At 67.3% G+C, this 461,373-nt stretch carries 404 protein-coding genes, 12 tRNA genes, 1 other RNA gene and 35 pseudogenes (2 of these 452 running past the window's edge); 212 read left to right on the top strand and 240 right to left on the bottom strand.

The window, feature by feature from the left end; genetic code table 11:
• The 14 genes from K9U37_RS06505 to K9U37_RS06440 form a co-directional block, all read left to right on the top strand.
• Window positions 1-2,029: the 3' portion of a S8 family peptidase gene (locus tag K9U37_RS06505; protein ID WP_243071003.1), read on the top strand. 533 nt of this gene lie to the left of the window's left edge; the window shows 2,029 of its 2,562 coding nt (coding positions 534-2,562); the start codon falls outside the window, past its left edge; the stop codon is at window positions 2,027-2,029.
• 224 nt (window positions 2,030-2,253) lie between these two features.
• Window positions 2,254-2,505 carry a hypothetical protein gene (locus tag K9U37_RS06500; RefSeq protein WP_243071002.1) on the top strand — a complete coding sequence of 84 codons (252 nt, stop codon included), beginning with the start codon at window positions 2,254-2,256 and terminating at the stop codon, window positions 2,503-2,505.
• Between the two features lie 485 nt (window positions 2,506-2,990).
• Complete coding sequence (locus K9U37_RS06495; RefSeq protein WP_243071001.1) at window positions 2,991-3,638, top strand: DNA methyltransferase family protein; 648 nt, start codon at window positions 2,991-2,993, stop codon at window positions 3,636-3,638.
• Window positions 3,631-6,918, top strand: coding sequence for a DEAD/DEAH box helicase family protein (locus K9U37_RS06490; protein ID WP_243071000.1), 3,288 nt, complete (start codon window positions 3,631-3,633; stop codon window positions 6,916-6,918). Before K9U37_RS06495 ends, K9U37_RS06490 begins: the two co-directional genes overlap by 8 nt.
• Window positions 6,919-7,154: 236 nt before the next feature.
• A complete protein-coding gene (locus tag K9U37_RS06485; RefSeq protein ID WP_243070999.1) occupies window positions 7,155-8,486 on the top strand; it encodes a site-specific integrase in 1,332 nt (443 codons plus the stop codon).
• Between the two features lie 552 nt (window positions 8,487-9,038).
• Window positions 9,039-10,310, top strand: coding sequence for a hypothetical protein (locus tag K9U37_RS06480; RefSeq protein WP_243070998.1), 1,272 nt, complete (start codon window positions 9,039-9,041; stop codon window positions 10,308-10,310).
• Window positions 10,307-12,463, top strand: a complete 2,157-nt coding sequence (locus K9U37_RS06475) for a hypothetical protein (RefSeq protein WP_243070997.1) — start codon at window positions 10,307-10,309, stop codon at window positions 12,461-12,463. The genes K9U37_RS06480 and K9U37_RS06475 overlap by 4 nt, the downstream gene beginning before the upstream one ends.
• Complete coding sequence (locus K9U37_RS06470; RefSeq protein WP_243073252.1) at window positions 12,447-12,860, top strand: coiled-coil domain-containing protein; 414 nt, start codon at window positions 12,447-12,449, stop codon at window positions 12,858-12,860. Before K9U37_RS06475 ends, K9U37_RS06470 begins: the two co-directional genes overlap by 17 nt.
• Window positions 12,861-12,997: 137 nt before the next feature.
• A complete protein-coding gene (locus K9U37_RS06465; protein ID WP_243070996.1) occupies window positions 12,998-15,427 on the top strand; it encodes a type I restriction-modification system subunit M in 2,430 nt (809 codons plus the stop codon).
• Complete coding sequence (locus K9U37_RS06460; RefSeq protein WP_243070995.1) at window positions 15,424-16,620, top strand: restriction endonuclease subunit S; 1,197 nt, start codon at window positions 15,424-15,426, stop codon at window positions 16,618-16,620. The genes K9U37_RS06465 and K9U37_RS06460 overlap by 4 nt, the downstream gene beginning before the upstream one ends.
• Complete coding sequence (locus tag K9U37_RS06455; RefSeq protein WP_243070994.1) at window positions 16,617-19,703, top strand: type I restriction endonuclease subunit R; 3,087 nt, start codon at window positions 16,617-16,619, stop codon at window positions 19,701-19,703. Before K9U37_RS06460 ends, K9U37_RS06455 begins: the two co-directional genes overlap by 4 nt.
• Entirely contained in the window at window positions 19,690-20,412 is a 723-nt protein-coding gene (locus K9U37_RS06450; protein ID WP_243070993.1) for a M48 family metallopeptidase, read from the top strand. Before K9U37_RS06455 ends, K9U37_RS06450 begins: the two co-directional genes overlap by 14 nt.
• Window positions 20,413-20,571: 159 nt before the next feature.
• The gene (locus K9U37_RS06445; protein ID WP_243070992.1) at window positions 20,572-22,887 is read left to right on the top strand and encodes a hypothetical protein; all 2,316 of its coding nucleotides are present in this window, start codon (window positions 20,572-20,574) and stop codon (window positions 22,885-22,887) included.
• A gap of 58 nt (window positions 22,888-22,945) precedes the next feature.
• Entirely contained in the window at window positions 22,946-24,001 is a 1,056-nt protein-coding gene (locus K9U37_RS06440) for an Eco57I restriction-modification methylase domain-containing protein (protein ID WP_243070991.1), read from the top strand.
• Window positions 24,002-24,096: 95 nt separating this feature from the next.
• On the opposite strand, the gene K9U37_RS06435 is transcribed toward K9U37_RS06440, so the two are convergent.
• The 4 genes from K9U37_RS06435 to K9U37_RS06420 form a co-directional block, all read right to left on the bottom strand.
• Window positions 24,097-25,083, bottom strand: coding sequence for an ImmA/IrrE family metallo-endopeptidase (locus tag K9U37_RS06435; RefSeq protein WP_243070990.1), 987 nt, complete (start codon window positions 25,081-25,083; stop codon window positions 24,097-24,099).
• A 5-nt stretch (window positions 25,084-25,088) separates the two neighbouring features.
• On the bottom strand, window positions 25,089-25,967 hold the full coding sequence (locus K9U37_RS06430) for a hypothetical protein (RefSeq protein WP_243070989.1): 879 nt from the start codon (window positions 25,965-25,967) through the stop codon (window positions 25,089-25,091).
• Between the two features lie 49 nt (window positions 25,968-26,016).
• Window positions 26,017-26,385: a hypothetical protein gene (locus K9U37_RS06425; RefSeq protein WP_243070988.1), complete on the bottom strand. Its 369-nt coding sequence runs from the start codon at window positions 26,383-26,385 to the stop codon at window positions 26,017-26,019.
• Window positions 26,386-26,656: 271 nt separating this feature from the next.
• Window positions 26,657-27,085, bottom strand: coding sequence for an NUDIX hydrolase (locus tag K9U37_RS06420; protein WP_243070987.1), 429 nt, complete (start codon window positions 27,083-27,085; stop codon window positions 26,657-26,659).
• A gap of 87 nt (window positions 27,086-27,172) precedes the next feature.
• Here K9U37_RS06420 and K9U37_RS06415 point away from each other — a divergent pair, with 87 nt between their 5' ends.
• The 5 genes from K9U37_RS06415 to K9U37_RS06395 all read left to right on the top strand — a co-directional run bounded on the left by K9U37_RS06415 (window position 27,173) and on the right by K9U37_RS06395 (window position 31,259).
• On the top strand, window positions 27,173-27,952 hold the full coding sequence (locus K9U37_RS06415; protein ID WP_243070986.1) for a GntR family transcriptional regulator: 780 nt from the start codon (window positions 27,173-27,175) through the stop codon (window positions 27,950-27,952).
• 95 nt (window positions 27,953-28,047) lie between these two features.
• Entirely contained in the window at window positions 28,048-28,470 is a 423-nt protein-coding gene (locus K9U37_RS06410) for a plasmid replication, integration and excision activator (protein WP_243070985.1), read from the top strand.
• Window positions 28,467-29,864 carry an FtsK/SpoIIIE domain-containing protein gene (locus tag K9U37_RS06405; RefSeq protein ID WP_243070984.1) on the top strand — a complete coding sequence of 466 codons (1,398 nt, stop codon included), beginning with the start codon at window positions 28,467-28,469 and terminating at the stop codon, window positions 29,862-29,864. Before K9U37_RS06410 ends, K9U37_RS06405 begins: the two co-directional genes overlap by 4 nt.
• 4 nt (window positions 29,865-29,868) lie before the next feature.
• The gene (locus tag K9U37_RS06400) at window positions 29,869-30,105 is read left to right on the top strand and encodes a helix-turn-helix transcriptional regulator (protein WP_005139256.1); all 237 of its coding nucleotides are present in this window, start codon (window positions 29,869-29,871) and stop codon (window positions 30,103-30,105) included.
• Window positions 30,105-31,259, top strand: a complete 1,155-nt coding sequence (locus K9U37_RS06395; RefSeq protein WP_243070983.1) for a tyrosine-type recombinase/integrase — start codon at window positions 30,105-30,107, stop codon at window positions 31,257-31,259. Before K9U37_RS06400 ends, K9U37_RS06395 begins: the two co-directional genes overlap by 1 nt.
• Window positions 31,260-31,297: 38 nt before the next feature.
• Here K9U37_RS06395 and K9U37_RS06390 read toward each other — a convergent pair.
• The 3 genes from K9U37_RS06390 to K9U37_RS06380 form a co-directional block, all read right to left on the bottom strand.
• A tRNA-Phe gene (locus K9U37_RS06390) sits at window positions 31,298-31,374 on the bottom strand.
• Between the two features lie 40 nt (window positions 31,375-31,414).
• A tRNA-Asp gene (locus tag K9U37_RS06385) sits at window positions 31,415-31,491 on the bottom strand.
• 32 nt (window positions 31,492-31,523) lie between these two features.
• A tRNA-Glu gene (locus K9U37_RS06380) sits at window positions 31,524-31,596 on the bottom strand.
• Window positions 31,597-31,717: 121 nt separating this feature from the next.
• On the opposite strand from K9U37_RS06380, the gene K9U37_RS06375 reads away from it, so the two are divergent.
• Window positions 31,718-31,790: transfer RNA gene (locus K9U37_RS06375), tRNA-Lys, on the top strand.
• Window positions 31,791-32,026: 236 nt separating this feature from the next.
• Here the strand turns inward: K9U37_RS06375 and K9U37_RS06370 are convergent.
• Window positions 32,027-32,365: an oxygenase MpaB family protein gene (locus K9U37_RS06370; RefSeq protein WP_372489403.1), complete on the bottom strand. Its 339-nt coding sequence runs from the start codon at window positions 32,363-32,365 to the stop codon at window positions 32,027-32,029.
• A gap of 4 nt (window positions 32,366-32,369) precedes the next feature.
• On the opposite strand from K9U37_RS06370, the pseudogene K9U37_RS06365 reads away from it, so the two are divergent.
• Window positions 32,370-32,704: pseudogene (locus tag K9U37_RS06365) on the top strand (TetR/AcrR family transcriptional regulator); the annotation flags it as partial.
• 7 nt (window positions 32,705-32,711) lie between these two features.
• On the opposite strand, the gene K9U37_RS06360 reads toward K9U37_RS06365, so the two are convergent.
• On the bottom strand, window positions 32,712-33,182 hold the full coding sequence (locus K9U37_RS06360) for a hypothetical protein (RefSeq protein ID WP_243070982.1): 471 nt from the start codon (window positions 33,180-33,182) through the stop codon (window positions 32,712-32,714).
• 433 nt (window positions 33,183-33,615) lie between these two features.
• Here K9U37_RS06360 and K9U37_RS06355 point away from each other — a divergent pair, with 433 nt between their 5' ends.
• The 4 genes from K9U37_RS06355 to phoU all read left to right on the top strand — a co-directional run bounded on the left by K9U37_RS06355 (window position 33,616) and on the right by phoU (window position 38,737).
• On the top strand, window positions 33,616-34,611 hold the full coding sequence (locus K9U37_RS06355; RefSeq protein ID WP_243070981.1) for an acyl-ACP desaturase: 996 nt from the start codon (window positions 33,616-33,618) through the stop codon (window positions 34,609-34,611).
• Complete coding sequence (gene dusB / locus K9U37_RS06350; RefSeq protein ID WP_308197424.1) at window positions 34,608-35,771, top strand: tRNA dihydrouridine synthase DusB; 1,164 nt, start codon at window positions 34,608-34,610, stop codon at window positions 35,769-35,771. The genes K9U37_RS06355 and dusB overlap by 4 nt, the downstream gene beginning before the upstream one ends.
• A 235-nt stretch (window positions 35,772-36,006) precedes the next feature.
• Window positions 36,007-37,986 (top strand): LCP family protein, encoded by a 1,980-nt coding sequence (locus tag K9U37_RS06345; RefSeq protein ID WP_243070980.1) that lies wholly within the window; start codon window positions 36,007-36,009, stop codon window positions 37,984-37,986.
• Window positions 37,987-38,071: 85 nt separating this feature from the next.
• Window positions 38,072-38,737, top strand: a complete 666-nt coding sequence (gene phoU / locus K9U37_RS06340; protein ID WP_243070979.1) for a phosphate signaling complex protein PhoU — start codon at window positions 38,072-38,074, stop codon at window positions 38,735-38,737.
• 17 nt (window positions 38,738-38,754) lie between these two features.
• Here phoU and K9U37_RS06335 read toward each other — a convergent pair whose 3' ends face one another.
• The gene (locus tag K9U37_RS06335; protein WP_243070978.1) at window positions 38,755-39,420 is read right to left on the bottom strand and encodes an arsenate reductase ArsC; all 666 of its coding nucleotides are present in this window, start codon (window positions 39,418-39,420) and stop codon (window positions 38,755-38,757) included.
• Between K9U37_RS06335 and K9U37_RS06330 the strand changes: the two genes are divergently transcribed.
• Window positions 39,419-39,643, top strand: coding sequence for a hypothetical protein (locus tag K9U37_RS06330; protein ID WP_243070977.1), 225 nt, complete (start codon window positions 39,419-39,421; stop codon window positions 39,641-39,643). The two genes, K9U37_RS06335 and K9U37_RS06330, sit on opposite strands and share 2 nt — an antisense overlap.
• Window positions 39,644-39,689: 46 nt before the next feature.
• On the opposite strand, the gene K9U37_RS06325 is transcribed toward K9U37_RS06330, so the two are convergent.
• Window positions 39,690-40,049 carry an Rv2640c family ArsR-like transcriptional regulator gene (locus K9U37_RS06325; RefSeq protein WP_243070976.1) on the bottom strand — a complete coding sequence of 120 codons (360 nt, stop codon included), beginning with the start codon at window positions 40,047-40,049 and terminating at the stop codon, window positions 39,690-39,692.
• A 101-nt stretch (window positions 40,050-40,150) separates the two neighbouring features.
• On the opposite strand from K9U37_RS06325, the gene K9U37_RS06320 reads away from it, so the two are divergent.
• Complete coding sequence (locus K9U37_RS06320) at window positions 40,151-40,621, top strand: ArsI/CadI family heavy metal resistance metalloenzyme (RefSeq protein ID WP_243070975.1); 471 nt, start codon at window positions 40,151-40,153, stop codon at window positions 40,619-40,621.
• On the opposite strand, the gene arsA is transcribed toward K9U37_RS06320, so the two are convergent.
• From arsA to K9U37_RS06270, 10 genes are all read right to left on the bottom strand, one after another.
• Window positions 40,603-42,372, bottom strand: a complete 1,770-nt coding sequence (arsA, locus tag K9U37_RS06315; RefSeq protein ID WP_243070974.1) for an arsenical pump-driving ATPase — start codon at window positions 42,370-42,372, stop codon at window positions 40,603-40,605. The genes K9U37_RS06320 and arsA overlap by 19 nt on opposite strands.
• A gap of 1 nt (window position 42,373) precedes the next feature.
• The gene (arsD, locus tag K9U37_RS06310) at window positions 42,374-42,760 is read right to left on the bottom strand and encodes an arsenite efflux transporter metallochaperone ArsD (protein WP_243070973.1); all 387 of its coding nucleotides are present in this window, start codon (window positions 42,758-42,760) and stop codon (window positions 42,374-42,376) included.
• Window positions 42,738-43,196 carry an arsenate-mycothiol transferase ArsC gene (locus K9U37_RS06305; protein WP_243070972.1) on the bottom strand — a complete coding sequence of 153 codons (459 nt, stop codon included), beginning with the start codon at window positions 43,194-43,196 and terminating at the stop codon, window positions 42,738-42,740. Before K9U37_RS06305 ends, arsD begins: the two co-directional genes overlap by 23 nt.
• A 73-nt stretch (window positions 43,197-43,269) precedes the next feature.
• Complete coding sequence (locus K9U37_RS06300; protein WP_243073250.1) at window positions 43,270-43,563, bottom strand: ArsR/SmtB family transcription factor; 294 nt, start codon at window positions 43,561-43,563, stop codon at window positions 43,270-43,272.
• 108 nt (window positions 43,564-43,671) lie between these two features.
• Window positions 43,672-44,448, bottom strand: coding sequence for a phosphate ABC transporter ATP-binding protein PstB (pstB, locus tag K9U37_RS06295; protein ID WP_243070971.1), 777 nt, complete (start codon window positions 44,446-44,448; stop codon window positions 43,672-43,674).
• Between the two features lie 16 nt (window positions 44,449-44,464).
• Entirely contained in the window at window positions 44,465-45,370 is a 906-nt protein-coding gene (pstA, locus tag K9U37_RS06290; protein WP_243070970.1) for a phosphate ABC transporter permease PstA, read from the bottom strand.
• Complete coding sequence (gene pstC, locus K9U37_RS06285; RefSeq protein WP_243070969.1) at window positions 45,367-46,335, bottom strand: phosphate ABC transporter permease subunit PstC; 969 nt, start codon at window positions 46,333-46,335, stop codon at window positions 45,367-45,369. Before pstC ends, pstA begins: the two co-directional genes overlap by 4 nt.
• A 98-nt stretch (window positions 46,336-46,433) precedes the next feature.
• Window positions 46,434-47,561: a phosphate ABC transporter substrate-binding protein PstS gene (pstS, locus tag K9U37_RS06280; RefSeq protein ID WP_308197344.1), complete on the bottom strand. Its 1,128-nt coding sequence runs from the start codon at window positions 47,559-47,561 to the stop codon at window positions 46,434-46,436.
• 152 nt (window positions 47,562-47,713) lie between these two features.
• On the bottom strand, window positions 47,714-48,646 hold the full coding sequence (gene mshD / locus K9U37_RS06275; protein ID WP_243070968.1) for a mycothiol synthase: 933 nt from the start codon (window positions 48,644-48,646) through the stop codon (window positions 47,714-47,716).
• A complete protein-coding gene (locus K9U37_RS06270; protein WP_308197343.1) occupies window positions 48,643-49,464 on the bottom strand; it encodes a winged helix-turn-helix transcriptional regulator in 822 nt (273 codons plus the stop codon). The genes mshD and K9U37_RS06270 overlap by 4 nt, the downstream gene beginning before the upstream one ends.
• A 187-nt stretch (window positions 49,465-49,651) precedes the next feature.
• On the opposite strand from K9U37_RS06270, the gene lmeA reads away from it, so the two are divergent.
• From lmeA to K9U37_RS06230, 9 genes are all read left to right on the top strand, one after another.
• Entirely contained in the window at window positions 49,652-50,467 is an 816-nt protein-coding gene (gene lmeA / locus K9U37_RS06265) for a mannan chain length control protein LmeA (protein ID WP_243070966.1), read from the top strand.
• Entirely contained in the window at window positions 50,464-50,886 is a 423-nt protein-coding gene (locus tag K9U37_RS06260; protein ID WP_243070965.1) for a TlpA family protein disulfide reductase, read from the top strand. Before lmeA ends, K9U37_RS06260 begins: the two co-directional genes overlap by 4 nt.
• A 20-nt stretch (window positions 50,887-50,906) precedes the next feature.
• On the top strand, window positions 50,907-51,008 hold the full coding sequence (locus K9U37_RS20375; protein ID WP_372489402.1) for an Ms5788A family Cys-rich leader peptide: 102 nt from the start codon (window positions 50,907-50,909) through the stop codon (window positions 51,006-51,008).
• Window positions 51,009-51,104: 96 nt separating this feature from the next.
• Window positions 51,105-51,581 (top strand): DUF4395 domain-containing protein, encoded by a 477-nt coding sequence (locus tag K9U37_RS06255; RefSeq protein WP_243070964.1) that lies wholly within the window; start codon window positions 51,105-51,107, stop codon window positions 51,579-51,581.
• Window positions 51,582-51,614: 33 nt separating this feature from the next.
• Window positions 51,615-52,448, top strand: coding sequence for a sulfurtransferase (locus K9U37_RS06250; protein WP_243070963.1), 834 nt, complete (start codon window positions 51,615-51,617; stop codon window positions 52,446-52,448).
• Between the two features lie 5 nt (window positions 52,449-52,453).
• The gene (locus K9U37_RS06245) at window positions 52,454-52,756 is read left to right on the top strand and encodes a DUF1416 domain-containing protein (protein ID WP_243070962.1); all 303 of its coding nucleotides are present in this window, start codon (window positions 52,454-52,456) and stop codon (window positions 52,754-52,756) included.
• Between the two features lie 209 nt (window positions 52,757-52,965).
• The gene (locus K9U37_RS06240) at window positions 52,966-53,610 is read left to right on the top strand and encodes a heme-binding beta-barrel domain-containing protein (RefSeq protein ID WP_243070961.1); all 645 of its coding nucleotides are present in this window, start codon (window positions 52,966-52,968) and stop codon (window positions 53,608-53,610) included.
• Between the two features lie 128 nt (window positions 53,611-53,738).
• Window positions 53,739-54,059 carry a hypothetical protein gene (locus tag K9U37_RS06235; protein ID WP_243070960.1) on the top strand — a complete coding sequence of 107 codons (321 nt, stop codon included), beginning with the start codon at window positions 53,739-53,741 and terminating at the stop codon, window positions 54,057-54,059.
• Window positions 54,060-54,368, top strand: a complete 309-nt coding sequence (locus K9U37_RS06230) for a hypothetical protein (protein ID WP_243070959.1) — start codon at window positions 54,060-54,062, stop codon at window positions 54,366-54,368.
• Window positions 54,369-54,640: 272 nt separating this feature from the next.
• On the opposite strand, the gene K9U37_RS06225 is transcribed toward K9U37_RS06230, so the two are convergent.
• Window positions 54,641-55,510 carry an aminodeoxychorismate lyase gene (locus tag K9U37_RS06225; protein ID WP_243073248.1) on the bottom strand — a complete coding sequence of 290 codons (870 nt, stop codon included), beginning with the start codon at window positions 55,508-55,510 and terminating at the stop codon, window positions 54,641-54,643.
• A gap of 56 nt (window positions 55,511-55,566) precedes the next feature.
• On the opposite strand from K9U37_RS06225, the gene ygfZ reads away from it, so the two are divergent.
• Window positions 55,567-56,646 carry a CAF17-like 4Fe-4S cluster assembly/insertion protein YgfZ gene (ygfZ, locus tag K9U37_RS06220; protein ID WP_243070958.1) on the top strand — a complete coding sequence of 360 codons (1,080 nt, stop codon included), beginning with the start codon at window positions 55,567-55,569 and terminating at the stop codon, window positions 56,644-56,646.
• A 137-nt stretch (window positions 56,647-56,783) separates the two neighbouring features.
• On the top strand, window positions 56,784-56,969 hold the full coding sequence (locus K9U37_RS06215) for a DUF3073 domain-containing protein (protein ID WP_243070957.1): 186 nt from the start codon (window positions 56,784-56,786) through the stop codon (window positions 56,967-56,969).
• 16 nt (window positions 56,970-56,985) lie between these two features.
• On the opposite strand, the gene purM is transcribed toward K9U37_RS06215, so the two are convergent.
• From purM to K9U37_RS06185, 6 genes are all read right to left on the bottom strand, one after another.
• The gene (purM, locus tag K9U37_RS06210; protein WP_243070956.1) at window positions 56,986-58,056 is read right to left on the bottom strand and encodes a phosphoribosylformylglycinamidine cyclo-ligase; all 1,071 of its coding nucleotides are present in this window, start codon (window positions 58,054-58,056) and stop codon (window positions 56,986-56,988) included.
• Window positions 58,057-58,144: 88 nt separating this feature from the next.
• Entirely contained in the window at window positions 58,145-59,665 is a 1,521-nt protein-coding gene (purF, locus tag K9U37_RS06205) for an amidophosphoribosyltransferase (RefSeq protein ID WP_243070955.1), read from the bottom strand.
• A 97-nt stretch (window positions 59,666-59,762) separates the two neighbouring features.
• Window positions 59,763-60,155, bottom strand: coding sequence for a sterol carrier family protein (locus tag K9U37_RS06200; RefSeq protein WP_243070954.1), 393 nt, complete (start codon window positions 60,153-60,155; stop codon window positions 59,763-59,765).
• Between the two features lie 211 nt (window positions 60,156-60,366).
• A complete protein-coding gene (locus K9U37_RS06195; protein WP_243070953.1) occupies window positions 60,367-62,148 on the bottom strand; it encodes an alpha/beta hydrolase in 1,782 nt (593 codons plus the stop codon).
• A complete protein-coding gene (gene purL, locus K9U37_RS06190; RefSeq protein WP_372489401.1) occupies window positions 62,145-64,448 on the bottom strand; it encodes a phosphoribosylformylglycinamidine synthase subunit PurL in 2,304 nt (767 codons plus the stop codon). The genes K9U37_RS06195 and purL overlap by 4 nt, the downstream gene beginning before the upstream one ends.
• 148 nt (window positions 64,449-64,596) lie before the next feature.
• Window positions 64,597-65,871 (bottom strand): M18 family aminopeptidase, encoded by a 1,275-nt coding sequence (locus K9U37_RS06185; RefSeq protein WP_243070951.1) that lies wholly within the window; start codon window positions 65,869-65,871, stop codon window positions 64,597-64,599.
• Window positions 65,872-65,912: 41 nt separating this feature from the next.
• On the opposite strand from K9U37_RS06185, the gene K9U37_RS06180 reads away from it, so the two are divergent.
• Window positions 65,913-66,932: a Dyp-type peroxidase gene (locus tag K9U37_RS06180; protein WP_243070950.1), complete on the top strand. Its 1,020-nt coding sequence runs from the start codon at window positions 65,913-65,915 to the stop codon at window positions 66,930-66,932.
• Window positions 66,932-67,453: pseudogene (locus K9U37_RS06175) on the top strand (family 1 encapsulin nanocompartment shell protein); the annotation flags it as partial. The gene K9U37_RS06180 and the pseudogene K9U37_RS06175, both read left to right, overlap by 1 nt.
• A 39-nt stretch (window positions 67,454-67,492) precedes the next feature.
• Here K9U37_RS06175 and purQ read toward each other — a convergent pair.
• Genes purQ through K9U37_RS06160 form a run of 3 tightly spaced genes read right to left on the bottom strand, consistent with a single transcriptional unit; the run spans window position 67,493 to window position 69,102 of the window.
• Complete coding sequence (gene purQ / locus K9U37_RS06170; protein WP_243070949.1) at window positions 67,493-68,164, bottom strand: phosphoribosylformylglycinamidine synthase subunit PurQ; 672 nt, start codon at window positions 68,162-68,164, stop codon at window positions 67,493-67,495.
• The gene (gene purS / locus K9U37_RS06165) at window positions 68,161-68,400 is read right to left on the bottom strand and encodes a phosphoribosylformylglycinamidine synthase subunit PurS (RefSeq protein WP_243070948.1); all 240 of its coding nucleotides are present in this window, start codon (window positions 68,398-68,400) and stop codon (window positions 68,161-68,163) included. The genes purQ and purS overlap by 4 nt, the downstream gene beginning before the upstream one ends.
• A gap of 48 nt (window positions 68,401-68,448) precedes the next feature.
• Window positions 68,449-69,102: an ATPase gene (locus tag K9U37_RS06160; RefSeq protein ID WP_243070947.1), complete on the bottom strand. Its 654-nt coding sequence runs from the start codon at window positions 69,100-69,102 to the stop codon at window positions 68,449-68,451.
• A gap of 33 nt (window positions 69,103-69,135) precedes the next feature.
• Between K9U37_RS06160 and K9U37_RS06155 the strand changes: the two genes are divergently transcribed.
• Both K9U37_RS06155 and K9U37_RS06150 read left to right on the top strand, forming a co-directional pair.
• Window positions 69,136-69,774, top strand: coding sequence for an MBL fold metallo-hydrolase (locus K9U37_RS06155; protein ID WP_243070946.1), 639 nt, complete (start codon window positions 69,136-69,138; stop codon window positions 69,772-69,774).
• Window positions 69,775-69,864: 90 nt separating this feature from the next.
• Complete coding sequence (locus K9U37_RS06150) at window positions 69,865-70,665, top strand: SDR family oxidoreductase (protein ID WP_308197342.1); 801 nt, start codon at window positions 69,865-69,867, stop codon at window positions 70,663-70,665.
• Here the strand turns inward: K9U37_RS06150 and K9U37_RS06145 are convergent.
• From K9U37_RS06145 to K9U37_RS06135, 3 genes are all read right to left on the bottom strand, one after another.
• Complete coding sequence (locus K9U37_RS06145) at window positions 70,654-71,364, bottom strand: DUF2334 domain-containing protein (RefSeq protein WP_243070945.1); 711 nt, start codon at window positions 71,362-71,364, stop codon at window positions 70,654-70,656. The two genes, K9U37_RS06150 and K9U37_RS06145, sit on opposite strands and share 12 nt — an antisense overlap.
• A 73-nt stretch (window positions 71,365-71,437) precedes the next feature.
• Window positions 71,438-73,549, bottom strand: a complete 2,112-nt coding sequence (locus K9U37_RS06140) for a S9 family peptidase (protein ID WP_243070944.1) — start codon at window positions 73,547-73,549, stop codon at window positions 71,438-71,440.
• The gene (locus tag K9U37_RS06135) at window positions 73,546-74,439 is read right to left on the bottom strand and encodes a phosphoribosylaminoimidazolesuccinocarboxamide synthase (protein ID WP_243070943.1); all 894 of its coding nucleotides are present in this window, start codon (window positions 74,437-74,439) and stop codon (window positions 73,546-73,548) included. Before K9U37_RS06135 ends, K9U37_RS06140 begins: the two co-directional genes overlap by 4 nt.
• A gap of 51 nt (window positions 74,440-74,490) precedes the next feature.
• Here K9U37_RS06135 and K9U37_RS06130 point away from each other — a divergent pair, with 51 nt between their 5' ends.
• Window positions 74,491-75,129: a hypothetical protein gene (locus K9U37_RS06130; RefSeq protein ID WP_243070942.1), complete on the top strand. Its 639-nt coding sequence runs from the start codon at window positions 74,491-74,493 to the stop codon at window positions 75,127-75,129.
• 100 nt (window positions 75,130-75,229) lie between these two features.
• Window positions 75,230-75,994 carry an amidohydrolase family protein gene (locus K9U37_RS06125; protein ID WP_243070941.1) on the top strand — a complete coding sequence of 255 codons (765 nt, stop codon included), beginning with the start codon at window positions 75,230-75,232 and terminating at the stop codon, window positions 75,992-75,994.
• Between the two features lie 86 nt (window positions 75,995-76,080).
• On the opposite strand, the gene purB is transcribed toward K9U37_RS06125, so the two are convergent.
• Window positions 76,081-77,499, bottom strand: a complete 1,419-nt coding sequence (gene purB, locus K9U37_RS06120) for an adenylosuccinate lyase (protein ID WP_243070940.1) — start codon at window positions 77,497-77,499, stop codon at window positions 76,081-76,083.
• A 25-nt stretch (window positions 77,500-77,524) separates the two neighbouring features.
• On the opposite strand from purB, the pseudogene K9U37_RS06115 reads away from it, so the two are divergent.
• Window positions 77,525-78,268 (top strand): annotated as a pseudogene (locus K9U37_RS06115) (DUF429 domain-containing protein); the annotation flags it as partial.
• Here the strand turns inward: K9U37_RS06115 and K9U37_RS06110 are convergent.
• Window positions 78,259-78,879: a TetR/AcrR family transcriptional regulator gene (locus tag K9U37_RS06110; RefSeq protein WP_243070939.1), complete on the bottom strand. Its 621-nt coding sequence runs from the start codon at window positions 78,877-78,879 to the stop codon at window positions 78,259-78,261. The pseudogene K9U37_RS06115 and the gene K9U37_RS06110 overlap by 10 nt on opposite strands.
• A 116-nt stretch (window positions 78,880-78,995) precedes the next feature.
• Between K9U37_RS06110 and K9U37_RS06105 the strand changes: the two genes are divergently transcribed.
• Entirely contained in the window at window positions 78,996-79,898 is a 903-nt protein-coding gene (locus K9U37_RS06105; protein WP_243070938.1) for an alpha/beta hydrolase, read from the top strand.
• Window positions 79,899-80,104: 206 nt separating this feature from the next.
• On the opposite strand, the gene purD is transcribed toward K9U37_RS06105, so the two are convergent.
• Together purD and K9U37_RS19965 are read right to left on the bottom strand one after the other, a co-directional pair.
• On the bottom strand, window positions 80,105-81,376 hold the full coding sequence (gene purD / locus K9U37_RS06100; protein WP_243070937.1) for a phosphoribosylamine--glycine ligase: 1,272 nt from the start codon (window positions 81,374-81,376) through the stop codon (window positions 80,105-80,107).
• Window positions 81,377-81,385: 9 nt separating this feature from the next.
• Window positions 81,386-81,508, bottom strand: coding sequence for a hypothetical protein (locus K9U37_RS19965; RefSeq protein WP_272888016.1), 123 nt, complete (start codon window positions 81,506-81,508; stop codon window positions 81,386-81,388).
• 32 nt (window positions 81,509-81,540) lie between these two features.
• Between K9U37_RS19965 and K9U37_RS06095 the strand changes: the two genes are divergently transcribed.
• From K9U37_RS06095 to K9U37_RS06080, 6 genes and pseudogenes are all read left to right on the top strand, one after another.
• Window positions 81,541-81,756 carry a hypothetical protein gene (locus K9U37_RS06095; protein ID WP_243073489.1) on the top strand — a complete coding sequence of 72 codons (216 nt, stop codon included), beginning with the start codon at window positions 81,541-81,543 and terminating at the stop codon, window positions 81,754-81,756.
• Between the two features lie 27 nt (window positions 81,757-81,783).
• Window positions 81,784-82,158 (top strand): annotated as a pseudogene (locus tag K9U37_RS20370) (transposase); the annotation flags it as partial.
• An 891-nt stretch (window positions 82,159-83,049) separates the two neighbouring features.
• A pseudogene (locus K9U37_RS20365) lies at window positions 83,050-83,223 on the top strand (IS5/IS1182 family transposase); the annotation flags it as partial.
• 9 nt (window positions 83,224-83,232) lie between these two features.
• Complete coding sequence (locus K9U37_RS20360) at window positions 83,233-83,589, top strand: transposase (protein ID WP_372489559.1); 357 nt, start codon at window positions 83,233-83,235, stop codon at window positions 83,587-83,589.
• Window positions 83,590-83,761: 172 nt separating this feature from the next.
• A complete protein-coding gene (locus tag K9U37_RS06085) occupies window positions 83,762-84,154 on the top strand; it encodes a hypothetical protein (RefSeq protein WP_243070935.1) in 393 nt (130 codons plus the stop codon).
• Between the two features lies 1 nt (window position 84,155).
• Window positions 84,156-84,359, top strand: a pseudogene (locus K9U37_RS06080) (helix-turn-helix domain-containing protein); the annotation flags it as partial.
• Here K9U37_RS06080 and K9U37_RS06075 read toward each other — a convergent pair.
• Entirely contained in the window at window positions 84,317-84,661 is a 345-nt protein-coding gene (locus K9U37_RS06075) for a hypothetical protein (RefSeq protein ID WP_243073488.1), read from the bottom strand. The pseudogene K9U37_RS06080 and the gene K9U37_RS06075 overlap by 43 nt on opposite strands.
• A gap of 117 nt (window positions 84,662-84,778) precedes the next feature.
• Window positions 84,779-84,976, bottom strand: a pseudogene (locus K9U37_RS06070) (carboxymuconolactone decarboxylase family protein); the annotation flags it as partial.
• A 230-nt stretch (window positions 84,977-85,206) separates the two neighbouring features.
• Here K9U37_RS06070 and K9U37_RS06065 point away from each other — a divergent pair.
• On the top strand, window positions 85,207-85,611 hold the full coding sequence (locus tag K9U37_RS06065) for an HIT family protein (protein WP_243070934.1): 405 nt from the start codon (window positions 85,207-85,209) through the stop codon (window positions 85,609-85,611).
• A gap of 84 nt (window positions 85,612-85,695) precedes the next feature.
• On the opposite strand, the gene K9U37_RS06060 is transcribed toward K9U37_RS06065, so the two are convergent.
• The gene (locus tag K9U37_RS06060; RefSeq protein ID WP_243070933.1) at window positions 85,696-87,129 is read right to left on the bottom strand and encodes a sensor histidine kinase; all 1,434 of its coding nucleotides are present in this window, start codon (window positions 87,127-87,129) and stop codon (window positions 85,696-85,698) included.
• A 38-nt stretch (window positions 87,130-87,167) separates the two neighbouring features.
• The gene (locus K9U37_RS06055; RefSeq protein ID WP_243070932.1) at window positions 87,168-87,887 is read right to left on the bottom strand and encodes a response regulator transcription factor; all 720 of its coding nucleotides are present in this window, start codon (window positions 87,885-87,887) and stop codon (window positions 87,168-87,170) included.
• Window positions 87,888-88,014: 127 nt separating this feature from the next.
• On the opposite strand from K9U37_RS06055, the gene K9U37_RS06050 reads away from it, so the two are divergent.
• The 7 genes from K9U37_RS06050 to K9U37_RS06020 all read left to right on the top strand — a co-directional run bounded on the left by K9U37_RS06050 (window position 88,015) and on the right by K9U37_RS06020 (window position 94,966).
• The gene (locus K9U37_RS06050; RefSeq protein WP_243070931.1) at window positions 88,015-88,749 is read left to right on the top strand and encodes a hypothetical protein; all 735 of its coding nucleotides are present in this window, start codon (window positions 88,015-88,017) and stop codon (window positions 88,747-88,749) included.
• A gap of 47 nt (window positions 88,750-88,796) precedes the next feature.
• Window positions 88,797-88,871: transfer RNA gene (locus K9U37_RS06045), tRNA-Thr, on the top strand.
• A gap of 535 nt (window positions 88,872-89,406) precedes the next feature.
• Complete coding sequence (locus K9U37_RS06040; RefSeq protein WP_243070930.1) at window positions 89,407-90,897, top strand: Ig-like domain-containing protein; 1,491 nt, start codon at window positions 89,407-89,409, stop codon at window positions 90,895-90,897.
• A gap of 190 nt (window positions 90,898-91,087) precedes the next feature.
• On the top strand, window positions 91,088-92,647 hold the full coding sequence (locus K9U37_RS06035; protein ID WP_372489400.1) for an LCP family protein: 1,560 nt from the start codon (window positions 91,088-91,090) through the stop codon (window positions 92,645-92,647).
• 364 nt (window positions 92,648-93,011) lie between these two features.
• Window positions 93,012-93,269, top strand: a complete 258-nt coding sequence (locus tag K9U37_RS06030; protein ID WP_243070929.1) for a hypothetical protein — start codon at window positions 93,012-93,014, stop codon at window positions 93,267-93,269.
• 65 nt (window positions 93,270-93,334) lie between these two features.
• Window positions 93,335-93,499 (top strand): hypothetical protein, encoded by a 165-nt coding sequence (locus tag K9U37_RS06025; RefSeq protein ID WP_243070928.1) that lies wholly within the window; start codon window positions 93,335-93,337, stop codon window positions 93,497-93,499.
• 3 nt (window positions 93,500-93,502) lie between these two features.
• A complete protein-coding gene (locus tag K9U37_RS06020; protein ID WP_243070927.1) occupies window positions 93,503-94,966 on the top strand; it encodes an alpha,alpha-trehalose-phosphate synthase (UDP-forming) in 1,464 nt (487 codons plus the stop codon).
• A 3-nt stretch (window positions 94,967-94,969) separates the two neighbouring features.
• Here the strand turns inward: K9U37_RS06020 and K9U37_RS06015 are convergent.
• A pseudogene (locus tag K9U37_RS06015) lies at window positions 94,970-95,071 on the bottom strand (amidohydrolase family protein); the annotation flags it as partial.
• Between the two features lie 474 nt (window positions 95,072-95,545).
• Between K9U37_RS06015 and K9U37_RS06010 the strand changes: the two are divergent.
• The 3 genes and pseudogenes from K9U37_RS06010 to K9U37_RS06000 form a co-directional block, all read left to right on the top strand.
• A pseudogene (locus tag K9U37_RS06010) lies at window positions 95,546-95,659 on the top strand (nitronate monooxygenase); the annotation flags it as partial.
• A 126-nt stretch (window positions 95,660-95,785) separates the two neighbouring features.
• Window positions 95,786-96,205: a nitroreductase/quinone reductase family protein gene (locus K9U37_RS06005; RefSeq protein ID WP_243070926.1), complete on the top strand. Its 420-nt coding sequence runs from the start codon at window positions 95,786-95,788 to the stop codon at window positions 96,203-96,205.
• A gap of 10 nt (window positions 96,206-96,215) precedes the next feature.
• Window positions 96,216-96,392, top strand: coding sequence for a hypothetical protein (locus K9U37_RS06000; protein WP_308197341.1), 177 nt, complete (start codon window positions 96,216-96,218; stop codon window positions 96,390-96,392).
• A 164-nt stretch (window positions 96,393-96,556) separates the two neighbouring features.
• Here K9U37_RS06000 and K9U37_RS05995 read toward each other — a convergent pair.
• Window positions 96,557-96,652 (bottom strand): annotated as a pseudogene (locus K9U37_RS05995) (hypothetical protein); the annotation flags it as partial.
• On the opposite strand from K9U37_RS05995, the pseudogene K9U37_RS05990 reads away from it, so the two are divergent.
• Both K9U37_RS05990 and K9U37_RS05985 read left to right on the top strand, forming a co-directional pair.
• A pseudogene (locus K9U37_RS05990) lies at window positions 96,642-96,796 on the top strand (acyl-CoA dehydrogenase IpdE2); the annotation flags it as partial. The pseudogenes K9U37_RS05995 and K9U37_RS05990 overlap by 11 nt on opposite strands.
• A gap of 10 nt (window positions 96,797-96,806) precedes the next feature.
• Entirely contained in the window at window positions 96,807-97,970 is a 1,164-nt protein-coding gene (locus tag K9U37_RS05985) for a pyridoxal phosphate-dependent aminotransferase (protein WP_243070925.1), read from the top strand.
• A gap of 124 nt (window positions 97,971-98,094) precedes the next feature.
• Here K9U37_RS05985 and K9U37_RS05980 read toward each other — a convergent pair.
• Window positions 98,095-98,301 (bottom strand): annotated as a pseudogene (locus K9U37_RS05980) (hypothetical protein); the annotation flags it as partial.
• Window positions 98,302-98,414: 113 nt separating this feature from the next.
• On the opposite strand from K9U37_RS05980, the gene kstR reads away from it, so the two are divergent.
• Both kstR and otsB read left to right on the top strand, forming a co-directional pair.
• Window positions 98,415-99,077, top strand: coding sequence for a cholesterol catabolism transcriptional regulator KstR (gene kstR / locus K9U37_RS05975; protein ID WP_243070924.1), 663 nt, complete (start codon window positions 98,415-98,417; stop codon window positions 99,075-99,077).
• Window positions 99,078-99,082: 5 nt separating this feature from the next.
• Entirely contained in the window at window positions 99,083-99,850 is a 768-nt protein-coding gene (otsB, locus tag K9U37_RS05970; protein ID WP_243070923.1) for a trehalose-phosphatase, read from the top strand.
• A 3-nt stretch (window positions 99,851-99,853) separates the two neighbouring features.
• Here otsB and K9U37_RS05965 read toward each other — a convergent pair whose 3' ends face one another.
• On the bottom strand, window positions 99,854-100,954 hold the full coding sequence (locus tag K9U37_RS05965) for an Rv3575c family transcriptional regulator (protein WP_243070922.1): 1,101 nt from the start codon (window positions 100,952-100,954) through the stop codon (window positions 99,854-99,856).
• A gap of 100 nt (window positions 100,955-101,054) precedes the next feature.
• Here K9U37_RS05965 and K9U37_RS05960 point away from each other — a divergent pair, with 100 nt between their 5' ends.
• Genes K9U37_RS05960 through K9U37_RS05945 form a run of 4 tightly spaced genes read left to right on the top strand, consistent with a single transcriptional unit; the run spans window position 101,055 to window position 104,431 of the window.
• Window positions 101,055-101,972: a metal ABC transporter solute-binding protein, Zn/Mn family gene (locus K9U37_RS05960; protein ID WP_243070921.1), complete on the top strand. Its 918-nt coding sequence runs from the start codon at window positions 101,055-101,057 to the stop codon at window positions 101,970-101,972.
• A 9-nt stretch (window positions 101,973-101,981) separates the two neighbouring features.
• Window positions 101,982-102,794 (top strand): metal ABC transporter ATP-binding protein, encoded by an 813-nt coding sequence (locus K9U37_RS05955; RefSeq protein WP_243070920.1) that lies wholly within the window; start codon window positions 101,982-101,984, stop codon window positions 102,792-102,794.
• Window positions 102,787-103,653 carry a metal ABC transporter permease gene (locus K9U37_RS05950; RefSeq protein WP_243070919.1) on the top strand — a complete coding sequence of 289 codons (867 nt, stop codon included), beginning with the start codon at window positions 102,787-102,789 and terminating at the stop codon, window positions 103,651-103,653. Before K9U37_RS05955 ends, K9U37_RS05950 begins: the two co-directional genes overlap by 8 nt.
• A gap of 19 nt (window positions 103,654-103,672) precedes the next feature.
• The gene (locus tag K9U37_RS05945; protein ID WP_243070918.1) at window positions 103,673-104,431 is read left to right on the top strand and encodes a LamB/YcsF family protein; all 759 of its coding nucleotides are present in this window, start codon (window positions 103,673-103,675) and stop codon (window positions 104,429-104,431) included.
• Between the two features lie 49 nt (window positions 104,432-104,480).
• On the opposite strand, the gene rlmB is transcribed toward K9U37_RS05945, so the two are convergent.
• The 5 genes from rlmB to carD are packed head-to-tail and all read right to left on the bottom strand — an operon-like array spanning window position 104,481 to window position 108,499.
• Window positions 104,481-105,413, bottom strand: a complete 933-nt coding sequence (gene rlmB, locus K9U37_RS05940) for a 23S rRNA (guanosine(2251)-2'-O)-methyltransferase RlmB (protein WP_243070917.1) — start codon at window positions 105,411-105,413, stop codon at window positions 104,481-104,483.
• A complete protein-coding gene (cysS, locus tag K9U37_RS05935) occupies window positions 105,414-106,814 on the bottom strand; it encodes a cysteine--tRNA ligase (protein ID WP_243070916.1) in 1,401 nt (466 codons plus the stop codon).
• A 19-nt stretch (window positions 106,815-106,833) separates the two neighbouring features.
• Entirely contained in the window at window positions 106,834-107,313 is a 480-nt protein-coding gene (gene ispF / locus K9U37_RS05930) for a 2-C-methyl-D-erythritol 2,4-cyclodiphosphate synthase (RefSeq protein ID WP_243073245.1), read from the bottom strand.
• A gap of 17 nt (window positions 107,314-107,330) precedes the next feature.
• Window positions 107,331-107,993, bottom strand: a complete 663-nt coding sequence (gene ispD / locus K9U37_RS05925; RefSeq protein ID WP_243070915.1) for a 2-C-methyl-D-erythritol 4-phosphate cytidylyltransferase — start codon at window positions 107,991-107,993, stop codon at window positions 107,331-107,333.
• Between the two features lie 17 nt (window positions 107,994-108,010).
• Entirely contained in the window at window positions 108,011-108,499 is a 489-nt protein-coding gene (gene carD / locus K9U37_RS05920; protein ID WP_078021125.1) for an RNA polymerase-binding transcription factor CarD, read from the bottom strand.
• Window positions 108,500-108,782: 283 nt separating this feature from the next.
• On the opposite strand from carD, the gene K9U37_RS05915 reads away from it, so the two are divergent.
• On the top strand, window positions 108,783-109,331 hold the full coding sequence (locus tag K9U37_RS05915) for a copper chaperone PCu(A)C domain-containing protein (RefSeq protein ID WP_372489558.1): 549 nt from the start codon (window positions 108,783-108,785) through the stop codon (window positions 109,329-109,331).
• A 7-nt stretch (window positions 109,332-109,338) separates the two neighbouring features.
• Here the strand turns inward: K9U37_RS05915 and trxA are convergent, their stop codons facing one another.
• A complete protein-coding gene (gene trxA / locus K9U37_RS05910) occupies window positions 109,339-109,767 on the bottom strand; it encodes a thioredoxin (protein WP_243070913.1) in 429 nt (142 codons plus the stop codon).
• A gap of 80 nt (window positions 109,768-109,847) precedes the next feature.
• Here trxA and radA point away from each other — a divergent pair, with 80 nt between their 5' ends.
• Together radA and disA are read left to right on the top strand one after the other, a co-directional pair.
• The gene (gene radA, locus K9U37_RS05905; RefSeq protein ID WP_243070912.1) at window positions 109,848-111,299 is read left to right on the top strand and encodes a DNA repair protein RadA; all 1,452 of its coding nucleotides are present in this window, start codon (window positions 109,848-109,850) and stop codon (window positions 111,297-111,299) included.
• Between the two features lie 59 nt (window positions 111,300-111,358).
• Window positions 111,359-112,405, top strand: coding sequence for a DNA integrity scanning diadenylate cyclase DisA (gene disA / locus K9U37_RS05900; protein WP_243073244.1), 1,047 nt, complete (start codon window positions 111,359-111,361; stop codon window positions 112,403-112,405).
• 3 nt (window positions 112,406-112,408) lie between these two features.
• Here the strand turns inward: disA and K9U37_RS05895 are convergent, their stop codons facing one another.
• Window positions 112,409-113,161, bottom strand: a complete 753-nt coding sequence (locus K9U37_RS05895; protein ID WP_243070911.1) for a hypothetical protein — start codon at window positions 113,159-113,161, stop codon at window positions 112,409-112,411.
• Between the two features lie 75 nt (window positions 113,162-113,236).
• Complete coding sequence (locus tag K9U37_RS05890) at window positions 113,237-113,854, bottom strand: carbonic anhydrase (protein ID WP_243070910.1); 618 nt, start codon at window positions 113,852-113,854, stop codon at window positions 113,237-113,239.
• Between the two features lie 37 nt (window positions 113,855-113,891).
• On the opposite strand from K9U37_RS05890, the gene K9U37_RS05885 reads away from it, so the two are divergent.
• The gene (locus K9U37_RS05885) at window positions 113,892-114,767 is read left to right on the top strand and encodes an iron-sulfur binding domain-containing protein (protein WP_243073243.1); all 876 of its coding nucleotides are present in this window, start codon (window positions 113,892-113,894) and stop codon (window positions 114,765-114,767) included.
• Between the two features lie 3 nt (window positions 114,768-114,770).
• Here the strand turns inward: K9U37_RS05885 and K9U37_RS05880 are convergent, their stop codons facing one another.
• Window positions 114,771-115,733 (bottom strand): helix-turn-helix domain-containing protein, encoded by a 963-nt coding sequence (locus tag K9U37_RS05880; RefSeq protein WP_243070909.1) that lies wholly within the window; start codon window positions 115,731-115,733, stop codon window positions 114,771-114,773.
• A 71-nt stretch (window positions 115,734-115,804) separates the two neighbouring features.
• Between K9U37_RS05880 and K9U37_RS05875 the strand changes: the two genes are divergently transcribed.
• Window positions 115,805-116,077: a hypothetical protein gene (locus tag K9U37_RS05875; RefSeq protein WP_243070908.1), complete on the top strand. Its 273-nt coding sequence runs from the start codon at window positions 115,805-115,807 to the stop codon at window positions 116,075-116,077.
• Here K9U37_RS05875 and K9U37_RS05870 read toward each other — a convergent pair.
• On the bottom strand, window positions 116,048-116,824 hold the full coding sequence (locus K9U37_RS05870; RefSeq protein ID WP_308197338.1) for an alpha/beta fold hydrolase: 777 nt from the start codon (window positions 116,822-116,824) through the stop codon (window positions 116,048-116,050). The two genes, K9U37_RS05875 and K9U37_RS05870, sit on opposite strands and share 30 nt — an antisense overlap.
• Window positions 116,825-116,878: 54 nt before the next feature.
• Here K9U37_RS05870 and mhuD point away from each other — a divergent pair, with 54 nt between their 5' ends.
• Together mhuD and K9U37_RS05860 are read left to right on the top strand one after the other, a co-directional pair.
• The gene (gene mhuD, locus K9U37_RS05865; protein ID WP_243070907.1) at window positions 116,879-117,196 is read left to right on the top strand and encodes a mycobilin-forming heme oxygenase MhuD; all 318 of its coding nucleotides are present in this window, start codon (window positions 116,879-116,881) and stop codon (window positions 117,194-117,196) included.
• Entirely contained in the window at window positions 117,171-118,535 is a 1,365-nt protein-coding gene (locus K9U37_RS05860) for a serine hydrolase (protein WP_372489399.1), read from the top strand. Before mhuD ends, K9U37_RS05860 begins: the two co-directional genes overlap by 26 nt.
• Window positions 118,536-118,632: 97 nt before the next feature.
• Here the strand turns inward: K9U37_RS05860 and clpC1 are convergent, their stop codons facing one another.
• From clpC1 to lysS, 3 genes are all read right to left on the bottom strand, one after another.
• Window positions 118,633-121,161: an ATP-dependent protease ATP-binding subunit ClpC gene (gene clpC1 / locus K9U37_RS05855; protein WP_243070905.1), complete on the bottom strand. Its 2,529-nt coding sequence runs from the start codon at window positions 121,159-121,161 to the stop codon at window positions 118,633-118,635.
• 234 nt (window positions 121,162-121,395) lie between these two features.
• Window positions 121,396-121,737, bottom strand: coding sequence for a histone-like nucleoid-structuring protein Lsr2 (gene lsr2, locus K9U37_RS05850; RefSeq protein WP_243070904.1), 342 nt, complete (start codon window positions 121,735-121,737; stop codon window positions 121,396-121,398).
• A gap of 115 nt (window positions 121,738-121,852) precedes the next feature.
• Entirely contained in the window at window positions 121,853-123,376 is a 1,524-nt protein-coding gene (gene lysS, locus K9U37_RS05845) for a lysine--tRNA ligase (RefSeq protein WP_243070903.1), read from the bottom strand.
• Between the two features lie 50 nt (window positions 123,377-123,426).
• Here lysS and K9U37_RS05840 point away from each other — a divergent pair, with 50 nt between their 5' ends.
• Window positions 123,427-123,663 carry a hypothetical protein gene (locus tag K9U37_RS05840; RefSeq protein WP_372489398.1) on the top strand — a complete coding sequence of 79 codons (237 nt, stop codon included), beginning with the start codon at window positions 123,427-123,429 and terminating at the stop codon, window positions 123,661-123,663.
• Window positions 123,664-123,670: 7 nt separating this feature from the next.
• Here the strand turns inward: K9U37_RS05840 and K9U37_RS05835 are convergent, their stop codons facing one another.
• Together K9U37_RS05835 and K9U37_RS05830 are read right to left on the bottom strand one after the other, a co-directional pair.
• Window positions 123,671-124,624, bottom strand: coding sequence for a transposase family protein (locus K9U37_RS05835; protein WP_243070902.1), 954 nt, complete (start codon window positions 124,622-124,624; stop codon window positions 123,671-123,673).
• A gap of 39 nt (window positions 124,625-124,663) precedes the next feature.
• Complete coding sequence (locus K9U37_RS05830; RefSeq protein ID WP_252393939.1) at window positions 124,664-125,092, bottom strand: hypothetical protein; 429 nt, start codon at window positions 125,090-125,092, stop codon at window positions 124,664-124,666.
• Between the two features lie 14 nt (window positions 125,093-125,106).
• Here K9U37_RS05830 and rfbC point away from each other — a divergent pair, with 14 nt between their 5' ends.
• Window positions 125,107-125,661: a dTDP-4-dehydrorhamnose 3,5-epimerase gene (gene rfbC, locus K9U37_RS05825; protein ID WP_243070900.1), complete on the top strand. Its 555-nt coding sequence runs from the start codon at window positions 125,107-125,109 to the stop codon at window positions 125,659-125,661.
• Window positions 125,662-125,999: 338 nt separating this feature from the next.
• Here the strand turns inward: rfbC and K9U37_RS05820 are convergent, their stop codons facing one another.
• The 3 genes from K9U37_RS05820 to K9U37_RS05810 form a co-directional block, all read right to left on the bottom strand.
• Entirely contained in the window at window positions 126,000-127,241 is a 1,242-nt protein-coding gene (locus tag K9U37_RS05820) for an IS110 family RNA-guided transposase (RefSeq protein WP_243070569.1), read from the bottom strand.
• A 374-nt stretch (window positions 127,242-127,615) separates the two neighbouring features.
• Window positions 127,616-128,857, bottom strand: a complete 1,242-nt coding sequence (locus K9U37_RS05815; RefSeq protein WP_243070899.1) for an IS110 family RNA-guided transposase — start codon at window positions 128,855-128,857, stop codon at window positions 127,616-127,618.
• A 158-nt stretch (window positions 128,858-129,015) separates the two neighbouring features.
• On the bottom strand, window positions 129,016-129,414 hold the full coding sequence (locus tag K9U37_RS05810; protein WP_243070898.1) for a putative collagen-binding domain-containing protein: 399 nt from the start codon (window positions 129,412-129,414) through the stop codon (window positions 129,016-129,018).
• A 213-nt stretch (window positions 129,415-129,627) separates the two neighbouring features.
• Here K9U37_RS05810 and K9U37_RS05805 point away from each other — a divergent pair.
• Both K9U37_RS05805 and K9U37_RS05800 read left to right on the top strand, forming a co-directional pair.
• Window positions 129,628-130,869: pseudogene (locus K9U37_RS05805) on the top strand (ISAzo13 family transposase); the annotation flags it as partial.
• 293 nt (window positions 130,870-131,162) lie between these two features.
• On the top strand, window positions 131,163-132,074 hold the full coding sequence (locus tag K9U37_RS05800) for a TIGR03621 family F420-dependent LLM class oxidoreductase (RefSeq protein ID WP_252394290.1): 912 nt from the start codon (window positions 131,163-131,165) through the stop codon (window positions 132,072-132,074).
• A gap of 102 nt (window positions 132,075-132,176) precedes the next feature.
• Here the strand turns inward: K9U37_RS05800 and K9U37_RS05795 are convergent, their stop codons facing one another.
• The 3 genes and pseudogenes from K9U37_RS05795 to K9U37_RS05790 form a co-directional block, all read right to left on the bottom strand.
• Window positions 132,177-132,494, bottom strand: a complete 318-nt coding sequence (locus K9U37_RS05795; RefSeq protein WP_252393938.1) for an apiosidase-like domain-containing protein — start codon at window positions 132,492-132,494, stop codon at window positions 132,177-132,179.
• Window positions 132,397-132,594: pseudogene (locus tag K9U37_RS20355) on the bottom strand (apiosidase-like domain-containing protein); the annotation flags it as partial. The gene K9U37_RS05795 and the pseudogene K9U37_RS20355, both read right to left, overlap by 98 nt.
• Before the next feature lie 390 nt (window positions 132,595-132,984).
• The gene (locus K9U37_RS05790; RefSeq protein WP_243070896.1) at window positions 132,985-133,809 is read right to left on the bottom strand and encodes a hypothetical protein; all 825 of its coding nucleotides are present in this window, start codon (window positions 133,807-133,809) and stop codon (window positions 132,985-132,987) included.
• A 1,191-nt stretch (window positions 133,810-135,000) separates the two neighbouring features.
• Here K9U37_RS05790 and K9U37_RS05775 point away from each other — a divergent pair.
• The 8 genes and pseudogenes from K9U37_RS05775 (at window position 135,001) to K9U37_RS05740 (ending at window position 142,950) form a co-directional block, all read left to right on the top strand.
• The gene (locus K9U37_RS05775; RefSeq protein ID WP_243070895.1) at window positions 135,001-135,921 is read left to right on the top strand and encodes a class I SAM-dependent methyltransferase; all 921 of its coding nucleotides are present in this window, start codon (window positions 135,001-135,003) and stop codon (window positions 135,919-135,921) included.
• Between the two features lie 131 nt (window positions 135,922-136,052).
• A complete protein-coding gene (locus K9U37_RS05770) occupies window positions 136,053-136,394 on the top strand; it encodes a helix-turn-helix domain-containing protein (RefSeq protein WP_243070894.1) in 342 nt (113 codons plus the stop codon).
• Window positions 136,333-137,100, top strand: a pseudogene (locus K9U37_RS05765) (ISL3 family transposase). Before K9U37_RS05770 ends, K9U37_RS05765 begins: the two are co-directional and overlap by 62 nt.
• Before the next feature lie 251 nt (window positions 137,101-137,351).
• Entirely contained in the window at window positions 137,352-138,017 is a 666-nt protein-coding gene (locus K9U37_RS05760) for a glycoside hydrolase family 16 protein (protein ID WP_308197422.1), read from the top strand.
• A 71-nt stretch (window positions 138,018-138,088) separates the two neighbouring features.
• Window positions 138,089-138,223: pseudogene (locus tag K9U37_RS05755) on the top strand (IS3-like element ISMysp3 family transposase); the annotation flags it as partial.
• Between the two features lie 397 nt (window positions 138,224-138,620).
• Window positions 138,621-139,361, top strand: coding sequence for a DUF6788 family protein (locus K9U37_RS05750; protein ID WP_243070892.1), 741 nt, complete (start codon window positions 138,621-138,623; stop codon window positions 139,359-139,361).
• A gap of 485 nt (window positions 139,362-139,846) precedes the next feature.
• Window positions 139,847-140,041, top strand: a pseudogene (locus K9U37_RS05745) (hypothetical protein); the annotation flags it as partial.
• Window positions 140,042-141,807: 1,766 nt separating this feature from the next.
• Window positions 141,808-142,950: a family 16 glycosylhydrolase gene (locus K9U37_RS05740; protein WP_243070891.1), complete on the top strand. Its 1,143-nt coding sequence runs from the start codon at window positions 141,808-141,810 to the stop codon at window positions 142,948-142,950.
• A gap of 676 nt (window positions 142,951-143,626) precedes the next feature.
• On the opposite strand, the gene K9U37_RS05735 is transcribed toward K9U37_RS05740, so the two are convergent.
• From K9U37_RS05735 to K9U37_RS05690, 10 genes are all read right to left on the bottom strand, one after another.
• Entirely contained in the window at window positions 143,627-145,123 is a 1,497-nt protein-coding gene (locus K9U37_RS05735) for a glycoside hydrolase family 140 protein (protein WP_243070890.1), read from the bottom strand.
• Window positions 145,124-145,125: 2 nt separating this feature from the next.
• Complete coding sequence (locus tag K9U37_RS05730) at window positions 145,126-146,874, bottom strand: hypothetical protein (RefSeq protein ID WP_243070889.1); 1,749 nt, start codon at window positions 146,872-146,874, stop codon at window positions 145,126-145,128.
• A complete protein-coding gene (locus K9U37_RS05725) occupies window positions 146,868-147,230 on the bottom strand; it encodes a hypothetical protein (RefSeq protein WP_243070888.1) in 363 nt (120 codons plus the stop codon). Before K9U37_RS05725 ends, K9U37_RS05730 begins: the two co-directional genes overlap by 7 nt.
• Window positions 147,227-148,648, bottom strand: a complete 1,422-nt coding sequence (locus K9U37_RS05720) for a lipopolysaccharide biosynthesis protein (protein ID WP_243070887.1) — start codon at window positions 148,646-148,648, stop codon at window positions 147,227-147,229. The genes K9U37_RS05725 and K9U37_RS05720 overlap by 4 nt, the downstream gene beginning before the upstream one ends.
• Window positions 148,621-150,510 carry a glycosyltransferase family 2 protein gene (locus tag K9U37_RS05715; protein WP_243070886.1) on the bottom strand — a complete coding sequence of 630 codons (1,890 nt, stop codon included), beginning with the start codon at window positions 150,508-150,510 and terminating at the stop codon, window positions 148,621-148,623. The genes K9U37_RS05720 and K9U37_RS05715 overlap by 28 nt, the downstream gene beginning before the upstream one ends.
• On the bottom strand, window positions 150,507-151,595 hold the full coding sequence (locus tag K9U37_RS05710; protein ID WP_243070885.1) for a class I SAM-dependent methyltransferase: 1,089 nt from the start codon (window positions 151,593-151,595) through the stop codon (window positions 150,507-150,509). The genes K9U37_RS05715 and K9U37_RS05710 overlap by 4 nt, the downstream gene beginning before the upstream one ends.
• On the bottom strand, window positions 151,592-152,620 hold the full coding sequence (locus tag K9U37_RS05705; protein ID WP_243070884.1) for an NAD-dependent epimerase/dehydratase family protein: 1,029 nt from the start codon (window positions 152,618-152,620) through the stop codon (window positions 151,592-151,594). The genes K9U37_RS05710 and K9U37_RS05705 overlap by 4 nt, the downstream gene beginning before the upstream one ends.
• 4 nt (window positions 152,621-152,624) lie before the next feature.
• Window positions 152,625-153,878, bottom strand: coding sequence for a class I SAM-dependent methyltransferase (locus K9U37_RS05700; RefSeq protein ID WP_243070883.1), 1,254 nt, complete (start codon window positions 153,876-153,878; stop codon window positions 152,625-152,627).
• A 53-nt stretch (window positions 153,879-153,931) separates the two neighbouring features.
• A complete protein-coding gene (rfbF, locus tag K9U37_RS05695) occupies window positions 153,932-154,717 on the bottom strand; it encodes a glucose-1-phosphate cytidylyltransferase (protein WP_243070882.1) in 786 nt (261 codons plus the stop codon).
• A 69-nt stretch (window positions 154,718-154,786) separates the two neighbouring features.
• Window positions 154,787-155,569: a glycosyltransferase family 2 protein gene (locus K9U37_RS05690; RefSeq protein ID WP_243073241.1), complete on the bottom strand. Its 783-nt coding sequence runs from the start codon at window positions 155,567-155,569 to the stop codon at window positions 154,787-154,789.
• Window positions 155,570-156,347: 778 nt separating this feature from the next.
• Here K9U37_RS05690 and K9U37_RS05685 point away from each other — a divergent pair.
• Window positions 156,348-156,722 carry a hypothetical protein gene (locus K9U37_RS05685; RefSeq protein WP_243073487.1) on the top strand — a complete coding sequence of 125 codons (375 nt, stop codon included), beginning with the start codon at window positions 156,348-156,350 and terminating at the stop codon, window positions 156,720-156,722.
• Here the strand turns inward: K9U37_RS05685 and K9U37_RS05680 are convergent.
• From K9U37_RS05680 to ftsH, 11 genes are all read right to left on the bottom strand, one after another.
• The gene (locus K9U37_RS05680; RefSeq protein WP_243070881.1) at window positions 156,706-157,521 is read right to left on the bottom strand and encodes a type III pantothenate kinase; all 816 of its coding nucleotides are present in this window, start codon (window positions 157,519-157,521) and stop codon (window positions 156,706-156,708) included. The two genes, K9U37_RS05685 and K9U37_RS05680, sit on opposite strands and share 17 nt — an antisense overlap.
• Window positions 157,522-157,523: 2 nt before the next feature.
• Window positions 157,524-157,940: an aspartate 1-decarboxylase gene (gene panD / locus K9U37_RS05675; RefSeq protein ID WP_243070880.1), complete on the bottom strand. Its 417-nt coding sequence runs from the start codon at window positions 157,938-157,940 to the stop codon at window positions 157,524-157,526.
• On the bottom strand, window positions 157,940-158,872 hold the full coding sequence (panC, locus tag K9U37_RS05670; RefSeq protein WP_243070879.1) for a pantoate--beta-alanine ligase: 933 nt from the start codon (window positions 158,870-158,872) through the stop codon (window positions 157,940-157,942). The genes panD and panC overlap by 1 nt, the downstream gene beginning before the upstream one ends.
• A complete protein-coding gene (locus K9U37_RS05665; protein WP_243070878.1) occupies window positions 158,869-159,807 on the bottom strand; it encodes a Rossmann-like and DUF2520 domain-containing protein in 939 nt (312 codons plus the stop codon). The genes panC and K9U37_RS05665 overlap by 4 nt, the downstream gene beginning before the upstream one ends.
• Before the next feature lie 107 nt (window positions 159,808-159,914).
• Window positions 159,915-161,012 (bottom strand): DUF6779 domain-containing protein, encoded by a 1,098-nt coding sequence (locus K9U37_RS05660; protein ID WP_243070877.1) that lies wholly within the window; start codon window positions 161,010-161,012, stop codon window positions 159,915-159,917.
• A gap of 63 nt (window positions 161,013-161,075) precedes the next feature.
• Window positions 161,076-161,552, bottom strand: a complete 477-nt coding sequence (locus K9U37_RS05655) for a DUF3180 domain-containing protein (RefSeq protein WP_243070876.1) — start codon at window positions 161,550-161,552, stop codon at window positions 161,076-161,078.
• A complete protein-coding gene (gene folK / locus K9U37_RS05650) occupies window positions 161,552-162,100 on the bottom strand; it encodes a 2-amino-4-hydroxy-6-hydroxymethyldihydropteridine diphosphokinase (RefSeq protein ID WP_243070875.1) in 549 nt (182 codons plus the stop codon). The genes K9U37_RS05655 and folK overlap by 1 nt, the downstream gene beginning before the upstream one ends.
• Window positions 162,097-162,498 (bottom strand): dihydroneopterin aldolase, encoded by a 402-nt coding sequence (folB, locus tag K9U37_RS05645; RefSeq protein ID WP_243070874.1) that lies wholly within the window; start codon window positions 162,496-162,498, stop codon window positions 162,097-162,099. The genes folK and folB overlap by 4 nt, the downstream gene beginning before the upstream one ends.
• A complete protein-coding gene (gene folP, locus K9U37_RS05640) occupies window positions 162,491-163,294 on the bottom strand; it encodes a dihydropteroate synthase (protein ID WP_252394284.1) in 804 nt (267 codons plus the stop codon). The genes folB and folP overlap by 8 nt, the downstream gene beginning before the upstream one ends.
• Before the next feature lie 20 nt (window positions 163,295-163,314).
• Window positions 163,315-163,917 carry a GTP cyclohydrolase I FolE gene (folE, locus tag K9U37_RS05635; protein WP_243070872.1) on the bottom strand — a complete coding sequence of 201 codons (603 nt, stop codon included), beginning with the start codon at window positions 163,915-163,917 and terminating at the stop codon, window positions 163,315-163,317.
• Between the two features lie 18 nt (window positions 163,918-163,935).
• On the bottom strand, window positions 163,936-166,239 hold the full coding sequence (gene ftsH, locus K9U37_RS05630; RefSeq protein ID WP_243070871.1) for an ATP-dependent zinc metalloprotease FtsH: 2,304 nt from the start codon (window positions 166,237-166,239) through the stop codon (window positions 163,936-163,938).
• 268 nt (window positions 166,240-166,507) lie between these two features.
• Between ftsH and K9U37_RS20350 the strand changes: the two are divergent.
• A pseudogene (locus K9U37_RS20350) lies at window positions 166,508-166,624 on the top strand (alpha/beta hydrolase); the annotation flags it as partial.
• 47 nt (window positions 166,625-166,671) lie between these two features.
• Window positions 166,672-167,379, top strand: coding sequence for an SIMPL domain-containing protein (locus tag K9U37_RS05620; protein ID WP_243070870.1), 708 nt, complete (start codon window positions 166,672-166,674; stop codon window positions 167,377-167,379).
• Between the two features lie 45 nt (window positions 167,380-167,424).
• Here the strand turns inward: K9U37_RS05620 and hpt are convergent, their stop codons facing one another.
• Genes hpt through dacB form a run of 4 tightly spaced genes read right to left on the bottom strand, consistent with a single transcriptional unit; the run spans window position 167,425 to window position 171,406 of the window.
• Entirely contained in the window at window positions 167,425-167,994 is a 570-nt protein-coding gene (hpt, locus tag K9U37_RS05615) for a hypoxanthine phosphoribosyltransferase (protein WP_372489397.1), read from the bottom strand.
• A gap of 36 nt (window positions 167,995-168,030) precedes the next feature.
• Window positions 168,031-168,993: a tRNA lysidine(34) synthetase TilS gene (tilS, locus tag K9U37_RS05610; protein WP_243070869.1), complete on the bottom strand. Its 963-nt coding sequence runs from the start codon at window positions 168,991-168,993 to the stop codon at window positions 168,031-168,033.
• Complete coding sequence (locus K9U37_RS05605) at window positions 168,972-170,024, bottom strand: Rv3626c family coenzyme F420 biosynthesis-associated protein (protein WP_243070868.1); 1,053 nt, start codon at window positions 170,022-170,024, stop codon at window positions 168,972-168,974. Before K9U37_RS05605 ends, tilS begins: the two co-directional genes overlap by 22 nt.
• On the bottom strand, window positions 170,021-171,406 hold the full coding sequence (gene dacB, locus K9U37_RS05600; protein WP_243070867.1) for a D-alanyl-D-alanine carboxypeptidase/D-alanyl-D-alanine endopeptidase: 1,386 nt from the start codon (window positions 171,404-171,406) through the stop codon (window positions 170,021-170,023). The genes K9U37_RS05605 and dacB overlap by 4 nt, the downstream gene beginning before the upstream one ends.
• A gap of 114 nt (window positions 171,407-171,520) precedes the next feature.
• On the opposite strand from dacB, the gene K9U37_RS05595 reads away from it, so the two are divergent.
• A complete protein-coding gene (locus tag K9U37_RS05595) occupies window positions 171,521-172,009 on the top strand; it encodes an inorganic diphosphatase (protein WP_243070866.1) in 489 nt (162 codons plus the stop codon).
• A gap of 100 nt (window positions 172,010-172,109) precedes the next feature.
• Complete coding sequence (locus K9U37_RS05590; RefSeq protein WP_243070865.1) at window positions 172,110-172,646, top strand: 2-oxo-4-hydroxy-4-carboxy-5-ureidoimidazoline decarboxylase; 537 nt, start codon at window positions 172,110-172,112, stop codon at window positions 172,644-172,646.
• Between the two features lie 3 nt (window positions 172,647-172,649).
• Here K9U37_RS05590 and K9U37_RS05585 read toward each other — a convergent pair whose 3' ends face one another.
• The 3 genes from K9U37_RS05585 to K9U37_RS05575 form a co-directional block, all read right to left on the bottom strand.
• Entirely contained in the window at window positions 172,650-173,021 is a 372-nt protein-coding gene (locus K9U37_RS05585; RefSeq protein WP_243070864.1) for a SpoIIAA family protein, read from the bottom strand.
• A gap of 46 nt (window positions 173,022-173,067) precedes the next feature.
• Window positions 173,068-173,493, bottom strand: a complete 426-nt coding sequence (locus K9U37_RS05580; RefSeq protein ID WP_243070863.1) for a hypothetical protein — start codon at window positions 173,491-173,493, stop codon at window positions 173,068-173,070.
• 73 nt (window positions 173,494-173,566) lie between these two features.
• Complete coding sequence (locus K9U37_RS05575) at window positions 173,567-174,535, bottom strand: TerC family protein (protein ID WP_243070862.1); 969 nt, start codon at window positions 174,533-174,535, stop codon at window positions 173,567-173,569.
• A gap of 218 nt (window positions 174,536-174,753) precedes the next feature.
• Here K9U37_RS05575 and K9U37_RS05570 point away from each other — a divergent pair, with 218 nt between their 5' ends.
• The 5 genes from K9U37_RS05570 to K9U37_RS05550 are packed head-to-tail and all read left to right on the top strand — an operon-like array spanning window position 174,754 to window position 182,368.
• On the top strand, window positions 174,754-178,689 hold the full coding sequence (locus tag K9U37_RS05570) for a Pls/PosA family non-ribosomal peptide synthetase (RefSeq protein WP_243070861.1): 3,936 nt from the start codon (window positions 174,754-174,756) through the stop codon (window positions 178,687-178,689).
• On the top strand, window positions 178,686-180,026 hold the full coding sequence (locus K9U37_RS05565; protein ID WP_243070860.1) for a M1 family metallopeptidase: 1,341 nt from the start codon (window positions 178,686-178,688) through the stop codon (window positions 180,024-180,026). Before K9U37_RS05570 ends, K9U37_RS05565 begins: the two co-directional genes overlap by 4 nt.
• Window positions 180,027-180,052: 26 nt before the next feature.
• Entirely contained in the window at window positions 180,053-181,303 is a 1,251-nt protein-coding gene (locus K9U37_RS05560) for a polysaccharide biosynthesis protein (protein WP_243073239.1), read from the top strand.
• Between the two features lie 25 nt (window positions 181,304-181,328).
• Window positions 181,329-182,030 (top strand): polyprenyl-phospho-N-acetylgalactosaminyl synthase PpgS, encoded by a 702-nt coding sequence (gene ppgS / locus K9U37_RS05555; protein ID WP_243070859.1) that lies wholly within the window; start codon window positions 181,329-181,331, stop codon window positions 182,028-182,030.
• The gene (locus K9U37_RS05550; protein ID WP_243070858.1) at window positions 182,027-182,368 is read left to right on the top strand and encodes a DUF2304 domain-containing protein; all 342 of its coding nucleotides are present in this window, start codon (window positions 182,027-182,029) and stop codon (window positions 182,366-182,368) included. The genes ppgS and K9U37_RS05550 overlap by 4 nt, the downstream gene beginning before the upstream one ends.
• Here the strand turns inward: K9U37_RS05550 and K9U37_RS05545 are convergent.
• On the bottom strand, window positions 182,365-183,303 hold the full coding sequence (locus K9U37_RS05545) for an NAD-dependent epimerase/dehydratase family protein (RefSeq protein ID WP_243070857.1): 939 nt from the start codon (window positions 183,301-183,303) through the stop codon (window positions 182,365-182,367). The two genes, K9U37_RS05550 and K9U37_RS05545, sit on opposite strands and share 4 nt — an antisense overlap.
• A gap of 37 nt (window positions 183,304-183,340) precedes the next feature.
• Between K9U37_RS05545 and K9U37_RS05540 the strand changes: the two genes are divergently transcribed.
• The 5 genes from K9U37_RS05540 to K9U37_RS05520 all read left to right on the top strand — a co-directional run bounded on the left by K9U37_RS05540 (window position 183,341) and on the right by K9U37_RS05520 (window position 191,265).
• Entirely contained in the window at window positions 183,341-185,128 is a 1,788-nt protein-coding gene (locus tag K9U37_RS05540; RefSeq protein WP_243070856.1) for a hypothetical protein, read from the top strand.
• A gap of 489 nt (window positions 185,129-185,617) precedes the next feature.
• A complete protein-coding gene (locus K9U37_RS05535; protein ID WP_243070855.1) occupies window positions 185,618-186,226 on the top strand; it encodes a hypothetical protein in 609 nt (202 codons plus the stop codon).
• An 11-nt stretch (window positions 186,227-186,237) separates the two neighbouring features.
• Complete coding sequence (locus tag K9U37_RS05530) at window positions 186,238-186,945, top strand: RES domain-containing protein (RefSeq protein WP_243070854.1); 708 nt, start codon at window positions 186,238-186,240, stop codon at window positions 186,943-186,945.
• A 763-nt stretch (window positions 186,946-187,708) separates the two neighbouring features.
• Window positions 187,709-189,868 carry an adenylate/guanylate cyclase domain-containing protein gene (locus K9U37_RS05525; RefSeq protein ID WP_243073238.1) on the top strand — a complete coding sequence of 720 codons (2,160 nt, stop codon included), beginning with the start codon at window positions 187,709-187,711 and terminating at the stop codon, window positions 189,866-189,868.
• A complete protein-coding gene (locus K9U37_RS05520; protein ID WP_243070853.1) occupies window positions 189,865-191,265 on the top strand; it encodes a mechanosensitive ion channel domain-containing protein in 1,401 nt (466 codons plus the stop codon). Before K9U37_RS05525 ends, K9U37_RS05520 begins: the two co-directional genes overlap by 4 nt.
• A gap of 62 nt (window positions 191,266-191,327) precedes the next feature.
• Here the strand turns inward: K9U37_RS05520 and K9U37_RS05515 are convergent, their stop codons facing one another.
• Together K9U37_RS05515 and K9U37_RS05510 are read right to left on the bottom strand one after the other, a co-directional pair.
• Window positions 191,328-193,091: a transposase gene (locus K9U37_RS05515; protein WP_243070538.1), complete on the bottom strand. Its 1,764-nt coding sequence runs from the start codon at window positions 193,089-193,091 to the stop codon at window positions 191,328-191,330.
• Between the two features lie 296 nt (window positions 193,092-193,387).
• Entirely contained in the window at window positions 193,388-193,627 is a 240-nt protein-coding gene (locus K9U37_RS05510; RefSeq protein ID WP_243070852.1) for a hypothetical protein, read from the bottom strand.
• 454 nt (window positions 193,628-194,081) lie between these two features.
• Here K9U37_RS05510 and K9U37_RS05505 point away from each other — a divergent pair, with 454 nt between their 5' ends.
• A complete protein-coding gene (locus K9U37_RS05505) occupies window positions 194,082-194,261 on the top strand; it encodes a hypothetical protein (RefSeq protein ID WP_243073237.1) in 180 nt (59 codons plus the stop codon).
• Between the two features lie 24 nt (window positions 194,262-194,285).
• On the opposite strand, the gene K9U37_RS05500 is transcribed toward K9U37_RS05505, so the two are convergent.
• Both K9U37_RS05500 and K9U37_RS05495 read right to left on the bottom strand, forming a co-directional pair.
• Window positions 194,286-194,361 (bottom strand) — tRNA-Thr (locus K9U37_RS05500).
• 25 nt (window positions 194,362-194,386) lie between these two features.
• Window positions 194,387-195,601 carry a DNA polymerase III subunit delta' gene (locus K9U37_RS05495; RefSeq protein ID WP_243070851.1) on the bottom strand — a complete coding sequence of 405 codons (1,215 nt, stop codon included), beginning with the start codon at window positions 195,599-195,601 and terminating at the stop codon, window positions 194,387-194,389.
• A 94-nt stretch (window positions 195,602-195,695) separates the two neighbouring features.
• Here K9U37_RS05495 and K9U37_RS05490 point away from each other — a divergent pair, with 94 nt between their 5' ends.
• Window positions 195,696-197,294, top strand: a complete 1,599-nt coding sequence (locus tag K9U37_RS05490) for an adenylate/guanylate cyclase domain-containing protein (RefSeq protein ID WP_243070850.1) — start codon at window positions 195,696-195,698, stop codon at window positions 197,292-197,294.
• On the opposite strand, the gene topA is transcribed toward K9U37_RS05490, so the two are convergent.
• The 3 genes from topA to K9U37_RS05475 form a co-directional block, all read right to left on the bottom strand.
• On the bottom strand, window positions 197,291-200,080 hold the full coding sequence (topA, locus tag K9U37_RS05485; protein WP_243070849.1) for a type I DNA topoisomerase: 2,790 nt from the start codon (window positions 200,078-200,080) through the stop codon (window positions 197,291-197,293). The genes K9U37_RS05490 and topA overlap by 4 nt on opposite strands.
• A gap of 113 nt (window positions 200,081-200,193) precedes the next feature.
• Window positions 200,194-200,772 (bottom strand): hypothetical protein, encoded by a 579-nt coding sequence (locus K9U37_RS05480; RefSeq protein ID WP_243070848.1) that lies wholly within the window; start codon window positions 200,770-200,772, stop codon window positions 200,194-200,196.
• Window positions 200,773-200,931: 159 nt separating this feature from the next.
• Window positions 200,932-201,135, bottom strand: a complete 204-nt coding sequence (locus K9U37_RS05475; protein WP_003925183.1) for a cold-shock protein — start codon at window positions 201,133-201,135, stop codon at window positions 200,932-200,934.
• 298 nt (window positions 201,136-201,433) lie between these two features.
• On the opposite strand from K9U37_RS05475, the gene sftH reads away from it, so the two are divergent.
• Together sftH and K9U37_RS05465 are read left to right on the top strand one after the other, a co-directional pair.
• Window positions 201,434-203,797, top strand: coding sequence for a DNA 3'-5' helicase SftH (gene sftH, locus K9U37_RS05470; protein ID WP_243070847.1), 2,364 nt, complete (start codon window positions 201,434-201,436; stop codon window positions 203,795-203,797).
• A 176-nt stretch (window positions 203,798-203,973) separates the two neighbouring features.
• Window positions 203,974-204,987, top strand: coding sequence for a PAS domain-containing protein (locus tag K9U37_RS05465; protein WP_243070846.1), 1,014 nt, complete (start codon window positions 203,974-203,976; stop codon window positions 204,985-204,987).
• Here the strand turns inward: K9U37_RS05465 and K9U37_RS05460 are convergent.
• The 7 genes from K9U37_RS05460 to ssd are packed head-to-tail and all read right to left on the bottom strand — an operon-like array spanning window position 204,980 to window position 209,395.
• Window positions 204,980-205,279: an Rv3654c family TadE-like protein gene (locus tag K9U37_RS05460; RefSeq protein ID WP_243070845.1), complete on the bottom strand. Its 300-nt coding sequence runs from the start codon at window positions 205,277-205,279 to the stop codon at window positions 204,980-204,982. The two genes, K9U37_RS05465 and K9U37_RS05460, sit on opposite strands and share 8 nt — an antisense overlap.
• Before the next feature lie 34 nt (window positions 205,280-205,313).
• Window positions 205,314-205,604: a TadE family type IV pilus minor pilin gene (locus tag K9U37_RS19960; protein ID WP_272888082.1), complete on the bottom strand. Its 291-nt coding sequence runs from the start codon at window positions 205,602-205,604 to the stop codon at window positions 205,314-205,316.
• Between the two features lie 35 nt (window positions 205,605-205,639).
• A complete protein-coding gene (locus K9U37_RS05450) occupies window positions 205,640-205,840 on the bottom strand; it encodes a DUF4244 domain-containing protein (RefSeq protein WP_243073236.1) in 201 nt (66 codons plus the stop codon).
• An 18-nt stretch (window positions 205,841-205,858) separates the two neighbouring features.
• On the bottom strand, window positions 205,859-206,437 hold the full coding sequence (locus tag K9U37_RS05445; RefSeq protein WP_243070843.1) for a type II secretion system F family protein: 579 nt from the start codon (window positions 206,435-206,437) through the stop codon (window positions 205,859-205,861).
• Window positions 206,434-207,210, bottom strand: a complete 777-nt coding sequence (locus K9U37_RS05440) for a type II secretion system F family protein (RefSeq protein ID WP_243070842.1) — start codon at window positions 207,208-207,210, stop codon at window positions 206,434-206,436. Before K9U37_RS05440 ends, K9U37_RS05445 begins: the two co-directional genes overlap by 4 nt.
• Window positions 207,207-208,373, bottom strand: a complete 1,167-nt coding sequence (locus tag K9U37_RS05435; RefSeq protein WP_243070841.1) for a TadA family conjugal transfer-associated ATPase — start codon at window positions 208,371-208,373, stop codon at window positions 207,207-207,209. Before K9U37_RS05435 ends, K9U37_RS05440 begins: the two co-directional genes overlap by 4 nt.
• A complete protein-coding gene (gene ssd / locus K9U37_RS05430) occupies window positions 208,370-209,395 on the bottom strand; it encodes a septum site-determining protein Ssd (RefSeq protein ID WP_243073235.1) in 1,026 nt (341 codons plus the stop codon). The genes K9U37_RS05435 and ssd overlap by 4 nt, the downstream gene beginning before the upstream one ends.
• 537 nt (window positions 209,396-209,932) lie before the next feature.
• Here ssd and K9U37_RS05425 point away from each other — a divergent pair.
• A complete protein-coding gene (locus K9U37_RS05425) occupies window positions 209,933-210,790 on the top strand; it encodes an HAD-IB family hydrolase (protein ID WP_243070840.1) in 858 nt (285 codons plus the stop codon).
• Window positions 210,791-211,171: 381 nt separating this feature from the next.
• Here K9U37_RS05425 and K9U37_RS05420 read toward each other — a convergent pair whose 3' ends face one another.
• Window positions 211,172-211,918 carry a Fic family protein gene (locus tag K9U37_RS05420; RefSeq protein ID WP_243070839.1) on the bottom strand — a complete coding sequence of 249 codons (747 nt, stop codon included), beginning with the start codon at window positions 211,916-211,918 and terminating at the stop codon, window positions 211,172-211,174.
• A gap of 108 nt (window positions 211,919-212,026) precedes the next feature.
• Between K9U37_RS05420 and acs the strand changes: the two genes are divergently transcribed.
• Window positions 212,027-214,018, top strand: a complete 1,992-nt coding sequence (acs, locus tag K9U37_RS05415; protein WP_243070838.1) for an acetate--CoA ligase — start codon at window positions 212,027-212,029, stop codon at window positions 214,016-214,018.
• Window positions 214,019-214,037: 19 nt separating this feature from the next.
• Here acs and K9U37_RS05410 read toward each other — a convergent pair whose 3' ends face one another.
• A complete protein-coding gene (locus K9U37_RS05410) occupies window positions 214,038-214,760 on the bottom strand; it encodes a S1 family peptidase (RefSeq protein ID WP_243070837.1) in 723 nt (240 codons plus the stop codon).
• 147 nt (window positions 214,761-214,907) lie between these two features.
• Here K9U37_RS05410 and K9U37_RS05405 point away from each other — a divergent pair, with 147 nt between their 5' ends.
• Window positions 214,908-215,432: a phage holin family protein gene (locus K9U37_RS05405; RefSeq protein ID WP_243070836.1), complete on the top strand. Its 525-nt coding sequence runs from the start codon at window positions 214,908-214,910 to the stop codon at window positions 215,430-215,432.
• Window positions 215,432-216,391 carry an alpha/beta fold hydrolase gene (locus K9U37_RS05400; protein ID WP_243070835.1) on the top strand — a complete coding sequence of 320 codons (960 nt, stop codon included), beginning with the start codon at window positions 215,432-215,434 and terminating at the stop codon, window positions 216,389-216,391. Before K9U37_RS05405 ends, K9U37_RS05400 begins: the two co-directional genes overlap by 1 nt.
• On the opposite strand, the gene marP is transcribed toward K9U37_RS05400, so the two are convergent.
• From marP to nth, 4 genes are read right to left on the bottom strand one after another with little or no spacing between them, the layout of a single operon-like run.
• The gene (marP, locus tag K9U37_RS05395; RefSeq protein ID WP_243070834.1) at window positions 216,384-217,571 is read right to left on the bottom strand and encodes an acid resistance serine protease MarP; all 1,188 of its coding nucleotides are present in this window, start codon (window positions 217,569-217,571) and stop codon (window positions 216,384-216,386) included. The genes K9U37_RS05400 and marP overlap by 8 nt on opposite strands.
• Complete coding sequence (locus K9U37_RS05390; protein ID WP_243070833.1) at window positions 217,568-218,326, bottom strand: NUDIX hydrolase; 759 nt, start codon at window positions 218,324-218,326, stop codon at window positions 217,568-217,570. The genes marP and K9U37_RS05390 overlap by 4 nt, the downstream gene beginning before the upstream one ends.
• 12 nt (window positions 218,327-218,338) lie before the next feature.
• Window positions 218,339-218,980, bottom strand: coding sequence for a TlpA family protein disulfide reductase (locus K9U37_RS05385; RefSeq protein ID WP_243070832.1), 642 nt, complete (start codon window positions 218,978-218,980; stop codon window positions 218,339-218,341).
• Between the two features lie 22 nt (window positions 218,981-219,002).
• Window positions 219,003-219,761 carry an endonuclease III gene (gene nth, locus K9U37_RS05380; RefSeq protein ID WP_243070831.1) on the bottom strand — a complete coding sequence of 253 codons (759 nt, stop codon included), beginning with the start codon at window positions 219,759-219,761 and terminating at the stop codon, window positions 219,003-219,005.
• Between the two features lie 115 nt (window positions 219,762-219,876).
• Between nth and K9U37_RS05375 the strand changes: the two genes are divergently transcribed.
• Together K9U37_RS05375 and crp are read left to right on the top strand one after the other, a co-directional pair.
• Window positions 219,877-220,179, top strand: coding sequence for a hypothetical protein (locus K9U37_RS05375; RefSeq protein WP_243070830.1), 303 nt, complete (start codon window positions 219,877-219,879; stop codon window positions 220,177-220,179).
• Window positions 220,180-220,276: 97 nt separating this feature from the next.
• Window positions 220,277-220,951 (top strand): cAMP-activated global transcriptional regulator CRP, encoded by a 675-nt coding sequence (gene crp / locus K9U37_RS05370; RefSeq protein ID WP_243070829.1) that lies wholly within the window; start codon window positions 220,277-220,279, stop codon window positions 220,949-220,951.
• A 48-nt stretch (window positions 220,952-220,999) separates the two neighbouring features.
• Here crp and K9U37_RS05365 read toward each other — a convergent pair whose 3' ends face one another.
• The 3 genes from K9U37_RS05365 to sp36 are packed head-to-tail and all read right to left on the bottom strand — an operon-like array spanning window position 221,000 to window position 222,383.
• Entirely contained in the window at window positions 221,000-221,773 is a 774-nt protein-coding gene (locus K9U37_RS05365; RefSeq protein ID WP_243070828.1) for an MBL fold metallo-hydrolase, read from the bottom strand.
• A complete protein-coding gene (locus K9U37_RS05360) occupies window positions 221,770-222,225 on the bottom strand; it encodes a RidA family protein (protein WP_243070827.1) in 456 nt (151 codons plus the stop codon). Before K9U37_RS05360 ends, K9U37_RS05365 begins: the two co-directional genes overlap by 4 nt.
• Window positions 222,222-222,383 carry a Sp36 family protein gene (gene sp36 / locus K9U37_RS05355; RefSeq protein WP_243070826.1) on the bottom strand — a complete coding sequence of 54 codons (162 nt, stop codon included), beginning with the start codon at window positions 222,381-222,383 and terminating at the stop codon, window positions 222,222-222,224. The genes K9U37_RS05360 and sp36 overlap by 4 nt, the downstream gene beginning before the upstream one ends.
• Before the next feature lie 64 nt (window positions 222,384-222,447).
• Here sp36 and bagA point away from each other — a divergent pair, with 64 nt between their 5' ends.
• Both bagA and bagB read left to right on the top strand, forming a co-directional pair.
• On the top strand, window positions 222,448-223,467 hold the full coding sequence (gene bagA, locus K9U37_RS05350; RefSeq protein WP_243070825.1) for an ATPase BagA: 1,020 nt from the start codon (window positions 222,448-222,450) through the stop codon (window positions 223,465-223,467).
• A 36-nt stretch (window positions 223,468-223,503) separates the two neighbouring features.
• Entirely contained in the window at window positions 223,504-224,631 is a 1,128-nt protein-coding gene (gene bagB / locus K9U37_RS05345) for an ATPase BagB (RefSeq protein WP_243070824.1), read from the top strand.
• Between the two features lie 57 nt (window positions 224,632-224,688).
• Here bagB and K9U37_RS05340 read toward each other — a convergent pair whose 3' ends face one another.
• Window positions 224,689-225,042, bottom strand: coding sequence for a WhiB family transcriptional regulator (locus K9U37_RS05340; RefSeq protein WP_243070823.1), 354 nt, complete (start codon window positions 225,040-225,042; stop codon window positions 224,689-224,691).
• A 290-nt stretch (window positions 225,043-225,332) separates the two neighbouring features.
• On the opposite strand from K9U37_RS05340, the gene ponA2 (K9U37_RS05335) reads away from it, so the two are divergent.
• The 3 genes and pseudogenes from ponA2 (K9U37_RS05335) to K9U37_RS05325 all read left to right on the top strand — a co-directional run.
• Window positions 225,333-227,768 (top strand): transglycosylase/D,D-transpeptidase PonA2, encoded by a 2,436-nt coding sequence (ponA2, locus tag K9U37_RS05335; protein ID WP_243070822.1) that lies wholly within the window; start codon window positions 225,333-225,335, stop codon window positions 227,766-227,768.
• 73 nt (window positions 227,769-227,841) lie between these two features.
• On the top strand, window positions 227,842-228,798 hold the full coding sequence (locus tag K9U37_RS05330) for a metallophosphoesterase (protein WP_243070821.1): 957 nt from the start codon (window positions 227,842-227,844) through the stop codon (window positions 228,796-228,798).
• A gap of 21 nt (window positions 228,799-228,819) precedes the next feature.
• Window positions 228,820-229,011: pseudogene (locus K9U37_RS05325) on the top strand (PLP-dependent cysteine synthase family protein); the annotation flags it as partial.
• On the opposite strand, the gene K9U37_RS05320 reads toward K9U37_RS05325, so the two are convergent.
• Window positions 228,997-229,164, bottom strand: coding sequence for a hypothetical protein (locus tag K9U37_RS05320; protein ID WP_243070820.1), 168 nt, complete (start codon window positions 229,162-229,164; stop codon window positions 228,997-228,999). The pseudogene K9U37_RS05325 and the gene K9U37_RS05320 overlap by 15 nt on opposite strands.
• Window positions 229,165-229,333: 169 nt before the next feature.
• On the opposite strand from K9U37_RS05320, the gene K9U37_RS05315 reads away from it, so the two are divergent.
• A tRNA-Pro gene (locus tag K9U37_RS05315) sits at window positions 229,334-229,407 on the top strand.
• A 50-nt stretch (window positions 229,408-229,457) separates the two neighbouring features.
• Here the strand turns inward: K9U37_RS05315 and K9U37_RS05310 are convergent.
• The 3 genes from K9U37_RS05310 to K9U37_RS05300 all read right to left on the bottom strand — a co-directional run bounded on the left by K9U37_RS05310 (window position 229,458) and on the right by K9U37_RS05300 (window position 231,103).
• Window positions 229,458-230,135, bottom strand: coding sequence for a hypothetical protein (locus tag K9U37_RS05310; RefSeq protein WP_243070819.1), 678 nt, complete (start codon window positions 230,133-230,135; stop codon window positions 229,458-229,460).
• A gap of 319 nt (window positions 230,136-230,454) precedes the next feature.
• Window positions 230,455-230,613 carry a hypothetical protein gene (locus K9U37_RS05305; RefSeq protein ID WP_243073486.1) on the bottom strand — a complete coding sequence of 53 codons (159 nt, stop codon included), beginning with the start codon at window positions 230,611-230,613 and terminating at the stop codon, window positions 230,455-230,457.
• A gap of 25 nt (window positions 230,614-230,638) precedes the next feature.
• Window positions 230,639-231,103 carry a GatB/YqeY domain-containing protein gene (locus tag K9U37_RS05300; RefSeq protein ID WP_243070818.1) on the bottom strand — a complete coding sequence of 155 codons (465 nt, stop codon included), beginning with the start codon at window positions 231,101-231,103 and terminating at the stop codon, window positions 230,639-230,641.
• Between the two features lie 309 nt (window positions 231,104-231,412).
• Here K9U37_RS05300 and K9U37_RS05295 point away from each other — a divergent pair, with 309 nt between their 5' ends.
• The 5 genes from K9U37_RS05295 to K9U37_RS05275 are packed head-to-tail and all read left to right on the top strand — an operon-like array spanning window position 231,413 to window position 236,455.
• The gene (locus K9U37_RS05295; protein WP_372489395.1) at window positions 231,413-232,381 is read left to right on the top strand and encodes a DUF7847 domain-containing protein; all 969 of its coding nucleotides are present in this window, start codon (window positions 231,413-231,415) and stop codon (window positions 232,379-232,381) included.
• A 12-nt stretch (window positions 232,382-232,393) separates the two neighbouring features.
• On the top strand, window positions 232,394-233,047 hold the full coding sequence (locus K9U37_RS05290; RefSeq protein ID WP_243070817.1) for a DUF4129 domain-containing protein: 654 nt from the start codon (window positions 232,394-232,396) through the stop codon (window positions 233,045-233,047).
• The gene (locus K9U37_RS05285; RefSeq protein WP_243070816.1) at window positions 233,044-234,165 is read left to right on the top strand and encodes a DUF4350 domain-containing protein; all 1,122 of its coding nucleotides are present in this window, start codon (window positions 233,044-233,046) and stop codon (window positions 234,163-234,165) included. The genes K9U37_RS05290 and K9U37_RS05285 overlap by 4 nt, the downstream gene beginning before the upstream one ends.
• Window positions 234,162-235,133, top strand: coding sequence for an AAA family ATPase (locus K9U37_RS05280; RefSeq protein ID WP_243070815.1), 972 nt, complete (start codon window positions 234,162-234,164; stop codon window positions 235,131-235,133). The genes K9U37_RS05285 and K9U37_RS05280 overlap by 4 nt, the downstream gene beginning before the upstream one ends.
• Complete coding sequence (locus tag K9U37_RS05275) at window positions 235,133-236,455, top strand: DUF58 domain-containing protein (protein WP_243070814.1); 1,323 nt, start codon at window positions 235,133-235,135, stop codon at window positions 236,453-236,455. The genes K9U37_RS05280 and K9U37_RS05275 overlap by 1 nt, the downstream gene beginning before the upstream one ends.
• 11 nt (window positions 236,456-236,466) lie before the next feature.
• Here K9U37_RS05275 and K9U37_RS05270 read toward each other — a convergent pair whose 3' ends face one another.
• Entirely contained in the window at window positions 236,467-237,459 is a 993-nt protein-coding gene (locus tag K9U37_RS05270; protein ID WP_243070813.1) for a stage II sporulation protein M, read from the bottom strand.
• Window positions 237,460-237,494: 35 nt separating this feature from the next.
• On the opposite strand from K9U37_RS05270, the gene K9U37_RS05265 reads away from it, so the two are divergent.
• Complete coding sequence (locus K9U37_RS05265) at window positions 237,495-238,349, top strand: RDD family protein (protein WP_243070812.1); 855 nt, start codon at window positions 237,495-237,497, stop codon at window positions 238,347-238,349.
• A 101-nt stretch (window positions 238,350-238,450) separates the two neighbouring features.
• Here the strand turns inward: K9U37_RS05265 and glpK are convergent, their stop codons facing one another.
• Window positions 238,451-239,965 (bottom strand): glycerol kinase GlpK, encoded by a 1,515-nt coding sequence (gene glpK / locus K9U37_RS05260; RefSeq protein WP_243070811.1) that lies wholly within the window; start codon window positions 239,963-239,965, stop codon window positions 238,451-238,453.
• 237 nt (window positions 239,966-240,202) lie between these two features.
• Here glpK and K9U37_RS05250 point away from each other — a divergent pair, with 237 nt between their 5' ends.
• Both K9U37_RS05250 and K9U37_RS05245 read left to right on the top strand, forming a co-directional pair.
• The gene (locus tag K9U37_RS05250; protein ID WP_243070810.1) at window positions 240,203-241,696 is read left to right on the top strand and encodes a glutamate-cysteine ligase family protein; all 1,494 of its coding nucleotides are present in this window, start codon (window positions 240,203-240,205) and stop codon (window positions 241,694-241,696) included.
• 138 nt (window positions 241,697-241,834) lie between these two features.
• Window positions 241,835-242,512, top strand: a complete 678-nt coding sequence (locus K9U37_RS05245) for a class I SAM-dependent methyltransferase (RefSeq protein ID WP_243070809.1) — start codon at window positions 241,835-241,837, stop codon at window positions 242,510-242,512.
• A 21-nt stretch (window positions 242,513-242,533) separates the two neighbouring features.
• Here K9U37_RS05245 and egtE read toward each other — a convergent pair whose 3' ends face one another.
• The 12 genes and pseudogenes from egtE to K9U37_RS05185 all read right to left on the bottom strand — a co-directional run bounded on the left by egtE (window position 242,534) and on the right by K9U37_RS05185 (window position 253,155).
• The gene (gene egtE, locus K9U37_RS05240; RefSeq protein WP_243070808.1) at window positions 242,534-243,646 is read right to left on the bottom strand and encodes an ergothioneine biosynthesis PLP-dependent enzyme EgtE; all 1,113 of its coding nucleotides are present in this window, start codon (window positions 243,644-243,646) and stop codon (window positions 242,534-242,536) included.
• Complete coding sequence (egtD, locus tag K9U37_RS05235; protein WP_243070807.1) at window positions 243,643-244,608, bottom strand: L-histidine N(alpha)-methyltransferase; 966 nt, start codon at window positions 244,606-244,608, stop codon at window positions 243,643-243,645. The genes egtE and egtD overlap by 4 nt, the downstream gene beginning before the upstream one ends.
• Window positions 244,605-245,297: an ergothioneine biosynthesis protein EgtC gene (gene egtC, locus K9U37_RS05230; RefSeq protein ID WP_243070806.1), complete on the bottom strand. Its 693-nt coding sequence runs from the start codon at window positions 245,295-245,297 to the stop codon at window positions 244,605-244,607. Before egtC ends, egtD begins: the two co-directional genes overlap by 4 nt.
• Window positions 245,297-246,577, bottom strand: coding sequence for an ergothioneine biosynthesis protein EgtB (egtB, locus tag K9U37_RS05225; RefSeq protein WP_243070805.1), 1,281 nt, complete (start codon window positions 246,575-246,577; stop codon window positions 245,297-245,299). The genes egtC and egtB overlap by 1 nt, the downstream gene beginning before the upstream one ends.
• Window positions 246,574-247,863: an ergothioneine biosynthesis glutamate--cysteine ligase EgtA gene (gene egtA, locus K9U37_RS05220; protein ID WP_243070804.1), complete on the bottom strand. Its 1,290-nt coding sequence runs from the start codon at window positions 247,861-247,863 to the stop codon at window positions 246,574-246,576. The genes egtB and egtA overlap by 4 nt, the downstream gene beginning before the upstream one ends.
• An 84-nt stretch (window positions 247,864-247,947) precedes the next feature.
• On the bottom strand, window positions 247,948-248,595 hold the full coding sequence (locus K9U37_RS05215) for a sensor domain-containing protein (RefSeq protein WP_243070803.1): 648 nt from the start codon (window positions 248,593-248,595) through the stop codon (window positions 247,948-247,950).
• 4 nt (window positions 248,596-248,599) lie between these two features.
• Window positions 248,600-248,923 (bottom strand): OsmC family protein, encoded by a 324-nt coding sequence (locus tag K9U37_RS05210; RefSeq protein WP_243070802.1) that lies wholly within the window; start codon window positions 248,921-248,923, stop codon window positions 248,600-248,602.
• Between the two features lie 50 nt (window positions 248,924-248,973).
• Window positions 248,974-249,129 (bottom strand): annotated as a pseudogene (locus K9U37_RS05205) (catalase-related domain-containing protein); the annotation flags it as partial.
• Window positions 249,130-249,174: 45 nt separating this feature from the next.
• Window positions 249,175-249,576 (bottom strand): hypothetical protein, encoded by a 402-nt coding sequence (locus K9U37_RS05200; RefSeq protein ID WP_243070801.1) that lies wholly within the window; start codon window positions 249,574-249,576, stop codon window positions 249,175-249,177.
• Window positions 249,577-249,676: 100 nt separating this feature from the next.
• Window positions 249,677-250,774, bottom strand: coding sequence for a DUF4185 domain-containing protein (locus tag K9U37_RS05195; RefSeq protein WP_252394255.1), 1,098 nt, complete (start codon window positions 250,772-250,774; stop codon window positions 249,677-249,679).
• Window positions 250,775-250,846: 72 nt separating this feature from the next.
• On the bottom strand, window positions 250,847-251,887 hold the full coding sequence (locus K9U37_RS05190; RefSeq protein WP_243070800.1) for an aspartate-semialdehyde dehydrogenase: 1,041 nt from the start codon (window positions 251,885-251,887) through the stop codon (window positions 250,847-250,849).
• A 2-nt stretch (window positions 251,888-251,889) separates the two neighbouring features.
• Window positions 251,890-253,155 carry an aspartate kinase gene (locus tag K9U37_RS05185; protein WP_243070799.1) on the bottom strand — a complete coding sequence of 422 codons (1,266 nt, stop codon included), beginning with the start codon at window positions 253,153-253,155 and terminating at the stop codon, window positions 251,890-251,892.
• A 93-nt stretch (window positions 253,156-253,248) separates the two neighbouring features.
• Between K9U37_RS05185 and K9U37_RS05180 the strand changes: the two genes are divergently transcribed.
• The gene (locus tag K9U37_RS05180) at window positions 253,249-253,842 is read left to right on the top strand and encodes a nitroreductase family protein (protein ID WP_243070798.1); all 594 of its coding nucleotides are present in this window, start codon (window positions 253,249-253,251) and stop codon (window positions 253,840-253,842) included.
• Here the strand turns inward: K9U37_RS05180 and K9U37_RS05175 are convergent.
• Window positions 253,825-254,268 (bottom strand): hypothetical protein, encoded by a 444-nt coding sequence (locus K9U37_RS05175; RefSeq protein ID WP_243070797.1) that lies wholly within the window; start codon window positions 254,266-254,268, stop codon window positions 253,825-253,827. The two genes, K9U37_RS05180 and K9U37_RS05175, sit on opposite strands and share 18 nt — an antisense overlap.
• 234 nt (window positions 254,269-254,502) lie before the next feature.
• Between K9U37_RS05175 and leuA the strand changes: the two genes are divergently transcribed.
• Window positions 254,503-256,323 (top strand): 2-isopropylmalate synthase, encoded by a 1,821-nt coding sequence (gene leuA / locus K9U37_RS05170; RefSeq protein WP_243070796.1) that lies wholly within the window; start codon window positions 254,503-254,505, stop codon window positions 256,321-256,323.
• Window positions 256,324-256,364: 41 nt separating this feature from the next.
• Window positions 256,365-256,592 (top strand): annotated as a pseudogene (locus K9U37_RS05165) (SHOCT domain-containing protein); the annotation flags it as partial.
• Between the two features lie 3 nt (window positions 256,593-256,595).
• Here K9U37_RS05165 and K9U37_RS05160 read toward each other — a convergent pair.
• Window positions 256,596-257,585: a DEDDh family exonuclease gene (locus tag K9U37_RS05160; protein ID WP_243070795.1), complete on the bottom strand. Its 990-nt coding sequence runs from the start codon at window positions 257,583-257,585 to the stop codon at window positions 256,596-256,598.
• A 90-nt stretch (window positions 257,586-257,675) separates the two neighbouring features.
• Between K9U37_RS05160 and K9U37_RS05155 the strand changes: the two genes are divergently transcribed.
• From K9U37_RS05155 to serA, 6 genes are all read left to right on the top strand, one after another.
• Window positions 257,676-258,917: a Mur ligase family protein gene (locus tag K9U37_RS05155; RefSeq protein WP_243070794.1), complete on the top strand. Its 1,242-nt coding sequence runs from the start codon at window positions 257,676-257,678 to the stop codon at window positions 258,915-258,917.
• The gene (locus tag K9U37_RS05150; RefSeq protein WP_243070793.1) at window positions 258,914-259,630 is read left to right on the top strand and encodes a type 1 glutamine amidotransferase; all 717 of its coding nucleotides are present in this window, start codon (window positions 258,914-258,916) and stop codon (window positions 259,628-259,630) included. Before K9U37_RS05155 ends, K9U37_RS05150 begins: the two co-directional genes overlap by 4 nt.
• A gap of 208 nt (window positions 259,631-259,838) precedes the next feature.
• Window positions 259,839-260,765, top strand: coding sequence for a sulfate adenylyltransferase subunit CysD (gene cysD / locus K9U37_RS05145; protein ID WP_243070792.1), 927 nt, complete (start codon window positions 259,839-259,841; stop codon window positions 260,763-260,765).
• On the top strand, window positions 260,765-262,636 hold the full coding sequence (gene cysC / locus K9U37_RS05140) for a sulfate adenylyltransferase subunit CysN (protein ID WP_243070791.1): 1,872 nt from the start codon (window positions 260,765-260,767) through the stop codon (window positions 262,634-262,636). Before cysD ends, cysC begins: the two co-directional genes overlap by 1 nt.
• Before the next feature lie 77 nt (window positions 262,637-262,713).
• Entirely contained in the window at window positions 262,714-263,442 is a 729-nt protein-coding gene (locus K9U37_RS05135; protein ID WP_243070790.1) for a 3'(2'),5'-bisphosphate nucleotidase CysQ, read from the top strand.
• A gap of 465 nt (window positions 263,443-263,907) precedes the next feature.
• Complete coding sequence (serA, locus tag K9U37_RS05130; protein ID WP_243070789.1) at window positions 263,908-265,494, top strand: phosphoglycerate dehydrogenase; 1,587 nt, start codon at window positions 263,908-263,910, stop codon at window positions 265,492-265,494.
• Between the two features lie 557 nt (window positions 265,495-266,051).
• Here serA and serC read toward each other — a convergent pair.
• Window positions 266,052-267,200 carry a phosphoserine transaminase gene (gene serC / locus K9U37_RS05120; RefSeq protein WP_243070788.1) on the bottom strand — a complete coding sequence of 383 codons (1,149 nt, stop codon included), beginning with the start codon at window positions 267,198-267,200 and terminating at the stop codon, window positions 266,052-266,054.
• 82 nt (window positions 267,201-267,282) lie between these two features.
• On the opposite strand from serC, the pseudogene K9U37_RS20345 reads away from it, so the two are divergent.
• Window positions 267,283-267,794, top strand: a pseudogene (locus K9U37_RS20345) (hypothetical protein); the annotation flags it as partial.
• 152 nt (window positions 267,795-267,946) lie between these two features.
• On the opposite strand, the gene epsC (K9U37_RS05115) reads toward K9U37_RS20345, so the two are convergent.
• The 3 genes from epsC (K9U37_RS05115) to K9U37_RS05105 all read right to left on the bottom strand — a co-directional run bounded on the left by epsC (K9U37_RS05115) (window position 267,947) and on the right by K9U37_RS05105 (window position 270,736).
• Window positions 267,947-268,531, bottom strand: a complete 585-nt coding sequence (gene epsC / locus K9U37_RS05115; protein ID WP_243070787.1) for a serine O-acetyltransferase EpsC — start codon at window positions 268,529-268,531, stop codon at window positions 267,947-267,949.
• A 7-nt stretch (window positions 268,532-268,538) separates the two neighbouring features.
• Window positions 268,539-269,474, bottom strand: a complete 936-nt coding sequence (gene cysK / locus K9U37_RS05110; RefSeq protein ID WP_243070786.1) for a cysteine synthase A — start codon at window positions 269,472-269,474, stop codon at window positions 268,539-268,541.
• A 206-nt stretch (window positions 269,475-269,680) separates the two neighbouring features.
• Window positions 269,681-270,736: a sulfate/molybdate ABC transporter ATP-binding protein gene (locus K9U37_RS05105; RefSeq protein WP_243070785.1), complete on the bottom strand. Its 1,056-nt coding sequence runs from the start codon at window positions 270,734-270,736 to the stop codon at window positions 269,681-269,683.
• A gap of 345 nt (window positions 270,737-271,081) precedes the next feature.
• Here K9U37_RS05105 and K9U37_RS05100 point away from each other — a divergent pair, with 345 nt between their 5' ends.
• Entirely contained in the window at window positions 271,082-271,864 is a 783-nt protein-coding gene (locus tag K9U37_RS05100; RefSeq protein ID WP_243070784.1) for a sulfite exporter TauE/SafE family protein, read from the top strand.
• Between the two features lie 218 nt (window positions 271,865-272,082).
• Window positions 272,083-272,382: a WhiB family transcriptional regulator gene (locus K9U37_RS05095; protein WP_243070783.1), complete on the top strand. Its 300-nt coding sequence runs from the start codon at window positions 272,083-272,085 to the stop codon at window positions 272,380-272,382.
• A 206-nt stretch (window positions 272,383-272,588) separates the two neighbouring features.
• Here K9U37_RS05095 and K9U37_RS05090 read toward each other — a convergent pair whose 3' ends face one another.
• Together K9U37_RS05090 and K9U37_RS05085 are read right to left on the bottom strand one after the other, a co-directional pair.
• Window positions 272,589-274,475, bottom strand: coding sequence for a family 2A encapsulin nanocompartment cargo protein cysteine desulfurase (locus K9U37_RS05090; protein WP_243070739.1), 1,887 nt, complete (start codon window positions 274,473-274,475; stop codon window positions 272,589-272,591).
• Complete coding sequence (locus tag K9U37_RS05085) at window positions 274,462-275,388, bottom strand: family 2A encapsulin nanocompartment shell protein (RefSeq protein ID WP_243070740.1); 927 nt, start codon at window positions 275,386-275,388, stop codon at window positions 274,462-274,464. The genes K9U37_RS05090 and K9U37_RS05085 overlap by 14 nt, the downstream gene beginning before the upstream one ends.
• A 173-nt stretch (window positions 275,389-275,561) precedes the next feature.
• Between K9U37_RS05085 and K9U37_RS05080 the strand changes: the two genes are divergently transcribed.
• Window positions 275,562-275,717 carry a hypothetical protein gene (locus tag K9U37_RS05080; protein ID WP_243070782.1) on the top strand — a complete coding sequence of 52 codons (156 nt, stop codon included), beginning with the start codon at window positions 275,562-275,564 and terminating at the stop codon, window positions 275,715-275,717.
• A gap of 19 nt (window positions 275,718-275,736) precedes the next feature.
• On the opposite strand, the gene recR is transcribed toward K9U37_RS05080, so the two are convergent.
• A complete protein-coding gene (gene recR / locus K9U37_RS05075; RefSeq protein WP_243070781.1) occupies window positions 275,737-276,348 on the bottom strand; it encodes a recombination mediator RecR in 612 nt (203 codons plus the stop codon).
• A gap of 9 nt (window positions 276,349-276,357) precedes the next feature.
• Window positions 276,358-276,798, bottom strand: a complete 441-nt coding sequence (locus K9U37_RS05070) for a YbaB/EbfC family nucleoid-associated protein (RefSeq protein WP_243070780.1) — start codon at window positions 276,796-276,798, stop codon at window positions 276,358-276,360.
• A gap of 104 nt (window positions 276,799-276,902) precedes the next feature.
• Between K9U37_RS05070 and K9U37_RS05065 the strand changes: the two genes are divergently transcribed.
• Entirely contained in the window at window positions 276,903-277,661 is a 759-nt protein-coding gene (locus tag K9U37_RS05065) for an Rv3717 family N-acetylmuramoyl-L-alanine amidase (protein ID WP_243073233.1), read from the top strand.
• On the opposite strand, the gene K9U37_RS05060 is transcribed toward K9U37_RS05065, so the two are convergent.
• Window positions 277,658-278,101: an SRPBCC family protein gene (locus K9U37_RS05060; RefSeq protein ID WP_243070779.1), complete on the bottom strand. Its 444-nt coding sequence runs from the start codon at window positions 278,099-278,101 to the stop codon at window positions 277,658-277,660. The genes K9U37_RS05065 and K9U37_RS05060 overlap by 4 nt on opposite strands.
• Before the next feature lie 91 nt (window positions 278,102-278,192).
• Between K9U37_RS05060 and K9U37_RS05055 the strand changes: the two genes are divergently transcribed.
• Window positions 278,193-279,566 (top strand): FAD-binding oxidoreductase, encoded by a 1,374-nt coding sequence (locus K9U37_RS05055; protein ID WP_243070778.1) that lies wholly within the window; start codon window positions 278,193-278,195, stop codon window positions 279,564-279,566.
• The gene (locus tag K9U37_RS05050) at window positions 279,563-280,876 is read left to right on the top strand and encodes a class I SAM-dependent methyltransferase (RefSeq protein ID WP_243070777.1); all 1,314 of its coding nucleotides are present in this window, start codon (window positions 279,563-279,565) and stop codon (window positions 280,874-280,876) included. Before K9U37_RS05055 ends, K9U37_RS05050 begins: the two co-directional genes overlap by 4 nt.
• 3 nt (window positions 280,877-280,879) lie before the next feature.
• Here K9U37_RS05050 and K9U37_RS05045 read toward each other — a convergent pair whose 3' ends face one another.
• From K9U37_RS05045 to ffs, 3 genes are all read right to left on the bottom strand, one after another.
• Window positions 280,880-282,700: a DNA polymerase III subunits gamma/tau gene (locus tag K9U37_RS05045; RefSeq protein WP_243070776.1), complete on the bottom strand. Its 1,821-nt coding sequence runs from the start codon at window positions 282,698-282,700 to the stop codon at window positions 280,880-280,882.
• Between the two features lie 9 nt (window positions 282,701-282,709).
• Window positions 282,710-284,011, bottom strand: a complete 1,302-nt coding sequence (locus tag K9U37_RS05040) for an aspartate aminotransferase type Ic (RefSeq protein ID WP_243070775.1) — start codon at window positions 284,009-284,011, stop codon at window positions 282,710-282,712.
• A gap of 10 nt (window positions 284,012-284,021) precedes the next feature.
• An RNA gene (ffs, locus tag K9U37_RS05035) (signal recognition particle sRNA small type) lies at window positions 284,022-284,116 on the bottom strand.
• Between the two features lie 79 nt (window positions 284,117-284,195).
• Between ffs and K9U37_RS05030 the strand changes: the two genes are divergently transcribed.
• Window positions 284,196-284,281: transfer RNA gene (locus K9U37_RS05030), tRNA-Ser, on the top strand.
• Between the two features lie 75 nt (window positions 284,282-284,356).
• Complete coding sequence (gene lucA / locus K9U37_RS05025; RefSeq protein ID WP_243070774.1) at window positions 284,357-285,013, top strand: lipid uptake coordinator LucA; 657 nt, start codon at window positions 284,357-284,359, stop codon at window positions 285,011-285,013.
• Window positions 285,014-285,114: 101 nt separating this feature from the next.
• Here the strand turns inward: lucA and K9U37_RS05020 are convergent, their stop codons facing one another.
• From K9U37_RS05020 to K9U37_RS05010, 3 genes are all read right to left on the bottom strand, one after another.
• Window positions 285,115-285,369 (bottom strand): hypothetical protein, encoded by a 255-nt coding sequence (locus K9U37_RS05020; RefSeq protein ID WP_243070773.1) that lies wholly within the window; start codon window positions 285,367-285,369, stop codon window positions 285,115-285,117.
• Window positions 285,370-285,588: 219 nt separating this feature from the next.
• Window positions 285,589-288,117: a CocE/NonD family hydrolase gene (locus K9U37_RS20155; RefSeq protein ID WP_243070772.1), complete on the bottom strand. Its 2,529-nt coding sequence runs from the start codon at window positions 288,115-288,117 to the stop codon at window positions 285,589-285,591.
• Between the two features lie 138 nt (window positions 288,118-288,255).
• On the bottom strand, window positions 288,256-290,055 hold the full coding sequence (locus K9U37_RS05010; RefSeq protein ID WP_243070771.1) for a PecA family PE domain-processing aspartic protease: 1,800 nt from the start codon (window positions 290,053-290,055) through the stop codon (window positions 288,256-288,258).
• A gap of 714 nt (window positions 290,056-290,769) precedes the next feature.
• Between K9U37_RS05010 and K9U37_RS05005 the strand changes: the two genes are divergently transcribed.
• The 3 genes from K9U37_RS05005 to K9U37_RS04995 are packed head-to-tail and all read left to right on the top strand — an operon-like array spanning window position 290,770 to window position 294,684.
• Window positions 290,770-291,288 carry a MarR family winged helix-turn-helix transcriptional regulator gene (locus tag K9U37_RS05005; RefSeq protein ID WP_243070770.1) on the top strand — a complete coding sequence of 173 codons (519 nt, stop codon included), beginning with the start codon at window positions 290,770-290,772 and terminating at the stop codon, window positions 291,286-291,288.
• Between the two features lie 58 nt (window positions 291,289-291,346).
• Window positions 291,347-291,790: an MmpS family transport accessory protein gene (locus tag K9U37_RS05000; RefSeq protein WP_243070769.1), complete on the top strand. Its 444-nt coding sequence runs from the start codon at window positions 291,347-291,349 to the stop codon at window positions 291,788-291,790.
• Entirely contained in the window at window positions 291,787-294,684 is a 2,898-nt protein-coding gene (locus K9U37_RS04995; RefSeq protein ID WP_243070768.1) for an MMPL/RND family transporter, read from the top strand. Before K9U37_RS05000 ends, K9U37_RS04995 begins: the two co-directional genes overlap by 4 nt.
• A 14-nt stretch (window positions 294,685-294,698) precedes the next feature.
• On the opposite strand, the gene ligD is transcribed toward K9U37_RS04995, so the two are convergent.
• Window positions 294,699-295,739, bottom strand: coding sequence for a non-homologous end-joining DNA ligase (ligD, locus tag K9U37_RS04990; RefSeq protein ID WP_243070767.1), 1,041 nt, complete (start codon window positions 295,737-295,739; stop codon window positions 294,699-294,701).
• Complete coding sequence (locus K9U37_RS04985) at window positions 295,739-296,785, bottom strand: ATP-dependent DNA ligase (protein WP_443627143.1); 1,047 nt, start codon at window positions 296,783-296,785, stop codon at window positions 295,739-295,741. Before K9U37_RS04985 ends, ligD begins: the two co-directional genes overlap by 1 nt.
• A 112-nt stretch (window positions 296,786-296,897) precedes the next feature.
• Here K9U37_RS04985 and gluQRS point away from each other — a divergent pair, with 112 nt between their 5' ends.
• The 3 genes and pseudogenes from gluQRS to K9U37_RS04970 all read left to right on the top strand — a co-directional run.
• Entirely contained in the window at window positions 296,898-297,782 is an 885-nt protein-coding gene (gluQRS, locus tag K9U37_RS04980) for a tRNA glutamyl-Q(34) synthetase GluQRS (RefSeq protein WP_243070766.1), read from the top strand.
• 45 nt (window positions 297,783-297,827) lie between these two features.
• Window positions 297,828-298,274 (top strand): annotated as a pseudogene (locus K9U37_RS04975) (transporter substrate-binding domain-containing protein); the annotation flags it as partial.
• A pseudogene (locus K9U37_RS04970) lies at window positions 298,249-298,674 on the top strand (amino acid ABC transporter ATP-binding protein); the annotation flags it as partial. The pseudogenes K9U37_RS04975 and K9U37_RS04970, both read left to right, overlap by 26 nt.
• Window positions 298,675-298,730: 56 nt before the next feature.
• On the opposite strand, the pseudogene K9U37_RS04965 reads toward K9U37_RS04970, so the two are convergent.
• The 6 genes and pseudogenes from K9U37_RS04965 to K9U37_RS04950 all read right to left on the bottom strand — a co-directional run.
• A pseudogene (locus K9U37_RS04965) lies at window positions 298,731-298,988 on the bottom strand (ATP-binding protein); the annotation flags it as partial.
• 13 nt (window positions 298,989-299,001) lie between these two features.
• Window positions 299,002-299,193, bottom strand: a pseudogene (locus K9U37_RS20340) (saccharopine dehydrogenase NADP-binding domain-containing protein); the annotation flags it as partial.
• Window position 299,194: 1 nt separating this feature from the next.
• On the bottom strand, window positions 299,195-300,418 hold the full coding sequence (locus tag K9U37_RS04960; protein ID WP_243070765.1) for a cytochrome P450: 1,224 nt from the start codon (window positions 300,416-300,418) through the stop codon (window positions 299,195-299,197).
• 4 nt (window positions 300,419-300,422) lie between these two features.
• Entirely contained in the window at window positions 300,423-301,649 is a 1,227-nt protein-coding gene (tgt, locus tag K9U37_RS04955; protein WP_243070764.1) for a tRNA guanosine(34) transglycosylase Tgt, read from the bottom strand.
• Window positions 301,627-301,818 (bottom strand): annotated as a pseudogene (locus tag K9U37_RS20335) (hypothetical protein); the annotation flags it as partial. The pseudogene K9U37_RS20335 and the gene tgt, both read right to left, overlap by 23 nt.
• Before the next feature lie 253 nt (window positions 301,819-302,071).
• Window positions 302,072-302,599, bottom strand: coding sequence for a carboxymuconolactone decarboxylase family protein (locus K9U37_RS04950; protein ID WP_243070763.1), 528 nt, complete (start codon window positions 302,597-302,599; stop codon window positions 302,072-302,074).
• Between K9U37_RS04950 and K9U37_RS04945 the strand changes: the two genes are divergently transcribed.
• The 3 genes from K9U37_RS04945 to K9U37_RS04935 are packed head-to-tail and all read left to right on the top strand — an operon-like array spanning window position 302,589 to window position 304,141.
• Window positions 302,589-303,404, top strand: coding sequence for an RNA polymerase sigma factor (locus tag K9U37_RS04945; RefSeq protein WP_243070762.1), 816 nt, complete (start codon window positions 302,589-302,591; stop codon window positions 303,402-303,404). The two genes, K9U37_RS04950 and K9U37_RS04945, sit on opposite strands and share 11 nt — an antisense overlap.
• Window positions 303,397-303,669 carry an anti-sigma factor family protein gene (locus K9U37_RS04940; protein ID WP_243070761.1) on the top strand — a complete coding sequence of 91 codons (273 nt, stop codon included), beginning with the start codon at window positions 303,397-303,399 and terminating at the stop codon, window positions 303,667-303,669. Before K9U37_RS04945 ends, K9U37_RS04940 begins: the two co-directional genes overlap by 8 nt.
• Entirely contained in the window at window positions 303,596-304,141 is a 546-nt protein-coding gene (locus tag K9U37_RS04935) for a DUF4383 domain-containing protein (protein ID WP_372489391.1), read from the top strand. The genes K9U37_RS04940 and K9U37_RS04935 overlap by 74 nt, the downstream gene beginning before the upstream one ends.
• Here K9U37_RS04935 and K9U37_RS20330 read toward each other — a convergent pair.
• A pseudogene (locus K9U37_RS20330) lies at window positions 304,134-304,469 on the bottom strand (IS1380 family transposase); the annotation flags it as partial. The gene K9U37_RS04935 and the pseudogene K9U37_RS20330 overlap by 8 nt on opposite strands.
• Here K9U37_RS20330 and K9U37_RS04925 point away from each other — a divergent pair.
• Together K9U37_RS04925 and K9U37_RS04920 are read left to right on the top strand one after the other, a co-directional pair.
• On the top strand, window positions 304,359-304,607 hold the full coding sequence (locus K9U37_RS04925) for a hypothetical protein (protein WP_243073485.1): 249 nt from the start codon (window positions 304,359-304,361) through the stop codon (window positions 304,605-304,607). The pseudogene K9U37_RS20330 and the gene K9U37_RS04925 overlap by 111 nt on opposite strands.
• Window positions 304,608-304,715: 108 nt before the next feature.
• Window positions 304,716-305,219, top strand: a complete 504-nt coding sequence (locus K9U37_RS04920) for a lipoprotein LpqH (protein WP_243070759.1) — start codon at window positions 304,716-304,718, stop codon at window positions 305,217-305,219.
• 61 nt (window positions 305,220-305,280) lie between these two features.
• Here the strand turns inward: K9U37_RS04920 and K9U37_RS04915 are convergent, their stop codons facing one another.
• Complete coding sequence (locus K9U37_RS04915; RefSeq protein ID WP_243070758.1) at window positions 305,281-306,645, bottom strand: WS/DGAT/MGAT family O-acyltransferase; 1,365 nt, start codon at window positions 306,643-306,645, stop codon at window positions 305,281-305,283.
• Between the two features lie 153 nt (window positions 306,646-306,798).
• Here K9U37_RS04915 and K9U37_RS04910 point away from each other — a divergent pair, with 153 nt between their 5' ends.
• A complete protein-coding gene (locus K9U37_RS04910) occupies window positions 306,799-307,341 on the top strand; it encodes a hypothetical protein (RefSeq protein WP_243070757.1) in 543 nt (180 codons plus the stop codon).
• Here K9U37_RS04910 and K9U37_RS04905 read toward each other — a convergent pair.
• From K9U37_RS04905 to K9U37_RS04890, 4 genes are all read right to left on the bottom strand, one after another.
• Complete coding sequence (locus K9U37_RS04905) at window positions 307,332-307,610, bottom strand: hypothetical protein (RefSeq protein WP_243070756.1); 279 nt, start codon at window positions 307,608-307,610, stop codon at window positions 307,332-307,334. The two genes, K9U37_RS04910 and K9U37_RS04905, sit on opposite strands and share 10 nt — an antisense overlap.
• A gap of 209 nt (window positions 307,611-307,819) precedes the next feature.
• Window positions 307,820-307,910, bottom strand: a tRNA-Ser gene (locus tag K9U37_RS04900).
• Window positions 307,911-307,938: 28 nt separating this feature from the next.
• Entirely contained in the window at window positions 307,939-308,400 is a 462-nt protein-coding gene (locus tag K9U37_RS04895) for a nucleoside deaminase (protein ID WP_243070755.1), read from the bottom strand.
• Window positions 308,397-308,915, bottom strand: coding sequence for a tRNA adenosine deaminase-associated protein (locus tag K9U37_RS04890; protein WP_243070754.1), 519 nt, complete (start codon window positions 308,913-308,915; stop codon window positions 308,397-308,399). The genes K9U37_RS04895 and K9U37_RS04890 overlap by 4 nt, the downstream gene beginning before the upstream one ends.
• A gap of 96 nt (window positions 308,916-309,011) precedes the next feature.
• Here K9U37_RS04890 and K9U37_RS04885 point away from each other — a divergent pair, with 96 nt between their 5' ends.
• Window positions 309,012-309,953, top strand: coding sequence for a prephenate dehydrogenase (locus tag K9U37_RS04885; RefSeq protein ID WP_243073231.1), 942 nt, complete (start codon window positions 309,012-309,014; stop codon window positions 309,951-309,953).
• On the opposite strand, the gene K9U37_RS04880 is transcribed toward K9U37_RS04885, so the two are convergent.
• The 3 genes and pseudogenes from K9U37_RS04880 to K9U37_RS04870 form a co-directional block, all read right to left on the bottom strand.
• Window positions 309,919-310,521, bottom strand: coding sequence for a putative glycolipid-binding domain-containing protein (locus K9U37_RS04880; RefSeq protein WP_243070753.1), 603 nt, complete (start codon window positions 310,519-310,521; stop codon window positions 309,919-309,921). The two genes, K9U37_RS04885 and K9U37_RS04880, sit on opposite strands and share 35 nt — an antisense overlap.
• Window positions 310,518-311,306 (bottom strand): ABC transporter permease, encoded by a 789-nt coding sequence (locus K9U37_RS04875; RefSeq protein WP_243070752.1) that lies wholly within the window; start codon window positions 311,304-311,306, stop codon window positions 310,518-310,520. The genes K9U37_RS04880 and K9U37_RS04875 overlap by 4 nt, the downstream gene beginning before the upstream one ends.
• A pseudogene (locus tag K9U37_RS04870) lies at window positions 311,303-311,527 on the bottom strand (ABC transporter permease); the annotation flags it as partial. The pseudogene K9U37_RS04870 and the gene K9U37_RS04875, both read right to left, overlap by 4 nt.
• Window positions 311,528-311,595: 68 nt before the next feature.
• On the opposite strand from K9U37_RS04870, the gene K9U37_RS04865 reads away from it, so the two are divergent.
• On the top strand, window positions 311,596-311,955 hold the full coding sequence (locus K9U37_RS04865) for a LapA family protein (RefSeq protein WP_243070751.1): 360 nt from the start codon (window positions 311,596-311,598) through the stop codon (window positions 311,953-311,955).
• 53 nt (window positions 311,956-312,008) lie between these two features.
• Here K9U37_RS04865 and K9U37_RS04860 read toward each other — a convergent pair whose 3' ends face one another.
• Both K9U37_RS04860 and K9U37_RS04855 read right to left on the bottom strand, forming a co-directional pair.
• Entirely contained in the window at window positions 312,009-313,043 is a 1,035-nt protein-coding gene (locus tag K9U37_RS04860) for a phosphotransferase family protein (RefSeq protein ID WP_243070750.1), read from the bottom strand.
• 50 nt (window positions 313,044-313,093) lie between these two features.
• Window positions 313,094-314,971, bottom strand: coding sequence for an alkyl/aryl-sulfatase (locus K9U37_RS04855; protein ID WP_243070749.1), 1,878 nt, complete (start codon window positions 314,969-314,971; stop codon window positions 313,094-313,096).
• A gap of 71 nt (window positions 314,972-315,042) precedes the next feature.
• Here K9U37_RS04855 and K9U37_RS04850 point away from each other — a divergent pair, with 71 nt between their 5' ends.
• From K9U37_RS04850 to K9U37_RS04835, 4 genes are all read left to right on the top strand, one after another.
• Window positions 315,043-315,453, top strand: coding sequence for an APC family permease (locus tag K9U37_RS04850; RefSeq protein WP_243070748.1), 411 nt, complete (start codon window positions 315,043-315,045; stop codon window positions 315,451-315,453).
• A 149-nt stretch (window positions 315,454-315,602) separates the two neighbouring features.
• The gene (locus K9U37_RS04845; protein WP_243070403.1) at window positions 315,603-316,922 is read left to right on the top strand and encodes an IS4 family transposase; all 1,320 of its coding nucleotides are present in this window, start codon (window positions 315,603-315,605) and stop codon (window positions 316,920-316,922) included.
• A gap of 16 nt (window positions 316,923-316,938) precedes the next feature.
• Window positions 316,939-317,856 (top strand): APC family permease, encoded by a 918-nt coding sequence (locus tag K9U37_RS04840; RefSeq protein ID WP_252393934.1) that lies wholly within the window; start codon window positions 316,939-316,941, stop codon window positions 317,854-317,856.
• A 49-nt stretch (window positions 317,857-317,905) separates the two neighbouring features.
• Window positions 317,906-319,606 (top strand): SulP family inorganic anion transporter, encoded by a 1,701-nt coding sequence (locus K9U37_RS04835; RefSeq protein WP_243070747.1) that lies wholly within the window; start codon window positions 317,906-317,908, stop codon window positions 319,604-319,606.
• 13 nt (window positions 319,607-319,619) lie between these two features.
• On the opposite strand, the gene K9U37_RS04830 is transcribed toward K9U37_RS04835, so the two are convergent.
• The gene (locus tag K9U37_RS04830) at window positions 319,620-321,140 is read right to left on the bottom strand and encodes a sensor histidine kinase (protein ID WP_243070746.1); all 1,521 of its coding nucleotides are present in this window, start codon (window positions 321,138-321,140) and stop codon (window positions 319,620-319,622) included.
• A complete protein-coding gene (locus K9U37_RS04825) occupies window positions 321,118-321,822 on the bottom strand; it encodes a response regulator transcription factor (RefSeq protein WP_243070745.1) in 705 nt (234 codons plus the stop codon). The genes K9U37_RS04830 and K9U37_RS04825 overlap by 23 nt, the downstream gene beginning before the upstream one ends.
• Window positions 321,823-322,006: 184 nt before the next feature.
• Between K9U37_RS04825 and K9U37_RS04820 the strand changes: the two genes are divergently transcribed.
• From K9U37_RS04820 to K9U37_RS04810, 3 genes and pseudogenes are all read left to right on the top strand, one after another.
• Window positions 322,007-322,393, top strand: coding sequence for a DUF1622 domain-containing protein (locus K9U37_RS04820; protein WP_243070744.1), 387 nt, complete (start codon window positions 322,007-322,009; stop codon window positions 322,391-322,393).
• A gap of 253 nt (window positions 322,394-322,646) precedes the next feature.
• Window positions 322,647-322,822: pseudogene (locus K9U37_RS04815) on the top strand (SDR family oxidoreductase); the annotation flags it as partial.
• 136 nt (window positions 322,823-322,958) lie between these two features.
• Window positions 322,959-323,225 carry a hypothetical protein gene (locus tag K9U37_RS04810; RefSeq protein ID WP_243070743.1) on the top strand — a complete coding sequence of 89 codons (267 nt, stop codon included), beginning with the start codon at window positions 322,959-322,961 and terminating at the stop codon, window positions 323,223-323,225.
• Window positions 323,226-323,332: 107 nt separating this feature from the next.
• On the opposite strand, the gene K9U37_RS04805 is transcribed toward K9U37_RS04810, so the two are convergent.
• Window positions 323,333-323,405 (bottom strand) — tRNA-Arg (locus K9U37_RS04805).
• A 40-nt stretch (window positions 323,406-323,445) separates the two neighbouring features.
• Window positions 323,446-323,534, bottom strand: a tRNA-Ser gene (locus K9U37_RS04800).
• Between the two features lie 116 nt (window positions 323,535-323,650).
• On the opposite strand from K9U37_RS04800, the gene hisC reads away from it, so the two are divergent.
• A complete protein-coding gene (hisC, locus tag K9U37_RS04795; RefSeq protein WP_243070742.1) occupies window positions 323,651-324,709 on the top strand; it encodes a histidinol-phosphate transaminase in 1,059 nt (352 codons plus the stop codon).
• A 133-nt stretch (window positions 324,710-324,842) separates the two neighbouring features.
• On the opposite strand, the gene K9U37_RS04790 is transcribed toward hisC, so the two are convergent.
• Window positions 324,843-326,117, bottom strand: a complete 1,275-nt coding sequence (locus tag K9U37_RS04790) for a TQXA domain-containing protein (RefSeq protein ID WP_243070741.1) — start codon at window positions 326,115-326,117, stop codon at window positions 324,843-324,845.
• A gap of 287 nt (window positions 326,118-326,404) precedes the next feature.
• On the opposite strand from K9U37_RS04790, the gene K9U37_RS04785 reads away from it, so the two are divergent.
• The 6 genes and pseudogenes from K9U37_RS04785 to K9U37_RS04760 all read left to right on the top strand — a co-directional run bounded on the left by K9U37_RS04785 (window position 326,405) and on the right by K9U37_RS04760 (window position 332,001).
• Window positions 326,405-327,331 (top strand): family 2A encapsulin nanocompartment shell protein, encoded by a 927-nt coding sequence (locus tag K9U37_RS04785; RefSeq protein WP_243070740.1) that lies wholly within the window; start codon window positions 326,405-326,407, stop codon window positions 327,329-327,331.
• On the top strand, window positions 327,318-329,204 hold the full coding sequence (locus tag K9U37_RS04780; protein WP_243070739.1) for a family 2A encapsulin nanocompartment cargo protein cysteine desulfurase: 1,887 nt from the start codon (window positions 327,318-327,320) through the stop codon (window positions 329,202-329,204). The genes K9U37_RS04785 and K9U37_RS04780 overlap by 14 nt, the downstream gene beginning before the upstream one ends.
• 75 nt (window positions 329,205-329,279) lie before the next feature.
• The gene (gene cysK, locus K9U37_RS04775; protein WP_243070738.1) at window positions 329,280-330,215 is read left to right on the top strand and encodes a cysteine synthase A; all 936 of its coding nucleotides are present in this window, start codon (window positions 329,280-329,282) and stop codon (window positions 330,213-330,215) included.
• 3 nt (window positions 330,216-330,218) lie between these two features.
• Window positions 330,219-330,803, top strand: coding sequence for a serine O-acetyltransferase EpsC (gene epsC / locus K9U37_RS04770; protein WP_243070737.1), 585 nt, complete (start codon window positions 330,219-330,221; stop codon window positions 330,801-330,803).
• A pseudogene (locus tag K9U37_RS04765) lies at window positions 330,788-331,074 on the top strand (amino acid transporter); the annotation flags it as partial. The gene epsC (K9U37_RS04770) and the pseudogene K9U37_RS04765, both read left to right, overlap by 16 nt.
• Window positions 331,075-331,176: 102 nt before the next feature.
• Entirely contained in the window at window positions 331,177-332,001 is an 825-nt protein-coding gene (locus K9U37_RS04760) for a crotonase/enoyl-CoA hydratase family protein (RefSeq protein ID WP_243070736.1), read from the top strand.
• Window positions 332,002-332,158: 157 nt separating this feature from the next.
• Here the strand turns inward: K9U37_RS04760 and K9U37_RS04755 are convergent.
• Window positions 332,159-332,245 (bottom strand) — tRNA-Ser (locus K9U37_RS04755).
• Between the two features lie 45 nt (window positions 332,246-332,290).
• Complete coding sequence (locus K9U37_RS04750) at window positions 332,291-332,803, bottom strand: MarR family winged helix-turn-helix transcriptional regulator (protein ID WP_243070735.1); 513 nt, start codon at window positions 332,801-332,803, stop codon at window positions 332,291-332,293.
• A 63-nt stretch (window positions 332,804-332,866) separates the two neighbouring features.
• Here K9U37_RS04750 and K9U37_RS04745 point away from each other — a divergent pair, with 63 nt between their 5' ends.
• The gene (locus tag K9U37_RS04745) at window positions 332,867-333,850 is read left to right on the top strand and encodes an NAD(P)H-quinone oxidoreductase (protein ID WP_243070734.1); all 984 of its coding nucleotides are present in this window, start codon (window positions 332,867-332,869) and stop codon (window positions 333,848-333,850) included.
• A gap of 3 nt (window positions 333,851-333,853) precedes the next feature.
• Here the strand turns inward: K9U37_RS04745 and K9U37_RS04740 are convergent, their stop codons facing one another.
• Window positions 333,854-335,050 carry a cysteine desulfurase-like protein gene (locus tag K9U37_RS04740; RefSeq protein WP_243070733.1) on the bottom strand — a complete coding sequence of 399 codons (1,197 nt, stop codon included), beginning with the start codon at window positions 335,048-335,050 and terminating at the stop codon, window positions 333,854-333,856.
• 108 nt (window positions 335,051-335,158) lie between these two features.
• Here K9U37_RS04740 and K9U37_RS04735 point away from each other — a divergent pair, with 108 nt between their 5' ends.
• From K9U37_RS04735 to K9U37_RS04710, 6 genes are read left to right on the top strand one after another with little or no spacing between them, the layout of a single operon-like run.
• Window positions 335,159-337,135: a DUF6541 family protein gene (locus tag K9U37_RS04735; RefSeq protein WP_243070732.1), complete on the top strand. Its 1,977-nt coding sequence runs from the start codon at window positions 335,159-335,161 to the stop codon at window positions 337,133-337,135.
• Between the two features lie 28 nt (window positions 337,136-337,163).
• Entirely contained in the window at window positions 337,164-337,682 is a 519-nt protein-coding gene (locus K9U37_RS04730; RefSeq protein WP_243070731.1) for a bacterial proteasome activator family protein, read from the top strand.
• 12 nt (window positions 337,683-337,694) lie between these two features.
• Window positions 337,695-338,504, top strand: a complete 810-nt coding sequence (wzt, locus tag K9U37_RS04725) for a galactan export ABC transporter ATP-binding subunit Wzt/RfbE (protein ID WP_243070730.1) — start codon at window positions 337,695-337,697, stop codon at window positions 338,502-338,504.
• Window positions 338,501-339,385: a galactofuranosyltransferase GlfT1 gene (glfT1, locus tag K9U37_RS04720; protein WP_243070729.1), complete on the top strand. Its 885-nt coding sequence runs from the start codon at window positions 338,501-338,503 to the stop codon at window positions 339,383-339,385. The genes wzt and glfT1 overlap by 4 nt, the downstream gene beginning before the upstream one ends.
• A complete protein-coding gene (gene wzm / locus K9U37_RS04715) occupies window positions 339,382-340,212 on the top strand; it encodes a galactan export ABC transporter permease subunit Wzm/RfbD (protein ID WP_243070728.1) in 831 nt (276 codons plus the stop codon). The genes glfT1 and wzm overlap by 4 nt, the downstream gene beginning before the upstream one ends.
• Window positions 340,213-340,254: 42 nt before the next feature.
• Entirely contained in the window at window positions 340,255-341,760 is a 1,506-nt protein-coding gene (locus K9U37_RS04710) for an HNH endonuclease signature motif containing protein (RefSeq protein WP_243070727.1), read from the top strand.
• Here the strand turns inward: K9U37_RS04710 and K9U37_RS04705 are convergent.
• Complete coding sequence (locus tag K9U37_RS04705) at window positions 341,757-342,191, bottom strand: pyridoxamine 5'-phosphate oxidase family protein (protein WP_243073229.1); 435 nt, start codon at window positions 342,189-342,191, stop codon at window positions 341,757-341,759. The two genes, K9U37_RS04710 and K9U37_RS04705, sit on opposite strands and share 4 nt — an antisense overlap.
• A 797-nt stretch (window positions 342,192-342,988) precedes the next feature.
• Here K9U37_RS04705 and K9U37_RS04700 point away from each other — a divergent pair.
• The 7 genes from K9U37_RS04700 to K9U37_RS04670 all read left to right on the top strand — a co-directional run bounded on the left by K9U37_RS04700 (window position 342,989) and on the right by K9U37_RS04670 (window position 357,299).
• A complete protein-coding gene (locus K9U37_RS04700) occupies window positions 342,989-343,426 on the top strand; it encodes a GtrA family protein (RefSeq protein WP_372489389.1) in 438 nt (145 codons plus the stop codon).
• A 31-nt stretch (window positions 343,427-343,457) separates the two neighbouring features.
• Window positions 343,458-344,831, top strand: coding sequence for a decaprenylphosphoryl-beta-D-ribose oxidase (gene dprE1, locus K9U37_RS04695; RefSeq protein ID WP_243070726.1), 1,374 nt, complete (start codon window positions 343,458-343,460; stop codon window positions 344,829-344,831).
• Window positions 344,832-345,614, top strand: a complete 783-nt coding sequence (gene dprE2 / locus K9U37_RS04690; RefSeq protein WP_243070725.1) for a decaprenylphospho-beta-D-erythro-pentofuranosid-2-ulose 2-reductase — start codon at window positions 344,832-344,834, stop codon at window positions 345,612-345,614.
• A 38-nt stretch (window positions 345,615-345,652) separates the two neighbouring features.
• Window positions 345,653-347,464, top strand: coding sequence for a galactan 5-O-arabinofuranosyltransferase (locus K9U37_RS04685; RefSeq protein WP_243073227.1), 1,812 nt, complete (start codon window positions 345,653-345,655; stop codon window positions 347,462-347,464).
• Between the two features lie 2 nt (window positions 347,465-347,466).
• Entirely contained in the window at window positions 347,467-350,706 is a 3,240-nt protein-coding gene (locus tag K9U37_RS04680; RefSeq protein WP_243070724.1) for an arabinosyltransferase domain-containing protein, read from the top strand.
• Window positions 350,707-350,781: 75 nt separating this feature from the next.
• Window positions 350,782-354,054, top strand: a complete 3,273-nt coding sequence (locus K9U37_RS04675; protein WP_243070723.1) for an arabinosyltransferase domain-containing protein — start codon at window positions 350,782-350,784, stop codon at window positions 354,052-354,054.
• The gene (locus K9U37_RS04670; protein ID WP_243070722.1) at window positions 354,051-357,299 is read left to right on the top strand and encodes an arabinosyltransferase domain-containing protein; all 3,249 of its coding nucleotides are present in this window, start codon (window positions 354,051-354,053) and stop codon (window positions 357,297-357,299) included. The genes K9U37_RS04675 and K9U37_RS04670 overlap by 4 nt, the downstream gene beginning before the upstream one ends.
• Before the next feature lie 177 nt (window positions 357,300-357,476).
• Here K9U37_RS04670 and K9U37_RS04665 read toward each other — a convergent pair whose 3' ends face one another.
• The 4 genes from K9U37_RS04665 to K9U37_RS04650 all read right to left on the bottom strand — a co-directional run bounded on the left by K9U37_RS04665 (window position 357,477) and on the right by K9U37_RS04650 (window position 359,565).
• Window positions 357,477-357,914 carry an RDD family protein gene (locus tag K9U37_RS04665; RefSeq protein ID WP_308197334.1) on the bottom strand — a complete coding sequence of 146 codons (438 nt, stop codon included), beginning with the start codon at window positions 357,912-357,914 and terminating at the stop codon, window positions 357,477-357,479.
• On the bottom strand, window positions 357,911-358,186 hold the full coding sequence (locus tag K9U37_RS04660; protein ID WP_243070721.1) for a hypothetical protein: 276 nt from the start codon (window positions 358,184-358,186) through the stop codon (window positions 357,911-357,913). The genes K9U37_RS04665 and K9U37_RS04660 overlap by 4 nt, the downstream gene beginning before the upstream one ends.
• Before the next feature lie 46 nt (window positions 358,187-358,232).
• On the bottom strand, window positions 358,233-358,871 hold the full coding sequence (gene mspA / locus K9U37_RS04655; RefSeq protein WP_243070720.1) for a porin MspA: 639 nt from the start codon (window positions 358,869-358,871) through the stop codon (window positions 358,233-358,235).
• A gap of 103 nt (window positions 358,872-358,974) precedes the next feature.
• A complete protein-coding gene (locus K9U37_RS04650) occupies window positions 358,975-359,565 on the bottom strand; it encodes a carboxymuconolactone decarboxylase family protein (RefSeq protein WP_252393933.1) in 591 nt (196 codons plus the stop codon).
• Window positions 359,566-359,822: 257 nt separating this feature from the next.
• On the opposite strand from K9U37_RS04650, the gene pks2 reads away from it, so the two are divergent.
• Window positions 359,823-366,065: a sulfolipid-1 biosynthesis phthioceranic/hydroxyphthioceranic acid synthase gene (gene pks2 / locus K9U37_RS04645; protein WP_308197333.1), complete on the top strand. Its 6,243-nt coding sequence runs from the start codon at window positions 359,823-359,825 to the stop codon at window positions 366,063-366,065.
• Between the two features lie 7 nt (window positions 366,066-366,072).
• Here pks2 and K9U37_RS04640 read toward each other — a convergent pair whose 3' ends face one another.
• Complete coding sequence (locus K9U37_RS04640) at window positions 366,073-366,858, bottom strand: SDR family NAD(P)-dependent oxidoreductase (protein WP_243070719.1); 786 nt, start codon at window positions 366,856-366,858, stop codon at window positions 366,073-366,075.
• A 50-nt stretch (window positions 366,859-366,908) separates the two neighbouring features.
• On the opposite strand from K9U37_RS04640, the gene K9U37_RS04635 reads away from it, so the two are divergent.
• Complete coding sequence (locus K9U37_RS04635; RefSeq protein ID WP_243070718.1) at window positions 366,909-368,336, top strand: WS/DGAT/MGAT family O-acyltransferase; 1,428 nt, start codon at window positions 366,909-366,911, stop codon at window positions 368,334-368,336.
• On the opposite strand, the gene K9U37_RS04630 is transcribed toward K9U37_RS04635, so the two are convergent.
• From K9U37_RS04630 to glf, 21 genes are all read right to left on the bottom strand, one after another.
• On the bottom strand, window positions 368,302-369,549 hold the full coding sequence (locus tag K9U37_RS04630; RefSeq protein WP_243070717.1) for a phthiocerol/phthiodiolone dimycocerosyl transferase family protein: 1,248 nt from the start codon (window positions 369,547-369,549) through the stop codon (window positions 368,302-368,304). The genes K9U37_RS04635 and K9U37_RS04630 overlap by 35 nt on opposite strands.
• A 32-nt stretch (window positions 369,550-369,581) precedes the next feature.
• A complete protein-coding gene (locus tag K9U37_RS04625) occupies window positions 369,582-370,436 on the bottom strand; it encodes an ABC transporter permease (protein WP_243070716.1) in 855 nt (284 codons plus the stop codon).
• Window positions 370,403-371,212 carry an ABC transporter permease gene (locus K9U37_RS04620; RefSeq protein WP_243070715.1) on the bottom strand — a complete coding sequence of 270 codons (810 nt, stop codon included), beginning with the start codon at window positions 371,210-371,212 and terminating at the stop codon, window positions 370,403-370,405. The genes K9U37_RS04625 and K9U37_RS04620 overlap by 34 nt, the downstream gene beginning before the upstream one ends.
• Window positions 371,209-372,210, bottom strand: coding sequence for an efflux ABC transporter ATPase subunit, DrrA-related (locus K9U37_RS04615; RefSeq protein WP_243070714.1), 1,002 nt, complete (start codon window positions 372,208-372,210; stop codon window positions 371,209-371,211). Before K9U37_RS04615 ends, K9U37_RS04620 begins: the two co-directional genes overlap by 4 nt.
• Window positions 372,211-372,217: 7 nt before the next feature.
• Window positions 372,218-376,702, bottom strand: a complete 4,485-nt coding sequence (locus K9U37_RS04610; protein ID WP_308197332.1) for a beta-ketoacyl synthase N-terminal-like domain-containing protein — start codon at window positions 376,700-376,702, stop codon at window positions 372,218-372,220.
• Window positions 376,699-381,402: a type I polyketide synthase gene (locus tag K9U37_RS04605; RefSeq protein ID WP_243070713.1), complete on the bottom strand. Its 4,704-nt coding sequence runs from the start codon at window positions 381,400-381,402 to the stop codon at window positions 376,699-376,701. The genes K9U37_RS04610 and K9U37_RS04605 overlap by 4 nt, the downstream gene beginning before the upstream one ends.
• Complete coding sequence (locus K9U37_RS04600) at window positions 381,399-383,132, bottom strand: AMP-binding protein (protein ID WP_243070712.1); 1,734 nt, start codon at window positions 383,130-383,132, stop codon at window positions 381,399-381,401. Before K9U37_RS04600 ends, K9U37_RS04605 begins: the two co-directional genes overlap by 4 nt.
• Before the next feature lie 388 nt (window positions 383,133-383,520).
• Entirely contained in the window at window positions 383,521-384,237 is a 717-nt protein-coding gene (locus K9U37_RS04595) for a thioesterase II family protein (RefSeq protein ID WP_308197331.1), read from the bottom strand.
• A 66-nt stretch (window positions 384,238-384,303) separates the two neighbouring features.
• On the bottom strand, window positions 384,304-385,854 hold the full coding sequence (locus K9U37_RS04590; protein WP_243070710.1) for an acyl-CoA carboxylase subunit beta: 1,551 nt from the start codon (window positions 385,852-385,854) through the stop codon (window positions 384,304-384,306).
• Window positions 385,851-391,082, bottom strand: a complete 5,232-nt coding sequence (gene pks13 / locus K9U37_RS04585) for a polyketide synthase Pks13 (protein ID WP_243070709.1) — start codon at window positions 391,080-391,082, stop codon at window positions 385,851-385,853. The genes K9U37_RS04590 and pks13 overlap by 4 nt, the downstream gene beginning before the upstream one ends.
• Window positions 391,083-391,166: 84 nt before the next feature.
• On the bottom strand, window positions 391,167-393,059 hold the full coding sequence (fadD32, locus tag K9U37_RS04580) for a long-chain-fatty-acid--AMP ligase FadD32 (RefSeq protein WP_243070708.1): 1,893 nt from the start codon (window positions 393,057-393,059) through the stop codon (window positions 391,167-391,169).
• Between the two features lie 162 nt (window positions 393,060-393,221).
• A complete protein-coding gene (gene culp6 / locus K9U37_RS04575; protein WP_243070707.1) occupies window positions 393,222-394,247 on the bottom strand; it encodes a carboxylesterase Culp6 in 1,026 nt (341 codons plus the stop codon).
• A 21-nt stretch (window positions 394,248-394,268) separates the two neighbouring features.
• Window positions 394,269-394,790: a DUF732 domain-containing protein gene (locus tag K9U37_RS04570; RefSeq protein WP_243070706.1), complete on the bottom strand. Its 522-nt coding sequence runs from the start codon at window positions 394,788-394,790 to the stop codon at window positions 394,269-394,271.
• An 82-nt stretch (window positions 394,791-394,872) separates the two neighbouring features.
• A complete protein-coding gene (locus K9U37_RS04565) occupies window positions 394,873-395,763 on the bottom strand; it encodes an alpha/beta hydrolase-fold protein (protein WP_243070705.1) in 891 nt (296 codons plus the stop codon).
• A 154-nt stretch (window positions 395,764-395,917) separates the two neighbouring features.
• Window positions 395,918-396,925 (bottom strand): esterase family protein, encoded by a 1,008-nt coding sequence (locus K9U37_RS04560; protein WP_243070704.1) that lies wholly within the window; start codon window positions 396,923-396,925, stop codon window positions 395,918-395,920.
• Window positions 396,926-397,047: 122 nt separating this feature from the next.
• On the bottom strand, window positions 397,048-398,109 hold the full coding sequence (locus K9U37_RS04555) for an esterase family protein (RefSeq protein ID WP_243073223.1): 1,062 nt from the start codon (window positions 398,107-398,109) through the stop codon (window positions 397,048-397,050).
• 229 nt (window positions 398,110-398,338) lie between these two features.
• Window positions 398,339-400,294: a terminal beta-(1->2)-arabinofuranosyltransferase gene (aftB, locus tag K9U37_RS04550; RefSeq protein WP_308197419.1), complete on the bottom strand. Its 1,956-nt coding sequence runs from the start codon at window positions 400,292-400,294 to the stop codon at window positions 398,339-398,341.
• Window positions 400,295-400,298: 4 nt separating this feature from the next.
• Window positions 400,299-401,213 carry a decaprenyl-phosphate phosphoribosyltransferase gene (locus K9U37_RS04545; RefSeq protein ID WP_243070703.1) on the bottom strand — a complete coding sequence of 305 codons (915 nt, stop codon included), beginning with the start codon at window positions 401,211-401,213 and terminating at the stop codon, window positions 400,299-400,301.
• A gap of 7 nt (window positions 401,214-401,220) precedes the next feature.
• Window positions 401,221-401,775 (bottom strand): phosphatase PAP2 family protein, encoded by a 555-nt coding sequence (locus K9U37_RS04540; RefSeq protein ID WP_243070702.1) that lies wholly within the window; start codon window positions 401,773-401,775, stop codon window positions 401,221-401,223.
• Window positions 401,768-403,687 (bottom strand): glycosyltransferase, encoded by a 1,920-nt coding sequence (locus tag K9U37_RS04535; protein WP_243070701.1) that lies wholly within the window; start codon window positions 403,685-403,687, stop codon window positions 401,768-401,770. Before K9U37_RS04535 ends, K9U37_RS04540 begins: the two co-directional genes overlap by 8 nt.
• Entirely contained in the window at window positions 403,684-404,907 is a 1,224-nt protein-coding gene (gene glf / locus K9U37_RS04530; protein ID WP_243070700.1) for a UDP-galactopyranose mutase, read from the bottom strand. Before glf ends, K9U37_RS04535 begins: the two co-directional genes overlap by 4 nt.
• A gap of 247 nt (window positions 404,908-405,154) precedes the next feature.
• Here glf and K9U37_RS04525 point away from each other — a divergent pair, with 247 nt between their 5' ends.
• Both K9U37_RS04525 and K9U37_RS04520 read left to right on the top strand, forming a co-directional pair.
• A complete protein-coding gene (locus K9U37_RS04525) occupies window positions 405,155-405,952 on the top strand; it encodes a superantigen-like protein SSL4 (RefSeq protein WP_243070699.1) in 798 nt (265 codons plus the stop codon).
• Window positions 405,953-406,108: 156 nt separating this feature from the next.
• Window positions 406,109-407,749, top strand: coding sequence for an N-acetylmuramoyl-L-alanine amidase (locus K9U37_RS04520; RefSeq protein WP_243070698.1), 1,641 nt, complete (start codon window positions 406,109-406,111; stop codon window positions 407,747-407,749).
• 16 nt (window positions 407,750-407,765) lie between these two features.
• Here the strand turns inward: K9U37_RS04520 and K9U37_RS04515 are convergent, their stop codons facing one another.
• Genes K9U37_RS04515 through K9U37_RS04505 form a run of 3 tightly spaced genes read right to left on the bottom strand, consistent with a single transcriptional unit; the run spans window position 407,766 to window position 410,103 of the window.
• Window positions 407,766-408,578: an HAD family hydrolase gene (locus K9U37_RS04515; RefSeq protein WP_243070697.1), complete on the bottom strand. Its 813-nt coding sequence runs from the start codon at window positions 408,576-408,578 to the stop codon at window positions 407,766-407,768.
• Window positions 408,578-409,324: a lysophospholipid acyltransferase family protein gene (locus tag K9U37_RS04510; protein ID WP_243070696.1), complete on the bottom strand. Its 747-nt coding sequence runs from the start codon at window positions 409,322-409,324 to the stop codon at window positions 408,578-408,580. Before K9U37_RS04510 ends, K9U37_RS04515 begins: the two co-directional genes overlap by 1 nt.
• Before the next feature lie 5 nt (window positions 409,325-409,329).
• The gene (locus K9U37_RS04505) at window positions 409,330-410,103 is read right to left on the bottom strand and encodes a lysophospholipid acyltransferase family protein (RefSeq protein ID WP_243070695.1); all 774 of its coding nucleotides are present in this window, start codon (window positions 410,101-410,103) and stop codon (window positions 409,330-409,332) included.
• Window positions 410,104-410,177: 74 nt separating this feature from the next.
• Here K9U37_RS04505 and K9U37_RS04500 point away from each other — a divergent pair, with 74 nt between their 5' ends.
• Window positions 410,178-411,728, top strand: a complete 1,551-nt coding sequence (locus K9U37_RS04500) for an MBL fold metallo-hydrolase (protein WP_243073221.1) — start codon at window positions 410,178-410,180, stop codon at window positions 411,726-411,728.
• Entirely contained in the window at window positions 411,725-412,063 is a 339-nt protein-coding gene (locus K9U37_RS04495) for a hypothetical protein (RefSeq protein ID WP_243073220.1), read from the top strand. Before K9U37_RS04500 ends, K9U37_RS04495 begins: the two co-directional genes overlap by 4 nt.
• 31 nt (window positions 412,064-412,094) lie before the next feature.
• Here the strand turns inward: K9U37_RS04495 and K9U37_RS04490 are convergent, their stop codons facing one another.
• Together K9U37_RS04490 and serS are read right to left on the bottom strand one after the other, a co-directional pair.
• The gene (locus K9U37_RS04490) at window positions 412,095-412,910 is read right to left on the bottom strand and encodes a DUF5718 family protein (protein WP_243070694.1); all 816 of its coding nucleotides are present in this window, start codon (window positions 412,908-412,910) and stop codon (window positions 412,095-412,097) included.
• Complete coding sequence (gene serS, locus K9U37_RS04485) at window positions 412,907-414,160, bottom strand: serine--tRNA ligase (protein WP_243070693.1); 1,254 nt, start codon at window positions 414,158-414,160, stop codon at window positions 412,907-412,909. The genes K9U37_RS04490 and serS overlap by 4 nt, the downstream gene beginning before the upstream one ends.
• A gap of 130 nt (window positions 414,161-414,290) precedes the next feature.
• On the opposite strand from serS, the gene K9U37_RS04480 reads away from it, so the two are divergent.
• On the top strand, window positions 414,291-415,709 hold the full coding sequence (locus K9U37_RS04480; protein WP_243070692.1) for a septum formation family protein: 1,419 nt from the start codon (window positions 414,291-414,293) through the stop codon (window positions 415,707-415,709).
• A complete protein-coding gene (locus K9U37_RS04475; protein ID WP_243070691.1) occupies window positions 415,709-416,059 on the top strand; it encodes a metallopeptidase family protein in 351 nt (116 codons plus the stop codon). Before K9U37_RS04480 ends, K9U37_RS04475 begins: the two co-directional genes overlap by 1 nt.
• A gap of 17 nt (window positions 416,060-416,076) precedes the next feature.
• Here K9U37_RS04475 and K9U37_RS04470 read toward each other — a convergent pair whose 3' ends face one another.
• From K9U37_RS04470 to K9U37_RS04455, 4 genes are all read right to left on the bottom strand, one after another.
• Complete coding sequence (locus K9U37_RS04470) at window positions 416,077-416,823, bottom strand: hypothetical protein (RefSeq protein WP_243070690.1); 747 nt, start codon at window positions 416,821-416,823, stop codon at window positions 416,077-416,079.
• Window positions 416,820-418,028, bottom strand: a complete 1,209-nt coding sequence (locus K9U37_RS04465; protein ID WP_243070689.1) for a zinc ribbon domain-containing protein — start codon at window positions 418,026-418,028, stop codon at window positions 416,820-416,822. The genes K9U37_RS04470 and K9U37_RS04465 overlap by 4 nt, the downstream gene beginning before the upstream one ends.
• Window positions 418,025-419,593, bottom strand: a complete 1,569-nt coding sequence (locus tag K9U37_RS04460; RefSeq protein ID WP_243070688.1) for a S53 family peptidase — start codon at window positions 419,591-419,593, stop codon at window positions 418,025-418,027. Before K9U37_RS04460 ends, K9U37_RS04465 begins: the two co-directional genes overlap by 4 nt.
• Before the next feature lie 78 nt (window positions 419,594-419,671).
• The gene (locus K9U37_RS04455) at window positions 419,672-419,917 is read right to left on the bottom strand and encodes a hypothetical protein (RefSeq protein WP_243070687.1); all 246 of its coding nucleotides are present in this window, start codon (window positions 419,915-419,917) and stop codon (window positions 419,672-419,674) included.
• 205 nt (window positions 419,918-420,122) lie between these two features.
• Between K9U37_RS04455 and K9U37_RS04450 the strand changes: the two genes are divergently transcribed.
• Window positions 420,123-420,314, top strand: a complete 192-nt coding sequence (locus tag K9U37_RS04450; RefSeq protein ID WP_252394224.1) for a hypothetical protein — start codon at window positions 420,123-420,125, stop codon at window positions 420,312-420,314.
• 7 nt (window positions 420,315-420,321) lie between these two features.
• Here the strand turns inward: K9U37_RS04450 and K9U37_RS04445 are convergent, their stop codons facing one another.
• The gene (locus K9U37_RS04445; RefSeq protein WP_243070686.1) at window positions 420,322-421,008 is read right to left on the bottom strand and encodes a histidine phosphatase family protein; all 687 of its coding nucleotides are present in this window, start codon (window positions 421,006-421,008) and stop codon (window positions 420,322-420,324) included.
• Window positions 421,005-421,925: a prephenate dehydratase gene (gene pheA / locus K9U37_RS04440; RefSeq protein WP_243070685.1), complete on the bottom strand. Its 921-nt coding sequence runs from the start codon at window positions 421,923-421,925 to the stop codon at window positions 421,005-421,007. The genes K9U37_RS04445 and pheA overlap by 4 nt, the downstream gene beginning before the upstream one ends.
• Window positions 421,926-422,005: 80 nt before the next feature.
• Between pheA and K9U37_RS04435 the strand changes: the two genes are divergently transcribed.
• Together K9U37_RS04435 and K9U37_RS04430 are read left to right on the top strand one after the other, a co-directional pair.
• On the top strand, window positions 422,006-422,776 hold the full coding sequence (locus tag K9U37_RS04435) for a CPBP family intramembrane glutamic endopeptidase (RefSeq protein ID WP_243070684.1): 771 nt from the start codon (window positions 422,006-422,008) through the stop codon (window positions 422,774-422,776).
• 13 nt (window positions 422,777-422,789) lie between these two features.
• Window positions 422,790-423,916, top strand: a pseudogene (locus K9U37_RS04430) (LCP family protein).
• Window positions 423,917-423,923: 7 nt separating this feature from the next.
• Here the strand turns inward: K9U37_RS04430 and K9U37_RS04425 are convergent.
• Window positions 423,924-424,748 (bottom strand): glycerophosphodiester phosphodiesterase, encoded by an 825-nt coding sequence (locus K9U37_RS04425; RefSeq protein WP_243070682.1) that lies wholly within the window; start codon window positions 424,746-424,748, stop codon window positions 423,924-423,926.
• A gap of 4 nt (window positions 424,749-424,752) precedes the next feature.
• Window positions 424,753-425,784, bottom strand: coding sequence for a DUF4328 domain-containing protein (locus tag K9U37_RS04420; RefSeq protein ID WP_243070681.1), 1,032 nt, complete (start codon window positions 425,782-425,784; stop codon window positions 424,753-424,755).
• A 382-nt stretch (window positions 425,785-426,166) separates the two neighbouring features.
• On the opposite strand from K9U37_RS04420, the gene K9U37_RS04415 reads away from it, so the two are divergent.
• The 4 genes from K9U37_RS04415 (at window position 426,167) to K9U37_RS04400 (ending at window position 428,765) form a co-directional block, all read left to right on the top strand.
• The gene (locus K9U37_RS04415; protein ID WP_243070680.1) at window positions 426,167-426,325 is read left to right on the top strand and encodes a hypothetical protein; all 159 of its coding nucleotides are present in this window, start codon (window positions 426,167-426,169) and stop codon (window positions 426,323-426,325) included.
• A 131-nt stretch (window positions 426,326-426,456) separates the two neighbouring features.
• On the top strand, window positions 426,457-426,990 hold the full coding sequence (locus K9U37_RS04410) for a peptidase (protein WP_243070679.1): 534 nt from the start codon (window positions 426,457-426,459) through the stop codon (window positions 426,988-426,990).
• A gap of 296 nt (window positions 426,991-427,286) precedes the next feature.
• Complete coding sequence (locus K9U37_RS04405) at window positions 427,287-428,003, top strand: TMEM165/GDT1 family protein (protein WP_243070678.1); 717 nt, start codon at window positions 427,287-427,289, stop codon at window positions 428,001-428,003.
• Between the two features lie 363 nt (window positions 428,004-428,366).
• Window positions 428,367-428,765 (top strand): transcriptional regulator, encoded by a 399-nt coding sequence (locus K9U37_RS04400; RefSeq protein WP_243070677.1) that lies wholly within the window; start codon window positions 428,367-428,369, stop codon window positions 428,763-428,765.
• A 46-nt stretch (window positions 428,766-428,811) separates the two neighbouring features.
• Here K9U37_RS04400 and K9U37_RS04395 read toward each other — a convergent pair whose 3' ends face one another.
• Genes K9U37_RS04395 through K9U37_RS04385 form a run of 3 tightly spaced genes read right to left on the bottom strand, consistent with a single transcriptional unit; the run spans window position 428,812 to window position 431,336 of the window.
• A complete protein-coding gene (locus K9U37_RS04395) occupies window positions 428,812-429,969 on the bottom strand; it encodes a hypothetical protein (RefSeq protein ID WP_243070676.1) in 1,158 nt (385 codons plus the stop codon).
• Entirely contained in the window at window positions 429,966-430,457 is a 492-nt protein-coding gene (locus tag K9U37_RS04390; protein WP_243070675.1) for an ImmA/IrrE family metallo-endopeptidase, read from the bottom strand. Before K9U37_RS04390 ends, K9U37_RS04395 begins: the two co-directional genes overlap by 4 nt.
• Window positions 430,458-430,490: 33 nt before the next feature.
• Window positions 430,491-431,336: a hypothetical protein gene (locus K9U37_RS04385; RefSeq protein ID WP_243070674.1), complete on the bottom strand. Its 846-nt coding sequence runs from the start codon at window positions 431,334-431,336 to the stop codon at window positions 430,491-430,493.
• Window positions 431,337-431,520: 184 nt separating this feature from the next.
• On the opposite strand from K9U37_RS04385, the gene K9U37_RS04380 reads away from it, so the two are divergent.
• From K9U37_RS04380 to rraA, 5 genes are all read left to right on the top strand, one after another.
• Entirely contained in the window at window positions 431,521-432,177 is a 657-nt protein-coding gene (locus K9U37_RS04380; protein ID WP_243070673.1) for a DUF6474 family protein, read from the top strand.
• Between the two features lie 5 nt (window positions 432,178-432,182).
• Window positions 432,183-432,515 carry a DUF1775 domain-containing protein gene (locus tag K9U37_RS04375; RefSeq protein WP_243070672.1) on the top strand — a complete coding sequence of 111 codons (333 nt, stop codon included), beginning with the start codon at window positions 432,183-432,185 and terminating at the stop codon, window positions 432,513-432,515.
• Window positions 432,516-432,531: 16 nt separating this feature from the next.
• Window positions 432,532-432,885, top strand: a complete 354-nt coding sequence (locus tag K9U37_RS04370) for a copper resistance protein CopC (RefSeq protein WP_243070671.1) — start codon at window positions 432,532-432,534, stop codon at window positions 432,883-432,885.
• A 114-nt stretch (window positions 432,886-432,999) separates the two neighbouring features.
• Window positions 433,000-433,518, top strand: coding sequence for a nucleoid-structuring protein H-NS (locus tag K9U37_RS04365; RefSeq protein ID WP_243070670.1), 519 nt, complete (start codon window positions 433,000-433,002; stop codon window positions 433,516-433,518).
• A 55-nt stretch (window positions 433,519-433,573) separates the two neighbouring features.
• The gene (rraA, locus tag K9U37_RS04360; protein ID WP_243070669.1) at window positions 433,574-434,056 is read left to right on the top strand and encodes a ribonuclease E activity regulator RraA; all 483 of its coding nucleotides are present in this window, start codon (window positions 433,574-433,576) and stop codon (window positions 434,054-434,056) included.
• Here rraA and K9U37_RS04355 read toward each other — a convergent pair.
• Complete coding sequence (locus K9U37_RS04355; protein WP_243070668.1) at window positions 434,053-435,522, bottom strand: flavin-containing monooxygenase; 1,470 nt, start codon at window positions 435,520-435,522, stop codon at window positions 434,053-434,055. The genes rraA and K9U37_RS04355 overlap by 4 nt on opposite strands.
• Window positions 435,523-435,875: 353 nt before the next feature.
• On the opposite strand from K9U37_RS04355, the pseudogene ponA2 (K9U37_RS04350) reads away from it, so the two are divergent.
• A pseudogene (gene ponA2, locus K9U37_RS04350) lies at window positions 435,876-438,335 on the top strand (transglycosylase/D,D-transpeptidase PonA2).
• 31 nt (window positions 438,336-438,366) lie between these two features.
• Here ponA2 (K9U37_RS04350) and K9U37_RS04345 read toward each other — a convergent pair.
• From K9U37_RS04345 to K9U37_RS04310, 8 genes and pseudogenes are all read right to left on the bottom strand, one after another.
• A pseudogene (locus K9U37_RS04345) lies at window positions 438,367-439,368 on the bottom strand (PHP domain-containing protein); the annotation flags it as partial.
• A 15-nt stretch (window positions 439,369-439,383) separates the two neighbouring features.
• On the bottom strand, window positions 439,384-440,856 hold the full coding sequence (locus tag K9U37_RS04340; protein ID WP_243070667.1) for a hydrogenase large subunit: 1,473 nt from the start codon (window positions 440,854-440,856) through the stop codon (window positions 439,384-439,386).
• On the bottom strand, window positions 440,853-442,322 hold the full coding sequence (locus K9U37_RS04335; RefSeq protein WP_243070666.1) for a proton-conducting transporter transmembrane domain-containing protein: 1,470 nt from the start codon (window positions 442,320-442,322) through the stop codon (window positions 440,853-440,855). The genes K9U37_RS04340 and K9U37_RS04335 overlap by 4 nt, the downstream gene beginning before the upstream one ends.
• Entirely contained in the window at window positions 442,322-442,984 is a 663-nt protein-coding gene (locus K9U37_RS04330) for a hypothetical protein (RefSeq protein WP_243070665.1), read from the bottom strand. Before K9U37_RS04330 ends, K9U37_RS04335 begins: the two co-directional genes overlap by 1 nt.
• Before the next feature lie 7 nt (window positions 442,985-442,991).
• Window positions 442,992-443,945, bottom strand: a complete 954-nt coding sequence (locus tag K9U37_RS04325; protein WP_243070664.1) for a respiratory chain complex I subunit 1 family protein — start codon at window positions 443,943-443,945, stop codon at window positions 442,992-442,994.
• A 5-nt stretch (window positions 443,946-443,950) separates the two neighbouring features.
• Window positions 443,951-445,837: a proton-conducting transporter transmembrane domain-containing protein gene (locus K9U37_RS04320; RefSeq protein WP_243073218.1), complete on the bottom strand. Its 1,887-nt coding sequence runs from the start codon at window positions 445,835-445,837 to the stop codon at window positions 443,951-443,953.
• Between the two features lie 86 nt (window positions 445,838-445,923).
• Window positions 445,924-446,406, bottom strand: a complete 483-nt coding sequence (locus K9U37_RS04315) for an NADH-quinone oxidoreductase subunit B family protein (RefSeq protein ID WP_243070663.1) — start codon at window positions 446,404-446,406, stop codon at window positions 445,924-445,926.
• On the bottom strand, window positions 446,403-446,750 hold the full coding sequence (locus tag K9U37_RS04310) for an ArsR/SmtB family transcription factor (RefSeq protein ID WP_243070662.1): 348 nt from the start codon (window positions 446,748-446,750) through the stop codon (window positions 446,403-446,405). The genes K9U37_RS04315 and K9U37_RS04310 overlap by 4 nt, the downstream gene beginning before the upstream one ends.
• A gap of 118 nt (window positions 446,751-446,868) precedes the next feature.
• Between K9U37_RS04310 and K9U37_RS04305 the strand changes: the two genes are divergently transcribed.
• The gene (locus K9U37_RS04305; protein WP_243070661.1) at window positions 446,869-447,726 is read left to right on the top strand and encodes an LLM class F420-dependent oxidoreductase; all 858 of its coding nucleotides are present in this window, start codon (window positions 446,869-446,871) and stop codon (window positions 447,724-447,726) included.
• Between the two features lie 442 nt (window positions 447,727-448,168).
• Here K9U37_RS04305 and K9U37_RS04300 read toward each other — a convergent pair whose 3' ends face one another.
• Window positions 448,169-449,635, bottom strand: coding sequence for a glutamate synthase subunit beta (locus K9U37_RS04300; RefSeq protein WP_243070660.1), 1,467 nt, complete (start codon window positions 449,633-449,635; stop codon window positions 448,169-448,171).
• Entirely contained in the window at window positions 449,628-454,211 is a 4,584-nt protein-coding gene (gene gltB / locus K9U37_RS04295) for a glutamate synthase large subunit (RefSeq protein WP_243070659.1), read from the bottom strand. Before gltB ends, K9U37_RS04300 begins: the two co-directional genes overlap by 8 nt.
• A 434-nt stretch (window positions 454,212-454,645) precedes the next feature.
• Here gltB and K9U37_RS04290 point away from each other — a divergent pair, with 434 nt between their 5' ends.
• Entirely contained in the window at window positions 454,646-455,704 is a 1,059-nt protein-coding gene (locus tag K9U37_RS04290) for a serine/threonine-protein kinase (protein WP_243070658.1), read from the top strand.
• An 11-nt stretch (window positions 455,705-455,715) separates the two neighbouring features.
• Here the strand turns inward: K9U37_RS04290 and eccA are convergent, their stop codons facing one another.
• The 4 genes and pseudogenes from eccA to eccD form a co-directional block, all read right to left on the bottom strand.
• On the bottom strand, window positions 455,716-457,569 hold the full coding sequence (gene eccA, locus K9U37_RS04285; RefSeq protein WP_372489386.1) for a type VII secretion AAA-ATPase EccA: 1,854 nt from the start codon (window positions 457,567-457,569) through the stop codon (window positions 455,716-455,718).
• 3 nt (window positions 457,570-457,572) lie between these two features.
• Window positions 457,573-459,108, bottom strand: a complete 1,536-nt coding sequence (gene eccE / locus K9U37_RS04280; RefSeq protein ID WP_243070657.1) for a type VII secretion protein EccE — start codon at window positions 459,106-459,108, stop codon at window positions 457,573-457,575.
• Window positions 459,105-460,762: pseudogene (gene mycP / locus K9U37_RS04275) on the bottom strand (type VII secretion-associated serine protease mycosin). Before mycP ends, eccE begins: the two are co-directional and overlap by 4 nt.
• A protein-coding gene (gene eccD / locus K9U37_RS04270; RefSeq protein ID WP_243070656.1) for a type VII secretion integral membrane protein EccD crosses the window boundary here: on the bottom strand, window positions 460,759-461,373 show its final stretch. It continues 867 nt past the right edge of the window; only the last 615 of its 1,482 coding nucleotides appear in the window; its start codon lies off the right edge, out of view — the gene reads right to left on this strand; its stop codon occupies window positions 460,759-460,761. The pseudogene mycP and the gene eccD overlap by 4 nt, the downstream one beginning before the upstream one ends.

Below are 461,373 nucleotides of genomic sequence, written 5' to 3'. Positions count from 1 at the left end.
GGATGACCTGTGGACGTCGGAGGGAGAGCCGCCTCGACATGGCCGGCACTGGTGGGAACTCTGGCTGGACACGGCCAGCGCGCACGTGGACATTATCCGTGGCTACGCTGTCGCACACGAACTTCGGATACAGTCGCGGTCGTTCCGATTTCGTGACCGCGCTGTTTTTTGGATTGAAGCTAGTTGGGCCGAGCTCCAACCATTGCCTTTCACCGCTGTGCCCGTAGCAGAAATTCGACGGCCCGAATTCATCGAAACAATCGAGGACCTCTCAACCGCTGAGCAGGGAGAATACGTTTCCGAACTTGCCGAGCGCCTTAGTGCGGCCGACGATGACGCGCCGGCCGTCTGCCATCTCGACACCGGGGTGTTTCGCAACCATGTACTTCTCGCCGCGTCGTTAGACCAGTCTGACCTGCACACTGTCATCGGCACTTCCGGCACCGACATGAACCCTTACGGACACGGCACATCTATGGCCGGCATCGCGCTGTTTGGAGACCTCGATGCCGCGCTACAGAGTGCCGAACCGATCCGACTGCGCCATCGCCTCGAATCGGTTCGTATGGAACCAGGACCCGATGAAGCGAGTTTGGATCCGCTGGACGACGGGAGCGCCACAGTCCAGGCCGTTGCGCTGCCGGAGATCACGGCCGATCGCCCGCGGGTGTTCGCACTGACGCTCAGCGCCGAGCCGGACAATCCAGGTGAGCCCACACTGTGGTCGGCTGCGATCGACGCCTTGGCGGTGGGCACTGACTCCGATCGCGACGGTGACCAGTTTCGACTGATCTCGTTACCGGACGCTGACGCTTCCCGGCTGATCGTTGTTGCGGCGGGCAATGTCGACGCCTACGTCGGTGATCACCTCACCAACTCGGACCTGTCTGCTATCGAAGACCCCGCACAAGCATGGAACGCTTTGACGGTTGGCGCCTACACCGAAATGACAGAGACTCCCCAGCATCCCCAGTACGCCGGTTGGAAACCTCTCGCCGAGCCCGGAGAACTGTCGCCACATAGCCGGACATCGATGTTGTTCAAGCACCGGAAGACACCGATAAAGCCGGATATCTGCATGGAGGGCGGAAATGTCCTCACCGACGGCGGGCAGATGTTCGAGGACAAACTGCCGATCCTCTCCCTGCGCTCCACCAGTAATACGAGTGACATTGCCCTGACCTCTGCAAATGCCACAAGCGCCGCCGCTGCCCAAGCCGCGCGTCTCGCCGTGCTGGCTATGGACAGATACCCCGCCTACTGGCCGGAGTCCATCCGGGGATTGTTGACCCACGAGGCGGACTGGACGCCCGCGATGGATCGGAGGATCCATCCCCCTCAGGGGAAGAAGAAGCGCCTCGAACAACTACGGCGTTACGGCTGGGGTGCGCCGAAGGAGGATGCGGTGCTGAATTCTTCAACGCGGGCAGTCACTCTCGTCACTCAAGACCAGTTCGTCCCGTTCGAAGGCGCGGACTTCCACATGAGGCAGTTCCGGCTCCACACCTTGCCATGGCCGCGCGAGGCGCTTGAGGAACTCGGCGCCGCGGATGTGCGGTTGCGAATCACCCTGTCTTACTTCATCGAGCCCTCAGCTTCGCGTCGGGGCTGGCGAAATCGGTATGCGTACGCTTCACACTCGCTGCGTTTCGACCTTCAGGGCCAAGTCGAGACCCGTCAGGAATTCATAAACCGCATCAATCGCGATGCGCAAGTACAGGAAGACGGAGGAGCCGGCGGAGCAACGACAACTGACCGATGGCTCCTCGGTGAGCAGCAACGCAACCTTGGGTCGCTCCACCAGGACGAGTGGACTGGATCCGGGAGTGAGCTGGCGCGCTGCAACTCAGTCGCTGTATTCCCAGTCGGGGGTTGGTGGAAGAACAACGGCCGGAGCGATCGGAAGGATCTTCCAGTCCGGTACGCGCTCATTCTGTCGTTGAGAACAGCGGAACTAGGGATAGACCTTTACACCCCGATCGCTACACAGCTGCAGATCCCGATCGAAACCGAGATCACCGCGACATAGCCCCTCGCCCAGTATTTTTCGGCCGAATGCGTACGCCCTAAGAACTTCAGATCGGTGGGCTTTGGGCGTTGCTAGAGTCGATTCGGCAGTCGTAGCGTCGGGCTATGAACGCTCCGTCACCGTTACTCCACTCACTTCCAAGGCGCCAACCAGTCTTGCGTCGATGGATCCTCACCGCCTTACACAAGTTCGATCAACGGACAATCAAAGACTGGGTTGGTCTCATGCGCGATCACCTCCGCCGGCCCGGCAACGCCACCGCAATCACGACCGCCAGATATACAAGCGACGTCATCGAATACCTTGAAGCCCTTCAGGAAGCAACCGAGGCGCTTTCCACGCTGGGCGACCCCGTGTCCCGCTCACAGTTGGCGGATGCCGCCCGTGACTTGAGTCAGGTACTTCGGAAGTTTTACGGAGCACGAGTGATTCTGATGAGAGTTGCTGGCCTGCAACCCTTTAACTACACAGACTGACTCCCCTTTCAGTCTGCCACCATAAGTGCCGACGGTCACGTAATTCCTCAGGGGTTGCCGTCACGTAATTCCCCGTGTTCGGGCGCTGCTGCTGGGCCGGTGGTGCGACGGCTTGTCAGGTGGTGGCTGGCCGTGGTCGTTTCCGGGGTCGGTAGGGCGGTCCGTCCATGAGGACTCGATGGCTGGTGTTGATCAGCGGTCGTGCAGTGTCCCTAGACGTTGGGCGTGGGGGACAACGATCGAGTGCAGTCCATGTCGATGAGGGTCAGTGTCGCAGGGTTACGACACAATGGTTGGGTGACAGGGGTGACATCGGATGCGTTCGCGTCGACTCGCCCCCTCGGGGGTGACGTCTCGAAAGCGAGCGCGAACATGAGCAAAGCGTCGGGACGGTCCCAGCGTCTGGCGGGAGGGGACTCGACCTGCAGAATGGAGAGCGCCGCGCCTCCGCCAGTGACTCCCCGCGGTGTGGACGGGAGAGACCGATGACGCAAGCGATCGTTGAGGAGCAGGCGGTAAAGTCCCGTCACCGAGTGAAGACCTACGGTGAGGTTTTCACGCCCCGTCACATGGTCCACCGGATGCTCGACCTGGTTCGAGACGAGTTGGAAGCCGGCCCGGATTTCGTCGACAAGACCTTCCTTGAGCCCTCGGCCGGTCACGGCAACTTCCTTGTCGCCATCCTGCAACGGAAACTCAGCGCGATCGAGAAGCGGTACCCGCCGAAGACATGGGCCGAGGAGTCCCTGTTCGCTTTGGCGTCGATCTACGGCATCGAGTTGTTGGAGGACAACCACCGAGACGCCAAGCAGGCCATGCTAAAGGAGTTCGTGCGCTTCCACACCAGCCACGACGTTCCGTGCCGTACGACCACGAACCTATGGCGAGCTGCGGCATTTCTTATCGACACCAACATCGTTCGCGGCGACACCCTCACAGGCCTGACCTGGCTTGGTGAGGAGCTCCAGTTTTCGTGGTGGAACCGGATCGTCGGGGCCGCCGCGATGGTTCAGCGCGAGCCGTTCAAATTTGCCGCGCTGCGCGAGGACAGCATGATTGACTTCACCGCCTACGACACTTTCGCGGAGTGCCCGATCGACCAGATTCATGAGCAAGCGAGGATCGGTGGCTAGTCCGGATATCAGAACGTTCCGCGAGATCGTTCCGCTCATCTATTCCTGGAAAACCCCCGACGTTCCCAAGTACGACGGCTGGGAAAAAATCGGCTACACCGAGCAGGCCAGCGCAGACACGCGCGTCGCCCAGCAGGCCAGCCAAATGTCCATCAGGAAGGAGATCGTCTGGTCCCGTCGTGCGATGTACATGACGGAAGCCGGCGGACGATTCACGGACACAGACTTCCACGCCTACCTCAAGCAGCAACGCGTTGAACGCGAGATCAGCCCGCGGACAGAGTGGCATAACTTCGCGACGGCCCCTAAGACGTCGAAGGAGTATTTCAACGACTTCGCAGGCCAGGACTTCACCCAATTTCGAAGCGACAGCGTGGAGGACGACTACGTCCTTCGTCCCGAGCAGCAGGCGGCCGTGGATCAGGCCGTCGACGCCTTCCAGGAAGGGAAGGCCGAGGTGCTGTGGAACGCCAAACCCCGGTTCGGCAAGACGCTGACGGCCTACGAGCTGATGCGGACCCTGGACGTCCGCACGGTGCTGATCGTCACCAACCGCCCGGCGATCGCGAACTCCTGGTACGACGACTTCGCGCGCTTTATCGCCCACCAGACCACCTTTCGATTTGTGTCCGAGTCACCTTCCCTGGCCGGTCGTTCTCCAATGACGCGCGAGCAGTGGCGCGCTTACTCCGCCAACCATCAGGATGATCATCCGCGCATCGTCGAGTTCATTTCACTGCAAGACCTGAAGGGTTCGCAGTACTTCGGCGGCTCCTATGACAAGCTCCAACACATCGCTCAGGTCGACTGGGACCTGCTGGTAATCGACGAGGCCCACGAAGGCATCGTCACCACCAAGACGGACGTCGCGTTCGATCAGATCAAGCGGCAGCGGACGCTGCACCTGTCGGGCACGCCATTCAAGGCGCTGGCGTCGGGCAGGTTCGGCCCAGACCAGATTTTCAACTGGACCTACGAGGACGAACAGGTTGCCCGCCATCAGTGGGAAGACGACGCTCGGGAGAATCCCTACGCGGCACTGCCGACGCTCAACCTGCTGACCTACCAGATCTCCCGGATGATTACCGACCGCCTATCCGAGGGCGTCGCCATCGATGAAGACGAGGCCAACATCGACTTCGCTTTCGATCTCAACGAGTTCTTCGCGACAAAGGAGACCGGGTTTTTCGAGCACGAAACCGATGTGATCAAGTTCCTCAACTGCATGACCACCAACGACAAATACCCGTTCTCAACGCCCGCACTCCGAGAGGAGATCCGTCACTCCTTCTGGCTGCTCAACCGCGTCGCGTCAGCCAAGGCGCTGCAGCGGTTGCTGAAGAATCACGAGGTCTTCAAGGACTACACCGTCATCCTGGCTGCAGGTGACGGGCGCTCCTACGACGACAATGACCCGGTCGCCGTAGGCAAGTCGCTGGAGAAGGTCCGAAAGGCGATCGGCGATGCAGAGAAGACTGGTGGCAAGACCATCACCCTGTCAGTCGGCCAGCTGACCACCGGTGTCACGGTGCCCGAATGGACAGCGGTGATAATGCTCTCCAACCTCTCGTCGCCGGCTGCGTATATGCAAGCGGCGTTCCGGGCGCAAAACCCCTGCACCTTCGAGCGTGCCGGGCAGGTGTTCCAGAAGCAGAACGCCTACATATTTGACTTCGCACCGGAGCGCACACTCACGATTTTCGACGCTTTCGCGAATAACTTGAACCCGAATCCCTCAGGCGACCTGGTCGTTCGGCAGCAGAACATCCGCCGGCTGCTCAACTTCTTCCCCGTGCTGGGAGAAGACTCCGCGGGTCGGATGATCGAACTGGACGCCTCCCAGGTACTGACCTTCCCGCAAGTCTTCAAAGCCCGCGAGGTCGTACGACGCGGGTTCCTATCGAACCTGCTGTTCGCGAATGTCGCCGGGATCTTCCGCTACTCCGAACACGTCACGAAGATCCTCGACAAATTGCCCTCCGCCAAGCAAGGCAAGGTCTCCACCGGGCAAGGCATCGAGATCCCCCACCCACCGCCCGTCACCGACCCAAACGGGAACGTCCAGGTCGACGTAGAGACAGTCATCAATTCCAAAGTCGCCGAGCTCGGTAAACCCGTATATAGCTCCGAGGACATCGCGACTGTCGAACCCGATACACCCGCGTACACGGCAGCGAGTCAGATCGCGAAGTCGGTCATTGAGCAGAGCCGCGAGAAGCGTCAGGAGTTGAAGGAAACATACGGGCTCACGGCCAAGGAGGTCGAGCGCGATGAGAAGCGGACCGAACAATCCGTGAAGGACCAAGTTGAGCGCGCCTACACCGAATACAACATCGCCAGCAAGCACCTCGATAACGAACTGAAAAACGCGGCCACCGAGGCTGAGGCCCAGGCCGTTGAGGCCAAGAAGGCTGAGAAGGACGAAGCGTTCAAGAAGGGCATCCTCGACATCGTCGACGGAACGATGGAATCGATTGTGCCAGAGGTGGTTACGCGCGAGGAGACAAGGAAGGAGCAAAAGCGCGCAAATCAGGCGATGGAGGACGCACGGTCGCACCTACGAGGCTTCGCGCGAACGATTCCAATGTTTCTCATGGCATATGGCGACGTTGGTATCCGGCTCTCAAACTTCGACGACTACACCCCCGATGACGTGTTCGAGGAGATCACAGGGATCACCGAAGCCGAGTTTCGCCTCTTACGCGACGGTCAGGAAGTAACCGACGAGAACGGCGTTGTAGCGATGATCCCGGGGTTGTTCGACGAAGCCGTCTTTGATGAGGCCATCCGCGAGTTCCTGGACAAGAAGGCGGCTCTTGCGGACTACTTTGACGATGCGCAGACCGAGGACATCTTCGCCTACATCCCGCAGCAGAAGACGTCGCTTGTCTTCACCCCGTCGCCAGTCGTGAAGATGATGGTCGACACCCTCGAGACTGAGGACCCGGACGTTTTTACCGACCCCACAAAGACTTTCGCGGACCTGTTCTCCACGGCCGGGCTGTTCTTGATGGAGCTCGTGCGGCGCCTGGACACCGGCCTTGCCAGTGTCTTCCCGGATCAGGATGTCAGGCTACGGCACATCCTGACTTCTCAGATCTTCGAGATGAGTCACAACGCGATCCTGCATCGCATCACCATCGAGGCCGTCTCCGGCGGAGTGTCGGAACGAAAGGCGTGGATCGAGGAGTCCGGTCACTTCAGGATCGGAGACCTGGCCCGGATGAGCAAGGCGGAACGGCAGAAGACGGTCGACGACATGCTGACGGGAGGCAACTGACATGAGCAAGAAGTTCGACGTCGTCATCGGCAACCCGCCCTTCCGTAGAATGTCGGTGTGTTGTGGCAGGTTCTGTTGCTGTGGAACAACACGACGACGGCTCCCGCTGGAGGCTGTGTTGGGCGCGGCAGCCTAGCCGGTCGCACACCGCGAGGTCCGATGTCCTTGCAGACTTCCCGGATCTAGCCGAGCGTGAGGCTGCGCTCGGAATACGTCCCGGGCAGCCGTTTCTCCTGATGGCCGATGGCCGGCCGGACGTTGAGGTTCTGGAGTTCTTCCGGTCGGCGGCGTTCCAATCGTTGGCGGCCGGCTCGCAGGAGTCCTATGCCCCGGACATCCAGCTGTTTCTCTCCTTCCTCTCCGTTCAAGACATCGACTGGAGGGCTGCCACATTCGAGCATCTCGCCGACTATGAGTTCTGGCGGCGACGCGACCAGCAGAACCCGGATCGAGTTGGTGCGGCCACGTTTTCACGGGATTTGGCTGCGATCAAGAAGTTCTACGACTGGCAACAGTGGCGCGGCAACGTGGCTGTTTCTCCTGTCGCCCTGCACAAACCCAGCTCGGCTGGGGACTCAGGCTCCACGCGGTTGCAACCGAGTGCTGTCCGCTCGGTCCAATTGAAGTGGCTGACGCCTCGGGCCTTCAAGCGCTGGCGCGACGTGGGCCTCGGCGGCTACCGCAGCGACGGGCGCCGGGATGCGATTTGGCGAGGACGCAACGACGGCCGCAACCTGGCGTTCGCCGAAGCACTGTGGTCGAGCGGACTGCGACTGCGTGAGGCCGGAACGCTGGTCCTGGGAGAAATCCCCAACGCCGACAGCGACGTGCGTTACGCCAAGGCCCGAGTCGGTCAAGCCGTGGCGAAGGGTCGCGGCCGTGATTTCTGGATCAGTGCCGCAGCATTGAAAAGCATTGACAACTACGTCATTTCAACCCGCGCGGCAGCGGTTCACCGGGCCCGATCTGAGGGGCGCTATGACGCGCTGACCGACATCAAGATCGTCGACACGGTGGACCATCACCGCCGCGTCCACTTCACCGACCGGGACGGCAGCAAGGGGACGGTACCGCTGGACAGTCTCGACGCGAATGATCGGCTCAACTTCTACATCACCACTGATCGCGGGCTTGAACCCTGGATGGTGTGGCTGTCCGAAGCCGGTCTGCCGATGCCCTACCGCACCTGGGAAGCGATCTTCACCACGGCCAATATGCGGTGTCAGACCCTTGGGGTAGACATCCATTGTCACCCGCATATGCTACGCCACTCGTTCGCCCTGAGGATGTTGGTCACGTTGATCTACGCACACGAACGCAAGATGGGCATCACCCCTGCCGAGCGGCGCGAGTATCGCCACATCTTCGGTGACCCTTGGGTTTTGGTTCAAACGCTACTGGGCCACGTGAACGTGGAAACCACTCGCAACTGCTATCTCGAACCGGTGTCGGGCCTGCAGGTGGACCTGTTCCTCAATGACGACGTGGCCGAGGATGCCTCGATCGCCGATTTCATCACGAACATCGCAGCGGCGGCTCCCGGAATTGTTGACGCCGAGGAGCAATGAGCGGTGGCCTCGCGTAGAACAGCGGCACTCCCGGCGGGCAAGTACGCCCGGCCCGCCCTGGCAGACCCTGAGCTTCGGCGGCTCTGCTTCACCGACGAGGCGGGACGCACGAGGACATTCTCATTCGATGACGTCGACGGGCCCGTTGAACTGATCGACGACCTCGTTACCGCGCTGGCGAACGGTTCCCAATCCGGTGGCCGTTGGCACACACTGGCGACCGTCGATGCGGCGGTGAGTGCCGTACGACAACTGATTGCCTATCTGGGCACAGAGTTCCCCGAGGTTCACTCGATCACCGACTTCGGTCCCGAGGTGTGGTGGGCGTGGCGGACTGTCAAGGAAAGCCAGGCCCGTTGGCCGGGGCAAGTGAACCTCATGCGGACCGTGCTGTCGGAGTCGCCGCGACTCCCCGAAACCACACGAAAGGCGATGCGAGCGAAGGCCGTGAAGCCTCGGAAACGCTTGCCGGAGAATGATTCCTACAGTCGCGACGAGTTCGGGCGGATCCGCAGTGCGGCCAAGGGTGAGGTACGTCGAGCGCTCCGCAGAATGCGGACCAACACCGAGAGGCTGCACCGGTACCGCGAGGTTGGTGATGTCGGTGACGGAATCACGTTCAATGTCGGCGGGGAGCGGTGGAGCACCGGATCGCTCTTGGAATATCTGTCGCGAAATGGGATGCTTCCCTCGCAGTACCTCGCGAACCGGGTGGTCCTCAAGGGCGGCTTCGATCTGACTGGCGTGTCGAATCCGGCGCAGGCGCTGTTCCCGTCGATACGGGAAATCTATTGCTTGATGGTCCTTCTCGTGTGCGAAAGAGGATTCAACCTCTCCGTCATGGACAACCTCACGGTCACCTCGTTCAGAGCATCCGACGGTGCCGGTGAAGACTCTGTATACACCGTCAACACCGACAAACCGAGAAGAGGAACCAAGCGCTACAGCGCAGAAATCCTCGCTGGCGAGGCCGGAAAGCTATGGGAGAATGCCGTCCGCTTGACCGAGCCATGCCGCACCGCACTGGCAGAGCTCGGAACCCCGTCGGAGAAGTTACTCATCGCCCACCGGCACAAGAACCTCACCGACGATGGCCCGTTCCGGCAGGAATGGTTGACCGCGGGCATCGGCGATCACTACATGGCCGATGCCGGCCTGTTGGCAGACGACGGGACACCCTTGCGGGTGAGTCTGCGACGGCTGCGATTGTCCGAGCAGGTGTTGAACCAACATGCCCGGCAAAACAGCGAATCCGTCAGCGAAGACATCTATCGAACCCCAGACCCGGCCACCGCCGAAGGGGCCGCCGACACCATCATTGACGGACAAGCCGATGCAGTGGCTCATGCCAAAGCCACGGTCACGATCCGCTCGCTGAATGCTGCTGAAGTGACCGCCGCACGCACCGACCCGGAAACCGCCGCGACACAGCTGGGTATCCCGGTGCCGACACTGAAGCTACTGCTCGCCGGAAGCCTCGACACCGCCACCACCGCGTGCACCGACTTCTTGAACAGCCCGTTCGCCGCCCACGCCGGCGAACCCTGCCCGGCCTCATTCTTCGCCTGCTTTACCTGCACGAACGCAGTCATCACTCCCGAGCATCTGCCGCGCCTGGCCACGCTGCTAGATGCCCTCGACAATGTCGCCACGCTCGTGTCCCCAGCCCGGTGGGAGACGAACTACCGAGACCACTACGCGCGTCTACAAGCGATTCTCGAACAGCACGCAACCAACGCCGAGATCGGCGATGCCCGCCGCCACGTCACCGACACTGACCGCGACATCGTCACAGCGCTCATCGGAAGGAAACTCGACGCGTGAGCACCGCAGCAGCCAGCCCGTGGCCACAGCAGACTGGTCACCTCGAACTTGACGACGCCGAACCGGTCATCGCCGACATCGAGCGCGTGCCTGAAAAGCGGCGAGGAATTCTCTCCACCGTGGGCGACAATCGCTGGGATCTCACAACGTTGGTGCAGAAACAGACCGTGGCGGGCACGCTGAGCATCGTCTTCGACACCTTCCCGCCGCGCTATGTCGCCACGGCCAAGCGATTGATCTGGGCGAGCATCAACAAGCCGACGCCGCTAGAGGATCTGGAACGCTCCTCGGCAGCGCGCAGTCAACTCGCGCCGGCGACCGTCTGCACCTTCGCGCGATTCCTGAGGCAGTGGATGACGTGGCTGGCAGAGAGAGACATTCACGAGTTCTGCGCGGTCACCGGCGACGTCTACGACGAGTATGCCGAGCACCTCAAACGACACCGCGGCTCACGGGAGAACGTGGGCAACGTGCTATTCGCCGTGACCCGTGCCTGGCTCTACGCTCCGTACCTTCCCGAAGTCGATCGCCTCGCACGACCGCCATGGGAGAGCAGCCATATCGGGCGCACCTCGGTGCTCGGCCCTGCGAACTGGTCGAGCGAGAACAAGACAACCCCTATTCATCCGCAGACGATGGCCGGCCTACTGGTGTGGGCGATGCGCTTCGTCACCGACTTCAGCGACGACATCCTTGCCGCAAAGACGCTGAAAGCCACACCCCGTGACGTCCCGCCGAGTCTTCAGGCCCTGACGCCCTATCAAAGGTTTCGCGCCTACGTCGAGCAGCGGCGTCGGGATTCACAGACGGTGCCTGGGTGGGTGGCTCCCAATCGGCCGCACATGCGCTCTCTGGCAAAGGGATTCATCGGCTGGCAGCTCGGTCTGTCCCGCGAAGAGACACAGGTGATGAATTCGCACTGGCCGATAGCCGGCCTGAGTGCCAGCGACGAAGCGCACCTCCCTATGCCGATCACAGGTTCCATCGACGGGAAAGACTGGACGCCGGCGATCGGCTTCTACGAAGTCGAGGAGTTGTGCCGCCACCTGGCGACCGCTGCGTTCGTGGTCGTCGCCTACCTGACCGGGATGCGGGGCGAGGAGTGCCGCGCACTGGAGCGTGGCTCCTGCCGAACCCACACCGATCCCGCGACCGGGCAACTCCATTACCGTCTTCACGGCAGAACCTTCAAAGGTGCACTTGATAAGTCGGGCAACGCAATACCCGTCGGCGTCGAACGGGAACAACCCTGGCTGGCCATCGCGCCGGTGGCGAAAGCCGTCGCCGTGATGGAAGCACTGAACCCCACTTCCCAACTTCTGTTTCCGATCGACGCGTTCTCGCTATGGCCCTGCGGTGTCAACGCGGGAAAGGCCGTGCACGCCCGCATGGTTCGGGACCGCATCCAGGACTTGATCGATTGGAGCAATCGTGCCGCCGTGAGGCTCGAACGTCCTCACGAGGTGATCCCTGCCGATCCCGAGGAAGCCGTGACCGTCAAGCGGTTCAGGCGCACACTGGCCTGGTTCATCTACCGCAAGCCAGGCGGCCGAGTGGCCCTCGGCGTGCAGTACGGGCACTTGCGCGGCTATACCACCGATGGCTACGGATCACGGGTCGCCAGCGGCCTCAGAGACGTCTTCCCGATGGAGGAAGCCCTCGCCCGAGCCGACTACCTCGAAGACGCACATCAACGCCTCGAAAACGGTGAGCAGGTGAGCGGTCCAGCTGCCGACCGATACACCCAGGCCATCCACCTCTTCGATCGGCAATTCCGCGGCCGCTACTTGAGCAATAAGCAGGCAGCCGCGCTGCGCACCAACCCGCAACTGCGGATCTACGACAACCCGCAACAGTTCGTGACCTGCTGCTACGACCAGGCCAAGGCCCTATGCCACCCCGACCGGCAGGTCACGGCAAGCCAGCACCGCTCACCTGATGTTTCACACTGCCAACCCGGATGCGGCAACATCGCTCGAACCGACCAGAACATCAACCAGATGCAGGACGCCATCGCGCGGCATGAGGCCGAGATCGCCTCGCCTACAACGCCGATACCCCTGCGCGGCCGACTCGAACAACGCATCACCGCCCTCCAAACCATCGTGGACGAGCATCAAACAACGGGGAGCCGTGATGACCGACCAGGCTGACGAACGGGTGCGCCGCGCGATCCGCGACGCGATGGACCGACTTATCGAGGGCAAGGCGCTGCATTCCGACGGCAAGCTCACCGTGAAGTCACTCGCCGAGGAAGCACGAGTCAAACGATGGCTCCTCACGCATCGGCATACCGACCTCCAAGACGAATTCCGCGCCCGCATCGCCAGCACCAACCCGGAGCCGCCGATCCTGCAGGCACTCCGCGAGGAGAAAACCGATGCTCAGAAGCGCGTGAAAGAGCTCACCGCCGAGGTCAGTGCGCTCACGGCGACGATCCATCAGCTGGAGCGCATCATCCAGGTCTTGGCGCTGGAGAACCAGCAATTCCGGTCAAGCGATCCGGACCTGCGTAAAGTCGTACCGCTTCGAACCGGAGCCGGCCCATGACGCCATGTCCGATGGCCTGAGGGGCGCGCGTAGCCCGACTTGCCTAGAAATGGTCTGGATGCTGACAAACTTGTCGCCGGGCGGGTACGCATCAGACCTGTCCACGGGCAGGAATGGCAGGTAAAGGAGCACGCCAGGTGGCGTTGAAGAAGTCGGATCTCTACTCATCGCTGTGGGCAAGTTGCGACCAGCTTCGTGGCGGAATGGACGCTAGCCAGTACAAGGACTACATCCTGACACTGCTGTTTGTGAAGTACGTCTCTGACAAAGCCAAGACCGATGCCAACAGCCTCATCGAGGTGCCCGCGGGTGGCTCGTTCGACGACATGCTCGCCGCCAAGGGCGACAAGGAGATCGGCGACCGCTTCAACAAGATCATCGCCAAGCTCGCCGAAGCCAACGACCTGCGCAACGTCATCGACCAGGCTGACTTCAACGACGAGGAGAAGCTCGGCAAGGGCAAGGAGATGCAGGACCGCCTCTCCAAGCTCGTCACAATCTTCAACGACCTCGACTTCCGGGGCTCACGCGCCGAGGGCGACGACCTGCTCGGCGATGCCTACGAGTACCTGATGCGCCACTTCGCCACCGAATCCGGCAAATCCAAGGGCCAGTTCTACACCCCGGCCGAGGTCTCGCGCATCCTCGCCAAGGTCGTCGGTATCGGACCGAACACCCGCCAGGACCAGACCGTCTACGACCCCGCCTGCGGTTCCGGCTCACTGCTCCTCAAGGCTGCCGCCGAAGCACCGCGAGGCATGACCATCTACGGCCAGGAAAAGGACAATGCGACCTGGGCGCTGTCCAAGATGAACATGATCCTGCACGGCAACGAGATCGCCGAAATTGAAAAGGGCGACTCCATCACCAGTCCGAAGTTCACCAAGGGTGACCGGCTGCGGACCTTCGACTACATCGTCATGAACCCGCCGTTCTCGGTGAAGTCCTGGAACAACGGCCTCGAAAACGACTACGGTCGCTTCGAATACGGCCGTCCACCAGAGAAGAACGGCGACTACGCCTTCCTGCTCCACGCCCTCACCTCGCTCAAGAGCACCGGCAAGGCCGCGATCATCCTCCCGCACGGCGTGCTGTTCCGCGGTCACGCCGAAGCCGGTATCCGTACCCGCCTGCTCAAGCAAGGTTTCATCAAGGGGGTCATAGGCCTGCCGACAAACCTGTTCTACGGCACCGGTATCCCGGCCTGCGTGGTGATCCTCGACAAAGAGAACGCGGTCGGCCGCACAGGGGTGTTCATGATCGACGCCTCCAAGGGCTTCATGAAGGACGGCAACAAGAACCGCCTCCGTAGCCAGGACATCCACAAGATCGTCGACACCTTCAACAAGCAGATCGAGATCGACGGCTACTCGCGCATGGTGCCGATGAGCGAGATCGCCGATCCGAAGAACGACTACAACCTCAACATCCCGCGCTACATCGACTCATCCGAGCCCGAGGACATGCAGGACCTGTTCGCCCACCTGCACGGCGGAATCCCCGACCGCGACCTCGACGCACTCCAAAGGTATTGGGACGCCTTCCCGCAGCTCCGCAGCCAAATCTTCACCCCGAACCGCCCCGGCTACAGCGGACTCGCCATCGACGTCAGCGCCGTGCAGCAAGCCATCTTCGCTGCACCCGGCTTCCACAAGCTCCAGGACGAAGCCACCGGGATTGTCGAGGATTGGTTCATCAAGCACCGCGACACCCTGGCCGGAATCACCGCCGACACCAGGCCGAACAAGCTGATCACCACCATCAGCGACGACCTGCTGGCACGTTTCAAGCCGACGCCGCTACTCGACGAGTACGACGTCTACGAACAGCTCATGACCTACTGGCACGACGCCATGCACGACGACGTCTACCTGATCATGGCCGACGGCTGGCAAGGTGCCGCCAAGCCGCGCAAGACCATCGAAGACAAAGAACGCAAGCTCACCGAAACCCCCGACCTCGTGGTCGGTTCCGGCCGCAGCGCCACCAAGTACAAGATGGACCTCATTCCGCCGGCAGTGATCGTGGCGCGCTACTTCGCTGATGACCAGGCGAAGATCGATGAGCTGGCAGTGGCGGCCGAAGAAGCCGCCCATGCCGTCGAGGAGTATTTCGAGGAACACGCTGTCGAGGACGGCCTGCTTGCTGATGCCATGGACGAGGACAAGATCTCCAAGGCGCTCGTCGCCACGCGGCTGAAGAACATCAAGTCCGGCGGTGACCCCGACGAGATCAATGCTCTGCAGCAGGCCATCAAGCTCTACGACGCTGAGGCCGCAGCCAAGAAGGCCGTCAAAGACGCCCAGACCAAGCTCGACCTCGCCACACTCAACAAGTACGGCGACCTGACCGAAAGTGGCGTCAGGACGCTCGTACTCGACGACAAGTGGCGCGCGACAGTCGTGCGTCGTATTGCCGGAGAGGTGGAGGCGCTCACTCTCGATTTGGTCGCACGCATCCAACAGCTCGGCGAGCGATATGCGGAGACCGTCGGAGATCTTGATGCTGAGCTTGACGAGCTTCAGGCGAAGGTCTCGCGGCATCTAGCTGACATGGGGTTGCGATGAGCGCGCCTCAGACTCTTCCGCTCGTATCGATCACGGACTGGTCCTCGGGTGGCACGCCAAGCCGCTCAAACGACGCGTACTGGAATGGCACGATCCCATGGATTAGCGCCGCAACCCTCAAAGGGTCACGGATCGGTGGTTCGGATCAACATCTGACTGAGGCTGGCCTTCGTGCTGGGAGCAACCTCGCTCCTAAAGGCGCCACCCTCGTCCTTGTTCGGGGAATGGCGCTACACCGGGAGACACGCATTGGACTGGCGCAACTCCCCGTTAGCTTCAATCAGGATGTTAAGGCGCTAGTCCCCAAGGCGGGGATCGTGCCTGAGTTCCTGCTTTACGCGCTGCAAGCGCGGACCAGCCAGATCCGCGAACTGGTCTCTTCTGCGGGGAGTGGTACAGGTGTACTCAATACGCAACTCCTTCAACGCCTACCGATTTGGGTTCCTAGCCAGGAAACGCAACGCACTATCGTCCAGGCGATGTCCGACGCCGATGATCTGATCGCCACCCTGGAGCGCCTCATCGCCAAGAAGCATGCGATCAAGCAAGGCATGATGCAGCAGCTCCTGACGGGCCGCACCCGCCTGCCTGGGTTAACTGCCGCGTGGGAGACGACCACGGTCGGCCAAGTCTGCGTCACTTTCAGTGGTGGCACTCCATCAACCGCACATCCCGAGTACTACCGAGGCGAAATACCATGGATAGCGTCGGGTGACCTGAACAAGCGGCGCATCGAGTCGGTCGATGGTCGCATCTCCAAGCTTGGTCTCGATCGATCGGCGGCAAGACTCGTTGAGGCAGGGACACCGTTGATCGCGCTCTATGGCGCAACGGCCGGAGTGGCGGCAATAACCGAGATTGATGGCGCTATCAACCAGGCCATTCTTGCCATGGTGCCGTTCGACATCAATGCGGAGTTTCTCTACCAATGGCTTGGTACCAACCGAGGTTCGATCATCGACCGATACACACAAGGGGGTCAGCCGAACCTCAGCGGGGCAATAGTCCGAGACATTGAAATACCTCTGCCATCTCCGAACGAGCAGAAAGCGATCGCTCAAGTGCTTGCGGACGGCGACGCCGAAATCGACGCCATTCGGGCGCGTCTCACCAAAGCCCGCGAAATCAAGACCGGCATGATGCAGCAGCTCCTGACCGGCCGCACGCGACTGCCTGTAGAGGCTGCGTCATGAGTGATGTAGGGCAGGCTGAACGCAAAGCCCAGAACCGCGTGGTGGCGCTGTTTCGCGACCGACTCGGTTACGAGTATCGCGGCAATTGGGAGGGGCGCGAGCACAACGCGAACGTCGAGACCGCGCTGCTGACCCAGAACCTCGCGATGCGCGGCTACGACGACAACCTGATCAACCGGGCCCTCGACCAGCTTGGCAAAGCCGCTTCGGTTGGCGCCGGCCACGACCTGTACGAGGCGAACAAAGATGTCTACGGCCTGCTGCGCTACGGCGTGAAGGTCAAGCCCGGCGTGGGCGAACAGACCGAGACCGTTTGGCTGATCGACTGGACGAACCCCGACGCGAACCACTTCGTCGTGGTGGAGGAAGTCACCGTCGCGGGACACCACACCAAGCGCCCCGATGTGGTGCTGTACGTGAACGGCCTTGCGCTCGCGACCCTGGAGCTTAAACGCTCCAAAGTTGCTCTGTCCGAAGGTATCCGGCAGACCATCGGCAATCAGAAGCCGGAGTTCATCCGCTCGTTCTTCTCGACAGTGCAGTTCGTCTTCGCCGGCAACGATGTCGAAGGGTTGCGCTACGGCGTCATCGACACACCGGAAAAGTACTGGCTGGAATGGAAAGAACCGTCCGACGTCGAGGATCCGCTCGACCGGGCGCTGCTGCAGATGTGCAATAAGCAGCGCGTGCTCGAACTGATCCACAATTTCATCGTGTTCGATGCGGGCGTGAAGAAGGGTCCGCGTCACAACCAGTACTTCGGCGTCAAAGCCGCCCAGGCGCGCATCGCGAAGCGTGAGGGCGGCATCATTTGGCATACCCAGGGTTCGGGCAAAAGCTTGACGATGGTGTGGCTCGCCAAGTGGATTCGCGAGAACCAACCGGATGCGCGGGTGCTGCTGATCACCGACCGCACCGAACTCGATGACCAGATCGAAAAGGTCTTCAACGGTGTCAACGAGCAGATCTACCGCACCAAGAGCGGCGCCGACCTGATCGGCACCCTCAACGCCAGCGAGGAGTGGTTGATCTGTTCGCTGGTGCATAAGTTCCGGGCCGCCGACAGCGATGCCGAAGACGACGAGGCGACGGCCGAGTTCATCACGGAGTTGCACGCCACGGTCCCGAAGGATTTCAAGGCCAAGGGCAACGTCTTCGTGTTTGTCGACGAAGCCCACCGCACCCAGACCGGCAAGATGCACACCGCCATGAAGGCGCTGCTGCCCGAGGCGATGTTCATCGGATTCACCGGCACTCCGCTACTCAAGGCCGACAAGGCCACCAGCATCGAGACCTTCGGCTCGTTCATCCACACATACAAGTTCGATGAAGCCGTCGCCGACGGCGTCGTGCTCGACCTGCAATACGAGGCCCGCAACGTCGACCAGAATCTGGCGTCGCCTGAGCAGGTCGACAAGTGGTTCGAGGTCAAGACCAAGGGCATGACCGATCTGTCCAAGGCTGAACTCAAAAAGCGTTGGGGCACCATGCAGAAGGTCGTCTCCAGTGAGCCACGCGCCAAGCAGATCGTCAACGACATCCTGCTCGACATGGAGACCAAGCCCCGCCTGATGGACAGGCGCGGCAACGCCATGCTCGTCGGCTCATCCATCTACCAGGCCTGCAAGTTCTACGAGCTGTTCTGCAACGCCGGCTTCAAGGGCAAGTGCGCCATCGTCACCAGCTATACCCCCAACGCCAGCGACATAGCTAAAGAAGACTCCGGCGAAGGCAAGACCGAGAAGATCCGCCAGTACGACATCTACCGCAAGATGCTGGCTGACTACTTCGACGAACCCGAAGACACCGCCGTCGGCAAGGTCGACGAGTTCGAGAAAGCAGTCAAGAAGCAGTTCATCGAGAACCCCGGCCAGATGCGGCTACTGATCGTGGTCGACAAACTCCTCACCGGCTTCGACGCCCCGAGCGCTACCTACCTTTACATCGACAAGAAGATGCGCGATCACGGTCTCTTCCAAGCGATCTGCCGTGTCAACCGCCTCGACGGCGACGACAAGGACTATGGCTACATTGTGGACTACCAGGACCTGTTCAACTCGCTGGAAGACGCCATTACTGACTACACCTCGGGTGCGCTCGACGGCTACGAGACGAAAGACATTGAAGGGCTGCTCTCCGATCGTATCGAGAAGGCCCGAGAGAATCTCGATGAAGCCCTCGAGCGTATCCGCGCTCTGGTCGAACCCGTTGCGCCACCGAAGAATACGCTGCAGTACCAGCAGTACTTCTGCGCTACGGAGCAGGGCAATGCCGAACAGCTCAAGGCTAATGAGCCCAAGCGTGTCGAGCTGTACAAGTCCGTGGCCGCCGTCACCCGTGCCTACGCCAACCTGGCCAACGACATGAGCGCCGCTGGCTACACCGCGGCCGAGGCCGAGGCGATCAAGTCAGAGATCGCGCAGTACGTCGACGTGCGCGCTGAGGTGAAGCTGGGTGCGGGCGAGGACGTCGATTTCAAGCAGTACGAGGCAGGGATGCGGTTCCTGCTCGACACCTACATCCACGCCGGCGCCTCAGAAGTCGTCTCCAATTTCGAGGACTCGGGCCTGATCGATCTGATCGTGAAGCTCGGTGCGGGAGCAATCGACAAGCTACCGGCCGGGATCAAGAAGGACCCCGAGGCGGTCGCCGAGACAATCACGAACAACATGCGCAAGGTGATCATCGACGAGCACGCGATGAACCCGAAGTACTACGACAAGATGAGTGAGCTGCTCGACGCCATCATCGAACAGCGCCGCCAGCAGGCCATCGACTACCGGGAGTTCCTGGCCAAGCTGCTCGATGCCGCCAACAAGCTCGGCAGTAAGGAATCCGATACCAAGTATCCCGACTGGGCAGACAACGGCGCTCGCCGCGCTCTGATCGACTTCGGGTGGCCTGACCCGACGATGCCGATCATGGTGGACACTGCGATCCTGACGAGCAAGCCGCACGACTGGGTTGGCAACACGATGAAGGAGAAGGTCGTCAAGCGGGCGATCAGCCGCACACTGCCTGACGACTTCGACCGGCTCGATGAACTATTTGACCTGGTGAAGGCTCGCGATGAGTACCGCTAACGCCTACCTCACCGTCCGCGGCATCGACGTCGACGTGATCTACAAGGACATCAAGAACCTGCACATCGGTGTCTATCCACCGATGGGCCGCGTGCGTGTGGCGGCGCCACGGCGGCTCGATGACGATCAAGTGCGTCTCGCTGTCATCCAGCGGCTGTCGTGGATCAAACGTCAACGCGCGCAACTACGTTCGACTGATCGGCAGTCTGAGCGCGAGATGGTCACCGGGGAATCCCATTACGTCTGGGGTGTGCGCCGCCGACTCAAAGTCGTTGAGCGGCCGGGGCGTGCCCACGTGGAGGCCGACGGTGATCGACTTATCCTGTATGTCTCGCCTGACCGTAACGCCGAGCAGCGCCGCACCATCCTCGACACCTGGTACCGGACGCAGTTGCGCGAGGCGATCCCCGGTTTGATCTCGACCTGGGAGTCAAAGCTCGACACACGGGTGTCGGACTGGATCATCCGTCGTATGCGCACCAAATGGGGAACCTGCAACCGCGAAACTCGACGACTGACGTTCAATGTCGAGCTCGCCAAGAAACATCCGGATTGCTTGGAGTACATCGTTGTTCACGAGATGATGCACTACTTCGAACGCAACCATGGCAACCAATTCACCAAGCTCATGGATGACGCGATGCCCGATTGGCGAACCCGACGCGATCGACTCAACGACGCTCCGCTGGCCGATGAGAAATGGGGGTAGTAGCGGTGTGAGCGAGGCAAGACCAGAGCACAGTATTCCTGCGCTGCCACGAAACATGCGGAGAATTGAGTAGTGACAGATCAATGGCCGTTGCTCGTCGCCGAACCCCTTGAGGGCGAACAACTGGTCAGCAGTCAACTGCGACCACGAGCTGGAGCCGTGGCGATCGACCGGTCGGACTACTCGTCGGCGTGCGATCGTGTGCGTGATCTCTGCGGCACCTGGGGTGGTGCCGGCACTCCGCTCATCCCGGTCAGCTCGTCGGAGAATATCGATCCGCGCTGGTCGAGAATTCTCAACGAGAGCAATATCGATGGAATCGAACGCTCCGATCTTCTGGGTGATGATGCGGTGGGCGAGTACACCGACCTTGAGGGCCCGGTCGCGGCACAACTCATCCGCATCGTGGTAGAGCTCGAACGGAAACTTACCGTACAGACCATTCGAGGTATGGCGCCAGACGATCCTTGGCATCTCGCGTATCTGGCTGTCGCAGGCGATCTCTCACCCCTTCCGCATCCACAAAACACGCAGAACGATCTTCGCCGCGATCTCAGCTTCGACGATGTCCTTACGATCCGCGGCGTTGCTGAAACCGGTTCTGCAGCAGGCCTTCTCGCGTTGCTGCGGGATTTCACGGCGGTGTCGGCAGTCGAGTTAAGCCGATCGAAGCTGCCGAGTGGGCTCCAGGGCGGCTACAACAAAGGCTTCCCATCATCATCGCGCTTCGAGTGGAGCGACGACGTCATCTCCCAACAGTTCGGGCCCAACATCGTCGTCGTCTACGAACCCGGAAACCCCGAAGACCTCGCGCTCATTTGGAACCTTCGCGCGAGATTCCTTCACCCGCCACGGTTTCCACTCGCCGTGCCGATGACACCGACAGTTGAAGATGACATCCGACATCTGAACGAGGCTGGCGCTGCCCACTACTTCGGTTTCGGCCACAACCTCGCACTGACATCAATGTCCATCGCCCAAGATCGCATCGCGACACTAGCCGCAAATGTCAGATTCGATGCCGTCGACCCGTGGGAACTCCTGCGGCCAATCGGTGGCTACTGCTCAATGTCCACCGACGTCGTGCGATTCACCGGGGGCAAGACCAGGATCGCCTCTTTCTCACCGAGTGACTTCCAGGCGATAGGAGGTGGATACCTCGGCAGCCACCAGGGCACCTGGATGAAGCGCAAAACGGTTGTAGTCGACGCACCTCTCCCGCCGTCTCGGACAATGAGACGCCAGGTCTACCACGGCGACTCGCATTACCTCGAAGGGCCAATCACCACCGGCGGCCAAACCGATGGCTTCACGACAGTACGCATGCCATCAGGATTGGAGGTTCTATCAGCCCTAGCAGTCGACCACGGGCTCCGATTGACCGAGAGCGCGCCCGGTAAGGCGGCAGAGCATCTGATCCGCGCGGCGGGCCAGCACCTCTCGATGTTCGCGGCGCCAGGTGTCGTTGAAACGTTGAGCGAGCTGACGCGCGGCCGCAACGTCAGCATCGTAAAGCGGCGACTGAACCAGTTCCTCGCTGATCCGCAACGCGACGAATCGTCCGACCGTTATCTGGCGCTCCTCGACCGCCTCGACCGAGGCCTCGGGTCTCCCGACGCCGAAGAACTCAGTTATCCCACGTTCGATCGGATAAGGCACTTGCTGCGCTTGCGTCGCGACGCAGCCCAACAATGGGTCAGCTGGGCCATGGCCGGCGGCCTGGTCCTCCGAGGCGTGGAAGCCAACTGCACCCGATGCGGCCACAAGCAATGGCGGCCTCTCAGCGAGGCCATTCCGTCGCTCGTGTGCCATGCCTGCGGCTGCACGATAGACAGTCCCCACGGCTACAACCAGATCAACTACCGCTACCGGGCGAGTGAACTCTTGCTGCGTGCAATCAGCCACGACGTGCTCTCGCACGTGCTAGCCATGCGGTACGTGTGCAACGAGCTGGGTGGCAGATCGTTTGTCTTCGGCAGCTATCCGGGAGTTGAGTTCCGGAAGCCCGACAACGATCGCGTCGAGGCAGAAGCCGACGTGATCGTTGTCCTTCGTAACGGGGAAATCGTTCTGGGAGAGTGCAAGACAAACGCGCGTGGCCTTTCTCCGGAGGAGTTGAACAAATTGTGGGAAGCAGCCGACCAGCTCGGCGCCCGAGCGACGTTCGCCGCAACACTGGATCGCGCCGCCAACTGCGGCCAAGAATGGCGAGTGACCGAGGGACCCACTGGACGGCCGCACTTCGCCCTCACCGCCGAGCACCTGTTCGACCTCCGCGGCGGGATGGGGTCACACGAGGATCTCTTCGCTTGGCGGGCCGACTACTCCCCGCGATTCAACACGAACCGCGAGGAAATCACCGGGGCGGAGCTCGCGCGTCGGATCGACGACGAGTTCGGTGCGTATGTGGAGCGGACCGCCACAGACTACGACCAACACACCCGTGCCCCGTGGATTAGATCGCCGAACGATTGACCGGAACCCGCTGAGTTCTCAGGCGAATGTCAGCCGCTTGAGCTAAGCGACTCCATGCGTGACTGCGGCGCGAATCGGAGGTAATCGCAACACGCCGAAACCCTGTACGGAACCCCCATACCAGGAAGAGGCGCAGGGTGAGGGTACTCGGGACACTCCCGTATATCACCTGTTCATGGACGCAGCCTACGAGGTCGGCATTAAAGCCGTTCTAATCACGCCCGCTCGTTTTCTGTTCAACGCAGGGTTCACGCCCAAAGCGTGGAACGAGAAGATGCTCGCCGACCCGCACCTGACGGCGCCGATCTACGTTCGCGACAGTTCGGAACTCTTTCCCGGCACAAAGATTCGCGCAGGAATCGCAGTTACATATCGTGACGACTCGCGCGTCGGCGTTCCGATAGGCACGTTCACGGCATACCCCGAACTCAATACGATTCTGCACAAGGTGCTGGAGTCGGGTGCGGTCTCCCTGGAGACCCTTGGAATCACGAGTTCACGTTCTTATCGCTACACAGAGAAGTTGTACGAGGACCACCCCGACGCGCGCGACATGCGCCCCGAGGGCAACGCCGCACTAGTCAACACAAACACTTTCGAGCAGTTTTCGTTCCTTTACCACGTCGAGGAGCCCAGAGACGATCACAAGTACGTGCAAGTCCTCGGGGTGATCAAGAATAAGCGACTCTTCCGCTGGATTCGCAGCGACTACATCAGCGGCCCGGCGAGCTTCGACAAGTACAAGGTCGCGGTGCCTGCCGCGAACGAGTCGAAGAAGTTGGGCCAGATGGCGGCTCCCCAGGTCCTCGGTCCGCAGGTCGGAGTCACGCAAACGTTCTTGACCCTTGGTGCATTCGAGACCGAAGCCGAGGCGCAAGCCTGCTTTGCCTACGTCAAGACGAAGTTGGCTCGCGCCATGCTTTACGTGTTGAAGGTGACGCAGCACAACCCGCGAAGCACGTGGAAGTTCGTCCCCAAGCAAGACTTCTCAAGCACGTCCGACATTGAGTGGACCAAGTCGATCCCCGAGATCGATGCGCAACTCTGCGCCAAGTACGGCCTTGACGCCGACGAGATCCGCTTCGTCGAGACGGAGATCACACCCATGGACTGACCCGCTGGCGACAGCGATCTCTCAGCGGAGGTTGCTCGCTGAGTGGAGACGCTACTCGGTGGTGCCGGAGTCGAGGCGTGGCCGCGGTCCGCTCATCAACACTCGCCAGCGTGTATGAGGCCGCACACTCTGCAGGCAGCGCGGCGCGCGACGGTAGCGCACCCACACCGATGGCAGTCCGGGCACTTGAATTCCTGGCAGATCCCGCACCGGCCGCTCGACTGCTTCGCCTGAAAGGTCGACTCGCACACCGTATTCGAGCACTCCTGCAGCGGGAAGGTCCAGGTTCCAGATCCGTTCACGGTCGTGGGCCGTAGGGCGATGAAGACGTACCGTTCTTCATGGTCGATCGCGGCCTCAATGCGCATACCGTCGAGTACCGCTCCGGTCTTGTACTCGATGCCCTCATGGAATTCCCGCCGCACAGCCGACTCCATCGCCTCGGCTGCGACACGCCTGAACCCCTCTTGCGCAAAGCCTTTCGGCGGCTGTGGATCGTCGTAGGTTCTCGCAGAGGTGATCACGACCCCGTCTAGGTCGGCGACCGCCAGGAGCCAACGGGAACCTGTGGGCAGCATCTCGCGCACGCGCTGCAGGACCGCGGTACGGGAGGCCTCCCAACGGGCAAAGAGACCGGCCATGACATCCGCCGGGTGGAACGAGGCGTCACGGAGGTCTGCGTCACCTACCGGCATCAGGATCTGAGCGGCGAACTGGTCGGACACCTGCTCCTCGATCTTGCGGCGCTCCCGGTCGGCCATGTCGATGAGCGCGAACCCCCACTGGTCATGCGACTGCTGTAGATGGTGACCAAGCTCGTGGAGAAGGGTGAAGTTGTCGCGGCGCGAGGTCGCTGGGTGCAGGTGGATCGTGGGCGGCGAGGGGCGGTAGTAGCCGCCTCCGCCGCAGCCCGTATTCGCGAGGCCGTCCTCGATCTCCACGGTGATCTCGGTGCTCCGCACCAGCGTCCCGAACGGGTCATCGCGCAGGGCCGCGAGGTTGAAGGTGGTGCACTCCGCGGCGATGCGGGCAGCGATCGCCCGGGCATCGCGCCCAGTTGCGAGGTCGTCCCACCCGTCCACGACGCTTACGTCCCGCCTCGTCCGGCGCGGTTGATGGCGTCGCGCAGCTTGGTCTCCCGTAGGGCGTCGCTGTCGTTGCGCGCCGCAAGGGCGAATTCCCGACGGGTCGAGCGGCGAATGTCGGCCTCCCCGATGCCAGTCGCCTCGGTGCGCGCAACGATGTCGCGTTTGTAGCTCGGCTGGGCGATGTCGATCACGACGCCCGCGAGGGGATCGGCTCCGACGATGGAATCGCCGTCGACCCCGAGGCGCTCCGCGACCGCGGTGAGCTGCTCTGCGGAGATCGGTTCGACACCGTCCATCAGCGACCGCAGCTCTGGCAGTGCCAGTCCCAGCACCTCACCGACGATCCGCGAGTTGCCGCCGGCCTGCTTGACCTTCTCCGAGTCGAGGAACGGACCCTCTTCGGCGCCGCCGGTGTTGAAGCACAGCTCGGTCCAGTGGTCGACCATCAGCCGGTCGGCGTCGAGGTTCGCGGCGTCGCGGGCCGAGCCCGACACGAAGACCAGTCCGGGGTCTTCTCCGTCGTCCAGCGCAAAGGAGATCGGTGGGATCCGATCGGGCGAGAGCAGCCGGCCCAAACCGCGATCTAGGAGGTGGTTGCCGATGCCCGTCTCCCGTGTAGGCCACACGGTAACGGGCACACCGAGCGGCGAGTCCTCCACGACCAAGCCGGGTGAGAACGCCAGCTCGCCGGGAAGCGTCACGGGCCAAGCCAACACGAACCCGTTCTTCGCGGCGGCGATCATCGCGAGCCCGACGACCACGCCGTCCCAGCTGAGAACCCACAGGTCGCCGGGGCGGACCTGCTGAGTCTGCGCGCCGCGATCCCAGAGCCCGTGCGCAGATGCCGGAATGCCTGCCGGCCGATCACCGCTGCTCACTGCTCACCTCCTACGGTCGTCGCTGCAAAAAGAATCGCCAGAGTACAGGTCATGAATCGAACAGCCGATTCTGGTAGACCTCCCTGGCCACCTTCACCTCGTCCTTAGGCAGCTGGCCCAGGTACTCACACTTGCCGGTATGCCCCGTGACCGCCTTATAGACCGGGTGGATGTACCGGGCCGTCCACCACCCCTGAGCGCCCAGGCGGGTCACGTGGATCTCGGGCATCGCCTTGCTGGGCTGGTCCTCCGGCTTCTCGTCGCTGGTGATCCGGGACAGACCGGCCCACGTCGTGTCCTCGCGTCGCTCCGCCATGCACGCCATCGGCCGCACCGGTTTGCCGACGCGCGCCGGGTTCTCGGTGGCCTCCTTGGTCACCCAATAGACGTCGCCGAACTTGGCATCCCCACCTGGCATGGGCGGCAGCCTACAAGCGCGTGCCGACAGCTCCGGCACGCCGCGCTGCGGGCGCCCGATACATCCTGAGAAGCCTCCGCGTCGTCCACCCCCACCTACGGGCCAACCCAGGCTCGGCACGCATCCGCAGCTCGGGATGAGGCCGGTCTCGAAAGGCCGTGACTGTCCGGGTGGCGCGATACGCTCCCCGCATGGCGACGGTGGAGGTGAGTGTGGCGTCAGTTGCGCGTCCTATGCCGCGGAATCTGAACTGACACCCAGCAGACAGAGTTCACCGGGTAAGGAGATCGACCCCATCATGCGCCCGTGACTGAGGCGCATCGTCGAAAGCGTCCAGCACACGCACACCAAACGCTGGAACCATCGCAGACTGCACTTCTTCCATTGTCATCCAACGGATTTGACGAGCTTCCTCGGTCGCGTGCGGCTCGCCCGCCGTTGGCCGACAGCGGTACACCAACGCGACAATTCCATGCGTCAAATTCTTGTAAACGCCCGTTAGCCGTTCGACGGCGACCTCAAGCCCAGTCTCTTCCAGCACCTCGCGTCGAACACCATCCTCAAACGATTCGTCGAGCTCCAGGACGCCGCCCGGAGCCTCCCAGTGACCGTTGTCGTCGCGTTTGATGACCAGGACACGGCCATCGCCACGAACCACGATGCCGGACACGCTGACCGAGTGCTTCGGTGTCGCTGTCATACGAGACTCCGTTCTCAGGCTGGTGAGTGACATCTGCGTGATGGTTTCTTAGGCTAGTCGTCTAGACGTGTAGCGGAAGGTACCTCAGTGTTGCAACTGGGCCAGATCGATCGAGCGGACGACAAGCCGCCCTACCGACAGATTGCCGGCATGCTGCGCGAAGCCATTGACTCGGGCCAATTGGACGCTGGGGAGCGCTTGCCGTCCGAGGCAGCATTGATCGAACATTTCGGCGTCGCCCGCATGACCGTGCGCCAGGCGGTGCAAGAGCTGCGGTCAGAGGGGTTGGTGATATCCGAGCATGGCCGAGGGGTATTCGTGCGTCCCGCACCTCCGATTCGGCGACTCGCATCCGACCGGTTCGCCCGGCGACATCGGGCTCAGGGCAAAGCGGCGTTCACCGTCGAGGCTGAGCAAGCTGGCTACACACCTCAAGTCGATAACATCACAGTGACCCGCGAGAGAGCGAATTCTGCTGTCGCCAAGCGTCTTCGGTTGACACCAAAGGACTACGTTGTTGTGCGTTCGCGCCGCTACCTCGCCGATGGGCGGCCGGTTGAGATCGCAACTTCGTACATTCCCGCCGCGTTCGCGAAGGGCACGAAGATCGAACAACCCGACAGCGGGCCAGGGGGCATCTACGCTCGCCTTGAAGAGGCCGGCCATCCCCTAGCCCGGTTCTCCGAAGAAGTCGCTGCACGGATGCCCACTCCAGAGGAACGCCGCGCTCTCCTGCTTTCAGCAGGCACTCCGGTCTTGACCGTAGTTCGCACGGCGTATGACAAGGAAGACGTGGCAGTGGAGGTGTGCGACACCGTAAAGGTGGCATCCGCTTACCTGCTCGAATACGACTTTCCCGCCCGCTGAAGTCTGCTCCAAAAAAGTTCGTATGGGCGTTGTTAGCAACTCCTCTAGACGACTAGGTTTCTAAGTATCCAGTCCGTCCCGAGAAAGGTTTCGCAATGTCCATCCCGAAATGGCTCCAAGTCGGCCACGACCAGGTGTTCTCGCTTGGCGCATTCCTCGTCTCAGAGGTGACTCCGATGATCGACTTTGACAAGTCCTCCGGCGAGAACCGCGTGCAAGCGAGGGATCGCGATACCGGCTTGCCGATGTGGCAGGTCGAAGTGCTTGACGGCGATCCGGCAGCACCGAAGCGCAGCCGAACCGTGACGATTAAGTTCGCCTCACCGACACCGCCGTCTGCACCCGCCAATTCCAGCGGAACACCCTTTACCCCAGTAGTTTTCGACGGGCTCATGGCGCTGCCATACGTCGAAAAGTCGGGCGACTTCTCCCGGATCGCCTGGTCGTTTCGCGCCTCCGACATGAGGGCACCGGGCAAGCCATCCGCGAGCTCAGCGACAAGCCGGGAATCGGCATGAATCCCGATCCGTACGCGCAGCTCGATCCCGACACCACTTTCCGGCTCGATCACGTGTTGAGTTTCCTCACCACTCTCGGCCTGTGGGTGGCGATCATCGTGGGACTCACCAGCGTTGCGCTCATCTCCTGGCGACTGCACTCACCCGAGACCTACAAGGAACGATTCGCAACACCGGCCAGACTGCTCCGCTGGCGACTCTGGGCTTACGCGTCCTGGCACCGGCTCTGCAAGCGCTGCGGCCTATCCGCTTCCGAGCAGGTCACTCGCCGTAACAAAGAAGGCCAGCAGGTCACCCTCACCCGCTGGTTCCATCCAAAGCTGCTGGGAACAGACGTGTCTCACAGCGCCCTGCGGCTCACAATACGAGCAAGGATGGGACAGACCGTCGAAGAGTTGGAACGCGCTGTCCCGGCGATCCGTGATGCCGCGGGCGCACATTCGGCGCGGGCGGTCGTCATCTCGCCCGGGACGCTGCGGATCGAGTTGGTCATGCGAGAACAGTTGTCGACGGTAGGTCACGCAGCGCCGCCAACCGCGGTCGCAACAACACGGGTCAAGCTCGGGCGCTGCGAAGACGGTTCCGCCTGGACCCTCCCGCTGAGCGGACGACACACCCTCACCGTGGGCTGCTCGGGCGCAGGCAAAGGTTCCGCCTTATGGGGCATCGCCTGCGGACTCGGCCCTGCTGTGGCCGCCGGGTTTGTTCATCTGATCGGAATTGACCTGAAGTACGGCATCGAGTTGTCAGTCGGCGCCAGGTTGTTCACCAAAATCGCCACCACCGAGGCCGATGCCGTGGAAACCCTTGCAGGGCTGGAGAAACTGATGGATAAGCGCGGCAACGAGATGGCTGGCCGCACACGCGCGCACCGTCCGACCAAGACGTCACCCCTTGTGGTGCTGCTCATCGACGAGCTGGCCGGAGTAACCGCGTACATGAGCGAACCGACCCTGCGCAAAGGAGCCGCCGCCTCGTTGTCGCGAATTCTCACCAAAGGCCGAGCGCCGGGAATCGTGGTCGCCGCGTTCCTGCAGGACCCTCGAAAGGAAGTCTTGCCGATGCGAGGCCTGTTCACCCAAACCATCGCTCTTCGACTGCGGTCCCGCGACGAAGTCGCGATGGTCCTTGGAGATGGGATGGCCGACAAAGCTCCCGCGCACCGAATCAACCCCGACAAACCGGGCACCGGCTACGCCATCGCCGAGGACGGCCATGCGACCAAGGTCCGATCCGACTTCTGGTCCGACGATCAAATCCGCTCTACGGCAGAGAAATACGGAAATTCGCGGACCGCCGCAGACAGAGCACTGAATCACCGGTCCAGTTTCGGTTCACCTGAGGGCTCCGCGCGCACCCACGCCGGGTCCGACTCGATCCAAGCAACGAGGTGAAGCCATGGTGATTCACGGTCTCCGGGAAGCGCTCGTGTCCACCGGCAGTTTTCCTGAGCTGCTAACCGCAGATCAAGTGTCAGCGCTCCTCGGCGTCTCTGCTGCGACTCTCAACCGCTGGGCTGCACTCCGCGAAACGACGGGAGAGCAGATCGGGCCGCCCTGCTACACGTTGTCAGAGCGGGTGCGTCGCTGGGACGCGGCCGAAGTCCGTTCCTGGCTCAAGCAGGTGCGTCGGTAATGGCCGGCAACACCCCGCGCGGCATCCGGAAACGCCTCAACGCCGCAGGCGAGCCCCGCTACCAAGTCCGCTACCTGATCCGCGATCCCGACGCCCCTTCCGGTTGGGTTGAAACATCGGGCACGTTCCCGACTCTGCGTGAAGCCAAGGCGTTCAAATCCGAACGCGATAACGAAGCCGCCCTCGGTGGGCGTCGGTTCGACCCACGCCTCGGTCGCACACCGCTGCAGCGGATCTGGACGCAATTCTCCGAATCCAAGAAACCGGCGGTGTCGCCGAAGACCTGGAGCGGCTACACGCAGCACTGGGAACTGCGCATCAAACCGCGGTTCGGTCACGTGCCCGTCGATGAGATCACCCGCGCCGAAGTCCAGGCGCTCGTCGACGGCCTGACGGTCGGACCGTGGGCGAAGGTGTCGACGCTGCGACTCCTGCGGTCGATCCTCGACGTCGCACACCAGGACGGCCGGATCCATCGCAACCCAGCCCTCGGCGTCTCCGCGGGCCGCATTCCCGAGCGGGAGCGTCACCGATACCTGACTGCCCAGGAGGTCCAGACACTCGCGATCGCGTGCGGGGACCAGGGCGACGTCGTGACCCTTCTGGCTTACACCGGCCTGCGCTGGTCCGAACTCGTCGGGCTCCGCGTCAAAGACATCGACCTGACCGCCCGTCGTCTCTACATCCGACGCGCCGCACCCGAAGTGGAGGGGCGCATCGTCATTGGGCCACCCAAGACCCGCGCCGGAATCCGCACCGTGCCGCTCCCCCAAGTTGTCGTCGACATCCTCAAAACGAAGATCGGCGGGCGGGCACCTGACGAGCCAGCCGTCACCTCACCCAACGGAGCGATGTTGCGGTCCAACAACTGGCGCCGACATACGCATTGGAACAAAGCCCTGAAGAAAACCAACTTGGCTCCGTTGACCATCCACGATCTGCGCCATACCTATGCCAGCTTGGCCCGCAAATCCGGCGCTGATCTTCGCTACGTCCAGAAGACCATGGGCCACTCAACGCCGACCGTGACCGCGAACATCTACAGCGACCTCTACTCCGACGAGCTGGACCAAGTTGCGACCAACCTCGATCAGCTTCACGCAACCGAGATTCACTCACCGAAGACCGGACAAGAACCGGACGAATCGAACTGACAACCGAGTGCAGGACCCGTGTCAATGCAGGTAAAGAATGGTGGCCAGGGCCGGGATCGAACCGGCGACCTTCCGCTTTTCAGGCGGACGCTCGTACCAACTGAGCTACCTGGCCGGAAGGCACTGTGTCCAACCGACGTGCCTCACCACCAAAATGGCGACCCTGACGGGACTCGAACCCGCGACCTCCGCCGTGACAGGGCGGCGCGCTAACCAACTGCGCCACAGGGCCTTACCGTTACTCCCCCAGTTCGGCGTCGTACGTACCCCCTACGGGATTCGAACCCGCGCTACCGCCTTGAAAGGGCGGCGTCCTAGGCCGCTAGACGAAGGGGGCCTGAGCCGAATCTCTCCGGGGTACCCGCAACGAGTCAACGTTGGAGCGTCGTTAGCTTAGGGCACCGAGAGCGCAATCCCAAAACCAGGCCCCGCTTCGGAGGCAGTATTCTATCCGTCGCGCCCCTATAGCTCAGTTGGTAGAGCTACGGACTTTTAATCCGCAGGTCCTAGGTTCGAGTCCTAGTGGGGGCACTTTGTCCGGTGCATGACTTCGGTTGATGCTTTCCATCTTGTCTTCGGGTGATACCTGACACTGTTTCGGCTGATGGTTGACAGGTGCTTCGGTCGATCCTCGACGCTCCCCGGCACCTCGCCCTTCAGGCCCCGGTTGGTGCGAGGGCCTGGGCACCAGCATGGACCCGATGTTTACCGCGCGGCCGAACAACCAGTGCAGCCGCGCGCCGCGCTTGGACCAGGTGTGTAGCCCGTCAGCTCACGCACCGGCTCGTCGTACGAGCCCCCACCGTCAGCCACACCACGAACGGACCGAACACCTTCAGGTACTCCGCCCACATCGGGTCCGGAATCCATTGCAGTGAAGGATGTTTCGGCATCATCGAGAGGTCGAGAACCTGGCGGGTAGCCCAACTGTTCTCCAGCACCTCGCGGCGCATGTGGTCCCAGTAGACCTGGAAATCCTTGTCGTCCTCGGTGAGCCCGTCGCCGAAGTCCTCGGCAGTGAGGATGGCGCCCATGAAGAAAGCCCCGTGCGCCCGGTAGAAGACGTCGGAGTTCAGCGTGCTGTAGCGGCGGCCTTGCTCGCCCACTCCCCCGACGCTGACGGTACGTGCGGTGCGCCGGGAGGCCGGGCTGGCCGAACGCTACCTCTACGAAAGCTTCAGTGACAGAGACGAATTCGTGCGCACAGTGCACGACGACGTCTGCACCCGAGCGATGTCGATGCTGATGTCGGGGACCACCCCGAGGGAGGCTGTGGAGCGGTTCGTCGCGCTGATGGTCGACGACCTGCGCGAGGGCGGGTGCTATTGCCGGCTCCGGAGCTCGAGCCAGTGCTGATTCACTCCGCGACCAGCTTGATCGGCGCGTTGACGGCGCTGTTCACCGCCCACCTCGACCCTCGGCTCACGGCCTCCCACGAGCAGTTCACGCGCGTCAGCCGCCGGCAACCTGGCCTGCGTCACCCGGCACGTTACCGGTCTGCAGCAACTGGTCCTGCTCGTTCTGCCGGGCCCGAGCCTGCGCCTCGGCCAGCTTCTGCTCGTAGTCCGCGCGCGCTTGGCGGCCTTCTGGGCTGCTAATGGAGTTACCGGGGACGCCTGCCGCAGCGAAGCTATTGTTGCAGTTCAGGTACAGCAGGACCGTGCCGCCGGGGCTGGCACCGCTGGAGTCGAGGAAGTTGGCGCTGCGTGATCCCGTCACCAAGCACTGGTCGGTCGGGAGAAAGCTGCCGACTCGGGTGGCGATAACGGGCGACTGGCCGTTGCTGCTGATCGCCTGGGCGGCATCAGCGTACGATTGGCCAGCGTACTCATTGACTGCGTACGCGGTGCCGGAGGCGAAGAGGCCAAACGATGCCGCCGCAACACCGACGGCGCCGATGCCGAGGACGACGGGCTTCGTCATCTGAACGACCTCCGGCCGGACGTTCCTGTGCGTTCGGGTACGAAACGCGGGCTTCCCAATCGGAAGCGTACTCCGCCGAGTCGGTCCTTGCAGAGGCACCGACCAGGGATTTTGCTCGTTCAGATTTCGGTTACAGGATCCGACCCGGCACCCTGGTTCTGCTGAGCTTCGGGCCTGCTGTTGAGCCTTCTGATCTGCAACGACGGAGGCGTGGCCGCCGGAGGGCCGGGACTTCCCGCGCTGGCGGTGTGACTGGATTTTCCGACGTGTCGTGAGAGCAGGCCGCGGGGTCCACCGATTCGCCGTCAAGCTTACCGGTCGGTTCGTACCTCCCCCGTACCAATAACGACGCGCCCAAGCCCGGCAACTTGAATGTCACCGCGGTACACAGATATATTGGTGCAACTACTAGATACAGATAACTGGAGGGTTCATGTCGCCCGACTTGCCCAACGTCGATCTTTTGCGTGAGCTCGAGCCCGTCGCTGAGAAGCTGATCAACCGCCACATGTCGATGTTCAAGGAGTGGAATCCCCACGACTACATCCCGTGGTCAGACGGCAAGAACTACTACGCCCTCGGCGGCCAGGACTGGCATCCCGAGCAGGCCCAGCTTTCCGAGGTCGCCCGCACGGCCATGGTGCAGAACCTCCTGACAGAGGACAACCTGCCCGCCTACCACCGCGAGATCGCCATGAACTTCTCCATGGACGGCCCGTGGGGTTACTGGGTCAACCGGTGGACCGCCGAGGAGAACCGCCACGGCATCTCCATCCGCGACTACCTCGTCGTCACCCGCAACTGCGATCCCGTCGAGCTCGAAGAGCTGCGCATGGAGCAGATGACCCGCGGCTTCTCGCCGGGCCAGAACCAGCAGGGTGACCTCTTCGCCGAGAGCATCTTCGACTCGGTGATGTACGTCAGCTTCCAGGAGCTGGCCACCCGCGTCTCGCACCGCAATACCGGCAAGGCCTGCCAGGAGCCCGTCGCCGAGCAGCTGCTCGCCCGCATCTCCAACGACGAGAACCTGCACATGATCTTCTACCGGGACGTCAGCGAGGCCGGCTTCGACGTCGCCCCCAACCAGGCGATGCGCTCGCTGCACCGGGTGCTGCGCAACTTCAAGATGCCCGGCTACACCGTGCCGGACTTCCGCCGCAAGGCCGTCATCATCGCCATGGGCGGCGTCTACGACCTGCGCATCCACCTCGACGACGTCGTGATGCCCGTGCTCAAGAAGTGGCGCATCTTCGAGCGTGACGACTTCACCGGCGAGGCCGCCAAGATGCGCGACGATCTGGCCGAGCTGCTCAAGGAACTTGAGAACACCTGCGACAAGTTCGAGGAGGCCAAGGCCCGCAAGCTCGAGCGCGACGCGCGCCTGGCCGAGAAGCGCGCTGCCACGGCACTCGCGGGGGCGGCAACATAGTCGACGCCTCACCAGCCACCACCGGGCTGCGGATCGGGCCCTTCGCCCTCCGCAGCCCGGTTGTCTTGGCGCCCATGGCCGGCGTCACCAACGTCGCGTTCCGCTCCCTGTGCCGCGAGATCGAAGAAGCCAAGGTCGGCACCGTCAGCGGCCTCTACGTCTGCGAGATGGTCACCGCCCGCGCCCTGGTCGAACGCCACCCCGTCACCATGCACATGACGACGTTCGCCCCGCAGGAGTCGCCGCGCTCGCTGCAGCTCTACACCGTCGACCCGGCCACCACCTACGACGCAGCCCGGACGATCGTCGAGGAGAACCTCGCCGACCACATCGACATGAACTTCGGCTGCCCTGTGCCCAAAGTCACACGCCGCGGCGGCGGAGCCGCCCTGCCGTACAAGAGAAGGCTCTTCGGCCAGATCGTCGCCGCCGCGGTCCGCGCGACCGAGGGGACGACCGTGCCGGTGACGGTGAAGTTCCGCATCGGCATCGACGACGCCCACCACACCCACATCGACGCAGGTCGCATCGCCGAGCAGGAGGGCGCAGCCGCCGTCGCCCTGCACGCCCGCACCGCCTCGCAGCGCTACTCCGGCACCGCCGACTGGGACCAGATCGGCCGCCTCAAGGAGGCCGTCACCACCATTCCGGTGCTCGGCAACGGCGACATCTTCGAAGCCAGCGATGCCCCGGCGATGATGGCCGCCACCGGGTGTGACGGAGTCGTCATCGGCCGCGGCTGCCTCGGCCGGCCCTGGTTGTTCGCCGAACTGTCGGCCGCCTTCACCGGCTCCCCCATACCCACCCCGCCGACCCTGGGCGAGGTCGCCGACATCATGCGCCGCCACGGCCAGCTACTGGCCGCCCACTTCGGCGAGGACAAGGGCATGCGCGACATCCGCAAGCACATCGCCTGGTATCTGCACGGCTTCCCCGCCGGCGCGGACCTACGACGGGCATTAGCCCTGGTCAAGACCCTGGGTGAGCTTGACGCGCTACTCGACCAGCTCGACCGCGACGTCCCGTTTCCGGCCGCGGCGACCGGCCCGCGCGGGCGGCAGGGCTCGGCCGCGTCCGTCACGCTGCCCGAAGGCTGGCTCGACGATCCCGACGACTGCACGGTCCCGGAGGGCGCCGACGTCATGCACTCGGGTGGCTGAACCGACGCGGACCCGACATCGCATCGAGCTAGCGGCCTCTTATGTTGTCTCACTACGATGGTGATCTTGTTGTCGACCGCTCGACTGGCGGACCGACGGCGACTGCTGCTACAAGACGCAGGACGGTTGTGACGCCGCACGGCGGCGATCCGACCGAGGTGCCCCTGAAAACCGCACCGCGGCAGCGCACGCGCATCGTTGCGCAGGATCCACCAGAGTCGGAGGCCACTGGAACATGAGTGACGGCGACAACGCCACTCCCGGCCAGCATCGCGCTCCCGACCTGGACGGGCAGGAGCGGATGACCAGGACGCCGCGTCCGGGATCGGGCTCGGCCCCGTGGGAAGGTGTCCCCGCGTCCCGGCCGGCGCCGTCCGGAAACCACACCGAGGGCATCACCGTCGCCGACCTGATCGCCAAGATCGGCGGCGCCCCCACGCCGTCTCGTCGCCACGTCGCCCCTCCGCCACCCGACACCTCGACCGACCTCACCGAGCCCATTCCCGTCGTCCCGGCCGCCTACGCAGTACCCAACCTCGAGTCGCTCAACCGGGCCCGCGGCACCCTGGCCGCCGATCCGAGCCCGGCTCCCCATAACCGCCCGCCCACCCGCAAGAAGCCAGCCCAGAAGAGGAAGGCCACGTCCCGCAAGCCGGCCCTGCTGGCCGCGCGGTCGGCGGCCGCGGTCTTCGCGGTGTCGGCGCTGGCCCTGACCGGCGGGGCCTGGCAATGGCAGTCGACCAAGAACGAGCAGCTGCGCAACGTCGCGGCGCTGGACCCCAGTTCGCACGACATCCTCGACCCCAACGCCCAGTTCGGCGACGAGAACTTCCTGATCGTCGGAGTCGACTCCCGCACCGGCGCCAACAGCGACATCGGCGCCGGCACCACCGACGATGCCGAGGGCGCCCGCTCGGACACCATCATGCTGGTCAACATCCCGGCCAACCGGAAACGCGTGGTCGCGGTGTCCTTCCCCCGCGACCTGGCCATCACCCCGATGAACTGCCAGGCCTGGAACTCCGACACCGGCCAGTACGGCCCGGTCTACGACAAGCACACCGGCGAGTGGAGCGACGACTGGCGCTACACCGAGACCAAGATCAACTCGGCCTACGCCCTGGGCGGGCCGAAGTGCCTGGTGAAGGTCATCCAGAAGATGTCCGGGCTGTCGATCAACCGCTTCATGGCTGTCGACTTCGCCGGTTTCTCCAAGATGATCGACGCGCTCGGCGGTGTCGAGGTGTGCAGCACCACCCCGCTGGAGGACTACGAACTGGGCACCGTGCTGGCCAGCGCCGGGCGCCAGACGCTCGACGGGCACACCGCGCTGAACTACGTGCGCGCCCGTCAGGTGACCACCGAGGTCAACGGCGACTACGGCCGCATCAAGCGCCAGCAGCTCTTCCTGTCGTCGCTGCTGCGCTCGATGATCTCCAAGGACACGCTGTTCAGCCTCAGCAAGCTCAACAACGTGGTCGACATGTTCATCGACGACACCTATGTCGACAACGTGCGCACCAACGACCTCGTCGACCTCGGCCAGTCGCTGCAGGGCGTCAACGCCGGTCGGATCACCTTCGTCACCGTGCCGACCACCGGGATCACCGACTCCGACGGCAACGAGGAGCCACGCACCACGGACATCCGCGCGCTGTTCGACGCGATCATCAGCGACGACCCGCTGCCCGGCGAGAACGACACCAACGCCACGACCAGCCCGATGACGGCGGCCAAGTTGGCCGAAAAGGCCGAGCCGACGACGGCCCCACAGCCGGTGGAGACGACGCAGACTGAGCTGGTCAGCGCCATCACCACCGATCCGGGTGATGTCACGGTGCAGGTGTCGAACTCCACCGGTCGGGAGGGTCTGGGCGCCACCGCGACGGCCGCACTGCAGGAACACGGCTTCAACGTGCTCGAGCCCGACGACTACGCCAGCGCCGTAGAGGCGACTACGGTGATGTACTCCGCCGGCAACGAGGAGTCCGCTGCCACCGTCGCGGCTGCGTTCCCCAACGCCAAGATGGAACGGGTCGCCGGCCTGAGCCAGACCGTGCAGGTGGTCCTCGGACCGGACTTCACCGGCGTCAACACGCCTCCGCCCAGCGGCTCACCGATCAGCGTGCACGTCAGCCACAACTCCAGCGCCACCCCCACTCAGCTGCCCGACGACCTCACCGTCACCAATGCCGCGGACATCGCCTGCGAGTAGCCGCGCGCCGCGGTTTGCTTCCATTCACCGTTCGTTCACGTCTGGGGGCATACTGGACTCACCTTCAGAACGTAGGGTGCAGTCTATGCGGACCGCGTATCATGAGCAGCTCGATGCCCTGACCAACCAGTTGGCCGAGATGTGCCGGATGGCCGGTGTCGCGATGGAACGGGCGACACAGGCGCTGCTGCAGGCCGATCTGGTGCTGGCCGAGCAGGTCATCAGCGACCACGAGCAGCTCTCGGCGGCCAGCGCGCGCGCTGAGGAGGTGGCCTTCGTGCTACTGGCCCTGCAGGCGCCCGTCGCCGGCGACCTGCGCGCCGTCGTGAGCTCCATCCAGATCGTCGCCGACGTCGACCGGATGGGGGCGCTGGCGCTGCACGTCGCCAAGATCGCCCGCCGCCGGCACCCCCAGCACGCACTTCCCGAAGAGGTCAACGGTTACTTCGCCGAAATGGGCCGCGTCGCAGTCGAATTGGGCAACAGCGCCCGTGAGGTGCTGCTGTCGCGCGACCCGGCAAAGGCTCGTCGCATCCGCGAGGAAGACGACGCGATGGACGACCTGCATCGCCATCTGTTCACCGTGATGATGGACCGCGAGTGGAAGCACGGGGTGGCTGCCGCGGTGGACGTGACGCTGCTGGGCCGGTTCTACGAGCGCTTTGCCGACCACGCCGTGGAGATCTCCCGGCGGGTGATCTTCCAGGTGACCGGACAGCTGCCCGAGGAAGAAGAGATCCCGACCTACTGAGGGACGCCCCGGCGGCGCTATGCGCCGACCGGGACGCGCAGTTCCTCCAGCAGGCCGCGCACCCGTCGCTCGATCTCGTCCCTGATCGGACGAACCGCCTCGACCGTCTGCCCGGCGGGATCGGTGAGGTCCCAGTTCTCGTAGCGCTTCCCCGGGAAGATCGGGCAGGCGTCTCCGCAGCCCATGGTGACGACGACATCGGCGGCCTGAACGATTTCGTCGGTCCAGGGTTTCGGGTATTCGCCGGTGATGTCGATACCCACCTCACTCATGGCGGCGATCGCAGCAGGATTGACTTCGGTGCCGGGCTCAGACCCGCCCGACCACGCCACTGCCCGTTCACCGGCCAGGTGGGTGAAATAGCCCAGCGCCATCTGGGAGCGACCGGCGTTGTGCGTGCACAGGAACAACACCGTGGGCTTTCCGTCACTGATCTTGCCCTCGACCCGGGCGAGCGCGATAAGGCGTTGCAGCGCAAACCTTTCCGCCAATAGCGGCAGGAAGTTCGACACGCTGGCGCGACCGGCGAACTGGTCATACGACGAGTACAGGAACCGTTCGATGGTCTCCACACCGAACGTGCCGTCGAATTGCTGTTGCAGACGGGTGGCGGCAGTGCGCAGCGCCAGCTGTTGATCGATGCTCAGATCCCGGCGGTACTGGGTGACGGGGGTTTCGGTCATGAGTGACTCCTGTGTGCTCGAGGTGGTGAGGTGTCGCATGCGGATGCGGAACGACGACATCGTCGGCGCGGGCTTCGATCCCGGGATAGGGGGCAGCGACGAGCGCCAATCCGATGAGTGCGCCGATAATCCCGGGCGGCGCCGGACCGCCGGCCCAGCAGCCGTCTGCCGCGGTGACAACGGGATGGTCGTCGCGATCGACTTCGACACACACCGATATTGACACTTATCGAATCAGCCCGCAAGCGAACACTGCGTGAACATTTCGATCAGCGGCAGCACTTCGGGTCGAGCACCACGCACAGTGCGGCGACAGCGTCACTGTCCGGCCGGTGGTAGACATTCATGCCGCGCCGCTCCGAAGCCACCAGGCCGGCTCGGCGCAACTGACTGAGGTGATGACTGATCGTCGACTCGCTCAGCGCGAGAACGGTGGCGAGTTCTCCGCTGTTCTGCTCCCCGGCCGGGGAACTGAACAGCAGCGACATGATCTTGACCCGGGCCGGGTCGGCCAACGCCTTGAGGCGCAGCGCGACCTGCAGAGCATCGTGATCGCTCATCGGGCCAGCCGCCACGGGTGCACAGCACACCGGTGCGGTGGTGTCGACGACGGGCAGCGCCTTGGGCATGAAAACCATGCTGCCAGATGGGTTGACATATATCAAAGAGGTCGCCATGCTGGAGCCGGTACTACTTCGATATACGTCTCACAGGTGGAAGGGATCCGGAAATGTCACGCGTCCAGCTTGCTCTCAACGTCGACAACCTCGACGAGGCAGTTACGTTCTACTCCAAGCTCTTCAACGCCGAGCCGGCGAAACTCAAGCCGGGCTACGCCAACTTCGCTCTGACCGAGCCCCCGCTGAAGCTGGTGCTGCTCGAGAATCCCGGTAACGGCGGCACCATCAACCACCTCGGCGTCGAGGTCGACTCCAGCGACACCGTGCATTCCGAGATCGCCCGGCTCACCAGCGAGGGGCTGTTCACCGACGAGGAGATCGGCGCTACCTGCTGCTTTGCCACCCAAGACAAGGTGTGGGTCACCGGGCCGAGCGGTGAGCGCTGGGAGGTCTACACCGTGCTCGCGGATTCGGAGACCTTTGGGACCAGCCCCAAGCACCTCGACCTCAACAGCGAAGGCGCCGCGTGCTGCGGCGGCTCGGCCACGGATGAGACGACCGCTCAGGCGTCCTGCTGCTGACCAGCCCCCGTCAGGGCCTCCAGTGCCGGTATGCCGACGGGTTCAGTTGCCAGTAGGGGCACAACGGCGATCCGGTCGGCGTATTCGCTTCTGACCCTGGCTATTTCGGGAAGTTCGGCGAGGGCCCGCTGCCGCAGCAGCGGTGCGCTGGGATTGGCCGCGGCGAGGGAGTTGTTGATCACCCACGCCCACGGATGGATGCCGGCGCGTTCGAGCTCGCTCTGCAGACCGGCCGCTTCGAGCACCGGGGTGGTTTCAGCGAGTGTAACGATGACGACCTTGGTCAGCTCGCGGTCCTGCAGGCGCATCAGCGGAGTCGTGAAGTGTCTGCTTCCGAGCTGACGGGCGATTTCGCGATGGTAGGAGCCGGTCGCGTCGAGAAGCAACAAGGTGTGTCCGGTCGGCGCAGTGTCGACGACGACGAACTTCCGCCGCGACTCACTGATGACACGCGAAAATGCTTGGAAGACAGCCACTTCCTCCGTACAGGGCGAGCGTAGATCTTCGGCGAGCGTCGCCCGGCCCTGCTCGTCGAGAGCGGCGCCCTTGGTAGCCAGGACGTGGTCGCGGTAGACGCGGGTCGCCTCGGCCGGATCGATGCTCGACACCTGCAGGTTGGGCAGGGACCCCTCCAAGGTCTCGGTCAGATGACCGGCAGGATCGGTGGTGGTCAGATGAACGTCATGTCCCCGGTCGGCGAGGGCGACCGCAACAGCGGCGGCGACGGTCGTCTTGCCCACCCCGCCCTTGCCCATGCACATGATCAGTCCGTGCTCGGCGGAGGCGATCTCGTCGACCAGTGTCGCCAGCGGAGCGTACGGCGGATCGAGGTCGGACTGGGCTGGCCGGTCCGAGACGATGGTGTTCGAAGTGAACAACGAAACTATCGCGGTCAGCCCCACGATATTGGAGGGCTTGAGTTCGACCTGATCAATCGGCAAGGAACGCAACTCGTCGGGCATGGAGGTGATCGCCCGCTGCTCGCGGCGGTGGATCGCCGCGGCGAGCAGATCATCGTCGTCGGCTGGCGAGGGCAGTACGCCGTTGATGATGACGAACTGTCGCGCCAAACCGATCGATGCCAATTCACGGTGGGTGCGGGCGATTTCGGCCAACGTTGACTTCTGTGCGCGGGCGACCAGTACGACGCGGGTGCGCTGCGGATCGGCCAGCGCGGCCACCGCCTCGGCGTAGACGGTGCGCTGCTTCTCCAGACCCGCCAGCGGCCCCAGACAGGACGCGTCACCCTTGCCGTCGTTGAGGAAGTCGGTCCACGAACCGGGCAATTGCAACAGCCGGATGGTATGTCCGGTGGGCGCGGTGTCGAAGAGCACGTGGTCGAACTCGCCGATCTGACCACCGGAATCGGTCAGCAGTTCGGTGAATTCGTTGAACGAGGCGATCTCAGTGGTGCACGAGCCGGACAGTTGCTCGGTGATCGAGGCGACCTCCGCGTCGGGCAGCAGCCCCCGCACCGGGCCGATGATCCGTTCGCGGTAGGCGTCGGCAGCCTGCTCGGGGTCAATCTCCAATGCCGACAATCCGTCGACCGCCGGAATGGGGGTGATGGTGTTGCCGATACTCAACCCGAAGACCTGCCCCACGTTGGAGGCGGGATCGGTGCTTACCAGCAGCACCTTACGGCCCCGGCCGGCCAATGTGATGGCGGTGGCACACGCGATCGACGTCTTGCCAACCCCACCTTTGCCGGTGAAGAAGAGGAATCGCGGCGCACCGTCAAGGAACTTCATCTCAGCAGCATCCGGAGTTCCCGCAGCAGTCCTCGGCGGCGCTGGTGTCGGTGATGTCGAGCAGCCGGCCAGCCGGCGTGGGCATCTCGACGCCGGCCCAGGCGGCAAGCTGGCGCCGGTCGGGGTAGCGACCGGTCATCGCGGTGACCCCATCGACCAGCACCAGTGGTAAGCCGTCGGAACCGGCAACGTGCAGAAAGGCTTTCACCGCCTCGTTCTGGGCGAATGCCAACGGTTCGCTGGCAAGGTTGTATCGCGAGACGTCGCCGCCCCGGGTGCGCACGAAGTCCAGGTCGGCGGAGAACGTCACCAGTTCCTGTGGGACATCGTCGCCGCAGACCCCGGTGGCACAGCACAACGCTGGCTCAAAAACCTCGACCTTGCTCATCGGAATACTCTCCTCGGATCGGTGGATGTGTCGCCCGTAGCTCAGTGGCGAGCTGACGAACGCGCGCCTCGATGTCGTCGCGAATCAGCCGCATGCGTTCCATACCGTCGATGCCGCGCCGCGACGGCTCGTCGGTGTCCCACGTCTCGAACCGCGGACCGGGCACCGGCTCGACGTGGGCTTCCCGCCCCAACGTCACGACGACGTCAGCTCGGCGTAGCACGCCGGGATCGATCGGTTTGGGATGCTCGCCGGAGATGTCGATTCCGACCTCCCGAAGCGACTGCGCCGAAAGAGAATTCAGCTCCACACCCGGGCGCGTTCCGGCCGACGACACCTCGATCTCGCCGCCGGCAATCGTACGCATCAGGGCTGCGGCCATCTGCGACTTGCCGCTGTTCTTGACGCACACGAACAGCACTGCCGGCCTCGTCACGAGGGCTCTTCCGGTGCTGGGGAGAAGATCGGCGTTGAACGCCTCCACGCGGGCTTTGATCTCGTCGTCGCGCTCATACCTGCGGCACCGAACACGCACCGCTGTTCACAGCGGGACCCGCATCGACGCACAGGGTGGCCGAAAGTTGTTGCAGCGCTTCGGGAACTACCCAGTAGTACACCCAGCTACCACGGCGCTCGCAGCCCAACAGGCCCGATTCGCGCAGCACTTTCAAGTGGTGGGAGATCGTCGGCTGCGCCAGGTCGAACGACTCGGAGATGTCACACACGCATGCCTCGCCGCCTGGGTGGCACGCGATCAAACTGAGCAGGCGCAGCCGCGCCGGATCACCGAGAGCCTTGAACATGCGCGCAAGAACCCCGGCCGCGGCCTCGGTCAGCGGCTCCAGAGCCAGATTCGACACCTGTCAATATTGACAGGCATCGAATCTCCACACAAGTGCGCCGGTCCTGGCCTAGCCGAACCGCCCGGAGATGTAGTCCTCGGTGGCCTTCTGCGAGGGGTTGGAGAAGATCTTCTCAGTGTCGTCCACCTCGACCAGCATGCCGGGCTTACCCGTCGCCTCGAGGTTGAAGAACGCGGTCTGGTCGCTGACGCGCGCCGCCTGCTGCATGTTGTGCGTGACGATGACGATCGTGTAGTCCTGCTTGAGTTCAGCGATCAGATCCTCGACGGCCAGCGTCGAGATCGGGTCCAGGGCCGAACACGGCTCGTCCATCAGCAGCACATCGGGCTGCACGGCAATCGCCCGCGCGATGCACAACCGCTGCTGCTGACCACCCGAGAGCCCACCGCCCGGCTTGTCGAGCCGGTCCTTGACCTCATTCCACAGATTGGCGCCCTTCAGCGAACGTTCTGCGGTCTCGTCGAGGACCTTCCGGTTGCGCACACCCTGTAGCTTCAGGCCGGCGACCACATTGTCCTTGATGGACATGGTCGGAAAGGGATTCGGCCGCTGGAACACCATGCCGATGGTCTTGCGCACGCTCACCGGGTCCACGCCGGGGCCGTAGATGTCCTCGCCGTCGAGCAGCACCGATCCTTCGACGCGACCACCGGGGATCACCTCATGCATCCGGTTCAAGGCACGCAGCACCGTCGACTTACCGCATCCCGACGGGCCGATGAATGCGGTCACGCTACGCGGCGGCACAGCCAGTGACACATCAGCGACTGCGTGGAACGATCCGTAGTAGATATTGACGTCTTTGAGATCCAACCGTTTGGCCATAGTTTCTCCTTGAGTCTCAGGCCCGATTTCGCGTCAGGTATCGGTTCACGAAGGCCGCCGCTGTGTACAGCACTGCGACCAGCAAAATCAGGGTCAGCGCCGCCCCCCACACTCTCAGCCGCCCGGCGGGTTCCGGGTTGATCAGCTCGGTGTAGATGAGCAGGGGCAGCGACGCCATGTTTCCTTCGAGCGCATCGAAGTTGATCGACCTGGCGTAGCCGACCAGCACCAGGACGGGTGCGGTCTCGCCCATCACCCGGGCGAGCGCCAGGAGGATTCCGCTGATCATGCCGGGCAACGCCGTGGGCACGACTATGCGCACGATGGTCTTCCATTTCGGAACACCCAGGGCATATGAGGCCTCGCGCAGCTCGTCGGGAACGAGCTTCAGGATTTCCTCGGTGTTGCGCACCACGACCGGCAGCATCAACAGCACCAGGGCCAGGGCAACTGCGAACGCGCTTTGCGGGAATCCCAGCGTTGAAATCCACAACGCGAAGATGAACAGCGCGGCCACGATCGACGGCACACCCGCCAGGATGTCGACCATGTAGGTCGTCACCTGCGCAAACCGCCCGCGTCCGTACTCCACCAGGTAGACGGCCGCCATGATGCCGAGCGGAACCGAAATCACCGCCGCGATTCCGGCCTGGATGATCGTTCCGTAGATTGCGTGGTACACACCACCGGCGAACTGATCCGGCAACACGCCGGCCAGCGACCTGGTCCACCATCCCGGGGTAATGACCGCCTTGAAGCCGCGTTCCAGGACGGTGTAAAGCACCCACACCAGCGGCACCATGGCGATCAGAAACGACGCAGCGAACAGGATCGTGGCGAGGTTGTTCTTGATCTTGCGACTCGGGCTGATCGGGTGGAACGTCGGTGCCTTGACCGGCACATCGAGCGTGGCCTTTGTCATCCTCCGCTCACCCTTCCTCCAGCCGCTGCACGAGCCAGCGCGTTGACGATGAATGTCAAGATGAACAGGACCAAGCCGGCGGCGATGTAGGCACCCGTCGGCAACGGTGAGCTGAATTCCGATGCGGCCGAGGCGATCTTGGAAGCAAAGGTGTAGCCGCCGTCGAACAGCGACCAGTGGCCGGCTCGCGCGGCCGACCGCAGGATGATCAAGACCGCGACGGTCTCGCCGAGGGCGCGGCCCAAGCCGAGCATCGACCCGGCGATCATTCCGCTCCGGCCGTATGGGAAGACGGTCATGCGGATGACTTCCCACTTTGTGGCGCCGAGGGCCTGGGCGGCCTCGACATGCCCGCCCGGAGTGAGACTGAACACTTCCCTCGTCACCGAGGTGATGATCGGCAGAATCATCACGGCAAGAACTACTCCCGCAGTGAAGATCGTCCCACCACCGGCCAGCGAGACGTTGCCGGTGGCGAACAGGAAGAACCAACCGAGGCTCTTGTTGAGGAACCGCGCAAGCGGCTCGAGCCAGGGCGCCAGCACGAAGATTCCCCAGAGGCCGAACACGATCGAGGGCACCGCGGCAAGCAGATCGACCAGGATCGTAAAAGGCCTCGCGAACTTGCGCGGCGCGTAGTTGGTCAGGAACGCCGCGATGCCGATGGCAATCGGCACGGCGATCACCAGGGCAAAGACCGAGCTCAGCACGGTGACCTGGAAGAGGTCGGCGACGCCGAACCGCAGATTGTCCGCGTCGGTGGTCTTGAACTCGGAACCGGTGAGGAAGTTCGCCTTATTGACCTTAAGCGACGGCACCGCCCTAATGACTAGGAACAGCGCCATCAGTGCGATCGCGGCGATGATCGTGGCTCCAGCAGCGACGGCGATGGCGCCGAAGATCCGGTCGCCCCACCGGCCGCCACTGTCCCGAAGGCCCGACCCTGGTGGTGGTTTGGTAGGCATGGTCGCGCCCGCCCGCTGTGGGCTCGCCGACGTTGGCGTGCCCACAGCAGTCGGCTCTGGCTTGACGGTCATCGCGGGGTCCTATTGGGGTCCTATGGTCATGAAATGGCGTCGATAGCCGTGGTCAGCCTGGACTTGAAGGAATCGGGGATCGGAATGTATCCGTTGTCCGTCAAGCCCTCCTGACCCTTTCCGAGCGCCGCGGTCAGGAACGCTTTTACGGCTGGAGCAACCTGGCTGTCCGGGTACTTCGAGCAGACGATCTCGTAGGTTCCGAGCACGATCGGGTACGCGCCTGGCTCCGTCGGCTTGTAGAACGAGGAGGTATCGAGCACCAGGTCGTTGCCCTCGCCCTTGATCTTGACCCCCGCGATCGACTTAGCGGCCGACTCGGCGGTCAGTTCAACCGGATCCGGGCCGGCGGAGGTGATGATCTTAGCCATCTGCAGGCCCTGGTTCTTCGCATACGACCACTCGTTGTAGGTGATGGACCCGGCGGTGTTCTTGATCGCCGCGGACGTACCCTCGTTGCCCTTCGCGCCTTCACCGACGCCGCCGTTGAACGTCTTGCCGGCGCCCTTGCCCCACCCGCCGTCTGATGCGGCGTCGAGGTACTTCTGGAAGTTGTCGGTGGTGCCCGACTCGTCGCTGCGGAAGATCACGTTGATCGGCTGCGCCGGAAGCGTCTTGCCCGCGTTCAGTGCGGCGATCTCCGGTGCGTCCCAGGTCCTGACCGTGCCGTTGAAGATCTTCGCCACCGTCGGCCCATCCAGGGCGAGCCCGTCGACACCCGGCACGTTGTAGGTCACCGCGATCGGGCCGAACACCGTCGGCAGGTTCCAGGCGTCATTGTCGCCGCACCGTGCCTTGGCCTTGTCCACCTCGCCCTTGTCCGCGTTCAGCGGCGAGTCGGAGCCGCCGAGATCGGTTTGACCACCGATGAACTCGGACACACCGGCTCCCGATCCGCTGGAGGTGTAGTTGAGGGTGTAACCCGGGCACGCCTGCTCGTAGGCGTTGACAAACCGTGTCATCGCGTTGGCCTGCGCGGTGGCACCGCTTGCCTTGAGCGACTTCTTCCCCCCGCAGTTCACTGCGCCGGCGCTGCCGGAACCCGACGACGACGTGGTGTCTTTGTCACTACCGCACGCGGTGAGCATCATTCCGGTGATGGCGGTCGCCGACGCGGTCACGAAGAACGCCTTGCCAAACCTGTTCAGATTCACCTATCCCACTTTCTCCAGTGTTGCCCTGTTCGGCCCCGGTAGGAGCACACGCACCACTCGGGAAGTTAGGCGCTGGTGATGGACAGAACCCACCCGGAAGGTGAATGAGGGGTGAACAGGTTGACGAACGGGGTGACGCGAAAAGCCGCTAATTAGCTGTGACTCGCGGCGCCGTCAATATTGGCTGGCAAGGACGGCCGATACGCGGTGTCGACGCTCGACGTAGCAAATCCCAGTCGGCCATAGGTTTTCACCGCCGCGGCGTTGTCGGCTTCGACGTAGAGCATGACCTCGGGCTGCTCGTGGGAGAGCAGCCGCCGGGCAAGGTGTTCGAGGCCGACGACGGTCAGTGCCCGGCCCAGGCCGCGTCCGTGCGCGGCGGGGTCCACGCCGACGACATACACCTCGCCGAGCCCGGGATGGTCAGGGTGCACCTTCGTCCAGTGGAAACCGAGGATCGCACCGCTGTCGTCGTCGACGGCCAAGAAGAGGCCCTCGGGGTCGAACCAGGACTCGGTGCGTCGCTCGTCGAGATCGGACTGCTCCCAGCCGCCCTGTTCGGGATGCCACGCGAAGGCGGCGTTGTTGACCCGCAGCAGCTCGGCGTCGTCGGACGGGCCTCGGTACGTGCGGATGTGGATGCCCTCGGGTACGGCCGGCTCGGGGACGTCGCGCAGCGTCCGGCGCATCTGCATCAGTTCCCGAACCACGGTCATCCCGAGCGCGTCGGCCACCGCTCGCGCCGCGGGCAGGGTGCCGTGCGCCCAGAACCGAACTGCGCCGTCGGCGGCATCGGCGGCAGCCTGCAGCAGCGCCGTCCCGATACCGCGACGGCGGGCCCGCGGTTCGACGACGAGCTCACCCATCGCGTCGGCACCGTCGGCCCCTGACGTCAGATTGAGGTAGCCGACCACGTCCCCGTCATCGGCGGCCACCAAATGCCGGGCGCGCTCATACGGCAGTTCGCGCAGCACCTGCTCACCGACCGGGGCGACACCGTCGGATCGGGTGGCGGCATCGATCACCGCGCGCACCTGCTCCTGCTCGACCGGACTCAGGGCGGTGCGCCAGTACGGCGCCGTCACTGACTGCGAAGCGGGTGGGACATTGAGCCAGACCGCACCGCGGTGCGCATCGAGTCCGAGATGGCGTCCTCGCCGTCGCTGAAGCCGTCCTCCTCGTCGTCCTCCTCGTCGTCCGCGGCGAATTCGGGCTCGGTCGCAGGCGGACGGCCCCGGGCGGGCCGCACCGCCTTGTAGCCCACATTGCGGACAGTCCCGATCAGCGACTCGTATTCCGGGCCGAGCTTGGCGCGCAGCCGTCGCACATGGACGTCGACGGTGCGGGTGCCGCCGAAGAAGTCGTAGCCCCACACCTCCTGCAGCAGCTGCGCGCGGGTGAACACCCGTCCGGCGTGCTGGGCGAGGTACTTGAGGAGTTCGAATTCCTTGTAGGTGAGGTCGAGCGGGCGGCCGCGCAGCCGCGCGGTGTAGGTGCCCTCGTCGATGACGAGCTCACCGAGGCTGACCTTGCCCGCGCTTTCCTGGCTGGCCGAACCGCCGCGCCTGCCGACGAGCAGGCGCAGCCGGGCGTCGATCTCGGCCGGCCCAGTGCTCGGCAGCAGGATTTCGTCGAGGCCCCAGTCGATGTTGACGGCAACCAGGCCGCCCTCGTTGACGACGGCCACCACGGGAACCAATGTCCCGGTGGTGCCGAGCAGCCGGCACAGACCCCGCGCGGCAGCCAGATCGGTGCGCGCGTCGACGATCGCGACGTCCGCCGTACCCGCCTCCAGCAGCGACGACACCTCGGTCGGCGCGGAGCGCACGTTGTGCGCCAGCAGCGCCAACGACGGCAGCACCGACTCCGGACGCGGGTCGACGGTGAGAAGCAGCAGGTCCACAGAATCTCCAATGCGCTGGGGGACCATCGTCGACAGCGCCGTCGCGGTGACCTTCCAGACTCATGGGCGACATATGGCCGTTACCGACCATGGGTCTTCTAACTTTACCCCGCTACCTGCTATTTAGCCGATCCGAGCCGCCCTGGCCTGCTCCCGCCGGGCGCGCGACGGCGCGTCGCAGGTGGCCGTGGGCCAGAATGTCCAGGTGCGAAAGCTGCTGATCACCCTGGGCGCCACGCTGCTCGCCGTGGCCGTCGGGGCCCTCGGCGCCGACTTCGGAGCGACGATCTACGCCGAGTACCGGCTGGCGCGGACCGTGCGCACCGTGGCCGGCTTGTCGTTCGACCCGACCGGGGCCATCCTCGGCTTTCCGTTCATCCGCCAGGCGATGCGCCACCACTACGCGGAGATCGAGATCAAGGCCAACGGCGTGGAGCACGCCGTAGTGGGCAAGGCCTCACTGGAGGCCACCATGCACGACGTCGACCTGACCGAGGCGTCCTGGCTGATCAGGCCCGATGCGAACCTGCCCGTCGGCAAACTGGAGAGCCGTATCATCATCGACTCCGCCCACCTCGGGCGGTTCATGGGGATCAAGGACCTGATGGTCGAGGCCCCGGCCAAGGACACCAACGACGCCACCGGCGGCACCACCGAGTCGGGGATCTCGGGCGACAAGGGCCTGGTGTTCACCGGCACGCCGCGAAAAGCCGATTTCGACAAGCCGGTCAGCGTCACCGTCGACCTGTCGGTCACCGGCGCGGACCAGACAACGCTGGTGTTCACCGCCACCGGCGTGGCGACCGGAGCGGGCACCGCCGACCAAGGTGTGCCCGAAGACAAGAAGGCCGCCGTGCTCACGGCGTTCAGCGGCACCCTGCCGGGACAGAAACTGCCGTTCGGGGTCCGCCCCACTACCGAAGGTGCCCGTGGATCAGACATCATTATCGAAGGCATCACCGAGGGAGTAACGATCCGCCTCGACGGGTTCAAACAATCATGACCCCTGCAACGATCACCGCGATCGCGGCCATCGCGGCCGCGCTGGGAGTGGCCGCCGTCGCCGGCGTGCTGCACAACCGGCGCTCCGGTGTGCTGCGCGATACCGCTGCCCCGGAGGCCGTCGACACCAGCGATCTGGGCCTTTCGCGGACCGGACCGACCATCGTCCACTTCAGCGCCGTGTGGTGCGGGCCGTGCGCAGGAGTACGGCGGGTGGTCAACCAGGTATGCACCGACCTGCATGACGTAGCTCACGTCGAAATCGACATGGACGCCAATCCGGCTGCCGCGCGCAGGCTTTCGGTGCTCTCGCTGCCGACGACGTTCATCTTCGACGCCGAAGGCCGACAGCGATATCGGACATCGGGTGTCCCGAAGGCTGCCGACCTGCGCTCGGCTCTCGCACCTCTGTTGGCCTGAGACCAGGATTGGTGGGTAGCATGATTGCCGTGTCCGCCCGCCTCGAGCTCACGCTCACCAAGCGCCGTGCAGTCGATCTGTGCCGCGTCGCGGGTTGTTGCTGTTGTTGCTGTAGCTGCTGAGTAGCCGCGCCCTTCTCTTTTTGCGCCGCCGCTCTGGCGTAGCCATTCGTGGCGTGCCTCCACCCAGCCCCATTTCCCAGCAACAGGAGTAGACCCATGTCGACCTCGAACACCACAACAACCACCACCACCGCACCCGCGCAGGTCGACGTCCGCGGCCCGCGCTTCGCGGCCTGGGTCACCACCGCCGTGCTGCTCGCGGTGCTCGCCATCTCGGCGATCAGCACGGTTGCGGCGGCGATCCTGCTGGGCGCCCAGGCCGTCGTGTTCGCCATCGGCGCGCTGCGCGGACCCCGACAGCACCCCTACGGCCTGATCTTCGCCAAACTTGTGGCACCACGGCTGAGCCCGGTCACCGAGCGGGAACCCGTGCCGCCGTTGAAGTTCGCCCAACTGGTCGGGTTCATCTTCGCAGCGGTGGGGGTGGCCGGCTTCGCGTCCGGCGTGCCCCTTCTGGGCGTGATCGCCACGGCCTTCGCGCTTTTCGCTGCCTTCCTCAATGCGGCATTCGGTATCTGCCTGGGCTGCCAGATCTACCCGCTGGTGGCACGGTTGCGCCGCATCCCCACCTGAAGCCTGCACACCAGTCACCGAAAGGATTCCTTCATGGCTCGCTCCGACGTCCTGGTCTCAGCCGACTGGGCCGAGAGCAATCTCGACAACCCGAACGTCGTCTTCGTCGAGGTCGACGAGGACGTCAGCGCCTACGACACCGGCCACATCGCCGGTGCGGTCAGGCTGGACTGGCAGAAGGACCTGCAGGACGCCGTCAAGCGGGATTTCGTTGACGCCCAGCAGTTTTCAAAACTACTGAGCGATCGTGGCATTGCCAACGACGACACGGTGGTCCCTTACGGCGGCAACAACAACTGGTTCGCCGCCTACGCCTACTGGTACTTCAAGCTCTACGGCCACGAGGACGTCAAGCTGCTCGACGGCGGCCGCAAGAAGTGGGAGCTCGACGGCCGTCCGCTGTCGGCCGACACCGTCGAGCGGCCGGCGACCAGCTACACCGCCAAGGCTCCGGACGACACCATCCGCGCCTTCCGCGACGAGGTGATCGCGGCCATCGGCACCAAGAACCTCGTCGACGTCCGCTCCCCCGACGAGTTCTACGGCAAGATCCTCGCACCCGCGCACCTGCCGCAGGAGCAGAGCCAGCGTCCCGGCCACATTCCCGGCGCGATCAACGTGCCGTGGAGCAAGGCCGCCAACGAGGACGGCACGTTCAAATCCGACGAGGACTTGGCCACGCTGTACGCCGAGGCCGGGCTGGACGGGGAGAAGGAGACGATCGCCTACTGCCGCATCGGCGAGCGCTCGTCACACACCTGGTTTGTGCTCCGGGAACTGTTGGGGCACAAGAACGTCGAGAACTACGACGGCAGTTGGACGGAATACGGCTCCCTGGTGGGGGCCCCGATCGAGTTGGGAAATTGATCATCATGTGCTCTGCACCCAAGCAAGGACAGACCCTGCCCGCCGGTGTCGATCTGGAGAAGGAGACGGTGATCACCGGCCGCGTGGTCGACGGCGCCGGGCAGACCGTCGGCGGCGCGTTCGTGCGCCTGCTGGACTCCAGCGACGAGTTCACCGCCGAGGTGGTGGCCTCGGCGACCGGTGACTTCCGGTTCTTCGCCGCACCGGGCACCTGGAAGGTCCGTGCGCTGTCTACGGTCGGCACCGGCGACGTCACCGTTGCGCCGACCGGCGCGGGGATCCACGAAGTCGACATCAAGGTCGCCTGACGACGAAGCCGACGCGTCGTCGGCGAGGAGTCAGGCGATCAACTGCGCCTGACATATCGCTGACAGGCTCGGGCGGTTGATCCCGCCCGAGCCGTGCGCGGTTAAACTTTCACCGTGGTCCTTTTCTACGAGATCCTGCTGGTCGCTACCGTCGTGGTGATCACCTGGTTCGCGCTCTACGCGCTGTACCGACTGGTCACCGACGAGTCGTGACCTCTGAAAACATCCCCGGCAGCGGAGATCGCGCCGTCGCAGCAGCGGCCCAGCGCGCCAGAGAGACCGCTGGTCGCAACATCCCGGTTTTCGACGATCTTCCGCTCACCGACACCGCCAACCTGCGCCTCGGCGCCAACCTTCACGACGCGTTGCTGGCCCTGCTGCCGCTGGTCGGGGTGTGGCGCGGCGAAGGCGAGGGCCGCGGCGCGCACGGCGACTACCGGTTCGGCCAGCAGATCATCGTCTCGCACGACGGCGGCGACTACCTGAACTGGGAAGCCCGCTCGTGGCGGCTCGACGAGGAGGGTCGCTATCACTCCCCCGGCCTGCGGGAGACGGGCTTCTGGCGGTTCGTCGACGACCCCGACGACCCGGGCGAGTCGCAGGCTATCGAGCTGCTCTTGGCCCACTCTGCCGGCTATGTCGAGCTGTTCTACGGACGGTCCCGCACCCAGTCGTCGTGGGAGCTGGTGACCGACGCCCTGGCACGCAGCAAGTCCGGTGTGCTGGTCGGCGGCGCCAAGCGGCTCTACGGCATCGTCGAAGACGGCGATTTGGCCTACGTCGAGGAGCGGGTCGACGCCGACGGCGGCCTAGTGCCACATCTGTCCGCGCGGCTGTCGCGATACGTCGGCTGACGCGCCCACCAACTCCGGATTCAGCGCGCTGGTGATCTCGTCGACGCGGCGCCACAAATCGGCGCACGGTGGTGCAACGGAATCTGTGCCGAGCCCACTTGTCGGACGCCGCTCGTAGCATCGTGGACATGGGGACGAAGCGGCATCGCAACAACTCCTCGGGCGCGTCGGGACTGGGCTTCATCGTGCTTGTGCTGATCGCGATCGTCATCAAGTTCTTCTGGTGGATTCTTGGAGCGCTTGCTGCTGTGGCGGCTTTCTATCTGGTACGAGCGATCGCGCGGGAACAGCGCAAGCGGCGGGCCGCGTACGCCAGCAAGTGCGCAGCACTGGCAGCGCGGGCTGACCAGCAGCACAACTGGGTGATGCAGGGCGACGACCGTGGCGTGTACGGCACCGAAGGTGCACGGCTCATGCAGAACATCAAGAGTCCGCCCCGGGCGGCTTAGATGCGCTCCGTTCGCCGCCGTGCGGTGTTGGTGCCGATCGTGATCGCGGGAGCTCTGTCGGCGGCTCCGCCCGCCACCGCCGACCCGGTGTCACCGGTGGCGGGCAGCGAATCGGCCGCTGCCACCATCGCAGACCTGTGGGCGCAGGGCTACAGCGTGGCGGTCAATTGGGTGTTCGGCTACACCCGGACATCCCTGGACCGGTGTTCGGTGACCGGGATCCACAATCCCGACCGGTCCGACGCACCGCCATCTCGAGCGACCACCGTCTATGTCGACGTGTCGTGTCCCAACGACGACGACTGGTGAGGCCTGGGCCGGCCGCCAATGGCGATCCCCGGATATGGGGCAGCCCCCGAGCCGGTAATCCTGGTTGGACGAACCAGGGGCTCGGGGGCCGGGTAGCTGCCTGGAATTCGCCAGCGCGCTCAGGGGCGCAGGTGATTCCGGCACCTGGTGCTGCTAGCGGGCAGCCACCTCACATGTCCAAGAAGTATTACTCAAAATTCCGGACCACCTCCTTCCCTGTGCACGGCCGACCGTACCCGCGCAGCCAGGGGTGTGCCAACAGTTTTTCGCGCTCAGCGATCGCTGACGATCGCGGCGTCGACCAGGTCGGCCATCTCGGCGGCCAGCGGTGCCAGCGCCAGCAGCTTGCCGTCCAGGGTGTGCACGCGGGCGGCCAGGGTGATGCTCGAGACCAACCAAACCCCTTGGGCGGCAAACAGGTCCGCGGGCCGCAGCACGCGGTAGTCGCAGTCGTAGCCCTTGTCGCGGGCGACCTCGAAGATGGCCCGCTGCGTGGTGCCGCGCAGGATCGGGTACCACGGCGGCGGGGTGTAGAGGCAGGTGCGGCCGGAGCCGTCATCGCTCTCGGCGGCGATCACCACCGTCGACCGCGGGCCCTCGAGGATGCAGCCGTCACTGCTGACGAAGATGATGTCGCCGGCGCCCTTGGCGGCGGCGTGCCGCAGCGCTGCCATGTTGACCGCGTACGACAACGTCTTGGCACCGGCCACCAACCACGGCATCGCGTCGATGCCGGTGGCCGGCAGTCCGCGGTCCAGCAGCAGTGCGGCGATCCCGTCGCGGCGGGTGGCCGCCACGCGGTCGGCGAGCGGGCTGACCGTCAGGTAGGCCGTCGGTGGCGATCCGCTCTCGCGGCCGCGGCTGTAGACCAGTCGCAGCGCACCCTCGTCCGCAGTCCCAGCCGTCCACTGCTTGACCGCCACTTCGATGGCACCCCGCCACGCCGGCAGATCCGGCTCGGGCAGCTCCAGCATCTTCGCCGAGGAGACCAGTCGGCGAAGATGCGACTCGACGAGGCAGGCTCGGCCGTCGCGCACCAGCAGCGTCTCGAACACCCCGTCACCGCGCACCGCGGCGAGGTCGTCGGCGAGCAACAGCGGCTGCGCCGGATCGTGGACCTCGCCGTCGAGAGTGACGACCACCGATGACTGCCCGGACATGAGATCACAGCGTACTTGCAGGCTCGTAGAGTTGATATGTGTCCGCAGTCGCCGCCCCCGCCTCCAGTCCCGACGCCGGAGCGGTCTGGCATTTCGGTGATCCACTCGGTGAGCAGCGCGCCGCCGAGCACCAAGCCGTCGTCATCGACCGCTCCCACCGCGCGGTCATCACGCTCTCCGGAGCCGACCGGTTGACCTGGCTGCACTCGATCTCCAGCCAGCACGTCAGCGAGCAGGCCGACGGCACGGTCACCGAGAATCTGAGCCTCGACGGCCAGGGCCATGTCGAGGATCACTGGATCCAGACCGAACTGGCCGGCGTCACCTATTTGGACACCGAACCCTGGCGAGGCGAGCCGCTGCTGGCCTACCTGCGCAAGATGGTGTTCTGGTCCGACGTCACTCCCGAGGCGGCCGATTATGCGGTGTTGTCGCTGCTGGGGCCACGGCTGGCCGACGCGAAAGTCGTCGCCGCTCTGGGCGTCGACGCGCTGCCCGCCGTGTGGACCGCCAAGCCGGTTGCCGGTGGCGGTTTCGTGCGGCGAATGCCCGCTCAAGGTACGGAAATCGTCCTTGACCTGGCGGTTCCGCGAGACACCAAGACCGAGTGGCTGGCCCGGCTGGCCGAGGCCGGCGCGCGCCAGGCCGGGGTGTGGACGTATGAGGCCCTGCGGGTGGCGGCGCACCTGCCCCGGCTCGGGGTGGACACCGACGAGCGGACCATCCCCCACGAGGTGGGCTGGATCGGCCGGGCGGTGCACCTGGACAAGGGCTGCTACCGCGGCCAGGAAACCGTCGCACGCGTCCACAACCTGGGCAAACCGCCCCGAATGCTGGTCCTGGTCCATCTCGACGGCTCCGGGGAGCGGCCCGTCAGCGGTGATCCGCTGCTGGTCGATGGGCGTGTCGTGGGCCGGTTGGGCACCGTCGTGGACCATGTCGACCTCGGCCCGATCGCACTGGCCCTGGTCAAGCGCTCCATTCCGGCCGGCACGCCGCTGACCACCGGCGGAGAGCCCCAGGTGGCCGCGGAGATCGATGCCGATTCGCTACCGCCGGTCGACACGGTGGGGGCGGGGCGGCTGGCCGTCGAGCGTCTTCGGGGTGGTGGCAGCTGATGTTCACGGTCGGCCGAACGGGCCGGGCCAGCACATCGCAGCGGCGCACGGTATGGTGTTGACAGGACAATAACGAACAGACAGATCGGAGCCGCCCAAATTGGGGCCGCTCCGTTATTGCGCGAGGGGGTTCCCCCATGGGCCGCGGCCGGGCAAAGGCAAAGCAGACCAAGGTTGCTCGGGAGCTGAAATATAGCTCCCCGCAGACCGATTTTGAGCGGCTTCAGCAAGAGCTGTCAGGGTCGGGTTCGAGTGCGCCTGACACTGTCGACAACGGGTTCGAAGACGACCCGTGGGCCGACGAGGACAGCTGGCGGCGCTGAGCCGCCCTTCCCCTTCTCAGAACCGTGGGTGTTGTCCCACGAGCTTGGCTCGTGGGCCGTCTTTGCCCTTGGTGACTGTGCCCAGCATCCAGCTGCTCAGGTGCCTGGCGGTCAGGATGGCCAGGGCGCGATCGGTGTCCTCCGGAGCCACGACGGCGACCATGCCGACGCCCATGTTGAACGTCTTCTCCATCTCGGCACGCTCGATCCGGCCGCGCTGGGCGATCATCGCGAAAACCGGTGCGGGAGTCCAGGTTCCGCGGTCGAGCTCGGCGACCAGGCCGTGCGGGACGACGCGTTCCAGGTTGCCCGGCAAACCGCCGCCGGTCACATGGCAGAACGTCCGGACCTGGGTTTCGGCGGCCAGCGCCAGGCAGTCCTTGGCGTAGATGCGAGTCGGTTCGAGCAACTCCTCACCGAGCGTGCGGCCGAATTCCTCGACGTGGCCGGCCAGGATCATCCGGTCGATCTCGAGCAGAACCTTGCGGGCCAGCGAGTAGCCGTTGGAGTGCAGGCCCGAGGAACCCATCGCGATGATGACGTCCCCGGGGCGCACCCGCTCGGGGCCTAGCACGTCGTCGGCCTCCACCACGCCCACGCCGGTGGCGGAGATGTCGTAGTGGTCGGGTTCCATCAGGCCCGGATGTTCGGCGGTCTCCCCGCCCAGCAACGCGCAGCCGGCCAGCACGCAGCCTTCGGCGATGCCTGAAACGATCGCGGCGACCCGCTCCGGAACGGTGCGCCCGACGGCGATGTAGTCCTGCAGGAACAGCGGCTCGGCGCCGCACACCACCAGGTCGTCGACCACCATCGCGACCAGGTCCAGGCCCACCGTGTCGTGTTTGTCCATCGCCTGCGCGACGGCCAGCTTGGTGCCGACCCCGTCGGTCGAGGCGGCCAGCAGCGGCTCCCGGTAACCGCCACGCAGGGCGAACAGCCCGGCGAAGCCGCCAAGCCCGCCGCGCACCTCGGGCCTGGTGGCCCGCTTCGCCAGCGGCTTTAACAGCTCGACCGCGCGGTCACCGGCCTCGATGTCCACCCCCGCCGATGCGTAGGAGATGTGGTTGTCGTCCTCGCGATCCGTCATCGCGGATAAGGCTACCGGTCGCAGTCCGCCACCGAAACGGGCCGTGCTTCAGCCGACGTTGCGCGCGATCCACTCGTTGAGCGGCCGTTCAGGGACGCCGCAGCGCCGAGACGTTGTCGTTGTCGGCCTGCAGCGGGAGACCGGTGCGGGCGGCAGTGGCCAGCATGTGCTCGACGACGTTCTTGCCCAGCTGCGCCTCGCCGGGCAGCTCGATCGGGTAGCTGCCGTCGAAGCAGGCGCAGCACAGCCGGGTCGGCGGCTGTTCGGTCGCGGCGATCATGCCCTGCTGGGAGATGTATCCCAGGGTGTCAGCGCCGATCGCGTGGCGCACCGCCTCGAGCATCTCGCCCTCGTTCTCCACCGCGTTGGCGATCAACTCGGCCGGGGTGGCGAAGTCGATGCCGTAGAAACACGGCCACTTCACCGGTGGCGAAGCGATGCGCACATGCACCTCGACAGCGCCCGCCTCGCGCAGCATCCGGATCAGCGCGCGCTGAGTGTTGCCGCGGACGATCGAGTCGTCGACCACGATCAGCCGCTTGCCGCGGATCACCTCTTTGAGCGGGTTGAGCTTGAGCCTGATGCCGAGCTGACGGATGGTCTGCGACGGTTGGATGAAGGTGCGCCCGACGTAGGCGTTCTTCATCAGGCCCTGCCCGAACGGGATACCGGATTCCTGCGCGTAGCCGACGGCAGCGGGGGTACCGGATTCGGGCACACCGATGACGAGGTCGGCCTCGACCGGCTTCTCGCGGGCCAGCCGGCGGCCGATGTCGACGCGCGCACCGTGCACCGAACGGCCGGCCAGCGTGCTGTCCGGCCGGGCCAGATAGACGTACTCGAAGACACAGCCCTTCGGCGTCGGGTTGGCGAAGCGGCTGGAGCGCACCCCGTCGGCGTCGATGGCCAGCAGCTCACCGGGCTCGATGTCCCGGACGAAGGAGGCGCCGACGATGTCGAGGGCCGCAGTTTCGGAGGCGACCACCCAGCCACGATCCAGGCGGCCCAACGACAGCGGCCGCACACCGAATGGGTCGCGCGCGGCGTACAGGGTGTTCTCGTCCATGAAGGTCAGGCAGAACGCGCCCCGGACGGTGGGCAGCAGTTCCAGGGCCGCCTGCTCGACGCTGGAGTCGGCCGCACCGTGCGCCAGCAGCGCACCCAGGATGTCGGAGTCGGTGGTCGCCGCACCCGGCATCTTGGGGTTGATCAGGCGGGCGTCGCGGGCGCGTCGCGCCAGATCGGTGGTGTTGACCAGATTTCCGTTGTGGCCCAACGCAACTCCGGTGCCGGCCGCGGTGTTGCGGAACACCGGCTGGGCGTTCTCCCAGGTGGTCGACCCGGTGGTGGAGTAGCGGCAGTGTCCGATCGCGACGTGCCCTTCCATCGCGGCCAGCGTCTGCTCGTCGAACACCTGGCTGACCAGGCCGAGGTCTTTGAAGACCAGCACCTGAGATCCGTCTCCGACGGCGATACCGGCCGCCTCCTGGCCTCTGTGTTGTAGCGCATAGAGGCCGTAGTAAGTGAGTTTGGCAACATCCTCGCCCGGAGCCCAGACTCCAAAGACGCCACACTCTTCGCGAGGCTCGTTTTCCAGTTGGCCGGTCACGATATGGGCTGCTCCCTGGCGGAGGTCGGTGGCGTAAACCCAGTCTACGGTGATCGGCCGAAATCACGGAATTGAACAGTAAGTGTCGGCCAGGGGTTCATTCGATTTTCACCAGCGGCAGAAGTGCCGCCACCTCACCGGCCCGGGACCCGGACAGCAGGAGTGACCCGTTCGAGGCCGCATCGGGCAGTGCGAGCAGCCCGGTCGCCAGCAGCAGCCAGGTGCGCGGGTCGGTTTCGACGACGTTGGGCGGCGTTCCGCGGGTGTGCCGGGGTCCCGAGACGCATTGGACAGCAGCGAAAGGTGGAATGCGGACTTCGACGCTGGCGCCCGGTGCGAGCCCGGCCAGGGTGCGGGCGGTGAGCCGGACGGCCGCGGCGATCGCGGAGCGGTCCGGGGTGGGCTCAGTGGCGTCGTGCAACCAGTGCGCCACTGCGCGCACCGCGGCCAGGGTCGCCGCGGGGTCGGCGGTGCGGCGGGACGACGGCATGGGATCAGTATTTCAATGCCGTCGACCGAGCATTGACATCAACAAAGTTGAGGTTCAAGCGTAGGCCCATGTCCTTCAAATCGCGCGAAATCGCCTACCGGGCCGCCACCGCCGGCCTTCCTCGCGTCGGGGATGCGCCAGAGCCCGAAGGCGAGCGCCCGGACCAACCTCCCGCAGGTCGGGCCGAACGCCCGCACCGCGGTGGTGTCGCTCATTGAAATTCAGGGCCGCCGGCCGCCATCACCTTCTCCAGCCACCTGCGGGTGCGGTCGGTGTCTGTGTGAGTCCATCCCGGTGGCGAGGCGACCGCCACCCAGCCATCGAGTTGGCTGTCGCCGTAGTTGTGGCCGTGTCCTATCGGGGACGATCCGGCGCTGCCGCCGCTGTTGGTCAGGTCCGCGCTCACCTGCCAGAAAGTGACGATCGGAAACCAGCGCATCGAAGCGCTGCGGTCGAGCCCGGCTGGTTCTTTCAACCAGTCCGGCTCGTCGAACAACAGGTCGGGTGACCACCACACCACAGCATCGGAGGCGTGCTGCAAGAACAGCACCCGCGTTCCGCGCCACGGCAGCGCGGCCACCGAGGCGATCTCGGCGGAACTCGCTGCCTGCGCGAACCGTACGGTGCGACCGTTGTCATAACGCGGCTGAACCTCGGGCGTGCCCGGGTCGCGCCGCACGGTCAACGCCTTCCACAACGGGCTGGCGTTCGGTGGCCCGACCCACAGCACCGAGGAGAAGTCCATGTCGACGACATCGGGCAAGTAGCCGAAAGCGCCCTGCCCCGACATCGATCCCAAACTTTCGCCGTAGAGCATCAACATGGGCCGGCTCTCGGCGGGCCACTGCTGCCAACGCTGGTGAATCGCGTCGATCACGGCCTTGCCGGCCTGCAGCGACTTCTCGTGATCGGCGACGAACGAAATCCAGCTCGGAAGATACGAATACTGCATCGCCACCAGCGCCGTGTCGCCGTTGTACATCGCCTCGATCGAGCGGGCGGCCACCGGATCCACCCAACCCGTTCCCGTGGTCGGGATGATCACCAGAACCTTGCGGTCAAATGCTTTCGTGCGCTGCAACTCCGAAAGCAGCACCGCAACCCTGCCCTCCAGCGAATCCGCCGATTCCAGACCCGCGTAGATCCGGATCGGCTCTTTCGCGGGCCGGCCGTTCAACGAGCTCAACTCCGCGGCGCGCGGCCCGGATGCCACGAAGTTACGGCCCTGGAACCCCAACGTATCCCAGGCCGCGAAAGACTCTGCGCTACCTGATCGTTGCGCCTCGACCGGCTCACTGATACCAGGGCGGGTGATGTCGTTCTTGGGCTGGAACACCGCACTGGCGCCCGCGACAAAGCCGCGGAACAGCACGCCGTTGACGAGGGTGATGACCAGAACGACGACGATGGCGGTGCCGATGAACATGGCCACCTCGTCGTTGATGTCCCATCGCCGGATCATCAGTCGCGCCAGGAACTTGATCGCGTCCTTGACGATGCGGGCCGCCCCGACGAGCACACCTCCGACAATCAAGGCGACGGCCAGTGCGCGCAGATAGCCCAGCGTCGCCGGGCCCTCGATGCCCATGATCGCCGCGATCTGGCGCTGCCAGGCCGCGGCAGGGATCAGCATCAGCGCACTTGCGCCGATCGACGCCACCACCGTGGCGGCTTTCAGCCCACCGAGCACTTTCGCGCTCGGCGGCCACCATGGGCGGTGATTGAGGAACAGCGCGCGAAAGACCCTGCCGGCCAACACGCCGATGCCGTAACCGATGGCCGCGTTGATGCCGCCGATCAGACCCGCCAGCGTCCATTCCCGAGGCATCAGCGACGGGGTCAGCGACAGGCAGAAGAACAGCGCCCCGAACGCGACACCGACGAAGTCCAGCCGCACCAGGCTCCACGCCCAGGCCGCCAGCGACTCCCCGTGCCGCCGCCGCTGCGGCGGGGCGTGCGCCTCACCGGTGACGTCGTCGACCGCACGGGTCATCCGAACAGCCCGGGCAGCACTTTCTCGGACGTGGTCCGCAACTCCTCCAGCGTCACCATGAACAGGCCTTGCACCTCAACGGAATCCGAGCCGTCATCCGAGACACCGATGCGCGTGACGGGCAGGCCGCGGGCCTCGCACATGGACCGGAACCGGCTCTCCTCGGTCCGGGGCACCGCGACCAGCGCGCGGCCCGCCGACTCGGAGAACAGGAACACGAATGGGTCGACGCCTTCGGGAAGCACGATGCGGCAACCGGTTTCACCGGCCAGCGCCGCCTCCACCACCGCCTGGATCAGCCCGCCCTCGCTGAGGTCGTGGGCCGCCGAGGCCAGGCCGTCGCGGGAGGCGGCGGTGAGCACCTCGGCCAGCAGCTTCTCGCGGGCCAGATCGACCCTCGGCGGCACACCCCCGAGGTGGTCGGCGGTGACCTGGGCCCAGATCGAGCCGTCGAATTCGTCGCGCGTGTCGCCGAGCAGGAACAGCGTCTCTCCCTGCTCGTTGCCCAGTTCGGTGGGCAGCCGCCGGCTCACGTCGTCGATGACGCCGAGCACGCCCACCACCGGGGTCGGTAGGATGGCCGTCGCCCCGGTCTGGTTGTAGAAGCTGACGTTGCCGCCGGTAACCGGAATGCCAAGGGCCGCACAACCGTCGGCGAGCCCGCGGACCGCCTGGGCGAACTGCCACATCACACCCGAGTCCTCCGGGGAGCCGAAGTTCAGGCAGTTGGTGACGGCCACCGGGGTGGCACCGGTGACGGCGACGTTGCGGTAGGCCTCGGCCAGCGCGAGCTGCGCTCCGGCGTACGGGTCGAGCTGGGTGTAGCGGCCCGAGGCGTCGGTGGACACCGCGATGCCACGGCCGGTGGCTTCGTCGATCCGCAGCACCCCGCCGTCGGCGTGCTCGGCCAGCACGGTGTTGCCGCGCACGTAGCGGTCGTACTGCTCGGTGATGAAGGCGCGGCTGCACAGGTGCGGACTGCCCAACAGTGCAAGCAGAGTCGCCCGCAGCTCGGCACCGCTCGATGGCCGCGGCAGCCCGGCGGTGGTGTCGGCGTTCAGCGCATCCTGCCAGTCCGGCCGGGCCAGCGGCCGCTGGTAGACCGGGCCCTCGTGGGCGACGGTCCGCGGTGGCACATCCACCACGCACTGCCCGTGCCAAGTGATCTTCAACCGGTCGCCGTCGGTGACCTCACCGATGACCGTCGCCAGCACCTCCCACTTGCGGCAAACGGCCATGAACTTCTCGACGCTCTCCGGCGCGACCACCGCGCACATGCGTTCCTGCGACTCGCTGGACAGGATCTCGGCCGGCGTCATGTTGGCCGCCCGCAGCGGAACCCTGTCCAGCTCGATGGCCATGCCACCGTCACCGGCCGAGGCCAACTCCGATGTGGCACAGGACAATCCGGCACCGCCGAGGTCCTGGATCCCGATCACCAAGCCCGCGGCATACAGTTCGAGGCAGCACTCGATGAGCACCTTCTCCATGAAGGGATCACCCACCTGGACACTCGGCAGCTTCTTGCGGCCGGGCCCGGACCCCTCGTCGCCGCCGAAGGTGTCGCTCGCCAAAACCGAAACCCCACCGATCCCGTCGAGGCCGGTGCGCGCGCCGAACAGGATGATCTTGTTGCCCTTGCCGGAGGCGAACGCCAGGTGCAGGTCCTCTTTGCGCAGCACCCCAACGCACATCGCGTTGACCAGGGGGTTGCCGGCGTAGGAGGCGTCGAACACCGTCTCGCCGCCGATGTTGGGCAGGCCGAGGGAGTTGCCGTATCCGCCGATGCCGCGCACCACTCCGTCGAACACCCGGCGGGTGTCGGGGGCATCCGCTGCACCGAAGCGCAACTGATCCATCACCGCCACCGGGCGGGCCCCCATCGCCATGATGTCGCGCACGATGCCGCCGACACCGGTGGCCGCGCCCTGGTAGGGCTCCACGTACGACGGGTGGTTGTGCGACTCGACCTTGAACGTCACCGCCCAGCCGTCGCCGATGTCCACCACGCCGGCGTTCTCCCCGATCCCGGCGAGCATGCCCGCGCGCATCTCGTCGGTGGTGGTCTCGCCGAAGTAGCGCAGGTGCACCTTGGAGGACTTGTAGGAGCAGTGTTCGCTCCACATCACCGAGTACATCGCCAACTCGGCGCCGGTGGGCCTGCGGCCGAGGATGTCGCGAATCCGCTGGTACTCGTCGTCCTCGAGGCCGAGTTCGCGGAAGGGTTGCGGGTGATCGGGGGTGGCCGCCGCGTGCTCGACGGTGTCGACTGCTCCAGTGGGCCCAGATGTCACGACCACAGCTTAGTGACCCCGCATGATCTCCCGGGTAACTGTGCGTCCGCGCCTGCGGCGAGGGGCTGGCGGTGACGCGCTCGACGGCACCGCCCCTCGTGGTGGAAAACGTCATCCGCTACGACCCTGCCGAGTTTCCCGGCTGAGCGGGGGACTACGGCGGCGACAGGAACGCGTGCAACGCGGCCGCATACGACGCGACGTCGGCGGCGCCCATGAGCTCGCGGGCGCAGTGCATCGCCAACTGGGCGGCCCCGACGTCCACGGTGGGGATACCGGTGCGGGCCGAGGTCATCGGTCCGATCGTCGATCCGCACGGCAGGTCGGCGCGGTGTTCGTAGCGCTGCAACGGCACCCCGGCCTGCCGGCAGGCCAGCTCGAAGGCCGCCGCGGTGCGCCCGTCGGTGGCGTAGCGCAGATTGGGCTGCACCTTGAGCACCGGTCCGCCGTTGACCGCGATCAGGTGACCGGGCTCATGACGGTCCGGGTAGTTCGGGTGGGTGGCGTGCGCCATGTCACCCGAGGCCACCGTCGAGGCGGTCAGGCGGCGCAGGAAGTCCTCCCGGTCGCCGCCGGCCGCGAGCACGATGCGCTCGAGCGCGGTCAATAGCAGGTCGGACTGCGCGCCGTGGTCGGAGGTCGAGCCGACCTCCTCGTGGTCGAACAGCGCCAGCACCGGCAGGTAGTCGCGGGGTTCGGCGACCAGGAAGGCCTCAAGTCCGGCGTAGCAGGTGCCCTGGTTGTCCAGCCGCGGTGCGCTGACGAACTCGCCGTCGACGCCGACGAGCGCCGATGGGGTCAGGTCGTGGGTCATCAGGTCGGCCGAGAGCAGGTCGGCGGGCGCCACACCGGCCCACTCGGAGGCGTAGTCAAGGAACGACCGGGGCGCGTCGCCCAGCCCCCACACCGCGTTGACGTGGCGCTGCGGATCGAGTGTGAGCGCCGCGCGGTCCTCTGCGAGGTGGATGGCCAGCTGGGGCACCCGCAGGATCGGCTCGTCGATCAGGACCAGCCGGTGCGAGACGCCGCCGTCGGCGTCCGGGTCGCGGACCGAGAGCCGTCCGCTGATCCCGAGGTCGCGGTCCAGCCACGAGTTGAGCCAGGCGCCGCCGTAGGGCTCGAGCGCGACCACCTGCCAGCCGGCCACCACCCGGTCGGGATGCTGCTTGACGCGCAGGTTGGGGCTGTCGGTGTGTCCGCCGATGATGCGAAACGGCCGCCGGGGATCCTCGCTGCTGTTCCAGGCCACCAGCGAGGCGGCCCGCACGGTGAAGAAGTTGCCCTTGCGGTCGGGCCAGCGATCGGTTTCGACCAATTCGGTGTAGCCGGCTGCGCTCAGTCGCCGCGCCACCGTCTGGCAGACGTGGAACGGCGACGGCGACGCGTCGATGAATTCGCACAACCCGTGCGCACTGGCCCCGGTCGACATGCTGACCATCATCGCCGACCGTGACCCGTTAGGGTCGAACAGTGCCCTCACCACTACCGCAACCGGTACTGGCGCCGTTGACTCCGGCGGCCATCTTCCTGGTGGCCACCATCGACGAGGGCGGTGAAGCCGCCGTGCATGACGCGCTGCCGGGCCTCGCGGGCCTGGTCCGGGCGGTCGGCTTCCGCGACCCGTCCAAGCACCTGTCGATGGTGACGTCGATCGGCTCCGACGCCTGGGACCGGTTGTTCTCCGGTCCGCGGCCCGCCGAGTTGCATCCGTTCGTCGAGCTGCACGGCGCCCGCCATCACGCCCCGGCGACCCCGGGGGATCTGCTGTTCCACATCCGCGCCGAGGTGCTCGACGTCTGCTTCGAGCTAGCCGGTCAGGTGGCCAAGTCGATGGCCGGGGCGATCACCGTCGTCGATGAGGTGCACGGCTTCAAGTTCTTCGACAACCGCGATCTGCTCGGCTTCGTCGACGGCACCGAGAACCCGGACGGCCCGATTGCGTTGAGCGCCAGCCAGATCGGCGACGAGGACCCGGTTTTCGCCGGCGGCTGCTATGTCCACGTGCAGAAGTACGTCCACGCCATGGCGTCGTGGGAGGCGCTGTCGGTCACCGAGCAGGAGCGGGTGATCGGCCGCACCAAACTCGAGGACATCGAGCTCGCCGACGACGTGAAACCCGCCAATTCCCATGTGGCACTGAATGTCATCGAGGACGCCGAGGGCAATGAGCTCAAGATCGTGCGGGCCAACATGCCGTTCGGTGAAGTGGGCAAGGGTGAGTACGGCACGTACTACATCGGCTACTCGCGGTCGCCGACGGTGACCGAGAAGATGCTGGAGAACATGTTCATCGGCGACCCGCCGGGCAACACCGACCGCATCCTCGAGTTCTCCACCGCGCTCACCGGCTGCCTGTTCTTCACCCCCACCGTCGACTTCCTCAACAACCCTCCACCGCTGCCGGGTACTGAGGCGGCAACGGCTCCCCCGGCACCGACCACCTCTCCCGACGGCTCCCTGGCGATCGGCAGTCTGAAAGGACGATCCTGATGAACAACCTCTATCGCGAGCTCGCCCCGGTCACCGAATCCGCTTGGGAAGAAATCGAATTGGAGGCCACCCGAACCTTCAAGCGGCACCTCGCGGGCCGGCGGGTGGTCGACGTCAGCGGTCCGGGTGGCCCGGTGACGGCAGCGGTGAGCACCGGGCATCTGCGCGACGTGTCCCCACCGGCCGACGGTGTGGTGGCCCACCTGCGCGATGCCAAGCCGCTGGTGCGGCTGAGGGCGCCGTTCACGGTGTCGCGCATCGCGATCGACGATGTCGAGCGCGGCGCGCAGGACTCCGACTGGGATCCGGTCAAGGAGGCCGCCAAGAAGCTGGCGTTCGTCGAGGACCGGGCGATCTTCGAGGGCTACGCACCGGCCTCGATCGACGGCATCCGGGGCTGCAGCTCCAACCCGCCGCTGGCGCTGCCCGCCGACGCGCGCGAATATCCGGACGTCATCTCTCAAGCACTTTCGGAGCTGCGGCTGGCCGGCGTGGACGGGCCGTACTCGGTCGCGCTGACTCCCTAACCCCGGGCGCGAGTGTGCAGTTTCATTCGAGCCTCAGACCGGGACGGCGTCCAAGGCGCTGTAGAACATCCCCAGCCCGTCATCGGACGGCCCGGTGAGCGGTTCGGTGGCGTGCTCGGGGTGCGGCATCAGACCGACCACGCGGCCGTTCGCCGAACTGATGCCGGCGATGTCGCGCATCGATCCGTTGGGGTTGTCGGCGTAGCGGAAGACCACGCGCCCTTCCCCTTCGAGTTCGTCGAGCACGGCCTCGCTGGCCACATAGCGACCCTCGCCCGATTTCAACGGCACCAGCAGTTCGGCGCCCCACTCGTAGCGCGAAGTCCACGCCGTCGCGATGGAGTCGACCTTGAGCCACACGTCACGGCAGACGAAGTGCAGACCGGCATTGCGGGTCAGCGCGCCGGGCAGCAGGCCCGCCTCGCACAGCACCTGGAAGCCGTTGCAGATGCCGAGCACCGGCATGCCGCGCCCGGCGGCGGCGATCACCTCGCCCATGACGGGCGCGAACTTGGCGATGGCCCCGCAGCGCAGGTAGTCGCCGTAGGAGAAACCGCCTGGAACGACGACGGCGTCGACACCCTTGAGGTCGGCGTCGGCATGCCACAGGCTGACCGCCTCGGCACCGGCGATCCGGACCGCGCGGGCGGCGTCGACGTCGTCGAGAGTGCCCGGGAAGGTGATGACCCCGACGCGGGCGCTCACGCCGGGTCCCGGGTGACCGACCAGTCCTCGATCACGGTATTGGCCAGCAGCGACTCGGCGATCTCAGCCAGCTGTTCGTCGCTGACCGAGTCGTCGACTTCCAGTTCGAATCGCTTGCCCTGCCGCACATCTGAGATACCGGCATGCCCGAGCCGGCCCAGCGCGCCGGCGATGGCCTGACCCTGTGGGTCGAGAATCTCGGCTTTCGGCATCACGTTGACAACCACTCGGGGCACAGAAGCTCCTCGCTGAAACGAATGTTGCGGCTCAACTGTACCGGCGCGCTACGGACACGACCCGACATAGGCCGTGCACAGCGGAGCGCCGAGCGCGTCGAGCACTGCGTCGTCGGCCGGTGACGGCCACGCCGTCCGCGGCGGTGCCGTCGACCACAGCGCCAGCTCGGTGACCGTGCTGTTGGCCGGGTTGGCCACCAGGTACTGGTGCAGGATCACCGGCCCGCTGACCACGGCGGCCATCCGGTCGGGCTCGACGGTGGTCAGCGACGGCGAGGCGGATGGGTTGGTGCGCTGGCAGGCGCGCAGTGCGGCGACGGCGGTGTTGAAGACGTCCTCGGTCAGTTGACCGCCCCGCCACGTCTCACCACGCCAGTGCAGCACCTGGGCCTGCAGCTGCCACTGCCCGTCCGGATTGACAACCACCGCCTTCTCGGCGACGGCATAGGAACGCGGGTCCTGGGCCACCGGCGGGCTGGCGCACAGTTCCTCGAACCGGAACCGGGGCGTGCTGGCTGTGACCGACAGACCGGGAAGACGCGGCCAGCCGTAGCGGGAGTTCAGCGGTATCCCCCACGGCGCGATCCAGGCCGAGTCGGGAATGCGGTCACATGTCGGCGGGCACGCCTCCGGTTCTGCGGCAGCGGGCGCAGCGATGGCCAGCCCGCAGGCCGCCAGCACCACCGCCAGGACCATCCGCATAGTGACGCCTCCCCTGAGCGCACAATCGTAAGCATGGAACTGACGCATTTCGGGCATTCATGCCTTCTCGCCGAACTCGGTGGCGCCACCCTGCTGTTCGATCCCGGCAACTTCTCCCACGGCTTCGAGGGCGTGACCGGCCTGTCGGCGATCCTGATCACCCACCAGCACCCCGACCACGCCGACCGGGAACGGCTCCCGGCGCTGGTCGAAGCCAACCCGGATGCCGCGCTGTACGCCGACCCGGCGACCGCCGCCGAACTCGGCGGCCCGTGGCGTGCGGTGCACGTCGGCGACGAGTTCACCGTCGGCGGGCTGACCATTCGCGGCGTCGGCGGCCGCCATGCCGTCATCCACCCGGAGATCCCGGTGATCGACAACATCTCCTTTCTGGTCGGCGACGCAGAGCATCCGGCCCGGCTGATGCATCCCGGCGACGCGTTGTTCGTCCCCGGCGAGCCGGTCGAGGTGCTCGCCACTCCGGCGGCAGCGCCGTGGATGAAGATCTCCGAGGCGATCGAGTATCTGCGCGCCGTGGCACCCGAGCACGCGGTGCCGATCCATCAGGGCGTTGTCGCTCCGGAGGCTCGCGGCATCTACTACGGTCGACTCACGGAGATGACCGACACCGACTTCCGCGTGCTGCCCGAGGAGAATTCGGTGCGATTCTGATGAGAGCGCTTCGCGTCCAACAGGAAACACAACATCAAGCACTTCTCGACCAGCCGCCGGAATAGCCGCGGACAACCGTCAGGAGACATCGTGAGCACAGCAGATCTGAACAACCTGTTCGGCTTGTCGGGAAAGACCGCCCTGGTGACCGGTGGCACCCGCGGCATCGGCATGATGATTGCGCGCGGCCTGCTGCAGGCGGGCGCCCGGGTGATCGTCAGCTCCCGCAAGGCTGATGCGTGCGAGCGGGCCGTCGAGCAGCTGTCGGAGTTCGGTGAAGTACTCGGCATTCCGGCAGACGTGTCCCGCCGGGAGGAGTGCAGCCGGCTGGCGGCCGAGGTGCTTGCCGACGACGACGAGTTGCACATCCTGGTCAACAACGCCGGCGCGACGTGGGGTGAACCGCTGGAGAGTTTCCCGGCCTCCGCGTGGGACAAGGTGCTCGACCTCAACGTCAAGTCGCCGTTCTGGATGGTCCAGGAATTGCTGCCCGGGTTGCGCAAGGCGGGCACCCACGACGACCCGGCCCGGATCATCAACATCGGCAGCATCGACGGAATCCAGGTTCCGGCTCTGCCGATCTACTCCTATTCGGCCAGCAAGGCCGCCCTGCACCAGCTGACCCGGGTGCTGGCCAAAGAGCTTGGTCCACAACACATCACGGTCAACGCGGTGGCACCTGGCCCGTTCCCGTCGAAGATGATGGCGGCCACGCTGGACGCCTTCGGGGACGCCATCGCCGCGTCGACACCGATGCGCCGCATCGGGCGCGACGACGACATGGCCGGTGTCGCGATCTTCCTCGCCGGCCGGGCCGGTTCGTATGTGAACGGGGCGATCATCCCGGTCGACGGCGGGATCGTGGTATCGGCGACGGGTTCAGGCCGCTGACGATGCGGGCCGAGCGGGGTCGGGCCCCCACCGATACACCGCCGGGATGCAGCCGTGCAGCAGCGCGAGGTCGACGACGTCCAGCATGGCCTGCCGCGGACCCGGCTTGCGCAACTGCCTGGCGGCAACCGCCACCCGTACCACGCCACCACGTCGGGCCGTGCGCTCCGCGGACAGCACCAGTGTCCGGCACCACCACGGCTCGGTGAGGAATCCTTCACCGATGCCGAGGACGCGGCCGCGAACGGTCGTGCGCTGCACCAGATCGGTGATGCCGTACAAGCCCGCCAGCAACCGGAAACCGTTGCGTGGCAACGCCGTCACCGTCCCAGCCGACACTGTCCAGCCGGGCGCGGCGAACAACCGCGTCCGCAGGCCGACGTGTTCGAGAACGCGGTCGGCGCCCATCAGCCGCAGGTTGGCCTCGTGCGCGGGCAATGTCGCGAACTCACCGCGCAGCCGCTTCGTGGCCGCTTCGTCGTAACCGTGCAGCACCACCGCGTCACCACCGGAGCGGCGCGCGCTCACCCAGTCGACGGTGGCGGGATCGCTCTCCAGCCGGTAGCTGTTCTTGAGCCTCGGAGCCACCAACAACGACACCGGAACGCCGCGCGCGTCGAGCATCCGGCAGAAGTCGTCGATGTCGGCCAGTGTCCGGTCGCGTATGCCGGATACCGAGACGATGAGCTCTCCAGCCACACCTTCAGTGTGGCAACTGCAGGTGTCCGGACGGTTGCGTCCAGTCAGATGTCAGACGACCATCCTGGTCAGTTTAGCCCGCGGCCGGCTTCCCGTAGTGCTCGGGGTCGGCGGTCGCCAGTAGCCACGAGTACTGGAACGCGGCCTCCTTCCACCGCTCGTAGCGCCCGCTGATCCCGCCGTGGCCCGCGGCCATCTGCGTCTTGAGCAGGACGGGATGCCCGTCGGTCTTGACGTGCCGCAGTGCCGCAACCCATTTCGCGGGCTCGACGTAGAGCACCCTGGTGTCGTTGAGCGAGGTCATCGCCAGGATGGCCGGGTAGTCTTTGGCCTCGACGTTCTCATACGGTGAGTAGGACTTCATATAGAAGTAGACGTCCTTGTTCTCCAACGGGTTTCCCCACTCGTCCCACTCCGTCACCGTCAGCGGCAGCGACGGATCGAGGATGGTCGTCAGCGGATCCACGAACGGAACCTGGGCCAGGATCCCGGCGAACAGATGCGGAGCGAGGTTGGCCACCGTGCCCATCAGCAGGCCACCGGCGCTGCCGCCGAGTGCGACCAGGTTCTGCGGCCGGGTCAGTCCGGTGTCGACCAGATGCTGCGCGACGGCGATGAAGTCGGTGAAGGTGTTGCGCTTCTCCAGCAGCTTGCCGCGCTCGTACCACAACCGGCCCATCTCACCGCCGCCACGGATGTGCGCGATCGCGAACACCATGCCGCGGTCCAGCAGCGACAGCCTGGCCACCGAGAACCGCGGGTCCTCGGAGGACTCGTAGGCGCCGTAGCCGTACAGCACTGTGGGGGCGGGCATCTCGATCCCGGCGCGGTACACCAGGGAGATCGGGATGCGGGTGCCGTCCTCGGCTAGTGCCCAGTCGCGACGCTCGACGTAGTCCTCGCGGCGGTAGCCGCCCAGGACGGGCTGCTCACGCAACAGGGTGCGCTCGCCGGTGCCGAGGTCCAGGTCGTAGATCCGCAGCGGGGTGATGAACGACGTGGTTCCGACCCGCATCTTGGGCGAGGACCAGTTCGGGTTGCCGGCCAGACCCGCCGAGGTCAGCTCGGAGTCGAAGGCGATCTCCTCCGGGGTCCGGTAGCCGTCACCGTCGATGGGCCACAACTGGATGCGCGGCAACGCTTCTCGCCGGTAGCTGACGACCAGATGATCAGCGAACGCGTCGGCACCGTCGAGGCGGACATCGTCTCGGGGCTCGATGAGCGTCCGCTGGGCGGTCGGGTCCTCGACCGGTGCCTCGACCAAGGTGAAGTTCACCGCGCCGTCGTTGTGCAGGATGAGAAAGCGGTCCTGCCCGCCCACGACGGCGTGCTCCACCGAATACTCCACGCCGTCGCGGCGCGGCAGGATCGTGTTGAAGGTGGCAGCGGGGTCGGCTGCGTCGGCGAAGCGCACCTCGGAGGTGATCGCCGAGCCCGCCGCAATGATGACGTACTTGTTGCTGCGCGTGCGTCCAACACCGATCCAGAACCGTTCGTCGGGTTCGTGGAACACCTTCTCGTCGGGCTGTTCTGAGCCCAGCCGGTGGCGCCACACGGTGTCCGGGCGCCACGCGTCGTCGACCGTCGTGTAGTACACCGTCGCGTTGTCGGCCGCCCACGTCACGCCGGAGGCGATGCCGGCGATCTCGTCCGGATACAGCTCGCCGGTACGTAAGTCCTTGAACCGCAGCGTGTAGCGCTCATCGCCGACCACGTCAACGGAGTACGCGAGCAGGTTGCCGTCCAGGCTGACGCTGCTGGCGCCCAGTGCGAAGAAGTCGTGGCCGTCCGCTTCGGCATTCTCGTCGAGCAGCACCTGCTCGCCGGGGATGTCGGTGTGATCGTCGAACACCGGCGGGTTCCAGTCGTCGGGGTCGGCGACCGAGCAGCGGCAGTGCGCCCCGTACTGCTTGCCCTCGAAGCTGCGCCCGTAGTACCACCAGTCGCCTCGCCGCGTCGGCACCGACAAGTCGGTCTCCTTGGTGCGCGACTTGATCTCGTCGAAGATCTTCTGCCGCAATGGTTCCAGATGGGCGGTCGCCTGGTCGGCGTAGTCGTTCTCGGCCTCCAGGTGGGCGATGACCTCCGGGTCGGACTTGTCGCGCAACCATTCGTAGGGGTCGACGAACACGTCGTCATGGTGGACGCGGTGGCTCTCGACGCGCTTGGGGACGGGTGGAATCATGCGGCGGGTCCAATCCAGTCGGCGAACGACAAGCCCGAAATCCGTTCGTAGGCTTCGATGTAGCGGGCGCGGGTGGCTTCGACAATGTCGTCGGGCAGCGGTGGTGGCGGTGCGGTCCCGCAACGGTCCCACCCCGACTCGGGACCGGTGAGCCAGTTGCGGACGAACTGCTTGTCGAAGCTGGGTTGTACGACGCCTTCGGTGTAGGTGTCGGCCGGCCAGTACCGCGACGAATCGGGGGTGAAGACCTCGTCGGCCAGCACGACCCGGTCGTCGGCGTCGAGGCCGAACTCGAACTTGGTGTCGGCGATGATGATGCCTTTCGTCAGCGCATGGTCGGCGGCTTGGATGTAGATCTGTAGCGTGCGCTCCCGCAACTGGTTGGCGCGCACGGCACCGACCAGTTCGACGACGCGGTCGAACGAGATGTTCTCGTCGTGCTCGCCGAAGTCCGCCTTGGTCGCCGGGGTGAACAGCGGGCTCTCGAACTTGCTGGCCTCTCCCAGACCGGGCGGCAGGGCGATGCCGCACACCGCCCCGGTGCGCTGATAGTCCAGCAAGCCGGACCCGGTCAGGTAGCCGCGGGCGACGCACTCGACTGGCATCATGTCCAGTTGCCGCACCACCAGCGCCCGGCCGAGGACCTCGCCCGGGATCCGCGGGTCGTCGGGCGGTCCGGCCAGGTGGTTGGGGGCGTCGATGTAGTCGAAGAAGAAGACGCTCATGGCCGTCAGGATCCGGCCCTTGTCCGGGATCAGGCTGTCCAGAATGTAGTCGAACGCCGAGATCCGGTCGCTGGCGACGAAGAGCAGGTGTTCCTCGTCGATGCGGTAGATCTCGCGGACCTTGCCACTGGCCAGATGCCGGTAGTCGCTCAGAGCGGGGCGCATCGCGTCAGCTTATCGGCCGCTGAGCCGACGCGATTGTGCTGGGATCAAGCCATGAAGTCGCGGTTTCTGCCCTATGCCACTACCCCCGGCCGGCTGCTGACACAGGTGCTCAGCGACCTGCTGGTGGGACTGTGGACCGCGCTGTGGGTGATGGTCGGCATGGGGGTGCACACCGCGATCGCGACGATCTCCAAGGTGGGTCGCCAGGTCCAGGACAGCGCCACCGGGATCTCGGACAATCTGCATTCGGCCGGTGACAGCGTGCATGGAGTGCCGCTGATAGGCGACACCATGTCCAAACCGCTGCGCGCGGCCAGCGAGGCCGCACTGGATCTGGCCGGTGCCGGCCACGAGCTGGACACCACGGCATCGTGGCTGGCGGTGTTGCTGGCCATCGCGGTGGCCGCCCCGCCGATCATGGCCATCGGCATGCCGTGGCTGTTTCTGCGCATCCGGTTCTTCCGCCGCAAGTGGACGGTGATCGCGCTGGCCAGGACGCCGGCCGGGGTGCAGTTGCTGGCGCTGCGCGCCCTGGCGAACCGCCCACCGCGCAGGCTCACCGAGATCAGCCGGGACCCGGTCGGCGCGTGGCGGCGCGAGGACCCGACTGCGGTCCGGGGGCTGGCTGCCCTCGAACTGCGATCGGCGGGTGTGGCCACCCCGCGCTACTGGTCCAATCCCGTGGTCTAGTTCCGCACCGATCCGGGCGGCGGGGGTGCGGTTTCGTACGCGACACGCCGCCTCGGCCGTATCGGATCGCACACTCGACGACGGGTGTGGAATGGGCAGCGTGGCCGATCACGACGTATTCGATGCGCACTTCCACGTCATCGATCCCCGGTTCCCGCTGGTTCCCAGCAACGGCTACCTGCCTGAGGCGTTCACCGTCGGCGACTACCTCGAACGGATCGGCGGTCTAGGTGTCACCGGCGGCGCTGTGGTCAGTGGATCGTTTCAGGGGTTCGACCAGACCTACCTGAAGGACGCTCTGGCGCAACTCGGCCCGTCATTCGTCGGCGTCACGCAGATCCCCGCCCACACCTCCGACGACGAGATTCGGGACCTCGACCGCGCTGGCGTCCGCGCGGTCCGGTTCAACCTCTACCGCGGCGGCTCGGCACCGCTGGCCGACGTCGACATGCTGGCCCGTCGCGTACACGACGTCGCCGGCTGGCATTCCGAGTTCTACCTCGACGCCGCCGACCTCGCGGATCTGGAACCGACGCTGGCCGGCCTGCCCCGAGTCAGCATCGACCATCTCGGGATGTCCGACGACACTTGCGGTGCGCTGTTGCGACTGGTGGAAGCCGGGACGGTGGTCAAGGCGACCGGATTCGGTCGCATGCATGTCCGCGACCCGGAATCGTCGATGCGCAATATCATTCGTACCAATCCGTCGGCGCTGATCTTCGGTACCGACCTCCCGTCCACCAGAGCACCAACACCATTTCGGGACACTGACGTCGACCGCGTCGCCCATGCTGTCGGCGGCGAGCATGCCAAAGCCGTTCTGGCCGACAACGCCCACAAGCTCTACCGGCTCGGTCGCAACTAGGCCGCAGCCACGCAGTGGCGCTGGCCGCCGAGGGCGCCGACACGTTGTCCAGGTCGGTGAAGTCGATGTCGTTGAGCGACATGGCCTTACAGGATCGCGCCAGGGGTGTACTTGGCGGCGTCGGGGTAGGCACTCACCAATTCGTCGACCGCGGCGATCACCTGGTCGACCTGACTGGCCGCCGCCCCAGTGAACGCCTGCTTGTCGGCGAGCGCGGCATCCAGGGCCGCGCGGTCCAGTGGCAGCCGCGAGTCCGCGGCCAGCCGGTCGAGCAGGTCCGGTTCGGCGCCGCGTTCGCGCATCGCCAGCGCGACCGCCACAGCGTGCTCCTTGATCACTTCGTGGGCGGTCTCGCGTCCCACCCCGGCGCGCACCGCGGCGATCAGCACCTTGGTGGTGGCCAGGAACGGCAGATACCGATCCAGTTCTCGCTGGATCACCGCCGGGTAGGCACCGAACTCGTCGAGCACCGTCAGGAACGTCTCGATCTGGCCGTCGATGGCGAAGAACGCGTCCGGCAGCGCCACCCGGCGTACCACCGAGCAGAACACGTCGCCTTCATTCCATTGCGCGCCAGCCAGTTCCGCGGCCATCGAGGCGTACCCGCGCAGCACCACCTGCAGGCCGTTGACCCGCTCGCAGCTGCGGGTGTTCATCTTGTGCGGCATCGCCGACGAACCCACCTGCCCGGGCGCGAAACCCTCGGTCACCAACTCGTGGCCCGCCATCAGCCGCACCGTATGCGCGAACGACGACGGGCCGGCGCCGAGCTGGACCAGCGCTGAGACCACGTCGTGGTCCAGCGAGCGCGGGTACACCTGGCCGACACTTGCGAAAACCGCTGAGAATCCGAGGAATTCAGCCACCCGCCGTTCCAGGCCGGCAAGCCGGTGGGCGTCCCCGTCGAACAGGTCAAGCATGTCTTGGGCGGTGCCCATCGGCCCTTTGATGCCCCGCAGCGGATAGCGGTCGATCAGCTCGCGGACGCGGGTCAGCGCGATCAGCGTCTCCTCGGCGGCCGAGGCGAACCGCTTGCCCAGCGTGGTGGCCTGCGCGGCGACGTTGTGGCTGCGCCCGGCCATCACCAGATCACGGTAGGTGGCGGCACGCTCGGCCAGCCGGGCCGCTACGGCGACACCGTGGGTGTGCACGAGTTCCAGGGAGCGGCGGATCTGCAGCTGCTCGACGTTCTCGGTGAGGTCGCGGCTGGTCATTCCCTTGTGCACGTGCTGGTGGCCGGCGAGTGCATTGAATTCCTCGATGCGGGCCTTCACGTCATGGCGCGTGACCCGCTCGCGCGCGGCAATCGAACCGAGGTCCACCCGCTCGAGCACCCGCTCGTAGTCCTCGATGACGGCCTCGGGCACGTCAACGCCCAGTTCCTTCTGCGCGCGCACGACGGCGAGCCAGAGCCGCCGCTCGGCCACGATCTTGGCCTCCGGCGACCAGATGGCCACCATCTCCGCACTCGCGTACCGGTTGGCCAGGACATTCGGAATGCTCACGAGCCCACAGCTTACGGTTTGCGGTATGCACTTCGTCGGCGTCGACCTGGCTTGGGGGCAGCGCAACCCCACCGGCGTGGCGGTCCTCGACGATGCCGGGGTGCTGCAACACGTCGGTGCGGCCGGTGCCGACGCCGACGTCCTGGCCCAGCTCGCGCCCTACACCGAAGGTCCGTGCGTGGTGGCCATCGACGCCCCGCTGGTGGTCACCAACCCCACCGGCACGCGGCCGTGTGAGAGCGCGCTGAACGCCGACTTCCGCCGCTTCGACGCCGGTGCCCACCCCGCCAACACCGGCCTGGCGTGGTTCGCCGACGGCGGCCGCGGCGCCCGGCTGTGCCGTGCTTTGGAACTCGACCTCGACCCGCTGTCCCCCTCGCCGAGGCGAGCCCTCGAGGTCTACCCGCACGCGGCAGCCGTCGTGCTGTTCGGCCTGGATCGCACGCTGAAATACAAGCAGAAATCCGGCCGCGATTTCGCGCACCTGCAGTCCGAGCTGACGAAGCTGGTTGATCTCACCGAGGCGCTGCCCGATCTGGACATCGCGGACCATCCCGACTGGCGCAGGCTCACCGCCGCGGTCACAGGGGCCACCCGCAAGGCTGAGTTACGCCGAGCCGAGGATCCTGTCGATTCGGTGCTCTGCGCCTACGTCGCTCGGTTCGCCACTCGGCGGCCCGCCGACGTGACGATCTACGGCGACCCGGCGAACGGCTACATCGTCACCCCTGCCCTGCGGGCGCGGAGCCTTCCCACCGCTCAGACCCGCAGGCTGCGTTCGTCGGTGGGGGCCAGGACGTCGATGACGTCGACCAGCGTGGCGCGCGCAATTTCGCGCGGCCCATCGCCGTCCCCGACAAGGGCGGAGACCACCGCACCATCGACCGCACAAACCATCGCGGTGAGCATGTCCACCCGCACGTCCCGACCGGACCGGGCGACGGCCTCGACCGCAGCATCGACCCGCTGCTGAAGCAGCCGGCGCTGGATGCTGCGCAACGCGGGCTGGCGCGCGCACGCGATGTAGCGCTCATACCGCGAAATCAGGTGTTCGCTGATCGGCTCTTCGGCGGGGTCGCCGACCAACAGATCGACCAGCACGTCAGCGGTCGCCTCGGCGCCGCGCCGGCGCCTGGGCAGCTCGTCGACCCGGGCCCGCAGCTGGGCGGCCTCCACCGCGCCGACGTGCTCGACAGCGCTTTCGAGCAGATCGTCCAACGACGAGAAGTAGTAGGTCGTCGAGGCCAGCGGCAGACCGGCGCGCCGCGCCACCGCACGATGGCGCACCGCGTCGAACCCACCCTCGCGCAGCAGCTCGGCGGCCGCGCTGACCAGCGCATACCGTCGTCGCTCCCCCTTGGGGGTCACCGCTGCGGTCATGGATCTGAATGCTGCCAGCAGGGCCCACCGTGACACTGCCCTTTCACCGAATCATTAACTTGCGGCCCCGCCAGCGCTCGGACGGAATTCGGCCCCCCGGCCCAGCCGATGGCAAGATGGCCCGCATGCCGAACCTGAGCCGTCGCGCAGTCCTGCGACTCGGTGCCGGAGCGGCCGCCGGGGCGTTTGCGATGGGCACGTTGCTCGAATCGAGTACTCGCCTCGCCGGGCACGACATCGCCATGACGGGGGTCGGCGCACCTCTGCTTCCGCCACCTCCCCTGGAGCCGGCATCGGCCGGCATAGCCGCCCCGACGATGGTCACCGGGTCGTTCGTGTCGGCCGCCCGCGGCGGTGTGGCGACCAACTGGGCGATCGCACGCCCGCCGGGCCAGACGGCCCCGCTGCGTCCGGTCATCGCGCTGCACGGCAAGGGCAGTGACGCCGCAGCGGTGATGGCTGGCGGTGTCGAGCAGGGCTTGGCGCAGGCGGTCAACGCCGGGCTTCCACCGTTCGCCGTGGTCGCGGTCGACGGCGGCGGCAGCTACTGGCACAAGCGCGCCTCGGGTGAGGACTCCGGCGCGATGGTGCTCGACGAACTCATCCCGATGCTGTCCGAGAGGGGCCTGGACACCTCGCGGGTGGCGTTCCTGGGTTGGTCGATGGGCGGTTACGGGGCGCTGCTGCTGGGTGCCCGGCTCGGTCCGGCCCGCACCGCGGCGATCACCGCGGTCAGCCCGGCGCTGTGGCTGTCGTCCGGCGCCGCCGCCCCCGGCGCGTTCGACGGTCCCGGGGACTTCGCGGCCAACAGCGTGTTCGGTCTTCCCGCGCTGGGGTCGATCCCGATCCGCATCGACTGCGGCGACAGCGACCCGTTCTACTCGGCCACCAAGCAGTTCATCGCACAGCTGCCCAATCCGCCGGCGGGCGGCTTCTCCCCCGGCGGCCACGACGGCGGCTACTGGAGTTCGCAGCTGCCCGCCGAGCTCACCTGGATGGCACCGTTGCTGACGGCCTGAGGCCTCAGACGATGTCCACGGCGTCGAGGAACGCCTTGGCATAGTCGGCGTCCCCGCTGACGGCGACCTCTCGGTCGAACACCGGCGCCCCAACACCTGGCTCCAGCGGCGGTACTCGACCGGGGCCAGCCCGGCGCAGAAGGCCAGCAGTTCGGCCCGCTCGGCCGTGAAGGCCGCACCGCGGTCCGGGGTACCGGCAGCCAGGCTCAGGCCACCGTGATCCGGCCCTCGGCGGCTGCCAGGCCAATATCGGATCGAAAGTGGCTGCCCGGCAATCGAATCGACGACATCACTCCGTAGGCGGCGGCGCGCGCGGCCGGCAGGTCGGCGCCAGTTCCGACCACCGAGAGGACCCGGCCTCCGGAGGAGACCACGGCCCCGTCGTCGCGGCGCGATGTGCCCGCGTGCAGCACCCCCTCGGTGTCGGACCCGGTGATCACATCGCCGACCCGGGGCCGGCCCGGGTAGTTCTCGGCGGCGAGGACGACGGTGACGGCGTAGCCGTCGCGCCACTGCAGCGGGCCGAAGTCGGCCAGTTGTCCCGTCGCGGTGGCATGCAGCAGTTGGCCGAGCGGGGATTCCAGCAGCGCCAGGACCGCCTGCGTCTCGGGATCGCCGAAGCGGCAGTTGAACTCGACCACGGCGGCGCCGCCCGAGGTGATCGCCAGGCCCGCGTACAGCAGGCCCGAGAAGGCACTGCCGCGGCGAACCAGTTCTGCCGCAACGGGTTCCACGACATCGCTGACGATTGCGTTCTTGACCGCCTCGGGTAGCCACGGCAGCGGCGAATAGGCGCCCATCCCACCGGTGTTGGGTCCGGCGTCGTTGTCGCCGACCCGTTTGAAGTCCTGCGCCGGCAGCAGTGGGACCACGGTCGCGCCGTCGACCAGACAGAACAGCGATACTTCCGGCCCGTCGAGGAAGGATTCCAGCAGTACCGGATGCCCGGAGTCGAGCAGGGCCGCGGCGTGCGCGCGCGCCTCGTCACGGTCGGCGGTGACCACCACACCCTTGCCCGCGGCCAGGCCGTCGTCCTTGACCACCCAGGCCTGCTGGCCGACGGCAGGCCCGAACCGATCCAGGGCAGCGTCCAGATGTGCGGGGTTGTCGACGGTCTCGCTGGTGGCGGTGCGCACCCCGGCCGCGGCCATCACGTCTTTGGCGAAGGCCTTGGAGCCTTCGATGCGGGCGGCGTCCTTGGACGGGCCGAAACAGGCGATGCCGGCGGCACGCACGGCGTCGGCGACGCCGAGCACCAGCGGAACCTCGGGTCCGATGACCACCAGGTCGGCGGCGAGCGTACGAGCCAGCGCCGCGACCGCCTCGGCCGAGGTGACCTCGACATCGTGCTGCTCGGCGATCGCAGCGGTACCGGCGTTGCCCGGTGCGACGGCCAGGAAATCCACCTCGGGGTCTTTGCGCAGGCCCAGCAGCAGGGCATGTTCGCGGGCACCGGATCCGATCACGAGGACACGCACAGGCACACCCTAGACGACCAGGTGTCGACGAACCGCCGTAGTGGCGGCAGTGGTCTGGCGGACCCGCTCCTCGCGCTCGGCGTCGTCGGCGATGGCGTCGAGATCCTTGCGCATCCCGAGCAGAAACGTCACCGAGTCTTCGTCGGCCAGCGTCTGCGTGACGGGTGCGATCGGGTAGGCGCGCCGGGATCGCTCGGGATCGACCCCACGGCGTCGGGGTCGGCGTCACCGAGCCCGTCGTCGACGTCGCGGCGCTGGTGTTGGGCGGCGATCGCGAACCGTCGGTACTCGACGAACGAGCCGGGGTCGACGAGGAGTTCGAGCGGCTGCGGTCGGGCTGCATCAACGGCGTCAAGGATCTGCCGGTCTCCTACCGCTAGGAGGGCACTGAATAACCCCTCCGGTGGGTGGCGTGTCTGACGGCCGTGGGTGGTGTGTCGTGTGATGATGTTGTGGTGCAAGGGATTACGCGGTCGGAGCGGGAGTTGTTGGACGCGCAGGCGCTGGTCGGGGAGCTGGTGCCGGAGGGGAGCGTGTTCGCGTTTCTGGCTGAGCACCGGGCGGAGTTGTTTCCGGATGAGTTCATCGCCGACCTGTTCCCCTCGGCGACGGGGCGGCCGTCGCTGCCGGCGGATCTGGTCGGGTCGGTGCTGGTGCTCAAGGAGCTCTACGACCTATCCGATCCGCAGACCGCGGAGGCGTTGCGGTTCGACATCCGGTGGAAGGTGGCGTGTGGACGGTCGTTGAGCCAGACCTCGTTCGATCCGTCGACGCTGGTGTACTGGCGCAAGCGGATCGCAAGGTCGGATCGCCAGGACCGGGTGTTCGACGCGGTCGCGCGGGTGATCGCCGACACCGGGGTACTGACCGGGCGGCGTAAGCGGTGCGTGGATTCGACGGTGTTCGACGACGCGGTCGCCACCCAGGACACGGTGACCCAGCTGGTGGCGGCGATGCGGAAGGCGGCGCGGCTGGTGCCCGGCGCGGCCGCGGTGATAGCGCGGGTCGCGAAGCTGGACTACGCGAAACCCGGCAAGCCGGACATCGATTGGGACGACCCTGCTGCCAAACAGGAGCTGGTGTCGGTGCTGGTGTGTGACGCGTTGGCGGTGCTGGCCGAGCTGACCGGACCGGACGCGCCGCAGCGGGAGGCGACCGCGGCGGACGCGTTGGGTTTGTTGGCGTTGGTCGCCGGGCAGGACGTGGAACCCGCCGACGGCTCCGACGGCACCGACGGGCGGTGGCGCATCGCCCGCAAAGTCGCCCACGACCGGGTGATCTCGACGGTGGACACCGAGGCCCGGCACACCCGCAAGTCGAAGTCAAACCGTAAGGACGGATTCCGCGGGCACGTCGCGACCGAACCGGAGACCGGGTTGATCACCGACACCGAGCTGACCAGGGCCGCCGGCGAGGAGGGCAGCGACGCTGTGGTCGGAGAGCAGATGATCGCCCGCGACAGCTACCACGGCACCGGCGCCGACGACGCGGGCCCGGACGCGGCCCCGCCCATCGCCGACACACCGGGCGGCACCGATGACGGTGCGACGCAACCGGATCCGGCCCGAAGCCGGCACACGGGCGAGGACTCCTCCTCATCCTCCTGGGTTGGTGCGGTTGTCGATGGGGTGGCCGCCGGGACCGCCGAGAACGGGCGCCGGTCGGGGCTCGAGGTGTACGGCGACTCCGCGTACGGCACCGGCGAAGCCCGCGCGAAGTACCGCGACGGCGGGCACGACACGGTGATCAAACCGAAGCCGCTGTGCCCGGCCGTGCCCGGCGGGTTCACCCTCGACGACTTCACCATCGACGAGCAGGCGCGCACCGTCACCTGCCCGGGCGGGCACACCCGGGTCATGAGCCCCAAACGCAGAGTGACCTTCGGCAAGCTGTGCGCCGGTTGCCCGCTGCGCGACCAATGCACCACCGCCGCCGACGGCCGGTCGATGAGCATCCACGAGCACCAGGCCCTGCTGCGCGCGGCCCGCGCGCAGGCCCGCACCCCCGAGTTCGAACGGGACTACCCGACCCGGTCCAGCGTGGAACGCATCATCGCCTGGGTCGCCACCCAGCGTGGGCGCCGGGTCAAGCTGCGCTACCTCGGTGTCACCAAGAACCACGCCTGGCTGCGCAACCGGGCCGCCGCGATCAACCTGCGCACCCTGGTCAACGCCGGCCTCACCCGTCGCGACGGGGCCTGGGCCCTGGCCTGACCGCCAGCGCCTCCCGACCGACCCAGTTCACCACCAGCCACCAAGTCACCGTGACGTCTGCTCCAGTTCCCGCCAACGCATTTCGAAAAATCCCGGACCACGGACGCCACACCGGCCAAGATCCGACCTACCCGTTGTTCAGTGCCCTCCTAGGGCGGCTACCATCCGGGCCATGGGTCATCCCTATCCCGGTTACCCGCCCTACCCGGGCTATCCGCCCCAACCCCCCGCAACTCCGCCGCGCTCGACCGCCGACCTGACGATCTCGATCATCGTTCTGGTCTGCACCGCGCTGCTGGGGGTCGTGGCGGTGTTCCTCGGGATCTTCTCGCTGGCCTTCCTCGACTACTGTCCGCCGGCGACATGCAGCGTCGAGGGCGCGGTGACCGCGGTGATGACCGCGCTGGCGGTGGCCGCGCTGGTCGGCCTGGCGGGAATGATCGTCACGATCGTCCAGCTCGCGCGCCGCAAGACGGCGTGGCCGTTCGCGGTCGGCACTCTGGGACTGTGCCTGGTGATCCTGTTCTTCGGCGGGATGGCGTACTCGATGGCAGTTGGCGGATGAGGTGCGTGCCCACGGCTGGTCGGGCTCGGCGCCGGCCAGCGACGAGGAGGCGGTGGCGCGGATCCTGGCCGCCGCCAACGGGGACATCGACACCCACGGCGCCGACCTGAGTATCGCCGCCATCGCCCGCACGCTCGGCGTCACGCGCCAGACCGTGTACCGCTACTTTCCGAGTACCGACGCGCTGCGACCGAATTCGGCGATGGTGCCCTTGATCGGATCGGCTTGGGCAGCAGTGGGACCCGGCGCGTTGAGGGTCGGGTCGACGGGATCGGCGTGCGCGGGAGAGGGCCACATCAGAGCGGCGAACATCACGCCCCCCGCAACCACTACCGGGGTGAGCACCCGCACCGCAGTGTCGATCGTCCCCACCCAGACCGAGACCCGGCCCACGGTCTTAGCGCGCTCGATCGTCGGCTCGGAGCTCCAGGTGCGCTCAGGTGTCTCAGTCCACCGGCTGAGCATGGTCGGCGCGGTCCACGAGTTCTGCATCGTCAGAGAAGTCATGGCCACACTCCTGCTCGTCATCAGGGCCGGCGACCCCGATTTCACTTTGGTAACAGTGGTACACAGAAGTCACGTTTATGACACGGCCCGATAAAGGTTTGCGATCTGCGCGTTTCCTTACCGTTGTCTTATCGGTCTCTTTGTTATGAGCCGACGACGGGCAGCCTTGCGTCTCTCGGCCGCCTTCTTGCGCTTGGCCACCGCCCGGCCGACGACCCCGTCGGACTTGGAGCCGAGCGCGAGACCGAGGTAGTGCGTCAGGAAGATTGACATCTCCTTGAGCTCGTCGGCACTCAGCTCCCCGTTGTGCAGGGCGGGACCGATCGGGCACTTCGGTGAGAAGGTACTGGCGCAGCCGCCGCGCGCAGGCCGGCAGATCGTGCTCCTCGTTGTAGACCGGCATAACGATCTCGAGAACGTAGTGATCAGGATTTTCTGCACCGCCGTCATGGGCAGTGGCCAAGCTGCCACGGAACTGCACCGGATCTGACAGGTTGCCGTGAGGCGGCCGTTTGCCCACTTGAAGCCGACCTATGCTTGGCCACATGTCCTCACTGTTCACCAGGATCATCAACCGCGAACTGCCCGGGCGATTCGTCTACGAGGACGACGAGGTGGTCGGGTTCCTGACCATCGAGCCGATGACGCAGGGCCACACCCTGGTGGTGCCGCGCGCCGAGGTGGACAAGTGGCAGGACGTCGAGCCGGCTCTGTTCGACAAGGTGATGGCGGTGTCGCAGAAGATCGGCAAGGCGGTGTGTGCGGCGTTCGGCGCCGACCGCGCCGGGCTGATCATCGCCGGGCTCGAGGTGCCGCATCTGCACGTGCACGTGTTCCCGGCCTACAACTTGACCGACTTCGGGTTCGCCAACGTCGACCGCAACCCGTCGCCGGAATCGCTGGACGAGGCGCAGGCCAAGATCACCGCCGCGCTGGCCGAACTGGGGTAAACCCCTCGGCCGCCTCTGCGTCGACTGTGCGGGTAATGCAGGAGAACACCGACAAAACACCTGCACAGCACCCACGTTCGACGCTCAGCCGATCGGCGCCGGGACATCGGCGATGCGCGGCAGGCTCACCCGGAAACAACAGCCCTGCCCGGGCGCGGTGGTCACGGTGACACGTCCACCGTGAGCGTCCACCAGCGAGTCGACAATGGACAGCCCGAGCCCGGTGCCGCCGCTGGCGCGCGCTCGCGAGGAGTCGGTCCGGTAGAACCGCTCGAATACGCGCCGGGCGTCCTCCTGGGTCATTCCCGGTCCTTCGTCGGCGACCTCCAGGACGGCGTCGTCGTCGGCGGTGCCCACCCGCACGGTGATGCGCGCGGTCTCCGGGGTGTGCTGCAGTGCGTTGGCCACCAAGTTGCCCAGCACCTGACGCAGCCGGGCCTCGTCGCCGAGCACCTCCGGAGTGCCGGGGCCGTCGAAGACTCGCATGGTGATGGTGCGCTGCGGTGCGATGGACTGCGCGTCGTGCACGGCGTCGGTGGCCAGTGCCAGCAGGTCGACCCGGCGACGCTCCAGGGGGCGTTGCGCGTCCAGGCGGGCCAGCAGCAGCAGATCATCGACCAGTAGACCCATCCGCCGCGACTCACTCTCGATGCGCGACATCAGCATCTCGACGTCCTTGGCGGCGCCCTGCCGGTACAGCTCGGCGAATCCCCGGATGGTGGTCAGCGGAGTCCGCAACTCGTGGCTGGCGTCGGTGATGAACCGGCGCATGCGTTCCTCGGACATGCGCGCCTGATCGGCCGAGGCGACCGACGATGCCATCGCACTTTGGATCTGGGCGAGCATTCCGTTCAGCGCCAGCGACAACCGCCCGACCTCGGTGCGTGGATCCCGTTCCGGCACACGGCGATCCAGCTGTCCGGCGGCGATCGCGGCGGCGGTCTGCTCGACTTCCACCAGCGGGCGCAGGCTGCGGTGCACCCCCCAGTACCCGACCACGCCCAGGATCACCAGCACGGCGGTGCCGATGGCGACCTGCGACCAGGCCAACGACCGGACGGTGGACTGCACGTCGGACAGGTCGATGGCAACCGTGGTCAGCTCACCGCTTGGTCCGCGAACCGATACCGTGCGCCACTGGACCGGTGACCCCCCGAGCGAGCCGACGGTCACCGGCACGCCGCCGACGTCGTTGTCGTCGGGGAGTGCGGGTTCGGCGTCGCGGTCGTTGACGGCCATCCAGACGTGGCCGTCAGCGTCGACGCCGCGGACATAGAAGTTCGACGGCGGGCGGGCAGGGTTGGGGCCTTCGTCGGGTGGGGGCATGTTGCGGCGCGGGGCCTGAGCCCAGCCGCGCGAGGCGTCGATCAGGGTCTGGTCGGCGCGGTTGATGAGGTCGTGACGCAGCGTTGAGGTGACCGCGACCCCGGAAGCAAGCAAGCCCTGACCCACCAGCAGCAGCATGGCCGCGACCAGTCCGACCCTCAGCGGCAGCGCTCGGCGATACGGGGCGGGCATCCCTCCATTGTTCGCGCCAGTCAGCGCTGTGCGCCGGATTATCGCGGCTCCCGCAGCACGTAGCCGACCCCGCGCAGGGTGTGCAGCAACCGCGTCTCGCCGGTGTCGATCTTGCGCCGCAGATACGACACATAGGACTCGACGACGTTGACGTCGCCGCCGAAGTCATAGCGCCAGACGTGATCGAGGATCTTCGCCTTGCTCAACACGGTGCCCGCGTTGATGACGAAGTAGCGCAGCAGGGTGAATTCGGTGGGCGACAGCGACACGGGTTCGCCGGCCTTCCAGACCTCGTGGGTGTCCTCGTCGAGCTCGATGTCCGCGAAGGTCAGCCTGGAGTTGCGCGGCTCCTCGACGCCCTTGCCGGCCCGGCGGAGGATGACGCGTAGCCTGGCGACCACCTCCTCGAGGCTGAACGGCTTGGTGACGTAGTCGTCGCCGCCGAGGGTGAGTCCGGCGATCTTGTCCTGCAGGCTGTCGCGCGCGGTCAGGAACAATGCGGGCGCGTCGATCCCGTCGGCCCGCAACCGGCGCAGCACGCCGAAGCCGTCCATACCCGGCATCATCACGTCGAGGATCACCGCGTCGGGCCGCACCTCGCGGGCGCGGTCCAGAGCGGCAGGACCGTTGGACGCGGTGTGAACCTCGAAGCCCTGAAACTTCAGGCTCACAGACAGCAGTTCGACGATGTTGGTTTCGTCGTCCACCACCAGGACACGTGCCTCGGGCTTGGTTTCAGGTGTTGCAGGAGCGGCCATGCTGTCAATTTCCTCTTACGTTGATGAATCCTGGCTGCCAGGCCACTGTGAGCTTCCTGTGAGTCGGATTGGCTGACTCTTCCGTGCACCGCCGGTTACGGCTTCTCGCCGCCCCTACACTCGTGAGATGGACCTGGCAAAGGCGCTGGTAGGGGTCTCGACCACACCGGTGAAGGTGGGACTGGCCGCGACTGAGGCCGGGCTCGACATCGCCAGAGCCGGCCTTGACCTGGCCAGACGAACCCTCGGCGAGCCGGCGGGCCCGGGTTCTGTCGCGCAGATGTTCGGCCTGGAGGAAACCCTCAACCGAGCGAACAAGATCGCGGCGCTGGTCGACGAAGATGCTCCGTTGGGGCGGGCACTGGCGCCGGACGGCCCCCTGGACCGGCTGATGCGCCCGGGCGGGCTGATCGACCGGCTCACCGCGCCGGACGGAGTGCTCGAACGGATGACCGCCGAGGGCGGCGGCCTGGAGCGAGCGCTGGCGCCCGGCGGACTGGTCGACCAGATGCTCGACGAGGACGGACTCATCGAGCGGGTGCTGGCCGAAGACGGCTTGGCCGACCGGCTGCTCGCCGAGGGCGGCCTAATCGACAGGCTGACGGCACGCCACGGACCACTCGAGCAACTGGCCGACGTCGCCGACACGCTCAACCGGCTGTCGCCGGGACTCGAGGCGCTGGCACCGACCATCGAGGCGCTGCGTGAGGCGGTGACCGCGTTGAGCCTGGTGGTCAACCCGCTGAGCAACATCGCCGACCGGATCCCGATCCCGGGTCGCCGTCGCTATTCGCAGCCCCGCACGATCACCTCGGAACGCGTGCACAGCGACCGGTTGGTCCACGACGAAGACGAAGACTGACCCGATAAGCTGAGACCCGGCTCAGGCCGCTTCGCCGGACCCGCCACGCCTCCTTAGCTCAGTGGTAGAGCAACGCTCTTGTAAAGCGTAGGTCGTCAGTTCAATCCTGACAGGGGGCTCCAACGGCAGGGCAAGGGGCTCGCGGCCACGCCAACTAGCACGACTAACCATCGGGTCGACCCGACTGCGGGTGATTTGCTCGCCGTGACCCCTACAATTAGCGCCGGCGCAGTTATCCACGTGGAAACACGTCCGGACCAGACGGGGGAAGGCAGGTGGATTATGTCGATCCTCCAGCGCGGAGCACGGGTCGGGGCGGCGACGTTCGTCGTCGGATTCTCGCTGGCTTGGCCGCAGGCAGCAGGTGTCGCCTCCGCCGATAGCCCTGGCCAGGACTCGTCCTCGGTATCGACGGGTCCGGCGAAGTCCACCGCACCGTCGACCGGCCACTCAGCCCGATCCGCTCGCGGCGGTGCCGCCGCGTCATCGTCAGCCGCAGTCTCGTCAGCCGCAGTCTCGTCAGCCGCAGTCTCGTCAGCCGCAGTCTCGTCAGCCGCGGCCTCGACGGGTGCCGCCAGGGCGGGCGCGGCTCGCTCAGCCGCCCCTGCCACGGCCGTCGCCGGCCGGACCGCAGTCACTCCGTTCGAGCGCGCGACGGTGCAGAATCGGCGGGCATCGAGCGCTCCGGTCACTCAGAGCGCGATCGCTGACGCGGTACTGAGCGCGATCGGAAACCCCCAGCCTTCTCCGGCGTCGACGGCGGGCGACAGTACAGCGCCGGCAGCCGTCGACACCATCGCCACCACGACGCCGAACGTCGTACGGGCGGCCGCCCCAGCCGCACCGGACACCCTCGGCGCACTGAAGGTGCCCGCGGCCAACGATCTGGCGTCGTCGATCAACGACATCTTCTCGGCGGTGGTGAACTCGATCCAGTCACTCGTCGAAGGCGTGGGACTGCTGGTGCGGCGCACCTTCTTCAATCAGGCCCCCACTGTCAACCCGATTCAGACCACCGGACAGACCGGGGGCGCGATCACTGGCAGCATCAACGCGGTCGATCTCGAGGGCGACGCGGTCACCTACGCCGTGACCCAGTCTCCGCAGCACGGCAGCGTCACGGTCGACACGAGCGGCAACTACAGCTACACGCCGAACCAGAGTTTCACCGGCGCCGACGCTTTCACCGTCGCCGCAGCCGACGTCGGTTTCCACATCAACCTGTTCGACCTCGGCCGCGCGGCGAGCACCGACGCCCTGGTGTCGGTCACGCAGAACACCGGCCCCCTCAGGATCGGGTTCAACTTCATCTTCGGCGCCGGCTCACAGTACTGGTCGAGCACCGCCCGTGCCGAACTGCAGTCGACCGCGATCTACCTCTCGTCCTACCTCATCGTCACCGATCCGGTGACCATCACCTATAGCGTCACCGGGCAAAACACACTGTTCGGCGGCACCCTGGCATCGGCCGGGAGCGATCTTGTCAGCAGCGATCCCGGTTTCTACGACACCGTCGTCCAGCAGAAGATCCTGACCGGGGTGGACGCCAACGGCTCGGCGCCGGACGGCACGATCGACTGGAACTTCGGGCAGCCGTGGGGCTTCGGCAACTCGGTGAGCGCCACCCAGTACGACTTCCAGTCCACGGCCATGCATGAGCTGCTGCACACCTTCGGCTTCCTGTCCGTCATCGACAGCGCCGGCAACAACACCGTCCCGAACTGGACGACCTTCGACAAGTTCGTCGTGACCTCCAACGGCACGCACCCGATCAACGGCAGCTACGTCTGGCTCGTCGCATATAACACGAACCTGACCGGCGGCAACGGCGGGTTGTACTTCGGCGGCCCGAACGCCGAGGCCGCGTACGGGGGCAACCCGGTTCCGCTGTTCACGCCGAGCCCGTGGGACTCCGGCAGTTCGATGTCGCATCTCGACGACGCCACCTTCACCGGCGCCAACGCAAAGCTGATGAACGCCAGGGCCGACACCGGACTGGGCATCAGGACCCTGAGCCCGGTCGAGATCGGCATCCTCAGGGACCTCGGCTACACAATTGCCGACCAGCCGCAGGCTCTGGCGATCTTCATCATCGGCTTCGCGTTCATGCGGCGCAGAAGGCGCAGCGCCGAGTGCTCCGCCTCATGAGCGACGCCGGTCTCCACTTCGAGCGCCGCGGGCCCATCGCGATCGTCTTCATCGACGCACCCCCGCACAACCCGATGTCGCTGGATCTGGGCGGGAGCGTACTGGCCGCGCAACGGGGTACTCGCTCTACGAGCGGGTGCGGACCGATCTAGCTGCGAGCTCTTCAATATCGGGCCGCATACTGGCGATCATGAATCCCACGCCGCCCCCTGGTGCGGCCGCTGCGGGCAGCCGCCGCGGCCGGCATCGGGGACGGCCCGACACCGGACGTCGGGTGATGCGGACGCTGGTCGGACTGATCGCCGTCGCGGTGGTGACGGCGACCGGTCTGGCCTACTCGCAGGCGCACGGGCTACTGGGGGGGATCACGATCTCGCGGGCACTGGACTCCAACGCACCGCGATCCAGCGGTGGCGCGATGAACATCCTGCTCATCGGGCTGGACTCGCGCAAAGACCAGGACGGCAACGAGCTGCCCGACGAGATCCTCGACAAGCTGCACGCCGGGGACTCCGAGGCCGGCGGCTACAACACCAACACGTTGATCCTGGTACACATCGGCGCCGACGACCGGGTGGTGGCCTTCTCGATCCCACGCGACGACTACGTCGCGGTCAGCGGGATCAGGGGCTACGACCACATCAAGATCAAAGAGGCCTACGGGCTGACCAAGTTCGAGACCGAACAGAAGCTCACCGACGAAGGTGTCACCGATCGAGCCGACCTCGAGACCGCCGGGCGGGAGGCGGGGCGCAAGGCCACCCTGCGGGCGGTGCGCAACCTGACCGGTCAACCCATCGACTACTTCGCCGAGGTGAATCTCGCGGGCTTCTACGATCTCGCCCAAAGCCTTGGCGGCGTCGAGGTCTGCCTCAACCACGCCGTCCACGACGACTATTCGGGGGCGGACTTCCCGGCCGGCCGGCAGCGGCTCGACGCCGCGCAGTCGCTGTCCTTCGTCCGCCAGCGCCACGGACTGGGGAACGGCGACCTCGATCGCACTCACCGACAGCAGGCGTTCCTGTTGTCGGTGATGCACGAATTGCAGCAGTCCGGATCGTTCACCGACCTCGACAAGTTCAAGAGCCTGATGAACGTCGCCCGCAAGGACATCGTGCTGTCGGAGGGCTGGGGCGAGGACCAGTTCCGCCGCATGGCCGCACTGGCCGGTGGTGACGTCGAGTTCCGCACGCTGCCGGTGGTGCGCTACGAGAACATCAACGGCCAGGACGTCAACATCGTCGACCCGGCCAAGATCCGGGCCGAGATCGCACGTGCCATCGGCGGTGAATCCACCACGACAACCACGACAGCTGCTGCAGCACAACCGCTTCCACCGGCCAACCCGCAGACCTCGGTCAGCGTGGTCAACGCCAGCGAGACATCGGGGCTCGCCTCGCAGGCCGCCGCGCTCCTGGGCAAGCACGACTACCCGGTCGCCGAGGTTCGCGACCGTGAGTCCGGTGAACCGGTGGACACCGTCGTCACCTACGGGCCGGGCGGCCGCACCGACGCACAGTCGGTGGCCACCCTGCTGGGCATCGACAACGCACCGCAAGCCAGCAGCGCCCTGGCCGCCGACCACCTCCGCGTCATCCTCGGCGACGGGTACGACGTCCCGACCGATCAACCGGTCACCGAGGAAGCCGCTGACATCACGACCGCCAACAGCTGGTACGGGATGACGACCTCACCCACGCCGGACCAGGGCAAACCTATTGACGGTGGCGGAATTCCCTGCGTGAATTAGCGTTTCGCGCGCGGCCCGACCGGAGTAGACGCCCGGCGACATCTCCTTCTCCGCCCCGGGCGACTCGAACAGCCCTGCCCGAGGTCCAGGGGATCCCTTGCACAGGCACAAACGCCGGTCAGTGCATAGGATTGCACGAAGAGCAGCAGCCTCCCGTCGTGGAGCCGCACTCGGGCATCTCGTCCAGTCCGTAGAGCGGAGTGCCGGCAAGGGACTCCGCCTACTTCTCAAGGAGTTGTGAAGTATGGCGAATTCCTCCTCAGCCGGTCGACGAATCCTCCTCGGGGGAGGGTTGAGCATCGCGATCGCAGCCGCTCCGGCGGCTGCTTTCGTGATGTCGTCACAGACCCCGGCAGGGTCTTCTGTGGCGTGCCCGGCCGGTGAGGTCGAGGACATCTACATTGGCGAGTGCGTGCCCGAGATGGTGCCGAACACTCCCGGCGGCAACTACCCGACTCCTGCCGGCACCGGAATCACGTCCTCGACGCCGGGTGACTCCCGAAGTCTTCCGGAAGTTCAGGGCATTCCGTGCACCGGCGCCAACACCGGGAAGTGCATCGGGCTGCAGGAGGACCAGGTCCCCGCGGTCGAGCCTCCCTCGAGCATTTCCTCCAGCCCATAGAAACGGAAGGGCAATGATGCCGCTCTACGTCAACCACGGGCGAGTAGTTCACCTACAGTTGAGTCATGCCAGCTAAATCAGATCCCGCGGATATCGACGACGTCGAGCCGCTGGCCGACAGTACAGCCCGCCAGGCCAGGCGCGTCGTCGCCGCCTACGCCACCGACGCCGCCGAGTGCCGGGTCTTCCTCTCGATGCTCGGTATTGGACCGTCAAAGCCAGAGGGCTAGACCGTGTCCGGAGGCCGGAAATCCACCAGCTCCGGAACCTCTGACTTCGTAGTGGTCGCCAACCGCCTGCCGATCGACATGGAGCGGCTGCCGGACGGCTCCGTCACGTGGAAACGCAGCCCCGGTGGCCTGGTCACCGCGCTGGAACCACTGTTGCGCCGTCGACGCGGCGCCTGGATAGGGTGGCCGGGCATCGTCGACGGCCCCGAGGACCCGATCGTCGAAGACGAGCTTCAGCTGTTCCCGGTGCGGCTGAGCGCCGATGAGTTCGCCGAGTACTACGAGGGGTTCTCCAACGCCACACTGTGGCCGCTCTATCACGATGTGATCGTCAAGCCGATCTACCGCCGTGACTGGTGGGACCGCTACGTCGACGTCAACCGGCGGTTCGCGGAGGCGACGTCACGGGCGGCCGCCGAGGGTGCCACGGTGTGGGTGCAGGATTACCAGCTTCAGCTGGTACCCAAGATGCTGCGGATGTTGCGCCCGGATCTGACGATCGGCTTCTTCCTGCACATCCCGTTCCCGCCGGTCGAACTGTTCATGCAGATGCCCTGGCGCACCGAGATCATCGAAGGCCTCCTGGGCGCCGACCTGGTCGGGTTCCATCTGCCCGGCGGTGCCCAGAACTTCCTGTTCCTGTCCCGACGGTTGGTGGGCGCCAACACATCCCGTGCATCGGTGGGTGTGCGGTCCCGGTTCGGTGAAGTCCAGCTCGGTTTTCGGACGGTGAAGGTCGGGGCCTTCCCCATCTCGATCGACTCCACCGACCTCGACCGAACCGCCCGTCACCGCGGCATCCGGCGCCGCGCCCGCGAGATTCGCGCCGAGTTGGGCAACCCGCGCAAGATCCTGCTGGGCGTGGACCGGCTGGACTACACCAAGGGCATCGACGTTCGGCTCAAAGCGTTTTCGGAGTTGCTCTCCGAAGGGCGGGCTAAACGTGATGACACCGTGCTGGTTCAGCTGGCCACCCCGAGCCGCGAGCGGGTGAAGAGCTACCGCATCCTGCGCAACGAAATCGAACAGCAGGTCGGCCACATCAACGGTGAGTACGGCGAGGTCGGCCATCCGGTGGTGCACTATCTGCACCGCCCGGTGCCGCGCGACGAGCTCATCGCGTTCTTCGTGGCCGCCGACGTCATGCTGGTCACCCCGTTCCGGGACGGGATGAACCTGGTGGCCAAGGAGTACGTCGCGTGCCGCAGCGACCTCGGCGGAGCGCTGGTGCTCAGCGAGTTCACCGGCGCCGCAGCCGAATTGCGCCAGGCCTACCTGACCAACCCGCACGACCTCGAAGGGCTCAAGGACACCATCGAGGCCGCGCTGAACCAGACCTCCGAGGAGGGCCGCCGGCGGATGCGCGCACTGCGGCGCCAGGTGCTGGCCCACGATGTCGACCGGTGGGCCCGGTCCTTCCTCGATGCACTCGCCGACGCCAAACCGGCCGGCCACAGCGGGCCCTAGATCGACCTCGTCGTTGGAGATCAGGTCCTGACCGTTGGGTCCGCGCCGTGTTGTCAGCAGGCCGACCTCGACCTCGGCGTCGTCCATCGCGGCGACGGTTCGTTGCGATCGGAATTCATCCACACGTCGACCGTCATCGCGTTCGACTGCAGACGCGGGCTCGCTCAACTGTTGCGAATGTCGGTTGTTTCGACGCGTGCGAAGACCGGCGAGATAGCAATGGTGAACTACTGAAGTTCGTCGCGTCGCACGCGACCAAGACTTCCTTCACGGAGCCTGACACCCGCCGTGGAGGCAGGTCCGGAGCTTCCCTCACGCGGGCGTGCGGATGTTGGTGTCGATCGCGTCCGCGGTGCTGGCGCTGACGGTAATCGCGGTCGTAGGGCCGCCTTCGCGGGTGCCGACGGCCGTGAGACTGTCCGCCGACTCGACCGCGTTGATCCTGGGCCGGTGTCACCGCCGGTCGATGATGTCCGTCACAAATCCCGACCTGCTCAGCTGTCGCGAATGTCGACCAACGTGCGCGTCGCCGCCTCGAAGCCCGACACCAGTTCGGCGACGATGTCGGCCACCGGCCGGATGAGGCTGCGCACCCCGCTGACCGAACTGGTCGGTATCGAGCATCCGGTCGTGCAGACCGGCATGGGCTGGGTGGCCGGCGCCCGGCTGGTCTCAGCCAGCTCCACCGCCGGCGTGGCGCCGTGCGCCGAACTGATCGAGACCATCGTCGGCGATGCGATCAAGCACCTCCAGTCGGCGGGCGCACTCGTCGAGTGACGCGTATAGTGTCCAGAAGCCTGCACGACGTCGGGGGAAGTCATGGCATTCGCACCGGATACCTGGCCACGCCAGTTCCGCGACCTGATTCGGCAGTCGAACAAGTATCTGCTCAATCCGCTGATGCTCCGATTGGCGGGCACCAAGTACTGGTACGCCTCGGTCGTCCACCACACCGGCCGGCGATCCGGCAAGCACTTCGCCACCCCGGTGGTGGCTGACCGGGTCGGCGACCGGTTCATCGTGCCCCTGCCCTATGGCACCCAGGTGGATTGGCTGCGCAACGTGCTGACCGCCGGAGGAGCTCGCATCACGACCAAGGGGCAGACCTTCGACGTCACCGCTCCGGAGATCATCAGCGCGACCGAGGCGCTGCCGCTGCTGCCGCGCGACCGGCGCCGGACGTTCGAGCGGACCGGGATCGAGCACTATCTGCGCGCCACCATCGACTCCACGTCGTGATGAAGCTGTGATGGCATCGACCGCGACGGACCCGCCGGCCTTCGCCGTCGGTGCCGAGTTCCAGGGCAGCTACCCCAACGTCGGGGCGGCCATCGACGCTGGCGTGCGGGTCCGCTTCGGCATCGGCTGGGGCGAGGTGACGGTCCTCGACCCGAACACCAACATCCAGGGCGGACCGGGCTGCTGATCGGCCGGCGAGGTGCTCGAGTGGACCGCCGCCGCCCAGCAGCAGCCCGCGCTGGCCACCATCCGCACCGCGTACCACAGCGGTGACGGCCACGGTCCCGACGCCAATCAAGGGCCACGATGTCGGCACAATCGCCGGGGTCGGCAGCTTCTCGCAGCAGGGCACAGGTTCCACTTCTCGGCGATCAGCTCTGCGCCGCGGAACTGCGAGATCTCCTGATTGCCCTGGCGGTACAGCCAGTTCTCCGACTCGTTGGTCGGCGGCGAGGCGATCCATTTCCACGGCGGCATCGCCATCACCTGGGAGCGCGACATCCAGCTGCACTTAAGCGGGCGCACGGCAGCGCACAGCTGTTCGGTCCGCCGAGCGACCAACTGCGCAAGCTGGAATCCGAGGTGTTCTAGCCTGGGTCCGGTGAACCATCACGTCGCGCTGCGGGCAGGCATTCCACCGTTCTATGTGATGGACGTCTGGCTGGCCGCCGCCGAGCGCCAACGCACCCACGGCGACCTGGTCAACCTGTCTGCCGGACAGCCCAGCGTCGGCGCTCCCGAGCCGGTACGTGCGGCCGCGGCCGCAGCCCTTGAGGCCAGCCAGCTCGGCTACACCGTCGCGCTGGGCATCCCGGAGTTACGGGAGGCGATCGCCGGGTCGTACGGCGACCGATACGGGATCGACGTGAGTGTCGACGACGTCGTGCTAACCACCGGCTCGTCGGGCGGATTCCTGCTGGCCTTCCTGGCCTGTTTCGACGTTGGCGACCGGGTGGCCATCGCCAGCCCCGGCTACCCGTGCTACCGCAACATCCTCTCGGCACTGGGTTGCGAGGTCGTCGAGATCCCCTGCGGGCCGGAGACGCGATTTCAGCCGACGGTGCAGATGCTGGCAGAGCTCGATCCGCCGGTGCAGGGTGTGATCGTGGCGAGCCCGGCCAACCCGACCGGCACGGTGATCCCGCCAGCCGAACTGGCCGCGATCGCGTCTTGGTGCGACGAGGCCGGCGTGCGGCTGATCAGTGATGAGGTGTACCACGGGCTGACCTATCCCGGCGCGCCGGAGACCTCGTGCGCGTGGCAGACATCGCGCAATGCGGTTGTGGCGAACAGCTTTTCGAAGTACTACGCGATGACCGGATGGCGGTTGGGGTGGCTGCTGGTGCCCGCGGAGTTGCGCCGCGCAGTGGACTGCCTGACGGGGAACTTCACGATCTGCCCACCGGTGCTGCCGCAGTACGCCGCGGTGGCCGCGTTCACCCCGGAGGCGGTGGCTGAGGCCGAGAGCCACCTGCATCAGTACGCGCTGAACCGGGAGACGCTGCTCAGTGGACTGCGCCAGATCGGGATCACCCGGCTGGCACCGACCGACGGCGCGTTCTACGTCTACGCCGACATCTCGGACTTCACCTCGGATTCATTGACGCTCTGCGAAAAGCTGCTTGCCGATACCGGTTTGGCGATTGCCCCGGGCATCGACTTCGACACCGTCCACGGCGGCTCGTTCGTGCGACTGTCGTTCGCCGGGCCGGCCTCCGACATCGACGAGGCGCTGCGTCGGCTGGGGCCCTGGCTGGAGCGTTAGCCGCCGATTCCGTTGTCGAGACCCAGTAGGTCACCGCAAGCCGGGTCAGCGCACCGAGGGTGGCAAGGCCGCCGAGCAGTCGCGGCCAAGCGCCCATCGGGACCACGGCACGGAAGAAGAACAGCGCTGCGGATGCGAACTCCGTCCAGGTGAGCTTCCAGCCGCCTTCTGTCCGAACGGCTTTCATCCGCAATGCGGCGAGATCAGAGCCGGTGCCCCGCTCGCTGAACAGCTGGCAGCAGATCAGTTCGCCGCGCAGTGTGGCCGGCACGAATCGATCGATCAGCTCCGCGTTGCGGCCGTAGGGCTTCGGCCAGTGCGGCGCCAGCAGGTTGTAGGCCCACTAGAACGTGTTCTAGTAGCGCCGGCAGGACAAAAGGCGCGACGCACGATAGCGATGCGTATCGTTTTCCACGAGCGCTCACGGAAGGAGCTGACCTAACCATGTCGTCGCCCGCGCAGAAGTCGTCGGCCGGTTCAGGGTCGCAGCGGCGTGAGGTGATGCCGGTGTCAGTACTCGCCGAATCGGAACTCGGTTCAGAAGCCCAGCGTGAACGCCGCGAGCGCATCCTCGACGCGACCGCGGCGATCGCCTCCAAGGGCGGTTACGAGGCCGTTCAGATGCGCGCGGTCGCCGATCGCGCCGACGTGGCGGTCGGCACGCTCTACCGCTACTTCCCGTCCAAGGTGCACCTGCTGGTTTCGGCGCTGGCCCGAGAGTTCGACCGGATCGACGCCAAGACCGACCGCTCGGCCGTCGCCGGCGGCACCCCGTTTCAGCGACTCAACTTCATGATGGGCAAGCTCAACCGGGCCATGCAGCGCAACCCGTTGCTGACCGAGGCGATGACGCGGGCCTACGTCTTCGCCGACGCCTCTGCGGCCGGCGAGGTTGATCACGTCGAGAAGATCATCGACAGCATGTTCGCGCGCGCTATGAGCGATGGCGAGCCGACCGAGGATCAGTACCACATCGCCCGGGTCATCTCCGATGTGTGGCTGTCCAACCTGCTGGCGTGGCTCACGCGGCGGGCCTCGGCCACCGACGTGAGCAAACGTCTGGACCTCGCGGTGCGGTTGCTCGTCGGCGACGCGTGCACGCCCTAGAACCGGTGGCTCTCCCCGACGATCTGCACCGTGCGCTGACCGACGTGGCGCGGGTCCCGCGCCTGCTGGTGGCCTCCGACTTCGACGGCACCGTCGCACCCATCGTCTCCAACCCGTCCGACGCCCGGCCGATCCCGTCGGCGGCCGAGGCGCTGGCCGCGCTGGCCGCGTTGCGGGAGACCACCGCGGCGTTGATCTCCGGGCGGGCGCGCCGTGACCTGACCGAACTGTCCGGGGCGCCGGCCGAAGTCCACCTGGTGGGCAGCCACGGATCGGAGTTCGACGCCACCTTCCTCGACGCCATCGACGACTCCGCCAGAGCGCTGCTGGTCGACCTCGAGCAGACGATGGCCGCACTGGCCGCGCGGTACCCGGGGGCGACCATCGAGACCAAGCCCGTCAGCGTGACCTTCCACGTGCGCAACGCCGCGCCCGAACATGCCCAGGAAGCCCTCGACGCCGCACTGGCCGCGGTCCGGGACTGGGACGTCCATGTCACCGAGGGCAAGGCGGTGCGGGAGTTCGCGGTGATCGACACCGACAAGGGCGAGGCGATCGAGCTGCTGCGCCGTCGGGGCGAGGCGGACGCGGTGGTGTTCTTCGGCGACGACGTCACCGACGAGAAGGCGTTTCGCCGGCTGAGCGGAGCCGACATCGGAGTCAAGGTCGGTTCGGGCGACACCCGGGCCGCCTACCGGGTCGATGCACCCGACGACGTGGCGGTTGCCCTTCAGGTTCTGCACGACATCCGGCGTGAGTGGCTGGGCGCCTAGTTCCTAGGCCGGCGGCCCGGCGGTGCGCCCGCGAACCAGCTCGGTGGGAAGGACCTCGATGACCGGCAGTCCGCCGCGCGGCGGGTTGTGCAGCAGCCGCCCGGCATGCTTGCCCTTCTCCAGAGTCGGCTGAGACACCGTGGTCAGACCCCGGCTCAGCGCGTCGGGGATACCGTCGAATCCGGTGACCGTCATCTGGCCGGGAACGTAAATGCCGTGGGCGCGAAGGTAATCCATCGCCGAGAGCGCCAGCACGTCCGCGGTGCACATCAGCGCGGTGAGGTGCGGGTTGGTCTGCAGCGCCAGTTCGGCGGCGCTGGCACCCGAGGCGGGCAGATGTTGGTAGCTCTCCACGAGGGTAAGCCGGTCGGGATCCAGCCCCGCCGCGGCCATCGCATCGCGCACACCGGCGATCCGCTCGCTTTGGACACCGAAGTGCGAGCTTTGCAACCGGTCCGGCGTGACGAGGCCTGAACTCTCGTCGCCGGCCCGGCGTTCACTGCCGAGCCGCATGGTCAGCAGGCCGATCTCGCGGTGGCCCAGACCGACGACGTAGTCGGCCAATTCGCGCATCGCGGCCCGGTCGTCAACCCCCACCCGGGAGGCCCCGGGGACATGTTTGGGCTGGTCGACCACGACCACCGGAACGTGTCGTTGCAGAACGGTCTGCAGATAGGGATCGTCGTCGGCGGCGGCGTACACGACGAAGCCGTCCACTCCTGCCGAGAGCACCGCATTGGTGCCATCGGACACGCTGCGGCCCGGACCGGCGGCGACCAGAAGCAGCCCCTGGCCGGCCTCCTCACACGATTCGGCTACCCCGGCAACGAAATTGAGCGCGGCGGGGTCGCTGAACGAGTAGGTCAGCGGCTCGGTGATGAGCAGCCCGGTGGCACCGGCCCGACGAGTCCGCAGCGAGCGGGCCACCGGATCCGGCCCAGGGTAGCCCAGGCGCTTGGCGGTGGCCAGCACCCGCGCACGCAGATCGGCCGACAGCTGATCGGGCCGGTTGTAGGCGTTGGAGATGGTGGTGCGCGATACCTTCAGCTCGGCCGCCAATGAGGCCAGGGTGGCCCGGCGCCGCGGCGCGGGACTTCTGGACATGCTCTGTGACGCTAGCGCATCAGCTTGCGCGAACCCGGCAGAAATGCACTAGAGTTATTGGAAACGGTTTTCATTTGTATTAGACGGTGAGGCGGAAGTGATGATCCTGCGCGGTGGTGCGGTTGCGGTGCTCTCGGCACTGGTGCTGTCGGCGGGGCTGAGCGGATGTGGCGGTGCGAAGAACGACGGGGCCGGCGCCCCGTCCACGATGCCCACCGTCGTCGCCTCGACCGACGTCTGGGGCAGCATCGCGCATGCGGTCGCCGGCGACCACGCCAAGGTGACCTCGATCATCACCAACGCCTCGGCCGACCCGCACTCCTTCGAGGCCAGCCCGTCGGACGCGGCCGCCATCTCCGACGCCACGCTGGTGGTCTACAACGGCGGGGGCTACGACCACTGGGTCGACGACGTCCTGGCCGACCACCCGGCCGTGGCCTCGGTCAACGCCTACTCGCTGCACGCGGCCGCACCCGGTGAACCCAGCCCGGCCAACGAGCACGTCTTCTACGACCTGGGCACCGCCAAAGCCGTTGCCGCCGCGGTCGCCGACCGGCTGGCTCAGGACGATCCCACCCACGCCGCCGACTACAAGAACAACGCAGCCGACTTCAACCGCAGCGCCGACGCCATCGCACACACCGAAAAGTCCATCCGCACAACACATCCCGGTGCGGCCGTGGCGGCAACCGAACCCGTCGCCCACTACCTGCTGGTCGCCGCCGGCCTGACCGACAAGACCCCGGCGGGATTCGCCAGCGCGGTGGAACAGGACACCGACCCCGCACCCGTCGACATCGCCGCCATGCTCGACCTGATCAAGAACCGTCAGGTGGCCGCCGTGGTGTTCAACAACCAGACCGTGACCGCGGTGACCAAGCAGGTTCAGGCCGCCGCCCAGAACGCCGGCGTTCCCCTCGTCGACGTCACCGAGACACTGCCCGCGGGCAGCGACTACCTGACCTGGCAGCGCGATACCGCCAACCGGTTGGCGGGCGCACTGCAGCAAAACCGATAATCACTGATTGTGGCTGCCGAAGTCGTCTCGTTGACCGGTGCCCGATTGGCCTTCGGCGACCGGGTGCTGTGGGACCACCTGGACCTGACGGTGTCGGCCGGGGAGTTCATCGCCATCCTCGGCCCGAACGGAACCGGCAAGACCTCGCTGCTCAAGGTGCTGCTGGGCCAGCTTCCGCTCAGTGCCGGCACCGCCGCCATCGAGGGCAGGCCGATCGAAGCGGGCAGCGATCGGATCGGCTACGTACCTCAGCACCGCGCCGTCGACCGCGGCCTGAGCCTGCGTGGACAGGATCTGGTTCGCCTCGGAGTCGACGGGCACCGCTGGGGTGTGGCGCCGCTGCGGCGCAGCGAGCGGATCCGGCGGCGCGAGGCCGTCGACCGGGCACTGGCCCAGGTCCACGCGCTCAAGCTGGCCCAAGTCGCCGTCGGCGTGATGTCCGGCGGCGAGCTGCAGCGGGTGCGCATCGCGCAGGCGCTGGCCAGCGACCCCGTCCTGCTGCTGTGCGACGAGCCGCTGCTCAACCTGGATCCAGCCAACGCGCGGCTGGTCGCCAAGCTCATCGACCGCCGCCGCCAGTCCGGCACCGCGGTCATGTTCGTCACCCACGAGGTCAACCCCGTGCTGCCGTACGTCGACCGGGTCATCTACCTCGTCGACGGCCGATTCCGGATCGGCACGGTAGCCGAGGTCATGACATCCGAGACGCTCTCGGAGCTGTACCAAGCAGACATCCAGGTCGTCCAGGTCGGAAGCCGCTACGTGGTCGTCGGCGAACACCTCGACCAGTCCGGGCACACCCTGGGGCACACCCATGACTGACAAGCTCTCGCACCTGCTGGACAACCTGTTCTCGTTCCACATCACCTCAGACCTGCTCAGCCGCGACTTCGTGCAGCAGGCCCTGATCGCGGCCGCACTGCTGGCATTGGTGGCGGGCCTGATCGGGCCCTTCATCGTGATGCGCCAGATGTCGTTCGCAGTGCACGGCTCCAGCGAGCTGTCGCTGACCGGTGCGGCGTTCGCACTGCTGGCCGGTCTCAACGTCGGCATCGGCGCGCTGCTGGGCTGCGGGCTGGCCGCCATCCTGTTCGGCGTCCTGGGCCAGCGGGCCCGCGAACGCGACTCGGCGATCGGCGTGGTGCTGGCGTTCGGGCTGGGCCTCGCCGTGCTGTTCATCCACCTCTACCCGGGCCGCACCGGAACCAGCTTCGCCCTGCTGACCGGGCAGATCGTCGGCGTCGGCTACTCCGGGCTGGCACTGCTGGTGGCGGTGACGGTGCTGGTGATCGCGGCGCTGGCAGGCAGCTACCGGCCGCTGCTGTTCGCGACCGCCGACCCCGAGGTGGCCGCCGCGCGCGGGGTCCCGGTGCGGGTGCTGGGCATCGTGTTCGCCGCGCTGGTCGGCGTGGTCGCCGCACAGGGCGTGCAGATCGTCGGGGCGCTGCTGGTGATGTCGCTGCTGATCACGCCGGCGGCGGCCGCTGCGCGGGTGTTCAGCTCGCCGGTGGCCGTGATCGCCGCGTCGGTGGTGTTCGCCGAGGTCTCGGCGGTGGTCGGCATCGTGCTGTCGCTGGCGCCCGGTGTACCGGTGTCGGTGTTCGTCACCACCATCTCGTTCGTGATCTATCTGGTGTGCTGGGCGATCAGCCGACGACATCACGACCCGGCGGCAGCCTGACGCCCACTAGGCTGGCGGAGTGCCATCTGTGGACTTGAACGCAGACCTGGGCGAGGGCTTCGGGATCTGGGAGCTCGGCGACGACGACGCCATGCTCGAGATCGTCACCAGCGCCAATATCGCCTGCGGCTTCCACGCCGGCGACCCGGTGCGGCTGGCCACCACCTGCCGGTCCGCCGCGGCCACCGGTGTGCGCATCGGAGCCCAGGTCGGCTACCACGACCTCAGCGGCTTCGGACGCCGCTACATCGACGTCGATCCCGAAGAGCTGACCGCCGACGTGATCTATCAGATCGGGGCTTTGCAGGCACTGGCACAGGCCGCAGGATCCGCCGTCGGCTACATCAAACCCCATGGGGCGCTGTACAACACGATCGTCAAGAACCGTGATCAGGCCCGCGCCGTCGCCGCGGCCGTCCACACCGTCGACCCGGGTATGCCGGTCCTGGGGCTTTCCGGTTCCGTCTTCTTCGAGGAAGCCCGCCGGCTCGGCATGCGCACGGTCGCCGAGGCCTTCGCCGACCGCGCCTACCGCCCCGACGGGCAGCTGGTCTCCCGTCGGGAGAAGGGTGCCGTGCTGCTCGACCCCAACCAGATCGCCGAACGCGTCGCGACCATGGTGACCTCCGGCCGGGTCACCGCAGCCGACGGATCGACCATCGAGGTAGAGGTGGAATCCGTTTGCGTTCACGGTGATTCACCAGGTGCGGTGGAGATCGCCACCGCGGTGCGCAAACGCCTGCTGGCCGACGGGATCGAGCTGGCGGCATTCATCTGATGCGGCTCGAGATCGGCCGCCCGGACGTCGACGACTAGTGGCAGTCTGCCTATCGGCGGCGCTGGCGGGCGATCTCGGCCAGCACCACACCGGCGGCCACCGAGGCGTTGAGCGACTCCATCGGTCCGGCCATCGGGATCGACACCACCGCATCGCAGTTCTGCCGCACCAGTCGCGAGAGCCCTTTGCCCTCGGAACCGACGACCACCACCAGCGGGCCCGACGCGTCGAACTCGTCGAGGACGGTGTCACCCTCGGCGTCGAGGCCGACCACCTGCAGGCCGGCGTCGGACCATTCCCTGAGCGTCCGGTTGAGGTTGGTGGCGCGGGCGACCGGAACACGGGCGGCGGCGCCCGCACTGGTACGCCACGCCACCGCCGTTACCGACGCCGAACGTCGTTGCGGGATCAGCACACCGTGGCCGGCGAAGGCCGCAACCGAGCGCACGATCGCCCCGAGATTGCGCGGATCGGAGATGTTGTCCAATGCGACGATGAGAGCGGGCTCGACGTCGCTGGTGGCCTTGGCCAGCAGGTCGTCGGGGTGGGCGTAGGCGTACGGCGGCACCTGCAATGCGATGCCCTGGTGCAACCCGTTGGAGCTCATCCGGTCCAGGTCGGTGCGCGGCACCTCGAGGATGGGGATGCCGCGGTCGGCGGCCAGCGTGACCGATTCGGTCATCCGCTCGTCGGCTTCGGCGCCCAGCGCCACGTACAGCGCCGTCGCCGGGGCGTCTGCTCGCAGGCATTCGACGACCGGATTGCGGCCGAGAACGATCTCGGTCTCGTCGGTGGGCTTGGCCGGCCTGCGCGTCTGCTTGGCGGCCCGGCGGGCCGCCGGATGCCCCGGGCGCATGTGCGCCGGCGGTGTGGCACCCCGACCCTCGAGCCCTCGTCTTCGCTGTCCGCCGGACCCGACGGTGGGACCCTTCTTAGTGCCGGCCTTACGGACCGCGCCGCGACGCCGCGAGTTGCCGGCCATCTATTTGCCTTCCTCGCGGAGGGACCACTGCGGCCCGTCTGCTGTGTCGGTGACCTCGATGCCGGCCTCGTTGAGGCGGTCGCGGATCTCGTCTGCCTGTGCCCAGTCACGGCTCTGCCGGGCCTCGTCGCGGCGCTTGAGCTCCGCGCGCACCAGGACGTCGACGGCCCCCAATGCCGCGGAGGTCTCGTCGCGATTCTCCCAGCGATCGTCGAGGGGATCGCAGCCGAGAATGCCCAGCATGGACCGGATCTGGCCGGCCTTGGCCAGCGCGGCCTCGTGGTCGCCGGACTCCAGCGCCCGGTTGCCCTCGGCCCGCGCGCTGTGCACCTCGGCCAGCGCGATCGGCACCGCGAGATCGTCGTCGAGTGCGGCGCCGAACCTCTCGGTCCAACCGGTGGGCACCACCGCACCGACGCGGGTGCGCACCCGGTGCAGGAAATCCTCGATCCCGGTGTATGCCTTCACGGCGTCCTGCAGCGCGGTCTCGGAGAACTCCAGCATCGACCGGTAGTGCGCACTGCCCAGATAGTAGCGCAGCTCCGCAGGCCGAACCCGTTGCAGCACAGCAGGTATCGCCAAAACATTGCCCAGCGACTTGCTCATCTTCTCGCCACCCATGGTGACCCAGCCGTTGTGCAGCCAGTAACGGGCGAAGCCGTCGCCGGCCGCGCGAGCCTGCGCGATCTCGTTCTCGTGGTGCGGGAAGACGAGATCCATTCCACCGCAATGGATGTCGAACTCGGCGCCGAGGTATTCGTGCGCCATCGCCACGCATTCGGAATGCCAGCCGGGCCGGCCGCGTCCCCACGGCGTCGGCCATGACGGCTCCCCCGGCTTGGCGCCCTTCCACAATGTGAAGTCGCGCTGGTCGCGTTTGCCCTCGCCGGCACCCTCGCCCTGGTGCACGTCGTCGATCTTGTGTCCGGAGAGGTTGCCGTACTCGGGGAAGCTCAGGACGTCGAAGTAGACGTCGCCGGCTCCGGTGTAGGCGTGGCCGGTGTCGACGAGCCGCTCGATGAGCTCGACGATCTGGGTGATGTGCCCGGTCGCCCGGGGCTCGGCCGACGGCGGGAGCACACCGAGCGCGTCGTAGGCGGCCGAGAACTCCCGTTCGTGGGTGGCAGCCCACTCCCACCAGGGCCGGCCGGCGTCTGCCGCCTTGCTGAGGATCTTGTCGTCGATGTCGGTGACATTGCGGACGAAGGCGACGTCGTAGCCCTTGGCGATCAGCCAGCGGCGCAGCACATCGAAGGCGACACCACTGCGGACGTGGCCGATGTGGGGCAGGCCCTGCACTGTGGCGCCGCACAGGTAGATCGAGACGTGACCGGGACGCAGCGGTACGAACTCGCGCACGGTACCCGTGTAGGTATCGTGCAAACGCAGCTCGCCGGTCACGACGCGCCAGCTTACCGGCCTATTCGCCGTTGCTCGGCACCGAGGCGGAACGGGCCACCACCAATGCGGTCGCCACAGCCACCATCCCCTCGCCGCGGCCCGTCAGCCCCAGGCCGTCGGTCGTCGTCGCCGACACCGACACCGGTGCGCCCAGCAGCTCGGAGAGCGTCCGCTGAGCCTCCTCACGGCGGGGGCGAACCTTCGGGTGGTTGGCGATCACCTGGACCACGGCGTTGCCGACCGTGAAGCCGGCGTCGGTGACCAGGTCGCGGACGTGGGCGAGCATCTGCGCGCCGGTAACACCGCGCCACTGCGGCTGGTCAACGCCAAACACCGCGCCGAGGTCGCCCAGCCCAGCCGCCGACAACAGCGCATCGCAAAGTGCGTGGACGGCGACGTCACCGTCGGAGTGCCCGGAGCAGCCGTCGGCGTCGTCGAACAACAGACCGAGCAGCCAGCAGGGCCGGCCCGGCTCAATCGGGTGTACGTCGGTGCCCATTCCGACGCGGGGAATCGTCACGTGCCCAGCACGGCTTGGGCCAGCCGGAGGTCCAGCGGCGTGGTGATCTTGAACGCGCGGGTGTCCCCGGCGACCGTGTGCACCGGGGTCCCGAGGAACTCGACCAGCGACGCGTCGTCGGTGACCACCGCACCGCCCGCCCGCTCGTAGGCACGACGCAGCAGCGCAGCCTCGAATCCCTGCGGCGTCTGCACAGCGCGCAGACCGGCCCGCTCAGGGGTTCCCAACACCACCCCGTTGGCGTCGACGGCCTTGACGGTGTCGATGACAGGCAGCACCGGGATGACCGCACGCAATCCGTCCCGCAATGCGGCGACGACCCGCTGGATCTGGTCCGCCGGAGTCAACGGGCGGGCCGCGTCGTGCACCAGCACGAAATCGGGATCCCCGATCACGGCCAGCGCGTGCCGCACTGTCTCCGGACGTTCCGAGCCGCCGGTCACCGCAGTGGCGCGGCCGTCGAGCAGCTTTTTGGTCTCGTCGACCCACTCGGCGGGCACGGCTACCACAACCCGATCCACGACGCCCGATGAGAGCAGCCCGTCGACCGCGCGTTCCAGCATGGTGCAGCCACCGAGATCGACGAAGGCCTTGGGAATGCCGGCACCAAGCCGTTCACCGGAACCGGCCGCTGTGACGACCGCGACCGTCTCCGTCACCGATCGCCTCACGTCAGTCAGGACGCGGCGGCCAGAACCTCATCGAGGATGATCTCAGCCTTCGCGTCATCGGTGTTCTCAGCCAGAGCCAGCTCGCCGACCAGGATCTGCCGCGCCTTGGCAAGCATCCGCTTCTCTCCTGCGGAAAGCCCGCGCTCCTGATCGCGACGCCACAGGTCGCGAACGACCTCGGCAACCTTGTTCACGTCCCCGGAAGCCAGCTTCTCGAGGTTGGCCTTGTAGCGGCGCGACCAGTTGGTCGGCTCTTCGGTGTGCGGTGCACGCAACACCTGGAAGACCTTGTCCAGGCCTTCCTGGCCAACGACGTCACGGACGCCGACGTATTCGGCATTATCGGCTGGAACTCGAACGGTCAGGTCTCCCTGGGCGACCTTCAAGACGAGATACTCTTTTTGTTCGCCTTTGATGGTCCGGGTTTCGATCGCTTCGATCAATGCAGCACCGTGGTGTGGATAGACAACGGTGTCTCCGACCTTGAAAATCATCAGATTCGAGCCCCTTTCACATTTCAATACTAGCACGGCGCCGGAGTGCGCGCGGAACAACGGTGCAGGTCAGGGGCACCGTAGGTGAAGATGGGGGGTTGACACGGCGACGAAAGCGTGCATGAAACGAGTGGTCAGACACCCGTTCTGGCAACGGTTCGAGATGCCGCTGGCGACATACGGCGACCCTCAGCTACCGCGGGGCCACCGTACCTACTACTCTGCATAGTTGAACCGCGGCGGCGAGAGCCTGCCGACCGCACCGGCCAAGCAGGAGGCTGCTGTGAACCGCTTGACGAATCGCCTCGTGGCAGCGACCGCCGGCCTGGCCGCCGCCGGCCTGCTTGTCACCGGTTGCAGCTCCGGTCAGATCTCCCAGACCGCCGGCCAGGAGTCGGCGGTCAACGGCAGCAAGGCCAACGTGAACAACATCGCCCTGCGCAATGTGCTCATCCAGGCCGTGCAGACCGGTGACTACCTCAAGCCGGGCCGCACCGTGCCGCTGATCTTCGTGGCCGTGAACACCTCCGCCGACGTCAACGACAAGCTGGTCGGCATCACCTCCGACATCGGCTCGGTGTCGGTGACCGGCCCCACCTCGATCCCGGCCGCCTCCTCGCTGATCGTCGGTTCGGCCGACGGCCAGGAGGCCGTCACGCCGATGGGCGACGCGCCGGCAACCGCCGCGGTGGTGACCCTGGACCAGCCGATCGCCAACGGGCTGACCTACAACTTCACGTTCGACTTCGAGAAGGCCGGCCAGGCGAAAGTCGCCGTGCCGATTTCGGCCGGTGGCGCACCTCGCCAGGAGGCCGCAGCCGCTCACGGCTGACGGCGAGTCAGCTCGGCAGGGTGTCGTCCACCCACATTCGCAGTGCAGCGACCGGTGCCGCCCCAGCGCGCCGCGCCAGTACCTCGCCGTCGCGGGTGATCAACAGCGTGGGCACCGCCTGCACTTCGAAGCGTTGCGAGATCTGTGGAGCCTTGTCGACGTTGACCTTCACCAGCTTCAGGCTGCCCGCTCGTTCGGTGGCAAGTTGCTCGAGCGCGGGGCTGACCATGCGGCACGGCCCGCACCAGGGTGCCCACAAGTCGACGAGCACGGGAACTGCGGACTTCTCCACCACTGCGGCGTAATCGGCGTCGCTCGCGTCGACGATCCAGGGCAGCCACTGCCTGCACTGCGCGCAACGCGGTTTCCCCGAAACTGCGGGCGGCACTCGATTGCGCTGACCGCATTTCGGGCATTCGACGATGTCTGAGGCCATATACCCAATTGTGCTACCGGCGGGCGGCCCGGGCGGGTTGATCCACGGATCTGTCGTACCCAGCCGATAGCGTCACGTCCGTGGCCAAGGCGCGATCGCAGTACCGCTGCTCGGAGTGTCGCCATGTCATGGCCAAATGGGTGGGCCGCTGCCCCGAATGCGGGACGTGGGGCACCGTCGACGAGGTAGCCGCGCTGGCGACCATCGGCGGCGGTGCACTCCAGCGCACGGGGGTGCCGTCCTCGCCCGCTGTTCCGCTCAGTTCGATCGACCCCGACTGCACCCGCCACTTCCCCACCGGTGTGAGCGAGCTGGACCGGGTGCTCGGCGGCGGGGCGGTACCCGGTTCGGTCAGCCTGCTGGCCGGTGATCCGGGCGTGGGCAAGTCGACGCTGCTGCTCGAGGTGGTCCATCGGTGGGCCAAGGCCGGCCGGCGGGCGTTGTACGTCTCCGGCGAGGAGTCGGCCGGTCAGATCCGGATGCGCGCCGAGCGCACGGGTTGCACCCACGACGAGGTGTTCCTGGCCGCGGAGTCCGACGTGCAGACCGTGCTCGGGCATATCGAGGCCGTGCAGCCCAGCCTGGTGATCGTCGACTCGGTGCAGACGATGACGGCCGGCGACACCGACGGCGTGGTGGGCGGAGTGACCCAGGTGCGCGCGGTGACCACGGCACTGACCGGCACGGCCAAGACCACCGGCGTCGCGATGATCCTCGTCGGCCATGTCACCAAGGACGGGGCGATCGCCGGTCCACGGTCGCTGGAGCACCTCGTGGACGTGGTGCTGCATTTCGAAGGTGACCGCAACTCGACCCTGCGGATGGTGCGCGGTGTGAAGAACCGGTTCGGCGCCGCCGACGAGGTCGGCTGTTTCATGTTGCAGGACAACGGAATCCAGTGCGTCGCCGACCCGTCCGGACTGTTCCTCGACCAGCGCCCCGAGCCGGTTCCGGGTACCGCCGTCACCGTCGCGCTCGACGGCAAGCGGCCGATCATCGGCGAGATCCAGGCGCTGCTGGCGTTCCGCAACGACCACGCCCAGCCCCGCCGGGCCGTCAGCGGCGTCGACAGTTCCCGCGCCGCGATGATCGCCGCGGTGCTCGAACGCCGCGCCGGCCTGAAGATCAGTGCCACCGACGTGTACCTGTCGACGGTCGGCGGCATGCGACTGCTGGACCCGTCGACGGACCTCGCGGTGGCGATGGCCATGGCGTCGGCCTACGCCGACCTGCCGCTGCCCGCCACGACTGTCGTGATCGGCGAGGTCGGCCTGGCCGGCGACCTGCGCCGGGTCACCGGGATGGACCGCAGACTGGCCGAGGCGGCCCGTTTGGGCTTCACCACGGCACTGGTTCCGACCGGTTGTGGCACGACGCCCAAAGGGTTCCGGGCCATCGAATCCGCCACGATCGGCGACGCTCTGCGATCGATGCTGGCGATCTCGAAAAGCCCCTACGACAACGTCGTCACGCCACTTAGGCGGGACAGGTCGAGTAACGACCCCGACGCAGTGGACAATAACTGGCTGTGAGCACCGTCAACCGGACCAACGGCTCGGCGCAGCCGGCGGCCGCCAACCTGCGCGAGACGATGGGGCGGCTGGCACCGGGCACCGCCCTGCGCGACGGTCTGGAACGCATCCTGCGCGGCCGTACCGGCGCGCTGATCGTGCTCGGCCACGACGAGCGTGTCGAGGCGATCTGCGACGGCGGCTTCTCGCTGGACGTGCGCTTCGCCCCGACCCGCCTGCGCGAGCTGTCCAAGATGGACGGCGCGGTGGTGCTGTCCACCGACGGCAGCCGGATCGTGCGGGCCAACGTCCAACTGGTGCCCGATCCCACGATCCCGACCGACGAATCGGGCACCCGGCACCGCTCGGCCGAACGGGCCGCGATCCAGACCGGATACCCGGTGATCTCGGTCAGCCACTCGATGAACATCGTCACCGTCTACGTCGCGGGCGAACGGCACGTCGTCGCCGACTCGGCGACCATCCTGTCGCGGGCCAACCAGGCGATCGCCACCTTGGAGCGCTACAAGGCTCGCCTCGACGAGGTGTCGCGGCAGCTGTCCACCGCTGAGATCGAGGACTTCGTCACCCTGCGTGACGTGATGACCGTGGTGCAGCGGCTGGAGATGGTGCGCCGCATCGGCCTGGAGATCGACTACGACGCCGTGGAACTCGGCACCGACGGCAGGCAGCTGCGGCTGCAGCTGGAGGAACTGCTGGGCGGCAACGACACCGCCCGCGAGCTGATCGTGCGCGACTACCACGCCAATCCCGACCCGCCGTCGAAAGCGCAGGTCGCCGCGACCCTCACCGAGCTCGACGGGCTGTCCGACACCGAACTGCTCGACTTCACCGCGCTCTCACGGGTGTTCGGCTACCCGTCGACCGCCGAGGCGCAGGACTCGGCGCTGTCGGCGCGCGGGTATCGGGCGATGGCCGGCATCCCGCGTCTGCAGTTCGCTCACGTCGACCTGCTGGTGCGCCGCTTCGGTTCACTGCAGGGACTGCTCGCGGCCAGTGCCACCGACCTGCAGTCCATCGATGGGATCGGCGCGATGTGGGCGCGGCACGTCCGGGAGGGTCTGTCGCAGCTGGCCGAGTCGACGATCGCCGACCGGCTGGTCTAGGACTTAGTTGCCTGGTCCGGGCGGAGGTCCGTGCGGAGCCTGCTGGTCGGCCGGCGGTGCGGCACCCGGCGGCGGGGCATCCGCCAGGATGAACGGCACCGACGCCGAGCGCAGATTGCCCAGCTGGACCACGAGGTTATAGGTACCGGGACCGATCGGCTGGCGTGGCAGGGGGCACTGCGGAGCCGAACCCATCCCGGTCCAGGTCACCTCGGTGGTGACCTGCTCACCCGGGTTGAAGGTCTTGACCAGCGTCTCGTTGGACGGCGCGCAGTCCAGGTTCGACCACAGCCGCTTGTTGTCCAGCGAGTAGACGTAGGCGGCCAGCACTGCGGCGCCGACATCGCGCTTGCAGGCCACCAGGCCGATGTTGGTGACGACCATCGTGAACTTGGGCTGATCACCGATCACGTACTGCGGCGCGTTCGTGATGCCCTTGACCGCCAAGGTGGAATCCGGGCAGTCGTCGCCCTCCTTGAGGATGGGAGGCGGCGCGACGGCTTCGGTGGGTGTCGGGGTCGGGGCGGGCGCAGCGGACGCCGGCGGCGGCGCGACGACGGGCGTCTTGTTCTCCGGCTGCGGATTCTGCGACGCCGAGGTCTTGACGGTGGTCTTGGTGTCCGAGCCTCCGGTGAACACCGCGAAGGCCACTCCGACGATGATGGCGAGAATCAGCACCACGATGCCGATCGCCAGTCCCCGGCGTCGCCAGTAGATTTGCGAGGGCAGAGGTCCACGCGGTTCCAGATCCAGCACGTCCTCACGGTAAGCCCAGGTCACCGCGAGTTGTCCGACCCCGCCCGGCGTGTCGCCTTGTTCGCCGGCGACTGATCACTCTCCGATGTCGCCGATGTGCTTCCGAAGGACGACTTTTCCGTCGGCCAAGTGGTAGGTCAGACCGACGATGGCAACGCTGCCCGCGTTGATCTTGTCGGCGATCGCAGACGAGCGCGCCATCAGCTGTGCTGCGGTTTCGGTGACGTGGCGGGCCTCGAATTCATCGATGCGCGTGAGCCCGTCGCGGCGGCCCAGCAGGATCGACGGGGTGACCCGCTCGACCACGTCCCGCACGAATCCGGGCGGCACCTGCCCGTCGTCGAGGGCGGACAGTGTGGCTTTGACCGCCCCGCAGCTGTCGTGTCCGAGGACGACGACCAACGGCACGCTCAGGACCGTCACCGCGTACTCGATCGAACCGAGCACAGCCGAGTCGATGACGTGGCCCGCAGTGCGGACCACGAACATGTCGCCGAGACCCTGGTCGAAGATGATCTCGGCGGCCACCCGGCTGTCGGCGCAACCGAACACGACCGCGGTGGGCTGTTGCGAATCCGCGAGGCTGGCCCGGTGTTCGATGCTCTGGCTGGGATGCTCGGGCTTACCCGCGACGAAGCGCTCGTTACCCTCTTTGAGTGCCTTCCACGCTGTCACCGGGCCGCTGTTCGGCATGTCCCTCATTCTGCACCGCCGGGGATCCGGTCTCGCGATGAGCATCGTCTCCGACGAACTGGTCAATTGGTGGGGCCGCGCTCGGCGTGACCTTCCGTGGCGGGCGCCGGGGGTCACTGCCTGGCAGATTCTGGTCAGCGAGTTCATGTTGCAGCAGACGCCCGTGGCACGCGTGGCGCCGATCTGGCTGGACTGGGTCGCGCGTTGGCCCACCCCGCCGGCGACGGCGTCCGCCAGTGCCGCCGACGTGCTGCGGGCATGGGGAAAGCTGGGCTACCCGCGGCGCGCGAAGCGACTGCACGAGTGTGCGACGGTGATCGCCACCGAGCACGACGACGTGGTGCCCGACGAGGTCGACGTATTGCTCACCCTGCCCGGTGTCGGCGCCTACACCGCAAGGGCGGTGGCGTGTTTCGCATACCAGAAGCGAGTTCCCGTGGTGGACACGAACGTTCGGCGGGTGGTGGCGCGCGCGGTGCACGGCCTGGCTGGCGCGGCAAGCCCGTCAGCGGTCCGCGACCTCGCCGACGTCGAAGCGCTACTGCCGGCCGACGAGTCGGCGCCGGCGTTCTCCGCGGCGCTGATGGAACTAGGTGCGACGGTTTGCACGGCGCGATCGCCCAAGTGCGGGATCTGCCCGCTGACCTTCTGCGCGTGGCGGGCGGCCGGACATCCGGCCGGATCGGGCCCGGCGCGGCCGGCACAGCGCTACGCGGGCACCGACCGTCAGGTGCGCGGCCGGCTGATGGATGTGCTGCGCGCCAGTTCCGCTCCGGTGCTTCGGGCCCACCTCGATGTGGTGTGGCTGTCCGATCCGGCGCAACGCGATCGGGCGCTGGACTCGTTGCTTGTCGATGGTCTGGTGGAGCAGACGGCCGACGGCCGGTTCGCGCTGGCGGGTGAAGGCGGCTAGCGCCTAGGACGCCGCCCGCGCGAAACGGCGCCGGTAGTCCGACGGGGTGACGCCGACGAGCCGGCGGAAATGGTGCCGTAACAGCGTGGCGTTGCCGAAGCCGACCCGCTCGGCGATGCGGTCGACGTCGAGATCGGTCTCCTCGAGCATCCGCCGCGCATAGTGCACCCGCTGGTCGGTGACCCACTGCATCGGCGTGGTCCCGGTCTCCTCGACGAAACGGCGCGCGAACGTACGCGAGGACATTCCGGCGCGCTTGGCCAGGCTCGCCACCGTGTGCGGTGCACCGAGGTTGGCCAGTATCCAATCCAATTGCGGGGCAAACCCTTCCGAGCACCGAGCCGGGATGGGTTGGTCGATGTACTGGCGCTGGCCACCATCACGCTGAGGCGGAACCACCATGCGGCGGGCGATGATGTTGGTGACCGCGCTGCCCATCTCGCGGCGCACCAGGTGCAGGCTCGCATCGATACCCGCGGCGGTGCCCGCGCTGGTGACCAGGTCCCCGTCGTCGACGAACAGCACGTTGCGGTCGACGATTGCGGTGGGAAAGCGACGCGCGAGTTCGTCGGCGTGCATCCAGTGCGTGGTACATCGGCGCCCATCGAGCAGGCCCGCGGCGCCCGCGATGAACACCCCCGAGCAGACCGTCAACACCGTTGCGCCCGCTGCGTGGGCGGCCCGCAGCGCGTCCAACGCCTCGGCCGGATAGTCCTCCGGCGGCCCCGCGACCGCGGGCAGCGCCACCACATCGGCACCGATCAGGCCGTCGAGCCCGTGGTCGGGCGCCAGCTGCGCACCGACGCTGGTGCGCAGCGCCTTGCCGGCCTCGGGGCCACACACCTTGAAGTCGATCGGAGGCACTCCGTCGCCGGTGCGGTCGATGCCGAACACCTCGCAGATCACCCCGAACTCGAAGACCGTGACACCGTCGAGGACCAGAGCCGAGACGCTGTTCAATGCCATGGCAGCATCTTAACGCATACTGTCACTACTGCCGCTGTTGGCCGGATATTGGCGGGCGAAGACTTACTGCCATGACCGCGCTGATCGCCATCCTGCTCCTGACAGTCGTCCTGCTCGCCCCGGTCGGTGTGGTCGCCGCGATCGCATCGGTCGCACACCGCGACGGCACGCTGCGCCTGCACATCGGCCAGTTCAGAGTCGGCGCCCCGCTGGTCGGCCGGCTCTATGACGACGGCTACGACGCCGACGCCCGCCGCGTCGAACACGATCTCGATGCCGTGCGCACCCGATTCGAGGAGCACCCGGTGTGGCCGTCACCCGGCGTGCTCGGGGAGCGCCGCTAAAAACGACTCGACGGCCTCCCGGTAGCGCTCGGGGGCGTCGTCGTGCACAAGATGCCCGGCACCGGGCACCAGCACATACCTCACCCGCTCCCCCGCGAGCTCCTGCATCCGGCGCATCTGGCCCGGCGGTGCCACCGAGTCGCCCGCTTCGATCAGGAGCACCGGCGCGCGCAGATCGCGCCACTGCTGCCAGTAGTCCCGAGTACCCCATTCCGCGGCGATCTCGATCCAGCGAGCGGGCTGTCCGTGCAACCGCCAGCCCGCCCGCGTCCGGTCGAACGCGTCCAGGAAGTACCGGCCGGCCACCGGCCCGAACTCTGCGAAAACCTGTTCAGCCGAACCGAATTCGATAGGCAGCGCGTGCAGCCACGGCTCCCACGGTCCAGTGGTGCGGCCGACGAAGTCCGGAGCCGTGTCCTCGACCACCAGCGCACTGACCAGTTCGGGACGCTGCGCGGCCAGACACCACGAATGCAGGGCACCCATGGAGTGCCCGATCAGCACGGCCGGAGCGGCCAACCGCGCGACTGCGTCACCGAGGTCGTCGACGAACCGCTCGGTGCTCACGGGGGCCGGATCCTCGACGTCGCGGCCCCGGTGCCAGGGGGCGTCGTAGGTGTAGACCGCGCCGAATGCCGTGAGCCACGGCACCTGCCGCGACCACGTGCTGCCCCGGCCCATCAGTCCGTGGGCCAGTACCAGCGGGCGGCCGGCGCCGCCGCGGTAGGTCAGCGGTTCGGGTGTCACCGTTTCATCTTGCGCGGTCGTCCGGCCCGTTCGGCAGCGCGGTAGCCTTGCGCCATGTCCGTGGTGAAGATCAACGCAATCGAGATTCCGCCGGGCGCCGGGCCCGAACTGGAGAAGCGGTTCGCCAACCGCGCCCACGCCGTCGACAACCAGCCGGGGTTCCTCGGGTTCCAGTTGCTGCGGCCGGTCAAGGGTGAGGACCGCTACTTCGTGGTGACGAAGTGGGAGAGCGAAGAGGCCTTCCAGGCGTGGGCAACCGGCCCCGCCATCCACGCGCACGCCGGTGAACGCGCCAATCCGGTGGCCAAGGGCGCTCACCTGCTCGAGTTCGAGGTTGTGCTGGACGTTGCCGGCTCAGGCTCCGACGCGTAGCGCGCGCCGGGTGCGCCGGAGCGCGGTGGCCCTGGCCACCGTGATCGCCTCGGCCGCCGCCCTGGCGAGCGGCTGCGCACCGGCCCCCGCGCCGCCGGCCAACGCCGGCACGGTCCGTATCGACCTCAACACCCCGCAGGGTGTGCGGGCCAAGCAGGTCATGGACATGCTGAGCTCCGATTGGCCGATCGGTCCCGTCAGCGTCAAGACGCTGGCCGCACCCGACATGGTCGACCCGGTGGCCGCCGCCATGGACTCGCTGTGGTGGGACCGGCCCTACACGCTGGCCGGCGTTGACATCGGCGCGGGCGTGGCCACGCTTCACCTGCTGACCTCATACGGCGCGCGCCAGAACATCGAGTTGCGCACCGGCGACGACACGTTCATCAAGCGCTTCGAGGTGACCACCGAGAAGCCGTCGATCAAGTCGTGGCAGGACGTCGACGCCGCGCTCAGCCAGACCGGTGCCCGCTATTCGTGGCAGGTGTCCAAGGTCGACAACGGCCGCTGCGAGAAGGTTGCCGGCACCAACACCGCCCAATCCTTGCCGCTCGCTTCGATTTTCAAGACCTACGTGCTCTACGCGGTGGAGACCGCCGTGCGGGCGGGCACGTTGCGCTGGGACGACAAGTTGACCATCACCGCAGAGGGCAAGAAGCTGGGCTCCTCCGGCTTCGACAAGCTACCCCCGGGAGCGCAGATCACCGTGCGGCAAGCAGCCGGCAAGATGATCTCGACCAGCGACAACATGGCCACCGACATGCTGATCGGCCGACTGGGGACCCATGCCATCGAAGAGGCGCTGGTCAACGCCGGGCACCACGATCCGGCCAGCATGGTCCCGTTCCCGACCATGCGCGAGATCTTCGCAGTGGGCTGGGGTAACCCGGACGTCCGCGATCAATGGAAGACGGCCACCCCGGCACGCCGCGCAGTGTTGTTGCAGGAAGCCAATTCCCGTCCCTACGACCCCGATCCGCAACGCACGCATGCCCCCGGTTCGGCATACGGAGCGGAGTGGTACGGCAGTGCCGAGGACGTCTGCCGTGTGCACGCCGCCCTGCAGCGGGACGCCGTCGGGCCGGCCGCGCCGATCAAGGACATCATGTCGGAGATCGCCGGCATCGACCTGGACCGATCCGAGTGGCCCTACATCGGCGCCAAGGCCGGCAACCTGCCCGGCGACTACACGTTCAGCTGGTATGCGGTGGACCGCACCGGGCAGTCGTGGGTAGTCAGCTTCCAGCTGAACTGGCCCCGCTACCACAGTCCCAACGCCGGTGGTTGGGTGATGACGATCATCAAGCAGGTGTTCGGGCTGCTGCCCGCCTACCGCTGACCCCGGCGATCAGGATGGCCGCGCCGGGTACGAAACCGCACAGTGGGCGGGTATGCGAAGGCCCCCGGCGCACTGCCGGGGGCCTTCGCGTGAACCACTACTCGCTGGGTGTGCCCGCGCTGGCCAGATCGGGCTCGGCCGTCTCGGTGCGCTTGGGTCCACCGGCGAAGGTGAACTTCGCGTCCTCGCCGGCTCCCTCGCCGTCCCAGTTGTCGACGTCGACCGTCACCAACTGGCCGGGGCCGACCTCCTCGAAGAGGATCTTCTCCGAGAGGGCGTCCTCGATCTCGCGCTGGATGGTCCGGCGCAGCGGCCGGGCACCCAGCACCGGGTCGAAGCCGCGCTTGGCCAACAGCGACTTGGCCTGGTCCGTCAGCTCCATCTCCATGTCCTTGGCCTTGAGCTGCTTGGACACCCGGCCCACCATGAGGTCGACCATCTGGATAATCTCGTCCCGGGTGAGCTGGTGGAAGACGATGATGTCGTCGATGCGGTTGAGGAACTCCGGCCGGAAGTGCTTCTTGAGCTCGTCGTTGACCTTCTGCTTCATCCGCTCGTAGTTGTTCTCACCGCCGCCCTGGGTGAAGCCCAGACCGACCGCCTTGGAGATGTCGGAGGTGCCCAGGTTCGAGGTGAAGATCAGCACGGTGTTCTTGAAGTCGACCGTGCGGCCCTGACCGTCGGTGAGACGGCCGTCCTCGAGGACCTGCAACAGGGTGTTGTAGATCTCCTGGTGTGCCTTCTCGATCTCGTCGAACAGCACGACCGAGAACGGCTTGCGGCGCACCTTCTCGGTGAGCTGGCCGCCCTCCTCGTACCCGACGTATCCGGGCGGGGCACCGAACAACCGCGACGCGGTGAAGCGGTCGTGGAATTCGCCCATGTCGATCTGGATCAGCGCGTCGTCGTCACCGAACAGGAACTCCGCGAGCGCCTTGGACAGCTCGGTCTTACCGACACCGGACGGACCGGCGAAGATGAACGAGCCGGACGGGCGCTTGGGGTCCTTCAGGCCGGCACGGGTACGACGGATCGCCTTGGATACCGCCTTGACGGCGTCCTCCTGGCCGATGATCCGTCTGTGCAGCTCGTCCTCCATGCGCAGCAGCCGAGTGGTCTCCTCCTCGGTCAGCTTGAACACGGGGATACCGGTCCAGTTGCCCAGCACCTCGGCGATCTGCTCGTCGTCGACCTCGGCCACGACATCGAGATCACCTGAGCGCCACTGCTTTTCACGTTCCGCACGCTGGGCGACCAGCTGCTTCTCGCGATCCCGCAGCGAGGCGGCCTTCTCGAAGTCCTGCGCGTCGATCGCGCTCTCCTTCTCCCGGCGCGCGTCGGCGATCTTCTCGTCGAACTCGCGCAGGTCCGGCGGAGCGGTCATCCGGCGGATCCGCATCCGGGCGCCGGCCTCGTCGATCAGGTCGATCGCCTTGTCCGGCAAGAAGCGGTCGTTGATGTAGCGGTCGGCCAGGGTGGCGGCCGCGACCACCGCGGCGTCGGTGATCGAGACCCGGTGGTGGGCCTCGTAGCGGTCACGCAGACCCTTGAGGATCTCGATGGTGTGCGCCACCGACGGCTCGCCGACCTGCACCGGCTGGAAGCGGCGCTCCAACGCGGCGTCCTTCTCGATGTACTTGCGGTACTCGTCGAGCGTGGTCGCGCCGATGGTCTGCAGCTCGCCGCGGGCCAGCTTGGGCTTGAGGATCGAGGCCGCGTCGATCGCGCCTTCGGCGGCACCCGCGCCGACGAGCGTGTGCAGCTCGTCGATGAACAGGATGATGTCGCCGCGGGTGTTGATCTCTTTGAGCACCTTCTTCAGGCGCTCCTCGAAGTCACCGCGGTAGCGGCTGCCCGCCACCAGCGACCCGAGGTCGAGGGTGTAGAGCTGCTTGTCCTTCAGCGTCTCGGGGACCTCGCCGTGCACGATCGCCTGGGCCAGGCCCTCCACGACGGCGGTCTTGCCGACGCCGGGTTCGCCGATCAGCACCGGGTTGTTCTTGGTGCGCCGGCTCAGCACCTGCATGACCCGCTCGATTTCCTTCTCCCGGCCGATGACCGGGTCGAGCTTGCCTTCCATGGCGGCGGCGGTGAGGTTGCGGCCGAACTGGTCGAGGACCAGCGAGGTGGACGGGTTGCCCGACTCGCCGCCGCGGCCGCCGGTACCGGCTTCCGCGGTCTCCTTGCCCTGGTAGCCGCTCAGCAGCTGGATGACTTGCTGGCGCACCCGGGTGAGCTCGGCGCCGAGCTTGACCAGCACCTGCGCCGCAACGCCCTCTCCCTCACGGATCAGGCCGAGCAGAATGTGCTCGGTGCCGATGTAGTTGTGGCCGAGCTGCAACGCCTCACGGAGGCTGAGCTCGAGCACCTTCTTGGCACGGGGGGTGAACGGGATGTGCCCCGACGGCGCCTGCTGACCCTGGCCGATGATCTCCTCGACCTGGCTGCGGACACCCTCTAGGGAGATGCCCAGCGATTCCAGCGACTTGGCGGCTACGCCCTCACCCTCGTGAATAAGTCCCAACAGGATGTGCTCGGTCCCGATGTAGTTGTGGTTGAGCATCCGGGCTTCTTCTTGAGCCAGGACGACGACCCTGCGGGCACGGTCGGTAAATCTCTCGAACATCGGTGGTTACCTGCTCTCCATCACGATTAGGTACGACGGTAGGCACCGCGCACCTGTCGTCCACTCTAGTGGTCGCTTCGGGGAGGCGCTCTCCCTTGCTACCCGTACCGCCCAGGACGGCGGTGGACACAGCAGATCAACGCGGGAGAACACGGATTCGTTTCCGGTTATCAGGGGCCACCCGCTTCGCCGCGAGCGAACGCCGCTGACGAGACGGTGACGACTGGTGGCCACCTAGGTGGCGGCGTGGAATGCGTCGATGATGTCGGCCGGAATACGGCCGCGCGTCGACACCTTGCGACCGTTGCGGCGAGCCCATTCTCGGATTGCGGCGCTCTGTTCGCGGTCGATGGACGCACCGCCCCGTCCGGGAAGGGCGGAACGACCGCGACGACGACCGCCGACACGACGGCCGGCCTCGAGCCACGGCTTGAGTTGGTCGCGCAATTTCTGAGCATTTTTCGACGAAAGGTCAATCTCGTAGCTGACACCATCGAGCGAGAATTCCACCGTTTCGTCGGCGGCGCCTTCGCCGTCGAAATCGTCAACGAGGGTGACGGTAACTTTCTTGGCCATTAGCTCACTGGGTCCTTCTGCCTGTGCACGACAAGCGATTGTCGAACGCCCGCCCCATGTGCACTAATGTGCCACATTGCCGTACGGCATTCAACAAGCCACCTATCGGTGCAGTTCAGTTGCCGTGGCGGCGAACAATCGGGAACAAGACTGTCTCCCGAATTGACAAGCCGGTGAGAACCATCAACAAGCGATCGATCCCCATTCCCGTTCCCGTCGTGGGGGGCATCGCATACTCCATTGCGGCCAGGAAATCCTCGTCGAGTGCCATTGCCTCGTCATCGCCCGCGGCGGCGGCCCTGACCTGTGCCTCGAAGCGTTCCCGCTGGACAACGGGGTCGACGAGCTCCGAGTAACCGGTGGCAAGCTCGATTCCGCGAATATAGAGATCCCATTTCTCGGTGACGCCCGGGATGCTTCGGTGCTGGCGGGTAAGCGGTGTGGTCTCGACCGGAAAATCCTTCACGAACGTCGGAGACCACAATGTGTTGCCGACTGTGTTCTCCCACAGTTCTTCGACGACCTTGCCGTGTCCATACCCGCGATCTCGCGGGATCTCGATGTCAAGTCGGTCGGCAATAGCGAGTAGGTATTCCAAAGACGTGTCCGGAGCGATCTCTTCCCCGAGGGCCTGCGACAGGGACGGATACATTTGAAGCGAGGGCCATTCGCCGTCGAGGTCATAGATTGTGCCATCAGGCAATGGGACTTGACGGGTGCCGATAGCCTCGTCGGCGACCTCTTGAATAAGCTCGCGGGTGATGACGGCGGATTCGTCATAGGTACCCCACGCCTGATATGTCTCGAGCATCGAGAATTCGGGCGAATGGGTGGAATCGGCGCCTTCGTTCCGGAAGTTGCGATTGAGCTCGAAGACTTTTTCCAAACCGCCGACGACGCACCGCTTGAGGAAAAGCTCCGGCGCGATTCGCAGGTACAGGTCGGCGTCGAGCGCATTGGAGTGGGTGACGAACGGCCGGGCCGCCGCGCCACCGGCCAGCGTCTGCAACATCGGCGTCTCGACTTCGAGGAAGCCACGGCGCTCCAGCGCGTTGCGCACGGCGCGAACCACCGCGATTCGCTGCCGCGCGACCGCGCGCGCCTGCGGACGAACGATGAGGTCGACATAGCGCTGCCGGACCCGGGACTCCTCGCTCATCTCCTTATGCGCGACGGGCAGCGGCCGCAGAGCCTTGGCGGCCATCTGCCAGGAGTCGGCCAGCACCGACAGCTCACCGCGACGGGAGCTGATCACCTCACCGTGCACGAACACGATGTCGCCGAGGTCGACGTCGGCCTTCCACTGTTCGAGAGCGTCCTCGCCGACACCGGCGAGGCTGATCATCGCTTGCAGCTGCGTGCCGTCGCCCTCCTGAAGAGTTGCGAAGCACAGCTTGCCCGAGTTGCGGGCGAACACCACCCGACCGGTGACGCCGACGACGTCGCCGGTGCTGGTGTCGGCGGCCAGGTCCGGATAGGCGGCCCGGATCTCGGCCAGCGAATGGGTGCGCGGCACCGCCACCGGATAGGGATCCTTGCCCTCGGCCAGCAGACGCTCCCGCTTGCCCTGCCGGATGCGGAACTGCTCGGGGACCTCAGATCCCTCGCGGTCGGTTTCCGGTGCATCAGCAGAGCTCACGACGTGCCAGCTTAAATGAGCCCACGAAGTCCCTCATAAACGCGGCCGCGGTGGCAGCCCTGGCCGACGACCGGGTGGACTGGCGGGACAAGGGCCTGCCCGCCGGATGGTCGGGCCTGACCCCCGCCCAAATCTGCGCCGGTGCGCCCGACCTGTTCGACGCTGGACCGCTGGGGCCGGTGCGCGTCCTCTCGGCCGCGGCGCTGAGCCACAACCCGTCCACGATGGCCGGCTGGTGTGCCCGGTATGGAGTCGAGCTGGCCCCGCACGGCAAGACAACACAATGAGGTTTTCTCAGTAATTTCCCCCCTGAAGGGTTGACAGGACGATTGCGGCAGCAACAATCTGGCCAAATCTGGTTGGGCACAGTCTGATTCGCCGAAGACGCCGCCGGCGTTCTTTGAGTTCGGCATTGGCGCGTTCCCCGATCGCCCGAATCGCGGTGAGCAGCGTGTTGTAGCTGCGATTGCCAACGGCGAGGTCACGGCCTTTGACCGCGCTGTGCACCCCGATCCCGGCCCCTTGGTAGCCCTTGTCCGTCAGCGTCGGCAGACCGTCGGCGGCGGCCTCGTACAACGCGCCCAAACAGTGCGCGCGGGCAGCGGTGATGTCATGCACGCTGCCCGGTTCGACCTCGCTCGACCACATCGGGAACCCGCCCGGGTCGGCGAGGATCTGCACGTTGCCGCCCTGGGTCTCGTGCTTGCCCGAGTACCACAGGTGATGACCCTCGTCGGTGCGCTCGTTGACCCGGTCGATCTCGATCAGCGTCCCGTCCAGCGTCAGATGCGACCAGCCTTGCCCCTTCGCCCGGTCGAGCACGTCGTGCAGGTCGGGTGCCTGCTCGGCGATCACGTCGATCACCTCGTGCAAATACCGGTAGCAGGTGGAGATCGCCAGCCCGGCCTCGAAGGCCAGCAGTCGGATCGGGGCGTCGTCGCCGAACCAGCGCAGCACCAGCTTGGCCTGCGTGCGGCTGAACAGGGACACCGCCTTGGACGCTGCGGCATAGGCGAACACCGCATGACCGGCCTTCGCCTCGTCTTCGAGCCAGTCCCCTAGCGAATCGGCGTCCTCGTCGGCGACCTGCTGAAGGCGCGCAACGGTTTCGGGTGTCGTGATCCCCATCGCCTCCTCGGCCGCCAAGATGCGTTGCAAGGATTCGTCGGGCTCGGCCTGTCCATGGACGGCGGCAACCAGAAACGTCCCGCCGTATAGGTCGTACTGCCACGCGCTCGCAACGGACATGCCGACTGCCGCGAGCAGCCGCGTCAATGTGGTCAGTGACTAGTACGCGAAATGCCCGTGCCGCAACGCATTCCATTGCCCCTGTTCGGCGATTGTGACGATGGACTGGCGCTGCAGCAGCAAGACGCCGCCCTTACGGGTGGCTTCTGCCCGCCGCGCAAAGGAGCTGCGCTGGTCGGGTTCGTCCATGATGCCGAAGCAGTCGAGCACCACGTCCGCGTCGGATGCGACCTCGGCCTGATCCCGCAACGCCTGCGGCTCCACACCAAGCGACTCCTCGATACCGGTGTCGTCGTCGGCCAACTGCGCCAGGCCACAGGCATGACAAAGCTCAATGGCCAGCCCGTGACGCGCCTCGGCTGCGTGCCCGAGATCTGTCACGAGCGGGAAGTGGTCGGGCGCAGGCACCTTCCCGAAGTCCAGGACCCGGGTGAGCGCGGATTCACCGCATCCTCGGCACTCGTTCATGGCACCATTTCCTCGTGCGTATTGAAAAAACCGACCTTGCGGACGTTCTCGTTCTTATTCCGCAGCCGTCGCGAGACGACCGCGGCCTGTTCACCCGCACCTTCGACGCGGAGATCTTCGACGACTATCTCGGCAGGGAGGGAACTTCTGCTTCGTTCATCCAGGACTCTCAGTCGCGCACGGTGAAGGGAGTTGTCCGCGGCATGCACGGACGGTCTGGTCGTGGCGAAGCGAAACTTGTCCGATGCGCAAACGGCGCCGTGCACGACGTCCTGGTCGATATTCGCAAGGAATCCCCGACCTTCGGTTCTACGCAAACATTTCTCCTCGACGACAGGGACTTTTGCCATCTGTACGTGCCACCTGGTTTTCTGCACGGCTTCCAGGCGCTGACGGCAACGGCGGACGTGTGTTATCGGATCGATCGCCCGCACGACCCCTCCGAGGACTTGGGCGTCGCATACAACGATCCCGATCTGGGTATCACTTGGCCCACCACGGTGACGTTCGTCTCTCAACGGGACGCGACCGCGCCTAGCTGGAGGGCGCTGCTCAAGCATCTGCCTTGACCCACCGCATCGACTCGTCAAGGGAACCTGACGAACGCAGCGCATCCAGATGAGGTAGCCGAGTGAACCTCCTGGTGAAGGTGTGCTCGGTGAGACCTTCGGATACGTACGCCTCGAATAGCTCAGCAGTGGATCGAGTTGAATCGGCTATCGCCGACGCTTAGCATGGCGCCGTCGGTTCCGTGCCCGGTGGGCTCGGTAGCGAGTCCGGAACCGCATCGGCGACGAGCACCCAGTCTCTCTCTCTCACGAAAATTCACGTGACCACAGCTGGTGAGGCGTGCGTGGGTGACTCGCCAGCTGTGGCGGGTGGGGTGATCGAGGTTGGCGCGTTGTTGTTATGCGGTGTTGGTGAGGGGTTGGAGGCTGACTCGGTAGCCGAGGGATTCGAGCTGACTGATCGCGTGTGCCTTGGTTTTGGCTGGGATACGGCGGGTGAAGTAGTCGGCGCCGGGATCACGGTAGAACTCGCCGTTGGTGAGCATGTTCCACACCGCCACGAGGATGGAATGTTCGAGTGCAACAAGTGCTTTCATCGGACCTCGACGGGCGGCGATACGCCGGTATTTGGCTGAGAGGTAGGTTCCCTTCGAGCGGGACGCGGCTAGCGCGGCAGTCCCGAGGGCCCCTTTCAAATACCGGTTTCCGTGCCGGGTTTTGGTCGACTTCACCTTGCCCGCGGACTCGTTGGATCCGGGTGCGGTGCCCGCCCACGACGCCAGATGCCCGGCGGTGGCAAATACGCTCATGTCGGCGCCGGTCTCGGCGAGCAGCACCTCAGCGACGATCCTTGAGACGCCCGGGATGCTCGTCAGCAGTTCCCGGGCCGCCGCTAAAGGTGTCACCGCCACGCCGATCCTGTCATCGAGGTCGGCTAACGCCTGCCCGTACTGGTCGATCAGATTCAGGTGCATCCTGATCAAGTATCCGTGGTGGGGGGTGAACCGGCCGGTCAGCGCCTCGGTGAGGGTCGGGATCTTCGAGCGCATCCGGCGTTGGGCCAGATCTGCCATCGCCGCCGGCCCCGACTGGCCCGCGATGAGGGCCTCCAGCATCGCCCTGCCCGAGACTCCCATGATGTCGGTGGCGACCGAGGACAGTTTGATGCCGGCGTCCTCGAGGACTTTCTCGATGCGCTGCACCTGCCGTGCGCGGTCGCGGGTCAGGGTGGTGCGGGCGCGGGTGAGATCGCGTAGTTCCCGGATTGGTTGGGGCGGCACCAGCGATCCGCGTAGCAACCCGTGCGCACCCAAATCGGCCAGCCAGGCAGCATCGGAGACATCGGTCTTGCGGCCCGGCATGTTGCGGGCGTCGTGGGCGTTGACCAGCATCACCGTCAGGGTGTCTTCGAGGAGGTAGAAGTACGGCTTCCAATAATCGCCCGTCGCTTCCATCACCACACAGTTGACCCTTTGGTCGAGCAGGTGCTCACGCAACGCCAGGATCTGACCCGACATCGCACCCCACGTCGTCACCGTGGCCGATGTCGGTGTGCTCCCAGAGCCTTGGACCCGGACGCAGACTTTGGCGTCCCTCTTTGAGATATCTATTCCCGCGCACCGCGGATGTATCACTTCCATCGCCGATCACCTCAGCATTCCCATTGCAGTTTCATTGCAGGCGTGTGGGTTACGGGGAGGGCGGGGGTAAAACAGAAATCTCTCACTCGTGCTCGAAGGCAACACTCCACGGTCCCCGCGGATGACGATCATGCCCTCCACCACCATGCTGACACGCAGGCTCACCGGCACCACAGGCTGATCGGGGTTGGCCGCAACACACACCTGGAAAGCCTGCACCCTTCACGCGGTATCACGCCAGAGTCGGCGTCGACCATCGGCACAGGTGAGGTCGCCACCATTTTCCGTCCCCACGGAGGGGCCAGCGCAGCGCCCCTGAATTGCTGACACGAAAATTGGGTGACCACAACGGGTGACCCTGCTTGTTTGGCGGGTTATGCAGACTGGGTGAGTGGTTCCAGTGTGACTCGGTAGCCGAGGGATTCGAGTTGGTTGATTGCCCGGGATTTGGTTCGGGCGGGCTGGTGGGCGGTGTAGTAGTTCGCGCCGGGGTCGCGGTAGAAGTCGCCGTTGGTGAGCATGTTGTGGGCGGCGGTGATCATGGCGTGTTCGATGGCGACGATGGCGCGCATCGGGCCGCGTCGGGTGGCGATGCGCTTGTATTTGGCGGACAAGTAGGTGTTCTTGGAGCGGGCTGCGGACAGCGCGGCGATTCCGAGGACGCCCTTGAGGTAGCGGTTGCCGGGCCGGGTTTTGGTGGATTTGACCCGTCCGGCGGACTCGTTGGAACCGGGCGAGACTCCCGCCCAGGATGCCAGATGCCCGGCGGTGGGGAACACGCTCATGTCGCCGCCGGTTTCGGCGATGAACACTTCAGCGACGATCCGGGAGAATCCCGGGATGCTCATCAGCAGGTCCCGGGCCGGGAGAAAAGGTTCCATCGCCGCCTCGATGCGCTCATCGAGTCGACCGATGTCGGCGGTGTGGGCGTCGATGCGGTCCAGAAACAGTCGCGCCATGAACGCGTGGTGGTCGTTGAAGCGTCCGGTCAGCGCTTCGGTCAAGGCCGGGATCTTCGAGCGCAGCCGGCGCCGGGCCAGATCGGCCAGGGCAGCGGGGTCACGCTGGCCCGCGATCAGCGCTTCGAGCATCGCCCGGCCCGAGACGCCGGTGATGTCGGTGGCCACCGAGGACAGTTTGATGCCGGCGTCTTCGAGCAGTTTCTCCAGTCGCTGCACCTCGCGGGTGCGTTCGCGGGTGATCACGGTGCGGGCGCGGGTCAGATCGCGCAACGCCCGGATCGGCGCCGGAGGCACGAACGACGCCTTCACCAGCCCGTGGGCGCCCAGATCGGCCAGCCACGCGGCATCGGAGACGTCGGTTTTGCGGCCGGGTAGGCCTCGCACCGAGGCGGCGTTGACCAGCACCACGTCGAGTTCGTCGTCGAGCAGGTAGTAGAACGGTTTCCAATAGTCGCTGGTGGACTCGATCACTACGCAGCTGACCTTGGCTGCCACCAGGTGCTCACGTAGCGCCAGGATCTGGCTGGTCGTCGCGCCCCAGGTCGTCACCGTCGCTGCGGTGGCCCGCCGGCCTTGGCCTTGCACCCGGATGCAGACCTTGGCATCCTTCTTCGAGCAGTCGATCCCCGCGCACCGCGGGTGCGTCACATCCATCACCCATCACCTCAATCTGATGTACCGTAATTCGTTGTTGTGGAGGGTGTTTCGGGGAGGGCGGGAGTGAAACAGGAATCTGACACTCGTGCTCGACGGCAACATTCCACGGTTCCCGTGGACAAGATGTGCCCTCCACCCCAAGCTAGCCTGCGGGCTCACATGGCAACATAGAGCGACCGGGGTCGACCGAAACACTCCATCAGCATCAACCCGGGCCACCGCTGAGACAACCCCGTACCCGACCGGCGGACGAGCAGCAAATTTTCGCCCACCACGGCGGGGCGCAGCCCCTCAGAAGCTAGCCTAGCCGTCGGCGCGGTGTACGTCGCAAGCCCGGTCGGCACGATGCCCAAGTCGGTAGCCGTCCCGGTGCGCGGGTCGAACCGTGACAGTTTCGCAGTCCTCCCGGCGAGCCTCGACAGGTCGGCGTCAAAGGCTCCGCCGTCGGGGCTATAGACCATCGCATAGGAGCCGTCGGAGGCGCTGATCGCTTGCGGCCGTGACGAACCGGTGCCGATCGGGGAGGTGATGATGTTCTGGTCCGGAGCCCCCATCCACCAAGGGTGCGACGTCACTAGCGCCACGAGGTGCCGCATCTGCCTCGTGTTGGGTAAATCCGGCAATTCCAGCTCGCGACTTCATCGCTTGTCCTGGTCGGTTGGATCGAGCGACTGCGGCGCTCACCCTCGGGCACCGGGCATGCGGTCACTAAGGAATCGCGCAGTAATTGATTAGGTTTTTCCGTTTGGTTTGTCGACACTTGTGGTATGACGCTGCCTGCTGTGGACTCCGATCCGGTCGCCGCCCGTTTGTTGTTGATCCGCCCGCATCTGGATGAGCGGGCGTGGCGGTTGTTGCTCGGCGCGGAGGCCAAGGTGCTGGGTCGGGGCGGGATCAAGCTGGTCGCGGCGGCCGCTGCGGTGCATCCGGATACCGTGGCGGCCGGTGTGCGTGAGTTGGATTCCGGCGAACCGATTCCGGGGCGGGTGCGCCGGCCGGGTGCGGGGCGCCCGCCGATGGCGGTGACCGACCCCGATCTGGTCGCCGCGCTCGACGCACTGGTGGATCCGGTCACCCGTGGTGATCCGGAGTCGCCGTTGCGGTGGACGACCAAATCGACGGCGAAGCTGGCCGCCGAGCTGACCGCCAGGGGACATCGGGTGTCCGCACGGACGGTGGCCAAGCTGCTCAAACAGGCTGGTTACAGCCTGCAGGCGAACTCGAAAACCCTGGAAGGCACCCATCATCGGGATCGGGATGGGCAGTTCGGCTATCTCAACACCCACGTCGAAGGATTCCAGGCCGACGGGGACCCGGTGATCAGCGTGGACACCAAGAAGAAAGAACTCGTCGGCAACTACACAGCTGCCGGCCGCGAATGGGAGCCCGCCGGGTCACCCCGGCAGGTGCAGGTGCACGACTTCGCCGACAAGGCCCTGGGCAAGGTGGCCCCCTACGGGGTCTACGACATCGCCGCCAACACCGGCTGGGTCAACGTCGGCACCGACGCCGACACCGGCGCGTTCGCGGTGGAATCGATCCGCCGCTGGTGGACCACGATGGGCGCCATCAGCTATCCCGGCTCGGACAAGCTGCTGATCACCGCCGACTCCGGCGGCTCCAACGGATCCCGGCTGCGGCTGTGGAAAACCGAACTCGCCGCCTTCGCCACCGAGGCCGGACTCGACATCACGGTCTGCCACCTGCCGCCCGGCACCTCCAAATGGAACAAGATCGAACACCGGCTGTTCTCCGCGATCAGCCGCAACTGGCGCGGACGCCCCCTGGAGTCCCACGAGGTAGTCATCGAAACTCTCAGGGCGACAACCACATCCACCGGGCTGACCGTGAACGCGGTGCTTGACACCACCACCTACGAGCGCGGCATCAAGATCACCGACAAGCAGATCGCCGCCCTCGAAGCCACCCGGCTGAACCGTCACGAATTCCACGGCGACTGGAACTACACGCTCACAGCCGACCACACCGCGACACGCCCAACAGAACCCACCTAATTACTCCGCGCTCCCTAAGTTCACCGACATCCGGGAGATAAGGGCAAGACCGCGGCGACGGCGGTTTCAGCGGTCAGCGTCGTCCGTCGATCGCGACCATCACGGCGCCCAACCGCGACGACGCGACGGTGCGATGCGCTCGACGGGCCGGATCGTTTGATCGGCAGTAGACTTCGGTAGCAGCCGACCGCGTCTGGATGAGCGCGTCTGGATGAGTGCGTGACGTAGCTTCGTCAACGAAGGACTATTGCGTGCGGACTAATGATCAGCTCGGGTTCATCGCGCCGATGCCACGGTTATCGAATGACGGTGCAAGTTGGGTGTCGGAGCTTCGTCGACTAGAGAATCTCGGATTCGACACGGTCGCCGTTTCACACCACGTGACCAAGGGATGGCAGCTGGGCCCCATCGCAGCGATGGCGTTTGCCGCGGCCAGTACAACACGCTTACGAGTTCTGTCACTGGTCGTGCAAAACGCGTTCCAGCACCCCGCATTGCTTGCCAAGGATATTGCGACGATCGATCGGCTCTCTGAGGGCCGTGTCGAACTCGGCATCGGCGCCGGCTGGCTGGTCGATGATTACGTCGCGGTGGGGATGAACATCGAGCCGGGACGCGTTAGGGTGGCCCGGCTGGCAGAGGCTCTTGACGTGATCCACAACTATTTCACGACGGATCAGGTCGATTACGCAGGTAGCTACTATCGCGTCAACGGCATGGAAGCATTGCCCCGGTGCGTTCAGCAGCCGAATCCGCCGATACTGGTCGGCGCTGGTAGTCCGCGAATGCTGGAGCTCGCGGGCCGTCGTGCCGACATCGTCGGTTTGCAAGCGCGAATGGTCAGTGGACGCATCGACCGGGAAGCAGTCGCTGATCTGGCCACTCCATCCATAGAAGCCAAGATCGAACGTGTACGGGCCGCTGCCAAAGAGGCTGGAAAGTCAACTCCGCGCATCCAATTCAGCTGCTACCACCTACACGTGACAGATGCGGACAGACCGCCGCGCCATCGGTCATCTTGGGCGGAAGCCGTTCAGGCGCAAATGGACGTGTTGGAAGGATCACCCGCCGTTCTCGTAGGCACGGCGGCGGAGTGCGCGAAGAAGATCCTCGAGTGGCGTGAACGATTTGGGATCAGCTATTGGCACCTCGGGCCGGATGTCGATGCCGCTAGTCGAATTGTCGAACACGCCCGCTAGAGCCGGTCACAGTCGGCCATCGTCGTCCAAAGCTCTACTCGCCGGTGACCATGATTCGCGTTATGCACATCCGAGCAGCTGCAAGGCGCGTGGTTCAGTCCGTCATTCGGTGATCTGAACCGTCGCCTGCCAAGCGGCCTCGTCGTCGAGGGCGGACTTCCAGTCGCCGACTGCGCCGAGCGCGGCCGGACCGCCGCTGCCCAGGAACTGCCAGATGCTGTGGTGGCCGTAGGTGTGACCTGCGGCACCGGCGAACACGGCCCAGTAGGCGTCGCGCCGCACGTCGATGGGAGTGGAGTAACCCTCGGGCGGGCCGGTCCCAGCAGTACGGCATCGCCGCGTAGATCGGTTCGCCGTCCAGAAACGGCCTCGTCGGGTTGGTGGTGTAGGCCGCGTCGAGGAGGGCGCGAAGCTCGTCATACCGCAGACAGTGTCCGCCCTGAATCATGTCCAAGTCCAGCCACGGGTCACCGAAGAACCACCGCGTGCTGCTGGAGCCTCCCACCGAGTGGTAGGTCATCAGCGTCGAGCTGCTGGCCGCCTACAAGTACCAGCCCAACCTGGAGAAACGCCACGCCCAGCTGAAAGGCACCCAGGCGGGCACTCGGACGTCATTGTGGTAGGTGCCCACGTGCGGGTCCGGGATCCGCAGAATGTCGAATTGGTTTGCCATACCCGCGCCGAAACGTGCGCGCCGTTGTGCTCCGTCCGGAACGTCGGGCCCTGCGCGAACCAAGCCGCAGACTGCACGCAAGTCCCGCTCAATCGGTAAAGTCGTCCACAAACAGGATCGGGTCTCGTCGAGTTGAAACTGCGGCGGAGCCGCAGGTTGTTCCAGCGGTTCCTACCCGACCTGATCGACCTCGCGTCGGGCGACCGCCCGCTCGGGCCGCCGACATTCACCCATCGCTCACCGACCGGATGACGTGTCACGCAGCCTCAGGTCGGCGTGTGCCACGCGCTCGGCTGCGTTGTACGCCGGATGGTCAAACACGTGCATCAGGTGGACGTGCCGCGGCCAATTCGCCCAGTGCGCGCTGCCGCCCAGTGTCTGCTCGAGATTCTCCACCCGACCGATCTTGCGCGTATCCGACACCTGGTTGAAGTCGTCGATGGCCGCGCGCTCGCCGGTCTGGGTGGTGTAAGGGTAGCCCGACAGGTCATCGAAGTACATCGGCACCCGAGGCAGCACGGCTTCGACCGGCAACGCGCCGAGCGCTGTCAGCGCCGCGAGGGTGCCCCGGTAGACGTCCAGGTCGTGCGCGACGAACCCGAGCGGCGGAAGATCGCCGTCGGCGATCCTGCTCGTCAGCGACGTTACCGTGGACTCCACGTCCCCGAGCACGAGCTCGATCCCCTCCAAGTGTGGCGCGAGGGCCGCGTGATCCATCGCGAATTCGCCCTCTTGCAGGGCGAAGGCGCAGTCCCGAGGTTCGGACGAGGGCAGCAGTCCACCGCCAGAATCCAGCCCAACGATCGTGACGTCGAGCCCGTACCAGGCGCTCACGACCTGAGCGTGCCGCTGCATGGCACGTAGCCCATTCCCGCCGGCCACCCCGAATTCCAGCGCAGTCACGGCGTTCACCCCGACCGCCTGCGCCGTCCGGGCCGCCGCCAGCAGGCCATAAAGGTACGCCGGGTATGACAGGACGCCCCGCCCCTTTTGCTCGCACCGATACAGTCCGACGGCAGCCTCGTCGAACGGCCAGGGCTTCGGCGCGACCACCTCGCGCACCCGCCAGGCCAGTTGTACCAGTTGTGACGGTGCTCGGTCCGTAATTCGACGGACTACCTCGGTCAGTGCAGTGCCCATGGTCAGTCCCCCGTTTGACAGCATGCACGGCGCGGGATCGATTCTGCCGTGAGGTAACTGAGGATAATGCATGACCCCTCTGCTGCACCATCTCCGAGAGAGTGGCCACAGCGACGACGAACGACCTGGCATAGAAGCGGCCGCCGCTCGTCTGGGCCCCGTCGGGTCCAACTTCGGCTCAGGCCCACGCCGTGCGAATCACCCTGGTGCGGCGTTCGGCGTCGTAACGCGACCTGTCGCTGCCCGTCTCGCCCGTCGCGAAGTCCGGCCAGATGCGTTGCATGCCGGTCCATCGACGGATGCGGACGCCGGCCCAGCGGGTGCAACTTCCGACCGCGATAACGACCCGTAGCTGTGCTGCACGTGCACGATCTCGCTGCCGTATGTGGCGCTGAGCCCCAGCACCCTCAGCGTCCAGGGTGGGGTAGTTGAACCGGTATGCGTGTGTAGCGGCGTCCCGACCTTAAGCAACGGCGAGATCCCATGTGGGAGTGTAGAACATCGCGTCAGAGCCAATTGACACGTGAGCGCGGCGACGCGGAAGGTCCAGGTATGCGCCCAACGCCCGGTCCGGGCCTCCGGTGCGGTCCGGTCGAAATAGCGCTCGAGGCTCTCCCGCGTCGTCGCTCGCATCGGCGGAATACGTGCGAACGCCGCCTCGTGACTGTAGGCTCCGATGATCAGCGGGACGCGCGGGACATCGCCGTGGGTTACCAGTGCGGCGACCCAACAGGTGCGACACGTTCGCCAAGGCCGAAATTGCTTGTGTCAGTGGTTCCTGTATCAAGTATTCCTGGATGCAGGCGACGAGATCCGGCACGGAGCGAAAGAGATTGCGCCGCAACGCTTTGTCGGTTAGTCCACCAAACCGGCGGTCGACGAGGTTGAGCCACGACACGAGGTCGGGGCGGCGTGAAGTGGCTGTAGAGGATCGCGGTCTGGATGTCGGTCGGCTTCAGCCTGGACTGCGCCCACAGCTGCTTGAACGTCGGGCCCTGCGCGAATCTAGCCGCAACTCCACGCAAGTCCTGCTCAATCGGTAAAGTCATCCACAAACACGATCGGGCTGGCTTCGTGGGGCAGTCGCGAGATCCACGGGGAGAATCGGGCTAGATGATCAAGTATGTCGCCATCAGCACTGCGGCTAAGGCCTTTTCTCTAAACGACACCACGCGCGCCGCCTATCGGAAACTGGGCAATGTCGTGTTAGAGAAGATGCGGGTCTCGGGCGGAATTACTCAGCCGTACGTCGATCGCGCCGTGCGCCTCGTCAACTACTGCGACCGGCTGGAACTTCTCGCGCCCGGCGACAAGGTCCTGGAACTCGGCACAGGCTGGGTCCACTGGGAGGCTACCGTGCTGAGGCTGTTCTTCGATGTCGAGGTCGCCCTTTACGACGTCTGGGACAATCGATTGCTCGGCGCCTACACGTCCTGGCTCGCGCAACTCCACGACCGGATCGACGACGAGTTCGCGCACCTTTCGGAAGCCCGCCGCGGGCAGGCCAAGAAAATCGCGCGGCAAGCCATGCACGTCAGAACCTTCGAGGAGCTCTACCGCACGCTGAACTTCACCTACGTCGTCGACCCGTCCGGCACGCTGAAAGGTGTGCCGCAGAACCACTATGCGCTGGCGGTGAGCGCGGACGTTCTCGAACACGTGCAGGGCGAGCAGCTGCCGAGCTACCTTGCCGACATGCGCCGGTGCCTCGTCCCGGGCGGGGCGTCGGTGCACCAGATCGACCTGGTCGATCACTTCCACTACTTCGACACCAAGGCCTCTCCTAAGAATTACTACCGCTACTCCGATAAGGCCTGGCGCCGCTGGTTCGAGAGCGACGTGCAGTACTTCAACCGGATCCAGCGGCCGACGTGGATTCGGCTTTTCGAGAACGCCGGCTTCGAGCTCGACGTTGCCGACAACGTGTCTGCCCACCTGGCACCCCTGAAGCTTGCGCCCATCTACCGCGACCTCCGTACCGAGGACCTGGATTGCATGCAACTGCTCATCGTCCACCACAATCCCAGCAGCTGAACGAGTGACCGACGCGCTCGCCACCGCCGCGGAGGGTGTGCCGTGTGGGTTGAGCATCCGCCCCGGACCCGGTTCTCCTGCCCGGATAGCGATGCCGTGCTGTCGGTTTATGACCACTCGGCTGAGCGGGCGTGGCGGCTTTGGACTCGTGTGCGTTATTGACCTTCCTGCATGCAAGTCCGCCGCGGGTGCACTGTCCCGAACACGGGGTGCGTCAGGTTGGGTTGCCGTGGGCCGGGCCGCACTCGCGGTTCACGACGTTGTTCGAGCGGCTGGCCATTGACGTGCTCACCGCCTGCGACGTAGCCTCCGCCGCCAGGTTGCTGCGCATCAGCTGGGACCAGGCGTGGCACCTGATGGACCGTGCCGTGGCCCGCGGCCTGGCCGCCAAACCGCTGAACGTACCGGCCCGTGTCGGGGTCGACGAGAAGGCGGCCAGGAAAGGATCAGGACTACATCACCGTGGTCAGTGACCTGGATGCCGACACTGTGGAATACATCGCTGACCAGCGTCGACAGGCCAGCCTGGTCGGCTATTTCGAGAAGTTCACCACCGAGCAGCGGGCCGGTATCGAGCCGGTGGCGATGGACATGTGGGAGCCGTTCGCCGCCTCGGTACGCACGCACCTGAGCGACGGCGAGGACAAGATCGTCTTCGACCGCTACCACCTGATGGGCTATCTGACCAAGGCCGTGGACACCGTGCGCAAGGCCGAGAACCGGGCGTAGGCCGTCACCGGCGACAACAGCCTGGCCCGCTCGAAGTACCTGTGGCTGTACTCGGCCGAGAACCTACCCGAGCGTCACCAGGACCGCTTCGCCGCCCTGCGGGCCAGCGACCTGCAGACCGCCCGCGCATGGGCCATCAAGGAGAACCTACGGCGCTTGTGGTCCTACCGGCGCCGCGGCTGGGGCGCCAAGCATTTCACGCGCTGGTACTTCTGGGCCACCCATTCCCGGCTGCAACCGATCATCGACGCAGCAAAGACGTTGAAGCGCCACGAAGCGGGGCTGCTGTCCTACTTCGCGCAGCCGATCACCAACGCCGGCGCCGAAGGCCTCAACTCCCGCATCCAGGCCATCCGAGTCTCCGCCCGCGGCTACCACAATCGAGAGCACCTCAAGACCGCAATCTACTTCCACCTCGACGGATTACAGCTCTACCCGGTCACACCATGACCCACAAACTTTCCCGGAAGAACCTAGTATTGAAAGTTAAGTGCCCAAAGGCCACTCGACCCCATCATCCCGCGGAGGCAAGTCCCGGTGACAGTTCGTCCGATCTCAATCATGCTGTTCTTCGTGCTGGTCGGTTGGATCTCATTGAGTTCGAACCATGACCCGCCCGCCCAGGCCTCGCCCGCCCAGGCCCCGTCTACCCAGGCCCGTCGGCGGCGGCCACCTACGACTGGGGCGAGCCGGACGCTGATCTGAGCCACGAGTTCAGCGGTAGCGGCCCTCCCTCCCCAGATGTCTGGAACGCATATTCGTCGGTCGGCCACGACGGCAACGGGCTACGCCGGATCGAGCAGACCACAGTTCAGGACGGTTACCTGCAGATCGCCGGCCTGTCGAACGCGATTTCCGGCGGCATGATGAGTCACGCGGTGTACCCGCCGTTCGGCCGGTGGGAGGCCCGGATGCGCGTCGACAAGCAGAGCCCCGGGGAGGCCTACCACGCGGTGATCGCTTTGATCCCTGCCGGTGTCCCCTACGACGGCGGCGCTGGCGATCTCGACTTCGCCGAAGCCGACGCCGGCAGCGGCCTCGTGCATGTGTTCGTCCACTACCCACCGCGTCAGCAGGCGTACGCGGCGGTGCATGTCGATTTGGCCGAATGGCACACGTACGCCATCGAAGTCGCTCCTGACCACATCTCGTGGTTCGTCGACGGCAAAATTGCGATGACTACCACTCAACGTGCCGCGATCACCGGCGTCGACTGGACGATGAACATCCAGCTCGACGCCTACTATCCCTCGGGCCTTGCACCATCGAACATGCAGGTCGACTTTTCCCGTTACTACCCGCTCCCAAAGTCGGGGGCGCCGCTCATCCAAGGGCCGGCACCGACAACCAGCGACTACCGCCCTTAGGAGACTCCTGAATTATGTGGGCTTTGGGGGACGTTCGATGCACACCTCCTTTCTTGGGAGGTGTGCATCACATGCCGAGCAAGTACGACCCGGAGACGCGGGCGAAGGCTGTTCCGTTTGGTGTTGGAGCATCGCGATGACTATCCGAGTGAGTGGGCGGCGATCGCTGCGGTGTGCAAACGGCTGGGATGAACGCCGAGACGCTGCCAGTTCGGCGTTGCGACGTTTGAGCTGGCGGATCTCTGCGGCAGCTTCGCTGGAGACCCCTTCACGCTGCGCGTCGTCGACCTGCTGCTGACGGATCCAGTTCCGCCCGCAGACCGAACTGGTCCAGCGGCAGAACCCTCCCGAGTTTCATGCACACTCGGGGTTCTGTGAGCCAGCCGGTTGGCTGGCGTCCAATTGATCGCAGTATTCGGCTTCTGCCTCGGCGAGTGGGATGCGCCCCAAGCGGCGATGGCCAATATCAGGGGGTGTGCGACACGAATGTAGGTGCTTGGAGTAGGCGCTGGCCGCTGGATAATCTGGTTGTGTGTCAAACAACCCTGGAGGTTTGATGTGACCGAGCCGTCGATGGGAGACCTGTAACAGCAGCGCGACCGGTTGTATGACACAGCTGCCGCGACCGATGATTTCCGGCGCGGTGGCGGTCGACAGCCCGGCTCGATCAGCGAGAACTACCGCCGCTGCGGGAAGCCGAACTGCGCGTGCGCGCAACCGGGTCATCCCGGGCACGGGCCGCGGTATTTGTGGGCCCGCACGGTGGCCGGGCGCGGCACCAAGGGCCGGCAGCTGTCGGCCGACGAACTGAAGAAAGTGCGCGGCGAGCTGGCGAACTACCCGCGGTTCGCCGCGGTGTCCGAGCAGATCGTGGCGGTCAACGAGGCGATCTGCGAGGCGCGCCCGCCGAACGCGGACGCCACGGTTGCGCCCACGGCCGGCACGGGGGGACGAAATGGGGGGCCCCGCTACCAGGTCGCCGCGGAGTTCGCGGCGGAGGTAGCGCGCCTGTCCGAGGTGCCGGTCGCCTCGTTGGCGTCATCCGGCGACGGGCTGGAGGCGGTGGAGACGGCGATCCGCACCGCGATGCTGCGCCTGGGTGGGTCGCTGTTGCACCGGTTGCTGGCCGCCGACGCCGGGCACCGCGGACCCCCGCATCGACTGCGGCAACGGCCATCAGGCAGAGTTCGTGTCCTACCGAGCCAAGCAGATCAGACCATGCTGGGTCCGGGGAGCGTGTGGCGCGCGTACTACCACTGCGCCCAGTGCGGGCGCGGCGTCGTGCCGCGCGACGACGAGCTCGGCGCCGCGGGTGCGTCGCTGTCGCCGGGCTGCGCAAGATGACCGCGCGCACCGCCGCCGCCGAGCCGTTCGCCACCGCCGCCGGCCTGCTCGCCGCCCTGGCCGGAATCCGATTGCCCACCAAGCGGATCGAGCGCTCGGCCGAGGCCGATGGCGGCATCGCCGCCGAACGCATCGCCGCCGAGGCCACCGCGATCACGCGCCGACAGATCGGTGTGCTGCCACCGTCGGCACCGCTGCCGGACAAGCTCTACCTCGCCGTCGACGACAACGGGGTGCGCATGGTGCCCGCCGCCACCACCGACCGCGCCGGCAAGGCCCCCGACGGGCGAGCCTGCACCCGCGAGGTCAAACTGGCGTGCCTGTTCACCCAGGCCACCCTCGACGAGAAGGGTCGACCGGTGCGCGACCCGGACTCGACCAGCTACCTGGCCAGCTTCGCTCCCGCGAGCGAGTTCGCCACCCTGGTGCACGCCGAAGCCCGCCGCCGCGGCGCCGACCACATCCGTCAACTCGTCGTCCTCGGCGACGGGGCACCCTGGATCTGGAACCTCGCCACCGCGATCCTGCCCGATGCCACCCCGATTGTGGACCTTCACCACGCCCGAGAACACCTGCACGCCCTGGCCGCCCAACTCGCCGGCACACTCGGCGACGACCACCCCGGCTGGCTGGCCGACCGGCTCGCCGACCTCGACGCCGGCGACATCGAAACCCTCGTCACCGCCACCCACCGGATCCCCCTGGCCGACACCCAGGCCTCACGAGCGCGACAAGGCACTGGCCTACTTCCCCACCAAGCCTTCACAACCTCCGCTTCCGGTCGCCGACGGAGGTAGGGATCGCACGCGGATATGATGTCCCTCGAGAGCTGAGTTTGCTCGGTATACTTTATCGTTCGGTGTGGCGGCCATGAGTAGCTGAGCCGATTGGTTTGCCTCACACGCGAGCTCACGGAGATACCTCCAGATGCCGGCCATCCAGTTCGAAGACCCCTATCGCCGCATCGCCGTGACGAAGGACGCCCCCAACCCGACGCGACGCGAGTCGCCCACGTTGTCGGCGTTCGCCTGCAGAACAGTCGATTTCCCCGGCCCCGCCCGACGCTCCCAGCGGTATCGAGCGCCTTCTCGATTTCGTGCTGCAATGTTGCATCGTCGGGTTTCGAATCGCAGGCCACGAAAAGGGTTGATATTGAACCGATCCAGTTGCTCACAGATGGCACCGGCGAGTTGGCACTCGGCGGTCGGATGTGACGCGCAAACCAACAACGGTTGCTCGCTGCGGACGGTCATGAGGCGATCGAGCCAAATTTTATTGGCATGCAAGGTTGATCCGACTCAGGCCTTTGCATTCAGCGTTGTCGGCGATTTCATAAGAATGCGTTCAACGCTTGGTCAATAACTGGACGAGCCAGTGAGTTTCATGTGTGATGGGTGGGCTGACATCTGCCACTGGTCCGTCGGTACCGCGGCTGGCCGATACCCGACCACACGGGGGAGACACAACAATGGATTCGGCTGCGCGGAGCACGAGGACATCGACCACCAGGAGACGGCACGGCCGTCACCGCGTCAGAAAGCAGCGGGTGCCGGTGCCCTACGCCTGGCTCGGGGCCAGCGCCGTGAGTCTGGGCATCGGCGCAGCGTCGTTCGCTGGCTTGGGTGTCGCGCAAGCCGACGAATCAGCGGCCCCCTCGTCGACTGCAGGTGATAGCGAGCCCTCGACGGAGCAGTCGTCATCGAGATCGACGACTCACGGCTCTGCTTTGGATGCCGGGGCAGACGACCCTTCGTCCAAGCCGAAGGCGCGCGGCGCTGCCGGCACGCCCGCCACCGAGATTGGTGACCGGCGAGACGGGGTCACCAAGAACTCGCCCAAGAAGCCCACACCAGTCAGCAATCCTACGCATTCCAGCAGCGACTCGGGCGAGACCAGCCGGTCCGATGAATCGGAAGCGTCTGACCAAGTAGCGGCACACGGGAATGGCGCCGGCGACGCTGCCCCGACTAAACCCTCATCAACGACCGTGACGACTTCAAGACTGGGGCTGCACCGCTCATCAACCGCTGACGTCTGCTCGGTGAGCACGGCGGATTCGCCAGGGTCTGGACCGTCGGCCGCGTCGACGACGACGCACGTGGACCCTGACCAGATCTCGGTCCCGCCGAGAGGTACGCAGAGAAGTAATGCTGTGGCTGCGAAGAAGCCGGACACGTCGGCAGCCTCAGAAGAATTGCAACCGGCGGCTGCCGTCCTGTCTAATGCCAGCGGCTCTGCAGCTCCCGCGTCGTTGCCCGAACCTGCACCGACCCCATCGCCGCAGGCTGACGCTGAACCACGGCTGCTATCGGAATCGCGTGACCAGGTCGCTGTCGATGTCAAAACGCGAGTCGCGCAGGCGATCGTCAACGGGTCCGCAGTCACCCAACCGGTGCAGCAACGAGTTATGCCCATGGCGGCGGCGGTTCGCGATGACCCTGTGCAGGTGACCCTCCACCGGTTCGTACGGACGTTCTTCAACAAGACACCCACCGTTTCGTTCGCGCCTGGAGAGACGACCAGCCTGAAGAACGGAACGATCAGGGGAGTCATACGCGGCGCCGATGCTGACGGCGACATGCTCACCTACACCGCAGGTCCGACCACCAACGGTGGCACCGTCGCCATCAGCACCGACGGAACGTTCATCTACACACCTGGGGCTGGGTTCGCATCCAAGGACACCGACACGTTTCTGGTCACGGCCAGCGACTTGGCCGCGTCGAACGGATGGCACATCCACGGCCTATTGGGTTTGTTGATGCCCAGCTGGCAGGCGACGGCGACTACGAGGGTCACCGTCGGCCGAGCTGTGACTCCGACGGGCCCAACGATTCCTACGACCCCGCAACCGCCCAATGGTGTCCCGCCCACTAATGCTCAATCCGCGGCGGCCGCATACGGGTGGGGCGCGCCTGACGCCAGACTGAGCGACGAGTTCAACGGCAGCGGCACGCCCTCCGCCACGGCCTGGAACCTGTATCGGTCGCCCGGCCACGCCGGCAACGGGCTTCGCCGGCCAGAGCAGATCACCGTCCAGGACGGCTATCTGCAGATCGCCGGCACGCCGAACGCCACCTCCGGCGGCATGATGGGTAGCGCGGTGAACCCCGCCTACGGCCGATGGGAAGCGCGTATGCGAGTCGACAAGCAGGGCCCGGGGAATCCGTACCACGCCGTCGTCGCCCTGATCCCCTATGGCGTCCCCTACAACGGCGGGGCGGGCGACGTCGACTTCGCCGAAGCCGACGTCGACGAAGGCCGCGTGTATGTGTTCATCCATCATCCGACGAACAAGCAGACATACGCCTCGACAACCCTCGACTTGGCCGCGTGGCACACCTACGCGATCGAGGTCGCTCCCGACCACATCTCGTGGTTCGTAGACGGAAAGATCACCATGACGACGACCAATCGAGCCGCGATCACCGGTAGGCAGTGGACGACGAACGTCCAGCTCGACGCCTTCTATCCCTCGGGGTTGGCACCGTCGAACATGCAGGTCGACTATTTCCGGTACTACCCCCTGCCGACGTCGGGGGCGCCGATCGTCCCAGGGGCGGCACCGAACATTGGCAACTACCCCTAGTGTCGCCGGTGCGCGGCGCGCGCAGTCTTGGTTCCTCCGGAGGAGATCCCCACCAGGGCGTCGATGTGCGCCTTGGCGAGCCGCTGCACCGGGAACTGCCGGTACCGCTCCCGCAGCGGCCCAAGGTCATATTCCAGCTCGGCGCGCGACGAGGCCCTAGTTTGTGCCGGCTACGCAAGGTAGTCGGCGCACACCCGCTCGACGGTCAGCGTCGACCGGACAACGAACTGGACCCTTTGCGGTGGTGTCGGTGATCTCTGCCAGCGCCGTGCGAGCGTCCCATTCGGTGGCGTACCGGCGCCGCGCCTTGCCGTGGCAACCAGTCTGGGGGTTGATGCCGTTGTCGGTCGCAACTTGGTAGCGCACAACGGGTTTTGCGGTCGTGCGGTCGTTGATCGTGACCTTCTCGATCTGCGGGGGAAGCTGCTGGCTAGTCCTAATTGGAAGTGGCCGCGGTTCTTGGTGATCTTGCGCAGCTACTGGCCAAAAAGGTAATTGACCCTGGGCCGAGCAGAGGGCGGCGTGCAGGCAGCTGGACTCGCAGGAGGATTCACCGGCCGGGGCACCGCGGCGGAGGCGCAGAGAAGATCCGCGCGTCCAGCCAACGGCTCGGAATCAGCTACTGGCATCTGGGACAGGACGTCGAAGCCGCGGGCCGGATCGTCGCACACCTACGCTAGGACGGGGGTTGAGCAGTGGCCGCGTCGGCAACAAGGACCCAGTCCTCCGCTGTCGGAGGCTTGTATTCTTGCGAGGCCGCGCCCACCATGCCGAGGTCAATGGACTCGCCGGTGCGGGGATCGTACCACGACATGCGTGTGCTGGGTCCGATGGACGATGCGATGTCGACGTCGAACGGCTCGCCGTCCGGGCTGTAGACCATCGCATACGATTTGTCGGAGGCAACGATCGCCTGCAGCTGTGCGACTCCGTCGCGTGGCTGATCGGTGATGATGTCGTTGTTCGGGACTCCCTTCCACCAGGGGTGCGACTCCATCAGCTTCACGAGAAACTGCATCTGCCAAGCGGACTCGTCGTCCATCGCCGACCGCCAATCACCGACCGCGCCCATCAGGGCCGGGTGGTCGGTGGCGCCCAGGAATTGCCACACGGTGTGGTTTCCGTAGGTGTGCCCAGCGGCACCCGCGAACACCGACCAATATGCGTCGCGCCGCACGTCGATTGGTGTCGAATACCCGTCGGGTGGGTTGTCCCAGCAGTACGGAACCGCGGCGTAGATCGGCTCGCCGTCGAGGAACGGCCTGGTCGGTGACGAGTTGTACGTTGCCGCGATCAAGGCGCGACGCTTGTCGTATCGCAGACAGTGGCCACCTTGCAGCATGTCGAAGCTCAACCACCGGTCATCACCGAAATATTGCGAGCTGCTGTGGTCGGCGTACGGGTGGTAGGTCATCAAGAAGATGTTGTAGTTCTCCTCGCGCGTCGCACCGATTGCGATGCCGCGGGCCAAGTTCCGCCAAATTTGCTGCTCGCCGTCGGCCGCGTGGTCGCCGCCCAACACCCAGATGACCCGCCGATCGTGGAAGCGGGCACCGATGAATGCGCCAAACCCCTCGGCGTTGGACTTGGTGAGGAGCGTACCCACTTGGCGGTCTGCCCAGACGGGAACCAGCGCAACCCGTAGGCCGCGGGCATTCGCTTCGGAGATGATGAAGTCCAGGTGGTCCCAATAGTCGTACTGTTGGGGGTCGCTGGGGTCGGCGCCATCGGTGACGACGGGCTCGGACAAGCCGCTGGGGCCGTAAGGCCAGTCACCGTACCGGTTCGGACCTGGTCCGCCCGCCTGGTTGAAGATGGCGACGGTCTGAATGACGGTGAAGCCCTGCGCAACACGCTTGTCGAGATACTCCACCACCTCGTCCCTCGTCAGGCTTATCGGCATGCTCCACGCCGTGTCGGCCATCCAGAAGAACGGATCACTGGCGGCATCGACGAAGTAGCGGTGGTTCGCACTGATGGTGAGGTCGGGAATCAGCGGCGTCTGATAGGCGGCCGCGTCGATACCGCTCTTCACCCCCAGCCCGGCGAAGATCAAGGTCGGCAAGGCGACGACGGCCAGGGCGGTACGCCCAACGAACTTGAAAGACTTGCGGGGGCGCTTTTGCGCTTCCTCTGGCTGCTCGTTGTTCAGCGGCGGATCCTGTTTCAGCACGTTTACCTCTTCTTCGGGCTGTACTCGAATATCACGGTGTCTCCGCCGTCGACGACCTTGGACCACTTGGGCCTTTCGGAAAGCAGTTCGATCAAGCTGGGAACGAACGTCGGTGGGAACCATCCGAGGTATTGGCCGTAGGCGTCGGCCTGCTGCGGCAAAATGAAGTAGAGAGTGTGGGCGCGCCCCTCCTTGGGCAACGTCTTCTCGAGACGATCAACGTCCGACGGCGTGGCGAAGTCCTTGTGCAGCAATGATGGCCGAACTGCGTTGACTGCGGCGTCGTATGCGGGATCTATCAACTTCAAGCGAACCGAACCGGCGGTCGCCCCCTCCGGCCACCCCACCGGTTGCGCAAGGGTACCGATCACGTAATGCCCGTCGCTGGACGCCGGCAACGCACGATTGAGCTCCACTTGCGACTTGCTGACGGTGACGTAACTCCAACCACCGTAATAGCCCTGCAGCCCAACGGCACCCACCCCGAGGATGAATGCCGTGGAGATCACGACACCCACCGTCTTCCGCCACGAATTCTCGAGCTCGAAGATCCTGGCAATGACGATCGCAACGAGGATCGCGCAACCCGCTATCGAATAGAGAAAGACACGAATGATCCCTTCGCCGCCGTAGTCCTGGCCGGCGAGTATGAGGACTGACGAGAAAGCTGCGACGCCCAAACCCCAAGGGGCGCCGGAGCGACGCCAGACCACGACGAAGCAAACTGCCGCCAACAGCCACAGGCCGACGAAGAGGCCACGCTCCAGGAGAACTGTGAAATCGCGACCGGCGGACCCCCGGTCCTCCGTGACGACGGTGCTGTTCTTGACGGGGTCGAACCCACTGAAGAAGTTGAAGGTGGCCGTCCGTTCCAGTCGCGGGCCCACGTAGACGGCCAGGATCGCGGCGTGCACGAGGAGAAGCCATCTCGGCCGCATTTGGTTGAACACCACGAGGCCCACCTCGCTGATCACGACCCAGAAGGGGGTGAGCTGATGGGTTGCGACGAGCACGGCGAACACTGGCATCGAAAGATAGCCAGCGAGCGGCGCTTTCTTCGAGTACAGCAGCAAACTCAAGATCGAAAGTGCGAGGATCAGGCCAGCAGCCTGCGGTGAGTAGTAGTCCTGCCCAGTCCAGTTGAGGATTACGGCGAGCATTGCCGCGATCAAACTCGCCCGCCTGCCAAATCCGGCGCTCACGGCGAGCACACCGACCAGAAGCGCGATCACCGCCGTCGAGAATGGCGCGAACCAGTGCGCCACGGTCAAGGGATCCAAGCCGGAGACAGTGCTGAACCAAGCCATCCCCGAGAAGAAGCCGGGCCAGTCCCCATAGATCTGTACGTGCGGCGAAAAATGGTCCTCGATCATGAAATTCACGATGCCGATGTGTTTGTACGTCCACACGTAGATTGGCATCTCGGTCAGGACGGTGGCCGTCACTCGTCCGATGACCGTGGCCACGACGATCGCGAGAACAGAGTACGGTGTGCTGTCGATCGCAAGCGCCCAAACGAATGCCAAGAGCGCAACCAATGCACTCACCAGTAGGAGCAGACCCCCCTTGGTCGCCAACAAGCCGTACTGACCGGCGATTTCACCGCGCATCAATTCGATTGCGGGCCACCATATGCCCACGGCAATCAGTAAGAGCAGGCCGGGACCATAGCGTCGGTTCAGAATCGGTTCACCGGTAAGCGCAAGCGGCGCTGGGTCGCCGATGGCATCCCGCGTCTCGAGGTTCACCATGGCGTGGCGCTTTCCGTCACCGGCTTTCGCAACGCCCGCAGTCGGACGAGGCCACTGGTGATGACCGCTGCCGACAGCACCAGGCAGGAAGGTACCGGTCCCCAGAACGGCACCCACGCCATGGCGACCGCCGTCGCCAACACCGACGACACACTCAGGCCGACGACCGCAGCCACGGTGACCGCTGGGGGAAGCGCGGCCCAGCACATCAGGGCACTTCCCGGTCCGGTCAGCAGGAAGACGAGTAGCAGCAGCGCCTGTAACGGTGGCCAGACCGGCACCGTCGACAGAATGCCGCATGCCGCGGCGTAGATCGCCACCTTGGCTACGGCGTCAGCGTGTTCCCCCGGTGTCATGGTGCGTCGATTCCATTCATTTCGATTGATCGCCGGTCGACCTCCGCCAGGGAGCCCTCTGTGCTGGCCCGCTCGGGAAGCCCCAGATACATCCGTTTCCGAAGCCAGTTGGTCACGGGAACGATCAGCACGACCGCCGTCACCGATTCCGCGGCGAGATAAGCCCATCCGACGCCGGTGGCACCCAGGTAACGCGTTCCGACGAACGATCCGCAGATGACGATCACCGTGGAGACGAAGGTCATCGTCAGCTGCAGGCGTAGTTTGCGTTGGGCCCGGGCAAACCCTTCGTAGGCAGCACCGACCACCGAGAGCGGGACAAAGACCGCAGCGAGCTGCAGCAGAGCCTCGCCACCGGTTCGGTATTCAGCGCCTACGAGTGAGAGCATGATGGGGCCCAAGAGCAGCAGCCCCGCACTTCCCGCAACGGCGATCGCGATCAGCATGCGTACCGTTCGCCACGACAGGGCGACCACTTTGTCGGGGTGCGTGGCCACTTCCGCGACGTAGGGACTGACGACGAGGTGCACCGTAAGATAGAGCGCGCCGACGAACTGCCATGCGATCTGGAAGTACGCGTTTGCGGTGGGACCCGCCTGTGCGACCACGATCAGCGGAACTACCAGGGCCCCTATCGATAGCATCGCGGTGATCCCGAATGAAGAACCGAAGTACGACCAAAGCTCGCCCCATGGAGGAAGTTTCGGCGTCAACTGGAACCGAGGGTGGTCACGGCAGCGGCGGCGGATCGCCACGAACAGGCATGCCACGATGACCGCCGCGGTCCCGCCCCACGCCGCCACGATGGCGGTCGAAGCGGCCGCGGTGCCCGCCAAGGCGCCGGCGGAAGCCAATAGAGCGATGACGATGAGGACGACCAGCTTCAACACTGCATGGATGGTGTTCTTCGCCGCTGCCCAGCGGGCCACCCCGAGGCCGGCCACGACCTTGTCCTGGAGAATGAAGACGGCGATGACCGTGACGAAGACCGGGTAGGCGGCCATCACCCAGCCCGACGTGAACAACGCGTGCCGTGGCCCGAGGACGATAAGGCCGACCCCCCCTGCCGTCGAAACGGTAGCGACGATGAGGAATCCGCGCGTCAAGAATTCCCCGGCTCGGTAGCCAGCGACCGGAAGAAACCGCTCGTAAAACCGGTCGATGCTGAGGATCGACAGCGTCGACAGCATCAATGCGGAATTGATCAGCGCCGCCGCAACACCGACGTAGTTGGCCGGGAAGACTCGGGCGGCGACGCCCCAGAAGCAAAGGCCCAGCACGCACGTCACCCCGTTGGACAGGATGAGCGAGATCGTGTTGACGTTCAGGTTGGATTCCGCGGCCAGCTCGCCACCTACCTCCGGCTTGAAGCGGAACCTGCCGGCCGTTATCACCGGGCTCGCCTGGTCGGCAGCCAACGTCGCGCCTTGGCATTCAGGTAGCCGGACGTCGTGACCGCGAGCCCCAACACCATGACCCCGGCCCTGGCGAACCCATCGCCGCGCATCGACATCGATTCGCGCAAGATCGCCCTCGGGAGAACGCCCAGCGTGTAGGAACGCTCCGTGCTAAGCGCCTTGGTCGCCTGGGCCAGCTCGGTCACGACAGCCTTGGACATGCCTTCGTGATAACACCGGCGACGAAAGTAGCGCAGCGTCGTGCGATCAGCCGAGACATGGTGTTGGACGCGTGCTTCCGGATCGAACAGGATCATGGCCGACGGATCGTTCGCGGCGATGCGGATGCAGAGCTCGGTTTCCTCGCCTCCCACTGGGTGTGAGCCGATCCGGCCCACCTCCGACCTGAAGCCCCCCACCGTGTCAAGCACTGACCGACGAAGGGACATGTTGCACCCCAATGGGTTCCGCACCGCCGCCAATTCGGTCGGCTGTCCCGTGTAGCTGCAGCCGACGACCCAGTCGAACTCGGTCGGCATCCACGCCGGCCGGTGCTCAGGCCAGACGGGAGCCGCGTATCCGCCCACGCCAGCCACCCGTTCGTGGCGATAGTGGCGCATCAGGGCTCGCGCCCAGCCCGGTTCGGTCACCGCGTCGTCATCGACGAACGCGATGACGTCGCCGTCCGCTGCTTCGACCCCGGCGTTGCGTGCACCCGACAGCCCACGCTCTTGGCTGCTCTCGAGCACGGTCACCCGCTCCTCGGAGCCGAACCGGTCGCAGGCCATCTGATACAGCTCCAGGCAGTGGTCGATCACCACGACGACATTCGAATCCGTGAAGTCTTGGGCCAGAACGGATTCCACTGACTGGCAGATGTGCTCCCAACGCGCGGTGGTGTACGCGCAGATCACCGTCGTCAGGCTTCCGACCGTGCCGGACGACTGGACACCCGAACCCGCGTCGACGACTTCCTTGAGCGCGATAGGTCGACGACCTCGTCGCTTGACGCGCCACGTCGTCGAGGCGAACAACACCGTCCGCCGCAGCGTTTGCTCGTAGCACCGCACTCGGCCACGCACTCGATCCGCGGTTGAGATGCTCCACCGGGGATCAGCGGCGAGCAGTCTGTCGAACTCGATGGATTGGGCGAGCTGTTCACGTGCCGACGTCAGCCCGTGCATCGACCCGCGCCGGATCCGAAATGAAGCGTGCGTTCCTGGCACGCCGTAGAAGTCGCCACGACGAAGCAGCCGCACCCACAGGTGCATGTCCGCAAGGAAGGGGTAGTTCGGGTCGAATCCGCCGGATCGCTCGAAGTCGGTGCGTCTGAACATTACCGACACGGGGCCCCCGATCGGATTTGCGCCGCTCCGGATGATCTGTCGAACCACCCGGTCGGCAGGAACTCGTCCGACGATTCCCGGCAGTCCCCGTGATCCCATGACCACTTCTCCGTCGTCGTCGATGTAATCGGTCCTGACCGAGACCAGTGCCACCTCGGGTACGCTCTCGAGCACCGCGGCCTGCACGCCGATGCAGCCCGGCCCGAGCGCGTCGTCGACGCAGATCAGCTTTACGAAGTCTCCCCGCGCCTGGCGTACGGTGAAGTTCCAGTTGTCGAAGACTGGCAAGGTGGTCGTGTTGCGAATCACGCGCAGTCGGTCGTCCTTCACCGCCTCGAGAATCGCGCGGGTGCCGTCACTGCTGTTGTTGTCCACGACGACCAGTTCCAGGTCGGGGTAGTCCTGGGCCAGGATGCTGTCCACCACGCCCTGCAGGTATTGCTCGGCCTGGTAGGCGGGAATGCACACCGACACCTTCGGGTGCCGGTTACCGAGCTGACTGTGCTCATCGTCCAACTCTTTGGGTACAGCGGTCATAGCCCGTGCGCCCTCCATCGTCCGTCGAGTTCGGGAAAGCGCGCGCTCACCTCGGGCAGTAGATCGGCAAGCGTCAGCAGCACCCGATCGGGGTTGGCGGCAAGCAGCTCGGCGGGCGAGACGATCGGAATGTCGGTTGCCGGCATCCGTCGGCCCTGTTTCGCCGGTGAGGCATCGGCGACCGCCGTGACCAGTCGTGTCGTGATTCCTGCGCGGCTGAAGAGCGAGACCGCCTTCGACGCAGCGGCATACGCGTAGACCGTATGGCCGGCCGCCGCCTCCTCCTCGAGCCAACTCACCAACGAGTCGACATCCTGGTCGGCGGTCTCCTGCAGGACAGCCAGCGACTCTGCGGTCGTGATGCCCATCGCCTCCTCCTTCGCCAGCAGGCGCCGCACCGATTCGTCGGGCTCGACGTCTCCGTGCACAGCGGCTACCAGCACCGTTCCGCCGTAGAGGTCGAACTCCCATAGGCTCGCGATGCTCATGCCGGCGTCTTTCAGCATCCGCGCCAGCGTGGTGACCGAGTAGTACGCGAAATGCCCATGCCGCAACGCATTCCACTGCCCTTGCTCCACGATCGTGACAAGGGATTGGTACTGCAGAAGCAACACCCCGTCCTCGCGTGTCGCCTCGGCACGGCGTGCGAACGAACTCCGCTGGTCTGGCTCGTGCATGATGCCGAAACAGTCGAGCACCACGTCAGCATCCGATGTGGTCGTGCTGAATCCGTACTCAGTGACAAGCGGAATCCACGTGCCGCTGTGCGGGCTCTCGAACTCGAGCACGGTGTCTCCCCGCAACCATCCCGCCGCCGCGACGTGCTTAACTGCGACCTCAGCCTGATCCCGCAACGCCTGCGGCTCCAAACCGTGCAACTCCTCACCCGAGGTGTCGTCGTCGGACAGCTGCGCCAGGCCGCAAGAACCGCACAGGTCGATGGCCAACCCGTGACACGCCTCGCCAACCCCGATCGGCTCCGTTACGAGCGGAAAGTGATCCGGTGCAGGGACATTGCCGAAGTCCAGCACCCTGACGGTGGTGGGCTCGCCGCACCCTCGACAGCCGTTCGTGCCCTTGCTCATACGGCTGCCTTGACCCACCGCATCGACTCGTCGAGGGAACCTGACGCACGCAGCGAATCCAGATGAGGTAGCCGGGTGAACCTCCTGGTGAAGGTGTGCTCGGTGAGACCTTCGGATACGTACGCCTCGAACAGCTCAGCAGCCCCGTCGCGCACCGACCACGACGTCTCGAAACCGAGCGCGCGCCGGAAGGCCGAGAAATCCACCTGATAGGAGCGCGGATCCGACCCTGTCTCTCCAGTGATCGACAACTTGGCGCCAGGTACCACGTCGGCGACGGACTGCGCAATGTCGGCCACGGTCAGGTTGTTCGCTTCAGACCCGACATTGTATGCGGTGCAATGGATCTTGCTGATTGGCGCCTCCATCGCGGCGAGGAACGCCGCTGCGATGTCTCGGGCGTGCACCAGCGGACGCCACGGTGTGCCGTCTGAGAGGACTCGAACCTCGCCAGTGAGCACGGCGTGCCCCACCAGGTTGTTCAGCACGATGTCCGCGCGCAGCCGCGGCGAGAAGCCGAACGCGGTGGCATTGCGCAGGAATACCGGCGAAAAGGACTCGTCGGCGAGCGCGGCGACGTCGTCCTCCACTCGGACCTTGCTCTCGGCGTAGGGCGTCAACGGTTGCAGCGGAGCATCTTCGGTCACCAGGCCATCGCCCGCCGCACCGTAAACCGAGCACGTCGAAGCATAGAGAAACCTCCGCACTCCGGCGGCCTTGGCCGACCGCGCCAACCGGACCGACGCGTGATGGTTGATGTCGTAAGTGATCTGCGGCGCCAGCGCGCCGAGCGGATCGTTGGACAACGCCGCAAGGTGAATGACCGCGTCGAAACCGACCAATTGGTCGACGGTCACGTCGCGCAGGTCCACCCGGATGCCCGGCGGATCCTTCGGTTCCGGTCCCAGCACACACTCAGCGAAGAACCCGCAGTCCAAACCCGTCACATCGTGCCCAGCCGCCTGCAGTATCGGCACCATAACCGTGCCGAGGTAACCCTGATGACCAGTGACCAACACGCGCATAGTGCTACTCCCCCTCACGTTGTTGACGACTCGGGAGCGCTGCGCTGTGCAGTGTGGGCAGCGGAAAGACCAATTCGCCACCCCACTCCGCGATATGGGCGAGCTGCCGCACCAGCTCTGGTTCGAGGTTCCACGGCAGCGCCAGCACGACCTCGGGCTGGTCCTTGTCGATCTGGATCGGATCGAGGATTGGGATTCGTGTCCCTGGAGTGAACATGCCCTGCTTATACGGGTTGAGGTCCACGGTGTACTCAAGTAGGTCGCTGCGTATCCCGCAGTAGTTGAGAAGTGTGTTGCCCTTCGCCGGCGCTCCGTAGCCGACGACGCGCTTACCCACGGCGCGACAATCCAGCAGGTATCTCAACAGCTCCTGGCGGATCGCCTCAGCCCTGGGGCGCAGTTGCAGATACCCGTCGACGTGGTGCAGCCCCTCCTGTTCCTCGATACGCAGCGCTTCGGTGACGCGTTCACTCGGAGCTCCTGCGCTCTCCTGCGGCCGCGCCCACGCCCGGATCGAACCGCCATGTGTCGGTATCAATTCGACATCGACGACCTTGAGACCGGCAGTGGCCAGCGCTCGCGTAATGGACAACACCGTGTAGTACTGGAAATGCTCGTGGTAGATGGTGTCGAACTGACCCAACGCTACGAGGTTCAACGCGTGATGCACCTCGATGCTCAGCCAGCCGTCGTCACTCAGCAGTTCGCGCAACGATCGGGTGAAGCCCAACAGGTCTGGGATGTGCGCGTAGACGTTGTTGGCCACCACCAGATCCGCCGGCCCCATTTCTGCCCGGACTCCCCTGGCCACTTCTTCGTCGAGAAAGGAAGTTTGGGTGGGAACGCCACGCTTGCGCGCGGCGGCGCCGACGTTCACCGACGGCTCGATCCCCAGGCACGGTATGCCCGCGGCCAGAACGTGCTGGAGCAGGTAACCGTCGTTGCTGGCGACCTCGACCACAAACGATTCAGGGCCGAGCCCCAGGCGTCCCGCAGCGTCGTCGACGAAGCGCTTCGCGTGCTGCACCCAAGTGTCGGAGTAGGACGAGAAGTACGCGTACTCGGTGAAGGTGTCCTCCGACGTGATCAATGCCGGAACTTGAAGCAGCAGGCAGGACTGGCACAGCCGAAGGTGAAGCGGGAACGTCGGCTCTGGCGCATCGAGTCGATCGGCGGTCAGAAAGCTCTGCGAAGGCGGACTCGCGCCCAGATCAAGCACGCTCAGTAGGCGATTCGAATCACACAACCGACAACGCATCTAAATCACTTCCCCTCGGATTCGTAGTGGAAGGCCGTGGTATTCAAGGGTTTTCACGCAGCCTCGTCCCAGATCTTCCACGGAGCTTTGTCGTTCTCCCAGAGCTCGTTGAGGTAGATCTTGTCCCACAGTGTGTCCATTCCCCGCCAGAAGCCGTCGTGCTGATACGCCGACAGTTCACCGTCGGCTGCGAGTCGCTGCAGCGGCGCCTGCTCGAACACGGTGTCGTCGCCTTCGATGTAGTCGAGCAATGACGGCGAGGCCACGAAGAACCCGCCACTCACCCAGCCGCCATCCCCGGTCGGCTTCTCCAGGAAGGAGACTTTGTCAACGCCGCCATCGTCGAATTGCAGCTTGCCGTAACGCGCCGGCGGCTGGACGGCCGTGACGGTCGCAATTGAGCCCGAACTGCGGTGGAAGTCAATCACTTTGCGGACATCGAGGTCGGTCACGCCGTCGCCATACGTAAACGAAAACGTGTCGTCGCCGATGTGTTTCTTGGCGCGGAGCAGCCGCCCACCGGTCATGGTGTCGGCACCCGTATCCAGTAGGGTCACCGTCCACGGCTCCGTCTTCGACTCAAGAGTCTGGACCGCGTCGGTGGCCAGGTTGATCGTCAAATCCGAGCTGTGCAAGAAGTAATTGGCGAAATATTCCTTGATCATGTAGCCCTTGTACCCGAGGAGCACGACGAAATCCGTGACCCCGGCGGCAGCATAAATCTTCATGATGTGCCAGAGGATCGGCTTGCCGCCGATCTCGACCATCGGTTTCGGTCGGCTTTCCGACTCTTCGCTAATTCGTGTGCCCCGCCCACCGGCGAGAATTACGGCTTTCATCGACGCCCCTTAACTGGTGATGGCAATCTTGATGCGGCTTATGCCGATTGCAGAATGGCGACGGTGCCGTCACGACCCGGTCGGCGCCAGGGACGCCGGCCGCGCGCCCGAAACGCGTCGGTTCGCCAGAGCCTCCAGAACGTTCCCCGAGCGGTGACCCTTCAACACCGTGCGCAGCACCCTCATGCCGTCACGAACCGCACGCAGGTTCGACTTCCCGTGTCGCCGAGGAAGTTCCAGACTGGGAACCTCGGCTACCCGCAGGCCTGCCTGCATGGCGCGCACGGTCATCTCAGCCTCGATCTCGAAGCCAGTTGCCGACAATTGGAGCAGCTCCAGGTAGCGACGATGAAACGCGCAGAATCCGTAGCAGAGATCGGTCAGGTCGGAGTCATAGACCGAGTTGAACACTGTCAGCAAAAACCAATTGCCCAGCCGACGGAACGGGGTGATGTCCAACGAGCCTCCGCCCCCGATGAACCGTGACCCTTTGACGAAGTCGTAACCGTTGGAAAGGAAGTGCACGTAGTGGCGGATCTCTTGGGGCGCCATGCTGCCGTCGGCGTCCATCATCACGATGAGATCGCCCTTGGCGGCCAAGAAGCCCGTCCGCAGCGCACTCCCCTTACCCGGGCCGTCCTGCGACACCACCCTGATGTCGGGCCGATAGCTGCGAGCGGTGATCAGCGTTGCATCGGTTGAATCTCCGTCGACGAGAATGATCTCGTCGACGTCGTCTGCGATCTGTTCGAGTACCCACGCGATGTTACGGGCCTCGTTTCTGACCGGGATGACTAGGCTCACAGTCTGGCTGGGCGCTGTGGTACGCATCCGCGTGTGCGACTGGCCCATGTACCGCAATGGATTCGGCGCGTGCTCTTCGACCGCCATGTCAGTTTCTGCGGGTGATGAGACATCGCCCGTTTCGTTTACCCCCAAAGGATGGGTCATGATCCAACCCCAAATCTCTTTCAGCTGTACGTTTTTAGGTTCTGTCACCGGGTCAGCCGATGCTGACGCTCAGCAATTCACACGCTGCCGGCCACAGGCTCGAAGCCTCGAGCACTCGTATCGACACCACGCAAGCTTTATGCGTGCCACGGGCCAAAGCGGCTCGGTGCAACACATCCGCACCAGCCCAATTTGGCCCTCAGAACGACGATCTGTCGCGCTTTTCGCAAATCTACGCTGATTAGCTACTGCCCCATTGCTTCAGTTGCGACGGGCGGAACGCTACCAGCGGTTGGACACGCCCGCAATAGATCTGCCGACCCCAAATCGATTTGTAAACATCTAGGGCATCTAAGTGGTGTGCCAGTGCAAACCGATATGCCACTGTGTCCTGTCCAACCCCGCAAGCTGGGTAAAACGCCCATAACTAAACCCACATTTGGCTGTGTAATTTTGGCGGCCGGGTGACCGGATTCACCGCCTGCTCACCTGCGTAAACCGGGTGTTGCGGCCACCACACATACAGTCAGAAGCCTCGCCGTACAACGAGTGCGACACGCAAGCGAGCAAACATCTGTCCCTCCGGCGATTTCCCAAGAGTTAACTTGTTATCCCCGGGTTGTAACAGACTTCCCCGAGTTCACTGTTTCCCGAAGGCGAGACTGGACCTACCTGACGCATGGACAGCGCGAACCCGGTAGATGGCGAGCAGCCGGTTGACCCGGCGCCCAGACCGATCCGTCGGACGTTTACCGCGCAGTACCGCAACCGGATCCTCGATGAATACCTCGCAGCTCCGCACGGCGAGAAAGGCGCGGCGTTGCGCCGCGGGGGTCTGTACCAGTCCCAGATGCGGGACTGGGCCCGAGCCAGGGAAGCGGCCGGCTCGACCCGCAACAACCGAAAGTCCTTGCCTGCCAGTGGTCCCGAAATGGCCGACTACGTCGCCATGCAGCTCAACACCCGGCCCCGCAAAACACTGGGCGTTGAAACACCGGCCGAAACCCTCGACGAATTACTTATGTCGGCGGATGAACTCACCGGGCGGACTTGATCCGGCCGCGCTGGTTGTCGCGGTTGCGCTCGTAGACCATTCGCAGCCCGTCGAGGGTGAGGTGCTGATCGTAGTGCTGCACGGTGTGCAGATCGGGCAGCATCAGCGGGGCGGAGTGACCGGTGGCGACCACAGTCACATCGGAGCCGGCGAACCCGTCGACATCCTCGCGGATCCTGTTCACCAATCCGTCTACCAGGCCGGCGAATCCGAACAGCGCACCTGCCTGCATGCACTCCACGGTGTTCTTGCCGACCACCGAGCGTGGCCGGGTGAGTTCGACGCGGCGCAGCGCCGCGGAGCGGGCCGCGGCCGCGTCGGAGGAGACCTGAACACCCGGAGCGATTGCGCCACCGAGGAATTCGCCCTTGGCGGAGACGACATCGACACAGATCGAGGATCCGAAGTCCACCACGATGGCCGGCGAGGAGAACTTGGCGTAGGCAGCCAGGCAGTTCACGATGCGGTCGGCACCGACCTCTTTGGGGTTGTCGACGAGCAATGGGATCCCGGTGCGAACACCCGGCTCGATGAGCACGTGCGGGACCGAGGGCCAGTACTGCTCGAGCATCAACCGGACCTCGTGCAGCACCGAGGGAACCGTCGAAAGGCCGGTGGCGCCGGTCAGCCGTTCGGAGTCGTCGCCGATGAGCCCTTCGATGGTCAGCGCGAGTTCGTCGGCGGTGACCTCGGATTCGGTGCGGATACGCCACTGCTGCACGACTTTTGCGTGATTACCCGACCCGGAGATCAGACCCACCACAGTGTGGGTGTTACGGACGTCGATTGCCAGCAGCACGGTTACCGCACAATCCGCGGGTCGAGCAGGCCGGCGGCGTCGTCGGGGACGCGGGCCGGGTCGTCGCCGAGATCGATCTGCCGGTTGTCGGCGTCGACGAACACCACCCGCGGGCGGTACCGGCGCGCCTCCGCGTCGTCCATCGCGCCGTAGGCGATCAGGATCACCAGGTCACCCGGGTGGACCAGATGCGCTGCGGCTCCATTGATCCCGATGACGCCCGAGCCTCGCTGTCCGGTGATCGCGTACGTCACCAGCCGGTTGCCGTTGTCGATGTCGACGATCGTGACCTGCTCGCCCTCGACCAGGTCCGCCGCCTCCATCAGGTCGGCATCGATGGTCACCGAGCCGACGTAGTGCAGGTCGGCATGCGTCACCGTCGCACGATGGATCTTGGACTTCAGCATCGTCCGCAACATCAGTTTCTCCAGGTTATGTCGTGATGGTCGCCGCGGCCGACGCCCGGCGGGGCCTCATTGGTGGACAGGTCGACGGCGATGTTGTCCAGCAGACGGGTACCGCCCAGGCGTGCTGCGATCAGCATGCGAGCCGGGCCGTACGACGGAGCCGGCTCCAATTGCGGACCCCGTACCTCGAGGTAGTCCACCTCGATGGCAGGCACCTCGTCGAGGACGGCGCGAGCTGCGTCGAGAGCGGGCCCGGGCCCCCCGGATGCGGCGTACATGCCGGCCAGCAGTGCCGAGGACAACGCGCAGGCCTGCTCACGATCCTCGGGGTTCAAATAGCGGTTGCGCGACGACATCGCCAGCCCGTCGGACTCGCGCACCGTCGGCACGCCGACGATCCGCACGTCGACGTTGAGGTCGGCCACCATCTGACGGATCAGAACCAACTGCTGGTAATCCTTTTCACCGAAGAACGCCCGGTCCGGCCGGACGATCTGCAGCAACTTCAGCACCACGGTCAGCATGCCGGCGAAATGGGTTGGGCGGGAAGCGCCTTCGAGTTCAGACCCCAACGGTCCGGGGTGCACGGTGGTCCGGAAGCCGTCAGGGTGCATCGCCGAGGCGGTCGGGGTGAACACCACCTCGACGCCCTCGCCGCGCAGCAGCTCGAGATCGGCGTCCAGGGTGCGCGGGTAGGCATCGAGGTCCTCGTTGGCCCCGAACTGCAGCGGGTTGACGAAGATCGACACCACGACCACCGCACCGGGTGCCCGCTTGGCTGCGCGGACCAACGCCAGGTGACCCTCGTGAAGCGCCCCCATGGTCGGCACGAGCATGACCCTGCGCCCGGTGTGGCGCAACGCCCGCGTGACGTCCGACACCGACTGGGGGGTCGGATAAACGTTGAGCTGTCCGGCGCTGAACTGCGGCGCCGCCTTGCTCACTGTGGCCGTCCTCGGTCGGCCGACCAGTCCGCCAACACCGCAAAGACCTCCTCGGGGGCGTGCGAACGTTGCGCCGTACGCAAAGAGTTCGCGCAATATCCTTGTGCCAGTTCGGAATCCACCTCACCGAGCGCGACCAGGTGGCCGGCGACGGCCGTGGCGTCACCGCGGGCAACCGGCCCGGTGAGCGCCGCCTGCCCACGCTGGAGGGTGTTCTCCAGTGCGGCACGGGCCAGCGGGCCGATGATCCGTTCGGCCAGCCCACCGGGTCCGTCGCCGATGAGTTCCTGGCCCAGAAGTTCCTGACCGGACAGGGCCGCGCGCAGGGCGTCGAGTGCGTCGGCGACCACCGTGACGATGTGGTTGCTGGCATGGGCCAGTGCGGCGTGATAGAGCGTGCGCGCATCCTCGCGGACGCCGAACGGTTCGCCGCCAATCTCCAGCACCAGCGACTGGGCGACGGCGTAGCCGATCTCGTCGGCCGCTGTGATGCCGAAGCAGGTGTCGGCCAGCCGGGCGACGTCCTCGTCGGAGCCGGTGAACGTCATCGCCGGATGAATCGCCAGCGGGATGCACCCCCGTGTGGTCAGCGGAGCCAGGATGCCGATGCCGTTGGCGCCGGAGGTGTGCACCACGATGGTCCCGCGGCGCACGCAGCCCGTCGCCGCCAGGCCGTTGACCAGCCCGGCCAGCTCGACGTCCGGCACCGTCAGGAGCAGCAGCTCGGCACTGTCGGCGACGTCGGGAACCGGCAGCACCGGGGTGTCGGGCAGCCGGCGCTCGGCCAGCCGGCGAGAGGTGTTCGAGATGGCGCTACACGCCACCACCACATGGTCGGCGCGTTCCAGCGCAACGCCCAGCGCAGTGCCGACCCGGCCGGCGGAGATGATGCCCACCTTGAGCCGTGCCGGGCGCAAGCCATTGGGGGTCCCCACGTAGACGACCTCGCTGACGTCGATGAGTGTTTCGTTCCGGTCCTGCTATGCCGGTACCGGACGGTCGGGACAACTTTACCGCCGTGCCGCGCGGCGGCCGGTCCGCCCTAGTCCTCGCGCCTGCGGCGACGGCCACCGCCGCCTGTCCCGTTCGCCTGCAGGCGCGCCAGCAGATCGCCAACGGACTGGCCGCCGGCGTGCAGACCTCCCGAACCCTCGTCCGGCTCTGTCGCGGTCTCCGCGCCGCGATGGCGCGGTGCGGGGGGCGGCGGAGACGGCGGGCTCGTCATGGCCGGCGCGGACTGGCCGTTTCCCGGTGCCTCCACCACGTGGCGGGGCCGCGGGGCAGCCGGCTCGGGCTCGGGCTCGGGCTCGGGCGCCGAGACGGTGACCGGTTGCGGTTCGGGACGCTGTGGTGGCGGCGGCGCGAAAGGTGGCTCGGGTGCCGGCAGGCGTTCGCCGTTCTCCGGATTTTCCAAGGACCGCCGGTGCGAGCCGCGGTAGTCGGTTTCGAGGTACGGCTGGTCCTCGGTGTGACGCCTGCGCGGAGGCGGCGGACCGTACCGCTGCTGCGGCGGCTGCGGCGGAGCCAGTGGTTCCTCGGGGACGTCGATGATCGGGTTCTCCGCGGTGTCGCCGGTGCTGTCCTCCTCGGTGACCGGCGTGATGCGGCTACTTTCGACGCGGCCCGGGGTGGGCGGCATGGTGGCGGTGTCACGGGTCCAGTCGCCGTAGCCGGCGGCCACCCGATCACCCTCGAGCGCCGGGCGATCGCCGAGGTCGGCGTCGAAGAGAATCTCCAGGTTCGCGCGCAACGCCGCCAGCTCGGCGCGCAGGGCGGCCACCTCGTCGGCGGCCTGCGCGCGCAATTCGGACGCCAGCTCGCGACGCAGGTGGGTCTCGACAGACAGCTCGTACTCGCGCCGCGCAGAGATCTCGCGATCCAGCTGCAGGTCGTAGACCAGCTTGAGGTCGCGCGCCCTGGCCGCGTCGACATCGCTTTGCCGGCGGTAGATGACCGACACGAACGCCGCAATCACAGCCGCCCACAGCGAGAGGATGACCGCCAGCTTGAGCAGCTCGACCTCGTTGGTGAACACCAGCGCGGAACTGGCCACGATGGCCAGGACTAGCAACGTCGTCAAGAGCAGCCAACCCGGCCTGCGGCCGCGCCTGTTACGGGCGCCGCGGGACAGAACGGTCATGGGCTGACTGTACCCGCGCGTCGTCGCTGCGCGTGTCGTTGAACTGCGGCGATTCGCAGCGCGTCACTCCGGAGCGGCTTCGCCGTTGTCGGTCGATTCCCCGGGGGACTTGCAGCAGTGCTGCAACCACAGCGCCGCGGCCACCAGGGCCAGCGCGCTGATCGCGGCCACCGCCGCGCCAGGGGTGTCGGCACCAGCCACCCGCAGCTCGACCCGGCGCGGCAAAAGGTACACCAGCACCCCGATCCACCAGCCGAGCATCAGCGCACCAACCCAGGCTGAGGCCTTGGCCACCACGACGCTGCGCGCCACGGCCAGCGGGTGCAGCCGCCCGCCGCCGACGCCGATCTCACCCTCGCGGATCTTGGCCCGCACCGACACCCCCCAAGCGGCCTCGATGGCGGCGACGGCCAGCAGCGAGAGTCCGGTCCACACCGTGATCGGCGGGAAGTAGCGGTAGAGCAGGTGCACCAGCAGGTAGGCCAGGACCGCGACCCCGGCGACCGCGGCCGTCAGGTCGCGTTTGCGTGTGGGTCCCATCAGCCCTCGTGGGCTTCGTAAACGGGAGGGTCGGGAAGGTTCAGCAGCAGGCCGGTCAGCCGGACACCGTCGCGGTCGGCGGGCTCCAGTTCGGCGAGCAGACGCTCGACTGGCCGGCTCTCACCCACCACCGTGAGCGAGGCCTCGGGGTCGACGGCCAGCCAGGGGATCATGACGAACGCCCGCAGATGGGCGAGAGGATGAGGCAGGGTCAGCCCCTCGTCGCGGGAGAACACCTCGGTGTCCCCGTCGTGGCAGCAGACCAGGTCGACGTCGAGGGTGCGCGGCCCCCACTTCTGTCCACGGACCCGGTCGTTGGCCTGCTCGAGCGCATGCGCCCGCCGCAACCAGCCGGGCCCGTCGAGGTTCGGGTCGTCGGCGACGACGATGGCGTTGAGGAACGGGCCCTGCTCGACACCGCCCCACGCGTCGGTCTCGTAGATCGGCGACAGGGCGCGCACCGAGCCGCCGAGCCCGTCGACCGCGGACTGCAGGCGCGCCAGCCGGTCACCGACGTTGGAGCCGATCGAGAGCACCACCCGCGTCATGTGGCACCACCGGCCGGAACGACCTGTCCGCGGCCGCCGCGGCGCGAGCGGCGTGCGGCGACGGCAACGTCGGAGAAGGACAACGGAATCGGGGCCTGCGGCTTGTGCACCACCACTTCGACGGCGTGCACCCGCTGGTCGGTCATGACGTCCTCGGCGATCTCGGCGGCGACGGTCTCGATCAGATTGCACGCCGGGCCGCCCACCACGGCGGCCGCCCGCTGGGCCAGGACTCCGTAGTCGTAGGTGTCGGCGAGGTCGTCGCTGGCGGCTGCATCGGCGAGGTCGATCCACACCGTGATGTCGATGACGAAGTCCTGCCCATCGCGCCGCTCGTGGTCGAAGACGCCGTGGTTGCCGCGCACCGTCAGGCCGCGCAGCTCGATGCGATCAGCCATCGCTGCCCTCCCAGGCCGCAACGACTTTGAGCGCGTCCACACTGGCCTGCACGTCGTGCACCCGGACCCCCCACGCACCGCCCCGCGCGGCCAGTGCCGAGACGACCGCGGTGGCGGTCTCGCGCCCGTCCGGCGGTCGCGGCGTGCCGTCGGCATCGGCCAGCAGAGTGCCGAGAAACCGTTTACGCGACGCCCCGACGAGCACTGGGATGCCGGTGGCGACGAACTGCGGCAACGCATGCAGCAGGGCCCAATTGTGTTGCGCTGTCTTGGCGAAACCCAGACCCGGGTCGATGATCACGTTGGCCTGGTCGACCCCGGCGGCCAGCGCGGCGTCGACGCTGGCGAGCAGTTCGTCGCGCACCTGCCTCACCACGTCGTGGTAGTCCGGCACGGCGTGCGGCTGATCCGCCCCGACCGAGCGCCAGTGCATCATCACCCACGGCACCTTAGCGTCGGCGAGTAGCGGCGCCATCGCCGGATCGGCGCGACCGCCGGAAACGTCGTTGACGATGCTGGCCCCGTTCTCCAGCGCCGCGGCTGCGACGGCGGCATGCATGGTGTCGATGCTGACGGTAATTCCTTGGGCGGCAAGTTCTTTCACGACCGGAAGAACCCTGGTCGTCTCGACTCCCGGATCGACCCGCACGGCGCCGGGGCGGGTGGACTCCCCGCCGACGTCGACGATCGCCGCCCCGAGGGCGGCCAGCCGGACGCCGTGCTCAACCGCACGGACCGGGTCGAGATAGCGCCCACCGTCGGAGAAGGAGTCATCGGTGACGTTGACGACCCCCATCACTTGCACCGGGATGGATTTCACTTGCGCAGAATGAGTTCCAGCGCCTCGGCTCGCGATGCCTTGTCGGTCTTGAACTGTCCGCGCACCGCTGACGTCGTGGTGACGGCACCGGGCTTGCGGACACCGCGCATCGCCATGCAGAGGTGCTCGGCCTCGACCACCACGATGACTCCGCGCGGCTTGAGCTTGCGCACCACCGCGTCGGCGATCTGACCGGTCAGGCGCTCCTGCAGCTGCGGGCGCTTGGCGTAGAGGTCGACCACCCGGGCCAGCTTCGACAGGCCGGTGACCCGGCCGTCCTCACCGGGGATGTAGCCGACGTGCGCGAACCCGTGGAAGGCGACCAGGTGGTGCTCGCAGGTGGAGTACATCGGGATCTGCTTGACCAGAACCAGTTCGTCGTGCTGCTCGTCGAACGTGATCTCCAGGACGGCATCCGGGTCGGTGTACAGGCCGGCGAACATCTCCCGGAACGCGCGTGCGACGCGAGCCGGGGTGTCCTGCAGACCCTGCCGTTCGGGGTTCTCCCCGACCGCCAGCAGTAGTTCCCGGACCGCCGCCTCAGCGCGGGCCTGGTCGAACACCGGAGTCTCGAGTGTGACCGAGGTCGGCTGCGCCATGGAAGCTCCGTTCGTCAATCAACCGTTGGCCGGCGGGATGGGCCGGCCGCCGTCGTCACCGGCATCATCCTGCGGCGCAGGTGCGGACGGAGTATGTCTGGGCGCGGGGTAGGGCTGATACGGCGGGTACGGCTGCTGTCCCTGTTGCTGCGGCGGTGCCCAGTCGGGCGGTGGCGGCGGGTACCAGTAGCCACCGTGCTGCTGGTTGGGCGGCGGCCAGCCGGGAGCGTGCCAACCGGCGGGCACACCGTAGTCGGGCTGGTTGCTGGGCTGCTGGTACTGCGGGCCGGCTGCGTGCGCGCCGTTGCCGTTGCCGCCGTTGGGCTGCTGCGGCTGGGCGGCGGCACTGGCCTGGGCGATCGCCTTCTTGAAGGCCGGCTCCGGCATCGGCTTGGGCCAGGGCTCGCCGCGCTCGATGGCCAGCTCGCCCGGGGTCTTGATCGGCGGCTTGTCCGACGGGATGCGTCCACCGAAGTCGTCGAACACCGTCAGTCGCGGCCGCTTCTTGACGTCGCCGAAGATCGCCTCCAACTCGGCGCGGTGCAGGGTTTCCTTCTCCAGCAGCTCGCCGGCGAGCACGTCGAGCACGTCGCGGTACTCGGTGAGGATGGCCCACGCCTCGGTGTGGGCGGCCTCGATGAGCTTGCGCACCTCGTCGTCGATGTCGCGGGCCACCTCGTGGCTGTAGTCGGACTGGGTGCCCATCGTGCGGCCCAGGAACGGGTCGCCGTGCTCGGTGCCGTACTTGACCGCCCCGAGTTTGGAGCTCATGCCGTACTCGGTGACCATCGCACGCGCGATCTTGGTGGCCTGGTCGATGTCGGACACCGCGCCGGTGGTCGGCTCGCGGAACACCAGTTCCTCGGCGGCGCGGCCGCCCATCGCGAACACCAGCCGGGCGATCATCTCCGAGCGGGTCATCAGGCCCTTGTCGTCCTCGGGCACCGAGACGGCGTGCCCGCCGGTGCGCCCGCGGGCCAGGATGGTGACCTTGTAGATCGGCTCGATGTCGGGCATCGCCCAGGCCGCCAGGGTGTGGCCACCCTCGTGGTAGGCGGTGATCTTCTTCTCCGTCTCGCTGATCACCCGGCCCTTGCGGCGGGGGCCGCCGATCACGCGGTCGACGGCCTCCTCGAGCGCGGCGCTGGTGATCACGGTGCCGTTCTCGCGGGCGGTCAGCAGGGCGGCCTCGTTGATGACGTTGGCCAAGTCGGCGCCCGACATGCCGACGGTGCGCTTGGCCAGCCCGTCAAGGTCGGCGTCGGGGGCCATCGGCTTGCCCTGGGAGTGCACCCGCAACACGGCCTTGCGGCCGGCCAGGTCGGGATTGGATACCGGGATCTGGCGGTCGAAGCGGCCCGGCCGCAGCAGAGCGGGATCCAGGATGTCGGGGCGGTTGGTGGCCGCGATCAGGATGACGCCCTGGCGGTCGCCGAAGCCGTCCATCTCGACGAGCAACTGGTTGAGGGTCTGCTCACGCTCGTCGTGACCACCGCCCAGGCCGGCGCCGCGCTGGCGGCCGACGGCGTCGATCTCGTCGACGAAGATGATGCAGGGTGCGTTCTGCTTGGCCTGCTCGAACAGGTCGCGCACCCGGGATGCGCCGACGCCGACGAACATCTCGACGAAGTCCGATCCCGAGATCGTGAAGAACGGCACCCCGGCCTCGCCGGCGACGGCGCGGGCCAGCAGGGTCTTGCCGGTACCGGGTGGGCCGTAGAGCAGCACGCCCTTGGGAATCTTGGCGCCGAGTGCCTGGTAGCGCGACGGGTTCTGCAGGAAGTCCTTGATCTCGTAAAGCTCTTCGACCGCCTCGTCGACGCCGGCGACGTCGGCGAAGGTGGTCTTGGGCATGTCCTTGCCCAACTGCTTGGCCCGCGACTTGCCGAAGCCGAAGCCCATCCGGCCACCGGTTTGCATGCGGGAGAACAGCACGAACAGGCCGACCAGCAGGAGGAGCGGCAGCATGTAGACCAGCAGGGAGCCCAGGATGCTGCCCTGGTTGACCACGGTGTTGGTCTTGACGTTCTTGGCGTTCAGGGCATCGAACAGGTTGACCGCGTACCCGGTCGGGTACTTGGTGATGACCTTGTTCGAGTCCTCGGTGTCGCTGTTGGCGCTCTTGAGCTCGAGGCGCAACTGCTGTTCGCGGTCGTCGATCTGGGCGCTCTTGACGTTGTCGGCCTTGATCTGGGCCATCGCCACCGAGGTGTCGACGGGTTTGAAGCCGCGGGTGTCGTCACTGAAATAAAAGAACGACCAGCCGAGCAGCAACACGACGGCCACCACCGTCAATGTGCGGATCACGTTTTTCCGGTTCATCTACATCGGCCGTCGTCGGCCCGGTCCTTCCGATATGCGCAGCTGGAATAGTTCAGGCTACCGCGAGACCAACGTGCGGAAGTGGCCTGATGGTTTCCGTCAGCGTTTGGTTCTCGTTCGCTGTGCGGTGAAACGCCCCTTTCCGGCCGATCCGAAGCTGTGCTTGGCCGACACCGCGGGCGCTCCGACCGAACGGTTAGTCGACGTCGACGGGGTTCGGTTGCGGGTTGACACCGCCCACCGACGCGTTCCGCCGGATCTGCGGCGGAGCGAGTTCACCCGCACCGGGTTCACCGGGCCGCTCAACTGGTACCGCTGTTTCGACCGCGACTGGCACATCCTCGGCCGTCCGGTGACCCAAACCATCACCGTCCCAGCGCTTTTCGACGACTCAGACCGGCGACTGCCGGGCCGCGCGCTACGGTGGCAGACATGTCGATCGCCCGACGGTTTATCAGTGTGGTGTTCGCGACGAGTGTGGCCGTCGCGGCGGTGAGCGGCTGCGACTCGAACGCCGGCCCGGTCGGCGCCAACCCGCGGCAGGTCACCGTCGTCGGTTCCGGTGAGGTGACGGGCGTTCCGGACACGCTGACCGCCGACGTCAGCATCGAATCCGTCGCGCCCGACGTCACCACTGCGATGAACCAGACCAACGACCGCCAGAACGCCGTGCTGATGGCGCTCGACTCCAGCGGCATCGACGCCAAGGACATCAGCACCACCGGAGTCAGCCTGCAGCCGCGATACGGCGACAACTCGGCGATCACGGGATACCGCGCCAATAACTCGATCCAGGTCAAGATCCGCAAGCTGGACAGCGCCTCACAGGTGCTGGCGAGCATCGTCAGCGCCGGCGGTGACGCCACCCGGCTGAACTCGGTGAGCTACTCGATCGAGGACGACTCGAAACTGGTCAGCGACGCACGGGCGCGGGCCTTCAACGACGCCAGGGACCGCGCCCAGCAGTACGCCCAGCTCTCCGGGCTGTCGCTCGGCAAGATCATCTCGATCAGTGAGGCCCCGACCGGTGGCCCGCCGCCGGTGCCGATGCCGCGCGGCGCGATGGCCACCGAGGTGCCGCTGCGGCCCGGCCAGCAGACGGTCGGCTTCTCGGTGACCGCGGTCTGGGAGCTGAGGTAGGGGTTACGGAGACAACCGCTTTTCTCGCGGTGCGGCGGACACGGCCTAGTGCTGGTAGACCTTCGGGTCCAGCGTGCCGATGAACGGCAGGTCGCGATAACGCTCGGCGTAGTCCAGGCCGTACCCGACGACGAACTCGTTGGGGATGTCGAAGCCGACGTAGCTGATGTCGACATCGGCGCGCACGGCGTCGGGTTTGCGCAGCAGCGTGCACACCCGCAGTGACCGGGGATGGCGGCTGGCCAGGTTGCGCAGCAGCCACGACAGGGTCAGGCCGGAGTCGACGATGTCCTCGACGATCAGCACGTCACGGTCATGGATGTCGCGGTCGAGATCCTTGAGGATCCGCACCACACCCGACGACGAGGTCGACGAGCCGTAGGAGCTGACCGCCATGAACTCGAGCTGGGTCGGCAGGGGAATTGCCCTGGCCAGGTCGGTGACGAACATCACCGCACCCTTGAGGACGGTGACCAGCAACAGGTCCTGCCCGTTGAGGGCATCGGCGTAATCCTGTGCGACGAGCGCCGCCAGTTCCCCCGTCCGGGCTTGAATCTGCTCTTGGGACAACAAGACCGATTGGATATCCCCGGAGTACAGGTCGTGCACCGACACGAGCACACTGTGCCATGCCAGGGGTCTGACGACCAATTACACGGGCTGGGAGTACAGCACCAACCTGCCGTCGCGCCGGCCGGCGAACAGCCGCTGGTGACGCAGATCCGAGCCGACTGCCACCCCGCCCTGCCCTCGCCACGTCGTGACCAGCGCGTCCACCGCCCGGATCTGCTTGTCGGTGAGCCCGCTGGCGCCACCGCGGAGAAGCCAGCGCCGGATCACCCGCCGGCGTACCGCAGTGGGAAGACCGACCAGCGTGGCAACGGCGACGTTGGCCCCGTCCTCGGCGTCACCGAGGGTGCGGTCGGCCAGCGCGTCGAGGGCATCGGTGTCCTCCCGCAGGGCGGCCGCGGTGCGGGCCAGCGCCTCGGCGACTCCGCCGCCCAGAACGTCTTCGAGCAGCGGCAGCACCTCGGTGCGCAGCCGTACCCGGGTGAACCGCCGGTCGGAGTTGTGCGGGTCGTCCCACGGGGTCAGCCCGAGCTCGGCACACACGGCGTGGGTGAGGCTGCGCCGTTCACCCAGCAGGGGCCGGTACCAGGGCGGGTCGCAGGTCCGCATGCCGGCGATCGACCGGGCGCCCGAGCCGCGGCCCAGGCCGAGCAGCACGGTCTCGGCCTGGTCGTCGAGGGTATGGGCCAGCAGCACCGGCGCGCCGCCTCGGGCAGCGTCCAGTGCGGCGTAGCGGGCGGCTCGGGCCGCTGCCTCCGGCCCACCCTCGGTGCCGACCCGGACGGCCAGCACCCGGGCTGCCACGCAGCCCAGCTCGAGAGCGCTGCGCCGGGCGGTCTCGGCGACCTCGGCCGAGCCGGGCTGCAGGCCGTGGTCGACGATCAGCGCGGTGGTGGGCAGCGTCGCGGCGGCGGCCGCCGTCAGCGCCAGCGAGTCCGGACCGCCGGACAGGGCCGCGCACCATCCCGTTGCCTCAGGCAGGTGTTCTGCGGCGAAGCCGGCCAGCGCGACCCGCAGCCGGGCTAGAGCACCCGGTCGATCCACCGCTGCGGGTCTTCGATCTCGTCGGGCAGCGGCAGCGTGTCCGGACCCGTCCACACGGTGTTGAACCGGTCCATACCGACCCGGGTCACCACGTGGTCGACGAAGGCCTTGCCGCGGGTGTACTGGCTCATCTTGGCGTCGAGGCCCAGCAGCGCGCGAAGCAGGCGCCGCAGCGGTGGCTGGTGACGCTGGCGGCGCTGGTCGAAGCGCTGCCGGATGGTCTGCACCGAGGGCACGACCGCGGGTCCGACGGCGTCCATCACGTGATCGGCGTGACCCTCCAGCAGGGTGCCGAGGACGAGAAGTTGGTCCATCGCCTCGCGCTGCGGTTCGGACTGCACCGCGCGCATGAAGCCGAGAATGCCGGCCTCGCTCGGGTCCTGCGCGCCGCGTCGGCGCTTCCTGACGAAGTCGGCCAGCCGCGCGACGACCGCGGCGACGTCGTCGCCGGCGTCGGAGGTCAGCACACCCAATGCGCGCGACATGTGTTGGGACAGCCAGGGATTCGCGCTGAACTGCACCCGGTGGGTGACTTCGTGCAGGCACACCCACAGCCGGAAGTCGGACGGCGACACCCGAAGCTGGCGCTCGACGGCGATGACATTCGGGTAGACCAGCAGCAGCTCGCCGCCGGGGTGCGACCCGGTGGCGAAGGGGTCGAACTGTCCGAGGATACCCGAGGACACGAACGCCAGCACCGCGCCGGTCTGGGCACCGGTGATGCGGCCGGTGATCGGGTTGCTCGGCCGATCGGTGCCACCGGTCATCACCCGCATCGAGTCGGAGGCGGCGCGAATCCACTGCTCCCGGTCGACGACGCGGGCGTCGGGCACGGCGTCGTCGTTGCCCAGCCTGGTGACCTCGCGCACCGGGCGCTCGGCGGCGCGGGCGGCGGTGGCCAGTTCGTCGACGGCCTGCCGACAGGTGTAATCGGTGGTGGGCGGTCCGGGCCGTACCAGCCGGGTGCCCACGGTGCCGGCGAACTGCCAGTCAACGGCCCGGCCGACGGTGGGAGACGAGGCGTCGGTCATGCGCCGCAGCCGCAGGTGCGCAGGGTTCCGGCCAGCGCGTCGATGGCGATGCGGCCCATCGGGCCGGCGTCGTTGGAGATGAAGGCGAAGGTCAGCACCCGGCCGCTGGCGTCAGTCACGATCCCGGCCAGCGAGTTGATCGCCGTGAGGGAGCCGGTTTTGGCGCGCAGCCATCCGGCCGACGAGGTCTTCACATCGCCGGTGAGAAAGCGGTCCGACAGCGTGCCGCTGCCGCCGGCGATGGGCAGCAGGTCGAGCAGCGGACGCATGGCCGGTTGATTCGGGCCGGCCGCGGCGCCGACGACCTCGTCGAGGGTTTTGGCGGTCAGCCGGTCGAGAACCGAAAGTCCGCTGGAATCGACCAGGGTCGCGCCGGTCATGTCGATGCCCGCAGACGCCAGCTTGCTGGTGACCGCGTCGACACCGCCGGCGAAGCTGAGCGGGCGCCCGGTCGCCTTGGCCACCTCGCGGCCGATGGTCTCGGCCATCACGTTGTCGGAGGCGTTCATCATCTGTCCCAGCCGCTCGATCAACGGTGCCGACTGCACCGATGCCAGCTGCCGTCCGGTCGGCGGACCGGGAGCGAAGACGACCTTCGCGGGATCGACGCCGAGCGCCGTGGCCAGCGCCCGGCCGGCGTCGAGGGCAGGGGTCGTCGAGCGGCGCGACTCGTCGGTTGTCGGCTGGGTGCGTCCGGCGTCGATCATCACTGACTGGATCGGGGCGATGTCGCCGCCGGAGATGTCGGCGGGGTCCCAGCCCGGCGCGAAGTCCGGCCCGCTGAACAGGGAGTTGTCCACTTGGACCGCCATGACGGTGATGCCGCTCTTGCGTACCTGACCGGCGAGGTCGCTGATGCGGGCCGCGCCACGATACCAGGTTTCCTCGCCGGGCGGGGCGGCCGACAGGATCGGATCTCCACCGCCGACGAGCACCACCACGCCGGGCTGACGGGTCTGGTCGGCCGCGACGACGGTGGTGGTGAGGCGTTCGTCGCGGGCGAGGGTGAGCAGGGCCGCGCCGGTGGTGAGCATCTTGTTGGTCGACGCCGGCAGCATCGGCATACCGGCGCGCTGCTCCCAGAACTGCTCGCCGGTCTTGGCGTCGGAGATCCGGCCGGTGACGTCGCCGAGATTCGGATCGGCGACGGGTCCAGCCAGCGCGGCGGCCACACCGGCGGCGGTGGGCGCGCCCGCGGAGTCCGACACCGGCACGACGCCCGGGTTGGCTGCCGCGGGCGGCCGGGCGGCGGGGACCTGCGCATTGCCGGTGTTACCGCCGGTCGTGAAGACGGCCACCACCGCCACGACGACGGCGACCAGCGCCACGACCGATGCGGCGACCATTGCGTGGGTGGAACGCCGCCACCGAGAGGGACCCATGGATCTCCTGACTGCTTTGTTCATTGTGCCCACCCTGTAGCGCAGGGTAACCCCGCGTTAGGGTTAGGCGCCGTCGCCGCCGGGCGACAAGATTCAGCGGGAAGGAGTCGCGGGGTGGAATTCGACGTCACCATCGAGATCCCCAGGGGTCAGCGCAACAAGTACGAGGTGGACCACGACAGCGGCCGCCTGCGGCTGGACCGCTACCTCTACACCCCGATGGCCTACCCCGCCGACTACGGCTTCATCGAGGACACCCTCGGCGCCGACGGCGACCCGCTCGACGCGATGGTGCTGCTTCCCCAGCCCGTGTTCCCCGGCGTGCTGGTGGAGGCGCGGCCGGTAGCGATGTTCAAGATGGTCGACGAGGCCGGTGGCGACGACAAGGTGCTCTGTGTGCCCGCCGGTGATCCGCGCTGGGACCACATACAGGACCTGCATGACGTGCCGCAGCACGAACTCGACGGCATCAAGCACTTCTTCGCGCACTATAAAGACCTCGAGCCGGGCAAGTTCGTGAAGGCCGCCGACTGGGTGGGCCGCGCCGAGGCCGAGGCTGAGGTGGAGAAATCCCGGGCACGGTTCGCTGCCGAGGGCCACTGAACGTCCCCGACGTGACGCTGCTCATCCGCATCCGGGCATATTTAGCCTGCCCGTAACATCCGGTAACCCGGTTGTGGTTTGGCACTTCGATGATGGCTGTGTGTTGTTACACCAGGGCATCGGACTCGAGGCGTTCAATGAGCTTCCCGAGAAGAAGGCCCTGCATGCACTCTACGAGTGCTGCAACAGCGTGACGCTGGCGCGCGACCTGGCTCGCGGGCGCCCCTACGCCGACCACAACGCGCTGTTCCGCCGAGCCGACGCGCTGCTGTTCTCCTTGTCGGAGACCTCGATCGACGACATCCTGCAGGCCTACCCGCACGTCGGCACCCGGCCGCGCAGCACCAAGTCCGCCGCCGAGCACTGCTCGGTGTGGGACGACCGTCCCGAGGTGATGGCGGAGCTGAACACCGTCGTCAACGATTACGCCGAACGCTTCGGCCACCACTTCGTCATGCACATCGGCGGTTTGGCTCCCGAGCATCGCGCGGAGTCAGTCATCGCCGCCGTCCGCGACCGTATGCACCACGATCCGGAGACCGAACGCAAGATGGTGCGCAACGAGCTGGCCCGGATCAACCGCAGCCGCCTCGAGCGCATGCTCGGCCCCGAGGGCGGCTACGACAACTGGGCCTGAGAACTACCCCGCAGCCCACTGGATGGCTCGGTCGAGCTCGTCGAGACCGAACACCGCACACTCGCCCGGGACCAGCCACGCCAGCGCGTGCAGCGTGTGCGCCACCCAGTCCTTGTCGGTGACGATTGCGATGCGCTTGAAAGCCGCGTGGTGCGGATAGACCGTGCCGAAGCCCATCTTGAAGTCCTCGAGCAGCCCGCCGGGGCCGAAGCCCTCGTAATCGGAGCCGATGACCTCGACGATCCTGATGTCCTCGCCCTTCTCCAGCGCCGCATCGAACCTCGGCCGGAACTGCTTGAGCTCGTCCCCGCTGAGCCGGCCCGAGACCCGGAATCCCGTGACGCCGGCCGGCATGTCCGGAAGTACTTCGATCATCGTGATGCCTCCCTCCGGATACCAGGGTAGGCGGCGCGGCGCCTAGCTAGGCGGCCGGGATCCGCAGCCGGCTCCGGATGCGGCTCAGCGCGTCCCGGGCGTACCCGCGCACGTCGTCGTCCGGAGTCACCGGGATCAGCGTGACACCGTCGGCGACCCCGGCGACGTAGAGGTCGGCGACCAGGCCGGCCAGCCCGTCGACCGTGCCGGCGTAGGCGACGGTGGAGTCACCGGCGCGACCCGACAGCGCGGTCAGCGCGGCGCGGGAGTCGTCGGCCACCGCGACCGCGACATCGAGGACGACGGTGACATCGGCGGGCAGCCTGCGGCGCCGCCGGCGCGCCTCCTGCAGGTCCGGTGCGCTCAGCCGCACCACCGGGTGCCCACCTCCGGTCAGCTCCGTCCACCGGCCCACCGGGTCGGTGATGAACACTCGCAGCGCACGTCGTCCGCGCGTTCGGGTCTCCGGCATGCCCGTCACGCTATGGGCGCCGGCCGACGGCGCCAAGGGTTGTGATCACCGGGAAGGGAAAGGCTCGGACCTGTCAGGCCTTGTCGATCACCCGGGTCTTGACCAGGCTTGCCACCATCGTCAGGAACAACGTCAGGATGATCACGGCCAGGCTCAGTAGCGTGGGGATCTCCGGGACGTCGACGTGTTCACCGCCGTTGACGAACGGCAGGGTGTTGTCGTGCAGCGCGTGCAGCACCAACTTGACGCCGATGAAGAACAGGATGAACGCCAGGCCCTGCGACAGGTAGACCAGCCGGTTCAGCAGGTCGCCGAGCATGAAGTACAGCTGCCGCAGGCCCATCAACGCGAACAGGTTGGCGGTGAACACCAGGTAGGGCTCGCTGGTCAGCCCGTAGATCGCCGGGATCGAGTCCAGCGCGAAGAGCAGGTCGGTGGTGCCCAGGGCGACGACGACCAGGAACATCGGGGTCATCAGCCGCTTGCCGCCGTCTTTGACGTAGAGCTTGAGCCCGGCCCACTTGTCGGTCGTGTTCAGGTACGTCTGGGCGAAGCGCACCACCGAGTTCTCGGCGTCGTCGCTGTGGTCGGTGTCGCGGACCAGCCTGATCGCGGTGTAGACCAGGAACGCGCCGAAGATGTAGAAGATCCACGAAAACTGTTTGATCGCAACGGCACCCAGCGCGATGAAGATCCCGCGGAAGATCAGGGCCAGCACGATACCCACGAGCAGCGCCTGCTGCTGGTAGACCTTCGGCACGTTGAAGCTGGCCATGATGATGATGAAGATGAACAGGTTGTCCACCGACAGGCTGTACTCGGTGAGCCAGCCGGCGAAGAACTCCAGCCCGAACTGGCTGCCGTGGAAGTTCCACACCCAGATGCCGAAGGCGATCGCCAGCCCGACGTAGAACGACAGATACAGAGCGCACTCGCGCATCGACGGCTCGTGCGGCCGCCGGGCGATCACGATCACGTCGAACAGCAGGACGGCGACCGTCACACCAAGGGTGATCAGCCACTCGAGCTGGGACACGTTCACAACCGACCTCCGGGCGTCACAAAACGTCCGAGGTCTCTTCCGTCGCGATGCGACCCGCGGCACCGGACGGTCGATGACGACCGCCGTGGTGACGACACCGCGGCCGAGGAATACTCCCCTCTGACAGCAGTCTGTCAGAGGGGAGCTCTCGCGCACAATCCGGGCCGCGTCCAGCGCTGCCCCGTCGTCGGCGCGGCCTAGTATCCACAGTCGTGGCGATGCCGGAAATTCCCGCTCAGTACCTGTTGTCGGAACGCGCCCCGGCGCCACGCACGCTGATCGACATCCTCTACGCCACCGCGGTCCGCTACCCGGACGCGCCGGCCATCGACGACGGCAGCGTGGTGCTGACCTACGCCGAGCTGATCGCCGACATCGAGGCCAGCGTGGAATGGCTGGGCGCGCGGGGCATCGGCCGCGGCGACCGGATCGGCATCCGGATGCCGTCGGGCAACTATGCCCTGTACGTGGCCATCCTCTCGACGCTGGCCGCTGGGGCCGCCTACGTTCCGGTGGACGCCGACGACCCCGACGAGCGGGCCCATCTGGTGTTCGGCGAGGCCGGCGTGGTCGGCGTCATCACAGAAGCCGGCCTGTCCCGGGGCGACGGATCCTCCCGCGGCTGGCGGGCGACGGCGCCGCTGGGCCGCGACGACGCCTGGATCATCTTCACCTCGGGATCGACCGGGACCCCCAAGGGCGTTGCGGTGACGCACCGCAACGCGGCGGCGTTCGTCGACGCCGAGGCGCAGATATTCCTGCAGGACAACCCGATTGGTCCCGGCGACCGGGTACTGGCCGGGCTGTCGGTCGCGTTCGACGCCTCGTGTGAGGAGATGTGGCTGGCCTGGCGGCACGGTGCGTGCCTGGTACCCGCACCGCGTGCCCTGGTGCGCAGCGGCATGGACCTCGGACCGTGGCTGGTGGCCCGCGACATCACCGTGGTCTCGACGGTGCCCACGCTGGCCTCACTGTGGCCGGCCGAGGCGCTGGAGTCGGTGCGACTGCTGATCTTCGGCGGCGAAGCCTGCCCGCCCGAGCTGGCCGAGCGCCTGGCGGTCGAGGGCCGGGAAGTGTGGAACACCTACGGGCCGACGGAGGCCACGGTGGTGGCCAGCGCCGCCCGCCTCGACGGCACCGGCAGGCAGGAGCGGAGCGATCCGGGGTTAGGACCGAGCCCGGTGAGCATCGGACGGCCGCTGCCGGGCTGGGATCTGGCGGTGGTCGACGCGGCCGGCGCACCTGTTCCCCTCGGCGGCGTCGGTGAGCTGGTGATCGGCGGCGTCGGGCTGGCCCGCTACCTCGACCCGGAAAAGGACGCCGAGAAGTACGCGCCGATGGAGTCGCTGGGCTGGGCGCGCGCGTATCGCAGCGGTGACCTGGTCCGCCTGGAATCCGACGGGCTGTACTTCCAGGGCCGCGCCGACGATCAGGTGAAGGTCGGCGGGCGGCGCATCGAACTGGGCGAGGTCGACTCCGCACTGGTGCACCTGCCGGGGGTCAGCGGCGGCGCGGCGGCGGTCCGTCGCACCGCGAGCGGCACCCCGATGCTGGTCGGCTACATCGCGAGCACCGACCCGGACTTCGACCTGGCCGCGGCGCGGGCGCAGCTCGCCGAGATCCTGCCGGCAGCGCTGGTGCCGCGGCTGGTTCTGGTCGACGAACTGCCCACCCGCACCTCGGGCAAGGTGGACCGCAATGCGCTGCCCTGGCCGCCGCCGGGCTATCGGGAGAACGAACCCGACCTCGACGGCACGACGGGGTGGCTGGCCGGGCTGTGGCGCGACGTCCTCGGTGCGGTGGTCGACGGGCCGGAGGCCGACTTCTTCGCACTTGGCGGAGGTTCGCTGTCGGCAGCCCAGTTGGTGGCCGCGCTGCGCGCACACTATCCGCAGCTGACCGTCGCCCAGCTCTACGACCATCCGCGGCTGGGATCGCTGGCGGAGTTCCTCGACGAGCTCTCGCCGGCGGTAGCCGTCACCCCACGCGACGTGCGGCCCACGCCGGTCAGCACCCAGGTCGCCCAGATGCTGCTGTCGGTGCCGCTGGCGACGCTGACCGGTCTGCAGTGGCTCACCTGGCTGGCGTTGATCAACAACGTCGCCGCCGCCGTGCATCCACTGCCATGGCTGGTGCCGCTCAACTGGTGGCTGATCGCGGTCGCGTTCGTGTTGTTCATCACCCCGCTGGGGCGGATGGGCATCGCGGCTCTGGGCGCGCGAACGCTGCTGTCCGGGCTGGAGCCGGGCACGTACCGCCGCGGCGGCCCCGAGCACCTGCGGGTGTGGCTGGCCGAGCGGCTCGCCGACGCCAGCGGCGCGGAGAACCTGTCCGGCGCGCCGTGGCTGGTGTACTACGCGCGGGCACTGGGTAACGAGGTCGGCAACGGCGTGGATCTCCATTCGGCGCCCCCGGTGACCGGCATGCTGCGGCTGGGCCACCGCTGTTCCATCGAACCGGAGGTCGACTTGACCGGGCACTGGATCGACGGCGACCTGTTCCACGTCGGGCCGATCACCGTTGGCAACGACTCGACTATCGGGGCGCGCACCACGCTGTTCCCCGGTGCGGTGGTGGGCAAGGACGCCGACGTGGCACCCGGCTCGGGAGTGGTGGGCAAGGTCAAGAACGGCCAGTACTGGAAGGGCTCGCCCGCGGTGAAGTCCGGCAAGGCGCGCCACCCGTGGCCGGAGCACCGGCCCCCGCGCGCCGCGCAGTGGCTCGTGGTCTACGGCCTGACCTCGGTGCTGCTCGGCGCGGTGCCGCTGGTGTCGCTGGCGGTCGGGCTGGCGGTCCTGCTGTGGCCGGCCCGTCACTGCGCGACCTTCGGTTCCGCGGTTGCCGTTGCGGCGCCATGGATCCCGGTCGCGACTCTGGCGGCGATGGCGTTCTATGCGTTGCTGACCGTGGTCACCGTGAGGGTGCTGTCGATCGGCCTGCGGGAGGGCTATCACCCGGTGCGCAGCCGCATCGGGTGGCAGCTGTGGGCCACCGAGCGGCTGATGGACGCCGCGCGCAACTACCTGTTCCCCATCTACGCCAGCCTGCTCACCCCGTGGTGGTTGCGGCTGCTGGGCGCGAAAGTCGGTCGCAACACCGAGATTTCGACCGCACTGCTGACCCCGAAATTCACCGTCATCGAGGACGGTGCGTTCCTGGCCGACGACACCATGGTCGCCTCCTACGAACTGGGCGGCGGCTGGATGCACGCTGCGAAGGCCACCGTCGGCAAGCGGGCATTCCTGGGCAACTCCGGGATCACCCAGCCCGGCCGCCGGGTTCCCGACGACGGGTTGGTGGCCGTCTTGTCGGCCGCACCGCACAAGGCCAAGGCCGGTTCGTCGTGGCTGGGCAGCCCGCCGATCCGGTTGCGCCGCCACGCCGACGAGGTCGACGCCTCACTGACGTATCAGCCGTCTGCGCGGCTGAAGGTCATGCGCGCGACCGTCGAGACCTGCCGGCTGATCCCGGTGATGGTGACGTTCGCCATCGGCGTCGCGGTGCTGGCCGCCCTCCAGGCGCTGATTCTGCACTTCGGCTACGGCTGGGCCGCGCTGGCCTGCGGCGTGCTGCTGCTGGCCGCCGGCGCGGTGGCCGGCGGAACGGCCGTTGCCGCGAAATGGATCGTGGTCGGCCGCATCCAGGCCGTCGAGTACCCGCTGTGGTCGTCGTTCGTCTGGCGCAACGAGGTGTCGGATACGTTCGTCGAGAGCGTGGCCGCGCCGTGGTTCGCCCGGGCCGCCTCCGGCACTCCGGTGATGAACCTGTGGCTGCGGGCACTCGGTGCCCGCATCGGGCGCGGGGTGTGGTGTGAGACGTACTGGCTGCCCGAAGCGGACCTGGTGACGCTGCAGTGCGGCAGCACCGTCAACCGCGGTTGCGTGGTGCAGACCCACCTGTTCCACGACCGGATCATGCGGATGGACACCGTCGTGCTGGAGGACGGCGCAACGCTGGGCCCGCACTGCGTGGCGTTGCCGGCTGCCAAGATCGGCGCCGGTGCCACCGTCGGGCCGGCCTCGCTGGTGATGCGTGGTGACGAGGTGCCCGCCTCGACTCGCTGGCAGGGCAATCCCATTGCACCGTGGGTGGTTTCCCGCAAGAAATCCCGTGACGGCGACCGTGCCGGGCAGTCCAGGGATACCGCGGCGTGAAACGACCCGTCAAGAAGGCCGTCAAGAAGAGCGGCGCGGCCCCCGTCATCGACCCGTACCTGCCGAACAACGGCAACTTCGGATACCGGGTGTCGCGCTATGAACTCACCCTGGAGTACAAGGTGGCGATCAACCGGCTGGCCGGAAGCGCCACCATCACCGCTGTCACCTTGACCTCGCTCAAGACGTTCACCCTCGACCTGTCCGATGCGCTGTCGGTATCCAAGGTGACCGTCGACGGCCGTCGGCCGGCGAACTTCCGCGCCGCCCACCGCAAGCTGCACATCACCCTCAACTCGGCGTTGCCGGCCGGGGCGGCGATGTCGATCGAGGTGCGCTACAGCGGATCACCGCGGCCCCTCCGAACCCCGTGGGGCGAAGTCGGTTTCGAAGAGCTGTCTAACGGGGTTCTGGTCGCGGGCCAGCCAAACGGGGCGGCTTCGTGGTTTCCCTGCGACGACCATCCCAGCGCGAAGGCCAGTTACCGCATCCAGATCAGCACCGACAGTCCGTACCGGGCGATCGCCAACGGCGAGCTGGTGTCGCGCCGGGTCCGCGCCGCGCAGACCGTGTGGACCTACGAGCAGCCCGAACCGACGTCGACCTATCTGGCGACGCTGCAGATCGGCATGTACGGAACTCTCAAGTTGCCCAAGGCGCCAGTACCGATGCAGGCCGCACTGCCGGATCGCCTGCGGGCCAACTTCGATCACGACTTCGGCCGTCAACCGCAGATGATGAAGCTGTTCATCACGCTGTTCGGGCCCTATCCCCTGAGCAACGGCTACACCGTCGTGGTGACCGACGACGACCTCGAAATACCGCTTGAGGCCCAAGGGATTTCGATCTTCGGCGCCAACCACTGCGACGGCAACCGCGGCTCGGAACGGTTGATCGCCCACGAGCTGGCCCACCAGTGGTTCGGCAACAGCGTGACCGCGCGGCGCTGGCGCGACATCTGGCTGCACGAGGGATTCGCCTGCTACGCGGAGTGGTTGTGGTCGGAGAACTCCGGCGGCCGGAGCGCCGATGAGTGGGCGCGGCACTACCACCAGAAGCTGGCCAACTCGCCGCAGAACCTGCTGCTGGCCGACCCCGGGCCGCAGGACATGTTCGACGACCGCGTCTACAAGCGGGGCGCGCTCACCCTGCACGTGCTGCGCACCGCCATCGGTGACGACAAATTCTTCGCCCTGCTGCGGGACTGGACCACCCGTCACCGGCACAGCACCGTCGTCACCGACGACTTCACCGGTCTGGCGGCCAACTACGCCGAGGAGTCGCTGCGTCCATTGTGGAACGCCTGGCTGTTCTCGACGGAGGTCCCGCCGCTGTGACCGACGCGGGTGCGTCGTTCGACGCACTGAGAGTCGCGGGCGCCGGCCAGGTGCGCGGCGCGGCGATCACCCGCGGCAGCGTGGCCCGCGTCGGCGTGGCCACCGCCATCTCGGCACTGTGCGGATATGCCGTGCTCTACCTAGCCGCCCGCGATCTCGACCCGGCCGGCTTCTCGGTGTTCGGGGTGTTCTGGGGCGCTTTCGGGCTGGTCGGCGGCGCGGCCTACGGACTGCTGCAGGAAGCCACCCGCGAAGTGCGGTCAACCGGTCACGTCGAGGTCACCGAGGGCCCGCAGACCCATCCGATGCGGGTCGGGGCCGGGCTGGGCGTGGTGGCGGCCACCGTCATGGCAGTCACCGCACCGCTGTGGGCGCCGCACGTCTTCAGCGAGTCCAGAGCCCTGTCGGTGATACTGCTCAGCGCCGGCCTGGCCGGCTTTTGCGTCCATGCCACACTGCTGGGTTTGCACGCGGGACTGGGTAATTGGGGTCAGTACGGCGGATTGATGGTGACCGACGCGGTGATTCGCGTCGTGGTGGCCGCCGCGACGTTCCTCCTGGGCTGGGGTCTGCTCGGCTTCCTGTGGGCGACGGTCGGCGGCGCGGTGGGCTGGGTGCTGCTGTTGCTGGTGTCGCCGGCCGCCCGGATGGCCGCCCGGGTGCGTACCCCCCGCGGCACCGGGACCTTCCTGGCCGGGGCAGCCCACTCGATCGCCGCCGCAGGGGCCAGCGCGATCCTGGTGATGGGCTTCCCGGTGTTGTTGAAGGCGACCTCGGGTGAACTCGGCGCCGCCGGCGGCGTGGTGATCCTGGCGGTGACGTTGACCCGCGCCCCACTGCTGGTGCCGCTGACCGCGATGCAGGGCAACCTGATCGCCCACTTCGTCGACCACCGCGGCCACCGGCTCAAGGCGCTGATCGCTCCTGCCCTGGTGGTGCTGATGCTCGGTGCGGTCGGCGTGCTGGCCGCGTGGCTGGTGGGCCCCTGGCTGATCCGGGTCGCCTTCGGCGCGGCGTACACGCCAGCCGGTTCGCTGCTGGCGTGGCTGACCGCCGGCGCGGTCGCGATCGCGTTGCTGACCCTGACCGGCGCGGCGACCGTGGCCGCCGCGCAGCACCGGGCGTATTCGATCGGCTGGGTGGGGGCCACCGCGGCGTCGGCGGCGCTGCTGAGCCTGCCGCTGGATCTGGAGCAACGCACCGTCATCGCGCTGCTGTGCGGGCCAGTGGTCGGCATCGCCGTACACCTGGCCGCGCTGGCCCGCGCCGGACGCTGAGCGTCCCCCGGTCAGCGTGTACCTTGTGGGCATCGACACGCCCTACCCCGACGTCTGGATCATCATCCCGGCGTTCAACGAATCCCAGGTCATCGGCGGCGTCATCGCGGACCTGCGCCAAGTCTTCGACCACGTGGTGTGCGTAGACGACGGCAGCCGCGATGACACCGCCGACGTCGCACTGCGCGCCGGTGCCCACGTTGTGCCCCATCCGGTGAACCTGGGCCAGGGCGCGGCCATCCAGACCGGTGTGGAGTACGCCCGGCGCCAACCCGGCGCGTCGGTGTTCGTCACCTTCGACGCCGACGGCCAGCACCGCGTCAAAGACGTCGTCGCCATGATCGACCGGCTGTCCAACGGCGACGTCGACATCGTCGTCGGCACCCGCTTCGCCGAGACGACGGTCAGCCACACCCCGCCACTGAAGCGGCTGATCCTGCGCACCGCCGCCGCACTCAGCCCGAGTAGCCACCGGCTCGGGCTCACCGACGCCCACAACGGGCTGCGGGTCTTCAACAGATGCGTTGCCGACAACCTCAACCTGACGATGAACGGCATGAGCCACGCCAGCGAATTCATCAAGATCATCGTCGAGAACAACTGGCGGGTGGCCGAGGAGCCGGTCGAGATCCTCTACACCGACTACTCGATGTCGAAGGGCCAACCGCTGCTCAACGGGGTCAACATCATCTTCGACGGGTTCCTGCGAGGAAGGATGCGCCGATGAACTGGATCCAGGTGCTGCTGATCGCCGCCGTGATCGCACTGCTGGTGTACCTGCTGCGGGCCCGCACCAACGCCAAGGCCAAGGCGTGGGTGAAGGTGGGCTACGTGCTGTTCGTCATCGCCGCGATCTATGCGATCCTGCGGCCGGACGACACCACCGTGCTGGCCAACTGGCTCGGTGTGCGGCGCGGGGTGGACCTGCTGACCTACGCCCTGATCATCGCGTTCGTGTTCACGACGATGAGCACCTACATGCGGTTCAAGGAACTCGAGTTGCGGTATGCCCGGCTGGCCCGTGCAGTAGCGCTAGAAGGCGCGCGCGTGCCCGAACAGCCCTAGGCGATTTCGCGGAAGTACTCGACGGTGCGCCGCACGCCCTCATCGAGGCGCACCTGCGGATGCCAGCCCAGCACCATCTCGGCCTTGCGGACATCCAGGCACGAGCGGTTCACGTCGCCGAGCCGGGGCGGGGCGAACTCGGGCTCGTCGGGCGCGCCCGCGGCCTTGGCGACCGCGCTGTGCAGCGCACGGTCGGAGGTTTCCACGCCGGTGCCGATGTTGAACCGCTGGCCGCCACCGGCTGGGCCGGAGGCCCGCACGAAAGCGTCCACGACGTCGTCGACGAACACGTAGTCACGGGTGTTGGACCCGTCACCGAACACCCGGGTGGGCCGGCCCGCCAGCAGCGCGGTGGAGAAGATGGCGACCACCCCGGCCTCGCCGTGCGGGTTCTGCCGCGGACCGTAGACGTTGGACGGGGCGATATGCGAGCAGTCCAGACCGTAGAGGTGACGGAAGGTGTTCAGATAGGTTTCACCGGCGAGTTTGCTTGCAGCATAAGGCGACTCAGGGTCAGGAGGGGCGCTCTCGTTGGTCGGGTAGTTCTTCGGGACGCCGTAGATCGCCCCACCGGAGGAGGTGAACACCACCTTGCGCACCCCTGCGCGCCGGGCCGCCTCGGCCAGTCGCACGGTGCCGACGACGTTGACCGTGGCATCGAACTGCGGGTCGAGGACCGAGCGGCGGACGTCGATCTGTGCGGCGAGGTGGTAGACGACCTCGGGCCGGTGCCGATCGAGCAGCCCGGCCAGATCCGCGCTGACGATGTCGGCCTCGACGAACTCGAACCCGTCCTGGGTGCGGGCGCCGTCGAGGTTGGCCGCCGCGCCGCTGCTCAGATCGTCGAGGCCGACGACGGTGTGCCCGTCGGCGAGCAGGCGGTCGACCAGCGTCGATCCGATGAACCCGGCGGCGCCGGTGACCAATACCTGCATTCGTGTCACCCTACCGAGGGGCCGTACAGTCGAGGCGATGGCAGTTCCGGCTCGGGTGGCGCGCGTGCCACCGGTCGCGGCGGCGGCCGTCGCCTTGATGGTGCTGCAGCTGGTGGTGCGCGCGGTGCTGGCGTTCGGCGGCTACTTCTACTGGGACGACCTGATCCTCGTCGGGCGCGCCGGCACGCAGGGGCTGTGGTCCCCCACCTACCTGTTCGACGACCATGACGGTCACGTGATGCCCGCGGCGTTCCTGGTCGCCGGGGTGATCACCCGGCTCGCCCCGCTGGTGTGGGCGTGGCCGGCGGTCAGCCTGGTGGTGCTGCAGCTGCTGGTCTCGCTGTCGGTCCTGCGAACCCTGTACGTGATCCTGGGCTGGCGCCCGGTGTTGCTGATTCCCCTGACGTTCGCGTTGTTCAGCCCGCTGGGCGTGCCTGGCTTCGCGTGGTGGGCGGCCGCACTGAACTCCCTGCCCATGCTGGCCGCGATGGCCTGGGTGTGTGGCGATGCGATCCTGTTGCTGCGCACCGGAAATCGGCGGTATGCGGTCAGCGGGGTATTGGTATACCTCGGTGGTCTGCTGTTCTTCGAGAAGGCGGCCGTCACCCCGTTCGTCGCATTCACGGTTGCCGCGCTGCTGTGGCATGTGCGCGGCGAACCGGTGCGCGCGGTGTGGCGGGCCGGTATACGGCTGTGGGTTCCAGCGCTGGCGTTGACCGGTGCATGGGTGGCCGTCTACCTCGTGGTCGTCGACCAGCAGCGGTGGAGCTCGGATCTGGCAATGACGTGGGATCTGTTGCGGCGCTCGCTCACTCACGGGATCGTGCCGGGATTGGTGGGCGGTCCGTGGCGGTGGGAGCGTTGGGCGCCGGCGTCCCCGTGGGGCGTCCCACCGCTATCGGTGATGGTGCTGGGCTGGGTGGTACTGGCCGCGGTGGTGGCGGTGTCACTGGCACGCAAGCAGCGCATCGGGCCGGTCTGGCTGGCGGCGCTGGGTTATGCGGTGGCCTGCCAGATCCCGATCTACCTCATGCGGTCCTCGAAGTTCACCGCCCTGGAGTTGGCCCAGACCCTGCGCTACTTCCCCGATCTCGTCGTCGTACTGACTCTGCTGGCCGCTGTCGGGTTCTGCGCTCCCAACCGTGCCGGGTCGGGCCGATTGGACCCGTCGGGCTCGCGCACCGCGGTCACCCTCGTCGCGGCAGTGGCGTTTGTGGCCAGCAGTCTGTACTCGACTTCGACGTTCCTCACCAGCTGGAAGGACAACCCGGCGCAGCCCTATCTGCAGAACGCGGTCCGCGCGCTGGCGCAGGCGCGGGCGGCGTCGTCGGCGCCTCTACTGGACCAAGAGGTGGACCCACTGGTGCTGCAGCGGGTGGCTTACCCGGAGAACCTGGCCAATCACATGTTCGCACTGATTCGCGACCGGCCCGAATTCGCCAAGTACACAACGCAATTGCGGATGCTCGACACCTCCGGCCACTTGGTGGACGCCAACGTGGCCTGGGTGCGCACGATCGTGCCGGGCCCCAAGCCGGGCTGCGGGTACTTTGTGCAGCCCGATGTCGCGGTGCAGATGCCCTTGGACGGGCCGATGCTGCCGGCGGAGTGGACCGCCGAGATCAACTACCTGGCCAACAGTGACGGCTCGATGTTGATGTCGCTGTCGGAGGGGCCCGAGACCAAGGTAGCGGTGCACCCCGGGCTGAACCGGGTGTACGTCCGGCTGTCCGGTGCCGGCGATGCGATCACCGTGCGCGCAGCCACCACCGCGCTCTCGCTGTGCCTGGCGTCGGGCCCGGTCGGCTTTCTGGCTCCGCGCTGAGCGCACCCATGTGGCCCCGGAAAAAGTGGAGCCGCCTGGGGGAATCGAACCCCCGACCTATTCATCCTGGGTAACAGCCGACCTGCGGTTTCTCAGAAACGCCCGGTTGCATAAAAGCGCAGGTGAAGGCCTGGATTGCCCGCCCAAGTCCCGCCTCGTTTACAGAATCGCGCTCCGTTTCCGCGGCGTAACCGCGCCACGCCGAGGAGTTTCCGCGCCCTTCCCGGACGCCGGGCCGCCGCCGGTCAGTAGCCGAGGCGCCGCGGAGTGGTGCTTCGCGGCGGCGACTCCCGCGCCGGTACACCGCCGCAGTCGGTGAGGTAGGGATAGACCAGGGTGGGCATCTGCCCATCATCGCCGACGCCGCGGCCGCTGCCAGCACCGGTGCGCCCCTTGGCAGCCGTCGCTCCGTGCCAGCAAGGCGTTGCCGGTGCAGATTCCATGCCTGTAGCAGTCGTGGCTTCAGCGCATCATTGCTACACTTGCTACATGAGCGTTGCCGATTCCCCCACCTATGAGGTGCAGGAGCGCGGGGATCATCTGGAAGTGCGCGGCGTCAGCCGGCGTGAGGTCCTCGAGGCGCTCCGCTTGCACGCCGAGGTTCAGGTAGTGAGGGCCGCCCGCGTCGCGGAAGTCCGCGACAACCTGGTGCAGACCCTGATGGCTAAGAACGTGTCGCTGATCCCGCCGGCGAGCCTGGCGCAGGCCCAGCGGCTGGCCGCCCACCGAGACGCGCTGCTTGCCACACCGGCCTACACCCACGAATCGCTGCAGCAGGTGCGCGGCGACGCCCGCGAGTCGAGCACCCGCACGTGGCTGTCGCGGCGCAAGGACGCCCGGGAGCTGTTCACCGTCAAGCACGACGGACGCACGATCATTCCCGCCTTCCAGCTCGACGCCAACGCCGAGCCGCGGCCCGAGCTGCAGCCCGTCCTGCAGACGCTGATCGACGCCGGCGTGCAGAGCTGGGCGCTGTGGACGTGGCTGACCGCACCGACAAGCCTGCTCTCCGGGGAGATTCCCGAGCAGCTCGTGCGCTCCAACCCCCAGCGGGTGCTGCGCGCGGCTCAGCGGTTCGCCGCGGCCAACGCGGCCTGAGCCCGCCCGCGTTGGCCAAGACGCCGCCGCCGCAGGACCTCACCTGCCCCGACCCCGACGGCTGCACGGTAGCACCGGACCTGCCCCCGCTGCGGACAGTGTCGCTGGCGAAGGGAACGACATGGTATCGCGTCTACGACGCGACCTGGGGCTACGACGAGCACAACCCCGGCTACGGTGACGCCCGGTTCTCCCCGATCAACGATCCGAAGACCACGCAGCGCCTGCCCAGCCTCTACCTGGCCGCGACACCGACCGCGGCGCTGCTGGAGACGGTGTTCCACGACGTGCACCAGAGCAGCGACCGCATCGTCTACGAGCGCGACCTGCGCGGCAAACTGCTTGCCCACGTTCGGGTTCCCGCGATCGCCGCGCTGGCCGATCTGCGAGACGCGCAGCTACGGCGGCTCGACTTGCCCAGGGAGGCCGTCGTCTCCTCCGCCGCCGAGCACTACCCCTGCACCCGCAGGCTGGCGGTGTCCGCACTCGGCCGCAGCAAGCGGCTGCACGGCTTCATCTGGCATTCCCGGCAATCCGAACTCGCCCACCGCGAACCGGCCGAGGTGGTCGTGCTCTACGGGGAGCCGCGGTACTCCTCGCAGCGCGGCAGCTGGAAGCTGTTCGGCCCCGGAGCCTCGTCGCTCTACGATGGTCCCGGGCGACTCCTCGCCGAGGAGGTCGCCGAGAGCCTCGACGCCGTCATCGAACGCGAAGATTAGCGCCGAGAACGCACAGCACGGTTCTGGCCCGAAAGCATCAGCCCCCCACTTGCGCCGGGTGGCCCGCACCGTCTCACCTGCGTGGTTCCGTGCGCACATCCTGCCGCTGGAGACCTGGGGCAGCTGGGATGAGGCCGAGCCTGACCTGCTGTCCGACCCCGACCCTCAGCTTCGCATCAACGAGCTGGCCGCTGACCTGGCCACCACCGGCTTCGAGCATCCGCCCCGGGAGACTCCGCGGCGGGCGAAGTGCGGTTGCTGCTGCCGCGCTGGCCACAGCGGCGCGACGAGGTCGCCGAACGGCTGCGCGAGGGCCGTCAATGACCCGGGCACCGCCACTCGACGTCGCCCTTCTCGTTCGACCAGTGCGAGGTGATGTAGGGGGACGTCGCAGCTGGCAGAGTAGGTGAACACGTGGGGTTCTCTTGCGGCAGAACGGCTTTCTTGGTCGAAACCGATCCTTGAGCAGGAACCCCACGTCCTGCTCTCGCGACACGCCGGAAACTCCGGTCACACCAACCTCACACGCCCCAGGTGAGAAACCTCATTATGCGGGATTCAGTTTTACCCGCTAGTCTGCTGCGGTGCTCGGGGGCAGTGTCGCTTCGCGAATCGATCAGACCGCCGAACCGAGAGGAAACCAATGCCGCTGTCGTCGCTTGGGGCGAGCCTCGGGCCGGTGACCGCGTCAGAGGACCCCGCGACGTCGGCCACACACACCGCGGCAACGCCGCCCGGCGATACCGGTGCCCCGCCTGCAGCCATGCCGGAGACAGAACCCGCTGCTCGACGTGCGCGCGGCCGGTTGCGACGCGGGCTCCTGTCGCGGGTCAGCATCAAATCCAAGCTGATCGTCATGCTGCTGGTCTCCAGCATCGTGTCGGCGGCCGTGGTGGGGTTAATCGGTTACGAGTCGGGCCGCACTTCGCTGCGGGCATCTGTGTTCGACCGGCTGACCCAGGTGCGGGATTCGCAGAGCCGGCAAATGCAGGACAAGATCAACGACCTAAGGAATTCGCTGATCATGTATACCCGCGGGTCGACAACCATCGATGCGCTGGGAGCGTTCACCGCCGGCTTCGACCAGCTCGCCACGGCGAGCATCAACCCGGCGCAACAGCAACAGGTCGCCGACCGCTACAACCAGTTCGCCAAGAACACCGAACAGAAGACCGGCAAACGGCTCGATCCGCTCGCGTTGTTACCGGACTCCAACGCCCAGAAATACCTGCAGGCCTACTACAGTGCGCCGGTCGGCTCCGCCAACAACGCGATCGACCTCGACGATGCCCGGGACGGCAGCGCATGGACCGCGGCCAACACCCGCTACAACGACTTCTTCCGCGAGATCGTCGACCGGTTCGGCTTCATCGACGCGCTGCTGCTCGACGGTCGCGGCAACGTGGTGTATTCCGCCGACAAGGGCGTCGACCTGGGCACTAACCTCCTGACCGGGCCGTATCGGGAGAACAACCTGCGTGGCGCCTACGAACAGACCATGGCGTCGAACGCGGTGGACTTCGCGGCGGTCACCGACTTCCAGCGCTACCAGCCGGCCGGGGATGCCCCAACGGCCTGGATGGTGGCGCCGGTGGGGGTGCACGGGCGCGTCGACGGCGCACTGGCCCTGCAGTTCCCAATCACCGGACTGAACCGGTTGATGACCGTCGACAAGCAGTGGCAGTCGACCGGCCTAGGTACGACCGGTGAAACCTATTTGGCCGGGCCTGACGATCTGATGCGGTCCGATTCTCGGCTGTTCCTGCAGAACGCGGAGCAATATAAACGCGACGCCGTCGAAGCGGGCACCCCACCCGACGTGGTCGACGAGGCGGTCCGGTTGGGCGGCACCATGCTGGTGCAACCCGTCGCCACGGACGCCCTGCACTACGCTCAGCGAGGGCAGAGCGGCACGCTGATCACCTCGGATTATCTCGGACACCAGACGCTGCAGGCCTATGCCCCGGTCACGCTGCCCAACACCGACCTGCACTGGTCGATCATCGCCAAGATCGACACCTCCGAGGCGTTCGCGCCGGAGTCGTCGTTCACCCGCACCCTGGTGCTCACTTCGACCGCGCTTGTGTTCGTGGTCTGCATCGCGGCCATGCTGCTCGCCCAGCTGTTCGTGCGGCCGATCCGCAGGCTGGAGGCCGGTGCCCAGCGCATCAGCCGCGGAGACTACGCCGTTTCGGTACCGGTCGAGTCGCGGGACGAGATCGGCGATCTGACGGCGGCCTTCAACGAGATGAGCCGCAATCTCGGCATCAAGGAGCAGTTGCTCGCCGAGCAGCGCAAAGAGAACGATCGGCTGCTGCTGTCTTTGATGCCCGAGCAGGTGGTGCAGCGCTACCGGGAGGGCGAGCAGACCATCGCGCAGGATCACCAGGACGTCACGGTGATCTTTGCCGACATCGTCGGCCTGGACGAACTGTCCGACGAGCTGCCGTCGGAGGAATCGCTGGCGATCTTCAACGAACTGCTGCGACAGTTCGACGCAACGGCAGAGGGCCTGGGCGTAGAGCGGGTGAGGACCCTGCGCAACGGCTACCTGGCCAGCTGCGGGCTGAATGTGCCGCGGCTGGACAACGTCCGGCGCACGGTGGACTTCGCCCTGGGGATGCAGCGCATCATCGACCGGTTCAACGGGGAGACCGGCCGCCGCCTCGACATCAGGGCGGGCATCGACACCGGCACCGTGACCAGTGGGCTGGTCGGCCGGTCGACCATTGTCTATGACATGTGGGGTGCCGCGGTCAACCTGGCCTACCAGGTGCAGAGCGGTTCCCCGAAGCCGGGCATCTACGTGACGGCGGATGTGTACGAGATCATGCGTGACTCGCGGCATTTCGCCCGGGTCGGCGTGATCACCGTCGACGGGGCCGAGGAGCCGATCTGGCGACTGTCGGAGCGTCAGTCATGACGGCCCTGTTGGACTCCTCGTGGTTCTACTGGGCGATCGGGGTCGCCGTTGGCCTGCCGGTCGGGCTGATTCTGCTTACCGAGTGGCAGCACGTGCTGGTCCGCAGGCAGAGCATCCTGGCCAGGCCGGTCAGCCTCCTGCGCAACTATCTGCTTCCGCTGGCTGCATTGCTGTTGTTGCTGGTCAAGGCCACCGAGGTGTCGGCCGAGGCCACCTCGGTGCGCGTGGTGGCCACCGTGTTCGGCTTCGTCGTGCTGGTGATGCTGCTGTCAGGGCTGAACGCGACGGTCTTCCAAGGCGCGCCCGAGGGCAGTTGGCGCAGACGGTTGCCGACCATCTTCATCGACGTGGCCCGCTTCGTGCTGATCGCGCTCGGCCTGGCGATGATCTTCTCCTATATCTGGGGCGCCAATGTCGGAGGTCTGTTCACTGCGCTGGGAATCAGCACCGTTGTTCTGGGCCTGGCGTTGCAGAACTCCGTCGGCCAGATCATCTCCGGCCTGCTGTTGCTGTTCGAGCAGCCGTTCCAGATCGGCGACTGGCTCGACACCCCGACGGCGCGGGGCCGGGTGGTCGAGGTCAACTGGCGGGCCACCCATATCGACACCGGCAGTGGCATGCAGGTCATGCCCAACTCGGTGCTGGCCGGCGCGTCCTTCACCAACCTGAGCCAGCCTGCCGGGGCGCACAAGATCTTGATCACCACGACGTTCTCACTGGTTGATCCGCCCGACGTTGTGTGCGCGATGCTCAACCGGCTAGCCAACATGCTGCCGTACCGCAAGTCCGACGTGGCGCCAGTGAGCGTCGCAGTCGGCGGCAGCGAGTACCGCACCACCGTCGCGCTGCAGTCCCCCGCCGACGACGCCGCCGCGCGGTCCATGTTCCTGCGCTGGACGTGGTACGCGGCCCGGCGCGAAGCCCTGCACCTGGACGGGGCCGTGGACGAGTTCTCCACCCGGGACCGTGTCGAGAAGGCGCTGCGCGCCGTCGCACCCAAGCTGCGGCTTGTCCACACCGACCTACAAGAGCTGGCCGCGTATGCCACGGTCGCCCGCTTCGGCGCCGACGAGATCCTTCAGCATTCGGGCGAAGTGCCCACGGCCATGGCCTTCCTCGTTGCAGGTCGGGTGCGCATAACAGCGACGGTTGACGACGGATCACTGATCTCAGTCGGCACGCTGGAGGAAGGGGCGTTCCTCGGCCAGACCGCGCTGACGCGGCAGCCCGTACTGGCCGGGGCGTATGCCCTCGACGAGGTCACCGTGCTGCAAATCGACCGCGCGCACATGGAAGAGCTGGTACTGCGCAAGCCCGTGCTGCTGCAGGAGATCGGCCGCGCCATCGAAGATCGGCGGGCCAACGTCCTGCGGGTATTGGCTATGGCCGGCGATTAGGTGGTGGGCGCCAGTTAGCGCCGATTTTCACTCAGCGAATTGACCCTCATTTTGATGCCTGCTCATGCGAACTCGTAGCGCACGGTGCGGCCGCCGAGCCAGGGGACGGAGGTGGTGGGCAGGTTGGCTTGGCGCAGTACGGGTGAGTAGGTGCGCCGGTCGAGGCGGACCACGATCTGGTTGCCGTGGTTGAGGATGTGCCCGCCGGTGGACAGGAACCGGCGTTGCAGGGTGTCGGGGGTGGCGGTTGCGTAGCCGGGGATGCGGCGGCGCAGGGCGGCGCAAAGGGTGTGGGCAAGGACGGTGAGCACGACGTCGAGGTCGATGTTGAGGGGGACGGCTCCGGTGAGGGAGTCCAGGTGGAAGGAGCGGATCGCTTCGGCGAGGCGTTGCTCGATGTTCATTCTGCGGGAGTAGGTCTCGATGACCTGTTTGGCGGGCATCGAGTGCTGGTTGGTGATCAGGATGGTGGGCTCGTCGTGGCCCAGGCCGGCGACGGCGAGTTGACGCAGCGTGCCGGGGTAGGTCGATAGTCGCGCGGCGGGGTCTTCGATCATCTGGACGCGGCGGGTTCGGCCGCCGGCGCGGGCCACGGTCAGCTTCGTCCAGGCGCTGGTGGGTAGCGCGTGCAGGTGGGCGGTGAGTTTGGGGGTGCGGGCGCGCAGGGTGATGAAGCCGATGCCGCGCTGGGTCAGTTCGCCGAGCTGGGTTTGGGTGGTGACCTTGGAGTCCATGACGAGCAGGGCGGGGTGGGTGCCGGTGACGGTTTTCCAGTGCTCGGCGAAGTCGAGGACCTCGTTGTTCTGGGTGGCTTTGACGAGGTCGGCGTTGGCGTAGAGCAGGGCGTGGGAGTCGGCGTCTTCGGCGAAGAAGGTCAACACGCTGCGGGTGCGTTGCGAGCGTGAGGGCACGTAGTGTTTTTCCAGCGCGGCGTCCTCACCCCAGTGCATGACGGCATGGAAGTCCAGGTTCAGCACCTCGCCGGTGGCCAGGCCCGCGGCGACGGAAGCCTTGTCCAACGCGGTCAGGAACTTCTTCTGCTTGGCGTGTTGCAGGCGGTAGGAGTACGTGGTCAGCGCGGTCGTCTTGGGCAGGGCGGTGAGCCCGGTGAACAGCGCGGCGCCGGGGTCGGCGGCCAGATCGTGCACGTGGGAGACACGGCGGGTGCCGGTGAGCTTGACCGCCAGCAGAGCGAGCAGGTAGTTGATCGCGGGGATGTCGCGGGTGCCGGGGTAGCCGGCGGCGGTGACCAGTGCGGGCAGGTCCACGGCGAGCAGGTCGGGCAGCACGAGCAGCAGCCCGGCCATCCGGGTGGGCGCGTCGGTGGGCAGCTGGGCGTAGTCGTCGGCGGCCAGTGCGCGGGCCCGGGGCAGGTCTTGGCGCCGGGGGCCGCCGCGGGCGGCGTCGGGCCGGCGCCAGATCCGGGGTAGGCCGGCCTCGTTGATGACCTCGCTGATCCCGGTGCGGTTCAACCCGATGCCCTCGGCGGCCAGCTCGGCGGCGATCTCATCGATGGAGTACCCCTGCGCGCGCAGGGCGATGATCCGGGTCCGGGCGGCGTCTTTGCCGGGTGCGGTCTTGGGGCCGGGACGGGCATCGAGGAAGAAGTTCTTCGCCCCGGCGCGGAAGTCGGCCACCGCCGAGTGCAGCCCGGCGGTGGTGTAGCCGAACCGCTCGGCTACGGCCGCGGCGGGTTCACCGTCGAGCAGATAGGCCCGCAATGCCTCGTAGCGGGTCTGCGGGCCCACGGCGGGGACGGCGAAGAACTCGCCACCCACCCGGGCTGCTTGCGGGGCATTCGCTGACTGGTCGATACTGATAGTCAACCGTGCTCGGTCACGGCGATCAAGGACCTGCGAACGCGTGTCGCCCGACTCGGGGGTTGATCGCGCCAGAACCCTTGAAATAGCAGCAATGTAGTTCCAGTTGCCGTCGGTTGACATTCGGGTCCTTCGACCGGATGGGATCAGTGCCAGCCGGGTATTAACTGATCAGTCAGCGATATGCCTTCACTATGTCGCGCCGCGATCACATCACCGCGCACCGAATCGCCTTGCTACGCAACCCATCCAAACCTGGCGACGCCATCAGCTACGATCTGCGCGAACCCACGATCAGATAATCACCGCTCCGCGAAAATCGGCGTTAGTAGTTGACCCTGCACCGACCCGGCGGAGGCCGTGCTGATCGAACTCGACGAGCGCGGCGTCGAGGATCGATCCGGTCGCCTGGTCAGGCATGCCCCGCCTGCGAAACCCGCTCTGGCGTAGCCGTTGTAGCGGACCTTCATCGGCAGATGATCCCACGTCCAGTTGGCCGGACGCGAGCGCCCGGCGAGCATCACGAACAGATCTTTGGGCACGTCGCGGTCGATGGCCTTGAGGAACTGGCCGCCGCCGCGGCCCCGCCGGTACCGACGATGAACTGACCCCAGAGTCCGCCGTTGAGGATCTGCTGACGCACTGGCTCGCGACATGCCAGGCCGACACTGAGTTGGCCATCGCCGACGGCGCCAGTCCGCGCAAAACCACGGACACCCTCGACGGCTACGCGGATGTGACCGAGCGGACGATTCTGCCGGCGCTGCGGCAGGTGCGGCTGCGCGTCCTCACCCCAGAAGATGTAGTGGAGATGCGGCGTCGGATCGTCGAGTGGCAGGGCGACACCTCACGCCTCGGCCCGCGGCGCGGTGTTCCCCACCCGCAACGGCACGTTCCAGTCGGAGGCGAACGTGCGCTCGCACTGGCGGGAAATCCGCGGCGACGACCTCGCCTGGGTGGTCCCCCCACTCAGTGCGTAAAACGGTGGTCACCGCGGTGGAGCGGGCGTTGGGACTGGAGGCCGCTGCGCGTCAGGCTGGGCATGGCAGCAGCGAGATCACGCGCCGGCACTACGTCGAGCGGGCCGTGGTGGTGCCGGATTACACCGCCACTCTCGACGAGTATTCGCGGCCTATCCGCGCCCTACGGGCCGTTACGGACGATGCAGCGGGGTAACCCACCCCCTCTGAGCTGTACTTATGGAGCCGCCTGGGGGAATCGAACCCCCGACCTATTCATTACGAGTGAATCGCTCTACCGACTGAGCTAAGGCGGCGCGGCCTTCAGGCCGAGCAATGAGTCTACAGGTCCGAACGCAATGCCTGACCAACGGTCGCCACCAGCGCATCGACCGCGAACTTCGGCTTGACGTTGGTGGCCAGGGCCTCCCGGCACTCGAGCACCGCCTCGATGCAGCGCAGTAACCGCTCCGGGGAGGCGTGCACGGCCAGCGCCGCCACCTTCTCGGCCATGTCCGGATGGTTGGGCACCACCGCATCGGCCCCCTCAGCCACCAGCAGCGCGTCGCGGAAGTACGTGGCGAGGTCGATGAGTGCGCGGTCCAGCGCATCGCGCGAGGCACGGGTCTGCCGGGACTTCTGCCGTCGTTCCAGGTCCTTGATCGCACCCGCCGCTCCACGCAGCGCGCCCGCGGTGCCCTTGCCGGTTCCGCCGGCCCCCAGAGCCGTGCGCAGCTCCTCGGTCTCGGCCTCGTCGCGGCCGACGGTGAGCGCTCGGGCCTCGGCCTCCGCGGTGGCGACCAACTCCTCGGCGGCGGCGAACGCCCGGGCCGGCGTGGCGGCGTCACGGGCCAGCCCCAGCGCCCGGGCACGACGCTCGCGGGCGTCCGGGTCGGTGGCCAGCCGCCGGGCCCGCCCGACGTGCCCGCCGCTGACAGACGCCGCCCACCGCGCCTCCTCGGCGGACAGCCCGTCGCCGGCGACCAGCACCTGGGCGATCGCCTCCGTCGACGGGGTGACGAGGGCGACATGGCGGCAGCGCGAGCGCAGCGTGATCGCAATGTCCTCGGGATCCACCGAGGGCGCGCAGAGCAGGAACACGGTCGACGGCGGCGGCTCCTCGACCACCTTCAGCAACGCGTTGGCCGCACCCTCGGTGAGCCGGTCGGCGTCCTCGACCACCACGATCTGCCAGCGACCGGTGCCGGGCCTGCGGGACGCGATCTGGACGATGCCGCGCATCTCGTCGACCCCGATCGACAGGCCCTCGGGGATGATGCGACGCACGTCGGCATGGGTGCCGGCCATCGTCGTCGTACACGCCCGGCACTCACCGCAGCCGGGGGTGCCCTCCGACGTGCACTGCAGCGCCGCCGCGAAGCACAGGGCCGCAACCGAGCGACCCGAGCCGGGGGGCCCGGTGATCAGCCACGCATGTGTCATGGTGCCGGTGGCGAGCGCATCGCGAGCGGAATCACCCCGAGCGGCGCGGGCGGCGGCCACCAACTCGGCTTCCACCGCGCCTTGGCCGACCAGCCGCGAAAATACCCCGGACATCACCTCCAGACACTAGTGTGATCGGGCGACACTGCCGTTCCGCGGTCCGTCGCCAAGGTGCAGATCGGTCACTGTGGACCGATACGGTGAACTGGTGAGCACCGAGCCGGTCACTCCCGGGCGAATCAGCGCATTCGTCCGCTGGGTGGCGCGTACACCGTGGCCGGTGTTCTCCCTGGGCATGCTGCAGGCCGACATCATCGGCGCCCTGCTGGTGCTCGGTTTCCTGCGCTTCGGACTGCCGCCCGCCGACCGCATCATGCTGCAGGATCTCCCGAAGCTGAACCTGGCGATCTTCCTGAGCTATCTGTTCATCTCGTTCGGGGTCGCCGCGTTCTTCAGCCTCATGCTCCTAGTCCCGGTTTTCCGCTGGCAGCGCCGCGACGCGCTGCTGGCCGAGGACGACCCGGAGGCCACCGAGGCAGCTCGGCTGCGGGCCCTGCGGATGCCCACCTACCGCTCGGTCATCAGCATGACGAACTGGGTGCTGGGCGCGATCGTGTTCATCGCGGCCAGCTGGCCGGTCGCCAGCCGCGCCGCCCCGGTGCTGGCGGTCGCCTCCCTGCTCGGCGCCGCAGCGACGTCGATCATCGGCTACCTGCAAGCCGAGCGGGTGCTGCGGCCAGTCGCCGTCGCCGCTCTGCGCGGCGGGGTGCCGGAGAAGTTCCGCCGGCCCGGCGTGGTGCGGCGCCTGGTGCTGACCTGGCTGCTGTCCACCGGCGTTCCGCTGCTGGCAATCGTGCTGTCTGTGGTGGCCAGCAAATTCTCCCTGCTGCAGGCCTCGGCCGACCAGCTGTTCACCCCGATCCTGATGATGGCCGTCGCCGCCCTGGTGATCGGCCTGGCCGGCAACGTGCTGTCAGCCATGTCGATCGCCGACCCGCTGCGCCAGCTGCGCTGGGCGCTCGGGGAGGTCCAGCGCGGCAACTACAACGCCCACATGCAGATCTACGACGCCAGCGAGCTCGGCCTGCTGCAGGCCGGCTTCAACGACATGGTGCGCGACCTGTCCGAGCGGCAACGGCTGCGTGACCTGTTCGGCCGCTACGTCGGCGAGGACGTCGCCCGGCGCGCGCTGGAACGCGGCACCGAGCTCGGCGGCCAGGAGCGCGACGTCGCCGTACTGTTCGTCGACCTCGTCGGCTCGACCCAACTGGCCTCGACTCGCCCGCCCGGCGAGGTCGTCAGCCTGCTCAATGACTTCTTCCGGGTGGTGGTCGAAACCGTCAAGAAGCACGGCGGATTCGTCAACAAGTTCCAGGGTGACGCGGCGCTATGCATCTTCGGCGCCCCCATCGAGCACCACGACGCCTCCGGCGCGGCACTGGCCGCATCGCGCGAACTGCACGACGAACTCGTCGAGGTGCTCGGCCAAACCGACTTCGGTATCGGGGTCTCGGCCGGGCGGACCATTGCTGGGCACATCGGCGCCCAGGCTCGCTTCGAGTACACCGTGATCGGGGATCCGGTCAACGAGGCGGCCCGGCTCACCGAGCTTGCCAAGCTGGAGACCGGCCACGTGCTCGCCTCGGCGATCGCGGTCAGCGGTGCCCTCGATGCCGAGGCGCTGTGCTGGAACGTCGGCGAGGTCGTCGAACTGCGCGGGCGAACCGCCCCGACACAGCTGGCCCGGCCGACGAATCTGGCGGTTCCGGCCGAGCAGCGTCAAGTCGGCAGCGACGTCTCCGACTAGCTGCGCTTGGCCGCTTTCTTCGCCGGCGCCTTGCGCGTCGTCTTCTTGGCGGTCGCCTTGACCGGGCCGCGGGCGCGGCGGTCGGCCAGCAGCTCCGAGGCGCGCTCGTCGGTGATAGTCGGCACGTCGTCACCCTTGCGCAGGCTGGCGTTGGTCTCGCCGTCGGTGACGTACGGGCCGAACCGGCCGTCCTTGATCACCATCGGCTTGCCCGACGCCGGATCGGTGCCCAACTCGCGCAGTGGCGGCGCCGCCGCACCCTGCCTGCCACGGCGCTTCGGCTCGGCGTAGATCTTCAGCGCGTCTTCGAGGGTGATGTCGAAGATCTGATCCTCGGTGGCCAGTGAGCGAGAATCCGTGCCGCGCTTGAGGTACGGACCGTAACGCCCGTTCTGCGCGGTGATCTCCTCGTTGGTCTGCGGGTCCACACCGACAACGCGGGGCAACGACAGCAGCTTCAGCGCGTCCTCGAGAGTGACGGTCTGCAGGTCCATCGACCGGAACAGCGAGCCGGTGCGCGGCTTGGGCCCGGTCGGCTTCTTGCCCTTCTCGGCGGTCCCGCCGCCGTCGTCCTCCGGCGGCGGGGGCAGCACCTCGGTGACATACGGGCCGTACCGGCCGTCACGCGCGACGATCTCGTGTCCGCTCTCCGGGTCGACGCCGAGAACCCGGCCCTCTTGCGGTATCGCGAAAAGGGTTTCGGCCAGTTCGAGGGTGAGCTCGTCGGGAGTGATCTCGTCACTGAGGTTGGCCCGCTGCGGGGTCGGCTCACCGTCGTCGCCGGTGATCATCCGCTCCAGGTACGGGCCGTTCTTGCCCACCCGGACCACGATCGGGCGGCCGTGCTCGTCGTCAAAGAGCTTGATGGAGTTGACTTCTCGGGCATCGATACCCTCGAGGTTGACACCCACCAGCTTCTTGAGGCCACCGGCGCGGGCAATGGAGTCGGCCACCCCGTGCTCGCCGCCGAAGTAGAAGTTGGACAGCCAGTTGGTGCGCCGCTCGTGTCCGGAGGCGATCTCGTCGAGCTCGTCCTCCATGGCCGCGGTGAAGTCGTAGTCCACCAGTCGGCTGAAGTGCTGCTCGAGTAGGCCGGTGACGGCGAACGCCACCCACGACGGCACCAGCGCGCTGCCCTTCTTGTGGACGTACCCGCGGTCCTGGATGGTCTTGATGATCGAGGAATACGTTGAGGGACGGCCGATTCCGAGGTCCTCGAGCGCCTTGATCAACGACGCCTCGGTGTAGCGCGCCGGCGGGTTGGTGTTGTGGCCGTCGGGGGTCAGCTCGGTGGCGTCCACCCGCTGACCCTGGCGCAGCTGCGGCAGCCGGCTCTCGGCGTCGTCGGCCTCACCGCCGGCGAGCTCGTCGACGGTTTCGACGTAGGCCTTCAGGAATCCCGGGAAGGTGATGGTGCGCCCGCTCGCACTGAACACGACCTCGCGCCCGTCGGGCTCGGTGCCTGCGATCCGCAGGCTCAGCGTGGTGCCGCGGGCGTCGGCCATCTGAGAGGCCACCGTGCGCTGCCAGATCAGCTCGTAGAGCCGGAACTCGTCGGTGCCCAGTTCTGGGTGCAGCGCCCCCGGGGTGGCGAACGTGTCACCGGCGGGCCGGATGGCCTCGTGGGCCTCCTGAGCGTTCTTCACCTTGCGGGTGTACTGCCGCGGCGAAGGGTGCACGTACTCGTCGCCGTAGAGCTGGCGGGCCTGGTTGCGTGCGGCGTCGATGGCCGACTGCGACAACGTGGTCGAGTCGGTACGCATGTACGTGATGTAGCCGTTTTCGTAGAGCCGCTGAGCCACGCTCATGGTGCGGTCGGAGGTGAACCGCAGCTTGCGGCCCGCCTCCTGCTGCAACGTGGAGGTCATGAACGGCGGATACGGCCGGCGGGTGTAGGGCTTCTCCTCCACCGACGCCACGGTCAGGCTGGCACCGCGCAGCCCGGCGGCCAGCAAGCTCGCAGCTGCCTCGTCGAGGACCAGCACCTCGTCGGGCTTGCGGACCGCACCGAGGGAGTCGAAGTCGCGACCGGTGGCCACCCGCTTGCCGTCGACGGTGACCAGCCGGGCGTTGAACCGCGACGGCGAGGCGTTCTTGTCGGACACGCTGGCGTCCAGCTCGGCCAGCACGTCCCAGTACGAGGCGGTGCGGAACGCCATGCGGTCGCGCTCGCGCTGCACGATGATGCGGGTCGCCACGGACTGCACCCGCCCGGCCGACAGCTTCGGGGCTACCTTCTTCCACAGCACGGGGCTGACCTCGTAGCCGTAGAGGCGGTCCAGGATGCGGCGCGTCTCCTGCGCGTCGACCAGGTCGTTGTCCAGGTCGCGCGGATGCTCGGCAGCGGCGCGGATGGCTGGCTCGGTGATCTCGTGGAACACCATCCGTTTGACCGGCACACGCGGCTTGAGAGTCTCCAGCAGGTGCCAGGCGATGGCCTCGCCCTCACGGTCGCCGTCGGTCGCCAGATAGAGCTCGTCGACGTTCTTCAGCAGGTCTTTGAGCTCGCTGACGATGCTCTTCTTGTCGGGGCTGACGATGTAGAGCGGCTCGAAGTTGTGCTCGACGTTGACGCCGAGGCGGGCCCACGGCTCGGACTTGTACTTCGCCGGCACGTCGGCGGCGTTGCGGGGCAGGTCGCGGATGTGTCCGCGGGACGACTCGACGATGTAGTTGGAGCCCAGGTAGCCGGCGATTTTGCGCGCCTTGGTGGGCGACTCGACGATGACGAGCCGTCGGACACGGCCATTGCCGCCGCCGCTGTCGCGGGTTTCCTCGTCAGCCAACTGCGCTTACGCTCCACTTCTGTCTCGCCCACCGGCACCCCCGGGTCCGCAGGCAACTGACAATTTCGCACCCCGAGCGGGCAGACGCAAACCGACCCCCCGAACGGAATCTCTCAGATCCTGGGCCACGCTGACACTGCCTCGGTGTCATCCGGCGGCTCCCCCACATTCTCTACCAGGCGCGATAGCCGCTTGCGACCGCTTATTCTCAACGCCGGCCGAGAGCCCCTGGTGCCGATCAGCGTCGGCGCGATTCCCACCCGCATCAACGCCGACGCCAGCGGCGAATGGGTGTCGGGGGCGTGCGGGTCCAGCCCCAGGAGATATCGGTCGGCCTCGGGGACACCGGCGGCCAGCGTCCATGCCCTCAGCTCGCGCGGACCGGGCAGCCACTGAGGTGGCACGGTCTTGACCGCCCCGCGGGTCCAGTCGGCGGCGATTCTGACCAGTCGGACCTCCACCGCGGTGCGTACCAGGGGGGTGTTCTCCTCGGTACTGGCGATCTCCGCCTCCAGTCCCGCCTCGGTCATCATGTCGGCCAGCGCCCGGGCCCGCCAGAGCTCCTCGACGACTACCGACAGTCGCGCACCGCCACCGACCATCACCACCTGACCAGCCGCCGCGAGTATCCCGGTGAGATCGGCGACCGCAGGCGGCACCGACTCGGCCGAGAAGAAGGACAGCTGGCTCACGATTCGACAGTAAGCCAGTAAGTGACGACTGCCACGCCGCCAAGCCGTCCGGCCGGCGAGGAGACGCGATGCGACAACACTGGATGCCCGGAAAACGAAGCACCCCCGGCGGGGCCCGTTACCAGGACGCTCGGGGGTGATTCCTGTTGTCGTTGCAGATCAGATGGAGCGCACGCCTGTGGCCTGCGGTCCCTTGGGGCTCTGACCGACCTCGAACTCGACCCTCTGGTTCTCCTCGAGGGTGCGGAATCCGGACCCTTGAATTTCCGTGTAGTGGACGAACACGTCGGCAGAACCGTCCTCGGGAGCGATGAACCCGAAGCCCTTCTCCGCGTTGAACCACTTCACAGTTCCCTGTGGCATCTTTCGTACTTTCCTTCTCTTGCTACCGGGTGCGGACCACCGAGGTTTTCGGCAGACCGGGCCCCGTTCCGACCGCCATCCTTCGTGGAGTCGTCGGAACTGACCCGACCTACAGACCCTCGCAGGAACCGCGATCGCAACGTCGATCCTGCGATTGTGAAGACACGAACACAGAAGCTGCGACCGCCCTTATCCAATCACGTTCAGCGCTTCTGCGACAGTCTCGGTGCTACCAACTGATGAACAATTCGATACAAGGCCGTTCTCAGCGGCCACAGAACGGGAAAGGGCGGCGTCGATGGTGAGTTTCGGCAGCGCACTGCTCGCTGCGGCCGTCGCCGGCGCCGAGTCCTCTCCCGTCGCGCTGCGCCATGTCGCCGAGTTGCCCGCGCGACCGGCCAACGCGGTCGACTGGCCGGCCTGGGTACAGCCAGATGTGCTCCGCGCCTTCCATGATCACGGAATCGCCGCCCCATGGTCACACCAGGTACAGGCCGCCGAACTCGCGCACCAGGGACGCCACGTCGTCATCAGCACGGGCACCGCGTCGGGCAAGTCGCTGGCGTTCCAACTTCCGATAATGGATGCCCTGGAGCGAAATCCGCGCGCGCGGGCACTGTATTTGTCGCCGACGAAAGCGCTGGGCCACGACCAGTTGCGCGCCGCGCACTCGTTGACCACCGCGGTGCCGACCCTGGCCGACGTGGCGCCGACCTCCTATGACGGCGACACCCCTACCGAGATACGCAGATTCGCCCGCGAGCGGTCGCGCTGGCTGTTCTCCAACCCCGACATGATCCACCTGTCGATGCTGCGCAACCACGCTCGGTGGGCGGTGTTTCTGCGCGGTCTGCGCTACGTCGTGGTCGACGAATGTCATTACTACCGAGGAATATTCGGCTCCAATGTGGCGATGGTGCTGCGGCGGCTGCTGCGCCTCTGCGAGCGCTATGCCCCGGCGTCGGGGCACCGGCGGGCAGGAGCGGAGCGACCCGGGGTGGTATTCGGTCCGACGGTGATCTTCGCCAGCGCCACCACCGCCGCACCCGGAGAGACGGCCGCTGAACTGATCGGAGAGACGGTCGCCTCGGTGACCGAGGACGGTTCGCCGCACGGCGCGCGCACCGTGGCACTGTGGGAACCGGAGCTCCGTACCGACCTGCTGGGCGAGAACGGTGCACCCGTGCGGCGTTCGGCGGGATCGGAGGCGGCCAGGATGATGGCCGACCTGGTGGCCGAAGGGGCCCGCACTCTGACGTTCGTCAGGTCGCGACGGGGAGCGGAACTGACCGCGCTCGGCGCGCGCTCTCGGCTCGAGGAGATCGCTCCGCAGCTGAGGGACACAGTGGCCTCGTATCGCGCGGGCTACCTCGCCGAGGAGCGCCGGGCTCTCGAGCGGGCGCTGTCCGACGGTGAATTGCGAGGTCTTGCAACGACGAACGCGCTCGAACTCGGAATCGACATCGCAGGTCTGGACGCGGTGCTGCTGGCGGGGTTCCCGGGCACGGTCGCGTCATTCTGGCAACAGGCCGGCCGCTCCGGCCGGCGCGGGCAAGGTGCCCTGGTGGTACTGATCGCGCGCGACGACCCGTTGGACACCTATTTGGTGCACCATCCCGAAGCGCTGCTCGACAAGCCGGTGGAGCGCGTCGTGATCGACTCGGCCAATCCGTATGTGCTTGGCCACCAATTACTCTGCGCAGCAACAGAATTGCCACTAGACGAGACGGAGGTACGACGGTGGGAGGCCGGGCCGGTTGCCGACGCGCTGGTCGACGACGGTCTGTTGCGCCGGCGTGGCGCGCGTTACTTCCCGGCCGCCGGGCTCGATCCGCATCCGGCGGTGGACATCCGCGGTTCGGCCGGCGGCCAGGTGGCGATCCTGGAGGCGGAGACCGGGCGTCTGCTGGGCAACACCGACGCCGGGCAGGCGCCGGCGACGGTCCACCCGGGCGCGGTGTATTTGCACCAGGGCGAGAGCTACGTGGTGGACTCGCTGAATCTGGAAGACGGTGTGGCACTGGTCCATGCCGAGGATCCCGGCTACTCGACCTACGCCCGAGAGATCACCGGCATCACGGTGACCGGCCCGGGTGAGCGGGTGTCGTTCGACGCGGCGACCCTGGGGCTGGTGCCAGTATCGGTGACGCATCGGGTGATCGGCTATCTTCGGCGACGACTGTCGGGAGAAGTGATCGACTTCGTCGAGCTCGACATGCCCGAACACTGTCTGCCCACCACCGCGGTGATGTACACCATCACACCGGAAGCGCTGGTGGACAAAGGGCTTGAACTGCGTCGCATATCGGGCGCACTGCACGCCGCCGAACACGCGGCGATCGGACTGCTGCCGCTGGTGGCCAGTTGCGATCGCGGTGACATCGGCGGGCTGTCCACGGCGATCGGCGAGGGTGGACTTCCGACCGTGTTCGTCTACGACGGCCATCCGGGTGGTGTCGGATTCGCTGAACGGGGTTACCGGCTGGCCAGCACGTGGCTGGGCGCGACGGCGGCTGCGATCGAAGCCTGCGAATGCCCTCAGGGTTGCCCCTCATGCGTGCAATCACCCAAGTGTGGCAACGGCAACGACCCGCTGGACAAGGCCGGCGCCGTGGACGTCCTCAACATCGTGCTGGCCGAACTCGCGGCAGCAAGGCGCTGAACCCAGCGTCCGCCCCCTCCGACGGGTCGGACGTAACCGAAAAATACCGAAATAGCTGGGGCGGCGCAAGGAAACGGGAAAACAGCGAGTACATGCTGCGCGGTCGGTGTCAGTCGATCCGTTACCTGCGAATTTCGTGCCAGCGAGCCCTAGGTGGCGCCATTACACTGCCTCGCATGAACCACGACTGGCTGCTGGTGGAGACACTCGGCACCGAACCCGTGGTCGTCGCGCAGGGGCGTCAGATGAAGAATCTGGTGCCCATCGCGGATTTCCTCCGACGGAAGCCGAACCTGGCGGCCGTCCAGACCGCCATCGCCGAGACGGTGGCCACCGGCAAGAGGCTCGCCAGCATCACCCCGAAAAGCGACCGCGTCATCCGGACCGAGCCGGTCCAGATGTCTGACGGCAAGGTGCACGGGGTCCACGTGTGGATCGGTCCTGCCGACGCCGAGCCGCCCGAACGGCCGATCCCCGGCCCGCTGAAGTGGGACCTGACGACCGGCGTCGCGACCGACACGGTCGAGTCGCTGGCGAACTCCGGGTTGGACCCCACCGAGGAGCGCACCCACGGGCGCGCGTTCGCCGAGGATCTGCCCAGTCGCGATCTCAACCGCGACGAGGCCCGCGTGCTCGCGCTGGCGATCGATCCTGCGCCCGACCGGACTTGCTGCACCTCCTGGGACTTCACCGATAAGCAGGGGAACCTCCGACGGGTGGGCTTCGTCGCGCGCACGGCCATGGAGACCGCCGACGACGGCACCGAGCACCTGATTGCTCGCGCGATGAACCTGGAAGGTGAACTCGACGGAGCCGCGGCGCCCGCCGACCACCTGGCCCAGCGGATCCTCAGTGGGCTGTCCCAGCCGGGCGTGCACCGAGCGCTGGTCGATCTGGAGACCTGGCACCTGCTGCGGTGGCTGGACGAACCGTGTCCGCATTACGACTGGCGGCAGAACATGCGGTTCCATCCCGACGACCAGCGGGAGCTGGAACCGATGACCACCGAGTTCCAAACCGGTTCCACCAGCAGGGTGCTGAGGCTGCCCGGCCTCGAGGGCGGCTGGGTGCCGATGCACGTCGCGGTCAACCGGGTGGAATTGGACAACGGTGTGTTCGCCGCGCTGATCAGCGTGCGGCTGCCGACCGACACCGAGCTGGCCGAGGCCGAGCGGCGCGGCCCTACCTGACGACCGGTCCGGCACGGGCCGAGGCGCGCGCCTGTCCTCCGCTCCAGCCGCCGACGGCGACGGCGACAGCGACCACGACGTCGAGTTCCGCCACGTCGCAGCCGGCCAGTTCGGCGCCCATGGCGCCGGTGATTCCGCGCGCCCCCTCGCACGCCGCCGCCGGGCCGTCGGGTAACCGCGCCGCCGCCGCCAGCGCGGCCAGGTCGGCGGCCGCCTGGGCACGGTGGCGGGCGACGACCGCACTTCCGACCCGCACGCCGGCCATGGCGATGGTCACCACGACAACGATCATCAGGGCGGCTAGCACCGTGGCGGCACCGGTGTCGTCACTGGCCGGGTTCGGCCGCGGCGACCGCGGCGGCAGAGATGACGACACCGGGCAACAGGGCCGAGCGGCTGCTGACCCTGGCGACGACGAAACCGCCGTCGCGCCGTACCTCCACCGTCGCATTCGGCGGTGCCACGGTGCGGGCCACCGATCCGGCCGCCGCCTCGTCGCCTCTCGCGGCGAGCCTGGCCGCCTCTCGCGCGGCATCGACGCAGCGAACCTGTGCTGCGACCGCGGTGACACCGCTGGCGCAGATGACGACGACGACGACCAGCGCGGCGATTGCCAGCGCGGCCTCGACGGTGCTGAATCCGGCATCGCCGGCTACACGTTGGTGTTCAGCGCGCGGTTGATGATGTTGGTCAGCGCACCGACGATCGAGTCGCCGGTGACCACGCTGTACAGGATCGCCCCGAACGCCGCCGCCGCGATCGTGCCGATCGCGTACTCCACCGTCGACATACCCGATTCGTCTGTCGCCGTGACCAACAGCCGTATCTTCAGCTTGCGAAATATGTTGTGCATCATTTGTTTTCCCTTCTCTCATAACAATCCTGACCCGAACACGTCACTGGCGAGCCCGGCCACCACCGGAACGATGCCCAGGCAGATGAACGCCGGAAGGAAGCACAGACCGAGCGGTCCGGCGATCAGCACTGAGGCCCGTTCCGCCGCCGCCGCCGCGGCGTGGGTGGCCTCCTGACGGGAGTGCTCGGCAAGGTCGGCGACACCTTGCGCCAGCGCACTGCCCGACGACGCCGACCTGCGGGCCAGCCGGGTCAGCGCCTCACCCGTGGCGTCAGCACCATCGGCCGGCACCCCCCATGCGACGTCCGGGTCGGCGCCCAGGGCCAGCAGATCGGCGGCCCGTCGCAGCACCGCCTGAAGGCCAGGCGGAGCCGATGCGGACGTCGCGGTTGCCGCAGCCGGAACCGACATCCCGGCCGACAGGCACACCGACAGCACGTCGAGTGCGGACGCCGTCGCTAGCGGGTCACCGAGCTGCTCCCGGCGGCGACCCGGACGGGGACGCGGTGTCGACACCCCGAGGCGTCCCCGCACGACGGCGGGACCCGCGCCGAGCAGCAGTGCGACCGCCAGCATCATCGCGGCGGCACTCATGTCAGCATCCGATCGGTGAGGCGGTCCGCCCAGACCAGGCCGACGCACACCAGTGCGACACCCACGACCAGCAGCCAGCCCCCGACTCCCCCGCCGACGAGGAAGCCGATCGGCTCGGCACCGATCAACTGACCCAAAAGGACTCCGACCACCGGCAGCCCGGCCAGGATGACCGCGGTGGCGCGGGCCCCGGCCAGGCCCGCCTCCACGCGGTCGCTGAATCGCTGCCGTTCCACGATGTCGCGCTGCGCCGCCCGCATCAGCACCGACATCGCCAGCCCGTGTTCGGTGGCCAGCTGCCAACAGACGGCCAGCCGATTCCATTGCGCCGGAACCGAAGACGACTCGGCCACCGCTCGTAGCCCGCCGGCGACGTCGGCACCGAGGCGGGCCCTGGCAGCCACGGCTCGCAGCGAGTCCCCGACCGGCCCATCGCATTCCGAGGCCGCGACACCGAACGCGGTGACGGGATGGGCACCGACGCGTAGTTCGCCCACCAGAGTCTCCAGCGCAGCAGCCAACCGCTGACCGTCTACCCGCCGCCGCTGGCGGCGCCGCCCGCGCTGACGGCGCGCACCGAGGGTGCCGCCCAGGATGCCGATCGCCATCACCGCCGCCGGCGGCAAGAGCACCACGGTCAGGATCGCGACACCCAACAGAGCGGGCAGGCGGCCTGCCGTCCGCGACAGTCTCGGCCGCAGCCGCCACCGTGGCGGCGGCGCCGTCAACAGTGCCGCCGCCAGCAGTCCGGCGGCGCCCACGGTGCCGCTCATCGGGCCAGCCGTCCATCGATCAAGGTGCGCAATCGGTCTGCCCCGCAGTCGAATCCGCGGCCGACTTGCCATACCGTCTCGGCACGGACGTGTGCGTTGTCGTCGCGTCGCAACACCGCGATCTCACTGAGCCGGCGCCGCCCGTCGCGACCGCGGCTGACGTGCAGCAGCACCTGAACCGCGGCGGCCAGCTGGCTGTGCAATGCGGCGCGGTCGAGTCCTCCGAGGGCGGCGAGCGCCTCGAGGCGGGCTGGTACCTCAGCCGGGTTGTTCGCATGTACCGTTCCGGCCCCGCCGTCGTGACCGGTGTTCAGCGCGGCGAGCAGATCGATCACCTCGGCGCCGCGCACCTCCCCGACGACAATGCGATCCGGCCGCATCCGAAGCGCCTGGCGGACCAGCTGACGCAGCGTGATCTCGCCTACTCCTTCGACGTTGGCGCTGCGGGCCACCAGCCGCACCAGGTGGGGGTGCCGCGGCGCCAGCTCAGGTGCGTCCTCGACACACACGATCCGTTCGTCACTGCTGACCGCGGCGAGGGTGGCGGCCAGTAGCGTGGTCTTACCGGCCCCGGTTCCGCCCGAGACCAGGAACGCCAACCGAGCGTCGATGACCTCGGCCAGCAGTTGCCCTGCTTCCGGTTCGATCGCGCCGGCCCGGGTCAAGGCCGCGAGGTCCTGCGTGGCAGGGCGCAGCACCCGCAGTGACACACACGTGCCGGCAACGGCGACCGGCGGCAGTACCGCGTGCAGGCGGACCGAGACGTCACCGGCGCCCAGCCCGGACAGTTGTCCGTCGACCCAGGGCTGGGCTTCGTCGAGTCGTCGTCCAGCGGCCACGGCGAGCCGCTGCGCCAGCCGGCGCACGGACGCTTCGTCAGCGAATCGCACGGCGCTGCGCCGCAAACCGCCACCGTCGTCCACCCACACCGCGTCGGGAGCGGTGACCAGGACATCGGTGGTGCCGGGCGCGCGAAGCAATGGTTCCAGCACACCGGCACCGGTCAGCTCGGTCTGCAGGACCCGCAGGTTGGTCAGTACCTCGGTGTCACCGAGGACACCGCCGGACTCGGCTCGGATTGCCGCGGCAACCGCGGTCGGGCGCAACGAGCCGGACTCGGCGGCGAGCCGTTCGCGGACGCGGTCGATCAGCGAGGCGCTCATGCCGCCACGGCTCCCCGATGCAGTACGCCCAGCACGTCGCGAGCCGCCGCGGCCAATGGCGATCGGCGACCGAGCCGAAGTCCCCTTCGTTCCAGGCGCTCGGACAGCATCGGCTCGGGACGCATGGTCGCCAGCAGTGGCAGGCCGATGATCTCGGCGACCTCGCGGGCCCGCAGCCCGCCCGGCGACGGTCCGCGCACCACGAGGCCGAGGTTCGGGTTGATCGTGCGCACCACGGGGGTCATGGCCGAAGCGGCCGCTACACCACGCACATCGCAGGTGGTGATCACCACCACCAGATCTGCGACGTCCAACGCGGCCGTGGCGGCGGACGTCGTTCGCCGCGGCACATCACAGACCACCATCACCCCGCCGCGCCGGCCGGCGTCGAGAATCGCCTCCACCGGGCCGGCGTCCATCTCGTAGCACGACCGGGTGCCCGACAACACGCTCACTCCCCGGTGGTTCGGCAGGGCGTCGCGAACCGCGGGCCAACTCAGCCGGCCACCCTGCAGGCTCAAATCGGGCCAACGCAAGCCGGACACCGACTCGCTGGCCAGCAGGAGGTCGAGACCGCCGGCCCACGGGTCGAGGTCGACAAGAAGGGACGCGGTGGCGGTCTGCGCCACAGCCGCGGCGAAGACCGACGCACCGGCTCCACCGCGGCCGCCGATGACGGCGATCACCCGGCCTTCGCCGACATCTCCGCGAGCTGCTTCGGCGGCGTCGGCGAGATTGCGGGTCAACAGGTCCTCCTGCGCCGGCAGAGCGCAGAGGTGCTCGGCGCCGACGGCCATCGCCGCCTGCCAGGTCGACTCCTGCGGCTCGGCTCGGGACACCAGGATCAGTCCGGCGCGGCGCGGCATGCCCACGCAGCGGCGGGCACCCGGCTCGTCGAGAACCACTGCCGCTGTCGCCGACCACGTCTTCCTCGTCAGCGTTGCGGGCGCGCTCAGCGCCCGTAGCCCGACGGCTGCCGCTACCCGCTCGACGGCCTCGCGCAGTTCGATGTCGTCGACCACAGTCAGCACGGTGTTGGCACTCACTTAGCCACCATGGCGCCGAACAAGTCGCAACCGAAAGGCGCAGACTGCCCGGCTGTGGATGAAGCCGAGTCTGGGGATGGACCGTTGCAGGCCTCTGCTGGTTCACCGCCGAATCGGAATCCGGCCCCGTCCAGCGTTGACCCACGCCAGAGGTGCCGATGGGTCCTGCAGAACCATGGCCAAAAGCGAAAATCTACGCGGGCGTGACGTTTTGGCAACGTCCCGAGACTCAACCAAATGAGCGCGGGAGCTTAGCGGAGAAAGGGGACGACCCCCGCCAGGGGGGAGGAGGCGGAGGTCGTCGCGAATCAGCCCCGGGGGGTCGGGCTGATTCACACCCGGCGTTAATCCGAGCAACGCTTACTATACACGCGCCGATGCGGAGTCGCGCAAGTACTCAACACGCATAAAGCCGTGATTTTGCTGTGAAAATGCAGGCTTGGACACGTGGCTTGATCTGCCATTTTGGCCGTACCCCCCGATTACGGGGCAAGGCGGACCTATCCTGGCTTGGTGACCGACTCCCTCTCGGCCGCCGGTCAGCTAACCGCTCCGCAAAGCAGTCCCGGCGCGGCGCCCACACGCCGTGCGGCAGCCTTCTTCGACCTCGACAAGACCGTGATTGCCAAGTCAAGCACACTGGCTTTTAGCAAACCGTTCTTCAATCAGGGGCTGCTCAATCGCCGGGCCGTCCTCAAGTCCAGCTACGCGCAGTTCCTGTTCCTGATGGCCGGCGCGGACCACGATCAGATGGACCGGATGCGCTCCTATGTGACCAGCATGTGCGCCGGGTGGGATGTCGAGCAGGTCAAGGCGATCGTCAACGAGACGCTGCACGACATCGTCGATCCCCTGGTTTTCGCCGAGGCTGCCGAGCTGATCGCCGATCACAGGCACTGCGGCCGCGACGTGGTGATCGTCTCGGCGTCGGGCGAGGAGATCGTGGCTCCCATCGCCCGCGCACTGGGAGCCACTCATGCGATGGCCACCCGGATGGTGGTCGAAGACGGCAGGTACACCGGAGACGTCGCCTTCTACTGTTTCGGCGAGGGCAAGACAGCCGCCGTACGCGAACTGGCGGCCCACGAGGGCTATGCGCTCGAGCACTGCTACGCGTACTCCGACTCGATCACCGACCTGCCCATGCTCGAGACGGTCGGGCACCCGAACGTCGTCAACCCCGACCGCGCCCTGCGCAAGGAGGCGGCGGCACGCGACTGGCCCGTGCTGACCTTCTCTCGGCCGGTGCCGCTGCGTGACCGGATCAACGCGCCCTCCGGTGCGGCGATGGCGACGACGGCCGCACTCGGGATCAGTGCCCTGGCGGCCGGAGCTCTGACGTACTCGGTGTTGCGGCGCTTGATCTTCTAGCGTCCAAACCGTTGCCCGCCAAAGGCTTGATGTGCCGATCGTCACGTAGTACAAAGGAAGCACGGACGCCCAGTGAGGCCAAGGTAGCGCCGGAAGAGAAGGCACTATCTCCCGAGCCAGGCGACCCAGCACGGTTCCCGGCACCCACGCGGAGCACGCCGCGAGATGGCATAAGTGTTGCGGGCCTGCGTAATTGCGAAAAGCGGACGGACTTGACGATCTCTTGGGTGGGATCGCAACCGTAGCGCATCGCAAGACCGCCGAGGCCAACCCACGCAGCCCACGTTGCACGCTTGGTGACCGGCCTACCGTGCTAGCGGGCGGCGAGCCGAACTCTTCTCGGATCGTCGCCCGCTTCATGTCTGAGGTCGGCCGGACGGCCTACTTGGTTGCGGCTTCGGCGATCGACAACGCTTCGCGCGCACCATCTTCCAGCGCCGCACAGCACATCAGCAGCCAGGCGCCGACCGCGTCCGGGGAACCCGACGCGAAGCCGGCGGCGGCGGAGCGGTACTCGTCGGCGCGGCGCATCCAGTACACCTCCGGCACACCCAGGCCGTGCGGGTCCAGACCGGTGGCCATGGTCACCAGCCGCGATACAGCCCTCGCGACGACGCCGTCGCCGGAACCGAACGGCGCCAACGCCAGCAGCTCGCCGTGCGCGACCGATGCCACCACCGGGGCCGGGGCCGAACTGGCACCGGCCGCAAGACGGGTGACCAGATCGAGGCGGGCGGCCACCTCGGAGACCTGTCGCGGACGGCCGAGCCCGTCCTCGTCGATCAGGTCCGCGGCGGCCAGTGCGTGCAACCGCGCCAGCGCCTGCAGCGGAGCCCGCCGCCACACCCCCACCAGAGCGGTCGTACCGCCTTCCAGAGCCTGACCCACCCGCAGTGCGCCGGCCAGCACGGGGTCGTTGGGTTCGGCGCCGGCGGCGTCCAACTGGACGGCGCCACCGTCGATCGCCGACGACGACCGCGCGCCACGAATGGCCGACTCCGCGGCCGTAACGGGCCAGTTGCGCAGGTTCGCGCGATGCCGGTGCGCCTTGGCCAGCGCATCCCGGGCGGCCTCGGCAGCATCGGACACCCCGGGCAGTTCGAGCAGCGGCGCCAACAGGTCAGTCACGCCCGGTCACGCTATCGGCGGGCGTGGGCTGGGCTTGCGGTGGGTCCGGTTCGACCGTTCGGCGCGCGACACGGACCGCCCGCCGACGAATGTGACTCAGCAACGCAGATGCAACCTAGAGTGACTACGCTCACAGACATGACCGAGGCGCACACTGAAGTTCAGACTTACTACCCGCCGTCCGCGGACTTCGCCGACAAGGCCAACGCCACAGCCGATCTCTACGACGAGGCCGAGGCCGACCGGCTGGCGTTCTGGGCCAAGCAGGCCAACCGCCTGTCGTGGGACACCCCGTTCACCGAGGTGCTCGACTGGTCCGAGGCGCCGTTCGCGAAGTGGTTCGTCGGCGGCAAGCTCAACGTCGCCTACAACTGCGTCGACCGGCACGTCGAGGCCGGCAACGGCGATCGGGTCGCGATCCACTGGGAAGGCGAGCCGGTCGGCGACGCGCGGTCGATCACCTACGCCGAACTCAAGGACGAGGTGTCCAAGGCGGCTAACACGCTGACCGGTCTGGGCCTGGTGGCCGGCGACCGGGTGGCCATCTACATGCCGATGGTGCCTGAGGCGATCGTCGCGATGCTGGCCTGCGCCCGCCTGGGACTGATGCACAGCGTGGTCTTCGCCGGCTTCTCGGCGTCGGCGCTGCGGGCCCGCATCGAGGACGCCGAGGCCAAACTGGTGATCACCACCGACGGGCAGTACCGGCGCGGGGCCGCGGTGTCGCTCAAGGACGCCGTCGACGGGGCCGTCAAGGACCAGCCGTCGGTGGAGCATGTTCTGGTGGTGCGCCGCACCGGAATCGACGTGGCGTGGACCGACGGCCGCGACCTGTGGTGGCATGAGACGGTCGACAAGGCCTCTCCCGAGCACACTCCGCAGGCGTTCGACTCCGAGCAGCCGCTGTTCCTGCTCTACACCTCGGGCACCACCGGTCAGCCCAAGGGCATCATGCACACCTCGGGCGGCTACCTGACACAGGCGTCCTACACGCACCACTACGTCTTCGACATCAAGCCCGAGAGCGACGTGTTCTGGTGCACAGCCGATATCGGTTGGGTCACCGGCCACACCTACATCGCCTACGGACCGCTGTCCAACGGTGCCACTCAGGTGGTCTACGAGGGAACCCCCGCCTCCCCCGACGAACACCGTCACTTCCAGGTCATCGAAAAGTACGGTGTGACAATCTATTACACCGCGCCGACCCTGATCCGCACCTTCATGAAGTGGGGTCGCGAGCTGGTGTTCGAGCACGACCTGTCGAGCCTGCGGCTGCTCGGGTCGGTCGGTGAACCGATCAACCCGGAGGCCTGGCGCTGGTACCGACTGGTGTTCGGAGCCGACTCCACCCCCATCGTCGACACGTGGTGGCAGACCGAGACGGGTGCGGCGATGATCTCGCCGCTGCCCGGTGTGACGACCTGCAAGCCGGGTTCGGCGATGCGTCCGCTGCCGGGCATCTCGGCCAAAATCGTCGACGACGACGGAAATGAGTTGCAGCCCAGTCCCGATCAGGGCGAGCACGTCACCGGCTATCTCGTACTCGACAAGCCGTGGCCGTCGATGCTGCGCGGCATCTGGGGCGATCCCGAGCAGTTCAAGGAGACCTACTGGTCACGGTTCGCCGAGCAGGGCTGGTACTTCGCCGGCGACGGCGCGCGCTACGGCAGCGACGGCGAGGTGTGGGTACTGGGCCGCATCGACGACGTGATGAACGTGTCGGGACACCGGATTTCGACCGCCGAGGTGGAGTCCGCCCTCGTCGGCCATGCCGGTGTCGCCGAGGCCGCAGTCGTGGGTGCCAGTGACGCCCACACCGGCCAGGCCATCTGCGCGTTCGTCATCCTCACGGCCCACCACGCCGACATCTCGACCGCCGACATGGTCAACGAGTTGCGCGCCGAGGTGGCCAAGGAGATCTCCCCGATCGCCAAGCCGCGCGAAATCCACGTCGTCCCAGAGCTTCCCAAGACCCGCAGCGGCAAGATCATGCGCCGGCTGCTGCGCGACGTCGCCGAGGGCCGTGAACTCGGCGACACCTCGGCGCTGCTCGACCCGACGGTGTTCGAGGCCATCCGGGCCAGCAAGGCCAACTGACCCAGCCCGTCGAACTGGATTAAGCGGCGGGCGTCGGCTCCAGGTTCGGCGTCGGCACGAAGCCGGTGCCGGGGCGGTCTTTGGCGGCGACGTCGCCGAGGATCTCGTTGATCGACATCGTCACCGCAGGGGTGTGCAGCGGGATGAACTTGATGACGCACGTCGGCAGGTCCTCGCTGAAGGCGCCGTGGATCATGCCGACGAGCTTGTTGTTGACGGTCACCGGCGCACCGGAGTCACCGGGCTGGCCGCAGACCTGGTTGACGATGGTGCCCGGATCCTGACCGGGACCCCACGTCACGCCGCAGGAGTAGCCGGTCGTCCGGCCGAGCTTGCACGCAACCTGCCCGAACACCGGGTCCGGCCCGAGGCCGTCGATGAGGAAGCCCTTGTAGTTCGCCACCGGCTGGACCTTGGCCGGGTCGAACCGGATGACGGCGTAGTCCAGGCTGTCGTTGCCCGCGACCATGGTGCCGATCACTCCGTTGTCCGGATTGGCCTCCGCGGCGACCTGGGCCCCGGGTCCGCCGCAGTGGGCGGACGTGAAGCCGATGAGGGCGCCGGTTTTGTCGGTCCCGATCGACGTCAGCGTGCAGTAGGTGTCGCCGTTGACGACGATGCCCGCGCCGCCGCCCATCTCAACCTTGTCGTCGGCACCCGCTGTCGATACCGGGCTGACAAACAGTGCGCTGAGCGCAAGGACCGCAGCCCCCGCCGTCACCCGCACACGCGCGGTCGTCACTGTAAGCAACCTCCATCTACACCCACCCCGACAAGGAGTCTACCGGCTTCACACCAGTAACTTGCGTAACAGCTCAGTGGGTATCCCGTCGCGGACCGGGCATGGCAACATGAGACCCGCGACGACAGCGACAGTTGGAGGACAGCCGTGAGCAATGGTGACCGCAAGACCGGGGTGCCCACCACCGTGACCTCGATACCGTTGGTGGACCCGAATGCGGTTCCGGCCAATCCCTCCATCGGCGACCTGGTCAAGGACGCGACCACCCAGGTGTCCACCCTGGTGCGCGCCGAGGTCGAACTGGCCAAGGCCGAAATCACCCGGGACGTGAAAAAGGGCCTGACCGGCAGCGTCTTCTTCATCCTCGCGCTGGTCGTGCTGTTCTACTCGACGTTCTTTTTCTTCTTCTTCGTCGCCGAACTGCTCGACACCTGGCTGTGGCGGTGGGTGGCCTTCCTGATCGTGTTCGCGCTGATGGTGGTGACCACTGCGGTGTTCGCGCTCCTGGGCTTCCTGAAGGTGCGCCGAATCCGCGGGCCGCAGCAGACCATCGAGTCGATGAAGGAGACTCGCGACGCGCTGACCCCCGGTCACGACCGCGCGCCCACAAAGGCGGTGGCACGGACCAACGGCGGCCCGGCACCGGCGCCCACTGACCCGTCGGGCTGGTGATGACGCAGCCGGACCCGTCTGTCACCCGCATCGCGGGGCCCTGGCGTCATCTCGACGTCCACGCCAACGGCATCCGGTTTCACTGCGTCGAGGTGGACAACGAGCCCCACGGCGCCGCGCCGGGCACCGCCCGGCGCCTGGTGATCCTCCTGCACGGCTTCGGCTCGTTCTGGTGGTCGTGGCGCCATCAGCTCCGCGGATTGTCCGGAGCGCGGGTGGTCGCGGTGGACCTGCGCGGCTACGGTGGCAGCGACAAGCCACCCCGCGGCTACGACGGCTGGACGCTCGCTGGTGACACCGCCGGCCTGATCCGCGCGCTGGGCCACAGTTCTGCCACCCTGATCGGCCACGCCGACGGCGGCCTGGTGTGCTGGGCGACCTCGGTACTGCAGTCACGGGTGGTGCGAGCCATCGCCCTGGTCAGCTCGCCGCACCCCGCCGCGCTGCGCGCCTCCGCGCTGACCCGCCGGGACCAGGGCCGCGCACTGCTGCCCACCCTGCTGCGCTACCAGCTGCCGCTGTGGCCGGAGCGTGCGCTGACCGCGCACAACGCCGACCAACTCGAGCACCTCGTCAGCAGCCGCGCATCGGGCAAATGGCTTGCCTCCGAGGACTTTTCCGAGACCATCGCGCATATGCGCCGCGCCATCCAGATCCCGTCGGCGGCACACTGCGCCCTGGAATACCAGCGCTGGGCAGTGCGCAGCCAACTACGTTCGGAGGGCTGGCGCTTCATGAAAGCCATGAACCGCCAGCTCGACGTTCCGATGCTGCATCTACGCGGCGACGCCGACCCGTACGTCCTGGCCGATCCGGTCAGCCGGACGCAGCGTTACGCACCGCGGGGCCGGTTCGTCGCACTGGCCGGAGTCGGCCACTACGCACACGAGGAGGCCCCCGAGGAGGTCAACGACCACCTGCGCCGGTTCCTCGACCAGGTGTACGGCCCGGCTAGCTGACGCAGGCCCCGGTGGGCATCTTCTGGGTGTTGCCGATCTTGGCCAGCTGACGGGACACCTCGTTGGCGGTCAGGACGAACCCGGTGTCGTTGTCGTCGACGGCGGCACCGAACACCACACCGAGGACCTGCCCGGCGCGGTTGATCATCGGGCCACCTGAATTACCTTGCCGCACAGTCCCTCTGATGGTGTAGACCTCGCGGTTGACGGTAGTGGTGCGGTAGATGTCGGGCCCGTTGAGCTCGATGATCTCGCGCACCCGCGCCGGGGTTGCCGCGAAATCGCCACCCCCGGGGTACCCGAGCACCACCGCGTCGGTGCCGGACGTGGCGGGCTGTTCGGCGAACACCAGCGGACGCTGCGGCAGGTTGGGCACGTCGAGGATGGAGATGTCGGCGTTGGGGTCGTAGGAGACGACGGTGGCGTCGTAGCTCTGGCCCTCGGCCTCCACCGTGACGCTGTCCGAGCCCGCCACCACATGCGCGTTGGACATCACGCGGTTCGGCGCGATGACGAAACCCGTTCCCTCCAGGACTTTCTGGCAACCGGGCGCCACGCCCCGGATCTTCACCACGCTGGGGCGGGCACTGGCGACGACGAGGCTGTCGGCCAGGGAACCGTCGGGGGCGTCGACGGCCTGGATCGGGGTGCGGCCGAACGGCAGCAGAACGTCGGGCAGGCCCGAGGTGCTCAGCAGAGTGGACATCCGCTTGGGCACCGACTTGAGCCATTCCGGCGCGTACTTGTCCACCTGCGCAAGCACTTTGGAGCCCCGCACCGCAGCGGCAAGGTTGGGCTGATCGGACGACGTCAGCGGAGTGGCCAGCAGCCAGGCGGCGACCAGCACGACCACCAGTTGCAGCGCCACCCCGATGATCGAATCGACGGTGCGCACGGCACGGTTGCGGATGGCGCCGCGGACGGCGCGGCCCAGGACCACGCCGGCGACCTCGCCGATGACCACCAGCGCCAGGATGAGGAACAGCGCAGCGAACAGCTTGGTGCGCGGCGAGTGGATGTGGCTGACGATGTGCGGGGCCAGCATCACCCCGGCGATGGCCCCGAGCACCACTCCGACGAACGACATCAAAGAGCCCATCGCCCCGGATCGCCAGCCGGAGATGGCGGCGATGAACGCCACCACCAGCACGGCGATGTCCAGCCATTGCGAACTCGTCACAGTGGCCCCTCACTGTTGTCGCCGACAAGCGCCATCGCCTCGTCCAGCTCCCGGATGTCGTCGGTGTCCCACGGTTGTGACCAGCCGGCCACATCGAGCATCGCCGAGATTACGTGACCGGTGAACCCCCATACCAACATCTCGTTGAGCAGGAAGGCCGGTCCGGCGAATCGCCGTCCCGCTCGGGTGCGGTACACCATCAGCCGGTTCTCCGGATTGACGAACGCGCGCACCGGAACCCGCGCCACGACGGCGGTCTCTGCCTCGTTGACCACGGCGACCGGCCCCGGGTCGGGTGAATAGGCGAGCACGGGCACAACGTGAAAACCGGAGGGCGGGATGAACATTCGCTCCAGGGTCGCCAGCGGGTGCAGCCGGCCGATGTCGATTCCGGTCTCCTCCCGGGCCTCTCGCAGGGCGGTGGCCACCGGCCCGGCGTCTTCGGGGTCGGCGGCGCCGCCGGGGAAGGCGGCCTGCCCGGCGTGATGGCGCAGGGTGTTGGCCCGCACGGTGAGCAGCAGGTCGGCTTCGTCGGGCAACTGCCCGGCCGGATGGTCGGCGTGGGGTCCGGAGAACAGCACGAGCACCGCGGCGTCACGGCCGGGGCGGTCGGCAGTGCCCGGTCCGGTGACGGCTGCCAGCAGTTCGGGAGGCACCTTGCGGCGGTACGCATGCGGCACCCGGTCGACGTTCTCCACCAGTGGGGCCAGCCAGGGCGGCCGGAGTTCCGGATTCAGCGGCACCCCACCGGTCACCGGCGCCCCCTGTCATCGAAGTGCACTGTTCACCGCGGCAGCGATCTCGTCGGCGGTGGTGAACGCCTGCGGCAGGATCTTGGCAACGCTACCGTCCGCGCGCAGCACCACCGTCGCGGGCATCACATTGGGCACACCGAGCGCCGCGGCGATCCGGCGCTGACCGTCCTGCAGCGTCGGCAGCCGCACTCCCAGCTCGGCGAGCCGCAGCAGTGCCGCGGTCTCGTTCTCGTCCTGGTGCACGGTCAGCACGGTGACGTCGTCACCCACCCGCCGCCGGTAGTCCGCCATCGCCGGCAACTCCTGTGCGCAGGGCCCGCACCAGTAGGCCCACTGGTTCAGCACGGCCGGCCGGCCGGCCAGCGCACGGGCCACGTCGACCGGCGCACCGTCGGCGGCGCATTCGACGACGATGCCGCGCAGCTCCGCCGGCCCGGGCTTCGGCCCACCCGCGGGACACGGCGGCAGGTCGGCGCGCTGGCGCGGACCCGCGAGAGCCTGCAGTGTGTCGGCGTCGCGGTGTGCGCGGGCCACCTGCGCCCCCGGGGTGCCGCCGCCGGCGGACCGCTCGTCGCCGAGTTCGACGAACAGCGCCGCAACCAGGACGGCCACCGCCGCGACCACGACGAGCGTCCAGCGACCCGATCTGGTCATCGGCGGCGCACGAGCCGGGCGATCACAGCCCGGCCAGCGCGAGCAGGTGCTCGGTCTCGGGACCCTTCACCAGGGCCGCGGCCACCAGCGGCTCGGTCGGTCCGGTTCCGAACGACGGACAGTCCTTGGCCAGCACGCACACCCCGCAGGCCGGCTTGCGGGCATGGCAGACCCGACGGCCATGAAAAATGACGCGATGGCTCAATAACGTCCACTCGCTGCGCTCGATCAGTTTCCCGACGGCATGCTCGACCTTGACCGGATCCTCCTCGGCGGTCCAGCGCCAGCGCCGCACGAGCCGACCGAAGTGGGTGTCGACGGTGATGCCGGGGATGTCGAAGGCGTTGCCGAGGATCACGTTGGCGGTCTTGCGCCCGACACCGGGCAGCGTCACGAGTTCGGCCATGGTGTGCGGGACCTCGCCGTCGAACCGCTCGACGAGTTCCTGGCCCAACCGCATCAGCGAGTTGGCCTTGTTCCGGTAGAAACCGGTGGGCCGGATCAACTCCTCGAGCTCGGTGCGGTCGGCCTGCGCGTAGTCCAGTGCGGTGCGGTACCTCTTGAACAGCGCGGGGGTGGTCAGGTTCACCCGCCTGTCGGTGGACTGCGCCGACAGGATGGCGGCGACCGTCAGCTCCAGCGGATTGGTGAAGTCGAGTTCGCAGTAGACATGTGGGAAAGCCACAGCCAGCGTCCGATTCATCCGGCGGGCACGGCGGACCAGCCCGAGGGGGGTCTCGGCGTCCCATTTGGAGTCGGTTTTCTTCGCAGCCACTGGCACGCTGCCAAGGGTACTGACGAGCAACGACGAGTACCGAAGGACCGCTGCCGAGCTGGGGACAGACCGGTGACAATTCGTAACCTCGCCGAGACCTTGCCCGTGTTCACTTTCCCGGGTGACCTGGTTGCTCGCAGTGTGTGTTCCAGGGCTGATGATGCTCACGACGTTCGGTTTGCAACGGCTCGAGAGCGGCCTGCACACCGACCGCACGGCTGCCGATGAGGCGGTCGCCGAGGACCTCCGACGCGCCGAGGAGGCGCGCAAGCAGGCGCCGCCGCGCCCCGGGTCGGACCAGCCGCGGGCAGTGGAGATCCATCGCCGGCTCGACGTCGACGAGCCAGGTTTGCCGACACGTTCGTATGCCCACGCACGGCCAAATCCGCAGTTTCACCGGACTCGATACGCCAATCCTGTGTAGCGTTGGCTCGTTGCTAGACCGGCCTACCTCTAGACTGACGAGCGAATCAGAGCTGGCCTGAGTGCGACCGATCGTCGATGAGCTAAAGAGGGGCAACGTGGACGAGATCCTGGCGAGGGCAGGAATCTTCCAGGGGGTTGAACCCGGCGCCGTTTCTGCGCTGACCAAACAACTGCAGCCGGTTGACTTTCCGCGTGGGCACACCGTCTTCGCCGAGGGCGAGCCTGGCGACCGGCTCTACATCATCATCTCCGGCAAGGTGAAGATCGGTCGTCGCTCCCCCGACGGCCGGGAGAACCTGCTGACGATCATGGGTCCGTCGGACATGTTCGGCGAGTTGTCGATCTTCGACCCCGGCCCTCGGACGTCGAGCGCCACCGCCATCACCGAGGTGCGCGCGGTCTCGATGGACCGTGATGCGCTGCGGGCGTGGATCGCCGACCGCCCCGAGATCGCCGAGCAGCTGCTACGGGTGTTGGCGCGCCGGCTTCGCCGGACCAACAACAACCTGGCCGACCTCATCTTCACCGACGTGCCGGGCCGGGTCGCCAAGCAGCTGCTGCAGCTGGCGCAGCGCTTCGGTACGCAGGAGGGCGGCGCGCTGCGCGTGACGCACGACCTGACCCAGGAGGAGATCGCGCAGCTGGTGGGCGCCTCCCGCGAGACGGTGAACAAGGCACTGGCCGACTTCGCCCACCGCGGCTGGATCCGCCTGGAGGGCAAGAGCGTGCTGATCAGCGATTCCGAGCGGCTGGCCCGCCGAGCGCGCTAGCGATTCGGGCGCGCTTATCGCCGCGCAGCGGGCGTAAGCGCGCCGAAATCACGAACGTAGGTAGTCCAGCTGGGCGTGCACGGACTTCTCCGCGGCATCCCACAGCTTCTCGTCGACGTCGGTGTAGACGTGCTCGACCACCTGGCGTGCGGTGGCGTCCTCGCCGAGCACCCGCAGCGCCTGCCGAACCTGCTCGAGCCGCTCCTCGCGGTGCGCGAGGTACATCGCGCTGACGGCCTCGAGGTCGTCGAGGTCCGGGCCGTGGCCGGGCAGCACCTTGCGGCGGCCCAGGCCATGAAGCCGGCGCAGCGAGTCGAGGTACTGAGTCAGGCTGCCGTCCTCGTCGTCGATCACCGTGGTGCCGCGGCCCAGCACCGTGTCGGCGGTCAGCACCGCGTCGTCCAGAACGAACGACAGCGAGTCGGCGGTATGGCCAGGGGTGGCCATCACCGTGATGCGCACCCCGGCGGCGTCGATGACCTCGCCGTCGGTCAGCGGCCCGCCCAACCCACGCAGGAAGCCGCTGCCGACCCCACGCACCGTGGCCCCCGACGCGTCGACGATCTTGTCGATGCCGTCGGTGTGGTCGCCGTGCTTATGGCTGATCAGCACCAGCGAGATGGTGCCGAGCTCGGCGAGCCGGGTGATGTGCTCGTCGTCGTCGGGTCCGGGGTCTACGACGACGATCTCGTCGCTGTCCGGCCCGCGCAGCACCCAGGTGTTGGTGCCGTCGAGCGTCATGATGCCCGGGTTGTTGCACAGCAGCACCGAAGCGGTACCGGTGACCGGCCGCAAGGTCCCGTACGCGGGATGCTCGCTCACGCGACCTCGACGATGAGCTCGACCTCCACGGGCGCGTCGAGCGGCAGTTCGGAGACGCCGACGGCCGCGCGGGCGTGGGCGCCCGCCTCACCGAACACCTCGCCGAGCAGCTCCGATGCCCCGTTGACGACGCCGGGCTGTCCGTTGAATCCGGGGGCGGAGGCGACGAATCCGACTAATTTCACCACGCGGGTGACGGTGTCGATGCCGACCAGGGAATCGACAGCGGCCAGCGCGTTGAGCGCGCACACGCGGGCGGCGGCCTTGGCGGCCTCCAGGGTGACGTCGGTGCCCACCTTGCCGGCCTGGCTCAGGGCGCCGGCTTCCAGCGGCAGCTGACCGGCGGTGAAGACCAGGTTTCCGGTACGCACGGCAGGAACGTAGGCCCCCAGCGGCTTGACCACGGTCGGCAGGGTCAGACCCAGCTCGGCAAGCCGCGCCGACGCGCTCATTTCGGCCGCTTCAGGTAGGCCACGTGCTGTTCGCCGGTCGGCCCGGGCAGCACAGCGACGAGTTCCCACCCGTCGGCACCCCACTGGTCGAGGATCTGCTTGGTCGCGTGGGTCAGCAATGGCACCGTGGCGTATTCCCACATGGTCGGTTGGCTCATGGCCGAAGCCTATCGCCGAACCCAATCGGTCAAGGCCCCGCGGCGGCTTGGCTAGCATGCAGAGATGGCCACCACTGATAGCGGCGGCAGCGCCGTCGGCTGGCCCTCCAGCCTGAACAAGGCGCGCCTGCACTTCGTCACAGGCAAGGGCGGCACCGGTAAGACCACCGTCGCCGCCGCGCTGGCGCTGACGCTGGCCGCCGGCGGACGCAAGGTCCTGCTCGTGGAAGTCGAAGGGCGCCAAGGCATCGCGCAGTTGTTCGACGTGCCGCCCCTGCCCTACGAGGAGCTGAAGATCGCCACCGCGGACGGCGGAGGGCACGTCAACGCGCTGGCCATGGACATCGAGGCCGCCTTCCTGGATTACCTCGACATGTTCTACAACCTGGGCATCGCCGGGCGGGCGATGCGCCGGATCGGGGCCATCGAGTTCGCCACCACGATCGCTCCCGGCCTTCGTGACGTGCTGCTCACCGGCAAGATCAAGGAGTCGGTGGTGCGGTTGGACCGCAACAAGAAGCCGGTTTACGACGCGATCGTGGTCGACTCGCCGCCGACCGGGCGGATCGCGCGCTTCCTCGATGTCACCAAGGCGGTGTCGGACCTGGCCAAGGGCGGACCGGTGCACTCCCAGGCCGAGGGTGTGGTGAAGCTGCTGCACTCCGAGCAGACCGCAATTCACCTCGTGACGCTGCTCGAGGCGCTGCCCATCCAGGAGACCATCGAGGCCATCGAGGAGCTCGAGGAGCTGGACCTGCCGATCGGCAGCGTGATCGTCAACCGCAACATCCCGCCGTTTCTGCCTCCCGCGGACCTGGCCAAGGCGGCCGAGGGTGACATCGACGCCGACGCCGTGCGCGCCGGGCTCTCCAAAGTGGGAATTGCGTTGGAGGACGCGGACTTCGCCGGTCTACTGACCGAAACCATCGAGCACGCGACCCGGATAAAGGCCCGCGCCGAGAGCGCCGAACAACTCGAGCGGTTGCACGTGCCGCGGTTGGAGCTGCCGACGATCGCCGACGGCGTCGACCTGGGAAGCCTGTACGAACTCGCGGAAACACTTGCGCAGCAAGGCGTCCGATGAACACCAGTGAAGAGGACAATTGGGAGGAAGTCGATGATGAGCGGCGCACCTGCGGCCCTCGACATGAAGTCGATCCTGGCCGATAAGTCCAATCGCGTCGTGGTCTGCTGCGGCGCCGGCGGAGTGGGCAAGACCACCATTGCGGCGGCGATGGCGGTGCGTTCGGCCGAGTACGGCCGCACCGTGGTGGTGTTGACCATCGACCCGGCCAAGCGGCTGGCGCAGGCGCTGGGCATTCGCGAGTTGGGCAACGAGCCGCAGCGGGTGCCGCTGGCACCGGAGGTCTCCGGCGAACTGCACGCGATGATGCTCGACATGCGGCGCACGTTCGACGACATGGTCATCGAACACTCGGGACCTGAACGCGCGCAAGCGATTCTGGACAACCAGTTCTACCAGACGGTCGCCACTTCGCTGGCCGGCACGCAAGAATACATGGCCATGGAGAAGCTTGGACAGCTGCTCGGGCAGGACCGCTGGGACCTGGTTGTGGTCGACACTCCGCCGTCGCGCAACGCGCTGGACTTCCTGGATGCGCCCAAGCGGCTGGGCAGTTTCATGGACGGGCGGCTGTGGCGGCTGCTGCTGGCGCCGGGGCGCGGGATCGGCCGGATCGTCACCGGTGTGGTGGGCCTGGCGATGAAGGCGATGTCGACGATCCTGGGTTCGCAGATGCTCTCCGACGCCTCGGGTTTCGTCCAGTCGCTGGACTCGACGTTCGGCGGCTTCCGGGAAAAGGCCGACCGCACGTACGAACTGCTCAAGCGGCGCGGCACCCAATTCGTGGTGGTTTCGACAGCCGAACCGGATGCGCTGCGGGAGGCGTCGTTCTTCGTCGACCGGCTCTCCGAGGAGAACATGCCGCTGGCGGGCCTGATCCTCAACCGCACGCATCCGACCCTGTGCCCGCTGAGCGCGGAACGCGCCATCGACGGCGCCGAGGAATTGAAGGCCGGATCCAACGGCGACCGGCTGGCCGCGGCAGTGTTACAGATCCACGCCGACCGGGCGCAGACCGCCAAGCGGGAGATCCGGTTGTTGTCGCGGTTCACCGGCGCCAATCCGCACGTGCCGTGGGTGGGCGTGCCGTCGTTGCCGTTCGACGTTTCCGACCTCGACGCGCTGCAGGCGATCGCCGATCAGATCACCGGCGAGAGGTCCTAGCCGACGCCGGGTACGAACCGGTCTTTGCCGAGGTCACTACCCCGTCAGAGTCGGGAGTTAGCTGACGCTGCGGTGCTTGCGCTGGGCGGCGAAGAACTCGGCCCAGGACACCACCTCGGGATGCTGCTTGAGCAGGGCGCGGCGCTGACGCTCGGTCATGCCGCCCCAGACACCGAACTCGACACGATTGTCCAGCGCATCGGCCCCACACTCGGCCATCACCGGGCAGTGCCGGCAGATGACGGCGGCCTTGCGCTGGGCGGCGCCACGAACGAAAAGCTCATCAGGATCGGTGGAGCGGCACAGTGCCCGAGATACCCACGCGATGCGAGCCTCCCCGTCCACCCCGTGAACTGAACCGTGTACCGACGCTGCGATTGTCCTGCGAGCAGCGGGCCGAGTAGCTGACACCGGCGATCCCCTTCGTCCGGGCCGCCCTCCGGCGGCTCACTCTCCACGGTGTAGAACCCGCATGCGATCTACACCACATTGCGTCTGAGTGTTACCTGAATCGCACTGTCAGTTTAAGTTAGGTGGTCAGGTATCTTTTGCGCAACAGGTAGATCACAGCTTTTTTGGGACGATCGTGCCGACCTAGTGTGAAATGCAATTTCTGACTCCCCCGTAAATTCCCCGCCGATATCTTCACCCGCGACGGAACGGTCCGCAAGCCCCCGACTGACCTCAGTACTCTGTAACCCATGTCGGAACGCCCCCCGGCCGGCGCCACAATCATCAAGCTGGCCTGGTGCTGCCTATTGGCCAGCGTGATACTCGCGGCGCTCCTGTTTCCGGTGGTTGGCGGTCTGGGCCTGGTGTCCAACCGTGCGTCCGATGTCGTGGCCAACGGTTCGACGCAGCTCGTGGAGGGTGAGGTACCCGCGGTGACCACGATGGTAGACGCCAAGGGCAACACCATCGCCTGGCTGTATTCGCAGCGCCGATTCGAGGTGCCCAGCGACAAAATCGCAGACACGATGAAATTGGCAATCGTCTCCATCGAGGACAAGCGATTTACCGAGCACAACGGCGTGGACTGGCAGGGCACACTGACCGGCCTCTCCGGCTATCTGTCCGGAAATCTCGACACCCGCGGCGGCTCTACCCTCGAACAGCAGTACGTGAAGAACTACCAGTTGCTGGTGATCGCGCAGACCGACGCCGAGAAGCGGGCCGCCATCGAGACGACGCCCGCGCGCAAGCTGCGCGAGATCCGGATGGCACTGACACTGGACAAGACCTTCACCAAGCCGGAGATCCTGACCCGCTACCTCAATCTGGTGTCGTTCGGCAATGGGGCATTCGGTATTCAGGACGCCGCCCAGACCTACTTCGGCGTCGACGCCTCCGCGCTGAACTGGCAGCAGGCCGCGCTGCTCGCAGGCTTGGTGCAGTCCACCAGCGCATTGAACCCTTACACCAATCCCGACGGCGCGCTGGCCCGCCGCAACCTGGTGCTCGACACCATGATCGAGAACCTGCCCGACAAGGCCGACGAACTGCGGGCGGCCAAGGAGCAGCCGCTCGGCATCCTGCCGCAGCCCAACGAACTGCCCCGCGGCTGCATCGCGGCCGGCGACCGCGCGTTCTTCTGCGACTACGTCCAGGAGTACCTGGCCCGCGCCGGTATCAGTAAGGACCAACTCGCCAAGGGCGGCTATCTGATCAAGACCACCCTGGACCCCGACGTCCAGAACTCGGCCAAGCAGGCCGTCGACTCCCTGGCGCCACCCGACATCCAGGGCATCGCCAGCGTCATGAGCGTCGTGCTGCCCGGCAAGACCGCCCACCCGGTGGTCGCGATGGTGAGCAACCGGACCTACGGCTTGGACACCGCGGCCGGCGAGACCATGCAGCCGCAGCCGTTCTCCCTGGCGGGAGACGGAGCCGGGTCGATCTTCAAGATTTTCACCACCGCGGCCGCCATGGACATGGGTTTGGGGATCAATGCCAATCTGGACGCGCCGGTGCGCTTCGAGGCCAAGGGGCTGGGCAGCGGCGGCGCGAAGGGCTGCCCGAAGGACACCTGGTGCGTACAGAACGCTGGCAACTACCGCGGCTCGATGAGCGTCACCGACGCGCTGGCCACCTCGCCGAACACGGCGTTCGCCAAGTTGATCTCCCAGGTCGGGGTGCAGCGCACCGTCGACATGGCGGTCAAGCTCGGCCTGCGGTCCTACGCCGAGCCCGGGACCGCCCGCCCTTACGACCCGGAGAGCAACGAAAGCCTCGCCGACTTCGTCAAGCGCCAGAACCTGGGCTCGTTCACGCTCGGCCCGATCGAGGTCAACGCACTGGAGTTGTCGAACGTCGCGGCCACGCTGGCCTCCGGCGGCGTCTGGTGCCCGCCCAACCCGGTCGACAAGCTCTACGACCGCCACGGCAATGAGGTGGCGGGGACCACCGAAACCTGCGACCAGGTGGTGCCAGAGGGGCTGGCGAACACGCTGTCGAACGCCCTGAGCAGGGACGACACCAGTGGCACCGCCGCCGGCTCCGCCGGTTCGGTGGGCTGGAACCTGCCGATGTCGGGCAAGACGGGTACCACCGAGGCCCACCGGTCCTCGGGTTTCGTCGGCTTCACCAACCACTACGCGGCGGCGAACTACATCTATGACGATTCGCCCAACCCGTCGGACCTGTGTTCGTGGCCGCTGCGACAGTGCGGTGACGGCAACCTCTATGGCGGCAACGAGCCGGCCAAGACGTGGTTCACCGCGATGAAGCCGATTGCCGAGAGCTTCGGCGACGTGACACTGCCGCCGACCGATCCGCGCTACGTCGACGGCGCCCCCGGTTCGAAAGTGCCCAGCGTCTCCGGTCTGAGTCAGGACACCGCCCGTGACCGACTCAAGGAGGCCGGTTTCCAGGTGGCCGAACAGGCGACGCCGGTGAACAGCGCGGCGTCCTCCGGCACCGTCGTGGGGACCTCGCCGGCCGGCCAGACGGTGCCCGGCTCGATCGTGACCATCCAGATCAGCAATGGCATCCCGCCAGCACCTCCCCCTCCGCCGCCGGGTGCTCCACCGATCCCGGGTCTGGACGGCCAGCCACCGCAGCTGGGCTCGACCGTCGTGGAGATTCCCGGCCTGCCGCCGATCACGGTTCCGCTGCTGGCGCCACCGCCACCGCCGTGACGTATGCCTGACCGCGCATCTTCACACCGATCACGACCCGCTGATCGAGGGGCGATGGCAGTACTCTGACGGTATGGCTGTGCCCTCAGCAGTGAAGTCCTCCGCCCTCGTGGCTGCAGGTTCGGCCGCGCTCGCGGTCGGCTACGCCACCGTGATCGAGCGCAACGCCTTCGTGGTGCGCGAGGTGACCATGCCGGTGCTCACGCCCGGCTCCACCCCGATGCGGGTGCTGCATCTCAGCGACATCCATATGCGGCCCGCCCAGCGGCACAAGCAGGCCTGGCTGCGGGAGTTGGCGCGCTGGGAGCCCGATCTGGTGGTCAACACCGGGGACAACCTGTCGCACCCCAAAGCGGTGCCCGCCGTCGTGCAGTCCATCGGTGACCTGATGTCGTTCCCGGGTGTGTTCGTGTTCGGCAGCAACGACTACTTCGCGCCGAAGCTGAAGAACCCGGTCAAGTACCTGACCGATCCCGGGCATCGGGTCTATGGCAAGCCGCTGCCCTGGCAGGACCTGCGGGCGGCGTTCACCGAGCGGGGCTGGCTGGACCTGACCCACACCCGCCGCGAGTTCGAGGTGGCAGGTCTGACCATCACCGCCGCCGGTGTCGACGACGGCCATCTGGACCGAGACCGCTACGACACCATCGCCGGACCGCCCAACCCCACGGCCAACCTGAGTCTCGGTGTCACGCACGCGCCCTACACCCGGGTGCTGGACCGCTTCGCCTCCGACGGCTATCAGCTGGTGATGGCCGGTCACACCCACGGCGGCCAGGTGTGCCTGCCGTTCTACGGGGCACTGGCCACCAACTGCGACTTGGACCGCAAGCGGGCCAAGGGCGCGTCGCGGTGGGGCGCCGACACCGCTTTGCACGTCTCGGCGGGTGTCGGCACGTCCCCGTTCGCCCCGTTCCGGTTCTGCTGCCGGCCGGAAGCCACCTTGCTGACGCTGGTGGCGGCGCCGACCGGCCGCCGCGACGAGAGCCGAGGTGTGGTGCGGTCCAGCCCGACCGCATCGATGCGCTGACTGCCGGCGATGCGAACCGTCGCCGTCGACTGGCGGGGCAACAACAACATCGCCGAGTCGATCATTGCGACCATCGGGCGGTGCATCCGGTAAGGCCGTCGCGACTCGAAATTGGGTGTGATCGAACCGGAGCGTTCGGCGTTCTTCCGGTCCTACGCCGAAGGCCGAGATGACGTGGTGGTCAACGGGGTGGGTGGATCACGACCTCGACCCGAGCGAGCACGCCGGCGCGCTGGTCGAATTCGAGGGATCCTGCACCTGGTCCTGATCAGTGCTCTCGGCGATGTCGTAGTCGCCGGTGACGATCAACCACAACGCCGCAAGCAAGAAGAAGCCCCCGTACACCACAGCCCCCAAAGCGGTCATGATCGACCCCACCTTTCACTTGCCGGCGTTGTTGTCGCGCCGCTAGATTGCACAACACCACCGACCGCCCGAATCCTTCCCAGGACACCCCCCGGACAGGAAGCGCGCCGGCGAGTGCGGCCGTTTGGCTTCGCGCGGGCCCGGTGCGATACGCTGTCGTGGCTTCACGCGGGGTGTGGCGCAGCTTGGTAGCGCGCTTCGTTCGGGACGAAGAGGTCGTGGGTTCGAATCCCGCCACCCCGACGCACAAAAAGCTCTGAACCTTCTGGTTCAGAGCTTTTTCGTTGGACCGGTCAGAGACCTGGCAGACCTGGCAGACCTGGCAGACCTGGCAAACCTGGCAAACCTGGCAGACCTGGGAGTCCCGGTGGCGGCGGCAGCGCCGGCGGCAGCGGCAATGCCGGCGGCAGCGGCAATGGCGGCGAACCGGGCAGGAACGGCACCCACGGTGGCGGCGACAGCGGGGGCGGCCCAGGCAGCGCCGGAGGGGGCGGCAGCGCTGGTGGCCCCACCGCGGGAGGTGGCGGCAATGCCGGAAGCGCGGCGGCCCACAGCGCCGCGGCGGCAGGTGCAGCCGCAGCCGAGGAGCCATTTGTGAAGTTCTGCACCAGGAGGTAGGCCAGCCCGGACGCCGCGCCCGATGCCGCACCTGAAGCCACGCCGGTCGCACCGTTGGCAATCGGAACCGCGACGCTTGTCGCGATGTTGGTCGCCTGCTGCTGGGCGATGGTGTCGCGCGCGGCTTCCACCTGTCGCCCGACACTGTCGTTGAACGATTGCGACAAGGTGTCGAGGAACGACTGCAGGTCGTTGGGGTTTCTGGACGCTTGGTCGGTGGACTTCTGTTCGGCCGGCAGGATCGTGTCGTCGTTGTCGGGAGCCGCAACCGCCGTAGCGCTGGTGGCCAGCAATGTCCCGATGCACAACGACGCAGCGGCCGCTACACGCACCGACGTGTGCCGAACGCCCATGATCACTCCTAATGGCAGGCTGTGGCCCATAGTATCCGCCTCATCGAGCAAACAACACCGATCGCAATCTAGGTCCGCTTGCGAGGAGAAGGGGGCCTCGGTATCGAGTTATCTCCTGGAACCGGTCTTCCCGGCTGCCGTGGATGCGATCGACGAGGCGCTGACCCCGGTCATCAATCTGGGCTACTCCGAGTTGACCCCGAACGCGGGCCCGCATCTCGGCCCGGAGCTGATGCTGTTCAATTCCGACGGCACACCGGTGGCCTCCACCCCGCACAAGCCGAGTCCCCTTCCGCGACCGCATCCTCCGGGCCGCCAGTTAGGCGAGCGCCCCGGCCGCCCAGTCGGCCAGCGACACCGAGCGCCCCCACCGGGCGAAAGCCACCTCGCGGCGGGGCTGTTCCGCGGAAATAGCATAGCGCACAAGCTCTTTGGGTCCACTTTGCTCGGCCATCAGGGTGTATCCGAAGCGCGTCATACGCGACGGATACCCGCGGCGCCGGCTAGAGTCGGTCCTTGACGGCCGCCGACAGCCTGGAGCCGTCGGCCTTGCCCGCGGCGATCGCGGTGGCCGCCTTCATGACCATGCCCATCTGCTTCACCGACGGCCGCTCCCCGATCTCTTCGGCGACCTGAGCGATGGCGGTGTCGACCACGTCGGCCACCTCTGCCTCGGTCAACGGTGTGGGCAGGTACTCGTCGATGACCCGCGCCTCGGCGTGCTCTTCGGCGGCCAACTCACCGCGACCGTTCTGGGTGTAAATCTCAGCGGCCTCGCTGCGTTTGCGTGACTCGCGGGCCAGCACTTTGAGCACGTCTTCGTCGGCGAGTTCGCGCGCCTGCTTTCCGGACACCTCCTCGGTCTGGATCGCCGCAAGCAGCATCCGCAACGTCGCGGTTCGCAACTTGTCCTGACTCTTCATCGCGTCGGTGAGGTCCGATCTCAGCCGGTCTTTGAGCTCCGCCATGCCGCAAACGCTACGCGCCCGGAATCCTGGGGCGTTGAGAAATGCCCCGCATGTCGACAGGATGGGTCCATGAGCAGCGACGTCGGGGCCGTTGGCCGGTGACCACACCACCTGTGGGCCCCGGGGGGCCGCCGCCGCGCTGGCCTGGTCAGCCGCCGTTCTCGCCGCCGCCGTATCCGCAGGCAGGCCCTGGGGCCGGCTACCCGCCACCGGGCCACCCGCCCCCGGCTACGGCCCGTCCGGTTACCCGCCGCCCGGATATCCCCGCCCGCGGGTTATCCGCCGCCCGGTTACGGGGCCTTCGCACCGATGGCTGTCAAGCCCGGCATCATCCCGCTGCGGCCGCTGTCGCTCAGCGACATCTTCAACGCGGCCGTCGGTTATATCCGCGCCAATCCGAAGGCCACGCTCGGCCTGACGACCGTGGTGGTGCTGATCACCCAGATCCTGAGCCTTCTGCTCCAAGTCGGTCCGCTGGCGTTCACCGGCCAGGTCGGCGCCGCCGGCGGTGAGGAGATGAGTACTCCGATGTTGCTGGGGTCCCTCGCCTCCGCCATGGCCAGCGCGTTGGCGACTGCGCTGGCGGCCATCCTGCTCTCCGGCATGCTCACCGTCGTGGTGGGCCGGGCGGTATTCGGCTCCACGATCACCATCGGTGAAGCCTGGCAGCGGGTCCGCGGCCGGCTGCCGGCACTGCTCGGGCTCAGCGCCCTGGAGGTCGTCGCGGCACTGCTCCTGGTCGGGGTGGTCGTGGCGGTCATCATCGGAGTGGCCGTCGCCGCCAACACCACCGCCGCGGTGATCTTCGGTATCCCGCTGGTGCTGGCGCTGATCGCGGCGCTCGCCTACCTGTTCACCGCACTGGCCTTCGCGCCCGTGGCCATCGTGTTGGAACGCAAACCGGTGATGGCGGCCGTCAGTCGGTCATTCGCCTTGGTGCGCAACCACTTCTGGCGGGTGCTCGGCATCCGGCTGCTGGCTGCGGTGGTCGCCGTCGTCGTGGCCGGCGCTGTTGCCGTACCGTTCAGCATCGCCGGTCAGGTCCTGGCCTTCGGCGCCAGCACAGCCGGACCGTTCATCCTGGCGACGGCCATCACATCCGTCGGCAGCGCGATCGGCCAGATCGTCACCGCCCCGTTCACCGCCGGCGTGGTCGTGCTGCTCTATACCGACATCCGCATCCGCGCCGAAGCCTTCGACCTCGTCCTGCAGACGGGTGCCGTCGGGACCCCGGCGGGTGCCTCGACGGACAACCTGTGGCTCACCGCTCCGCGATGAGGTCCTGACACCGTGCCCGCCATCGACATCGACCGCGAAGCCGCTCACGAGGCGGCCCAGCGCGAGCTGGCCAAGCCGATCTACCCGCGGCCGTCGCTGTCCGACCGGCTCAGCGAGTGGCTCGACGAGTTCCTCTACCGGCTGATCATGAAGGGTTCTTCGATCCCCGGCGGCTGGTTCACCATCGCCGTGCTGGCGCTGCTCGTGGTGGTGGCTTTCGTTGTTGCGGTGCGCATCGCCCGGCGGACCATGCGCACCAACCGCGGCGATGGTCACGGCCTGCTCGGCATCCACGAGCTCAGCGCTGCCGAGCACCGTGCCACCGCTGAAGGCCAAGCCGCCCAGGGCCACTGGGGCGAAGCGATCAGGCACCGGCTCAGAGCGGTGGCCCGCGGCCTCGAGGAGACCGGGCTGCTGAACCCGGTTCCGGGGCGGACGGCCAACGAACTGGCCCGCGATGCCGGCGAGCTGCTACCCGGCTTCAGCGCCGACCTGCGCCGCGCGGCAACGGTGTTCAGCGACGTCACCTATGGGGAACAGCCGGGCACCCAGTCCGACTATCGCATGGTCGCCGACCTGGACGACGCACTGCGTCGCCACTCCGCCCCGTCGAGTGCCACCGCGGCTGATCCGGTGGTCGCCGACACCTGGGCGTCGCTGCGGTGAGCGCGACCAATGGAGCACGGCGGCGCACCGGACACTGGATCGCTCTGGGCCTCATCGTGATCACCGCCCTGGCGGCGGTGACCGCCTTTCTCACCGCACCCAGGCCGGGCGGACGGATGGATCCAGAATCGACCTCGGCCGACGGCGCGCACGCCATCGTCAGCCTGCTGCGGGACCGCGGTGTGGAGGTTGTGGTCGCCCGGACCGTCGCCGACGTGGAACGCGCCGCCCGCCCGGACACGCTGCTTCTGGCCGCCGAGACCTACAACACCCGGGGCGATGACCTGTTTCAGCGGCTGGCCGCTGTCCCCGGGGATCGGCTGCTGCTGGAACCGACCGCTCGAGCACGCGCAGCCCTGGCGCCGGGCGTTCGCACCGGCGGCGCCGAGCTGCTGAGTCTGGAGCCGAAATGCGCTCTGCGCGAGGCGAATCGGGCCGGGTCCGTGCAGCTGGGATCCACCGACACCTACGAGAAGGTCGGTGACGTCGACCTGACCCGGTGCTACGGCGGTGTGCTGGTTCGCTACCAGGCCGGCGGCCGGACGATCACAGTGGTCGGCAGCGCCGATTTCATCACCAATGGCAGCCTTCTCAAAGCAGGCAACGCCGCGCTGGCCATGAACCTCGCCGGTGACCGATCCCGTCTCATCTGGTACGCACCGCAGGAAGCCGAAGGGCAAGGCACCGCCGGATCGACGATCGGCGACCTCATCCCCGACGCGGTGACCTGGCTCGTGTTCCAGCTCGGTGTGGTGGTCGTGCTGCTCGCGCTGTGGCAGGGCCGCAGACTGGGACCGCTGGTCGCCGAGAAGCTTCCGGTGGTGGTCCGGGCGTCGGAGACCGTCGAGGGCCGCGCCCGCCTCTACCGGTCACGACGGGCCCGCGGACAGGCCGCCGACGCACTGCGCACCGCCACCCTGCAGCGGCTATCCCCTCGACTGGGATTGGGCGCCAACGCATCTCCGGCAGCGGTGGTATCGGCGATCGCGGCACGCTACAGCGGCGGCCAGAACACGGTGCACCACCTCCTTTTCGGCCCGCCCCCGTCCACCGATGCTGATCTCCTCCATCTGGCCAACGCACTCGACGACATCGAAAGGCAGGTCACGACGTCGTGACTCACTCCGCCCCGACTGCTACCCACGACGGGGCACGCAGTGCCCTGCTCGCGTTGCGCGGCGAGATCGCCAAGGCCGTCGTCGGCCAGGACGCCGTGGTCAGCGGTCTGGTCATCGCGCTGTTGTGCCGCGGGCACGTCCTGCTGGAAGGTGTCCCGGGCGTGGCCAAGACGCTGCTGGTGCGGGCCATGGCCGCCGCTCTGCAACTGGAGTTCAAGCGGGTGCAGTTCACCCCCGACCTGATGCCGGGCGACGTCACCGGCTCGCTGGTCTACGACGCGCGCACCGCGGCGTTCGTGTTCCGCGAGGGCCCGGTGTTCACCAATCTGATGCTGGCCGACGAGATCAACCGCACCCCACCGAAGACGCAGGCCGCCCTGCTGGAGGCCATGGAGGAGCGGCAGGTCAGTGTCGACGGCGAACCCAGGCCGCTTCCGGATCCGTTCATCGTGGCCGCCACGCAGAACCCGATCGAGTACGAGGGCACCTATCAGCTGCCCGAGGCGCAACTCGACCGTTTCCTGCTGAAGTTGAATGTGCCTTTGCCGCCGCGCGATCAGGAGATCGCGATTCTGAGCCGCCACGCCCACGGCTTCGATCCGCGTGATCTGAGCGCAATTCGGCCGGTGGCCGGTCCGGCTGAGTTGGCCGCCGGCCGCGAGGCGGTCCGTCAGGTCCTGATCGGCGACGAGGTGCTGGGCTATATCGTCGACATCGTCGGTGCGACAAGGAATTCGCCGTCGCTTCAGCTCGGGGTCTCGCCGCGTGGCGCCACCGCCCTGTTGGGCACGGCGCGGTCGTGGGCGTGGCTGTCCGGGCGGACCTACGTCACGCCCGACGACATCAAGGCGATGGCCCGTCCGACACTGCGCCACCGGATCGCACTGCGGCCCGAGGCCGAACTGGAGGGCGCCACTCCCGACGGAGTGCTCGACGGGATCCTGTCGGCCGTGCCGGTACCGCGCTAGTGGTCCTGACCGGCCGCACCGGGCTGATCGCGCTGCTGTTCGCGGTGCCGATCGCGTTGTCACCCTGGCCCGCGACGGCATTCGCCGTTCTTCTCCTAGCGCTGGCAGCACTGGTGACCCTCGACGTCGCATTGGCCGGAAGCCCCCGGGCCCTGCGACTGGACCGAGCCGGTGATACCTCAGCGCGACTGGGCCAGCCCGTCGACGCGGTACTGCGGGTCCGCAACGATGGTTTGCACCGGTTCCGTGGGGTGCTGCGCGACGCGTGGCCGCCGAGTGCCGGCGCCGCACCCCGTGCGCACGCGATCGCGGTGCGCCCCGGGCAGACCCAGACCGTCACCACCCGGCTCGCTCCCCGGCGGCGGGGCGAGCAACGCTCGGAGGTGGTGACGGCCCGCTCGATCGGTCCGCTGGGCCTGGCCGGCCGGCAGCGCTCCCTTCCAGCGCCGGGCCAGATCCGCATCCTGCCGCCGTTCCTGTCCCGCAAGCACCTGCCGTCGCGACTAGCCAAGCTGCGCGAGATCGACGGCCTGCTGCCGGTGCTGATCCGCGGGCACGGCACCGAGTTCGACTCACTGCGCGAGTATGTCGTCGGTGACGATGTCCGGTCCATCGACTGGCGTGCCACCGCCCGGCGCGCCGACGTGGTCGTGCGGACGTGGCGGCCCGAGCGCGACCGCCGGGTGGTCATCGTCCTGGACACCGGCCGCACCTCGGCAGGGCGGGTTGGCGTGGATCCCACCGCACGCGACCCCGGCGGCTGGCCCCGGCTGGACTGGTCGATGGACGCCGCCCTGCTGCTGGCGGCGCTGGCCTCGCGCGCCGGTGACCACGTCGACTTCCTGGCCCACGACCGGCTGACCCGCGGGGCCGTGTTCGGAGCCTCGCGCACCGAGCTGCTGGCCCAGTTGGTGGACGCCATGGCACCGCTGGAGCCGGCGCTCATCGAGTCCGACGCCACCGCGATGGTGGCCGCCGTGCAACGGCGGGTGCGGCGACGGGCACTGGTGGTGCTGCTGACCGACCTCAACGCCTCAGCCCTCGAGGAGGGCCTGCTGCCGGTGCTGCCCCAGTTGTCGGCCAAACACCAGGTGATCGTCGCCGCCGTCGCCGACCCGCGGGTCGATCAGCTCGCCGCTGGACGGGCCGACGCGGCGCAGGTGTATGACGCCGCAGCCGCCGAGCGGGCCCGCAACGACCGGCGCAGCATCGCATCGCGATTGCGGCACAAGGGAGTTGAGGTGGTCGACGCCGCGCCCGAGGACCTCGCGCCCGCGCTGGCCGACCGCTACCTGGCGATGAAGGCCACCGGCCGGCTATAACCGTATCCGCGCTACCCCGTCGGCACGATATCGGGTGCGTCCTCGAGGTCGCCGGTCTCGCCGGCCAGGCTGGCCTTGCGCCCGAAGTAGATGATGTAGGCCAGGAACGCCGCCTCGGCGATCACACCGATGCCGATGCGAACGAACGTCGGCAACGGTGAGGGGGTCACTAGTGCCTCGATCAGACCTGACACCAGCAATACCCCGGCCAGCCCGACGGCCGCGGAGACCACCGCCCGGCCCTGTTCGGCCAGCGCCTGGGTTCGTGGCCGGTCGCCCGGGGAGATCACCGTCCAGCCCAGCCGCATGCCGACCGCGCCGGCCAGGAACACCGCCGTCAACTCCAGTAGCCCGTGCGGGGTGAGCAGCCCGAACAGGACATCGGCCTTGCCCGCATCAGACATCAGTCCGGCGACGACGCCGAGGTTGGCCGCGTTCTGGAACAGCACCCACGGGATGGGGATGCCCAGCAGGATCGCGAAACCGATGCATTGCGCGGCCACCCACGAGTTGTTCACCCACACCCGCAGCGCGAACGATCCCGCCGGGTTCTCCCGGTAGTAGGAGGCGAAGTCGTGGTTCACCAATTGGTCGATTTCTTCGGGCGTACTGAGCGCTGACTGCACCTCGTGACTGCCCGCCACCCAGACGGCGACGGCGACGGCGACGGCGAAGAACGCGACCGCCGTGGCCAACCACCAGCGCCAGGCCCGGTAGGCGACCACCGGAAAGGACACGGTCCAGAATCGCGTGAACTCGCTCCACAGCGGGGCGTGCGCTCCGGTGACCGCGGAGCGGGCCCGCGCCACCAAGGTGGACAACCGGCCGATCAGGACGGTGTCCGTCGAGGCGGACCGGACCATCGACAGGTGGGTGGAGACCCGCTGATAGAGCTCGACGAGCTCGTCGACCTCGGGCCCGGACAACTGGCGACGGTTCTTGACCAGCTGCTCCAGCCGATTCCAGGTGTCCCTGTGCGCCAGGACGAACGCATCGACGTCCACCGGGCAATGCTAGTCGGCTAGTAGCGTGGGTTCCTATGGTGCCGGTGCCCGAGACCGTGGTGACCGGGGACGCTGTCGTCCTCGACGTGCAGATCGCGCAGCTGCCGGTGCGGGCGGTCGGCGCGCTGATCGACATCTGCATCATGGTCATCGGCTACCTGGTTGGCATGATGCTGTGGGCGGCGACGGTCACGCAGTTCGACGAGGCGCTCAGTGCGGCGATCCTCATCATCTTCACGGTTCTGGTGATCGTCGGGTACCCGGCGATCATGGAGACCGCCACCCGCGGCCGCTCGGTGGGGAAGATGGTGATGGGCCTGCGGGTGGTATCCGACGACGGCGGCCCGGAACGCTTCCGTCAGGCGCTGTTTCGCTCGCTCGCCGGGTTCGTCGAAATCTGGATGTTCTTCGGCGGCCCCGCGGTGATCTGCAGCCTGGCCTCGTCGAAGGGAAAGCGCATCGGCGACCTGTTCGCGGGCACGGTGGTGATCAGTGAACGCGGACCCAAACTTGCGCCGCCCCCGGTGATGCCACCTGCGCTTGCGTGGTGGGCGTCGTCGCTCGAACTGTCCGGACTGGGTCCCGAGCAAGCCGAGCTGGCACGCCAATTCCTCGGCAGGGCAGTACAATTGGATCCTTCCGTCCGTGACCAGATGGCCTACCGGATCACCGCCGACGTGGTTGCGCGAATCTCACCGCCGCCGCCGCCGGGGGTGCCGCCACAGTATGTCCTGGCCGCGGTGCTCGCCGAGCGGCACCGCCGCGAACTGGTGCGGCTGCGCCCGCCCGCACCGCCGTCCGTGACCTTCCCGCCACCTCCGTCCATGACCGGACGGGGTCCGGCGGCGGGACCGCCGCAGCACAACCAGGGCTTCATCCCGCCGAGCTAGCGCCGGGCGGCAGCCGCGAGATCTACCAGATCCTCGGCGAATCCGACTAGCGATTTCGGCGCGGTTTCCTTCGCGCCGCGTTGGAAACCGCGCCGAAATCCTCAGACCTCGACCCAGTCCAGCGTGCGCTGCACGGCTTTGCGCCACCCGCCGTAGCCGGCGGCGCGCTGTTCCTCACTCCACGACGGCGACCACCGGCGGTCCTCCTGCCAATTGGCCCGCAGGTCGTCGGGATCCGCCCAGAAGCCGGTCGCCAGTCCTGCCGCGTACGCCGCGCCGAGCGCCGTCGTCTCGGCCACCACCGGGCGCACCACGTCCACACCCAGCACGTCGGCCTGGATCTGCATGCACAACTCGTTGAGCGTCACCCCGCCGTCGACCTTCAGCACCTCCAGGTGCACGCCGGAGTCGGCCTCCATCGCGTCGACCACATCACGGCTCTGGTAGCAGATGGCCTCCAGCGTCGCGCGCGCGACGTGCGCGCTGGAGTTGAACCGGGACAGCCCGACGATCGCACCGCGGGCATCCGAGCGCCAGTAGGGCGCGAACAACCCGGAGAACGCCGGCACGAAATACACGCCGCCGTTGTCCTCGACCCGGGCCGCCAGCGTCTCGCTCTGCGAGGCGCTGCTGATGATGCCCAACTGGTCGCGCAGCCACTGCACCGCCGAACCCGTCACCGCGATCGAACCCTCAAGGGCGTAAACAGGTTTCGCGTCCCCGAACTGATAGCACACGGTGGTCAGCAGTCCGTTGTCACTGCGGACGATCTTCTCGCCGGTGTTGAGCAGCAGGAAGTTGCCGGTGCCGTAGGTGTTCTTGGCCTCCCCCGGGGCCAGGCAGACCTGCCCCACCATCGCGGCCTGCTGGTCACCGAGGCTGGCCGTCACCGGCACCTGACCGCCGGCCGGCCCGTCCGGATGCGTCATCGCATAGGGGTCCGGTGAGGACGACGGGCGGATCTCGGGCAGCATCGCGCGCGGAATCCCGAAGAACGACAACAGTTCCTCATCCCAGTCCAGCGTCTCGAGGTTCATCAGCATGGTCCGGCTGGCGTTGGTGACGTCGGTGACGTGCACCCCGCCCAGCGCACCTCCGGTGAGGTTCCACAGCACCCAGGTGTCGGCCGTACCGAACAGCGCCTCACCGCGTTCGGCGTCGGCGCGGACCCCTTCGACGTTGTCCAGGATCCACTGCAGCTTGCCGCCGGAGAAGTACGTCGCCGGGGGCAGGCCGGCCTTGTGCCGGATCACCTCGCCTCGGCCGTCCTTGTCCAGCGCGGCGGCGATGCGGTCGGTGCGGGTGTCCTGCCAGACGATGGCGTTGCAGTACGGCCGGCCGGTCTTGCGGTTCCACACCAGCGTGGTCTCACGCTGGTTGGTGATGCCCAGCGCGGCGAGGTCCTCTGCGGACAGCTTGGTGGTGTTCAGCGCCGACTGAACGACGGTCTGGGTGCGTTCCCAGATCTCCACCGGGTTGTGCTCCACCCAGCCGGCCTTGGGCAGGATCTGCTCATGCTCGAGCTGGTGGCGCCCGACCTCGACACCGTTGTGGTCGAAGATCATGCAGCGCGTGCTGGTGGTGCCCTGGTCAATCGATGCGACGAAGTCGGCCAACGGTGCTCCTAGAAACGTGGTGGTGCACCGTCCATGATGGCCTACGCGAGGTCGCCGACCTCGCCGACCCGACGGTCCTGGAGCTGGGCGCCGGTCACGGTGGACCGTCGCGCAAGATTCTCGAGTCGGTGCTCGGACAGTTCCTTGCTGCGGCTCACCAGACGGTGGTGGCGCGCCGCAAGCGGCGATCTCCGCGATTTGCTTGCGCGCTGGTCATCGAGACGGTTGCATGGCCCCGTGGGCGAAGAGGTCAAGCACGCCAGCTACAACCGTGCGCACCGGCAGGAATACCGCCGCAAGGTTCAGCTGTGCCTCGACGTGTTCGAAACCATGCTGGCGCAGTCCAGTTTCGAATTCGACCGCCCGCTGACCGGCATGGAGATCGAGTGCAATCTGGTCAACTCCGACTACCAGCCGGCGATGTCCAACCAGGAGGTGCTGGCTGCCATCGCCGATCCGGCCTACCAGACCGAATTGGGCGCCTACAACATCGAATTCAATGTTCCGCCGCGACGGCTACCGGGCCACACCGCGCTGGAACTGGAATCCGAGATCCGCGTCAGCCTCAACGCCGCGGAGACCAAGGCCAGCACCGACGGCGCGCACATTGTGATGATCGGCATCCTGCCGACGCTGATGCCCCAGCACCTGACCGGCCACTGGATGAGCCCGTCGCTGCGCTATCAGGCGCTCAACGACTCGATCTTCACCGCCCGCGGCGAGGACATCCTCATCGACATCGCCGGACCGGAGCGCCTCAGCCTGCACGCAGAATCCATTGCGCCCGAATCAGCTTGCACCAGTATGCAATTGCACCTCCAGGTGTCGCCCGCCGACTTCGCCAGCAACTGGAACGCCGCGCAGGTGCTGGCCGGACCGCAACTGGCGCTGGGCGCCAATTCGCCCTACTTCTTCGGCCACCAGCTGTGGGCGGAAACGCGCATCGAACTCTTCGCGCAGGCCACCGACACCCGGCCCGACGAGCTCAAGGCGCAGGGGGTGCGGCCACGGGTGTGGTTCGGCGAGCGCTGGATCACCTCGATCTTCGACCTGTTCGAGGAGAACGTCCGCTACTTCCCGTCGCTGCTGCCGGAACTGTCCGACGAGGACCCCGTCGCCGAGCTGGCCGCCGGGCGCACCCCGCATCTGCCCGAACTGCGGCTGCACAACGGCACGGTGTACCGGTGGAACCGGCCGGTCTACGACGTCGTCGGCGAAGGTCTGGCTGGCCGCCCGCACCTGCGGGTGGAGAACCGGGTGCTTCCCGCCGGGCCGACGGTCATCGACATGATGGCCAACTCGGCGTTCTACTACGGGGCACTGCGGATGCTGTCCGAGGAGGACCGTCCGCTCTGGACGAAGATGAGTTTCGCCGCGGCGCACGACAATTTCATCGAAGCGGCGCGTCACGGCATGGACGCCCGCCTGTACTGGCCCGGCCTGGGCGAGATGACCGCAGACGAGCTGGTGCTGCGCACCCTGCTGCCGCTGGCCGACGAGGGACTGCGACGCTGGGAGGTGGCCGCCGAGGTGCGCGACCGCTATCTCGGGGTGATCGAGGGCCGCGCCAAGACCGGGCGCAACGGTGCGGCCTGGCAGGTCGCCACGGTGCAGGCCTTGCAGGAGCAGGGGATGGCCCGCCCGCAGGCGCTGGCCGAGATGCTGCGCCGGTACTGCGACCTGATGCACAGCAACTCCCCGGTGCACACCTGGGAGCAGCTCACACCGTGACGGTCTGGCCCCGTCCGAGCTCAGGTAGGCACGCCGTCCCCGGTGCAGGAAGTTGGGGTCGGTGAGCACGGTCAGGCCAGCGCACCGGATCAGGGTCGTCGCGTTGCCGATGAAGGTGACGGTAGTAGGTTGTGATGCATGACCTCTGAGGTGATGGACTGGGAAGGCGCGTACAAGCAGGAGGGGGCCTTTCCCGGCCCGCCGCCGTGGAACATCGGCGAGCCGCAGCCCGAACTGGCGGCCCTGATCGCGGACGGCAAGGTCAGCGGTGACGTTCTCGACGCCGGCTGCGGCCACGCCGAATTGTCGTTGGCGTTAGCCGCGCAGGGCTACACCGTCGTCGGTATCGACGTCGCACCGTCAGCTGTCGCCGCGGCCACCAAGGCCGCCGAGGAGCGCGGGCTGAGCAATGCGACGTTCGTCTGCGACGACATCACGGCCTTCACCGGCTACGACGACCGCTTCTCGACGATCATCGACAGCACACTGTTTCACTCGCTGCCCATCGAGGGTCGTGACGGCTACCTGCGCTCGATCCACCGGGCCGCCGCGCCCGGCGCGCAATACTTCGTGCTGGCGTTCGCAAAGGGTGCCTTCCCACCGCATCTCGAGACCAAGCCACACGAGGTCGACGAGGACGAGCTGCGCGAGGCGGTGTCGAAGTACTTCGAGATCGACGAGATCCGCCCTGCGACAATCCATTCACACAAGCCGCAGTTTCCCGACATGCCCGACGGCCCGATGCCGTTCGACGTCGATGACAAGGGCAGGCTGAAGATGCCTGCCTTCCTGCTGCGCGCGCACAAGGCGAGCTGAGCACCGCCTGCAGCGGGTGCGCTATGCGGCGGTCACGACGGCGAGCGCCGCGGCGAACGATTCCAGATCCTCGCCGGTGCTGTCGACGTGCGGCGCCACCCGCAGCACCGGCGCGCGCATTTCCAGCGGGGCCCGTTCGATCCCGGCCGCGGTGGTGACGATGCGGTGCTCGGCGATGAGGCGCGCGCGAACGGTTGCCGGGTCGGCACCGTCGGTGGGCTCCAACGTGGTGATGGCGCTGCGTTCGTCCTCCGGTTCGATCACCCGCCACCCGCGAACCCCGGTGAGTATGGTGCGGGCGGCGCGGCCGAGTTCGGCCAGACGCTCGCGGATCAGTTCCGGTCCGGCGGCCAGGTGCTCCCCTACCGCCACCGAAAAACCCACCCGCGCAGCGATGTTCGCCTCGCCGATTTCGAGGCACTGCAACGCCGACAGCGAGGCGGCCCATGCCGGGCAGTGCAGGAGGTCCGCCAGGGCCGGACGCACCGCGAGGACACCGACCCCGCGCGGGCCGGCCAGCCATTTGCGCGAGGACGAGTAGACGGCGTCAGCGTCGCCCACACAGTCGATGTGGCCGAGCGCCTGCGCCGCGTCGACGATCAACGGCACCCCGATGTCGCGGCAGATCGCGACCATGGCCGAAACGGGTTGCACCACACCGCGGTGGCTGCCCAGGGCCGTCAGATGCACCATCGCCGGCCGGGCGTTGCGCAGCGCGACTTCGGCGGCCGCGGGGTCCACCCGCCCCAATGCGTCCACGGGCAGCGGGGTGCGGGTGAACCCCCTGGCCGCGAACTGCGCCAGGTTGGGCCCGTACTCGCCGGGCAGACAGGCCACCGTGCGAGCCAGCGGCCACACGCCGAGCAGCAGGTCGAGAGCGTTGCCCGATCCGGTGGTGAAAACCACGTCGCCCGGCGACATTCCGGTCAGTGCGGCCACGCCGGCGCGTCCGGCCTGCAATGCCGGGGAGGCTGCTTCGGCCGCGACGTATCCGCCCACCTCCGATTCGTGGCGGGCGTGCGCGGCCGCGGCCTCGATCGCGGCCAAGGTCTGCCGCGAGCATGCCGCACTGTCGAGGTGCACACCCGCGACGGGAAGGCGGGCGTCGCGCCAGCGCTGGGCCAGTGTGCTCATTTGACGGCCAGAGACAGCCCGAACTCGCCGGCGTCATCAGTCCACCAGTGGGTCCGCCGCAGCCCTGCGCCGGTGAGTTCGGCGGCCACCGCTTCCGGCCGGAACTTGCACGAGACCTCGGTCAGCATCTGCTCGCCGGCGCCGAAGTCGACCGCCGAGCCGAGCGCACCGATGTATACCCGCTGCTCGGATGTGGCGCGAAGCCACATCTCGATGCGTTCCTCGGCTGCGTTCCAGCGGGCGACGTGGGTGAAGGCGTCGGGGTCGAAGTCGGCGTCGAGTTCACGGTTGACCACTGCCAGCACATTGCGGTTGAACCGCGCCGTCACGCCCGCGCTGTCGTCGTAGGCGCGGACCAGCCGGCCGGCGTCCTTGACCAGATCGGTGCCCAGAAGCAGCGCATCTCCGGGCTCCAGTACATCGGCGAGGGCGGCCAGGAACTCGGCACGCGGCCCAGCGGTGAGGTTGCCGATGGTCGATCCCAGGAAGACGAACAGCCGGCGGCCGCCGTCGGGGATCTTGGCCAGGTGCTCCTCGAAATCGCCACACACCGCCTCGATCTCGAGGCCCGGGTACTCCCGCTGTAGCGACTCGCCGGCCGACTGCAGCGCGCCAGCGTCGACGTCGAACGGAACGAAGCGCCGCAGTGTCGCGTTGTCGCGCAGCGCCGACAGCAGCATCCGGGTTTTCTCCGAGGTGCCGCTGCCCAGTTCGACGAGAGTGTCCGCATCGGTTTCGGCAGCGATGGTGGCCGACCGGGCGCGCAGGATCTGCGCCTCGGCACGCGTCGGGTAGTACTCGGGCAGTCGGGTGATCTGGTCGAACAGGTCGCTGCCGACGGTGTCGTAGAACCATTTGGGCGGCAACGACTTCGGTGTCTGGCCGAGGCCCGTGCGGACGTCCTCGCGCAGCGCGCGGGTGGCAGAGTCGGCGGCCAGGTAGTTGGACAGCGTGAAGCTCACGACGATCCTTTCAGCGGGGTCAGCGTCACTTGGCCGTCGACCACCTCGACCAGGTGACGGTCGGGAACGTCCTGCCAGTCCGGGTGATCGTCGTACGGCTCGCTGGCCAGTACGACGCCATCCGTGCGTCGCAGCATCGACAAGGTGTCCCCCCAGGTGGTGGCCAGCAGCCGGGAACCGTTGGCGGCCAGGATGTTCAATCGCGCATCGGGGTCGGCGGAACCGACCTCGGTGACGGTGTCACCCAGGTTGTCCAGGCCGCGTTCGAAGATCAGCGCCGCCAGCAGCGCGCTGTCGACGCTTGACTCGGCCGCCGGGCTCGCCGGCAGCACGGCGCGGTCGACGATGCCGTTGTGCGACAGCAGCCACCGGCCGTCGGTGAACGGCGCCGAGGCACTGCTCTCGATCGGCATGCCGACGGTGGCCGAGCGCACCGCGGCCACCACGCATCCGCTGCGCAGTGCCGGTGACACCGAGGCGAAGGACACGTCCCCCCACAACGGTGCGGCGCTGCGCCACCGTCGCACCTGCGTGTCGTCGAAAAAGCCCACACCCCAACCGTCGGCGTTGAGCAGTCCGTGCTTCTGACGGCGTGGAGCGTAGGACTGCAGGCGCAGTCCGCACGGCGGGTCCAGAACGAGGGAGGCGATCGAGACCGGGCGGCCCAGCCATCCAAGATGTCGGCACATCAGGCGTCCCAGGCCAGTCGCACGCCGGCGAAGATCTGCCGCCGGATCGGGTGGTCCCAGTTGCGGAAGCTCGGTCGCAGGATGTCGGCGGCGACCGCCCACGACCCGCCCCGCAGGACTTTGTAATCGCCGTCGAAGAACGGCTCCGAATAGCGTTGGTAGATCATCGGAGTGAACCCCGGCCACGGCAGCAGCGGCGAGGTGGTCCATTCCCAGACGTCGCCGAGCATCTGCTCGACCCCGTATGCCGACGCCCCGTCTGGGTACGCCCCGACTGGGGCGGGCCGCAGCGCGTCACCGCCGAGGTTGGCGTGCCGGGCGGTGGGCTCGTCGAAGCCCCACGGGTAGCGGCGGCGGGTACCGGCCGCCGCATCCCAGCCGCAGGCCTTCTCCCATTCGATCTCGGTGGGCAGCCGTGCGCCGGCCCATGCCGCGTAGGCCTCGGCTTCGAAAAACGTGATGTGCTGGACGGGTTCGTCGGCGGGGATGTCTTCAACGTGGCCGAAGCGGGTGCGGCTTCCGTCGGGATTCCAGAACTGCGGGGCGCTCAGCCCGGCCTCGAGCCGGTGTTGCCACCCACGCGCCGACCACCAGCGCTGCTGTGTGTAGCCGCCGTCGTCGATGAACTGCCGCCACTCGTCGTTGGTCACCGGCACCCGCCCGATCCGGAACGCCGGCACGTCGACGACGTGGGCGGGGCGCTCGTTGTCCAGCGACAGCGGCTCAGTCTCGGCGTCGACCCCGAGTAGGAATTCACCGCCGGGAATCAGAACTGACGTACCGGCCAGACCGGGGCGGCCGCGCCGAACGGTGATCCGCGGGGTCAGGATCGGGGCGCCGGTGCGCAGATTGAGTGCCTGCAGCATGGTTTCGTCGTGCTGGTTCTCGTGGCTGATCACCAGCCCGAACCGGAAGGCGATGTCGTCGTCGTCCTCGGGCAGGGTGTCAAGAGCGTCGAGCGCAGCGGCGCGCACGGTGCTGCAGTAGGACCGCGACTGCGCCGGGGACAGCAACGGCAGGTCGACCCTGCTGGCCCGGGAGTGGACGAACGCGTCGTAGAGGCCGTCGACCTCGGCCGACAGCATGCCTGGGCGCGCCGGGTTGCCGTCGCGCAGCAACCACAGCTCTTCTTGCTGACCGATGTGGGCGAGGTCCCACACCAGCGGGCTCATCAGTGGGTTGTACTGGCGGCGCAGCTCGGCGTCGTCGAAGTCGGTGAGGGTCAACGTCCGGCGGCGGGCGCGTTCGAGGTCGCGGGCCAAAGCGTCCCGGGCGATCACGCGGTGTCCCGCGCGAGTTGCAGCACTGCGTTTCCGATGCCGTGCCGGATGACACGATCGGCGAAGTCGTCGGCAGGACTGCGGCCATCTTCCACGTTCTGCACCAACCGCCGCATCGAGTCGGATAATTCCGCCGGCGCCCGATCGGCGACCGCCGCCACGCACCGGGTGGCCGCGGCGTACAGCCGCTTGTCGGCCAGGCCGACGCGGGCGGCGAGGTCCCACGCGTTCGCGACCGGCTCGACGGCCTCGGCGGCGATACCGGCGGCGGCCGGGTCGTCGAGCAACGTAACGAGCATGAACACGACCGCCGGCCACAACACGTCGGGAACGCTGTCGAGGTAGCGGATCTCCAGCCACCGTCGGGGTCGCACGGGCGGGAACAGCGTCGTCAGGTGGTAGTCGAGATCGTCGGTGGTGGGCCGGCGATCGCCGAGCAGCACCAGCCCGTCGGCCCAGTCGGCGAACGGCACGTGGGTGGTCAGCGGCACCGCGTCAGGTGTGTGGACGAGCATCACGGGGGCTTTCAGCGCATAGCGTGCCCAGTCGATGCACGGGTCGTCCCCGCTGGCGCCGAGGACGGGGCCACAGCGCGCGGAGTCCAGCTGCCCCCACACCCGCTGCCGGGTGGACTGCCAGCCGGTGAACCTGCCGGCCAGCAGCGGCGAGTTGGCCGTCAGCGCGATCATGGTCGGACCGAGCGCGTGCGCGAGGCGGACCCGGTCGGCCCAGCCGTCGCGCGGCCCGGCTTCCACGTTGATCTGGACCGAGGCCGTCGACGTCATCATCGCCGACCCGGCTCCCGCGGTGCGGCTGGCGATGAAGAACTGCTCCATGGCCTCATAGCGCGGGCCGGGGTTGATCCGGTGAGCCCGGCGCAGCGGATCCGCACCGAGGAGCACCAGGCCAAGACCGGCGTCGGCGAAGACCGAGCGCAGCGCCTCGCGGTCGGCGGCCATCGCGCTGATCGCGGCCACCGGCCCGGCCAACGGCGGACCGGACAGTTCGACCGCGCCGCCCGGTTCGATGGTGATCGCACTGCCACCCGGCAGTGCGCCCACCCCGTCGGTCACCCCGGTCACCTCGGCCCAGGACGGTCGGCGGTGCGGATCGGCGAGGTCATAACAGTGAGCTTCGAGTTCCAGTCCGACCCGGCCCAGCTCGCCCTCGCGGAGCGAGGCGCCGGCGATTTGCAGAGCGGCCGCTGAGGAGCTGGTCAACACCCGCTCGTCAGCACCCGGCCCGCAGTGCGATCGGCCCGGTCGGGAGGTGACGGCGAACGTCATGGGTTCCATCTTCCAGACCGCACCGACAAAACTCCCCGATCCCGGCGTGACACGTCACTGACGTGTACCCAAACCGTCGAAGCGTTACTGCTGCTGACCAAGCGTGTTCTGCATGGCCCCGGCAAGCACGTTCACCGCGGGCCCGCCGTTGCCGGACTGACAGACCTTGGCCTGCAACAGCACGTTCTCCCGCAGGCGGGTCTGGGTGAAACAGCGCCGATCACTGTCGGCCTCCTGTTTGACCCACACTGCGTCGGTGGCACCCGGCTGCGCGCCGCTGAACGACCACACCTCTGTGCGGCCGTCTTCGAGGTGCATCGCGGTTGTCTGGCCGGAACACCCCACCGTGCGATCGACAACCCGGAGGAACGCGCGGGTCGCGGCGTCGTTGGTGGCGAACACCCCGATGGCTTGTTTGACCAGGTGGCCCTGATCGGTGGCCGATGTCTGGGTCGTCGCACCGTTGAACGACGCCAGGTCCGGGTCGTTGTAGACCTCCGGCAGCCCGATGTCGGCCCAGTTGTTGCAGACCGCGAGTTCGACCCAGTAGGCCTGGAACGGTTGGGTGAAGACCGACTCCCAGGTCATCGGGGCGCCGACGATGTTGCCGACGGACCCCTTGCCCAGCACCGCGTAGGTCACCACCCCCGGATCCGACGGGCGCGCCGCCGCCGGAGCCGCAACCCCGACGGCGACACCCAGCGCGGCCAGTACCGCGGCGGTTGTGCGCACGATGTCAGACCTTGACCGACAGGGTCACGTCGATGTTGCCCCTCGTGGCCTTGGAGTACGGGCAGACCTGGTGGGCCTTGTGCATCAGGTCCTGGGCCTGGCTGTGTGTCAACCCGGGCAGGTAGCCGATGAGGCGGGCGCTGATTCCGTAGCCGCCGTCGGCGTCCGCGCCCAGCGCCACCTCAGCGGTGATGCCCGACGCGCTGCACCCGGCCTCCTTCGGCGGCCGGGTGTCCAGATCGATGCGGTCGTCGGAGGATTTGACGTGGCCGTCGCGCCCTCCGCCGCTGGCCGTCGACTCTGCGGTGTAGATGACCTCGATGCCCATGGGTCGATCATGCCAGCCGGCGGACGGACGGCAAGGCGTCGATGCCCCCGCTACTGGTCGGAGTTGGCGCGCACTCCTTCCTCGATCGCCTTGCCGAGGTCGGGGCCGATGTTGCGCCAGTACTCGAAGACCCGCGAGAGCACCGGCTCCGTGACACCCTGTGATCCATGACCGATACCGTTGTGCGCCAAACGATCCCGCGCAGACAACGACCCCAGCGCCCGAGAGTGGAGCGCCGGGTTCTTCGTAGGTCAGGGACGCGGCGTCGGGGTGGCAGTGGCGCCAGGCCCGCCGGCGCCCGGTCCACCCGGAGTGAAGCCGGGACCGGGACCCATGCCAGGGGCACCCGGGCCGCCCGGCATCATCGGGAAGGGCATCATCGGCGGACCGCCGCGACGCTCGAATTGCTCGTTGTCGCCGCGATGATGCCGCCAGCCGCCGTCGTGTCCGCTGTGCAGGCCGAGAGCGAAGCCGGTGAAGAACACCGCACCGACGATGAAGATGACTCCGGCCATGATCGCCACCCAGGCAGCGGCCTGATAGAGCCGGTTGGGGCGATCTGCGCGCGGCGGTTCGACGTAGGCGGGAGGCGGGGGAAGAGTGGCGACGGGGCCGGTCGCGGGCTCGTCGACCCGCTCTGGTGTATCGGTCATACATCGATCATGCGAGCGACGCACATAGCGCGGCGTAGGTGGCGCCTTTGAAACGCCTGTGAAAGACCGTCCGAGTTCCTCTTGATTGGCGACGCGGAGCCTAGGCGCCCAGATCCCACGGCTTGAACGGGTTGACCGCGAACTGCAACACCCGATACGGCGCCCGGTCGCGGGGCGCGGTGTTCCACTGGCTGACGAACACGCGGACCTCGTCCAGGGTCGAGCCCGGCGAGATGTACCCGCCGTAGGGCTGGGCCAGCCGGTTGTCGTCAGGGGCCGGAAGACTTTCCGCCGGCTCGGGCCACGAACCGGCCTGCACCACCGTCGTCGCAGGAGCAGCTCCCAGGCCGGTCGGGTCGTAGGCCACCCGGACCTCCATATTGCCCGTGCTGGCATTGAAGTACGACAGCACGGCCTTGCCGTCGATCTCGCGGATGCTCATCTCCCCCACCCGGTCCGGCCACAGTGGCGTCGGTGTCTTGTTCCAGCCGCCGCCGGGGCCGGAAGCCCAGCCCTGCCACCGCGATCGGTCAGTGAACGCCTGTGGCGCAACCCGGTAGAGCACCACCGGTCCGGACCGGTCGAAGTTGTTGGCGACGATGTAGACCCAACCGGTCGGCGAGTCCGCGGTCGGAATGGGGTCGTAGTAGCCACTGATCTGGCTCTGCCGGCCACCGGCATAGCCGGCCGTACGTTGCGATCCGGGCACGGTCGTCCAACCACCCTGTCCCACTTCGGCTTTCACGAGCCGCGACGACTTCGGCACCAGGTTCTTGGTGGTGGTCACCAGCAGATAGTTCTGCCGGTTGATCTGGACGACACCGGCCGGCAGTTGCGAGGAGCCCTGCGGGGTCGGGTCGGCCAGCAGTGGCTTGTCCACCCCGGTGACCCCGGTGTAGCGCACACCATCCGGGTCGTCCACGGAGTCGCCTGCGACGCGCAGGGCAACGGGCGAGAACCAGCCGCCGAAGCCGACGCCCTGGCCGGCGAAACTGTCACCGCAGATCTGTAGCAGTTCGGTCGGGAACTGCATGAACTCGCAGAGGTCCGTCGCGCCGATCCCGTAGTCGCGGGTGGGCGTGCCGGTCCCGGCGGTCGGGCCGATCCGGACCACCTGTCCCAGCGCCAGCGGCGGGAGGATCGGGTCCGGCGCCGGACTCGGCGGGTCAGCGGAGGCGACCGGAGACGCACTCACCAGGGCCGAGATCGACGAAATGGCGCAAACCACCTGCACTTTCACGCCCAAACGTCGGTTCCGGCGCAATGCGGATCAGAGCTCGGCGGCCAGCAGCTCGGCGATCTGAATGGTGTTGAGGGCAGCACCTTTTCGAAGGTTGTCACCCGAGATGAACAACGCCAGACCACGCCCCTCCGGGACACCGGGATCGCGGCGTATCCGGCCCACCAGCGACTCGTCGGCGCCGGCGGCGGCGAGCGGAGTCGGTACGTCGACCAACTTCACGCCGGCTGCACCGGCGAGCAGCTCACTGGCACGCTCCGGCGAAATGGGTTGGGCGAACTCGGCATTGATCGACAGCGAGTGACCGGTGAAGACCGGCACCCGCACACAGGTTCCGCTGACCGCGAGGTCGGGGATACCGAGGATCTTGCGGGTCTCGTTGCGCAACTTCTGGTCCTCGTCGGTCTCCCCAGAGTCGTCGTCGACCAGCGAGCCGGCCAGCGGCACCACGTTGAACGCGATCGGTGCGACGTACTTGTTCGGCGCCGGGAACTCGAGCGCGGATCCGTCGTGCACCAGATCCTCGACGCGAGAGATCACCGCGCGCGCCTGAGTGGCCAGTTCCGCCACCCCGGCCAACCCGCTGCCCGAAACCGCTTGGTACGTAGAGGCGATCATCCGCACCAGTTGCGCTTCGTCGTGCAGCGGCTTGAGCACCGGCATAGCCGCCATCGTCGTGCAGTTGGGGTTGGCGATGATGCCCCTGGGTAGCCGCTTGCCGAGCACGTCACGGGAGAAGTTGACCTCCGAGACGACCAGTGGAACGTCGGCATCGTTGCGCCAGGCCGACGAGTTGTCGATCACGACCACTCCGGCCTCGGCGAACCGCGGCGCCTGTACCCGCGACATGGTGGCGCCGGCCGAGAACAGCGCGATGTCCAGACCGCTGGGGTCGGCGGTCGTGGCGTCCTCGACCTCGATCTCCTGACCGCGGAACGACAGCTTGCGGCCTTGTGAGCGCGCCGAGGCGAAGAACCTCACGCCGGTCACCGGGAAGTCGCGCTCCTCGAGCAACGCGCGCATCACCTGGCCGACCTGGCCGGTGGCGCCGACCACACCGATGTTGACCATGGCTAGCGCCCCGTTCCCGCGTAGACGACGGCCTCTTCCTCACCGTCGAGGCCGAACGCCTCGTGCAGGGCGGAGACAGCCTTGTCGAGCTCAGAGTCCTTGACCAGAACCGAGATCCGGATCTCCGAGGTCGAGATCAGCTCGATGTTGACGCCGACTCGCGCCAGCGCCTCGCAGAACGTGGCGGTGACGCCGGGGTGGCTGCGCATCCCGGCGCCGACCAGTGACACCTTGCCGATGTGGTCGTCGTAGAGCACCTTGGTGAAACCGATCTCGTCCTGCAGCGAGGCGAGCTTCTCCACCGCGGTCGGGCCGACGTCGCGCGAGCAGGTGAAGGTGATGTCAGTCTTGCCGTCCTCCACCTTCGAAATATTCTGCAGCACCATGTCGATGTTCACGTCGGCGTCGGCGACGGCGCGAAACACCTTGGCGGCGTAGCCCGGTACGTCGGGCAGCCCGACGACGGTGACCTTCGCCTCGCTGCGGTCGTGTGCAACTCCGGTCAGGATGGCGTCTTCCATGGGGATGTCCTCGATTGATCCGGTGACGATCGTGCCGGGCTTGTCGGAGTACGACGACCGGACATGAATCGGAACGTTGTAGCGGCGGGCGTATTCCACGCAGCGCAGCATGAGTACCTTGGCGCCGGCCGCCGCCATCTCGAGCATCTCCTCGAAGCTGACGGTGTCCAGCCGGTGCGCGTTGGGCACGATCCGCGGGTCGGCGGTGAAGACACCGTCGACGTCGGTGTAGATCTCGCAGACGTCGGCATTCAAGGCCGCGGCCAACGCCACAGCGGTGGTGTCCGAGCCGCCGCGGCCCAGCGTGGTCACGTCCTTGCTGTCCTGACTGACGCCCTGGAAGCCGGCGACCAGCACGATCTGACCCTCGTCGAGCGCGGTGCGCAGCCGGCCCGGCGTGACGTCGATGATCTTGGCGTTGCCGTGGGCGCCGGTGGTGATCACGCCGGCCTGCGAGCCGGTGAACGAGCGGGCGTGTGCGCCCAGCGACTCGATGGCCATCGCGACCAGCGCGTTGGAGATCCGCTCACCAGCGGTCAGCAACATGTCCAGCTCGCGCGGCGGCGGCGCGGGACACACCTGGCCGGCCAGATCGAGCAGTTCGTCGGTGGTGTCGCCCATCGCGGAGACCACCACCACCACGTCGTTGCCCTGCTTTTTGGTCTCGACGATGCGCTCGGCGACCCGCCGGATCCGCTCGGCGTCAGCCACCGAGGATCCGCCGTACTTCTGCACGACGAGCGCCACTGTCTGCCCTTTCTGCAAGCGTGGGGTTGCCCATAAGGATAAGGGGTCCACGCACCCGCTTTTCTCGCCGAGATAGGCGGTAACGTCCGAGCCATGCCCGACCAACCTGCGGACCGTTCCGCCGAAACCCGGGTGCCGCTGCATCCGCCGATCGCGGCCAGGTGGAGTCCGCGGGCCTTCGACCCCGGCGCCGTCCTGACCGCCGAAGAGCTCGTCGCACTCTTGGAAGCCGGCCGCTGGGCCGCCACGTGGGGGCATCGTCAGCCGGTGCGATTCGTGGTCGGGCTCCGGGGAGACGACACGTTTTCAGTGGTATCTGGCCTGCTCAGGCGTGGGAACAGCTACGCCATGGCGGCCGGTGCGCTGATCGTGGTGTGTGCCGACGAGGGCGAGGACGAGCACACGGCGCTGTACTCCGGAGTCGACGCCGGTGCGGCGATGGCCAACCTGGCGATCGAGGCGGTGTCCCGCGGCCTGATCACGCATCCGATGGCCGGGTTCGACGTCGACGGGGCCCGCGTCGCCTTCGGCCTGCCGGCCGGGGTACGGCCGCTGGCGGTGGTCGCGGTCGGCTCGCTGGGTGACTACCGCCACATGCCGCCGGAGATCATCGAACGCGACTCCCGCCCCCGCGAACGAGCACCGCTGGAGCAGATCGTGCTCAACTGGTCAGGAACAGGCCTTTGACAGCTGCGAGATCTGCTCACTGATCTGGTCGTTGAGCGCCGACATCTGGTAGACCACGGCCGGCGCAGGCGCACCAGGGGCGCGAGACTGGGTCTCGGCGCGCATCCGCGGCAATCCGGCGACGAACTCGTTGGCCAGCTGAGCCAGCTGCGTCGACTGCGCCGCGAGGCCCGGGTCGGTCACCTTCTGGGCCCGCTCGGCCAGACCGTCGGCCCACTGCTGGTATGCGGTTTGCTCCGCTTCATTCGGCGCCCCGTCGCCGCCCTTGGAGCTGATCAGTTCCGACTGCGAACGGTTGAAGGCCAGCAGGTCGGTCACCGGCTTGCATTTCTCCGGCGGCTTGTCGAAGAACGTCGCCCAGACGGCGATACCTACCGCCACCACCGCCACGCTGATGGTGAGGATCCAACGGGGCCGTCGTCGCATGATGGTTCAGCGTAGCGACTCCGCACGGCAAGGCCGCGCGCGCTGACGAGCAGCAGGACCGCCAACAGACAGGCCCGGACTTTGGCCTGGTGACGCATCCGGAGTACAGTACGACCTGTGCAGCGGGTGCTCCTCCTCGGGCGCCGCGACGGGGTCTGATCCAGACTGGCTTCCTGTCGCGGGTGTTCGCGATGCGCCGGTCTGAATTCCAATCCAAGACACCCGGAGCCAATCGTGACCACCCATTCACCCTCGTTCGACTCGCTGGATGCCTACGTATCCGCCCGAACCATCAAGACTCCCGCCGGACCGCGCCAGGACGGCCAGTCGGCGTACAACACCCAGCGCAACACGTCGATGCCCGTCTTCCGCTACCGGCCCTTTGCACAGGAAGTCGAGACCGTCAACCTGCCGGACCGCACCTGGCCGGACAAGGTCATCGACCACGCGCCGCTGTGGTGTGCGGTCGACCTGCGCGACGGCAACCAGGCGCTGATCGACCCGATGAGCCCGGCCCGCAAACGCCGCATGTTCGAACTGCTGGTCAAGATGGGCTACAAGGAGATCGAGGTCGGCTTCCCGTCGGCCAGCCAGACCGACTACGACTTCGTCCGCGAGATCATCGAGCAGGGCGCGATTCCCGACGACGTCACCATCCAGGTGCTGACGCAGTGCCGTCCCGAACTGATCGAGCGAACCTTCGAAGCCTGCGACGGTGCCCCGAACGTCATCGTGCACTTCTACAACTCGACCTCGATCCTGCAGCGCCGCGTGGTGTTCCGCGCCGAACGCGACGAGATCAAGAAGATCGCCACCGACGGCGCCCGCAAGTGCCTGGAGGAGGCGGTCAAGCACCCCGGCACCCGCTGGCGCTACGAGTACTCGCCGGAGTCCTACACCGGCACGGAGTTGGAGTACGCGCGGGAGGTGTGCGACGCGGTCTCCGAGATCATCCAACCCACCTCGGACTGGCCCCTGATCGTCAACCTGCCGGCCACCGTGGAGATGGCCACCCCGAATGTCTACGCCGACTCGATCGAGTGGATGAGCCGCAACCTGGCGCGCCGCGACTCGATCATCCTGAGCCTGCATCCGCACAACGACCGCGGAACTGCCGTCGCCGCAGCAGAATTGGGCTACCAGGCCGGTGCCGACCGGATCGAAGGCTGCCTGTTCGGCAACGGTGAGCGCACCGGCAACGTCTGCCTGGTGACGCTGGGGTTGAACCTGTTCTCCCGCGGCACGGACCCGCAGATCGACTTCTCCAACATCGACGAGATTCGTCGTACCGTGGAGTACTGCAACCAGCTGCCCGTGCACGAGCGTCACCCGTACGGCGGCGATCTGGTCTACACCGCGTTCTCCGGAAGCCACCAGGACGCCATCAACAAGGGCCTCGATGCCATGAAGGTCGCCGCCGACGAGGCCGACTCCGATGTCGACGACATCCTGTGGCAGGTGCCGTATCTACCGATCGACCCCAAGGACGTCGGCCGCACCTACGAGGCCGTCATCCGGGTGAACTCGCAGTCCGGCAAGGGCGGGGTGGCCTACATCATGAAGGCCGACCACGGCCTGGTGCTGCCCCGGCGCCTGCAGATCGAGTTCAGCCAAGTGATCCAGAAGATCACCGACGGCGAAGGCGGCGAGGTCTCGCCCAAGGAGATGTGGGACGCGTTCGCCGACGAGTACCTGGCGCCGATCCGCCCGCTGGAGCGGATCAAGCAGAAGGTGATCGGCTCGGAGGTCGACGGCGGTGTCGACATGATCGAGGCCACGGTGAAGATCGACGGCGTGGAGACCGAGATCCGCGGCGAGGGCAACGGTCCGCTGGCCGCGTTCGTCGACGCGCTGGGCACAGTCGGTATCGACGTGTCCGTGCTGGACTACTCCGAGCACGCGATGTCGGCCGGCGAGGAGGCAGCGGCCGCAGCCTACGTCGAAGCCTCGGTCGGCGGTCGCACGGTCTGGGGTGTCGGAATCGCCACCTCGATCACAACTGCGTCTCTTCGGGCCGTGGTCTCTGCCGTCAACCGAGCTGCCCGGTTAGGCTGACGGTCGCAACACAACTGAGGGGAGTTGCGCCGTGAACTGGGGTTCGCCCCTGGATCACGGCGCTGATCTACCTCATCGCGCGCGGTCAAGGCATGACCGAACGCGCCCGCGCGGCCGCCCAGCAGGCGAAGAGGGAAACCGACGACTACATCCGGGAAACCGCCGGACGGTCGCCGGCCCAGGAAATCGAGCACGCCAAGCAACTGCTCGATTCCGGCACCATCAGCCAGGCGGAGTTCGACTCGCTGAAGGCCAAGGCCCTCAGCTAAGGCTCAGAACAGGGCGAACTGTTGGCCCTGGTCCGCCGAGGGCTCGAAGTCGTCTAGTCCGGTGCCGTTGGCGACCGAATCGACCGACGACATGAACTGCTGATCGGACACCGTCGGTACGCCGAGCTCACGGGCCTGGTAGCCCCTGCCCTGATCGGGCCGTGGCGCGTTGCAGATCACCAGGGAGGTCTCGGGATCGACGGCGTCGCTGTACGCCAGACCGGCGTGCAGGATGCGTTCGACGAGCTCGTCGTGCGTGCGGTCGACTTCGGCCGACAGTGCCACACGCATGCCCTGGACCAGGGGTCCGCCGCGCTGGTAGCGTCCGGGGTTCTGGTACGGGCAGGGCATCCGCGAAGCGAGCATCTTCAGCGGACGCAGCTCGTCGTGCGTCACCCGCCCGTTCGGCCAGCGCCGCCGGGTTGCCGGGCGTACCGGAAGCCACACCCCGCGGTCACGGGCCCGTTCCAGGGCCGGGCTGAGCAGCCGGGACAGCACCAGCGCGTCGTCGAACGCGTCGTGGGCGCGGGTCTGGGCGACGTCCCAGTGCCGGGCGAGTGTCTCCAGCCGCAGGTTGTCCAGGCCGAGGTCCAGGCGGCGGGCCAGTTCGACGGTGCACATCACGGCGTCGATCGGCAGCGCGGTGTCGGCCATCTCGGCCTCGGTGGCCAGGAACGCGTAGTCGAAGGCGACGTTGTGGGCGACCAGGGTGCGCCCGTTCAGCAGGTCCACGACGTCACCGGCGATGTCGGCGAAGGTGGGCTGGTCCTCGAGCATCTCGGCGGTCAGGCCGTGGATGTGGGTGGGGCCCGGGTCGACGCCGGGGTTGAGCAGGCTGACGACCGAGTGTTCGACCTTCCCATCGGGGTCGAGTGCCAGCGCGGCCAAACTGATGATCCGGGCGTGACCTGGCCGAAAGCCCGAGGTCTCGACGTCGACGACGACCCAGCCATCCCCCGGTTCGGAGGCTGGTCGGCCCCAGGTGTGGCTCACACAGTCAGGATGGCACGCACCCCCGACAGCACCCGGTAGATCGGGTCCGTGTCGGGCTGACGCTGGACCGTCCGCATAAACTGCGTTCCGATGCCCAGGCCGACGATGACGATGCGGGGGCGCGCCGCGCTGGCCGCCGGCTCCGCCGCGCGCTGGGCCTCCCGCGTCACCGGCCGCGGGGCGGGCGCCATGATCGGCGGCCTGGTCGCGATGACCCTGGACAAGTCGATCCTGGGCCGGCTGGCAGCGGGCCGGCGCACCGTTGTCGTCACCGGCACCAACGGCAAGTCGACCACCACTCGCATGACGGCGGCGGCGCTGGGCACCTTGGGGCCGGTCGCCACCAACGCCGAGGGCGCGAACATGGACGCCGGGCTGGTGTCGGCGCTGGCGGGATCTCGTGATGCCGCGCTGGCCGCCCTCGAGGTCGACGAGATGCATGTCCCGCACGTCTCCGACGCCGTGCACCCGGAGGTGATCGTGCTGTTGAACCTCACGCGCGACCAGCTCGACCGGGTCGGGGAGATCAACCACATCGAGCGCACCCTGCGCGCCGGGCTGGCCCGCCACCCCGATGCCGTCGTGGTGGCCAACTGCGACGACGTGCTGGTGACCTCGGCCGCCTACGACTGCCCCCACGTGGTGTGGGTGGCGGCCGGCGGCGGCTGGGCCAACGACTCGGTGAGCTGCCCGCGCAGCGGCGAGGTGATCGCGCGCGACGGGTCGCACTGGTACTCCACCGGAACCGATTTCAAGCGGCCGACTCCGCGATGGTGGTTCGACGACACCAAGCTCTACGGACCTTCCGGGCTCGAGCTGCCGATGCGGCTGTCGCTGCCCGGTACGGTCAACCGGGGCAACGCCGCGCAGGCGGTGGCGGCGGCGGTGGCGCTGGGCGCCCACCCCGCTGCGGCGGTGGCTGCGGTGTCGACGGTGGACGAGGTCGCCGGCCGCTACCAGACCGTGCCGATGGGCGAGCACACCGCGCGAATTCTGTTGGCCAAGAACCCCGCCGGCTGGCAGGAGGCGCTGTCGATGGTGGACGACAGCGCCGACGGCGTGGTGATCGCGGTCAACGGCCAGGTCCCCGACGGTGAGGACCTGTCGTGGCTGTGGGATGTGAACTTCGAGCACTTCGAGGGCGTGCCGGTGGTTGCTGCCGGTGAGCGCGGGACGGACCTGGCGGTGCGGCTTGGGTATGCCGGTGTGCCGCATACGTTGGTGCACAACACGATTGATGCGATCACGTCGTGCCCCAAGGGGCACGTCGAGGTGGTGGCCAATTACACCGCGTTCCTGCAGCTGACCCGGGCGTTGGCGCGGATGCGATGACCGATTCGACGGTACGGATCGGGTTGGTGCTGCCCGACGTGATGGGCACCTACGGCGACGGCGGCAACGCGGTGGTGCTGCGGCAGCGGTTGCGGCTGCGCGGAATCGCGGCCGAGATCGTCGAGATCACGCTGGCCGATCCGGTGCCGGACTCGCTGGACCTGTACACCCTGGGTGGCGCTGAGGACTATGCGCAGCGGCTGGCCACCAAACACCTTCTGACGCATCAGGGTTTGCAGCGCGCGGTCTCGCGTGGCGCGCCGGTGCTGGCGATCTGCGCTGCGATCCAGGTGCTCGGCCACTGGTATGAGACCTCAGCCGGTGAGCGGGTCGAGGGCGTGCGACTGCTGGACGTGACCACGTCTCCCCAGGATCGGCGGACGATCGGCGAGGTCGTGTCCACGCCGCTGGTCGACGGGTTGTCGCAACAGTTGACCGGCTTCGAAAACCACCGCGGCGGAACGGTTCTGGGGCCTGATGCCCGTCCACTGGCCGCGGTGGTCAAGGGTGCGGGCAACCGCGACGGCGACGGGTACGACGGCGCAGTGCAGGGCAGCGTGGTGGCGACGTATCTGCACGGGCCATGTCTGGCCCGCAACCCCGAGCTTGCCGATCTGCTGCTGTCGCGGGTGGTCGGACAGCTGCCCCCGCTCGAGCTACCCGAGGTCGAGCAGCTGCGCCGCGAGCGCCTGGCCGCCCCCCGCCGGGTGTAGCTCCTCTCCCCTTTTCGCCCAAACCGACGTTACGCAGCGAAAGTGCGAGGTGCTTGGACTCACGCCGATTCTGAACCGGGCCCGGGGGCGTGTTTGCCAACTAGTCTGGTCGGGCATCTGCAGACGGCAGCGGCGGATGGGCCGATACCCGGTACCGACCTCCCGCCGCCAATACCAGGGCCGGTGTGGTGAAGAGAGGGCTAGCGACATGACAGCAGCAGTAACGGATGTCGACTCGCTGAGGGTCGACGAATTGCGGCTGCTCGAGGCTGAGGCCGTGCACATCATCCGGGAAGTGATTGCCGAACTGGAGCGCCCGGTGTTGCTGTTCAGCGCCGGCAAGGATTCGATCGTGCTTCTGCGGTTGGCGGAGAAGGCCTTCCGTCCGTCGGCGCTGCCGTTCCCGGTCCTGCACGTCGACACCGGACACAACTTCGACGAAGTGATCGAGTTTCGCGACCGTCGGGTCACCGGGCAGGGTCACAAGTTGATCCTGGCGTCGGTGCAGGAATCGATTGACCGAGGGCGCGTCGCCGATCCCGGCCCTGGCGGTTCCCGCAATCGTCTGCAGACCCGCACGCTGCTCGACGCATTGGAGGACGGTGGCTTCGACGCGGCGTTCGGGGGCGCCCGCCGCGATGAGGAGCGCGCCCGCGCCAAAGAGCGCATCTTAAGCTTCCGTGACGAGTTTGGCCAGTGGGATCCCCGCGCCCAGCGCCCCGAGCCGTGGTCGCTGTACAACGGCCGCATCAAGAAGGGTGAGCAGGTTCGGGTGTTCCCGTTGAGCAACTGGACCGAGCTCGACGTGTGGCGTTACATCGCACTGGAGAACCTTGAGTTGCCCTCGATTTACTTCGCGCACCAACGTGAGGTGTTCGAGCGCGACGGCATCCTGCTGGCGGTGTCCGAGCACGCCAAGCCCACCGACAGAGAATCCGCTGCCGTGGAATGGGTGCGATACCGCACCGTGGGGGATCTGACCATCACCGGCGCGGTGCGCTCCCAAGCCACCGACATCGAAGGGGTGATCGTCGAGATCTCCGCTGCCACCGTGTCCGAACGCGGTGAGACTCGCGCCGACGACCGCACGTCGGCCGCGGCCATGGAGGACCGCAAACGCGAGGGATACTTCTGATGCCGCAGGCGACCATTTCTCGGCAGCTGCTGCGCATCACCACCGCCGGTTCGGTGGACGACGGCAAGAGCACGTTGATTGGGCGACTGCTCTACGACACCGACAGCGTGCCGCTGGACCACCTCGAGGCGGTCACCGACACCGAAGGTACCGCCGACCTCGCCGCGCTGTCCGACGGTCTGCGGGCCGAGCGTGAGCAGGGCATCACCATCGACGTCGCCTACCGCTTCTTCTCGACGGAGTCGCGCAGCTACATCCTCGCCGACACGCCGGGCCATGAGCACTACACCCGAAACATGTTCACCGGCGCCTCGAACGCGCACGTCGCGGTGCTTCTGGTCGATGCCCGTGCCGGTGTGCTGCGGCAAACCAACAGGCACGCGCGCATCGCCAAGCTGCTGGGCATCACCCACTTCGTCGCCGCGGTCAACAAGATCGACCTGGTGGACTTCGACCGGTCCCGCTTCTTCGAGGTGGAAGAGCAGTTGCGGCAGCTGGCGACACGCCTCGGCGGGATCGACATCACCGTGATCCCGATCGCGGCGAAACTCGGCGACAACGTCGTGAACCGGTCAAAGCACACTCCGTGGTATCACGGGCCCACGCTGCTGGAATACCTGGAAGGCGTTGAGCTTTCGGCGCCCCAGCCGGAGGCTTCCAAACTGCGACTACCGGTCCAATGGGTCTCAAGGCCCACCGCCGAACAGCGCCGCCGATACACCGGGCGGCTTTCTGCGGGAACGCTGAGTGTCGGCGATCCGGTGGTGAGCCTGCCGGCGGGCACCCGTTCGACCGTGACCGTCGTCGACACCCTCGACGACGACCGGCCGACCGCCGTTGCACCCCTGTCGGTGTCGATCGAGCTGGCCGACGACATCGATGTCGGACGCGGTGACGTGTTCGTCAGCGCGTCCGAGGATGCGACCCTGCCGGTGCTGGCACGCGAACTCGACGCGACGGTGTGCTGGTTCAGCGAGGCCCCGCTGCGGGCCGGCGACAGGCTGGCGCTCAAGCAGGGCACCCGTACCGTCCGCGCGACGGTGCAGGCGCTGCGCAGCCGGCTCGACCCCGAGACGCTCGGCGAAATCGACAATCCGGTCGAACTGGTCCTCAACGACATCGGCTCGGTCACGCTGCGCACCAGCTCCGTCGTCGTTGCCGACGCGTATGCCGACAACCGCGACAGCGGCGCGTTCATCGTGATCGACGAGTCCAGCAACGACACCGTCGGTGCGGGCACCATCACCGAGGCGCGCGAGGTCAAGCCGGGTGTGCAGACCCGCAACGACATTCGCTGGCATCCGTCGTCGCTTGACCGCGACCATCGCTGGGTAGCGACCGGCCAGCGAGGTGCGACCATCTGGTTCACGGGCCTGCCCGCGTCGGGTAAGTCCACCATCGCCGTCGCCGTCGAGCGGGCACTCGTCGAATCCGGTCAGGTGGCCTACCTGCTCGACGGTGACAACATCCGCCATGGGCTATCCGACGACCTGGGCTTCTCCGCCGGCGACCGGGCCGAGAACATCCGCCGGGTCGGCCATCTCACCCGGCTTTTCGCCGACGCCGGGGTGGTAGCGCTGGCCTCACTGGTGTCGCCGCTGAAGTCAGATCGCGACATCGCCCGTGCACTCAACGACGCCGCGAAGCTGCCGTTCCTCGAGGTGTATGTGGCGACCCCGCGCGAAGAGTGCGAGAAGCGCGACCCGAAGGGCCTGTATGCCCGCGCCCGCGCTGGTGAGCTGAAGGGCCTTACCGGGGTGGACGCACCCTATGAGCCGCCCGAGCATCCTGACCTGGTGCTCGACACCACCGGCGTGGCCGTCGACGACCTCGTTGCCCAGGTGTTAGCGGCCCTTGATCGCCGCCGCTGACCGCGGCGATCGACCAGGCCAGCGCGTGTCTGGCAACCGCAGCGGGCGGACCATCAACGGCGTGGAGGTAGCTACCGATGAGCGATCACGCGCTGGCCGCGCGGCTGGCCACCGAAGCCGGACAACTCTTGTTGAGAGTGCGTGAGAACTTTTCCGACGCACCCACGGAAGTGCGAAAAGCCGCGGGAGACAAGCACTCACACGACTTTCTGATCGAGGAACTAGCCGATCGCCGGCCCGCAGATGCGGTGCTGTCTGAGGAAGGGGTCGATGATCCGGCTCGGCTCAGCGCGCGGCGGGTGTGGATCGTTGATCCGCTCGACGGCACCCGCGAGTTCGGTGAACTCGGCCGGGATGACTGGGCAGTGCACGTCGCGCTATGGCAGACGGGGCAGCTGGTGGCCGGCGCGGTCGCACTGCCCGCGCAACGGATCACCCTCGCCACCCCAGACGTCGCGCCCCCGCCCAAGGCGTCGACCGCTCCCCGTGTGGTGGTGTCGCGAAGCAGACCACCGTCCATTGCGCTGGCCGTACGTGATGCGCTTGGCGGCACATTGATCGAGCTCGGTTCGGCCGGCGCCAAGGTGTTGTCGATAGTGCTGGGACGCGCCGATATCTATGTGCACGCCGGCGGCCAATACGAATGGGATTCGGCCGCACCTGTCGCTGTGGCACGCGCGGCGGGCCTGCACACCTCCCGCATCGACGGTGGACCCCTGTTGTATAACCAGCCGAACCCGTCATTACCGGATCTACTCGTGTGCCGCCCTGGACTGGTCGAGGCGGTGCTCGCGGTCACGGCATGACGATCCCGCTGGCATACGTCCGGTGACTGCCGGAGCGGAGTGTGTGCTCAGGTATTGCCTCAAGGCCCGTCCCCCTCGTGATCTGTTTGATGGCTTGCCGGCCAAGGGGTACCGGCGAAGACCCGATGACGGAACGGGTTACCGCAATCCGCGCAGCCGCTCTCGGCTCGCAGGACCTCCTCGCCGGGGTTGAACTCGCCCAGATTTAAATAACAGCCGCGCGCGGCTGAGAACATCGTCCCCTCAACCAATTCGGTTGCTTGCGCACGGGATGCGCCATCGACAGCACCTGCCTCACCTGGATTTGGTCAGTCTTTCTGCCGCGGAACGCTTCTCACAAGCGAATTTGGATAGCACAGTCGGCTGGGTGTGTGGGCGCGCCTATGAGGGCTGCGGTGCACCCGGCGGGCCCGCCGACGACAACGATGCTCTCGACCGCTGACTGCGGCTGATTAGGCTGTCGATGTGAGCCTGCCTGTTGTGTTGATCGCCGACAAACTTGCCGAATCGACCGTTGCCGCTCTCGGTGACCAGGTTGAGGTGCGCTGGGTGGACGGCACCGACCACGAAAAGCTGCTTGCCGCGGTGCCCGATGCGGACGCGCTGCTGGTGCGATCGGCCACCAAGGTTGGCGCCGACGTGCTGGCCGCCGGCACCAAGCTGAAGATCGTCGCCCGCGCCGGCGTCGGGCTGGACAATGTCGACGTCGACGCCGCCACCGCGCGCGGTGTGCTGGTGGTCAACGCACCCACCTCAAACATCCACAGCGCCGCTGAGCACGCCCTGGCTCTGCTGCTGTCTGCGGCCCGGCAGATCCCCGCGGCCGACGCGTCGCTGCGCGAGCATGCGTGGAAACGCTCGTCGTTCTCGGGCACCGAGATTTTCGGCAAGACCGTCGGCGTCGTGGGGCTGGGCCGCATCGGCCAGCTGGTGGCGCAGCGGCTGGCCGCGTTCGGCACCCACGTGGTGGCCTACGACCCGTACGTGTCCCCGGCGCGTGCCACCCAGCTCGGCATCGAGCTGCTCAGCCTCGATGACCTGCTTGGCCGCGCCGATTTCATTTCCGTGCACCTGCCCAAGACTCTGGAGACGGCCGGACTGATCGGCGCGGAGGCGCTGGCCCGGACCAAACCGGGTGTAATCGTCGTCAACGCCGCCCGCGGCGGTCTGGTCGATGAGGCGGCGCTGGCCGAAGCGGTGGCCACCGGCCACGTCCGCGCCGCCGGGATCGACGTGTTCGCGACCGAACCGTGCACGGACAGCCCGCTGTTCGACCTGCCCCAGGTGGTCGTCACGCCGCACCTTGGGGCCTCGACGGGCGAGGCCCAAGACCGGGCCGGCACCGACGTCGCCGCCTCGGTGAAGTTGGCGCTGGCCGGGGAGTTCGTGCCGAATGCGGTCAACGTCGGCGCCGGCGTGGTCAGCGAAGAGGTAGCGCCCTGGCTGGACCTGGTTCGCAAGCTCGGGCTGCTCGTCGGCGCCCTGGGTGCCCAGCCGCCGGTGTCGCTGACCGTGCAGGTGCGCGGCGAGCTGGCAGCAGAAGATGTTGCGGTACTGCGGCTTTCGGCCTTGCGGGGATTGTTCTCCGCGGTTGTCGAGGACCAGGTGACGTTCGTCAACGCCCCGGCCCTGGCCGCCGAACGCGGCGTGGCCGTCGAGATCAGCAAGGCCAGTGAAAGTCCCAATCACCGCAGCCTGGTCGACGTGCGGGCGGTCGCCTCGGACGGCTCGGTCGTCAACGTGGCCGGCGCGCTGTCCGGGCCGCAGCAGGTGCAAAAGATCGTTCAGATCAATGGCCGCAACTTCGACCTGCGCGCCGAAGGTGTCAACCTCGTCATCAACTACGCGGACAAGCCGGGCGCGCTGGGCAAGATCGGCACCCTGCTGGGCGCCGCCGGCGTCAACATCCACGCCGCGCAACTCAGTGCCGACGCCGACGGTGCGGGTGCGACCGCGATGCTCAGGCTGGACCGAGAGGTTCCCGCCGACGTGCTGGCCGCCATCGGCGCGGCCGTCGACGCCGTCACGCTCAAACTGGTCGATCTGTCCTGAAGCTCGCCGTCATCTCCGGCGACGGCATCGGCCCGTGGTCACTCGCCGCGGCTGTCAAAGTATTCGACGCGGTGCTGCCCGGTGTCGAGAACACCAGTGACGACCTTCCAACAGCGTCAGTACCGCGGGCCGGTCGCAGAGCACCGGGTAAGGCCGCGGTCGCCTGCTCGGGCGCGCGTGAGCATTCCGGCAGCACCGGGTGAGCGAACCGCTCGACGCACACACGTCAACGTCGGCCGGCGAGGCCAGTTGTTCGAGGGACGCCACGGCGCGGGCCTGAAGTCCTGGGCGACAACACGCTTTGATCTCGACATCGAATTGGGTTTGGCCGAGGCGGGCCTCGTCGCCGCGCACTGCCGCCCGCAGTCGGTCGTCGACGCGCAGGGGTGTCTTCGGCAGAAGGGCCGTCACCTTCACAGAGGATGCGTGCGCCATCGACGCAGAGTCTAACGACTTTGAGTTCCCCCATGCCGAGCTCATCCGAGCCCCAGCGTCGGGCCTATCTTGGCGACTGTGGTACTCGGCTGCGCGTCACCGGGCTGACACACTGGTGGTGATCAGAGCCGTTCGACGACCCAGTCGATGCAGGCGGTGAGGGCGCTGACGTCGTCGGGCTCCACGGCCGGGAATGTCGCGACGCGCAGCTGGTTGCGGCCCAGTTTGCGGTACGGCTCGGTGTCCACGATGCCGTTTTCCCGCAGCACCTTGGCCACTGCGGCGGCGTCGACCTCGTCGCTGAAATCGATCGTCCCGACGACCTGCGAGCGCAGGTGCGGATCGGTGACGAACGGTGTGGCGTAGGAGGTCGACTGTGCCCAGGAGTGCAGCCGCTGCGAGGAGTCGGCGGTGCGCTTGACCGCCCAGTCCAGCCCGCCGTTGCCCAGTAGCCAGTCCAACTGGCTTTCGAGCAGCACCAGCGTGGCGATTGCGGGCGTGTTGTAGGTCTGGTTCTTCCTGCTGTTCTCGACGGCGATCGGCAGGGACAGGAAGGCGGGAACCCAACGGCCGCCCGCAGCGATGGACTCGATGCGTGCCAATGCTGCGGGGCTCACAATCGCCAACCACAGTCCGCCGTCGCCGGCGAAATTCTTCTGCGGGGCGAAGTAATAGGCGTCGGTGTCGCTGATGTCGACCGGCAGGCCGCCGGCGCCGGAGGTCGCGTCGATGACGATCAGCGCGTCTCCCGAGCCCGCAGGCCGCTGCACCGGCACGGCGACGCCGGTGGAGGTCTCGTTGTGTGCCCAGGCGATCACGTCCACCGACGGATCCGACTGCGGCGCGGGCGCGGTGCCGGGGTCGGCCTTGATGATGATCGGATCGCCGACGAACGGGTTCTTGGCCACCGCGGAGGCGAACTTCGCGCTGAACTCGCCATAGGTCAGGTGCAGCGACCGCGTGTCGATGAGCCCGAACGCGGCAGCGTCCCAGAACGCGGTCGCCCCGCCGTTGCCGAGGATGACCTCATAGCCGTCTGGCACCGAGAAGTACCGGCGGAGCCCGTCGCGGACCCGGCCTACCAGGTCTTTGATCGGCCGCTGCCGATGCGAGGTGCCGAGTAGGTGACCGGCGGCGACCAATGCCTGCAACTGCTCGGGTCTCACCTTCGACGGGCCGGACCCAAATCGTCCATCCCCGGGCTTGATGCCCTCGGGGATGGTGAGGGTGTTCGACGAGCCGCGTACACCAATAGTTTCAGACTCGGCCATGCCATCCAGACTAGGATCTGGACCCACCGACGTCGTTGTCGGTGTCGGTGTGTCGGCATGAGGAAATACCCTCTGAGCTGCGATGATTATAGTTCTCACACAAATAATCCGACCAGCAACAAAAGGCGCTTCCGGTCGGCACAGGTTCACGCTCGCGTCGGTGGTGTTTCGACGATGCCAATCTCGTGTCGAGCGCGGGCCCGGTGCCAGGTGATGACACCGGCCGAGCGGACACCCCCCGGTGGCGTTGCTGGCGGAGAAGGTTCGCATTGCCGAACCGAAGGTCAAATCGGGTGCGGCGAACCCGGCGCTGAAGCTGGTCACGCTGGCCGCCGGGATGTGCGCGCGGGACAGCATCGACGACATCGACGCGGTGCGCAGCGGCGGGACGACGACCTTGTTCGGTGGCATGTGCGCGAACTCGCGAGTGGAACCTTGTTGGCGGAGTTCACCGGCGGTCACTCCCCCAGCCCGGGTGTGTCTACGTCACTATCTGGGGGCGCCGTGCGAGCGGATCGATCTGCTGCCCCCGGGGCAGATCAAGGGGAGTTCATCGACATTGATTCGCTGCTGCGTCTGGCTTACGGGGTGGCGGCGCGGTCGGTCTGTACTCGTCCCGAGCGGCGGCCATCAGCGCAACAGCTGTAGGCGATACGTGTGCCGGTCGAGGCCGTGCGGGGGTGGCAACCTGACACGCCTGAATCCCTCGTGCCGTGTGGGTGGGCGGAGGAATGCCGGCCGGGTTCTCAGATGTACATGGCGGGATCGACGTAGGTGGTCGGATCGACCCCCCGTTCCCGCTGCTTGGCGGTGCGCGGACCTACGATCGCGGGGATGCCGGTCGCGACCGAATCTGCCGGAACATGATGAGTGACGACGGCATTGGCACCGATGGCGCTGTCGTCGCCGACCTGCAGTGGCCCGAGGACTTTGGCCCCGGCACCGATCGTGACTCGGTTGCCGATCGTGGGATGACGCTTGCCCTGGTGCAGAGACCGGCCACCGAGGGTCACACCGTGATAGACCATCACGTCGTCGCCGATCTCGGTGGTTTCCCCGATCACCACACCCATGCCGTGATCGATGAAGAACCGGCGCCCGATGGTCGCCCCCGGATGGATCTCGATGCCGGTGAGGAAACGGGTGAGCTGCGTGAGAACGCGCGCAGGCCCACGCAAAGCCGGCTTCCCCCACATGCGGTGGGTCAGCCGAAATGACCAGATCGCGTGCAGACCGGAATAGACGAGCACGTTCTCGAGATTTCCACGCGCGGCCGGGTCATGGATGCGCGCGTTGTGCAGGTCCTCGCGCAGTGCCGACAGGACAGTCATGGCCTCATCACTCCCTGATGTGCTCGAACAGTGCGGTCGAGATGTACCGCTCACCGAAGTCCGGGATGACCACGACGATGAGCTTGCCGGCGTTTTCCGGGCGCTTGGCCACTTCCAGCGCCGCCCACACGTTCGCACCGGAGGAGATGCCGCCGAGAATGCCCTCCTCGGTGCCCAGCGCCCGCGCGACCGTGATGGCGTCGCCGAACTCGACATCGATGATCTCGTCGTAAACTCCTCGGTCGAGGACCTCAGGGATGAAGTTCGCGCCGATCCCTTGGATCTTGTGCGGTCCGGGGTTGCCGCCCGTCAGGATCGGGGAATCCGCCGGCTCGACCCCAATGATCGACACCCCCGGCTTGCGGGCCTTGAGGTTGTGCCCGACCCCGGTCAGCGTGCCGCCGGTGCCGATACCGGCGACGAAGATGTCGACCCTGCCGTCGGTGTCCGCCCAAACCTCCTCGCCGGTGGTGCTCTGGTGGATCGCCGGATTCGCCGGGTTGGCGAACTGGTTTGCCGACACCGCGTTCTCGGTCTCGGCGATGATCTGCTTGGACTTGGCCACCGCGCCGGCCATCCCCTCAGCACCCGGGGTCAGGACGATCTCGGCACCGTAGGCACGCAGCATCACCCTGCGCTCGGTGGACATCGTGTCCGGCATCGTCAAAATCACCTTGTAGCCACGCGCGGCACCGATCATCGCCAACGCGATGCCGGTGTTGCCGCTGGTGGCTTCGACGATGGTTCCCCCGGGCTTCAGCTCACCGGAACGTTCGGCGGCGTCGATGATCGACACCCCGATGCGGTCCTTGACACTGTTGGCGGGGTTGTAGAACTCGAGCTTGGCCACCACCTGCGCGGCGAGTCCCTCGGTCAACCGGTTGAGCCGAACGATCGGGGTACGCCCGACCAGCTCGCTGACGTTGTCATAGATCCTGCCCATGGCTCATCCCTCCTCGTGGCGCGGTATCACCGGCGCCATCTGCAACAGGTCCTGCACGCGTCGCTGCCGCGCAGGACCTCTACCACGACCGAGGCCGCACGCACGCTCTCGCTCATCTGCTATCCCTTTCCAGTAACCGGTCACTCTCCATTTCGCGTGCCGGCCTCGTCTTCCCCTCGAGACGAGGTACGGCAACCGCCAGCCTGTCAGGCGTTCGTCAAGCTCGCCTCATCTCGATCGGTTCTCGGCACCTGCGCCTCTCCGGCGATCCGCGGCACCCGGGTCGCCCGCACATACACCATGTCACCGGCGCGCAACCCCAACGCCTCAACGTCGCCGCGGGTGATCTGCACGGTAAACGGTGCGCCGGTGGTCGCATCGCTGAGCGCGACACGCACCTCGAAGCCCAGATAGGCGACACGGTCGACGGTTGCGCGGACGGTGACCCCGCTCGAACCGGCGCCACCGTCACCGCCCGCGACCGCCAGCTCGGGGCTGCGACCCAGCCGAATGTCGTGCGGGCGCACCAGGACACCGCCCAGCAAGGACACCTCGCCGAGGAATGACATGACGAAGGTATTCGCCGGGTGGTCATAAACGTCGGTCGGCGAGCCCACCTGCTCGATGCGCCCCTTGTTGAGCACCGCGATCCGGTCGGCCACATCCAACGCCTCGGTCTGATCGTGGGTGACCAGCACGGTGGTGACATGCACTTCGTCCTGCAGCCGGCGCAGCCAGGCCCGTAGGTCCTCGCGCACCTTGGCGTCCAGCGCGCCGAACGGCTCATCGAGAAGCAGCACATGCGGATCCACCGCCAGCGCGCGCGCCAGCGCCATGCGCTGCCGCTGCCCACCCGACAGCTGCGACGGGTAACGGGCCTGCAACCCACCCAGGCCCACCACCTCGAGCAGGTTGTCGACCTTCGCCTTGATCTCGGACTTCGGGCGCTTGCGGACCTTCAGGCCGAACGCCACATTGTCCCGGACCGTCAGGTGCTTGAACGCGGCATAGTGCTGGAAGACAAACCCGATGCCGCGCCGCTGCGGCGGCTCATCGGTGACGTCGCGCCCATTGATGGTGATGGTGCCCGAGTCGGGCTCGTCGAGGCCCGCGATAGCGCGCAGCAGCGTCGATTTCCCCGATCCGCTGGGGCCGAGCAACGCCGTCAGCGAACCGGTCGGTACCACGAAGTCCACAGTGTCCAGCGCGACGAAATCGCCGTAACGCTTGCTGACACCACGCACAACGATCGCGTTGGTCATCTCCAGCTCTCCTTGATGTGCCGACATGCAGTTGGGCTCGGTTCCCGCACGCCGCCGTCGAGGATCGGCTGCATGGCTTCACGGGTAAAGACCACGAATCAGTACTCGGCCAGATACGCGAGAGCTACTGAAGCCAGACCACAGACGGGCGTGCAGTCAGCGACAACAACAGAGAATGACAGCGTTACTACTCACGGCGATGAGTCCCACGACGGGGAGAATCGGGTTGCCGGACGCTGCGTACATGGCGCTGACCCTAACAGAAGCTAAGGCGGAAGAGCCCCCTATGCGCCCCGCCGGCAGCGGAATCGGCTCTGCGATCACGAAACCTGGGATAGTGCTTTCGTGACGGCGGTGCCTGTGCTCGGCTTTGTCGCGGGGTTAGCCGTTGCTGTCGTGACGACGCCGGTTGGGGTGTCGGGTGCGGTGTTTCTCCTGCCCATTCAGCTCAGCGTGCTGGCAATACCCAGCCCTGCGGTAACCCCGACCAACCTACTGTTCAACGTAGTGTCAATTCCCGGCGCGTTGTTCCGATACGGCAGGCACCGTACGTTGAAAAGCCCGCTTACCCGCGTGCTACTGGCCGGCACGTTGCCCGGTGTGATTGCCGGCGCGGCTATCCGCGTTTTCGCGATTCCCGGTTCGCAAGCATTCCGGCTTCTCGTGGCCGCCGTGCTACTACCGCTGGGTATCTGGCTGTGCGGACGAACGCTCAGCAATACTCGCGACGTTGCCGTCAGGCCACCGTCCACCCGATCGGTAGTCGCGCTTGCGCTCGGTATCGGCGTAATCGGCGGGATTTACGGCATCGGCGGCGGCTCGCTACTGAGCCCGATCCTCGTCGGGCGCGGAATGCCAGTCGCCACAGTGGCACCGGCGGCACTGACATCGACGTTCGTCTGCTCGATCGCGGGGGCGGCCACCTATACAACGCTGGCTCTGACCACTTCGGGTCATGATATCGCGCCGCAGTGGATCACCGGAATCGCTTGCGGTGTAGGAGGTCTCGTCGGCGGATTCGTCGGCGCGCACCTGCAGCCGCTGCTCCCCGAGAAGGCGCTTCGTCTAACTCTGGGCGAACTTGCCATCCTGACCGCCGTAACTTATTCACTGCAGGTGCTCGCCTGAATCGCTCAACCCGCGCGCACCGGTAGCACAGGCACAGGTGCTCAACTCGGTTATCCGCACGATGCGCCGAAGTGAGCTTTGGGGCAAGGCCCGCCTCGGCGTCCTTCATGGCCGAGTGAGCTGGACTCACCGCGAGCCAATCCGTGGCATCGGAATGGTCAGCGCTCCACGATGTCAATACGACAACAGAGCCCAGTGCGACTCGGAGGTGAAACACGTTGACTCGGCAGAGTAGCTACCTGAGTTCGCCTTCGCGGACGGCTCGCCAGCAGCTCCCCCGGCCGCTGGCCGGGGACTGGGATTGGCAGCTGTCGGCCCGATGCACCAACTTCTCGCCAGAGGTCTTCTTTCCCGAGGAGGACGGTCGACGCGATCAGCGCCGGCGTGAGGAGGCGGCCAAACGCATCTGCTGGGGTTGCCCTGTCATCGCCCGCTGCCTCGAGCATGCGTTGCGGGCGCCAGAGAATCATGGCGTCTGGGGTGCGACGACCGCCAACGAGCGCGCCCGAACGCGGTAGCAGCGCGGCGCGCAGTCTCCGCGGGCCACGCGGGGGTCGGGCGCGCGACCCGCCCCAGATCAAACGCGCTGTCTGACTGACGCCGTGCGCCCGCGTGCCGAGCCGCAGCGCTCTCCGTCGCCGATCTCCAGTACCGGACGCGGCCCTCCCGCGTCAAGCGCTAGGTGGGCCATGGCCAGCCCTGACGTTGCTTCGAATGAACGACGTTACCCGGTGTTGGTGCCGCCTTCGGCGATGCGGCGGACGGCGTTGAGGAAGACGTCGATCTCGTCGAAGGTGTTGTAGAACGCGAACGAGGGCCGGACGGTGGTCTCGACACCCATGCGTCGCAGGATCGGCTGGGCGCAGTGGTGTCCGGCGCGCACGGCGATTCCTTCGGCGTTGAGTGCCTTGCCGACCTCGAGCGGCTGGTGGCCGGCCAGGACGAAGGACAGCACGCTGGCCTTCTCGTCGGCGGTGCCGACCAGGCGCACCCCGTCGATGTCGGCCAGCCGCGGGGTGGCGTACTCCAGCAACGCGTGCTCGTAGGCGGCGATGCGGTCGATGCCCACCTTCTCGACGTAGCGCAGCGCCTCACCCAATCCGACGGCGTCGGCGATGTTGCCGGTGCCGGCCTCGAACTTGTTCGGCAGACCCTGATACAGCGAACGTTCGATGGTGACGTCGGCGATCATGTTGCCCCCGCCCTGCCACGGCGGGGTCTCGGCCAGGGCCTCCTCGGTGCCGTAGAGCACCCCGATCCCGGTGGGCCCGATGATCTTGTGTCCGGAGAACACGAAGAAATCCGCCCCGGTCGCGGAGACGTCGATCGGGATGTGGGGGGTCGACTGGGCGCCGTCGATGAGCACCCGGGCGCCGTAGCGGTGGCCGAGTTCGACGATCTTGTCCACCGGTGTCACCGTGCCCAGGGCGTTGGACACCTGGGTCGCGGCAACCAGTTTGGTCCGCGGACCCAGCAGGTCCTCGAACTCGCCCAGCAGCAGATTGCCCGCGTCGTCGACCGGCGCCACCTTGATGATGGCCCCGGTCTTCTGCGAAATCATCTGCCAGGGAACGATATTGGCATGATGCTCGAGAATCGTGATGACGATCTCGTCACCGGGTCCCAGGTGCTTGGCGCCCCACGACTGCGCCACCAAGTTGATCGCCTCGGTGGTGCCGCGCACGAAGATGATCTGCTCGTCCTTTGGCGCTCCGATGAAGCGCCGCACAGTGTCGCGGGCCTCTTCATAGGCGTCGGTGGCCCTGGCGGCCAATTCATGTGCGGCCCGGTGGATGTTGGAGTTCTCGTGGGCGTAGAAGTAGGCCAGCCGGTCGATGACCGCCTGCGGCTTCTGCGTGGTCGCCGCGTTGTCGAACCAGATCAGCGGCTTGCCGTGCACCGTCTCGCGCAGGATCGGGAAATCCGCGCGAATCGCGTTGACGTCGAAAATCTCATGGTCGTCGCGAATCTGCGGAACCGGTGCGGAAAGCGCCGGTACCCCGGAGGTGAAGTAGTAGTTCGCCTCATCTCCCGTCGGGGCGGAGGTCAATTCGGGTGCCGACAGGAAACTGAGGTCCGGGATTCCCGGAACCCCACCCAGCCACCCCGGCACCGAACCCCGCGGGGCGACCGGCGCGCTCGGCGTCGGCCCCGCCAGCACGCCGGGCCCCGTCGGCACGATGCCGCCGGGCACGGCGAATACCTCGAGATGCGGTGGGGTGAACACATCGACCACGCCCACCCCGGCATGCCCCGCTGACGGCGCGGTGGTCAGATCGGGTGCGCTGCCACGCGGCGCGACGGGCACGGCGCCGGGTGGAATCGGTTCTGGCCCAGGCGAACTCGGGGGCGGCAATGTCACGCCGGGCGCTTCGAGGAATACCGCGGGCGGCGCGAACGGTTCGGCGCCGGCAGCCGCTGCGGCATACGACGCCGCCGAGGTGGTGTCGGGAACCGACCCGCGCGGCGCAGGCGGAACAGTTTGTGGCGGTGAGTCGTTACCCGGCCGGATACTGGCCGCCAGCAACTGTGTCGCCAGGGCAGCCAGCTCGGCCTCGCTGATCGGGAGGTCGCCTTCGGCGGCTACCGATCGATACTCACTTGTACTCATGGTATTGGTCCACCGCTGCGCCCTCGAGCACCGCAAGCGCATCATCGGTCAACACGGCCAACGAGGAGTACAGCGTCACCAGATACGACGCGATACCGGAGCGGTCGATCCCGGTGAACCGCACCGACAAACCCGGCGCCTGCTCACCGACCAGACCCGGCTGGAACAGGCCGACCACACCCTGACGCTCCTCACCGGTGCGAACCAGGATGAACTTCGTCTTGCCCTTCTCAACGGGCACCTTGTCGCTGGGGATGATCGGGATGCCGCGCCAGGTGACGAACTGCGCCCCGAACAGATTGACCACCACCGGCGGCACACCACGATACGTGGCCTCCCGGCCGAACGCGGCCACACCCAGCGGGTTGGTCAAGAAGAACGCCGGTGTCTTCCACACCTTGGTGATCAGCGCGTCGAGATCGTCGGGAGTCGGCGCGCCCTTGAGCGTCTTAATGGTCTGCTCGGGAGTAACCTGCGACAGCAACCCGTACTCGGGGTTATTGATCAGCTCGGACTCCTGGCGCTCCTTGATCGTCTCGATGGTCAGCCGCAACTGCTGGGCGATCTGATCGTGCGGGCTGGAATACAGATCCGAGACCCGGGTATGCACATCGAGCAAAGTGGAGATCGCACGCAGCGTGATCTCCCGCGGGCTGGTCTGATAGTCGACATAGGTCTGAGGCAACGGGTCTTCGATGTTCTCCCCACCGACCTCGGCGTGGATCGCCACCCGATCCGGGTTGACCACCCGGTTGACCCGGTAAATACCGGCCTCCACCGGAACCCAACTCAACAAATGCAGCAAAAACCGCGGGGTGATGGTCTCCAACTGGGGGACCGTCTTGGTGGCATTGGCAAGCTGCCGCGCAGCAAGCGCGCCAAGCGCCTGGGACTCGTTCTGGGCCGACGTCATTGTGCTACCTCCGGGGTGGCTCGGGAACTGCGGTCAGCGTATCGACAGGTTCGTCACTACATTGAGCTTATCCGCCTGCCGCCTGGAGCTGCCCCCCCCCCGGGTGGCCATCGCGCAGCGGCACCCGCGCAGCGAGAACGGCTGGGTGACCGCTACGCTGGTTCACGGCGAAAGTGACTGCAACACCCGACATCTTGGATGCTCTAGCTTGGTACACGCCGATCCACTACTTCGGCCTCGGCTCTGCCATCTACATTCGCGAAGCGACCGTCTTCGTCGTAGCCGCCGCCATCCTCAACCGCCTGCCGGCACCGCGGGCCCTGGCGTAAACATCTGCAGCCCAAGGGGCTAGACCATTTGCCGGCGGCCGGACAGCGCGCGGCCCAGCGTCAGCTCGTCGGCGAACTCGAGGTCCCCGCCCATCGGCAGACCCGACGCGATCCGTGAGATGGTCAGCCCCGGGATGTCGCGCAGCATCCGCACCAAATACGTTGCGGTGGCTTCACCCTCGGTGTTGGGGTCGGTCGCGATGATCACCTCGGCGATGTCCACGCCGTCGACGCGTTCACCAATCCTGTTGAGCAGCTGGCGGATTCGAAGCTGGTCGGGTCCGATGCCGGACAACGGGTCCAGCGCGCCGCCCAGCACGTGGTACCGCCCGCGAAACTCCCGCGTGCGTTCGACGGCCTGCACGTCCTTGGGCTCCTCGACCACACACACCTGGGTCCCGTCGCGGCGGGCATCGCTGCAGATTCGGCAGCGCTCGGCGTCGGAGACGTTGCCGCACACCTCGCAGAACTGCACCCCGTCGCGAACCCGCGAGAGCACCGCGGTCAGCCGGTCGATGTCCGGCGGTTCCACCGACAGCAGGTGGAACGCGATCCGCTGTGCACTCTTTGGCCCGATACCCGGCAGCTTGCCGAGCTCGTCGATCAGGTCCTGGACGGGGCCTTCGAACATGGGGGAGGCTCAGTCCTCCGGTTTGCGGTGCGCGCCGCCACCGCCGCCACCGACACCGGGATTGCCCGGAACCCCCGGGATTCCGGGCGGCGCCTGGCCGGCCAGCGGGCCCAGGTGGGTCTGCGCCAGGATGGCGAACTGTCGCGAGGCGTCCCCAAGCGCGCCGACGATCAGGTCCTGAAGCGTGTCGATGTCACTCGGGTCGACGACCTTGCGGTCGATGCGCACCCCGACAACCTGCCCGCTGCCCTTCATCGTCACCTGGACCAGGCCGCCACCGGCCTGCCCGTGGACCTCCGAGGCCGCCAGCTTCTCCTGAGCTTCCATCAGTTTCTGCTGCAGATCCTGTGCCTGCTGAAGCGCAGCCTGCAGACCCGGCATCAGCTGATCGCGCACCTGTTCGGCGCGTTCACGCAAGGCCTCCAGGTCAGGCACTTCTCCGGGCTGCATGACAGTCTCCTTGCGTCTTGATCTCGGCTTGGTTTCGCCTGGGGATTCGGGCGCTCAGCGACTTCAAGCCTAGACGCCGAAGAGTTACGGTGACGCGCGTGCTTATGTCCGTACGCTCGCGTGTCGTGGCCGCAGCATGCACTGGCCTGTTGCTCGCTGCGTCGACGCTGTCCACGCCCATCGCCCACGCCGCGCCGTCGAACATCGCCGGGATGATCGTCTTCCTCGACCCCGGCCACAACGGCGCCAACGACGCCTCGATGACCAAGCAGGTCCCGACCGGCCGCGGTGGCACGAAGGACTGCCAGACCAGCGGCACCAGCACCGAGGACGGCTTCACCGAGCACACCTTCAACTGGGACACCGTCCTGCTGATCCGCCAGGCGTTGACGCAGCTCGGGGTCCGCACCGCCATGTCGCGCGGAAACGACGACCAGGTGGCGGCCTGCGTCGACGAGCGCGCGGCGATGGCCAACTCGCTGCAGCCCAACGCCATCGTCTCGATTCACGCCGACGGCGGCCCGGCCACCGGGCGGGGCTTCCACGTCAACTACTCCAGCCCGCCGCTGAACCAGGCTCAGGCCGGGCCATCGGTCCGGCTGGCCCGCACCATGCGCGAGCAGCTGCTGGCCTCCGGCCTGCCGGCCGCCAACTACATCGGGTCCGACGGTCTCTACGGCCGCGCCGACCTCGCCGGGCTGAACCTGGCGCAATACCCGGCCGTGCTCGTCGAGCTCGGCAACATGAAGAACCCGGCCGACTCGGCACTGATGGAAAGCCCCGAGGGCCGACAGAAGTACGCGGAGGCCGTGGTCAGAGGGATCGCCGCGTTCCTGGCGACCCAGCCCGCCAGGACCAGCTAAGGCGCCTCGACCTCTTTTTTGAGGTTGGCCAGCACCTCGTCCTGAATCCGGCGCAGACCCAGCGGCGCGAACGTCTTCTCGAAGAAGCCCTTGACCCCGGCGGCGCCGTTCCAGGTGGTCTTGACGGTGACGCTGGAGCCCGCCTCACCCGCGGGCGCGACGGTCCAGTTGATCACCATCGAGGAGTTGGCGTCCTTTTCGATGACGGTGTGGCCGGCTACGTCGACGTTGGCCTGCACCTCCCGCACCCGTGACTCGGTGGCCTGCAGCTTCCACTTGGCCACGGTGCCTTGGCCCTGGCCGCCCTGCAGCACCTGGTACTCGCTGTACCGCGGCGACAAGATCTTGGGACGCACACTCTGGTAGTCGGCGATCGCATTGAGCACGGTCGCGGGATCGGCGTCGATCAAAATCGTGCTGGCCGCGCTGACCTGTCCCATCAGACAGAACTCCTCTAGTCACAGTGACATGTCGATGTGATCAGACAGCCGTGCGGTCGCATCGGCTGTGGCTGGCGACTAGCGTAGTCGTGTGACTGTTGACGCAGCACTCACAGTTCACGCCGAAGGCGTGGACCGGCTCCTGGCCAGCTATCGCGCCATACCCCCGAACGCCTCGGTACGTCTGGCCAAACCGACGTCCAACCTGTTCCGTGCGCGGGCCAAGCGCGACGCGCCCGGCCTGGACACCTCCGGACTGACCGACGTCATCTCGGTCGATCCCGACGCCAAGACCGCCGACGTCGCCGGGATGTGCACCTACGAGGACCTGGTCGCCGCAACCCTGCCGTACGGGCTGTCCCCGCTGGTCGTCCCCCAACTCAAGACCATCACCCTCGGCGGGGCGGTGACCGGGTTGGGGATCGAGTCGGCGTCGTTCCGCAACGGCCTGCCGCACGAGTCGGTGCTGGAGATGGACATCCTGACCGGCACCGGCGAGGTGGTCACCGCCAGCCGCGACAAACACCCCGATTTGTTTCGTGCGTTCCCGAATTCCTATGGGACGCTTGGCTATTCGGTGCGTCTGCGAATCGAGCTGGAGACTGTCAAGCCGTTCGTCTCGCTCAAGCACATCAGGTTCCACACGCTGGCCGACCTGATCGCCGAGATGGACCGCATCATCGACACCGGCGGCTACGACGGGCAGCGGGTGGACTACCTCGACGGCGTGGTATTCAGCGCCGAGGAGAGCTACCTGTGCCTGGGCCTGCAGACTCCCACACCCGGGCCGGTCAGCGACTACACCGGCCAGGACATCTACTACCGGTCGATTCAGCACGCCCATGGCGCGAAGGAGGACCGCCTGACGATCCACGATTACCTGTGGCGCTGGGACACCGACTGGTTCTGGTGCTCACGGGCGTTCGGCGCGCAGAACCCGAAGCTGCGCCGCCTGTGGCCGCGGCGCTACCGGCGCAGCAGCTTCTACTGGAAGCTCATCGCCTACGACCAGAGGTTCCACATCGCCGACCGCATCGAGGCCCGGCATGGGCGTCCACCGCAGGAACGGGTGGTGCAGGACGTCGAGGTGCCCATCGAGCGGACCGAAGAGTTCATCTCGTGGTTCCTGGACAACGTCCCGATTGAGCCGATCTGGCTGTGCCCGCTGCGGCTGCGTGACGACGGAGGCTGGGCGCTGTACCCGTTGCGGGCCGGGCACACCTACGTCAACGTCGGCTTCTGGTCGTCGGTGCCGGCCGGACCCACCGACGGCTACACCAATCGCCTGATCGAGGCCAAGGTCAGCGCCCTCGACGGCCACAAGTCGCTGTATTCGGACGCGTTTTATGGCCGCGAGGAGTTTGACGAACTCTATGGCGGCGAAACCTACAAGACCGTGAAGAAAACATACGACCCCGATTCGCGACTGCTCGACCTCTACGCAAAGGCAGTGCAACGACGATGACAACGTTCCGCGACAACCCGCTCCAGGCGCCGGGAAAGCTCAGCCTGGCCGAGATTCTCGAGATCTTCACCGCCGGTGACGGCCTGCCGCTGAAGTTCAGCGCCTACGACGGCAGCACCGCCGGACCCGAGGACGCCGAGCTGGGCTTGGACCTGCTCACTCCGCGCGGCACCACCTACCTGGCCACCGCGCCGGGAGATCTGGGCCTGGCGCGGGCCTACGTCTCTGGCGACCTCGAGATCCAGGGTGTACATCCCGGCGACCCGTACGAACTGCTCAGGGCGCTCGGCCAGTCGTTGGACTTCAAGCGACCGCCGGCCCGGGTCCTCGTCGACATCGTCCGCTCGATCGGCATCGAGCGCCTCAAGCCGATCGCGCCGCCCCCGCAGGAAGCACTGCCGCGCTGGCGCCGGATCGCAGAGGGCTTGCGGCACAGCAAGAAGCGCGACGCCGAGGCCATCCACCACCACTACGACGTGTCGAACAGGTTCTACGAATGGGTGCTCGGCCCGTCGATGACCTACACCTGCGCCTGCTACCCGAATGCCGAGGCGACGCTCGAGGAGGCCCAGGACAACAAGTACCGCCTGGTCTTCGAGAAGCTCAACCTCAAGGCCGGCGATCGCCTGCTCGACGTCGGCTGCGGCTGGGGCGGGATGGTCTGCTACGCCGCGCGGCAGGGTGTCAAGGCGATCGGTGTGACCCTGTCGCGCGAGCAGGCGATGTGGGCGCAGAATGCGCTTGCCGAGCAGGGCCTGGCCGACCTTGCCGAGGTGCGGCATATGGACTATCGCGATGTGCGCGAGTCCGGCTTCGACGCGGTGTCTTCGATCGGGCTCACCGAGCACATCGGCGTGGCCAACTACCCGGCGTACTTCGGGTTCCTGAAGTCCAAGCTGCGCACCGGCGGACTGTTGCTCAACCACTGCATCACCCGGCCGGACAACCGCACCGGGCCCAGCGCGGGCGGGTTCATCGACCGCTACGTGTTCCCCGACGGCGAGCTCACCGGTTCGGGTCGCATCATCACCACGGTGCAGAACATCGGCCTCGAAGTGGTGCACGAGGAGAACCTGCGCCATCACTACGCGCTGACGCTGCGGGACTGGTGCCGCAACCTCGTCGAGCACTGGGACGAGGCGGTCGCGGAGGTCGGCCTGCCGACGGCCAAGGTGTGGGGGCTCTACATGGCCGGCTCGCGGCTGGGCTTCGAGACCAACGTCGTTCAGCTGCACCAGGTTCTGGCGGTCAAGCTCGACAGCAAGGGCGGCGACGGCGGGCTTCCGCTGCGCCCGTGGTGGACGGCCTAGCGGTCAGCTGTCGATGCGGCGGGCGCCCAGCTCGTTTTGCAGCAGTTCGAGTGCGACCTCTTCGGGGTCGCGCCGCGGCGCGGCCTCGTCGTCATGGCCGACCTGGGCGATCATGCTGTCTTCCTCGGCCCGCTGCGCCTCGACGGGATCGGGCGCGGGCTCCGGCGGCAGCGGTTCGGCTTCGGCGACGAGCTGACCGACACCGGCCTCGCAACGCACCCGCCAGTCCACCCCCAGGGCGTCCTTGAGGGCGTCGCGGATGACGTCGGCGTTGCGCTGTTCGGACAGCCGCTTGGCCAGCGGGGCCGACTCGTGGGCGAGCACCAGGGTGTCGCCCTCCACCGCCCGCACAATGGCTCCGGCGAGCATCACCTCGGTGGTGCGGCTGCGCTGACGGACCTTCTCCCGCACCGTCGACCACATGCTGCGCACCGCGGTGGCACCGGGCTCGCCCGAGGCCGCGGGGGCGGGGGCCGGCTCGGCAGGCGTGGCAGCCGGGGCCGGTTCAGGCTTGACGGGCTCGGGTTTGGCGACGGGCTCAGGCCTGGCCACCGGCTCCGGCCGGGCGACGGGCTCGGGAGCCGGCTGCAGCGCCTGCGTCTTGCGCACGTACTGCCGGGCCGGGGCCGCGGCCTCGCCGGCCATCGCCGCCTCGCCGGCCGGGATCGAGATGTCCAGCCTGGTCTCGATGCGCTCGATGCGCTGCAGCAGCGCCGACTCGGTGTCGCTGGCCGAGGGCAGCAGCAACCGGGCGCAGACCACCTCGAGCAGCAGCCGCGGCGCCGTCGCGCCGCGCATCTCGCCGAGGCCGGCGTGCACCACCTCGGCGTAGCGGGCCAGCGTCGCGGGGCCCACGCGGGCCGCCTGGTCGCGCATCCGCTCCAGTACGTCGTCGGGCGCGTCGACCACGCCGCGGCTCGCGGCGTCCGGAACTGCTTGCAGGACAATCAAATCCCGGAAGCGCTCCAGGATGTCGGTGGCGAACCGCCGTGGGTCGTGGCCGGCGTCGATCACCGACTCGACCGCGCCGAACAGCGCCGCCGCGTCACCGGCGGCCAGTGCGTCGACCGCGTCGTCGATCAAGGCGACATCGGTGGCGCCCAGCAGCGCCAGCGCCCGCCGGTAGTGCACCCGGTTGTCCTGCACACCGGCGAGCAGCTGATCGAGCACGCTCAACGTGTCGCGGGGTGAACCGCCGCCGGCCCGGATCACCAGTGGGAAGACGGCGTCGTCGATCTCGACGTCCTCGGCGGCCAGAATCCGCTCGATCAGCGAGCGCATGGTGCGCGGGGCCAGCAGCCGGAAGGGGTAGTGGTGGGTGCGCGACCGGATGGTCGGCAGCACCTTCTCCGGCTCGGTGGTGGCGAACACGAAGATCAGGTGCTCGGGCGGCTCCTCGACGATCTTGAGCAGCGCGTTGAAGCCCGCGGTGGTGACCATGTGCGCTTCGTCGACGATGAAGATGCGGAAGCGCGACTGGGCCGGCGCGTAGAACGCGCGGTCGCGCAGTTCGCGGGTGTCGTCCACACCGCCGTGGCTGGCGGCGTCGAGTTCGACGACGTCGACCGAGCCCGGACCGTTGGGCGCCAGTGCCACACACGAGTCGCACACCCCGCACGGCGTCGGCGTGGGCCCCTGCTCGCAGTTGAGCGAGCGGGCCAGGATGCGCGCCGAGGAGGTCTTTCCGCAGCCGCGGGGCCCGGAGAACAGGTAGGCGTGGTTGATGCGCCCGGCCGACAGCGCCGTCGACAGCGGTTCGGTGACGTGTTCCTGGCCCACCACCTCGGCGAATGTCGCCGGTCGGTACTTGCGGTAGAGCGCCACGTGAGAAGGCTACCGACCGTCTCTGACAGTGCCCACAGCCAGCAGCGACTCGGTGGCCGCCAGCAGCGCGCAGGTGGCCAGGCCGTCGATGGCTTCGGCCAGGTCAGAGGTGGGCGGGAACGTCGGAGCGATGCGAATGTTCTTGTCGTCCGGGTCGTTTCGATAAGGGAACGACGCTCCGGCCTCGGTGACCGCGATGCCGGCGTCCTTGGCCAGGGCGACCGTGCGCCTGGCGGTCCCGGGTAGCACGTCGAGGCTAATGAAGTAGCCGCCCTTGGGCTCGGTCCAGGACGCGACCTTGGAGTCGGACAGCCGCTTGTCGAGGATCTCCAACGCCAGCGCGAACTTGGGCGCCAGCAGCTGCTGGTGACGCCGCATCTGCAACCGCACGCCGTCGGCGTCCTTGAAGAACCTCAGGTGCCGCAGCTGGTTGATCTTGTCGGGCCCTATGGACTTCTTGCCCGCGTGCTGCAGGTACCACGCGATGTTGCCCAGCGAACCGCCGAAGAAGCTCACCCCGGCACCGGCGAAGGTGATCTTGGAGGTCGACGCGAACACGTACGGCCGGCTCGGGTGCCCGGCCTTGTCGGCCAGTCCCAGGATGTCGACCTGGCGCGGGAAGTCCGGCGTCAGCGTGTGCACGGCGTAGGCGTTGTCCCAGAACAGCCGGAAATCCCGTGCCGCCGTTGGCATTTGGACCAGCCGGCGCACCGACTCCCACGAGTAGGTCGTTCCAGTCGGGTTGGAGAACACCGGTACGCACCACATTCCCTTGATCGCCGGATCGGCGGCGACGAGCTCCTCGATGAGGTCGACGTCGGGGCCGTCCTCGAGCATCGGGACGCTGATCATCTCGATGCCGTAGGTCTCGGTGATCGCGAAGTGGCGGTCGTATCCCGGCGAGGGGCACAGGAACTTCACCACCGGCTCCTTGCTCCACGGCCGTGGCGAGTCCACCCCGCCGTGCAGCAGCGAGAACACCACCGTGTCGTGCATCAGCTCGAGGCTGGCGTTGTTGCCGGCGATCAGGTTGGGCACCGGAATGCCGAGCAGCTCACCGAAGACCGCGCGCAGTCCCGGCAGCCCGTGCAGGCCCCCGTAGTTGCGGGTGTCGGTGCCCTCGTCGTCACGGTAGTCGTCACCACCGGGCAGGCTCAGCAGGGCGTTGGACAGGTCCAGCTGCTCACTGCACGGCTTGCCGCGGGTCAGGTCCAGGGCGAGCTTCTTGGCCAGCAGGACGGCGTAGTTCTGCCGCTGCAATTCGTGTTGGGCTCGCAGTTCGCCGGGGCCCAGGGACTGGAACGACACCATGCGCCTTTCAAGAAGGGGACCCCGCGCACCCGCCAGAGCCCATTGACCCTTGCTGCCTTCCGGCCCTGGGGGAGTTCACAGGATAGACGCCGCGCGGGGTCCACAGCGAGTGTAATACCAGCCCCGAGGAAGCCTGTCAGGCAGCCGGGATCGAGGACTTCCCCAGTCGGCTACCATTGCCGACGGAGGATTCGCCTAGTGGCCTATGGCGCTCGCCTGGAACGCGGGTTGGGTTAATAGCCCTCGCGGGTTCAAATCCCGCATCCTCCGCACCTGATCCGGGGTGCGATCAGGGGTCAACAAAACGCCCTGATCGCATCTCGGATTCCGAGCATCAGGAGAGGTATGGGTCGCTTCACCGCGACGGCAGTGCACCTATCGGTATGCCTGGTCGGGGGCGTCCTGTATTTCCTGTTCGTCCTGCCGCGATGGTGGGAGCTGATGGGAGATGTCTCCCACACTCTCGGCACCGCGCTGCGCATCGTCACCGGTGTGGCGCTCGCCCTGGCCGCACTGCCGGTGCTGCTCACCTTGATTCGCACCCGAAGGCCCGGGTTGGCGACGCCGGAGCTGGCATTGCGGCTGCGGCTGTGGTCGGTGATCCTGCACGTCACCGCCGGCGCCCTCATCGTGGCGACGGCGGTCACGGAGATCTGGGTCAGCTTGGACTCCGCGGGCCCCTGGCTCTTCGCCGTCCACGGCGCGGCCGCAGCCCTGGTGATCCTCGGGGCGTTGGCGTTCTATCTGGCGTTCGTCGCCGAACAACCGCCGAAGCCGGCGAAGGGGAAGAAGCGTGGCAAGAGGGGCGAGGCCGAGGAGACGACGGCTGACGACGATGCCGAGGCCGCCGAGGCGGAGACCACCGAAGAGCCAGCGGAAGTTTCCGCAGACGCCGACGAGCCCGAGACCGAAGCCAGCGGTCTTCGCAACAAGCGACCGACCGGCAAGACCAGCCATCGCCTGCGCCGGCGCAACCGCGGCGGCGTCGCCCTCGACGACTGAACAGCCATCCCGGCCGTCGTCGCGGCCGCTCCGGGTATCGCGACCTACAACGACCTGCCGCTTCCGAACGCGCGCGGCGGCACGCCGCTGGGCCGGAAGGTCTAGAGGCAGAGGCTTCCGCTGACGTAGCCGAACGGGCCGGTCGCGTTGACGCACGCCGACGGCGGACCGTAGTAGGCCGGGCCGTAGTAAGGGCCGCGCCAGTCACCATGGTCGTCGTCGTCGTCCCAGCCCCCGTCGCCGTGTCCGTGGCCGTGCCCCGGATCGGCGTAGGCGATGCCGGTTCCGAGCCCCAGGCCACCGAGGGCCAGTGCTCCCGAAAGTGCCGCTGTTGCTGCGATTCTCGTCAGTTTCATCGTGCTATCCCCTGCAAACTCGAGCGTCCCGACCCATCACGCACTATGACGACAACACCGATGGTAGTCGAATCATGTCCGCCCGCAACGTCTTCAGATCCGCAGTTGCCGTACGCGAATTTGCCCACTGATAACCTTGGCTCCCGGCGTGGCTGAGCCGCGCTAAGTACATCGGCTCCGGACTGGTTAGTCAGGGCGCGCCGTATGCGGCATCGTCGCTCAGGTAATCGGCGTCGTCTCAGGTGTCACGTTGCCCGGGTCGATCGTCGGGATCGACACGTTGACGTCGGAGATGTTCACCACGCCGAACGCGGTGAAGTTCTCGAATGCCGTCGCCGAACTGGTGATCTGCAGCGTCAGCGAATCGGTCGGCGCGTAGGTGTAGGCAATGTCGTTCAGCGGAACCGGCACGGTGATTTGGTGGCTCCGGCCGTCGAGAGTGACTGGGATGGGTGTGACGATATTGCCGACCACTCGGCCCGTGTTGTTGTCGACCACCTGGGCGTAGACGAATCGGCCGGTGCCCAGGCCCTGGTAGTCGAACGTCACCGTCGGAGCACCGGCGATGTACTCGGTAGTTCCCGGTGCGGCGATCGGAACGTTGATCGCATTGCTCGCCGGTGCGCCCAAGCCCAGCGAGTAGGGCAGCGACGCCTTGGGCGAGGGACCCGAACCGCCGACGAGCGGAACGATGCCGAGCAAACCGCCGGCCGCGGTGCCGGTGATCGCTCCGCTGTTGAACGTCGCGTCCGACGGCAGCTTGCCCGAGTAGTAGAAGTTGCCGTTCTGGTCGACCCACTGGAACTTCGGGATGCCGTTGACCGGACCACCGTTGACGTACTGATCCAGCCACGCCATCGTGTCCTGCTTGATGACGTCGCTCTGAAGCGGGGTCTGCGGGTTCAGGCAGACACCGTGACCGCCGCAGTACCAGATCATCTTCACCTGATTGGGTGGCAGGCCGGTCAGCTGCTGGGAGTTCGCAATGGCCGCGTTAAGCGGGAACAGCACGTCGACGGTGCCCTGGATGAACAGGGTCGCCGCCTTGACGTTGGCCAGGACGTAGTCCGGGCCGGCGTTGCCCAGCGCCGCCAGCGCGGTCTGGCTCAGCCAGCCGAGCAGGTCACCCGTGGCGATGCCGAGGTAGAGCTGGTTGTTGATCCGGGCGCCTGTGGTCACCAGCGACAGCAACAGCAACGACGCGTAGGACGTCTTGAACGCGCTGTCCGGGTACAGCGAGGCGGTCAGTGAGTTCCACGCGATGCCCGGCACGATGGCGTCGATGCGGGGGTCGATGCCTGCGGAAGCCAACTGGATGCCGCCGCCGTACGAACCGCCGACCATACCGATCTTGGGATCACCCGGGGAGTTCAGCGCGATGTTGCTGACGTACGGGTTGTCGACGCCGGCGGTGTTCAGACCCGCCGCCCAGCTGATGATGGACTTGACGTCCTGACCCTCGAACGCGGGGCTGTCCAGCTGCAGCACGCCGCCGGACGCGAACTCACCGCGCGGGTCCCAGGTGATGACGTCGTAGCCGGCGTCGCGCAGCGGCTTGATGCCGACCACCAGGTTGCTGGCACCGGCCGAGGTCCACTCGGCGAAGGGGTTCGTCGCGCCCGGGGAGGCCAGGCCGGGCCCATTGAGGATGGTGGGTGCGGCGGTGCCCAAAGGCACTCCGGTCGCGGGGAAGAAGTTGGTGCTGATCGACGTCCCGTCGAACGACGTGATCATGGCGGTGTAGGCCAGCGGTGCGCCCAAGGTGTTCAACGCCGACGGATCAGCGGTGTACGCCGCGACCGTCGAGACGCCGATGAGCGGCGCCAGCAGATCGCTGAGGATCGGCACCTGGTGCAGTGTGTCGATCACCGGTGACACGACAAGGCCGAGGATCGGGATGCCGGTGACGAACTGGTCGAGCTGACTGACCTGCGAGACGCGGATGCCGAACGTCTCCGTTCCGGACGAGAGGACGGACACGTCCGGCAGGTAGGTGAAGCTGCCAGGGGTGGGGGTCGTGAGGAAAGTGATCTTGCCGCCGGCGCTGGGCGCGTTGACCACCGTGTACGTATAGGCGCCGGCCGGAAGGCCCGCGCCCGGGTCACCGGTGATGATTCCGTCGGCCAAGAACAGGTTGGCGTTGACCGGCAGCCCGCTGCTTAGCGAGGCGGTAGGGGTGGTCTGGCTGGCCGACGTGGTGGTCTGCGCGGCCGTCGGGGAGACGCTGGCCGCGGACAGCGCCTGCCGGCGGGTGACCGCCAGGACCGCCCAGGACAGCGGGGAATCGGCCGGTGCACTTGGGCTGTTGCCGCCGGCCGACGGGTCCAACAGGTTGGTGGCGGCGGCGGTCAGGATGCCGGATACGGCTGCAGCCGGGGTGGCGGGAGCCGGGTCGCTCGACGGCTCGGACGTGTCGGTCGTCGCCGAGTCAGCGTTGCCGGTGTCGGTCTGCTTCGGCGAAGTGGAATCACCGGCGCCCGTGGAGGTGCTGCTGTGCGGGCCACCTCTGCTCGTCAGTCCACCGGTGGAAGACGCGTGCGACTTCTTCGACCCGCGAGTCGAGGCCCGCGGCCCTGCCTTGGTGTCCGACGCCTGGCTCGTATGCTGCCGGGCGCCTCCCCCGGTCCCGGAGTCCGAGGACGCACCGCCGTCGGCCCAGGCCACCCCATTGCCGGTGAAGACGGCGACACCGACTCCCAGGGCTACGGCCAGACCGCCGACTCGTCCGACAAATCTTGCAGCGCCCACTGTTCCTCCTGGAGCCCACCCACCTGAGCGGAGGGTAGCCGGAATCGAAGTGCCGCGACCGGCAATTATCAAAATCGTCGGTAACGGACCGCTTTGGTTGGCAACAACCAGGCGCGGACTCGCAGGTACCTCCTGGGTTCAGGAGTAGTCGAAGACCGTGTAGCCGGAACCGTTGTTGCCGGTGTAGTCGATGTAGACCGGCCCCTGCTGGTAGGCGTAGTAGCCGGTGTTCATGTAGTCCGTGGTGCTGGGGCCGACGCTCGACGGGGCGTACGGGGCGCTACCGGTGGTGAATGAGTAGAGGAAGGTGCCGTCCGGGGCGTACACCGCGATGTTGGTGCCCGCCGGGACGTAGCTTCCGTCGGGGGTCACGATGTCCGACGGCATGGTCCCGTACACGCCGCCGGAGTCGACCAGTGCCATGACGTCCTTCTTGGTGCCACCGTTGATCGACACCTGCAACGGAGTGATCGGTGTGCCGGTTAGCGTCGCCCTGGCCGGCAATGCGTTCGGGCCGAAGACCATGAAGCCGCCGAGCCCGAACGGCCAGAAGTTCTGGTAGAGCAGAACACCGTCGCTCAGCTCACCGGGTAGTGACGTCGTCGGAATACTGGGACCCGGACCGTAGGTGTTCGCTCCGATGCCGAGGACACCGACAGCTCCAGCGCCCCGGAGATACTCTTCGAGCGTAGAAGGATTACCGCCGTACGTCGCTGAGGTGACAACGTTCACTGTGGTGGTGTCGGGGTCGGACACAACTCCATTACCGAAATCGACTGTTGTGTTCTTGTACGTGTCGTAGGTGTATTTGAACCCACCGCTATAGGCACCTGACTGATTCGTCGCGATTTTGTTGTTGGGGTCAAGGTTGCCTGCGTTCTTGGCGTCGATCACCAGGCCTGAGGAGCCGGTGTCGACCAGAACGGGCACGCTGCTTCCGCCGTTGACCGCGACGTTGACCAGCGGCTCGGTGGTGTTGTACATCCGGACCGGCACCACGGCGTAGACCTGGCCATTGCTCTGGGCTCCACTGAGCGCCGTCTGCGCCGGGGCGATCGACGCCCCGAACAATCCCACCACGGGCAGCAGGAAGTTCGCCACGTTGAGCGAGAACTGCGACGTCGCCGGCAGCAGCATCGTTCCCACCAGGGTCACCTGGGCGATCTGATGGATGATCGGGATGCCTGCGGTGTTGGCGAAGAATCCCTGCGCGCCCGGGTTTGAGCCTTCCCAGGCCGACAGTTCGAACGACGCCGCCGACAACAGCACCTGCGGTGCGACCGCCGCCAGTCCGCCGAGGATATTGCCGGTCCCCCAGGTCGCCGCGTTGAGAGCGCTCTGCGCGGTGGCGATATCGCTGTATGCCTGCTGAACGTGCGCGTAGGGGGGAACGGTCGGCGTCGAGGGCGCGTAGGGCCCAAATGGGGGCGTGGCATCCGGCGGCAACGGTGGTAACGCGGCTGCGGTGGAGTGTTGGGTGACGGACGCAGAACCGGCCGACGAGGCCGTGCTGACCGCCGCAGTCGGGACCGAGACGGCGACTGTGCGCGCGACCGACTGGCGGGCGCTCGCGGCCGTCGCCGTGGGTGCGCCGGTGTCGCTTCCGTTGTCTGACGTCGACCGAAGCTGAGGTGTCCGCAGCGACAGCGTGCGCTTACCCGCGACGGGTGCCGCGGCAGTGGCCGCGGCGGGGCGCTTGGCCGCCCGCGCAGACCTGGGCGAGGACGCCGAGTCGGTGTCCGCCGACCGGCTGTGCCCGATGCCCGAGGCACCGGAGTTGGATGCGTCGTCCGCGTGGGCGATCGCGGTTCCGCTGGCCATCGCGGCCCCGAGGCCGAGCGTCATGGCGCTGGCACCGAGCCAGGCAAACGGCTGGATGCGGCGCCCGCCGCGGCGTCGTCCGGTGCTGTCGCCGACTTTCCTGGTTCTCTGCGCCATCTCTCCCCCTAAGTGCGGCGCGTCTCCGCACCTGAGACTTCCCTGAGTTTGCTGCGTGTCTATCACACCCACTTGAGGATCGGTTGCCGACGCGTCAAAAATCAGACGGAGAAATTGCCTCCGCAACCCGTCATCCCACCCAGCATTCGGCCGCTTCCAGTGTTCTCGCAGGTCGACGAGCCACCTCGGAGGCAGCTGTTCCCCTGTGCCGCTGGGCGACTGCTAACAAATTCTTATTGAAAACACAACGGTCGCAATGGCCCTCGCTACCCTCTCGCCGATTATTGGTCCGCACCAGCGGGGTCTCATACCACGCGCCGCACGACGCGGGACCGACGTCACTGGCGGATTTGCCAGCCGGCCGCCGGGTCAACCCGGATACCCGAGAGGTCGACCGCCTCGAACGTACGGCGACTCGGCAATCACAGCGATCGGCATATAGGCGAGTAAATACAACTCGACCAAACGACGCTTGCGTGACCGCAGCGCCTCAGGTCGGGTGTTGAGGTCGGCGACCCGTCTCGCGAAGTGCTGTTCCTCCCGCGGGGCCTCTCCGTACTGCATCGGTGATCGCGGTCGCGGGGTCGCCTCGGCTGCAATGGTTTCCGTCACGACCTATCCGGGTGCAAGGTCGTCGCGGCGCTGACTCCGTCAGACCGTGGATTCGGCCTGCTCCTGATTGCCACTACATAGTGGGCGTGATATAGCTTAGGCGTGGCAAAGAGGCAGCTGGATGACGACGCCAGCGACTGCATCGGCGAGTTGCTCGATCACGCCATGGATCTGACGGCGCGGTTTCTGACCGACCGCGCCGACTTGAGCGCCTCCGCAGCGTATGCGTTGAACAGGGTGTGCCGTGAAGGGCCCATCCGGCTCACAGTGCTGGCCGCCAAAGAGGGAGTCAGCCAGCCGTCGATGACGCAGCTGATCCAGAGGCTGGAGCGCCAGGACCTAGTCGGCAGGCTTGCCGACCCTGATGATGGACGCGCCACCCTGATCGGCATCACCACGCATGGGAAGAGGCTGCTCGATGATCGGAAGCGACTCCGTCGAGAACGCCTCGCGGCGTTGCTTGCAACGCTGACTTCGGTGGAGCAAAACACGTTATGGCTTTCGGCGCGGGTCGCCGATCCAATCGTGTGTCGGCTCGCCGCGAACGCTGACTGTCCACCGGACAGTGTTGTGGCGGACCCGGACGTGGCCGAGAAGGTGGGCACACGTTGCCAGGCTTAGCTGCGGTGGTGGCGGCGGCGGTCGTGACACGACCGGTTGATCGGCGGAGGGCGGTCGGGTGAGGGCTGGTCCGGTGGTGGGTCGTCTCTTGAAAAGAGTGTGGATCCCGGTGGTTCTGGTGGTTGTGCTGGCAGTCTCGGGTTTGGTCGTTTCGCGCCTGCACCGGATGTTCGCTTCCCAGGACCCCAACGCCGGTGCCGGTTCCGGTGTCGAGATCGTCCAGTTCAATCCGAAGGTCGTGGTCTACGACGTTTTCGGCGCATCGGGCACCAATGCCCAGATCGGCTACTTCGACCCGGATGCCAACGTGCACGTGATCACGGTGCCTCTGCCGTGGTCGATCACCTTGTCGACGTTGTTGCCGTCGGTCAGCGCCAGTCTCATGGCGCGGACCGATGGTGACCAGATTGGATGCCGCGTCACCGTGAATGGGACTGTCCTTGAGGAGCGATCTGCCGAGGGCATCAACGCCCAGACGTACTGCCTGGTGAAGTCCGCATGACCCGCACGATGCCGCCGGCCGAGCCCACCGTCGCCCAACCCAGACGGCCGTTCCTCGCCCACGGTCTACGCATCCTTGCGCTGCCGATCGTCCTGTTCTGGGTCGGCATCGCAGTGCTGGTCAATGTGATCGCGCCGCAACTCGAAGTGGTCGGTGAGCTGCATTCGGCTCCGATGGCTCCGGCCGATGCGCCGTCGATGATCGCCATGAAGAGGATGGGCGCCAACTTCAAGGAGTTCGATTCCAACAGCACGGTGATGATCGTGGTCGAGGGCCAGCGGCCCCTTGGACCGGACGCCCACGCGTATTACGACGAGATCATTCGCAAGCTGCGCCAGGATCCCGAGCATATCCAGCACATCCAGGACTTCTGGGCCGATACGTTGACCGCGGCCGGAGCTCAGAGCGCTGACGGCAAGGCGTCGTACGTGATGCTGAACCTCGCCGGCGAGCAGGGCCAGACTTTGGCCAACGAAGGCGTGCAGGCCGTCCGTAAGGTCATCGCGGACACCCCTGCTCCGCCGGGGGTCCAGGCCCACGTCGCTGGCCCGGCAGCGCTCACCAACGATACGCACGTCATCGGCAACGCCAGCCTCATGCAGATCACGCTTTTCACCCTCATCGGGATCGCCGCCATGTTGCTGGTGGTTTATCGCTCGATCGTTACCACGCTGATCCAGCTCTTCATGACGTTCCTGCAGTTGCTGACCGCGCGCGGAGTGGTGTCGGTGCTCGCCAGCCATGACGTGTTCGGGCTCACGACATTCGCCGGGAACATCCTGACCATGCTGGCGATCGCGGCCGCCACCGACTACGGCATCTTCCTTTTCGGTCGGTATCGCGAAGCCCGCGGCATGGGTGAGGACCGGGATACGGCCTACTACACCACGTTCCGGTCCGTCGCCCCTGTCATCATAGGATCGGGCCTGACGATCGCCGGGGCGACGTACTGCCTGAGTTTTGCCCGGCTGCCCTATTTCACCACCATGGGCGCGCCCGTGGCGATCGGGATGATCGTGGTAGTGGCGATTTCGGTGACGCTTGGCCCAGCGATCTTGTTCCTCGGCAGCAGGGTCGGGTTGTTCGAGTCCAAACGGCCTCCCCGGAGCCGGTTTTGGCGACGGGTCGGAATCGCCGTGGTTCGCTGGCCAGCGCCTATTCTGGTGGCGAGCTTGTTCGTGGTGCTGATCGGCGTCCTCGCCCTTCCGGGATACAAACCTGCCTACAACGACCGCTACTACTTACCGGCGGATGCCCCGACCAACATCGCCTTCGCCGCTGCCGACCGCCATTTCTCCCAGGCCAGGATGAATCCCGACATCCTGATGGTCGAGGCCGACCATGACATGCGCAATCCCGCCGACATGCTGGTGCTGAACAAGATTGCCAGCAACGTCATGCACACCGAGGGCATTGCGATGGTGCAGAGCATCACCCGGCCGCTGGGTATTCCGATCCAGCACAGCTCGATTCCGTTCCAGACGAGCGTGGCGGGTCAGACCAGCAACATGAACCTGCCGTTCCAGCGGGATCAGTTGGACAACCAGCTCAAAACCGTTGATTCGATGAACGTTTCGATCGACATCTTGGAAAAGCAGTACCAACTCGCCCTCAAGCAGACCCAGCTCACCCTGGACTCGGCAGCCAAATCCCAGGCCCTGCTCGAAACCACCAAAGAGCTGCGAGACACCATCGCGAACTTCGATGACCAGTTCCGGCCCATGCGCAACTACTTCTACTGGGAACCGCACTGTTTCGACATCCCCATGTGCGCCGCGATACGGTCCGTCTTCGACTCTCTGGACGGGATCGACAAATTGACCGATCAGACGGCGGCGGTGCAGGGCAACACCGACCAACTGGCTAACCTCGCTCCGCAGCTGACCGCACTGCTGCCCCAGACGATCGCGTCGATGAAGGTCAGCCGGGACCTGGCGCTGGCGTCGTACAACTCGCAGAAGGCCTTGCTCGACCAGATGCAAGCGACCAACGACACCGCACTGGCGATGGGTGAGAGCTTCGACCAGGCCAAGAACGATGATCTCTTCTTCTTGCCGCCGGAAGCCTTCCAGAACCCCGACTTCAAGCGCGGTCTGGAGATGTTCCTTTCGCCGGACGGCAAGGCCGCCCGCATGTTCATCACCCACCAGAGCGATCCCGCAACCGTGGAAGGCATCGCCCGGGTCGACGCCGAACGCAAGGCCGCCCAGGAGGCCTTGAAGATGACCTCGCTCTCGAACGCCAAGATCTACCTGGGCGGGGTCGCGGCAACCTACAAGGACATGTCCGATGGAGCCCGGTACGACCTGATGATCGCCGTTGTGTCGTCATTGACGCTGATCTTCTTGATCATGCTGATCCTGACCCGAAGCGTGGTGGCCGCACTGGTCATCGTCACCACCGCGTCCAGTTCGATCGCCGCTTCGTTCGGCATCTCGGTGCTGCTCTGGCAGGACCTGTTCGGCAAGCAAGTGCAGTGGCTGGTCATGCTGATGTCGGTCATCATCCTGTTGGCGGTGGGATCGGACTACAACCTGCTGCTGGTGTCGCGGTTCAAGGACGAGATCCACGCCGGACTCAAGACGGGCATCATCCGCTCGATGGCGGGTACCGGCAGTGTCGTGACCTCGGCCGGCCTGGTCTTCGCGGCCACGATGGCGGGGATGATGGGCAGCAAGCTGATCGTGCTCGCACAGATGGGTTGCACCATCGCGATCGGACTACTGGTCGACACCTTCATCGTGCGCTCGCTGCTGATGCCGTCAATCGCGGCGCTCCTGGGTCGGTGGTTCTGGTGGCCGCAGGTCGTCTACCCGCGCGGCGACAATCACTTCCGCAAACCACGACCTGCAACCGAAAACACCGACAACGTGGCCTTGTCGGCACACGAGTAGCAGATGAAGGGCCGTCAGCCCTTGCGGTCTCGCGCCTTCAAATCGGTATCGCGGCTTGGCTGGACCCGTTTCGGTTCGCCCGGCATCTTCGGATAGTTCGGCGGGTAGGGCAGGTCACCGAGACCGCGCTCCGCGTCGGCGTCCGCCATCGCCAGCAGCGACTCGATCGACTGCGCCACCGAATCCAGTCCCGCCATCGGATCGCCCCGCTCGGCAACCAGAGCAGGCACCGTGGCGATGGTGTAGTCGTCAGGATCGGCGGTGCCCAGTTCCTCCCAGGTCAGCGGCGTCGACACCGTCGCGATGGGGGTGGCGCGCACCGAGTACGCCGCAGCGAAGGTCCGGTCCCGCGCATTCTGGTTGTAGTCGATGAACAGCCGCCGCCCGCGTTCCTCCTTCCACCACGACGTCGTCACCAATTCGGGTGCGCGCCTTTCGATCTCGCGAGCCAACGCAATCCCGGCGCGGCGCACGGCAGTGAAGTCCCAGTCGGTGCGGATGCGCAGGAACACATGCACGCCGCGGCCGCCGGAGGTCTTGGGATACCCCACCAACCCGAGCTCGTCGAGCAACGGTTTGAGAATGTCGACGGCGACGGCGCGCGCCTGCGCGAAACCGGTACCGGGCTGCGGGTCAAGGTCCACCCGCAACTCGTCGGGGTGGTCGGTGTCGGGGCAGCGGACCTGCCACGGGTGAAAGGTGATGGTCCCCATCTGCGCGGCCCACACGATCGCCGAGGGGTGGGTGACCATCAGCGCGTCGGCCGTACGCCCAGAGGGAAACGTCACCCGGCAGGTGTGCAGATAGTCGGGATGCTTCTCTGGCACCCGCTTCTGGTAGATCTCCTCGCCCTCGACGCCATCGGGAAAGCGCTGCAGATGGGTCGGCCGGTCGCGCAGCGCGGTGAGCAACGAGCCGCCCCCGACCGTTCGGTAGTACTCCACGACCTTGCCCTTGGTGCCGTTGGACCCGAGTTTGGGAAAGTACACCTTGTCCGGATTGGTGAACCGGACCGCGACACCGTCGACGTCGAGTTCTTCTGCCTTGGTTGCCATCAGCGCGTCTCCAGCACGTCGTACAGGTCGTAGTTCAGCGGGACGTCGAGCTGGTCGAAGGTGCAGCTGGCCGGGTCGCGGTCGGGCCGCCAGCGCACGAACCGCACGGTGTGCCGGAAGCGTTGCCAGCCGGCGTTACCCTCCATCTGGTCGTAGGCCACCTCGGCGACCTTCTCCGGGCGGATCGGGATCCAGCGCTTGTCGGCCGCCGAATTCCACCGGCTCGGCTCACCGTCGTAAACCACGTCGTCGCCCTTGCGCAGAGGCTCGAGCTCAGTGAGCAGTCTGATCCGGTCCCTGACGGTGAATGATGCTGCGCCGCCGACCATTTGAAGCTCGCCGTCGTCGCGGTACAGACCCAGCAGGATGGAGCCCACCCCTTCGCCGCTCTTGTGGATCCGGTATCCGATGGCCACACAGTCGGCATCGCGGGCGTGTTTGACCTTCACCATCTCGCGCTTGCCAGGCACGTAGGCGCCGTCGAGCCGCTTGGCGATCACCCCGTCGAGCCCGGCGCCCTCGAAGGTGGTGAGCCAGCGGGCACCCTGCTCCGGATCGTCGGTGGTGCGGGTGACGTGGCACCACTTCCTGCCGCCGACAGCCTCGGCCAGGGCGTCACGACGGATTCGGAACGGCTCGCCCATCAGCGAGCGGTCGCCGGTGGCCAGCGCATCGAAGCCGATGAAGTGCGCCGGGGTCTGTTCGGCCAGCATCCGCACCCTGCTCGCGGCGGGGTGAATGCGCTGCGACAGCGAGTCCCAATCCAGCCGGACACGGCCCTCGACGTCGCGGGGGACCACCACCTCGCCGTCGAGAACGCAGCGGGGTGCGACTTCCTCGCGCACCGCCTCGATGAGTTCCGGGAAGTACCGGCCCAGTTCCTTGCGGTTGCGCGACTGCACCACCACGTCGTCGCCGTCGCGGAACACCAGCGCCCGGAACCCGTCCCACTTCGGTTCGTACGACCACACACCGGCCTCGCCGGGCACGCTCGTCGCCGCTTTCGCGAGCATCGGTTCCACCGGCGGCATCACGGGAAGCTCCACAGTTACTCATCCTGAACTATCGGGGGCCCTCCCTGTCTAGACCTCCGCCCGGGCCCGAACTCATCGGTCACCCATCTGCCACCGCGGGCATGCCTCGGGCTACATTGCGGGCGTGACCCGCCCAGCACCGGGCGCGGGCCGGTTCGCGCCCAGCCCGTCGGCCGACCTGCACATCGGCAACCTGCGCACGGCGGTGCTCGCGTGGCTGTTCGCCCGCTCGAGCGGACGGCGGTTCCTGCTGCGAATCGAGGATCTCGATGATCGCGCCCACGACGACGTCGCGCGGCGGCAACTGGCCGATCTGGCGGCGATCGGCATCACGTGGGACGACGAACCGCAATGGCAATCGCACCACCGCGACTGCTACGACACCGTCGTACACGCTTTGAGCGCCCGCGGCCTGGTCTACGAATGCTATTGCAGCAGAAAGGACATCCTCAGCGCGCCGCGTGCACCACACGCCCCGGAGGGTGCCTACCCCGGGACCTGCCGCGAGCTGACCGAACCCGAGCGCACCGCTCGGCGGGAGAGCGGCCGGCCACCTGCGTTGCGGCTGCGCGCCGACGTCTCCGAGTTCACGGTGACCGACCTGGTCCACGGCAGCTACACCGGTGTGGTCGACGACTTCGTGCTGCGTCGCGGCGACGGGGTACCGGCCTATAACCTGGCCGTGGTGGTCGACGACGCGGTGTCGGGCGTCGATCAGGTGGTCCGCGGGGACGACCTGCTGTCGTCATCCCCACGCCAGGCGTATCTGGGCGCACTGCTCGACTACCCGCCGCCGGTGTACGCCCACGTGCCGCTCGTGCTCAATCCCGAGGGCAAGCGGCTGGCCAAACGCGACGGTGCCGTCACCCTCGCCGAGCTGGGTGCGCTGCGCGCTTTCAGCGTGCTCAGCGACTCGTTGGGCTGGCCGTCGGCGAACATCACCGAGCTGCTGGGCCAGTTCGATCCGACGCGGCTGCCGCGTGCGCCGTGGACATACCAACCCGTTTGATTCGAACCATTGGCGGGCACCCCACGCGTCATTAACCTCTGCCGAATTCGTCACCTCCCACGCGCCGCGCTGCTGGCCATCGTGCTGGTGGTGACCGCGCTCCTCGGCGCATGCGGCTCGAAGTTCGATGGCGGCGGTCCGATGTCCTCCGGTGTGCTGCGGGTCGGCACCGAGGGCACCTACGCACCGTTCAGTTACCACGATCCGGTCACCAGGCAACTCACCGGCTACGACGTCGACGTCGCCAAGGCCGTCGGGGACAAGCTCGGCCTGAAGGTCGAGTTCGTCGAGACCCCGTGGGATTCGATCTTCGCCGCCCTGGAGGCCAACCGGTTCGACGTCGTGGCCAACGAGGTCACCATCACCCCGGCGCGGAAGGCGAAATACGCTATCTCCGAACCATATTCGGTGGGCGAAGGGGTGATCGTCACCCGTGCTGACGACAACTCGATCACGTCGCTGGTCGATCTTAAAGCAGAAGCGGCCGGCCGAGGAGGTCCGGACGGAGGCCGTCGCGCTACTGGACCAGGTCGGGCTCGTCGATAAGCGCGAGCAGTACCCGTCTCAGCTCTCCGGCGGCCAGCAGCAGCGCGTGGGCATCGCACGGGCGCTGGCGCTGCGGCCCCGCGTGGTGCTGTTCGACGAGCCGACCTCCGCACTGGATCCTGAACTGGTCGGCGAGGTGCTCTCGGTGATCAAAGACCTGGCCGTCGAGGGCTGGACGCTGGTCATCGTCACGCACGAAATCCAGTTCGCCAAGCAGGTTTGCGACCAAATGCTGTTCACCGACCAGGGAGTGATCCTCGAGCAGGGCACGCCCGCAGAGGTGGTCGGCAACCCGAAGGAAGCCCGCACCCGGCAGTTCCTCGAACGGGTGCTCAACCCGCTCTAGATTTCTCAGCGCGAGCAGACGCAAAGTGTCCCGACACGCCGGGAAAATGGCGCACTTTACGTCTGCTCGGCGGGAAAGTCCTTGAGTCCCCAGGGCGAGCGGTAGGCGGTCAGCAGCTCCAGGAACGGCACCGAGTCGAAGCACTCGGGGCCAAGGACGCCGACCTCGCTCCACGTTCCGTTGGCCAGAAGTTCCAGTGCCACAACGGGATTGATCGCGGTCTGCCACACCACGCACTGGTGGCCGTACTCGGCCATCGACCATTCGTTGTCCACCACGTGGTAGAGGTAGGCCGAGCGCGGATTGCCGTCCTGGTGCGACGACGGCGTCGGCCGAGCCGGCGTCCACCTGCGTCGCCGAGAACCGCGAGTCCTTCACCGCGTCCGCGGCCTGACGGGCCTTGGCCTCGTTGTAGTCGGACACCACGATCTGCTCGAAGAAGTCCCGGCGTTTCGCGACGGCACAGAACGCCGACCCGACCCCGCCTGCGCCTATCAGCAGAATTCTCGTGCCGTGCAAGCTAGCTCAGCGCAACGGGCAGCGACGCCATTCCGCGCAAGGTGACATTGGGTTTGTACGCCGGTTCGCCGGCCAGCCGCGCCCGCGGGAAGCGTCGCGTCACGGCCGAGAGTGTCACCGCCGCTTCCATGCGAGCCAGCGGCGCACCGAGACAGAAGTGCGGCCCCTTGCCGAATGCGAGATGCCGGATGGCCTCGCGGGTGGGGTCGAAGTCGTCCGGCCGCTCGGTGACGCCCGGGTCGCGCTGGGCGGCGGCGAGCAGCAGCATCATGGTGTCGCCCTTGGGAATTCGAGCCTCTCCGATGGTCATGTCCGCACCGGCGACGCGGCCCACCAGCTGCACGGGCGGGTCGTAGCGCAGGGTCTCCTCGACGATGCCCGGCGCCCTGTCGGCATCGGCGGCCAGTGCGGTCCACTGCTCGCGGTGGCGCAGCATCGCCAGGATGGCGTTGGCGATCAGGTTCACCGTCGTCTCGTGTCCGGCGATCAGGAGCAGGTTGCAGGTTGCGACGATCTCTTCCTCGGTGAGCTGGTCTCCGGATTCCTCGACCGCGATCAACCCGGAGATCAGATCGTCGGCCGGTTCCGCGCGCCGTCGCTCCATCAGGTCGCGCAGGTACCCGCGCAACCACAAGCCGGCCTGGAGGCGTTCTTCGGCCCCGGGCGATTCTCCGGTGAACGCGATGAATGGGTCGAGCCCCTGACCCAGCAGCGCCGAGGCCGAACTGAATTTGGGCTCGTCTTCGATCGGCACACCCAACAGCCGGCAGATCACCGCGACTGGCAGCGGGTAGGCCAGATCGGCGATGGCCTCGAATTCGCCCGCCTCGGCCACCTCGTCGAGCAGCCCGTCGACCATCGCGGCGATGTCGGGCTCGAGTGCCTTGACGACTTTGGGCGAGAACGCCTTGCCGACCAACCGGCGCAGCCGGGTGTGGTCGGGCGGGTCGAGAAACAGGAAGCCGGGTGTGCCGAAGGGCCGCGGATGCTGGCCGGCGGCGATGGCGCGCTGGGCGGTGGTCGACTTGAGCCGGTCACTGCACGAGGCGGGATGACGTAGGACTTCGTCACAGTCGGCGAAGCTGGAAAAGACGTGCAGGTTGTTCTCCGGCATCTGCAGGGGGCCGCCGTCGAGGATCTGCCGGTACACCGGGTACGGATCGGCGCGCTGCGCCGGGTCGAGCAGTGTGACGAGCAGCGCCTGTGACGGCGCGGGAACAGTCATCTCTCTATTGTGCACGCGTCGAGTAGTAGCGGCCGAGGACGTGGTCGCGCAGTTCGTCGAACTCACCGGCGATGATCGCAACACGGATCTGGTCGACGAGGCGAATCACGAAGCGCTCGTTGTGGATGGTGCACAGCGTGGAGGCCAGCATCTCCTTGGCCTTGAACAGGTGGTGCAGGTAAGCCCGGGTGTAGTGACCGCAGGTGTAGCAGTCGCACTCGGCGTCGATCGGGGTGAAGTCGCGTCGGTGCCGTGCGGTGTTGATATTGAACCGGCCCGTAGGCGAATACACCGCGGCGTTGCGCGCCACCCGCGACGGCGAGACACAGTCGAAGGTGTCGGCGCCGGCCTCGATCGCCGCGAACAGGTCGTCGGGCTCGCTGATCCCCAGCAGGTGCCGCGGTTTGGAGTCCGGCAGTTCGTCGATGCACCAGCCGACGATCGTGGCCAGGTTCTGCTTCTCCAGCGCTCCTCCGATGCCGTACCCGTCGAATCCGCGGCCGTCGGCGTCGAAAATGCCGGCCAGCTCCCGCGACGCCTGCCGGCGCAGGTCCTCGTATTGCGCACCCTGCACCACGCCGAACAATGCCTGCGCCGGTCGCTCGGGCCGCTCCGCGGTCAACCGGCGGTGCTCGGTCAGGCACCGCTGAGCCCAGGCGTGCGTACGCGCCACCGACTCCTCTTGGTAGCCACGGGTATTCACCAGAGTGGTCAGCTCATCGAAGGCGAAGATGATGTCCGCGCCGATCTTGTGCTGGATCTGCATCGACACTTCGGGAGTGAACCGGTGGGTGGAGCCGTCGAGGTGGGAGATGAACGTCACGCCGTCATCGTCAACATGGGCCAGCCGCTTCTTGCCCTCAGCGATGATGTCGTCGGCCTGGACGCGATCGGCGTCCATCGACAGCACCTTGCGAAACCCCGCGCCCAGCGAGAGCACCTGGAAGCCGCCACTGTCGGTGAACGTCGGGCCGGGCCAGTTCATGAACGCACCGAGCCCGCCCGCCTCGTCGACGATGTCGGGACCCGGCTGCAGGTATAGGTGATAGGCGTTGGCGAGCACCGCCTGCGCGCCGAGTTCGCGCATGGTTTCGGGCAACACGGCCTTGACCGAAGCCTTGGTGCCAACGGCAATGAACGCAGGCGTGTCGATGTCACCGTGCGGGGTGTGGATCACCCCGGTGCGACCCCGCCGGCCCGGCAGTTCGGCGTTGACGGTGAAGAAGGGCACGCCGACATCTAACCAGCGCGGCGTAGCTAAGCCAGCAAGTCCACAATGTGGCTCGCCGGCGTCCACCCGTCGGCGCGCTTTCGATGGCTTCCCGGAACCGCCACCACACATCGGGCATGTTGAAGTCACCGGTCGGCAGACTGGTGTTGGCGACGACGAGGTGGCTGAAGTGAGCGCGCATACCGGGGCCATCGTTCGACGAAGGCACTGACTCACCCCCGTTGGGCCCGCGCTGATGGGGGTTCGGCGCGCTGTAGGGCCTGGTACACAGTGGCGCGGGCGAAGCCCGCGAGCGCGGAGATCATCTTGCTGCGCCGCAGTCAGATTCACTGCCAGCGTCGAGCTCCATCGCCGTTGCAGGCTGGCTTGATGGACTGGGGGCACGGCGGATGGGACGGGTCAGTCTGCCGCGCCCCGGCCCATCACGGTTCTACGAGTGGGAAGTCAATCTCGGTGTGCGCCACGTTGTTGAAGTAGTTGGTCAGCACGTTGAGTGCGACATGGCCTATCACCTCAGCGATCTCGGCGTCGCTGCCGCCTGCTCGGCGCACAGCCTCGCGATCAGCATCATCGATCTGGCCGCGCCGTTCGTTTACCGCCACGGCGAAGGCAAGTATCGCAGCGGTTTTCGGGTCGTCGGCATCGGCCTTGCGGGCCGCCTCGACCTGTTCCGCGCTCAGCCCGGCAATCCGCTGGCCGGTGTAGGTGTGCGCCGACAGGCAGTAGGAGCAACCATTGGATTGCGCGACAGCGATGGCGAGACGTTCCCGGGTAGCAACAGGAAGCGCACCGCTTTCGAGGCTGGCAACCAAGCCCAGGTACCCCTGAAGCAGCGCCGGGCTGTTGGCCATCGCCCGAGTCAGATTGGGAACAGCGCCAAGTGTTCGTTTCGCCGCCGACAGCGCCTCCGCCTGATCGGTCGTCGCGGTCGCGTCGGTGATGAGGGGCATGGTGCTCATAATTTCCTCCAGTATCCGGAATCGTTTGGACCTCGCCGGTGTTCACATCGGCGGGGCTAGTGTTCAGACTCCGCAATGCCGTGCGGTGTTACAACCGGAGGTAACCAACTTCGTGGAGCGAGGATTCGAGACACCCGCGACGGCAGGCGCTGCACGCTTGCGCACCGTTATCGATGATCGATGGGCCACCGACGAGGACCTGATCGCGGCGCTTCGGGCGGGTGACAAGGACGCGTTCCGAGCCCTCGTCGACACGCTGCACGCGCCGCTAGTGCGGCTGGCGCGGATGTATGTGTCCGCCGCCACCGCGGAGGACGCCGTGCAAGATACCTGGGTGTCGGTGGTACGTTCCATCGGCTCCTTTGAGGGCCGTGCGAGCCTCAAGACCTGGGTGTTTCGGGTGATGCTGAACCGGGTGCGCACACTGGCCCGCAGGGAATCAACAACGGTGCCGTTCGCCGTTGCAGGATTCGAGTCTGACTCGCGTCCTTCGGTCGATCCACGGCGGCTCGTTCATCCCGACCTCGGCGCGCACCACTGGGTCGGCGTGCCGGCCCGCTGGGATCTGCTGCCCGAGCAGCGGCTGATGTCGGCCGAGGTGCGCTCGGTGATCGCTGACGCCCTGCAGAAAGTACCGAACGCCCAGCGTGAGGTGCTGACCATGCGTGATATCGAGGGGTGGTCGAGCGAGGAAACCTGCGATGCACTTGGCATTTCGGCGGTGAACCAGCGGGTACTGCTGCATCGGGGCCGTGCCAGCCTGCGCGTCGTGTTGGAGGATTATCTAAATGACTGAGGACGACTTCGTCAGCAACGAATTGCGGATCACCTGTTCGGACGCGGTGGCGCTGGTCACCGAGTATCTGGAGGACGCGCTCGAAGAGGCGGATCTGCATCGATTCGAGCAGCACCTCGGGGGATGCCAGGCATGTCGGGTCTACGTCGACCAGATCCGTCGAACCGTGTGGATCGCCGCGGCAGCGCGCGATGAATCGGTGGAGGTACGGCCGGCGAACCTCGACGCGCTCATGGCGGAATTTGACCGACTCAATCGGGACTGAGACTCGTTGTAACGCCTGGCCCGGCTCGCGAGTCGATACCTGCGACGGTCGCAGACTAGCGACCCGCCCGGAAGGAATCGTCATGACCCGCAACCAAATTTTTGCCTACGCGTCCGCAGCCATCTATTTCGCTGCCGGAATCATCGGCTTCGCGGTGACCGGCTTCACCAGCGAACACCACACGAAGGTCCTGATCCTCGCAGTGAACCCGATGCACAACATCGTCCACTTGGTGTTGGGGGCGGCGTGGCTGGGCGCTGCAATGATGCCCTCGATCACCCGTATTGCCAACGTGGTACTCGGCATCGGACTGCTGGCCGCATTCGTGCTGGGCGTCTCCGGCGCGTTGGGCTTCCTCAACATTCATTCGATCGGCGAACCCGACAACTACCTGCATCTCGTGTACGGCGCCCTGAGCATCCTCGTCGGCTGGAAACTCACCGACACCGCTAGGAGTGTGTCCCCCAACTAGTTGGCAGGGAGTTGGTGTCGATCGCGTCGCGCATGCGGGCGTCGACGGTGAACCCGACGAGAACCCCACCCCTTGCTGCGACATTCGGCGGAGAACTGGTGCGTGGCACCGGCGGAATCCGACCGCACCAGGATCTTGTGGGCGGTGGGGTCCTCCGGGTCGGGTCGGGTCGGTAGGCGGCCGGCAGCGATTCCAGCGCCCGACCCAACACGGTGCTGTGATCGGCGGCGGTGTTGCTGCTGGCGTTGCCCGCTCGCAGCAGCCCGGCCAGCGCTTCGCCGCCGGCGACCTCGGGGCGGTCCATTCGTTGGAGAAATCCGCTATTCCAGCGAACCGCTCTTCGGGCGCGCGAAGCGTCTTCATCGCGGTGATGATACCGGTGCCAGCTCAGGTTACTGCTCAGGTTACTAATGTCGCTGATGTGTTGCGGCGCACCAAGACAAACAATCCGGTGGTGGTCAGCTAGTTCTCAGACGATTTTTTCTTCCAATCCGAACATCATTTGCAAACGGGGTTCCATACTTTTTGCGATGATCCGCCAGTTCGACGGGTCACGTCACCAAAGGAGAAACCCGTGAAGCGTGGCTGTGTGGTTGCCGTTGCCGGCGCCGCGGTTCTGGTCGCCGGGATGTCCGGTTGTTCCAAGGATGCGAAGAAGAGCGAGTCCAGCTCCAGCTCGTCCGCAGCGGCAAGCGCGAGCTCAAGCGCCGCCGAGAGTCCCGGCGCCAGCACAGGCGCAGGCACCGCCAAGGTGACCATCGACGGCCAGCCGCAGAACATCAACGGCCAGGTGGTCTGCGCGACCGCCGGCGGCAACTACAACATCGCCATCGGTGAGGCGGCGACCGGTATCGCCATCGTCATGTCTGAGGATGCGTCGACGGTTCACTCCGTGGGGCTGGGCAACGTCAACGGTGTGACGCTCGGTTACACCGAGGGTGTGCCGGGCGGCGCGAACGCCTCCGCCACCAAGGACGGCAAGAACATCAAGGTCACCGGCACCGCCACGGGTGTGGACATGGCCAACCCGATGCAGCCGGTGAACAAGCCTTTCGAGATCGATGTGACCTGCCCGTAGCGGCAGCACCCGAACGTGGCAGCGACGAACCTGAGGGGCCGTCGCCGCCTTTTTCGTGCGCTTATACCCCGACCGCCTCCTCCAACCCGGCCAGCGAGTCCTCGAGGTGTCCGAGAAGCCGCTGCAGGTGCGGGATGCTGCGCCGGCACCCGACCAGACCGAAGTCGAGGTTGTCGGCGTTGCTGGACAGCGTGATGTTGAGCGCCTGGCCGTCCAGCGCGATGGACATCGGATAGTTGCCGTCGAGGCGGGCCCCGCGCCAGTACAGCGGCTCGCGCGCGCCCGGTATGTTGGAGATCACGATGTTGAACGGTGGCTGGGCGGCCTGTGCCAGTGACGGCACCAGAGCCAGCGTCAACGGAGCCAAGTTGAAGGCCGAAAGCGCCAGCTGCTGAAACCCGGGCAGCTGGGTGAACACCTCTTTGTTGCCACGCATCGAGGCGTGAATAGTGCCCAGCCGGTGCGCCGGGTCCTCGAGGTCGGTGGCCAGGCTGCACAGGATGGCGCCGACCATGTTGCCCCCGCTGAAGGCATCGTCCTCGGAGCGCAGATTGACCGGCACCATCGCGATCAGCGGGCGGTCGGGCAGGGCGTCCTGCTCGAGCAGGTAGGCGCGTAGCGCTCCGGCGCACATCGCCAAGATGACGTCGTTGACGGTGACGCCGCAGGCGTCCTTGACCGCGACGACCCGTTTGAGGGGCCAGGACTGTGCCGCACAGCGTCGAGCGCCTCCGATCGGAACGTTGAACATCGTCTTGGGCGCCCCGAACGGCAACGTCAGCTGCTGTTCGAGCAGTGCGGCACGAGCAATTGTCAGCACCGAAGGAACAAATCCTGCAACGGATCCCGCGACCTTCACCAGATCACCCAATGGCGAGGAGCGCTTCTTCCTGCCCTTGGCGCGCTGGCGCGGCCCGATGGTCCAGGGTGCCAGCAGTTCGGTGTTCTGCGGATCGTCGGACAGCGACCGGCGCATCAGCTTCATCGCCGACACGCCGTCGAGAAGCGCGTGGTGGACCTTGGTGTAGACCGCGAAGCGTCCGTCGTTGAGGCCCTCGACGAGGTGGGCCTCCCACAACGGGCGGTGCCGGTCGAGCAGGCTGCCGTGCAGCCGAGAGGTCAACTCCAGCAGCTCGCGCACCCGGCCCGGAGACGGCAGCGCCGAACGGCGAAGGTGGTACTCGAGGTCGATGTCCCTGTCGAACGACCAGGCGACATTGGCGATGCCGCCGAGCAGTTCGGCCGGGTGCTTACGAAAGGTCGGCTGGACGTCCCCGTAGGTCAGCATGGTGGCGTAGATGTCGCGGATGAAGTCCGGCCCGGCACCTTCGGGCGGCTCGAACAGCTGCAACCCACCGACGTGCATCGGGTGCTCGCGCGACTCGGCAAGCAGGAATATCGAATCCGCCGGTGATATCAGTTCCATCGATGTCCTCCACGTCCGCTGTGCCAACCGTCTGCCCATTACACCGGCCCGTTACGCAGGCCTGGCAGCTTTCTGCCTGATCGACGACCTCAAGGCTGTTTTCGGGCCGAAAGACCCTGTCTGCCGACGGGCCGCTGCGCGCACTGTGAGGCCATGGCGACCGATCGTCGAGGGATGGTGGCGGCGGTCGCCGTCATCGCGGGCGCCGCACTCGTCGGTCTCGGGCTGTTGGTGGTGGGGTTTGCCGGCATGGCCCGCCACCCCGTCGCAACACCTCGAGCCGCGCCGCCGATCGCGTCGAGCACCACAACCACGTCATCGTCGGCGCTGACCGTGGCGATGCGCGAGTGGGAGTCGCGGGCCGGTGACCACTTCAAGGAATCGGCGCGGGCACTCGATCAGGTTTCCCAGGCCGCCGGCCGAGGCGACGACGCTGCCGTGCGGGCGGGGTGCACACGGCTGCACGACGCCAACGCGGTCGGTTTGCAGGCCGACCTCCCCACCCCGGATCCCGTGTTGACCGCCGAACTGCAGCGGATGATCGACGACGTGAACACCGCCGCGCACGCGTGCCTGCGGTTCTCCGACACCGGACACCACGCCGACGCCTCGACGTACCAGATCTATCTGGAGCGGGCCATCGATCACCTGTCGACAGCCAAACAGATCCTCAACGAGGACCTGGGTCAGCGCTGACCGCCGCCGCCGCCACGGCCGCCGGGAACGGCGTTGAAGCCGGGCTCGGCAACCTCGGCTTCGGTCAGCTGATCGCTGGTGTCGGGGATGATCGTCGGTGCGCAGTTCATCGAGAAGCTGTCCTCGGTTTCGGTGTCCTGGCACTGGGCCATGACGTGAGGCGCTTGGGCGCCCAGTCCAGCGAAGACCGCCACTGCGGGCGTCACTGCAATCGCCACACCGACGGCGCCGAAGACCAACCTCCGCCCGCGAGCCGAAACGGTCGCCATACTCAACAACCCCCAAACGGTTCTCGAGACGTCTGGCCCGGCGCACTGCGTCTTCGCAACGCCAGGGTAGGCCAGCTTCCTGGGAAACGCGACGCGTTGCTGGCGCCGTAGGGCCGCTCGGTTCGCCAGTGTGCGGATTCGTACGCCCACGACGGCGTGTCGCGTACGAATCTGCACACTCGGCGGCCGGGTTGGGCCTTCTGCAAAGATGGCGGTGGCGGAGGGATTTGAACCCTCGGACGGGGGTTACCCGTCACACGCTTTCGAGGCGTGCTCCTTAGGCCGCTCGGACACGCCACCGCCGAGAAGTTTACGGCCGGGCACCGGACTAACCCAAATCGCGCTGACGGGTGAAAAAGACCTCCAGCAGCGCCGCACACTCCTCGGCCAGCACGCCGCCGCGCACGTCCGGCCGGTGGGTGAGCCGCCGGTCGCGCACGACGTCCCACAGCGAGCCCACCGCGCCCGACTTGGGCTCCCATGCCCCGAACACCAGCCGGGCCACCCGCGCCATCACCAGCGCACCTGCGCACATCGTGCACGGCTCGACGGTCACCGCGATCGTCGCGCCCTCCAGCCGCCACCCGTCGCCGGAAACCCGGGCGGCGGCCCGCAGGGCCAGGATCTCGGCGTGCGCGGTCGGGTCGCCCAGCTTCTCTCGGGCGTTGGCGGCGCGCGCCAGCTCGGTCCCATCCGGGCCGAACACCACCGCACCGATCGGCACGTCCTCGGGACCCGCCGAGCCGGCAGCGGCGATGGCCGCACGGACCAGGGCGTCGTCCGAGGTCACCGATCGAGACGGTCGAGAACCGCCGCGAGCTCCTCAGCGAACCCCATCTCCCGAGCGATCCGGCCGAGCTGTTCGTCAGCGTACAGGTCGGTCTCGTCGAGAATCACCCCGAGTACGGCGTCGGGAAGCCCGATATCGGCCAGCACACCTAGATCGCCCTCCTCGAAGGGCTCCGAGTCCTCCAGGTCCTCCGGTGTGATGTCGGCATCCAGCGTTTCCAGCGCCTCGGCGGCGATGTCGTAGTCCAGTGCCGCGGTGGCATCCGACAGCAGCAAGCGGGTCCCCGACGGGGCCGGCCGGACGATCAGGAAGAACTCGTCATCGATGTCGAGCAACCCGAATACCGCTCCGGCGCTGCGTAATTCGCGCAGCTCGGTCTCCGCCGCACTCAGGCTCGTCAGGACCTTGCGGCTCATCGGCGTGCATCGCCACTTGCCCTCTTCGCGGACCACAGCCACGCCGAAGCCGTCCGGGGTGTCCGCCGACCCCGGTGCTGACGCTCGCTGTGCCTCCATGGCCGCATACGGTAGTCGCTGATCAGGCCTGTTGACCAGGTAACGGGTGGCGCGCAACGTCGGTGTGCCAACCTGGAATGCGTGACGAAGACACCCGTGTGCGTGCTCGGGCTGGGGCTGATCGGCGGATCACTGATGCGCGCAGCGGTAACCGCAGGCCGCGAGGCGTTCGGGTACAACCGCTCCGTCGAGGGAGCCGAGGCCGCCCGCTTCGACGGCTTCAGCGCCACGACCGACCTCACCGAAGCGCTGGCCTGGGCCGCCGAACACGACGCACTGATCGTGCTCGCCGTGCCCATGCCCGCCGTGTCCTTGCTGCTCGGCCACATCAAAGACACCGCCCCGGACTGCCCGCTGACCGACGTCATCAGCGTCAAGGGCGCGGTCCTCGAGGAGGTCCGGGCGGCTGGTCTGCTGGACCGCTACGTCGGTGGCCATCCGATGGCGGGCACCGCGCACTCCGGCTGGAGGGCGGGCGACGCGCGGATGTTCGACGGGGCGCCCTGGGTGCTCACCGTCGACGAGCACGTCGACGCGACGGTGTGGGCCCAGGTGATGCGTTTGGCCCTGGACTGCAGTGCCGTCGTCGTCCCGGCCAAGTCCGACGAGCACGACGCCGCCGCCGCCAGCATCTCGCACCTGCCGCACCTGCTGGCCGAGGCGCTGGCGATCACAGCGGGCGAAGTTCCGCTGGCATTCGCCCTGGCGGCCGGGTCGTTCCGCGACGCCACCCGTGTCGCGGCTACCGCCCCGGACCTGGTGCGTGCGATGTGCGAGGCCAACGCCGAGCAGTTGGTGCCCACCTTGGACCGGGCCCTGGAGCTGCTCCACCACGCCCGGCAGTCGCTGGTGGGGAAGAACTCGGTGGCCGAACTCGTCGAGGCCGGGCATGCCGCGCGTACCCGCTATGACAGCTTCTCACGCCCGCAGATCGTGACGATCGCCCTCGGCGAGGAGAACTGGCGCGAGGAGCTGGCCGCCGCCGGCCGTGCCGGCGCAGTGATCAGATCCGCTTTGCGAGGCCCGGATAGTCGATGATGAACCCGTCGTCGTCGACGGTGACGGTGGTGTCGGCCGCCGGCGAGTGCAGCTTGATGCCTTCGGCGCTGTCCAGCCCCGAACTGCTGTAGCTGATCGAGGCCTGCTCGACCGTCAGGTCGGGCAGATTGACATAGACCACCGGCAGCGTCACCGAAGCCGCCCGGCGGTACAGCCCGGTGCGCCGGATCGGCAGGGCGTTGAAGAACGGGCTGAAGACCACGTCGACGTCCAGCGCGCCCTGGTAGGACCCGCGTGACTGTCCCTGGTGGTCGGTGATCAGCCACATGTTCTCTTCGTCGCGTGCGATCGACAGCTGCCGGTCCCGCTCGGCCAGGGTGACGCTCAGCGACAGCCGCGTAGTGGCACCGCCGTCGTCGGTCACCAGGTCGTAGGACGCGCTGAACGCGGGATGCGTACCGGAGGCGGCGGCCACGATTCGGCCGTAGGCCTTGATCCGGTTACCGGACAACTGGACGCGGGCGGACTCCATCCGCGAGTCGTCGTGTGCGCGCCAGGTCAGGATCGCCGGCCAGGCGCTATCTGTCGCTTCGGTGGCTGCACTCACCCGTCTACCGTAAGCGACGGGTCTCCGCGCTCGTAGCGAGGTCTCGAAGTGCGAGCCAGCTGTGACGCGGGCGGTCCGGACTCCAGGCTCACCTCGTCGTCGAGCAGCGGCTGCTGCATCCGACGCAACCGCCCTGCGCCGGGAACGGACGCCCAGACGGTCAGGGCCAGCAGCCCGTCGAGCACCAGCGCCAGCACCGTCACCAACAGCGCGCCGACCAGGGCGATGTGGAACTGGCGGATCTTGATGCCGTCGATCAGATAGCGCCCGAGCCCCCCGAGGCTGGCGTAGGCGGCCACCGTGGCGGTCGCCACCACCTGCAGGGTGGCGGTTCGCAGACCGCCCAGGATGAGCGGCAACGCGTTGGGCACCTCGACGCGGGTGAGCACCTGGCTCTCGGTCATGCCCATCGACCGCGCCGCGTCGACCACCTTCGCGTCGACGTTGGCGATCCCGGCGTAGGTGCCCGCCAGCAGCGGCGGGATGCCCAGCAGCATCAGCGCGATGGTGGGCGGCAACAAGCCCAGCCCCCACAGCAGCACGCCGAGCAGCAGCACACCGAGGGTGGGCAGCGCCCGCAACGCGTTGACTCCGGTGACCACCAGGAAGGTGCCCCGCCCGGTGCGGCCGATGAGAAGACCGACCGGAATCGCGATGAGCGCCGACACGGCGACGGCCACCGCGGTGTACTGCAGGTGCTCGAGAATGCGGGCGGCCAGACCGGCTTTGCCGCCCCAGTTGGCGGCGGTGAAGATGTAGGCCAGTGCCTGGTGCAGGAAGTTCATGACCCCGCCTTCGCCCGCGCCCACGGGGTGATGGCGCAGCCGGCCAGCATGATGAGCACGTCGATGACGATGGCTAGCACGAAGATCGCGATGATTCCGGCGACGATCTGATTGCTCTTGTCGGCCTGATAGCCCTCGGTGAACCACGTCCCGAGCCCGCCGATACCGATGACGGAGCCGACCGAGACCATCGAGACGTTGGTGACGGCCACCACCCGCAGCCGGATGTCACCGTCTCGTTGCACGTTTGGTTGTTTCTTTCTCGGTCAGAAGGGGCAAAGATGGCGTCATGAGCAGCGAACCGCAGCTATCGCCTACCGAGCCGCCGCCGGGTTCGCCGGTTCCCCCACCGCCGCCCGAGCCAATGGTCAAGTCCGTGGACGAGGTCAAGCTGACCAAGGCGGCCGCCATGTGGTCGTCGCTCATCGCCGGCTTCCTGATCCTGATCGTCCTGCTGGTCTTCATCGCCCAGAACACCGAGTCGGCGTCGTTCGCGTTCTTCGGCTGGCGCTGGACCCTGCCGCTCGGGGTGGCGATCCTGCTGGCCGCGGTCTGCGGTGGACTGCTCACCGTGGTCGTCGGCGCGGCCCGCATCTTCCAGCTGCGCAGAGCCGCGAAGAAGAACCTCAAGGCCGCTCTGAAGGGCTAGCCGGCCCTCCCTGCATCGACGCGGTACCTTGACGACTTCGTCAACACCGCGAGTTAGCCCATGGCGGCCAGGCCGCCGGCGACAAGCACAGCGACCGCCCGACCCAACAGGTCGGCAGCCTGCTGATCCTGCTCGCCCCCTTCGGCCATGCGCCTGCGGAAATCGATGCCCGCCACGATGATCCCGAGCTTGAAATAGCCCAGGGCCATGTGGAAGTCCCAGTGCGCCAACGGATGTCCCGACACCACCGAGTAGCGGTGCGCAAGATCCTCCGGCGAGGGCATCGTCGGAGCCGACCACGCCATCTCCTCACCGAAGATGAGATTGAGCGCGGGGTCGCGGTGGACGCACATCAGCGCCGCGTCCGATAGCGGGTCACCCAGCGTCGACAGCTCCCAATCGAGAACGGCGCGAACGATTTTCGGATCCTCGGCGTCGAGCATCGTATTGTCGATGCGGTAGTCGCCGTGGACGATCGAGGTGCGACTCTGCGGGGGAACGGACTCGGCCAGCCGGGTGTGCAGCCGCTGCACGTCGGCGTCACGCGGGTCGTCGGGCAGCCGGATGTGCTGCCACTGCGAACCCCAGCGGCGCACCTGACGCTCGAGATACCCGCTGGCCTTGCCGAAGTCACCGAGCCCGACGGCGTCGGGGTCGACCTCGTGCAGGTCGACGAGGACCCTGATGAGGCTGTCGACACAGTCGCTGACCACCTCCGGGCCGCCGAGCGCCTCAAGTTCGGCGCGGGTGCGCACCACCTGCCCGGGGACATACTCCACCATCTGGAACGGGGCGCCGAGCACCGAGTCGTCGTCACGCATCGTCACCGCGCGCGCGACCGGTACCGGGCTGTCCGCCAGCGCGGCGACCACCCGGTACTCGCGGGCCATGTCGTGAGCCGACGGCGTCAGACCGTGCAACGGCGGCCGGCGCAGCACCCACTTGGACTCGTCGTCGTAGACCAGGAATGTCAGGTTGGACCGTCCGCCCGAGATGAACTCGGCCCGCAGTTCGCCGGCCCGCGGGATTCCCGCCGCGCGCAGGTGCCGGTCAAGTGCCGAAAGATCCAGCCCATCGAGGGAAGTCATCCGATATGTATAACCTCAGCGTCTGCTCGCGGCTCCGGGGAGCAACCCGGTCACGGGGTGATGATGTTGAAGTTCGGATCCGGCCGATCCAGCACACCGAGCAACGCCTGCAGAGCCTGGCCGTCGCCGCTGGTCTCCAGTCCCGGCGAGGTGAAATCGCCTGCGGCGGCGGCCAACAGCCGCATCTTGTTGGCCAAGGTGGCGGTGGCGCTGGCCGTCGACGCATCCGCGGGGCACTTGCGGTAGACCAGCACACCGTTTCGCAAGGTCAGGCGGTAGTTGGCCGCGACATCGGTGAACGTCAGGTCCACGGTGATGTCGAGATCCCAGGCGCGCGGCCCGTTCACGCTGATCGCCAGGGTGTCGAACATCTGCTCGGGGGTGAGCTGTTCGAGCACCGCCATCGAATTGCCGCCCATCGGCGTGCCGAAGTTGCCGTCACGCAACTCGGTGGCACCGGAGACGAAGAAGTTGCGCCAGGTCGCACATTCGGCCCCGTAGCCGAGCTGCTCGAGGGTGTCCGCATACAGCTCGCGGGCACCCGCGTGGTTCTCGTCGGTGAAGATCGCATGATCAAGAAGGGTTGCCGCCCACCGATAGTCGCCGGAGTCAAACGCGGCACGCGCGATCTCCACAACCCGGGCGATACCGCCCATCGCCTCGACGTAGCGGGGACCGATCGCTTCGGGCGGGTGCGCCCACAACCGTCCGGGGTTCCCGTCGAACCAGCCCATGTAGCGCTGGTAGACGGCCTTGACGTTGTGGCTGACCGAGCCGTAGTAGCCGTGCGCGTGCCAGGCCTTGTGCAGCGCCGGCGGCATCTGGAAGGTCTCGGCGATCTCGATGCCGGTGTAGCCCTGGTTGAGCTGCCGCAGCGTCTGGTCGTGCAGGTAGGCGTACAGATCACGTTGCAGCGACAGGAAATTGACGATGTTGTCCCGACCCCAGGTGGGCCAGTGGTGGGATGCGAACACCACGTCGGCGCGATCGGCGAAGGTGTCGATGGCCTCGGTCAGATACCCCGACCAGGCGTGCGGGTCGCGCACCAGCGCCCCCCGCAGGGTCAGAAGGTTGTGCAGGTTGTGGGTGGCGTTCTCGGCCATGCACAGCGCCCGGAACTTCGGGAAGTAGAAGTGCATCTCGGCAGGCGCCTCTGTGCCCGGCGCCATCTGGAACTCGATCTCGACACCGTCGATGGTGTGCGTCTCGCCGGTGGTCGTGATGTCGATGGTCGGCACGATGATGGCGACCTCACCAGTGGAGGTCTGCTGACCCAGCCCGCACCCGACCTGCCCGCGCGGCCCCCGGTCGAGCAATGTGCCGTACATGTAGGAGGCGCGGCGCGCCATCGCCGTGCCGGCGTAGACGTTCTCCTGCACCGCATGTTTCACAAATCCCTCGGGGGCGATCACCGCGACCTTGCCGGCGTCGACGTCGGCCTGCGTCGTCACGCCCAACACCCCGCCGAAGTGGTCGACGTGGCTGTGGGTGTAGATGACAGCGCTCACGGCACGATTTCCGCGATGGGCCCGGTAGAGCTCGAGCGCGGCCGCCGCGGTCTCGGTGGAGATCAGCGGGTCGATCACGATGACGCCGGTGTCGCCCTCGATGAAGCTGATGTTGGACAGGTCCAACCCGCGCACCTGGTAGATGCCTTCGACCACCTCGAAGAGACCCTGCTTGGCAGCCAGGATGGACTGCCGCCACAGGCTGGGATGGACCGACGCGGGTGCGTCACCGCCGAGGAAGTCGTAGACGTCGTTGTCCCACACCACCCGGCCGTCGGCGGCGGTGACCACGCACGGCTGCAAGGCGGCGATGAATCCGCGGTCGGTGTCGTCGAAGTCGGCGGTGTCCTCGAACGGCAGCGAGTTCAGGTGCTCGCCGTGTGCGGCCTCGATGACCCCGGTCGGTGGTTTGTGCGCCATGCTGCGCATTATTCATCAAACTCCGGGGGGTTGGTTATTCGGATCGGCCGACCGTCGGGTAGAACAGCACGGTGGCCAGTGGATCGATCAGCGTCGCGGGGGCAACGGCGATCGGCGTCGGCAGCATGATGGGCGCCGGGCTGTACACCCTGCTCGGCCTGGCCTCGACCACAGCCGGGGTGTGGCTGCCGGTGGCCTTCCTCATCGGCGGGGTGGTGTCGGTCTTCAGCGTGTACTCCTACGCGAAACTCGGCGCGCGCTATCCCAGCCGCGGTGGAGCCGCACAGTTCTTGATCCGCTGCTTCGGCGACGGCATCGTGGCCGGCGGGCTGAACAACTTCCAGTTCCTCGGCTGGATCATCGCGATGGCTCTGTATACCTCCGGGTTCGCCGGCTACCTGCTGGCCCTGCTTCCCTGGTGGGCGCCGGACTGGGCCGGCAAGGCCGTCGGCATCGGACTAATCCCAATGCCGCTCAGTTAAGGGTGTGACTGTTGGGTCAAGTGTGACGGGTGCGGCGTGTCGGGGAGTTGGGGCAGCGGAACTCCCGGTATGGATGGATTGTCCGACCAAAGACACCATCTCACCTGGGAGTTCCGCTGTCTGTTCAGTCTGTCATTCGTGGTTCGGTGGTGGTTGGTGCGGGTCGGTTCGCGCCCGGTCACCTCGGTGGGTTGACCCAGATCGTCCCGTTCGAGATGGTCGATGCGGTGCTGGAATCGACCCGGACGGTGCAGGCCAGGGTGCGGGCGTTGCCGTCGCGGGTGGTGGTGTACCTGCTGCTGGCGGCGGCGCTGTTCGCCGAGCTCGGCTACGGCCAGGTGTGGGCTCGGATGACCGCGGGCCTGGACGGGATCGACGTCGCCGATCCGGTGTCCTCGGCGTTGGCGCAGGCCCGTCGCCGCATCGGTGTCAAGCCGCTGCGGGAGCTGTTCGACCTGGTCCGCGGTCCGGCCGCCGGTGCGGCGCGATGGCGGGGCCTGCTGGTATGCGCGATCGACGGCACGTCGATGTTCACCCCCGACACCGCGTCGAATCTGGCCGCGTTCGGCCGGGTCGGCGGCGGCAACGGCCCGTCGGGGTATCCGATGCTGCGGATGCTGACCGTGGTCGCGTGCGGCACCCGCACCGTACTGGGTGCCGTCTTCGGCACCTTGAGCGTGGGCGAAACCAACTATGCACCAAAGCTTCTGGGCTGCCTCCGCCAGGGCATGCTGCTGCTCGCCGACCGTAACTTCGCCGCCGCGGGCCTGATCGAGCAGGTCGCCGCCACGGGCGCTGACCTGCTGTTCCGCGCCAAGACCAACCGCAAACTCCCCGTGATCGGCCACTGCGGTGACGGCTCGTGGCTGTCGCGGATTGACACGACGACCGTGCGGGTGATCGACGCCCAGGTCGCCGTGCGACTCGCCGGGGGCCCACGTCGCAGCGAGCGCTACCTGCTGATCACCACCCTCACCGACCACCGGCGATACCCCGCCACCGAACTGGTCGCCCTCTATCACCAGCGGTGGGAGATCGAAACCTCCTACCTGGAACTGAAATCCACCATCCTCGGCGGCCGGGTGCTGCGCGCCCGCACACCCGACGGGATCGCCCAGGAGATCTATGCCCTGCTGGTCACCTACCAAGCGCTGCGCATCGCGATATCCGATGCCACCGCCACCGCCGCCGCCACCACTGACCGCGCGGGCTTCAGCATCGCGCTCAACACCGCCCGTGACCAGGTCATCCAGGCCGCCGGCGTCATCGCCGACACCACTATCGACCTCATCGGCAAGATCGGCCACGCCGTGCTCGATCACCTGCTCCCGGCCCACCGCCGCAGAACCAGTCCCCGCGTCGTCAAACGCGCCATCTCCAAACACCGCGCCAAAGGCGACATCGACCGCAACAGCTACAAGATCACCGTCGACGTCACCATCAACGGCCAGTTGACAACCGGCCCATGACCTTAACTGAGCGGCATTGGGACTAATCGCGGTTATCGTCGCGGTGAACCTGGCGGGCAACAAGCTCGTCGCACGATCCGAGGTCGTGGTTGTCAGCGTGGAACTGGTCATCCTCGTCGCGTTCGTCGCCTTCGCCTCGCTGAAGGCCGATCCGGCCCGCTTCGCCGACAATGCCGGCCACTCATTCGTGGGCGTGCTGTTCGCCGCCGGCCTGCTCTACGTCACCTACGAGGGATTCGGAGTGGTCACCAACTCCGCGGGCGACATGCGCAACCCGGCGCGTGAACTGCCGCGGGCGATGTTCGCCGCCCTGGGCATCGTGGTGGCGGTGTACGTGGTGGTGAGCTCGCTCGTGGTGATGACGATGACGCTGCCCGCCATGGACGCCAGCCAGGGTCACGTCTTGTCCGAAGCGGCGCGGCAGGTGCTCGGCCGGGCCGGCTTCGTCGTCATCGGGCTGGCCGCCCTGCTGGCCACCGCGTCCGGCGTGAACGCCACCATGTTCGGCGACGCCAACCTGGCGTTCCTGGTGGCGAAGACCGGTGAGATGCCGAGCAGTTTCGCGCGCGGGGTGTGGCACGGCGGTACCGCAGGGTTGTTCACCGCCGCGGGGCTGACGGCCGCCTTCGTGTTGTTCTTCCCGTTGGCCGCCGTCGGGCAGATGGCCAGCTTGGCATTTCTGATCGTGTACGGCACGGTCAACCTGGGCCACCTGCGGGTGTGGCGAGAGACCGGCGCCAAGCCGGCATTGCTCGTCACCGCGGTGCTGCTGAATCTGGCGTTGTTCGTCTTGCTGCTCGGCTATACGGTCCACACCGGACCGGCCAGCACGTGGATCACCTTGCTGGGCGTCCTGGTGGTCAGTTTCGCCTTCGAATACGGCTACCGTCGGCGCACCGGGCGGCGTCTGCGCGTGGAGCCGAGCGTCGGCTAGGTCGGCCATTCGCCTCCGGGTGACCCTGGAATGGTTCATGATTGCGCCGATGAAAGTGCTGTCGGGGCTCACGAGAGGAAATGTCGGCACAGAGGTGCTGGCGGGCATCACACTGCTGGCCATCGCGCTTCCGCTGAACATCGGCTATGCACAGATCGCCGGTCTACCGCCGACGGCGGGTCTCTATGCACTGGTGCTGCCCTCGGTGGCGTTCGCACTGTTGGCGTCGTCGCGGCACCTGGTCGCCGCACCGGACGCCGCGGCAGCGGCGCTGGTGGGTTCGGCGCTGGCCGGCCTCGCCCCGGCCGGCAGCGCCCAGTACCTGGCCATGGCCGGCGCCCAGGCGATCGTGGGCGGCCTGCTGTTCGTGGGCTGCGCGGTGTTCCGGCTGGGCTTCCTGGCCGACTTCCTGTCCAAGCCCATCCTGATCGGTTTCGTCGGCGGTCTGGCCACCGACATCCTGCTCAGCCAGATCGCGAAGATCATGGGCATGAAGGTCCCCAGCGGGGCGGAGTTCTTCGACCGGCTTGTCCACCTCGTCACCAAGATCGGCACGGTGCACTGGTGGTCTTTGGCGCTCGGCGTGGCGGCCGTCGCGGTGCTGGTGCCGGCCCGGCGGAGGTGGCCGACGATCCCGTGGGCCCTGATCGTCCTCGTCTCGGCGACGCTCGCGTCGTCGGCGCTGCACCTGCCGGGAAAGGGCGTGGCGGTGCTGGGCTCGGTCCCGTCCGGACCGCCGGTGCTGGCCGTGCCGCAGCTGAGCTGGTCTCAGTGGGTCTCGGTCATCCTGCCCGCCATCGCGATCACCACCGTCACGGTCGGCGAGGGTCTGCTGCTCGCGCGCTCCTACGTGGACAAGTACGGCTACCGCACGTCCCCCAACCAGGATCTGCTGGCGTTCGGTGCGGCCAACATCGCCTCCGGACTGTCCTCCGGGTTCACCGTCGGTTCGTCGACGTCGCGGGCTGCTGCCATGGACCAAGCCGGCTCACGGACTCAACTCCCGCTTCTGGTGATGGCCGCGGGCGCGCTAGCGTTGCTGCTGTTCGGCGCCGACCTGCTGGCCGGCATCCCCTCCCCCGCTATCGGCGCGATCGTCGGCGTCTCGGTGGCCAAGCTCATGGGGTTGCGCGAGTTCCGTCACCTGTGGCAGCTGTCACGCTTCGAATTCCTCATCGGGGCAACCTGTTTCCTCGGTGTGCTGCTGATCGGGCCACTGGCCGGAATCGTGCTCGCGTTCGTGCTGTCGCTGATCAACTTGCTGCGCAAGGCCGCTCGTCCGGCGGTCGACGTGCTCAAGGGTTCCGACGATCCCCACGTCTCGCTGACTGCCGGCGAGGACGGCGTCGACGAGACCGTGCCCGGGGTGATTGCGATGCGATTCGCCGCCCCCATCTTCTTCGGCAATGCCCAGACGTTGAGTGCGTCGATTCGCCGAGCCGTCGCCGAAGCCCCCCACCCGGTCTCTGCGTTCATCCTCGACATGGAGGGTGTCACCGACGTCGACGTGACCGGCACCGAGGTGCTGGCCAAGGAACTGCAATGGCTGCAGGGCAAGTCGATCACCTTCGCCTACTCCCGGGTCCGTCCTGAACTGGCCGCCAATCTGGCCCGCATGCATCTGCTGCAGGGACATCAGGTGTTCGAGACCAACCGTGCCGCCGTCGCCGCGCTGCGCCCGGATTCCTCGGTTGCCGGCGGATCTGCCCGCCAGCGACGTTATGACCCCGCTGCGAGTCCCGACGCCTGAAATTGACGCTGGCTCAATGAGAACCGTTGGTGTTAGCCCGGTTTGTGCATGGCAGCCGGACGATGAACTCGGTGCTGCCGGGCACGCTCTGCAATCCGATGTTACCGCCGTGGGCCTTGACGACCGCCGAGGCGATCGCCAGGCCCAGACCGGTCGAACCGCCCTTGCGGGAGCGGGACGTGTCCCCCCGGGCGAAGCGCTCGAACACCTCGGACTGCAGGTCGGCCGGGATTCCCGGGCCGTCGTCGAGTACCCGCAGCACCGCCGCACCCGGTTCGGCGTTGAGTGACAACGTGACCGACGTGCCAGGCGGGGTGTGCGTGCGGGCGTTGGCCAGTAGGTTGGCCACCACCTGATGCAGGCGCGCGTCATCACCGGTGACGTAGAGTGGGTCGGCCGGCAGATCGAGCTTCCAGCGATGTTCGGGCCCGGCGGCGTGGGCGTCGCTGACTACGTCAGCGGAAAGCCTTGACAGATCTACCGGTTCGCGCTCGAGCGGGCGCCCGGAGTCCAGCCTGGCCAGCAGCAGCAGATCCTCGACCAGGTTTGTCATCCGCACGGCTTCGGACTCCACCCGGCTCATCGCGTGCGCGACGTCATCGGGTACCAGATCGCGCTTGCGTTGCGCCAGTTCGGTATAGCCGCGGATCGCCGCCAGCGGGGTGCGCAGTTCGTGGCTGGCGTCGGCGACGAATTGCCGGACCCGGCTCTCACTGGCCTGACGCGTAGACAATGCGGCCGCGATGTGGTCGAGCATCCGGTTGAGCGCCAGGCCCAGCCGGCCAACCTCGGTGTGCGGGTTGGCATCCGGCTCGGGCACCCGCACCGGAAGCTTGACTTCACCGCGGTCCAGCGGCAGGTTGGCGACCTCTCCGGCCGTGGCGACCACCCGGGTCAGCGGGCTGAGCGCCCGGCGGATCACCAGAAGTCCGAGTGTGGTGGCGACGATCAAGGCGGCCGCCGTGACGACAGCGAAGATCAGCGCGACCCGCAGCAGCGTCGCGTCGACGTTGCGCATGCTCAGGCCGATCACCAACCTGTCGCCGGTGAGCCTGCTGCGGGCGGCCACCACGCGATAGCGGCCCAGGCCGTCCAGATTTCGGGTAGTGGCGTGGCGTTGGCTGGCGGCCTCGGCGAGCTGCTGCATCGCGGACGGCGAGAGCCCGATCCGGACGCCGCCGGAGGTCAGCACGCCCGCGTTGGTCGTCACACCGTCGATCACCACCCCGGCGAGCAGTCCGATCGGCTGCCCGGGTGCGTCGAGGAACTCCGGACCGGGACCCGGCCTGGGCACCGCCGGACGATTCTCTCGCCACGGACTCGGCGGTGGCGGCGGCAGTGGCTCGCCGTACATCATCGCTGACCGGTGTGCGGTCTCGCGCAGCTCAGCGTCGACCTCACCGGCCAGGTACTGGTAGAGCGCAACCAGGGTGACCGCGCCAATGCCCGTGCAGACAGCAGCCAGCAACAGCACCTGACCGACGAGCAACCGTGCGCTCAGCGACCAGGTGCTAGCACGCAGGTTTGAGGACATAGCCGGCGCCGCGCAGCGTGTGAATCATCGGTTCGCGCCCGCTGTCGATCTTCTTGCGCAGGTATGAGATATAGAGCTCGACGATGTTGGACCGGCCACCGAAGTCATAGCTCCAGACCCGGTCCAGGATCTGGGCCTTGGACAGCACCCGCCTGGGGTTGCGCATGAGGAAGCGAAGCAGTTCGAACTCGGTGGACGTCAGTGCGATCGGGTCACCGGCGCGGGTCACCTCGTGGCTGTCCTCGTCGAGAACGAGGTCGCCGACGACGATCTGGGCGCCGCTGTCCTCGGTGGTCACACCGGTGCGCCGCAGCAGCGCGCGCAGCCGTAGGACGACCTCCTCGATAGAGAAGGGTTTGGTGACGTAGTCATCCCCGCCGGCGGTCAGTCCCGCGATCCGGTCCTCCACCGCGTCCTTGGCCGTCAGCAACAGCACCGGCAGATGCGGGCTGTGCGCCCGCAGCTGGCGCAGCACCTCCAGCCCGCTCATGTCGGGCAGCATGATGTCGAGCACGACCGCGTCCGGCCGGGTACCGCGCGCCGCGCTGATGGCGGACGCCCCATCGGCAGCGGTGGCGATGTTCCAGCCCTCGTACCGCAGCGCCATCGACACCATTTCTGCGAGCACCGCCTCGTCGTCGACAACGAGGACGTTGATCGGGTTCCCGTCGGCCCGACGCATTACGACACGTTCAGCGGCTGAGGAGGTCATATTTCCAGTATCAGCTGGGCGATGAGCCGATTCTATGCCATCCCTATGCGCCGGCTGTGAAATCCGTGCAGTCCATAGCCTGCGACAAACGGGACGGCCCCCGCCACGGCGGTGCTACCGGCTCGATAGGGTTCGCGTTCCTATAATTCCAGCGATGAACTTCTTCGAGGTCATCGAAACCGTGGGCAAGACGATCGACGGAGTCGGCGTTGCCATCATTGCCGTGGGTGCGTTGATCTCGGCCGCCGGTGTCATCCCGCGGCTCAAGACCGGCGCTGCCTACCGGGTGTTCCGCGAACAGCTCGGTCGCTCGATCCTGCTCGGGCTGGAGTTCCTGGTCGCCGCCGACATCATCCGCACGGTCGCGGTCACTCCCGACGCCCGCAGTGTGGCGGTCCTCGGCGGCATCGTGCTGATACGGACGTTCCTCAGCTTCTCCCTGCAGTTGGAGGTCACCGGGTACTGGCCGTGGCAGAAAGCCCGCCAGCGGCAGGACACCGCCGCGACGGACAGACAACCGGTATCGAACTCGAACGGGTGACGGACACCAACGATCTGCGGCCACCGGCCTCCGCGGTACTGAGCGAGGTGGGGCAGGCGTCGTGCTACGCCTAATTGTGTTTGTCCCCAGCATGTTTGCACCAGGGCATGGGCTTCATGCTGGCCCAAAACGTGATCGTCCTGCAGCAGTGCCAGCTGGGGATCTGGTGGGAATGCTGGGCTCTGGACACCGGAGCCAAAGGCCGACCCGAGAATTCGATGGTGAAAGCCTATGTCTCCGACGATGCGGGGCACAGGCCGCTTACAGCGCCTCCAAAGCGGGCATCATCGGCCTGATCCGAGATCTCGCCGAGCAATGGGGGCCGCGCAAGGGAATTCGCGTCAACCCGCTGGCTGCCTGGATTCTCCGGCGGCCAATTACGTCACAGGGCAGACGATTGCGGTCGACGGCGGTTTGACGGTTACGTAAGTGATTGTCACGCAACGGTAACCATTAAGCGTCGATTGCATTCCTCTCAGACGCTTCACGGGGATAGATCATGATCCCCACAGGGGCCTCTGCCACTCTGGGATTACTGGTTCCCGAGCCGAGAGGTCCCGTCCCTGTGTGGATCACCCTGTACCTCATCACGGCGGTTGTCGTCGCGTTCCTCACGTGGCACATGAGCCATCACCTCCAGTCCTTCGACGGGCCGACCGATGAGGCCCGCGCATTCTGGTCGATCGTCGCTGGCGCCATCTGGCCGATAGTCCTGGTGGGCGTCGCGCAGATGCTGGTTGTTCACCTGATCACCGCGCGTCTGCGGCGTGCTCCCGCTGCCCCGGTGGAGCCGGTGCCCATGGCGACCGCGGACGTCGCCGCCCACTACTGAGCGGGTCGACGCCCCAGTCGGGCCCTCGCGACGTCGGCCGCACCGTTCCCGGCGCGCAGGCGGCAATCCGCGCCAACGTGCCCGGCGGGGTGCGTCGGCGACGAGAGTGCGCCCGAAGGGATTCGAACCCCCAACCTTCTGATCCGTAGTCAGATGCTCTATCCGTTGAGCTACGGGCGCTTTCATATTCAGTTGTTCGTGGCTGACGAGTCAGCCGCGGCGGAGGCGAGAGGATTTGAACCTCCGGTCCCCTTTGAGGGGGACAACTCATTAGCAGTGAGCCCCATTCGGCCGCTCTGGCACGCCTCCTGAACCACCTGAGCGTACCGGAGCCTGGTTGAGCCCCGGAACCGCCGATCCGACAGAGTACACAGGCCGGATAACCAATGGCAAAGCGGTTCTGGAAGGACCCTAGACTTGGGCAGGTGACCGCCCGCCTGCGCCCCGAACTGGCCGATCTGCCGGCCTATACCCCAGGCAAGACTGTGCCGGGTGCGATCAAGCTGGCCAGCAACGAGACCGTGCACGGCCCGCTGCCCAGCGTGCGCGAGGCCATCGCCGCCGCCGCCGAGACCATCAACCGCTACCCGGACAACGGCTACGTCGAGCTAAAAGAACACCTGGGCAAGCATGTCGATTTCGCACCCGAGCACATCGCGGTGGGTTGCGGCTCGGTGAGCCTGTGCCAGCAGCTCATCCAGATCACCTCGTCGGTGGGAGACGAAGTGATCTTCGGCTGGCGCAGCTTCGAGGTGTACCCGCTGCAGGTGCGGGTGGCCGGCGCCACCCCGATTCAGGTGCCCCTTCGCGACCACACCTTCGACCTCGACGCGATGCTGGCCGCGATCACCGACCGGACCCGGCTGATCTTCGTCTGCAACCCGAACAACCCGACCTCCACCGTCGTCGCCCCTGACGAGCTGGCCCGGTTCGTGGCCGCGGTACCGTCCGACATCCTCGTCGCGATCGACGAGGCCTATGTCGAGTACATCCGCGACGGTCTGGCGCCCGACAGCCTGGGGTTGGCCCGCGCTTACCCGAATGTCGTTGTGCTGCGGACATTCTCGAAGGCTTACGGGTTGGCCGGCCTGCGGGTGGGCTACGCGGTCGGTGATCCCGAGGTGATCACCGCTCTGGGCAAGGTGTATGTGCCCTTCACCGCCACCACCGTCTCGCAGGCCGCCGCCATCGCCTCCGTGCACGCCGCCGACGAATTGCTGGCCCGCACCGACGCTGTGGTCGCCGAACGCCAGCGCGTGGCGGCTGCGCTGGCCGACATGGGCTACGACTTCCCGCCGACGCAGGCGAACTTCGTGTGGCTGCCATTGGCCGAGCGAACGCTGGACTTCGTCGAGCAGGCCGCCAACGCCCGCGTCCTGGTCCGGCCCTACGGCACCGATGGCGTGCGGGTGACGGTCGGCGCACCGGAGGAGAACGACACCTTCCTGGCCTTCGCCGCCGACTGGATCAAGACGGGCAGCTGACCGGGACCCGGCCGGTCGCAGACGCGTAATCCCACGCGAGAACGAGGAATTCGAGCGAGAGGACGCCGGAGCTTCGGGTCCTGCGGTGAGTTCGTCGGCCACACCCCAACGGTACGGCGGCCCACCGACACCCCTACAGCGCGGCGGACTCTTCGACGGACCACTCGACGTCGAACTCGACCACGAGCGCAGCCGGCACGGCCAGCGCCAGCGGCGTGTATCCGCCGGCGACCTCGTCGCGGGCCACGCCGGTGATCACCCGGCCGCCGAACCCGGCGGCGCATCCGGGCACCTCGACGGTCAGCGTCGCGGCCACCGCGCCGGGACGAGCCCGCAGAAAGAACTCGGCACCCGGCTGCAGCGGACCGATGATCTCAGCGCCGTCTGCGTCGACCACCGCGTGGCCGTCGGACGCCCGCACGGCCGCGGAGTCGGTGGTGGCGAGCCGGAGTGGCCCGACGATGGAGTCCTCGACCGTCGCAGCCGCTGCCAGAAGCGACGGAGTCACAGTCAGGCGGCGGGCCGAACGCGCACCCGTCAGCAGGTGGTCGGAGAGGAACACGATCGGTTCGGCATTGCGGTAGACGCGCGAGCCGTGCAGCTGGAAGCTCAGCTCACCGATGGCCGCAGCACCGTCGATCACCAGCCGGTAGTGGCGGTAGCCGTGGCTGGCCCGGCCGTGCCGGCTGTCGGACATGGTGCTGCCCACGCCCAGCACCTGGCGGACCTCTCCGACACCGCCGGTCACCCGCACTTTTGAGGAGGCGACGTCCTCCCACGCCAGACCGTCGGCGGACTTCTGCAGAGTCAGCACCGCCTCACCACTCGACGTCACCACCGCGGCGTAGCCGGCCAGCTGGCGCTCGCCGTCGAACTCGATGCTCACGGCGTCGGCGCCGTGGACCACCCGGGTCGGGACGTTGAGCGGACGGTCGTCGAGCTCCAGGCCGTTGGTCAGCCGCCAGATCGCCGCCTGAGTGCCCGCGATCGCCTCGTGTTCGGCGATGTTCCGGTTGCCCAGCGGATATCCCGCGGCCCGCAGCCGGCGGCTGATCTCGGTGGTCGACAGCGTCGGGAATGAGTTCCGCAGGATCCAGTCCACCTCGGCCTCGTGCGCACGGGCCTGCAGATGCGGAACTGCCGACCAGGTGTCGGCGCGGTAGCGCGACGGCCTGCTCGGTGCGATCCCGGCGAAGTCCAGCGAGTAGGCCTCGATGTTGGGGTTGAGCCGGATCAAATCAGTGCGCGCCGAAGTGCCGTCGGTGAAGACGATGGTGTCGACGGTATGCGAATAGGTGCCCGGCCTGTAGCGGGTCATCCGCGAGAGGTCGACCGACGGCGTCGGGCTGACGCGGCGCCGGACGGCGACGGGCGCGGGGGCGTCGACTGGCAAAGACAAGATAGTCATCGGGTTGATCTCTCTGGATTCGTCGAACAGCGCAATCAACGCTGCCGAGGAGGCAGCGGACTGAGCGCAGGGGATTACGGCGTCAGAAAAATCAACAACAACAGAAGCGCGCGACGAGGCAGCCCGTGGAGACAAGGCGCAGCGTTGCGTGCAGTTGCATGTCCAATACCATACGGCACATGAGACGAGGCCCGTACCCGGCTTCGCATCACGATGCGTACCAACTCTGTGCAAGATCGCGTCCCGCGGTCCATAATTGCCCAGTCCATTAGTCGGGAGGAAGCACAATGACGTCGGCCCAGAACGAGTCCCAGGCGCTTGGCGCGCTTGCTGCGCGGCAGCTTGCCAATGCCACCAAGACGGTCCCCCAGTTGGAGACCATCACCCCGCGGTTTTTGCTGCATTTGTTGAGTTGGGTTCCGGTGGAGGCCGGTATTTACCGGGTCAACCGGGTGGTCAACCCGGATCGGGTGGCGATCCACGCCGAGGTCGGTGGGGAGAACATCGAAGACCCGTTGCCTCAGACCTATGTCGACTATCAGACCAGCCCGCGGGAGATCACGCTGCGTGCGATCTCCACTTTGCTCGATGTGCATACCCGGGTCTCGGATCTGTATTCCAGCCCGCACGATCAGATCGCCCAGCAGTTGCGGCTGACCATCGAGACGATCAAGGAGCGCCAGGAGTCCGAGCTGATCAATAACCCCGAGTACGGGTTGCTGTCGCAGGTCACTCCCGAGCAGACCATTAAGACGCTCAAGGGCGCGCCGACTCCCGACGATCTCGACGCGCTGATCACCAAGGTGTGGAAGACACCGGCGTTCTTCTTGACCAACCCGCTGGGTGTGGCCGCGTTCGGCCGGGAGGCCACGTATCGTGGTGTGCCGCCGGTGGTGGTCAATCTGTTCGGGGCGCAGTTCGTCACCTGGCGCGGCATCCCGATCATCCCCAGCGACAAGGTGCCCGTTGAGAAGGGCAAGACGAAGTTCATCCTGGTTCGCACCGGTGAGGAGCGTCAGGGTGTGGTCGGCCTGTTCCAGCCGGGTCTGGTCGGTGAGCAGGCGCCGGGTTTGTCGGTGCGGTTCACCGGGATCGACCGCTCCGGTATCGCGTCGTATCTGGTGACGCTGTACTCCTCGTTGGCCGTGTTGACCGATGATGCGCTTGCGGTGCTCGAGGGCGCAGCGGTGGACCAATACCATGAGTACAAGTGAGTATCGATCGGTAGCCGCCGAAGGCGACCTCCCGATCAGCGAGGCCGAGCTGGCTGCCCTGGCGACACAGTTGCTGGCGGCCAGTATCCGGCCGGGTAACGACTCACCGCCACAAACTGTTCCGCCTGCGCCGCGCGGGTCGGTTCCCGACACCACCTCGGCGGCGTCGTATGCCGCAGCGGCTGCCGGCGCCGAACCGTTCGCGCCGCCCGCGGTATTCCTCGAAGCGCCCGGCGTGACATTGCCGCCCCCGAGTTCGCCTGGGCCAGAACCGATTCCACCCGGCGCCGTGCCCGTCGCGCCGCGTGGCAGCGCACCCGATCTGACCACCGCGCCGTCAGCGGGGCATGCCGGGGTGGGCGTGGTCGATGTGTTCACCCCACCGCATCTCGAGGTATTCGCCGTGCCCGGCGGCATCGTGCCGACGGGGCCCGGCGTGCTGGCGGGGCCGACGCCGAGCGCGCCGGTCGCCCCGCGGGGTTCGGTGCCGGGGTGGCTGGGTGGGGTTCCGGGAATCCCGGACCTCAGTTTCCTGTCGGCACCCGAATTGACCTCCGCCCCGACGGGAGATGAGGCGAACTACTACTTCACCTCCGGGGTACCGGCGCTTTCCGCACCGGTTCCGCAGATTCGCGACGACCATGAGATTTTCGACGTCAACGCGATTCGCGCGGATTTCCCGATCCTGCGCGAGACGGTGCACGGCAAGCCGCTGATCTGGTTCGACAACGCGGCGACCACGCAGAAGCCGCAGGCGGTCATCGACCGGCTGGCCTACTTCTACGCCCACGAGAACTCCAACATCCACCGGGCCGCACATGAATTGGCCGCCAGGGCCACCGACGCCTATGAAGAGGCCCGCGACACTGTGCGGCGCTTCATCGGAGCGCCAAAGGACGAGCAGATCATCTTCGTGCGCGGCACCACCGAGGCGATCAACTTGGTGGCGCAGTCGTGGGGCGCCAAGCACCTGGGACCCGGTGACGAGATCGTCATCACGATTCTCGAGCATCATGCCAATATCGTTCCCTGGCAGATGATTTCGCAGAAGACCGGGGCCATCATCAAGGTGGCGCCGGTCGACGACGCGGGCAATCTGCTGCTGGGCGAGTTCGAGGACCTGCTGGGTCCGCGGACCAAACTGGTTGCCGCGACCCAGGTGTCCAACGCCCTGGGCACGGTGACACCGGTGGACAAGATCGTCGAACTCGGCCACCGCTACGGCGCCCGGGTGCTCATCGACGGCGCCCAGTCGACCCCCCACATCCCGATCGACGTCTCCGCGACCGGGGCGGATTTCTTCGTGTTCTCCGGACACAAGATCATCGGGCCCACCGGGATCGGGGTGCTCTACGGCACCGAGGAGGCCCTGGCCGAGACCCCGCCGTGGCAGGGCGGGGGCAACATGATCGCCGACGTCACCATCGAACGTTCGCTGTATCAGGGTCTGCCGAACAAGTTCGAGGCCGGCACCGGCAACATCGCCGACGCCGTCGGATTGGGTGAGGCGCTGCGCTACGTCGAGAAGGTGGGCATCGACCGCATCGCCGCCTACGAGCACGCGTTGCTGGAGTACGCCACCCCGCGGCTGGCCGACATCGACGGGGTGCGCCTGGTCGGCACCGCCGACGAGAAGGCCAGCGTGCTGTCCTTCGTCCTGGCCGGCCACCAGCCACTCGAGGTCGGCAAGGCACTCAACGCCGAAGGAATCGCCGTGCGCGCCGGACACCACTGCGCCCAGCCGATCCTGCGACGCATGGGTGTCGAGACCACCGTCCGGCCCTCGTTCGCGTTCTACAACACCTTCGACGAGATCGACGTCTTCCTCAACGCCGTCCGCCGCATCGCCGAAGGCGGCACCAACACCGGGTAACGTCGCGGCCGGAACGACGCGACACTGTTCCGCCGCGAAGTGTCGGTGGTACCGCACGAGAAGGGACACTCAACCATGGGCAAGATCTACGCCAACGTCAGCGAGCTGATCGGCCGCACACCCCTGGTCCGGCTCAACCAGTTGACCAAGGGCCTCGGCGCCGACGTCACCGTCAAGCTCGAGTTCTACAACCCGGCCAACAGCGTCAAGGACCGCATCGGGGTGGCGATCATCGACGCCGCCGAAGCGGCCGGCGAGCTCAAGCCCGGCGGCACCATCGTCGAGGCCACCAGCGGGAACACCGGCATCGCGCTGGCCATGATCGGCGCGGCCCGCGGCTACAAGGTGCTCCTCACCATGCCCGAGACGATGTCCACCGAGCGGCGTGTGATGCTGCGCGCCTACGGCGCCGAAATCGTGCTCACCCCCGGCTCGGAGGGCATGGCCGGCGCGGTGGCCCGGGCCAAGCAGATCATCGCCGAGACCGACAACGCGGTCTCGGCCGACCAGTTCGCCAACCCGGCCAACCCGGCCATTCACGAGAAGACCACCGCAGAGGAGGTCTGGGCGGACACCGACGGCAAGGTCGACATCTTCGTCGCCGGAATCGGCACCGGCGGCACGATCACCGGAGTGGGGCATGTCCTCAAGTCACGCAAGCCCGGGGTCCAAATCGTCGGGGTCGAACCGAAGGACTCGCCGCTGCTGACCGAGGGCCAGGCCGGACCGCACAAGATCCAGGGCATCGGCGCCAACTTCGTACCCGAGGTGCTCGACCGCAGCATCTACGACGAGATCATCGATGTCGAGCTCGACGATGCCGTCCGGGTAGCCCGCGACCTGGGAACCGAGGAAGGCATTCTCGGTGGTATCTCGTCGGGCGCGATCGTCTGGGCCGCTCTGGAACTCGCGAAGCGCCCCGAGAACGCCGGCAAGCTGATCGTCGCCGTCGTCTGTGACTACGGCGAGCGCTACATCTCCACGGTGCTCTACGAACACATCCGGGATTGATCCGTGAGTCTGCTGTCGACGCTGCGCGAGGATCTCGACAATGCCAGGGGCCACGATCCGGCCGCGCGCGGCGACTTGGAGAACGCCCTGGTCTACTCGGGCCTGCACGCGATCTGGTCCTACCGGCTCACGCACCGGCTGTGGGCTAGGCCTGCGCTGCGCGGTCTGGCGCGGTTGCTCTCCCAGCTGACGCGTTTCCTGACCGGAATCGAAATCCATCCCGGGGCCACCATCGGCCGCCGGTTCTTCATTGACCACGGCATGGGTGTGGTGATCGGGGAGACCACCGAGATCGGCGACGACGTGATGGTCTATCACGGTGTGACGCTCGGCGGCCGGTCGCTGGAACACGGCAAGCGCCATCCTACCCTCGGTAACCGGGTCACCATCGGCGCCGGCGCGAAGGTGCTGGGGCCGGTCTACATCGGTGACGACAGCGCCGTCGGCGCCAACGCGGTTGTCACCCACGACGTGCCTGCTGGGTCGATCGCCACGGGCATCCCGGCGGTCGTGCGTCCCCGCACCGAGAAGCAGCGCGAACAGCTTGTAGATCCGACGACCTACGTCGATCCCGCCATGTACATCTGAGAATCCGCCGCCAGTTCGGCGACGTCCTCGGCGTCCTGTTGATCGGTGAGGTCGCGATCGTGCTGGCGCTCGACGCGCCGTCATCTTCACCGGTGGCCACGAGGGGTTGTCCACCGGCATCGTCGCACCGTCCGAAATCGTCTCGGGCGCACCGGGTATCGCGCTGCTATTCGCGATCCTGAGCTTCATCGGGTTCGAGGCAACCGCGGTGTTCCGCGACGAGGCCCGCGATCCGCTGCGCACCATTCCGCGGGCGACCTACCTCGCGTTGGCGTCGTCGCCCTGCTGGTCGCCTTCTTCGCCCTCGGTGCCGGGATCGCGACGCGACGCCCCCAGGTGACGCTGGAGTGAGGCCACGTCGTAGCCTCGTGCCATGAGCGAGCCCTACGAATCCCTCACTGTCGAGGTGAAGGACAACGTCGCACAGGTGACGCTGATCGGCCCCGGCAAGGGCAACGCCATGGGGCCGGCCTTCTGGGCCGAGATGCCGGTGGTCTTCGCCGAGCTCGATGCCGACCCCGAAGTCCGCGCGATCGTGCTGACCGGCTCGGGCCACAACTTCAGCTACGGGCTGGATCTGGTGGCCATGGGCGACACCCTGTCGGGAATGATGGGCGGCGAACTCTCGGCACGCCCCCGCGCGGAGTTCCACACCCGGCTCAAGCAGATGCAGCAGTCCATCACCGCCGTCGCCGACTGCCGCACGCCGACCGTCGCGTCGATACACGGCTGGTGCATCGGCGGCGGCGTGGACCTGATCAGTGCCGCGGACATCCGCTACGCGAGTGCCGACGCGAAGTTCTCCGTGCGCGAGGTGAAGCTCTCCATCGTCGCCGACGTGGGCAGCCTCGCCCGGCTGCCCTACATCCTGAACGACGGGCACCTGCGGGAGTTGGCGCTGACCGGCAAGGACATCGACGCCGCGCGTGCCGAGAAGATCGGCTTGGTCAACGACGTCTTCGACGATGCCGAAGCCAGCCTGGCCGCCGCACACGCCACCGCCGCAGAGATCGCCGCCAACTCCCCGCTGGTGGTGCACGGCATCAAGGACGTCCTCGACGAACAGCGCACCGCCGACGTCTCCGCCAGCCTGCGCTACGTCGCGGCCTGGAATTCCGCGTTCCTGGCATCCAAGGACCTCACCGAAGCGATGTCGGCGATGTTCGCCAAGCGCAATCCCGAGTTCACCGGCGAATAGCCGCCCCGACTACTTGCCCACCTCGATGGCCGGAACCGCCTTGGACGTGCGGTGTAGCCGTCCATCATCACTGCCCACCGCACAGTCTGGTTGTTCGGGCAGCTCGGACAGAGCTTCGGTGACATGACGCTGGGGAAGCACCGCGCAGCGCGAGCAGCGGTGGCGGAGGGATTTGAACCCCCGGACGGTGTTAGCCGTCTCTCGCTTTCAAGGCGAGTGCATTAGGCCGCTCTGCCACGCCACCGCCGACAAGCGTAGCGGTGAGCGGTGCAGCAACTCCAGTGCCCGGTCAGACGCGGCCGAACTTGGCCGAGGCACCGCTGACCTTCAGCGAGGCGCTGATCCGCCGGCAGTTCTCGCCCATCGCGGCCATCTGCGGCCGCGACAGCGGGCCAAGGAAGTTCTCGCGCACTCCCCTGGCGTACGTCAGCATCGCTTCCTCGACGACCTCGCGGCCCCTGCCGGTGATGCTGGCGAGAACTCCGCGGCCGTCGTCCGGGCTGGCATCACGGCGCACCAGTCCGGCCGTCTCCAGCCGACGGATCTGACGTGTCACCCGACTCGGCAACGACATGAGCTGCTCGGCCAGATCCCCCATCCGTGCCGAACCGGCCTCGGAGGTCGCCAGGATCGCCAATAACCGGACGTCGACGAGTGTCAGCTTGTGCTCGTCGACCAAGCCTCGATTCAACGTTCCATAAAGTCGTAGTGCCGCGTCCAAAAAATTCTGCCAAGAACGTTGCTCAGCAATATCCAAACCCGGCATTTCACTAGCGGTCCGCCCCGCAATAACCCCTCCCATAGCGCAATCGTAAGCGACGCTACCGAGTTCGAGGTGAAAATGACCGGTAGTACCGTTTAGCGCATGTACGCCATCGTCGCCGAGTCCGCCGACCAGCTGTTGTGGCAGGAGGTCCCGGACGTCGTGCCCGAGCTCGGCGAGGTCTTGATCAAGGTCAGCGCGGCGGGTGTGAACCGGGCGGATCTGCTGCAGGCAGCCGGCAATTACCCGCCGCCAGCGGGAGCCAGCGACATCCTCGGGCTCGAGGTCTCCGGAGTCGTGGCGGCAGTCGGCGGTGGGGTCACGGAATGGAAGGTGGGACAAGAGGTTTGCGCGCTACTGGCCGGCGGTGGCTACGCCGAGTACGTAGCGGTGCCTGCCGGCCAGGTGATGCCCCTGCCGCCCGGGGTGGGCCTGCACGACGCCGCCGCCCTGCCGGAGGTGGCGTGCACCGTCTGGTCCAACCTCGTCATGACCGCGCACCTGGCTCCCGGTGAGTTCCTGTTGGTCCACGGCGGCGCCAGCGGCATCGGCACCCACGCCATCCAGGTGGCCCGCGCCCTTGGCAATCGCATTGCGGTAACTGCAGGCTCTCGAGCCAAACTCGGTCTTTGCGCTGAATTGGGCGCCGAAATTCTCATTTCTTACCGAGACGAAGATTTTGTCGAGCGGGTCCGCGAGGCCACCGGCGGCATCGGCGCCAACGTAATTCTCGACATCATGGGGGCGGCCTACCTCGACCGGAACCTCGACGCCCTGGCTCTCGACGGCCGACTGGTCATCATCGGTATGCAGGGCGGGGTCAAGGGCGAGTTGAACATCGGCAAGCTGATCGGCAAGCGGTTGCGCGTCATCGGCACCGCGCTGCGCGGCAGGCACGTCGGCGGTGCCCACGGCAAGAGCACCATCGTCGACGCCGTCGTGGCCTCCGTCTGGCCGATGATCGGCGACGGCCTGGTGCGTCCGATCGTCGGCGCGCGGTATCCCATCGAGCAGGCGGCCGACGCCCATCGCGCGCTGGCCACCGGCGACGCCTACGGCAAGGTGTTGCTGACCGTCAGCGAGTGAGCGTCAGCCCAGCGACGCCAGGGCGCGCACCAGCTGGTCGACCTCGCCCATCGTCGAATAGTGCGCCAGCCCGATGGTCACCGCACCGCCGATGTCGTTGACCCCGAGGAGGTCGAGCACGCGCGAGTTGGCATTGCAGATCGCCAGGATCCCGTTGTCGGCCAGCCGCTGAACCACCCGCTCGGCGGGCACACCGGTGACGGCGAAGCTGATGACCGGGATGTGCACTTCGGGGTGGCCGATCACCATCACCAGCGGCAGGGAGCGCAGCGAAGCCATCAGGTAGTCGAACAGCTGGCCAAGGTAGCCGGCCGCGGATCGCATCGACACCGCGAGTCTTTCGCGCCGGCTGCCACGCGCCGACTCGTCCAGCGCGGCAAGGTATTCCACGCTGGCCACCACCCCGGCGAGCATGCCGTACTGGTGGCCGCCCAGTTCCAGGCGGGCAGGCCCACTGGCGTGCGGATTCATCGACACCGAGCCGAACGAGTCGATCAGCGACGGGTTGCGGAACACCAGCGCGCCGATCGGCGGACCGCCCCAGGCAGGCGCGTTGAGCACCACCACGTCGGCCTCGACCTCGTTGATGTCGAGCAGTTGATAGGGAGCCGCCGCGGAGTGATCGACCACCACCAGACCGCCGACGTCGTGCATGAGCTTGGTGACGGCCCCGATGTCGGTGATCGTCCCCAATGTCGAGGACGCCGTGGTCATCGCCACCAACCGGGTGGGCGGGGTGATCAGGCTCTCCCACTGCCAGGCCGGCAGCTCGCCGGTCTCGATGTCGACCTCGGCCCATTTCACTTTGGCGCCATAGCGGTTGGCCGCGCGAAGCCACGGAGCGATGTTCGCCTCGTCGTCGAGCCGGCTCACCACCACCTCGTAACCGATGCCGGCCCGCGACGAGGACGCGTCGGCCAGCGAGGTCAGCAGGATTGAACGGTCGGCGCCGAGCACCACTCCGGCGGGGTCGCCGTTGACCAGGTCGGCAATGGCCTGGCGCGCCGCGTCGAGCACCGCCACGCTGCGTCGGGCCGATGGATGCGGGCTGGCGATGTTGGTGGCCGAACCCCGGAACGCCGTCGACACCGTGGTCGCCACCGACTCGGGAATCAACATCCCGGCCTGAGCGTCGAAGCGCATCCAACCGTCGCCCAGCGCAGGGTGCAGACCACGCACCCGGGCAACGTCGTACGGCATGCAGTCCACCTTCAAGCGTCAGTGATTTCGCTGCCGGAACAGCGATGGTGCCTCCGGCCCCCGCCGACGGCCTGAGGCCAGGGTCACCTGGGCAGCCATACTAGTCCAGTGAACTTCGGGTTCGGCGTCCTGATCGCGGTCCTGTTGCTGACCCTGCCGGGTGCCGTCGTGGCGCGGGCGGGGCGGCTGAGCTGGCCCGTCGCGCTCGCCGTCGGCCCGGTGCTGACGTACGGCGTTGTGGGGCTGGCCATCGTCCCGTTCGGCGCCGTCGGGATTCCGTGGAACGCGCTGACCGCACTGGCCGCTCTGATTGTTGTCGCGGCAATCGTCCTGGGTTTGCGGATTCTGCTGGCTCGGTTCCGCGACCGCGACACCGAGGCTCCCCCGGTCGGGGTGCGGCCCGCCCTGACGGTGGCCGCGGGCGTGGTGATCGGCGCGCTCGCCATCGGCTATGCGGCCTGGCGCGGGATGCCGCACTGGCAATCGGTCCCAAGCACCTGGGACGCCGTCTGGCATGCCAACACCATCCGCTTCATCCTGGACACCGGCCAGGCGTCGCCGACCCACATGGGTGAATTGCGCAACGTCGAGACCCACGCCGCGCTCTACTACCCGTCGACGTTCCACGCCCTCGGTGCCGTGCTGGCCCAGCTCACCGGTGCGGCGCCCACCACCGCCTACACACTGACCTCACTGGCTGCAGCGGTCTGGCTGTTCCCGCTCAGCGCGGCGCTGCTCACGTGGCAGCTGCTGCGCAGCCGCACCGCCGAATGGCGCACCGCAGGGGCGGCCGCCACCGCCGCCGCGCTCTCGGCGTCGTTCACCTCGGTGCCCTACGTGGAGTTCGACACCGCCTCGATGCCCAACATGGCCGCCTATGGCATCGCGGTGCCGGCCTTCGTGCTCGTCACCACCGCACTGCGCGACCGCGACCGCGTCCCGCTGGCGGTGATAGCGCTGATCGGGGTGTTCTCCGTCCACATCACCGGCGGAGTGGTCGTGGTGACGTTCGTGGTGGCCTGGTGGCTACTCGACGCCCTTCGGCGACCGGTGCTCGGCCGGGTGCGCGACTTCCTGACGCTGGTCGCCATCGCGGTGGCGACGTTGGCGGTGCTACTGCCGCAGTTCCTCGGGGTGCTGCAGCAGGCGGAGATCATCGTCGGACATGCCTTCCTGACCCATCAGGGCCGCAAGCGGGCGTTGTTCGACGCGATCGTCCAGCACACCCGCCACCTCAACGACTTCCCGATCCAGAACTTGCTCATCGCGCTGGCCGCCGCGGGTTTTGTTCTGCTGCTGATCAAGCGGATCTGGTGGCCGGCGGCGGTGTGGGCGCTGCTGGTCATCTCGATCGTGCACTCCTCGGCACCGTTCGGCGGCCAGGTCGGGGCGATCACCGGCAGGTACAGCGACCTGTTCTACAGCGACCCGCGCCGGCTGTCTGCGGTGGTCACCATGCTGCTGGCCCCGATGGCCGGTGTCGCGCTGTGGTCGCTGGCGCTGCTGGTGGTGGCGGGAGCGCGGCGGCTGACCCGGCGACTGTCCGACCGGGACCCCGACCGGGGATTCTGGATCGGCGCGACGGCGGTGTTCCTCATCGCCGTCGTGTTCGGACTCACGTGGCATTACTTCCCGCGGCATCGCCACCTGATGGGCGAGAAGTACGACCGGGTGATGGTCGACGACAAACTCCTACAGGCGATGGCCCATCTGGCCACGCTTCCGGGCGCCCACGACACCCTGATCGGCAATGCCAACACCGACGGCACAGCCTGGATGTACGCGGTGGCGGATCTGCATCCGCTGTGGACGCACTACGACTACCCGGTGCAGCAGGGGCCGGGCTACAACCGCTTCATCTTCTGGGCCTACGCCGACGACGCCGACCACGATCAACGGATCGCCGAGGCGGTCAAGGCACTGAACATCCGCTACGTGCTGACCGGTAGCCGGGTGGTCCGCGGGTTCGTGATGCCGGACGGACTAGTGTCACTAGGCAAGTCCAAGTCGTGGGCGAAGATCTACGACAACGGCGAGGCCCGCATCTACGAATGGCGCGGACCTGTACCGGCGGACCCCCAATGAACCTGGGACCAGAGGGAATGCTCACCGCATGACGACCAATGCCGACGACGACAACATCGAGATCATTAGCAGTCCCGACGCCGAGCAGGCGCGGGACGACGAGGACGAGCGCTCGATCACCGACCTGGTCGAGCAGCCGGCCAAGGTGATGCGGATTGGCACCATGATCAAGCAGCTGCTCGAGGAGGTGCGCGCCGCACCGCTGGACGAGGCGAGCCGCAGCCGGCTGCGGGAGATCCATGCCACGTCGATCCGCGAGCTCGAAGACGGCCTGGCTCCCGAACTCCGCGAGGAGCTGGAGCGCCTGGCGCTGCCGTTCTCCGAAGACAAGGTGCCTTCGGATGCCGAACTGCGCATCGCGCAAGCCCAGCTGGTGGGCTGGCTGGAAGGTCTGTTCCACGGCATCCAGACCGCGCTGTTCGCCCAGCAGATGGCTGCGCGCGCGCAGTTGGAACACATGCGCGGCCAGGGTGCGCTGCCGCCCGGCATGGGTCAGCCCGGTCCCATGCCCGGAGGGCCCGGTCATGGGACCGGGCAGTACCTGTAGCAAAGACGTCCGGTGACAGCCGATCCCTTCATCGAAACCCGCGACGCCTGGGTTGAGTTCCCCATCTTCGACGCGAAGACCCGCTCGCTGAAGAAGACGTTCCTCGGCAAGGCCGGCGGGGCGATCGGACGCAACACCGAGAACGTCGTCGTCATCGAGGCGCTGCGCGAGATCACGCTGACGCTGAAGATGGGCGACCGGGTCGGACTGGTCGGACACAACGGCGCAGGCAAGTCCACCCTGCTGCGGCTGCTGTCGGGAATCTACGAGCCCACCCGCGGCTCGGCCACCGTATGTGGCCGCGTCGCACCGGTTTTCGACCTCGGCGTCGGGATGGACCCGGAGATCTCCGGATACGAGAACATCATCATCCGCGGGTTGTTCCTCGGGCAGACCCGCAAGCAGATGGCCGCCAAGGTCGACGAGATCGCGGAGTTCACCGAACTCGGCGAGTACCTGTCGATGCCGCTGCGCACCTATTCGACGGGTATGCGCGTGCGACTGGCGATGGGCGTGGTCACCAGCATCGACCCGGAGATCCTGCTGCTCGACGAGGGCATCGGCGCGGTGGACGCCGACTTCCTGAAGAAGGCGCAGTCACGGCTGCAGAGCCTGGTCGAACGGTCCGGAATCCTGGTGTTCGCAAGCCATTCCAACGAGTTCCTGGCCCGGCTGTGCAAGACCGCGATGTGGATCGACCACGGCACCATCAAGATGACCGGCGGAATCGAGGACGTGGTGCGCGCCTACGAGGGCGAGGACGCCGCACGCCACGTGCGCGAGGTGCTCGAAGAGCACGAGAGCGATTGGTCCTCGGCATGACCGACATGGTCTGCGCCGTCGTCGTCACCCACCGCCGTCCCGACGATCTGGCCAAGTCCCTGGATGTGCTGACCACCCAGACCCGCATGGTGGACCACCTCATCGTCGTCGACAATGACGACGACGAGCGGGTCCGCGACCTGGTGGCGGGTCAGCCGGTGCCGACGACCTACCTCGGTTCACGCCGAAACCTCGGTGGCGCAGGCGGATTCGCGCTCGGCATGCTGCAGGCGCTGGCGTCGGGCGCGGACTGGCTGTGGCTGGCCGACGACGACGGGCGGCCCGCGGACGCCGCGGTGCTGGCCACCCTGCTAGCCTGCGCGCAGAAACACGGGCTGGCCGAGGTGTCGCCGATGGTGTGCGATCTGGACCATCCGGACCGGCTGGCGTTTCCGCTCCGGCGCGGCCTGGTGTGGCGCCGCCGCGCGGACGAACTGGGTACCGGAGATCTGCTGCCTGGGATCGCGTCGCTGTTCAACGGCGCGCTGTTCCGCGCGGACACCCTGGAGGCAGTTGGGGTGCCGGACGTCCGGTTGTTCATCCGCGGGGACGAGGTGGACGTGCACCGACGTCTAGTGTTGTCGGGGTTGCCGTTCGGTACCTGCCTGGATGCGGTCTACCTGCATCCGTACGGCACCGACGAATTCAAGCCGATTCTCGGGGGCCGCATGCACACCCAGTATCCCGACGACCCGGCCAAGCGCTTCTTCACCTACCGCAATCGCGGCTATCTTCAGGCCCAGCGCGGTATGCGCAAGCTGGTGCCGCAGGAGTGGCTGCGGTTCGGCTGGTTCTTCCTGGTGCAGCGCCACGATCCGGCGGGATTCGCCGAGTGGATTCGGTTGCGGCGCTTGGGCAGGCGAGAAAGGTTCTCGAGATGACGTTCACCGACGCCGCCGCCCAGTCGAGAACCTTCACCCGCGCCCGGGGTGACCTGATCGGCGGCTTCCGCAAGCGTGAGCTGTGGTTGCACCTGGGCTGGCAGGACATCAAGCAGAAGTACCGCCGGTCGGTGCTGGGGCCGTTCTGGATCACCATCGCCACCGCCACCACCGCCGTGGCGATGGGAGGTCTGTACTCCCAACTGTTTCACCTCAAGCTGTCCGAGCATCTGCCCTACGTGACGCTCGGGCTGATCATCTGGAACATGATCAACGCCTCGATCCTTGAGGGCGCCGACGTGTTCATCGCCAACGAGGGCCTGATCAAGCAGCTGCCCACTCCCCTGAGCGTGCATGTCTACCGGCTGGTGTGGCGGCAGATGATCCTGTTCGCGCACAACATCGTGATCTACGTCGTGATCGCGTTCATCTTTCCCAAACCATGGTCTCTGGCCGACCTCTCGGTGATTCCGGCGCTGATCCTGATCATGATGAACTGTGTTTGGGTGTCGTTCTGCTTCGGCATTCTGGCCACCCGCTACCGGGACATCGGGCCGCTGCTGTTCTCGATCGTGCAGCTCTTGTTCTTCATGACCCCGATCATCTGGAACGACGACACCCTCCGGCAGCAGGGCGCCGGCAAGTGGGCCAAGATCATCGAACTCAACCCGCTGCTGCACTACCTCGACATCCTGCGGGCACCCTTGCTCGGCGCGCATCAGGAACTGCGGCACTGGATCGTGGTGGTGGCGCTCACGGTGATCGGATGGCTGGTCGCGGCATTGGCGTTGCGTCAGTTCCGGGCTCGGGTTCCGTATTGGGTGTAGGTCTCGACCATTTTGTCGGAGGCCGGTGACATACTCGAACACATGTTCGATAGTGAGCTGGTTTCCGCTGATGACGCCGCAGTAGTGGCCGCCATTGAGGAGTGGGCGGCCAGTGAGGCGCAGGCGGCCGCCCGCCGGCTTGCGGCAATCGGTGAGCTGGTCCGTCGCCGTTGCAGCGACGACGAGCAGGCGCGCTGGGCCTGCGATTCCTGGGATGCGGCGGCCGCCGAGGTCTCGGCTGCGCTCGGCGTGACCCATGGCCGCGCCTCGGGTGAGATGCATCTGAGCCAGATACTGCGTCATCGCCTGCCGCGCGTTGCCGAGCTGTTCATGGCCGGGCGGCTGAGCTACCGGGTGTGCAGGGCCATCGCCTGGCGTACGGACCTGGTCGAGGACGACGAGGCGCTCGCCCTTATCGATGGTGCGCTGGCCGAGGCCGCGCTCGGTTGGGGTCCGCTGTCGGAGTACAAACTCGAGCAGGCCATCGATGTGTGGATCGACCGCTACGACCCGGGCGCACTGCGGCGGACGCGGACGAGCGCCCGCAGCCGCGACGTCAACGTCGGATCCCGGAACGACGAGACGGGTACCACGTCGATCTGGGGTCGGCTGTACTCCACGGATGCCGCAATGCTGGATCGCAGGCTCACCCAGATGGCACACGGTGTCTGCGAGGACGACCCCCGCTCCATCGCCCAGCGCCGGGCCGACGCGCTCGGCGCCCTGGCGGCCGGAGCGGACCGGCTGGCCTGCACGTGCGGATCGCCGAACTGCCCCGCGGCCGACGACGAGCGCGCGGCCGGCGTCGTCATCCATGTGCTGGCCGAGGCCGCCGCACTGGATGCCGAACCCGACCCGGCCATGTCTGGAGAGTCGGCTCCGCTGCCGCGCGTCACCAGGGACACGACGCTGGCCGAATTGTTGGCCCCCCGTCCGGAACCCGCGCCGGTCGCGGCCCCGTCCACCGCGGTCATCGCCGGCCGCGGGGGGATCGTCCCGCCGCCACTGCTGGCGGAGTTGATCCGGTCCGGGGCCAAGGTGCGCTACGTGCGACGCCCCAGCGACAAGCCGGAGCCGGGCTATCGGCCTTCCACGGCGTTGGACGAATTCGTCCGCCTGCGGGACTTGACGTGTCGGTTCCCGAATTGCGATGTCCCCGCCGAGTTCTGCGATGTCGACCACACGATTCCGTGGCCCTGGGGTCCGACGCACGCGTCGAACCTCACGTGCAAATGCCGAAAACACCACCTGCTCAAGACTTTCTGGGCCGGATGGTCCGATCGACAACTGCCCGACGGCACCCTCGTCTGGATTTCACCAGCCAGCAAGAAGTACGTGACCCATCCCGGCGGTCGGCTGCTCATCCCGCAGTGGAACACGACCACCGCTGACCTACCTCGTCCCACCGGCGACCCACCGCGAGCGACCGGTCTGATGATGCCGGCGCGGCGACGAACCCGGGCCGCGCAACGCGCCTACCGCATCAGATGCGAACGCGCGCTCAACGATGCCTACGTCGCGGAGCGAAACAGAGCGGCGCCGTTCTAGCTGGGATACGACCCGTGGTCGGGTTCCGGGCCGAATTGGAAATGCCGACCGGAGATCTCGTAGGGCGTGATGCGCACGAAGCGCAGCTTCTCGGTGGGCACCCAGGGCAACAGTTGTGCGCGCTCGGCGTCATGAATGTCGTCCGACGAGGTCAACATCTGGGCGGTGCCACGAATGATGACGCTCCAGCCTTCGGCGACGGTGTGATCGTCGGCCTCGAAGAGCACCTTGTCGTTCATGACCGTGCTGAACAGCTTGGTGCCTTCGGCGGTTCGGAACAGCACCGTGCCGTCCTGAGTGACGAAGTTGACCGGGAAGATCTCCAGCTGATCGCCGATATGCGTGACCAGCCGACCCAGCGAGACGCTGTTCAGCAGATTCCAGCTCTCTGCGTCGCCGAGTACCGTGATCGGGCCCTGTTCGTCTGCCATGGGCAGATTTTGCCCTGGCAAGCCAGAATGCGCATAGGGTCCAACGACCCTTCGCGTTATCTTCCGTTGCTGAGCAACACCGAGATCCGCAGGCACCTTCAACTTCGTGTAGTCGGTCAGCGTGGCCAACTCGGCCCGCAGGTTGCCCTGCGCCGCGCCCTCCCACTGTCCGCGGGCCCGCTCGGTGCGGAATACCCCCTGCCCCTCGAGCAGACCCACCAGCACCTGCAGGCGTCCCTTCCGGAAGACCTCGTCGGGGATGTGCGCATACTCCGCGCGGATGTCGGCGGTGTTGAGCACGTACCGCTCCCGAGGCACGGCCAGCGACGCCAGATCCGCGTCGGAGAGGACCTCCCCGTTGTGGTCGCCTGGCGCGGGATCGTGGGTGATGGTCATCCGCACCAGTCGCGCCACCTCGTCGATCAGCTGTGGCTCCAGGTCCAGCTCGGACAGATCCTCCTCGGCTCGGCGGGCGCTGCGCTCCTCGTCATCGGGCAGGCCCGCATATACCGAGTCGTGGTACCACGCGGCGAGCCGCACGGCATCGGCGTCGTCGGCATAACCAGCAAGTTCCTCGGCGTGGGCCAGGATGTCGCGCAGGTGGCCGACGCCGTGATAACGCCGGTGCGGTTCGGACCAGGAGGCCAGCAGCTCGCGGCCCACCGCTGCCACGCCCGGGTTCGCGGTGTGCCGGGCCAGTAGCGCCGCCCATGTCTCGAGCAGATCCTGCACACCACCATGGTGCACATCCCAGCGGGGTAGAGCGAAGCGACACGGAAAGAAACTAAGCTTCCCGGGTGTCCGAGATAGCCCCGCCGACACTCCTGAGCCTCAAGGCGCAGGTGGTGCGGTTCGTCGTCACCGGTGGGTTGTCGGCCATCGTCGACTTCGGGCTCTACGTGCTGCTGCTGCGTCTCGGATTCCGCGACGCCGTCATCCTCGGTGTCCCGGGGGTCAACGTCGCCAAGACCATCAGCTTCATCGCAGGCACCATGACCGCCTACCTGATCAATCGGCGCTGGACGTTCCAGGCGACGGCCAGCAGGGCCCGCTTCATCGCGGTGATCGTCCTCTACGCGACGACCTACGGCGTTCAGATCGGCATCAACTACCTTTGCTATCTGAAGTTCCAGGGCCAGCCCTGGGGCGTGCCGGTGGCCTTCGTGATCGCACAGGGCACCGCGACCGTGATCAACTTCATCGTCCAGCGGGTCTGGATTTTCCGGCTGCGCTGACCGCAGGGCCCCGCACGGTACCCTCGTCACGATGTCCGCAACCACGACAACCCGACGTCTGACCGGCTGGGGGCGTACCGCGCCCACCGTTGCCGAGGTGTTGTCGACGCCGGATCCCGAGGAGATCGTCAAGGCCGTGGCGCGCGCCGCCGACGGCAGCCACCGCGGCGTGATCCCCCGCGGTCTCGGCCGCTCCTACGGCGACAACGCACAGAACGGCGGCGGCCTGGTCATCGACATGACGGCGCTGGACCGCATCCACTCCATCGACGCGGAGAGCCGGATCGTCGACGTGGACGCCGGAGTGAACCTCGACCAGCTGATGAAGGCCGCACTGCCGTTCGGGTTGTGGGTTCCCGTGCTGCCCGGCACCCGGCAGGTCACGGTCGGCGGCGCCATCGGCTGCGACATCCACGGCAAGAACCACCACAGCGCCGGCAGCTTCGGCAACCACGTGCGGTCCATGGAGCTACTCACCGCCGACGGCAACGTCCGCACCATCACCCCGGACGGCGAGAACGCCGACCTGTTCTGGGCGACCGTGGGCGGCAACGGACTGACCGGCATCATCCTGCGCGTCTCCATCGAGATGACGCCCACCGAGACGGCCTACTTCATCGCCGACGGCGATGTCACCGACGGCCTCGAAGAGACCATCGCCTTCCACAGCGACGGCAGCGAAGCCAACTACACCTACTCCAGCGCCTGGTTCGACGCGATCAGCGCTCCCCCGAAACTGGGCCGCGCCGCGATCTCCCGCGGCTCACTGGCCCACCTGGACCAGCTGCCCGAGAAGCTTCAGAGGAACCCGCTGAAATTCGACGCGCCGCAACTACTTACGCTGCCCGACATCTTCCCCAACGGGCTGGCCAACAAGTACACCTTCGGCCCGATCGGCGAACTGTGGTACCGCAAATCGGGCACCTACCGCGGCAAGATACAGAACCTGACGCAGTTCTACCACCCGCTGGACATGTTCGGAGAGTGGAACCGGGCCTACGGACCGGCCGGCTTCCTGCAGTACCAGTTCGTGGTGCCGACCGAGGCGGTCGAGGAGTTCAAGGCGATCATCGTCGACATCCGGCGTTCGGGGCACTACTCGTTCCTCAACGTGTTCAAACTGTTCGGCCCCGGTAACCAGGCGCCGCTGAGCTTCCCGATACCGGGCTGGAACGTCTGCGTGGACTTCCCGATCAAGGGCGGACTCAACGAGTTAGTCACCGAGTTGGACCGCCGCGTACTGGAGTTCGGCGGACGGCTCTACACGGCCAAGGACTCCCGCACCGCCGCGGAGACCTTCCACGCCATGTATCCGCGCATCGACGAGTGGATTGCGGTGCGCCGCAAGGTGGATCCCGACGGGGTGTTCATGTCCGATATGGCCCGACGCTTGGAGCTCTCCTAAATGGTCTTCGACGCCACCGGCAACCCGCAAACCATCCTGCTGCTCGGTGGGACCTCCGAGATCGGCCTGGCCATCTGCGAGCGCTACCTACGCAACGCCAAGGCCCGGATCATCCTGGCCGACCTGCCGAACGCGCCCAAGCGCGAGGCCGCTATCGCACAGCTGGAAGCCGCCGGCGCCAAGTCGGTCGGATATCTCGATTTCGACGCTCTCGACACCGCGAGCCATCCCGCCGTCATCGAATCTGCCTGGGCGGGAGGCGACGTCGATGTGGCAATCGTGGCATTCGGCGTCCTCGGTGACGCCGAGGAACTGTGGCAGAACCAGGCCAAGGCAGTGCTGTCCGCCCAGATCAACTACACCGCAGCGGTTTCGGTGGGGGTACTCATCGGCGAGAAGATGCGCGCCCAGGGCTTCGGGCAGATCATCGCCATGAGCTCGGTCGCCGGTGAACGGGTGCGCCGGTCCAACTTCGTCTACGGCTCGACCAAAGCCGGCCTGGACGGCTTCTACCTCGGACTCGGAGAAGCGTTGCGCGAGTATGGGGTTCACGTCCTGGTGATCCGGCCCGGGCAGGTGCGCACCACCACCACCCTGGAGCACTGGAAGGCCACCGGCGCCAAAGAAGCGCCGTTCACGGTCGACAAGGAAGAGGTAGCCGAGCTTGCGGTGGCATCCGCGGCGAAGGGCAAGGACCTCGTCTGGGCGCCCGGACAGGTGCGCGTGCTGATGTCGGTGCTGCGGCACATTCCGCGGCCGATTTTCCGCAAGTTGCCGTTCTAGGCGCCCGCGTGCGCAAAGCTGTGGCCACCGTCGGCCAGATGATCGCGGCAGTCGCTGTGACCGTCGCGGTTTCAGTGGTCTCGCTGATCGCGATCTCGAGCGTGGAGTGGCCCGCGTTCCCGTCGTCGAATCAGTTGCACGCGTTGACCACAGTCGGACAGGTCACCTGCCTGCTCGCGCTGCTGGCCGTGGGCTTCCTGTGGCGGCGCGGCTACCAGTGGCCGGCGCGAATCGGCGCCGCGGTGTTCCTCTCGGCGTTCGCGGTGGTGACCCTCGGCATGCCGTTGGGCGCGACCAGGCTCTACCTCTTCGGCATCTCGGTCGACCAGCAGTTCCGCACCGAGTACCTCACCCGGCTCACCCACAGCCCGGCCCTGCACGACATGACCTATGCGGGATTGCCGCCCTTCTACCCACCGGGCTGGTTCTGGATCGGCGGGCGTGCCGCCGCACTGACCGGCACCCCGGCTTGGGAGATGTTCAAACCTTGGGCCATCACCTCCATCGCGGTCGCCGTGGTACTTGCGATGGTGCTGTGGTCGACGCTGATCCGCTTCGAGTACGCACTGATCGTCACGACCGCCACCGCAGCGGTGACGCTGGCCTACAGCTCCCCGGAGCCGTACGCCGCGATGATCACCGTGCTGATCCCCCCGGTGCTCGTGCTGGCCTGGTCGGGGCTCAGGGGTAAGACCCGAAACGGCGGCTGGGCGGCTGTCGTCGGAGTCGGCGTCTTCCTCGGCGTCGCCGCCACTTTCTACACGCTGCTGCTGGCCTACACCACGTTCACCGTCGCCCTGATGGCCGCGCTGGTCGCGATCGCCCGCCGCAGTGTCGAACCGCTGCTGAGGCTGGTCGTCATCGGCGCGCTGACCGCCGCGATCGGCGCCATAACCTGGCTGCCGTTCCTGCTGCACGCCGCCCGTTCCCCGATGAGCGACACCGGCAGCGCGCAGCACTACCTGCCCGCCGACGGCGCAGTGCTGACCTTCCCGATGCTGCCGTTCTCGCTGCTGGGCTCGCTGTGCATGCTCGGCACGCTGTGGCTGGTGTGGCGGGCACGCAGCTCGGTGCGCGCGGCGGCGCTGGGCATCGGCGTGCTGTCGCTGTACGCCTGGTCGCTGCTGTCGATGCTGACCACGCTGGTCGGCACGACGCTGCTGTCGTTTCGGCTTCAGCCCACCCTGACGGTGCTGCTGTCGGCGGCGGGCGCGTTCGGCTTCATCGAGATGGGCCTGGCGCTGGCCGCCCGCTCCAACCGCGGGGCCATCGGAGTGACGGCCGCGATCGGTCTCATCGGTGCCATCGGCTTCAGCCAGGACATCCCCGACGTTCTGCGGCCCGACCTGACCGTGGCCTACACCGACACCGACGGCAACGGCCAGCGCGGCGACCGCAGGCCGCCCGGTGCCGAGAAGTACTACCCCGAGATCGACGCGGCGATCCGTCGGGTCACCGGCAGGCCCCGGGATGCGACCGTCGTGATGACCGCCGACTACAGCTTCCTGTCCTACTACCCCTACTACGGCTTCCAGGGCCTGACGTCGCACTACGCCAACCCGCTGGCCGAGTTCGACAAGCGCGCCGCGGCCATCGAATCCTGGTCCGCCCTGAAGAACTCCGACCAACTGGTCAAGGCGCTCGACGCACTGCCCTGGCGGCCCCCGACGGTGTTCCTGATGCGCCGCGGCGCCAACGACACCTACACCCTGCGGCTGGCCACCGACGTCTACCCCAACCAGCCCAACGTGCGGCGCTACACCGTCGAGCTTGACGCCGGTCTGTTCTCCGGTCCGCACTTCACCGTCAAGACCATCGGACCGTTCATCCTGGCCATCAGGAATCCATAACGATGGTCCCCTCGAGCGGCCAATTACCATCTACCTCCGTGACCGAGACGCGGGCGAATCATCGAACCGCCCGTCTCGTCGCCGTCGTCGCTGGCCTGCTGGGCGCGGCGCTGGCGATCCTGACGCCGTTGCTGCCGGTCAAGCAGGCCACCGCGCAGCTGAACTGGCCGCAAAACGGTGTGCTCGACAGCGTCACCGCTCCGCTCATCAGCTACGTCGCCACCGATCTGAAGATCAGCATCCCCTGTGCCGCCGCGGAAGGACTCGAGCGCACCGGCCGCACAGTCCTGCTCTCCACCGTTCCCAAGCAGGCACCCAAGGCCGTCGACCGCGGCTTGCTGATCCAGCGCGCCAACGACGACCTGGTGGTCGTTGTGCGCAACACTCCCGTCGTCGTGGCGCCGCTGTCCCAGGTGCTCAGCCCGGCCTGCCAGAAGCTGACGTTCACCGCCCACGCCGACAAGGTGACCGCCGAGTTCGTCGGACTGACTAAGGGATCCGACCGCGACGACCCGGGCGCAGCGCTGAAGGGCGACCGCGGCGGCTACGACTTCCGGCCGCAGATCGTCGGCGTGTTCACCGACCTGTCCGGCCCGGCACCCCCCGGCCTGAGCTTCTCGGCCACCATCGACACCCGCTACAGCAGCGCTCCGACCGCACTGAAACTGGCGGCGATGGTGCTCGGCGTGGCACTGACGATTGTGGCGCTGATCGCCCTGCACATCCTGGACACCGCCGACGGCATGCGCCATCGGCGGGTCCTGCCGCCGCGCTGGTGGTCGGTGACCGTCCTGGACGGGATCGTCGTCGCGGTCCTGGTGTGGTGGCACTTCGTCGGCGCCAACACCTCCGACGACGGCTACCTCCTGACCATGGCCCGGGTGTCCGAGCACGCCGGCTACATGGCCAACTACTACCGCTGGTTCGGCACCCCGGAGGCACCCTTCGGCTGGTACTACGACCTGCTCGCGATGTGGGCGCACGTATCGACGGCCAGCATCTGGATGCGCCTGCCCACACTGGTGATGGCACTGGCCTGCTGGTGGATCATCAGCCGCGAGGTCATCCCGCGGCTGGGCCACGCCGTCAAGACCACGCCCGCCGCGGCGTGGACGGCCGCCGGGATGTTCCTGGCGTTCTGGCTGCCGCTCAACAACGGCCTGCGCCCCGAACCCATCATCGCCATCGGCATCCTGCTGACCTGGATCTGCGTCGAGCGCGGGGTGGCCACCAGCCGGCTGCTGCCGGTCGCCTTCGCCTGCATCGTGGGCGCGCTGACGCTGTTCTCCGGCCCGACCGGCATCGCCTCCATCGGCGCGCTGCTGGTGGCAATCGGACCGCTGCGCACGATCCTGCACCGCCGATCCCGACCGTTCGGCCTGCTGCCGCTGCTCGCGCCGATCCTGGCCGCCGCGACCGTGACGATCATCTTGATCTTCCGCGACCAGACCCTGGTCGGTGAGATCCAGGCGAACATGCTCAAGTCCGCCGTCGGCCCGAGCCTGAGCTGGTTCGACGAGCACCTCCGCTACGAGCGCCTGTTCATGGCCAGCCCGGACGGGTCGGTGGCGCGGCGCTTCGCGGTGCTGGCCCTGCTGGTCGCACTGGCGATGTCGGTGGCGATGATGCTGCGCCGCGGCCACATCCCGGGCACCGCGGGCGGCCCGAGCCGGCGCATCATCGGGATCACGATCATCTCGTTCCTGGCGATGATGTTCACGCCGACCAAGTGGACACACCACTTCGGGGTGTTCGCCGGTCTGGCCGGCTCGCTCGGGGCACTGGCCGCCGTCGCGGTCACCGCCCACGTGCTGCGTTCCCGACGCAACCGGGCCGTGTTCGCCGCCGCCGTGCTGTTCGTGACGGCGCTGTCGTTCGCCAGTGTCAACGGTTGGTGGTACGTCTCCAACTTCGGCGTGCCGTGGTCGAACCAGTTCCCCGAGTGGCACTTCGGGTTCACCACCGTCCTGCTCGGACTGACCGTCCTGACGCTGCTGCTGGCCACCTGGTTCCATTTCTCCGGTCGCGACGACGGCGAGAGCGGCACGCGGCGGTGGTGGTCGGCCGCGGTCGGCTCCCCGCTGGCCATCGTGGCCTGGCTGCTCGTCGTCTTCGAAGTGCTGTCGCTGACGCTGGGGATGACCGAGCAGTGGCCGGCATGGTCGGTGGGACGGTCGAATCTGCAGGCGCTGACCGGCAAGACGTGCGGGCTTGCCGACGACGTGCTGGTCGAACTCGACCCGAACGCCGGGATGCTCAGCCCGATCGGGGTGCCCGGCGGTGACGCGCTGGGTGCGACGACCGCAGAAGGCTTCTCCGCCAACGGAATTCCCGCCGACGTCTCAGCCGATCCGGTGCTGGAGCCACCCGGCGGCGGCAGCCTCGCCGACAACAACGACGGCACGGTCACCAGCAGTGAGGCCGGAACCGAGGGCGGCACCACCGCCGACGCCGGCATCAACGGATCGAAGGCCCGGCTGCCCTACGGCCTCGACCCGGCCCGGACCCCGGTCATGGGCAGCTGGCGTTCGGGCATTCAGCAGCCCGCCATGCTGCGCTCGGCCTGGTACCGGCTGCCGTCGGACTGGGCGTCCTCGCCGCTCCTGGTGGTCTCGGCCGCCGGCCGGTTCGACCAGGACGAGGTCCAAATCCAGTGGGCCACCGACCAGCAGGCCGCCGCGAACAAGCCGGGCGGGGCTCTCGGATTCGCCGACATCGGCGCGGCACCGGCCTGGCGCAACCTGCGGGCGCCGCTGGCCGCGATCCCGCGTAACGCCACCCAGATCCGGCTCGTCGCCTCCGACGACGACCTGTCTCCGCAGCACTGGATCGCCATCACCCCGCCACGCATCCCGAACCTGCGGACGCTGCAGGACGTGGTGGGCTCCAAAGACCCGGTCCTGCTCGACTGGCTCGTCGGCCTGGCCTTCCCGTGCCAGCGGCCGTTCGGCCACCAGAACGGTGTCATCGAACCGCCGAAGTGGCGCATCCTGCCGGACCGGTTCGGGGCCGAGGCCAATTCGCCGGTGATGGACAACGTCGGAGGCGGCCCACTGGGCATCAGCGAGCTGCTCTACCGATCCGTCACGGTGCCCACCTATCTCAAGGACGACTGGTTCCGCGACTGGGGTGCACTGCAGCGGCTCAACCCCTTCTATCCCAACGCCCAGCCCGCGCGGCTGGATCCGGGCACCGCCACCCGCAACGGCTTGTGGAGCCCGGCCCCCCTGCGCCCGACGTAGCATTCCCGTCTCAAATCGACGCACGTCCGCAGGCCTTCCGAGCGTCCACAACCGCTTGGCCTACGATCGACCCTCGTGCCCAGCGACAGCGCCGCCACCCCACGGATCGCGCGGATCGTCGCCGTTGTCGCAGGAATCCTGGGTGTGCTGCTGTGCGGATTGACTCCGCTTCTGCCGGTCACCCAGACCACCGCGGCGATCCAGTGGCCGCAGGCGCCGGGCCCGGACGGCAACGTCAGCGACATCACCGCGCCGCTGGTCTCCGGGGCACCGCAGTCGCTCGACGTCTCCATCCCCTGCCCGGCGATCGCGTCGCTGCCCGCCGACGGCGGCCTGGTGTTCTCCACCATTCCGCCTGCCGGTATCGACGCCAGCCGTAACGGCCTGTTCGTCCGGGCCAACGCCGACACCGTGGTGGTGGCGTTCCGTGATTCGGTGGCCGCCGTCGCACCGCGCGCCGCGATCCGCACGCCCGCGTGCAGCACACTGCACATGTGGGCCGCCCCCGGCGGTGTGGGCGCGGACTTCGTCGGCGTCCCGGGCGCGACGGGCACGCTGTCCCCGGAGAAGAAGCCTCAGGTCGCCGGGATCTTCACCGACCTGAAAGTGCCCGCGCAGCCGGGCTTGTCGGCCCGCATCGTCGTCGACACCCGGTTCATCACCGGCCCGACCCCGGTCAAGCTCGGCGTGATGGCACTCGGCATCGCCTGTGTGGTGGCCTCGATCGTCGCGCTGGGCGCGCTGGACAACCGGTCGGGCCGGAAGCCGGCCCGGGCGTGGCGACGCCGGTGGCGCGTCGGATGGTCGACGTGGCTGGCCGACATCGGCGTCGTCGGAATTCTGTTGCTGTGGCACCTGATCGGCGCGATCTCCTCCGACGACGGCTACAACCTCACCATCGCACGGGTGTCCGGTGAGGCCGGCTACACCGCCAACTACTTCCGGTTCTTCGGGGCCACCGAGGCTCCGTTCGACTGGTACCAATCGGTGCTTGCGCAGCTCGCGTCGGTCAGCACCGCCGGGGTGTGGATGCGGCTGCCCGCCACCGCCGCCGGCATCGGCACCTGGCTGATCCTCAGTCGTTGCGTGCTACCGCGGCTGGGCCGGCGCCTCGCGCTCAACCGGATCGCGGTGTGGACGGCCGGCGCGGTGTTCCTGGCGGCCTGGCTACCGTTCAACAACGGCCTTCGCCCCGAGCCGCTGATCGCCTTCGGCGCGCTGGCGGCCTGGATCCTGGTGGAGAACGCGATCGCCACCCGGCGGCTCGTCCCGGCGGCCCTCGCCGTCGTCGTCGCGGTGTTCTCCGTGACGCTGGCCCCCCAGGGCCTGATCGCCACCGCCCCGATCCTGGTCGGTGCGCGCGGCGTCGCCCGGGTCATCCAGAGCCGGCGCCCCATCGACGCTCTGCTGGCACCGCTGGCCGCACTGGCCGCCGCACTGTCGGTCATCTTCGTCGTCGTGTTCCGCGACCAGACGCTGGCCAACGTCGCCGAGTCCGCCCGGATCAAGTACGTCGTCGGACCCACGATCGCCTGGTACCAGGACTTCCTGCGGTACTACTTCCTCACGGTCGAAGACAACGTGGAGAGTTCGCTGACCCGCCGCTTCGCCGTTCTGGTGATGCTGCTGTGCCTGTTCGGCCTGTTGACCGTGCTACTGCGGCGTGGCAGCGTGCCCGGCGTCGCGAACGGGCCGACGTGGCGGCTCGTCGGCAGCACCGCGATCGGCCTGCTGCTGCTGACGTTCACCCCCACCAAGTGGGCGGTGCAGTTCGGCGCGTTCGCCGGCCTGGCCGGTGCACTTGGCGGGGTGACGGCGTTCGCGTTCGCGCGGGTCGGACTGCACAGCCGGCGCAACCTCACGCTGTGGGTCACCGCCCTGCTGTTCGTCCTGGCCTGGGCGACCTCGGGGATCAACGGCTGGTTCTACGTCGGCAACTACGGCGTGCCGTGGTTCGACCGGCAGCCGGTCGTCGCCCACCAGCCGGTGACGTCGATGTTCCTCGGCCTGGCCGTGGTGACCGGCCTGCTGGCCGGGTGGTTGCACTTCCGGATGGACTACGCCGCCGGGCACACCGAGGTCAAGAACACCCGGCGCAACCGGGCGCTGGCCTCCACACCACTGCTGGTGGTCGCACTGATCATGGTGCTGCTCGAAGTCGGCTCGATGACCAAGGCCTTCGTGCAGCGCTACCCGGTCTACACCACCGCCAAGGCCAACATCTTCGCGCTGAGTTCGGGCCTGTCGGAGACCAGTTGCGCGATGGCCGACGACGTCCTGGTCGAGCCGGACACCAATGCCGGTATGCTGCAACCGGTTCCGGGTCAGAAGTGGGGCCAGTACGGCCCGCTGGGCGGGGAGAACCCAATCGGCTTCACCCCCAACGGAATCAGCGACACCCTCGAGCCGGCGGAGCCGTTCGTCGCCAACCCCGGCATCGTCAACTCCGACGGCTCGCCCAACAAGCCCAACGCGGGCATCGCTTTTGCGGCGGGTACCGGCGGCGGCTACGGACCGGAAGGAGTCAACGGATCCCGGGTGTTCCTGCCGTTCGGCCTGGACCCGAAGACCACACCGGTGATGGGCAGCTACAAGGAGAACACCGTCGCGGCCAAAGCCACCTCCGCGTGGTACCGGCTACCGCCCCGCACCCCGGACCGGCCCCTGGTCACCGTCGCCGCGGCAGGCGCGATCTGGTTCTACGACGAGGAGCGCCAGTTCAACTACGGGCAGTCCCTCAAGCTGCAGTGGGGCGTACACCGCCCGGACGGCAGCTTCCAGGCGCTCGGCTCGGTGCAGCCGATCGACGTCATCGCCCAAAAGGCGTGGCGGAACCTGCGTTTCCCGCTCGCCTGGGCGCCGCCGGACGCCAACGTCGCGCGCATCGTCGCCGACGACCCCAACCTCAGCGATGACCAGTGGTTCGGTTTCACCCCGCCGCGGGTACCGGTGCTGCAGACCGCGAGTGAGTTCCTCGGCTCGCAGACACCGATCCTGATGGACATCGCCACCGCTGCGAACTTCCCTTGCCAGCGGCCGTTCGCCGAACACCTCGGTGTCGCCGAACTGCCGCAGTACCGGATTCTGCCCAACCTCAAGCAGGTGGTGGTGTCGTCGAACATGTGGCAGTCCGCCCGCGCCGGCGGCCCGTTCCTGTTCATCCAGGCCCTGCTGACGACGGCGACGATCCCGACCTACCTGCGCAATGACTGGTATCGAGACTGGGGCGCCCTCGAGCGCTACATCCGGCTGGTGCCCGCCGATCAGGCACCCAACGCCGTCATCGATCAGGGCGCGGTGAAGGTGTTCGGCTGGAACCGCAACGGACCGATCAGGGCACTGCCATGACACAGACTCTCGCGGCCAACGCCCGCGACGCAGCCCACGACGTCAAGATCACCCGATGGGTGGCGACGATCGCTGGCCTGCTCGGCTTCGTGCTGTCGGTGCTGACTCCGCTGCTGCCCGTGGTGCAGACCACCGCGACACTGAACTGGCCGCAGGACGGACAGTTCAGCAATGTCACCGCACCGCTGATCTCCCAGGCACCGGTGTCGCTCACCGCGACGGTGCCGTGCGACGTGATCGCCTCGATGCCGCCGCAGGGCGGGCTGGTGCTGGGCCTCGCGCCGAAGAAAGGCAAAGAGGCGACGCTGAATTCGCTGTTCGTCAACGTCACCGCCCAGCGCGTCGACATCACCGACCGCAACGTGGTGATCGCGAGCGTGCCGCGGTCCAGGGTTGCCTCCCCGCAGTGTCAGCGCATCGAGATCAGCTCGACCACGGCGGGCACCTACGCGACCTTCGTCGGGCTTTCCGGCGGGCAGGAGCGAAGCGACTCAGGGAGCGATTCGGCTCCCACCACGGGCAAGGAGCAGCGCACCGGCTTCCCCGACCCGAACCTGCGCCCGGCCGTTGTCGGGGTGTTCACCGACCTCACCGGGCCGGCCCCGCCCGGCCTGACCTTCTCGGCCACCATCGACACCCGATTCTCCACCCGGCCAACAGCTTTGAAGCTGGTTGCGATGTTGCTGGCGATGGCCGCGACCGCCGTCGCGCTCGGTGCGCTGTGGCGGCTGGACCGCCTCGACGGCCGGCGTATGCACACGTTGATCCCGCAGCGCTGGCGCACCTTCACCACGGTCGACGTCACCGTCGTCACCGGATTCCTGGTCTGGCACGTCATCGGGGCCAACTCCTCCGACGACGGCTACATCCTCGGCATGGCCCGCGTCGCCGATCACGCCGGCTACATGTCGAACTACTTCCGCTGGTTCGGCAGCCCCGAGGATCCGTTCGGCTGGTTCTACAACGTGCTGGCCCTGATGACCCATGTCAGCGACGCCAGTATTTGGATGCGGCTGCCAGACCTGTTCTGCGCCTTGCTGTGCTGGCTGCTGCTGTCCCGCGAGGTGCTGCCCCGCCTCGGTCCCGCCGTCAAGTCGAGTCGGCCCGCTCTGTGGGCCGCCGGGCTGGTCCTGATGGCGGCGTGGATGCCGTTCAACAACGGCCTGCGACCCGAAGGCCAGATCGCCACCGGCGCACTGATCACCTACGTGCTGATCGAGCGGGCGATCATCTCCGGCCGGCTCACGCCGGCCGCGCTGGCCATCATCAGCGCCGCGTTCACCCTCGGCATCCAGCCCACCGGCCTGATCGCCGTCGCCGCGCTGATCGCCGGTGGCCGCCCCATCCTTCGCATCCTGGTGCGCCGCCGCGCAATCGTGGGCACCTGGCCACTCGTACTGCCGCTGCTGGCCGCCGGAACCGTGGTGCTGACGGTCGTCTTCGCCGACCAGACGCTGGCAACGGTGTTGGAAGCCACCAGGATTCGCACGGACATCGGACCCAGCCAGGCCTGGTACACGGAGAACCTGCGCTACTACTACCTGATCCTGCCGACGGTCGACGGCTCGCTGTCGCGGCGGTTCGGCTTCCTGATCACCGCGCTGTCGCTGTTCGTCTCGATGTTCATCATGTTGCGCCGCAAGCGGGTTCCCGGCGTGGCCCGCGGACCGGCTTGGCGGCTGATGGGTGTCATTTTCGCGACGATGTTCTTTCTGATGTTCACCCCGACCAAGTGGGTGCACCACTTCGGGTTGTTCGCCGCGGTGGGCGCGGCCACGGCGGCGCTTGCCACCGTGCTGATCTCGCCGAAAGTGCTGCGCTGGTCGCGCAATCGGATGACGGTCGTCACCGCGGTGCTGTTCGTCGTGTCGCTGTGCTTCGCCACCACCAACGGCTGGTGGTACGTCTCCAGTTACGGCGTGCCGTTCAACAACGCGATGCCGCGCATCGGCGGAATCACCGTCAGCACGATCTTCTTCTTCCTGTTCGTGGTCTCGGCACTGTACACCGTGTGGCTGCACTTCAACTCACGCGAGCACCGGGAAGGTCGCATCACGGGTGCGGTCACCGCCGCACCGATCCCGCTGGCGGCCGGTTTCATGGTGCTGGTGTTCGTCGGCTCGATGGTCGCGGGCATCGTGCGCCAGTACCCGACGTACTCCAACGCGTGGGCCAACCTGCGATCGTTCTCCGGTGGCTGCGGACTGGCCGACGACGTGCTCGTCGAACCCGACCCCAATGCCGGTTTCCTGACCCCGTTGCCCGGCGACTACGGCCCCCTCGGCCCGCTCGGGGGCGCCAAACCCATCGGCTTCACACCCAGCGGTGTGCCGGAACACATTGTGGCCGAATCGATTCGGATGACCAACCCACAACCGGGTACCGACTACGACTGGGATCAGCCGATCAAGCTGGACGCCCCCGGCGTGAACGGCTCGACCGTGCCCCTGCCCTACGGCCTGGATCCGGCGCGGGTCGCGCTCGCCGGCAGCTACCTCGTCGGCCCGCAGCAGGAGGCCACGCTCAACTCGGCCTGGTACGCCCTGCCGCCCAACGACAGCGGCCATCCGCTGGTGGTGGTCACCGCCGCCGGCACGATCGCCGGCCGCAGCGTGCTCAACGGCTTCACCGACGGGCAGACCGTCGATCTGGAGTACGGCAAGCCTGGCCCCGACGGCGCCCCGGTGCCGGCCGGCCGGGTCAGCCCGTATGACCTGGGCCCGGCGCCGTCGTGGCGCAACCTGCGGTTCGCGCGCTCGGAGATCCCCGCCGACGCCACCACGGTGCGGATCGTTGCCAAGGACCGGTCGTTGTCCCGGGGTGACTGGATCGCGGTGACCCCGCCGCGGGTGCCCGAGCTGCGCTCGGTGCAGGAGTACGTCGGCTCCACCCAGCCGGTGCTGATGGACTGGGCGGTGGGTCTGGCCTTCCCGTGCCAGCAGCCGATGCTGCACGCCAACGGCGTCACCGAGGTGCCCAAGTTCCGCATCACGCCGGACTACACGGCCAAGAAGCAGGACACCGACACCTGGGAGGACGGCCGCAACGGCGGCCTGCTCGGGATCAGCGACCTGCTGCTGCGCCAGAACGTGATGGCCACCTACCTGTCGCACGACTGGGGCCGGGACTGGGGCTCGCTGCGCAGGTTCGACACGATCGTCGACGCCCAGCCGGCACAGCTGGAGCTGGGCACCGCCACCCGCAGCGGGTTGTGGAAGCCGGGACCGATCCGGATCCAGCCGTGATCGGCGGGTTTCGCGTTGATCTTGTGATCGGCGCGGAACAATCCGAGGCATGGCGAAGGACGCGGCAATCATTGACCCCTTGATGCATGGCCTGCGGTCGAAGGGTCTGAAGAAGGGATCGGTGTCCCGCATTCTTCCGCGGCGAGACGCTGCCGAAGGAACGTACCTGACCGTCCGCTAACGGCAATGGGGCATCCTAGGGGCGATCGTAGACGACCCGGCTGCCCACCGCGATGTCCTCTGCACCGACCGCCGCTGCCGGTCGACAGCAACCCACAGCAACCCGATCGGAACCAGAACGCAGGCGATCGCCCGCACGACAGCCACACTCAGCCGCAGTTGCTGAGCATCGCGGCCCACCACCCGGACACCCAGCAGGACCGCACCCACCGTGCGGCCTGACAGGGTCCAGCACCCGGTCAGGTAGAGCACCGACACCGCGATCGTCACTGCGGTGGAGAAGATCACGTTCGGCGCCGGGAAGCGAAAGGACGTCGGGTTGACCATCAGCGTGCTCAGCGCCAGCCCCAGATAGAGCAGACCCATCGTCACGACGACGACCAGCATGTCGACAAGCGCGCCCAGGCCTCGCGACACGATGCCGGCGTTGGTCACTCTGGGTCCTGCGGCCGCGGGGTGCGGCCCAGCATTCGGTCGACGAAACCGGAGACGACATCGTCGGCCCTGGCGGTCTGGGTGCGCACGTCGGTCATCACCTCGGCGGTGACGGTGCCCGTCGACTCCCGGATGATCGCGGGAAGGTCGACACCGTCGATGACCACCTCGGCCAGGCCGATCAGGTCGATGCGCGCGATGCCCGCCCTGGTCGCCTCGACGCGGGTAGACCGCAGCCACCCGCCGATCAGCGGCAGTTGCTCCCAGGGCATCCCCGGCATCGTGGTCAGATCACAAGAGTTGAACTGGCTCGTCGGCTCAGTTCATGTTCCAGGGTTCGCCGTAGGTGGTGACGGAGTCACCGGCCTTGGAGATCAGCCGGGCGAAGGGGCGCAGCAGCACACCGCCGGCCGCACCGGTGACGGTGCCGTGGGCGTTGGCCACCGCCACCGAGCCGTTGGGGCCCGAAACGTCGACGGAGAAGGTGGCGACCTCCTGGATACCGGGGCCATTGCCCAGATCCGCGCTGATCGACACACCCGGGAACAGGTTCGGGGTGATGACCGAGCCCAGCGGATTGAAGTTGCCCGGGGAGATGCTGGCGTCGTCGAGCAGGATGTTGGGGGTGGTGTAGCTGAAGTTGATGCCCACACCCAGCGACCACGGGAAGCCGACCTGGTAGCCCAGCTCCAGGGTGCCGGCGAAGTCATCGGCACCCGGGCCGACCACGCTGTAGACGGCCTTGCCGGAATGGAACCACTCGCGGGTCAGCCGGTTGCGGTCCAAGGGGAACACACCGTCGAGGAAGGTGTCCCACTGCTGGACCGTCATCGTGCGGCCACCGCCGTCGACCAGACTCAGCTGATTGTCCAAACCTGCGTGCGAGGTACCTGCCCCGGCGAACAACGCCGCGACGGCGGCGACCAACGCCACCAGCACTCGACCGATGACCTTCATGCTCCCCCTAGCTTCTCGACGGTGAACTCGCGGATCACCGAGCGGCGCCTCGGCAGCCTACAGGGTGAACCTGAGTTGTGATCAGGAGTCGGCCGGCGCGGGGCTAGTCCGGGTAGTCCATCGGCACGCCGAGGGTGTTGAGCCACATCGCCAGCGCGTCATACTGGCCGACCAGCATGACGAACTCCATCAACTGGCGACGGTCCAGATAGCCGGCCAGCCGCTGCCAGGTCTCGTCCGACATCGCCCGGGTGGTCAGCAACTCGTCGACTCCGGTCAGCATGGCCTGATGCCGGGCCGAGAGCCGGTCGGCCGCCGGCCAGGCGAACACCGCAGCCTGGGTCTGAAGATCCACGCCGCGCTGAAGCGCGATCCGCCGGTGCTGCTGCAATTCGTACTCGGAGTTGCGCACGCGTCCCACCCGCAGGATCACCACTTCGGTGTCGCGGCCGGGCAGGCGCCCGCGCCGCAGTAGCACCCAGCCGAAGGGCGCCCAGGTCCAAAACATCCGCCGGTGCTGGGCGAACACCGTGAAGAGGTGCATCTCCGGCACGCCCGCGATCCGCGAGGCCAGCTTGCAGAACAACCAGCCGATCAGACCGAGTTCGCGACGGCCCCCCGGTGGAATCCTGGGCGGAACCACCGCGGGAATCGGTTCGGGCGGGTTCGCCGGTAGGGATTCCGAGGACGTCATGGTCCGCCTTTCGCCGTGGCACGACGACGTGCCGTCCCGGCCGCCATTACACATCACCGAGAGGGTTCGCCCGCAAACCAGTCGCACAGTTCGCTCACAGCGACGGCCGGGCCGGCGAATGATGGTCCTGACGTCAGCGTCAGCTACGCTTGCGACAACTGTGCGAGGCGATCTGCGCACAAGCCAGGGCAGCTGTAGCTACTCATGTCGGCGCGGCGTGCGGCCCCTGGGAGACATCCGAAAAGCGAAGGACCCTTGTGGTTGAACCCAAGGTCACACCGATTGCGGTGATTGGAATGGGCTGCCGCCTGCCTGGCGGCATCGACTCCCCCGAACTGCTGTGGGAGGCGCTGCTGCGCGGCGATGACCTGATCACCGAAATCCCCGCGGACCGGTGGGACCTCGAGGAGCACTACGATCCGCAGCCCGGTGTGCCCGGGCGGTCGGTCTCGCGGTGGGGCGGCTTCGTAGACGACGTCGGTGGTTTCGATGCCGAGTTCTTCGGAATCGGGGACCGCGAAGCGGCGGCGATCGACCCGCAGCACCGCCTCATGATGGAGACGGCCTGGGAAGCGGTCGAGCACGCCGGCCTGTCCCCCGCGTCCTTGGCGGATTCGTCGACCGGTGTCTTCGCCGGCCTGTGCCACGACGACTACACGCTGGTGTCCAACGAGGCCGGCGCCATGGCGGGCCCGTACGGCTACACCTGCACCCCGTACAGCATGGCGTCCGGGCGGATCGCCTACGCGCTGGGTCTGCGCGGCCCGGCACTGACCATCGACAGCTCGTGTTCCTCGGGTCTGCTGGCGGTACATCTGGCCTGCCGAAGCCTGCATGAGGGCGAAAGTGACTACGCCCTGGCCGGCGGCTGTCAGGTGATCCTCGAACCGTCCGTGAGCGCGTCGGCGTCGGCGCAGGGCATGCTCTCCCCGACCGGGCGATGCCGGACGTTCGACGTCGGCGCGGACGGTTTCGTGCGTTCCGACGGCTGCGCGGTGGTGCTGCTCAAGCGCATGCCGGACGCGCTGCGCGACGGCGACCGGATCCTGGCGGTGATCCGCGGAACCGCCGCCAATCAGGACGGTCGCTCGGTGACCCTCACGACACCGTCCTTGGACGCCCAGGCCGACGTCTACCGGGCGGCACTGGATGTGGCGGGCGTCGACGCGGCCACCGTCGGCATGGTCGAGGCGCACGGCACCGGCACACCGGTCGGCGACCCGCTGGAGTTCGGCGGCCTGGCGAAGGTGTACGGCACCGACGGACACCGCTGCATCGTCGGGTCGGCGAAGAGCAATCTCGGCCACACCGAGTCCGCAGCCGGCACTGTCGGGCTGGTGAAAGCCATCCTCGGACTGCGCCACGGTGCGGTGCCTGCGATGGCACATTTCACGCGGTTGCCCGACGATCTCGGTCAGATCGAGACAGGTCTGCTGGTGCCGAAGGAGATCACCCCCTGGCCGACCGATGGCCACCAGCCAAGACGGGCGGCGGTGTCCTCGTTCGGCATGTCCGGGACGAACGTGCACGCCGTGCTCGAGCAAGCACCGGAAACCGCGGGTTCCGACCAGACCGCTTCCGCCGCGTCGGGGACACTGCTGTTCCCCGTATCGGCTACCTCCGACGAGGGGCTGCGCCGGACGGCACTGCGTCTGGCCGACTGGGTGGAGCAGCGCGGCCACGGCCTGGCGGCATCCGACCTGGCCTACACGCTGGCACGGCGGCGCGGTCACCGGTCGGTGCGCACCGCGGTGCTGGCCACGGACCTCACCGAGCTGGCCGCCGGTCTGCGTGAGGTCGCCGAGAGCGAGATTCCCTATCCGGACGCGGTGGGCCAGGACGACCGGGGACCGGTGTGGGTGTTCTCCGGACAGGGTTCGCAGTGGGCCGCGATGGGCGCCGAACTGCTGGCCCGGGAGCCTGCGTTCGCCGCGCGCGTCGCGGAACTCGAGCCGCTGATCGCCCGGGAGTCCGGTTTCTCGGTCAGCAAAGCGATGTCGGCGCCGGAGACGGTGACCGGGATTGACCGGGTTCAGCCCACCTTGTTCGCCATGCAGGTCGCGCTTGCCGAAGCGATGCGGTCCTACGGTGTGCATCCGGGCGCAGTCATCGGACATTCGATGGGCGAGGCCGCGGCGGCCGTCGTCGCCGGAGCCCTGTCGCTCGAGGACGGGGTGCGCGTGATCTGCCGCCGCTCCCGGCTGATGTGCCGGCTGTCCGGCGGCGGCGCGATGGCCTCCGTCGAGTTGACCGCCACGCAGGTGCGCGACGAACTCGCCGCCCGGGGCGTCAGCGATGTCGTGGTATCGGTGTTCGCCTCGCCGGAGTCCACCGTCATCGGCGGCGCGACCGACACCGTCCGCGAGCTGGTCGCCGCCTGGGAAGCCCGTGACGTCATGGCCCGGGAGGTGGCGGTGGACGTCGCCTCACACTCCCCGCAGGTCGACCCGATCCTCGCCGACCTGGCCGAGGAACTCGCCGAACTGGCTCCGATGGAGCCCAAGGTGCCGTACTACTCGGCAACCCTCGACAACCCGCGCGCTCGACCGGCATTCGACGCTCTGTATTGGGTCGACAACCTCAGGCAGCCAGTGCGTTTCGCCAACGCAGTGCAGGCAGCGCTGGATGACGGCCATCGAGTGTTCGGCGAGCCGGCTCCGCATCCCCTGCTGACGCGCGCGGTCGAGCAGACCGCCAACGCCGCAGACATCTCGATCCATGCCGTCGCAGGTATGCGTCGGGACCAGCCGCTGCCGCACGGAGTACGGGTGTTCGTCTGCGATGTGCACAACGCTGGCGCCGCCGTCGACTTCGCCGTCCGCTATCCGGGCGGACGTCTGGTGGACGCGCCGCTGCCGACGTGGACCCATCGTCACTTCCTCATCGAGTCGGACGGCCAGGACTCCCTGGTTGGCGCGTGCACAGCGTTGGTGCACCCACTGCTGGGCGAGCATGTGCGGCTGCCGGAGGAGCCCGAGCGGCACGCCTGGCAGGCTGACGTCGGCACCGGGAAACTGCCGTGGCTGGCCGACCACAAGGTCAACAATGTGGCCGCCTACCCAGGTGCCGCGTACTGCGAGATGGCCCTGGCCGCAGCCGAACTGGTGTTCGGCGAGAGCAGCGCCGTCCGGGACGTCCAGTTCGAGCAGTTGATGCTGCTCGACGAGCACACCGAAGTCACCGCCGTCGCAGCGGTCGCCGGCACCGGTGTCGCGGAGTTCGCCGTGGCGGCCGACCAGGACGGCGAGCGCGTCCGACAGGCGGTGGCGACCCTGAGCGCGGTCGACGACGAGGCCCGCCCCGCGCCCCAGGACATCGCCAGACTGCTGGCGGCGTATCCCAACCGGATTGCCGGTGACGAGGTGCGCCAGTGGTTCGCCGGCCGGCGAATCCAGTTCGGTCCCGCGTTCACCGGCTTGGTCGCCGTGCACACTAGTGCGGGCGACGACCGGTCCACTCTGCTGGCCGAGATCGCGCTGCCCGGCGACATCCGCTCCCAGCAGGCTGGTTACGGCATTCATCCGGCGCTGCTGGACGCCTGCTTCCAGTCGGTGGCCGCCGTGATCAGTGCGGCGGGCCGCACCGACGGCGGGCTGATGCTGCCGTTGGGCGTGGCCCGGCTGCGCCGGGTGGGCCGGGGCCGCGACGCGCGGTACTGCGTGGTGCGGGTGCTCTCGGCCGACGCCGCCGCGATCGAGGCGGATCTCGACATCCTGGACGCCGACGGCGAGGTCGTGTTGCAGGCGGCGGGTCTGCGGATCGGCGCCCAGGAATCCAAGAGCAGGCAGCGCGAGCGCATCTTCGCCGAACGTCTGCTCACCGTCGAGTGGAATCAGCAGCAGCTGCCGGCGGCCGGCACCGCCCGCGGTGCCTGGCTGCTGGTGGTTGCCGACGATGGCGACAAGCTCGCTGTGCGGCTCTCGGAGGCGATGGCCTCGCATGGCGCCGACTGCCGGACGGTGAGTGCCGGTGCCGTGTCCGGCGGCGAGCTCGCGTCCGGAGCGTTCACCGGCGTGGTGGTGGTTGCTGCACCGGCCGAAGGCGACCCGAACCCGGACCGCGGACGCGATCTCGTGGCGTCGCTGGTCGGCATCGCCGGCAAGCTGGCAAACACCGATGGTGAACCGCCGCGGTTCTACGTCATCACCCGTGGTGCGCTGGCGGCGGCCCCGGGCGACACCGTCAATCTCGACCAGGGCGGCGTGACCGGCCTGTTGCGGGTCATCGGCGCCGAGCACCCGCCACTTCGGCCGACCCAGATCGACGTCGACGCCGACACCGACGGCGAGGCCGTCGCCAGCGAGGTGCTCAGCGGATCTGACGAGGACTCCACGGCATGGCGGCAAGGTTCGTGGTACACCGCTCGGTTGCGACAAAGCCCGCTGCGGCCCGACGAGCGCCGGACCACCACTGTCGACCCCGAACGCGACGGGATGCGTCTGGTCATCCGCACTCCGGGTGACCTCGACACCCTCGAATTCGTCACTGCGGACCGCGAGCCGCCACAAGCCGGGCAGATCGAAGTCGCCGTCGATGCTTCCAGCATCAACTTCGCCGACGTGCTGCTCGCCTTCGGCAAGTCCTTCACCGTCGACGGGCAGCGCCAGGGCCTCGGCGTGGACTTCGCAGGTGTGGTGACCGCGGTGGGTGCCGGTGTCACCGACTTCAAAGTCGGCGACCGGGTCGGCGCCCTCGCCGACACCGCCGCCTGGAGCACGTTCGTCACCTGTGATGCGCGACTGGCCGCACCTCTGCCGGAATCATTGACCACCGAGGAGGCGGCGGCGGTGTCCACCGCGTACGCCACCGCGTGGTACAGCCTGCACCAGTTGGCCCGGATTCAGCCCGGCGATCGGGTGCTGATTCATTCGGCGACCGGTGGCGTGGGACAGGCGGCGATCGCGATCGCCCGTCATGCCGGAGCGGAGATCTTCGCCACCGCCGGAAGCGATGACCGTCGCGAGCTCCTGCGGCAGATGGGCATCAAGCGCGTATACGACTCTCGGACAACAGATTTCGCCGACCAGATCCGGAGCGACACCGACGGCTACGGCGTCGATGTCGTGCTCAACTCGCTGACCGGTGCGGCGCAGCGGGCGGGCCTGGAACTGCTGGCCTTCGACGGTCGTTTCGTGGAGATCGGTAAGCGCGACGTGTACGAGCACACCCGCGTCGACCTCTACCCGTTCCGCCGTAACCTGGCCTTCTACTATGCCGATCTGCTGCTGATGAGCAACAGTGCGCCGGGTCAGATCGGTGATCTGCTGCGCACGGTGTACGGCCTGGTCGCCGACGGGACTCTGCCCACCCCGGAGTACTCGGTCCGGCCTCTCACCGAGGCCGACACCGCCATCCGCGAGATGAGCGCCGCCCAGCACACCGGCAAGCTGATCCTGACCATCCCGCGCGGGCCGCAGACCGGTGTCGCCGTGCCGCCGACCCGGGCGCGGGTGTTCCGCAAGGACGGTTCCTACATCGTCACCGGCGGGGTGGGCGGACTCGGGTTGTTCCTGGCGTCCGCGATGGCCTCGGCCGGCTGCGGGCGGATTATCCTGACGTCGCGCTCACAGCCAAACCCGCAGGCGCAGAAGACGATTGACCGGCTGCGGGCCAACGGTGCCGATGTCGTCGTCGAATGCGGCAACATCGCCGACCCGCAGACCGCCACCCGGCTGGTGTCAGCTGCCACCGCCACCGGTCTGCCGTTGCGTGGTGTGCTGCATGCCGCTGCCGTCGTCGACGACGCGACTCTCGGCAATATCACCGACGAGCTGATCGACCGGGACTGGGCGCCGAAGGTGCACGGCGCCTGGCATCTGCACCGCGCCACCGCCGGGCAGCCGCTGGACTGGTTCTGCAGCTTCTCGTCCGTCGCCGCGCTGTTCGGCTCACCGGGCCAGGGCGCATACGCCGCGGCCAACAGCTGGCTGGACGCGTTCACCGCGTGGCGACGCACCCAGGGCCTGCCCGCCACCGCAATCGCCTGGGGCGCATGGGATCAGATCGGCCGGGGCGCTGGACTCGCGCAGCGGGGCGACACCGCGATGATCACTCCCCAGGAAGGTGCCCACGCCTTCCGCGCACTGCTCCGTCATGACCGCGGTTACACCGCCTATCTGCCCCTGACCGGAGCGCCGTGGCTCGCCGCGCTGGCAGCCCGAAGCCCTGTCGCTGAGGCGTTCCGCTCGGCTGATGCCGGCGCGGAGACCAGCGGCGCGGCGCTTCTCGCCGAGCTCCGCGCGCTGTCACCGGAGCAGCGGCCGGACCGCTTGCGGCGGTTGGTCACCGACGAGGTGGCACTCATCCTGCGCCGGGCGATCGACCCCGATCGCCCGTTCGCCGAGCACGGGCTGGACTCCCTGGGCAACCTGGAATTGCGCACCCACATCGAAACCCAAACCGGCGTGCGCGTCACGCCGAAGACGATCGTCACCTACAACACCGCTCGCACGCTGGCGGGGTATCTGACCGAGGCACTGTCAGCCGGGCAAGTGAGCTAGCGTCAGCTCAGCCTTCAACCAACCGCCCGGACGCCGCGACCATCAGCCGCGTGGGCACCACCCGGGTGAGTCCGCGCCAGACCAATGCATTCACTGCGCCGTCCACGAAGCTGGGCTTGCGGCGGGACAGTACGCGCATCGTGCTGTCGACGACCTGCTTGGGAGTGCGGGTGAGTCCCAGCGAATGCGACAGTGACGCCGCGCTGACCGCCGCCTCGCCCGCTGCCTCGAAGAACGGGGTATCGGTCACACCCGGGCACACCGCCAGGACACGAACACCGTGCTTGCGCTCCTCTGCCCACAGCGCCTCGGTGAAGGACAGGACGAAGGCCTTGGACGCGCCGTACACCGCCATCTTCGGCAACGGCAGAAACGCCGCAGTTGATGCCAGGTTGATGATCGTTCCCCCGCCCCTGGCCCGCATCTGAGGCAGGTAGCGGGCCGTCGTGCCGACCATGGTCCGGCAGTTGAGTCCGACCTCCTGCTCCAGGCGGTGCGGGTCGGCGTCGGCGATGTCACCGTGCGTACCTGAGCCCGCGTTGTTGACCAGCACGTCGACCTCAAGGCCCAGACGGTTCGTCTGCTCCCACAGTTCGCCGGCCGCAGTGGGCAGCGACAGGTCCATCGCCAGCACGGTGACGTTCACGCCGTGTGCCGACCGTAGTTGCGCGGCGAGGCTGTCGAGCCTGTCCGCACTGCGGGCGACCACGACGAGGTCGTGCCCCCGGGCGGCGAACTGCCGCGCGAACTCCGCGCCGATCCCCGTCGACGCACCGGTTATCAAGGTCACCATGCTCATATCCAATCACCGGTGAGCACTGGTGAGCACGTAGCATGCAAGGCGTGCGACGTCCGCAGCGGCTCAGTGGACTCGATGCCAGTTTCCTCTACCTGGAAACCGCGAACCAGCCCGTCCAAGTGTTCATGGTGATAGAGCTGGACGCCTCGACAATTCCCGGCGGTTACAGCTACGACCGGTTACGCGAGGCGCTCGCGGCGCGGATTCAGGGGATACCGGCATTCCGGGAGAAACTGTCCGATACGTTCTTCAACCTCGATCATCCCGCCTGGGCCCAGGACAGCAACTTCGACATCGACCGCCACGTGCATCGGGTCGGCCTTCGGGCGCCGGGAGGTCCAGCTGAGCTGGCCGAGATCTGTGGCGTCCTGGCCGGTTTGCCGCTCGATCGTCGCGCGCCGCTGTGGGAGATGTGGGTGATCGAGGGCGCCGACGGCTCGCTCGACGGCGATCGCCTCAGAGTCTTGCTCAAGGTCCATCACGCCGCGGCCGACGGTGTGACGTTCGGCGACTTTCTCTCGCTGCTGTGCACCGCCGAACCCGACCCACCGCCGACGGCGCTGGTGCAGGCGGCCGCGGCGGTCGGCCCGGTAGCGATGGCGGTAGACGGGCTGGCACGATTCGTGAGGCGACCGGTGCTCCTGGTCACCCGAGTGGTGCCCGCCACTGTCAGTGCCGTGGTCGACATCGTCCGGCGCACCCGGGCCGGCCGCGCGATGGCCGCCCCGTTCTCTGCTCCCCGAACCAGGCTCAACGGCGTTATCAGCGCGCGTCGCAACGTCGCCTTTGCCCAGCTCGATCTCGACGACGTCAAAAAGGTCAAGAACCACTTCGGGGTCACGGTCAACGACGTGATCATGGCCTTGGTCTCCGGGGTGATCCGTCAGTTCCTGCTCGAGCGCGGGGAGCTGCCGAACTCGTCGCTGGTGGCATTGGTGCCGGCCTCGGTGCACGAGGCGACGGATCAGCCTTCCCGCAACCAGGTTTCGGGCATGTTCGCCCGGCTGCAGACCCAGATCGCCGACCCGGTGGAACGGCTCAGGGCCGTCGCGGAGGCCAACGCCATTGCCAAAGAACAGACTTCGGCGATCGGTCCGGCGCTGCTGCAGGACTGGTTCGAGATCTTGGGCTCGGTGACCCTGGGTATCGCGAGGCGGATCTACGGGCTGCTGACGCGGTTTCGCCCGATGTACAACGTCATCGTGTCCAATGTGCCGGGGCCGCCGCTGAAATATTTCCTGGGAGCCGAGCTATTGGCGGCGCACCCGTTCGGACCGGTGCTGTTCGGTGCGGGGCTCAACATCACCCTGGCGAGCATCAACGGGAAACTCGACTTCGGGTTGATCTCGTGCCCCGACCTGGTACCGGACCTCTCGGAAATGGCCGACGGTCTGGCCGCGGGCCTGACCGAGTTGCTGGGTTCTACCGCAGAGTCTGCTACTCCGTCACCCACGCGTACCGCGACGGGATAGCAGCCAGCAGCTCGTGGATCGCGCCGACGTAACGATCGCGCTCGGGCCCGTGGCTGTGATAGGTGATCACCAACCGGCCGTCATAGGCTCCGACGGAATACATATCGATAACCGCCGACGTCGATGCGAACAGCACCTCGACGTCGTACTGTTCGACCATCAAACCGGGCGGTGTCCGTAGCGGCGGCATCTCACCGGCGTCCGTGGTCATGACGACGTCGGGTAGACCGGGCGGGTTTCCCTGGTACTGCTCGCCGAAGTGCAGGAACGACTGCTGAATCACGCCCTCGGCCAGATCAGAACGGAACGCCTCGATGATGTCACGGGCCAAGTCCATGATGTCGGTCTTCGGGTTGATTTCGGCCAGGTACATCGCCATTCCGACCGGGTTCGTGGCCTCGGTCGAGCCGACCGGCGGGTTGAGGAAGAAGCGCAGATCGACCGGGTAGATGAAGGGAATCGGAAGGTGCGGGGTTTCCCGTATCGTCCACTCGGCCATCAGGATCGCGGCGGCAACCAGGGCGTTGAGGCTGACCCGACGGTCCGCGCAGATGTCGACCAGAGCCTGGGTCTCCTGGCGGGAGAGCCGACAGTTGGCTGACGGTACGCGAACCGACTGAGGGCCGACACGTCCGGCGTTTCGCCTCGACGGGGGCAGGTCGTAGGCGAAGATCGCGGGCAGGAAGCGCTCGAGGCCGAACCGCTGGAGTTTGACGATGCCACGCTCGGAAAGGACCGTCTCCAACGGCTCCGGAAGGGGCTCGGCCTTGACCGGGCCGATACCGGCGCCGGTGACTATCTCGGTGTAGGAGTTGAAAAGCTTTTCCAGCAACGCGAACTGGTGCTTCGCGTCGGCCAGGGCATGGTGGGTGAAGAGGGTGAGTTCGGAGCGCTCCGCACCCAGTCTCAGCCGCAGATTGACCAGCGCTTCCGACTGACTCGGCAACCGCTCGGCGGGCGGGTCGTCGATCTTCTCGAGCCAGATCCCCGGATGCTCGTAGTCGTCGACCATGATCTGGTGCCTGCCGTCGGCGCCTCGCTCGAGATGACCGGCGTGCGCGGGATGTACCCGCATCAGGGTGTCGAATGCCTCCGACATCGCAGCAACGTCCACCGGACCCCGCAGAGTGACGGTGAAACCGATGAAGTTCTCCGCTTTCGCGTAGAACTCCTCGCTGGGCGACAAGTAGCGGATCGGCGTTGAGCCAAACAACCTCGGTGACCTTCCCTTCGAATGTCCCGCCGTCAGCGGCTGGTGCTCGCCCGTCGATAGCCCACCATGATGGGCCACAGGCAGATCACGAAGATCGCGCCGCACCACACCAGCGTCGCGATCATCGGGGCCAGAACCGGGCCGCCCACCGACAGTCCCCGCATCGCGTCGACAGCCAGCGACATCGGCTGGTTCCGGACTATCGGTTGGATCCAGTCCGGATACTTGTCGACCGGAACGAACCCGGTGCAGAACGTCGATCCGAGGATGATGACCGGCTGAACCGCCTCCACCATGATGGCTTTGGACCAATACAGTGCGGCGGTGGTGACCACCGCGGCGAACGCCACACCGAAGATCACCGGAATTACCAGCCACAGCAGTGCCGCCGCCGGTCCCTGGTGGAAGCGGAACCCGAGAATCATCCCGGTACCCGCGATGACCAGGGTGGTGACCAGCAGACGTACTATCTCGGCACCAAGCCGTGCAAGCAGGCCGGCGGCACGATGAATGGGCAGCGACCACAGTCGCGCGAGGAACCCATCGAGGCTCTCGGCGTTGATGCCGACCATGCCCGTGGTCGACCCCGCCATCGTGGCGACCAGCGCCACCAACGGGACGCTGCGGTACAACGCGTTCTCGCCCGTGACCGCGGTGACCGAGTCGCCGAAAACCACTTTGAGCGTCAGCAGGAACGCGACCGGCAGGATCACGGCGTGGACGAGCGTCATGGGGGTTCGCGCCGACCGGACGAGCAGTCGCCGGATGAGCACCACGGTCTGCGACAGCAGTGCGCGCAGCGACTTCTCCGAATGCCGCTCGGCGACAACGGCCGCGCCGGTGAGTACCGCCATCAGCTTCTCCGCCGGTAGACCACGACTGCCCATGGCAGTGTCACCGCCATGATGCCGGCCACCCATGCCAGCGCCCGCGCGATCACCGCCCAGGTGACCGGAGGTACCCCATCACCGGAGTCACCGGCGAGCGCCTGCAGAGCGTAGACGAACCGGGAGATCGGCTGGTTGTCGACGATCGGCTGAATCCAGTGCGGAAACCGGTGCAGCGGTTGGACTCCCACCGACAGGAAGCCGAAGATGAGCTGCGGCAACAACAACCACTGTGCGGTCGCGGCCGGATCTCGCGAGTTCGTGCCCAGCGTGTCGCCGAGGAGCGCGAGAGCCAGGCCGACCAAGAACGCCAGCAGACAGAACGCTGCGGCATGCCACAGTCCCCGGTGGAACCGGAAACCGATGACATAACCACATGCCAATGCGACCGCCAGCCCGATTGCGCAGCGGTAGACGCTCGCTGTGATCCGGGCCGCCAACGGCGTCAGCGGCGGGATCGGTAAGGACTGGAACCGGCGGTTGATCCCCTGCACCGAATCGGTCGCTGCCCGGAACGCGGTGGAGATCGACGCGAATGCGATGGCCTGCAAGACAATCAGCGGCACCAGGTACTGCGCGTAGCTGCTCATCTTCAGGTCGGGGCCAGCCATCAGCCGGTTCAGCGGGATGTAGAGGCTGGCAGTCGCGGCCGCCGAAACGGCCACACCCACCGCAACCTCGCCGTTGCGCAGGGTGGGAACGATCAGCCGCGCAGTCAGGACCCACCACTGCTGAAATGCGGATGGGGTCGGACGCGTCGTGGTCAACGCGGTCACGACATCACCTCGCCGACCATGCGGTCAGCGTCAGCGTCCGGGTTGGTGGCCGAATCCCCGGTCAGGGAGAGGAATACGTCGTCGAGCGACGGGCGGCGCAGCGCGATGTCGGCAAGTTCGATGTGAACCGCATTGAGCCGAGACAGGGCGGTGCTCAGTGTGCTCGGGCCCTCGGGGGCAGGCAGGCTTACGCGGTCCGACTCCGCGCTGAGTGCGACGCGACTGCTCGCGGGCAGGAGCGAACCCAGCGCCTCTGCGATGGCGACGACGTCAGCCGGGTCGCGCGGCACGATCTCGCAGACGGTCCCACCGGTGCGCTCCTTGAGCTCGTCGGCGGTTCCCTGCGCGACGATGGTGCCGTGATCGATGACGATGATCCGGTCGCTGAGGGCGTCGGCCTCCTCCAGGTACTGGGTGGTCAGCAGGGTCGCGATGCCGGCGTCCTTGAACGTGGTGACGAGTTCCCAGATCGCTTGGCGGCTGCGCGGATCCAGTCCTGTGGTCGGCTCGTCGAGGAACACGACCGCGGGGCGGACCACCAGTCCGCAGGCGATGTCGACGCGTCTGCGCATGCCCCCCGAGTAGGTACCGACCCGTCGCTCGGCGGCATGTTCCAGGTCGAACTCCTTGAGGAGTTCACGGGCCCGCGCCTGGGCGGCGGACTTCTTCAGGCCCTGCAACCGGCCGAACATCACCAGGTTCTCGTAGCCGGTGAGCATCTCGTCGAGCGCGACGTGCTGACCGGTCAGCATGATCGAGCGACGTACCCCGGCCGGGTCGGCGACCACGTCATGACCGGCCACGTGGGCACTGCCCCGGTCGGGCTTTGTCAGTGTCGACAGGATCTCCACGGTGGTCGTCTTACCCGCGCCGTTGGGCCCGAGTAGTGCGACGACCTCGCCGCGGCCGACCTCGAAGGAGATGTCCCGCAACGCGTCGACCGATCCGAACGACTTGCCGATGCGGTCGACATCCACACCGTTGTCGGACTCCGACATCGCCTACCTACTCATCGTCGTCGAAAACGGCCGCCGACAGGTCGACCAGCGCCAGCGCCTCGTCTTCGGCCTCGTTGTCGTCACTGCCATCGTCACCCATCAGCGCGTCACCGAGTAGCTGCATCAGTGCGGCCGGGAACTGTTCTGCGAGCGCCTCGGCGGTGCCGCTGGGCACCCGCCGACGGTCGTACCACCAGTCCGCGTGGAGCACGCCGCCGTGCCGGTAGGACCGCAGTTCCAGCGGATGCCCGAGACCCGGCAGGGTCTCTCGCACGGTGCGTTCGCTATCGCTGTCGAACTGCACCGGCCCGTAGCTGTCCCGCCATTCAGGGATCATCCCGAGATAGGACAGGTAGACGTCCGCGGTGCCGGCGGCTCCCAGCAGCCGTGCGGTCGGGGCGTGCAGATAACGCAGCAGCCCGTAGCCGATGCCGTGGTGAGGCACCGCATTCACGGTCTGGCTGACCTCGGCGAGCAGTTGGGCCGCGCTCGCACCCGGTACGCCCATGCACGGCAGGGCGATCGGATAGATCGTGGAGAACCAGCCGATCGTTCTGCGGAAGTCGACCTCCGGGCGCAGCACCGCTCGGCCCGCACCGGCGAGGTCGACGGTCGCAACGCCTTCACCGACGGTGGCCGCAATGCTGCGGGCCAGCGCGGCCAACAGGATCTCCTCGGTCGAGGCCTGCAATACCCGGCGGGCGTTGTCGATCTGCGAGGTCTGCTCGGGGGTGAGGGCGAACGCCAGTCTGGTCAGATCCCCGGCACCCGGCGCACCGGTGACACCGGCATTCGCCAGCCGCACCGTCGCCGCGGCCTCGGTGTCGATCCAGTAGCTTCGCCGGGCGAGCACCGCCGGGTGCGCGGCGAGCGCCGCGCACCGTTGCGACCACGCCCGCCAGCTCGTGGTGGCCGGTTCCAGCGCGATGTCGTTGCCGGCGAGCTGTTGTCCGAACGCGGTCAGCAGGTCGGTCATCAGCACCTCCCGCGAGGTCAGATCGTCGACCGTGCCGTGCGCGGTGAGGACCAGGAACCGCGGGGCTCCGGCAGCGTCGACGACGAAGGTTGCCGTCAACGGCCCGCTCCTCAGCTCCTGCGCCGCTATCGTCTCGGAGACGATGGCCTGCAGCGATTCCCGCTCCTGGGCGCTGCCCGCCGCGGCGTCGGCGGGCAGCGCCCGCTCGGTCAGGTCGGTGAAGTCGCCGGGTGCGTCGATGTGCTGTTCCCACACCCCGGCCCGGTTGACCACGCGCATCCGCAACGCGTCGTGGTGGTTGACCACCGCGGTCATGACGGCGCGGACGGCACCGGCACTCACGCGAGAATCGAGGCGGAGCACCAGCGGTGCCCGCCAGCGTCCGGGATCGGCCAGTCCGCCGTCGAGGAAACGCAGAATGTTCGGCGGTACCGGGGGATTCAGCTCGTCGGTGTCCTGACTGGCCAACCCGCCGGAGGAGTGCCGTGTCACGAGCGTGTCGGCCAGCGCGGCCAGGGTGTTGTTGTCGTAGAGGTCCTGCGGAGTGAGCTCCACACCTTCGTGGGAGGCGGTCATCGCAACGCCGATCGCCACCAGCGAGTCGCCGCCGAGTTCAAAGAAGTTGTCACCGACCGCCACCGATTCGACACCGAGGCACTGCGACCAGATCCTCTGTAGGGTGGCCCGCATCTGCGCGCGGGCGTCGGTAGGTGCGACCGCCTGGCTGTTGGCCGCGGCGGTCTGAGCGGCCGCATCCGAGGCCGGGCCACCGGGCCTGCGCACGGCAGTGGTGTCCGGGTCGATCCAATAGCGCTGCCGCGCAAAGGCATAACCGGGGAGGGTGACGCGCTGCGGGTGCTCACCGTACAGGCGCGACCAGTCGACGTCGACTCCGGCCGACCACAACCGGCCCAGGGCGAGCAGGAAGGCGTCCCGGTCGTCGCGGGTCTGAACGGGGTGGCGCATCAGGCGGACCGCGCGGTGGGTGTCCGCCCAGTCGGGCATCCGCACGGCCGATCCGGTCAGGCTGCCGCCGGGTCCGACCTCGACAAGGACACGGTGGGTGTCGCCGAGCAATGTCTGAACCTCGTCGGCGAACCGCACGGTGGAACGGATGTGCTGGGCCCAGCGCTTGGGATCGGTCGCCTCCTCGTTGGTCATCCAGGTGCCGGTCACGTTGGACAGCATGGGGATTCGCGGCGCGTGCAGGGTCAGAGTGGACAGGAACTCGGCGAACGGCTGAAGCACCGAGTCCATCGACTGCGAATGGAAGGCGTGCGAGGTGCGCACGCGACGGGCCACGATGCCCACGGCGGCAAGGCGATTCGCGAACTCCTTGATCGCCTGCTCCGGGCCTGCCACCACGCAGCTACCGAACTCGTTGACGGCGGCCAGGTCGACATCGGCGGCCATGTGCGCGGCGATGTCGTCCGGACTCGACGCCACGGCCACCATGGCACCGGCGGGTGCGGAGTGCATCAGGCGGGCCCGCATCGCGACGGCCTTGATCGCCGAATCCAGGTCGAACACCCCGGCCACGGCGGCGGCCACGAGTTCGCCGATGCTGTGGCCGGCCAGCGCCGTCGGGGTGACCCCGTAGGACATCACCAGTTGCGCCAGGGCGTATTCCACCGCGAACAGCGCCGGCTGGGCCAGGTCGGTGGGCTCCAGGCCGCTGCCCTTTCCCGAGTCGCTTCGCTCCTGCCCGCCGGTCCCCTCCAACACCTCGGCTTTGAGGTCGATGCCAAATTCTTCACCGAATCCTGCGGCGCAGCGATCGAAGGTCTCCCGGAACACCGGCTCGGTGTCGTAGAGACCGCGGGCCATGCCGACGTGCTGGGCACCCTGGCCGGGGAACAGGAACGCCGTCCGCTGCGCGCCCGGCGCTGCGCCCGGCGGGCATTGCGCGACCGACACATTCTCGTGCTCGGCCGCGGTCAGCACCGCACACGCGTCGGCACGGTCGGCGACGACGGCTGCCAACCGGACCTCGTGCGTCCGCCGGGTGGCGAGGGTGAACGCCACGTCGGGCAGCGAAAGCCGCTCGTCGCGGGCGAGTTCGCCGGCCAGCGCCGCCTTCGCGTCCTGCAAGGACTCCGCCGTGCGGGCCGACAGCAGCAACACCTGCGGACCACTCGGGGCCGCTGGCGCGTTAGAGGCGTCCGGCGCCTCCTCGACGACGACGTGGACGTTGGTGCCGCCCACACCGAAGGAGCTCACCCCGGCTCGCAGCGGCGCTTCGGACTCCCACGGCAGGTAGGTGTTCGAGACCACGAACGGCGTGTTCTCCAGGTGCAGTTCGGGATTGGGCGCGGTGAAGTGGACCGTCGGCGGGATCGCCTTGTTCTTCAGGCACAGGATGGTCTTGACCAACCCGGAGACACCGGAGGCGGCGTCAAGGTGGCCGATGTTGGACTTCACCGATCCCAGTACGCACGGGCCCGGCCGTTCGAGCTCCGAGAGCTCGAAAGCCTGTCGGAGGGCCTCGATTTCGATGGGGTCGCCGAGCGGGGTCCCGGTTCCGTGCGTCTCGACGAAGCCGATGGTCGAGGCGTCGACCTCGGCGACGGCATGGGCTTCGGCGATGACCTCGGCCTGGCCGGCGACCGCCGGCGCCGCGTAGGTCATCTTCATCGAGCCGTCATTGTTGATCGCCGAACCACGGATGACGGCGTGGATGCGGTCGCCGTCGTCCAGCGCCGCCTGCAGCGGCTTGAGGATCAGCGCCGCCACGCCGCTGCCGAAGATGGTGCCGTCGGACCGGACGTCGAACGGTCGGCAGTGGCCCGACGGCGAGACCATCGCGCCGGGCTCGTAGGTGTAGCCCACGCCGTGCGGCACCCGAATCGCCGAAGCACCGGTCAGCGCCATGTCGCATTCGCCGGACAGCAGGCTCTGGCAGGCGAGGTGCACGGCGACCAGCGACGACGAGCAGGCGGCCTGCACCGTGAGACTCGGCCCGCGCAGGTTCAGCTCGTGCGACACCCGGGTTGCCAGGTAGTCCTTGTCGTTGAGCAGGACGAGGTTGAACATCTCGACGGTGATGCCCTCGCCGACCAGTTTCTTGGTGTCGCGGTGCGACATCAGGTTGTCCATCAGATAGCCGCTGGCGGTGCTGCTGGCGAAGACGCCGATCGCACCGTCGTAGGTGGCGGGGTCGTACCCGGAATCTTCGAGGGCATGCCAGGCGGTCTGCAGGAACAGCCGCTGCTGCGGGTCCATCATCCGGGCGGTGTACGGGGTCATCCCGAAGTAGTCCGCGTCGAACTCCTCGATCCCGTTGAGCATGGCCGCACGCCGAACGTAGGCGGGGTCGTCCAGCGTCTTGGCGCTGACTCCGGCGGCGGTCAGCACCTCTTCGGACAGGGTGGTGACCGACTCCACGCCGCGGCTCAGGTTGTCCCAGAACTCCGTGACGGAGTCCGCGCCGGGGAACTTCCCGGCCATCCCGATGACCGCAATGGCATTGGGCGGCAATTCATTCGATCCGTCATCGTAACCGTCGTGGGTGCTCACACCACACGTCCTTTCCGTCTGTTGGCCGCGGCCCCCTGGCGGGCACGGGCGCGTTGCTGCGCTCGGGCACCCAGTCCGGGGCGAACCGCAGCCGGGGATTGCTCCGCAGTCGCGTAACCCATCCGCTCGCACAGGGCGTCGGTCAGCGACGAGATGGTCGGGTATTCGTAGATGAGCGCTGCCGGCAGCGCGATGCCCAGGCTCGCGCTGAGGCGGCGCTGGAGTGTGACGCTCATCAACGAGTCCATGCCGAGTTGGAAGAAGCCCGCTTCCGGGTCGACTGCCTGCTCGGGCGACAGTCCGATGATGGCGGACGCCATCGCGACGATGTGGTCGGCTAGGACCTGGCGGCGACGTTCCGGCGGGCACTGACGCAGTTCCTTGCGGAACTCGCTCTCGGGAGCGTCGCCGTTGACGGCTTCCTGACGGGCCAGCACGTCGTCGACGATGCGCAGCGCACCGCGGGTCCGATAGGCCGCTGCCAGCAGCGGCCAGTCCGCGTCGACGACCGTAGTCTGCACGGGCGCATCAGAACCCATCGCCAGCGGCAGCGCACGAATGGCGACCTCGTCGCGCATCGGCTTGAGGCCGGCGTTGGACATCACCTCACCGGCGTCGGACTGCTGCTCCGCCAACGACTTCCACAGACCCCAGTTCACGACCGTGGCCGGCAGACCCAGGTTGCGTCGGGCATAGGCGAATGTGTCGAGGAAGTTGCTGGTCGCCGTGTAGTGCGCCAGCCAGCGCGAGCCGAGCAGACCGGAGATCGACGAGAACATCACGAAGTGGCGGACATTCGTCCTCAGCGACAGCGCGTGCAGCACGCCGAGCGCGTCCAGCTTCGGACGGAACATCGTGCTGACGTCGTCGTCGGTCATGTCGCGCAGGGTCACCGGGCCACCGGCGAACGCCGCGAGGTAAATACCTTCCAGCGGCGGCAGATCGGAGCCGAACCGGTCGAACAGCGCCGCCATCGCGGTCTGGTCGGTGACGTCGGCGGCGACCTGGACCAGCGTGGTGCCCGTCGAATCCAGTTGCCGCCCAAGCTCTTCGAGTCGATCGCCGGGGTTTCGCGACACCGCGACGATCGTTCCGGCGCCCATCTCGGCGAGTTGGCGGATCAGAGCGGGACCGATGTGGCCGGTGGCTCCGATGACGAGGTGGCTGCTGTCCTTGGCCGGCGCGGCATCGGACGCCGTTGGGGAGGTGGCCTTCAGTCGGGGCACATGCCGGGTACCGGACCGGTAGACGACCTGGTCCTCCCCGTCGCCTGCGGTCGCCTCGTCCCGCACGAGACGGGCCGCCAGCACTGCCGGCATCGACTCGTCGACATCGATGACCCCGCCCCAGATCTCGGGATGCTCGAGGGCCAGCGTGCGGCCCAGGCCCCACAGCACGGCCTGGACCGGGTTGGCCCGGTCACCGTCGGCCACGGGCTGGGCGTTGCGGGTCAGGAAGAACAGTTTGGGTTGTGACGGCCGCGCGATCAGCTCGGTGACGAGGCGCCGCGCGTCGTTGAACAGCTTGTAGGCGGCGGCGATATCGATCGACGAGTCGGTGGCGCGCGGCGCGTAGAGCACGTTCGCCACATCGGTGATCGGGCCGCTGCCCAGCTCGGCGGCCAGTTCGTCGTCGCCGACTACCAGCCACGAGCCGGTGCTCGCGGCGGGCTCGGTGGGCAGCGGACGGTTCGGCCAGCTGGGTTCGTAAAGCCAATCCACCGGCACCGGACAGTCCTCGGCGGCCAGCGGCTTGCCGCGGCGCGGGCCGAATCGGTTGCCCGACAATGCAGGTGTGAAGTCGAGCCAATGCCTGGTGTGGCGCCACGGCGTGGTCGGCAGAGCAGGGTGCGGCTCCGGCGGATGTTCGCCCACCGGCGGCCTCGCGGTGAATGTTGCGTTCAGCGAGGTGTGGAATGCCACGGTGTCGTTGGTGTCGCGCAGCAGGGTGCCGAGGCTGTGGTGATGCTTGTTGCCGGTGTCGGGGTCATCGAGGGTGTCCGAGATGGCCTTGATGAGCAATGGGTGCGGGCTGATCTCGATGAACGTGGAGTTGGTGGCACCGGCGGTGGCGATCGCGTCGCTGAACCGGACCGGGTTGCGCAGGTTGGCCACCCAGTGGTCGGCGTCGAACTGCGGTGCGTCCCCGGCATTTTCGACGGTGGAGATGACTGGGATGACCGGGAAGCCGGGGATCAGATCAGCCAGCGCGTCCTTCAGCTCGGGCAGGATCGGGTCCATCATCGCGTGGTGGGATGCCACGTCCACGTTCACCCTGCGGGCGAATGTGTTCTGCGCGGTCGCCCGGGCGACGACGGCGTCGACGGCCTCGGTCGGCCCGGCCACGACGGTCTGGCGCGGTGAGGCGTACACGGCCACCGTCACGTCCGGGACGTCGACGAGCAACGCCTCGGTGGCGGTCGCGTCGAGTTCCAGCAGGGCTATCGCGCCGGTGGCGGCACGGCGGGACATCAGCTGCGAGCGGGTGGCGATCACGCGGAAACCCTCGGCCGGGGTCAGCGCCCCGGCCGCGACGGCCGCGCTCACCTCGCCCATCGAATGTCCGATCACCGCATCGGGTTCCACCCGGTAGGAACGCCACAATGCGGTCAGCGCCAACTGGATGCCGACCAACACGGGCTGGATCTGCTCGATGCCGGTCGGCTCTCGTCCCTCGGCAAGCACGTCGTGCAGAGAGAACCCGACCTCGGCGACGAAATCCGGCTCGAGTGTCGCGACGGCCTCGGCGAATGCCGGCTCGTCGGCAAGCAACTGCCGCCCCATCCCGGCCCACTGGGAACCCTGACCGGAGTAGACGAACACGACGCCAGGACCGCACGCGCCCTGGTGCGGGCCCACCACGCCGGGGCCGGTCTGGCCGGCCGCCAGCGCCTGCAGTCCGGCGACGGCCTCGTCGCGGTTGGCGGCGCAGACCGTCGCGAACGTCGGCTGGTGGGAGCGGTGGTGGTTGAGGGTGTGCGCCACGTCGGCCAGCGGCACCTGTGCCCCGGCGCCGGTCATCCAGTCGGCCAGCATCGCGGCCGTCGCCGCCAGACGCTCGGGACTCTTGCCGCTGACCACCAGGGTGGTCACCGCCGGCTCGGCCTCGGCCGGGGCTGCCGGGACCTGCGGCGCCTGCTCCAGCACCACGTGCGCGTTCGTGCCGCCGAAGCCGAATGCCGACACACCCGCCAGTCGAGGCGCTCCCGTCACCGGCCATTCGGTCTGCTCGTCGACCACTTTCAGGCAGAGGTCGTCGAACGGGATGTGCGGATTGGGGTTGTCGAAGCGCTGATTGGGCGGGATCTCGCCGCGCTGCACCGCCAACGTGGTCTTGATCAGACCGGCGATACCCGCGGCCGCCTCGAGGTGGCCGAGGTTCGTCTTGGCGGCGCCGACCAGCAGCGGCTCCGGCTGGCGTCCCCGTCCGTAGACGGCGCCAAGCGCACGGGCCTCGATGGGGTCACCCAGCAGGGTTCCGGTGCCGTGCGCCTCGACGTAGTCCACCTGGGTGGGCTCGACACCGGCGTCGGCGCAGGCGGCCCGCAACACGGCGGCCTGAGCGGCCGGACTGGGTGCCATGAGGCCGTTGGACCGGCCGTCCTGGTTGACCGCGGAGCCACGCACGACCGCGAGCACCCGATCGCCGTCACGCAGCGCATCGGAGAGGCGCTTGAGCACGGCCACCCCACAGCCCTCGCCACGGACGAATCCGTCGGCCGCCGCGTCGAAGGCGTGGCAGGCGCCGGTGGGCGACATCGCCGCAGCCTGGTCGAAGCTGCGCGTCACGACGGGTGAGAGCAGCAGATTGACCCCGCCGGCGATGGCCAGCTCGGATTGACCGGTGCGCAGGCTCTGGCAGGCCAGGTGCACCGCCACCAGCGACGACGAGCAGGCGGTGTCGATGGTCAGCGAGGGCCCACGCAGGTCGAGAAAGTAGGACAGCCGGTTGGCGATGATGCTCAGCGATCCGCCGGTTCCGGTCCAGGCCTCGATCCGGCTGAGGTCGCGCGAGGCCAGGTACCCGTACTCGCTCACGCAGGCGCCGACGAACACGCCGGTCCGGGAGCGCTGCAGCGACTCGGCCGGGATGCCGGCGTGCTCGAGCGCTTCGACGGTCACCTCGAGTACCAGCCGCTGCTGAGGGTCGATGTAATCGGCCTCGCGCGGCGTGATCCCGAAGAAGTCGGCGTCGAAACCCGCGACGTCATCCAGGAACGAACCCCACTTGGTGGTGCCCGCCAGCGCCTGCGCCGTCTGCGCGGACCCATCGTCGAACGGCTCCCACCGGTCGTCGGGCACCGTCGTCACCGCCGAGCGGCGCGCCGCCAGCAGGTCCCACAGTGCGTCGGGTCCGTTGACGTCGCCGGGCAGCCGGCAGCCGAGCCCGATGATGGCGATCGGCTCGGTGAGGGTTGCAGGATTGCCTTCGGCGGCGCGGGCCGCCTCGACGTCGGGATGGGTCAGCGCGTGGGCCAGGCCGTTCACCGTCGGGTTCTGCCAGATGTCGATCGGCGACACCGGCCGCCGCATGAGCTCGGCCAACTCGCCGGACAGCACGACGCCGTCGCGCGATCCGACGCCGAGTTCATTGAACGGAATGTCGAGGTCTACCTCGTCGGGGTTGCAACCGATCGTGGTGACCAGGTAGTCGACCAACCAGTGGCGGAGTTCGGCTTCGTCGTCCCCGAAGGACGTCATACCGCGATGTCCAGTCGGTGGAACTCACCCTCGCGGTAGATCTCGACACAGGACGAGCGACGGATCTTGCCGCTGGTGGTGATCGGGATGGAGCCGGGCGGGACCAGCACCAGGTCACCCATGCGCAGGTTGTGGGACTTCCACACCGCGTCGGCGACCTCGTGCTTCACCGACTCCAGCTGCGGCGCCGGCTTGACCTCGACGATCGCCACCAGGTTCTCGGACGCCTCGTCCTCGACCGCGATGGCGGCGACCCGGCCGCCGGTGACCTCGCGGATGGTGGCCTCGATGTCCTCGGGGTAGTGGTTGCGGCCGTCGACGATCAGCAGGTCCTTGAGCCGACCCATGATGAACATCTCGCCGTCGCTGATCGCGCCGAGGTCGCCGGTACGCAGCCACGGCCCGGCCGGGGTGCCTTCGGACGGGTTGTTGATCCGGGCCCGGAACACCCGGGCGGTCTGCTCGGACTTGCGCCAGTAGCCGAGTGCCACGTTGTCACCACGGGTCCAGATCTCGCCGATGGCTCCCTCGGGCACCTCGATGCCGGTCTCCGGATCCACGATGCGGACCGGATACGCCTGCGGCGGGCCGTAGCCGACCAGCTGGGTTCCGCTCTCCCGCCCGGCATCGCAGCGCTGCGCGACGCCGGCGGCGAGCTGCTGCAGGTCGAAGCGGGCGGTGCCGACGGTCTCCGAGACCGGCGGCGAGGCGACGTAGAGCGTCGCCTCCGCCAGGCCGTAGGAAGGCCGGATGACCTTCTCGGTGAGCCCGAACTTGGCGAAGCGGTCGACGAACCGCTTGACGGTGCTGTAGTGCACGCGCTCGGCGCCGCTGAGGATCGCGTGCACCTGGCTGAGATCCAGGCCTTCCAGGTCGGCGTCGGTGGTCCGGCGCATCGCGAGCTCGAAGGCGAAGTTGGGTGCGCCCGAGAAGCACATCGTGTTCTGGGCCATCAGCTGCATCCAGCTCGCCGGCTTGGCCAGGAACGCCAGCGGGCTGGTCAACACCGCGTCGCACCCGGTCACCAGGGGCGAGCAGACACCCATGATCAGGCCCATGTCGTGGAAGAACGGAAGCCACGACACCACCGCGGCCTCGTCGGGCACCGTGCCGCCGTACTCGACGAAGTAGTCGCTGACGACCTGCTCGATGTTGCTGGTCACGTTCTGGTGCGAGACGATCACGCCGGCCGGCGTGCGGGTCGAGCCAGAGGTGTACTGCAGGTAGGCCGGGCCGTGCCGCGAATCGTCGGTCTCGTCGAGCGCACGGGTGACATCGACGTCGATGACGTCGACCTCGATCACGGTGGGCGCGGGGCGGCCGCCGTGCGGGTTGGCGTACTTGTTGACGTCGGCGACCGCGGCCGACGTGGTCAGCAGAACCGACGGTGCGCTGTCCTCGAGCGCGGACTCCACCCGCTGGTCGTGGACACCGAACATCGGCACCGACAGCGGCACGGCGATCATGCCGGCCTGCAGCGAGGCGTAGAAGGCGACGACGTAGTCGAGCCCCTGCGGAGCCAGGATCGCGACCCGGTCACCCTTGGTGGCGACGTGCCGCAGCTCCTCGGCCAGCGTCAGCACCCGGCGGTACAGCTGATTCCAGGTCAGACTCTCGGGGTGGCCCGTCCCGATCACCGCGCCGTCCATGAAGGAGAAAGCCAGGACGTCGCCCTGGGTGGTCGCCTGGTGGCGCAGCAGGGCGGGGAGTGTCATTTTGGTGTTCAGCATGGGTTTGGTGACCTCTTCGCGTCTCCCTGTTTGCTCAAAGCGGGCTCACCCGCCCGAGTCACAGGGTCCGAATTGGAGGGGACACGCGTGACAGGTCTGCGAGCGCGTGGGGGCTTTGCAAAGTTATCAGGCGCGTTACCGCAACGACGAATCAGCGATCTTCCCGGGGAGCTAATCAGGGTCCCGATGGACCGCACGTGAGCTTGCTAACGGACATCGCGGCCGCGCCGCCTCCATCACATTAACCAGTAGGGCCTGCATAAATGCCGGTTAGCCGCACCTGCGTGCCCCGGTTCTTGTTTGCTGGCGCGCGAAGCTGTGAGGTTCATTAGCAAACTGGCAAAAATATGTGAACAGGCAGCGAACCCAGGTCAGCAGGTCCCGACGCCTACGTGTCGCCGCAGCTCGGGACGATGCGCTCCTCGACCCACTGGGACAGCTGGGGCAGGTTGGAATTGATGTAGAAATGGTCTCCCGGGAACTCGGTGAGGCCACAGGTAGCCGTGGTTCGCTGGGCCCACGGGGCCATCAACTCGGCGTTGGCCAGCTCGTCGTTCTCGGCCATCAGCCCGTGGATGGGACATGAGACGGTGGCGTCCGGCGGGCATTCGTAGGTCGTCACCGCCTTGAGTCCGCGCAGTGTCGGCAACAGGGTCGCGGCGAACTGGTCGTCCTTGAGGAACTCCGGATTTGCGCCGGTGACGTCACTGATCATGCCGAGCAGCTGCAGATCGTTGGAGTCGGTCATGTCGACCCGCTGGCGCCACAGCCCGGGGGCGGCGCTGGCCGACACGAACAGCGCGGCGATCGGGTTGCCGGCCTGCTCGAAGCGCAGGGCAACCTCGAAGGCGAGCAACGCTCCCATGCTGTGGCCGAAGAATGCCACCCCGGCGGCGGGGGTGTCGGCCGGCTTGAGCATGGCGCACAGCTTGTCCGCCAGGTCCGGGATGCTCGTGTACTGCGACAAGTCCTTACCGGCGCGCTTGCCCGGGTACTGGACCGCCACGCATCTGGTGCCGCCGGTGAACGCCCGGGCGAATGGCACGTAGAAATCCGCCGAGCCGCCGGTGTGCGGGAAGATGTAGAGCCGCCGCTCGCTGGTCACGGTGGTCACGGTAATGCAGTCAACGCGCGCGGGTCGGCGACCACACCCGCACCCAGCCTGGTCATGCTAGATCGGGATCAGGCCGTGTTTGCGCTGGACTCGCTGAATCTGCTTGTCGCGCAACAGCTTCAATGACTTGCGCAGCAACAGGCGGGTTTTGTGCGGCTCGATGACGGCGTCGATGAAGCCGCGCTCTGCAGCGATGTAGGGGATGGCCATGTTGAGGTTGTAGCCCTCGATGAAGTCGGCACGGATCTTCTGCACCTCGGGTGCTTTCGGGTCCGGGAAGCGCTTCATCAACAGCTGCGCGGCGCCCTCGGCGCCGATCACCGCGATGCGCGCCGTCGGCCAGGCGAAGTTGAGATCGGCCGTCAACTGCTTGGAACCCATCACCGCGTACGCGCCGCCGTAGGACTTGCGGATGGTGATCGTCACCTTCGGCACATCGGCCTCCACGACCGCATAGAGGAACCGGCCGCCGCGCTTGATGATGCCGTTCTTCTCCTGCTCGACGCCCGGCAGGAAGCCCGGGGTATCGACGACGAACACCAGCGGCACGTTGAACGAGTCGCAGAACCGCACGAAGCGGGCGGCTTTGTCGGAGGCCTCGTTGTCGATCGCGCCGGACATGTACATCGGCTGGTTGGCCACCACCCCGACGGGACGGCCGTCGACCCGCGCGAAGCCGGTGATCATCGCCTGGCCGGCCTGGGCGGCGACGTCGAGGAAGTCGCCGTCGTCGAAGATCCGCAGCAGGATCTCGTGCATGTCGTAGGCGGTGTTGTCGGCGTCCGGAACGATGCTGTCGAGCTCGAGGTCGTGCGGGGTGATCTCCGGTTCCAGACCGGGGTTGATGATCGGTGCGTCGTCGAAAGTGTTGGGCGGCAAGAACTCCAGGAAGTCGCGGACGTAGGCGAAGGCGTCCTTCTCGGAGTCCACCACCTGGTGGATGTTGCCGTAGCGGGCCTGGTGGTCCGCGCCGCCGAGCTCGTCGAGGGTGACGTCCTCACCGGTGACGTCCTTGATGACGTCGGGACCGGTGACGAACATGTAGCCCTGGTCACGGACGGCGACCACCAGGTCGGTCTGGATCGGCGAGTAGACCGCACCGCCCGCGCACTTGCCCAGGATGATCGAGATCTGGGGCACCGCGCCGGACAGCAGTTCGTGGCGGCGGCCCAGTTCGGCGTACCAGGCCAGCGAGGTCACCGCGTCCTGGATGCGCGCCCCGCCGGAGTCATTGATGCCGATGATCGGGCAGCCGACCATGGCGACCCACTCCATCAGCCGGGCGACCTTGCGGCCGAACATCTCTCCCACCGAACCGCCGAAGACGCTCTGGTCGTGGGAGAAGACACCCACCGGCCGGCCGTTGATGGTGCCGTGGCCGGTGACCACACCGTCTCCGAAGAGTGCGTTGGGGTCACCGGGGGTGCGGGCAAGCGCGCCGATCTCCAGGAAGCTGCCCGGGTCGAGCAGTGCGTGGATCCGGGCCCGCGCGCTGGGAATGCCGCGCTTGTCACGCTTGGCGGCGGCCGCCTCACCGCCGGGTTCCTTGGCCAACTCCAGCTTCGCGCGGAGTTCGGCCAGTTTCTCGGCAGTTGTGCTGGCGGTCACTTGCTCTGCGCCTCCTCAGCATCTATGCGGTTGATCGCCTCGCTCATGTGGGCGCCCACCTTGGCAATGTACGGCTCGTCGATGGCCTGGATGTGCTCACCCCCGATCGGCACGATCTCCAGGGCGGAGACGAACTCACCCCAGCCGCCGTCCGGCTGACGGATGGCGTAGCGCGGCTCGAACATGATCGCGTCGTCGTGATAGCGGTCGGCCATGTACAGCGCGACATGGCCGTCGTAGGGCTCGATGTTCGCGGTGTCCAGCGCGCGATTGTCGAGGTACGACGTGCGCTGGTGCTCGATGATTCCGCCCGGGATGTCCACGCCGCTCTCCTTGACGGCGTCGAGGACGAAACGCACCTGACCCTCGTCGTCGAGCTCCTCGAGCTGCTCGTAGGGGATCGCCGGGATCTCGACGTTGAAGGTGCGCTGGGCGAACAGGGCGTAGCGGTCCCAGCGGGCGCGGATCTCCTCCTTGGTCTGCGGGACCTCCTCGCCGGCGCGCACGGTGTCGATCAGCCCGACGAAGCGGACGTCGCAGCCGTGGCGCTTGAGCCCCACCGCGCAGGCGTAGGCCAGCGCACCGCCCAGCGACCAACCGGCCAGGAGGTACGGGCCCTTGCCGTTCATCTCCATCAGCTTGGGCACGTACTCGGCCGCGCGCTCCTCGATGGAGCCCTCGACCCGCTCCAGGCCGTAGACCGGGGTGTCGGCCGGCAGGCGTTTGAGCAGCGGTTCGTAGACCACCGTCGAGCCACCCGCGGGGTGGAACACGAACACCGCAACGTGGCGGGTTCCCTCTTTGGGCGCGCGCAGCGTGCGCACGAAGCCCTCGAGTTCGCCGGCCTCGAGGAACTGCCGCACGGTGGTGGCCAGCTGCTCGATGGTCGTGGCGGCCCGGACGTCCTCGACGGTGATGTTTCCCTCGGCACGCTCGGAGAGCCGCTCGGCGATCTTGGCCGCGGTGTCGTCGTCGACGGCGGGCAGCTCGTTGAAGATGCCACCCGGGGACTTCCCGGTGACGATCGCCCACGTCGCGAACGTCACGCGTTCGGCGGCCTCACGCGGGGGCACGTCGGCGCCGAGCGCCTGGGTGACGGCCTCCTGGGTCAGGACCTTGGCAGCCGCGGCGCCGGCGGCGGACTTGCCCGGTCCGGACGGATCGGTAGGCGGCGGCGGGATGTTGGGCCCGGCCGCGGCAACGAGTGCAGCCTGCTCGGCGGCGATCTCCCCCGGCGTCATCGCCTTCTGGTGCTCGGCGTAGTCCTGCACCTCGTCGCGGTGCTCGATCGCGTACTCGATCAGCTTCTCGACGTTGTAGAGGTTGGCGTCCCGCACGGCGGTCAGCTGGATCGGCGGCAGGTCGAAGTCGTACTCGACGCGGTTTTTGATGCGCACCGCCATCAGCGAATCCAGGCCCAGCTCGATCAGCGGCACCTCCCAGGGCAGGTCCTCGGGCTCGTAGCCCATGGCCCCGCCCACGATCGCGGCCAGCCGATCGTGCACCGTCTCACCGGAATCCGGTGACCACTTGGCGAAGCTCGCGGCGAGGTTGGCACCGGCAGCCAGGTTGTCGGTGAGGATGGTCGGAGCCGCTCCGGCGGCGACATCGGTGGCGACATCGGTGGCGACCGCCGCCGGCAATGCCGACACGGCACCCGAACGGGCGACGATCGCGTCGTAGACCAATGTGAACGACTCGTCGATGCGGGCGTGCACCTGCACCGACGCCCCGCCGGGGTGCCGGGTCAGCGTGGTCACCAGCCGGGCGCGGTCACCGGGCACCGCGCGCTGCTCGGACGCGGCCAGTACGGCATCCGGAAGCACCTGTGCGGCAGCGGCTTTCACCAGTGCGGCCAGGTCGGTCTGGCCCTGCGCCGCGTACTCCCAGACATGCTTGCCGTCCGGGGTCGCGACGTGCGAGCCCGGGATCATCGACGAGCCGTCGGCGGAGAACTTCGCGTTGAGCCAGTGCTCCTTGCGCTTGAACCGCGTCGGCGGAATGTCGGCGTAGTCGCCCGGGCCGAACAGGGTCCGGACGTCGAGGTCGTGGCCGTAGACGTAGAGTTGCGCCATCGCGGCCAGCATCGACTCGACGTCGTCCTGTTTCTTGGCGAGGGTCGCGATCAGCTGCCCGTCGTGCAGACCGGCCGCCGCCGTCGTCAGACCAACCTGCATGAGCGCCACCGGATTCGGAGCCAGCTCCAGGAACGTGGTGTGCCCGTTGTCGACGGCATTGCGGATGCCCTGGGTGAAGTAGACGCTGTGGCGCAGACCCTTCTTCCAGTAGTCGACATCGTGGATCGGGTCGCCGCCCGGACGGATGTAGCTGCCCTCGTGGACGGTGGAGAAGTAGCCGGTGCGCAACGGATGAGGTTGGATCCCTTGCAGTTCCGCAGCCAGCTCACCCAACAGCGGATCCATCTGGGTGGTGTGGCTGGCGCCCTTGGTCTGGAACTTGCGGGCGAACTTTCCTTCGGACTCGGCGCGTTCGATGATCGCATCCACCTGTGCGGGCGGGCCGCCGATCACCGTCTGGGTCGGTGCCGCGTAGACGCACACCTCCAGATCCGGGAAGTCGGAGAACACCGTCTTGATCTCCTCGGCGGAGTACTCCACCAGGGCCATCAGCCGGATGTACTCACCGAAGAGCATCGCCTCGCCCTCGCCCATCAGCCGCGAGCGCGCGCAGATGGTGCGGGTGGCGTCGGCCAGCGACAGGCCGCCGGCGAAGTAGGCCGCGGCCGCCTCACCGAGTGACTGGCCAACTACCGCAGCAGGTTTCGCGCCGTGGTGCTTGAGCAGCTCGCCGAGGGCGACCTGGATCGCGAAGATGGTGACCTGGGTGGTCTCGATGCCGTAGTCCTGCGAGTCGTCCAGGATCAGTTCGACGATCGAGTAGCCGAGCTCGTCCTGAATCAGCGAGTCGACCTTGTCGATCCACTCGGCGAACACCTCGTTGCGCAGGTACAGGTTTTTGCCCATCTTGCGGTGCTGCGCACCGAATCCGGCGAGCACCCATACCGGGCCGTTGGTCACCGGGCCGTCGGCGCTGTAGACCAGCGGGCTCTGCTTGCCGTCGGCGATCGCACGCAGACCCTTGATCGCCTCGTCGTGGTCGTGGGCCATCACGACCGCGCGGGAGCGGCCGTGGTTGCGCCGCGACAGCGAGCGGCCGATCGACTCCAGCGACGCAGCGCGGCCGGCCGGGCTGTCGATCCAGTCCGCCAGATCGGCGGCGGCAGCCCGCTTGCGGGAGGTCAGGAAGCCCGAAACAGTCAGCGGGACAACGGGAACGGGTTTCTCGGCGGCTTCCCACTCGGCGCGGGCGACCTCGAGCAGCTCCAGCGCCTCGCCGGTGAGGCCGGGCAGTTCGGGCTCCCGCTCGTCGGCGTCGTAGCGGTGCTGGCCGAGCTCCTCGGCCTCGTCCTCGTCGACGAACTCGCCGTACTCGTCCATCCGAACCCCGCCGACGTACACCGCCTCGGCATCGGACTTGGCCGAATCGTCGGCGATAGGTACCGAATCTTCCTCGGGCTCAACGAGATCTGATGGAAGCACCTCGCGCAACACCAGGTGTGCGTTGGCGCCACCGAAGCCGAAGCCCGACACACCGGCGATCGCGTGACCGCTGTAGCGGGGCCAGTCGGTCGCGGTGTCGGCCACCTTCAGCCGCACGCCGTCGAAGTCGATGTAGGGGTTGGGTCCGGCGTAGTTGATCGACGGCGGAATCTTGTTGCGGCTCAACGACAACGCGACCTTGGCCAGGCTCGCCGCGCCGGCCGCCGACTCCAGGTGACCCACGTTGGACTTGACCGCACCGAGCAGCGCGGGCTGATCGGCGGGCCGTCCCCTACCGACCACGCGGCCGAGCGCGTCGGCTTCGATCGGGTCGCCGAGAATGGTTCCGGTGCCGTGCGCCTCGATGTAGTCGACGGTGCGCGGGTTGATACCGGCGTCGTGATAGGCCTTGCGCAGCACGTCGGCCTGGGCGTCGGGGTTCGGGGCCAGCAGACCGTTGGACCTCCCGTCGTGGTTGACCGCGCCGCCGGCGATCACCGCCAGGATCTCGTCGCCGTCGCGGCGGGCGTCCTCGAGCCGCTTGAGCACCAGCATGCCGCCGCCCTCGGAGCGGGCGTAGCCGTCGGCGTCGGCGGAGAACGACTTGATCCGTCCGTCGGCGGCCAGCACGCCACCGACCTCGTCGAAGCCCAGCGTGACCGCGGGGGTCACCAAGGCGTTGACCCCACCGGCGATGACGACGTCGGCCTCACCGGCTCGCAGCGCCTTCACGCCGTGGTGCACGGCGACCAGCGAGCTCGAGCAGGCGGTGTCGACGGCCACCGACGGGCCGCGGAAGTCGTAGAAGTAGGACACCCGGTTGGGGATGATCGAGCTCGCCGTGCCGGTGATGGCGTAGGGATGCGCGGTCCGCGGATCCATCATCGCCAGATAGCTGTAGTCGTTGGTGGAGCTGCCGATGTAGACCCCGACGCTCTCGCCGCGCAGGCTCGACGCCGGGATGCGCGCGTTCTCCAGCGCCTCCCAGGTGAGTTCGAGGGCCATCCGTTGCTGCGGATCCATGTTGTCGGCCTCCATCTTCGACAGTGCGAAGAACTCGGCGTCGAAGCCCTTGAGGTCCTTGATGTAGCCACCGCGGGTGCGCGCCTCGGCGATCCGCTCGGCCAGCCGGGGCTCGTCCATGAACTCCGACCAGCGGTCCTCAGGCAGGTCGGTGATCGCGTCGCGACCCTCCAGCAGCGCCTGCCACATCTCGTCGGGGGTGTTCATGTCGCCGGGGAAGCGGGTGGCCAGACCGACGACGGCGATGTTCAGGCGCCCTTCCTCGGCCGCGGTCGTGTTCCGCGACCAGTCCTCGGACTCGTCATAGCCTTCGGCTTCCGGCTCGCCCTCGATGATCACCGTCGCCAGCGACTCGATGGTCGGGTGCCGGAACGCCACCGTGGCGGTGAGCGTGACGCCGGTGAGGTCCTCGATGTCACTGGCCATCGCGACGGCGTCACGGGAGGACAGGCCGAGCTCCACCATCGCGGTGGACTCGTCGATCGCGTCGGGTGCCTGCCCGGTGGCGTTGGCCACCCAGTTGCGCAACCAGTCCCGCATCTCCTGCACAGTCATGTCGGTGCGGGCGGGCGTCAGCTCCTTTTCGGGTGCGATCGTGAAATCGTCTGGTGCGTCGGACGTGTCGGGCGTGTGTGATTCAGACATGAGGCCTCACCTCGTGCGAGGGAGCGCTGCGCCACGGGCTCGTGCCGAACGCCCCTTCGCCCATCTAGGAACTTCTTTCGGTCGTCATTCCGTCTCGTCCGGGAAGGCGTTGGCCACCTTCCCGCTGCGCAGGCTGCCGTCCAGGTAGGCCGAGCGGCAGGCCCGCCGGCCGATCTTGCCGCTGGAGGTGCGGGGGATCGCGCCGGCCGGGGTCAGCAGCACGTCACGCACGGTGACACCGTGGCGCACGGCGATGGCCGCACGGATGTCGTCGGCGATCGGCCCCAGGTCCAGCTTGTGCGAGCCGGGGGCGCGCTCGGCGACGATCACCAACTGCTCGGAGGTGTCGTCGGGGTCGCGCTTGAGCCCGGCGTGGGCGTTTTCGAACACCTCGTCGGGCAGCCGGTTGGCCGGCACCGAGAACGCAGCGACGAATCCGGTGCGCACCGCCTTGGTCGCCTCCTGGGCGGAGTACTCGAGGTCCTGCGGGTAGTGGTTGCGGCCGTCGATGATGACGAGGTCCTTGGTGCGGCCGGTGATGTAGAGCTCACCGTCGTGGTAGGCCCCGAGGTCGCCGGTGCGCACCCACGTCGCGTCATCGGCCGCACCTTCGGCGTGCGACGGGGTGGTCCGTGACTTGAGGATGTTCTGGAACGTCGCGATGGTCTCCTCCGGCTTGTTCCAGTAGCCGGTGCCCATGTTCTGGCCGCTGATCCAGATCTCGCCGATCTGGCCGTCCGGGAGCTCGGTGGCGGCGTCGTTGTCGACGATCACCGCCCATTCGTCGACGCCGATCTTGCCCGCGCCCGCCTGGGCCACCGCCGTCGGGGAGTCGTCCGGAACCTGGACGAACTTGCCGGCGTTCAGCTGATCGCGGTCAACCGCGATGATCGTGGGCTCCTCGGCCGATGGGGTGGTCGACACGAACAGCGTGGCCTCGGCCAGGCCGTAGGACGGCTTGATGGCCTTGGGCTGAAAGCCGAACGGGCCGAAGGCCTCGTTGAACCGCCGCACCGTGGCCGCCGAGATCGGCTCGCTGCCGTTGAGGATGGCCTTGACGTTGGACAGGTCAATCGGCTCCTCGCCGTCCTTGGGAACACCGCGGGCGGCGGCGTGGTCGAACGCGAAGTTCGGGGCCACCGAGATGGTGCCGCCGGTGTCGCCGGGCTTGCGGGCCAGCTCGCGGATCCAGCGACCGGGACGGCGGACGAACGCGGCCGGGGTCATGAACGTGAAGTAGTGGCCGATCATCGGGGAGAGCAGCGCGGTGATCAGACCCATGTCGTGGAAGAACGGCAACCAGGACACGCCCCGGTCGCCCTCCTCACCCTCGAGGGCCTCGATGACCTGCACGATGTTGGTGGCCAGGTTCAGGTGGGTGATCTGCACGCCGGTCGGGATCCGGGTGGAGCCCGAGGTGTACTGCAGGTAGGCGATGGTGTTCTCGTCGACCTCGTCGTAGTGCTCCCAGGTGGCACCGACCTCGTCGGGAACGGCATCGACGGCGATGACGCGCGGGCGCTCTTTGGCTGGTCGGGTGCGGAAGAACTTGCGTACCCCTTCGGCGGCCTCGGTGGTGGTCAGGATCGCCGACGGTGTGCAGTCGTCGAGGACCGCGTGCAGGCGGCCGACGTGGCCTGGCTCCGCCGGGTCGAACAGCGGCACCGCGATACGGCCGGAGTACATGGTGCCGAACATGGCGACCAGGTACTCGAGGTTCTGCGGGCACAAGATGGCGACCCGGTCGCCGGGCTGGGTCACCTGCTGCAGCCGGGCGGCCACAGCGCGGTTGCGGACGCTGAAGTCCGCCCAGTGCAGCTCGCGCACCAGTCCGTCGCGTTCGGTGGAGAAATCCAGGAAGCGGTAGGCGAGCTTGTCACCGCGGACCTTGGCCCAGCGCTCGACGTGCTTGACCACACTGGCGCCCTCAGGGAAGGTGATCCGTCCGTTCTTGATGAACGGGTTATGGAACGGCATACCACTCTCCTGTCAGAACACATTCGTGTCCGGCTCCGCGGCGGCCGCGCATGCCATCGCGCCACCGGTCGCCCTGCGATCGACGCCGCAGCTCTTATTTTGTTCTTAATGTTAGGCGCAGTAGCGGGCGCGACCAAATCGGATCGCCGTGCCGTGCCCGCGTCATCCGTGTTTGGGGTGCGGGGCGGTCTCGATGACGTCACGCGCCCAATTCAGGGTCCATGACGTGGCGGTTTGGCCGTCGAGGTTCCAGAACTGCGGCGTGTTGTACATCGCGTGCACCGGCTGCCCGGCACCGCCGGCCAGCACGTCGAGGGTGCTGGGCAAGTTCGTGATGTTGAATGCCTGATCCGGCGCCGCGCAGATCAGGTCGCCAGGCGCGCAGATCTGGTTGGTGCGGTTGTTCAGCGCACCGAACCCGCCGGGGCGCTCGCCGGTCATCGTCAGACCCAGCGCCGACAGCGTCGGAACCTCGTGAAGGGTGATCTCGGCGCCCTGGCCGGGCGGGTTGGGGCCGATGTCCTGCCCGACGCCGTCCTGGCGGCGGCCGTCGGCGATCAGGGTCACCCCGAGCACCAGGTCCTCGTCGACCGGACCACGCCCGTTGCCGATGTCGCTGGCAAGGTCACCGGCGATCACCGCACCCTGCGAGAAGCCGATCAGCACGTAGCTGGTCAGCGGGCAGCGGTCGTTCATCTCGGTCATCGCCTTGACCGTGGCGCGGACGCCCTCGGCGCGACTGTCGTTGTAGGACATCTGCTTGTCCGCGGCCAGCGGATTGTGGAACTGCGCGGTGTACGGGACGGTGTAGACCTCGAGGCGGTCGGTCCCGAGCTGGTCGCTGAGCGGCCCGGTGACGTTGCGCAGCAGCGCGATGGGGAACTGCGTGGGATTCAGCGGGTCGTCGGTGGGCGAGGACTCCCAGGTGCCCGGAATCGCGATCATGTCGACGTCCGGGCAGCTGGCGTCCTGGAACTCCGGTCGGGGCTTCTTCTGCCCGGGTCCGGGCTGGCTGGTCGGTGGGAGGGCAGTGGGCGGCACCGCGGTCGGCGGCGGCTCCGGCCGGCGCACGACGATCACGATGATGGCGACGATCAGGGCTACGGCGACGGCCATCGCGCCCGCGGCGATCAGGCCGAGGATGCGATGGCGTCTGCGCCGGGCGTTAGTCCGGTTGTTTCGAGCCATTTGAGAGCGATTGTCTTCCTGCTAGCAGAGCCGCTGAGTCGCGATGACGATGTAATCCGCAGTCGCCGCGTTCAACTGCACGTCGGACGCCGTTCGAGGTGGCGGCGAACTGTTGGTATCGGCGACATCGCTGCGCACCATGGGCGCGATGTACTCCCACACCGCCTGGTCGCTCTGGCCCGCGGCGCGGGCCTGGCAGACCGACGAGCCGATGGACAACGCCTGCAGTTCGCTCGACGGGTGTACCCCGGCAGCTGACAGGGCGTCGAGGAAAGCCTGCTGCGGCGGTGTCACGTCGAGCTTGGCGGACTGGTTCTCGCTGTCCGGCAACAGCGGTATACCCGCCCCGTGGACGGTGCCCGCGGCCTGCTCGGCCGGGGCGGTCGCCGTGGTCACCAGATCCTCGCCGGAGCCGCAGCCGATCAGCAGCCACGCCGTCGGCGCCAGGAGGCCGGCCGTCAGCAATGCGTGCCGGGGCACGCCGCAGAGCGGCATCGCGTCTCCGGCAGCTTTGCCGACGGAACGGGTATCCGAGCGCTGCACGCCTCCACGGTACCGGCTCATGCGCGGTACTCCGGAGCTCCGACTGATTGCGGATGGCTAACAGTTCACCACCAGTCGTGACCTATTTGATGGCCGCCGCAATGTCGTTCGCCATCGCACCGAGCTGAGCGGACCAGTTGCCCCAGTCATGCTCGCCGCCGGTCGGGAAGGCGAAGTGCGCATTCCTGCCGCCCAGCGACCGGTAGTGCGCGTAGAACGTGCGGTTGCTGCCCTGGGCCTGGTCGCAGTAGCCGATCATGGCCGGGACGTCACTGCACGTCAGGGTCTGCGGGCTGAAGATCCACAGCCGGGTGTTGTTGTCGACGAGCAGCCGCGCATGCACGTCGGGGTCATGCCACTTCCACCGGCCCAGCTGGGCGGCGCCCCACATGGCCTGGGTGTTCACCCCGCCGAACTCGTTCATGCCTGCGGTGATGGCTCCGTTGAGGAAGGTGTTCGACGGGGTCAGGAAGCCTGACATCGAACCGCCGTAGCGGTAGCGGTCGGGGTGGAAGGTCGCCTCCATCAGCGCGCCGGTACCGCCCTGCGAGGCGCCGACGATCGCATGGCCGCTGGGCGCGAGGCCCTTGTTGGCGGCCAGCCAGGTCGGCAGCTCGTCGGACAGGAAGGTCTCCCACTGCCGGGTGCCGTCCTGCTCCCAGTTGGTGTAGAGGGTGAAGGCACCACTCGCCGGGGCCACCACGGAGATGCCCTTTCCGGCCAGGGTGTTCATCGCGTTGCCCGCGGTCACCCAGTTGCTGACACCTTCGCCGGCGTTGAAGGCGTCCAGCAGCACCACGGCATGCGGGCCACCGGCCATGAAGGCCACCGGGATGTCGCGGCCCATCGCGGGCGACGGCACCATCAGGTACTCGATGTCGGCGGCGGTCGCGCTCGGAGCAGCCGCTCCCCACAGACCCAGGGTCAGGACGGCGGCGCCCACCGCCCGAAACAGCTTCGACAGACCTCTCATTTCCACCTCACGTCGCTGTCCCGCGATGTTTCGCAACTCTGCCCGCCCGCACCGTAGTGAATCACACCGCTTAAGAGCGTGGTCCCGCTTCGCCAGACGCCAACGGCGACGACCCGAAGGTCGTCGCCGTTGGTCGGTCGTCGATCGTGGACGATCAAGCGGTCGGGGTGGCCCCGAGAACCCGCTGGATGTCCGGCTTCATCTGCTGCAACTGCTGTCCCCAGTAGCCCCAGCTGTGAGTGCCGTTGGCCGGGAAGTTGAACACTCCGTTGGTGCCACCATCGGCCAGATAGGTGTCGCGGAACGTCTTGTTCGTGCGCAGCGTGAACCCTTCGAGGAACTTCGCGTTGAACAGGTTGCCCGCGCTGGTGCCGGCATCCAGGTCGGACGGCCTGCCGGCACCGCAGTAGATCCAGATGCGGGTGTTGTTGTCGATCAGCTTCGGGATGTTGACCATCGGGTCGTTTCGCTTCCAGGCGTTGCCCGGGTCGCCGGTCTTGCCCCACATGTCGTCGGCCTTGAAGCCACCGGCGTCACCCATGGAGATGTTGACCAGCATCGGCCACCAGCCCTCGGAGAGGTTCAGGAAGCCCGACAGCGAGGCGGCGTACGGGAACTGCTCGGGATGCCAGATCGCCAAGGTCAGCGAGGCCGAGCCCGCCATCGACAGGCCGACGGCAGCGCTGCCGGTCGGCTTGACCTGACGGTTGGCCGCCAGCCAGGCGGGCAGCTCCTGGGTCAGGAAGGTTTCCCACTTGTAGGTCTGGCAGCCGGCCTTACCGCATGCCGGGCTGTACCAGTCGCTGTAGAAGCTGGACTGGCCGCCGACGGGCATGATCACCGACAGGCCCGAGCCGTAGTACCACTCGAACGCCGGGGTGTTGATGTCCCAGCCGTTGAAGTCGTCCTGCGCGCGCAGACCGTCGAGCAGGTAGACGGCCGGCGAGTCGGGCCCACCACTTTGGAACTGGATCCGGATGTTGCGTCCCATACCGGCGGACGGCACGTCCAGGTACTCCACCGGAAGGCCCGGCTTGGAGAACGCTCCGGCCGTTGCGGAGCCGCCGACGACGCCGATCAGGCCGGGCAGCACGGCGGCAGCCGCGGTGGCGACCGTCAGCCGGCGTAGCCATCCGCCGCGCAACTTCTCACCGAACTTCATGCAACTGTTCCCATCCTTTTTGTGTGAGCCGCACCGCACGCGATCCGCGCAGCAGGTGCCCTGGTAGTCAACCACATGTGATGTGATCGTTCCTCTTCAGAGATCTCCTCGTGACCGCCTTTTTACCGGTTGATCGTGGCGATGAGGTCGGGTTTCAGTGCCGTCAACTGGGCCCCCCAGTACGGCCACGAATGGTTGCCGGACGGCGGAAAGTTGAAGGTCGCGTTGCGGCCGCCGGCTTGCGCGTAGGCGGCCTGGAAGTCCTTGTTGCTATTGATCGCCATCGACTCGAGGCTGTTAGCCGAGAAGGACTGACTCGGGTCGGCATTCTGGTCCAGATCGGTCTGCCCGCCCGGCGCGCAGTAGATCCACAGCCGGGTGCCGTTGCGGGCGATGGTCGCCGCCTGCCGCACCGGATCGTTACGCTTCCACGCCGGGTCCCAGGGGGCGCCCCACATGTTGTCGACGTTGTATCCGCCCGCGTCGAGCATGGCCACCCGGATGGCCTGTTGCATCAGCAACGCCGACGGATTGAGGAAGCCCGACAGTGAGGCGGCGTAAATGAACTGCTGTGGGTGATACGCCGACAGGATCAGCGCGGCGCCGCCGGACATCGACGTCCCGACCACACCGTTGCCGGTGGTCGAGACCTTCTTGTGCGCAGCCAGCCACTGCGGCAGCTCATTGGTGAGGAATGTCTCCCATTTATAGGTATAGGGCTGCTTGTTGAGGCTCGACGGCGAGTACCAGTCGCTGTAGAAGCTGGACTGCCCGCCGACGGGCATCACAACCGAGACGCCGGTGCGGTAGAACCACTCGAAAGCCGGGGTGTTGATGTCCCAGCCGCTGTAGTCGTCCTGGGCCCGCAGTCCGTCGAGGAGGTAGACGGCCTTGGTCGGTGCGGCAGGCGGTGCCTGCGCCCCCGCGGCTCCGTCGCCCGATGTCGCCGCCCCCGCGGCTCCGTCGCCCGATGTCGCCGCCCCCGCGGCTCCGTCGCCCGATGTCGCCGCCCCCGCGGCTCCGTCGCCCGATGTCGCCGCCCCCGCGGCTCCGTCCTGGAACTGCACGCGGATGTTGCGACCCATCGCCGCCGAATAGACGTCGAGGTACTCCACCGGCAGACCGTCGCGGGAGAACGCTGCCGCCTTCGGCGTCCCGCCGGTCATCGCGGCGACCGTTGTCATCGACAGGACCGCGGCGACCGCGACGGCCAGTCGGTGACAGAAGGCGCGCACGCCTGTGCTACTGGATGCCCAAACCATCGGTTGCTCTACTCGTCCGTTCCGCGGCATGCGTGCGCCGCCATCAGCCGACATTGGTCGCGCCAGGCGCTCTCGCACCTCACCTTGTATCGCCGCGACCTGACCGCAGCGTTACCGGCAGGAACCCACCTAGCTAACGCTCCCCCGACGGCTAGGGTCCCGTGGCCGGTAAGCCAGTGTACGGGGTGCCATCCAACGGAGGCTCATCGAGACCGCAGCGCAGCAGTTCGTACTGGGGCACCCGATCGATGCGAAAGCGGGTGAATTCCAGCGAGTGCAGCGCGTTCGACAGGAACCGGCGGATGCCCAGCGGGCTCCGGATCGACTCGAGCATGCGGTCGGTCTCGGGGCATTTCAGCGCGACACCGGCCTCCTTGATCCACCCCTCGGCCAGATACGGCGGGACATACGGGTGCTCCTTGAGCCACGGCCCCTCGGCGACCGCCCAGTCCGGGAACAGGTTCTTGTCGTGCCCGATGCGGCCGTCCTCCAGGCGCGCGGTGTGTGCCGCGAGCGGATTTGCCAGGCCGATCTGGTCGATCACCCGGGTGTTCAACCCGACGTTCATCCCGACCATGCCGAGGTTGGTGAAAAAGACTGTGTGCTGGGCTATTTGGCGACGCCAGCTGTCCATCGAGACGCCGGGCGGCGGCGGTGGGGGCGGGACGGCCGGGACGACATCCCACACGTCGTAGTTGCCCGACGGCAGCAGCAGGGCGCCGTCGGGGGTGTTGTTGATGGCCACGATCACCGCGCGCATCCGCGGGTAGTCCAGATAGTCCGCGGCGGTCAGCGGATGTGCGTGCCCGGTGGCCTGTGAGTAGAAGCGCCGTTCGTCGACGATGCCGGAGTAGGTGACGCGGGTGGCGTCGGCGCCCATGCCCGGCGAGTTCGCCGCCCACAGCGACCACCCCACCAGCGCCAGCCACACCGCAACGGCCGCACCGGAGAGCAGACTCCCCTTCTCGCGGGAGAGCCTGGTCCCGTCAGGCGTCACCACAGGAATGACCGCGACCGGGGCCAGCAGGCAGAACACCGGCGTCAGCAACACCCGGCCATGCATGAAATCGCCGCCCTGGCGGATCCAGTAGAGGCCTTGCACCAGACCGCTGACGAGCATGAAGATCACGACCGCAGCCGGGCTCTGCACCCGTTGGACCAGCCCGTTGTTGCTGGGGGCTTCGGAGCCGTGGATCCACCCCGGTCTGCTGCGCCCGGCGACAAGGACCGCACCCAGCGCGATGAGAAGCAGAGCCGGGATCCACAGCGCGTAGGGCTTGTTGAAGTTGGCCAGATAGATCAGGCCCTGGCCCCACTTGTCGCCCGAGGCGTCCTTGGCCAGCGCGGTCTGCGGAACCAGCAGGCCGTAGTAACCCATCCGGAAGATCTGGTAGCCCACCGGCAGCAGACCGCCGGCGACCACGATGAGGACCCGCCGCTGCAAGCCACGCGCGGCGATCAGCATCATCACCAGCGCCAGGCCACCGATCAGCGCAAGTTCGGGACGAACCAGCACACTCAGTCCGGCGACCACGGCCAGCGCGGCGAGGAACCAGGCCTCGTTGGGCCGCCCCCGCAGGTGCTGTGACCAGCAGACCATCATCCACCACAGCAACCCGATCCAGGCGATCACCAGACCGTTCTCCAGTCCGGAGGTGGCGAAGTCGCGGGCGGGTGGGATGGCGATGTAGACCAGCACACCGGCGGGCAGCAACAGCGCCCGACGGCCCCGCAGGCTCGGCACGTAGAGCCGGGCGGCGCCGAGCATCACCAGCACCACACCGGCGACCGACAGGCTCAGCGCCAGCGCAAGGGCCACGTACTCCAGGCGCACCGGTCCGCCGGCGAGGCCGCCGAGGTAGACCAGGTAGGTCCACAACGTCGAGGTGTTGGACTCCACCCGCTCGCCCGCGTTGAACACCGGGCCGTTGCCGGCGAGCAGGTTGCGCACCGTGCGCAGCACGATCAGTCCGTCGTCGGCGATCCACCGTCGCTGCCAGGCTGCCCACCCGAACAGGGCGGCGACCACGACCACGCTGACCCACAGGCTGATCCGGGCCAGCGTTGCGGGCGCGGCGTTTTCGGACGAGCCCGGGGAGGCGAGTATCGGGCTAGCCGAAGGCGACGGCAGCAATGATGGTTCCGATCCAGGCCAGTGCCAACAACTGCAGCACCCGGTCGCGCAGCGCGATCTCCTCGGGCTCGCCGGCCAGTCCACCGTCGACGTCGACCGCGTAGCGCAGGATCGCGATGGTGAACGGGATCATCGAGATGACGAACCACGACCCATGGTCACCATCGCGCTCGAAGGCCCACAGCCCGTAACAGAGCACCACCGAGGTGGCCGACAGGGTCCACACGAAGCGCAGGTAGGTGCTGGTGTAGCTCTCCAGCGACTTGCGGATCTTGGCGCCGGTGCGCTCGGCGAGCTGCAGTTCGGCGTAGCGCTTGCCGGCCGCCATGAACAGCGAGCCGAACGCCATCACCAGCAGGAACCACCGCGACAGCGGGATGTCGGCGGCCACACCGCCGGCGATCGCGCGGATCAGGAAGCCCGACGAGACGATGCAGATGTCCAGTACCGCTTGGTGTTTGAGGCCGAAACAGTAGGCGAGCTGGATGGCGATGTAGATCCCGATCACCAAAGCCAGCTGCGGTGTCAGCCACCAGGAGATGGCCAGCGAGGTCCCAGCGAACGCGACAGCGATGCCATAAGCCAGGCCGACCGGCAGTACGCCGGCGGCAATCGGCCGGAACCGCTTGGTCGGATGGGCCCGGTCGGCCTCCACGTCGCGGGCGTCGTTGACCAGGTAGATCGACGACGCCGCCAGGCAGAACGCCACGAAGGCGATCGACACCTTGTACAGCACGTCGCGGTAGTCGTAGGTGACGTTGCCACCGAGGGCGGCCAGCGGCGCGGCCAGCACGAGGATGTTCTTGGACCACTGCCGTGGCCTGATCGCCTTGACGATTCCGCTGGCCAGGTTGCTCGGCGGTCCGGTCACCGGCGCGGCTTCCCCACTCATGTCGCACTCACTTCGGCGTCTCCTTCTGCGGTGAGGCGAGGTGGGCGGCCGTCCGCGCGACCGCAGCGCCGACAGCGGTCCCGGCGAGCACGTCGGTCGGGTAATGCACACCGAGCACCAGCCGCGACAGGGCCATCGCGGGTACCAGTACCAGAGGTAGCGGTGAGCGGGTGACCCGGCACAGCAGCATAGCCGCGGCAGTTGTGGACGTGGCGTGCGCGGAGGGGAAACTCAACGCGCTGGGGGTCCCCACATTGACCGCGATCGCCGGGTGGTGGGGCCGCTTGCGCCGGACCACCAGCTTGATCGCGATGGCGGCCGCGTGCGCGGCCACCGCTCCGATACCGACCAGCAGCCAGTCGCGGCGCCGCTTCGGAGCGGCCAGCGCACCCAGCGCCGACAACGCCACCCAGCCCTGGGCATGTTCGCCGAAGTGGGACATCGCGCGGGCGACGGCCACCAACTGCGGGGTGGCCAGCCTAAACTGAACGGCCACCAGCGCGGCGACCTCGCCGGTCGGCGGCGGTGCCACCGGTTGGGGAACGTCGGTTGCCTCAGGCATGAACCGAGGGTTTGTCGAGCAGCACGGTCTCCCACTTCTCCTTGCTGGACAGCACCGGCAGAGCCGTGCGGTAGACCTTGCGCATCCGGTTGTACTTGCGTGCCAACCGGATGTGCTGGCGCATCGAGTCGCGCAGAAGGGCAAACATCTTGGCCCGGTCGCGCTGACGGAACACCACGCCCCGGCCGTCCGCGGTGGTCACGGTGACACCGTCGACCTTGCACAGCAGGAACCACCGGGCGTCCTGGGTGGGGACGTTGAGCTGTGGGCGTTCATGATGGTCGGGTTTCTCCTTGCGCAGCTGGTGGATCACGCCACGGGCGAGACGAAAACCGATGGCGGGCAACGACACCGGCGGCTTGTGAACCTTGGTGCGGCCACTGGGCTTGGGTAGCGAGGTGGCGCCGGGCAGGACCACCGCATCGGGGTACAGCTCACGCATCTTGCGAACCTCAGGCAGGGCCGACTCCAGGATGGAGAAGATGTGCTCGGGGCCGGCCAGGAAGTCCGCAATCGCCCGGTTCTGGATCGCGACGGTCGAATACTCAAGGCACAGAAGGTGTTTGAACGTCGCCTTGAGGGAGCTGGCCAGCAGTCCACCGATCGGGGCGTCCCAGTGCAGCGCCGAGACCACCAGCCGGTTCCGCAGGTGGAAATAGGCCTGCCAGTCGATGGCGTCATCCTTGTCGCTCCAGGCCATGTGCCAGATCGCGGTGCCGGGCATGGTGACTGTGCCGTAGCCGTGCTCGCCGGCGCGCAGACCGTAGTCGGCGTCGTCCCACTTGATGAACAACGGCAGTGGCTGGCCCAACTCCTCAGCCACCCGTCGCGGGATCATGCACATCCACCAGCCGTTGTAGTCGACGTCGATACGGCGGTGCAGCGCCAGGCTGCGCGCGCCGTCGTCGGCCAGTGGGTACTTGGCGAAGTTGTGGTCGTACTCGGTGTAGGGCGCATTGGTCCACATGAAATTCGACCGGTCCACGACCTCGCCCATGACGTGCAGGTGCGACGGCTCCTGAAGGTTGAGCATCTGCCCACCGACCAGGGTCGGTGCCTTGGCAAAACGGTTGAGCGCCAACGCCCGCAGTATCGAGTCCGGTTCGATGCGGATGTCGTCGTCCATGAACAGGATCTGTTCGCAGTCGGTGTGCTTCAGCGCCTCGTACATGACGCGGCTGTAGCCGCCCGAGCCACCGAGGTTGGGCTGGTTGTGGACCGCGAGCCGGTCTCCGAGCAGCGCGGCCGCGGCCGGGAAATCCGGATGAGCGGCCGCCTTGTTCGCGCCCTGGTCGGCGACGATGACCGCGCCGATGACCTCGTCGACCAGCGGGTCGGATGTCAAAGCCTTCAGCGCGTTGATGCAGTCGGCCGGGCGGTTGAAGGTCGGGATGCCGACGGCGATGTCGGCCCGGCCGGGTGCCGGCACCGGCGCGTACCAGGCCGCCTGGTGCAGGACGACCTTGGTGTCGGTGGTGATGTCGAACCAGGTCCAGCCGCCGTCCTCGAACGGGTCCAGCCCGATCTCGAACTCTGCGGCGGCGTGCTCCCCGGACACCTCGGTTCCGCCGACGGTGATCCGGGCGCCGGTGGCCTTGGACCGGTAGACGTCCACCCGCGCCGTTCCGGTGAGCTCGACGCGCAGCACCACCGACTCCAGCGTCGACCAGCGACGCCAGTAGCTGGCGGGGAAGGCGTTGAAGTACGTCGCGAAGGAGACCTCGGACTCCGAGCCGATCTCCAGGGCGGTGCGGGTGGGTGCGTGGGCCCGGCGGGCGTTGGTCTCCGATTCCTCGATGTAGAGCTTGCGGACGTCGAGGGGCTCACCCGGGCGCGGCAGGATCACGCGGGCGAGCAGGCTCACCGCTTTGGATTCGCCGGCCGCGATGGGCCCGGACGGGATGTCGCTCATGCTGTGCTGCTTTCGTCGACCGTCAGCGCCGTGCCGTCGCGCAGGTGGGGCGCCAGGATGTTGTCGTACATGCTCAGCGCGCTGGCGATGGCCATGTGCATGTCCAGGTACTGGTACGTACCGAGCCTGCCACCAAAGAGGACTTTCGCCGAGGCGGTCTCGGCCTTGGCCCGGGCTCGGTAGGCGGCCAGCAGCGCGCGGTCTGTCTCGGTGTTGATCGGGTAGTACGGTTCGTCGTCGTCATCGGCGAAGCGGGAGTACTCCCGCATGATCACGGTCTTGTCGGTGGGATAGTCGCGCTCCGGATGGAAGTGCCGGAACTCGTGGATGCGGGTGTAGGGCACGTCGAGGTCGCTGTAGTTCATGACGGGTGTGCCCTGGAAATCGCCGATGGGCAGCACCTCGACCTCGAAATCGAGTGTGCGCCAACCCAGCCGGCCATCGGCGTAGCCGAAGTAGCGGTCCAGCGGCCCGGTGTACACGACGGGCGCTTCGGGGCTTTCGGCGCGCAGCCGCTCGCGCACGTCGAACCAGTCGGTGTCGCACCGCACCTCGATGCGGTCGTCGGCCGCCATGTTCTCGCACCACGCGGTGTAGCCGTCGGCCGGCAGGCCCTCGTAGGTGTCGTTGAAGTAGCGGTTGTTGAACGTGTAGCGCACCGGCAGCCGGGTGATGTTGGCCGCGGGCAGTTCCTTGGGATCGGTCTGCCATTGCTTGGCGGTGTAGTTCTTGATGAAGGCCTCGTAGAGCGGACGGCCGATCAGCGAGATGGCCTTCTCCTCGAGATTCTGCGCGTCGACGGTCTCGATCTCGGCGGCCTGCTCGGCGATAAGCCGGCGCGCCGCATCGGGGGTGAAGTACTTGCCGAAGAACTGCGACACCAGCCCAAGGCCCATCGGCAACGGGTAGGCCTGGCCACCGTGCAGCGCGAACACGCGGTGCTGGTAGCCGGTGAAGTCGGTGAACTGGCGGACGTAGTCCCACACCCGCGCGTTGGAGGTGTGGAACAGGTGGGCGCCGTACTTGTGGATTTCGATCCCGGTCTGCGGCTCCGGTTCGGAGTAGGCGTTGCCGCCGATGTGCCCACGTCGCTCCACGACGAGAACGCGCTTGCCGAGCTGCGTGGCCACCCGTTCGGCGATGGTCAGGCCGAAGAAGCCACTACCGACGACGAAGAGGTCGAAGGGACCTGAGTCGACCACAGAATCTGGAGAGGTCATCGGCGCCTAGGGTATCCGACCGCGGGTGTGTGACCCGCATCGCAAAGCGGGGCGGCACTCGGAAGTCGCTGCGGCCACTAACGAATCAAGGTCGCAATTAGCTCACGATTCCGCATCGTCACTCTAGCCGCACTAGTCACAGCTGTACCATCGAACACGTTGGCTTCGGCGTCGGCGCACGGCCGTATTTCGGGGCTTACGGAGAAGTTCAGACATGAACGATGTAGTCCAGATTGAGGAGACTTCCGTGCCGAACCGTCGTCGACGCAAGCTCTCGACAGCCATGAGCGCAGTCGCCGCCCTGGCCGTCGCAAGTCCGTTTGCAGCTGTTGGTGCGATCGAGCTGACTTCCAACCAGAAGACGCCCGAGCACCGCGATTTCGTCCAAGCCGCCGTGGTCACCGACCTGCCGAATGAGCTGATGGCTGCGTTGCAGCAGGGCCTGTCGCAGTTCGGGATCAACCTGCCGCCGCTACCGACGGGCCTCAGCCCGGCAGGTGCCCAGCCCGTGCAGGCCGGCCCGACACTCACCACCCCGGGCCTGACCACCCCCGGTCTGACCACGCCGAGCCTCACCACGCCCGGTCTGACCACGCCGAGCCTCACCACGCCGGGTCTGACCACGCCGAGCCTGACCACGCCCGGTCTCACCACGCCGAGCGCCTCGGTGCCCCCGGGGGCGGCCTCGCTCACCGACCCGTCGCTGACCAACCCGGCCCTGACCAGCCCCCAGCTGGGCACGACGCCGGGGCTGACAACGCCGTCGGCCACGGGCCTTGGGATCCCCGGCGAGCAGCCGATCGGTGCCCCGCTAGGACCGGTTGCCGGCACCTATCCGATCCTGGGTGACCCTTCGCTCGCCGTGCCTTCAGCGCCGACCAGCTCCGGCGGGATCATCAGTGATCTGAGCAGCGCCGCCAACCAGCTCGGCGTCGGACAGGCCATCGACCTGCTCAAGGGCATGGTCGTGCCGTCGATCACCCAAGCGATTCAAGGCGCCTCGTCGGCGGCAGCCGCAGCTCCCGCGGCTGCCCCGGCGGGCTAAAGCCTGCATCGGAACGGCACCGCAGGGTGGGGCCGACCGTTTGGTCAGACACCCGGAGAGGCCCCTGCGGTGCCGTTGCAGACTCAATTATCACTTTCTTCACACTGGTCCGTGTCGCAACGCCTGCATCAGTCGGCGCATACGTAACATCGCCTTGTGCCGTCACGCCGACCCACACCGACGATCCTGTTCACCGCGATCGCGGCGACCGTCGTCATCCTGCCGTGGGCGGTCACCGGCATGCCCGGATCGCACCACAAGGACGGGCCCGGCGCGGCTGACACACTGCTGAACCAGCAACCGCTGACCGGTCTGGGCGGAGGAGAAACGGTCCGGGAGATCAGCCAGTCCACCCCGTTCTCGATGGTGGCGCTGACCGGCTCCGACCTGACCGGCACGACGGCGCGGGTCCGGGCCAAACGGCCGGACGGATCGTGGGGGCCCTGGTACGACGCCGACGCCGTGGAGTCCAACGCCGACGACAGCCAGCATGGCGGCCCGCGGGGCACCGACCCAGTATTTGTCGGCACCACCACCACCGTGCAGATCGTCGTCACCCGGCCCGAGGGCGCCCCGGTCACCACCGCGCCACCCGAAACCGGAGTCGACGCGGGCAAGGAACTCGGCTACGTTCCGGCCAACGTCGAACAGCCGTTCTCCCAGAACATCTCGGCCGTCCTGATCACGCCGCCGAAAGCGCCCGTCGACTCCCAGTGGACACCGCCGACCGCCGCGCTCGGCCCGGGGCAGCCGCCTAACATCATCAGCCGTGCCCAATGGGGTGCCGACGACCGCATGCGTTGCGGTGGACCGTTGTACGGCAACGGAATTCGGGCAGCCGTGGTGCATCACACCGCGGGAAGCAACGACTACGCGCCGGAGGACTCCGCGGCGATCGTGCGCTCGATCTACGCCTACCACACCCGGACACTGGGCTGGTGCGACATCGCCTACAACGCGCTGGTCGACAAGTACGGCCAGGTGTTCGAGGGCCGCGCAGGCGGAATCACCAAGGACGTCCTGGGGTCTCACACCGGCGGGTTCAACCGCGGCGTGTGGGGTGTGTCGATGATCGGTGACTTCGAGACGGTTCCGCCGACCGATATCCAGATCCGCACCGTCGGCCGGCTGCTCGGGTGGCGGATGGGTCTGGATCACGTCAATCCATTGGGCACAGTGCAATTAGCTTCCGCTGGCGGCAGCTACACGGTCTACCCGGCCGGGGCGACACCCACGCTTCCGGAGATCTTCGCCCACCGCGACGTGGGCGACACCGAGTGCCCGGGCAACGCCGGTTATGCGGCGCTACCCGCCATTCGCGACATTGCCGCGCGCTTCAACCGTCCGCCCGACATCGTCGATTCGCTTCGCGGCGGAGCGATCTTCGCCCGTTGGGAAGCCTTGGGCGGCAAGGACGGTTCACTCGGGGCGCCGACCACGCCGGAGGCCGCGGGCGAAGGCGACGCCCGGTACGCGACGTTCGAACGCGGCGCCGTCTACTGGTCGCCGTCCACCGAGGCGCAGCCGCTGACCGGTGCGATCTACGAGGCTTGGGCGTCGCTGGGCTACGAGCGCGGTGCGCTGGGCCTGCCGACCAGTGGCGAGATTCAGGAACCCGAGTGGATCGTGCAGAACTTCCAGCACGGCACCCTGAACTTCGACCGGCAGACCCGCAACGTGTTGCGCGTGGTCGACGGGTTGACGCTGGTGCTGCCACCGCCGCCGGCCGACGGTCCTCCGGTGCAACTGGAACGCTTCAGCCGCGTCGAGAACCCGGTGCTCGAGCCGGCCAGCTAGCGCCTGCTCGCCCGAGCTAGAGCCACCAGCGTTCGAGCACCCGCGCCAGGCCGTCGTCGGTATTCGGCGCGGTCACCTCGTTGGCTGCCGCCATCGCCTCGGGATGGGCGTTGCCCATCGCCACGCCATGCCCGGCCCACCGCAGCATCGGCACGTCGTTCGGCATGTCGCCGAACGCCACCACGTCTTCGGCGGTGATCTCCAGCGGGCGGGCGATCTCCTCGACCCCGGTGGCCTTGCTCGTGCCGATCGGGTTGACCTCGATGAGCCCGTTGTTGGTCGAGTAGGTGATATCGCCTTCCACCCCAATGTGTTTGGCGAGAACCTCGGCCATGTCCGAACTGCGCGCGCCAACCTTGCGGATCAGCAGCTTGACTGCCGGTGCACTGAGCAGGTCCTCCATCGAGACCTCGGTGTTGTCCGGGTTCAGCCAAGCGTGCTCGTAGCCTGGGGAACTCACGAATTGCGGTGTGGCTGAGTCGTGCGCGCTGCGTCCCACCCGCTCCACCGCCAGGCCGACACCGGGGATCACCCTCGTCGCGATCTCGGCGAGCTCACCGAGCACGTCGACGGACAGCGTGCGCGCCGAGACGATACGGTCGCGCTCGGCGTCGTAGATCACCGCGCCGTTGGCGCACACCGCCATCGGCGCGAAACCGAGCGCCTCGACCACCGGCGGGATCCAGCGCGGCGGCCGCCCGGTCGCGAGCACGAAATGTGTGCCGGCGGCGACCGCGGCGCGGACGACGTTGCGGGTGCGAGCAGTGACGCGCTCGTCTTCGTCGAGCAGCGTTCCGTCGACGTCGGTGGCGATCAGCGCGGGCAGCATCAGTGGCGCTCCGCAGCTCGGCGGGCCCGCTCGGCCAGCTCGGCTACGTCGAGCTTCCTGGCCTGCTCCAACGTCGGCGCGCCACCCCCCAGGCTCTCCGGCACCCACCACGCCCCGGCCGGATGCGGGTAGACCAGCTGCACCTCATGCAGGATGACCGACATCCGCTCCCTGAGCCGGGCGTCCAGCTCCGCCGGCGTCCCAGCCGGTGGCAACGGTTCGCCGTACCGAACGGTGAAGGGAATCTTGTTGCGGCCCACCTTCTTCGGATGATCCTTGGTCCACACCCGGTGTGCGCCCCACACGATGCAGGGGATGATGGGCACCTGCGCCTCCAGTGCCATCCGCGCCGCCCCGCTCTTGAAGTCCTTCAATACGAACGCCCGGCTGATCGTCGCCTCCGGGTACACCCCCACCAGCTCGCCGACCTTCAGCTCGCGGACCGCGTCGGCGTAGGCGCCCGCGCCGGCGCGGCGGTCCACCGGAATGGTGCCGGTACGCGAGATCAGGAAATTGACGATGCGCACGTTCTGCATCTCCGCCTTGATCATGAAGCGAATGCGGCGTTTACGCAGACGAGTGCCGAGCGCAGCCGGCATGAAGTCGACGTAGCTGGTGTGGTTGATCGCGACGACGGCGCCGCCGCGCGACGGGATGTTCTCCAAGCCTTCATAGGTGATCTTGGTCCCGGCCGCCCGGACCGCGATCGAGGAGGCGATCTCCAGAGTGCGGAAGACGGGTTCCATGGCTGCTACCCCGGTCCTGCGGGCCCGTCTCGCTGAGCGCGGCGAGCGGCCTTCTCGGCAGCCTCGGCCGCCTCGAGTTGCGCGGCCTCGGCCAACGTCGGAGCGCTGCCGCCCAGGCGGTGGGGCACCCAGAATTCGCCCGCGGGATACGGGCCATAGCGGTCCTGGACCTGCTCGAGCAGGTGCTGCATACGCGAGCGCAGCAGTGCGGTCAGCTCGGTGGGCGGCAGAGTCGGCGCGATCGGCTCACCGACCGCGATGGAGATCGGCACCTTGGGCCGCCATATCTTGCGCGGGTGTCCCTTGGTCCAGATCCGCTGAGCGCCCCACACGATGTGCGGGACGATCGGTACGTCGGCGGCAATCGCCATCCGCGCTGCGCCGGACTTGAACTCCTTGAGTTCGAAGCTGCGGCTGATCGTCGCCTCGGGATAGACACCCACCAGCTCCCCGGCCTTCAGTGCCAGGCAGGCCGCGTCGAACGACGCCGCGCCGCTGGCCCGGTCGACGGGGATGTGGCGCAGGCTGCGCATGATCGGACCGGTGACCTTGTGGCCGAAGACCTCCTGCTTGGCCATGAACCGCACCCTGCGGCCCCGGCCCTGCAGGTACGCTGGCAGGCCGGCGAAGGTGAAGTCGAAATAACTGGTGTGGTTGATCGCCACCACGGCGCCGCCGGTCACGGGCAGGTTCTCGACACCGGTGACGGTCAACTTCAGACCCTGCGCACGCCAAACCAGGCGAGCGAGTTGGATGACAGTCCCGTATACCGGTTCCACAGCGGCCAGCCTAGCCTCGTGCGGTCGGGCGGCTAAGCTCGTGTCGGGTGCCACGACCACTGGAGAGGGAATTCGTGCAGGTCACATGCATCGGTCACGCCGGCTTTCGGATCGACACCCGGGCGGGAAGCATCCTGTGCGATCCGTGGCTTCACCCGGCGTACTTCGGCTCGTGGTTCGTCTTCCCGGACAACAGCGGCCTGGACTGGGACGCACTCGGTGACTGCGACTACCTCTACGTCTCGCATCTGCACAAGGACCACTTCGACCCCAAGCTGCTGGCCGAGCACGTCAACAAGGACGCCGTCGTGCTGCTGCCCGACTTCCCGGTTCCCGACCTCAAGCGCGAGTTCGAGAAACTCGGCTTCCACACGTTCTACGAGACCAGCGACGGCGTCAAGCACCGGATCAGCGGGCCCAAGGGTGAGCTCGACGTGATGATCATCGCGTTGCGGGCGCCGGCCGACGGGCCGATCGGCGACTCCGGCCTGGTGGTCTCCGACGGCACCACCACCGTCTTCAACATGAACGACTCTCGTCCGCTGGCCGTCGACACGCTGGCCGAGCAGTTCGGCCACATCGACGTGCACATGCTGCAGTACTCCGGCGCGATCTGGTACCCGATGGTCTACGACATGCCCGAACGTGCCAAGGCTGCGTTCGGCAGCCAGAAGCGCCAGCGCGGGATGGACCGCTGCCGCCAGTACATCGCCGACACCGGTGCGACGTGGGTGATTCCGTCGGCCGGACCGCCGTGCTTCCTGGACCCGGAGTTGCGTGACCTCAACGACGATCACGGCGACCCGTCCAACATCTTCCCCGACGAGATGGTGTTCCTGGACCAGATGCGTCAACACGGGCATGAGGGCGGACTGCTGATGATCCCCGGCTCCGTCGCCGATTTCACCGGCCCGCAACTGAATTCGCTCACCCACCCGATCGCCACCGACGAGGTGGAGGCGATCTTCACCACCGGCAAGGCCGACTACATCGCCGCCTACGCCGAGCGGATGGCCCCGGTGCTCGCCGCCGAGAAGGCCAGTCGGGCGCCGGCCACCGGCGAACCACTGCTGGAACCGCTGCGTGCGCTGTTCGAGCCGATCATGCTGCAGAGCGACCAGATCTGCGACGGCATCGGTTATCCGGTGGAATTGCGCCTCGGCCCGGAGGCCGTGGTGTTGGACTTCCCGAAACGTGCTGTGCGCGAGCCTATTGCGGACGAGAAGTTCCGCTACGGCTTCGAGATCGCTCCGGAGTTGGTGCGGACCGTGCTGCGAGACAACGAACCAGACTGGGTCAACACCATCTTCCTGTCCACCCGGTTCCGGGCCTGGCGGATCGGCGGGTACAACGAGTACCTGTACACGTTCTTCAAGTGCCTGACCGACGAGCGCATCGCCTATGCCGACGGCTGGTTCGCCGAGACCCACGACGACACCACCGACATCACGTTGGACGGGTGGGAGATCCAGCGCCGCTGCCCGCATTTGAAGGCCGACCTGTCGAAATTCGGTGTGGTCGAGGGCTCGACACTGACCTGCAACCTGCACGGCTGGCAGTGGAATCTGGAGAACGGACGATGCCTGACCACGAAGGGTCACGAGATTCGGTGTTCACGAAAGTGACCGGCCCGCCGCGTCAGTACTACGACGACGGACTGGTTCAACTGGACCGCGAGGCACTGACGTTGCGGCGCTACCACTTTCCGTCGGGCACCTCGAAGATCATCCCGCTTCGCGCGATCCGCGGCTACAAGGCCGAGCCGCTCGGGATGTTGATGCAGCGGTTCCGACTCTGGGGCAGTTCGGATCTGCGCCGCTGGCTACCGCTCGACGTGCGTCGGCCACTGAAGGGCACACTGGTCACCCTCGACGTGCCCGGAACCTATCCCGCACCGGCGTTCACCCCAGAGGAACCGAAGGAGTTCCTCGCGATGCTCGACGAGGTGCTCGGCGGCTAGCCGCGCCCGTGTGTCGGTTTGGGCGAAAGGGTTAAGGTTCCCGGACCAGTTGGCGCAGTTCGGAGGCCGCGTCGCTCTCGGTGTCGTAGACCCGCACGATCGCCTCGTCGCCGGTCTTGAGATAGGTCGTCTCGCCGAGCTTGGTGTAGCGGGTCGCCCCGATGCCGATCAGCACGTTCTTCGGCCGGCCACAGGCCGCCATCAGCGCGCCGACATCCTCCAAAGGCGTTTCCGGCGAACCCTTTTGGTTGGCCAGTCGTTCGACGATCCAGTCCAGCAACACCTCGCCGTAGTACGAGTAGCCCAGCAGCGGGCTGTCCACGCCGTATTCGTGGCGAACCCCGTCGGCGGTGCGCAGGGCGCACAGCAGTCGCAGCGTCGCGGTGGGGCCGTCCGGCGTGAGGTCGCTGACGTCGAAGAACTCGTGGGCAACACCTTTCGAGGCCGGCCCCCAGTTCTTCTTGTAGCTGATTTTGGGTGCGTTGGGCCGGCGGATCGAGCAGTCGTTGAACGCGCCGAGCGCGAACGGCCGCAGTGTCACGACGGTGTCGCCCTCCCACACCACCTCGCAGGCAAGCCCCACCTCGGGCTCGATCTGCAGGTTCGGCGGACCGTCGGCTTCGGTCGTCTTCGGCACCATCAGCGCGTCGTGCGACAGCGGGAACTCGCCCAGGAAACTGTCGTAACCCGGTGCGTACCAAGGGAAGATGCCCTTCGGAGCACCCTCCTTGGCCTCAACGGTCGCGAAGTCGACCGCCTCCCCGGCCTGGTCGAGATGACCGGCGAAGTTGCCCGCCACACCGAAACCGAACCAGCCGCGCAGTTCGTCGAGGTCGAGTTTGATCACGGTTGAAGGACCTCCGTCCCCACATAGGGCACCAGGGCGGCGGGCACCTGCACGCTGCCGTCGGGTTGCTGATGGTTTTCCAGGATCGCCACCAGCCACCGGGTGGTGCCCAGTGTCCCGTTGAGGGTGGCGGCGATCTGCGGCTTGCCGTTCTCGTCGCGGTAGCGGGTGGCCAGCCGGCGAGCCTGGAACGTCGTGCAGTTCGACGTCGAGGTCAGCTCGCGGTAGGTCTGCTGGGTGGGAACCCAGGCCTCGCAATCGAATTTGCGTGCAGCCGAGGAGCCGAGATCGCCTGCGGCGACGTCGATCACGCGGTAGGGCACGTCGATGAGTTCGAGCATCTGGCGCTGCCAGCCCAGCAGCCGCTGATGTTCGGCCTCGGCCTCCTCCGGGCGGCAGTAGACGAAGCCCTCCACCTTGTCGAACTGGTGCACCCGGATGATGCCGCGGGTGTCCTTTCCGTAGCTGCCCGCCTCGCGCCGGAAGCACGACGACCAGCCGGCGTAGCGCAGCGGACCGTTCGACAGATCCAGGATCTCGTCGGCGTGGTACCCGGCGAGCGGCACCTCCGACGTGCCTACCAGGTACAGGTCGTCGGCCTCGATGCGGTAGATCTCGTCGGCGTGCGCGCCGAGAAAGCCGGTGCCGTTCATAACTTCGGGACGCACCAGAACCGGTGGGATCATCAGGGTGAACCCGTTGTCGACGGCGACCTTCACCGCCAGCTGTAGCAGTCCCAGCTGCAGCAGGGCACCGCGGCCGGTGAGGAAGTAGAACCGCGACCCCGACACCTTGGCGCCGCGCTCCATGTCGATCAGGCCCAGGCGCTCGCCGAGTTCGAGGTGGTCCTTCGGGTCGTGGATCACCGGCGGCTCACCAACCACATCGAGCACGACGAAGTCGTCTTCACCACCTGCCGGGACGCCGTCGATGACGACGTTGGGGATCGCCATGTGCACGGCGGTGAATGCGTCCTCGGCCTGGGCCTGGTCCGCTTCAGCCGTCTTCACCGCAGCGGCAAGCTCTTTGGCCCGCTCCAGCAGGGCGGGGCGCTCGTCGGGTGATGCCGAGCCGACCTTCTTGCTCGCGGCCTTCTGCTCGGCCCGCAGCGAATCGGCGGTCGAGATCGCGGCCCGGCGGGCGGTGTCGGCATCCAGCAGTGCGTCGACGAGGGCCGGGTCCTCGCCGCGACTGAACTGGGACCGGCGCACCGCATCCGGGTCGTCGCGCAGCACTTTCAGGTCGATCACGACCTGAACCCTACTTTCGCCCCCGGAGCACTCTGTCGGCCCCTCCGGCTCGCGCGGTACCGACCGCACAGCACAACCCCATAACATTACAACTGCATCACTTGTCACAGCCCTCGGCGCGCCTGACACAATGGACGCGATGTTGCAGCTACCTGAGCGCCAGCAAGCGGCGTCCGCGCAGGCCACACCGGTGCCGCCGCGGCGCACGTTCCTCGGCACCTTGCAGGCCACGTCGACCCGGCGTGCGCTGCTACTGACCGCGCTCGGCGGCCTGCTGATCGCCGGCGTCGTCACCGCTCTGCCCATCGGCTTGAACAACCGGCTCACCGGATACCCCGGCGCCGACCCGCTGTCCGGCATCGACTCGAAGGGCAACGCCGCTTTCGCCAACGCCAAGGCCGGCTCCTGCCTGGCCTGGCCGGACAAGACTCCTGACGCGGCCGCGATCGTCGACTGCAAGGACGACCACCGCTTCGAGGTCGCCGAGTCCGTCGACATGCGGACGTACCCCGGTACCGAGTACGGCCCCGATGCCGCACCGCCGTCGGCCGCACGCATCCAGCAGATCAGCCTCGAGCAGTGCCAGCCTGCGGTGGAGCGCTACCTCGGCGACAAGTACGACCCGAACAGCCGGTTCACCATCAGCATGCTGTGGTCGGGCGACAAGGCCTGGAAACAGTCCGGCGAGCGACGGATGCTGTGCGGCCTGCAACTGCCGGGCACCGACAACCAGCAGATCGCGTTCAAGGGCAAGGTTGCCGATCTCGACCAGTCGAAGGTGTGGCCGGCGGGCACCTGCCTGGGCATCGACCCGTCGACCAACCAGCCCAACGACGCGCCGGTGGACTGCGGCGCTCCGCACGCCATGGAGGTCACCGGGTCGGTGAACCTGGCCGAGAAGTTCCCCGGAGCCCTGCCTGCCGACGCCGACCAGGACGCGTTCATCAAGGACGCTTGCACCCGGATGACCAACGCCTACCTGGCTCCGCTTCGGCTGCGCACCACCACGCTGACCCTGATCTACAGCACGATCTCGCTGCCCAGTTGGAATGCCGGCAGCCACCAGGTGTCCTGCAGCATCGGGGCCACCCCGGGCAACGGTGGCTGGGCGACGCTGATCAACCCGGCCAAGGGCCCGCTGCTGATCAACGGCATACCGCCGGTGGCGCCGCCGGACATTCCCGAGGAGCGGTTGAACATGCCGCCCATCCCGCTGGTGCCCGACGCCCCGTCCACCACCTACTCGCCGTCGACAACGGACAACTCGCAGTACACCGGCAGCCAGCAGCGGCAGCAACAACAACCCACTCAGCATCTGCCGCAGCAGTCGACCGCACCGACCAGCCAGTCGCAGGCGCCCGCGCCCGCACCGGCACCGGAACCGGCACCCGTATTACCTGGGCCGGCACCGGAACCGGCACCCGTGTTACCTGGGCCGGCACCGGACAATCAGGCCCCGCCGATGGAGGGTGGTGAGGCACCGCCGCCGCCACCACCGGCCGGCCCGCCGCCCGGGCCGGTCGAACCCGTGATCCCGCCGGCGGCTTAGTGCCCGTATCGATGACCCCGCAGCGGTTCGAGGAACTGGTCTCCGATGCGCTGGACCTCATCCCGCCCGAACTGGCCGCGGCCATCGACAACGTGGTGGTGCTGGTCGAGGACCGCCACCCCGACGATCCCGAGCTGCTGGGTCTGTACGAAGGTATCGCGCTGACCGAGCGGGACTCCATGTACGCCGGCGCGCTGCCCGACACCATCACGATCTACCGCGAAAGCTTGCTGGAGATCTGCGACACCGAGGCCAACGTGGTCGAGGAGGTGGCGATCACCGTGATCCACGAGATTGCCCACCACTTCGGCATCGACGATGACCGGCTACACGAACTAGGTTGGGGCTGAAGACTTTTCAGCCTCCATCAGCGCGGCGGGTCGCCCTTCCAGCTGAAGCTGTTGACGTACTTGCCCATGTCCTGGGCGAGCTGCAGGTTGACCCCCGACGGCAGTCCGGGTCCGAAGTCGGGACCGAACGCGTGATAGGGCCCCACCGCACCGGCAACCAGGGCCAGGTCGTTCTTGACCGCCACCAACAACACGGTGCGGATCCGGATGTAACTATTGGCCGTGCCCTGCGGCCAGCTGTCGGCGACCTCGCCGTAGCCCGGCTGATAGCCCACCATCGCATTGGGGATCTCGTAGGCGATCTTGGCGTCGGGGAACTTCCTCTCAAGCAGGTCCGAGGCGATGTCGCGGGGTTGCCGGCCGCGGGCGGGCTCGGAGAACAGTTGCAGGACACCGGTGTCACCCGCGGTGAACTTCGCCGTGATCCCGCGGCCGTCCTTGGACACCTCATAGGCGGCCTCGGGCGACGGGTAGGACACCGAGAACGATCCGTCGGGCGCGGTGTACCTCGGCAGCGCGGCGACGGGTGTACCGGTGGGCGGGCGCCCGCACTCCGGCGGGCACATGAACCGCGGCGCCTTCTTGGTCACCATCAGCGACACCCCGACCAGCGCGGCAGCCACCACGACGATTCCGGCCGTCCACAGCCCGAGCGTGCGGCGCAGGCCCGCGTGCTTGATCTCCGGGGCGACGTAGGTCCCGGGGGGAACCGCATAATCGGTGTACTGCTCGGAGCCGGTGTGCGCCGGTTGCTCGTCGGTCACGAACCCTCCGCGGCGACCTGGCGCACGGGCCGTGAGTCGCGCCGGTCCTTCCGCGACGACCGCGACGAGGCCCGGGCCGCGACACCACAGGCCGGGCAGAACGCCATATCAGGGACGACGTGCTCGCAGTGCACGCACAGCAGGGGTTCGTCCTCCTGGATTGGGTCGCGCGCCTCGTGCAACAGCGCCGTCTGCAACGCGATGCGCAGCAGCACCAGCACCACCGCCGTCATCACGACGTGGATCGCCAGCATCTGCATCTGCGGCATCCCCACGATGTCGGTCACCGCAACCCCGACGTAGATCAGGACCACCAGGACCGCCAGCAGCCAGAGCTGGGCGCGCGTCCACCCCGGATGTTCGTGCGGATTGCCGTCCTGACCCTTGAACCACAAAGCGACACCGACCAGGCCGCCTGCCACCGCGGCGGTCAGCGGGATGGTCGCGCCGCAGATGCCGGCCTCGACCAGTAGTCCCCCGACGGGGCGGCTGTGGGCCAGCAGGCCGGTGGCGAACTGCGGGGCCAGCCGCGTCAGAGTCGCCCCCGCGCTGAAGGTCAGTGCGGCCAGCGCGCCGATCACGAAGCCGTCCAACGACTCTCGCGACTTCGGCTGGGACAGTCGCACCAGCAGCGTCGGCACCAGCGTGAGGATCATGCCGCCCGCCGGGATGATCACGCCTTCCCTGACCAGGTGGTGGATGGCAAGGCCGGCGGCGATCGGCACGCCGTAGGCGCGCGCGACCATCTCGCCGGTGAGCAACACCCAGCCGACGCCGAAACCCGCGCCCAGGATGCCAGCGACGGCCAGTGCCGCCACGGAAACGTCGCGGAAGACGTCGGATTCGGACAGGTAGAGCAGGAACAGGAGCGGAAGCCCCAGTGCGGCAACGGTGATCAGCGCCGCGGGCAGTCTGAGGAACGCGAACCCGACCAGTCCGGCGAGCACCAGTACCAGTCCGATCCGGAACGGTGTGCGGGAGCGGTTCGGCAGGTGCGGAAACAGCGAACTGGCGATCGAGGGCACCAGGACGCTCTCGTTTGGTGCCGCACCGAAGGTGTCCTGACGCAGCCAGTGCGGTCCGCGGCTCGGCTTGGATGTCAGGTGCCCGCCGCACAGGCCGCAGAAGGCTCCGGCGGGGACGTCGACCTCACAGACCGGGCATACGACCCGGGCCACACCGTCGGGGGCGGCTTCGGTACTCACCCGATCACCTTCTGGGTCACCAGAATATTCTGGGCCAGATTGTCGACATCGGGTGTGCCGAGCCCGGTCACCAGGTCATATCCGGGTCCGGCGATCGCGACGGCGTTGCCGCCCAGGGTCACGTCACGAAACGCGGGCAACGGTGCGCCTTCGGCGATGTGGTACAGCAGCGGATTGAGGTCGCCGATGCGGTGGCCGCCGCGATCGAGCAGGAACTGGTTCATCAACGCGGTCAGCCCGGCCCAGACCGGCGCCGACAGCGACGTGCCGCCGCCGACGATGACCTGCTGGTTGAAGACGATCTTGACCCCGGTGAACGGATCGGCGACCGCGGCGATGTCGGGCGTCAGTCGCTGACCGGCGCCGGTGGTGACGCTGAGGTTCCGCTGCCATTTCGGGCGCTCGAACAACGCCGAGACTCCCCCGCCGGTGCCCTGCGACAGCGGCAGGTCGTACCACGACTGTTCGGCAAGCCACCCACCCTTGGCATCGGTGGACAACGTTGTGCCGCCGACGTCGGTCATCTCCGGCATGGACGCCACCGCATCCAGGCCGACGTCATCGGTGCTCGGCGGCGCCGACCATTCCTGCCCGTCTTTGCATTCCAGGCCGGCCAGGTCCCCGCTGGCGTCGAACGCCGTGGTGCCCTTCTTGTGCGCCTGGGTCAGTGCGGCACGTACCGGCTCGAGGTCGGCGGCGGTGATCAGCTTGTCGCAGCCCCACCCGATGGAGAAGTTCCACACCGCGCCCGGATACCGGCGTGCGGTGTCTTCCATCATCGTGGCGATCTTCTCGTAGGACCCGTCGCCCTCAACGGTGTTGCGGGCGTTCACCAGAACCTTCTTGGCGTCCGGCGCGATCGCGTGAATGGCCTCGAGGTCCATCGTCGCCTCGCCGCGCCGCGACTCCGGCTGACCGCCGACGACGTCCGGGGTGAACTTGGGCAGGTTGAACGTGGTCGAGAACATGTCCAGATCGGCCTGGTCGAAGCCGTCGAACGCGAACACGACGACGGTCTGCCCCTTGCCGCTGAATCCCTTGTCCCGCAACGGAGTTGCGTTGTAGGTGCGAAGTAGGCCACCGGGTGTCAGGCCTTGGTCGGGGACTTCGAGCGGCGGCATCGGCGGCTTGGACTCGCGATGCGGCGTGTAGCCGAGAATCCGGCCGAGCCCGGAAACCTCGACCTGCAACCCCACCGGCACGGCCGGCTGTTGCGGAGAGGCGTAGAAGACCTGGCCGCGTTTACCGCGGTAGTCGTGCACTTCGACGTCTAAGGCGCCGGCGATAGCGGCGGGTGCACCTTCGAGGATTGCCCAGGTGTCACCGGGGCGCCAGCGCACCGACAACCCCTGCTGCTGCGCCCAGCCCATCAGCAGGTCGGGGCGCGACGCACCGCGCAGGGCGGCGGTCAGCTGGACGTGGTCGGTGCGGGCCGGGCCGAGATCGGTGGAACTTGCCAGCAGAGCCGCGTAAGGGCCGCTGATCACGCCGGACTCGGCCGGAGCCGAGGAACGACGTACATCAGCGACCAGTGCGGCCACGGCCAGCACAGTCAGCAGCCCCACCACCGACAGCGTTCGGGAACGATGTGTCCTGATCACTGTCGGTCAGCGGGTGCTGCGGACGGTCGCAGTCCGAACGGCTCAGTGGTGGCCGGGCACCGCGGTCGGTGCCGGCGGAGCCTTGACCGTGGGCGTGAAGGAGTTGGGGCCACTAGGCGACACAGCCTTTTCGGTCGGCGACGGCGCGGGAGCACTCGTGCTGGTGGGCGAGGTAGTCTCCGGAGCCTTCTCCTTCGACTTGCCGCAGGCGGTCAGCGAGCCCATACCGATGATCGCGAGCCCCCCGGCAAAAAGCGCAATCTGACGAGTCAGACGACTTGACGTCATGGTCAGTCCTTTCTTCCGATGCCGGGTGACAGGTGATCACTGGCTGGGCCCGACAGTTAACCAGCCCACCCCCGAAGGGCAAATAAACTTAACTCACCTCACCAGCAATTGCATCCCGCTTTCGCCTCCGGCGAAAAATGCGGCTGACCTCTCAGCGCGGCAACAGCGCTTTGTCGGAGTGCGGTGTTATGAACAAACCGTGGGGATGAACTGCCGCAACTGCGTCGCCGGGGTGGCGCATTGCCACGGCACACTGATTCAACATCACGGGCACCGGCCGGAGTGCACAGAGCCTGACTGTGACAACCCAGAGCTAATTTTGCACTCCCTGGTGATCGATTGCGACGCGGTCGGCTGCGACTGTGCCCAGCAAACCGAGGAGCGGCTGGCGGTCTGAACCGGCGTCAGCCCATCGGATCGACGGACTCCAACGCGTCCTCGACCGGGTGCACATCCGGTTCGGGGTAGAACGGCGGCTTCATCGCTCCCCATTGCAGGCAACTCCACCGCCCGTCGGTGATCGGTGCCAGCACCACCGATTCGGCGTTGGCCAGGTGGTGGTCGAGCACGAAGCTGCTCTCCACCCCGGCCAGGATCGCCGCGGCCAGCCGGATGGCGGCGCCGTGGCTGACGACGACGATGTCCTCGGTCCACCCGTGGTCATCCAGGTAGCGCAGACGCAGGTCGGTGATCACCGGCAGATACCGGTCGAGCACGTCGCGGCCGTTCTCCCCACCTGGCATCGCGACCTCGAGTTCGCCCTGGTGCCAGCGTTGGTAGACCGTATTGAACTCGGCGATCGCGTCGTCGTCGTCGCGGTTCTCCAGCTCACCGGCCTGAACCTCGTGAATGCCCTCGAACTCCGCCGTCGCCACGCGTAGTTCGGAACCGATCTCGGCGGCGGTCTGGGCCGCGCGGCGGGCGACCGAGTGGATCAGCAGTCCAGGCGGACGGTCGCGCTCCCGGGCGAACGCGCGGGCCTGGTCGCGGCCCAGGTCGGTCAGGTCCGCACCCGGCGGGCGGGTGTCCAGACGGCGTTCGACGTTGCCGTGGGACTGGCCGTGACGAACCAGGATCAGCCGTCCGCTCACGGTGCGTCCCCGCGTCGCAGTCGTTCCAGCCACCGGTCCGCCTCGTCGAGCTGAGGTGGTACCGCACCGGTGGCCGATCCCGTCGGCCAGGACCCGAGGTATCGCACGTCGGCACAACGCCGGTGCAGCGCCTTGAGCGCCTCGGCCACCGCGTTGTCGTCGATATGGCCCACACAGTCCAGGAAGAAGATGTAGGTGCCCAATTCGGTTCGGGTGGGCCGGGATTCGATGCGCGTCAGGTCGATGTCGCGGATGCCGAATTCGCTCATCGCCGACACCAGCGCGCCGGGGGCGTTGTCGATGCTCAGCACCACCGAAGTGCGGTCGGCGCCGGTGCGTGCCGGCGGGGGTCCCGGCGGGCCGACCAGGACGAAGCGGGTCCGGGCGTTGGGTTCGTCGACGACTCCGTCGGCAAGGCTCGCCAGGCCGTATCGTTGCGCGGCGAGCGCCGTGCTCACACCGGCGTCGGCGCGGCCCGCCGCGACGTCCTGGGCGGCGGCGGCGTTGGAGTTGGCCGGCACGATCTCGACCTCCGGCAGGTTCTCGGCCAGCCATCTGCGGACCTGAGCGGCGGCCACCGGAAACGCAGCCACCGTGCGTATCGGCTGCGCGTCTGGATCGGTACGGGTGACGATGCTGAACGCCACGTCGAGGGTCAGTTCACCGTAGATCTGCAGTGGCGCACCGACGGCCAGGCTGTCCAGTGTCGGCAGCACACTGCCCTCGATCGAATTCTCGATCGGAACGCAGGCGAAGCCCGCCGAGCCGGCTCGCACCGCGGCCAGCGCGGCCGGGGTGCTGTCCATCGGCAGGGGCGTCAGGTCGCCACCACCGGGGATCACACCCGTGGCGACCATCTTCAGCAGCGCCGCTTCAGTGAAGGTCCCCTCGGGTCCGAGGTAGGCGATACCGGCCACGGTTCAACCCTATCCGGTCACGCCGCGGGCAAGCCTCGCGTCGCTCCCAGAGCGCCGACCACAGCCGTTACCGTGACGGGGTGAGCGCGCCCCACCACGAGCCGGTCGACACCCACCACCGGCGGGGGCTGCGGATCGAGGTCGGCGTGATGCTGGCCGTCAGCTTCGGGGTGAGCGCCGCGATCGCGGTCCTGCAACTGATCGACGCGGTGCTATCCGGGCTGTCCGGGCGCCGGGTGCGGCTCAACGAGAACCTGTCCCGCTACGACCTGATCAACCTGGGGCTGAACCTGGCGACGGTCGCCCAACTGGTCGCCTGGGGTGCGCTCGCGCTGTACCTGTTGTGGCGCGGCGGCATCACCCCGGCCCGCATCGGCCTCGGCCGGCTGCGCTGGCCCGCCGACGTCCTGGCCGGCCTTGGCCTGGCCGCCCTGATCGGGATTCCGGGCCTGCTGTTCTACCTCGCGGCGCGCTGGCTGGGGATGAACGCCGACGTGGAACCCTCGGCGCTGCACAACAGCTGGTGGCGGACCCCGATGCTGATCCTGGCTGCGTTCGCCAACGGGTTCGCCGAGGAAGTCGTGGTCGTAGGCTACCTGATCACCCGGTTGCGGCAGCTCGGCCTGAGCCAGAACCGGGCGATCCTGGCCTCCAGCGTGCTGCGCGGTCTCTACCACCTCTATCAGGGGTTCGGCGCGGGGCTCGGCAACCTGGTGATGGGCCAGGTCTTCGGCTACGCGTGGTGCCGCACCGGCCGACTGTGGCCGCTGGTGATCGCCCACGGGCTGATCGACACCGTGGCGTTCGTCGGCTACGTCCTGCTGGCCGGCCACGTTGGCTGGCTGAAGTGAGCCGGGCACGTAAATTGACGTGGTGAGCGAGCCCTCCCAGGTGATCCGGCGCGATCCGGCCTATCGGCCCCCGCCACCGCCCTCTCGTCCTGCCCCGCCCCCGCGTTCCGCTCCCCACCACGCCCACCGCCACGGCGTCCGCCTCCGCCGTGCAAGCCCGGCCGGCCGAAGAAGAAAATCCGTTGGGTCCGAAGGATTTTCGTCGCCCTCGTGGTGATGCTGCTGCTGGCGGTGACCGCTGCGGTGGGCACCGCGGTGTGGATCGACTCGTCCCTGCGGCGGATCCCGGTGTTCAGCAACTACGCCGACCGGCCGGCGGCGGGCGCCGGCGCCACCTGGCTACTGGTCGGCTCGGACAGCCGTGCGGACCTGACACCCGAGCAGCAGGCCGAGCTGACCACCGGCGGCGACCTGGGCAACGGCCGCACCGACACGATCATGGTGGTCCACATACCGGCGCTGGGATCCGGCGCGCCCACCACGATGGTGTCGATCCCCCGCGACTCCTACGTCGACATCCCCGGCTACGGCAGGGACAAGATCAACGCGGCCTTCGCCGAGGGCGGCGCGACCCTGCTCGCCCAGACCGTCGAAGAAGCCACCGGGCTGCGCCTGGACCACTACGTGGAGGTCGGTTTCGGCGGCTTCGCCGGGCTGGTCGACGCGCTCGGCGGCGTCGACGTCTGCCCTGCCGACCCGATCGACGACCCGCTGGCCGGCATCAATATGCCTGCCGGCTGCCAGACCCTTCGCGGACGCAACGCGCTCGGCTACGTCCGCAGCCGCGCGACACCGCGCGCCGACCTCGACCGGATGGTCCACCAGCGGGAGTTCATGGCCGCGGTGCTGCACCGGGCGAGCAGCCCTCCGGTCTGGCTGAATCCGTGGCGCTGGTACTCGGTACCGCGCGCCGCCGTCGCATCGCTGACCGTCGACACCGGCGACCACGTCTGGGATCTGGCCCAGCTGGGCTGGGCACTGCACGGGTCGACGACCACGCTGACCGTGCCGATCGGCGAGTTCACCAGCAGCGACTCGGGGTCGGTGGTGGTGTGGGACACCGATGCGTCCAAGCAACTCTTCGAGGCACTGCGCACCGACTCGGCCATCCCGCAGCAGGTGCTCGACTCGCAGCCCTGATCTCCGGTCAGTCGCCGCCCGGCACGGCCAGCCCGTTCTGCAGCCACGCCTTGGTGCGACCGGGATGGTTGGTGGCGATCCAGCCAACACCGAGGTCGCGGCAGAAGGCCACGTCCTCGTAATGGTCGACGGTCCAGCAGTACATGGCCCGACCCTGCGCGGCGGCGCGGTCGACGAGTTCGGGGTGCTCGCGCAGCGTGGCGATCGAGGGGCCGACGGCGGTGGCGCCGACAGTCGTGGCGGCGCTGCCGCCGAGAAACCGGGAGGTCTCGCCCAGCAGAACGGTCGGCAGCAGCGGGGCCGCGCGGCGGATTCGCCACACCGCGGCGGCGGAGAACGACATGACCACGGCGCGGGACAGATCGGCCGACGCCGGTGCGGCGATGCCGTAGCGGTGCAGCAGGGCCAACACCTTGCTCTCCACCAACGCGCCGTAGCGGACCGGGTGCTTGGTCTCGATGAACAGCTTCACCGGCCGGTTCCAGTCGAGCACCAGGCGCACCAGGTCGTCGAGCGTCAGCAGGCCGGTGTCGCCGACGGTCCCGTCGGCTCGCCGGCCACCGTGCCAGGCCCCCCAGTCCAGCCGCTTGAGCTCGGCCAGCGTCATCTCGCTGACCAGGCCGGTGCCGGTCGAGGTGCGGTCGACACGCCGATCGTGCACGCAGACGAGATGTCCGTCGCGGGTCAGCCGTACGTCGCACTCCACACCGTCGGCGCCCTCCTGCAATGCGAGTTCGTATGCGCCCAGCGTGTGCTCCGGGCGGTCGGCCGACGCTCCGCGGTGGGCGACCACGAAAGGGTGCCCGCCGTGCCCTGCGCCGGCCGACGTCATAGACCTATGCTGCCGGTTCCCGCTGGTCGGACTCAACCGCTGCGGAAGATTCGGCTTCGGCCGGCTGGTCCGGGGCGACGATCACCCAGCGATGCAGCGGCCGTTCGACCGGCTTGCGCACGAACCCGTCGAACACCCGCCACAGCAGCAGCACGGTGGCCAGGCCCACCAGGTAGGCGACGATCGCGGTTACCGTGTTGTCGGCGATCCCCTGCGGTTCGGTGGTGAAGCTGGTGGCGATGCCGAAGATCGAGATGCCGGTGGAGAACAGCCACGCGATCCACCACGTGGTGATCGGGCCGCGCAGCCGTGCCTGTGACTGCTCGGCGTGCGCCAGCTCGATGAGGAACACCGGCGCCCACACCAGGTTGAGGACCGGCGTCAGGCAGCCGACCCACAGCGCCCAGGTGGGACGCGGGTCGTCGTGTCCACGGAAGTGATACACCGCCGAGCGCCGACCGCTCAGCCACGACGTCATCATCACCGCGGTCAGCATCACCGACACGATGGCGGCCAGGCTGAACAGCACGCCCAGCCACAAGGCCCCTCCGGCCACCAGCGGCGGCAGCAGCGACGTCCGATTGACCAACAGCAGCACGTACCGGACCACATGGATGACCGCGGCGAGGCCGAAGATCGTCGCCGTCGACAACAGCGCCGCCCGGATGACAGTCGGCGGAGCGCCCTTCTTGACCGTCGCATCCTCGGCGTCTGTCGAGGGTGCGACGTGGTCGACGAGTCCCCAGCGCGGGATCGACAGGTATCGCGGGGTCGGCCCGAGCGGACGACGACGACGCCGGGGCGGCGGAGGTGGGCCAGGGCGCACCGCGATCCAGCGGAATCGCGTCGGCAGCCGGGGAGTGTTGCCCTGCTGTGTGGGCGGGTGTGTCGGGGGATGTGTGGTGGCGCGCGGACTCCAGCGCGGATCCGCCGCAGTGCCCGGCGCCATCAGAGCGCCGTTGCAGCGCGGGCACCAGAGGCGCTGGCGGTCGCGCACGTTCCACCGCGTTCCGCACTGGGAGCACACCTGAATCACCGGACCAGCCTAGCGAGCAGGGCAACGTACGGCGGTAACGACGAAATTCGGCGATCGCTGACCGGGGTGAAGTGGCGGCATGCAGTGCCTCTTCAGCCGGTTGGCTCGTACAGCAATCAGTGGCTATCCACAGTTTCCACAGGTTTATCCACAGCACCTGGGGGCGGCCGATCGCCGCTAAACGCACTACGCGGGCCCACGAGTGCATGGACGCTGTGGATAACCACACCGTCGCGGGCAGCAGCGATCCACAACTTGATCACGGCCGAGCGAAATCGCTCGGCGCCCTAACCGTTGACGGCGGGGTATGATCGCGCTCGCAATCTCGGCTGTGACTAATTTCACGGGCGGGGTAGTTGAACACACAGGTCGGGACGGTTTGGTGGCGTCGCAATCACTCGGGCCGCGGTCGGCGTCGCAGTCGTCCAACTGGTACGCGTCGTCGTCGACGTGTAACCGGTCCTACCTGATGGCGGACTGGCGGGCCGGCGTGATCGCACTGATTCTGCTGGGCGTTCTCGCGCTCGTCGTGTGGTTCTGAGCCCGCTCGTCGCAAAGCTGCCCGTTAGCACTCGTGTCCTCTTGTGTGCCAGCACGCGTGTAGCTCATGCTGATCCGACCGACCCGCTGGCGTGTCGCACACCGGAGAACGCAAAGTGTCGCGGAGGCGAGATGGAAACTGGTTCCGGGCGAGCGGTTGAAGTCGCCCCCTTTCATTCTCGTGGTGCCCTGAAGGGCTTCGTCGTGTCGGGCCGTTGGCCCGACTCGACCAAGGAATGGGCGCAGCTACTCATGGTCGCCGTCCGGGTCGCCTCACTCCCCGGATTGCTCTCGACGACAACCATTTTCGGTGTCCGCGAGGAGCTGCCGGAGAAACCGCAGCCGGGAACGGTGGGACTGGTCCTGGCAGAGGGCACGGTGGTCGGCGAATCCGCAGTGCCGCCAGGGCATTTCGCCGAGAGGCTACCTCTTGCTCTGCTGATGCTGCATCCCCCGTCGGAGACCACCCCGTCACTGCCCGAGTGCTCCGGTGCAGCGTCGGGATGCGTCCTGCTGCCCGGCCTTCCGCACCTGGGGCTCGAGCACCGGGCGGCATGGGTGGAAGCGGAGTCCGACGGCACCATCACCAGCATGGTCAGCCGCGTCGGTGTCGACCCGATCAGTCACCCGGACACCGCAATCCTGGCGTTGCTGCTGGCCGCGTGAAGTTGAGGGCGCTCGAACTTTTTTGGTTGGTATCCCAACACTGTTGCTGCGGTTGCCCTTTCGGCTGCACGCATTGCGCCGGCAGGGCTGCTGGCCGTAAAGTGGGCGTCATCGAAGGGGAGTAGCCCCCAATCGGACAGTCGACATACTGGCCGGGCAATGCGCCGGGCCCGGTTGTCCGGCCGGCACACGCGCTGGTGGGCGAGACTTTCGGCCATGAAACCGTTGTTGGTTGTTGGCCGGACGCGTCTACCCACGTCCCCCGACCGCAGCCAACCCGAACCGGGGAGTCCTGGGTGCTGGCAGCGTTGTTCCTCAGTTTCGCCGTCATATTCGTCGCGGAGTTGGGCGACAAGTCCCAACTGATGGCGATGACCTTCGCCCTGCGCTACCGCTGGTGGGTGGTGCTCGGTGGCATCTCCGTCGCCACCACGGCGGTACATCTGATCTCGGTGGCCGTCGGCCACTACCTCGGCGCAGCTCTGCCCACCCACCTGCTCGGCCTCCTCGCAGGTGTCGCGTTCGTCCTGTTCGGACTGTGGACGCTGCGGGGCGATCGGCTCTCCGATGACGAGGCCACCCGGGCCGAACGTACGACCGCACCGGCGTTCTTCGCGGTGAGCTCGGCGTTCCTCCTGGCCGAGTTGGGTGACAAGACAATGCTCGCCACGATCACCCTCGCCGCCGGCAACGACTGGGTCGGGGTGTGGATCGGCTCCACGCTCGGCATGGTTGCCGCCGATGCACTGGCCATCCTCGTCGGGGCAGTGGCCGGCAAGCACCTTCCGGAACGGGTCATCCAGCTCGTCGCGGCCGCCTTGTTCCTGCTCTTCGGTGCATACATGCTTATCGAGGGCGTTTTCCCCGAACTGTCCGGGCCGGTGATCGCAGCGTTGTCGGTCGTCGTGGTGCTCGGTCTCGGTGCGGCCCTTCGCGCCATGCCGCGCGGTATCCGCCCGGCGGTGTTGAGCCGTGCAGAGTCGGCCTCGGCACGTCATCCCGAAGGTCGGTAGTTCAGCCAGGCGCGGGCAACTGACGTTGCCGCAATCCAGCCGGGCTGCGCAGCAAAGCAAAACCCACCATCTGCCGGTTTCCGGTGTGGTTGCCCGGCGGTACCGCTGGTATCTGCCGCACCCCGTCCGGCGCGGAAGCTGAGCCGCATCGCCCCGACCACTGCATTCTTTGCCTGTGACGACGCTGGCAGTGGTGCCCGGGGGCTCCGGCGGACATTTCCGACGTTTGCCGAACCCCAAAAAATGTCCGTCGGCGTCAATTTTGCGATCGTTTGCACTTGGTTGTCGGCACATGTGTCGCTACGATGATCAGCAAATAAGCCAACGGAAACGATCGCTCTTCATGCAAGTGGAGGTAAAAAGATGAGCACGACGTTCGCCGCGCGTCTGAATCGCCTGTTCGACACGGTGTATCCGCCAGGTCGCGGCCCTCATACCTCCGCCGAAGTGATCGCCGCCCTCAAGGCCGAGGGCGTCACGATGTCGGCTCCGTACCTGTCTCAGCTCCGCTCAGGCAACCGGACCAACCCGTCGTCGACGACCATGACGGCGCTTGCCAACTTCTTCCGGATCAAGCCGGCCTACTTCACCGACGACGAGTACTACGAGAAGCTCGACAAGGAGCTGACCTGGCTCGCCAACATGCGTGACGAGGGTGTGCGCCGGATTGCCGCACGCACCGTCGGACTGTCGCCGGAGGCTCAGCAGGACGTCGTCGAGAAGGTGGACGAGTTGCGGCGCCGAGAACACCTCGACGTTTAGCCCGATGCTCCCGCCCCGGGAGCGTCGGCAACGTAGAGCCGCTGTTTCAGGCCCGTTCTGCGGGCCATGTCGCAGACGTCGTTTTTTCCAGCGCCAGGTACTGCCGGGCGATCTCCAGAATCCACTCGCGGTCCGAGTAGCTTTCCGGTTGCCGCAACCAGCCGCGACCGGGAAACGTGCCCTGTCCGGCGGGCCGCGCCAGCCGCGGGGTGCTTCGCCCGGCATGAATCCACTCAGCGATTACCCTGGCTTGATCGGCCGGACTGACTGCGGGCCGCTCGACGTCGCCGGGATCCTCCACCTCGGCGCCACCCAACACGCCCGGATGGACGTGCTGGGCCTCGGTGGCCTCCAGGTAGAGCGCGTCGGAGATCAGCGACAGCCGCTCGGCGACGCGGAACATCAGCGGACCGCGCAGGCGTTCCCCGATGCCGACATCGGGTTGGCGCCGCTCCAGTTCCTGCAGCAACGGTTCGATGAGCCGCAGTTCGCGCCGGCCGCCGAACCAGTCCTCCACGGCGGGTAGCAGCGACCCGGCGGCCACGATCACCATCGCCGCACCCAGCAGCGTGGCCGCCGTCCCCACGCCCACGAGATGGGTGGTGCCCGCGGCTCGGATCAGGAAGAACGAGCTGGCAGCGACTATGAGCGCGATCCCGGTGGTGAACACGAACAAGGCACGGCCCCGGCGGGTTCGGTTGGAATGACGCATCCCGACCCACAGCACCAGGGTCAGTGCGAGCAGCACGTAGAGCAACGGCAGCAGCCAGGGCAGCGAGGTGTTGGACGACCCGAGGTTGCGGCGCAGGTACTCCTGCGGCGCCATCTCCGGCTGCTGACCGCCGGCGAAGAACAGCACCAGCGTGATCGCCGCGATCACCGCGGCGACGAGGTACTGGACCAGCGCGATCCACCGGGTGGCGCCGGGGCCGCGGGTGGACGCCGCGCTGGTGATCATCACGCAGCTGCCGGCGGCGCAGCCGATCAGCGCGACCTGGCTCAGGCCGATCGAGATATTGGGCCAGTGCAGGGCGGTGTCGAGCAGCAGCGTCAGCGGTGGCCAGTTGAGCGCGGCGACCACCGCGAGGCTGCCGAGGGCGACGATCATCGCGGTGCTGACCACCGATTGCTTGTTGACCAACGCCCACCCGATACGCAGGCCGGTGGCCATCCCCAGCAGCCCGGCGATCACCCAGACGATCAACCAAACGCCTCTCCGAGGCGGACTTGAACGATCGACGAACGGTCTGACGGCAGCCGGCCGAGCCGGTAGAGCAGCAGTGCGGCGAAGTCCTCGGCCTCCTGCTCGGCGTCCTCCCCGCTGGGCCCCATGCAGCCGGTGCGCTGGTTGAGCATGTAACCGATGAGGCCATCATCGGCGACCTCGGCGAGCTCCCGGGCGGCCTCGGCGACCGGGATGCCGTAGTGCCCGAGCACCAGGTGCCCGAGCTCGTGGGCCAGGGTGCGGTCCCACGTCGGCAGGCCGCGCTGGATCAGGAAGACGTCGTGATCGCCGTACTGGCGCCACTGCCCGGTGACACCCGGCGGCAGTTCGGCCATGGCGATCTCGATGGGGCGGGCCCGGTCCTCGCTGACCGCGGCCACCAGCTTGATCAACGACACCTCGCCGTGTCGGGGAGCCAGATCCAGCACGTCGTTCACCGCTTTGGTGACCTGACGACTTGCCGACATCTCATCCCCTTCCCGATCTGGTTTCTGACGTCGTTACTGCAGGAAACGGGCGGTCCCGGCGACCCGCACAAAGTGGCCGGCCCTTGCCTGGCGGTACCCGACGACGCCCCCGAGCGCCGTCAGGGCGAGCAGGCCGGCGACTCCAGGAAGGGCCAGGGCGGCGACCTCACCGGTCTTGGCTTCCCGGAGGTACTCGGGATAGCCCACCCTAGACGAAGCGGGTGCCTCCGTGGCGTTTCCGACGCTGGCCGGTGGCCGCTGCCGAACGGTGGCCGGTTCCTTGGCCGGGGCCGGGCGCCCACCCGATCCCGTCTCGACTGCCGGGCCGTTTGCGCCCGGTGCGCCGACCGGGCGCAGTGGCGCCTCCAGCACCGGCGGAGCGCCGATGATCGGCGGCATCTCGATCGTCGGCGGCTCCCTGGCCGGGGGCGGCTCGTGGCTTCCGCCGCCGGCAAGGACCGGGGTGGGTTCGCCGGGTTGTCCAGGCACGGTCGGCGACGGGATGGTCACGGCGATACCGCCGCCGCCCCCGCCGCCCCCGCCGACGGCGCTCTTCGGTGGCGCCGTCCTGCCGAGGCGCGTCCGCGGCAGATTGGCGACGCCGTCGTCGGTCCGGCGGATGCAGGGTGGCCAGGGCCACGGCCAACCCGGGTCTTCCTCGCCCTCGCCCGGGATCTGGTCGCCCGGGACGGCCGGCGTGGCGGCCGCGGGAGACGGGCGCAGTCGTGCCCCTGGTGCGGGCCCGACTTTGCTCGGGCTCTCCTGGGTGTGGTCACCGGCCGGGCCGCTGTCGGCGGTGGCCGGCGCCGTCCCGAGCGTGCCCGCACCGCCGTAGAACAGGCTGGCGGCGATCATCCAGCACATCGCGGCAGCCCTCATACACGAGCGGTCCACGGGGTTCCTCGAGTCAGCGGCGCACCGGTGCGCCCGGGTCGGAAGCTTTCCCTCATTGTCGCATATCCGCAGGTCGTGATCGTCCCGCTCGGCCCGGGCGATAGGGTTAGCTCACCCGGTCGCGAGTCCGTCTCGCCGATCGCCGACGACTACTCGGGAGGCAACAGGGATGGGCCTGTTCACCAAGCGTAAAAGCCGCGCGACACGTCGTGCCGAAGCCCGCGCGATCAAGGCGCGCGCCGAACTCGAGGCCCGGCTGGCGGCCAAGAACGAGGCCAAGCGGATCAGGGCGGCCGAGCGCACGGAGAACAAGGCGATCAGGGCGCAGCTGAAGGCGGCCCGCGACGCCGATCGGGCCGCGGTGAAGGTTGCCGAGACCGAACTGAAGGCCGCCCGCGAGGGCAAACTTTTTTCCCCAACCCGGATCCGCCGGGCGCTGACCGTCTCACGGCTGCTCGCCCCGGTGGTAGTGCCCGTCGCCTACCGCGCGGCCATCGCCGCCCGCGGTGTCATCGACGAACGCCGCGCCGATCGCCTGGGAGTCCCACTGAGCCAGCTGGGGCAGTTCTCCGGCTTGGGCGGCGAGCTCTCGGCGCGCGTCGCCGGTGCGGAGAACTCCTTGCGGCTGGTGGCCGACAAGAAGCCCAAAGATGCCGAGACCAAGCAGTTCGTGGCGGCGGTGACAGAGCGTCTCGCCGCGCTGTCGGCCGCGGTGGCCGCTGCGGAGAACATGCCGGGGCCCCGCCGGCGCGCCGCGCATACCGCCATCGCCGAGCAACTCGACGGTATCGACGCCGACTTGATGGCACGCCTGGGCGTGCTCTAGTCGATGTGCTGACCGGTGGCCAGGTGGCCGGCCATCTGATGCTGGCCGCCTACCGCTCGGTCACGTTCACCGCGACACCCGGCGCGGGCATCGGGACCGGCCAGTTCGAGCTCTTCCCCATCTCGATCCAGCTGCCGAACACCGACACGGTGGCTTTCCCGGCGGTCCAGACCTATGCCGACGGCAGCACCGTGCGCCGGGACCAGCCGCCGCTGGCCACCGGTGACGAGCCGGAGTTCCCGGCGCCGGCGCTCACCCTGACGGCCGGGCCGCACGACCCCGAAGAACACCACGCGAACCACGCGGCCCCCCGGCCTCGCCGGCAGCCCCGTCGGTGAGCGCCAGGCGCCGGGCATGAGGCGACTCACCGCAACGGTCCTGCTGATTGCCACCATGGCGGTCAGCGGGACCCCCGTGGCGCGGGCGCACGCGGTCCGGGTGGCCTCCGACCCGGCCACCGACGCGACCGTGAGCAGCGGTCCCGCTCGGGTCAGCGCCTACACGGTGAACTACCGGGTGACCTCGGCCGACGGTCACGCGGTGTCCGGGTCGTGGGCGTTCACGCTGACGGCGGCGGGCAAGGGAGCCCCGGGTCCGTCCGCCTCGGCGGGCTCCGGCGACAACGGTGTGCCGGTGTGGCCGTTCCTGCTCGGAGCTGTTCTGCTGATCGGGGGCGGGGCGGCCTGGGCGCTGCGGCGCCGCGCGTGAGCCTGGCCGCGCGGCGGTTGCCGGGCCGGCTGAGCCGCCGAGTGGCGGCAACCGGCCTGGCATGATGGGGGCACTGCCGGTGTTCGCGACTAGACACTGCAAAGGAGCAGCCTGATGGCAGAAGCGCAGGACCCGCCCAACGAGGGCGAGGCCACGCCACCCGCGCCGCAGCCGCCGGAGTCGGCCGCGGTGAAGAAGACGCCGGCCGACAAGACGCCGGCCAAAAAGGCGCCGGCCAAAAAGGCGCCGGCCAAAAAGGCGCCGGCGAAGAAGGCTGCCAAGAAAGCTCCGGCCAAGGCTGCCGACGCCGCCAGGAAAGTTCCGCCGAGGAGAGCGCCGGCCAAGAAGACTCAGCCCGCGCTCGAACCGGCGGTGGAGCCGCCCGCGCTCGAACCGCCCGCCCCGCACGCTGCCCTGGTCGCCGGAAACGGTTCTCCGCCGCTGGCCGAGGCGGCGCGGGAAGCCGCCGCCAATGCCAAGTCCACCGTCGAGCACGCCACCAACCCGGTGTCTCGTCCGCCGGCTCCGGCGGTACCCGAGGCCGGACGCTCGCCGCTGCCATTCGCCGTCGGCATCGCCCTGGTCGTGCTGATCGCGCTGATCGTGCGGCGGTTGTGGCGCGACGACGAGTGAGCTCGACCCTGACGCGGCGAGATCGTCGTCCATCGGGGCTTGCGATAATGGCCGGGTGACGGTCACCTTCCGCCCCACTGCCGACCTCGTCGACGACATCGGGCCCGACGTCCGCAGTTGTGACGTCCAGTTCCGCCAATTCGGCGGTCGCACCGAATTCGCCGGGCCCATCAGCACGGTGCGCTGTTTCCAGGACAACGCGCTGCTGAAGTCGGTGCTCTCCGAGCCGGGCGCCGGACGGGTGCTGGTGATCGACGGCGACGCCTCGGTGCACACCGCCCTGGTGGGTGACGTCATCGCCGAACTCGGACGCTCCAACGGCTGGGCCGGGATCATCGTCCACGGCGCCGTGCGCGATGCCGCGACGCTGCGCACCCTCGATATCGGCATCAAGGCGCTGGGTACCAACCCTCGCAAGAGCACCAAGAGCGGCGCCGGGGAACGGGACGTCCCGGTCAGTTTCGGCGGGGTGACGTTCCACCCCGGCGAGCTCGCCTACAGTGACGACGACGGGATCGTCGTCGCCGCCGCCGGCTAAACACCTGCGGCAGCACGGCTTTTCGAGAAGTCCAGAGCTTCGTCGTCAACCTTGCCATGCCGGATCAGCCGTAGGTCGAGCAGATAGTTCTGCTTGAGCCGCCACGGTGACCGTGAGCCGGCCTTGGGTAGACGGTCCAGTGCCCGCAGCACGTAGCCGGGGGTGAAGTCCAGTAGCGGGCGCTCGTCGATGCTCGAGTCGGGATGCTTGGGCACGACGTGGTCGTAGCCGCGGGAATCCATGAAATTAAGTACCCGGCAGACGAACTCGGACACCAGGTCGGCCTTGAGCGTCCACGACGCGTTGGTGTAGCCGACAGTGAACGCCATGTTCGGAACCCCGGACAGCATCATGCCCTTGTAGGCCATGGTGGTGGTGAGATCGAGCGGATGGCCGTCCATGCGGATGTCGGCGCCGCCGAACAGTTGCAGGTTCAAACCTGTTGCGGTGACGATGATGTCGGCCGCCAGCTCCGCACCCGAGCTGAGCTTGATGCCGGTTTCGGTGAAGCGGTCGATCGTGTCGGTCACTACGTCGGCGCGGCCCTTGCGGATCGCGCGGAACAGATCGCCGTTGGGCGCCAGGCACAGCCGCTCGTCCCAGACCTTGTAGTTGGGGCCGAAATGCCTTTGGACGTCATATCCCTCGGGCAGTCGGCGTTGCGCCATCGTCATCAACTGCTTGCGCATGAAGTCGGGGAAGCGCCGCGCAATGCGGTACTGGGCGGACTGGAACACGATGCTCTTCCAGCGGTTGACCACGTAGCCGGGTTTGGCCGGCAGCAGTTTGTTGACCCGGGCGGCGAGCGGGTCGACGGCGGGCAGCGCACTGATGTAGGTCGGCGAGCGCTGCAGCATCGTGACGTGCCCGGCACCCGAACTGGCAAGGGCGGGAATCAGAGTCACCGCCGTGGCGCCACTGCCGATGACGACGATTCGCTTCCCGGCGTAGTCGAGATTTTCCGGCCAGTGCTGCGGGTGGACGATGGTGCCGCGGAAATCCGCCGCGCCTGGGAACTCCGGCGAGTAACCCTCGTCGTAGTTGTAGTAGCCGGTGCAGGCGAACAGGAACGAGCAGGTGATGTCCTCTTGCTCGCCGTCGACCTCGGCGCGGACCGTCCATCGGTTGTCGGCACTGGACCAGTCCACGCCGAGCACCCGATGGCGATAGCGGATGTGTTTGTCGATCCCGCACTCGTCGACTGTCTCGGTGAGATACCGCATGATCGAGGCCCCGTCGGCGATCGCTTTGGGATCGGTCCACGGCTTGAACCGGAAGCCGAGGGTGAACATGTCGGAGTCCGAGCGGATGCCCGGGTACTTGAACAGGTCCCACGTACCACCGAGGTTCTCGCGGCGTTCGAGTACGACGAACGACTTGGACGGGCAGCGCTGCTGGAGGTGCCAGGCGGCACTGATGCCGGAGATCCCTGCACCGACGATCACAACATCGACGTGTTCGGTCATGACGGCCACGCTATCAACGCGGTGTCGAAATAATTTGGTCGCCAAGGAGACAGTGCTGGTGCGGTTGTTCGAGCGGATGATCGCCGCCGCCGACCCGGCACAGCACGCCCGCGCTGGCGGAGGACGCCGTCTTGGAGGCCGTCGCCCACGTGTGGGTCGCCAGCATCTACGGCTCGCCGACGCGGGGCACGTAGACGTGAGTCCCATTTTTATCGACTGATGTCCCCACTTTTGTTTACGCCTTCGTGAATGGGATGGACGGCACAGCCGGTGCCCCTAGTCTGGCGGTCATGTCCGAGGAGTCAGACGAGGAGGCTCAGCAGCCGTTGACGCGGGGGCAGACCCTTGCGAGGATGGCGTTGTTCTGCCTGTTGGCCGGGGTCCTGATGGCGGCGTTGCTGTTTCCGCTCGCGGGTGGCGCGGGCATCGTCGTCAATCACGCCTCCGAAGTGGCCACCCAGGACTCCGCGCAGATGATGGAAGGTGACGTACCCACCATCTCGACGATGGTCGACACAGCCGGCAATCCGATCGCCTGGATCTACGCCCAGCGTCGCTGGCTGGTACCCAGCGATCGCATCGCCGACACCATGAAGCTGGCGATCGTCTCCATCGAGGACAAGCGCTTCGCCGACCACAACGGCGTGGACGTCCAGGGCACCCTGACCGGCCTGGTCGGCTTCCTCAAGGGCGATGTCGACACCCGGGGCGGCTCGACCATCGAGCAGCAGTACGTCAAGAACTACAACCTGCTGGTCAACGCGCAGACCGACGCCGAACGGCGGGCGGCCGTAGAGACCACTCCGGCGCGCAAGCTGCGCGAGATCCGGATGGCGCTCGCGCTGGACAAGGTGCTCTCCAAGCCGGAGATCCTCACCCGCTACCTCAACCTGGTGTCGTTCGGGAACGGCGCCTACGGCGTTCAGGACGCCGCGAAGACCTACTTCGGGATCAACGCCACCGACCTGAACTGGCAGCAGGCCGCACTGCTGGCCGGGATGGTGCAGTCCACCAGCGCACTCAACCCGTACACCAACCCCGAAGCGGCTCTGGCCCGGCGAAACCTGGTGCTCGACACCATGATCGAGAACCTGCCCGACAAAGCTGACCAGCTACGCAAGGCCCGCGAGCAGCCGCTGGGCATCCTGCCCCAGCCGGCAACGCTGCCCGAGGGCTGCATCGCTGCCGGTGACCGCGGGTTCTACTGCGACTACGCGCTGCAGTTTCTGGCCAGAGCCGGCATCAGCAAGGACGACGTGGCCCGCAACGGCTATCTGATCAAGACCAATCTGGACCCGAAGGTGCAGAACAGCGTCAAGAAGGCCATCGACACCGTCGCCAGCCCGACGCTTGACGGCGTCGCCAGCGTAATGAGTGTCATCCGACCCGGCAAGGACGCCCACAAGGTCATCGCCATGGGCGACAACCGCGGTTACGGCCTGAAGCTGGCCGCCGGGGAAACCGTTCAGCCGCAACCATTCTCGTTGGTCGGCGACGGCGCCGGCTCGATCTTCAAGATCTTCACCACCGCCGCCGCCCTCGACATGGGGATGGGCATCAACGCTCAGCTCCAGGTGCCGCCGACGTTCCAGGGCAAGGGCCTGGGCACCAGCAACCTTCCCGGTTGCCCGCAGCAGACGTGGTGTGTGAAGAACGCTGGCGGTTACCGGTCCCCGATGAGCGTCACCGACGCGCTGGCGCAGTCCCCCAACACCGCCTTCGCCCGGCTCATCCAGCAGATCGGGGTCAGCCGCGCAGTGGACATGGCGGTCAAACTCGGTTTGCGCTCCTACGGCGAGCCGGGCACCGCCCGCGCCTACGACCCGAACAACAACGAGAGCCTGGCCGACTACATCAAGCGGCAGAACCTCGGCTCGTTCACTCTCGGTCCGTTCGAGCTCAACGCACTCGAATTGTCCAACGTGGCCGCCACTCTCGCGTCGGGGGGAACTTGGTGCCCGCCCAGCCCGATCGACAAGGTCTTCGACCGGCACGGCAAGGAGATCGCGGTCGAGACGGCCAAGTGCGAGCAGGTGGTCCCTCCGGGTCTGGCCAATGCCCTGGCCAATGCACTGAGCAAGGACACCACCTCCGGCACCGCCACCGGGTCGGCCGGGTCGGTGGGCTGGAACCTGCCGATGTCGGGCAAGACGGGAACCACCGAGTCTCACCGGTCGTCGGGCTTCCTCGGCTTCACCAACCAGTACGCCGCGGCGAACTACATCTTCGACGACTCCCCCCAGCCGGGCGGGCTGTGTTCGTTCCCGTTGCGCAAGTGCGGTTACGGCGACCTCTACGGCGGCAACGAGCCTGCGCGCACCTGGTTCCTGGCGATGCAGCCGATCGCCAACGACTTCGGCCCGGTGGCACTGCCACCGACCGACCCGCGCTACGTCGACGGCGGCTCGGGCAGTGAGGTCCCCAGCGTCACCGGGATGAATCTGGAGACGGCCAAGAAGCGGTTGCGCGAGGCCGGCTTCCAGGTGGCCGACCAACCCACCCCGGTCAACAGTTACCTGTCGGCGGGCACGATCGTGGGCACCACCCCGAAGGGCAAGACCATCCCCGGGTCGATCATCACGATCAACACCAGCACCGGGATCGCCCCCGCACCGCCGCCGCCGGTGTACCGGCCGTCGCCGGACGACTCCGGCCCACCACCGGACGCCCGCCGCCCCCACCGGACTTCCAGGTCATCGAGATCCCCGGCCTGCCGCCGATCACGATCCCGATGCCGGCGCCGCCACCGCCGCCCCCCGCCGCCGCTCGAGCCGCCACCACCGCCGCCCCCGGACGCTCCGCCGCCGCCCTAGGCGCGGGATCACGCTGATCGGCTTCGCTTCCGGATTGAGCCCAGCCGACCAGCTTGTCCACCGACCAGGTGTTGATGATCCGGTCGACGGGAACCTCGGCGTCCAGCGCCCGCTGCGCGCCGTAGCCGAGGAAGTCCAGCTGCCCCGGCGCATGCGCATCGGTGTCGATCGAGAAGTCGCAGCCGATCTGCAGGGCGAGATCGAGCAGCCTGGCCGGTGGGTCGCGTCGTTCCGGGCGCGAGTTGATCTCGACGGCGGTGCGGTGGTCACGGCAGGCGGTGAACACCTGCTCGGCGTCGAACGTCGACTCGGCCCGGATGCCACGGTTGCCGCTCACCAGCCGGCCGGTGCAGTGGCCGAGGACGTTGACGCGCGAGTTGGACACCGCGCGCACCATCCGCCGCGTCATCGACGGCGCGTCCATCGCGAGCTTCGAGTGCACGCTGGCGACGACGACGTCGAGGCGGTCCAGCAGTTCGGGATCCTGGTCGAGGGTGCCGTCTTCGAGGATGTCGACCTCGATGCCGGTGAGAATGCGGAACGGCGACACCTTCTCGCGCAGTTCGTCGATGACGTCGAGTTGGCGCCGCAACCGGTCCGCCGACAGTCCGTGGGCGATGGTCAGCCGCGGCGAGTGGTCGGTCAGAGCGCAGTACTCGTGGCCCAGCGCCGCGGCGGTGGTCATCATCTCCTCGATGGCCGCCGAGCCGTCCGACCAGTCGGAGTGGGTGTGCAGATCGCCGCGCAGCGCTTCGCGAATGTGCCCGCCACCGATATCGGCTGCGCTGCTTCGGAGTTCAACCAGGGCGTCGGGCACTCGGCCGGCCAAGGCCTGGGCGATGACCTTGGCGGTCTTGGGTCCGATACCGGGCAGCGCCTGCCAGCTGTCGGCCCGGCCGTGCCGGTCACGTGCCGGCTCGTCGAGCGCCTCGATGAGATCTGCGGCCTTGCGGTAGGCCATCGCCCGGCGGGGGTCCTCCCGGGCACGGTCCTTGTAGTACGCGATCTCGCGCAACGCGGTCACCGGGTCCACGACTCCAGTGTGCCCTCAGAGATCGTTACCCGCGTAGGACAGGTTGAAGCTCTTGTTGGCCAGGGGGAAGTCCGGGACGATGGTGTCGGTCATGGCGACAGGCAGCGCCGGCCAGTTGAACCAGGAGGGGTCGACGATCTTGGCCCGCCGGATTCGGCCCGCATCGACCTCGACACGGTGCACGATCGTGCCGCGCCAGCCCTCGGTGATGCCGACACCACTACCCGATCCCGCGGCCGGCGGATCGCAGGTCCGGGTCAGCGGCCCGGAATGTGACCGCACCACGTGCTCGATGAGATCTGTCGACGACGCGAACTCGTCCCGCCGTACGGTGTAGCGCGCCAGCACGTCACCGTCGGTGCTGCCCGCCTCGGCCACCGGAAGGTGGGTGGTCGGATGGTCCAGCCTCGCGTCCCGTCGCAGCCCACTGGCCCGCGCGACGTAACCGAGACAGCCCAGCATCGTGGCATCGTCGGCCGAGAGCACCGCGGTGCCGGCGAACCGGTCGTGGATCACGCTGTTGCGCAACGTCAGTTGCGCCACTTCGGCGAGGTCGACGGCGATCTCGCGCATCAGTTCCGGATTCGGCAGGGTAGCGAGCCGCACGGCACCTGGACGGATTGCACCCCGCAGCAGCCGATGGCCGGTCACCTCGGCGTTGACCCGGAGCAACCGTTCACGGATCCGCTGGGCGTGTGCGTTGGCCAGGGCGAACCCGACGTCGTTGGCCAGGGCACCCAGGTCCGCGCTGTGGTTGTAGAGCCGCTCCAGCTCCACCACCAACGCCCGGAGTCGGTGCACGTCATCGGGCACCCGGATTCCGAGTGCCTCCTCGACGGCCAGGCTGTGGGCAAGCGCATGCCCGGCGGAGGTGTCCCCGCTGATACGTTCGGCCAGGTCGACGGCGCCATCGGCGGCACGCCCCTCGAAGAGCCGCTCGACTCCGCGGTGAACGAACCACAGGCGCGCCTTGAGTCGCAGGATGGTCTCTCCGACGACGGAGAACCGGAAGTGCCCGGGTTCGATCAATCCCGCGTGGACCGGTCCGACCGGGATCTCATAGACGCCGGAGCCGCCCACGGTGACAAACGGGAAACGGCCGGTCTTGTCGAGTTCCGGCGCGGCTCCAACACCAGCGCGCATCGCGTACCACGTCTCCGGCCACTGCGCGTGCCGCACCAGCCGACGTGGCTGGGGGTGCCCCAACGGCACGATTCCGTACAGGTCCAGCATCTCCCGCTCGAACCGGCCGATCGGGAAGGAGATGTTGGCCAGGGACGGCACCGTCGGGTGGTCCGCCGGCGTCGACAGTTCCAATTCGACCCGCCGGTCCGGCCGGCCGGCCAGGAACAGGTACACCACCCGAAGCCGGTCGCCATCATCGTGGGCAGCCACCAGCCCGGGCCGAAACCCCTGGGCGACAAGCTGTTCAGCCTCACCGACGAGGTCATCGCCGGAGACGCGGCGGCGCTCTGACCGGGAGCTCATAGCAGGCCGCTGACGTTTGTAGCCGCCGCGCGCAGCAGGCCGGCCAGAGGTCCGGCCGTGACACCCAACAGCAGCGCCGCTGCGATCCCGGTCACCAGGGCCGTCGCGACCGTCGTCGGCACCGCGATCTGCGGTGTCCCAGCCGCAGGATCACCGAACAGCATCCGCCCGGTGTTGCGCAGCAGCGCGGCGAACGCGATCGCGATCATCAGCATCGCGCCGGCCAGCGCCCAGCCGAGCCCGGCGTCGGACAGCGACCTCGCGATCGCCAGTTCACTGGCGAACATCGCGAACGGCGGAAGACCGAGCAAGACGATCGACCCCGCCGCGAAGGAGTAGCCGATGACTCGCGAACGGCCGAGAACACCGGTGATCGCCGCGATCTCGGTACTGCCGTGCGCGGCCTGCAGCTGCCCACCGGCCAGGAACAGCACCGTCTTGCCGATGCCGTGGGCCAGGACGTGCAGCAACAGCGCGGCGATCGCCGCCCGCGTTCCGGCCGCGAGCGCAATGGCGATCAACCCCATGTTCTCCATCGACGAGTAGGCGAGCATCCGCTTGAGGTCGGGTGTCACCGTGAGCATCAGCGCCGCGACCGCCAGCGTCGCAAGGCCGACCACCAGCAGGCCGGTCCGCAGATAGGCCGGTCCGACGGCTACATCGATGATGGGTTTGACCCGTATCAGCACCGAGAAGGCCACGGACAGCAGCACTCCGCTCATGAGGGCAGACACCGGCGCCGGTGCCTGGCTGTGCGCATCGGCCAGCCAGGTGTGGAACGGGATCAGACCGACCTTGGCGCCGTAACCGATCAGCAGCAACCCGCCGGCCAGCCTGGCGACCCCGGGGTCGAGACGGCTCGCGTAGCCGGCGAGCACATCGAAGTTCAGCGCCTGCTCGGCCGGCGCGCCGGCGTGCAGAGCCGCGAAGTAGAGCAACACGGTACCCAGGAAGGCGATCGCGATGCCGACCGAGCAGACGATCACGTACTTCCAGGTGGCTTCCAGTGCGGTGCGGGTCTGCCGATGCCCGACCAGGAAGGCGGTGATCACGGTGGTGGCCTCGATCGCCACCCACACCACCCCGATGTTGTTGGCGGAGACCGCCAGAACCATCGCGGCAAGGAAAGCCGGCGTCAGGGTTCCGTACAGCCTGGCGCCTTTAGCATCGGTGAGACCGTGTGACAGCTCGTGGTCGATGTAGCCGATACTCGCCCAGGTCGCCAGCGTTCCGACCGTACCGATGACGATGAGCATCGTCGCCGACAGCGCGTCGACCCGCAGCAGACCGCTGAACAGGATCGCCGGCTCGGATCCGGTGCGGATGGCAAGCGCGACACCGGATGTCAGCACGCCGATCGCGGAGAGGACGGTCGCCATCGCGCCTGCGGTGCGCCACCCCACAGCGAGGTTGACCAGCGCGGCGACGAGGGGGCCGGTGAGCGCGACGAGGAGCAGTGCGGTCATCAGTCGTGCAACTCCTGCAACTGGTCCAGGTCGGCTCCGCCGAACGCCCTTCTCAGACGTCCGGTGAGCACACCGATGACGATCACGGCGAACAACACATCCAGCGAGGCACCCAACTCGACGATCAGCGGCACGCCCGCGGTGAGCAGGAACGCCGAGGCCGCAATACCGTTGTCCAGCATCAGGAACCCGGCTGCCTGCGACACGGCGTGGCGGCGCGTGGCCATCACGAACAGCGCGATCAACACCACGGCGAAGGCCGCGGGCACCGCACCGGTGGTCGGTGCGGGGTCCAGTGCCACCACCGGTCTAGTGATGGCGAACGCGACTACCGTCAGGGCCGCCGAGATCAGCAGCGAGCTCGTGGTGTTCACCAACGGGGTCGCCTCCCTCCGGTCGTCGCCTTCGGCGGCGACCGCGCGGGTCAGCAGCCACGGTAGCGCCACCGCCCGCAGCACCAGCACCGCCGTGCCGACCGCGACGAGTTCGACGTCCACGTCCCGGATTCCGCGGATGATCGGAATGGCCGCCAGGGCCACCCCCTGCCAGGTGAGCAGCCGCACGATGGAGGGCAGTTCGCGGCGCCACACCACGAGTACGGCGGCCAGCAGCAGCCCGCCGGCAGCGAAGTCGACGGAGGAGGCAAACATGTTGTCACCCATGGCTTTTCTATCCCGCCTGCGAGCTGAAGAAGTTGGCTGCGGTGACCGCCAGCAGAGCGAGCAGGAACGAGCCGGCAAGCAGTTCGGGCACCCGGAACAGCCGGAGCTTGGCGAGAAAGACCTCGCCGGCGGCCAGCAGCCCGGCCAGCACCACCACCTTGACGACGATCGCGACGATGCCGATAGCGATTCCCCCGGCGCCCGGAGTGGAGCCGGCAATCCCCCAGGGCAGGAAGAGGTTGGCCAGCAATGCCAGCAGGACCGTCAGCCGCATCGCGGCCGCCCACTCCACGAGCGCCAGGCGGGGCCCGGCGTACTCGAGGATCATCGCTTCGTGCACCATGGTCAGCTCGAGATGCGTCGCCGGGTTGTCCACCGGCAGGCGTCCGGTCTCGGCGATGATGACGATCACCAACGCGGCGAACGCGAGCACGCCGGCCAGCGAGGCCACATGGCCCGGGTGGTGGAGCGTGTTGGCCACCAACGCACCGAGATTCGCGGACCCGGCCGGGATCGACAGCGCGAAGACGGCCAACAGTATCGTCGGCTCGACCAGAGCGGCGATCGTCACCTCGCGGCTGGCCCCCATCCCGCCGAACGACGTGCCGGTGTCGATACCGGCCAGCACCAGAGCAACGGTGCCCAGGAACAGCAACCCCACGACCGCGAACAGGTCGGCGACCGGGTCCAGCGGTGAGCCGGTGGCCACGATCGGCAGGACGGCGGCCACCAGCAGCGCGCTGCCCGCGACCACGGCGGGGGCGGCGAGAAAGATCACCGTGGTGCCGTCCGGACGAATCGATTGCTTACCCAACTGCTTTCGCAGATCACGCCACGGCTGAAGGACACCGCCACCGGTCCGGCCTTCTGACCATGCCCGGATCTGGCGCATCAGCCCGATGACCACCGGCGCCCCCAACACCACCAGCGCAATCTGAACGGCGCCTGCGAGATACGACATCGCGTTCACAGCGCCACCAGCAGGACGACGAGCACACCGAGCGCGCCGTAGGCCAGGTACAGATGCACGCTGCCGTTGTGCGCCAGGCGAACCCAGCGTGCCATGGCGGCTATCGCGGCGATCACCGGCGTGTAGAGCCGGTGTTCGATGGCGTCGGCGATGCGGGCGCGGTAGGTGATCGACTGCACCATGTAGCGGGATTCCTCGAGGTGGGTGATCTCCACGTCTGAGTCGGGTTGCAGCACATTGTCGAAGACCCGCTGCAGCGGCTCGGCGAACGACGTCGCGGTGTACTGCATACGGGCGGTCGACTCCTCGGATCCGCACGCCCACAGCGGCAGGGCGACGGGTTTCGGACGCCGCCACGATCGCAGGGCCGAGAGCACGACGGCCGCCATCACCGCGGCCAGCAACGCGGCTGCGAGCAGCCCCGGCGCGATCGACCCCGACATGCCGGGCAACCGGATGACGGCGCCGAAGTCGTCGAGCACCGCCGCGTTCGACACCGGCAGTTCGGCGACCAGTCTGCGCAGTGCGGGCGCCAGCGCGGCCGGCGACAGGGCCACCACCACGCAGGCCGCCGCCGCGATGCACATCCCGCCGATCATCGTCGGCGACGCCTCGCGGGCCAGTTCGGCCGGAGTCGACCGGGGCCGGGCCAGGAATCCGATGCCGAACGCCTTGGCCATCGCCGCCACCCCGAGCCCGGTGGTCAGCGCCACCGCCCCGACCGCCAGCGGTGTCGTCAGCGCCACCACTACGCTCGCGCCGGCGTCCGCGTGGATCAGCGACTGCACCAACAGCCATTCACTGACGAAGCCCGCGCCCAGCGGCAGGCCGGATGCGCCCAGGGCCGCCAGGCCGAACAGGATCGTGGTGGCCGGCATCCGGCGCGCCAGACCGCCCATCAGGTCGAGATCACGCAAACCGGTGGCAGCCAGAACCGCACCCGCGCCGAGGAACCCGAGACTCTTGAACGCCGCGTGCGCCGCAGTGTGCAGCACGGCGGCTGCCATCGCCACCGTCGCCGGCCCGGTGCTGCCGGAATCGGCGAACAACGCCGCCGCACCGATGGCGACCGCGATCAGTCCCATGTTCTCGGTCGTCGAGTACGCCAGCAGACGTTTGATGTCGGCGGCGACGGTGGCCTGCAGAACACCGTAGAGCGCCGACACGACCCCGACCGCCAGCAGGGTGAGCGCCCACCACCGCGGTCCGGGTCCCAGAACCTGCACGTCGATCCGGAGTATTCCGTAGATGCCGAGGTTGACCATGGCAGCGCTCATCAGAGCCGAGACCGGGCTGGGGGCCTCGGGATGTGCCCGGGGAAGCCAGGCATGCAGCGGCAGCAGGCCCGCCTTGGAACCGAAACCCGCCAGCGTGAGCAGGAACACCACGGTCCGCACCGGCCCCGAGACGCCGGCCATGTCCACGAACCGGTCGGTGCCGGCCGCCGTGGACAGGGCCATCAGGCCGACCAGGATGGCGACGAAGCCCAACTGCGTCATCACCCCGTAAACCAAAGCAGCGGAACGGACGTCGCTGCGCTTATGATCGGTGGCCACCAGCAGCAGCGAGGCCAGTGCCATCAGTTCCCAGCCGAGCAGGAAGGTGGGTACCGACCCCGCGGCCGGGACCAGCAGCATCGCCGCCACGAAGAGCGGCAGGACAGCGAGCGGAAGTCCGGTCAGGTGCTCCCGACGGGCATACCCGATCGCGTAGATCCCGACGGGAACGGCCACCGCGCCGGTGACGGCCATGAAGAATCCGCCGAGCGGACCCATCTCCAGGTCGACCCCGGACAGTGGCAGCAACCAATCGAGGTGAACCCGCCGGATCGTCCCGAAAATGCCGAGCAGACCCAACCACAGGCCGATGGCACCCACGAGCATCGTGGCCACCCCGGACAACACCGGCCCGAGCAGGACCGGGGATCGGGAGTGCCCGGCCCCGACGGGAACCGCTGCCAGCGTCGCGGTCATTTGCCTGTCACGGTCCTCAGCCCGGTGACGATGTCATCGGGACTCGGCGGACAACCGGGAATCTCGACGTCGACGTCGACCACCTCGCCGACTGCTCCCGCGACGGCGTAGGCGTCGGCGAAGACACCCCGGTTGATCGCGCAGTCACCACAGGCGATCACCACGCGCGGGAGTGGTGTTGCCGCAACGGTATTGCGCAGCGGTTCGAGCATGTTGCGCGTCACCACCCCTGTCACCAGCAGCGCGTCGGCGTGCCGTGGTGAGGCGACCAGCCGGGCACCGTACCGCTCGGCGTCGTACACCGGCCCGAAGGCGCCGGAGATCTCCACCTCGCAGCCGTTGCACGAACCGGCGTCCACATGGCGCACCTGCAGCGAGCCACCCACCCCCGCAGGCGGCTCCAGCGGTGCGGCCGGCGCACCGGCGGCGGGCTCGACGACGCGGCCGGTCCGCAGGATCTTGCCGAGCCAGCCCTTCATCGGTTGGTCTCCGAGATGTCGGCGCGCAGATCTTCCAAGACCGCGATGCGGTCGGTGAGCACGCTGCCGAGGACTTTGCGGGCGATGGCCAGCAACTCGGCGATGTCGGCGGAGGCGATCGAGTAGATGACCGCGCTGCCATCCTTGCGCGCGGCGACCACACCCGCGCGGCGCAGCACGCCGAGCTGCTGGGACAGGTTGGAGGCCTCCAGACCCAACTCGGACAGTAGTTCGCTGACCGACCGGTCGCGGACCGCGAGCAACTCCAGGACCCGGATGCGGGTCGGATGGCCGAGCGTCTTGAAGAACTCGGCCTTCAGCTTGTACAGCGGTTCGGATTCCACGGCTGTCCTTGAATACTTCTGTTTTCCATTAATCCATCAATTGATGGATTCATCATATGCGATGGTCGCGGGGTTTCGCGTTCGAACCCCGTGTACGGACAGGACTACGCTCGGCCTAGTGCGATTCGCGTTCAAGACCTCACCGCAGAACACCACCTGGGCCGACATGCTCGCGGTCTGGCGGGCCGCCGACGACATCGACGTGTTCGAGTCCGGCTGGACGTTCGACCACTTCTATCCGATCTTCTCCGACCCGGCCGGCCCGTGCCTGGAGGGCTGGACCACGCTGACCGCCCTCGCGCAGGCCACCACCCGGCTTCGGCTGGGCACCCTGGTCACCGGGATCCACTACCGCCACCCCGCTGTGCTGGCCAACATGGCTGCGGCGCTCGACATCATCTCCGGCGGGCGGCTGGAAGTCGGGATCGGCGCGGGCTGGAACGAGGAGGAATCCGGCGCCTACGGCATCGAGTTGGGCAGCGTCAGGGAGCGGTTCGACCGGTTCGAGGAGGCCTGCCAGGTCCTGATCGGTCTGCTCAGCAACGACACCATGGACTTCGACGGCACGTACTACCAGTTGAAGGCCGCGCGCAACGAGCCGAAGGGTCCCCAGCGTCCCCATCCGCCGATCTGCATCGGGGGCAGCGGGGAGAAGCGCACGCTGCGAATCACGGCCAAGTACGCCGACCACTGGAACTTCGTCGGGGGCCCGCCCGAGGAGTTTGCCCGCAAACGCGACGTGCTCGCCTCGCACTGCGCCGACATCGGCCGGGACCCGAAAGAGATCAAGCTCTCGGCACACATTCGGCTCGACTTCGACCGCGGCAACCGGGCGGTCATCGAGGACGCCATCGCACTGGGCGCCGAGGGCTTGGACCTCGCGATCATCTACCTGCCGACGCCGCACGACCCGGTGGTACTCGAACCGCTGGCGGAGGCGATCCGGGAATCAGGGCTGTGGCGCCCGGCCAGCTGAGCCAGATCACAGCCCGATAACCATCCGGCAAAATAACGGTCACGCCAAACGCCGCCGAAATGCGTTGCTAGAAACCGAAGCGCAGGAGTTCATCGGCAGTGACCAGGCGTTCGTGCTTGGCGGGAAACTCCCGACTCCTCACCGGGTGCCGGAACAGGGACCAGGCCATACGCGCGACCCGCGACCGAGAGATCTGGTTGAGGTGCACGAGGAACACTCCTGTGGTCGGCTATCCAATGACCGGAGCGCTACTTTACCGCAGCGACCGCTTCAGCAATTAGACCTAGATCACACCGCGAACCGCGAGAGGCGCGCCGGTAGATTATTGGATGATTCTGGTGTGACTCAAGTGGCGGGAGTGGCGGCGCGGCGCGTCGAGATGGAAGCCACACAGCCTCCTACTCGCACTTCCTCTGCGTGAGTTCTGTCTCGGTGCAGGCGGCTAGCGCTGCGGCGCTGCGGTCGGCTTGATGGGTGCCGGCAGCGCCGAGTGGCCCATCAGATAGCGGTCCACCGCGGCGGCGGCGGCACGGCCTTCGGCGATCGCCCAGACGATGAGCGACTGGCCGCGGCCCATGTCACCGGCCACGTAGACGCCCTCCACCGAGGTGTCGAAGTCCTTGCCGCGGGCGACGTTGCCGCGCGCGTCGAGCTCCACACCCAGGTCGGTCAGCAGGCCCGGCCGCTCCGGGCCGACGAAGCCCATCGCCAGCAGCACCAGGTCGGCTTCCAGTTCGAAGTCGGTGCCCTCGACCTTCTCGAACTTACCGTCCTTCATCACCACTTCGTGGGCGCGCAGTCCGGTGACCTTTCCCTCGTGGCCGAGGAACTTCTCGGTGTTCACCGAGAACACCCTCTCGCCGCCCTCCTCGTGCGCCGAGGACACCCGGAACATCACCGGGTAGGTCGGCCACGGCGTCGAATCGGCCCGGGTCTCCGGGGGTCGCGGCATGATCTCGAACTGGTGCACGCTGACCGCGCCCTGACGGTGTGCGGTGCCCAGGCAGTCGGCGCCGGTGTCACCGCCGCCGATGATGATGACCTCCTTGCCCATGGCGGTGATCGGCGGCTGGCCGTTCACGTCGAGCACAGGATCGCCCTGCTGAACCTTGTTGGCCCACGGCAGGTACTCCATGGCCTGGTAGATGCCCTCGAACTGGCGGCCGGGGATTGGCAGGTCGCGCCAGGCGGTGGCACCGCCGGCGAGCACCACGGCGTCGTACTCGTCGCGCAACTGCTCGGCGGTGATGTCGACACCGACGTTGACGCCCGGCCGGAAGGTGGTGCCCTCGGCCTCCATCTGCGCCAGGCGGCGGTCGATGTGACGCTTCTCCATCTTGAACTCGGGGATGCCGTAGCGCAGCAGCCCGCCGATGCGGTCGGCGCGTTCGAAGACGGTGACGTCGTGGCCGGCGCGGGTCAGCTGCTGAGCGGCGGCGAGCCCGGCCGGACCGGAGCCGACGACGGCGACCTTCTTGCCGGTGATGACGTGCGGCGGCATCGGGACGACCCAGCCCTCGTCGAAGGCGTTGTCGATGATCTCGACCTCGACCTGCTTGATGGTGACCGGGTCCTGGTTGATGCCCAGCACGCAGGAGGCCTCACACGGCGCGGGGCACAGCCGCCCGGTGAACTCCGGGAAGTTGTTGGTGGCGTGCAGCCGCTCGATCGCGTCGCGCCACCGGTCCCGGTACACCAGGTCGTTCCACTCCGGGATCAGGTTGCCCAGCGGGCAGCCGTTGTGGCAGAACGGAATTCCGCAATCCATGCAGCGGGAAGCCTGGTGCTCCAGGGTGTCGTGGGAGAAGTCCTCGTAGACCTCTTTCCAGTCCTTCAGGCGCAGGGCCACCGGCCGGCGGGTCGGTAGCTCCCGGTGGGTGTACTTCAGAAAGCCGGTCCGGTCAGCCATGAGCGGCCGCCATGATCGCCTTGTCGACGTCCTCGCCAGCGGCTTCCGCCTCGGCAATCGCGTGCAGTACGGCCTTGTAGTCGCGCGGCATCACCTTCACGAAATTACCTACCTGTCCCTGCCAGTCGGCCAAGATCCGCTGGCCCACAGCCGAATCGGTGGCGTCGGTGTGCGCGACGATCATGTCGCGCAGCCACTCGATGTCGGCGTCGTCGAATTCGTCGAGGTCCACCATCTCGGTGTTGAGGTTGTCCGGCAGCTTGCCGTCGGGGTCGTAGACGTAGGCGATACCGCCGGACATGCCGGCCGCGAAGTTGCGTCCCGTCTCGCCGAGGATGACCACCCGTCCGCCGGTCATGTACTCGCAGCCGTGGTCGCCCACGCCCTCCACTACCGCGTGGGCACCGGAGTTACGCACTGCGAAGCGCTCACCCACCGTGCCGCGGATGAACGCGGTGCCGCTGGTGGCACCGAACAGGATGACGTTGCCGCCGATGATGTTGTCCTCGGCCACATAGCCTTCCGGCGCGGAGTCCGACGGACGCAACACGATGCGCCCACCGGAGAGGCCCTTGCCCACGTAGTCATTGGCGTCGCCGTAGACCCGCAGCGTGATGCCCTTGGGCACGAACGCACCGAAGCTGTTGCCGGCCGAGCCTTCGAATGTGATATCAATGGTGCCATCCGGAAGACCGTTGGCCCCATAGGCTTTCGTGAGCTCGTGGCCGAGCATGGTGCCGACGGTGCGGTTGGTGTTGGCGATGGTTGTGGAGAACCGGACCGGGGTGCCCGAGTCCAGAGCCTCGCGGCTCATCACGATCAGCTGCTGGTCGAGCGCCTTTTCCAAGCCGTGGTCCTGACGCGAACTGCAGTACAGGTCCTGGTTCATGAACGCCGACTCCGGCTCGTGCAGAACCGGGGCAAGGTCGAGCTTGTCGGCCTTCCAGTGCGCGGCAGCCTGCGCGGTGTCCAGCGCGTTGACCTGACCCACCATCTCGTTGACGGTGCGGAAGCCCAACTGGGCCATCAGCTCGCGGACCTCTTCGGCGATGAACATGAAGAAGTTCTCCACGAACTCCGGCTTGCCGTTGAACCGCTCACGCAGCAGCGGGTTCTGGGTGGCCACCCCAACCGGGCAGGTGTCGAGGTGGCAGACCCGCATCATGATGCAGCCCGACACCACCAGTGGTGCGGTGGCGAAGCCGAACTCCTCGGCGCCCAGCAGCGCGGCGATCACCACGTCGCGGCCGGTCTTGAGCTGGCCGTCGACCTGGACCACGATCCGGTCCCGAAGTCCGTTGAGCAGCAAGGTCTGCTGCGTCTCGGCCAGGCCGAGCTCCCACGGCGCACCGGCGTGCTTCATCGACGTCAGCGGGGTGGCCCCGGTGCCGCCGTCGTGTCCGGAGATCAACACCACGTCGGCGTGCGCCTTGGAGACACCGGCCGCGACCGTGCCGACGCCATTCTCCGACACCAACTTCACGTGCACGCGGGCCTGCGGGTTGGCGTTCTTCAGGTCGTGGATCAGCTGCGCCAGGTCCTCGATCGAGTAGATGTCGTGGTGAGGCGGCGGGGAGATCAGACCGACACCCGGCGTCGAGTGCCGGACCTCGGCCACCCACGGGTACACCTTCTGACCCGGAAGCTGACCGCCCTCACCAGGTTTGGCGCCCTGGGCCATCTTGATCTGGATGTCGGTGCAGTTGCTCAGGTAGTGCGACGTCACGCCGAACCGGCCGGAGGCAACCTGCTTGATCGCGCTGCGCCGCCAGTCACCGTTGGGGTCGCGCTCGAAACGGCTGGCCGCCTCGCCGCCCTCGCCCGAGTTCGACCGCGCGCCAAGGCGGTTCATCGCGATCGCCAGCGTCTCGTGTGCCTCGGCCGAGATCGAACCGTAGCTCATCGCGCCGGTGGAGAACCGCTTGACGATCTCGCTCGCCGACTCAACCTCCACGATGGAAATCGGTTTGCGCCCACTGTCATTGGGGTCTTTGAACTTCAGCAGGCCGCGCAGCGAGGCCATCCGCTCGCTCTGGTCGTCGACCAGCTTGGTGTACTCCTTGAAGACCGAGTACTGGCCGGTGCGGGTGGAGTGCTGCAGCTTGAACACCGTGTCCGGGTTGAACAGGTGGTACTCGCCCTCGCGGCGCCACTGATACTCGCCGCCGACCTCGAGCTCGCGGTGTGCGCGCTCGTCGGGCCGGTCCAGGTAGGCCAGCTGGTGGCGGCTGGCCACGTCGGCGGCGATGTCGTCGAGGTCGATGCCGCCCACCGGGCAGCTCAGCCCGGTGAAGTACTCGTCGAGCACCGACTGCGAGATGCCGATGGCCTGGAACAGCTGGGCACCGGTGAAGGAGGCCAGCGTGGAGATGCCCATCTTCGACATCACCTTCAGCACACCCTTGCCGGCGGCCTTGACGTAATTGGACAGCGCCTTCTCGCGGTCGATGCCCTCGATCACACCGCGGTCGATCATGTCGCTGATCGACTCGAATGCCATGTAGGGGTTGACCGCCGCCGCGCCGAAGCCGACCAGCGCCGCCATGTGGTGGACCTCGCGGGCGTCACCGCTTTCCACCACCAGACCGACCTGGGTGCGGGTGCGTTCGCGGACCAGATGGTGGTGGATGGCCGAGACGGCCAACAGCGACGGAATCGGTGCGAGGTTCTCGTTGGAGTCCCGGTCGGAGATGATCAGGATCTGCGCGCCCTCGGCGATGGCCTTCGAGGCCGCGTCGCGGATGTCGTCGAGCGCGCGACGCAGGCCCTCGCCGCCCTTGGCCACCGGGTACAGGCAGCGCACGACGGCCGAGCGCATGCCGTGCTTGTGGCCGCGAACCTCGTCGTCGGGGTCGAGGTTGATCAGCTTGGCCAGCTCGTGGTTGCGCAGGATCGGCTGCGGCAACACGATCTGGTGACACGACTCCGCCGTGGGGTTGAGCAGATCGCCCTCCGGGCCGACGGTGCCCTGCAGGCTGGTCACCACCTCTTCGCGGATGGCGTCCAGCGGTGGGTTGGTCACCTGGGCGAACAGCTGCTGGAAGTAGTCGTAGAGCATCCGCGGACGCGCCGACAGCACGGCGATCGGGGTGTCGGTGCCCATCGAGCCCAGCGGCTCTGCGCCGGCGCGCGCCATCGGCGCGACCAGCAGGTTGAGCTCCTCGTAGGTGTAGCCGAAGGCCTGCTGGCGCAGCACCACGCGGTGGTGCGGCATCCGGATGTAGGGCCCCTGCGGCAGCTCGTCGAGGTGGAACAGTTGCTCGTCGAGCCATTCCTGGTACGGGTTCTGCGCGGCCAGCTCGGCCTTGATCTCCTCGTCGGCGACGATGCGGCCCTGGGCGGTGTCGACCAGGAACATGCGTCCGGGCTGCAACCGCATCCGCTTGACCACCTTGGCCGCGTCGAGGTCGAGCACGCCGGCCTCCGACGCCATGACCACCAGGCCGTCGTCGGTGACCCAGATGCGCGAGGGCCGCAGACCGTTGCGGTCCAGAACCGCGCCGACGACAGTGCCGTCGGAGAAGCACACCGAGGCCGGGCCGTCCCACGGCTCCATCAACGAGGCGTGGTACTCGTAGAAGGCACGCCGCGCCGGGTCCATCGACTCGTTGCGCTCCCAGGCCTCCGGGATCATCATCAGCACCGCGTGCGCCAGGCTGCGCCCGCCCAGGTGCAGTAGTTCGAGCACCTCGTCGAAGCGGGCGGTGTCCGAGGCGCCGGGGGTACAGACCGGGAAGACCTTCTCGACGCCGGTGCCGAAGACGTCGGTCTTGATCAGCGCCTCGCGGGCACGCATCCAGTTCTCGTTGCCGGTGACGGTGTTGATCTCGCCGTTGTGGGCAATCCGGCGGAACGGGTGCGCCAGCGGCCACGACGGGAAGGTGTTGGTGGAGAACCGCGAGTGCACCACGCCCAGCGCGCTTTCCAGCCGATCGTCTTGCAGGTCGAGGTAGAACGCCTTGAGCTGAGGCGTGGTCAGCATGCCCTTGTAGACCAACGTCTGACCGGAAAGGCTTGGGAAATAGACGGTTTCGCGTCCCGGGCCGTCCTGGCCGGGGCCTTTGGAGCCCAGCTCGTGTTCGGCGCGCTTGCGGATCACGTACGCCTTGCGCTCCAGATCCATGCCGGAGGCGCCACCGACGAACACCTGACGGAAGGTGGGCATGGCGTCACGCGAGAGCGCGCCCAGCGAGGAGTCGTCGGTGGGCACGTCGCGCCAGCCCAGGACCTCCAGGCCTTCGGCATCGACAATCTTGCCGACGGCCTCGCACGCCGTGGCGGCATCGCGGGCGGACTGCGGCAGGAAGGCGATGCCGGTGGCATACGAGCCCTCGGCGGGCAGTTCGAAATCGACGACCGCGCGCAGGAACGTGTCCGGGACCTGCAGCAGGATGCCCGCGCCGTCACCGCTGTGCGGTTCGGCGCCCGCGGCTCCGCGGTGCTCGAGGTTCAGCAGGGCGGTGATCGCCTTGTCCACGATGTCGCGGCTGCGCCGCCCGTGGATGTCCACCACCATGGCGACGCCGCACGCGTCGTGCTCAAAAGCGGGGTTGTACAGCCCGACTCTCCTGGGCATCTGCACCTGACCCTTCAAAGCTTTTTCGCGCTGCGGTTCTTTGGACGTCGCCGCGCGCCCCGTCAGGGATCCCTCCGTGCGTCGCTGAACGGTGGTCCTTCTGTGGTGTCAACAAGTCGTAAAACGATATGACAGACACAGCCTGACATGCCAACTTAGTCGTACCTAACTTGACTGTTCAGGAGCGCACCGGCAGCCGCTGCCCGCTCACCGCCTCCAAGCTGCGGAATTCGTCGTCTACGTCGTCTTTTGGCGCAGGCTTCGGCCACGCCACACGTCGAGTGCCCGGTCTGCCTCCCGAAACGGGCAGAACGGGCGGTCCGGAATTTGCGCAAAGTCTGCCCGGATTCTTAGGAACCGGCCCGTCACCTACGCGATTGCGGGTACCGCGATACTGATGCCATGCCAGAAGTCGTAGCCTCGCGAGAGCGCTGGTGACCGGGCGCGACGACGTGCCGGGCGACTCATTTCCCAAGCCCAGGCCCACCCGCGGCCGGCGGCGCGCGCTTCACGCGGCGACGTTCGGATTGGTTCACCCCGGCCCGTCTCGTGCCGAGAAGCGCCGGGCAGCGATGGAGGCCATGGTCGCGGCCCCGCTGCGTGGCCGCTACAAGATCGGCGTGCTGGGCAGCCGGATCGACCCGACGCCCGCTAGCGTGCTCGCACCCGGCACGCTCGTGGACGACTACGTCATCGAGTCTGTCCTGGGGTCCGGCGGCGTGGGCAGGGTCTGCGTTGCCCGGCAACGTTATTCGGGTGCAGTGGTCGCCCTGAAGGTGCTCAACGCCGAGGTGTCGGACGATCCCGGCTATCGGCGCCGGTTCGCCGACGAGGTATGGGCCGCCCGGGCGCTGCACCACCCCAACATCGTTCCGGTATACGGGTCCGGCGAGTCAAAAAGCGGAATGCTCTGGCTGGCAATGCAGTACATCGCCGGTACCGATGCCGACCGGGAGTTGCGGGCCGGGCGCATGTCACCGCAGCGGGCGGTGCACATCATCGCCGAAGTGGCCGCGGCGCTGGACTATGCCCATGGCCGTCACTTCGCGCACGGCGACGTCAAGCCCCCCAACTTCCTACTGGGCAACGACGGCGCTGTCCTGCTGGCAGACTTCGGCCTGGCCCGCACCACCGACGACGGCAGCTCCTGGGGTGAGAACGGCATGGTGCTGACCTCGGCTGCGTACGCCGCGCCGGAGATGTTGCGCGGAGGAGCCGTGGACGGCCGCGCCGACGTGTACTCGTTGGGCTGCTCGCTGTTTCGGCTGCTGACCGGCAAGCCCCCGTTCTTCGACGCCGGCCCCAAAGACGCTGTCGTGCAGGCTCAGTTGTACCGGACCCCGCCCCGTGCCACGCAGTACGCGCCCTGGCTGCCCCCCGGGATCGACGGCGTCATCGCCACCGCGATGGCCAAGGATCCCGCTGCCCGCTTCCAACACGCCGGGGAACTTGCCGACGCCGCCGACGCCGCATTGGGAGCTTCACGAAGCTAACGACCGCCAGGTCAGAGTGCGACGGGCACATGCTTCTCGGCGCACGCGTCCCCGACCGCCGCGACGATGTCCTGGGTGCGTACCGTCTCGAGGTCCTCCACGGTGACCGATCCCCGGCTGGCGCGGTTCTGCGCCGCGACCCGCGAATCACGCAGCCGCTCGGCACGTTCGACGACATTGCGGGCGAATCGGCCGTTCTGCATGACGTCGATACCGTGGGTGCCGTCGGGTGACAGGTAGGCCCGAAGGCGGCGGCAGGCGGCGTTGAGTGCGTCACGGGCGCCCGGCTCGATCACGGTCGCGCGCGGCCGGCCGTAGCGGACCGCGATCTCGACGATCTCGTCGGGGCTGTACGACTCGAACCGCAACTTGCGGTTGAAACGTCCGGCCAAACCCGGGTTCACCGTGAGGAACTCGTCGACCTCTTTCTCGTACCCCGCGCCGATGAAACAGAAGTCGAAGCGGTGCACCTCGAGGGCCACCAGAAGCTGATTCACCGCTTCCATGCCGATCATGTCCGGCCGGCCGTCGTGGTGTCGCTCGACCAGCGAATAGAACTCGTCCACGAACAGGATCCGCCCCAGCGACCGGGCGATCAGCTCGTTGGTCTTCGGACCCGATGATCCGATGTGCTCGCCGCAGAAGTCGGCCCTCTTGACCTCGATGATCTCCGGATGCCGGACGATCCCGAGTCCGGCATAGATCTTGCCGAGGGCTTCGGCCGTGGTGGTCTTGCCGGTACCCGGCGGCCCGACCAGGAGCATGTGGTTGGTCTGGTTGGTCACCGGCAGGCCGTGGGCCAGTCGCAGCGCCCGCACCTCGATCTGATCCTCGAGTTCGGCGACGGCCCGCTTCACCTCGGCCAGCCCGACCTGATTGTTCAGCAGCGCGCGGCCTTCGGCGAGCAGCTCGGTGCGTCGCTCGGCGTTCTCCTCCTCGGTGCGATCGTTCGCAGACAACTCTGTGGTGACATCCCACTTGTCGGTGCGGCTGTTGATCGTCTCCTCGTCGGTGACCACGAGCTGAAGCCGTGGGTCAGCCAGTGCCTGCTTCGCCGGCTCGATCAGGACACCGTTGATGGTGGCCTTCGACAGCCAAATCTGTGCCTTCTCCTCGTCGCCGAGCTGGCGGTGCGCCATTCCGCGGACGTAGGCGAGATCGGCTGCGATGAGGGGGAATTCGATTGGATCGATGGCCGTCACCGCGGTGTCCATCAGGCTGTGCCTGCGAGCCTCCGCCATTGCGCCCCGCTCGGCGCGCAGCTCCACTCGGTCCGCCCATTCCAGGGCGACCCTGGCCTGCCCGAGGTGGGCGGCGGCGTGCGCCGCCAGCGCATCGGCGGCCGCGGTGACGGCGGACATGATGATCGCCTGCGGAGGCAGAACCCGGGCGGCCTCGGCGACGACGTCGGGCCAACGTTGGGTCGCGAACATCAGATAGCCACGGATGTATTGCTGCCACTGGTGGTTCTCCCAGGTATCCAGCAGAGCCGAATCGTTCAGGACCGCTGCGGCTTTCTCGAACTGCCCGTCGTCGATCAGCGCGCTCGCCAGCGCCAGTCCGGCATGCGAGGCCTCGGTGACGGTGATCGACAGGTACGGCCCTGCCTTGATCGGCGCGGCCAGACGCAGGCCCAGTCGATTGGTCTCCCGGTGCAGGCGGGCCCCGTAGGCGTACACCTGCTGCAGGGTGTCCAGGGCGTCGTCACCGGTGGCGATGCGGCCCAGCCACGCGTCGGCCATCGAGGGGTCGACCTCCGTCGCCTCACGGAAGTGCCGCTGGGCCGAGGTGGGATCGGTCTCGAAAACCGCCATCGCCTGGTCGAATTGGCGACGAGCGGCTGCTGTGGAGGCGCTGCTGGTCATGGCCTACTCCACCGGCTCCAATTCCGTCGACCACAGCGATGTCGGTTCGCTGGACACATAGCGGTTCTCGGCACGGAACAGTTCGACCTCGACCTCGTACACCCGGCCCGCGGCGTTGACCTCGACGATGGCCGGACCGGTCTGAGTGATCACCACATCAGCCGATCCACGGGGCGGCTCAGTTGGCCCGCCGATGGCGATCACGGTGTTGGGCCGCGGAGCGGGCGACACGGTGCCGTCCACCACACTCACGGTGGTGCCCGACGCCGGCCGCGGCTGATCGATGACGGCCACGTGCGGCATCCGGACACTCTCCCAGCGCCCAAGGTCACGGGTATGGACGGTGATCCGATCGCCCGCACCGGCGATGCGCACCACGATGCGTTTGGCAATGGCGTCCTCGGCCGCGACGTGAATCCGGCTGAACTCGCCAGGATCTCCCATCGGCAGCAGTAGCCGGTCACCGGCGCCGATCTTGCCAAGCAGGACACCGGACGGGCCGATCGGCAGGATCAAGGATGCGGGCAGTGGGCCTCGGCTGACGCCACGCAGTTCGGGCCGCGGGCCGCACATGTTCGCGGCGACGGCGTTGGCCTGCTCACCGGGCAGCGTCTTGAGGATGACGCTCGGCGGCGCGGTCGGCGGCTGAGTGCTGCGCACGGTGATCGTCGCCGTGGCGGTGCCGTCCGGGAGCAGCGTGATGTTCTGGGTGATGCCGTCGGCGCGCAGTGACCACGCTTGCGCCAGAACGTCGGCGTTGATGTCACGCGGCTGGTAGGCGTAGGTGGTGAGCCAGCCTGCATCACTACGCGCCGTGCGCCAGCGCTGGTTGTGTGGCTCCAGGGCGGTGCGGCCCAGGCGCCGTTCCAGTTCCACGATGTCGGTGGCGGTAGCCACCTTGGCCCGAATTCCGTTGCAGCGCAGTCCCGCCGCGACGCGCTGAGCGGCGGCCAGCGCGGCGGTGCCCACGCTGGTGCGCCACTGCAGGGCGTCGGCGTTCTCGAGGGCACCCAGTCGCAAAACCAGCCACGTCTCGCGTTGACCGGCATAAGGTGGTGTGCCGATCAGGGTGTCGTAGACGCGGGGGTAGTCGCCGGTGCTGCGGCGCCGCGAACCGACGCTGACGACGCTCAGCGACTTTAGTGTCAGGCCCAGGCTCTGGTGCATCGCAGGCAGGAGTTCACTGACGTCGACGGTGTTTCGGGTCTCGGTCGACGTCGATCCCATGAAAATGGTTGGTGTGTGCGCCTTGCCGAGCAGCTGGACGGCGACCACGGCAACGCCGTCCTGGTAACGCACACCGCCGCCGGAGCGATCGTTGGCCACCGTCACGGGTTCGGACAGCTCGATCGCCTTGTTGCGGTGAAGGTACAGGGCCGCCCACGACCACAGCGGCCGGCGCCGCCACGGGACGGCGAAGAGGACAAGGCCGAGCAGCAGACCCAGCGCGGCACCGAGGTAGCCGTCGACACTCCAGCCGATCAGTCCCAGCAGCAGGACCGCCACGATCACGGCCAGCTGCACCACCTGAGGTCTCATCGCGCCCGCCTCAGCCGGGCGATGATGGCTGCCAGTAAGACGGCGCCGACAACCGCTCCCGCGAACCCCAGCGCGACATTGCGGGCCCGATGGTCCGGCGCGGCCGGTGGTGCCGGTGGCGGTACGACGCGGGTCTGCGCGCCTGGGGCGACCGCGTCACCCGGCGGAACGTTGAAGGTCAGCGCCGCAACCGGGTCGACCACCCCGTAGCCGACCTGGTTGTCGACACCGCGGGGCGGATTGTGCGCGGTCTGGAGGATTCGATGGACGACCTGGTTGGCCGTCAGGTTCGGGTACTTGGCCCGCACCAGCGCGGCGACGCCGCTGACGTAGGCGGCGGAGAAGCTGGTCCCCCAGAACGGCATGTTCTTCTCGCCCGGCCTCACCGGCGGGTGGGCGTTGACCGGTCCGCCGGTCTGCGGCGATAGACCCATGATTCCCACGCCGGGCGCCGCGGCCGCGACCCATGGGCCGGCGAGGCTCTCGCTGATCGGCGCACCGGTGTTGTCGACTGCTCCCACGGACAGGACGTAGTCGGAGAACCACGACGGTGACGACACGGTCTTCACCTGATGCCAGTCCCGTGGGTCGTCGGTGTTCAGCGGGTCGAACGACGGGTTCTGCGCGCAGCCGTCCTCACCTTCGTTGCCGGCCGCGGCGACGATCACGGCGTCCTTCACGGTGGCGGCGTACCAGACCGCGGCGCCGATGGCGCGTTGGTCGAGCGGGTCGGCCGCCGACACACACGCCGTCACGCTGACGTTGATGACCCTGGCGCCCATGTTGGCGGCGTGGACGATGGCGCTGGCCAGCGTCGCCACGGTGCCGGCCTTCTTGCGCGCCTCGCTGTCACCAGGTGACGGGTTCTCCGGTTCGAATGCCCGCGACGACTGGCGGATGGACAGCACCGTCGCGTGCGGAGCCACGCCGGCCACGCCGTCGGGTGTGCCGGGCGCCGGCGGCGGAACCTCGGGGTCCTCGGGTCCGCCGGGTTCGGGGTCACCGGGACCGTTGGAGGGCTGGTCGGGTGGCGGCGGAGGCTCTGCCGGCGGGGCGGCGGGGGGTGCCTGCTTGGTCTCGGTGACGGTGACCGGCGCCGGCGGTGGCGGTGGCGCGGGCGGGGCCGGTGGCGCACCGGGCGGAGGTGGCGCGTTGTTGACCGGCGGCGGGCCGGCCGGGGCGGGAAGGCCGGGTTGGGCGGCATCGGGGCCGGCATGGGGCTGCCCTGCGGTGCGGCCGCGATCAGCGAGGCGACGATCGTGCCGTGCGAGTCGCAGTCCATCAGACCGTCGCCGCCCATGATGTAGTCGCCGCCTGCGACGACGGGCAGGCGGGGACTCGGGTTGACCCCGGTGTCGATCACCGCGACGGTCACACCGTTTCCGGTCGAGTACTGCCAGGCCTTGCTGATGTTGAGCATCGTGAAGCCCGGAGCGGGCAGCGCGACGTTCGGGTCGGCGACGGTGATGGTGCGTGCGCAGATGTTGCTCTGCCGCATCGGCTGGTCCGGCCGCGGCGGGCCGTCCGGGGGAACAACCGACGGGTCGACCGCGGGTGGTGGAATGGCCTGTGCTGAAGGCACGTTGGCCACCACCCCGGTCAGCAGGACGACCATTGCCGCCGCCGCCATTCGTTGTGCCGGTGAAGTGCTCATCGCATGCGGACCCAGCTGAACAACCCGCCGATCCAGGCGGCGAGCGGGAAGGCGGCGACGATCGCCACCAACTCCAGCCATTCGGCGAGCATGCGGACCAGAGGCGTGAACCGGGTGACCGGGACCAGCAGGGCCGCCGTGAGACCCACTCCGGCGAAGGCCACCAGGACCAGCGCTCCCCACAGCAGTGCTGCTCCCGAATCAGCCGGTGCTGCAACGACATAGCGGATGACAGCCGCGCAGAATGCACCGGCCGCCCCGCCGACCAGAGCGACCGCCTGGCGTCGGTCGGCGAAGGCGCGCCCGCGGCTGGTGAAGATCAGGACGAACAGTCCCGCCAGGACCGAGGCGGCGGTGCTCTTGCCGCGACCCGGGATGAGGGTGGCCCACACCGCTGGCGGCAGGGCCAATGCCGCGGCGACGCAGATGCCGGTGAGCACACCGTTGGCTCGCTTGGCGGCTTCGGTGATCGCCGCACCTCGCGGTGTGGTGTCCGGGTTCGGCTCGTCCTCGGCGTCCTCGTCGACCGGGGAGACGGTGTCGACGGGCAGGCCATCGCCGCGGCGGAACAGGTCTCGTCCAGTGATCGAACCGAAGTGCGGCGGGCGAAT

It is taken from the genome of Candidatus Mycolicibacterium alkanivorans (genome assembly GCF_022760805.1).
In the GTDB taxonomy this organism is placed as follows: Bacteria; Actinomycetota; Actinomycetes; order Mycobacteriales; family Mycobacteriaceae; genus Mycobacterium; species Mycobacterium alkanivorans.
The sequence above is the reverse complement of the archived record's forward strand: the minus strand, read 5'-3'. Positions and strand labels throughout refer to the sequence as shown.

Coding starts and splice junctions, on each gene's coding strand:
- K9U37_RS06500 (WP_243071002.1), top strand. CDS start 2,254: ATGCGCGATCACCTCCGCCGGCCCGGCAACGCCACCGCAATCACGACC.
- K9U37_RS06495 (WP_243071001.1), top strand. CDS start 2,991: ATGACGCAAGCGATCGTTGAGGAGCAGGCGGTAAAGTCCCGTCACCGA.
- K9U37_RS06485 (WP_243070999.1), top strand. CDS start 7,155: ATGGCCGATGGCCGGCCGGACGTTGAGGTTCTGGAGTTCTTCCGGTCG.
- K9U37_RS06480 (WP_243070998.1), top strand. CDS start 9,039: ATGCGGACCAACACCGAGAGGCTGCACCGGTACCGCGAGGTTGGTGAT.
- K9U37_RS06470 (WP_243073252.1), top strand. CDS start 12,447: ATGACCGACCAGGCTGACGAACGGGTGCGCCGCGCGATCCGCGACGCG.
- K9U37_RS06460 (WP_243070995.1), top strand. CDS start 15,424: ATGAGCGCGCCTCAGACTCTTCCGCTCGTATCGATCACGGACTGGTCC.
- K9U37_RS06455 (WP_243070994.1), top strand. CDS start 16,617: ATGAGTGATGTAGGGCAGGCTGAACGCAAAGCCCAGAACCGCGTGGTG.
- K9U37_RS06450 (WP_243070993.1), top strand. CDS start 19,690: ATGAGTACCGCTAACGCCTACCTCACCGTCCGCGGCATCGACGTCGAC.
- K9U37_RS06425 (WP_243070988.1), bottom strand. CDS start 26,385: ATGCCAGGTGGGGATGCCAAGTTCGGCGACGTCTATTGGGTGACCAAG.
- K9U37_RS06420 (WP_243070987.1), bottom strand. CDS start 27,085: ATGACAGCGACACCGAAGCACTCGGTCAGCGTGTCCGGCATCGTGGTT.
- K9U37_RS06410 (WP_243070985.1), top strand. CDS start 28,048: ATGTCCATCCCGAAATGGCTCCAAGTCGGCCACGACCAGGTGTTCTCG.
- K9U37_RS06405 (WP_243070984.1), top strand. CDS start 28,467: ATGAATCCCGATCCGTACGCGCAGCTCGATCCCGACACCACTTTCCGG.
- K9U37_RS06400 (WP_005139256.1), top strand. CDS start 29,869: ATGGTGATTCACGGTCTCCGGGAAGCGCTCGTGTCCACCGGCAGTTTT.
- K9U37_RS06395 (WP_243070983.1), top strand. CDS start 30,105: ATGGCCGGCAACACCCCGCGCGGCATCCGGAAACGCCTCAACGCCGCA.
- K9U37_RS06360 (WP_243070982.1), bottom strand. CDS start 33,182: ATGACGAAGCCCGTCGTCCTCGGCATCGGCGCCGTCGGTGTTGCGGCG.
- K9U37_RS06355 (WP_243070981.1), top strand. CDS start 33,616: ATGTCGCCCGACTTGCCCAACGTCGATCTTTTGCGTGAGCTCGAGCCC.
- K9U37_RS06345 (WP_243070980.1), top strand. CDS start 36,007: ATGAGTGACGGCGACAACGCCACTCCCGGCCAGCATCGCGCTCCCGAC.
- phoU (WP_243070979.1), top strand. CDS start 38,072: ATGCGGACCGCGTATCATGAGCAGCTCGATGCCCTGACCAACCAGTTG.
- K9U37_RS06330 (WP_243070977.1), top strand. CDS start 39,419: ATGAGTGACTCCTGTGTGCTCGAGGTGGTGAGGTGTCGCATGCGGATG.
- K9U37_RS06335 (WP_243070978.1), bottom strand. CDS start 39,420: ATGACCGAAACCCCCGTCACCCAGTACCGCCGGGATCTGAGCATCGAT.
- K9U37_RS06325 (WP_243070976.1), bottom strand. CDS start 40,049: ATGCCCAAGGCGCTGCCCGTCGTCGACACCACCGCACCGGTGTGCTGT.
- K9U37_RS06320 (WP_243070975.1), top strand. CDS start 40,151: ATGTCACGCGTCCAGCTTGCTCTCAACGTCGACAACCTCGACGAGGCA.
- arsA (WP_243070974.1), bottom strand. CDS start 42,372: ATGAAGTTCCTTGACGGTGCGCCGCGATTCCTCTTCTTCACCGGCAAA.
- arsD (WP_243070973.1), bottom strand. CDS start 42,760: ATGAGCAAGGTCGAGGTTTTTGAGCCAGCGTTGTGCTGTGCCACCGGG.
- K9U37_RS06300 (WP_243073250.1), bottom strand. CDS start 43,563: ATGTTCAAGGCTCTCGGTGATCCGGCGCGGCTGCGCCTGCTCAGTTTG.
- pstB (WP_243070971.1), bottom strand. CDS start 44,448: ATGGCCAAACGGTTGGATCTCAAAGACGTCAATATCTACTACGGATCG.
- pstA (WP_243070970.1), bottom strand. CDS start 45,370: ATGACAAAGGCCACGCTCGATGTGCCGGTCAAGGCACCGACGTTCCAC.
- pstC (WP_243070969.1), bottom strand. CDS start 46,335: ATGCCTACCAAACCACCACCAGGGTCGGGCCTTCGGGACAGTGGCGGC.
- K9U37_RS06260 (WP_243070965.1), top strand. CDS start 50,464: ATGACCCCTGCAACGATCACCGCGATCGCGGCCATCGCGGCCGCGCTG.
- K9U37_RS20375 (WP_372489402.1), top strand. CDS start 50,907: ATGATTGCCGTGTCCGCCCGCCTCGAGCTCACGCTCACCAAGCGCCGT.
- K9U37_RS06255 (WP_243070964.1), top strand. CDS start 51,105: ATGTCGACCTCGAACACCACAACAACCACCACCACCGCACCCGCGCAG.
- K9U37_RS06250 (WP_243070963.1), top strand. CDS start 51,615: ATGGCTCGCTCCGACGTCCTGGTCTCAGCCGACTGGGCCGAGAGCAAT.
- K9U37_RS06245 (WP_243070962.1), top strand. CDS start 52,454: ATGTGCTCTGCACCCAAGCAAGGACAGACCCTGCCCGCCGGTGTCGAT.
- K9U37_RS06235 (WP_243070960.1), top strand. CDS start 53,739: ATGGGGACGAAGCGGCATCGCAACAACTCCTCGGGCGCGTCGGGACTG.
- K9U37_RS06230 (WP_243070959.1), top strand. CDS start 54,060: ATGCGCTCCGTTCGCCGCCGTGCGGTGTTGGTGCCGATCGTGATCGCG.
- K9U37_RS06215 (WP_243070957.1), top strand. CDS start 56,784: ATGGGCCGCGGCCGGGCAAAGGCAAAGCAGACCAAGGTTGCTCGGGAG.
- purM (WP_243070956.1), bottom strand. CDS start 58,056: ATGACGGATCGCGAGGACGACAACCACATCTCCTACGCATCGGCGGGG.
- K9U37_RS06200 (WP_243070954.1), bottom strand. CDS start 60,155: ATGCCGTCGTCCCGCCGCACCGCCGACCCCGCGGCGACCCTGGCCGCG.
- K9U37_RS06195 (WP_243070953.1), bottom strand. CDS start 62,148: ATGACCCGTGCGGTCGACGACGTCACCGGTGAGGCGCACGCCCCGCCG.
- K9U37_RS06185 (WP_243070951.1), bottom strand. CDS start 65,871: ATGTCGACCGGGGCCAGTGCGCACGGGTTGTGCGAATTCATCGACGCG.
- K9U37_RS06160 (WP_243070947.1), bottom strand. CDS start 69,102: ATGCGGATGGTCCTGGCGGTGGTGCTGGCGGCCTGCGGGCTGGCCATC.
- K9U37_RS06155 (WP_243070946.1), top strand. CDS start 69,136: ATGGAACTGACGCATTTCGGGCATTCATGCCTTCTCGCCGAACTCGGT.
- K9U37_RS06140 (WP_243070944.1), bottom strand. CDS start 73,549: ATGATTCCACCCGTCCCCAAGCGCGTCGAGAGCCACCGCGTCCACCAT.
- K9U37_RS06135 (WP_243070943.1), bottom strand. CDS start 74,439: ATGCGCCCCGCTCTGAGCGACTACCGGCATCTGGCCAGTGGCAAGGTC.
- K9U37_RS06130 (WP_243070942.1), top strand. CDS start 74,491: ATGAAGTCGCGGTTTCTGCCCTATGCCACTACCCCCGGCCGGCTGCTG.
- K9U37_RS06110 (WP_243070939.1), bottom strand. CDS start 78,879: ATGACCGCAGCGGTGACCCCCAAGGGGGAGCGACGACGGTATGCGCTG.
- K9U37_RS06105 (WP_243070938.1), top strand. CDS start 78,996: ATGGCCCGCATGCCGAACCTGAGCCGTCGCGCAGTCCTGCGACTCGGT.
- K9U37_RS20360 (WP_372489559.1), top strand. CDS start 83,233: ATGAGCCCCAAACGCAGAGTGACCTTCGGCAAGCTGTGCGCCGGTTGC.
- K9U37_RS06085 (WP_243070935.1), top strand. CDS start 83,762: ATGGGTCATCCCTATCCCGGTTACCCGCCCTACCCGGGCTATCCGCCC.
- K9U37_RS06075 (WP_243073488.1), bottom strand. CDS start 84,661: ATGACTTCTCTGACGATGCAGAACTCGTGGACCGCGCCGACCATGCTC.
- K9U37_RS06065 (WP_243070934.1), top strand. CDS start 85,207: ATGTCCTCACTGTTCACCAGGATCATCAACCGCGAACTGCCCGGGCGA.
- K9U37_RS06060 (WP_243070933.1), bottom strand. CDS start 87,129: ATGCCCGCCCCGTATCGCCGAGCGCTGCCGCTGAGGGTCGGACTGGTC.
- K9U37_RS06055 (WP_243070932.1), bottom strand. CDS start 87,887: ATGGCCGCTCCTGCAACACCTGAAACCAAGCCCGAGGCACGTGTCCTG.
- K9U37_RS06050 (WP_243070931.1), top strand. CDS start 88,015: ATGGACCTGGCAAAGGCGCTGGTAGGGGTCTCGACCACACCGGTGAAG.
- K9U37_RS06035 (WP_372489400.1), top strand. CDS start 91,088: ATGAATCCCACGCCGCCCCCTGGTGCGGCCGCTGCGGGCAGCCGCCGC.
- K9U37_RS06025 (WP_243070928.1), top strand. CDS start 93,335: ATGCCAGCTAAATCAGATCCCGCGGATATCGACGACGTCGAGCCGCTG.
- K9U37_RS06005 (WP_243070926.1), top strand. CDS start 95,786: ATGGCATTCGCACCGGATACCTGGCCACGCCAGTTCCGCGACCTGATT.
- K9U37_RS06000 (WP_308197341.1), top strand. CDS start 96,216: ATGGCATCGACCGCGACGGACCCGCCGGCCTTCGCCGTCGGTGCCGAG.
- kstR (WP_243070924.1), top strand. CDS start 98,415: ATGTCGTCGCCCGCGCAGAAGTCGTCGGCCGGTTCAGGGTCGCAGCGG.
- K9U37_RS05965 (WP_243070922.1), bottom strand. CDS start 100,954: ATGTCCAGAAGTCCCGCGCCGCGGCGCCGGGCCACCCTGGCCTCATTG.
- K9U37_RS05960 (WP_243070921.1), top strand. CDS start 101,055: ATGATCCTGCGCGGTGGTGCGGTTGCGGTGCTCTCGGCACTGGTGCTG.
- K9U37_RS05950 (WP_243070919.1), top strand. CDS start 102,787: ATGACTGACAAGCTCTCGCACCTGCTGGACAACCTGTTCTCGTTCCAC.
- rlmB (WP_243070917.1), bottom strand. CDS start 105,413: ATGGCCGGCAACTCGCGGCGTCGCGGCGCGGTCCGTAAGGCCGGCACT.
- ispF (WP_243073245.1), bottom strand. CDS start 107,313: ATGGGCACCGACGTACACCCGATTGAGCCGGGCCGGCCCTGCTGGCTG.
- carD (WP_078021125.1), bottom strand. CDS start 108,499: ATGATTTTCAAGGTCGGAGACACCGTTGTCTATCCACACCACGGTGCT.
- trxA (WP_243070913.1), bottom strand. CDS start 109,767: ATGGCCTCAGACATCGTCGAATGCCCGAAATGCGGTCAGCGCAATCGA.
- disA (WP_243073244.1), top strand. CDS start 111,359: ATGGGGCGGCTGGCACCGGGCACCGCCCTGCGCGACGGTCTGGAACGC.
- K9U37_RS05890 (WP_243070910.1), bottom strand. CDS start 113,854: ATGCCGAACAGCGGCCCGGTGACAGCGTGGAAGGCACTCAAAGAGGGT.
- K9U37_RS05885 (WP_243073243.1), top strand. CDS start 113,892: ATGAGCATCGTCTCCGACGAACTGGTCAATTGGTGGGGCCGCGCTCGG.
- K9U37_RS05880 (WP_243070909.1), bottom strand. CDS start 115,733: ATGGCATTGAACAGCGTCTCGGCTCTGGTCCTCGACGGTGTCACGGTC.
- K9U37_RS05875 (WP_243070908.1), top strand. CDS start 115,805: ATGACCGCGCTGATCGCCATCCTGCTCCTGACAGTCGTCCTGCTCGCC.
- mhuD (WP_243070907.1), top strand. CDS start 116,879: ATGTCCGTGGTGAAGATCAACGCAATCGAGATTCCGCCGGGCGCCGGG.
- clpC1 (WP_243070905.1), bottom strand. CDS start 121,161: ATGTTCGAGAGATTTACCGACCGTGCCCGCAGGGTCGTCGTCCTGGCT.
- lsr2 (WP_243070904.1), bottom strand. CDS start 121,737: ATGGCCAAGAAAGTTACCGTCACCCTCGTTGACGATTTCGACGGCGAA.
- K9U37_RS05835 (WP_243070902.1), bottom strand. CDS start 124,624: ATGTCCGTTGCGAGCGCGTGGCAGTACGACCTATACGGCGGGACGTTT.
- K9U37_RS05830 (WP_252393939.1), bottom strand. CDS start 125,092: ATGAACGAGTGCCGAGGATGCGGTGAATCCGCGCTCACCCGGGTCCTG.
- K9U37_RS05820 (WP_243070569.1), bottom strand. CDS start 127,241: ATGGAAGTGATACATCCGCGGTGCGCGGGAATAGATATCTCAAAGAGG.
- K9U37_RS05815 (WP_243070899.1), bottom strand. CDS start 128,857: ATGGATGTGACGCACCCGCGGTGCGCGGGGATCGACTGCTCGAAGAAG.
- K9U37_RS05810 (WP_243070898.1), bottom strand. CDS start 129,414: ATGGGGGCTCCGGACCAGAACATCATCACCTCCCCGATCGGCACCGGT.
- K9U37_RS05800 (WP_252394290.1), top strand. CDS start 131,163: ATGCCACGGTTATCGAATGACGGTGCAAGTTGGGTGTCGGAGCTTCGT.
- K9U37_RS05795 (WP_252393938.1), bottom strand. CDS start 132,494: ATGACGAGCTTCGCGCCCTCCTCGACGCGGCCTACACCACCAACCCGA.
- K9U37_RS05775 (WP_243070895.1), top strand. CDS start 135,001: ATGATCAAGTATGTCGCCATCAGCACTGCGGCTAAGGCCTTTTCTCTA.
- K9U37_RS05730 (WP_243070889.1), bottom strand. CDS start 146,874: ATGGTGAACCTCGAGACGCGGGATGCCATCGGCGACCCAGCGCCGCTT.
- K9U37_RS05725 (WP_243070888.1), bottom strand. CDS start 147,230: ATGACACCGGGGGAACACGCTGACGCCGTAGCCAAGGTGGCGATCTAC.
- K9U37_RS05715 (WP_243070886.1), bottom strand. CDS start 150,510: ATGACCGCTGTACCCAAAGAGTTGGACGATGAGCACAGTCAGCTCGGT.
- K9U37_RS05710 (WP_243070885.1), bottom strand. CDS start 151,595: ATGAGCAAGGGCACGAACGGCTGTCGAGGGTGCGGCGAGCCCACCACC.
- K9U37_RS05705 (WP_243070884.1), bottom strand. CDS start 152,620: ATGCGCGTGTTGGTCACTGGTCATCAGGGTTACCTCGGCACGGTTATG.
- K9U37_RS05700 (WP_243070883.1), bottom strand. CDS start 153,878: ATGCGTTGTCGGTTGTGTGATTCGAATCGCCTACTGAGCGTGCTTGAT.
- rfbF (WP_243070882.1), bottom strand. CDS start 154,717: ATGAAAGCCGTAATTCTCGCCGGTGGGCGGGGCACACGAATTAGCGAA.
- K9U37_RS05690 (WP_243073241.1), bottom strand. CDS start 155,569: ATGGGCCAGTCGCACACGCGGATGCGTACCACAGCGCCCAGCCAGACT.
- K9U37_RS05685 (WP_243073487.1), top strand. CDS start 156,348: ATGGACAGCGCGAACCCGGTAGATGGCGAGCAGCCGGTTGACCCGGCG.
- panD (WP_243070880.1), bottom strand. CDS start 157,940: ATGTTGCGGACGATGCTGAAGTCCAAGATCCATCGTGCGACGGTGACG.
- K9U37_RS05660 (WP_243070877.1), bottom strand. CDS start 161,012: ATGACCGTTCTGTCCCGCGGCGCCCGTAACAGGCGCGGCCGCAGGCCG.
- K9U37_RS05655 (WP_243070876.1), bottom strand. CDS start 161,552: ATGGGACCCACACGCAAACGCGACCTGACGGCCGCGGTCGCCGGGGTC.
- folK (WP_243070875.1), bottom strand. CDS start 162,100: ATGACGCGGGTGGTGCTCTCGATCGGCTCCAACGTCGGTGACCGGCTG.
- folB (WP_243070874.1), bottom strand. CDS start 162,498: ATGGCTGATCGCATCGAGCTGCGCGGCCTGACGGTGCGCGGCAACCAC.
- folP (WP_252394284.1), bottom strand. CDS start 163,294: ATGGGGGTCGTCAACGTCACCGATGACTCCTTCTCCGACGGTGGGCGC.
- folE (WP_243070872.1), bottom strand. CDS start 163,917: ATGGCGCAGCCGACCTCGGTCACACTCGAGACTCCGGTGTTCGACCAG.
- ftsH (WP_243070871.1), bottom strand. CDS start 166,239: ATGAACCGGAAAAACGTGATCCGCACATTGACGGTGGTGGCCGTCGTG.
- K9U37_RS05620 (WP_243070870.1), top strand. CDS start 166,672: ATGTCGATCGCCCGACGGTTTATCAGTGTGGTGTTCGCGACGAGTGTG.
- K9U37_RS05605 (WP_243070868.1), bottom strand. CDS start 170,024: ATGACCGACGCCTCGTCTCCCACCGTCGGCCGGGCCGTTGACTGGCAG.
- dacB (WP_243070867.1), bottom strand. CDS start 171,406: ATGGGTCCCTCTCGGTGGCGGCGTTCCACCCACGCAATGGTCGCCGCA.
- K9U37_RS05585 (WP_243070864.1), bottom strand. CDS start 173,021: ATGATCGAAGTACTTCCGGACATGCCGGCCGGCGTCACGGGATTCCGG.
- K9U37_RS05580 (WP_243070863.1), bottom strand. CDS start 173,493: ATGCCGGAGACCCGAACGCGCGGACGACGTGCGCTGCGAGTGTTCATC.
- K9U37_RS05570 (WP_243070861.1), top strand. CDS start 174,754: ATGCCGGAAATTCCCGCTCAGTACCTGTTGTCGGAACGCGCCCCGGCG.
- K9U37_RS05550 (WP_243070858.1), top strand. CDS start 182,027: ATGAACTGGATCCAGGTGCTGCTGATCGCCGCCGTGATCGCACTGCTG.
- K9U37_RS05545 (WP_243070857.1), bottom strand. CDS start 183,303: ATGCAGGTATTGGTCACCGGCGCCGCCGGGTTCATCGGATCGACGCTG.
- K9U37_RS05540 (WP_243070856.1), top strand. CDS start 183,341: ATGGCAGTTCCGGCTCGGGTGGCGCGCGTGCCACCGGTCGCGGCGGCG.
- K9U37_RS05535 (WP_243070855.1), top strand. CDS start 185,618: ATGAGCGTTGCCGATTCCCCCACCTATGAGGTGCAGGAGCGCGGGGAT.
- K9U37_RS05525 (WP_243073238.1), top strand. CDS start 187,709: ATGCCGGAGACAGAACCCGCTGCTCGACGTGCGCGCGGCCGGTTGCGA.
- K9U37_RS05520 (WP_243070853.1), top strand. CDS start 189,865: ATGACGGCCCTGTTGGACTCCTCGTGGTTCTACTGGGCGATCGGGGTC.
- K9U37_RS05495 (WP_243070851.1), bottom strand. CDS start 195,601: ATGTCCGGGGTATTTTCGCGGCTGGTCGGCCAAGGCGCGGTGGAAGCC.
- K9U37_RS05475 (WP_003925183.1), bottom strand. CDS start 201,135: ATGCCACAGGGAACTGTGAAGTGGTTCAACGCGGAGAAGGGCTTCGGG.
- sftH (WP_243070847.1), top strand. CDS start 201,434: ATGGTGAGTTTCGGCAGCGCACTGCTCGCTGCGGCCGTCGCCGGCGCC.
- K9U37_RS05465 (WP_243070846.1), top strand. CDS start 203,974: ATGAACCACGACTGGCTGCTGGTGGAGACACTCGGCACCGAACCCGTG.
- K9U37_RS05460 (WP_243070845.1), bottom strand. CDS start 205,279: ATGATCGTTGTCGTGGTGACCATCGCCATGGCCGGCGTGCGGGTCGGA.
- K9U37_RS05450 (WP_243073236.1), bottom strand. CDS start 205,840: ATGCACAACATATTTCGCAAGCTGAAGATACGGCTGTTGGTCACGGCG.
- K9U37_RS05445 (WP_243070843.1), bottom strand. CDS start 206,437: ATGAGTGCCGCCGCGATGATGCTGGCGGTCGCACTGCTGCTCGGCGCG.
- K9U37_RS05440 (WP_243070842.1), bottom strand. CDS start 207,210: ATGAGCGGCACCGTGGGCGCCGCCGGACTGCTGGCGGCGGCACTGTTG.
- K9U37_RS05435 (WP_243070841.1), bottom strand. CDS start 208,373: ATGAGCGCCTCGCTGATCGACCGCGTCCGCGAACGGCTCGCCGCCGAG.
- acs (WP_243070838.1), top strand. CDS start 212,027: ATGCAACCTAGAGTGACTACGCTCACAGACATGACCGAGGCGCACACT.
- K9U37_RS05400 (WP_243070835.1), top strand. CDS start 215,432: ATGACGCAGCCGGACCCGTCTGTCACCCGCATCGCGGGGCCCTGGCGT.
- K9U37_RS05385 (WP_243070832.1), bottom strand. CDS start 218,980: ATGACCAGATCGGGTCGCTGGACGCTCGTCGTGGTCGCGGCGGTGGCC.
- K9U37_RS05360 (WP_243070827.1), bottom strand. CDS start 222,225: ATGAGCGCGTCGGCGCGGCTTGCCGAGCTGGGTCTGACCCTGCCGACC.
- sp36 (WP_243070826.1), bottom strand. CDS start 222,383: ATGAGCCAACCGACCATGTGGGAATACGCCACGGTGCCATTGCTGACC.
- bagA (WP_243070825.1), top strand. CDS start 222,448: ATGGCCACCACTGATAGCGGCGGCAGCGCCGTCGGCTGGCCCTCCAGC.
- bagB (WP_243070824.1), top strand. CDS start 223,504: ATGAGCGGCGCACCTGCGGCCCTCGACATGAAGTCGATCCTGGCCGAT.
- ponA2 (WP_243070822.1), top strand. CDS start 225,333: ATGTCGGAACGCCCCCCGGCCGGCGCCACAATCATCAAGCTGGCCTGG.
- K9U37_RS05330 (WP_243070821.1), top strand. CDS start 227,842: ATGGCTGTGCCCTCAGCAGTGAAGTCCTCCGCCCTCGTGGCTGCAGGT.
- K9U37_RS05320 (WP_243070820.1), bottom strand. CDS start 229,164: ATGACCGCTTTGGGGGCTGTGGTGTACGGGGGCTTCTTCTTGCTTGCG.
- K9U37_RS05310 (WP_243070819.1), bottom strand. CDS start 230,135: ATGGGCGTTCGGCACACGTCGGTGCGTGTAGCGGCCGCTGCGTCGTTG.
- K9U37_RS05305 (WP_243073486.1), bottom strand. CDS start 230,613: ATGACGCGCTTCGGATACACCCTGATGGCCGAGCAAAGTGGACCCAAA.
- K9U37_RS05300 (WP_243070818.1), bottom strand. CDS start 231,103: ATGGCGGAGCTCAAAGACCGGCTGAGATCGGACCTCACCGACGCGATG.
- K9U37_RS05295 (WP_372489395.1), top strand. CDS start 231,413: ATGGCTGTCAAGCCCGGCATCATCCCGCTGCGGCCGCTGTCGCTCAGC.
- K9U37_RS05265 (WP_243070812.1), top strand. CDS start 237,495: ATGGTGCCGGTGCCCGAGACCGTGGTGACCGGGGACGCTGTCGTCCTC.
- K9U37_RS05245 (WP_243070809.1), top strand. CDS start 241,835: ATGACCTCTGAGGTGATGGACTGGGAAGGCGCGTACAAGCAGGAGGGG.
- egtE (WP_243070808.1), bottom strand. CDS start 243,646: ATGAGCACACTGGCCCAGCGCTGGCGCGACGCCCGCCTTCCCGTCGCG.
- egtC (WP_243070806.1), bottom strand. CDS start 245,297: ATGTGCCGACATCTTGGATGGCTGGGCCGCCCGGTCTCGATCGCCTCC.
- egtA (WP_243070804.1), bottom strand. CDS start 247,863: ATGACGTTCGCCGTCACCTCCCGACCGGGCCGATCGCACTGCGGGCCG.
- K9U37_RS05210 (WP_243070802.1), bottom strand. CDS start 248,923: ATGGGCATCGAGGTCATCTACACCGCAGAGTCGACGGCCAGCGGCGGA.
- K9U37_RS05200 (WP_243070801.1), bottom strand. CDS start 249,576: ATGACCGATACACCAGAGCGGGTCGACGAGCCCGCGACCGGCCCCGTC.
- K9U37_RS05190 (WP_243070800.1), bottom strand. CDS start 251,887: ATGGTCAACATCGGTGTGGTCGGCGCCACCGGCCAGGTCGGCCAGGTG.
- K9U37_RS05180 (WP_243070798.1), top strand. CDS start 253,249: ATGCCCGACCAACCTGCGGACCGTTCCGCCGAAACCCGGGTGCCGCTG.
- K9U37_RS05175 (WP_243070797.1), bottom strand. CDS start 254,268: ATGCGACGACGGCCCCGTTGGATCCTCACCATCAGCGTGGCGGTGGTG.
- K9U37_RS05155 (WP_243070794.1), top strand. CDS start 257,676: ATGCCCAGGCCGACGATGACGATGCGGGGGCGCGCCGCGCTGGCCGCC.
- K9U37_RS05150 (WP_243070793.1), top strand. CDS start 258,914: ATGACCGATTCGACGGTACGGATCGGGTTGGTGCTGCCCGACGTGATG.
- cysD (WP_243070792.1), top strand. CDS start 259,839: ATGACAGCAGCAGTAACGGATGTCGACTCGCTGAGGGTCGACGAATTG.
- cysC (WP_243070791.1), top strand. CDS start 260,765: ATGCCGCAGGCGACCATTTCTCGGCAGCTGCTGCGCATCACCACCGCC.
- K9U37_RS05135 (WP_243070790.1), top strand. CDS start 262,714: ATGAGCGATCACGCGCTGGCCGCGCGGCTGGCCACCGAAGCCGGACAA.
- serC (WP_243070788.1), bottom strand. CDS start 267,200: ATGGCCGAGTCTGAAACTATTGGTGTACGCGGCTCGTCGAACACCCTC.
- epsC (WP_243070787.1), bottom strand. CDS start 268,531: ATGACTGTCCTGTCGGCACTGCGCGAGGACCTGCACAACGCGCGCATC.
- cysK (WP_243070786.1), bottom strand. CDS start 269,474: ATGGGCAGGATCTATGACAACGTCAGCGAGCTGGTCGGGCGTACCCCG.
- K9U37_RS05105 (WP_243070785.1), bottom strand. CDS start 270,736: ATGACCAACGCGATCGTTGTGCGTGGTGTCAGCAAGCGTTACGGCGAT.
- K9U37_RS05090 (WP_243070739.1), bottom strand. CDS start 274,475: ATGAGTACAAGTGAGTATCGATCGGTAGCCGCCGAAGGCGACCTCCCG.
- K9U37_RS05085 (WP_243070740.1), bottom strand. CDS start 275,388: ATGACGTCGGCCCAGAACGAGTCCCAGGCGCTTGGCGCGCTTGCTGCG.
- recR (WP_243070781.1), bottom strand. CDS start 276,348: ATGTTCGAAGGCCCCGTCCAGGACCTGATCGACGAGCTCGGCAAGCTG.
- K9U37_RS05070 (WP_243070780.1), bottom strand. CDS start 276,798: ATGCAGCCCGGAGAAGTGCCTGACCTGGAGGCCTTGCGTGAACGCGCC.
- K9U37_RS05065 (WP_243073233.1), top strand. CDS start 276,903: ATGTCCGTACGCTCGCGTGTCGTGGCCGCAGCATGCACTGGCCTGTTG.
- K9U37_RS05060 (WP_243070779.1), bottom strand. CDS start 278,101: ATGGGACAGGTCAGCGCGGCCAGCACGATTTTGATCGACGCCGATCCC.
- K9U37_RS05050 (WP_243070777.1), top strand. CDS start 279,563: ATGACAACGTTCCGCGACAACCCGCTCCAGGCGCCGGGAAAGCTCAGC.
- K9U37_RS05040 (WP_243070775.1), bottom strand. CDS start 284,011: ATGGTGTCGTTCCAGTCCCTGGGCCCCGGCGAACTGCGAGCCCAACAC.
- lucA (WP_243070774.1), top strand. CDS start 284,357: ATGGGTCGCTTCACCGCGACGGCAGTGCACCTATCGGTATGCCTGGTC.
- K9U37_RS05020 (WP_243070773.1), bottom strand. CDS start 285,369: ATGAAACTGACGAGAATCGCAGCAACAGCGGCACTTTCGGGAGCACTG.
- K9U37_RS05010 (WP_243070771.1), bottom strand. CDS start 290,055: ATGGCGCAGAGAACCAGGAAAGTCGGCGACAGCACCGGACGACGCCGC.
- K9U37_RS04995 (WP_243070768.1), top strand. CDS start 291,787: ATGACCCGCACGATGCCGCCGGCCGAGCCCACCGTCGCCCAACCCAGA.
- ligD (WP_243070767.1), bottom strand. CDS start 295,739: ATGGCAACCAAGGCAGAAGAACTCGACGTCGACGGTGTCGCGGTCCGG.
- K9U37_RS04960 (WP_243070765.1), bottom strand. CDS start 300,418: ATGACTGTTCCCGCGCCGTCACAGGCGCTGCTCGTCACACTGCTCGAC.
- K9U37_RS04945 (WP_243070762.1), top strand. CDS start 302,589: ATGAGGGGCATGGTGCTCATAATTTCCTCCAGTATCCGGAATCGTTTG.
- K9U37_RS04950 (WP_243070763.1), bottom strand. CDS start 302,599: ATGCCCCTCATCACCGACGCGACCGCGACGACCGATCAGGCGGAGGCG.
- K9U37_RS04940 (WP_243070761.1), top strand. CDS start 303,397: ATGACTGAGGACGACTTCGTCAGCAACGAATTGCGGATCACCTGTTCG.
- K9U37_RS04935 (WP_372489391.1), top strand. CDS start 303,596: ATGAATCGGTGGAGGTACGGCCGGCGAACCTCGACGCGCTCATGGCGG.
- K9U37_RS04915 (WP_243070758.1), bottom strand. CDS start 306,645: ATGGAACTGATATCACCGGCGGATTCGATATTCCTGCTTGCCGAGTCG.
- K9U37_RS04910 (WP_243070757.1), top strand. CDS start 306,799: ATGGCGACCGATCGTCGAGGGATGGTGGCGGCGGTCGCCGTCATCGCG.
- K9U37_RS04905 (WP_243070756.1), bottom strand. CDS start 307,610: ATGGCGACCGTTTCGGCTCGCGGGCGGAGGTTGGTCTTCGGCGCCGTC.
- K9U37_RS04890 (WP_243070754.1), bottom strand. CDS start 308,915: ATGGAGGCACAGCGAGCGTCAGCACCGGGGTCGGCGGACACCCCGGAC.
- K9U37_RS04875 (WP_243070752.1), bottom strand. CDS start 311,306: ATGAACTTCCTGCACCAGGCACTGGCCTACATCTTCACCGCCGCCAAC.
- K9U37_RS04865 (WP_243070751.1), top strand. CDS start 311,596: ATGAGCAGCGAACCGCAGCTATCGCCTACCGAGCCGCCGCCGGGTTCG.
- K9U37_RS04860 (WP_243070750.1), bottom strand. CDS start 313,043: ATGACTTCCCTCGATGGGCTGGATCTTTCGGCACTTGACCGGCACCTG.
- K9U37_RS04855 (WP_243070749.1), bottom strand. CDS start 314,971: ATGGCGCACAAACCACCGACCGGGGTCATCGAGGCCGCACACGGCGAG.
- K9U37_RS04835 (WP_243070747.1), top strand. CDS start 317,906: ATGAAAGTGCTGTCGGGGCTCACGAGAGGAAATGTCGGCACAGAGGTG.
- K9U37_RS04830 (WP_243070746.1), bottom strand. CDS start 321,140: ATGTCCTCAAACCTGCGTGCTAGCACCTGGTCGCTGAGCGCACGGTTG.
- K9U37_RS04825 (WP_243070745.1), bottom strand. CDS start 321,822: ATGCGTCGGGCCGACGGGAACCCGATCAACGTCCTCGTTGTCGACGAC.
- K9U37_RS04820 (WP_243070744.1), top strand. CDS start 322,007: ATGAACTTCTTCGAGGTCATCGAAACCGTGGGCAAGACGATCGACGGA.
- K9U37_RS04790 (WP_243070741.1), bottom strand. CDS start 326,117: ATGACTATCTTGTCTTTGCCAGTCGACGCCCCCGCGCCCGTCGCCGTC.
- K9U37_RS04785 (WP_243070740.1), top strand. CDS start 326,405: ATGACGTCGGCCCAGAACGAGTCCCAGGCGCTTGGCGCGCTTGCTGCG.
- K9U37_RS04780 (WP_243070739.1), top strand. CDS start 327,318: ATGAGTACAAGTGAGTATCGATCGGTAGCCGCCGAAGGCGACCTCCCG.
- cysK (WP_243070738.1), top strand. CDS start 329,280: ATGGGCAAGATCTACGCCAACGTCAGCGAGCTGATCGGCCGCACACCC.
- K9U37_RS04760 (WP_243070736.1), top strand. CDS start 331,177: ATGAGCGAGCCCTACGAATCCCTCACTGTCGAGGTGAAGGACAACGTC.
- K9U37_RS04750 (WP_243070735.1), bottom strand. CDS start 332,803: ATGGGAGGGGTTATTGCGGGGCGGACCGCTAGTGAAATGCCGGGTTTG.
- K9U37_RS04745 (WP_243070734.1), top strand. CDS start 332,867: ATGTACGCCATCGTCGCCGAGTCCGCCGACCAGCTGTTGTGGCAGGAG.
- K9U37_RS04740 (WP_243070733.1), bottom strand. CDS start 335,050: ATGCCGTACGACGTTGCCCGGGTGCGTGGTCTGCACCCTGCGCTGGGC.
- K9U37_RS04730 (WP_243070731.1), top strand. CDS start 337,164: ATGACGACCAATGCCGACGACGACAACATCGAGATCATTAGCAGTCCC.
- glfT1 (WP_243070729.1), top strand. CDS start 338,501: ATGACCGACATGGTCTGCGCCGTCGTCGTCACCCACCGCCGTCCCGAC.
- wzm (WP_243070728.1), top strand. CDS start 339,382: ATGACGTTCACCGACGCCGCCGCCCAGTCGAGAACCTTCACCCGCGCC.
- K9U37_RS04710 (WP_243070727.1), top strand. CDS start 340,255: ATGTTCGATAGTGAGCTGGTTTCCGCTGATGACGCCGCAGTAGTGGCC.
- K9U37_RS04705 (WP_243073229.1), bottom strand. CDS start 342,191: ATGGCAGACGAACAGGGCCCGATCACGGTACTCGGCGACGCAGAGAGC.
- dprE1 (WP_243070726.1), top strand. CDS start 343,458: ATGTCCGCAACCACGACAACCCGACGTCTGACCGGCTGGGGGCGTACC.
- dprE2 (WP_243070725.1), top strand. CDS start 344,832: ATGGTCTTCGACGCCACCGGCAACCCGCAAACCATCCTGCTGCTCGGT.
- K9U37_RS04685 (WP_243073227.1), top strand. CDS start 345,653: ATGATCGCGGCAGTCGCTGTGACCGTCGCGGTTTCAGTGGTCTCGCTG.
- K9U37_RS04680 (WP_243070724.1), top strand. CDS start 347,467: ATGGTCCCCTCGAGCGGCCAATTACCATCTACCTCCGTGACCGAGACG.
- K9U37_RS04670 (WP_243070722.1), top strand. CDS start 354,051: ATGACACAGACTCTCGCGGCCAACGCCCGCGACGCAGCCCACGACGTC.
- K9U37_RS04660 (WP_243070721.1), bottom strand. CDS start 358,186: ATGCCCTGGGAGCAACTGCCGCTGATCGGCGGGTGGCTGCGGTCTACC.
- mspA (WP_243070720.1), bottom strand. CDS start 358,871: ATGAAGGTCATCGGTCGAGTGCTGGTGGCGTTGGTCGCCGCCGTCGCG.
- K9U37_RS04650 (WP_252393933.1), bottom strand. CDS start 359,565: ATGACGTCCTCGGAATCCCTACCGGCGAACCCGCCCGAACCGATTCCC.
- K9U37_RS04640 (WP_243070719.1), bottom strand. CDS start 366,858: ATGGTGACCTTGATAACCGGTGCGTCGACGGGGATCGGCGCGGAGTTC.
- K9U37_RS04625 (WP_243070716.1), bottom strand. CDS start 370,436: ATGGGCAGTCGTGGTCTACCGGCGGAGAAGCTGATGGCGGTACTCACC.
- K9U37_RS04615 (WP_243070714.1), bottom strand. CDS start 372,210: ATGTCGGAGTCCGACAACGGTGTGGATGTCGACCGCATCGGCAAGTCG.
- K9U37_RS04605 (WP_243070713.1), bottom strand. CDS start 381,402: ATGACGTCCTTCGGGGACGACGAAGCCGAACTCCGCCACTGGTTGGTC.
- K9U37_RS04600 (WP_243070712.1), bottom strand. CDS start 383,132: ATGCTGAACACCAAAATGACACTCCCCGCCCTGCTGCGCCACCAGGCG.
- pks13 (WP_243070709.1), bottom strand. CDS start 391,082: ATGTCTGAATCACACACGCCCGACACGTCCGACGCACCAGACGATTTC.
- fadD32 (WP_243070708.1), bottom strand. CDS start 393,059: ATGCCGTTCCATAACCCGTTCATCAAGAACGGACGGATCACCTTCCCT.
- culp6 (WP_243070707.1), bottom strand. CDS start 394,247: ATGGCTCGAAACAACCGGACTAACGCCCGGCGCAGACGCCATCGCATC.
- K9U37_RS04565 (WP_243070705.1), bottom strand. CDS start 395,763: ATGAGAGGTCTGTCGAAGCTGTTTCGGGCGGTGGGCGCCGCCGTCCTG.
- K9U37_RS04560 (WP_243070704.1), bottom strand. CDS start 396,925: ATGAAGTTCGGTGAGAAGTTGCGCGGCGGATGGCTACGCCGGCTGACG.
- K9U37_RS04555 (WP_243073223.1), bottom strand. CDS start 398,109: ATGACAACGGTCGCCGCGATGACCGGCGGGACGCCGAAGGCGGCAGCG.
- K9U37_RS04545 (WP_243070703.1), bottom strand. CDS start 401,213: ATGAGTGGGGAAGCCGCGCCGGTGACCGGACCGCCGAGCAACCTGGCC.
- K9U37_RS04540 (WP_243070702.1), bottom strand. CDS start 401,775: ATGCCTGAGGCAACCGACGTTCCCCAACCGGTGGCACCGCCGCCGACC.
- K9U37_RS04535 (WP_243070701.1), bottom strand. CDS start 403,687: ATGAGCGACATCCCGTCCGGGCCCATCGCGGCCGGCGAATCCAAAGCG.
- glf (WP_243070700.1), bottom strand. CDS start 404,907: ATGACCTCTCCAGATTCTGTGGTCGACTCAGGTCCCTTCGACCTCTTC.
- K9U37_RS04515 (WP_243070697.1), bottom strand. CDS start 408,578: ATGCTGCCCGCGCTGATCGCCACCGACGTCGACGGAACGCTGCTCGAC.
- K9U37_RS04510 (WP_243070696.1), bottom strand. CDS start 409,324: ATGGAACCCGTCTTCCGCACTCTGGAGATCGCCTCCTCGATCGCGGTC.
- K9U37_RS04480 (WP_243070692.1), top strand. CDS start 414,291: ATGGACGCGATGTTGCAGCTACCTGAGCGCCAGCAAGCGGCGTCCGCG.
- K9U37_RS04455 (WP_243070687.1), bottom strand. CDS start 419,917: ATGACGTCAAGTCGTCTGACTCGTCAGATTGCGCTTTTTGCCGGGGGG.
- K9U37_RS04450 (WP_252394224.1), top strand. CDS start 420,123: ATGAACTGCCGCAACTGCGTCGCCGGGGTGGCGCATTGCCACGGCACA.
- K9U37_RS04425 (WP_243070682.1), bottom strand. CDS start 424,748: ATGACGTCGGCCGGCGCAGGGCACGGCGGGCACCCTTTCGTGGTCGCC.
- K9U37_RS04410 (WP_243070679.1), top strand. CDS start 426,457: ATGGAAACTGGTTCCGGGCGAGCGGTTGAAGTCGCCCCCTTTCATTCT.
- K9U37_RS04400 (WP_243070677.1), top strand. CDS start 428,367: ATGAGCACGACGTTCGCCGCGCGTCTGAATCGCCTGTTCGACACGGTG.
- K9U37_RS04390 (WP_243070675.1), bottom strand. CDS start 430,457: ATGTCGGCAAGTCGTCAGGTCACCAAAGCGGTGAACGACGTGCTGGAT.
- K9U37_RS04385 (WP_243070674.1), bottom strand. CDS start 431,336: ATGAGGGCTGCCGCGATGTGCTGGATGATCGCCGCCAGCCTGTTCTAC.
- K9U37_RS04380 (WP_243070673.1), top strand. CDS start 431,521: ATGGGCCTGTTCACCAAGCGTAAAAGCCGCGCGACACGTCGTGCCGAA.
- K9U37_RS04370 (WP_243070671.1), top strand. CDS start 432,532: ATGAGGCGACTCACCGCAACGGTCCTGCTGATTGCCACCATGGCGGTC.
- K9U37_RS04365 (WP_243070670.1), top strand. CDS start 433,000: ATGGCAGAAGCGCAGGACCCGCCCAACGAGGGCGAGGCCACGCCACCC.
- K9U37_RS04355 (WP_243070668.1), bottom strand. CDS start 435,522: ATGACCGAACACGTCGATGTTGTGATCGTCGGTGCAGGGATCTCCGGC.
- K9U37_RS04340 (WP_243070667.1), bottom strand. CDS start 440,856: ATGAGCTCCCGGTCAGAGCGCCGCCGCGTCTCCGGCGATGACCTCGTC.
- K9U37_RS04335 (WP_243070666.1), bottom strand. CDS start 442,322: ATGACCGCACTGCTCCTCGTCGCGCTCACCGGCCCCCTCGTCGCCGCG.
- K9U37_RS04330 (WP_243070665.1), bottom strand. CDS start 442,984: ATGGGTGACAACATGTTTGCCTCCTCCGTCGACTTCGCTGCCGGCGGG.
- K9U37_RS04325 (WP_243070664.1), bottom strand. CDS start 443,945: ATGTCGTATCTCGCAGGCGCCGTTCAGATTGCGCTGGTGGTGTTGGGG.
- K9U37_RS04320 (WP_243073218.1), bottom strand. CDS start 445,837: ATGCTCGTGGGTGCCATCGGCCTGTGGTTGGGTCTGCTCGGCATTTTC.
- K9U37_RS04315 (WP_243070663.1), bottom strand. CDS start 446,406: ATGAAGGGCTGGCTCGGCAAGATCCTGCGGACCGGCCGCGTCGTCGAG.
- K9U37_RS04300 (WP_243070660.1), bottom strand. CDS start 449,635: ATGGCTGACCGGACCGGCTTTCTGAAGTACACCCACCGGGAGCTACCG.
- gltB (WP_243070659.1), bottom strand. CDS start 454,211: ATGCCCAGGAGAGTCGGGCTGTACAACCCCGCTTTTGAGCACGACGCG.
- eccA (WP_372489386.1), bottom strand. CDS start 457,569: ATGACCAGCAGCGCCTCCACAGCAGCCGCTCGTCGCCAATTCGACCAG.
- eccE (WP_243070657.1), bottom strand. CDS start 459,108: ATGAGACCTCAGGTGGTGCAGCTGGCCGTGATCGTGGCGGTCCTGCTG.